This window comes from Paenibacillus sp. FSL H8-0260 (assembly GCF_045040625.1).
Lineage (GTDB): Bacteria > Bacillota > Bacilli > Paenibacillales > Paenibacillaceae > Paenibacillus_AQ > Paenibacillus_AQ odorifer.
Genome location: NZ_CP150298.1, coordinates 4,382,272 through 4,843,644, shown reverse-complemented (window position 1 = coordinate 4,843,644; position 461,373 = coordinate 4,382,272). Strand labels below are relative to the sequence as shown.

At 43.5% G+C, this 461,373-nt stretch carries 417 protein-coding genes, 1 tRNA gene, 4 pseudogenes, 3 riboswitches and 1 other annotated feature (2 of these 426 cut by a window edge); of the genes and pseudogenes, 338 read left to right on the top strand and 84 right to left on the bottom strand.

Annotated features, from left to right (window positions below; all coding sequences use genetic code 11):
• The 6 genes from cheB to MHI51_RS21595 form a co-directional block, all read left to right on the top strand.
• Positions 1–25, top strand: partial view of a chemotaxis-specific protein-glutamate methyltransferase CheB gene (cheB, locus tag MHI51_RS21620; protein ID WP_076220075.1) — the 3' end only. The gene continues 1,079 nt to the left of window position 1, outside the view; 25 of the gene's 1,104 nt are visible here — the last part of the coding sequence; its start codon lies off the left edge, out of view; it ends in the stop codon at positions 23–25.
• A gap of 166 nt (positions 26–191) precedes the next feature.
• Positions 192–1,196, top strand: coding sequence for an AraC family transcriptional regulator (locus MHI51_RS21615; protein ID WP_076276687.1), 1,005 nt, complete (start codon positions 192–194; stop codon positions 1,194–1,196).
• A gap of 199 nt (positions 1,197–1,395) precedes the next feature.
• The gene (locus MHI51_RS21610) at positions 1,396–2,811 is read left to right on the top strand and encodes an MFS transporter (protein WP_076276688.1); all 1,416 of its coding nucleotides are present in this window, start codon (positions 1,396–1,398) and stop codon (positions 2,809–2,811) included.
• Positions 2,812–2,945: 134 nt separating this feature from the next.
• Complete coding sequence (locus tag MHI51_RS21605) at positions 2,946–3,713, top strand: ABC transporter ATP-binding protein (protein WP_405173250.1); 768 nt, start codon at positions 2,946–2,948, stop codon at positions 3,711–3,713.
• On the top strand, positions 3,703–5,679 hold the full coding sequence (locus tag MHI51_RS21600; RefSeq protein ID WP_076276690.1) for an FtsX-like permease family protein: 1,977 nt from the start codon (positions 3,703–3,705) through the stop codon (positions 5,677–5,679). Before MHI51_RS21605 ends, MHI51_RS21600 begins: the two co-directional genes overlap by 11 nt.
• Before the next feature lie 46 nt (positions 5,680–5,725).
• Positions 5,726–5,947: a hypothetical protein gene (locus MHI51_RS21595; protein WP_076276691.1), complete on the top strand. Its 222-nt coding sequence runs from the start codon at positions 5,726–5,728 to the stop codon at positions 5,945–5,947.
• An 88-nt stretch (positions 5,948–6,035) separates the two neighbouring features.
• Here the strand turns inward: MHI51_RS21595 and MHI51_RS21590 are convergent, their stop codons facing one another.
• A complete protein-coding gene (locus MHI51_RS21590) occupies positions 6,036–7,043 on the bottom strand; it encodes an ABC transporter substrate-binding protein (RefSeq protein ID WP_076276692.1) in 1,008 nt (335 codons plus the stop codon).
• 213 nt (positions 7,044–7,256) lie between these two features.
• Between MHI51_RS21590 and MHI51_RS21585 the strand changes: the two genes are divergently transcribed.
• The 9 genes from MHI51_RS21585 (at position 7,257) to MHI51_RS21545 (ending at position 19,128) form a co-directional block, all read left to right on the top strand.
• Complete coding sequence (locus MHI51_RS21585; protein ID WP_076276693.1) at positions 7,257–8,315, top strand: iron ABC transporter permease; 1,059 nt, start codon at positions 7,257–7,259, stop codon at positions 8,313–8,315.
• Positions 8,316–8,377: 62 nt separating this feature from the next.
• Positions 8,378–9,352, top strand: coding sequence for a FecCD family ABC transporter permease (locus MHI51_RS21580; RefSeq protein WP_405174070.1), 975 nt, complete (start codon positions 8,378–8,380; stop codon positions 9,350–9,352).
• Between the two features lie 42 nt (positions 9,353–9,394).
• Entirely contained in the window at positions 9,395–11,110 is a 1,716-nt protein-coding gene (locus MHI51_RS21575; RefSeq protein ID WP_076104415.1) for an ABC transporter ATP-binding protein, read from the top strand.
• Between the two features lie 42 nt (positions 11,111–11,152).
• The gene (locus MHI51_RS21570) at positions 11,153–12,193 is read left to right on the top strand and encodes an NAD(P)/FAD-dependent oxidoreductase (protein ID WP_076129508.1); all 1,041 of its coding nucleotides are present in this window, start codon (positions 11,153–11,155) and stop codon (positions 12,191–12,193) included.
• Positions 12,194–12,337: 144 nt separating this feature from the next.
• A complete protein-coding gene (locus MHI51_RS21565; RefSeq protein WP_076276695.1) occupies positions 12,338–13,963 on the top strand; it encodes an AraC family transcriptional regulator in 1,626 nt (541 codons plus the stop codon).
• Between the two features lie 132 nt (positions 13,964–14,095).
• Positions 14,096–15,121, top strand: a complete 1,026-nt coding sequence (locus MHI51_RS21560; RefSeq protein ID WP_254847660.1) for an iron-hydroxamate ABC transporter substrate-binding protein — start codon at positions 14,096–14,098, stop codon at positions 15,119–15,121.
• A gap of 159 nt (positions 15,122–15,280) precedes the next feature.
• Positions 15,281–16,792, top strand: coding sequence for a spore germination protein (locus MHI51_RS21555; RefSeq protein ID WP_076276696.1), 1,512 nt, complete (start codon positions 15,281–15,283; stop codon positions 16,790–16,792).
• Complete coding sequence (locus tag MHI51_RS21550) at positions 16,789–17,994, top strand: Ger(x)C family spore germination protein (RefSeq protein WP_405173249.1); 1,206 nt, start codon at positions 16,789–16,791, stop codon at positions 17,992–17,994. Before MHI51_RS21555 ends, MHI51_RS21550 begins: the two co-directional genes overlap by 4 nt.
• A gap of 36 nt (positions 17,995–18,030) precedes the next feature.
• A complete protein-coding gene (locus tag MHI51_RS21545) occupies positions 18,031–19,128 on the top strand; it encodes a GerAB/ArcD/ProY family transporter (RefSeq protein ID WP_076127405.1) in 1,098 nt (365 codons plus the stop codon).
• Between the two features lie 6 nt (positions 19,129–19,134).
• Here MHI51_RS21545 and MHI51_RS21540 read toward each other — a convergent pair whose 3' ends face one another.
• The 3 genes from MHI51_RS21540 to MHI51_RS21530 form a co-directional block, all read right to left on the bottom strand.
• On the bottom strand, positions 19,135–19,365 hold the full coding sequence (locus MHI51_RS21540; protein ID WP_076127617.1) for a hypothetical protein: 231 nt from the start codon (positions 19,363–19,365) through the stop codon (positions 19,135–19,137).
• A gap of 142 nt (positions 19,366–19,507) precedes the next feature.
• Positions 19,508–20,470, bottom strand: a complete 963-nt coding sequence (locus tag MHI51_RS21535) for an ABC transporter substrate-binding protein (RefSeq protein ID WP_256721941.1) — start codon at positions 20,468–20,470, stop codon at positions 19,508–19,510.
• A gap of 160 nt (positions 20,471–20,630) precedes the next feature.
• On the bottom strand, positions 20,631–22,217 hold the full coding sequence (locus tag MHI51_RS21530) for a helix-turn-helix domain-containing protein (RefSeq protein WP_405173248.1): 1,587 nt from the start codon (positions 22,215–22,217) through the stop codon (positions 20,631–20,633).
• Positions 22,218–22,366: 149 nt separating this feature from the next.
• Between MHI51_RS21530 and MHI51_RS21525 the strand changes: the two genes are divergently transcribed.
• From MHI51_RS21525 to MHI51_RS21510, 4 genes are all read left to right on the top strand, one after another.
• On the top strand, positions 22,367–22,726 hold the full coding sequence (locus MHI51_RS21525) for a ferredoxin (RefSeq protein ID WP_076219783.1): 360 nt from the start codon (positions 22,367–22,369) through the stop codon (positions 22,724–22,726).
• 243 nt (positions 22,727–22,969) lie between these two features.
• On the top strand, positions 22,970–24,124 hold the full coding sequence (locus MHI51_RS21520; protein WP_076127413.1) for an AI-2E family transporter: 1,155 nt from the start codon (positions 22,970–22,972) through the stop codon (positions 24,122–24,124).
• A gap of 19 nt (positions 24,125–24,143) precedes the next feature.
• Positions 24,144–25,616 carry a carboxylesterase/lipase family protein gene (locus tag MHI51_RS21515; protein ID WP_076192267.1) on the top strand — a complete coding sequence of 491 codons (1,473 nt, stop codon included), beginning with the start codon at positions 24,144–24,146 and terminating at the stop codon, positions 25,614–25,616.
• A 23-nt stretch (positions 25,617–25,639) separates the two neighbouring features.
• Positions 25,640–26,044 (top strand): VOC family protein, encoded by a 405-nt coding sequence (locus MHI51_RS21510; RefSeq protein ID WP_076192264.1) that lies wholly within the window; start codon positions 25,640–25,642, stop codon positions 26,042–26,044.
• Positions 26,045–26,091: 47 nt separating this feature from the next.
• Here MHI51_RS21510 and MHI51_RS21505 read toward each other — a convergent pair whose 3' ends face one another.
• Together MHI51_RS21505 and MHI51_RS21500 are read right to left on the bottom strand one after the other, a co-directional pair.
• Positions 26,092–27,594, bottom strand: a complete 1,503-nt coding sequence (locus MHI51_RS21505; RefSeq protein WP_076219785.1) for an N-acetylmuramoyl-L-alanine amidase family protein — start codon at positions 27,592–27,594, stop codon at positions 26,092–26,094.
• 207 nt (positions 27,595–27,801) lie between these two features.
• Positions 27,802–28,974: a substrate-binding domain-containing protein gene (locus MHI51_RS21500; protein ID WP_341003305.1), complete on the bottom strand. Its 1,173-nt coding sequence runs from the start codon at positions 28,972–28,974 to the stop codon at positions 27,802–27,804.
• Between the two features lie 209 nt (positions 28,975–29,183).
• A riboswitch (FMN riboswitch) is annotated at positions 29,184–29,332 on the top strand.
• 126 nt (positions 29,333–29,458) lie between these two features.
• Here MHI51_RS21500 and MHI51_RS21495 point away from each other — a divergent pair.
• From MHI51_RS21495 to MHI51_RS21435, 13 genes are all read left to right on the top strand, one after another.
• Entirely contained in the window at positions 29,459–30,415 is a 957-nt protein-coding gene (locus MHI51_RS21495; protein WP_076219781.1) for a DMT family transporter, read from the top strand.
• A 244-nt stretch (positions 30,416–30,659) separates the two neighbouring features.
• Complete coding sequence (locus tag MHI51_RS21490) at positions 30,660–34,178, top strand: glycosyl hydrolase 53 family protein (RefSeq protein ID WP_405173247.1); 3,519 nt, start codon at positions 30,660–30,662, stop codon at positions 34,176–34,178.
• 142 nt (positions 34,179–34,320) lie between these two features.
• On the top strand, positions 34,321–36,066 hold the full coding sequence (locus tag MHI51_RS21485; RefSeq protein ID WP_076219960.1) for a sensor histidine kinase: 1,746 nt from the start codon (positions 34,321–34,323) through the stop codon (positions 36,064–36,066).
• Positions 36,067–36,084: 18 nt separating this feature from the next.
• Positions 36,085–37,725 carry a response regulator gene (locus MHI51_RS21480; RefSeq protein ID WP_405173246.1) on the top strand — a complete coding sequence of 547 codons (1,641 nt, stop codon included), beginning with the start codon at positions 36,085–36,087 and terminating at the stop codon, positions 37,723–37,725.
• Positions 37,726–37,832: 107 nt separating this feature from the next.
• Positions 37,833–39,551 carry an extracellular solute-binding protein gene (locus MHI51_RS21475; RefSeq protein WP_076127426.1) on the top strand — a complete coding sequence of 573 codons (1,719 nt, stop codon included), beginning with the start codon at positions 37,833–37,835 and terminating at the stop codon, positions 39,549–39,551.
• Between the two features lie 234 nt (positions 39,552–39,785).
• A complete protein-coding gene (locus MHI51_RS21470; RefSeq protein ID WP_036676126.1) occupies positions 39,786–40,676 on the top strand; it encodes a sugar ABC transporter permease in 891 nt (296 codons plus the stop codon).
• A gap of 27 nt (positions 40,677–40,703) precedes the next feature.
• On the top strand, positions 40,704–41,582 hold the full coding sequence (locus tag MHI51_RS21465; protein WP_036676128.1) for a carbohydrate ABC transporter permease: 879 nt from the start codon (positions 40,704–40,706) through the stop codon (positions 41,580–41,582).
• A gap of 2 nt (positions 41,583–41,584) precedes the next feature.
• Positions 41,585–42,631 (top strand): arabinogalactan endo-1,4-beta-galactosidase, encoded by a 1,047-nt coding sequence (locus tag MHI51_RS21460; protein ID WP_306066879.1) that lies wholly within the window; start codon positions 41,585–41,587, stop codon positions 42,629–42,631.
• Between the two features lie 225 nt (positions 42,632–42,856).
• Positions 42,857–43,513, top strand: a complete 657-nt coding sequence (locus MHI51_RS21455; RefSeq protein WP_076127430.1) for a stage V sporulation protein AA — start codon at positions 42,857–42,859, stop codon at positions 43,511–43,513.
• A 2-nt stretch (positions 43,514–43,515) separates the two neighbouring features.
• Complete coding sequence (locus MHI51_RS21450; protein ID WP_036676132.1) at positions 43,516–43,941, top strand: stage V sporulation protein AB; 426 nt, start codon at positions 43,516–43,518, stop codon at positions 43,939–43,941.
• A 645-nt stretch (positions 43,942–44,586) separates the two neighbouring features.
• Positions 44,587–46,287 carry a spore germination protein gene (locus tag MHI51_RS21445; protein ID WP_076127621.1) on the top strand — a complete coding sequence of 567 codons (1,701 nt, stop codon included), beginning with the start codon at positions 44,587–44,589 and terminating at the stop codon, positions 46,285–46,287.
• A 126-nt stretch (positions 46,288–46,413) separates the two neighbouring features.
• A complete protein-coding gene (gene lysA, locus MHI51_RS21440) occupies positions 46,414–47,748 on the top strand; it encodes a diaminopimelate decarboxylase (protein ID WP_036676133.1) in 1,335 nt (444 codons plus the stop codon).
• Positions 47,749–47,893: 145 nt separating this feature from the next.
• A complete protein-coding gene (locus MHI51_RS21435) occupies positions 47,894–48,325 on the top strand; it encodes a peptidylprolyl isomerase (RefSeq protein ID WP_036676135.1) in 432 nt (143 codons plus the stop codon).
• Positions 48,326–48,379: 54 nt separating this feature from the next.
• On the opposite strand, the gene MHI51_RS21430 is transcribed toward MHI51_RS21435, so the two are convergent.
• Positions 48,380–49,135 carry a TIGR02206 family membrane protein gene (locus MHI51_RS21430; protein WP_076127434.1) on the bottom strand — a complete coding sequence of 252 codons (756 nt, stop codon included), beginning with the start codon at positions 49,133–49,135 and terminating at the stop codon, positions 48,380–48,382.
• A gap of 243 nt (positions 49,136–49,378) precedes the next feature.
• Here MHI51_RS21430 and MHI51_RS21425 point away from each other — a divergent pair, with 243 nt between their 5' ends.
• Positions 49,379–52,846 (top strand): collagen binding domain-containing protein, encoded by a 3,468-nt coding sequence (locus MHI51_RS21425; RefSeq protein ID WP_405173245.1) that lies wholly within the window; start codon positions 49,379–49,381, stop codon positions 52,844–52,846.
• 86 nt (positions 52,847–52,932) lie between these two features.
• On the opposite strand, the gene MHI51_RS21420 is transcribed toward MHI51_RS21425, so the two are convergent.
• The 4 genes from MHI51_RS21420 to MHI51_RS21405 form a co-directional block, all read right to left on the bottom strand.
• Complete coding sequence (locus MHI51_RS21420) at positions 52,933–54,435, bottom strand: stalk domain-containing protein (RefSeq protein ID WP_405173244.1); 1,503 nt, start codon at positions 54,433–54,435, stop codon at positions 52,933–52,935.
• Positions 54,436–54,455: 20 nt separating this feature from the next.
• On the bottom strand, positions 54,456–55,835 hold the full coding sequence (locus tag MHI51_RS21415) for an MBOAT family O-acyltransferase (protein ID WP_339244240.1): 1,380 nt from the start codon (positions 55,833–55,835) through the stop codon (positions 54,456–54,458).
• 127 nt (positions 55,836–55,962) lie between these two features.
• Positions 55,963–57,066, bottom strand: a complete 1,104-nt coding sequence (locus MHI51_RS21410) for a cell wall metabolism sensor histidine kinase WalK (protein ID WP_076219854.1) — start codon at positions 57,064–57,066, stop codon at positions 55,963–55,965.
• Positions 57,063–57,773 carry a response regulator transcription factor gene (locus MHI51_RS21405; protein WP_405173243.1) on the bottom strand — a complete coding sequence of 237 codons (711 nt, stop codon included), beginning with the start codon at positions 57,771–57,773 and terminating at the stop codon, positions 57,063–57,065. The genes MHI51_RS21410 and MHI51_RS21405 overlap by 4 nt, the downstream gene beginning before the upstream one ends.
• A 405-nt stretch (positions 57,774–58,178) precedes the next feature.
• Here MHI51_RS21405 and mscL point away from each other — a divergent pair, with 405 nt between their 5' ends.
• The 21 genes from mscL to MHI51_RS21300 all read left to right on the top strand — a co-directional run bounded on the left by mscL (position 58,179) and on the right by MHI51_RS21300 (position 77,307).
• A complete protein-coding gene (gene mscL / locus MHI51_RS21400; RefSeq protein WP_076219852.1) occupies positions 58,179–58,583 on the top strand; it encodes a large-conductance mechanosensitive channel protein MscL in 405 nt (134 codons plus the stop codon).
• Positions 58,584–58,771: 188 nt separating this feature from the next.
• A riboswitch (FMN riboswitch) is annotated at positions 58,772–58,945 on the top strand.
• 218 nt (positions 58,946–59,163) lie between these two features.
• On the top strand, positions 59,164–60,264 hold the full coding sequence (gene ribD, locus MHI51_RS21395) for a bifunctional diaminohydroxyphosphoribosylaminopyrimidine deaminase/5-amino-6-(5-phosphoribosylamino)uracil reductase RibD (RefSeq protein ID WP_341003295.1): 1,101 nt from the start codon (positions 59,164–59,166) through the stop codon (positions 60,262–60,264).
• A 55-nt stretch (positions 60,265–60,319) separates the two neighbouring features.
• Positions 60,320–60,988, top strand: a complete 669-nt coding sequence (gene ribE / locus MHI51_RS21390; protein ID WP_076127451.1) for a riboflavin synthase — start codon at positions 60,320–60,322, stop codon at positions 60,986–60,988.
• A gap of 62 nt (positions 60,989–61,050) precedes the next feature.
• Positions 61,051–62,304, top strand: coding sequence for a bifunctional 3,4-dihydroxy-2-butanone-4-phosphate synthase/GTP cyclohydrolase II (locus tag MHI51_RS21385; protein ID WP_076127453.1), 1,254 nt, complete (start codon positions 61,051–61,053; stop codon positions 62,302–62,304).
• Between the two features lie 36 nt (positions 62,305–62,340).
• Positions 62,341–62,808, top strand: a complete 468-nt coding sequence (gene ribE, locus MHI51_RS21380; RefSeq protein WP_036676377.1) for a 6,7-dimethyl-8-ribityllumazine synthase — start codon at positions 62,341–62,343, stop codon at positions 62,806–62,808.
• A 136-nt stretch (positions 62,809–62,944) separates the two neighbouring features.
• On the top strand, positions 62,945–63,736 hold the full coding sequence (locus tag MHI51_RS21375) for a ScpA family protein (protein WP_036676147.1): 792 nt from the start codon (positions 62,945–62,947) through the stop codon (positions 63,734–63,736).
• Positions 63,705–64,307, top strand: coding sequence for an SMC-Scp complex subunit ScpB (scpB, locus tag MHI51_RS21370; protein ID WP_036676149.1), 603 nt, complete (start codon positions 63,705–63,707; stop codon positions 64,305–64,307). Before MHI51_RS21375 ends, scpB begins: the two co-directional genes overlap by 32 nt.
• A 181-nt stretch (positions 64,308–64,488) precedes the next feature.
• Positions 64,489–65,196, top strand: a complete 708-nt coding sequence (locus MHI51_RS21365) for a DUF2953 domain-containing protein (RefSeq protein WP_076127459.1) — start codon at positions 64,489–64,491, stop codon at positions 65,194–65,196.
• 89 nt (positions 65,197–65,285) lie between these two features.
• Complete coding sequence (gene ytfJ / locus MHI51_RS21360) at positions 65,286–65,774, top strand: GerW family sporulation protein (RefSeq protein WP_076127461.1); 489 nt, start codon at positions 65,286–65,288, stop codon at positions 65,772–65,774.
• A 242-nt stretch (positions 65,775–66,016) separates the two neighbouring features.
• A complete protein-coding gene (locus MHI51_RS21355; protein ID WP_076192224.1) occupies positions 66,017–67,222 on the top strand; it encodes a D-alanyl-D-alanine carboxypeptidase family protein in 1,206 nt (401 codons plus the stop codon).
• Between the two features lie 36 nt (positions 67,223–67,258).
• Positions 67,259–67,924: a nucleoside recognition domain-containing protein gene (locus MHI51_RS21350; RefSeq protein ID WP_076127464.1), complete on the top strand. Its 666-nt coding sequence runs from the start codon at positions 67,259–67,261 to the stop codon at positions 67,922–67,924.
• Between the two features lie 7 nt (positions 67,925–67,931).
• Positions 67,932–68,465, top strand: coding sequence for a spore maturation protein (locus MHI51_RS21345; protein WP_036676158.1), 534 nt, complete (start codon positions 67,932–67,934; stop codon positions 68,463–68,465).
• A gap of 60 nt (positions 68,466–68,525) precedes the next feature.
• Positions 68,526–68,870, top strand: a complete 345-nt coding sequence (locus MHI51_RS21340; protein ID WP_076127466.1) for an N-acetylmuramoyl-L-alanine amidase — start codon at positions 68,526–68,528, stop codon at positions 68,868–68,870.
• 20 nt (positions 68,871–68,890) lie between these two features.
• Positions 68,891–69,649 carry a pseudouridine synthase gene (locus MHI51_RS21335; protein ID WP_036676166.1) on the top strand — a complete coding sequence of 253 codons (759 nt, stop codon included), beginning with the start codon at positions 68,891–68,893 and terminating at the stop codon, positions 69,647–69,649.
• A gap of 120 nt (positions 69,650–69,769) precedes the next feature.
• Entirely contained in the window at positions 69,770–70,291 is a 522-nt protein-coding gene (locus MHI51_RS21330) for a redoxin domain-containing protein (protein WP_038572444.1), read from the top strand.
• On the top strand, positions 70,291–71,976 hold the full coding sequence (locus MHI51_RS21325) for a cytochrome c biogenesis protein ResB (protein WP_339187849.1): 1,686 nt from the start codon (positions 70,291–70,293) through the stop codon (positions 71,974–71,976). Before MHI51_RS21330 ends, MHI51_RS21325 begins: the two co-directional genes overlap by 1 nt.
• A complete protein-coding gene (gene ccsA, locus MHI51_RS21320; RefSeq protein WP_076304028.1) occupies positions 71,973–73,235 on the top strand; it encodes a cytochrome c biogenesis protein CcsA in 1,263 nt (420 codons plus the stop codon). Before MHI51_RS21325 ends, ccsA begins: the two co-directional genes overlap by 4 nt.
• 76 nt (positions 73,236–73,311) lie before the next feature.
• A complete protein-coding gene (locus tag MHI51_RS21315) occupies positions 73,312–74,028 on the top strand; it encodes a response regulator transcription factor (protein ID WP_036676174.1) in 717 nt (238 codons plus the stop codon).
• Positions 74,029–75,465 carry an ATP-binding protein gene (locus MHI51_RS21310; protein ID WP_076127471.1) on the top strand — a complete coding sequence of 479 codons (1,437 nt, stop codon included), beginning with the start codon at positions 74,029–74,031 and terminating at the stop codon, positions 75,463–75,465. It abuts the gene before it with no gap.
• 118 nt (positions 75,466–75,583) lie between these two features.
• Positions 75,584–77,077: a glycerol kinase GlpK gene (glpK, locus tag MHI51_RS21305; RefSeq protein WP_339187846.1), complete on the top strand. Its 1,494-nt coding sequence runs from the start codon at positions 75,584–75,586 to the stop codon at positions 77,075–77,077.
• A 20-nt stretch (positions 77,078–77,097) separates the two neighbouring features.
• Positions 77,098–77,307: a DNA-binding protein gene (locus MHI51_RS21300; protein ID WP_076127474.1), complete on the top strand. Its 210-nt coding sequence runs from the start codon at positions 77,098–77,100 to the stop codon at positions 77,305–77,307.
• Positions 77,308–77,383: 76 nt separating this feature from the next.
• Here the strand turns inward: MHI51_RS21300 and MHI51_RS21295 are convergent, their stop codons facing one another.
• The 6 genes from MHI51_RS21295 to MHI51_RS21270 form a co-directional block, all read right to left on the bottom strand.
• Positions 77,384–78,376 carry a ketoacyl-ACP synthase III gene (locus MHI51_RS21295; RefSeq protein ID WP_076127476.1) on the bottom strand — a complete coding sequence of 331 codons (993 nt, stop codon included), beginning with the start codon at positions 78,374–78,376 and terminating at the stop codon, positions 77,384–77,386.
• Between the two features lie 54 nt (positions 78,377–78,430).
• Complete coding sequence (locus MHI51_RS21290; RefSeq protein WP_076127478.1) at positions 78,431–78,781, bottom strand: hypothetical protein; 351 nt, start codon at positions 78,779–78,781, stop codon at positions 78,431–78,433.
• 205 nt (positions 78,782–78,986) lie between these two features.
• Positions 78,987–79,355, bottom strand: coding sequence for a carboxymuconolactone decarboxylase family protein (locus tag MHI51_RS21285; protein ID WP_036676184.1), 369 nt, complete (start codon positions 79,353–79,355; stop codon positions 78,987–78,989).
• 10 nt (positions 79,356–79,365) lie between these two features.
• Positions 79,366–81,006: a thiamine pyrophosphate-binding protein gene (locus MHI51_RS21280; RefSeq protein ID WP_143761901.1), complete on the bottom strand. Its 1,641-nt coding sequence runs from the start codon at positions 81,004–81,006 to the stop codon at positions 79,366–79,368.
• A gap of 155 nt (positions 81,007–81,161) precedes the next feature.
• Positions 81,162–81,258: riboswitch (cyclic di-GMP riboswitch) on the bottom strand.
• Positions 81,259–81,432: 174 nt separating this feature from the next.
• Complete coding sequence (locus tag MHI51_RS21275) at positions 81,433–82,683, bottom strand: methyl-accepting chemotaxis protein (RefSeq protein WP_036676188.1); 1,251 nt, start codon at positions 82,681–82,683, stop codon at positions 81,433–81,435.
• A gap of 121 nt (positions 82,684–82,804) precedes the next feature.
• Complete coding sequence (locus MHI51_RS21270; protein ID WP_076127480.1) at positions 82,805–83,761, bottom strand: YafY family protein; 957 nt, start codon at positions 83,759–83,761, stop codon at positions 82,805–82,807.
• 156 nt (positions 83,762–83,917) lie between these two features.
• Here MHI51_RS21270 and MHI51_RS21265 point away from each other — a divergent pair, with 156 nt between their 5' ends.
• Positions 83,918–84,751 carry an SDR family NAD(P)-dependent oxidoreductase gene (locus MHI51_RS21265; RefSeq protein WP_339244227.1) on the top strand — a complete coding sequence of 278 codons (834 nt, stop codon included), beginning with the start codon at positions 83,918–83,920 and terminating at the stop codon, positions 84,749–84,751.
• 373 nt (positions 84,752–85,124) lie between these two features.
• On the opposite strand, the gene serA is transcribed toward MHI51_RS21265, so the two are convergent.
• Positions 85,125–86,717, bottom strand: coding sequence for a phosphoglycerate dehydrogenase (serA, locus tag MHI51_RS21260; protein WP_036676193.1), 1,593 nt, complete (start codon positions 86,715–86,717; stop codon positions 85,125–85,127).
• A 243-nt stretch (positions 86,718–86,960) separates the two neighbouring features.
• Positions 86,961–87,191 (bottom strand) — a binding site (T-box leader).
• Between the two features lie 110 nt (positions 87,192–87,301).
• Positions 87,302–88,207, bottom strand: a complete 906-nt coding sequence (locus MHI51_RS21255) for a hypothetical protein (protein ID WP_076127483.1) — start codon at positions 88,205–88,207, stop codon at positions 87,302–87,304.
• Between the two features lie 115 nt (positions 88,208–88,322).
• Here MHI51_RS21255 and MHI51_RS21250 point away from each other — a divergent pair, with 115 nt between their 5' ends.
• From MHI51_RS21250 to MHI51_RS21240, 3 genes are read left to right on the top strand one after another with little or no spacing between them, the layout of a single operon-like run.
• Positions 88,323–88,916: a CPBP family intramembrane glutamic endopeptidase gene (locus MHI51_RS21250; RefSeq protein ID WP_036676197.1), complete on the top strand. Its 594-nt coding sequence runs from the start codon at positions 88,323–88,325 to the stop codon at positions 88,914–88,916.
• Positions 88,913–89,317 carry a hypothetical protein gene (locus tag MHI51_RS21245; RefSeq protein WP_341003290.1) on the top strand — a complete coding sequence of 135 codons (405 nt, stop codon included), beginning with the start codon at positions 88,913–88,915 and terminating at the stop codon, positions 89,315–89,317. Before MHI51_RS21250 ends, MHI51_RS21245 begins: the two co-directional genes overlap by 4 nt.
• The gene (locus tag MHI51_RS21240) at positions 89,311–90,153 is read left to right on the top strand and encodes a metallophosphoesterase (RefSeq protein WP_405173242.1); all 843 of its coding nucleotides are present in this window, start codon (positions 89,311–89,313) and stop codon (positions 90,151–90,153) included. The genes MHI51_RS21245 and MHI51_RS21240 overlap by 7 nt, the downstream gene beginning before the upstream one ends.
• 149 nt (positions 90,154–90,302) lie before the next feature.
• Here the strand turns inward: MHI51_RS21240 and MHI51_RS21235 are convergent, their stop codons facing one another.
• The gene (locus MHI51_RS21235) at positions 90,303–91,190 is read right to left on the bottom strand and encodes a polysaccharide deacetylase family protein (protein ID WP_282579788.1); all 888 of its coding nucleotides are present in this window, start codon (positions 91,188–91,190) and stop codon (positions 90,303–90,305) included.
• Positions 91,191–91,293: 103 nt separating this feature from the next.
• Between MHI51_RS21235 and MHI51_RS21230 the strand changes: the two genes are divergently transcribed.
• From MHI51_RS21230 to MHI51_RS21040, 39 genes are all read left to right on the top strand, one after another.
• On the top strand, positions 91,294–91,665 hold the full coding sequence (locus MHI51_RS21230) for a hypothetical protein (protein WP_076141316.1): 372 nt from the start codon (positions 91,294–91,296) through the stop codon (positions 91,663–91,665).
• 234 nt (positions 91,666–91,899) lie between these two features.
• Complete coding sequence (locus tag MHI51_RS21225; protein WP_036676203.1) at positions 91,900–92,514, top strand: genetic competence negative regulator; 615 nt, start codon at positions 91,900–91,902, stop codon at positions 92,512–92,514.
• A 152-nt stretch (positions 92,515–92,666) separates the two neighbouring features.
• The gene (gene prsW / locus MHI51_RS21220; RefSeq protein ID WP_076134692.1) at positions 92,667–93,362 is read left to right on the top strand and encodes a glutamic-type intramembrane protease PrsW; all 696 of its coding nucleotides are present in this window, start codon (positions 92,667–92,669) and stop codon (positions 93,360–93,362) included.
• Between the two features lie 322 nt (positions 93,363–93,684).
• Positions 93,685–95,043, top strand: coding sequence for a germination protein YpeB (gene ypeB / locus MHI51_RS21215; protein ID WP_339244221.1), 1,359 nt, complete (start codon positions 93,685–93,687; stop codon positions 95,041–95,043).
• A 133-nt stretch (positions 95,044–95,176) separates the two neighbouring features.
• A complete protein-coding gene (locus MHI51_RS21210; protein ID WP_036676209.1) occupies positions 95,177–95,830 on the top strand; it encodes a flagellar brake protein in 654 nt (217 codons plus the stop codon).
• Between the two features lie 207 nt (positions 95,831–96,037).
• Positions 96,038–96,748 carry a (d)CMP kinase gene (cmk, locus tag MHI51_RS21205; RefSeq protein ID WP_254848699.1) on the top strand — a complete coding sequence of 237 codons (711 nt, stop codon included), beginning with the start codon at positions 96,038–96,040 and terminating at the stop codon, positions 96,746–96,748.
• Entirely contained in the window at positions 96,745–97,332 is a 588-nt protein-coding gene (locus MHI51_RS21200) for a 1-acyl-sn-glycerol-3-phosphate acyltransferase (RefSeq protein WP_036676211.1), read from the top strand. Before cmk ends, MHI51_RS21200 begins: the two co-directional genes overlap by 4 nt.
• 174 nt (positions 97,333–97,506) lie before the next feature.
• Positions 97,507–98,829 (top strand): 30S ribosomal protein S1, encoded by a 1,323-nt coding sequence (gene rpsA / locus MHI51_RS21195; RefSeq protein WP_170914203.1) that lies wholly within the window; start codon positions 97,507–97,509, stop codon positions 98,827–98,829.
• Positions 98,830–99,005: 176 nt separating this feature from the next.
• Entirely contained in the window at positions 99,006–100,331 is a 1,326-nt protein-coding gene (gene der, locus MHI51_RS21190; protein ID WP_036676212.1) for a ribosome biogenesis GTPase Der, read from the top strand.
• Between the two features lie 12 nt (positions 100,332–100,343).
• On the top strand, positions 100,344–100,961 hold the full coding sequence (gene plsY / locus MHI51_RS21185) for a glycerol-3-phosphate 1-O-acyltransferase PlsY (RefSeq protein WP_036676213.1): 618 nt from the start codon (positions 100,344–100,346) through the stop codon (positions 100,959–100,961).
• The gene (locus MHI51_RS21180; RefSeq protein ID WP_076218702.1) at positions 100,954–101,994 is read left to right on the top strand and encodes an NAD(P)H-dependent glycerol-3-phosphate dehydrogenase; all 1,041 of its coding nucleotides are present in this window, start codon (positions 100,954–100,956) and stop codon (positions 101,992–101,994) included. Before plsY ends, MHI51_RS21180 begins: the two co-directional genes overlap by 8 nt.
• Positions 101,995–102,060: 66 nt before the next feature.
• Positions 102,061–102,336, top strand: a complete 276-nt coding sequence (locus MHI51_RS21175) for a stage VI sporulation protein F (RefSeq protein WP_038572437.1) — start codon at positions 102,061–102,063, stop codon at positions 102,334–102,336.
• 197 nt (positions 102,337–102,533) lie between these two features.
• Positions 102,534–102,713, top strand: coding sequence for a DUF2768 family protein (locus tag MHI51_RS21170; RefSeq protein WP_036676218.1), 180 nt, complete (start codon positions 102,534–102,536; stop codon positions 102,711–102,713).
• Between the two features lie 34 nt (positions 102,714–102,747).
• On the top strand, positions 102,748–103,116 hold the full coding sequence (locus MHI51_RS21165) for a 2Fe-2S iron-sulfur cluster-binding protein (protein WP_076218703.1): 369 nt from the start codon (positions 102,748–102,750) through the stop codon (positions 103,114–103,116).
• A 30-nt stretch (positions 103,117–103,146) separates the two neighbouring features.
• Complete coding sequence (locus MHI51_RS21160; RefSeq protein ID WP_341003285.1) at positions 103,147–103,893, top strand: hypothetical protein; 747 nt, start codon at positions 103,147–103,149, stop codon at positions 103,891–103,893.
• A 437-nt stretch (positions 103,894–104,330) separates the two neighbouring features.
• On the top strand, positions 104,331–105,809 hold the full coding sequence (spoIVA, locus tag MHI51_RS21155) for a stage IV sporulation protein A (RefSeq protein ID WP_036676222.1): 1,479 nt from the start codon (positions 104,331–104,333) through the stop codon (positions 105,807–105,809).
• Between the two features lie 377 nt (positions 105,810–106,186).
• On the top strand, positions 106,187–106,459 hold the full coding sequence (locus tag MHI51_RS21150) for an HU family DNA-binding protein (RefSeq protein ID WP_036676223.1): 273 nt from the start codon (positions 106,187–106,189) through the stop codon (positions 106,457–106,459).
• 116 nt (positions 106,460–106,575) lie between these two features.
• Positions 106,576–106,824 (top strand): trp RNA-binding attenuation protein MtrB, encoded by a 249-nt coding sequence (mtrB, locus tag MHI51_RS21145; RefSeq protein WP_051490908.1) that lies wholly within the window; start codon positions 106,576–106,578, stop codon positions 106,822–106,824.
• 94 nt (positions 106,825–106,918) lie between these two features.
• The gene (locus MHI51_RS21140) at positions 106,919–107,461 is read left to right on the top strand and encodes a hypothetical protein (protein ID WP_076276708.1); all 543 of its coding nucleotides are present in this window, start codon (positions 106,919–106,921) and stop codon (positions 107,459–107,461) included.
• 91 nt (positions 107,462–107,552) lie between these two features.
• Positions 107,553–108,446: a heptaprenyl diphosphate synthase component 1 gene (locus MHI51_RS21135; RefSeq protein WP_254857027.1), complete on the top strand. Its 894-nt coding sequence runs from the start codon at positions 107,553–107,555 to the stop codon at positions 108,444–108,446.
• Between the two features lie 9 nt (positions 108,447–108,455).
• The gene (locus MHI51_RS21130; RefSeq protein WP_405174069.1) at positions 108,456–109,202 is read left to right on the top strand and encodes a demethylmenaquinone methyltransferase; all 747 of its coding nucleotides are present in this window, start codon (positions 108,456–108,458) and stop codon (positions 109,200–109,202) included.
• The gene (locus MHI51_RS21125; RefSeq protein ID WP_076127498.1) at positions 109,195–110,067 is read left to right on the top strand and encodes a UbiA-like polyprenyltransferase; all 873 of its coding nucleotides are present in this window, start codon (positions 109,195–109,197) and stop codon (positions 110,065–110,067) included. Before MHI51_RS21130 ends, MHI51_RS21125 begins: the two co-directional genes overlap by 8 nt.
• On the top strand, positions 110,067–110,669 hold the full coding sequence (locus MHI51_RS21120; protein ID WP_036676229.1) for a UbiX family flavin prenyltransferase: 603 nt from the start codon (positions 110,067–110,069) through the stop codon (positions 110,667–110,669). The genes MHI51_RS21125 and MHI51_RS21120 overlap by 1 nt, the downstream gene beginning before the upstream one ends.
• A 4-nt stretch (positions 110,670–110,673) precedes the next feature.
• Positions 110,674–111,534 carry a menaquinone biosynthetic enzyme MqnA/MqnD family protein gene (locus MHI51_RS21115; RefSeq protein WP_405173241.1) on the top strand — a complete coding sequence of 287 codons (861 nt, stop codon included), beginning with the start codon at positions 110,674–110,676 and terminating at the stop codon, positions 111,532–111,534.
• Positions 111,531–112,499, top strand: coding sequence for a polyprenyl synthetase family protein (locus MHI51_RS21110; RefSeq protein ID WP_076127501.1), 969 nt, complete (start codon positions 111,531–111,533; stop codon positions 112,497–112,499). Before MHI51_RS21115 ends, MHI51_RS21110 begins: the two co-directional genes overlap by 4 nt.
• Before the next feature lie 99 nt (positions 112,500–112,598).
• Entirely contained in the window at positions 112,599–113,042 is a 444-nt protein-coding gene (gene ndk / locus MHI51_RS21105) for a nucleoside-diphosphate kinase (RefSeq protein ID WP_076127503.1), read from the top strand.
• A gap of 27 nt (positions 113,043–113,069) precedes the next feature.
• Complete coding sequence (locus MHI51_RS21100; RefSeq protein ID WP_405173240.1) at positions 113,070–113,873, top strand: CheR family methyltransferase; 804 nt, start codon at positions 113,070–113,072, stop codon at positions 113,871–113,873.
• Between the two features lie 105 nt (positions 113,874–113,978).
• Positions 113,979–114,140 (top strand): hypothetical protein, encoded by a 162-nt coding sequence (locus MHI51_RS21095; protein ID WP_169744788.1) that lies wholly within the window; start codon positions 113,979–113,981, stop codon positions 114,138–114,140.
• A gap of 192 nt (positions 114,141–114,332) precedes the next feature.
• Complete coding sequence (aroC, locus tag MHI51_RS21090) at positions 114,333–115,502, top strand: chorismate synthase (RefSeq protein ID WP_076134686.1); 1,170 nt, start codon at positions 114,333–114,335, stop codon at positions 115,500–115,502.
• Positions 115,503–115,504: 2 nt separating this feature from the next.
• Positions 115,505–116,608: a 3-dehydroquinate synthase gene (gene aroB, locus MHI51_RS21085; protein ID WP_076276710.1), complete on the top strand. Its 1,104-nt coding sequence runs from the start codon at positions 115,505–115,507 to the stop codon at positions 116,606–116,608.
• Positions 116,602–116,976: a chorismate mutase gene (gene aroH / locus MHI51_RS21080; RefSeq protein ID WP_076127508.1), complete on the top strand. Its 375-nt coding sequence runs from the start codon at positions 116,602–116,604 to the stop codon at positions 116,974–116,976. The genes aroB and aroH overlap by 7 nt, the downstream gene beginning before the upstream one ends.
• A 432-nt stretch (positions 116,977–117,408) precedes the next feature.
• Positions 117,409–118,974, top strand: coding sequence for an anthranilate synthase component I (gene trpE, locus MHI51_RS21075; RefSeq protein WP_076127509.1), 1,566 nt, complete (start codon positions 117,409–117,411; stop codon positions 118,972–118,974).
• A 41-nt stretch (positions 118,975–119,015) separates the two neighbouring features.
• Positions 119,016–120,056 (top strand): anthranilate phosphoribosyltransferase, encoded by a 1,041-nt coding sequence (gene trpD / locus MHI51_RS21070; RefSeq protein ID WP_175618936.1) that lies wholly within the window; start codon positions 119,016–119,018, stop codon positions 120,054–120,056.
• Positions 120,046–120,876, top strand: coding sequence for an indole-3-glycerol phosphate synthase TrpC (trpC, locus tag MHI51_RS21065; protein ID WP_076276711.1), 831 nt, complete (start codon positions 120,046–120,048; stop codon positions 120,874–120,876). Before trpD ends, trpC begins: the two co-directional genes overlap by 11 nt.
• The gene (locus tag MHI51_RS21060) at positions 120,869–121,546 is read left to right on the top strand and encodes a phosphoribosylanthranilate isomerase (RefSeq protein ID WP_405174068.1); all 678 of its coding nucleotides are present in this window, start codon (positions 120,869–120,871) and stop codon (positions 121,544–121,546) included. The genes trpC and MHI51_RS21060 overlap by 8 nt, the downstream gene beginning before the upstream one ends.
• On the top strand, positions 121,543–122,742 hold the full coding sequence (gene trpB / locus MHI51_RS21055; RefSeq protein ID WP_076127515.1) for a tryptophan synthase subunit beta: 1,200 nt from the start codon (positions 121,543–121,545) through the stop codon (positions 122,740–122,742). The genes MHI51_RS21060 and trpB overlap by 4 nt, the downstream gene beginning before the upstream one ends.
• Entirely contained in the window at positions 122,739–123,563 is an 825-nt protein-coding gene (gene trpA, locus MHI51_RS21050; RefSeq protein ID WP_076127517.1) for a tryptophan synthase subunit alpha, read from the top strand. The genes trpB and trpA overlap by 4 nt, the downstream gene beginning before the upstream one ends.
• Positions 123,564–123,623: 60 nt before the next feature.
• Positions 123,624–124,721: a histidinol-phosphate transaminase gene (gene hisC, locus MHI51_RS21045; protein WP_405173239.1), complete on the top strand. Its 1,098-nt coding sequence runs from the start codon at positions 123,624–123,626 to the stop codon at positions 124,719–124,721.
• Between the two features lie 46 nt (positions 124,722–124,767).
• Positions 124,768–125,862 (top strand): prephenate dehydrogenase, encoded by a 1,095-nt coding sequence (locus MHI51_RS21040; protein ID WP_036676253.1) that lies wholly within the window; start codon positions 124,768–124,770, stop codon positions 125,860–125,862.
• Positions 125,863–126,338: 476 nt separating this feature from the next.
• On the opposite strand, the gene MHI51_RS21035 is transcribed toward MHI51_RS21040, so the two are convergent.
• Together MHI51_RS21035 and MHI51_RS21030 are read right to left on the bottom strand one after the other, a co-directional pair.
• Positions 126,339–127,643: an MFS transporter gene (locus MHI51_RS21035; protein WP_081398171.1), complete on the bottom strand. Its 1,305-nt coding sequence runs from the start codon at positions 127,641–127,643 to the stop codon at positions 126,339–126,341.
• Positions 127,644–127,860: 217 nt separating this feature from the next.
• A complete protein-coding gene (locus tag MHI51_RS21030) occupies positions 127,861–128,427 on the bottom strand; it encodes a helix-turn-helix domain-containing protein (RefSeq protein ID WP_038572428.1) in 567 nt (188 codons plus the stop codon).
• A 193-nt stretch (positions 128,428–128,620) separates the two neighbouring features.
• On the opposite strand from MHI51_RS21030, the gene MHI51_RS21025 reads away from it, so the two are divergent.
• The 12 genes from MHI51_RS21025 to MHI51_RS20970 all read left to right on the top strand — a co-directional run bounded on the left by MHI51_RS21025 (position 128,621) and on the right by MHI51_RS20970 (position 137,664).
• Positions 128,621–128,797: a hypothetical protein gene (locus MHI51_RS21025; RefSeq protein WP_179087006.1), complete on the top strand. Its 177-nt coding sequence runs from the start codon at positions 128,621–128,623 to the stop codon at positions 128,795–128,797.
• Between the two features lie 553 nt (positions 128,798–129,350).
• On the top strand, positions 129,351–129,938 hold the full coding sequence (locus MHI51_RS21020; RefSeq protein WP_036676255.1) for an RNA polymerase sigma factor: 588 nt from the start codon (positions 129,351–129,353) through the stop codon (positions 129,936–129,938).
• Positions 129,939–130,090: 152 nt separating this feature from the next.
• Positions 130,091–130,537, top strand: coding sequence for a hypothetical protein (locus MHI51_RS21015; RefSeq protein ID WP_051490909.1), 447 nt, complete (start codon positions 130,091–130,093; stop codon positions 130,535–130,537).
• 178 nt (positions 130,538–130,715) lie between these two features.
• Positions 130,716–131,303, top strand: a complete 588-nt coding sequence (locus MHI51_RS21010) for a histidine phosphatase family protein (protein WP_076127520.1) — start codon at positions 130,716–130,718, stop codon at positions 131,301–131,303.
• Positions 131,304–131,392: 89 nt separating this feature from the next.
• Positions 131,393–132,478: a hypothetical protein gene (locus MHI51_RS21005; protein ID WP_076101463.1), complete on the top strand. Its 1,086-nt coding sequence runs from the start codon at positions 131,393–131,395 to the stop codon at positions 132,476–132,478.
• A 235-nt stretch (positions 132,479–132,713) separates the two neighbouring features.
• Positions 132,714–132,893, top strand: coding sequence for an IDEAL domain-containing protein (locus MHI51_RS21000; RefSeq protein ID WP_036676261.1), 180 nt, complete (start codon positions 132,714–132,716; stop codon positions 132,891–132,893).
• Positions 132,894–133,077: 184 nt separating this feature from the next.
• On the top strand, positions 133,078–133,497 hold the full coding sequence (locus tag MHI51_RS20995; RefSeq protein ID WP_076218400.1) for a DUF2487 family protein: 420 nt from the start codon (positions 133,078–133,080) through the stop codon (positions 133,495–133,497).
• A gap of 239 nt (positions 133,498–133,736) precedes the next feature.
• Positions 133,737–134,291, top strand: a complete 555-nt coding sequence (locus tag MHI51_RS20990; RefSeq protein ID WP_076127525.1) for a ubiquinol-cytochrome c reductase iron-sulfur subunit — start codon at positions 133,737–133,739, stop codon at positions 134,289–134,291.
• A gap of 5 nt (positions 134,292–134,296) precedes the next feature.
• Positions 134,297–134,968, top strand: coding sequence for a menaquinol-cytochrome c reductase cytochrome b subunit (gene qcrB / locus MHI51_RS20985; RefSeq protein WP_036676266.1), 672 nt, complete (start codon positions 134,297–134,299; stop codon positions 134,966–134,968).
• Between the two features lie 26 nt (positions 134,969–134,994).
• Positions 134,995–135,867, top strand: coding sequence for a menaquinol-cytochrome c reductase cytochrome b/c subunit (locus tag MHI51_RS20980; protein ID WP_076134674.1), 873 nt, complete (start codon positions 134,995–134,997; stop codon positions 135,865–135,867).
• A gap of 91 nt (positions 135,868–135,958) precedes the next feature.
• On the top strand, positions 135,959–136,606 hold the full coding sequence (locus tag MHI51_RS20975; protein ID WP_051490910.1) for a DUF1405 domain-containing protein: 648 nt from the start codon (positions 135,959–135,961) through the stop codon (positions 136,604–136,606).
• Between the two features lie 155 nt (positions 136,607–136,761).
• A complete protein-coding gene (locus tag MHI51_RS20970; protein ID WP_076218401.1) occupies positions 136,762–137,664 on the top strand; it encodes a sporulation protein YpjB in 903 nt (300 codons plus the stop codon).
• A gap of 60 nt (positions 137,665–137,724) precedes the next feature.
• Here the strand turns inward: MHI51_RS20970 and MHI51_RS20965 are convergent, their stop codons facing one another.
• A complete protein-coding gene (locus MHI51_RS20965) occupies positions 137,725–138,594 on the bottom strand; it encodes a YitT family protein (RefSeq protein ID WP_076127532.1) in 870 nt (289 codons plus the stop codon).
• Positions 138,595–138,761: 167 nt separating this feature from the next.
• On the opposite strand from MHI51_RS20965, the gene MHI51_RS20960 reads away from it, so the two are divergent.
• The 26 genes from MHI51_RS20960 to MHI51_RS20835 all read left to right on the top strand — a co-directional run bounded on the left by MHI51_RS20960 (position 138,762) and on the right by MHI51_RS20835 (position 163,928).
• The gene (locus MHI51_RS20960) at positions 138,762–139,091 is read left to right on the top strand and encodes a nucleotide pyrophosphohydrolase (RefSeq protein WP_036676271.1); all 330 of its coding nucleotides are present in this window, start codon (positions 138,762–138,764) and stop codon (positions 139,089–139,091) included.
• A gap of 59 nt (positions 139,092–139,150) precedes the next feature.
• On the top strand, positions 139,151–139,672 hold the full coding sequence (locus MHI51_RS20955; protein WP_036676272.1) for a tetratricopeptide repeat protein: 522 nt from the start codon (positions 139,151–139,153) through the stop codon (positions 139,670–139,672).
• 34 nt (positions 139,673–139,706) lie between these two features.
• Positions 139,707–140,510, top strand: coding sequence for a 4-hydroxy-tetrahydrodipicolinate reductase (dapB, locus tag MHI51_RS20950; RefSeq protein ID WP_036676273.1), 804 nt, complete (start codon positions 139,707–139,709; stop codon positions 140,508–140,510).
• A gap of 15 nt (positions 140,511–140,525) precedes the next feature.
• Positions 140,526–140,948, top strand: coding sequence for a methylglyoxal synthase (gene mgsA / locus MHI51_RS20945; RefSeq protein ID WP_036676275.1), 423 nt, complete (start codon positions 140,526–140,528; stop codon positions 140,946–140,948).
• Positions 140,945–141,637: a bacillithiol biosynthesis deacetylase BshB1 gene (bshB1, locus tag MHI51_RS20940; RefSeq protein ID WP_076127533.1), complete on the top strand. Its 693-nt coding sequence runs from the start codon at positions 140,945–140,947 to the stop codon at positions 141,635–141,637. The genes mgsA and bshB1 overlap by 4 nt, the downstream gene beginning before the upstream one ends.
• 231 nt (positions 141,638–141,868) lie before the next feature.
• Complete coding sequence (gene bshA, locus MHI51_RS20935) at positions 141,869–143,029, top strand: N-acetyl-alpha-D-glucosaminyl L-malate synthase BshA (RefSeq protein ID WP_036676278.1); 1,161 nt, start codon at positions 141,869–141,871, stop codon at positions 143,027–143,029.
• A 10-nt stretch (positions 143,030–143,039) separates the two neighbouring features.
• Positions 143,040–144,389 (top strand): CCA tRNA nucleotidyltransferase, encoded by a 1,350-nt coding sequence (locus MHI51_RS20930; protein WP_339244210.1) that lies wholly within the window; start codon positions 143,040–143,042, stop codon positions 144,387–144,389.
• The gene (locus MHI51_RS20925; RefSeq protein ID WP_076127538.1) at positions 144,379–145,179 is read left to right on the top strand and encodes a biotin--[acetyl-CoA-carboxylase] ligase; all 801 of its coding nucleotides are present in this window, start codon (positions 144,379–144,381) and stop codon (positions 145,177–145,179) included. Before MHI51_RS20930 ends, MHI51_RS20925 begins: the two co-directional genes overlap by 11 nt.
• Before the next feature lie 336 nt (positions 145,180–145,515).
• A complete protein-coding gene (gene panB, locus MHI51_RS20920) occupies positions 145,516–146,382 on the top strand; it encodes a 3-methyl-2-oxobutanoate hydroxymethyltransferase (RefSeq protein WP_076127540.1) in 867 nt (288 codons plus the stop codon).
• Positions 146,383–147,273, top strand: a complete 891-nt coding sequence (panC, locus tag MHI51_RS20915) for a pantoate--beta-alanine ligase (RefSeq protein ID WP_076218403.1) — start codon at positions 146,383–146,385, stop codon at positions 147,271–147,273.
• Entirely contained in the window at positions 147,266–147,649 is a 384-nt protein-coding gene (panD, locus tag MHI51_RS20910; RefSeq protein ID WP_036676288.1) for an aspartate 1-decarboxylase, read from the top strand. The genes panC and panD overlap by 8 nt, the downstream gene beginning before the upstream one ends.
• A 111-nt stretch (positions 147,650–147,760) precedes the next feature.
• The gene (locus MHI51_RS20905) at positions 147,761–148,402 is read left to right on the top strand and encodes a M48 family metallopeptidase (protein WP_076127543.1); all 642 of its coding nucleotides are present in this window, start codon (positions 147,761–147,763) and stop codon (positions 148,400–148,402) included.
• A 126-nt stretch (positions 148,403–148,528) separates the two neighbouring features.
• Positions 148,529–151,390: an ATP-dependent DNA helicase DinG gene (gene dinG, locus MHI51_RS20900; protein ID WP_339244208.1), complete on the top strand. Its 2,862-nt coding sequence runs from the start codon at positions 148,529–148,531 to the stop codon at positions 151,388–151,390.
• Positions 151,391–151,520: 130 nt separating this feature from the next.
• Positions 151,521–152,174, top strand: coding sequence for a redox-sensing transcriptional repressor Rex (locus MHI51_RS20895; RefSeq protein ID WP_036676294.1), 654 nt, complete (start codon positions 151,521–151,523; stop codon positions 152,172–152,174).
• Positions 152,161–153,462: an amidohydrolase gene (locus MHI51_RS20890; protein WP_076183988.1), complete on the top strand. Its 1,302-nt coding sequence runs from the start codon at positions 152,161–152,163 to the stop codon at positions 153,460–153,462. Before MHI51_RS20895 ends, MHI51_RS20890 begins: the two co-directional genes overlap by 14 nt.
• Before the next feature lie 172 nt (positions 153,463–153,634).
• Complete coding sequence (locus MHI51_RS20885) at positions 153,635–154,153, top strand: DUF5590 domain-containing protein (RefSeq protein ID WP_036676299.1); 519 nt, start codon at positions 153,635–153,637, stop codon at positions 154,151–154,153.
• A 410-nt stretch (positions 154,154–154,563) separates the two neighbouring features.
• On the top strand, positions 154,564–155,106 hold the full coding sequence (locus tag MHI51_RS20880; RefSeq protein ID WP_076127549.1) for a hypothetical protein: 543 nt from the start codon (positions 154,564–154,566) through the stop codon (positions 155,104–155,106).
• Entirely contained in the window at positions 155,099–156,601 is a 1,503-nt protein-coding gene (locus tag MHI51_RS20875) for an AAA family ATPase (protein ID WP_076276715.1), read from the top strand. The genes MHI51_RS20880 and MHI51_RS20875 overlap by 8 nt, the downstream gene beginning before the upstream one ends.
• A 133-nt stretch (positions 156,602–156,734) precedes the next feature.
• A complete protein-coding gene (locus MHI51_RS20870; RefSeq protein WP_036676304.1) occupies positions 156,735–157,607 on the top strand; it encodes a 3-hydroxyacyl-CoA dehydrogenase family protein in 873 nt (290 codons plus the stop codon).
• On the top strand, positions 157,604–158,812 hold the full coding sequence (locus tag MHI51_RS20865; RefSeq protein ID WP_036676305.1) for an acetate/propionate family kinase: 1,209 nt from the start codon (positions 157,604–157,606) through the stop codon (positions 158,810–158,812). The genes MHI51_RS20870 and MHI51_RS20865 overlap by 4 nt, the downstream gene beginning before the upstream one ends.
• 21 nt (positions 158,813–158,833) lie before the next feature.
• Complete coding sequence (gene asnS / locus MHI51_RS20860; RefSeq protein ID WP_036676308.1) at positions 158,834–160,132, top strand: asparagine--tRNA ligase; 1,299 nt, start codon at positions 158,834–158,836, stop codon at positions 160,130–160,132.
• A gap of 31 nt (positions 160,133–160,163) precedes the next feature.
• Positions 160,164–160,916, top strand: a complete 753-nt coding sequence (locus tag MHI51_RS20855) for a DnaD domain-containing protein (protein ID WP_076192183.1) — start codon at positions 160,164–160,166, stop codon at positions 160,914–160,916.
• Between the two features lie 71 nt (positions 160,917–160,987).
• Positions 160,988–161,596: an RNA polymerase sigma factor gene (locus tag MHI51_RS20850; protein WP_176462568.1), complete on the top strand. Its 609-nt coding sequence runs from the start codon at positions 160,988–160,990 to the stop codon at positions 161,594–161,596.
• On the top strand, positions 161,587–162,084 hold the full coding sequence (locus tag MHI51_RS20845; RefSeq protein ID WP_143761903.1) for a hypothetical protein: 498 nt from the start codon (positions 161,587–161,589) through the stop codon (positions 162,082–162,084). Before MHI51_RS20850 ends, MHI51_RS20845 begins: the two co-directional genes overlap by 10 nt.
• Before the next feature lie 15 nt (positions 162,085–162,099).
• On the top strand, positions 162,100–163,206 hold the full coding sequence (locus MHI51_RS20840; RefSeq protein WP_076127557.1) for a hypothetical protein: 1,107 nt from the start codon (positions 162,100–162,102) through the stop codon (positions 163,204–163,206).
• Positions 163,203–163,928, top strand: coding sequence for a hypothetical protein (locus tag MHI51_RS20835; protein WP_339244206.1), 726 nt, complete (start codon positions 163,203–163,205; stop codon positions 163,926–163,928). Before MHI51_RS20840 ends, MHI51_RS20835 begins: the two co-directional genes overlap by 4 nt.
• A gap of 51 nt (positions 163,929–163,979) precedes the next feature.
• On the opposite strand, the gene proC is transcribed toward MHI51_RS20835, so the two are convergent.
• Genes proC through proB form a run of 3 tightly spaced genes read right to left on the bottom strand, consistent with a single transcriptional unit; the run spans position 163,980 to position 167,286 of the window.
• A complete protein-coding gene (proC, locus tag MHI51_RS20830) occupies positions 163,980–164,849 on the bottom strand; it encodes a pyrroline-5-carboxylate reductase (RefSeq protein ID WP_076134661.1) in 870 nt (289 codons plus the stop codon).
• Between the two features lie 49 nt (positions 164,850–164,898).
• On the bottom strand, positions 164,899–166,146 hold the full coding sequence (locus MHI51_RS20825) for a glutamate-5-semialdehyde dehydrogenase (protein WP_076276716.1): 1,248 nt from the start codon (positions 166,144–166,146) through the stop codon (positions 164,899–164,901).
• A gap of 36 nt (positions 166,147–166,182) precedes the next feature.
• The gene (gene proB, locus MHI51_RS20820) at positions 166,183–167,286 is read right to left on the bottom strand and encodes a glutamate 5-kinase (RefSeq protein WP_076101454.1); all 1,104 of its coding nucleotides are present in this window, start codon (positions 167,284–167,286) and stop codon (positions 166,183–166,185) included.
• 432 nt (positions 167,287–167,718) lie between these two features.
• On the opposite strand from proB, the gene MHI51_RS20815 reads away from it, so the two are divergent.
• On the top strand, positions 167,719–167,916 hold the full coding sequence (locus tag MHI51_RS20815) for a hypothetical protein (RefSeq protein ID WP_076101453.1): 198 nt from the start codon (positions 167,719–167,721) through the stop codon (positions 167,914–167,916).
• 85 nt (positions 167,917–168,001) lie between these two features.
• On the opposite strand, the gene MHI51_RS20810 is transcribed toward MHI51_RS20815, so the two are convergent.
• The gene (locus MHI51_RS20810; RefSeq protein WP_076101451.1) at positions 168,002–168,913 is read right to left on the bottom strand and encodes a LysR family transcriptional regulator; all 912 of its coding nucleotides are present in this window, start codon (positions 168,911–168,913) and stop codon (positions 168,002–168,004) included.
• A 655-nt stretch (positions 168,914–169,568) separates the two neighbouring features.
• Between MHI51_RS20810 and leuC the strand changes: the two genes are divergently transcribed.
• The 17 genes from leuC (at position 169,569) to mglC (ending at position 194,437) form a co-directional block, all read left to right on the top strand.
• Complete coding sequence (leuC, locus tag MHI51_RS20805) at positions 169,569–170,993, top strand: 3-isopropylmalate dehydratase large subunit (protein ID WP_339244204.1); 1,425 nt, start codon at positions 169,569–169,571, stop codon at positions 170,991–170,993.
• Between the two features lie 29 nt (positions 170,994–171,022).
• A complete protein-coding gene (gene leuD / locus MHI51_RS20800) occupies positions 171,023–171,625 on the top strand; it encodes a 3-isopropylmalate dehydratase small subunit (RefSeq protein WP_076127570.1) in 603 nt (200 codons plus the stop codon).
• A 186-nt stretch (positions 171,626–171,811) separates the two neighbouring features.
• Complete coding sequence (locus tag MHI51_RS20795) at positions 171,812–173,404, top strand: N-acetylmuramoyl-L-alanine amidase family protein (RefSeq protein WP_342409987.1); 1,593 nt, start codon at positions 171,812–171,814, stop codon at positions 173,402–173,404.
• A 150-nt stretch (positions 173,405–173,554) separates the two neighbouring features.
• Positions 173,555–174,997 carry an N-acetylmuramoyl-L-alanine amidase family protein gene (locus tag MHI51_RS20790; protein ID WP_076276719.1) on the top strand — a complete coding sequence of 481 codons (1,443 nt, stop codon included), beginning with the start codon at positions 173,555–173,557 and terminating at the stop codon, positions 174,995–174,997.
• 116 nt (positions 174,998–175,113) lie between these two features.
• Complete coding sequence (locus tag MHI51_RS20785; protein ID WP_076276720.1) at positions 175,114–175,773, top strand: GerMN domain-containing protein; 660 nt, start codon at positions 175,114–175,116, stop codon at positions 175,771–175,773.
• 86 nt (positions 175,774–175,859) lie between these two features.
• The gene (locus MHI51_RS20780) at positions 175,860–178,592 is read left to right on the top strand and encodes an S-layer homology domain-containing protein (RefSeq protein WP_081398209.1); all 2,733 of its coding nucleotides are present in this window, start codon (positions 175,860–175,862) and stop codon (positions 178,590–178,592) included.
• A gap of 313 nt (positions 178,593–178,905) precedes the next feature.
• Positions 178,906–179,586, top strand: a complete 681-nt coding sequence (gene nth, locus MHI51_RS20775; protein WP_036676333.1) for an endonuclease III — start codon at positions 178,906–178,908, stop codon at positions 179,584–179,586.
• Positions 179,587–179,618: 32 nt separating this feature from the next.
• Positions 179,619–179,885, top strand: coding sequence for a hypothetical protein (locus tag MHI51_RS20770; RefSeq protein ID WP_036676334.1), 267 nt, complete (start codon positions 179,619–179,621; stop codon positions 179,883–179,885).
• 338 nt (positions 179,886–180,223) lie between these two features.
• Positions 180,224–183,916, top strand: a complete 3,693-nt coding sequence (locus MHI51_RS20765) for a dynamin family protein (RefSeq protein WP_405173237.1) — start codon at positions 180,224–180,226, stop codon at positions 183,914–183,916.
• A 149-nt stretch (positions 183,917–184,065) separates the two neighbouring features.
• Entirely contained in the window at positions 184,066–185,256 is a 1,191-nt protein-coding gene (gene purT / locus MHI51_RS20760; RefSeq protein WP_076218863.1) for a formate-dependent phosphoribosylglycinamide formyltransferase, read from the top strand.
• Complete coding sequence (locus MHI51_RS20755; protein WP_232061416.1) at positions 185,246–185,710, top strand: GNAT family N-acetyltransferase; 465 nt, start codon at positions 185,246–185,248, stop codon at positions 185,708–185,710. The genes purT and MHI51_RS20755 overlap by 11 nt, the downstream gene beginning before the upstream one ends.
• Before the next feature lie 195 nt (positions 185,711–185,905).
• Positions 185,906–187,558: a response regulator gene (locus MHI51_RS20750; RefSeq protein WP_076218862.1), complete on the top strand. Its 1,653-nt coding sequence runs from the start codon at positions 185,906–185,908 to the stop codon at positions 187,556–187,558.
• Positions 187,559–187,560: 2 nt separating this feature from the next.
• Positions 187,561–189,390, top strand: coding sequence for a sensor histidine kinase (locus MHI51_RS20745; protein WP_081387484.1), 1,830 nt, complete (start codon positions 187,561–187,563; stop codon positions 189,388–189,390).
• Positions 189,387–190,409 (top strand): substrate-binding domain-containing protein, encoded by a 1,023-nt coding sequence (locus MHI51_RS20740; protein ID WP_036685687.1) that lies wholly within the window; start codon positions 189,387–189,389, stop codon positions 190,407–190,409. The genes MHI51_RS20745 and MHI51_RS20740 overlap by 4 nt, the downstream gene beginning before the upstream one ends.
• 198 nt (positions 190,410–190,607) lie before the next feature.
• On the top strand, positions 190,608–191,678 hold the full coding sequence (locus MHI51_RS20735) for a galactose ABC transporter substrate-binding protein (protein ID WP_143761904.1): 1,071 nt from the start codon (positions 190,608–190,610) through the stop codon (positions 191,676–191,678).
• A 146-nt stretch (positions 191,679–191,824) separates the two neighbouring features.
• Positions 191,825–193,336 (top strand): sugar ABC transporter ATP-binding protein, encoded by a 1,512-nt coding sequence (locus MHI51_RS20730; protein ID WP_076101437.1) that lies wholly within the window; start codon positions 191,825–191,827, stop codon positions 193,334–193,336.
• A 93-nt stretch (positions 193,337–193,429) separates the two neighbouring features.
• The gene (gene mglC / locus MHI51_RS20725) at positions 193,430–194,437 is read left to right on the top strand and encodes a galactose/methyl galactoside ABC transporter permease MglC (RefSeq protein ID WP_076127586.1); all 1,008 of its coding nucleotides are present in this window, start codon (positions 193,430–193,432) and stop codon (positions 194,435–194,437) included.
• A gap of 348 nt (positions 194,438–194,785) precedes the next feature.
• On the opposite strand, the gene MHI51_RS20720 is transcribed toward mglC, so the two are convergent.
• Together MHI51_RS20720 and MHI51_RS20715 are read right to left on the bottom strand one after the other, a co-directional pair.
• On the bottom strand, positions 194,786–195,049 hold the full coding sequence (locus tag MHI51_RS20720) for a hypothetical protein (protein ID WP_405173236.1): 264 nt from the start codon (positions 195,047–195,049) through the stop codon (positions 194,786–194,788).
• Positions 195,050–195,281: 232 nt separating this feature from the next.
• A complete protein-coding gene (locus MHI51_RS20715) occupies positions 195,282–195,458 on the bottom strand; it encodes a hypothetical protein (protein ID WP_179087008.1) in 177 nt (58 codons plus the stop codon).
• Between the two features lie 417 nt (positions 195,459–195,875).
• Here MHI51_RS20715 and MHI51_RS20710 point away from each other — a divergent pair, with 417 nt between their 5' ends.
• Positions 195,876–197,840: a WG repeat-containing protein gene (locus MHI51_RS20710; protein ID WP_405173235.1), complete on the top strand. Its 1,965-nt coding sequence runs from the start codon at positions 195,876–195,878 to the stop codon at positions 197,838–197,840.
• Between the two features lie 312 nt (positions 197,841–198,152).
• Positions 198,153–198,869, top strand: coding sequence for a CAP domain-containing protein (locus MHI51_RS20705; RefSeq protein ID WP_036685704.1), 717 nt, complete (start codon positions 198,153–198,155; stop codon positions 198,867–198,869).
• Between the two features lie 133 nt (positions 198,870–199,002).
• On the opposite strand, the gene MHI51_RS20700 is transcribed toward MHI51_RS20705, so the two are convergent.
• Positions 199,003–199,075, bottom strand: a tRNA-Lys gene (locus MHI51_RS20700).
• Between the two features lie 239 nt (positions 199,076–199,314).
• Between MHI51_RS20700 and MHI51_RS20695 the strand changes: the two genes are divergently transcribed.
• From MHI51_RS20695 to MHI51_RS20660, 8 genes are all read left to right on the top strand, one after another.
• Complete coding sequence (locus MHI51_RS20695; RefSeq protein WP_076127595.1) at positions 199,315–200,154, top strand: GDSL-type esterase/lipase family protein; 840 nt, start codon at positions 199,315–199,317, stop codon at positions 200,152–200,154.
• A 102-nt stretch (positions 200,155–200,256) separates the two neighbouring features.
• Positions 200,257–201,237: an ABC transporter ATP-binding protein gene (locus MHI51_RS20690; protein WP_036685707.1), complete on the top strand. Its 981-nt coding sequence runs from the start codon at positions 200,257–200,259 to the stop codon at positions 201,235–201,237.
• Positions 201,230–202,219, top strand: a complete 990-nt coding sequence (locus tag MHI51_RS20685) for an ABC transporter permease (RefSeq protein ID WP_036685819.1) — start codon at positions 201,230–201,232, stop codon at positions 202,217–202,219. The genes MHI51_RS20690 and MHI51_RS20685 overlap by 8 nt, the downstream gene beginning before the upstream one ends.
• Before the next feature lie 169 nt (positions 202,220–202,388).
• Positions 202,389–204,371 (top strand): DNA topoisomerase IV subunit B, encoded by a 1,983-nt coding sequence (parE, locus tag MHI51_RS20680; protein ID WP_076127597.1) that lies wholly within the window; start codon positions 202,389–202,391, stop codon positions 204,369–204,371.
• A gap of 178 nt (positions 204,372–204,549) precedes the next feature.
• Positions 204,550–206,991: a DNA gyrase subunit A gene (gene gyrA / locus MHI51_RS20675; protein ID WP_076127599.1), complete on the top strand. Its 2,442-nt coding sequence runs from the start codon at positions 204,550–204,552 to the stop codon at positions 206,989–206,991.
• A 192-nt stretch (positions 206,992–207,183) separates the two neighbouring features.
• The gene (locus MHI51_RS20670; protein WP_076127601.1) at positions 207,184–207,615 is read left to right on the top strand and encodes a MarR family winged helix-turn-helix transcriptional regulator; all 432 of its coding nucleotides are present in this window, start codon (positions 207,184–207,186) and stop codon (positions 207,613–207,615) included.
• Positions 207,612–207,911, top strand: a complete 300-nt coding sequence (locus MHI51_RS20665; protein ID WP_256721872.1) for a hypothetical protein — start codon at positions 207,612–207,614, stop codon at positions 207,909–207,911. The genes MHI51_RS20670 and MHI51_RS20665 overlap by 4 nt, the downstream gene beginning before the upstream one ends.
• A 63-nt stretch (positions 207,912–207,974) precedes the next feature.
• Positions 207,975–208,157, top strand: coding sequence for a hypothetical protein (locus MHI51_RS20660; RefSeq protein WP_256721873.1), 183 nt, complete (start codon positions 207,975–207,977; stop codon positions 208,155–208,157).
• A gap of 815 nt (positions 208,158–208,972) precedes the next feature.
• Here the strand turns inward: MHI51_RS20660 and MHI51_RS20655 are convergent.
• Together MHI51_RS20655 and MHI51_RS20650 are read right to left on the bottom strand one after the other, a co-directional pair.
• Positions 208,973–209,719 (bottom strand): RluA family pseudouridine synthase, encoded by a 747-nt coding sequence (locus tag MHI51_RS20655; protein ID WP_076219226.1) that lies wholly within the window; start codon positions 209,717–209,719, stop codon positions 208,973–208,975.
• Between the two features lie 3 nt (positions 209,720–209,722).
• Entirely contained in the window at positions 209,723–210,586 is an 864-nt protein-coding gene (locus MHI51_RS20650; protein ID WP_076219227.1) for a class I SAM-dependent methyltransferase, read from the bottom strand.
• Between the two features lie 231 nt (positions 210,587–210,817).
• Here MHI51_RS20650 and MHI51_RS20645 point away from each other — a divergent pair, with 231 nt between their 5' ends.
• The 4 genes from MHI51_RS20645 to MHI51_RS20630 all read left to right on the top strand — a co-directional run bounded on the left by MHI51_RS20645 (position 210,818) and on the right by MHI51_RS20630 (position 213,492).
• The gene (locus MHI51_RS20645; protein ID WP_076219228.1) at positions 210,818–211,648 is read left to right on the top strand and encodes a helix-turn-helix domain-containing protein; all 831 of its coding nucleotides are present in this window, start codon (positions 210,818–210,820) and stop codon (positions 211,646–211,648) included.
• A gap of 85 nt (positions 211,649–211,733) precedes the next feature.
• A complete protein-coding gene (locus MHI51_RS20640; RefSeq protein WP_076219229.1) occupies positions 211,734–212,099 on the top strand; it encodes a VOC family protein in 366 nt (121 codons plus the stop codon).
• Between the two features lie 171 nt (positions 212,100–212,270).
• Positions 212,271–212,723 (top strand): flavodoxin, encoded by a 453-nt coding sequence (locus MHI51_RS20635; RefSeq protein ID WP_076134641.1) that lies wholly within the window; start codon positions 212,271–212,273, stop codon positions 212,721–212,723.
• A gap of 1 nt (position 212,724) precedes the next feature.
• Positions 212,725–213,492 carry a hypothetical protein gene (locus MHI51_RS20630; RefSeq protein ID WP_405173234.1) on the top strand — a complete coding sequence of 256 codons (768 nt, stop codon included), beginning with the start codon at positions 212,725–212,727 and terminating at the stop codon, positions 213,490–213,492.
• 94 nt (positions 213,493–213,586) lie between these two features.
• Here MHI51_RS20630 and MHI51_RS20625 read toward each other — a convergent pair whose 3' ends face one another.
• Positions 213,587–214,432: a GNAT family N-acetyltransferase gene (locus MHI51_RS20625; RefSeq protein WP_076219232.1), complete on the bottom strand. Its 846-nt coding sequence runs from the start codon at positions 214,430–214,432 to the stop codon at positions 213,587–213,589.
• Positions 214,433–214,514: 82 nt separating this feature from the next.
• Complete coding sequence (locus MHI51_RS20620) at positions 214,515–214,808, bottom strand: GNAT family N-acetyltransferase (protein WP_076134638.1); 294 nt, start codon at positions 214,806–214,808, stop codon at positions 214,515–214,517.
• A gap of 209 nt (positions 214,809–215,017) precedes the next feature.
• Here MHI51_RS20620 and MHI51_RS20615 point away from each other — a divergent pair, with 209 nt between their 5' ends.
• Positions 215,018–215,323, top strand: a complete 306-nt coding sequence (locus tag MHI51_RS20615) for a hypothetical protein (protein WP_405173233.1) — start codon at positions 215,018–215,020, stop codon at positions 215,321–215,323.
• A 1,229-nt stretch (positions 215,324–216,552) separates the two neighbouring features.
• The gene (locus MHI51_RS20610) at positions 216,553–217,455 is read left to right on the top strand and encodes a helix-turn-helix transcriptional regulator (protein ID WP_076278176.1); all 903 of its coding nucleotides are present in this window, start codon (positions 216,553–216,555) and stop codon (positions 217,453–217,455) included.
• Between the two features lie 511 nt (positions 217,456–217,966).
• Here MHI51_RS20610 and MHI51_RS20605 read toward each other — a convergent pair.
• Positions 217,967–218,059, bottom strand: coding sequence for a hypothetical protein (locus tag MHI51_RS20605; RefSeq protein ID WP_367946831.1), 93 nt, complete (start codon positions 218,057–218,059; stop codon positions 217,967–217,969).
• An 8-nt stretch (positions 218,060–218,067) separates the two neighbouring features.
• On the opposite strand from MHI51_RS20605, the pseudogene MHI51_RS20600 reads away from it, so the two are divergent.
• From MHI51_RS20600 to MHI51_RS20520, 17 genes and pseudogenes are all read left to right on the top strand, one after another.
• Positions 218,068–219,438: pseudogene (locus MHI51_RS20600) on the top strand (ABC transporter substrate-binding protein); the annotation flags it as partial.
• 64 nt (positions 219,439–219,502) lie between these two features.
• On the top strand, positions 219,503–220,456 hold the full coding sequence (locus MHI51_RS20595) for an ABC transporter permease (protein ID WP_036685739.1): 954 nt from the start codon (positions 219,503–219,505) through the stop codon (positions 220,454–220,456).
• Positions 220,457–220,472: 16 nt separating this feature from the next.
• The gene (gene opp4C / locus MHI51_RS20590; RefSeq protein WP_036685740.1) at positions 220,473–221,396 is read left to right on the top strand and encodes an oligopeptide ABC transporter permease; all 924 of its coding nucleotides are present in this window, start codon (positions 220,473–220,475) and stop codon (positions 221,394–221,396) included.
• Between the two features lie 11 nt (positions 221,397–221,407).
• The gene (locus tag MHI51_RS20585) at positions 221,408–222,391 is read left to right on the top strand and encodes an ABC transporter ATP-binding protein (RefSeq protein WP_405173232.1); all 984 of its coding nucleotides are present in this window, start codon (positions 221,408–221,410) and stop codon (positions 222,389–222,391) included.
• On the top strand, positions 222,384–223,349 hold the full coding sequence (locus MHI51_RS20580; protein ID WP_036685744.1) for an ABC transporter ATP-binding protein: 966 nt from the start codon (positions 222,384–222,386) through the stop codon (positions 223,347–223,349). Before MHI51_RS20585 ends, MHI51_RS20580 begins: the two co-directional genes overlap by 8 nt.
• Positions 223,350–223,559: 210 nt before the next feature.
• On the top strand, positions 223,560–224,168 hold the full coding sequence (locus MHI51_RS20575; RefSeq protein ID WP_076130800.1) for a 50S ribosomal protein L25: 609 nt from the start codon (positions 223,560–223,562) through the stop codon (positions 224,166–224,168).
• A gap of 324 nt (positions 224,169–224,492) precedes the next feature.
• Entirely contained in the window at positions 224,493–226,340 is a 1,848-nt protein-coding gene (locus tag MHI51_RS20570) for a fibronectin type III domain-containing protein (protein ID WP_179089376.1), read from the top strand.
• 266 nt (positions 226,341–226,606) lie between these two features.
• Positions 226,607–227,251 carry a YhbD family protein gene (locus MHI51_RS20565; RefSeq protein ID WP_076187585.1) on the top strand — a complete coding sequence of 215 codons (645 nt, stop codon included), beginning with the start codon at positions 226,607–226,609 and terminating at the stop codon, positions 227,249–227,251.
• 12 nt (positions 227,252–227,263) lie between these two features.
• The gene (locus tag MHI51_RS20560; RefSeq protein WP_076130804.1) at positions 227,264–227,950 is read left to right on the top strand and encodes a hypothetical protein; all 687 of its coding nucleotides are present in this window, start codon (positions 227,264–227,266) and stop codon (positions 227,948–227,950) included.
• Positions 227,943–228,614, top strand: a complete 672-nt coding sequence (locus MHI51_RS20555; protein WP_405173231.1) for a hypothetical protein — start codon at positions 227,943–227,945, stop codon at positions 228,612–228,614. Before MHI51_RS20560 ends, MHI51_RS20555 begins: the two co-directional genes overlap by 8 nt.
• A gap of 40 nt (positions 228,615–228,654) precedes the next feature.
• Positions 228,655–230,199: a DHA2 family efflux MFS transporter permease subunit gene (locus tag MHI51_RS20550; protein WP_405173230.1), complete on the top strand. Its 1,545-nt coding sequence runs from the start codon at positions 228,655–228,657 to the stop codon at positions 230,197–230,199.
• 1,978 nt (positions 230,200–232,177) lie between these two features.
• Positions 232,178–233,137 (top strand): sugar ABC transporter permease, encoded by a 960-nt coding sequence (locus MHI51_RS20545; protein ID WP_076130774.1) that lies wholly within the window; start codon positions 232,178–232,180, stop codon positions 233,135–233,137.
• A 17-nt stretch (positions 233,138–233,154) separates the two neighbouring features.
• Positions 233,155–234,051, top strand: coding sequence for a carbohydrate ABC transporter permease (locus MHI51_RS20540; RefSeq protein WP_036685756.1), 897 nt, complete (start codon positions 233,155–233,157; stop codon positions 234,049–234,051).
• Between the two features lie 91 nt (positions 234,052–234,142).
• A complete protein-coding gene (locus MHI51_RS20535) occupies positions 234,143–235,978 on the top strand; it encodes an extracellular solute-binding protein (protein WP_076219824.1) in 1,836 nt (611 codons plus the stop codon).
• A 134-nt stretch (positions 235,979–236,112) separates the two neighbouring features.
• Positions 236,113–237,858 carry a sensor histidine kinase gene (locus MHI51_RS20530; RefSeq protein WP_076276063.1) on the top strand — a complete coding sequence of 582 codons (1,746 nt, stop codon included), beginning with the start codon at positions 236,113–236,115 and terminating at the stop codon, positions 237,856–237,858.
• Complete coding sequence (locus MHI51_RS20525; protein ID WP_076219822.1) at positions 237,851–239,257, top strand: response regulator; 1,407 nt, start codon at positions 237,851–237,853, stop codon at positions 239,255–239,257. Before MHI51_RS20530 ends, MHI51_RS20525 begins: the two co-directional genes overlap by 8 nt.
• Positions 239,254–240,921, top strand: a complete 1,668-nt coding sequence (locus MHI51_RS20520; protein WP_405173229.1) for an extracellular solute-binding protein — start codon at positions 239,254–239,256, stop codon at positions 240,919–240,921. Before MHI51_RS20525 ends, MHI51_RS20520 begins: the two co-directional genes overlap by 4 nt.
• A gap of 53 nt (positions 240,922–240,974) precedes the next feature.
• On the opposite strand, the gene MHI51_RS20515 is transcribed toward MHI51_RS20520, so the two are convergent.
• Positions 240,975–241,394, bottom strand: coding sequence for a MarR family winged helix-turn-helix transcriptional regulator (locus MHI51_RS20515; protein WP_076130769.1), 420 nt, complete (start codon positions 241,392–241,394; stop codon positions 240,975–240,977).
• Positions 241,395–241,558: 164 nt separating this feature from the next.
• On the opposite strand from MHI51_RS20515, the gene MHI51_RS20510 reads away from it, so the two are divergent.
• Positions 241,559–243,019 (top strand): MFS transporter, encoded by a 1,461-nt coding sequence (locus MHI51_RS20510; protein WP_076187490.1) that lies wholly within the window; start codon positions 241,559–241,561, stop codon positions 243,017–243,019.
• 33 nt (positions 243,020–243,052) lie between these two features.
• Here MHI51_RS20510 and MHI51_RS20505 read toward each other — a convergent pair whose 3' ends face one another.
• Positions 243,053–244,120, bottom strand: coding sequence for a glycoside hydrolase family 99-like domain-containing protein (locus MHI51_RS20505; protein ID WP_405173228.1), 1,068 nt, complete (start codon positions 244,118–244,120; stop codon positions 243,053–243,055).
• A gap of 13 nt (positions 244,121–244,133) precedes the next feature.
• A complete protein-coding gene (locus tag MHI51_RS20500) occupies positions 244,134–245,171 on the bottom strand; it encodes a glycosyltransferase (protein ID WP_076276067.1) in 1,038 nt (345 codons plus the stop codon).
• 207 nt (positions 245,172–245,378) lie between these two features.
• On the opposite strand from MHI51_RS20500, the gene MHI51_RS20495 reads away from it, so the two are divergent.
• Positions 245,379–245,789, top strand: coding sequence for a hypothetical protein (locus tag MHI51_RS20495; RefSeq protein ID WP_248548519.1), 411 nt, complete (start codon positions 245,379–245,381; stop codon positions 245,787–245,789).
• Positions 245,790–245,878: 89 nt separating this feature from the next.
• Here MHI51_RS20495 and MHI51_RS20490 read toward each other — a convergent pair whose 3' ends face one another.
• Positions 245,879–247,237: a PFL family protein gene (locus MHI51_RS20490; protein ID WP_036685774.1), complete on the bottom strand. Its 1,359-nt coding sequence runs from the start codon at positions 247,235–247,237 to the stop codon at positions 245,879–245,881.
• Between the two features lie 14 nt (positions 247,238–247,251).
• Positions 247,252–247,521 (bottom strand): ACT domain-containing protein, encoded by a 270-nt coding sequence (locus MHI51_RS20485; protein WP_036685776.1) that lies wholly within the window; start codon positions 247,519–247,521, stop codon positions 247,252–247,254.
• Positions 247,522–247,738: 217 nt separating this feature from the next.
• On the opposite strand from MHI51_RS20485, the gene MHI51_RS20480 reads away from it, so the two are divergent.
• The 5 genes from MHI51_RS20480 (at position 247,739) to cysI (ending at position 256,912) form a co-directional block, all read left to right on the top strand.
• Positions 247,739–249,370 (top strand): diguanylate cyclase, encoded by a 1,632-nt coding sequence (locus tag MHI51_RS20480; protein ID WP_076130764.1) that lies wholly within the window; start codon positions 247,739–247,741, stop codon positions 249,368–249,370.
• Positions 249,371–249,431: 61 nt separating this feature from the next.
• Entirely contained in the window at positions 249,432–249,812 is a 381-nt protein-coding gene (locus tag MHI51_RS20475; RefSeq protein WP_076219813.1) for a response regulator, read from the top strand.
• A complete protein-coding gene (locus tag MHI51_RS20470) occupies positions 249,790–253,050 on the top strand; it encodes an ATP-binding protein (RefSeq protein WP_076276069.1) in 3,261 nt (1,086 codons plus the stop codon). The genes MHI51_RS20475 and MHI51_RS20470 overlap by 23 nt, the downstream gene beginning before the upstream one ends.
• A gap of 234 nt (positions 253,051–253,284) precedes the next feature.
• The gene (locus MHI51_RS20465; RefSeq protein ID WP_076219815.1) at positions 253,285–255,141 is read left to right on the top strand and encodes an assimilatory sulfite reductase (NADPH) flavoprotein subunit; all 1,857 of its coding nucleotides are present in this window, start codon (positions 253,285–253,287) and stop codon (positions 255,139–255,141) included.
• 46 nt (positions 255,142–255,187) lie between these two features.
• The gene (gene cysI, locus MHI51_RS20460; protein WP_076276070.1) at positions 255,188–256,912 is read left to right on the top strand and encodes an assimilatory sulfite reductase (NADPH) hemoprotein subunit; all 1,725 of its coding nucleotides are present in this window, start codon (positions 255,188–255,190) and stop codon (positions 256,910–256,912) included.
• A 1,285-nt stretch (positions 256,913–258,197) separates the two neighbouring features.
• Here the strand turns inward: cysI and MHI51_RS20455 are convergent.
• The gene (locus MHI51_RS20455; protein WP_405173227.1) at positions 258,198–259,841 is read right to left on the bottom strand and encodes a cellulase family glycosylhydrolase; all 1,644 of its coding nucleotides are present in this window, start codon (positions 259,839–259,841) and stop codon (positions 258,198–258,200) included.
• 398 nt (positions 259,842–260,239) lie between these two features.
• On the opposite strand from MHI51_RS20455, the gene map reads away from it, so the two are divergent.
• Positions 260,240–260,986: a type I methionyl aminopeptidase gene (gene map, locus MHI51_RS20450; RefSeq protein ID WP_036685786.1), complete on the top strand. Its 747-nt coding sequence runs from the start codon at positions 260,240–260,242 to the stop codon at positions 260,984–260,986.
• Positions 260,987–261,040: 54 nt separating this feature from the next.
• Here the strand turns inward: map and MHI51_RS20445 are convergent, their stop codons facing one another.
• Complete coding sequence (locus tag MHI51_RS20445) at positions 261,041–261,445, bottom strand: CBS domain-containing protein (protein ID WP_038572361.1); 405 nt, start codon at positions 261,443–261,445, stop codon at positions 261,041–261,043.
• 178 nt (positions 261,446–261,623) lie between these two features.
• Here MHI51_RS20445 and MHI51_RS20440 point away from each other — a divergent pair, with 178 nt between their 5' ends.
• The 6 genes from MHI51_RS20440 (at position 261,624) to MHI51_RS20415 (ending at position 267,546) form a co-directional block, all read left to right on the top strand.
• Positions 261,624–263,732, top strand: a complete 2,109-nt coding sequence (locus MHI51_RS20440) for a methyl-accepting chemotaxis protein (protein ID WP_076218469.1) — start codon at positions 261,624–261,626, stop codon at positions 263,730–263,732.
• A 671-nt stretch (positions 263,733–264,403) separates the two neighbouring features.
• Positions 264,404–264,604 carry a cold-shock protein gene (locus MHI51_RS20435; protein ID WP_036685790.1) on the top strand — a complete coding sequence of 67 codons (201 nt, stop codon included), beginning with the start codon at positions 264,404–264,406 and terminating at the stop codon, positions 264,602–264,604.
• A gap of 64 nt (positions 264,605–264,668) precedes the next feature.
• Positions 264,669–264,896 (top strand): hypothetical protein, encoded by a 228-nt coding sequence (locus MHI51_RS20430; RefSeq protein WP_038572358.1) that lies wholly within the window; start codon positions 264,669–264,671, stop codon positions 264,894–264,896.
• Positions 264,897–265,104: 208 nt separating this feature from the next.
• Complete coding sequence (locus tag MHI51_RS20425; RefSeq protein ID WP_405173226.1) at positions 265,105–265,914, top strand: GNAT family N-acetyltransferase; 810 nt, start codon at positions 265,105–265,107, stop codon at positions 265,912–265,914.
• An 8-nt stretch (positions 265,915–265,922) separates the two neighbouring features.
• On the top strand, positions 265,923–267,026 hold the full coding sequence (locus tag MHI51_RS20420) for an LCP family protein (RefSeq protein WP_081387120.1): 1,104 nt from the start codon (positions 265,923–265,925) through the stop codon (positions 267,024–267,026).
• 37 nt (positions 267,027–267,063) lie between these two features.
• Positions 267,064–267,546: a DinB family protein gene (locus MHI51_RS20415; RefSeq protein WP_179086982.1), complete on the top strand. Its 483-nt coding sequence runs from the start codon at positions 267,064–267,066 to the stop codon at positions 267,544–267,546.
• Here the strand turns inward: MHI51_RS20415 and MHI51_RS20410 are convergent.
• A complete protein-coding gene (locus tag MHI51_RS20410; RefSeq protein ID WP_076276074.1) occupies positions 267,543–267,752 on the bottom strand; it encodes a hypothetical protein in 210 nt (69 codons plus the stop codon). The genes MHI51_RS20415 and MHI51_RS20410 overlap by 4 nt on opposite strands.
• Positions 267,753–268,033: 281 nt before the next feature.
• Between MHI51_RS20410 and MHI51_RS20405 the strand changes: the two genes are divergently transcribed.
• Positions 268,034–268,393, top strand: a complete 360-nt coding sequence (locus MHI51_RS20405) for a hypothetical protein (protein WP_036685802.1) — start codon at positions 268,034–268,036, stop codon at positions 268,391–268,393.
• Between the two features lie 43 nt (positions 268,394–268,436).
• Here the strand turns inward: MHI51_RS20405 and MHI51_RS20400 are convergent, their stop codons facing one another.
• Complete coding sequence (locus MHI51_RS20400) at positions 268,437–269,702, bottom strand: serine hydrolase (RefSeq protein ID WP_076276075.1); 1,266 nt, start codon at positions 269,700–269,702, stop codon at positions 268,437–268,439.
• Between the two features lie 66 nt (positions 269,703–269,768).
• Between MHI51_RS20400 and MHI51_RS20395 the strand changes: the two genes are divergently transcribed.
• From MHI51_RS20395 to MHI51_RS20380, 4 genes are all read left to right on the top strand, one after another.
• The gene (locus MHI51_RS20395) at positions 269,769–270,452 is read left to right on the top strand and encodes a response regulator transcription factor (protein WP_076218474.1); all 684 of its coding nucleotides are present in this window, start codon (positions 269,769–269,771) and stop codon (positions 270,450–270,452) included.
• Positions 270,453–270,454: 2 nt separating this feature from the next.
• Positions 270,455–271,729, top strand: a complete 1,275-nt coding sequence (locus MHI51_RS20390; protein ID WP_076218475.1) for a HAMP domain-containing sensor histidine kinase — start codon at positions 270,455–270,457, stop codon at positions 271,727–271,729.
• 159 nt (positions 271,730–271,888) lie between these two features.
• Positions 271,889–272,662, top strand: a complete 774-nt coding sequence (locus MHI51_RS20385) for an ABC transporter ATP-binding protein (RefSeq protein ID WP_076183127.1) — start codon at positions 271,889–271,891, stop codon at positions 272,660–272,662.
• Between the two features lie 2 nt (positions 272,663–272,664).
• Positions 272,665–275,007: an ABC transporter permease gene (locus MHI51_RS20380; RefSeq protein WP_076276076.1), complete on the top strand. Its 2,343-nt coding sequence runs from the start codon at positions 272,665–272,667 to the stop codon at positions 275,005–275,007.
• Positions 275,008–275,071: 64 nt separating this feature from the next.
• Here the strand turns inward: MHI51_RS20380 and MHI51_RS20375 are convergent, their stop codons facing one another.
• Positions 275,072–275,500, bottom strand: coding sequence for a VOC family protein (locus MHI51_RS20375; protein ID WP_076183122.1), 429 nt, complete (start codon positions 275,498–275,500; stop codon positions 275,072–275,074).
• A 408-nt stretch (positions 275,501–275,908) separates the two neighbouring features.
• Here MHI51_RS20375 and MHI51_RS20370 point away from each other — a divergent pair, with 408 nt between their 5' ends.
• Positions 275,909–278,602: a glycoside hydrolase family 6 protein gene (locus MHI51_RS20370; protein WP_081387400.1), complete on the top strand. Its 2,694-nt coding sequence runs from the start codon at positions 275,909–275,911 to the stop codon at positions 278,600–278,602.
• A gap of 58 nt (positions 278,603–278,660) precedes the next feature.
• Here the strand turns inward: MHI51_RS20370 and MHI51_RS20365 are convergent, their stop codons facing one another.
• Entirely contained in the window at positions 278,661–279,056 is a 396-nt protein-coding gene (locus MHI51_RS20365) for a DUF2871 domain-containing protein (RefSeq protein ID WP_076129897.1), read from the bottom strand.
• Positions 279,057–279,242: 186 nt separating this feature from the next.
• Here MHI51_RS20365 and MHI51_RS20360 point away from each other — a divergent pair, with 186 nt between their 5' ends.
• From MHI51_RS20360 to MHI51_RS20300, 13 genes and pseudogenes are all read left to right on the top strand, one after another.
• On the top strand, positions 279,243–279,797 hold the full coding sequence (locus MHI51_RS20360; RefSeq protein WP_081387401.1) for a GNAT family N-acetyltransferase: 555 nt from the start codon (positions 279,243–279,245) through the stop codon (positions 279,795–279,797).
• Between the two features lie 146 nt (positions 279,798–279,943).
• Positions 279,944–280,606, top strand: coding sequence for an MgtC/SapB family protein (locus MHI51_RS20355; RefSeq protein WP_094903188.1), 663 nt, complete (start codon positions 279,944–279,946; stop codon positions 280,604–280,606).
• A 453-nt stretch (positions 280,607–281,059) separates the two neighbouring features.
• Complete coding sequence (locus tag MHI51_RS20350; RefSeq protein ID WP_076276077.1) at positions 281,060–282,217, top strand: ROK family transcriptional regulator; 1,158 nt, start codon at positions 281,060–281,062, stop codon at positions 282,215–282,217.
• Between the two features lie 28 nt (positions 282,218–282,245).
• The gene (locus MHI51_RS20345) at positions 282,246–283,250 is read left to right on the top strand and encodes an asparaginase (protein ID WP_076218481.1); all 1,005 of its coding nucleotides are present in this window, start codon (positions 282,246–282,248) and stop codon (positions 283,248–283,250) included.
• Positions 283,251–283,339: 89 nt separating this feature from the next.
• Positions 283,340–284,944, top strand: coding sequence for a glutathione ABC transporter substrate-binding protein (locus MHI51_RS20340; RefSeq protein ID WP_076141089.1), 1,605 nt, complete (start codon positions 283,340–283,342; stop codon positions 284,942–284,944).
• 112 nt (positions 284,945–285,056) lie between these two features.
• On the top strand, positions 285,057–285,980 hold the full coding sequence (locus MHI51_RS20335; protein ID WP_036689023.1) for an ABC transporter permease subunit: 924 nt from the start codon (positions 285,057–285,059) through the stop codon (positions 285,978–285,980).
• A 147-nt stretch (positions 285,981–286,127) separates the two neighbouring features.
• Positions 286,128–286,958: an ABC transporter permease gene (locus MHI51_RS20330; RefSeq protein WP_405174067.1), complete on the top strand. Its 831-nt coding sequence runs from the start codon at positions 286,128–286,130 to the stop codon at positions 286,956–286,958.
• A 13-nt stretch (positions 286,959–286,971) separates the two neighbouring features.
• Positions 286,972–287,973, top strand: a complete 1,002-nt coding sequence (locus MHI51_RS20325; RefSeq protein WP_076129893.1) for an ABC transporter ATP-binding protein — start codon at positions 286,972–286,974, stop codon at positions 287,971–287,973.
• Positions 287,970–288,962, top strand: a complete 993-nt coding sequence (locus MHI51_RS20320; RefSeq protein WP_139332068.1) for an ABC transporter ATP-binding protein — start codon at positions 287,970–287,972, stop codon at positions 288,960–288,962. The genes MHI51_RS20325 and MHI51_RS20320 overlap by 4 nt, the downstream gene beginning before the upstream one ends.
• A gap of 41 nt (positions 288,963–289,003) precedes the next feature.
• Positions 289,004–290,443 (top strand): annotated as a pseudogene (locus tag MHI51_RS20315) (leucyl aminopeptidase family protein).
• 24 nt (positions 290,444–290,467) lie between these two features.
• Positions 290,468–291,160: a copper homeostasis protein CutC gene (locus MHI51_RS20310; protein WP_076183112.1), complete on the top strand. Its 693-nt coding sequence runs from the start codon at positions 290,468–290,470 to the stop codon at positions 291,158–291,160.
• Between the two features lie 28 nt (positions 291,161–291,188).
• Positions 291,189–292,139, top strand: coding sequence for an ROK family protein (locus MHI51_RS20305; RefSeq protein WP_341138460.1), 951 nt, complete (start codon positions 291,189–291,191; stop codon positions 292,137–292,139).
• A gap of 49 nt (positions 292,140–292,188) precedes the next feature.
• Positions 292,189–293,466 (top strand): alpha-L-fucosidase, encoded by a 1,278-nt coding sequence (locus MHI51_RS20300; protein WP_076129888.1) that lies wholly within the window; start codon positions 292,189–292,191, stop codon positions 293,464–293,466.
• A 392-nt stretch (positions 293,467–293,858) separates the two neighbouring features.
• On the opposite strand, the gene MHI51_RS20295 is transcribed toward MHI51_RS20300, so the two are convergent.
• Complete coding sequence (locus MHI51_RS20295) at positions 293,859–294,854, bottom strand: hypothetical protein (RefSeq protein WP_405173225.1); 996 nt, start codon at positions 294,852–294,854, stop codon at positions 293,859–293,861.
• The gene (locus tag MHI51_RS20290) at positions 294,841–295,188 is read right to left on the bottom strand and encodes a PadR family transcriptional regulator (protein ID WP_076129886.1); all 348 of its coding nucleotides are present in this window, start codon (positions 295,186–295,188) and stop codon (positions 294,841–294,843) included. The genes MHI51_RS20295 and MHI51_RS20290 overlap by 14 nt, the downstream gene beginning before the upstream one ends.
• 258 nt (positions 295,189–295,446) lie before the next feature.
• Between MHI51_RS20290 and MHI51_RS20285 the strand changes: the two genes are divergently transcribed.
• From MHI51_RS20285 to MHI51_RS20250, 8 genes are all read left to right on the top strand, one after another.
• Positions 295,447–295,650 carry a hypothetical protein gene (locus MHI51_RS20285; RefSeq protein ID WP_076278746.1) on the top strand — a complete coding sequence of 68 codons (204 nt, stop codon included), beginning with the start codon at positions 295,447–295,449 and terminating at the stop codon, positions 295,648–295,650.
• A gap of 109 nt (positions 295,651–295,759) precedes the next feature.
• Positions 295,760–296,455: a response regulator transcription factor gene (locus MHI51_RS20280; RefSeq protein WP_076281473.1), complete on the top strand. Its 696-nt coding sequence runs from the start codon at positions 295,760–295,762 to the stop codon at positions 296,453–296,455.
• A 1-nt stretch (position 296,456) separates the two neighbouring features.
• Positions 296,457–297,797: a HAMP domain-containing sensor histidine kinase gene (locus tag MHI51_RS20275; RefSeq protein WP_076306959.1), complete on the top strand. Its 1,341-nt coding sequence runs from the start codon at positions 296,457–296,459 to the stop codon at positions 297,795–297,797.
• Positions 297,798–297,895: 98 nt separating this feature from the next.
• On the top strand, positions 297,896–298,609 hold the full coding sequence (locus MHI51_RS20270) for a CPBP family intramembrane glutamic endopeptidase (RefSeq protein ID WP_076219997.1): 714 nt from the start codon (positions 297,896–297,898) through the stop codon (positions 298,607–298,609).
• A gap of 80 nt (positions 298,610–298,689) precedes the next feature.
• Complete coding sequence (locus MHI51_RS20265) at positions 298,690–299,157, top strand: MarR family winged helix-turn-helix transcriptional regulator (RefSeq protein WP_076219998.1); 468 nt, start codon at positions 298,690–298,692, stop codon at positions 299,155–299,157.
• Positions 299,158–299,244: 87 nt separating this feature from the next.
• Positions 299,245–300,216, top strand: a complete 972-nt coding sequence (locus MHI51_RS20260) for a ring-cleaving dioxygenase (RefSeq protein ID WP_405173224.1) — start codon at positions 299,245–299,247, stop codon at positions 300,214–300,216.
• A gap of 26 nt (positions 300,217–300,242) precedes the next feature.
• A complete protein-coding gene (locus MHI51_RS20255) occupies positions 300,243–301,304 on the top strand; it encodes an LLM class flavin-dependent oxidoreductase (RefSeq protein WP_217696585.1) in 1,062 nt (353 codons plus the stop codon).
• A gap of 90 nt (positions 301,305–301,394) precedes the next feature.
• A complete protein-coding gene (locus tag MHI51_RS20250) occupies positions 301,395–302,489 on the top strand; it encodes a winged helix DNA-binding domain-containing protein (RefSeq protein WP_405173223.1) in 1,095 nt (364 codons plus the stop codon).
• A 453-nt stretch (positions 302,490–302,942) separates the two neighbouring features.
• Here MHI51_RS20250 and MHI51_RS20245 read toward each other — a convergent pair whose 3' ends face one another.
• Entirely contained in the window at positions 302,943–304,868 is a 1,926-nt protein-coding gene (locus MHI51_RS20245; protein WP_076276085.1) for an FAD-dependent oxidoreductase, read from the bottom strand.
• 181 nt (positions 304,869–305,049) lie between these two features.
• On the opposite strand from MHI51_RS20245, the gene MHI51_RS20240 reads away from it, so the two are divergent.
• Together MHI51_RS20240 and MHI51_RS20235 are read left to right on the top strand one after the other, a co-directional pair.
• Positions 305,050–305,571 (top strand): PadR family transcriptional regulator, encoded by a 522-nt coding sequence (locus tag MHI51_RS20240; protein WP_036688994.1) that lies wholly within the window; start codon positions 305,050–305,052, stop codon positions 305,569–305,571.
• A 212-nt stretch (positions 305,572–305,783) separates the two neighbouring features.
• A complete protein-coding gene (locus tag MHI51_RS20235) occupies positions 305,784–306,035 on the top strand; it encodes a hypothetical protein (RefSeq protein WP_405173222.1) in 252 nt (83 codons plus the stop codon).
• Between the two features lie 237 nt (positions 306,036–306,272).
• Here MHI51_RS20235 and MHI51_RS20230 read toward each other — a convergent pair whose 3' ends face one another.
• Together MHI51_RS20230 and MHI51_RS20225 are read right to left on the bottom strand one after the other, a co-directional pair.
• Positions 306,273–307,541: an alkaline phosphatase gene (locus MHI51_RS20230; protein ID WP_405173221.1), complete on the bottom strand. Its 1,269-nt coding sequence runs from the start codon at positions 307,539–307,541 to the stop codon at positions 306,273–306,275.
• A gap of 128 nt (positions 307,542–307,669) precedes the next feature.
• Positions 307,670–308,278: an isoprenylcysteine carboxylmethyltransferase family protein gene (locus tag MHI51_RS20225; protein WP_076276089.1), complete on the bottom strand. Its 609-nt coding sequence runs from the start codon at positions 308,276–308,278 to the stop codon at positions 307,670–307,672.
• Between the two features lie 107 nt (positions 308,279–308,385).
• Between MHI51_RS20225 and MHI51_RS20220 the strand changes: the two genes are divergently transcribed.
• Entirely contained in the window at positions 308,386–308,916 is a 531-nt protein-coding gene (locus MHI51_RS20220) for a hypothetical protein (protein WP_076276090.1), read from the top strand.
• On the opposite strand, the gene MHI51_RS20215 is transcribed toward MHI51_RS20220, so the two are convergent.
• Positions 308,886–309,434, bottom strand: a complete 549-nt coding sequence (locus MHI51_RS20215) for a MepB family protein (protein ID WP_076276091.1) — start codon at positions 309,432–309,434, stop codon at positions 308,886–308,888. The two genes, MHI51_RS20220 and MHI51_RS20215, sit on opposite strands and share 31 nt — an antisense overlap.
• Before the next feature lie 253 nt (positions 309,435–309,687).
• Between MHI51_RS20215 and MHI51_RS20210 the strand changes: the two genes are divergently transcribed.
• From MHI51_RS20210 to MHI51_RS20170, 9 genes are all read left to right on the top strand, one after another.
• Entirely contained in the window at positions 309,688–309,879 is a 192-nt protein-coding gene (locus MHI51_RS20210; protein ID WP_076141099.1) for a cysteine-rich CWC family protein, read from the top strand.
• An 85-nt stretch (positions 309,880–309,964) separates the two neighbouring features.
• Complete coding sequence (locus MHI51_RS20205; protein WP_076276092.1) at positions 309,965–310,534, top strand: 5' nucleotidase, NT5C type; 570 nt, start codon at positions 309,965–309,967, stop codon at positions 310,532–310,534.
• Between the two features lie 219 nt (positions 310,535–310,753).
• Positions 310,754–312,454, top strand: a complete 1,701-nt coding sequence (locus tag MHI51_RS20200; RefSeq protein ID WP_405173220.1) for a molecular chaperone HscC — start codon at positions 310,754–310,756, stop codon at positions 312,452–312,454.
• On the top strand, positions 312,451–313,929 hold the full coding sequence (locus MHI51_RS20195; protein WP_405173219.1) for a hypothetical protein: 1,479 nt from the start codon (positions 312,451–312,453) through the stop codon (positions 313,927–313,929). The genes MHI51_RS20200 and MHI51_RS20195 overlap by 4 nt, the downstream gene beginning before the upstream one ends.
• A gap of 16 nt (positions 313,930–313,945) precedes the next feature.
• Positions 313,946–314,623: a DUF1266 domain-containing protein gene (locus MHI51_RS20190; protein ID WP_051491590.1), complete on the top strand. Its 678-nt coding sequence runs from the start codon at positions 313,946–313,948 to the stop codon at positions 314,621–314,623.
• A gap of 599 nt (positions 314,624–315,222) precedes the next feature.
• The gene (locus tag MHI51_RS20185; RefSeq protein WP_342409967.1) at positions 315,223–315,846 is read left to right on the top strand and encodes a TetR/AcrR family transcriptional regulator; all 624 of its coding nucleotides are present in this window, start codon (positions 315,223–315,225) and stop codon (positions 315,844–315,846) included.
• Positions 315,847–315,888: 42 nt separating this feature from the next.
• Positions 315,889–317,136, top strand: a complete 1,248-nt coding sequence (locus MHI51_RS20180) for an MFS transporter (RefSeq protein ID WP_341003179.1) — start codon at positions 315,889–315,891, stop codon at positions 317,134–317,136.
• 34 nt (positions 317,137–317,170) lie between these two features.
• Complete coding sequence (locus MHI51_RS20175; protein ID WP_405173218.1) at positions 317,171–319,510, top strand: ABC transporter permease; 2,340 nt, start codon at positions 317,171–317,173, stop codon at positions 319,508–319,510.
• Positions 319,511–319,524: 14 nt separating this feature from the next.
• The gene (locus MHI51_RS20170) at positions 319,525–320,289 is read left to right on the top strand and encodes an ABC transporter ATP-binding protein (protein WP_405173217.1); all 765 of its coding nucleotides are present in this window, start codon (positions 319,525–319,527) and stop codon (positions 320,287–320,289) included.
• Between the two features lie 243 nt (positions 320,290–320,532).
• Here MHI51_RS20170 and MHI51_RS20165 read toward each other — a convergent pair.
• Positions 320,533–322,396: pseudogene (locus MHI51_RS20165) on the bottom strand (rhamnogalacturonan lyase).
• A gap of 156 nt (positions 322,397–322,552) precedes the next feature.
• On the opposite strand from MHI51_RS20165, the gene MHI51_RS20160 reads away from it, so the two are divergent.
• Both MHI51_RS20160 and MHI51_RS20155 read left to right on the top strand, forming a co-directional pair.
• Positions 322,553–323,596 carry a phosphotransferase gene (locus MHI51_RS20160; protein WP_342409963.1) on the top strand — a complete coding sequence of 348 codons (1,044 nt, stop codon included), beginning with the start codon at positions 322,553–322,555 and terminating at the stop codon, positions 323,594–323,596.
• 136 nt (positions 323,597–323,732) lie between these two features.
• A complete protein-coding gene (locus MHI51_RS20155) occupies positions 323,733–324,485 on the top strand; it encodes a hypothetical protein (RefSeq protein WP_405173216.1) in 753 nt (250 codons plus the stop codon).
• Positions 324,486–324,508: 23 nt separating this feature from the next.
• On the opposite strand, the gene MHI51_RS20150 is transcribed toward MHI51_RS20155, so the two are convergent.
• Positions 324,509–325,774: an MFS transporter gene (locus tag MHI51_RS20150; RefSeq protein ID WP_076218184.1), complete on the bottom strand. Its 1,266-nt coding sequence runs from the start codon at positions 325,772–325,774 to the stop codon at positions 324,509–324,511.
• 47 nt (positions 325,775–325,821) lie between these two features.
• Entirely contained in the window at positions 325,822–326,733 is a 912-nt protein-coding gene (locus tag MHI51_RS20145; RefSeq protein WP_076218183.1) for a LacI family DNA-binding transcriptional regulator, read from the bottom strand.
• A gap of 641 nt (positions 326,734–327,374) precedes the next feature.
• Between MHI51_RS20145 and MHI51_RS20140 the strand changes: the two genes are divergently transcribed.
• Together MHI51_RS20140 and MHI51_RS20135 are read left to right on the top strand one after the other, a co-directional pair.
• Positions 327,375–327,926, top strand: a complete 552-nt coding sequence (locus MHI51_RS20140; protein ID WP_076183054.1) for a polymer-forming cytoskeletal protein — start codon at positions 327,375–327,377, stop codon at positions 327,924–327,926.
• Positions 327,927–328,553: 627 nt separating this feature from the next.
• Entirely contained in the window at positions 328,554–328,799 is a 246-nt protein-coding gene (locus MHI51_RS20135) for a hypothetical protein (RefSeq protein WP_036688955.1), read from the top strand.
• 62 nt (positions 328,800–328,861) lie between these two features.
• Here MHI51_RS20135 and MHI51_RS20130 read toward each other — a convergent pair whose 3' ends face one another.
• Entirely contained in the window at positions 328,862–329,479 is a 618-nt protein-coding gene (locus MHI51_RS20130) for a histidine phosphatase family protein (RefSeq protein WP_076276100.1), read from the bottom strand.
• 158 nt (positions 329,480–329,637) lie between these two features.
• On the opposite strand from MHI51_RS20130, the gene MHI51_RS20125 reads away from it, so the two are divergent.
• From MHI51_RS20125 to rbsB, 8 genes are all read left to right on the top strand, one after another.
• Entirely contained in the window at positions 329,638–330,540 is a 903-nt protein-coding gene (locus MHI51_RS20125) for a LysR family transcriptional regulator (protein ID WP_312148331.1), read from the top strand.
• A gap of 60 nt (positions 330,541–330,600) precedes the next feature.
• A complete protein-coding gene (locus tag MHI51_RS20120; RefSeq protein WP_076127369.1) occupies positions 330,601–331,068 on the top strand; it encodes a DinB family protein in 468 nt (155 codons plus the stop codon).
• Between the two features lie 147 nt (positions 331,069–331,215).
• Positions 331,216–332,196, top strand: coding sequence for a LacI family DNA-binding transcriptional regulator (locus MHI51_RS20115; RefSeq protein ID WP_076127368.1), 981 nt, complete (start codon positions 331,216–331,218; stop codon positions 332,194–332,196).
• A gap of 27 nt (positions 332,197–332,223) precedes the next feature.
• Positions 332,224–333,102, top strand: coding sequence for a ribokinase (gene rbsK, locus MHI51_RS20110; protein WP_076127398.1), 879 nt, complete (start codon positions 332,224–332,226; stop codon positions 333,100–333,102).
• A 2-nt stretch (positions 333,103–333,104) separates the two neighbouring features.
• Positions 333,105–333,500, top strand: a complete 396-nt coding sequence (rbsD, locus tag MHI51_RS20105; protein WP_076183047.1) for a D-ribose pyranase — start codon at positions 333,105–333,107, stop codon at positions 333,498–333,500.
• A gap of 21 nt (positions 333,501–333,521) precedes the next feature.
• Positions 333,522–335,003, top strand: a complete 1,482-nt coding sequence (locus MHI51_RS20100; RefSeq protein WP_076190602.1) for a sugar ABC transporter ATP-binding protein — start codon at positions 333,522–333,524, stop codon at positions 335,001–335,003.
• Positions 335,004–335,005: 2 nt separating this feature from the next.
• On the top strand, positions 335,006–335,974 hold the full coding sequence (locus MHI51_RS20095) for an ABC transporter permease subunit (RefSeq protein ID WP_076127362.1): 969 nt from the start codon (positions 335,006–335,008) through the stop codon (positions 335,972–335,974).
• A gap of 13 nt (positions 335,975–335,987) precedes the next feature.
• Positions 335,988–336,911 carry a ribose ABC transporter substrate-binding protein RbsB gene (gene rbsB, locus MHI51_RS20090; protein WP_339187698.1) on the top strand — a complete coding sequence of 308 codons (924 nt, stop codon included), beginning with the start codon at positions 335,988–335,990 and terminating at the stop codon, positions 336,909–336,911.
• Positions 336,912–336,980: 69 nt separating this feature from the next.
• On the opposite strand, the gene MHI51_RS20085 is transcribed toward rbsB, so the two are convergent.
• The gene (locus tag MHI51_RS20085; protein ID WP_342409957.1) at positions 336,981–338,846 is read right to left on the bottom strand and encodes an LTA synthase family protein; all 1,866 of its coding nucleotides are present in this window, start codon (positions 338,844–338,846) and stop codon (positions 336,981–336,983) included.
• Between the two features lie 206 nt (positions 338,847–339,052).
• Between MHI51_RS20085 and MHI51_RS20080 the strand changes: the two genes are divergently transcribed.
• The 6 genes from MHI51_RS20080 (at position 339,053) to MHI51_RS20055 (ending at position 344,332) form a co-directional block, all read left to right on the top strand.
• Positions 339,053–339,601, top strand: a complete 549-nt coding sequence (locus MHI51_RS20080) for a sigma-70 family RNA polymerase sigma factor (RefSeq protein ID WP_342409956.1) — start codon at positions 339,053–339,055, stop codon at positions 339,599–339,601.
• Positions 339,591–340,883 carry a DUF4179 domain-containing protein gene (locus MHI51_RS20075; RefSeq protein WP_342409955.1) on the top strand — a complete coding sequence of 431 codons (1,293 nt, stop codon included), beginning with the start codon at positions 339,591–339,593 and terminating at the stop codon, positions 340,881–340,883. The genes MHI51_RS20080 and MHI51_RS20075 overlap by 11 nt, the downstream gene beginning before the upstream one ends.
• A gap of 68 nt (positions 340,884–340,951) precedes the next feature.
• A complete protein-coding gene (locus MHI51_RS20070) occupies positions 340,952–341,413 on the top strand; it encodes a hypothetical protein (protein ID WP_341003167.1) in 462 nt (153 codons plus the stop codon).
• Between the two features lie 1,199 nt (positions 341,414–342,612).
• Positions 342,613–343,128 carry a GNAT family N-acetyltransferase gene (locus tag MHI51_RS20065; protein WP_341003165.1) on the top strand — a complete coding sequence of 172 codons (516 nt, stop codon included), beginning with the start codon at positions 342,613–342,615 and terminating at the stop codon, positions 343,126–343,128.
• 48 nt (positions 343,129–343,176) lie between these two features.
• Positions 343,177–343,665, top strand: a complete 489-nt coding sequence (locus MHI51_RS20060) for an LURP-one-related/scramblase family protein (protein ID WP_076183031.1) — start codon at positions 343,177–343,179, stop codon at positions 343,663–343,665.
• A 259-nt stretch (positions 343,666–343,924) separates the two neighbouring features.
• On the top strand, positions 343,925–344,332 hold the full coding sequence (locus MHI51_RS20055; RefSeq protein ID WP_076201483.1) for a transporter: 408 nt from the start codon (positions 343,925–343,927) through the stop codon (positions 344,330–344,332).
• A gap of 204 nt (positions 344,333–344,536) precedes the next feature.
• Here MHI51_RS20055 and MHI51_RS20050 read toward each other — a convergent pair whose 3' ends face one another.
• On the bottom strand, positions 344,537–345,433 hold the full coding sequence (locus MHI51_RS20050; protein WP_405173215.1) for a LysR family transcriptional regulator: 897 nt from the start codon (positions 345,431–345,433) through the stop codon (positions 344,537–344,539).
• 136 nt (positions 345,434–345,569) lie between these two features.
• Between MHI51_RS20050 and MHI51_RS20045 the strand changes: the two genes are divergently transcribed.
• The 8 genes from MHI51_RS20045 to MHI51_RS20010 all read left to right on the top strand — a co-directional run bounded on the left by MHI51_RS20045 (position 345,570) and on the right by MHI51_RS20010 (position 351,330).
• Entirely contained in the window at positions 345,570–345,881 is a 312-nt protein-coding gene (locus MHI51_RS20045) for an antibiotic biosynthesis monooxygenase (RefSeq protein ID WP_076190617.1), read from the top strand.
• Between the two features lie 154 nt (positions 345,882–346,035).
• Positions 346,036–346,521, top strand: a complete 486-nt coding sequence (locus MHI51_RS20040) for a GNAT family N-acetyltransferase (protein WP_341003161.1) — start codon at positions 346,036–346,038, stop codon at positions 346,519–346,521.
• Between the two features lie 191 nt (positions 346,522–346,712).
• The gene (fabZ, locus tag MHI51_RS20035) at positions 346,713–347,153 is read left to right on the top strand and encodes a 3-hydroxyacyl-ACP dehydratase FabZ (protein ID WP_076127337.1); all 441 of its coding nucleotides are present in this window, start codon (positions 346,713–346,715) and stop codon (positions 347,151–347,153) included.
• The gene (locus MHI51_RS20030) at positions 347,150–347,749 is read left to right on the top strand and encodes a hypothetical protein (protein WP_405173214.1); all 600 of its coding nucleotides are present in this window, start codon (positions 347,150–347,152) and stop codon (positions 347,747–347,749) included. Before fabZ ends, MHI51_RS20030 begins: the two co-directional genes overlap by 4 nt.
• A gap of 688 nt (positions 347,750–348,437) precedes the next feature.
• A complete protein-coding gene (locus MHI51_RS20025) occupies positions 348,438–349,676 on the top strand; it encodes an ATP-binding protein (RefSeq protein WP_076127331.1) in 1,239 nt (412 codons plus the stop codon).
• A 122-nt stretch (positions 349,677–349,798) separates the two neighbouring features.
• Positions 349,799–350,452: a DUF421 domain-containing protein gene (locus MHI51_RS20020; protein WP_076304880.1), complete on the top strand. Its 654-nt coding sequence runs from the start codon at positions 349,799–349,801 to the stop codon at positions 350,450–350,452.
• Positions 350,453–350,546: 94 nt separating this feature from the next.
• A complete protein-coding gene (locus MHI51_RS20015; RefSeq protein WP_248548548.1) occupies positions 350,547–350,816 on the top strand; it encodes a hypothetical protein in 270 nt (89 codons plus the stop codon).
• Between the two features lie 40 nt (positions 350,817–350,856).
• On the top strand, positions 350,857–351,330 hold the full coding sequence (locus tag MHI51_RS20010; protein WP_076301726.1) for a GNAT family N-acetyltransferase: 474 nt from the start codon (positions 350,857–350,859) through the stop codon (positions 351,328–351,330).
• A gap of 68 nt (positions 351,331–351,398) precedes the next feature.
• On the opposite strand, the gene MHI51_RS20005 is transcribed toward MHI51_RS20010, so the two are convergent.
• Positions 351,399–352,817, bottom strand: coding sequence for an MDR family MFS transporter (locus MHI51_RS20005; protein ID WP_370510795.1), 1,419 nt, complete (start codon positions 352,815–352,817; stop codon positions 351,399–351,401).
• Positions 352,818–352,896: 79 nt separating this feature from the next.
• Complete coding sequence (locus MHI51_RS20000; RefSeq protein WP_076183004.1) at positions 352,897–353,322, bottom strand: MarR family winged helix-turn-helix transcriptional regulator; 426 nt, start codon at positions 353,320–353,322, stop codon at positions 352,897–352,899.
• 266 nt (positions 353,323–353,588) lie between these two features.
• Between MHI51_RS20000 and MHI51_RS19995 the strand changes: the two genes are divergently transcribed.
• Positions 353,589–353,669 (top strand): YjcZ family sporulation protein, encoded by an 81-nt coding sequence (locus tag MHI51_RS19995; protein WP_232061537.1) that lies wholly within the window; start codon positions 353,589–353,591, stop codon positions 353,667–353,669.
• Positions 353,670–353,765: 96 nt separating this feature from the next.
• Here the strand turns inward: MHI51_RS19995 and MHI51_RS19990 are convergent, their stop codons facing one another.
• Both MHI51_RS19990 and MHI51_RS19985 read right to left on the bottom strand, forming a co-directional pair.
• On the bottom strand, positions 353,766–354,821 hold the full coding sequence (locus MHI51_RS19990) for an ankyrin repeat domain-containing protein (RefSeq protein WP_405173213.1): 1,056 nt from the start codon (positions 354,819–354,821) through the stop codon (positions 353,766–353,768).
• A gap of 295 nt (positions 354,822–355,116) precedes the next feature.
• On the bottom strand, positions 355,117–356,007 hold the full coding sequence (locus MHI51_RS19985; RefSeq protein ID WP_405173212.1) for a helix-turn-helix domain-containing protein: 891 nt from the start codon (positions 356,005–356,007) through the stop codon (positions 355,117–355,119).
• A 148-nt stretch (positions 356,008–356,155) separates the two neighbouring features.
• On the opposite strand from MHI51_RS19985, the gene MHI51_RS19980 reads away from it, so the two are divergent.
• The 3 genes from MHI51_RS19980 to MHI51_RS19970 are packed head-to-tail and all read left to right on the top strand — an operon-like array spanning position 356,156 to position 358,081.
• Positions 356,156–357,061 carry a DMT family transporter gene (locus tag MHI51_RS19980; RefSeq protein ID WP_076304884.1) on the top strand — a complete coding sequence of 302 codons (906 nt, stop codon included), beginning with the start codon at positions 356,156–356,158 and terminating at the stop codon, positions 357,059–357,061.
• 43 nt (positions 357,062–357,104) lie between these two features.
• Entirely contained in the window at positions 357,105–357,437 is a 333-nt protein-coding gene (csaA, locus tag MHI51_RS19975) for a chaperone CsaA (RefSeq protein WP_076134367.1), read from the top strand.
• Between the two features lie 50 nt (positions 357,438–357,487).
• Positions 357,488–358,081: a hydrolase gene (locus MHI51_RS19970; protein WP_076127313.1), complete on the top strand. Its 594-nt coding sequence runs from the start codon at positions 357,488–357,490 to the stop codon at positions 358,079–358,081.
• Positions 358,082–358,151: 70 nt separating this feature from the next.
• Here the strand turns inward: MHI51_RS19970 and MHI51_RS19965 are convergent, their stop codons facing one another.
• Positions 358,152–358,964, bottom strand: coding sequence for an undecaprenyl-diphosphate phosphatase (locus MHI51_RS19965; RefSeq protein WP_036688882.1), 813 nt, complete (start codon positions 358,962–358,964; stop codon positions 358,152–358,154).
• A 548-nt stretch (positions 358,965–359,512) separates the two neighbouring features.
• Here MHI51_RS19965 and MHI51_RS19960 point away from each other — a divergent pair.
• The 4 genes from MHI51_RS19960 to MHI51_RS19945 all read left to right on the top strand — a co-directional run bounded on the left by MHI51_RS19960 (position 359,513) and on the right by MHI51_RS19945 (position 366,871).
• The gene (locus MHI51_RS19960) at positions 359,513–359,749 is read left to right on the top strand and encodes a hypothetical protein (RefSeq protein ID WP_256718939.1); all 237 of its coding nucleotides are present in this window, start codon (positions 359,513–359,515) and stop codon (positions 359,747–359,749) included.
• A 368-nt stretch (positions 359,750–360,117) separates the two neighbouring features.
• Complete coding sequence (locus MHI51_RS19955) at positions 360,118–361,626, top strand: hypothetical protein (RefSeq protein ID WP_405173211.1); 1,509 nt, start codon at positions 360,118–360,120, stop codon at positions 361,624–361,626.
• A 12-nt stretch (positions 361,627–361,638) separates the two neighbouring features.
• On the top strand, positions 361,639–362,397 hold the full coding sequence (locus MHI51_RS19950) for a DUF6063 family protein (protein ID WP_342409940.1): 759 nt from the start codon (positions 361,639–361,641) through the stop codon (positions 362,395–362,397).
• On the top strand, positions 362,384–366,871 hold the full coding sequence (locus tag MHI51_RS19945; protein WP_405173210.1) for a hypothetical protein: 4,488 nt from the start codon (positions 362,384–362,386) through the stop codon (positions 366,869–366,871). The genes MHI51_RS19950 and MHI51_RS19945 overlap by 14 nt, the downstream gene beginning before the upstream one ends.
• A gap of 81 nt (positions 366,872–366,952) precedes the next feature.
• Here the strand turns inward: MHI51_RS19945 and MHI51_RS19940 are convergent, their stop codons facing one another.
• The 3 genes from MHI51_RS19940 to MHI51_RS19930 all read right to left on the bottom strand — a co-directional run bounded on the left by MHI51_RS19940 (position 366,953) and on the right by MHI51_RS19930 (position 370,238).
• On the bottom strand, positions 366,953–367,837 hold the full coding sequence (locus MHI51_RS19940; protein ID WP_341004293.1) for a DMT family transporter: 885 nt from the start codon (positions 367,835–367,837) through the stop codon (positions 366,953–366,955).
• A complete protein-coding gene (locus MHI51_RS19935) occupies positions 367,837–368,688 on the bottom strand; it encodes an AraC family transcriptional regulator (RefSeq protein ID WP_341003153.1) in 852 nt (283 codons plus the stop codon). The genes MHI51_RS19940 and MHI51_RS19935 overlap by 1 nt, the downstream gene beginning before the upstream one ends.
• A gap of 86 nt (positions 368,689–368,774) precedes the next feature.
• Complete coding sequence (locus tag MHI51_RS19930) at positions 368,775–370,238, bottom strand: ATP-binding protein (protein WP_256721832.1); 1,464 nt, start codon at positions 370,236–370,238, stop codon at positions 368,775–368,777.
• A 197-nt stretch (positions 370,239–370,435) separates the two neighbouring features.
• On the opposite strand from MHI51_RS19930, the gene MHI51_RS19925 reads away from it, so the two are divergent.
• Both MHI51_RS19925 and MHI51_RS19920 read left to right on the top strand, forming a co-directional pair.
• Positions 370,436–371,158, top strand: a complete 723-nt coding sequence (locus tag MHI51_RS19925) for an MOSC domain-containing protein (protein ID WP_076276121.1) — start codon at positions 370,436–370,438, stop codon at positions 371,156–371,158.
• A 92-nt stretch (positions 371,159–371,250) separates the two neighbouring features.
• Positions 371,251–373,323, top strand: coding sequence for a serine hydrolase (locus tag MHI51_RS19920; protein ID WP_076276122.1), 2,073 nt, complete (start codon positions 371,251–371,253; stop codon positions 373,321–373,323).
• A 56-nt stretch (positions 373,324–373,379) separates the two neighbouring features.
• Here MHI51_RS19920 and MHI51_RS19915 read toward each other — a convergent pair whose 3' ends face one another.
• The gene (locus MHI51_RS19915) at positions 373,380–373,811 is read right to left on the bottom strand and encodes a flavodoxin domain-containing protein (protein WP_076190655.1); all 432 of its coding nucleotides are present in this window, start codon (positions 373,809–373,811) and stop codon (positions 373,380–373,382) included.
• 426 nt (positions 373,812–374,237) lie between these two features.
• Here MHI51_RS19915 and MHI51_RS19910 point away from each other — a divergent pair, with 426 nt between their 5' ends.
• On the top strand, positions 374,238–374,579 hold the full coding sequence (locus MHI51_RS19910) for a DUF4181 domain-containing protein (RefSeq protein ID WP_076127294.1): 342 nt from the start codon (positions 374,238–374,240) through the stop codon (positions 374,577–374,579).
• Between the two features lie 301 nt (positions 374,580–374,880).
• Here MHI51_RS19910 and MHI51_RS19905 read toward each other — a convergent pair whose 3' ends face one another.
• Positions 374,881–375,690, bottom strand: a complete 810-nt coding sequence (locus MHI51_RS19905; protein WP_405173209.1) for a lipase family protein — start codon at positions 375,688–375,690, stop codon at positions 374,881–374,883.
• 133 nt (positions 375,691–375,823) lie between these two features.
• Here MHI51_RS19905 and MHI51_RS19900 point away from each other — a divergent pair, with 133 nt between their 5' ends.
• The 5 genes from MHI51_RS19900 to nagA all read left to right on the top strand — a co-directional run bounded on the left by MHI51_RS19900 (position 375,824) and on the right by nagA (position 381,432).
• The gene (locus tag MHI51_RS19900) at positions 375,824–377,113 is read left to right on the top strand and encodes a serine dehydratase subunit alpha family protein (protein ID WP_076218429.1); all 1,290 of its coding nucleotides are present in this window, start codon (positions 375,824–375,826) and stop codon (positions 377,111–377,113) included.
• A 199-nt stretch (positions 377,114–377,312) separates the two neighbouring features.
• The gene (locus MHI51_RS19895; protein ID WP_076218424.1) at positions 377,313–378,779 is read left to right on the top strand and encodes a YdiU family protein; all 1,467 of its coding nucleotides are present in this window, start codon (positions 377,313–377,315) and stop codon (positions 378,777–378,779) included.
• 38 nt (positions 378,780–378,817) lie between these two features.
• Positions 378,818–379,300 (top strand): DinB family protein, encoded by a 483-nt coding sequence (locus MHI51_RS19890; RefSeq protein ID WP_076276125.1) that lies wholly within the window; start codon positions 378,818–378,820, stop codon positions 379,298–379,300.
• Between the two features lie 175 nt (positions 379,301–379,475).
• Positions 379,476–380,261, top strand: a complete 786-nt coding sequence (locus MHI51_RS19885; RefSeq protein ID WP_076218423.1) for a DeoR/GlpR family DNA-binding transcription regulator — start codon at positions 379,476–379,478, stop codon at positions 380,259–380,261.
• A gap of 22 nt (positions 380,262–380,283) precedes the next feature.
• Complete coding sequence (gene nagA, locus MHI51_RS19880; protein WP_076127285.1) at positions 380,284–381,432, top strand: N-acetylglucosamine-6-phosphate deacetylase; 1,149 nt, start codon at positions 380,284–380,286, stop codon at positions 381,430–381,432.
• Here the strand turns inward: nagA and MHI51_RS19875 are convergent.
• Together MHI51_RS19875 and MHI51_RS19870 are read right to left on the bottom strand one after the other, a co-directional pair.
• Positions 381,421–382,191, bottom strand: a complete 771-nt coding sequence (locus MHI51_RS19875) for an AraC family transcriptional regulator (protein ID WP_076276128.1) — start codon at positions 382,189–382,191, stop codon at positions 381,421–381,423. The two genes, nagA and MHI51_RS19875, sit on opposite strands and share 12 nt — an antisense overlap.
• A gap of 19 nt (positions 382,192–382,210) precedes the next feature.
• On the bottom strand, positions 382,211–382,792 hold the full coding sequence (locus tag MHI51_RS19870; protein ID WP_341003147.1) for a LysE family transporter: 582 nt from the start codon (positions 382,790–382,792) through the stop codon (positions 382,211–382,213).
• A 116-nt stretch (positions 382,793–382,908) separates the two neighbouring features.
• Between MHI51_RS19870 and MHI51_RS19865 the strand changes: the two genes are divergently transcribed.
• The 14 genes from MHI51_RS19865 to MHI51_RS19800 all read left to right on the top strand — a co-directional run bounded on the left by MHI51_RS19865 (position 382,909) and on the right by MHI51_RS19800 (position 398,549).
• Positions 382,909–383,463 (top strand): GNAT family N-acetyltransferase, encoded by a 555-nt coding sequence (locus tag MHI51_RS19865; protein ID WP_076218421.1) that lies wholly within the window; start codon positions 382,909–382,911, stop codon positions 383,461–383,463.
• A 190-nt stretch (positions 383,464–383,653) separates the two neighbouring features.
• Positions 383,654–384,133 carry a DUF6530 family protein gene (locus MHI51_RS19860; protein ID WP_038572158.1) on the top strand — a complete coding sequence of 160 codons (480 nt, stop codon included), beginning with the start codon at positions 383,654–383,656 and terminating at the stop codon, positions 384,131–384,133.
• A gap of 42 nt (positions 384,134–384,175) precedes the next feature.
• Positions 384,176–384,535, top strand: coding sequence for a GIY-YIG nuclease family protein (locus MHI51_RS19855; RefSeq protein ID WP_076218420.1), 360 nt, complete (start codon positions 384,176–384,178; stop codon positions 384,533–384,535).
• 189 nt (positions 384,536–384,724) lie between these two features.
• A complete protein-coding gene (locus tag MHI51_RS19850) occupies positions 384,725–385,723 on the top strand; it encodes a Gfo/Idh/MocA family protein (RefSeq protein ID WP_076218419.1) in 999 nt (332 codons plus the stop codon).
• A gap of 2 nt (positions 385,724–385,725) precedes the next feature.
• Complete coding sequence (locus MHI51_RS19845; RefSeq protein ID WP_248548564.1) at positions 385,726–386,643, top strand: AraC family transcriptional regulator; 918 nt, start codon at positions 385,726–385,728, stop codon at positions 386,641–386,643.
• A gap of 17 nt (positions 386,644–386,660) precedes the next feature.
• Positions 386,661–387,743: a Gfo/Idh/MocA family protein gene (locus MHI51_RS19840; protein ID WP_076190679.1), complete on the top strand. Its 1,083-nt coding sequence runs from the start codon at positions 386,661–386,663 to the stop codon at positions 387,741–387,743.
• A gap of 138 nt (positions 387,744–387,881) precedes the next feature.
• Entirely contained in the window at positions 387,882–388,586 is a 705-nt protein-coding gene (locus tag MHI51_RS19835) for a response regulator transcription factor (RefSeq protein WP_405173208.1), read from the top strand.
• Positions 388,587–388,589: 3 nt separating this feature from the next.
• On the top strand, positions 388,590–389,975 hold the full coding sequence (locus MHI51_RS19830; RefSeq protein WP_076301712.1) for a HAMP domain-containing sensor histidine kinase: 1,386 nt from the start codon (positions 388,590–388,592) through the stop codon (positions 389,973–389,975).
• A gap of 123 nt (positions 389,976–390,098) precedes the next feature.
• Positions 390,099–390,599: a hypothetical protein gene (locus MHI51_RS19825; RefSeq protein ID WP_143761876.1), complete on the top strand. Its 501-nt coding sequence runs from the start codon at positions 390,099–390,101 to the stop codon at positions 390,597–390,599.
• 138 nt (positions 390,600–390,737) lie between these two features.
• The gene (locus MHI51_RS19820) at positions 390,738–391,859 is read left to right on the top strand and encodes an FtsW/RodA/SpoVE family cell cycle protein (RefSeq protein ID WP_405173207.1); all 1,122 of its coding nucleotides are present in this window, start codon (positions 390,738–390,740) and stop codon (positions 391,857–391,859) included.
• Positions 391,860–391,889: 30 nt separating this feature from the next.
• Entirely contained in the window at positions 391,890–392,909 is a 1,020-nt protein-coding gene (locus MHI51_RS19815; RefSeq protein WP_076276133.1) for an LCP family protein, read from the top strand.
• Between the two features lie 179 nt (positions 392,910–393,088).
• Positions 393,089–394,264 carry an MFS transporter gene (locus MHI51_RS19810; RefSeq protein ID WP_342409934.1) on the top strand — a complete coding sequence of 392 codons (1,176 nt, stop codon included), beginning with the start codon at positions 393,089–393,091 and terminating at the stop codon, positions 394,262–394,264.
• Between the two features lie 252 nt (positions 394,265–394,516).
• Positions 394,517–397,687 carry a GNAT family N-acetyltransferase gene (locus MHI51_RS19805; RefSeq protein ID WP_076276135.1) on the top strand — a complete coding sequence of 1,057 codons (3,171 nt, stop codon included), beginning with the start codon at positions 394,517–394,519 and terminating at the stop codon, positions 397,685–397,687.
• Entirely contained in the window at positions 397,674–398,549 is an 876-nt protein-coding gene (locus MHI51_RS19800; protein WP_076276136.1) for an amidohydrolase family protein, read from the top strand. The genes MHI51_RS19805 and MHI51_RS19800 overlap by 14 nt, the downstream gene beginning before the upstream one ends.
• A 137-nt stretch (positions 398,550–398,686) precedes the next feature.
• Here MHI51_RS19800 and MHI51_RS19795 read toward each other — a convergent pair whose 3' ends face one another.
• A complete protein-coding gene (locus MHI51_RS19795; RefSeq protein WP_076217867.1) occupies positions 398,687–399,076 on the bottom strand; it encodes a hypothetical protein in 390 nt (129 codons plus the stop codon).
• 275 nt (positions 399,077–399,351) lie between these two features.
• Here MHI51_RS19795 and MHI51_RS19790 point away from each other — a divergent pair, with 275 nt between their 5' ends.
• Positions 399,352–399,741 carry a BlaI/MecI/CopY family transcriptional regulator gene (locus tag MHI51_RS19790; RefSeq protein WP_076143756.1) on the top strand — a complete coding sequence of 130 codons (390 nt, stop codon included), beginning with the start codon at positions 399,352–399,354 and terminating at the stop codon, positions 399,739–399,741.
• Positions 399,741–401,570 carry a M56 family metallopeptidase gene (locus tag MHI51_RS19785; protein ID WP_405173206.1) on the top strand — a complete coding sequence of 610 codons (1,830 nt, stop codon included), beginning with the start codon at positions 399,741–399,743 and terminating at the stop codon, positions 401,568–401,570. Before MHI51_RS19790 ends, MHI51_RS19785 begins: the two co-directional genes overlap by 1 nt.
• A gap of 668 nt (positions 401,571–402,238) precedes the next feature.
• On the opposite strand, the gene MHI51_RS19780 is transcribed toward MHI51_RS19785, so the two are convergent.
• Positions 402,239–402,865 (bottom strand): glycoside hydrolase domain-containing protein, encoded by a 627-nt coding sequence (locus MHI51_RS19780; protein ID WP_248548571.1) that lies wholly within the window; start codon positions 402,863–402,865, stop codon positions 402,239–402,241.
• A 254-nt stretch (positions 402,866–403,119) separates the two neighbouring features.
• On the opposite strand from MHI51_RS19780, the gene MHI51_RS19775 reads away from it, so the two are divergent.
• A complete protein-coding gene (locus tag MHI51_RS19775; RefSeq protein ID WP_405173205.1) occupies positions 403,120–404,238 on the top strand; it encodes a copper amine oxidase N-terminal domain-containing protein in 1,119 nt (372 codons plus the stop codon).
• A gap of 77 nt (positions 404,239–404,315) precedes the next feature.
• On the opposite strand, the gene MHI51_RS19770 is transcribed toward MHI51_RS19775, so the two are convergent.
• Positions 404,316–404,870, bottom strand: coding sequence for a helix-turn-helix domain-containing protein (locus tag MHI51_RS19770; protein ID WP_076276138.1), 555 nt, complete (start codon positions 404,868–404,870; stop codon positions 404,316–404,318).
• Between the two features lie 114 nt (positions 404,871–404,984).
• Between MHI51_RS19770 and MHI51_RS19765 the strand changes: the two genes are divergently transcribed.
• The gene (locus MHI51_RS19765) at positions 404,985–405,566 is read left to right on the top strand and encodes a LysE family transporter (RefSeq protein ID WP_076276139.1); all 582 of its coding nucleotides are present in this window, start codon (positions 404,985–404,987) and stop codon (positions 405,564–405,566) included.
• 17 nt (positions 405,567–405,583) lie between these two features.
• Here MHI51_RS19765 and MHI51_RS19760 read toward each other — a convergent pair whose 3' ends face one another.
• On the bottom strand, positions 405,584–406,573 hold the full coding sequence (locus MHI51_RS19760; RefSeq protein WP_076276140.1) for a ketoacyl-ACP synthase III: 990 nt from the start codon (positions 406,571–406,573) through the stop codon (positions 405,584–405,586).
• Positions 406,574–407,008: 435 nt separating this feature from the next.
• Between MHI51_RS19760 and MHI51_RS19755 the strand changes: the two genes are divergently transcribed.
• A complete protein-coding gene (locus MHI51_RS19755; protein ID WP_081387123.1) occupies positions 407,009–407,674 on the top strand; it encodes a CAP domain-containing protein in 666 nt (221 codons plus the stop codon).
• A 425-nt stretch (positions 407,675–408,099) separates the two neighbouring features.
• Here MHI51_RS19755 and MHI51_RS19750 read toward each other — a convergent pair whose 3' ends face one another.
• Genes MHI51_RS19750 through MHI51_RS19735 form a run of 4 tightly spaced genes read right to left on the bottom strand, consistent with a single transcriptional unit; the run spans position 408,100 to position 412,230 of the window.
• Entirely contained in the window at positions 408,100–409,206 is a 1,107-nt protein-coding gene (locus MHI51_RS19750; protein ID WP_341003135.1) for an endospore germination permease, read from the bottom strand.
• Positions 409,207–409,229: 23 nt separating this feature from the next.
• A complete protein-coding gene (locus MHI51_RS19745) occupies positions 409,230–409,472 on the bottom strand; it encodes a hypothetical protein (protein ID WP_076276142.1) in 243 nt (80 codons plus the stop codon).
• Positions 409,473–409,474: 2 nt separating this feature from the next.
• Positions 409,475–410,644: a Ger(x)C family spore germination protein gene (locus MHI51_RS19740; protein ID WP_076276143.1), complete on the bottom strand. Its 1,170-nt coding sequence runs from the start codon at positions 410,642–410,644 to the stop codon at positions 409,475–409,477.
• Between the two features lie 5 nt (positions 410,645–410,649).
• A complete protein-coding gene (locus MHI51_RS19735) occupies positions 410,650–412,230 on the bottom strand; it encodes a spore germination protein (protein WP_405173204.1) in 1,581 nt (526 codons plus the stop codon).
• Positions 412,231–412,566: 336 nt separating this feature from the next.
• Between MHI51_RS19735 and MHI51_RS19730 the strand changes: the two genes are divergently transcribed.
• From MHI51_RS19730 to hcp, 7 genes are all read left to right on the top strand, one after another.
• Entirely contained in the window at positions 412,567–413,781 is a 1,215-nt protein-coding gene (locus tag MHI51_RS19730; RefSeq protein WP_405173203.1) for an MFS transporter, read from the top strand.
• Between the two features lie 129 nt (positions 413,782–413,910).
• Positions 413,911–414,636 (top strand): LytR/AlgR family response regulator transcription factor, encoded by a 726-nt coding sequence (locus tag MHI51_RS19725; protein WP_405173202.1) that lies wholly within the window; start codon positions 413,911–413,913, stop codon positions 414,634–414,636.
• Entirely contained in the window at positions 414,637–415,959 is a 1,323-nt protein-coding gene (locus MHI51_RS19720) for a GHKL domain-containing protein (protein WP_405173201.1), read from the top strand.
• 110 nt (positions 415,960–416,069) lie between these two features.
• The gene (locus MHI51_RS19715; protein WP_076306918.1) at positions 416,070–416,678 is read left to right on the top strand and encodes a CPBP family intramembrane glutamic endopeptidase; all 609 of its coding nucleotides are present in this window, start codon (positions 416,070–416,072) and stop codon (positions 416,676–416,678) included.
• Positions 416,679–416,877: 199 nt separating this feature from the next.
• Positions 416,878–417,435, top strand: a complete 558-nt coding sequence (locus MHI51_RS19710; RefSeq protein ID WP_076127240.1) for a cysteine hydrolase family protein — start codon at positions 416,878–416,880, stop codon at positions 417,433–417,435.
• Positions 417,436–417,623: 188 nt separating this feature from the next.
• Positions 417,624–419,024: an MFS transporter gene (locus tag MHI51_RS19705; protein ID WP_139332077.1), complete on the top strand. Its 1,401-nt coding sequence runs from the start codon at positions 417,624–417,626 to the stop codon at positions 419,022–419,024.
• A gap of 93 nt (positions 419,025–419,117) precedes the next feature.
• Entirely contained in the window at positions 419,118–420,410 is a 1,293-nt protein-coding gene (gene hcp, locus MHI51_RS19700; protein ID WP_076127238.1) for a hydroxylamine reductase, read from the top strand.
• Between the two features lie 137 nt (positions 420,411–420,547).
• On the opposite strand, the gene MHI51_RS19695 is transcribed toward hcp, so the two are convergent.
• Positions 420,548–421,306, bottom strand: coding sequence for an SDR family oxidoreductase (locus tag MHI51_RS19695; protein WP_076278696.1), 759 nt, complete (start codon positions 421,304–421,306; stop codon positions 420,548–420,550).
• Between the two features lie 135 nt (positions 421,307–421,441).
• On the opposite strand from MHI51_RS19695, the gene MHI51_RS19690 reads away from it, so the two are divergent.
• From MHI51_RS19690 to MHI51_RS19650, 9 genes are all read left to right on the top strand, one after another.
• Positions 421,442–421,813, top strand: coding sequence for a MerR family transcriptional regulator (locus tag MHI51_RS19690; RefSeq protein ID WP_076182898.1), 372 nt, complete (start codon positions 421,442–421,444; stop codon positions 421,811–421,813).
• A gap of 288 nt (positions 421,814–422,101) precedes the next feature.
• Positions 422,102–424,033: an AraC family transcriptional regulator gene (locus MHI51_RS19685; RefSeq protein ID WP_405173200.1), complete on the top strand. Its 1,932-nt coding sequence runs from the start codon at positions 422,102–422,104 to the stop codon at positions 424,031–424,033.
• Positions 424,034–424,443: 410 nt separating this feature from the next.
• Positions 424,444–425,016, top strand: coding sequence for a hypothetical protein (locus MHI51_RS19680; protein WP_405173199.1), 573 nt, complete (start codon positions 424,444–424,446; stop codon positions 425,014–425,016).
• A 68-nt stretch (positions 425,017–425,084) separates the two neighbouring features.
• Entirely contained in the window at positions 425,085–425,702 is a 618-nt protein-coding gene (locus MHI51_RS19675; RefSeq protein ID WP_405173198.1) for a hypothetical protein, read from the top strand.
• Between the two features lie 181 nt (positions 425,703–425,883).
• On the top strand, positions 425,884–426,633 hold the full coding sequence (locus MHI51_RS19670; RefSeq protein ID WP_076276151.1) for a hypothetical protein: 750 nt from the start codon (positions 425,884–425,886) through the stop codon (positions 426,631–426,633).
• A 37-nt stretch (positions 426,634–426,670) separates the two neighbouring features.
• A complete protein-coding gene (locus MHI51_RS19665; protein WP_076309693.1) occupies positions 426,671–427,237 on the top strand; it encodes a hypothetical protein in 567 nt (188 codons plus the stop codon).
• Between the two features lie 63 nt (positions 427,238–427,300).
• Positions 427,301–427,852 (top strand): DUF4303 domain-containing protein, encoded by a 552-nt coding sequence (locus MHI51_RS19660; RefSeq protein ID WP_339168539.1) that lies wholly within the window; start codon positions 427,301–427,303, stop codon positions 427,850–427,852.
• A 61-nt stretch (positions 427,853–427,913) separates the two neighbouring features.
• Entirely contained in the window at positions 427,914–429,308 is a 1,395-nt protein-coding gene (locus MHI51_RS19655; RefSeq protein WP_405173197.1) for a hypothetical protein, read from the top strand.
• Positions 429,309–429,342: 34 nt separating this feature from the next.
• Positions 429,343–430,551: a hypothetical protein gene (locus tag MHI51_RS19650; protein WP_405173196.1), complete on the top strand. Its 1,209-nt coding sequence runs from the start codon at positions 429,343–429,345 to the stop codon at positions 430,549–430,551.
• 102 nt (positions 430,552–430,653) lie between these two features.
• On the opposite strand, the gene MHI51_RS19645 is transcribed toward MHI51_RS19650, so the two are convergent.
• Entirely contained in the window at positions 430,654–431,127 is a 474-nt protein-coding gene (locus MHI51_RS19645; RefSeq protein WP_405173195.1) for a hypothetical protein, read from the bottom strand.
• 268 nt (positions 431,128–431,395) lie between these two features.
• On the opposite strand from MHI51_RS19645, the gene MHI51_RS19640 reads away from it, so the two are divergent.
• From MHI51_RS19640 to MHI51_RS19630, 3 genes are all read left to right on the top strand, one after another.
• A complete protein-coding gene (locus MHI51_RS19640) occupies positions 431,396–432,664 on the top strand; it encodes a hypothetical protein (protein ID WP_339168536.1) in 1,269 nt (422 codons plus the stop codon).
• A gap of 316 nt (positions 432,665–432,980) precedes the next feature.
• Positions 432,981–433,586 (top strand): YkoP family protein, encoded by a 606-nt coding sequence (locus MHI51_RS19635; RefSeq protein ID WP_081388925.1) that lies wholly within the window; start codon positions 432,981–432,983, stop codon positions 433,584–433,586.
• 78 nt (positions 433,587–433,664) lie between these two features.
• Entirely contained in the window at positions 433,665–434,315 is a 651-nt protein-coding gene (locus MHI51_RS19630) for a polysaccharide deacetylase family protein (RefSeq protein WP_175617280.1), read from the top strand.
• Between the two features lie 20 nt (positions 434,316–434,335).
• On the opposite strand, the gene MHI51_RS19625 is transcribed toward MHI51_RS19630, so the two are convergent.
• On the bottom strand, positions 434,336–435,175 hold the full coding sequence (locus MHI51_RS19625; RefSeq protein WP_076217885.1) for an AraC family transcriptional regulator: 840 nt from the start codon (positions 435,173–435,175) through the stop codon (positions 434,336–434,338).
• Between the two features lie 272 nt (positions 435,176–435,447).
• On the opposite strand from MHI51_RS19625, the gene MHI51_RS19620 reads away from it, so the two are divergent.
• The 3 genes from MHI51_RS19620 to MHI51_RS19610 all read left to right on the top strand — a co-directional run bounded on the left by MHI51_RS19620 (position 435,448) and on the right by MHI51_RS19610 (position 441,711).
• On the top strand, positions 435,448–436,320 hold the full coding sequence (locus tag MHI51_RS19620) for a chitosanase (RefSeq protein ID WP_076281846.1): 873 nt from the start codon (positions 435,448–435,450) through the stop codon (positions 436,318–436,320).
• Positions 436,321–436,405: 85 nt separating this feature from the next.
• Complete coding sequence (locus MHI51_RS19615; protein WP_405173194.1) at positions 436,406–438,994, top strand: metallophosphoesterase; 2,589 nt, start codon at positions 436,406–436,408, stop codon at positions 438,992–438,994.
• A gap of 1,076 nt (positions 438,995–440,070) precedes the next feature.
• On the top strand, positions 440,071–441,711 hold the full coding sequence (locus MHI51_RS19610; protein ID WP_076182857.1) for an alkaline phosphatase: 1,641 nt from the start codon (positions 440,071–440,073) through the stop codon (positions 441,709–441,711).
• Positions 441,712–441,842: 131 nt separating this feature from the next.
• On the opposite strand, the gene MHI51_RS19605 is transcribed toward MHI51_RS19610, so the two are convergent.
• Positions 441,843–442,889, bottom strand: a complete 1,047-nt coding sequence (locus tag MHI51_RS19605) for a DUF418 domain-containing protein (RefSeq protein ID WP_340394035.1) — start codon at positions 442,887–442,889, stop codon at positions 441,843–441,845.
• A gap of 184 nt (positions 442,890–443,073) precedes the next feature.
• Here MHI51_RS19605 and MHI51_RS19600 point away from each other — a divergent pair, with 184 nt between their 5' ends.
• The 4 genes from MHI51_RS19600 to MHI51_RS19585 all read left to right on the top strand — a co-directional run bounded on the left by MHI51_RS19600 (position 443,074) and on the right by MHI51_RS19585 (position 447,408).
• Positions 443,074–444,222 carry a VanZ family protein gene (locus tag MHI51_RS19600; RefSeq protein ID WP_340394033.1) on the top strand — a complete coding sequence of 383 codons (1,149 nt, stop codon included), beginning with the start codon at positions 443,074–443,076 and terminating at the stop codon, positions 444,220–444,222.
• Positions 444,223–444,375: 153 nt separating this feature from the next.
• Positions 444,376–445,143, top strand: coding sequence for an ABC transporter ATP-binding protein (locus MHI51_RS19595; RefSeq protein WP_038572078.1), 768 nt, complete (start codon positions 444,376–444,378; stop codon positions 445,141–445,143).
• Entirely contained in the window at positions 445,130–447,049 is a 1,920-nt protein-coding gene (locus MHI51_RS19590; protein ID WP_405173193.1) for an FtsX-like permease family protein, read from the top strand. Before MHI51_RS19595 ends, MHI51_RS19590 begins: the two co-directional genes overlap by 14 nt.
• Before the next feature lie 5 nt (positions 447,050–447,054).
• Entirely contained in the window at positions 447,055–447,408 is a 354-nt protein-coding gene (locus MHI51_RS19585) for a YxeA family protein (protein ID WP_076276161.1), read from the top strand.
• Positions 447,409–447,490: 82 nt separating this feature from the next.
• Here MHI51_RS19585 and MHI51_RS19580 read toward each other — a convergent pair whose 3' ends face one another.
• Together MHI51_RS19580 and MHI51_RS19575 are read right to left on the bottom strand one after the other, a co-directional pair.
• Complete coding sequence (locus MHI51_RS19580) at positions 447,491–448,885, bottom strand: HAMP domain-containing sensor histidine kinase (protein WP_341003118.1); 1,395 nt, start codon at positions 448,883–448,885, stop codon at positions 447,491–447,493.
• 6 nt (positions 448,886–448,891) lie between these two features.
• Entirely contained in the window at positions 448,892–449,593 is a 702-nt protein-coding gene (locus tag MHI51_RS19575; RefSeq protein ID WP_076276163.1) for a response regulator transcription factor, read from the bottom strand.
• Here MHI51_RS19575 and MHI51_RS19570 point away from each other — a divergent pair.
• The 12 genes and pseudogenes from MHI51_RS19570 to MHI51_RS19515 form a co-directional block, all read left to right on the top strand.
• Positions 449,565–449,990 carry a hypothetical protein gene (locus tag MHI51_RS19570; protein WP_081386402.1) on the top strand — a complete coding sequence of 142 codons (426 nt, stop codon included), beginning with the start codon at positions 449,565–449,567 and terminating at the stop codon, positions 449,988–449,990. The two genes, MHI51_RS19575 and MHI51_RS19570, sit on opposite strands and share 29 nt — an antisense overlap.
• Positions 449,935–450,466 (top strand): annotated as a pseudogene (locus MHI51_RS19565) (MMPL family transporter); the annotation flags it as partial. The gene MHI51_RS19570 and the pseudogene MHI51_RS19565, both read left to right, overlap by 56 nt.
• Positions 450,467–450,760: 294 nt before the next feature.
• Entirely contained in the window at positions 450,761–451,624 is an 864-nt protein-coding gene (locus tag MHI51_RS19560) for a MurR/RpiR family transcriptional regulator (RefSeq protein WP_042129113.1), read from the top strand.
• A gap of 574 nt (positions 451,625–452,198) precedes the next feature.
• Positions 452,199–453,104, top strand: coding sequence for an N-acetylmuramic acid 6-phosphate etherase (gene murQ, locus MHI51_RS19555; RefSeq protein WP_076217895.1), 906 nt, complete (start codon positions 452,199–452,201; stop codon positions 453,102–453,104).
• Between the two features lie 57 nt (positions 453,105–453,161).
• A complete protein-coding gene (locus MHI51_RS19550; protein ID WP_076190768.1) occupies positions 453,162–454,616 on the top strand; it encodes an ABC transporter substrate-binding protein in 1,455 nt (484 codons plus the stop codon).
• Between the two features lie 104 nt (positions 454,617–454,720).
• A complete protein-coding gene (locus tag MHI51_RS19545) occupies positions 454,721–455,623 on the top strand; it encodes a carbohydrate ABC transporter permease (RefSeq protein ID WP_405173192.1) in 903 nt (300 codons plus the stop codon).
• Positions 455,624–455,641: 18 nt separating this feature from the next.
• Positions 455,642–456,502, top strand: a complete 861-nt coding sequence (locus MHI51_RS19540) for a carbohydrate ABC transporter permease (protein ID WP_076127188.1) — start codon at positions 455,642–455,644, stop codon at positions 456,500–456,502.
• Entirely contained in the window at positions 456,502–457,722 is a 1,221-nt protein-coding gene (locus MHI51_RS19535) for an anhydro-N-acetylmuramic acid kinase (protein WP_076127187.1), read from the top strand. The genes MHI51_RS19540 and MHI51_RS19535 overlap by 1 nt, the downstream gene beginning before the upstream one ends.
• Complete coding sequence (locus MHI51_RS19530) at positions 457,723–458,694, top strand: GNAT family N-acetyltransferase (protein WP_405173191.1); 972 nt, start codon at positions 457,723–457,725, stop codon at positions 458,692–458,694. It abuts the gene before it with no gap.
• A gap of 2 nt (positions 458,695–458,696) precedes the next feature.
• Positions 458,697–459,404, top strand: coding sequence for a PIG-L deacetylase family protein (locus tag MHI51_RS19525; protein ID WP_076106428.1), 708 nt, complete (start codon positions 458,697–458,699; stop codon positions 459,402–459,404).
• Positions 459,405–459,502: 98 nt separating this feature from the next.
• On the top strand, positions 459,503–460,645 hold the full coding sequence (locus MHI51_RS19520) for an exo-beta-N-acetylmuramidase NamZ domain-containing protein (protein WP_076316285.1): 1,143 nt from the start codon (positions 459,503–459,505) through the stop codon (positions 460,643–460,645).
• A gap of 17 nt (positions 460,646–460,662) precedes the next feature.
• Positions 460,663–461,373: the 5' end (the start) of a glycoside hydrolase family 3 protein gene (locus MHI51_RS19515; RefSeq protein WP_341003115.1), read on the top strand. 852 nt of this gene lie beyond the right edge of the window; the window shows 711 of its 1,563 coding nt (coding positions 1–711); the start codon lies at positions 460,663–460,665; its stop codon lies beyond the right edge, outside the window.

The following is a 461,373-nucleotide window of genomic DNA, read 5'->3' as shown; positions in this document are numbered from 1 at the left end:
GAGGGATGCATTTCCATCGGTTTGAACGGTCTTATTTTACTACTAAAAAAGCGTTGGCAGGATAAAATCCGCCAATGCTTTTTTTGTGTTTCATGTTGACACTTTCAAGTGATAACAATTATCATTTACGGAGCAAGAGTAGAGATTATGTAACTCATCGTATACAAGGAGCGAAGAAGGAGAGGTTTGCGATGACTTTAAATATATTGAATATGGAAATTCATGATCTTTTTGATCAATTTACAGAACGGATAGAGGGGCATGTTGAACATAACCAATGGGAACAGCGGCTTACTATTCCTTCACATATTGGTAAGGGAAGCGTCACCCGTACACGGATTCGTCCAGGTATGGAGATTATGTATACGGACATAACTTACGAACAGGATATGAAGCTCCACATTCAAGAAGCTTGTCCGTTGTTTGAACTAAGCTATAATCTAAGCGGAGAAATCTATTGCGAATGGAACGGCAAGGAAAGTTACACGGATAAACAAATGGGCAATGTCCTTTTTCTAGAGGATGTTCAGGTGTATGAAGAGAAAAAAGCAGGTGTCCCCAATCAATTGCTGGAAATACGGTTTGCTCCTAGTGAACTGCTGAATTACGCCGGAGATTTATCGGAGACACAGCAAATGGAAACCTGGCTTAGACATCATCGTGGAAATATTGATCGTTATCCAGATACTGCGGCAATCCGAAAATGTGTCTCCGAAATGATCCACTGTACCTATCATGGAACATTGAGACGTTTATATATGGAGAGCAAAGCCCTTGAATTTATTGCTTTGTTTGGTGAGTCTGATGGTTACGGTTCTGTTAGCGATAGTATGACGCTGCGGCATGATGATATTACTAATCTGAAGCGGGTACATGAATTGGTGCAAATCCATTTCGAACAACCGTTATCTATACGTGAGTTGGCTAAGCGGGTAGGGATCAACGAATTCAAGCTGAAAAAAGGCTTCCGCGAATTATTTGGCATGACGATCTTCGAGCTTGTACGTATAAAAAGGATGGAGAAAGCGCTCTGGTATATGGAGGTTGAAGGTTTGAATATAGGGAAAACAGCTGTTTCGGTCGGATATAGCAATGTCAGCAATTTCACGACGACCTTCCGTAAGCATTATGGCTGCAATCCAAGCGAATACTTAAAACGTATCGAACAACAGAGTTTGGAACGAAATAGGCTGTAGGAAGATTTGTAAATGCAGAAAGCTTAAAGCTTCAAGTGTTAGAACATAGGGTTCGGAATCGAACGTTATCTTCTGCATGCTTGAGGTTTTTTTGTGTTTGCTCCCTTATCAAGGAGTGAACCTCCCTTAACAGGTAGAGAAAAAGACCACTCTGAATGATAATAATTTCATAGATTGCAGATAAAAAGGTGGTCATACAATGGAACAACAACAAGTAGATTCGCGACGGTGGTATGCGCTGGGGGTTATTTTACTGCCAACATTACTTATTTCATTAAATACTTATATGATTCAAGTTGCGCTTCCATCTATGCAATATAGCTTGAACGCAAGCTTTTCGGAAGCACAGCTTATCGTTACCGGATTTTCGCTAGGATTAGCTGTGGCGTTGATTATTAGTGGAAAGCTTGGCGATATATACGGCAGAAAACGGATGTTGATGATCGGGGTGAGCGGGTTTACGGTCATGGCAGTGTTAGGCGGATTGACCTCAGATCCGGCACTTCTGATTGTTATTCGGATTGTGCAGGGATTGGCTGCGGCGCTTATTCAACCTCAGGTTCTATCTACGCTGCAGGTCAGCTTTCTGCCAAAGGAAAAAGGGTTTGTTTTCGGCATTTACGGCGCAATGATTGGCATTGGATTTGCATTCGGATTCATCCTCGGAGGTACTATTGTGAATTGGAATCCGTTCGATCTCGGTTGGCGGACAGTATTTTTTTTCAATGTGCCATTTGGACTTCTCGTCCTGCTGTTAATGCCGATTGTACCTGAAACACGGGCTGAGCAGGCGGGCAGTATTGATTGGACTGGAAGCTTCCTACTGCTGATCGGTTTGTTCCTGCTGATCTATCCGTTGTCAGAGGGACAAAAACAAGGGTGGCCGTTGTGGATTTTTGGCTGTCTAATGTTAGCTCTTTTCGTGTTGTTTACTTTTATCTGGGTTGAAAATCGAAAGGGAAAGCAGGGGACGTTACCGTTAGTCGATCTGTCTATTTTCAGAGATCGAACATTTAGCGCTGGTCTGGCAACCGTTCTTGTCCTTTATCTAAGTATGTTCTCTTTCTTTTTTATTTTGAGCTATTATATGCAATTTGGTTTGCACTATAGTGTTCAAGATACGAGTATGGTTTTCTTGCCTATAGGGATAGGCTTTTTTCTGACTTCCCTAATCTCTTCTCGAATGGTCAAAAGATGGGGGATGAGTGTACTTAAGATAGGAGCGCTGATGATGGGGAGCTGTAGCCTGCTGCTTATGTTAGAGCTAAATGTGGACGTTACGCAGCTGCTAGACCCTCGTAATATCCTACTATTATTGATATATGGTTTCGGTCTCGGAATGGCTACTACACCTCTAGTCAGCGTTACGCTTAGTTCAGTACCCACAAAGATCACGGGCACGGGTTCAGGCTTGATCACTACCTTTATGTATTTTGCAAATTCGTTAGGAGTGGCGTTAATCGGTATTTTATTCTCCGCTTCGCTAAAGCATTCTCTTTTGGAAGCAGATCTAGCGGATTATGTAAGGGCGTTTTCCTTCTCATTAGCAGCAATCGGTGGACTTGCTTTTACTGGTTTTGTTTGCCTTTGTTTTTTGCGGGAGCGGAAATTATAGAGGAGGTATCCTGCTTTTTTTGCGCTGTGAGCAATCTAACAAACGAACGCCCTTCTTAGCTTTATAGTAATACCGAGTGATTGAATTCCATTTAATGTAACTCACTCCAAACCTATCAATGAGAAGGTGCCAGGATGTCCATACTGCAAGTAGAGAATCTCTCGAAAGAATATAAAGGCAAAGGCAAAACGAATCGGTTTCGAGCGCTGAACGGGATTAGTCTTAGTGTGGATAGCGGCGAGTTTGTGGCGATTATGGGACCCTCGGGGAGCGGGAAAACAACACTTTTAAATATACTAAGCGGAATAGACACGGAGTATAGTGGGGTTGTAAGAATTGCAGATACTAGTATAAGTGAGATGTCCAAGAACGAGCTTGCGCTTTTTCGCCGGCAGCGTATGGGATTTGTTTTTCAGGATTACAATCTGCTGGATAGTCTGACCCTACGGGAAAATATCATGGTGCCCATGGTGCTGGATGAACAAGAGGTAGTAGATATCAATGCCAAGACAGATGAGACGTTATTGCTATTCGATCTGGATGAGGTGAAGGACAAATATCCTTATATGGTTTCAGGGGGGCAACAGCAGCGGGCGGCGATCAGCAGGGCGATTATTAATCATCCAGATGTGATTTTTGCGGACGAGCCGACGGGGAATTTGGATTCCAAATCCTCGAGTACGGTGATGAAAACCTTCGCCAAGCTCAACACTCTAACAGGAGCAACGATTGTGATGGTCACGCATGATCCTTTTGCGGCCAGCTATTGTAATCGGGTGCTTTTTATCAAAGATGGGAAGGCTCTACTAGAGATTGCTAGAGAGAATAAAGAGCGCAGAGCATTTTTTGATCTGATTCTGGAGAACCTGGCCTTTATTGGAGGGGGAGAAGATGACCTTTAGGAGAATGGCATTTCAGATATTTAAGGCGAATCTTAGAAGATATTTGTTATTTTTCCTATGCAGCAGCTTTACGGTCATGATCTTTTTTACATTTTATTCGCTGTACAGTAATCCTGATTTTAATGACCCTTATCAAGTGAATGGGATGGTGTCAGGTAATTTATATGCTCCTTTTTTGGTGATAAGGGTGTTTGCTGTTCTGTTTATTGTATATACTCAAATGGCCTTTTTAAAATTCAGAAAAAGCGACTTTGGGCTATTAATGGTACTTGGAATGACAAGCCACAATATCCGCAAAATCATTTTGTTCGAGAATAGCATGATTGCTTTAGCTTCGATTCTTACCGGTCTAGGCGCAGGGACAGTTTTCTCCGGTATTTTTTTCTTTATTGTTTCGCTGTTTGTAAATATTGGGGACAGTGCTTTTATACTGACGCCGGATAGTTATCTGTATACCATTAAATTCTTCGCGGTGATTTACATAGTGGTGATTGCAGTCAATTTGCTACTAACTTTGCGATACAGTATTTTACGTCTTTTAAAAGAGTCCAGAACCGCAGAACGCAACCTGATTCATGGGAAAATCACCGGGGTCATCGGAGTTTTACTCTTGGGAATCTCCGTTTATAATATGCTCACTCATTACAACCCTTCCGATGCTCGCATGATGTTAATAAATCTGGGAATTAGTATGTTAGGCGTTTATTTGCTGCTGTCAGGACTTGGGGACTGGTTGAAACTTTTTATATCGCGATCAAGCAGAGCATATCACAAGCACCTGCTGTTTAGTTCCAATTTGATCTATACCCTTGGTCGCTCCAAAATAGTGCTTTCTCTTATCACCTTCCTCGTCTTCATCACGATTTCTCTAAGCGGAATTATTTTTTATTTGACCTGGAATGCTGAGGATATTCCGGTTGCAAACAATCCATATGATATTGCCTATTCAGAAGTATTCGGAAAAAATAGCATCTCACCAAAAATACTAAGCGAGATCACGGATCATGGCGCCACGCCGCTGCTTTCACACCAAAAGCTGGAGTATATCGACTTGTTTAATTTCAAAATATTTCTGGACCAGAATATAAACGCATTAATCGGCACTGATTATCATGTGGAGAAAGATCACTTTCTAAATCTGGCCATAGTTGCACAAGGAGAAGAGTGGAAGAATCAAAGACCGGAAATGCCCACCTTTGATCTGATGCTTGCTTCCGGGAAGCATACGCTGTATTCACAAGGTATCCTATTTGACATGGTATTTAACCCTGTGCCGAATCTAATGAATGGTCTTCATATCATTGTAAACGAAGAGGATTATATGGCGCTGAAAGCGGAAAATAAAAAAGCGATCGGTAATCTTCAGCTCCTGAATTTTAAGGATTGGAAAAAAACTGCGGATATAGATGCTAAATTAAATGCCGCTTTAGCCAAATATAACAAAGACAATACAGAGTCCTGGTATGGCAATGAACGGCAAGAGGCCCTCGTATTCTCTACGAAGTCTAGAATAAGTGACTATCTACAGTTACAGGAGTCTGGCCGATTTGGAATCTTCGTAATTTCATTTGTTGGTTTAATATTTTTCGGCGCCTCCGGGATAGTGCTGCATTTCAGTATTCAGACCGATTTAGAGCGTGAGCGGATCAAATTCAGGAAGCTGAACAAGATTGGAATTACTTCTAAGGACGTGGCCCGCATTATAGGCGGCCCTTTAAAAGTGCTGTTTTTTCTCCCGTATGCATTAGGTATTGCATTGTCTTCTTTTTATGTTGTTAGTTCTTCCAGGGTTGAAATGTCTACAGCTCTGGAGCCGATGTGGTTTTGTTTGTTGGTAGGCGGAGCATATCTTTTATTTCAAGTCCTTTTTTATCGTATATACACCAAAATATACACTCGCAATATGCTGGCACATATTCAGCTACTCGATATTCCTTTAATAGAACAAAAGGGGATTTCAATTTAATCCCAAATATGATAATATTGGTGCACAAAACGTAGGGGGATTCCATTTGAAAAAGATTTTTTCCAGAATTGCAGTCGCATTAATGATCTTGACCCTTGTTGCGATAGTCACTTGCTTTTATATTGGTGAATTCACCTATGCGTATGGATTAATTTTAGTGCTGTTTTTCGTATTTGCGGGGATGGGGCAGCTCTATAAGCTTAAAAATGATGAGTATATGTACAAAAAACTAAATAACACCAATGAGTATAATGAATATACTAGATGATATAAATTCAACAGAAACTTCTTATGTATAGCCAAACACCCCACTTTAGACAGTGCCTAAAGTGGGGTGTTTTTGTATGTGCCTATGTTTATTTCTTACCGTTGCGTTCAAGAATCATATCTACGAACAGATCAATCTGTGCGGTAATCGCAATCGGATCATAGCGGTAGTAGGTATCAAAATCATTGTAAAATAGATGATCGTTCTTCGCAGCATCAAGTCCGTTCCAAACTGGAGATTCCTTCAGTTCTTTCAGCTTATCCCCTTTTTTGTCAGGATCATAAGTGGTGAGGAACATGTAGTCAGCTGCATATTCTGGCAATAGCTCCATGGACAGCTGCAACGTTTGGTTGTCGTTGCTGTTCTTAGTAGGCATTTTTAGCTTAAGTGCGTTATAAAGGGCTTGTCCGCCACGGCCAGCATTATTTCCGAAGGTCCATAGCTCCCCTTTATCAGTCAGCTCATAGATTCCAAAAGTATCATTTTCATTTACGACACCTTTAAGCTTCTCGCGGCCTTCAGCAGCCTTTTTCTCAAAGTCAGCAATAAATTGTTCAGCTTTGTCAGGCACACCTACAATGTCACCGAACAGTTTAACAGTTTCATAGATATTTGTAGCGGTTCCGTATGGAATATGAATGGTTGGAGCAATTTTGGATAAAGCATCGTAGTTATCATCGTACATAACGACGATCAGGTCAGGTGTAAGTTCCAGAGCTTTCTCGGCGTTAACTGGAGCACCGACATCTTGTGTATTTGCGAGCAGGTCTTTCAAGAAGGGATTATCAAAGGTACTAGGTTCGACACCTACTACATTTGCTCCTACGGAGAGCAACTCCCCACCATAATAATCTGTAATAATCCGTTGTGGTTTTACAGGTATCTGTACAGTACCTTTAGTGGTTTCATAGCTACGCATTTCAGCAGCTGAAGCCTCAGGAGCAGCCGTTGGCTCAGTGCTTGGTGCTGTAGTTGCTTCTGTTGTTGCTGTTGGTTTATTAGATGAAGCATTGTTCGTTCCCCCGCAAGCTGTCACAAATACAGACAATAACATTATGAGTGCCAGGATGGGGAAGAGGGTCTTTCTTTTTAGCATGATAAACCTCCCTATATATATGTACCAACAAATAATAATGAGAATCATTATCATTATTATTTTCAATTTGAACTTTATCAAATCCTAGATTTCCTGTCAATGCAATAAAATAAATGCCTCCTATTAAATCTATCTATTGCCAAACCTAGGAAGGCTCATTTACAATAGCATAGTGATAATGAGAATCAATTTCATAGAAATAAGGTGGCATTCATGAATCAACAGATATCTTCCAAGATTAGCCCTAATAAAGGGTCAGCCATACAAGAGTTCCGTTCACGTCCTTGGGCTGCCACGTTAATCTTGGTTGGCGGTCTGGTACTATTAGCACTAGGTATCGCTGTTTCAGTCTCCTTCGGAGCGGCTGATATTAAACTTTCTGTGGTGTGGGCAGCCGTGTTTCACTTTAATCCGGAGATCATGGATCATCAGATTATTAGGGAATTACGATTACCCCGTGTACTTGGCGGGGCCATGATAGGGGCCAGCTTTGCAGTTGCGGGTGCCATTATGCAGGGGATGACCCGAAATCCACTCGCAGATTCAGGTTTGATGGGCATTAACTCAGGCGCAGGATTTGCGCTGGCGCTTTGTTTTGCATTTTTCCCGAACTTATCGTTTATGTATTTGATCCTATATTCCTTCGTTGGTGCCGGAGTAGGGGCTGGGGTTGTGTATGGGGTCGGTTCATTGGCCAAGGGAGGGCTGACTCCTGCACGTCTGGTGTTGGCGGGTGCTGCTTTTAGTGCACTGCTGTCAGCACTGAGTGAAGGGGTAGCTTTATATTTTCACATTGGGCAAGATTTGGCTTTCTGGTATGCGGGAGGCGTGGCTGGGACGAAATGGATTCAGCTTAAAGTCATGTTCCCTTGGATAGGAGCAGCGTTAATAGGAGCTATGGTATTATCCCGGTCGATTACAATGCTCAGCCTAGGTGACGATGTTGCTAAAGGGCTAGGCCAGCGCACAGGGCTTGTTAAGCTGGCAGGGACTTTAATTGTATTGATTCTGGCTGGATCATCAGTTGCCGTAGTAGGAGCCGTTGGGTTCATTGGACTAATCATTCCCCATTTGACCCGTTTTTTTGTAGGTGTGGATTACAGATGGATCATTCCATGTTCAGCTATTCTCGGCAGTCTGCTTGCAGTATTTGCAGATTTAACAGCACGGATGATTAATCCCCCTAATGAAACGCCGCTTGGAGCCATTATTGCACTGATCGGTGTACCTTTCTTCCTTTATCTTGCACGTAAAGAAAGGAGGGAACTGTAATGATAGAGAAAACTTCATTCGATTCCTTCCAAGCCGCCAAAAATAAACGTGGCTTAGTTATAATGATTATTTTAGCTGTACTGATTGTTATTGCTTTTATTATTAGTATGAATACAGGATACATACGTTTGACACCTATGGAGCTGCTTAATACGTTATTCGGTAAAGGGACGGATAAGCAAGAGTTAATCTTGTTTCAATTTCGGTTACCGCGTATTGTGATCTCCGTTCTGATAGGCGCAGGTTTGGCTGTATCCGGAGCTGTGATGCAGGGCGTCTTTCGTAATGCTTTGGCCGACCCCGGCATCTTAGGGATTAACGCTGGCGCAGGAATTATGGTTATGCTGTTAATTTCTTTTTATCCAACGGCAACCGCGGTTCCGGTGTATCTGCTGCCTATGGTAGCGTTTGTTGGTGCGGCAATTACTGCTGCCTTGATTTATGTCTTAGCTTATAAACGGCATGAAGGAATAAAACCCATGCGCCTGTTGCTGACCGGTGTAGCGGTTGCAGCTGGAATGAGTGCAGCGATGATCGTGCTGACTCTTCGGCTGGATCCGGAGAAGTATCAGTTTGTGGCTACTTGGCTTGCCGGGAGTATTTGGGGCACAAGCTGGAAGTTTGTACTTTCATTACTACCATGGATCGTAATTCTCGTGCCGTATGTCATCTATAAAGCAAGGGTAATGAACGTCCTTAATTTGGGTGAACAGACAGCCGTAGGACTTGGGGCTGCTGTAACCAAAGAACAATTCCGGCTTCTTGCGGCTGCGGTTGGTCTAGCTGCGGCAAGTGTTGCTGTGAGTGGCGGGATTGGCTTTGTCGGCCTTGTCGGTCCCCATTTGGCGCGACGGCTAGTTGGGCCCAAACATCAGCTCATGCTGCCAACCTCAGCGCTGCTCGGCTCACTGCTAGTCATTATAGCGGATACCATTGGACGCTGGATCTTACAGCCATCTGAGATCCCCACTGGAATCGTTGTTGCTGTAATTGGAGCGCCATACTTTTTGTATTTGCTAGCCCGTACTAAATCTTGATGAAAGAGGATGGTCACTCACCGGAAGGAGCGGATTTTTACAATGTTGCGTCGTTTTTTTGCTTACTATAGACCCTATAAGGGATTGTTTATTCTTGACTTCTCCTGTGCTATTGCTGCTGCACTGCTGGAACTAGTCTTCCCGCTGGCCGTTAACCGGGTAGTGGATGATATGCTGCCAAGTGGGAATTGGAAATGGATTCTCTATTCTTGCCTCGGTTTGCTGGGGATCTATATCGTCAGCGCCTTTATGCATTTTGTCGTCACTTATTGGGGGCATAAGCTGGGGATTAATATCGAGTCGGATATGAGAAAAAAGCTGTTTGATCGTGTACAGAAGCTCTCTTTCAACTTCTTCGATAATAATAAAACAGGCCATTTGGTCTCACGGATGACAAATGATCTGATGGACATCGGTGAGATTGCCCACCATGGTCCTGAAGATTTATTCATAGCAGTGATGACGCTGCTGGGTGTATTCGGTATCATGCTTAGCATTAATTGGCAATTAGCTATTCTGACCTTTGTAATTGTCCCGCTGATGATTTATTTATCCATGTACTTCAGTCGCAAAATGTCAAAAGCGTTCCACATCATGTTCGCGGACATTGCTGACTATAACGCACGCGTAGAGAACAATGTAAGCGGGATCCGTGTTGTGCAAGCTTTTGCTAATGAGAATCATGAAATTTCCCGCTTTGCAGTTAATAACGAACGCTTCCGTATTACGAAGCTAATGACCTACCGAATTATGGCTTGGAATTCATCCTTTAGCTTTGTGCTCATGAAGCTGGTCTCGTTATTCGTTCTTGTGTGCGGAACCTATTTTGTAATCCAGAAGCAGATGACCTACGGTGAATTTATTGCCTTTGTGATGTTGTCTAATGTCTTCTTAGGACCTTTGCAACAGATTAACTCGGTCATTGAGACCTATCCTAAAGGGATCGCTGGTTTCAAACGTTATCTTGAACTGCTTGAGACGGAGCCAGATGTTGATGACGCAAAAGACGCTAAGCCAGTGTCTCATCTGTCAGGGAATATAACCTTCCAGGATGTAGCTTTTGCTTATAGTGATAAAGAAAAGGTGCTAACCAATGTGAACTTATCGATTTCAGCAGGAGAGACCGTTGCGCTTGTGGGTCCATCCGGTGCTGGTAAGACAACACTTTGCAGCTTGCTGCCACGCTTTTACGATGTAAGCGAAGGCAACATCTCTATTGATGGAATAGATATTCGCTCCATGACGTTAGAATCACTTCGTTCCCATATCGGGATTGTACAACAAGATGTATTCCTGTTTGACGGAACTATCCGTGAGAACATTGCTTACGGCAGATTGGGAGCTTCCGATGAAGAAATCTGGGAGGCTGCAGGGCGCGCTCAGCTGGAAGAACTGATTAAATCTCAGCCCGCCGGGCTGGATACAATGATCGGAGAGAGAGGCGTCAAGCTTTCTGGCGGCCAGAAGCAGAGGTTGTCCATCGCCCGGATGTTCTTGAAGAATCCGACGATTCTCATTCTGGACGAAGCTACATCTGCACTGGATACTGAAACGGAGTCCGCTATACAAGAGGCGCTCGCAGAGTTGTCTGAGGGACGCACAACACTTGTTATTGCTCATCGCCTTGCAACGATCAGAAATGCGGACCGGATTGTTGTCGTTGCGGAAGGTGGCATCGCAGAACAAGGTAAGCATGAGGAACTGCTGCAGACTGCCGGAATTTACAGCCGATTGCATGAAGCGCAGTTTGGAGCTTAAGTAGCTGAAGGGATCACTAGAATATAATTTTGGAGGGACACAATGAATAAACAACTGGAATTATACGATGTAACCATTATTGGTGGCGGACCTGCTGGGATGTATACAGCTTTTTATAGCGGAATGAGAGACTTGAAGACAAAGCTAATTGAAGCGAAGGATGAGCTCGGAGGAAGAATGCTTATCTATCCCGAAAAAATGATCTGGGATGTAGGAGGCGTAACCCCAACTCTTTGTCATCAACTAATCGGTCAGCTCAAGGAGCAGGCTCAAACCTTCGATCCGACTATTGTGCTGGGTCAGCAAATTATGAATCAAGAGAGACAAGAGGATGGAACGTACATCCTGACCTCTTCTACTGGGGAACAACATTGGACCCGCACAGTCATTTTGGCCATTGGTTACGGAATTCTGCAGATGGCAAAGCTTGAAATTGAAGGTGCAGATCGTTATGAGGTGACAAATCTTCATTATACCGTTCAAGAGCTGGAGCCGTTCCGCGGTAAAAGAGTGCTAATCTCCGGTGGAGGCAACTCCGCAGTAGATTGGGCGAATGAATTGGAGCCTATCGCTGCAAGTGTGACGATTGCACATCGCCGTGAACAGTTTGGCGGGCATGAGAAAAACATTGTACGGATGAAGGAATCCTCAGTCAATGTCCGTGCGCCATATGCAGTAAGCCAATTACACAGCAGTAATGGTGAAACGATAGATCAGGTTACGATCAGTCATATAGAGACAGGTGAAACAGAGCAGTTTGAAGTGGATGCTGTCATTGTGAATCATGGTCTGAAAAGCGATTTTGGTCCGTTAAAAGAATGGGGCCTTGATATGGGCGAATGGTGTGCGAATGTAACTGATAAGCTAGAGACTAATCTTCCGGGTATATTCGCAGCAGGTGACTTTGTGGATTATGCAAGCAAGGTTCGTTTGATCGCAGGTACTTTCACAGATGCGGCTCTGGCGCTTAATAGCGCTAAGCTGTACATAGACCCAACCGCGGCCAAAGTCGCTTACGTATCTTCTCACAATGAACGGTTCAAAGAGAAGAATAAAGCGCTTGGAGTCGTTGACGACCACTAAGGATAGAGGCTTCTCAAACCATAAAATCTGAAGTTTTATATAAGGCGTATAGGGGATCTTATCCATTTCGAGCGGAGAGAAACCTTATACGCTTGCTTTATATTTTATGAGTTATTAAGTCTAGAAGTCTGGAAGGGAGCAGGAATGAAGCTATCTAATAATAACCCGGTTCATAGAATTTATCTGTTAAAAGAGGCAGGAAAACGCCAATGCGGCGGCGGTCACATTAGTAAACCCCAGATTGCCCAGTCCCCACTCTTCCTGACACCAATAGAAGCTATCGTTCAAATAACCATAGAAGGAGAGACAGTAGCTCTTAAAAATGGTGAAATTCTTTTTCTAAGCGCAGGTGCGACTTATCAAATTAATGCTCCATTAGAGACCGTTATCTCTGTTCTAGCAATCTCCTATGAGGTATATGGGCTAAGTAATAGCACTGAGCAAGAATTGGTCTATGGACTTTGCCGTGAAATTTTTCCGGTCAATGGGATTTTACCTATACGTACGACGAATAAAATAACCCGCTTATTCAGCGAATTGGAAGACGTTGCTGCCAATAATTTAGAAGCACAGGCAGATAGAATTCAATCCTTGCTGTATCAGCTACATCAACTGGTCGTAGAGGCTGACGCTGAAGCAGACATTACGGATAGTTCATATTTCAGAATGCTCTCTTTTATCCACCAGAATTTGCAAAGGGAGATTACGCGGGAGATGATGTCTCGAATGATGGGCTTCAATCCTCGTTATTTCTCAGTATGGTTCCGCAAGCAGACGGGTTGGAGCTTCACCGAATATGTAGCGCATTTAAGAGTAAATAAAGCGAAAAAACACTTGATGTCCAGCAAAGCAACCATACAGGAAATTTCGCAAAAAGTAGGCTATACAGATGGACTATATCTGAGCCGGAAATTCAAGCAAGTCACCGGGATGACCCCAACAGAGTTCCGTTTGCGTCCCAAACCAAAGCGGATAGTAGCGTTGCAATTTTTAGGGGATTTACTTGCGCTGGGTGTGAAGCCTGTCGCGGTTGAAGAAGATGTGATGAATTACTCCTTGCTTTTGCTGCCGGAACTGGCGGGTGTACGATCATTTGAGTTGCAGGGATGTCCGGAGGAAGCAGAATGGCCTGGGCTGGAAGCCGATTTAGTTATTGCACCAACCTATCTGAGCCCCCGTCAGCTTAAATGCATGGAGAAGTTGGGTCCACTAGTTACGGTAGAGTGTGATAAAATGGACCGCCTGGAACAGATTCGTTTATTCGGCAGACTGCTGGGAGAAGAGGAGCGGGCAGAGGCATGGATAAGGCACTATCATTTGAAAATAGATTTGGCCAAGCAGCGCTTGTCCTCACTAATTGAATCTGGTGAAACGGTAGCGGTGTATGAGATCAGGCAAGATAACAGTATTTATATCTGGAATCATACAGCCCGCGGGGTGTACAATCTGTATCCAATGCTGGGGTTAACTCCACCGGACAAGGTAAGGTCAGATGTTCTGGAGCGGAATGATCATTTATGCATCTCACTGTCGGAATTGCCAATATACGCGGCTGACCATATGTTTGTGGTTGTATCAGGACAAGAGGACTGGATGTCGAGGACACGTAAACGGATTAGTAAAAGTGCGGTTTGGCGCAATCTTCCAGCATTCAGGAATGAACGCATATATTACCTGAAGCTTGAGGAATTTTGGGGCAGCGAAGGGCTTGCGCTCGAACGCCAATTGGAGATACAGACAGATTTGTTAACCGGCCATAATTTAAGCTGACAATCGTCCATAGCAAAATTGATGTATTAGCGTGTATATATGTTTTCCCGCGGAGACGGTATATTAAACAAAGATCTAAATGATATTGATTATCAATATCATAATAATATAAAGTCTCAAGGGGGATTTACATTGTACAAAATAATATCGTTAGGAAAAACAAGTATGATAGCCGTTATGCTTACGCTGGTGCTGCTGTTGAGCGCATGCGGACAAGCAGCTAATCAGGGGAATGCTCCAGCTAGCACGTCGGCTGAAGTGGCTAAAAGCACTAATGATTCTGTAGTTGCCAGCTCGGAGCCGGCTGCTGATGCAGAGTACTGGACATACGAAAGCGATAAAGGCCCGGTGCAGATTCCACGCAATCCACAAAGAGTTGTGATCCCGGTACAAGACTTTATTGGTGATCTTCTGACGCTTGGCGTGACGCCCATTGCCGTTGCCGGGAATGACATCCTGAACCATCCATATTTCAAAGAGGCACTGACCGGTGTTGAAGTAGTAGGCGATGACATGACGGTGTCCCTGGAGAAAATAACGAGCCTCGAACCGGACTTGATTATCACTTATCAGGAAGATACCTATGAGCAAATCTCCAAGATTGCTCCAACGGTCTTTATTCCTTGGGGCAAATACGACTATAAGGAACGATTGATCGAGATCGGGAAAATCTTGAACAAGGAGCAGCAGGCTGTAAAGTGGGTGGCGGATTTCAATCAGAAGCTGGAAGCGAAGAAAGCGGAATTGTCTGATCTGATCGCAGCTGATAAAAAAGTGGCGATCTTTGAAATTGCCGGTAAAGAGCTGTATTTATATGGTTCGTCATATGGGCGTGGTGGAGAGATTATATATAACGGATTGGGGCTGCATGCACCTGATCTTGTCCAAGAGGCAGCCTTTAAAGAAGGCTGGGCTTCCCTCTCACTCGAAGCGTTGCCCGAGTACTTAGGAGAAGCTGATTATATCTTCCAAGGCTTCAGCCGTGGTGTGGAGCAGGATAAGCTGGACATTCTGGACAGTGTCTTCTGGCAAAGCCTACCTGCTGTTAAGGCGGGTCATGTATTCACCTACGATCTTAAAACTTATTATCTCTCCGATGCTTATGCGCTGGACAAGCAGCTGGATGAGATAGTTACGTTGCTGAAGTCTCTTCAATAAGTTAATTTCAAAAGAGTAAAAGGGGATGTTCGCGGAGCTATAGTAGCTCAGGGACATCCCTTTTGCGTATTCATTTTCCAAGCTAAGGCAGATTATAAATTCCATTAGTTGCATAAAAAAGCAATCAAGAACAAATAGTATGGGCAGGAGGTGTTGATTATGGAACCCTTGAACTCTACTATTTTGGACGATAATCTTAAAGAGCTTCAAGAAAGACTTGGCCATAGCCCTGATATTGTTATTCGTAGAATTAAATCCACCACCACACAGGTTGAGGTAGCTGCCGTATATATTGAGGGATTAATAGAAAAATTGATGGTCAATGAGTTCGTGGAGCATGCGATGTCGTTCGATAAGCTAAGTGAAGAAAACCCAGTGATCACATCGGCTGAGGACATCTTTTTGTATATGAAAGAAGTGGCGAGAGGAATCGGAGAAGAACAGACAGTTAGAGATTGGGATGTGCTTTTTGAGGCTTTATTCTCTGGAGATACCATTCTTTGGATAGACGGGATAAGGGAAGCAATCAGAGGGAATACAAGCGGCGGTGAGGTTAGAACGGTATCGGACGCTACAACTCAAGTAGCCATTCGTGGCTCCAAGGAAGGCTTCACGGAATCTATTGGGACGAATATCTCTCTGGTGCGCAGGAAAATAAAAAGCCCTAATCTCTGGGTGGAGTCGATGAAGATAGGTGACGTAACCCAAACGAATGTATCTATTATGTATATCCATGGGATCGTCAATGATAATACCTTACATGAGCTTAGAACTAAGCTGCAAAGCATTGATATAGACGGGATTCTGGAATCTGGATACATTGAGCAATTTTTAGAAGACACTCCCTTTTCCCCATTCCCAACACTATACAATACTGAACGTCCTGACAGTGTGGCTGGAAATCTTTTAGAAGGACGAGTTGCTATTTTTGTGGATGGAACCCCGTTTGTGCTGATTGCACCCACTACCTTTTTTATGTTTTTACATGCAGTTGAAGATTACTACCAGCGTTATGATATTACGACTTTGATTCGAGTATTGAGATTTATTTGCCTTATTATTTCGTTATTTGGCCCAGCACTCTTTATTGCGATTCTGAATTTTCATCAAGAAATGATCCCAACAGCCCTACTTATTAATTTCGCTTCGCAAAGGGAGGGGGTTCCATTTCCGGCCTTTATTGAGGCTATGCTGATGGAATTTACCTTTGAGATTATACGTGAAGCAGGAATTCGTATGCCATCCCCTATAGGCCAAACTGTATCGATTATCGGCGGCTTAGTGTTGGGTCAGGCAGCGGTGCAAGCGGGTATTGTCTCACCTGCAATGGTTATTGTAGTTTCACTTACAGGAATATCCAGCTTTGCTACTCCTGCTTTTAATATGGCTCTTTCCATACGCATCTTGCGTTTCATCATTATGTTTATTGCAGCCTTTATGGGGCTTTATGGAATAACGATCTTTACTTTTATTATGGTTGCTCATATGTGTAGCTTGAAATCGTTGGGATTTCCCTATATGTCTCCGTTTGGCCCTTTTATCGCTGAGAATCAGAAGGATTCCATCCTGCGCGTGCCTTTGAAATATATGAGAACTCGGCCGCGTCTTGTTAGCCAAAAGAATAATACTCGACTTAAGGTGAATGATGGAAAGCCGGGTAGTGGCAAATGAAGATCGGATGGATGATGCGTTCATTTATTTGTATATGCTGCTTAATGTTGCTGACAAGCTGCTGGAACAGTAGGGAATTAAACAATTTAGGCATTGTGACTGGTATAGGCGTGGATAAAGTACCGAATAAAGAGGAATATCATGTTACTTTTCAGATTGTGAATCCATCCTCAACAGCTACAAGTGCTGGAGCTAGCACCGGACAACCCACGGTCACTATTTATTCTTCTACGGACCGTACGATCTTTGGCGCTTTTCGCAAGACTTCAAAAAAGGCGGCAAGACAGATGTTTTTTGCACACACGCAGCTATTAGTTTTAGGCGAATCTACAGTGAAAAGCGGTATTGATGGGATTTTTGACATCTTTGAAAGGTCCCATGAGCTGCGGCTCAACACGAATGTTATTGTAGCCAGAGATACGGAAGCATCCTCTATTCTGAAACTATTACTTCCAGTAGAAAGCCTGCCTGCAATAGGGATTATTAAAAAGAGTAAAAATACCGCTAGAATATATGGAGAAAGCCGGGATATCAATGTTTTTGAGCTAATTAATGGTCTCAGTGGAGAAGGGTCAGTAGTGATATCCGGAGCCAGAATTCTTGGAGACGCTGAAGAAGGAGCTAAAAAATCCGGGATGGAGCAAACTAAAGTAAAAGCACTTGTCACAATGAGCGGGCTTAGCGTATTGAAAAAAGGGGTTCTTCAGGGATGGCTGGATGGACCTCTTGCCCGGGGGGCACTGTGGGTACAGAACGAGATTAATGAAACCAGTATTAATGTAGATTCAGATGAGGTTAAGGATTCGATAGCTGTGAATATTAATCATTCAAAAACAAAAATTAAGATTGAACTCCGCAATAAAGTACCCGTCATTCATGTAAATGTTGTGGAAGAGGGGACACTTAGTGAGGCTCAGAGTTATATTGAGCTAAGTAATAGAGAGGTAATCGTTCAATTGGAACAACAAGTGGCTCTTAAAACTAAACAGGAAATAACCCAAGCCTTACAGGCTGCTCAAACTATGAAATGCGATATTTTCAATTTCGGGAATGAACTGAAGCGTATAAACCCAAAAGCGTGGGAGACCGTTAAGGACAATTGGGAGTCAGTGTTCGCCGAAGCAGAAGTGGACGCTTCTGTGGAAGCATATATTCGCAGTGTAGGAATGAGGTTAGAGCCAAAATTGTTAAAGGAAAAATGACAGGGTTCAGTGAGAAAGGTGGGAGAAGGCCACTTTATGAAAAAAGAAACCATCAGCGCGAGTCAATTATTTGCTTTGATTTTTTTGTTTGAATTGGGAACGGCCCTTGTGGTACCGATTGGACTTGAAAGTGGCCATGCTGTCTGGATTGCTATTCTGTTAGCTTTGCCCGGTGGACTTCTTTTGTATTTAATTTATGTTTATTTATACCGGCAATATCCGGGCATGATTATTAGCGGGTATACAAGAAAGATACTGGGCAATGTTATAGGCTGGCCGTTAAGCTTAACATACATTCCAATCCTTCTCTTCAATGGCTCCAGAAATCTGCATGAATCAGGTGAGTTGTTAATAGCTGCTTCTTACGACAGAACACCCGTGTTCATCATTTATGCAATGATGGTTGTTGCGGTAATTTACATCTTAAATAAGGGGATTGAGGTGTTTGCGCGGGCGGCTGAGATTTATATGCTGATTATAATATTGTTGGGCTTGACCAGTTGCTTTTTGGTTATTGCCGCCGGACTTGTAAAACTAGATAACTTGTTTCCGTTACAGGCCTCGGATTGGAAGAATGCATTAAAATCAGCCTATCTGAATATATGGCTATTTCCGTTCGGGGAGATGGTATGTTTCACTACGATTTTACCTCATATCAAAAAAACCAAGGTAGCAAAAAGAACCGGAATCATCGCAATGACTTTATGCGGATTATTACTCAGTTTTACCCATGCCATCGAAATATCCGTTCTAGGAACAGAAATCTACAGTAGAGCCAATTTTCCGATGTTCACTACGATAACCTTAGTAAACCTGGCCAATTTCATTCAACGTTTGGACGCGCTTGTGCTCTTAACCTTAATCATTGGAGTATTTTTTAAAATGTCAGTATATTGCTATGCTGCAATGGTAGTCACTGCAGATCTATTCAAGGTGCAAGACAGCAGGAAGCTCGCTGTTCCCGTTGGTATTGTTGTTTTGTTCGGGGCTTTTATTAGTTCAGCGAATTATCCGATACATATGGACGAAGGAAGGATATTTCTGAAATATATTTTGCCGTATTTCTGTGCCGCTGTACCTATTCTCTTGTTTATCGTTCATTACATCCGCAGAAAATTAGGAAGCATAGGTTAGTTTATTTTATTTGATGGATTTATTGCTTCTATTTCGGATAGAGGATGTAATTGTATTAACAAAAGGTAAGGAGATAAAAACGAGCATAGTTATTGATTCCTGTATGCTTGTAGCTGCAAAGGAGTCATAGATCGTCCGCATTGAAGCGGTGAGGGTTTCTCCTGATAAAAGGTCGATGATTACTGCCATCAGCAACCCCATAAAAGCAAGCATGAAATATAGTGATAGTAATTTCATAATGATCAACTCCATTTGCTAGATTAACCTTAGGCTAAATGTATTATTACCTCTTGAGTGTTTTTGTAGTCAAAAGAAATAACAAATCCCCTACTGCTCCAATGTTGTTGGAAGCAGTAGGGGATTCTAATTTAAGCGCATTTTATTGTGTAAGCCAAGCAGCCAGCTCTTCGGTCTGGGATAACACGGCAATTGGATCATAGTACCAGGAACGTTCTTCTTTCCATACATAGAGATGGCCATTTTTGACAGCGGGTAGGCTACTCCAGATTGGATCAGCTTTGTAATCAGCTTCTGTACGGTTATTGGAAGTTAAGATAATATAGTCTCCTGCGTATTTAGCGAGTGCCTCTGTAGAGATTTCCGCCCATTGCTTCTCCATAATTTCTGCGGCCACAGCTGTAGGGGGCTTTCGACCCAGCGCCTGATAGACAGGCTGTCCACCTCGGCCAAAGTTATCGCCATAGGCCCAAATGGATTTTCCGCCGTCTTCCATGATGGAAAACGTTGCATCTGCAGGGAGTACTTTGTCTACTTTGGCTTTAGCTTCAGCTATCCGTTTGTCGTAATCTGCAAGCCAGCTTTTGGCTTCCTCTTCTTTACCAAGGAGTTCTCCGAAATAGGTTAATTCGGCATGAGCATCTTTCAGATCACCATATGGCACAACGATGGTTGGAGCAATTTTGCTTAGTGCTTCATAGCTTTCAGCTTGTCCAGAAATAATCAAATCAGGATTAAGTGCGATGATTTTTTCAGGTGACATTTTGCCGTAAGTTCCAGTGTCTGCAACTCCAGTAAGTGCCTCCTTAAAATACATATTCTCCAGTGTTAATCCGGGAGCACCAACAGGGATGGTATCTAGCGCAATCAGACTGCCCAGGTATTCCTCAGCGACAATCCTTTTAGGTTGAACAGGAATTTCAATATCACCATTTATAGTAGTGACCTTTTTTAGAGCAGCTGTTTCCGTAGTTTCTGTTGGTTGACTAGTTTCGGCGGTAGGTGCTGTAGTAGCCGCTGATGTGTTGCTGGTGTTACTGCCTGTATTCCCCACAGAATTATTGGAATTCCCGCAAGCTGATATGACTAGAATTAATGCCAGCATGAGGGGAAAAAGAAGCCAATGGGATTGTTTGGTGCTATTTTTTCCTGGATTATGCAATTTGTTGTTCCTCCTATGTATATTGATTATCATTCTCAATAAGAACTTTACAAGCTTCACCGGGTATTTACTATGGACGGATATGATCTCAGCTTATGCAAATTTATGATGTCATTACCCGTAGCAATTCTTGAAGCTGTGCCTGTGAGGACAGTGGGTCAAATCCGTAGAACATATCACCTTGGTTCAGAATATATACCCGTCCGTTACGTACTGCATCTAATTGCTTCCAAGCTTTAGAATGTAGTAGGCGAGTAAAACGTTGTCTTCCCTCAGAAGATGAAGGGATGCTGGTGATAATAATATGGTCAGCAGGAAACGATACGATATCCTCAATAGATGCCTCTAAATATCCGGAATCGGTGATCCCTTTTTCAATAATTACGGAGGGGGGCTTGAAGCCAAGATCACCGTATAAAATTTGGCAACCTCTGCCGAAGCTGCTACTGAAACAGTAGGCGGATCGGGAGCTAACCTCCCACACGATAGCTGTACCTCTCTCCATTCCTATTGCATGGTTTAATAACCCGTTGGCAGTAAGACAAAGACTGTCATAATGACTTAGCCACTGTTCAGCACGCTGTCGTCGATTCACAACCTCGGCAATCAGAACAAATTGCTCTCGCCAACTCATTTGCATAAAGGGCAGCTCAATAACCGGAGCAACAGGAGTCAGAATCTTATTGTCCGGTAGACTGTAGCCGATAATGACATCTGGCTTTACCGCAGCTACTGAGTCATAGAGTAATGAAAATTTGCCCTCGCTCATTTGAAGCTGTTTGGAAGCGGGAACTTGTTCCAAGCTATGTTGCCATTCGGAATAAACCCCGAGTTGAGGCATGATTTCCAGTACTCGCAGGCTAGCGGTGTGATTATAGTTCAGGGCAACGACCCGTTTATTCTTATTCTGGTAGGCTGTAGGTGAAACGCCAACAAGCTGCTTGAATTTTCGGCTCAAATAAGTTCCCTCTTCGTAACCAACCTCATGTGCCAAAGTAGTCAGATTGGGGGAACTGGTGAGAATTCGTTGCTGGGCTTTTCGGATTCTTAATAGTGTAATATAAGCACTGAAGGATAGACCTATTGATTTGCGAAAGGCTCGCGAAAAGTGCTCAGGGCTCACTTCAGCTAAAGCAGCCATTTGATCCCGTGTGATATCTTCATTGTAATGAGCTTCTATATACTCCGTCACTTGCTCCATCCAACTGCTTGATCTTTCTTTACGGGATGTCAGTTCACTATGAAGCTCCACTAGGAACTGGGTGAATAGCTGCTGGACCCTAAACGGCTTTTGCTTATCAGCGTCTATCCAGGCACTGTAAAGCTCACCTGCCAAGGCTGTCAAACGTGTAGAGGCATGGTGGACAGGGGAGTTGTCATTTATAAAAATGTCCTCATCTTTACTCTGGGGTATACAGGAATACTCAATCCATATCCCCTTTAACTGTAATTCAGGTTCCATCTTCAATAAAGAAGAACTACTAAGGGCTATTAAGCTTCCGGCCATGACCTTGTGTAGCTTACCGTCTATTTCAAGAAAACCTTTCCCATCCCAGATTATCATAAGGCTGGAATTAGTAGAAGGGATGTTCGGGGTTGTGCTGTTGGTTCTTCCCGATAAGCTGATGACCCGAAGGGGCATATAAAAAGGATGGGATGAATAAGGCATCCCGTCGGATTGGATCTGCATGTAGTAATCCCCTTCTTTTCATTGATAATCATTCTCATTTATAGTATAACAGTCTTTCTTACTATTGACTATAATGATGCTTATGATAGTGTTTAAAATAATCCACGAACGGAATAGGGTTAGCTGATAGGAAGGGGTTGAAGTCATCCATGACGACCTGGAATTTACAAGGAACTGTAAGTCACTTATTAATATGTAACGGTAGCAGCTGCAAGAAACATAAAGGTGAAGAGGTAGCTGAAGCGATAGAAGATGAGATTGAGAAGCAGGGCGCACAAAGTCTTATACATACGACTGTGACCCGTTGTAATGGAAGATGTTCAGATGCTTGTGTGGTGATCGCTTATCCCGAAGGTGTGTGGTACAAAGAGATTACACCTAAGCTGGCGAAATCATTAGTGCGGAAACATTTACAGGGGGAGAAGCTTGAAGGTCACGTGTTATACACCTATGATGGACAATTGATTGCTTCAAATGAAAAGGGCGCTAAAGGGAAAAAGAAAAAATAGCAAGGCTTGGGAGTACCTTTTAGTTGCGGTTCTAACCCTGTACAGAGGAATATCTCGTGCAGGGTTATTTATTTATAAACAGGGGAGGATTATGATTGAATCGGATCATGACCAGACTCGTAATAGGACTGTGTGCTTAATTAAGGACATCAAATTTGACTTGCAGGGCTAACGTTGACTATGCTATTAAAAAGTGAATGAAATAACACAGTATATATGATGGTTTATAGGGGAGAGGGTACGATGGAGAGGCTGCAGGTGTGGCCAGAGAAGTTCAAAAAATTTTTTCTGAATAATAAATTTGTAGTAGTGCTGCTCATTATGCTGCTGGTTGGAATTAATATTCTGGTATTCTCCAAAATACCGTTTATTTTTAAGCCGATATCAGTATTGCTGCACACCGTGGCCGCACCATTATTACTGGCAGGTATAGCTTATTATTTGCTGAATCCGTTGGTAGATCGGATGGAGAAAAGATCCCGAATAAAACGTGTATATGCAATAATCATCCTATATTTGTTGATTGCTGGTATCATCACGCTGGTTTTGTTTATGGTCATTCCAATTATACGGACTCAGCTATCAGGATTGATCGACAATTTTCCAAGGTATAGTGAATTAATTCAAGAACGGTTTATGGATCTGACCGGAACGGAGTTCTTTGGGCAAGTTCAAGACAGTATCGGAACGAACCTTAGTGAGATAACATCTAAGATAACAGCGTGGGGCAGTTCTTTTCTGAATAATGCCTTGACGGGTGTTGGCAGCTTTGTAGGAGCCCTTACAGAGATTGTCTTGGCGGTTGTAACGACGCCATTTATTTTGTTCTACTTGCTTCGCGATGGAAAAAAATTGCCGGATTATATTCTGAAGTTTGTACCTACTTCTCTGCAGCCGCAGACTCGTATGGTCATGTCGGAGATGAACAGTCAGGTATCCTCTTACATACGCGGGCAAATTATAGTCAGCTGCTGTATTGGTCTGCTGCTCTATATTGGCTATTTAATCATTGGTTTGGAGTACTCTCTCGTTCTGGCTATCGCTGCTGCTTGTACAGCAGTTGTTCCTTATCTGGGCCCGGCAATCGCGATTACACCTGCCCTAATTGTGGCGATGGTCACTTCTCCATTTATGCTGCTGAAGATGATTATCGTGTGGACAGCTGTTCAGCTGATTGAAGGGAAATTCATCTCACCACAGATCATGGGCAAGACGTTGAAGATTCATCCGATAACCATTATTTTTGTAATTATATTCGCAGGTAAAATGTTTGGAATTCTGGGGATTATCCTTGCAGTTCCGGGTTATGCGGTACTTAAGGTGGTATTTACACATCTTTTTGAATGGTTCCGGTTTCGATCCGGCTTATATAAACAGATTGAAGAGAATAAGGAATAATGTGGAAGGGTGAAATGTAATGGGAGGACCAATAGCAGTAACCTCTTACGGTAAGCTTCAAGGAATACAGGAGGGGGACGTGAACATTTGGCGCGGGATCCCTTTTGCAGCTCCACCTGTTGGAGAACTTCGGTTTCGTGCACCACAGCCACCAGAGGCCTGGGATGGGATTAGAGATGCTTCTGAATTTGGTCCAGTTAGTCATCAGCCAGCGGATACGAGAGGTACTCGGTTCGGTGGCAAGACGCCGCTTCATTCCGAGGATTGTCTGTATTTAAATATTTGGGCGCCAGCAGTTCATGATGAGCCCCTGCCTGTTATGTTCTGGATTCACGGGGGGACGTTTGTGACCGGGGCTGGAAGTCAGCCGCAGTTTGACGGCACAAGCTTCGCTGAGCGAGGCAAAGTAATTTTAGTGACCATTAACTATCGGCTGGGTCCATTTGGATTCATGAATTTGTCTCCATTTGGCCATGGGCTTGCTTCTAATCAAGGATTATTGGATCAAATTGCCGCGCTGGAATGGGTAAAACTGAATATTGCTGCTTTTGGCGGGGACCCGCAGCGGGTAACTGTATTCGGAGAGTCAGCAGGGAGTATGAGTATCGCAGCCCTTTTGGCTATGCCAGCAGCGAAGGGGTTGTTCGCTGGCGCGATTATGCAAAGTGGGGCTGCTCAGACACTGCCTAACGAGCAAGGAAAGTACATTGCAGCTGCACTGCTAGCTGAATTAGGGATTGCCCCAGATGGAGATGCCAGTCTTCTGCAAACATTTTCTTCTGAACAAATTATCGATGCAGCCGCAAGAATGACTAAAAAGTTAACGGGTGGCTCAATTGGCATGTTATTTCAGCCTGTCATTGATGGGGACATACTTCCTGTAGAACCAGCACAGGCTGTGGCAGAAGGATCGGCACATGGTATTCCGCTATTGATCGGAACCAATCGCGATGAGGGCAACTTGTTCTTCAGAGAAGAATCACCTGAGGCAGACTTTGACGAATCACTCAAGGCGCTGGAGCAGATGATGGGTACTGGGAGTCTGAAGGAAATTGCTAACCATTATTCTTCCACCTGGGAGGGACAAGCTGAAATTCTAACGGATCTTTACTTCTGGGCAACCTCGGTGTCTCTGGCGGAAAACCAATTGAATTATGCACCAGTCTGGATGTACCGTTTTGACGGCACGATCCCAGGGCATCCTTTGTTAAATAAAGCTGTGCATAGTGCAGAAATCGTTTATGCCTTTAATAATCTATCTCATCTAACCCATCTTAGGGCAGAAATTAATCCAACGATGCAGAAGTTGGCTGAAGTTATGCATGACGCTTGGATTGCTTTCGCTCATCAAGGAAATCCGGCTACAGCAGAGAGGGTATGGCCGAAATACAATCTGGAGGAACGGGCTACCTTGATCTTTGATGAAGATACGCATGTAGCTTATGATCCTGAGTCAGAGAAACGCAAAAGAATTGTCACTATGCTGGCTTAAGAAGTTTGAGAGGCTGAATAAAGATGCAGGTAGAAGGTTTTAACCATGTGACCGTAAATGTCAGTAATTTAGCAAATTCCCTGAATTTCTACACAGGAATTCTGGGCCTTCAGCTAGTTCATAGAGGTAAAACTGATGCTTATCTGGAATGGGGAAGTGCCTGGATATGTCTTCTTGAAAAGCCTGATTATATGGCGATTGCAGATAAAGGGGTCGGGGTAGATCACATCGCTTTTAGTATTGCAGAGGAACATTTTGAGGAAGCCGTCCAAGGATTGCAAACCCAGAATGTGCCCATAATTAGAGGGCCAATCAAACGGGGAATAGGCTGGACGGTCAATTTTCTAGATCCAGATGGTATACAGCTGGAGCTGCATACCTCGAATCTGCGGGAACGAATGAGTGTTTGGAACACTGCTACCGAATAAAGATGGGTGTCCTATCAGCCTAAACGGCTAATGGGACACCCATTTTTTTAACGACCTAAATATTCTTTGATTCCTAAAACTACTGCTTCGGCTATTTTATTTTGGATGTCCGGGGTAAACAGCAATGCTTCATCCTTGGTATTGCTTAAGTAACCACATTCTAATAATATTGCTGGCATTTTGGTTTCTCTTGTTACATGATAGTTTGCTTGACGAACCCCTCGGTCCTGCAGTCCTGTAGCAACTGCAAGGTATTTGTGAACGGTTTGAGCGAATAATAAGCTATCATTGCGTGTGTAATAGGTCTCTGTGCCACTAGGGTTACTTTTACTGCCCGCCGGAATACTATTGGCATGAACAGAGATAAATAGATCGGCTTTTACATTGTTGGCGAGGTTAGATCTGTCCTGTAGAGTTGGGTATGTATCGCCACTGCGCGTGAGTATAACCTCGATATTTGGTTCTTTCTTTAGTAATTCTGCAATTTTCAGTGCTGTCGGCAAGGTGAAATCTTTCTCTTTAAGCTTGTTAACACTTGAACTCCCTGGATCTTTCCCACCATGTCCTGCATCGATGACGATTATCTTCTTGTCTGTGTTGCCGGTAGAAGGTGGAGGAGTTGTAACCGGTACTTCTGGTAAGGTGGTTTCAGGAAGCGTAACGCTAGTCCCATTAAGATCCACAATAATAAGTCCATCATTAGCATTTATCAGACTGTAGCTATTAGCGCTGTTTAGATCAATGACGATCCGAATGGTAGATGGGGAACTGCTGAACAATGAATAGCGAACGGCAGAGACATTAGGATAGTCAGTAACCGTTAACTGTCCGCTTTGGTTCTTTCCTACGGACAGATTCTGATGGAAGTCGGTTCCAAAGCCAGTATTCGGTAAATCCACGACAATTCGGTCTTTGTCTGTCATAGTGAACACGGTAGGTTTTATAATGCCGTTCACTGCAATAACCAGCTGGTTATCGATGAAGCTTAGATTGGTGACTGTAGCTACTGAGCTATTCCCTTCATTTGCTGTATTCCCGTTTGATCCGTTGTCTGAAGGTGCTGTTGGAGTGGGTTGTGGAACCGTAATTTCCGGATCGCTTCCCCCAATCTCAGGTACTGGAGAGGTTAAATATACGGTTTTGGTTACATTGTCCCAACCGACAGTAGTTCCTGTCTGTTCCCCAACAAATCTTAAAGGAACAAGGGTTGTGCTGCCACTGAGAAACGGAGGATTGTCCAGTTTGACTTGTTTCCCTGAAGCTTCTGCCATCGTATTATCCACGATCAGCTTTAAAGTAGTTCCCTTTTGCTCAATGATCGCCGTCTTGGTCACATTATCCCATTTCACGGTATAACCAAGCTGTTCCGCAACAACACGAAGAGGAACCATTACACTGCCATTTACAATTTGTACCTGTGCTTCTTTTGAAATCTTAAGATCGTTGCCGTCTAGGTTGATGTGTGTTTCCGCAGAGCCGGCATAACCAGTTCCTGGATGAACCAGCACCAACAAAAGCAGCAGTAACGCCAAAAAACCAAACTTTTTCATCTGCAATCCCTACCATCCCCGTTTATTGGTCTCTAGCAATTCTTACTTTTTCTTCCTTTGATGCCGTTTAAGGCTCGTATAAAGTATAAACGACAATAGTTTCCAAAAGTTGCGCTCTACAACAGATAAAAAGGAAAATTTTCGGTATAAAAATAGAAAAAGAGCCTTCCCAAACATTTGGGATAGCTCTCATTTGCTAGAGAGATTTTATTTTAACGATGTATAACCTGTTTTCTCTACCAATTTCTGACCTTGAGCAGATTGAATCCAATCCAGAAAGGGCTGAATATTAGGGTTGTCGCTTCCCGCGGTCACTGCATAAAATTCTGTTGCCAAAGGGTACTGTCCACTACGAATACTTTCCTTGTCTGGTTGGATATCATCGATGGCCAGCAGGGCTATTTCCCCGTTTTGATTCATTTCTGAGGCATAAAATAAGAAGCTGTAGCCCAGTGCATTTTTATAGTTTCGATAGCTGGAGGTTTGTTGAATGATACCGCTCATAATATCCGCTACGTCTTCTTGAGGCGGCTTCATGAGTGGAGTGTCCTTCATAAACTTTTGCAACATCGTCTGGCTTCCGCTATCTTCAGGTCGTTGAAAAGCACGGATTCGGTTATTAGCTCCGCCTACATCTTTCCAATTTGTGATCTTGCCTGCGTAAATATCTTTAAGTTGAGCGGTGGAAAGTCCGGTTACGTCGTTTCGTTTGTTTACAAAAAATACGAAGGCCTCGCGGCCGATCGGCGTTAGCTTCAGTTCGACACCTTTGCGCTTAGCTTCTTTTTGTTGTGCAATTGACGGAGCCGCTACAAATATAATATCGGTTTCTCCTTCAATTAATCTCTTGTAAGCTTCAGGTGTGCTGCTGCAAATTACTTGACTTGTTTGAAAATCATACGGATTATAATAACCCTCAGGATAAGTAGATTGAACGAAAGCTGAATACAGTGGATAAAGTGCGGTCGCGCCGTCCAATCTTGGAAGATCGCTATCGATATGATAGGAAGAAGGTTCGTCCAGATTCACTGCTTTGGTCTTTTCAGCAAAGGGTTCATACTGTAGCAGATTAACCTCCCGATCATCGACCATGGCAATTCTGTTGACGTACGCTTGCTTGATCTCATATCCTGCGGTCGCGAGCAGACTAAGTCCGAGGATAGATAACAATACAATATTGCTTGTTCTTCGGGATAATACATTAAATATGATGAGTACAACATAGATGGCTAATACGATCGCTAAGATCGCCACAAGTGGGGTATAAAACAGCAGTCCTCCGTAAAGCGCAGTAATTATAGCACCTATGAATCCTAAAAAAGCTATTCCTCCAACGGCAAAAATGGAGAACAATAATTTCGTCCAGAATGCTTCTTTCATAACAACCTCCTCGACATGATTACTAAACTATGGAAAAATCAACATAATTTCATTATACAGAAGTTTTTTGGATGAAGCAGTAGAACAATTACGAATAAACATGTAATAAAATGCTGCGAAACATGAAAGTAATGTGTACATTTTCATAAAGTACTGGACGAATGGCAAGAAGAGGTTTATTCTGAGATTGTGAAAAAAACAACGGAATACAAGATTCTCGGGGTAGGGTGAAATTCCCGACCGGCGGTAATGTTCAAAGCGAACTGAGCCCGCGACTCACTTGTTCTGCTTGCAGAGAAGTGACTGATCTGGTGTAAATCCAGAGCCGACGGTAAAGTCCGGATGGGAGAGGATCATAAGATAAAGACGCTAGGAGTCTATCCTTGTACGTCTTTATTGATAATGCCCCCGAGTTTACCTTTTTGGTAATTCGGGGGTTTTTGGTCTCTTATCGAGGGTTTGTATCGACAAGGAGAAGGAAATTATGAGTAATGTTACAGCTTCATCATCATCTAAGGTTGGCAGTACATCAACGCTACGCAGTGGATTTTGGCTCGTTGTGATTGGTGCAGCATTATGGGGCGTTGATCCGCTCTTTCGTATCATCCTGTTAAAATCCTTAACCTCATCGCAAATTGTTCTTCTGGAGCATGTGGTGCTTTTCTTGGCTGCTTCACCTGTTCTTTGGCGTCACCGGGCGGAGCTTAAAGGAATTGGATTTCGCCAGATTGGTGCTTTATTGATTGTTTCATGGGGAGGCTCTGCCGGGGCGACGATCCTATTTACGATGGCACTTTCCAGTGGGGATTTGAATGCGGTGCTGTTACTGCAGAAGCTTCAGCCAATATTCGCTATCGGTCTCGCTGCTTTAATTCTTAAAGAACGTTTGCCAAAAAATTTCGGACCACTCATTGTGTTGGCGCTGGTAGGAACCTATCTGCTGACCTTTGGCTGGAGTATCCCTTTCGGACATGTGAATAACTTTATTGGGGTTAGCAGTCTGATGGCCTTGGGAGCAGCTGCACTGTGGGGGGGATCGACAGTCATGGGACGTTATCTGCTCGGTTCTATGAAATATGAGACAGTGACTTCGCTGCGGTTTATCCTTGCGCTTCCTTTACTTTTTGTTATCACTACGCTAGAAGGTGCCCCGTGGCAGATTCATGGCGGGTTTGGTGCATCGGCAGCTATTGCGGTTAATCTATTGCTGCAAGCTTTGCTGCCAGGACTTCTTAGTATGTTGTTGTATTACAAAGGACTTAGCACGACGAAAGCTTCCTTCGCCACATTGGCTGAACTCAGCTTTCCTATGACGGGAGTAATCATTAACTGGATCGTGTTCCAACAGCTGGTCACTATCCCGCAGATTCTCGGATTTGCCTTGATCTGGGTCGCTTTATTCTTTTTATCTAATCAACAGTCCAAACCACAAACGCTCTGAGCAGATTGAAGTGGAATGGTTCTACCTATATAAAGATGATTCGAAGCCGTATGGCTTTCGGATCATCTTTTTTTGTATGTGATTTTACTCCTTGCTTAGATCAAATCGACTGCAAAAACTGCTGAAATGTTTCTAACGTAACATATAGCAGAGTTAATAAAGCGTTTACAATTAGGGAGTGCACAAAATGACTGTGCTGCTGAGTACATAATCCATGATTAAATTATTTAGGAGGAAGCAGACATTGAAGAAATCATTTGTATTATTTATGATTCTGACCTTTCTTATTTCCCCTTTTACGTTTGGGCAGTCTGCTCAAGCGGCAGGAGATGAGAATATTGCCCTAGGAAAGCCTGCTATATCCGATAGTGAGCTTGCAGGATATGAAGCGGGTAACGCAGTAGATTCCGATGAATGGAACACACATTGGACGGCGAATGACGGGAGCTTTCCTCATTGGCTGGAAGTAGATCTGCAAGGTGCATATGATTTGTCAGGTGCAACCGTCATCTGGAATGCATGGAGTTACATTAATCAATATACGATTGAAGTATCACGTGATCATAAGGTATGGACAACAGTTGTAAACAAAAGTCAGAGCAGCAGTGTAGAGCAAACTCAGTACAATGCTTTTAAGCTGCGGAATGTTTCTTATGTAAGGGTCAACCTGACCGGCATCAACGGCGGAAAATGGGCAGCCATTAATGATCTGAAGGTCTGGGGTGTTCCCGCAGCCAGCGCGCCGCATGAGCCGGCACAGGGTGAAATACAAACTGTTCTGCCAGTACGGTTGAACACGGAAATTGGGCAAGCCCCTGAGCTTCCAAGTGTTGTAACTGTGGTATATAGCAATTCTGACACGGAGGATGCTCAGGTTGCTTGGGATGTGATCCCGCCAGCAGAGTATTCCCGTCCCGGAACCTTTACAGTAAGCGGTTCTATCTCAGGTACTGTGCAGAAGGCAGTGGCGAAGGTAACGGTAGTAGGTGACAGCAGCACGCCTATTGTTGGATTTGAGAGTATAAATGTCAGCACAATTACGGATGTGCCTGCTTTATTGCCATCAGCGGTAACGGCTATATACGAAGATGGGTCAAGCAAACAGCTGCCTGTAACCTGGGATGACCTTACTGAAGCGGAGTACGCGGTTGAAGGAACTTACAGCGTAATGGGGAAAGTTGCAGGGACAGACCTACAACCCACAGCTGATATTCAGGTTACTCCGCTTGTGCTGCAATCCGGGTTCATAAAAGGTGCGGACATTTCCACACTGGAAGCGATTGAGGATGCCGGTGGAAAGTATTACGACAATGGAGTAGAAAAGGATTTGCTGGATATTCTTAAAAGCCGGGGTGTAAATTACATTCGGCTGCGTTTATGGAATGATCCTCAGGAAGCTGGCGGCTATAATGACCGTGAGCATGTTGTGGAAATGGCGCAGCGTGTCAAAGCCAAAGGCTTTAAGCTGTTGCTTGATTTCCACTACTCTGATTTCTGGGCTGATCCCGGAAAGCAAAACAAGCCGGGAGCATGGGCGGATTACTCCTATGATGAATTGAAGCAAGCGGTATATGACTATACCAAAGATGTTATGGATGAGCTAAAGGAAAAGGGAGCTTCACCCGATATGGTCCAAATCGGAAATGAGATTAATGGGGGCTTGTTATGGCCTGACGGCAAATCCTATGATCAAGAGAATGCTTTTGAGAAGGTTGTTCCGCTTCTGGAGAGCGGAGTGAAGGGAGTTAGAGACAGCGAGGGTGCAGGTCAGGATATCAAAATTATGATCCATCTTGCTGAAGGTGGCAAAAATGATATGTTTCGTTGGTTCTTTGACGAATTAACGCAGCGGAATCTTGATTATGATGTGATCGGCGCGTCCTTTTATCCGTATTGGAGCGGAACGATGGATAGCCTGCAGTTTAACTTGGACGATATCTCTAAACGATATGGTAAAGAAGTGATTGTGACGGAAACCGCGTATCCTTACACGCTGGAGGACGGCGACAATTTTGAGAATAACATCGCCCGCCAAGATCAGCTGGACGGCAGTGGCTTCCCAGCTACGGTTGCAGGTCAAATGGCGGAGGTCAAAACAGTAATGAATGTATTGTCCAAAGTACCCGATGGTAAAGGAACAGGCTTGTTCTATTGGGAACCAGCTTGGATTCCAGTGCAAGGTGTAGGCTGGAAGGTAGGCGAAGGAAATGCTTGGGAGAATCAGGCAATGTTCGATTTTGCAGGGAATGCACTCTCTTCATTAAATGTCTTCAAAACCCCGGTGGCCGGTGAGGGGAGCGAAGAGGAACCCGGAACGGGAGGGAATCCTGGCACTGGTGGGGAACCCGGAACGGGAGGAAATCCCGGCACTGGCGAGGAACCCGGAACGGGAGGGAATCCCGGCACTGGCGAGGAACCCGGAACGGGAGGGAATTCCGGCACTGGCGAGGAACCCGGAACGGGAGGAAATCCCGGCACTGGTGAAGAACCCGGAACGGGAGGAAATCCCGGCACTGGTGAGGAACCCGGAGCAGGGGTTAATCCTGATCCTATCATCACCGTTAGAGATTCAAGCGTTGTAAATTCAGCAAATAAAGCAGTGGTCGAACATACAACGGCAGGACAACTTCAGGTGAAGGCACAAGCAGGAATTTCCGGCATAGCTGATATCACGCTAAGTATAGAGGATATCAATAAGGCGTTGTCGAGGCTTCCGGCGGATGGAAAACTGGTTATTTCTGTTCTGCCATCGACGGGAGAGCTTAAGGGAGCAGTCGTTCATCTTCCGTTGAGTTCTATACTAGAGCAGGGCAAACATCCTCAAATAGTAATTGTATATGGGACGGCCTCTGTTACGGTTTCTACGGAAGCTAGTGCAGGAATTATAAAGACGGGAGCTAAGGAACTAACGCTCTCACTGGTTCAGGTAGCTACGCCAACCTTGCCTTCACCATTGGCAACTGGAGCAAAAGACTATCCGGCCTATAACATCCATGTGTCAGTAGACGGGACTTCTATCGATGTTTTCAAAAAAGGAGCAATATCGGTAGCCTTCCACTACAAGCTGAAGCTCGGGGAGCAGAGCCAGCGGATTGCTGTTTATTCGATACTTGCTGATGGAAAACTCGAAGTTATCAAAGCTGTGCGGTACAACCCAACCGCGGAACAGATTGTGTTTAATCCAAGTCATTTCAGCATTTATGCTGCGGGGTACGCAGAGGTGGGGTACACAGATTTAAAAGCAGCAGATTGGGCCACGTTAGCGATTGAATCCTTGACGGCTAAAGGGATCGTGCAAGGAATAGGAAACGGAATCTTTAATCCGCAAGGGGAGGTTACACGCGCTGAATTTGTCAGCATGCTGCTGTCCGCGCTGGAGTTAAATGCAGAAAGAGGAACAGGCAGTTTTAAAGATGTGAACCTTGATGCGTGGTATAGCTCTGCTGTGAATACTGCTGGGAAATTGGGTGTTGTACAAGGACATACGGATGGCACTTTTGGCCCGAATGATAAATTGTCCCGTGAAGAAATGGCAGCTATTTCATACCGTGCGCTTAAGCTGGCGGAGAAAGTGAACGGTCAGAAAGATTTGAACGTTATTTCTTTTAAAGATAAAGACCTGATCTCGTTGTATGCCAGTGAAGGGATAACAGCGCTTGCGCAGGCTGGGATTATCAATGGATTCGAAGATGGCAATTTCCGCCCGCAAGCCCATACAACACGCGCTGTAGCGGCTTACATCATACTCAATCTTTTGCAGTAATAATAGGCAGACAGGCAATAACTGTGCTCGAAAAGGCAGTTAGGGCCTGTCTTTACCACATTTTTTAGATATTTATCTTTTCGCAAGTAGGGATTGTTTGTACAATAGGGGCTATGACATTTGAGCCGGAGAGTGAAGGAACGTGTATAGATATAATTTATTTACCAAAATCGTGAGTATCATGGTCATTATGCTGATCCCGATAACCATCCTTTACTTCTATTCTAATAAAACGACCACGGATGTGCTGCGTACGGAGTTAAATACTTCGAATAATAATCAGCTTAGTTTTTTTCAGAATCAGGTAGAAAGTAATATGGAGTTATTGTCCTCGTGGCCGATTCTGCTGATCCATGATCCTGATATCCTCAGCCTTAAGGATACTTATCTGGAAAAAGGGCGTTTGAATCTGGATACGATAAACCTGATCAAACGGATTCAGACCAAAATCAGCATTCAAGAAAGCTCCTCCAATTGGAAGAGTAAGCTATATTTATACTCCCCGTCCATTCATCGTATGGTGTCTGAAAATGATGCGAAGTTATACGAAGATGAGGATCTGAAGCGGGAAGTGAAGTCGGGCTGGCATGTGGAGAAAATCGAAGGGCAGGAGGGTGACCGCTTCGTATTCTCATGGTTTTCTTTTACACCCTTTATGTCAGAATTCGCTCCGGAAAAAGTCAAAACGGTTATGAAGGTAGAGTTCGACAGCCGGAACATAGAAGATATGCTGGATAAATTCAAAAGTGATGGCAGAAGAGATCCTTTTTATTATAAGCAGGGAACAGGACTTATTTTTAACCGCAGTGCCGACAAGGTGTTAGCTAAAGAATTGGTAGACAGGCTGGAAGAGACCCAGCTGAAGCCTAGTGAGAATCGCACGGTCAAAATAGAAGGTGAATCCTACAGTGTAAATATCGTCTATTCGGACAAAATGGGCTGGTATTTGATCGACTATATGCCGCTGACGGAAATCCTACATCCGATCCTGACCTCTAATCGTTTATTTTATTTTGCGATCAGTGCTTTGTTGTTAATGAGCTGTCTCGTAGCCTATCTATTATATGTTCAAGTGCAGGTGCCTATAAGGTTATTGGTTGGAGGCTTTCAACGGTTGAAGCAAGGGGATTATTCTGCGCGAGTGGAGATTAAAGGGAAGAATGAATTCAGCTTCCTGTCCGGCCGGTTTAACAGTATGGTAGAACAGATTCAGATGCTGATCGAGAATGTGCTGATGGAGAAAATCCATGTTCGCGAAGCCCGCTTAAAGCAGCTTCAATCACAGATAAATCCACATTTTTTCTATAATTGCTTCTCCTTTATTACAAGTATGGCGAAGCTCGATAATATGGGGGCAGTCGTTGGGATGTCGCATAATTTGTCCCGATATTACAGATACACCACTCGTCAGGAACGTGATTTGGTTGCGCTGTCTGAAGAGGTGGAATTTGTGAATCATTATCTGGAGATCCAGAAGATGAGGATGAGCAGACTTCGTTATGAGATCAATATCCCACCGCAAATGCGCAAAAGAGAGCTTCCGCCGCTCGTGCTGCAGCCTTTGGTGGAGAATGCGGTTATACATGGAATTGAGCCCGTCGCCAAAGAGGGACTGGTGCGGATTACGGGTTCCTGTGCAGGCAGAGAAATGACGCTTACGGTTGAAGATGATGGTCAGGGCATGACGCCAGAGGAAATTATAGAACTGGAAAATAAACTAAGCAGGGCGATGGATGAAGAAATGGGCTGCGGTCTATGGAATGTGCATCAGAGAATGCGGCTGCGTTTTGGGGAGACGTCTGGCTTGCGCATCTCGCCTTCTCCGCTTGGAGGATTACAGGTGACACTGCAGTGGTTGCTGCCCTACACAGACAATGAAATGGAATGACATCTAGGAGGGGAAAGAATGATAGAGCTGTTGTTAGTTGATGATGAGCCCTATGTTACGGAAAGTTTAGCCCGTACTATTCCATGGGCTGAAATCGGGGTAAAGCAGGTGCATCAAGCGGCATCGGGTGCTGAAGCTCTGCAAATTATGGAACAGCAGGCTATAGATATTATGGTTACGGATATTTCAATGCCAGGAATGACTGGCCTGCAATTAATTGAAGCCGTGAGCGAGAAATGGCCAAATATTCGGTCCATTTTATTGACAGGTTATTCCGATTTTCAATATGCGAAAAAAGCTATTCAACTGCAGGCATTTGATTATATTTTGAAGCCGGTAAGTGATGATGAGTTTATCAAAAGCGTATCCAGTGCGATTGAATCTTTGAAAGACGAATGGGAAGCTCATGATAGATATCATTTGCTGCTGTATAATCGCAAAGCCGATTACAGTGTTTTGCGGGCTAATCTGATGCATGAATTGCTTCTCGGCAGGGTGCTGTCTGAGCGGACACTAGCCATTAAGCTGAAGGAATATGAAATCTCCTTCCAGCCGGATGCTGAAGCGGCGATGCTGCTGATTCAGCTGGGTAAACATTATGCCGCAATGGATCACCATTCGGTCTCTCTCATGGAATATGCGATCGGCAACATTGCCGAGGAGCTTTTTAAGGAACAGTTCCATGTCTGGTTCTGCAAAGCGCCGCATGATTGCTTGATTCTGCTTGTTGAATTAAAGCCGGCAGTACAGCAGGAATTGGAGCAAATGGCTAACTATGAAGCTGCAAGGCAGCAAATCCTAAAAGCGGTGATCGCGAATTTCCGAATTAGTGTAAGCAATTACCTCAAGGGTGAGATTTCACTGATTGTAACAGAGTGGTTCACCTTTCCGGAGGGGATGACGGCTGCCTATAGAAGCGGTCTTAGCTCGATGTATTTGGCAGCACATGATGAATCCAGCTCCGTGCTGTTTTTGGATGACCGCCAGCATCAGGAGACGATCAGCATGAAATCGCTCGAATGTCTTTATCGTCCACCTACACTCATTCATCTGCTGGAATCCAAACAATGGGATTCAGCAAGGCAAAAAATTGCTGACGTGTTCCGGGATATGGAGAATGCACGGTTTTCCAGTGAACATCTGTACGAGGTCTTTCTATCGATAACCAATGCATTTATGTATATAGCGCATAAGAGTGGTCAGTTCATCTCCAAGATCGACCAATACGCTTTAGATCCGTTGTTGACGCAGAGTATTATTGTTTCTTTTGATAAGCTTAAAGATTGGGCGTTTGATATGCTCGATAAGCTTCAGAAGGAGCTATCCGAAAGCGATCAGAATACGAAAAGTTATATTATCAAGCAGGTGCATGAGCTGGTAGGAAACCATTCGGGGCATGAGCTGTCCGTCAAAACCATTGCCGATCATGTATATTTGCATCCAGTCTACTTGTCCAAGATTTATAAAGCTGAGACTGGGGAAGGACTTGGGGACTATATTATTCGGATGCGGATGGAACGGGCACTTTATCTGCTTAAAAATACGAATAAAAAAATCTATGAAATTACCTCTGAGCTTGGATATCAGAATCCGCAATATTTCAGTAAGATGTTCAAAAAACACTACAATATGACACCAAATGAATTCCGGGACGGATAGAGGTTGAGAAAGGTGCAGAAACCTTGTTTAAATGACGTATTCGGGTTCAGCGTCGTTCCCTATAATTAAAATGTAACCAACACTTATGGAATCCAAGGGGGAACAAAATGAGCGCGATGAAGAGAAAAAGATGGCTGCCGCTCCTGTGCATGAGCATGCTTTTGGCGGGTAGCCTTGCGGGCTGTTCAGGCAATAACGCTGCTAACAGTAAAGACACTGCTGGAGATAAAGCAGCTGGTGAAGCGACTGCAAATACAGCTTCCAATTCTGAAAACGCCTACAAGGATAAATACGATCCTGAGGTGACATTTACAACCGCATGGGGCGTAGACCCTGAGCTGAAATTCAAAAACGGTGAAAGCATTGAGAATAACGTGGCTACAAAATGGGCTAAAGAAAAATTCGGCATCAATATTAAGTCCCTTTGGTCCATCACAGATACGAACGGCGCATTTGGTACGAAGCTGCGTTTATCCATGTCTTCAGGTCAGGACATGCCTGATGTCGTAACCATCGGTACAGCCGACAACACGATTGCACAGGATTTGATCGATTCCGGCATGTATGCAGATGTAGGAACTTTGTTTGATAAATATGCTTCAGATACTTGGAAAGAAGCGATGGCACAGGATCCTAACGTTTGGAACCAATACAGCCGTGATGGCAAAAGAATGGGCCTGCCTGTTCTCGATTATGCATATAACCATGATTACATTCTGTGGATCCGCCAAGATTGGCTGGATAAGCTGAATATGCAAGCCCCTAAGACGATCGATGAGCTGGAAAAAGTGATGGATGCGTTCAAGAATCAGAACCCTGATGGTTTGGCACCAGACAAGGTAACTCCACTTAGTATCGGCTTCAAAACAACGATGAACACTTGGATGGGCGATCCATCTTGGATCTTTGGTGCTTACGGAACCTTGCCACAGCAATGGAATCTAGATGCTGATGGTAAACTAGAATACGGCTCAGTAAATGCTGGCATGAAGCAAGGGCTTGAAAAACTGAAGGAATGGTTGGCGAAAGGTTATATTCCTCAGGAAGCAGCTCTTTGGGATGAGAACAAAACTGCCGAACCAGCAGTTGCAGGTACAGCAGGGATTCTCCCGGGTCCTTACTGGATGAGCGGCTGGCCGCTTCAGGATACCGTGAAGAACTCTCCAGATGCAGTATGGGCTCCAATTGAAATTCCAGCGGGTCCAGATGGAAAGGTTATGCGTCATGGCACACAATTCACTAACGGTGTAACTTTGATCAGCACGAAAATGAAAAATCCAGAAGCCTTCTTTACTTATCAAAACTATCTGTTCGATAACTTTGCTAATCCAACGCCAGGCAGTGAACTGGATAACGGTCTTTTTGCAGGATATGACTATGAGCTAGACGCGAACGGCAAGATGATCGAAAATGATAAAATTGCTGGCGGTTATGTGAATAGTGTTCGTTATATGCTGGTTCGTGACGGTGCCCGGATCCCGGATGCCCAAATGAAAGCACTCCTTAACCTGGCAGATGGCGCAGAGCCAACAACCCGTCTGGAGAAGGACGTAGCTGTGAATTATGGTAAAGATACCCCTGCGGCTGCCAAAGTTCTGCTGGCGCAAGAGGATAAATCCTTTAAGAATATGTTCACAGGTCCTACGACCGAAACTATGAAATCGAAGATGGACTATCTGAACAAAATTGAGAACCAAACGTTTAATGAAATTATCTATGGCAACAAACCGCTGGATGCATTTGATTCCTTTGTAGCAACCTGGAAATCAGGTGGTGGCGATCAAATCACTAAAGAAGTTAACGAATGGTATGACAGCGTAAAATAAGGTTTGGATTTAGTTTGACTAGGTAAAAAGCAGTAAACGGGACCGTCTCTTCAGCCGTAGCATTAGGCTTTAGGGAGGGTCCCTGTTTGCGTTTGAAGTCCTCTTTTTTCAATGTGATAAAGAGATTGCTTTTGTACCATATATATTGGTTTTGCCCGCTATTTGAGGAATTCGGGCGTTGCTATAATTTGAGTATGGTTACAGAAGAACTTGACAAGATATGGGGGACCAAGGATGAGAACACTAAAAAAAACATGGCCTTTTCACTTGATGTTATTGCCGGCGATGATATTCCTGATCATCTTCAGCTTTATTCCAATGGGCGGAATTGTGATGGCATTTCAGGATTATAAGCCATGGCTTAAAATTTCAGGCTCGGCATGGGTTGGATTGGACAATTTCCGTTATCTATTTGAACGTAATGACAGTATGCAGGTCATTTGGAATACATTGATTATTGCTGTTCTAAAAATGATTTTCAATCTGGCTGTACCGTTTGTATTCGCCATTTTGTTAAATGAGATTCGCAAGGTATACATACAGCGTACTATTCAGACACTGGTATACTTGCCTCACTTTTTATCTTGGGTTATTCTCGGCGGGATCTTGCTGGATTTGCTTGCTACAGATGGTTTTGTCAATCAGATCTTAGGCAGCATGGGCTTCAAACCAATCTTTTTCTTAGGCGATAACAACTGGTTCCGGTTCACAGTTATTCTCACAGATGTGTGGAAGGAATTTGGTTATAATACGATCGTTTTCTTAGCTGCTCTAGCAGGAATCAATCCATCATTATATGAAGCTGCTGAAATAGACGGCGCTAACCGCTGGAAGCAGACACGTTTTATCACAATGCCATCTCTATTGCCAATGGTTGTGGTGGTAGGTACCTTGGCTCTCGGAAATGTATTGAACGCAGGGTTTGACCAGATTTTTAACCTCTACAATCCACTGGTCTATCAGAAAGGCGATATTATTGATACCTTCGTGTACCGCACGGCTATTCTGAATGGTGAGATGGGCTTTGGTACGGCAATCGGACTGTTTAAGTCGGCCATTAGTATGATCCTAATTCTCGTCTCGTACAGTTTGGCTAAGAAGTGGGCAGGATATCGCATTTTCTAATCTACCAAAGGAAGAGGGAGACAACTTATGTATTACAAAACAAGAGGTTATCGTATATTCAACGTGTTTAATACTTGCTTTCTAATCCTGCTCGCACTGATGTGTATTGTACCTTTGATTCACGTGCTGGCTGTATCCTTTAGCGCGAAGTCGGCAGCGGATGCCAATTTGGTAGGATTATGGCCAAAGCAGTTCTCTCTGGAAGCTTATAAAAAGACAATAAACAATCCGATCTTTCTACACTCCATCTGGGTATCTGTTCAAAGAACCATACTCGGGACTGGACTTACACTTTTAATTACTTTTTTGGCAGCCTATCCGTTATCCAAAGAAAACTCAGCCTTCAAGGGCCGTAATGTTTACTCTTGGTTGTTCGTTTTCAGTATGGTGTTCAACGGTGGATTGATTCCATTTTACATTGTGATTCAAAAGATTGGTTTGATGGATTCCTTCTGGGTACTTGTTCTGCCAGGTGCGGTAAATACGTTCTTGGTGATTCTGATGCTGAACTTCTTCCGTGGTATTCCAAAAGATCTGGAGGAGGCCTCGCTAATAGACGGAGCCGGACATTTCCGTACGTTGTTCAGTATTTACTTGCCGATTTCTCTGCCGTCGATCGCTACGATTGCCTTGTTCAGCATGGTATTCCATTGGAACTCCTGGTTCGATGGACTATTGTATTTGAATAATTCCAAGCAATTTCCACTGGCGACATTCCTGCAGACGGTTATCATTCAACGGGATATGAGCTCCATGAGCATCAATCCAAAGGAAATGGAGCTGATCTCGCAGACGACGGTGAGAGCCGCGCAAATATTTATCGGAGCCGCTCCAATTTTGATCGTATATCCTTTCCTGCAAAAATATTTTGTTAAAGGGATGACACTTGGTTCTGTAAAGGAGTAGCAATGATGACAACCACATTTATCAATGGAATGGATATCTCGTTTCTGGATGAAATTGAGCAGGGTGGAGGAGCGTATTACAGCGGTGCTGTAGAGTCCGTTGAGAACGCTGAGGATTTGCTCTACATTCTGAAGGACAATGGCGTGAATGCCATCCGGCTGCGGATTTGGAATGATCCTCCGGGCGGCTTCTGCAATCTAGAACGTACGCTGATTATGGCTAAGCGAATTAAAGAAGCAGGACTTAACTTTCTGCTGGATTTTCATTATTCGGATAAATGGGCAGATCCTGCTAATCAATCGAAGCCAAAAGCTTGGGAGAACCTTGATTTTACGGGTTTAACATCAGCTGTATATGAGTATACTCGTGAGGTTCTTGAGTTTTTGCAATCTCAAGGCACTATGCCCGACATGGTGCAGATCGGTAATGAGATTACTCCAGGCATGTTATGGAATGAAGGCAAGGTGGATGGAGAGTGGGATACTACGGACCAATGGGAACAGTTCATTACACTGGTTCAAGCAGGAATAGCGGGCGCAAAAGCTGTTGCTTCTGATTTGTCCATCATGATCCATATTGACCGTGGTGCTGATCATCCAGCCAGCCGTAACTTTTATGATCGGTTTTTCGAGCATGGCGTAAATTTTGATGTAATCGGATTATCTTTTTATTCTTGGTGGCACGGCACGCTGGATGACTTGCGATCTAACCTGAATGAATTGGCGGTGCGGTACAATAAGGATATTATTGTTGTTGAAACAGCTTATCCTTGGACGCTGAATGCACCTGAAGGTTTCCCCTTAATAGTAAGTGAGGAAAAGCAGCTGCATGAAGGTTATCCGGCTACAGTAGAGGGACAGACTAAGTATATGAAAGATTTTATTAGTGTAATTGAGAATATACCTAACGGTAAAGGTATCGGGTTTTATTATTGGGAGCCAGCCTGGGTTCCTTCGCAAAAGGAATGGTCCGTGGGACATGAGAATGGTTGGTCCAATCTGACCCTGTTTGATTTTGCGGGAGGGAAATTGGATTCGCTCGAATTCTGACGTATTTAGGATTGAAACAAGAAGACAGCTTAAGGTTAATTACCTTGAGCTGTCTTCTTTTTAATTTCCAGAAGAAGGGTTAGCCTTTCCTGATACCTATAAACAAGCAACATTTCAGTATTTCAAGAAATTGATACAGAGCAGCAAGAGTAAAAATAAGGCTTTACTCCCATACTACCGTTATCTTGGACCTGAGCTTCACCATAACCTTTAGGAGGAATGCGGATGAAACAACATTCTGCTCCCACCATCTATATACAGCTTAAAAATCGGGTGATGGTTCCCAAGGGTAAAGGTGTCACGTTGGGTGATATTGCTTTTTTGATAGCGGAGCCTGAGCTGAAAGAGTCGTTGGAGACAATTCTCTTAATGAAGCCGGAGCAAAGTGACGGCAATCTGATTTTGATTGATCTGTTGATGGTTATCCCCCGGATATATGAACTTATACCGAATGCGGACATTGAACCGATCGGTGAAGGGAGGACGATTGTGCAGATTGAGAGTCAGGTGGAGAGACGGAAACCTTCGGTGGCGATGTTTGTTTTAGTGTGGCTGCTGCTTTTCTTTGGGTCTGCTCTGACAATTATGAACTTTCATGCTGATGTAAATATGCTGGAGGTACAAATTCGAATTGTGGAGATGCTAACGGGTCATCGGGATGAGCATCCCTATATATTTCAGATTGCTTATTCTCTGGGCATCGGGTTTGGGATGGTCATTTTTTTCAACCATTTATTTAAAAAGAAGTGGAATGAGGAACCTACTCCGCTGGAAGTGGAAATGTATCTGTATCAGAAGAACATCGACCAATATGTCATCAATGAGGAATACAGCAAGATGAGGCGCCGCAGTGAAAACCAATCTGAGAATAGGGAGGACTGAAGATGACGGCACCCATAGCACTGGGACTAAATTTGCTGCTGGGCATTGCGGGTGGTATTGCTGTAGGCGGTGGAGTGATCGCTCTATTTGTTGTGCTGGATATGGTGCCGCGTCTGGCGCAATTAACCTCTTCTTACGATAAAGTTCATTGGTATGAAGGCGCAATGGTTGGTGGATCTTTAGTAGGTACTGTTAGTGATTTTTGGAATTGGAAAATTACCTCAGGTCCTCTAGTTGAACTTGGTGTAGGACTATTTGATGGGATTTTTGTCGGGATGCTCGCTGCAGCATTGACCGAGGTATTAAATGTGCTGCCGATACTCGCTAAACGCTTAAATATGACACATTATCTATTCGGTCTGTTAATGGCGATGGTGAGTGGGAAGGTCGCGGGTTCTTTGTTCGACTGGTTTGTATACCGACAGTAAACAGGGGGTTAGGAAATGAGCAAGTTTATTCACAGCGGTGATTCTGCACCGGAAGATGACCATCTGGAAGATAATGCTTCAGCTGCTGCAGCAATGAAGATAACTGCAGAGGATCTAGTTGCAGATCACACAGAACCTGAGGGCGCTTCAGCTATCGGTGAAAGTGAAGATTCAGCGGAAAATTCTACAACATCTGAAACTAGCCAGGACCAGCAGGATGCAGAGGCATCAGCTGAATTAGGTACTGAGCAGCAAGATGTGGATGCCACTTCGGAGCAGGGAACAGAGCAGCAGAATGCGGATGCCACTGCGGAGCAGGGAACAGGGCAGCAAGATGTGGATGCGACTGCGAAGCAGGGAACAGAGCAACAGGATGCAGAAGTGACTGCGGAGCAGGGAACAGGGCAGCAAGATGTGGATGCGACTGCGAAGCAGGGAACAGAGCAGCAGGATGCAGAAGCGACTGCGGAGCAGGGAACAGGGCAGCAGGATGGGGAAGTGACTGCGGAGCAGGGAACTGAGCAACAGGATGCACAAGCGACTGCGGAGCAGGGAACAGAGCAGCAGGATGCAGAAGCATCGGATGAGCTCGGCAATCAGGAGCCAAGTGAGCCGAGTAAAGGTTTTTTTGCCAGGTTATTTGGTATGGATTCAGAGGATTCAGAATCAGATGATGAGGCACAGGATCAGAATGCTCAGGCAGCAGGAGGAACAGGTAACGATGCTGGTACTGGGGAGGAGTCTCAAGCTCAACCGAAGCCTTCAAAGAAGCAGGCGCAGCAGCAGTCTCAGAACAAAAGTAAAGATAAGCTACAAAACAAACGCGATAGTGAGCATTCTAACTCATTAAAGGAATCCGTTATTTATTGGCAAGGCAATGATCATATCCCAGGTTCTCTACAAGAAACAAAAAACACGCTGACCGAAGTGATGGGGCTGGGAACAAGTTTTGATGTGACGTTTAGAGAAATGTCCTTTGGGGGACATAAGACAGCTTTACTCTGCTTAAGCGGATTCACCAACGAAGATGTAACGGATGAAATTCTGAAACGACTAACCTACCTTTCTTCAGAAAATTTGTCCGCAGGTGTATTAGGTAGCTTTATGAACGAATACATCCCTCATATTCAAGTTGAAGAGGGTAGTGTATTAAGCGAATGTTTCGATAAAGTATTAAAAGGAATGAGCGCACTATTTATTGAGGGTGAGAACAAAGTTATCCTAATGGATACTCGATCTTACCCCATGCGAAGTCCTGATGAACCCTCGATTGATCGGGTGGTGCGTGGTGCGCGCGATGGTTTTACAGAAACCCTGCTTAGTAATATTTCACTTGTAAGAAGACGGATACGTGATCCGGGGCTGAAGCTTGAAATGTTTCAAGTGGGACGGCGGACACGGACAGATGTCTGTGTGGCTTACATTGATGATATCGTTGATAAAACACAAGTTACGTCTGTCATCGATAAAATCAACAGCATCGATATCGATGGTATTCCACTGGCGGATAAGCAATTGGAGGAAGCGATTATCGGCGGAGGGTGGAACCCTTATCCTATGGTGCGTTATTCTGAACGCCCTGACGTTGTAGCCTCCAATTTATTAGAGGGACGGGTCATATTATTCGTGGATACCTCGCCCATTGTAATTGTTCTTCCGACTACCTTTTTTGATCTTTGCCAGCATGCGGAGGAGAATCGCCAGACTCCTTTTATGGGGACATATCTGCGGTGGGTCCGTTTCATCGGCATCTTCGCTTCCATGTTCCTGCTCCCGTTATGGATGCTGCTTGTTATCCATCCTGAGTTAAAGCCTGCTATGCTGGATTTTATCGGGCCGCAAAAGACAGCGAGAATTCCTATTCTCGCTCAGTTTCTGATTGTAGAGCTTGGGGTTGATTTACTGCGGATGGCCGCCGTGCATACCCCAACACCTTTAGGCTCAGCGATGGGTCTGATTGCAGCCATATTGATTGGTGATATAGCGGTGCAGAGCGGTCTGTTTGTAAACGAAGTAGTACTGTATATGGCGGTAGCCTCAATCGGTATGTTTGCGACTCCGAGTTATGAGCTGGGTCTGGCGAATCGTATAGTCAGGCTTGTGTTATTAATTGCCGTAGCGGCGTTCCAGGTACCAGGCTTTATGATTGGCACGACGTTACTGACTATCTTCTTAACCACTCATCGGTCCTATAACTCCTCATATATGTGGCCGTTTATACCTTTTAATGCAAAGGCAATGAGTGAAATTCTATTGCGTAAACCGGTCTTAAGTTCGAAGGAAAGACCGTCTTTTAACAAAACCAGAGACAATACCAGAATGCCGCCATCTCAAGAGAATGAATAACAATCGTAGGAAAATACAAAACTACTGCAAATTAGTCCATTCAATGGAGTTCCCACTGTCTGTTATACTGAATACACTAAGACAGGGTGGAACCTTGATATTCCACAGAAATTGGAGGACTAAAGAATGTTTCTACACGGTACTAGCCGCATTAACGATGCTGGGCATTTGGAGATCGGCGGATGTGATGTAACTGAATTGAAAGCGGAATATGGAACCCCGCTATATATATTGGACGAGCAATTGGTTAGACAACGTTGCCGGGAATATATGGATGCTTTTAAAGCCTCCGGCCTTGGTTTCCAAGTAGCTTACGCAAGCAAGGCGTTTTCAGTAATGGCAATGGTTCGTTTGGCTGATGAAGAAGGTTTGTCACTGGATGTTGTATCTGACGGCGAACTATATACAGCTTTGCAAGCTGGCTTCCCGGCAGAACGTATTCATTTTCATGGCAACAATAAGACATCTGAAGAGATCGAAATGGCGATTGATGCCAAAATCGGCTGCTTTGTAGTCGATAATCTGGTAGAGCTTAACCTTTTGCAGTCCATTGCCGCACGTAAAGAAGTTAATGTGAACATCTTATTGCGGGTGACACCAGGTGTAGAAGCGCATACTCATGAATATACCGCAACGGGCCAGACGGATTCCAAATTCGGCTTTGATATCGGTAACGGATCGGCCTATGAAGCAGTGAAAGCAGCTGTCAGCAAAAAGAATATCACGCTGCTTGGTGTGCATTCCCATATTGGTTCGCAGATCTTTGAAACCGATGGTTTCCAGCTAGCTGTTGAGCGTGTGGCAACTTTTGCCCGCAGTGTTAAAGAAGGCTTGGAAGTGGACTTCCGTGTAGTCAATCTTGGCGGAGGTTTCGGCATTCGTTATGTCGAGGGAGATACCCCCTTACATGTTTCTGAATATGTTGCAGCGATTACGGATGCAGTGAAGACTCATTTTGCTGGAATTTATAGTGCTTTGCCGGAAATTTGGGTGGAGCCGGGCCGTAGTATTGTTGGAGATGCAGGTACTACATTGTACACTGTAGGATCCAACAAGGACATTCCTGGCGTGCGTAAGTACGTTGCTGTTGATGGTGGAATGACCGACAATCCACGCCCTGCTTTGTATCAGTCTAAATACGAGGCATTGCTTGCTAACCGTGCTAACGAAGACGCAACTGAGACTGTCTCCATCGCTGGTAAATGCTGCGAGAGCGGAGATATGTTGATCTGGGATGTAGAGCTGCCGAAGGCTGAAAGCGGCGATTTGTTGGCTGTAGCCTGCACAGGTGCGTATAATTACTCCATGGCCAGCAACTATAACCGTCTTCGCCGTCCGGCTTTAGTATTCGTACAGAACGGACAAAGCGATCTTGTAGTGCGTCGTGAAAGCTATACGGATCTTATTGCCAACGATATTGTACCAGAGCGTATCGCCAAACAGACAGTTGTTGCTAAGTAATAGCCTGCTGCTGTAAGGTGGGTAAAGTTGAGCAGCATATAGAGCAAGCAGGAAAGTCTCCTGCTTGCTTTGCTTTGTGCGTGGTTTCATAGTAATATAATTGAGGTATTCTAAATTTGTTAATTTTGAAAGGGGTCATTTACATATGGCAAAGCAAGCGAAAATCACTCTAGAAAATGGCGGCGTAGTGCTGCTGGACTTGTTCGATCAAGATGCACCTAACACTGTAGCCAACTTTGAAAAGCTGGCAAAAGAAGGTTTCTACAACGGATTGACATTCCACCGTGTTATCCCTGGTTTCGTTGCTCAAGGCGGATGTCCTAACGGAACTGGCTCTGGCGGCCCAGGTTACACAATCAACTGCGAAATTAACCCAAACAAACATGAACGCGGAACACTTGCAATGGCACATGCAGGTAAGAACACAGGCGGAAGCCAGTTCTACATCTGCTACGCTCCACAACCACACTTGGATGGAGTACACACTGTGTTTGGTAAAGTAGTAGAAGGCATGGATCTTGTTGATGCTTTCAAAGGACGCGACAAAATGACTTCGGTAGAAATCATCGAAGCTTAAGATTTAATAGTTAAAAGCCAGTCTCCGAATATCGGGGCTGGCTTTTTTGTGTTGTTAAAGAATCCGCCTAACCTGTCTACGCCGTGAATTGCGCCGCTCTGGCAGCCAGAAGAATATCAAATACATAGCTAGAAACACAGTGAAGGCAAACAGCTCTTCAACAAGCAGGTAATAAGGATAAGGTCCAAAATAATCCAATACGGAATAGGTACTAGGTTTCTGGGATAGGAACATGTAGTTTGAGCCTAGGAAGTAATTAGCAGTCCAGATGCAGGCAGCCACAATATTGAGGCCGAGCATGGTGATGAGTAAAGATCTCCAAGTCGGCTTGTAGCCCTCAATCCAGGTCATGTAAAGAGACGCCAGAATAATAGAACCGTGAGCTATAAAAAACAGGAGAAAGCGGAAATGAGGGAACGGATAAACTAGGTTAGGGGTGAGCAACGCAATAAATGCTCCGCCGATCCCGGCAAAGTAGAGAAAGGAATAAAGGGTTCGACTGCGTGAAATTAACATGATAATAGACAGCAGTAGAGTGATTCCACAGAGCTCGAACGGTAATGAGGAGCTGGAGCGCCAGATGTTCTGAGAGATGTACCACATTTGCAGCCCGGCTTCTGAGACTACAAGTAGAATGATTAGCAGCAAACGCACGCTTTGCCGAAGTCTTGAATCTGTACGAATTTCAAACCGTAAGCCATAGAGCAGTAGACAACTTAACGTAATGATAGACAGCGCAACCCAATGCGAAGAGGAGAACATGATGAAATCCTCCGCGTGCTGGCGATCAAAAAAAGATGAAAGCTGCATAGACGAACCTCCTTTGAACGTGAAAACATCCATCAAAAATAAAGTTTGAGAATTTTAATAATCTTGATTCTAGATATCCATAAAATGGGTATATATGTATATGTTCTGTCAACTCCACCACATAAGGAAGACTTTTCATTATATTAACATAAGATGGGGCGTAGGGCGCGGAATTACATATGAAGCTTTTGAACATGCAGGGGTGGAAAACAATTAGAACAAGAAAATGGAGGCAACAGGAACATGTTTAAGAAAAAAATAAGTGTAATGGTCATTATTTTGATGCTTGTGGCTCAATATGCCTATGGCATCGGATTTGCTCCGCAAGTAAAAGCGGCTGCGATTGATGACGAAAGAAATATCATCACCAGTGTTTCAATGGCTGTTTACGGGCCAGATGGAATCACGGTCACGAACAGCGTATACGAACGAGATGCTAATGTTACCTTGGATTATAATTGGTCTCTTCCTAAAAATCATAATTACAAGCAAGGTGACACTTTTACTTTTCAGCTTCCAGAACAGTTCCAGTTATTTAATGATTTTAACGGACCGTTGGTCTCTGAGGATGGAGATGTAGGGAGCTTTGAAGTCAGGCAAATTTCACATGAAGTGATAATGACTTTTAATGACTACATAGAAACGCATGATGACGTGCAGGGAACGCTGCGGTTAAATACTAAATTCGATAAACAGCAAATCTCGGGCAGTACTATACAGAATATTTTATTTCCCGTGAGCGGCGGTATTCAGACAGTGACAGTAAATTTTAAACCAAGTGTTGGATCGACTATAGAGAAGAGAGGTATTGCCGAAGGTTTCAATGCGAACCAAATATTATGGACTGTTGATGTCAATAAGTCTTTGGAAGCCGTGGGGAATGCCATTGTGAGTGACCCCATCCCTTCAGGCTTATCATTAAATACTCCAGTCACAGTGAGCGTGTATCAACTGAGCATTCAATTGGATGGTTCAGTAACGGAAGGAGCATTGCTCGACACAAGCAAATACTCTGCAGAGCTCTCCGGAGGGACACTGATTGTCCGTTTTACGGAGCCTGTGATTAAAGAGGCTTACCGTATTGTATATTCCACAGGGATTACTAATGACCATCAGCTAAGCTTCACCAATACTGCAACTTTTTCAGGAAATGGGCAAGAGCCTGCCAGCTCGACTGCCACAGTAAATGTAGAACGTGGAGGAAGCTTGAAAAAGTATTCCACAAGCTATGATGGGGGCAAGCAGATCATTTCCTGGGCAATTGAATATAACTACAATGAAAAGAACATCCCGCAAGGAAACGCTGTGTTAACAGATTTGTTCGATGATTCTCAAGAACTGGTAGCCGATTCGCTAAAAGTATATGCTGTGCAGCTGGATTCTTCCGGTGGTGCAACGTTAGGCAAGGTTTTGACAAAGGATGTTGACTACACGGTTGTTTCCACGTCAGACGTTCATAAGTCTGGATTTGTATTGCAATTTGCACACGATGTTACTTCACCATATCGAATCGAATATAAGACAAAAGCGATAAAACGCGTGTTTGAGGATGCCACCATAACTAATACAGTATCTGATAGTACGTATAGTGATCAGGCTACCCGATTAATCCGGTCTTCCATTCTTTATAAGACTTTATCAACCGTAGATTATCAGAATAAAACATTGGGTTGGAAGGTCACATTGAATAGTGATAATTACCCGATGAGCCATGTTACAGTTACCGAATCCTTCCCATTTGGCGGCCTAAAGTTTATTCCAGAATCACTGGTGATTAGAAATCTGAATGGGAATGTTTTAAATCCAAATAACTATGATCTAGTGTACAACTCACCTGTCGAGCCTAATAAAGGCTTCAAGGTAGTGTTTAATTCACCGGTATCTGGTCTTTATACGATTAGCTATTCTACAGAATTTAACAAGGAATGGATTTGGGCTAAAACTGAAAATTTCAATAACAAAGTTCGGTTAGACTGGATGGACAGTACTGAAGCCTTACGCACGATAGAAGCAGAAGGGTTATTCATTCCTAGACCTGAGGCGAAAAGCAATGGATTTAAAGGGGGAGCCTACGATGCTTCAACTAAAAAAATTATTTGGACGATAGGCGCCAATTATAACGGCAAAACCCTCGAAGCTCCGGCGCTTGTTGATATTTTAAAATCAGGCCAGACCTTGGTTCCTGGTTCACTAAAAGTTTACACTATGAATATTGCAAAGAATGGTGACCCTACCAAGGGTACAGAAGTGAATCCTAATAAATATAGCTATAGCGTAAATAGCGATAATGAATTAAAAGTTATTTTTACAGATAAGATTAACTCCGCTTTCTACATTGAATTTAATACAAGTCTTGAAGGGCAAATAATAGGCACTACTGTTGATAATAAAGCTAATCTCTATGATGGAGCAAAAGTGGTTTCCAAAGATTTGACCGCCTCCGTAAAAATTCCTTTTGGAGAGGATTATGTGCTGAAGGACGGTACACAAAACGGGGATAAAATTGACTGGAGCCTGCAAATTAACCGGGGGCAGTCCACAATAAAGGATGCATTAATCAAAGATACTCCTAGTGCTAATCAAATTTTGCTGCAGAATTCATTCCATCTGTATCCTACGGCTGTAGCTGTGAACGGAGATATCACGAAAAGCGGTCCTGAACTGATTCAGGGTATTGATTATAGCGTTGTTATCACAACGCATGCCGATGGAAAACAATCCTTTGAGTTAAGCTTTGCCTATGAAATCAGCAGGGCTTACATTCTCGAATATCAATCCCTGATTGTGGCTAACACTGGAGACAAAGTAATAAATACTGTACATTTCAGTGGTTTTAACGGCAGTGAAATAAGTAAAGAAACCTCTAAAGAAATTATTGTCGGGGTCTCCAGCGGTTCTGGCACAGGCAGCGGGGGAAGAGGCACTCTCAATATTAAGAAGCTAGATGCTGAAGATAACTTAAAGGCGCTTGGTGATGCGACTTTTGCATTGTATCGACTAAATGGCACGGAACGTGTACTGATTAACAGTCTAACTACAGATGCAGAGGGTACAGCTACATTTAATAAAATATGGCTGGGTAGCTATGTATTGGTGGAGACAGCAGCTCCAAATGGTTACGTGCTCGATACATCCGAGCATCCAGTGGAGATTCGTTCCTCGTCAGCGGTTCAACTGGTGATTACGAATCAAAAAGCAGTGGAGCCCACGCCTACGGTAACGCCAGAACCAACCGGTGCTCCAACAACAACACCAGAACCAACCGTAACACCTGCACCATCAACAACGCCAGCACCGACGGTTTCTCCATCACCAGAAGTGACTGCTGCACCTACACCAATCCCTACAAGCAGCACATCTGGAGGTTCGGTGGTACCCACGTCTACAAGCTCGCCCGTACCCGAAGTAATTATTAATGATCCAGCTGTTCCTGCTGGTCCTGGAAATGCGGCCGATCTAGGATCCGTGACATCAACCGATGAGGGAACTCCTGAGCAAGAGATTACCGAAGAAGAAATTCCATTAGGAGAAGTTGATATCGACGTTGAAGAAGTACCAAAAGGTACGGTGAACAATAGCACTTCGGGTGCTCCTCAGCTGCCGAAGACAGGTGAGAACAGTCCTTTGCCTCTGTATCTGTCGGGAATAGGGTTGATAACCATAGGATTTGTTATGAACCGAGTATTTAGACGTAGAGGTAAGACAGAGTGATCGGAGATTAGTGTGATTTAAGATTTTTATGCAAAAGCACCCAGCATGATAAATGCCGGGTGCTTTTATGCTTTTTTTTGAAAATTTTATGGCTGATTCTTAAGTGTACCGGCGTTATCTGAGGTGCTTAGGTTATACCGCAGCCATTCGCCTTCCTTTTCACTTGAGACATTCCAGCCGAGCTGTTCCGCAACAAAGGCTAGCGGGACTAAAACTTTTCCTCCTGCCAGTAGCGGCGCAGCATCAATGGTGAGAGCTTTCCCGTTCACGAGTGCTTTGACACTGCCCACAGTCATAGTAACGGTGTTCTCGGCGGAAGTAAGCGATACAGTTTTAGTGGCCGCATCCCACGTTATGGATGCACCCAGGGCTGTCCCGATATCTTTGGCGGCCAGCCATAATTCTTTATTTCCTTGCACTAAACGGATGTTAAGTGCTAGTGATAATCCATTTACTTGTACACTGCTGCGATAAACTTTTCCGTTATTATCCATAACGGCGCTTTCCGCCTGTGATTCCAGCGAGCTATTAAGCGCCTTTATGTTGCTGGAAGTTACCCGATATTTAGAACTGTCCTGTCCGATAGCTTCTGCTATCCACGTGTTAACCTCACCATTATGATGGCTTAAATCCTTATAGAGGTCTAGATTGAATGTCCAATCCGCTTCGGCTTGGAAATCGTATAGCTTCACATTTGGAAACTGTTCAAATTGCTCGAATATCCATTGCCGCATGACAAGCTGATTGTTAAAGCGAACGGGATTACTGGCAGACCAAGCGACCTGACGCATAACGCTGTAGGGCGGGTAGTAGAAATAAAACTGGACATCGGGATATTCCTCCAGCAGAGGACGGATATACGTATTAAAATAGCCCTTTACTTGCTCAATGCTTTCCTCGTTAGTACCGTAATCCAGCTCCTTGTCACAAGCCATTAGGTAAGATTCTGCAACGTATTGCTTGCCAAACACTACTTTGTTATTCCAGTTGTATAAATATTCCAAATCCTGTTTAGCTTCACCACTCTGGTTATTTTTGATGCTGCTTAAAAATTGTTTATATACAGATGAATTGAACCAGTATTTGTAGTCGCTCCACAGTTTACCGTCATACAGATAGTCAGGGAAATCTTCCTCATCTTCGGCTGTGGCGAGTTTCAAAGAGAAATAATCCAAACCCCAGAGGACTTGTTTTACTTTGCCTGTCTCCAATGCGAGTTTGGCAATTTTATAATGCTCATCGACCGTGGATCCTTCCATAGATAACTTTAAGGTTGTCCCACCTAAGCTGGCATCTACTTGAGAGGGAAGAAAGTTCTCTGTCATAGACGTGCCGATGATAATATTGTCGTAGTCGTAATTTTTAGCTAAACCTGGATTCTGATAACGTTCTTCTTCTGACAAGAGTGGGGTATACCACGATGGACGGTGATAGAATTGTAATGGGTCGATAAAAGCAGTAATCAGCGCCGTTAGAAGCGCTAACAAGCTGAAACAAAGCAGGAAATAACCTATGAAACGTTTCGATTTAGTATGAATCCCGGGGGATTTACGTGGGTTGTTATTATTTTGAAGCCGTGATGCAAGCATCATCATTCCTCCTTACAGTTCTAGAAGTTAAAGTATAAAAAGGTTGTAATTCGGTTGAAGAATAACAGCGAGAACATAATGATAAATGCCATCACAAATGCTGTTTTCCAGCTATACTGAAAATTACGTTTGTTCAACAGATGAAGGGGATTCCAGAGAATGATCGTCATTAAGATGAGAATCAGGATGATTGCCCATTTAAGCGATTCAATAGATTGCAAAGATACCCCGTTAAGCCCACTCATCCCTTTCAACAAACGAAATGCCTGCGATATATGTTCTGCACGGAAAAATACCCATGTGATGTTCACAAATATGAAAGTCAGCAACCATGATAACCATTTGGGAAGGGAGAAGCCCCAGCGTCCCCAACATTTCTCTACAGCTTGTCCTACTCCATGCAAGAGCCCCCACAGGATGAATAGCCAACCTGCACCGTGCCAGAAACCACCGATCAGAAAAGTAATAATGACATTTCGGATCGAAATCCAGAAGCCTTTCCGGTTGCCGCCAAGTGGAATGTAGATATAATCTCTAAGAAAATGGCTGAGCGTAATATGCCAGCGTCTCCAGAAATCGCGGATGCTTATGGCTCGGTAGGGTTCATTGAAATTTTGCGGCAGATGGATGTTAAACAGCAGTGCTATTCCAATCGCCATATCGGTATAGCCGCTGAAATCATAGTAGATTTGTAAGGTATAGGAAAGGATAGCCACCCATGAATCTACAAAATATGTTGCAGCTGCAAAACCGTTATCAGCATAACCAGCTAGGGTATCCGCTAGGATGACTTTTTTTCCTAATCCGATGCTGAAGAAGAGGGTCCCCTTCCGTATGTTGTTCCAATTCCAAACCTTATTTCGCAGTTTATCGAATTGGGGCATCATATCCTTGTGATGAAGGATGGGACCGGAGATCAGATGCGGGAAAAAAGTCACAAATAGCGTGTAATTCAAAAGATTGTACTCACGCGCTTGGTTCCGGTAAACATCAACAAGGTAGGCGATTTGTGTAAAGGTAAAGAAACTTATGCCTAAAGGCAATATAAGATGGTGCAGAGAAAGGTTGCTTGCGGTTACCTCATTCCAATTTTCTATAAAAAAATCCGTGTATTTGTAATAGCCGAGTAATAGAATATTTGTGCTTAAGCTAAAGATTAGCAGCGGCCGGCGACGCTTAGCTGTTGTGGTATGAATGAAATGGCCCATAACATAGTTAAAAAAGATGGATAACAAGATTAGAGGAACATATTTTATGTTCCAATACCCGTAAAAAACTAAAGAGGCGAGGGTAAGCCATACCTTAGCACAGAGTGTGAGACGAAGACGATTCAGAATAAAATATCCGGCCAGCACGATAGGCAGAAAACCAAACATAAAGGGATACGAATTAAATAGCATAACAACAATCCTCACTTATAGCAGATTTAGTATGAAATCACTATAAGCCAGAGATCTTAAGGCTTTATGTTATGAATTCTTATCATTTTCTTAATGGTTGAGATTGTACAAAAAATCCCCGCAAGCATCATTCGCTCACAGGGAAAGAGGTTTCAAATTCAGTTTGTTTGCGTGTACTTTTGGCTGTAATGGTTCCGCCGTGAAGCTCTGCAATACTCTTGGCTATGGCGAGCCCTAAGCCACTTCCGCCTGTCTCTCGGGAACGGGATTTATCGACACGATAAAAGCGTTTAAATAAGTGGGGGAGGTCGGATGCAGGGATAGGAGTACCGTAATTCGTACACAGAGCAACTATTCTATCGTCTTTTCTAACAACAGAAATGTCTAGAATTTTTCCTTCCTTACCGTATCTTACGGCATTGGTAAATAGGTTCTCATACAATCGCACCAGCTCGTCCGCATCTCCGTTGATAATCAGAGGAGCAGTATCCGTATGAATGCGGTAGCTCATATCTGCTTGTTCCAGTACGGGTGCAAATTCCTCAATCAGCTGTTCGAGCAGCTTGCCGAGATCTACTGGCTCAATATTTAGCGGTAATCCGCTGCTGCTGACGCGAGTGTATTCAAATAAATCGTCGATTAGCTTTTTAAGAGTCAGAGATTTCTCATAGGCAATATTCACATAATAACGCAGTTCAACCTCATTTTTATAACGATCCTTCTCCACATATTCAAGGAATCCGAGAACAGAGGTTAGTGGGGTTCGGAGGTCATGAGACACACCTGTGATTAGGTCGTTTTTGGCTTTTGCAGCGGCTCGTTCTTCCTCTATAGCAGATTTTAGCTTGCCAGCCATAGTGTTCATATTTTCTGCGAGCTTTCCGAGTTCATCCGTACCTGTTACCGGCACCGTGAAAGATAAATTGCCATCCGCAATGGCCTGAACTCCGCTCGTAATGTTATGAAGATTCTTAGTTGTATTTCTGGACAGTTTTAGGATGAAAAAAATAAATAAAGGAATCCCTATAAGAATCACAACTGGCGTCGATCCAATGGTATTGATCACCCAGAGAATGAGTCTGACTCCCCAAAAGGAGCGTGAAGGATTTAACCACAGCAATAGTGAAGTGCCATAATAGCCGCCCATTAAGATTAAAGCGGTGAGTGCTAGGCTCGTTAAGCTGAAGCCAACTATTTTCCAGGATAGGGTATCGAATCGTTTAAAGTTCAACTAGAAGGACCTCCCTTTTCCAGTTTGTAGCCAACGCCCCATACCGTTTTTAAGTATTGTGGTTTACGCGGATTTTCTTCTATTTTTTCTCTGATTTTACGAATATGCACCATGAGTGTATTGTTGCTTTCCAGGAATTGTTCTTTCCATACTTTGGCGTAGATCTGCTCCATGCTTAGAACTTGTCCCTTATTACGGGCGAGCAGCTCTAGAATCGCAAATTCTCGCGGGGTAAGCTTAACTGGGTGATCATCCACACTTAGTTCATGCGTAACCGAATTAATAACCAGGCCATCAATGATGATTTCATCCTGTTTGGCGTTTAGATCTGCCATGTAATTTCGAGTTCTGCGCAGCTGGGATTTAACACGGGCAACTAACTCCAGCGGACTAAAAGGTTTCGTAACATAATCATCTGCACCTACGCTAAGTCCGGTGATTTTATCAAGTTCCTGCCCTTTAGCAGATAACATGATGATCGGAAATTTTTGCGTTTCTCGAATTTTAATACAAGCCTCAATGCCGTCCATATTAGGCATCATGATATCAAGAACCATGAGGTCTATAGTCTCTCTATTGATAATTTCGAGTGCTTCCAGCCCGTCTTTGGCAGTTAACAGCCGGTAACCCTCGTTCTCCAGATAGATCTGCATTAGTTTAATAATCTCGGCTTCGTCGTCCACCAATAGCAGCGTTGCGTTGTGCATTTCTCAGCGTCCTTTCTTGCTTGTAAAGCGCAATTCTTGCTATAAGAAGTATACAACATTTTCTTGTTTGGAAGCCTCATTTGAAGACCAGTGAAGGCAAAGGAACTGTATAGCAGCTAATAAATTAGTGGAATAAAAGACCAAATCCCCCACAGCATTATGTCAAGTTGTTTTTTCTTTTAGCTTGCTCTGATCCCTGTGCCTCAATCCATGTAATACATTCTCAGCCCTGCCTCTATCATGTAAGAAGAAAAATTCTTAAACCTTATTTTACAGAAAACTTCTTAACAGCAGTGGCAGGTAAAAGTAAAGGGAAACTTAATAGTTTCTTAACAAGTCTTAAGAATTAGGAAGCTACTATGCTATAATAATTTCAAATTATATATGTTGGGGGTTATTTGGAATATGTGGAAAGAATTTAAAGATTTTGCCTTGAAAGGGAATGTTCTTGATTTAGCGGTTGCTGTAGTAATCGGAGCTGCATTCGGGAAGATTGTGACATCATTGGTATCTGATATTATTACTCCAATTGCAGGCTTGCTAACGGGTGGTATAGATTTGAAGGATCGGGCTCTAAGTGTCATGGTTATGCAGAATAAACTAATTATCCCTTATGGGCAATTTTTACAATCTGTAGTTGATTTCTTTATTATTTCATTCTCTATCTTTATGGTGATTAAGCTGGCTAATAAATTCCAACGCAAAGAAGCCGTTAAAGTTGAAGTGGTGGAGACTCCAGCACCTGCAGAGGATATCGTGCTGCTTACAGAAATTCGTGATCTTTTGAAACAACAAGAACGTGGTTTGTAATCATGAAAAATAACCAAGAAGCGCCAGGAGCCATTGTCCTGGCGCTTCTTGGTTTCCTTTTATAAACTCAGTACAATCTATAATCTAGTTACAAATTTTAAGTAAATATAATAAACGCACTTGCATTTCGCTGGTGTAAGTGATAATTTTGTTAGTAAGGAAAACTTGAACCTCAATTAAATAAAGGATCAATCCTTCAGGGCAGGGTGTAATTCCCTACCGGCGGTGATGCTGTTGTAGAAATAACGTATTCAGTTTATCTACAGTGCTCAGTCCGCTACCCGGCTCGCGTTGTTGACGCGAACGGTGGACCTGGTGAAATTCCGGGACCGACAGTATAGTCTGGATGGAAGAAGGAGAGGTTGACCGCTTGTCTGCAATGGACTGGCGGATCGCAGTGTTTTCATATAATCATGTGCGATATTTCACAATACCCGTCGATTGACGGCTATTTAAGCACACTTTTATTTGGACTGCCGATGAACTCTCGCATAACCCATCTTGAACTCCTCCTGGAGAATGAGATGGGTTTTTCTGTTTTTTAAGCTAAAGAATTGACAGCAGTGGATAGGAGGAAGAGATGGACAACATGAATGATGAGTTTTATATGTCGCTAGCACTGGACATGGCCGAACGTGCCCAAGGACAGACGGGAATTAACCCTGTTGTTGGCTGCGTTGTGGTGAAGAATGGAGCAATGATTGGACTCGGAACTCATTTACAGCGAGGTACGGGGCATGCCGAGGTGCACGCTTTGAATATGGCAGCTGGGCAGGCACAGGGCAGTACGGCATATGTCACACTAGAACCGTGCAGCCATTATGGAAAAACTCCACCTTGCAGCCAAAGGCTGATCGATGAAGGGGTAGCTAGGGTTGTAGTTGCTTGTGAAGACCCGAACCCTCAGGTGGCAGGGCACGGAATTCAAATGCTGCGTGATCAAGGGATAGCGGTCGAAGTCGGTTTGTTGCGTGATCGTGCGCTTCGATTAAATGAGCGATTTATCAAATATATTTTGACAAAACAACCTTTTGTTACGCTGAAGAGTGCAAGTACGCTTGATGGCAATCTAGCTACCAAATCTGGTGACAGTAAATGGATTTCGAATGGGGAAGCGCGGGAGATCGTACATACGCTGCGGCATCGGCATCAGGGCATCATGGTCGGTGTGAATACAGTGATTGCTGATAATCCCTCTCTGACAACAAGAACAGAAGTGCCTGGCATTAACCCGACGCGGATCATCATTGATTCCGGGCTACGTATTCCTCTGAATTCGGCAGTTGTATGTGATGGTCTAGCGCCTACACTTATTGTAACAACCGATGCTGCAGATCCTGCTAAAAAGGCTGCTCTGCTGGAAGCAGGCGTTCAAATCGTTGTGTGCGGAGCAGGTCCAAGAGTGGATCTGAAGGCGGCCATGATATCTCTTGGCGAAATGGAGATAGGCTCTATTTTACTGGAAGGCGGGGGGACGCTGAATGGCGCGATGCTGGAGAGCGGGCTAGTGGATCGTATTATTCTATTCTTCGCTCCAAAAATTGTCGGCGGTGGCACAGAAGCGAAAGGAACTTTCGTATTTCCGGGTGTAGAGCTGATGAAGGATGCGATCTCACTTGAAGGATTGGAAGTAAAAGTGCTGGGAGATAATGTATGTATCAGCGGCACTCCAGTACGCTAACAAAAGCTATGCAAGAAGTGAATTTGAGGAAGTAATGCTTTTTAGGAGGGATATCATGTTCACCGGATTAATTGAAGAGGTTGGTGTTTTGCGCAGTGTCTCCGCCGGTGGGGAAATGATGGTGCTGAATATTGCCGCTTCGGTCATCATGGATGATCTAAAAATCGGTGACAGTGTGTCCGTCAATGGGGTTTGCCTCACGGCGACAACTTTGGGAGATCATTCCTTTACAGTGGATGTAATGCCGCAGACCTACCGGAATAGCAACCTGAAGGAACTGAAGCCCGGCAGCCGGATGAATCTGGAACGAGCAATGGCAGCCGGCGGGCGTTTTGGAGGGCATATTGTTCAAGGACATGTTGATGGCACTGCCATTATTAAAAGTGTAAAACGTGATCAGAATGCTGTTGTATTCGAGATTGCACCGGATCGTAAATCACTATTTAAATATATTATCCCCAAGGGATCGATCACGATCGACGGCATTAGTTTAACTGTAGTGAAGACTACAGCCACATCGCTTGCAGTGTCCATTATTCCGCATACGTTAGGGGAAACAGTTCTGACGCACAAACGGGCTGGGGATAGTGTAAATATCGAGTGTGATGTACTTGGCAAATATGTAGATCATTTATTGCATTATGGCTCAGCCGCCCAAGATGAAGAAGGCGAGAGCCGCTCCGGGATTAGTCATGATTTTTTGGCGGCGAACGGGTTTGTTTAAATAAAGAGTTTGCTTACGAAGAAGGGAATAATCTTTCGTAAAGCTTTTAGGAGGATAGGATCATGAGCGAGCAATCGAAAAAGGAAAGTGTCTTGGATCCGATTGAAGAAGCAATATATGACTTAATGCGCGGTAAAGTCATCATTGTAGTGGATGATGAAGATCGTGAGAATGAAGGGGATTTTATAGCCCTTGCTGAACGTGCGACACCAGAGGTCATCAATTTTATGATTACTGAGGGACGTGGATTGGTTTGTATGCCTATTACCCAGGAGCGTGCGGCAGAACTTGAACTGCAAGCCATGGTAACCCACAATACCGATAATCACGGTACGGCTTTTACCGTATCTGTTGACCATAAAGATACAACCACTGGGATCTCTGCGGGGGAAAGATCTTTGACCGTTAAAGCCATGATCGATCCAAAAGCGAAACCTGCTGATTTCCGCAGACCGGGGCATATGTTCCCGCTGATTGCGAAAAAAGGTGGCGTTCTGCGCCGCTCCGGACATACGGAGGCTGCTGTTGATCTAGCGCGGATGTGTGGCGCTTATCCAGCCAGTGTCATTTGCGAGATTATCAAGGAAGATGGCTCAATGGCCCGCTTACCTGATCTAATCGAAATTGCCCGCAAGCATGATCTTAAGCTGATCAGTATCAAGGATCTTATTCATTATCGCAACGAAAAAGAACAACTCGTCACACGCGAAGTGTCTGTACGACTTCCTACCGATTTTGGAGATTTCCAGACCATTGCTTATACAAATGAAGTGGATGATAAAGAGCATGTAGCTTTGGTAAAAGGCGATATTTCCGGCGATGAGCCAGTGCTTGTACGTGTACATTCCGAATGCCTGACTGGTGATGTATTCCACTCCCATCGCTGTGATTGCGGCCCGCAATTTGAAGCTGCACTGCGGCAGATCGAAACTGCCGGTAGGGGCGTGTTACTCTATATGCGCCAAGAAGGCAGAGGCATTGGCCTTATCAATAAGCTTCGGGCTTACAAGCTGCAAGAGGAAGGTCTTGACACTGTAGATGCGAATCTAAAGCTTGGTTTTCCAGCAGATTTGCGTGACTATGGAATTGGAGCACAGATTCTGAAGGATCTGGGTGTGCGCCAAATCCGTCTGCTCACGAACAACCCGCGTAAGATCAAAGGGCTGGAGGGTTATGGGTTGGAAGTCGTTGAGCGCGTGCCGATACAAATGCCGGAGAACAAGGACAACACCAATTATCTCCACACGAAGCAAGCGAAGCTTGGACATATGCTGTCTTTTGACGATATTGAACAAAATGAGGATTCGAAAGCTTAACCATACATTATAAAAAACGAAGGGTAGATGATGGATATGCCGAAATATTTAGAAGGTCACTTAGTTTCTGAGGGGTTAAAATACGGAGTTGTTGTAGGACGTTTTAATGAATTTATTACCAGCAAGCTTTTGTCAGGTGCACTTGATGCCTTTAAACGCCATGGTGTTGGTGATGATGAAGTGGATGTTGCTTGGGTTCCAGGGGTATTTGAAATTCCGTTGATCGCGCAAAAAATGGCTGAAAGCGGCAAATACGACGCTGTAATCACCTTAGGAACGGTTATCCGTGGTTCCACTACACACTATGATTATGTATGTAATGAAGTTGCCAAAGGAGTAGCCGCTATCAATCTTAAGACCGGCGTGCCGACCATTTTTGGCGTAGTCACTACTGAAAATATTGAACAGGCCATCGAGCGTTCAGGAACCAAAGCAGGCAATAAAGGCTGGGATGCTGCGACTGCTGCGATTGAAATGGCGAATCTTAACAAACTGTTTAAGTAAGTCAGCTATTGACGAATCAGTCGAATTCGTGCTTATTTATAGTATAAGAAGAAAGCATGGATTATAAGAGCCCTTTCTACTTGTGTAGCGTCCAGACGGGCGCTGCACTTTACTTTTTTTGGCGGGAGGATGCTTCGTGACTGTATTGTACAAGCTGGAGACGTTTGAAGGTCCGCTGGATCTGCTCTTGCATTTAATTGATAAGGCGGAAATCGACATCCAGGACATTCCGGTCGCCGAGATCACCGAACAGTATATGGAATACCTGCGTAGCATGCAGGAGCTTGAATTGGATATTACGAGTGAATTTCTCGTGATGGCCGCTACCCTTTTATCTATAAAGAGCAAGCTATTGCTGCCCAAACCACCGGTCATTGAGATCGATGATTTTGAATATTACGAAGAGGATGAATTTGATCCACGAGCTGAACTTGTTCAGCGACTGATTGAGTATCGTAAGTTCAAGAGTATTGCTGTACATTTAATGGATATGGAGAGCGAGCGGAGCTTGATTTTTACGAAGGAGCCTGAGGATTTGGGTCCATTCGTGCCAGAAGAGATTGATCAAACGCTAAAAGGACTACATACCTCAGACTTAATAGCCGCTTTTCGTAAAGCGCTAAGTAAGGCTGCCAGAAGGTCTTCTTACCAGCGGATCACCCGGGATGAAATATCGGTAAAAGATCGTATACGTGATGTATCAGATGCGCTGCAGCGCAGAGGTACAGGCGGTAAGCTGCATTTCTCGGCACTGCTTCACGATGAAATGGCACGGCACGAAATCGTAGTTACTTTTCTTGCGATTCTGGAACTGATGAAAATGAAGGCGATTTTTTGCTACCAAGAGAAATTGTTTGATGACATCGTAATGGAGTGGAGAGGAGGAGAACACTTCAATGGATTACAAAACGCTGAAATCGATTATTGAAGGCCTGCTGTTTCTATCAGGGGATGAAGGAATCTCCGTACGCCAAGTGGCTGAAATTACGGAACAGCGCCCAGAGCTTGCGGCCGGAGCATTAGAGGAACTAAAAGAAGATTATGTAGCACAGGAGCGGGGCTTACAGGTAGTGCAAATTGCCGGGAATTATCGGCTGGCTACATTGCCTGATCATGCCCACTATTTTGAGCGTCTGGCCTATTCACCATCCAGATCAACCTTGTCTCAGGCTGCCTTAGAGACTCTCGCAATCGTGGCTTATCGCCAACCGATTACGCGGGTGGAGATTGAAGAGATCCGGGGTGTGAAGTCGGAACGCGCAATTCATACGCTGAATAACAAGGATTTGATTCATGAGGTTGGTCGTGCGGAAGCGGTAGGCCGGCCAATTTTGTACGGGACGACTAAATCCTTCTTGGAGAGCTTTGGTCTTGCCAGTCTAAAGGATCTGCCGGAACCAACAAACTTTGAGTCCACGGATAATTTGGAAGAAGAGACACAGCTTTTGTTCAATAAGCTGGATACTCAAATGACTTTTGAGGATGTCGAGCTGCCTTAGTTGGTACGAGAACGCTAATAATTGTATTGAAGGGACTGGTCTTAAACCATTTATGTGGTTTGGGACAGTCCCTATTTTTATTTAAGCTCATATTTTTTATGCAAACCCCGAATTTTTTCCAGCTTATATTGCCATACTAAACCAAAGGTTCCCATTATTAAGGTTTCTTGGAGGTAAATACGTGACGTTATGGCTTGCAATTCCCCTTGTTTTGCTTGTACTGGCACTGATCCTGGTCCTGTCTTCATCTATCGATTTCCGCATACGGTGTTATAAACATGGAAAAAATGACCTGCTCGAATTAGATGTTACCTCTCTTTTTGGTCTGATAAAGCTTCACTATGAACTTCCCCAATTGGTCTTTAAGGGATTGGAGCAGGGTGTGTGGGGAAAGTTTAAAGAGACAGGGACGGCGACGACAGGTGTAGATACCGTAAAAGAAGAGATATTTGATAAAGAAAGAGTAATGCACTGGCGCGCCAATGTTAACCAAGCTGTGAAATCTACACGCGGCTTGAAGGAATGGTTAAAAGAGACTGTAGCTCATGTCAAAATATCAAAGCTCGATTGGTCCACCGATTTCTCTCTTGGTGATGCAGCAGACACTGCGACCGCATCGGGAGCGGTTTGGGGCCTGAAATGGAGTATTGTTGGTTTTATTTCGCAATGGGTGAAATTGCAGCAGCATCCTCGAATTTTTGTTAAGCCTGTTTTTGAAGATGAGCTTTGTTTTGCAATGGAGTTTGTCTGTAAGGGGAAAATGTCAGTCGGCTATACTTTGTATGCCTTAATGCGGCTATCTCGGCGTGTCTTGCGTGAAAAAGGCGGGATCGGCCATTGGAGAAATCTGCTGAAACAGATGCGTCAGGAGCCACACGGGAAAGTTTAAAATGAAAGTTACATACAAATGGGCGGATGTGGGGATGATATACGCTGTAGAAGAAAGAGAAATCGTACTCAATTAAAGGAGGAAACAATATGAGCGACCATCCTATTCAAGGCCTAATGCAAACAGCGATGGAAAATATCAAGGGTATGGTAGATGTGAATACCATTGTCGGTGATCCAGTACAAACCCCTGACGGCAGCATTATCCTGCCTATCAGTAAAGTTGCCTTTGGATTTGCTGCTGGTGGTAGTGATTATCGAGTAGAAGATTCTATAAGTGGTTCAAGCTCCCAAGGTGGAGTCAAAATGCTTCCATTTGGTGGAGGTAGCGGGGGAGGCGTCTCCATTCGACCGATCGCTTTTTTAGTGGTAGGTAAGGATGGAGTGAATATTGTCCCTCTGGACAATCAAACGCACCTATTCGAAAAAATCATCGATGCAACACCAGGGCTCATCGACAAAATTCAAACGATGTTCCAAACCGGCAATGCTGCAGCTCAAACGCCGCCAACACCTGCCACACCGGCAGCAGCACCTGTTAAAACCGATCCAAGTACATCTCAATCTTCAACTCATTAGGTACACATAATTCTACAAATAGCCTCGGGGATATCGCCATACACAGGCGGTGTCCCTTTTTTGATGTGTCAGAAAGTATATTTTGATCCCCGCAAATTACCTGAGAATGTATCGAAGCAAAGCCTCACGTTGTGGGGATATTTTGTGTGGAACATCCCAGGAGTGGACATACCCTAAGGCTGGTCCGCATACACTTGTACAACATAAACACTTTTACTTAAGATCCGATAAGAAGCCGGAGGATGAACATGAAGACAATAACCCGTAAATGGCCATTCGCCTTAATATTGTGCCTTTCGCTGCTGCTTCTGGCGCCGCTATCTTCAATTCAGGCCGAGAACAGCTCTATCTCTACACATGCAAGAGCAGCGGCACTGATTGATGTGGAATCTGGGCGTATTTTGTACAGCAGCCGTGGGGATGAGCCTATGCTTATTGCCAGCTTGACCAAAATTATGACCGCCCTCGTCGCCATTGAGAATGGTGATTTAGCCTCTAAAGTCAAAGTGGGAAAAAATGCCTATGCGAAAGAAGGCTCTTCTATTTACTTGCAGCAGGGAGAAGAGATGACGCTGGAAAATATGCTGTATGGCCTGATGCTGCGCTCAGGGAATGATGCAGCAACGGCGATCGCTGAGCATATCGGTGGTTCTGAGGAAGGTTTTGTATACCTTATGAACGCTAAGGCTGAGGAGCTAGGGCTAACCCATACTCATTTTGCTAATCCACATGGTCTTGACGCTGAAGGGCATTATTCAAGTGCTAACGACTTGGCTGTTCTGACCGCTTATGCTCTTCATAATCCTGTATTTAAAGAAATTGTGAAGACGCAGGAGAAAACTGCAGACAATCCAAATGAGAAATGGGATTACAAATGGAGAAACAAAAATAAGATGCTGTATTTATACGAGGGAGCGGACGGTGTAAAGACAGGTTATACCAAAAAAGCACTGCGCTGCCTTGTCAGCTCTGCCACCAGAAACGGCCAGCAGCTTGTCGCAGTTACTATAAATGACGGCGATGACTGGAATGATCATGCTTCCCTGTTAAACTTCGGGTTTAATCACTATCCGCTCAAAACACTGATCGAACGTGGTGATGCCGTGACGGGCTATAACTTTGTAACCTCCAAAACCTTTGCTTATCCACTTGGACAAGGTGAACAAAATAGAGTGATCACGAAACTTGTTTTAAATCAGAAGGAAAGTGCTTCAGCCGAAGCTACACGAGCGAATTTTGGATTGCAAGGGGCTCTTGTGCTGGAGCTGGGCGGAAAAGAAATAGGTCGCGTGCCGGTGTATACTCCTGAGAACCTGCCTCCTGAGCAATCTGCTTATATGAAAAAGTACAGTCCAACACTAGCACAGGCTTATCCGGCAAATAATTGGTTCCAGGCGCTGGGCAGTGCACTGAAGGCTCTATTTGAAATGGGAGCGAGTTCGAAATAAGAAAATGGGCTGATGAATGAAGAAGGAGGCGTATCCATGATTAACGGGATTTGGCTAGGAATGATCATCATCGGTTTTCTGTTCGCCGCCGTTAACGGCAGAATGGATGAGTTTACAGCCGCCGTATTCGACGGAGCCAAGAGTGGGGTAACGGTAAGTTTTGGCTTAATCAGTGTGCTTGTGTTCTGGCTTGGGATTATGAAGATAGCAGAAGATGCAGGTTTGCTTAAAAAGATTGCCAAGGTGCTTGGCCCTGTCGTAGCTTTTTTATTCCCTGATGTGCCGAAAGGGCATCCTGCCATAGGATATATTCTCTCCAATATGAGTGCTAATCTGCTCGGACTAGGCAATGCCGCAACGCCAATGGGCATCAAGGCGATGCAGGAGCTGCAAAAGCTCAACCCTGATAAAGAGACCGCGACACCAGCCATGTGTACTCTTCTAGCGCTTAACACAGCAAGCATTACGCTTATCCCGGCCACACTGATTGCCATCCGGTTAAACTATGGTTCAGCCGATCCCGCAGGCATAGTAGGTACAACACTTGCAGCAACGGCCGTGGCTACACTTGCAGCGATTGCGGCAGACCGGTTTTTCCGAAGGTTGACTTTATTGCGCAAACCGCCGAAGCCCCCTTCAGCAAAGTCCGGGGTTCCTCCTTTGGCGAAGACAACACTCCCTAATTCCTCATTGAAAGGGTGAACGTGATTTGTACCAGTTTATCAGTCTCATATCGGCATGGGCGATTCCGGTCATGATCACGTTCATCCCGCTCTATGCTTTTACGCGCAAAGTGCCAGTCTACGAATCCTTTGTTGAAGGTGCGAAAGATGGGTTTGGCACGGCCATTGCGATTATTCCCCATCTTGTGGGGATGCTGGTTGCGATCAGCGTTTTTCGCGCTTCCGGTGCGCTGGATTTTTTTATGGGCTTCATATCCCCAGCCCTGCGGGGGCTTGGTGTTCCGGCAGAAGTATTGCCGCTTGGTCTTCTGCGGCCGCTTACGGGGACTGGGTCGCTTGCTTACACTACGGATCTAATCCGTGTGCATGGCCCGGATTCTTTAATTGGTATGATTGCTTCCACCATACAGGGGAGCACAGATACTACGCTTTATGTTTTGACCGTTTACTTTGGAGCTGTAGGCGTACGGAATGGCCGTTATGCGCTTAAGGTTGGCCTGTTCTCCGATGTTGTCGGCTTTGTCGCCGCGATCGCTGTGTGTTTGCTATTATTTGGATAGTCACCCCATTGCCCCCCTGAACATATGCTATTGCAGCAATGTGGAGGGGGGCATTCCGCAATGAACTATAAAGGTTTTATTCTGCATCATTCTAGCTGCACATCCATTAACGGTAAAGGTTTTGACTTCTGGGTAGGAGTGGATGGCGCAATTTATGCAGCACCGCTACTGACAGATCCGGAGTATATTCATATTTGTTTGGAAGGTGATTTTGGTAAGAAAGTGGGCGATCCTCCAATATCCGGAAGGCAGGAGCAGCTTTTTGCAACGGCTAAACTTGTTTTAGAATTAGTAGAACGCTACCAAATCTCCCCTTTAATCATCGAACCCCACAATAATTCCTGCCCAGGAGCATTTTTTCCTTGGAATGAACTTGTGATTTATCCCTCTGATGGTTATCATTGATCTGAGGTGACTAGTCGAATATGGAAAGATTACAGAAAATTTTGGCGCAGGCCGGTGTGGCGTCCAGACGCAAGTGTGAAGAAATGATTTTGGCCGGTAAAGTGGAAGTCAACGGGGAACTCGTAACTACGCTTGGCACGAAGGTGGACCCCGCAACAGATATTATTAAAGTTTCCGGTAGACTGATCCGGGGCGAGAACAAAATCTATATTATGTTCAACAAACCTAAGGGAGTAATCACAAGCGCTTCCGATCCAAAGGGTCGTAAGGTTGTAACTGACTACCTAAAAGGAATTACTGAACGGGTTTACCCTGTAGGCCGGCTCGATTACGATACGGAAGGTTTGCTGCTGCTGACGAATGATGGGGACTTTGCTAACTTGCTGACTCATCCGAAGCATCATGTACCTAAGACGTATCATGCTACGGTCAAGGGTATACCGCATGGCACTGCATTGGACAAGCTGAAAGCTGGCATCAAGCTGGAAGATGGCATGACAGCGCCTGCGGAAGTAGAGTACAAGGATATTGATGAGGCAAATAAGGAAGCGGTTATCAGCATCACGATTCACGAGGGACGTAACCGTCAGGTACGACGCATGTTTGATGCGATTTCACACCCCGTACTCCGTCTGAAACGGATTTCATTCGGGGATATTATGCTGCAAAATCTCAAACGTGGCTCTTACCGTCATTTGACCAAGGATGAAATTAACCATCTGCAGCAAATTGCCAAAGCAGGATTGCTTAAAGAAAGAACTCCACGTAAAGAGTCATAAAGACACAGAATATTCACAATTAAACCCCCTAAAGCTGTGACGAAATTCGCTATAATGTTCATAGGATGTTCACACCTTACAACATAAGTATGAGTTGCGTCACAGAAGGGGGCTTTACGTGTGGGTAAAGCAAGAAAACCAATTCAAATCGTGATTCTGTTTCTAATTGTTATAGTGGGCGGTTATGCCATCGGTTCCTCTGTATTTGGGGGAAGCGGCAAACCAGAGGAAGGGAGCAAAGCACCTTCCTTTGATTTGCTTGGGCTTGACGGTCTGGCTCATACCCTAGACGAATATAAGGGCAAGACTATTGTGCTTAATTTCTGGGGCTCTTGGTGTGCACCTTGTGTCAAAGAAATGCCGGCTCTACAAGCGCAATGGGAGAAATGGAAGGACAAAGACGTAGTGGTCTTAGGCATTAATGTGGGCGAAGACCGGATGACTGTCGAGAATTTTGTGAAGCAGGTAAACATCGATTTTCCGATTTTGATGGACACTGGACGTGATGCTGTACGAAGTTATGGTATTTCTCCGCTGCCAACTACCTTATTCATTAATTCCAAGGGTAAAATTGACAACATTCATATCGGCCAGCTTGATTTGAATTCACTTGATGATCAAATTGGGAAGCTGGTGGATTGATGAGTGAACGCGAGGCATTTATAACCAATACCAAATGTGAATGTGGTCACCAGAACCCTGTAGGTACTGTTTTATGCGAAGCATGCGGGAAGCCGTTGGGGAAGGAATCAGACTGGGGCGAGAATTTGGAAATGCGTTACGATGGCGTAGCTCGCCGATCTCAGCGCGTTAACCCGGGGATTATTGATCGGGTGTGGAACTTTTTCTCTTCCGTCAAAATAGCGATCTACCTGATCGTGTTGACACTTGTAGGCTCTATGCTGGGGACGATTTTCCCGCAGGAGAGTACTTTTCTTAATATTGATGCCTCAGTTTATTACAAGCAAGAGTACGGAACAGCCGGATATATTTATCACAAACTTGGACTTTCACATACATACGAATCCTGGTGGTTTGTAACTCTACTCGTAATGATCGGCGCTTCACTTGTGATCTGTAGCTTGGATCGAGTACTTCCGCTCTATAAGGCCTTAACCAGACAAAAGATTCGGAAACATCGTCAGTTCTTAACTCGGCAAAAAGCTGTGTTAGTGACTGAAGTACAAGAGGAACCAGAAGCTTGGGTAGCCCGGGTAATTCAGCCTATGCGTAAAAAGGGCTATCGCGTGAAGACGGATGGAGGGGCTCTGCTGGCAGAGAAACATCGCTTCAGCCGCTGGGGACCTTATGTAATACATATTGGCTTAATTATTTTTTTACTTGCTGTATTAGCAAGAGGATTGCCGGGACTGAACATGGATCAGCATCTTGCTTTCCCGCAAGGGGAGATCACACAGATTCCGGACACCACCTATTATTTGAAAAATGAGAAATTTACCGTGGAGTTTTATACGGAGGAAGAGATGCCTGAGGAATTTCGCGGCAAAAAAATACTTCCAAAGCTATTCCAGACCCAAGCTGTGCTTTATGAATGCACCGCGGATTGTGGAGACCCTTCGAAGGAACCGCAGCTATCCGAGGTGACGAAACATGATATCCAAGTAAATTCACCTTTGGATTATAAAGGATTGAAAGCGTATCAGTTTGATTATGATCTGACCCCTGTGCTGCGTTCGGTACAGCCTGAGCTTAAGAATTCCACCACTGGCGAGGCGTACGGCAAATTTAAGCTGGACATGAAGAACCCTCAGCGGGCAATTCAGGCGGGTCCTTATACTTTAACTTTGAAAGAAAAGTATATGGATTTTGGTCTAAATGAGGAGGGTCAGCCGATTTCCAAATCACCTTATCCGAATGCACCTGCTTTTTTGTTCCTGATACAAGGTCCGGATCTCCCGGCGGAAGGGCAGCAGTATTTCTATTTTCCTAAACAGGTGGATAAGGCGCAGTTTCAACAGGCTGCCATTAACGATAAGCTTGGCGGGAGCAATAGATTTCTTGAGCTTGAAGTGGACAACATGAGCGACGTTGATTTTTCGGAATCGACTACTTACTTGAATATACGTATTGATCGTGCAATGCCGTTTGTATGGCTAGGTGCAGCAATCGTGATGCTGGGTTTAGTGCTTGGCTTCTACTGGCAGCATAGACGTATCTGGCTTACCGTTGCTAACGGGGAGCTTATCCTCGGAGGACATACGAACAAGAACTGGTTCGGGTTCCGCCGTGAGATCGTTTCTATTTTAGAAAAAGTAGATCTGGTAGTCGATGAAAAATCAATAGATAATGGAGGAGGCCTTTCATGAGCTTGCTCGACATCAGCAGCGCTGTCTTTATTGCCGCATTTTTATTATACAGCGGTTCGTTTATGTTATTCACTATCGCCATCATGGGTCGCAAGTGGTCAGGCCGCAAGCCGGAGGAACATACCGCACGTTGGGGCAAAATTGCTTTTATTTTCTCTTCAATGGGTCTTATCTTTCATCTTATTTATTTCTTTACACGCTGGGCGGGCTCAGGGCATATTCCGGTCAGCAACATGTATGAGTTCATGACTTTTTTATCGATGATGGTGATGGTTGCCTTTACTGTGATGTACGCTATTTATCGTAAGGTAATCTTGGGTCTTTTTGCAGTTCCAATCAGTATTATTGTGATGGCTTATGCCGCAGTATTTCCACAGGAAGTACAGCCGCTGATTCCATCTCTTCAATCGAACTACTTAAAGATCCACGTAACACTGGCTGCACTAGGTGAATCCTTCTTCGCAGTAGGGTTTGCGGCGGGACTGATGTATCTGCTGCGAACAGTCAATTTTTCCAGTAAAGAGAAGGCGGATCGCAAGCAACAGAGGCTGGTCGAATTTACTCTCTTTTCAATCATTGTTATAATTGGGTTTCTGGGTTCTGTTTTTGCATTCCGCGGAGCAGGCTATGAAACTGTTTTTGTCCGTCCGAACGTTACGATTGACAGCCCCGGGCAGGAAAATAGTACAATAGAGAAAGTGAGTTATCGAATGCCGCCGATTGTGGCACCTCACAATAGCGAAATTGAGAGCTTCCAGTCGTTTCTTGGCATAAAAGAACCACTCTTTGAGGCACCATCTTGGATGAATGGTGTAAATGCTGGACGGAAGTTTAATACTGTAATTTGGTCACTCCTTTCCGGATTAATCCTCTACGGAGTTCTTCGCTTGATCGTACGTAAACCGCTGGGCACTGCTTTACACCCAGTGATGGACGGAATTGATGAGGGCGATCTAGATGAGATTACGTATAGGGCGATAGCCATTGGCTTTCCTATTTTCACATTAGGCGCTTTGATCTTTGCAATGATATGGGCGCAAATCGCTTGGGGAAGATTCTGGGGATGGGATCCTAAGGAAGTATGGGCGCTTGTCACTTGGCTCTTCTATAGCGCTTATCTTCATTTACGTTTGGCTCGTGGATGGCAAGGAAGAAAATCTGCCTGGCTGGCTGTGCTTGGCTTCCTGGTCGTAATGTTTACTCTGGTTGGCGTTAATTTAGTCATCGCCGGACTTCATTCTTACGCGGGGACGGACTGAGCATAGTTTACCTGTTAACGTTGCACAATGGTTTAAAGGTTACGTTCTACTGTATTGATGAAGGGGTTGTAGTGAAATGGCAGATCATTTAAACAGAATTCTGGTAGTGGATGATGAGGAACGCATTCGCCGCCTGCTAAAGATGTATCTTGAAAAAGAAGGTTATGAAATCGATGAAGCGGAAGACGGAGAAATCGCTCTTCGTAAAGCAACAGCAAATGACTACGGTCTGATTTTGCTGGATGTTATGCTGCCTGGCATCGATGGGATGGAAGTGCTGACAAGACTCAGAGGAGTGAAGTCAACACCGGTCTTAATGCTTACAGCTAAAGGGGAAGAGATCAACCGTGTTCAAGGCTTTGAGATGGGCGCAGACGATTACGTTGTGAAGCCCTTCAGTCCACGTGAAGTCATTTACCGGGTGAAGGCTATTATGCGCCGTTCTTCGGCGACTGCTTTCTTGTCCAAGGAGAGCAATTCCAGCAATAACATTGTATTTACTCATCTTATTATTGAACATGATGCTCACCGTGTGACTGCTGGTGGTGAAGAAGTAAGTTTGACACCTAAAGAATATGAACTTCTGCATTATTTGGCTATTTCGCCTGATAAAGTATTTTCTCGTGAAGAACTGCTTAAGGATGTCTGGAATTATGAATTTTTCGGAGATTTGCGTACTGTAGATACTCACGTAAAACGTCTTCGTGAAAAACTGAATAAAGTATCACCGGAATCTGCAGCGATGATTACGACCGTATGGGGCGTAGGTTACAAACTAGAGGTACCTAAATAAGTGAACTTCTGGAGAAGTCTTGTCGGCAAACTGTGGGTTACGATCATCTGCCTGGTCGCTGTCGTGCTTATTACCTTGGGGTTATTTTTGCTTCCCTACATAGACAGTAACTTTGCCAATTCCGGAGATATCAAACGTTTATTTATGTATACTTGTATGATCGGATTTTCTTTGACGACATTTTTTGCGTTGTTTTTGTTTACCAAAATCACTCAGCCGATGCAGCGTGTCATTGAAGCTGCGAATAACATTCGACGGGGTGAATACGGAACAAGGCTTACGCTTGTCACAAGTGATGAAATTGGCCAGTTGGCGACTTCCTTTAACCATATGGCTGAGGAGCTTGAAGAGAATATCCGCAGTCTGCATCATGAGAAGGGGCATCTGTCTAGCGTACTGCGCAGTATGAGCGATGCTGTGATCACCTTTGACATTGAAGGGCAGATTATTTTGACCAATCCGCACGGCCAAGCTCTGCTAGAGAGCTGGAGCGATTTGCAGTGGGAACATGCGAGTGATGCTGAGCTTCATCCCGAAACGGCTGAGAGTAGTGTTCCACCTCCCCTGCGTCCTTTATTTTTAAGCACCTTGAAGCAAGGTGGCGATGACCGCTCCAATGTACATGTACGGCAGGGCGTCTGGTCTGTTCATATGGCACCGTTATATTCTGAAGGCAGCATTCGGGGAGTAGTTGCTGTACTGCGGGATGTGACGGAAGAGGTGCGTCTGGAAAAGATGCGCAGAGACTTCGTAGCTAATGTCTCCCATGAAATCCGTACTCCATTGTCGATGATGCAAGGGTACAGTGAGGCTTTATTGGACGGGATGGCTTCATCCCCCGAAGAAAGCAGTGAGCTGATCCAGGTCATTCATGACGAATCACTGCGTATGGGGCGTCTGGTTAAGGATTTGCTTGATCTTGCCCGAATGGAAGCCGGACATACGGATATGATGAAAGCTCAGGTGGACATGAATGAACTGCTGGAACGAGTCTACCGTAAATTTTCTGTACGTGCGAAAGAGCGCGATATCCATCTTCACTTACAGCAAGAGAGTGATATTGCTGTTCTGAAGGCAGCGGATGAGGATAAGCTGGAACAAGTCTTAACCAATTTACTTGATAATGCTTTTCGCCACACACAGGGTGGCAAAAAAATCACGGTTCATACAGGAACTTGTGTATTAGAAGGCCGTCGTTATCTTGAGATTAAAATTCAGGATGAAGGGGTTGGAATTCCACCAGAGGATCTGCCGTATATATTTGACCGCTTCTACAAAGCTGATAAGGCGCGTGTACGGGGAGAATCAGGTGGAACGGGACTTGGGCTTGCGATTGTTAAAAATATTGTAGAGTCGCATCACGGGACCATCTCAGCTTCAAGCAAACTAGGCGAAAGTACAACCTTTACGCTAAGACTTCCTGTCGAAAAACAGTAATTCCAAACACAATGTGTGATAGCGCCTCTGACAGCAGAGGTGCTTTTTGTTGAAACAAACACATTAATCTTGTTCATCGTGGAACATATCTTGTAGGTTTTGCTTGGGAGGGCATAGAATGATTTTATCTTTAGACCAAGGTACTACCAGCTCACGAGCCATATTGTTCGATACGGAGGCTAAATGGGTCTCACAAGGTCAATATGAAGTTAAACAATCCTTCCCCCATCCAGGCTGGGTAGAGCATGACCCTGAGCAAATCTGGGCGTCACAGCTCGCAGCGGCAAGAGATGCGATTGCGCGGGGTGGCACAGCAGTTGAGGAGATCTCTGCCATCGGAATAACCAATCAGAGAGAAACAGCTTTAATCTGGGATAAAATAACGGGCAAACCGATATACCCTGCGATTGTGTGGCAGGACAGGCGTACTGCAGAGCAATGTGAAGAACTTAAAAGTAAAGGGCTGGAGCAAGTTATTGCGAGCAAGACGGGCCTTGTTGTAGATGCTTATTTCTCAGCTACCAAAATCTCCTGGATACTGGATCATGTGGATGGCGCCCGAGAGCGGGCGAATCGAGGGGAACTTCTAGCGGGGACGATCGACAGCTGGTTAATTTGGAGACTTACTTGCGGAGCCGTACATGTCACGGATGTTACCAATGCCTCACGTACGATGCTGTTTAATCTTCATGAACGGTGCTGGGATGAAGAGCTAATGGAAGAGCTTCGTATTCCGCGTGCCATCCTGCCAGAAGTAAGAATGTCTGGCGGCGAATTTGGAGTAGCAGACAAACAGTGGTTCGGGGCGGACATTCCAATTCGCTCTGTACTTGGAGATCAACAGGCCGCATTGTTTGGACATACTTGTCTAGAACCCGGCAGTGCCAAAAACACCTATGGTACAGGTTGTTTTATTCTAATGAACACAGGCACAGAAGCTGTAGCCTCCAGTCATGGCTTGTTGACCACTGTAGCTTGGGGTATGGGAGATGAACTCTATTATGCCCTAGAGGGCAGTGTGTTCGTGGCCGGAGCGGCTGTTCAGTGGCTGCAGGAGGGTCTTGGTCTTATAGAGGAGCCAGCAGGCTCAGAAGATAAAGCACGGGAAGTAGAGGACAGTGAAGGGGTTATCGTTGTGCCTGCGTTTACCGGACTCGGGGCACCCTATTGGGATATGTATGCCCGTGGAGCTATATTTGGCCTTACTAGAGGCACTACCTCAGGACATCTGGTACGAGCTACATTGGAGTCCTTAGCCTTTCAATCTAGAGATGTAATAGGAGCTATGGAAAAAGACGCAGGCATGCCATTGACCGGCCTTCGTGTGGATGGCGGAGCTGTGCGTAACGATTTGCTGATGCAATTCCAGTCTGATATCCTGGGCAGTGAGGTTACTAGAACAACCTATGCGGAGACAACAGCTTTGGGTGCGGCGCTTCTGGCCGGGTTAACGTCCGGAGTCTGGACACGTGCCCAGCTAGAGAGCTTCAACAAGGCTGAGAGGGTCTTCTCGCCTGAGATGGGTATAACTGAGCGGGAAGGTCGTTACAACGCCTGGAAGGACGCTGTAGCGCGTACCATGGGTTGGGAGAAGCATGAAGGATATCAGTGATAAAGGAGCTGTATATATCTATGGTTAACGGAACCGAATCTGATCTGCCGGGCGGACTATCTAAGCCGGCGCTTCGAGCCCTGCATGGGGCTGGATATGTTCAGCTTCAACAATTCAGCAAGCTTACTGAAGCAGAGCTTCTGCAGCTACATGGATTGGGGCCAAAGGCGATCGTCCTATTACGGAGTGCTCTCGCGGAAAAGGGGCTCACCTTTGCAAGTAAGTCCTGATGTTGCGTTCATATTTATATTAAAAAACGGCAAGCTTAGGTGAATCCCTAGCTTGCCGCTTTTTGTTATACAGCTCCTAATATTCAATAACAAATGCTACATTTTGCCAACCGGCGCCCACTGTCCAGAACAGGACTTTATCACCACGTTCGATCTTTCCAGTAGTTACAGCTTTATGTAGAGCAATAAATGGGCTGCTGGTAGAGGTATATCCGAATTCATCCCCTATGTATACCGCTACATTGCGATCAATGCCGACTTTCTCACACATCTCTAAGATATTAGGCAATGAAAACTGTGAGAAGCAGGCTGCTTTAATGGCTTCAGGCGCGATATTGTTGTTAGACAGTAGAGTACGAATAGACTCAGAAGCAGCATCTATACAAATGGAATTATCAAAAGGAATAAACTTCACATTAAACTCTCCAGCCGCTACACCTTGTTTACCCAGTTTAGCCAGGCCTGCGCACGGGAACTTGGAATTATCGCAAACACAAGGATCCGTTTGGTAGATAGAGTCAATGAAACCGACCACATCCTCAGCTTGTTCAAGAATGACTGCCGCCGCTGCATCACCGAAGTTAGCGTAATAGACTGGATCATTCTTATCGGCATGAGGGGTTACATAATCGGAGCCGATGACCAACGCTCGTTTAATCCTAGGATTCGCTTGCATCTGACGGCTAACCTGTTCCACAGAAGCCGTCATACCCGCACAATTAGCATTACTGTCAATGCAGATCGTATGGGATGCGCCTTTGATCAAACGGTGAATCATTAATGAGTTGGTAGGAAAGATATACTCAGGAGTTTGACTTGCATAGGCAATAAGGTCGATATCGGCACCTGTGAGACCACTTTTCTCCAGAACATTCCTGGCAGCCTCAAAAGCCATCGTAAGGGAATTCTCATCCGCATCCTTAATACTATACCGTGTAATACGACCTAATGCGGATAATAGACCTCGAATATCAATGCCTTTTTCGTCAAAATGCTTAATGAAAAAGTCGTTACCAACTATATTGCTGGGATGATAGATATCAATGCCTTTAATACGAATTCCGGTCATAATACGCCTCCAGGAAAGCAGTAAAATGTGGCCTACATATTAAGATTAAAAGATCTAGACTGTAACCGCAGAAATGATCTCGATGTTATCGAGTCCAGCTTTACGGCCAAGACGGGAAAGCTGCATTTTGAGGATCGGGTTATTTTCAAGCGTTAGATTTACTTTTACAAATCCATCATTCTTAAACATTACAAAGCAGCTTTCTAAAAGAGGTACAACATCTGGTGCAGTTACATTTAGCTTTCTGCAGTCGATTTTTAGTTCATAGTCAGCTGGAGTAATTGGATTGATAGTTTGTTGATAAGCTTGAATAGATTTTAGACCATCTTCTTCAGAAAATGTTCCATCTAACTCAATATTAATAACCTTGTTTGTAGTGTCTGTCTTCAAAACGAAACTTCCCATGCCTAAATCTCTCCCATAGATTGAATTTGTCCAAAACAGTTCGACTGCAATATCCAGCCATGTATATCCATTTAGCTGTTTTATAAAAGTCAAAATTCGACACTATACAGCAAGTAATGGGATATTCCGACTCTATTATAGGCATATTTTTCAAGTCTATGCAATAATAAAGTCGAATTTTGTATATTGTTGTCGAACTGTTGGGTTATTGGATTTCTTCTATGGTTGCAAGCAGGATATTAAAAGCTGTGATGATTCTAGGTGCCCCTATAACGGGTACTAAGTGTAATAGAATACCTTTAAGCTGTTCTACTGTAACTCCTACACGAAGGGCCATGACATAATGAACGCCCAACTGTTCGAATTGACCCATTGAAATTAAAGATGAAATGACTGCGATTTCCTTCCAGTCAGGGGCTATAGTATTACGTTGAAAAATATCGCCATAGGCATTCCCCATAATAAATTCAGCCAAGTCAGGGAAGTGGTCTTTAATTGGAGCTAGTGCTTTTGCGCCATAGTCTCCTGATAGATTCGTGAAGTGGTTGAGACCACTGTTGATATTTTCCTTCATGGTTAGCCTCCTAGTTTAGGTTCAAAGTACGGTGTGCAGTCGGAGGGACTTCATCACGGTCTGTTAGCAGTTCAATAACGGCAACATGGTTTAGAGCTACCGCATCTTTAATTGCAGCTGTGAATTCATCCGCAGTCTCACATTTGTAGCCTTTAGCACCTAGAGATTCAGCGAATTTCACGGCGTCCATTGGTACTTCATATAGAGTTCCATCGATACGACCTGTGGTTTTCTCCATACCCTTAAGAGCCATATCTAGTTGCTTATTATTGACCACGATAAAGATGACAGGGATATCTTTGCAGACAGCGGTGTTAATCTCAGCGCCGAGCATCATGAAACAACCATCACCTGTAATGCAGAGGACAGTTTCTTCAGGAGCTGCAACTTTTGCACCAATAGCCATGCCGATCGAATTACCCATGCAAGCAAAATACGCATCAAAAACAAAGCTGCCCGGTTTCTTAACCTTGTACCATTTTGCAGCGTGGAATCCATGACTTCCATCATCAACGAAAATTGAATTATTATAAGGGATCAAATCACTTAAAGTACTCATTACCGAAGCAAGGGAAAGATTCTTGAGGGTTGGAAGCTCTTCTGAATAATCCGTATCGGCCAAAGCCTCACGTTTGGTGATTGTGCTTGGGTCAATATGATTTAGGCAGTGCACCAAATTATCGCGCAGGTCCCCGGTGACCGGTATCGTTTTGGACAATAGTATTTTTCCGACAAAGGTTGGATCAATATCAAATTGAATTAAAGTTGCTGGATGATTCTCCCGTTTAAGATTACAGATGGTCATATCACTTAAACGTGATCCAAGCACTATAAATAAATCGCTTTTATTCAATAAATCGTCCCCGTGGGTCGAACCGCCAACGCCAATAGGACCATGATAGAGTGGGTGATCCCAGACTATAGCCCCTTTTCCACCAGGAGATGTTACTACAGGAATATTAAAAGTTTCTGCGAGTTGAACAAGCTCTTTATGTGCTCCGGAGCGGTTAATTCCTTTACCCGCAATAATCAAAGGATTCTTAGCAGCTTGAATAGCATCGATGACTCTATCGATATTAGCTAGACTAATTAGAGATTCTCTTTCTGGGATTACTATATTGCATTCTTCCAATACTTCAGTTTGTACATCAAAAGGAATACAAAGATGAACAGGACCCCGTTTGGTCAGGGCCACAGAAATCGCATGATTAAAAATAGTACCAAAGTGATCCCCACGTTCAACCAATTTACTGAACAAGGTAGCAGGTCTGAACATATCAGCTAAATCAGCCAGAAAAGAGGTGGAGTCCTGACATTGAGGAATTCCAAGCTCTGTAATGGATTGGTGGCCGGTAATAAATAGGACAGGTAGGTTGTTAGCTTTCGCATGTGCTGCTGCTGTAAGCAGGTTAGTTCCCCCAGGACCCGAAGTACCAAATGCTACGCCTAGGTTACCCGTTTTCAGCGCATACCCTGCTGCTTCGAATCCGGAGCTTGCTTCATGTCTGCCGGGAATAAATTCAATACCGTAATCCACCATCTTTAGAACAATTGGACAAATGGATTTGCCAATGATCCCAAAAGAATGTGTGACTCCAAGGTTACGTAGTGCTTCCGCCATGTAATCTGCGACTGTCTTCAAAAGAAACACCTCACAAGTTTTTTGATATATATTAGTTATTAATCTACCGAATAGATACGATAGATCAATATACTCAAAAAGTAAAAACCTGTGCTCTATAGTAAGCACAGGTTGGTGGCATAAGGCGCCTCTAAGACTGAACAATAGTTCAGCCGTCCTGGTTCCTCTGCAACCTGGCAATCATGGCCTCAAACGAAAAAATGAGGCTGTAGATCCATGGTTTTGCGTCATCCTCTTTCGAGGATTTTGCCAATATTAATTTATAGTTGATAAGAATAATTTTCCTTTACAATATATTCCTCATTAATTTTTGTCAACATAATCCGCTAAAAAAACTCGAAATTTGACGAAAGTCTTGTCCAAGAGATGAAGTTTTGCCTCGCGAAAAAAACTGCCACCTAAGACTCAGCTTAGGTGGCAGTTGATAGTTTTGAACTAGAATTTAAAGATATGAATGGTTTTTTGCAGATTAAATACGGCCTGGGTCATTTTTTCCGTTTCTTCTGCAACAGACTGCAGGGCATTAATCTGTTCATTCATAGCCGCCGATACCTCTTCCGTGCCAGCAGCAGTTTCTTCGGTGATTGCTGAGATATTCTCAATTGCACTGGAAATTTTCAAGGCACTTTCTAGCATAAGATCACTCTCCGCAGAGAATGAAGAGATTTGCTCGGTAATGTACTGCACGCTTTGTACAATTTGTGCGAAAATATGGGCAGATTGAGTGATCATTTCATTCTGAACCTGCACAACCTCTTCATTGATGGCAATATTATCGATGGCTTGTTTAATATCTGACTCAATGCTGCGGACCAAGCCGAATACTTCTTTTGTGGATGCCGTAGATTCTTCAGCAAGCTTGCGGACCTCTTGAGCTACAACGGCAAAACCCCGACCATGCTCTCCGGCACGAGCAGCTTCGATGGAGGCATTCAGTGACAGCAGGTTGGTCTGCTCAGCGATCTCTGTGATGGTCTTGGTGATCATCGTAATCCCGCGGGCATTTTGTGAGAGAGCTTCAATAGTATCAGCCACTTTTTGTGTAGCCTCTATGTTTTTACGCATGCCTTCAGCCTGTGTATCTACGGATTGGCGCCCTTGCTCAACAAGTTCTAAGGTATGTATTGAACGTCTGTTCATTTCTTTGGTGGAGTTCGTATAATTGGATACTTTGGTCTCAATGTCTTTAATGGATTCTGTCATATCAGCGATATCCGTAGATATTTCATTTGCACCAAGAGCGAGCTCAGTAGAAGAAGAGGCTACTTGTGCCATGACAATTTTCAGGTTCTGGTTCTTATCTTCGATTCCGCGGCTTGCATCCATAACTTGACGGGTGATCTGCGATGCATCGGTCAGAATCTTCTTGAGCTTATCGATCATTGTGTTAAAGGAGCGGCTTACGTCACCCATTGAACCATTTTCGTCCGCTCTGCTAGTGAAATCACCCTTTGAAATACTGTGAGATACATTAGCAATATCATCAAAAGATGATGTAAGCGTTCTCTCCACGAAGCGAGCAACAGGTAAAGTCAGACCTGCAAGAACAACTACTAGTATAATTCCTACGAGAAATTGACCTAGAATCATTAACGTAACTAAGACAGGAATAGCAAACAGTGCGGCAACGAGGTAACATCCGGCAACAATTCTTTGTTTTAACGGAAGTTTGTGCATCCAGCTCATTGGTAAAATGTCCCCCTTATTAAATTTTATGTAATGGTGTTATTATAGGGGATTTATAGGTCATTGGTCTATAGAGAAGTGTCATAAATCTTCTTTAAGTAGTAGATATTTAGAATTCATGTCAAAATTCCTCATATATTGTGGAAATTGTTTTAATAGCAGACTTTACCATTCCTACTAGTTCGATAGGAGCTAAAACAATAACTGAAGGAGAGAAAGAGAGTACGATACGACAGGCAGATTCTATAGCATTAAACTCGGCCTCCACGTTCATCCACCCAGTATTAGCAGAGGGTTCTACTAAAGTTATAGTTACATATCTTTCACGTTGTAATTCTTTAAGAATAGACTCATTCACCTTTAAGTTCACTACATATTTTGGCAGTGCTGCTTTAAAAGCTAAAGTCGATTGTTCCCAGTAGCTTTTTAAATCAAAAGCCTCAGGTCTGACAAATGATTCATAAGTTGCGTCAGCTTGTATTAATCTCGACACGCGAAAAGTCCGCATTTCACCCTCGGTTCGTGCCACTACATACCAAACTCCACGTTTTGCGACTAACCCGAGAGGTTCAATGAAACGCTCCTTCATCTCGTCATTCCGTGGGTAAGTGATCTTCACTTTACGGTCTTCCCAAACAGCTTCCTGCAGGACAGATAGGAACGGATATGTCTCGTCGGAAGGGTGCCAGCTGGCACCATCTATATGAATGCGCTGGCTCAGGTAACTGGCTGGATTATTCGGCCTGGATGGGGAAGCAGCCTCCAGCTTAAGCACGGCAGAAGAGAAGTCGTTTTGTATACCCAGATCTTTTAAGATTGAGGAGTCTGCGGACAGCAGCAGAGTTGCAATCTCTGAGGGCTTCATACCCGTTAAGGAGGTCCGGTATCCTTCTGTGAGCATCCAACCCCCTTCACGTCCCCGTTCGGCAAGAATCGGTATTCCTGCTGTACATAAGGCTTCCATATCTCTAAACACAGTTCGTTCAGACACTTCTAAGGTCTGGGCTAGCTCACGGGACGTCATCTTTCCACGATTTTGCAGCAAAAGTAAGATGGATAACAAACGATCGGCTCTCATTAAGGGACACTCCTCCTCCTAATAAATGTTGGCTAGTTCTTAATTAATTATTATATTATATATGTCAGTTGATGTCATATTAAAGAATTATACTATATAAGGTAAGGATTAAATACAGAACATTAGAGAAAAACAAGTGTAGAAAGGATTGAGAATATGACTTTAAAAGGAAGAGTAGCATTGGTCACCGGAGGCAGCAGAGGTGCTGGTAGAGGAATTGCATTGGAGCTGGCAAGGAAAGGTGCATTCGTTTATATTACGGGCAGAACGACAGAGGCTTCTGGCATAGAGCATAGCAAGCGGAGCATTGATAACGTACTTAGGGAAATAAAAGCGGAGGGAGGGTCCGGCAGCGCCATACGATGTGATCATACAAAAGATCAGGAGACAGAAGCGGTCATTCGCCAGATTGCTTCAGAGCAAGGAAAGCTTGATATTTTAGTCAATAATGTATGGGGCGGCAACGATTTACCTATTGAGCAGAAGTCTTTCTGGGAGCTTCCTACAGCGCATTGGGACAATATGTTTAATGCGGGTGTGAGGGCACAGTTGATAACAAACTATTATGCAATACCATTAATGCGTGAGGCAAAAGCTGGCGGTCTAATCATCCACACAACCTTTTGGGATCATTACAAATATCTAGGAAATTTCTATTATGATCTTTCTAAAAATACACTTGTGCGTATGGCCTACGGGTTATCGAATGAGCTTAAAGAGGACAACATTGCAGTTATTCCGCTTACTCCGGGCTGGATGAGGACAGAGGCGGTGTTGGAGAGCATGAACACGGATGAGGAGCATTGGCATGAGGTTAAAGAATTGCAGATGACTGAATCCACAACCTATATCGGTAGAGCAGCCGCTGCTCTAGCAGCCGATCCTAAGGTTATGTCTATAACCGGACAACCGCAGCAGGTTGCTAAGCTGGCTGAAAAGTATGGATTTACAGACATCGATGGTCGGACTGTTCCCGCATTCTTAGTCTAAACAGCAAACTTGATCTGTTTGATCCCATATGTGCGTATGAAGCAGTATAGGACACAGCTGATCTATAATGCAGCATTTTCGTATATTTAGAACGCTATCGGTCCCCAGAGACGCTATTGATAGGCAAAACACCTGATTTAGCTCCTTTTTGAGGAATAGTGGCACTAGAGTCCGAAACCCTGCTTCAAAGGCGAAATTATTGCATATAGGGTCATCTGGGTCCGTAACCTCAAGGGTGTCCGTAAGCCTCCACGAGGGAACTCGATTCGGTGTTGTAAATGAAGCCGAAACAGGTCGACGATCAACAACAAAAGCAGCGAAACTCCTAAAAGGGGAGGATCGCTGCTCTGTTGTTTGATTTCTATCGTATTGCTTACAGAAGAATGATTTCTTCGGCAGTGTTGATTTCTGGCAGGCCAGCAAGCTTCACAAGCACATGAGTAGGTACAGCTTTATCAACGGTCAGCAGCATGATTGCTTCGCCACCAACGATTTTACGTCCCACTTGCATGGAAGCGATATTGACATCATTTTCGCCCAGCAATGTGCCCACAAGTCCGATAATCCCTGGTTTGTCGTTATGGGATACTACAATTTGATGTCCTTCAGGAGCGATATCAACCGGGAACTTGTTCACTTGAACAATTCTTTCTCCATAACCTTGCAGCAATGTTCCGGCTACGAGACGTTCTTGGTCGTGATCTGTTTTAAGGGTCACGGTAATCAGATTAGTGAAGCCTTTAGTTTTGGAAGCTTTAGTTATTACTACATTAACGTCGCGTGTTTTTGCCAAGTGCATGGAGTTAACGATGTTAACATCCTCAGCGAAGTGGCGGGAGAGCACGCCTTTCACAATATAGCGGGTAAGTGGTTGGGTATCGACATCTGACAGATCACCCGCATACTCAACATGGATTTCACGAATAGCACTATCTGTAATCTGGGTAACAAAGCTGCCCAGCTTCTCACCAAGTGTGAAGTAAGGCTGGAGTTTGTTCATTACGCTTGGAGCAACTGGAGGAATATTTACAGCATTGATGAACGGTTCATTACGCAGAATATGCAGTACTTGTTCCGATACATCGATCGCTACATTCTCCTGAGCTTCAATTGTAGAAGCGCCCAAGTGAGGAGTCACGATAATTTTTGGATGCGACAAGAATGGGTGATCTGCTTGTGGCGGTTCTTTTTCGAATACGTCAAATGCAGCGCCAGCAACAATACCGCTATCAATAGCTTCTACTAACGCCATTTCATCAATTACACCACCACGGGCACAGTTGATGATGCGCATTCCCTTTTTCATCACTTCAAATTGCGGGCGGGAAATCATATGGCGTGTTTCCGGAGTAAGTGGAGTGTGCACAGTAATGAAGTCTGCTCCGCGGACTACATCGTCAACGGAAGCTAATTTTACTTCCAGTTTCTCAGCACGCTCAGCAGTTAAGAAAGGATCAAAAGCAAGGATTTCCATGCCGAAAGCTTTGGCACGTTTTGCCACTTCGCTACCGATTCTGCCCATTCCCAGTACACCTAAAGTTTTGCCGCGGAGTTCTACACCCACGAAGGTTTTTCTATCCCAGGTTCCACCAATTGTTTTTGCGTAAGCTTGTGGAATGTGACGGGCCAAAGCCATCATCATTGCAAAAGCATGCTCACAAGTTGTAATGGTATTTCCATCAGGAGCGTTGATAACAACAACCCCACGTTGAGTAGCAGCTTCCAGCTTGATATTATCTACACCCACACCTGCACGACCAATGACCTTTAAGTTTTTTCCAGCTTCGATAATTTTTTCAGTTACTGTAGTTTGACTGCGGACGAGTAGACCATCATATTCACCGATGATTGCAACGAGCTCATCTTCACTGAGACCTGTTTTTTTGTCTACAACTACATCTGTTGCGTCCATCAATTGCTGAATGCCCAAATCACTGATTGGATCCGATACTAATACTTTAAACATGGTTTCTTATCCCCCTTAAAGTTGAAAAGCTTTATATGTCGAGGACGCCCTGATGGGCAGTCCACAATACCAGAAGGTTCACGAACTAGTAGAGAAAAACATGTAATAATAGTAGATCAACGCGGTGTCGCACAAAAGAAACAGCGTGCAAGAGTACCGCGAAATCGGTAACTTTGGGCATAAGGTAGTATTTATGGGGGATTAGGGAATTAAAAAAACTCCCAACCCCATACTACTGCCGTAGTAAGGGACGAGAGTTATCTTCGTGGTACCACCCTAATTCACTGCAACTTGGAAGAAGCAGCCTCATTGGCCTGCATAGGCCACACTGTTAACGGAGTTGATCCGATTGTACCTACTTTAAGGTTCGATACAATATCTCAGGAGCGCTAAAGATAGCTGTTCGTCACCGGTTTGCACCAACCACCGGCTCTCTGAAGACTTCCAGGATCTTTGTTCCATCATCGGTTTTGAATGATTAATTTTTTCATAATGTAACACGGTATGCAAGTTGTGTCAATAGGCTTTGCAAGCAGCGTTTCTTGAAGTGAACTTCATTTTTCGTTATGATTCAATAACTGGTTCTATTCAAAAAAGAACGGAAGCTGTGGAAGTGTCTCCCTGTTATAATACTGTTCCCGCCATTTTACAAAATCCTGTTCCTGCACAGCACCTGTAGAAATCAACAAGGTTACTGAGGACTGGATATCCGAAAGATTTAATGAGCTTGCAGTGCCTGAGTAAATCATATCGTCTATTTTAGCAGTGATGTCCTGAGGATCATAACCTGCAAAAATTCCGCGATTCAGCATCATGTCAGCGATAGAAGCATTCTTCAAAAGAAGCGGCATTTTTTTCCACTGGATGAAAGACATCGTTTTTAGTTCGCCAGGTGCAGAAGGTATTTTCTGGTTTGTCTTAGAGCCCCATTTTAGCATAGAATCATAGAAGTTCTTTTGTGCTAACAGACCGTACTTCACGGCGCCGGTTGTAAATTCATCATTTTTCAATAACTTGGCTGTCTCTGCACCAGAGGCACTAGTAGAGACTTTGCCGGAGGCCTTAGAAAATAAAGTTAAGCTTTTGAGTACATTGACCTGTGACTGATGTAATAGAGGAGAGTTAGTGAAAATTGAATCTTGATTAACTCTTTCATATTGCTGGTCTGCTAGAATACTTAGATTCTTCATTACTGCCGCATTCATACGAGCATCTGTGCTGCGCGCTAACTTATCTACTTGAATGTTCCAATTCCGCTTGAATTCCCGATAGGGCAAAAATACGTTATGATAGAAAGTAACAAGATCCTGCTGTTGATACGAGCCCGTGAATTCTACTAATCCATTCATGCTTGATTGATTGTCATATTTGGCTTCAGTTTTGTCTGCGCCAACCTTGACGCCAGTAAAAAATGCGGCGAAGGCGCAAACTAGGAAAAACAAAAAAACTAGCGTGTATAACATTTGATTGCGGGACTTACGTTTGCTCATAATAAATGCTCCTTTTTCTGGGGGGATTATCCTATGTATTATGTATTGATAGCAACACTATGGACGGTTTCTCTCTCGGAGCGGCCCGAAAAAAATAAAGAACAGGCAGGTCACGATGAAAAAATTCAAATTTGGCGAGATTAAGGTTAAAAAGGTAGAACCAGGCCAGTTGACGGACCGTCTTCTGCTGCTCAATCTCTATATCACTCAGGGGCTCACATTAATTATCGGTTTGATATGGATATTATTTCAGAAAAGAAATCCTTTTCAGCTATTAATTATTCCAGAAAAAGTACATTTTGTGGCATGGGGCCTTGGTCTTGCTGCTGCAATGCTAATTGTTGACTATTTATTGACACATATTGTCCCTGAGGAGAGCATGGATGATGGTGGAATAAACGACCTTTTATTTCGAAATCGCCCTGTGTGGCATATTATCGTCATAGCAGCAATTGTATCGGTATGTGAGGAGCTCTTATTCCGCGGAGCCATCCAATATTCCATTGGTCCTTATTGGACGAGTATAGTATTTGCTCTTATTCATGTCCGTTATTTACGTCACTTTGTACCTACCGGCTGGGTATTCTTAAGCAGTTATGGTCTTGGATATATTTACATTCAATCGGGCAGCCTCTGGGCCCCTATACTATGTCACTTCTTCATCGACCTGATCTCAGGTCTGGTGATCCGCTATAGGAGGGAATCATGAGTGAGGAATTAAGCCGGGTAAAGTCTCGACAAAAACAACACAAAAGTGAAAGCAAACATCCTGGCAAAAGTAAAAAAGAGAAGCGGACTTTGGAAGCTGTAAAAAAGGCTACTCCTGAAAAGAAGTCTACTCCTATAAAGAAAAATGCTACCGCTCGGGTTTCTACGGCAACTTTATCAAGAAAAGCTCGCCGCCCAGCAGGTTCTGCAAAGCGCTCTTCCACAGGAAGTAAAGAGAAGGACGAAGAATCTGTTCCTTCTCGTTCAGATACTTATTCTTCAGAAAAAGTTCGTCTAAGCAAGATGTTTGTGAATTCTTTGATTTTTATCTTTGTTATTTTGCTAATCGGGCTGCTTTGGTGGGGAATTGAAGGAGCGCCTCCGCTGAGTACATTATGGTGAGCATATGGGCATGGGGAATGGCTCTGGTCATTCTTTTGATAGCAGTGGCCGTTGTCATAATCATGGTGATTAATGCTTTTAGAAACAGAATTATTACCGAGGAAATAATGCTAGATTCGCTACCTGAAGAGTTCGATGGATTTCGTATTTTGTTTATAACAGATATCCATCGCCGCCGCCTTCCTTCCGCGCTTCTGACACCATTAAAGGGTGGGGTAGATGTTGTCTTTCTGGGAGGAGATCTAACGGAAAAAGATAGCCCTTTAAATCGTCTTGTCGATAATATGACTCTAGTTACTTCTATTGCATCTACCTATGTAGTGCATGGAAATCATGATTATCGGGCTAATATTTCAAGGGTAGATGAGATTATTCAGGACAGTGGTGCAAATCTGTTAATGGATGAAAATGTGGCTTTTGAACGTGAGGGAGCTAAACTTTGGTTAACCGGAATTGATTTTCCGAAAAATGGGGGCAAAACTCCATACGGTCCTTTTCCGCCATTAACCACAAACACTTCTGCTGAAGATACCTGTCGTATTATTCTTGTACATGATCCGCTTTGGTTATCCAAGCGCCAGAGTGTGCCAGCGGACCTGATTCTCGCAGGTCATACGCATGGGGGGCAGGTGATCCTTCCATTTGTGGGTCAAAGACATGTAGAGCATTTCTATCATAAATATGACGCTGGAAAGTTTAGTTGGCCAAGAGGGGACGGTTCCGCAAAAAATGCCCTGCTGCTGATCAGCAGAGGGTTTGGAACAGCACATCTGCCCCTTCGCTGGGGCAGTCCTGCTGAAATGCATGTGCTGACACTGCGTAAATCAACCCAATAGGGCTTACTCTTTCCAGTAAGAAAAACTGGTAGCGTAAAAAGGGGGTTCCAAAGCCATGCAAAAGGCTTTTGGAACCCCCTTCTATTTTTGTTTGATTCGAAAACAATTGCACTGACGAAGCAACTATCGGACATGTATAGATGAGAAGATCAACGCATTTTTAGCTCAATGCTGCGCGGATCAACAAAGCTGTAGCCTTTACCCTCAAGTGTAGTGAGCAAGGTATCCAGTCCCTCAACGGTCCATGGTAGCTCATGCATCAGGATATTACTGCCGGAATGCAGCTGATCGGTAACATTACTGATCAATTTTTCTGTCTTACCCGTTTCCTTTTCTTTCATTTCCCAGTCAAGTGAGCCTACAGACCAGGTCATGTATAACATTCCATTCTCAGCCGCGACCTTCTTGCCAACATCCCCGCCGGCACCATGTGGCGGACGGAAAAAGTGAGGAGCTTCTCCCAATGTTTCTTTGACAATATTTTGAACATCTTCGATTTGCTTTTTAACCTCAGTATAGGACTTGTCTTTCAATACAATATGATCCCAGCTGTGGTTGCCGATAATTCCACCGCGGTTATGTATTAACTCCAGAAGCTCAGGATGCTCCTTAACACGATAACCATTTACGAAAAAGATGGCTTTAGCTTGATGTTTGTCCAGAACATCCATCAAAGGGTTAATCATTGCAGCATCTTTAGGACCGTCGTCAAAAGTGAGCAGAACCACTTTTTTATTTGTAGCTTCCTCATTAGGAACGATGTCGTAATTTTTGTTCATATGGTACAGCAGTGGAATTTCAGCGGATGCTTCACCCTTACTGGCTGTACTATTTCCTGTAGTACCTCCATCTGCTGTTGCTTCAGGGGTAGGACTGGCTGTTGCTTCAGGTGCTGGCGCCGTAGTTTCTGCGCTTTGTGTAGCTGCCGCCGTGGGCGGATTGTTTGTGGTGTTTGTTTCCTTGGCTGTATTTCCATTTGCACCGCTGTTGCCACAGGCTGTAAGCAGCAAGGTAGCCAATAGGAGCACTGATGTCATTTTACCCACTTTTTTCAACTCGCTTTCTTGTTATTAGGTTGTATGAGCCGGAATCTTTCCGCGAACACTAAACATGATTTTACCATACAAGGAGGCTGGAAATATGAATACTTCGTCATTTTTATGCGGGGTGCTGATGGGCGCCGCAGCCAGTATGATTATGTCCAAAAAGCGGAATTCTTTAATGTCTTCGCTAGGGCAATCGGGTGGTTCCATGAGTGGGGCTGCAGATAAAGCAAAAGAAAAAATAATCGGTATGGCCACGACTGGTTTTGGTAACACTGCTGTTTCAAGCAGTAATGCTCAAAGTAACGGTTCAAGCAGCGCAACCTCTGAGCATAAGACTGAATCACCAGTGAAGTCGAAGGAATCCAATCTTAAATTGTTAAAGGAATTCATTCGCAGCAATCCTGAAGTAAAGAGCGAAGTAGAGCAGATTCTTAAAGAAACGCATACAACCATACCGGGATTGTAACCGTAAAGGACTCCATCAGAATCATTTTGGGGATGAAATATTCCGCAGAATGATTCTTTTTTATTATTCAGGGCCTTGAAAATGGTTTATTCAATAGAGAGGATTTTATATATTTATTTACGTGCATTTATCTCGGCAAAATGATAACATACTTACATAGTAACCATTTTTGGCTCATTACTCGGGACTCATCATACATTATAATAAATGAGCTTGCAAAAGGAGGATCCTGTCATGAGAATAGAGCGATTAAGTCAAGATAAGATACGGATTTTCCTCACTTTTGACGACCTGAGCGAGCGGGGCATCCAGAAGGAAGACATGTGGCAGGAAGTTCCTAAGGTTCATGACCTGTTTACGGAGATGATGGATCAAGCATATAGTGAACTAGGTTTTGATGCCACGGGTCCGCTTGCCGTAGAAGTTTTCGCATTGCCCGCGCAAGGCATGGTCGTTATAGTGACCCGAGGAAAATATGATCACCATCAGTACGGTGCGTCCGGGGAAGAAGAATTGCCAGAAGAGATTTATGAAATGGAAGTTACTCTTGAACAAAGCGACTCCATTGTATATGCATTCCGCGATTTCGAGGTTCTGGTTGAAGCGGCTCATGTGCTCATCGGTAATATTACTTCCCAGGGGAAACTGTATTCTTATAACAATAAATGGTATCTGTATTTCGATCCAAAGGAATTTGAAGAAACGGCGTTGTCAGGTCTTGTTGGCGTACTTGCTGAGTTTGGAGATTCCTCACCGGTCACAGAAGCTGTTCTCGATGAATACGGGAAAACAGTGATGCCGGAGAATGCGGTCCAGTTATTGTGCACTCATTTTAAGCGTCAGGAGTAATTAGGCAAGACTAGGGGCTGATGACCATTGTTTAGGCCGATCAGCCCTAGTCTTGTTGTTGGTGATATGTCGGTCATTCTTGTATCAAAGTTATCATCTACCTTGCTGTGTAACGGCAGTAATAGGGTTTAGGGGTGTAGGGAGGTTATTCGGTGCTCGTGTTATCGGTCATTACGTCGGCAGTAGCGCCGGGACTTGCTCTGTTGACCTTTTTTTATCTGAAAGACAAGTATGATCAAGAACCGCTTCATGTAGTCATTAAAGTATTCTTGCTCGGCCTTCTGATTGTGTTTCCAGTAATGATCATTCAGAGAGGGCTGATGCTGGGACTAAATGGTGGTCCCTACGTGGAGTCGTTTCTCATATCCGCTGGCGTGGAAGAATGTCTAAAGTGGTTTGTGCTGTACCATATGATTTACAATCATACCGAATTTGACGAGCCATATGATGGGATACTATACGCTGTGGCGATTTCGCTCGGCTTCGCAACAATAGAAAATGTAATGTACGCTTGGTATAGCAACGCTTCTATCGGATCAATGTTTCTAAGAGCACTTCTTCCGGTTTCTGGACACGCTATGTTTGGTGTGATCATGGGCTACCATATGGGAAGGGCGAAGTTCTCAAAAGGAGTTCATACCCGCAGAATTCTGGTGTTTTCTCTCCTGTTGCCATGGATGTGGCATGGGATATATGACTTTATTTTGAGTACGACAGCCAACTATTGGATATGGTTTATTGTGCCTCTGATGGCTATCCTATGGTATGGAGGTATGGGAAAGGTTGCTAGGGCCAACAGCCGTTCTCCTTTCCGCTTTCTGAAACGTGAAGAAGAGGTTAACCTATAATCGAGATGGACACACTTATATTCGAAGGGCAGTTCCTAGTAAGGAATTCCAGAGAGGAGAGAGGTGTCTTTTTTTGCGTATAAAAGTACGTATCGTTTGCAAACAGTGCGGTGAGACCTACATATTAAGAGGGATTAAAGAGCATGGTGTCATTCAAACCGGCTTTAAACAATGCCTTTGCAGTAATAGCAGTGGCTTTGAGATTGAAGAGAGAGCTTGAGCGGACGTTATAGTCACATTGTGTAGCAACTTCAGTGCATAAGACTCCTAGTTTATTGTCAAACTAACGCCAATAAGCTATCGAAAGGAGTCTTGTAGCCCTATGTACAAAAGATTAAGTGCTGTAATGTTCCCGCTGACCGCGCTGCTGCTGATTGGTGCGCTTGTGTGGGGTTATCAGGAGAATCAGGAGAAGAATTCAATACTAATTAAGGCGGAGAACCAATATCAACGCGCCTTTCATGATTTGTCCTATCATGTGGACCGTCTTCATGGTGAGCTTGGAAATACGCTTGCGGTTAACTCTGCTTCTAATGGGATGCACCGTAAAGGACTTGTGAATGTGTGGCGGATGACTAGTGAGGCCCAAAATGAGATTAACCAGCTGCCGCTGACCTTGCTGCCATTTAGCAAAACAGAGGAGTTTCTGTCCAAAATCTCCAACTTTTCTTATAAAGCCGGGATTCGTGACTTCACTAAAAAACCTCTGACAGATGGAGAACTGAGCAATCTAAAAGCATTGTACAAGAACTCAGGAGAAATCTCTAAGGATTTGCAAGAGGTACAAAATAAAGTCATTGGCAATCGGCTGCGCTGGATGGATGTTGAAACGGCGTTGGCGACAGAAAATAAAGCGGAGGACAACACGATTATTGACGGCTTCAAAACGGTGGATAAACGTGTAGGGGCATACCCTGAGCTAGACTGGGGACCTTCAGTAGCAAGCATCTACGATAAACGTTCCGTCAAAATGCTCGGAGGTACCCCCGTGACTGCCGAAGACATCAAACGTAAGGCGTTGAAGTTCGCGGATGCGGGCTCCAATGCTAAAGTGGATGTTAAAGAAAATGGGAAGAACACTGAATGGCCATCCTATACAGCAACTGTTAGCGCTTCGAATAAGAAGCACACCATTAGTATGGATTTCACCAAAAATGGCGGGTTGCTGATCTCTTATTATGACAACCGTGAGGTTGGCCCTGCCAAAGTTTCTATTAAAGGAGCCGTTACCAAAGCAGAGCAGTTTCTTGAGAAAAAAGGATATCCCCATATGACTGCAGTCAGCGCTGATCGTTACGATAATATCGGGAATTTGACCTTTGTAACCAAACAGAATGATGTATTGATTTATCCTGAAAAGATGACCATTCGTATGGGGCTGGATACAGGTGATACCATCGGTTTTGAGGCCAGCGAATACGTCAATGAGCACAAGGACAACCGGAAGCTTCCAAAACCAAAGCTTACCCTTGCAGAGGCGAGAAAATTTCTGAATTCTGATTTCAAGGAACAATACAATCGCTTGTCCTGGATTAAAAATGATGATTCCGTCGAGGTCTTGACTTACGAGTTCGGTGGAGGGGTCAATGGCTCAAAGTATCGTATTTACATTAACGCCGAGGATGGCATTGAAGAGTCTGTGGAAGAAATCAGACCTTCTTCGGGGTCTGAGGCAAAATAAAGGGAGGGCGCATCCAGCAGTTGGGTGCGTCCCTTTTTTTTGCAATATCTATAAAATATATCTGACTGGCTGATATTCCCATGCTATAATCAGGGGTAGTGATAATTACTAAACTGATGTGGCGGTGACATCTTTGTATCCTAAAATTAACGAATATCTATACATACAGGTTGCTTCCAGTGACGCTGCTGAAGCAGAAGTTGAATATAGATCAAGAATTGCAGAGACGGAAGAAGACGCATTCCTGATTGAAATTCCTATGCAGGAGAGCAATGGTCGTCTAAAAAGGCTCTTTATGGGGGACGAGCTTTCGGTTTATTTTTTAACTGAGGGTGGCATCAAAAATTACTTTAATACTTATGTACTGGGCTTTAAAGAAGATGTAATTCGTATGGTCCGGATTCAAAAGCCGGAGACAGATTCGATTTTTAAGATCCAGAGAAGAAGCTTTTTCCGAGTGAATGCAGATCTAGAGCTTGCTGTGAAGGATAGCCTTGGCAAACGGTTCCTAGTTCGTACAGATGATATTGGTGGTGGAGGAATCTCCTTTTTGGTGGATAACCAGGTTAAGCTGGAGGTTGGTAATAAATTGTCCTGCTGGGTATTGGTGCCTTATCGAAACGGAAGCACGGAGCATGTCAATTTTGAAGGTGAAGTAGTGCGCATTAAAAAGCTAGAGAATGGACGGCTTTTAGCGATGTTGAAATTTGTCGCTATTTCAGATTTGGAACGCCAGAAAATTATCCGTTATTGCTTCGAACGTCAGTTTGATTTCCGCAACAGATAAGCATTTTTTACAGCTCTATTAAGCTGTCTGATTTTGCACTGAAGTATAAACTGTGGTATAATTTTATAAGTCGCAGGCAATGCCTGCTTTTTTCTTGATAATATCATCAAGCATAACAATTTATGTGTGCTCCTTGATATTGCAGGAATAGTTTTCGTAACGCTAGATGCTTTTTTTATGAAAGAGTGTTTGAGGAGGAATGCCCCGTTGGATAGGCAGGGTACACATACTTATGACAGAATAAACGTCGCCATCGACGGACCTGCCGGGGCAGGCAAGAGCACTGTAGCCCGATTGGTAGCCCAGAAGTTGTCTTATATCTATGTCGATACTGGTGCAATGTACCGGGCAATCACCTGGTATATGATCCAAGAAGGCATTGAACCGGAAGATCAGCATCGAGTGAACGAGAAGGTTCGCGACATGGTGATTGAACTTATTCCGGAACGAGACATTCAGAAGGTGCTGATTAATGGGGAAGACGTGACCCCACATATTCGGAGCCTTCAGGTTAGCGGCCTTGTGTCGCAGTATGCGAAGATCGAGGATGTAAGATCCAGACTGAGTCAATTGCAGCGTCAGATGGCGCTTCGCAAAGGCGTGGTAATGGATGGCCGCGATATCGGTACAACCGTGCTGCCGGATGCCGAGGTAAAGATTTTTATGACGGCAAGTGTGGAAGAACGAGCTCTCCGTCGTTATAAGGAACTGAGAGACGCGGAATCGGTGACGCTTCAGCAGCTTGAACACGATATTGCAAAGCGGGACCGTCTGGATGAAGGACGGGAGATTTCACCGCTGCGCCGTGCAGAGGATGCTATTCTTCTGGATACGACCTTAATGAATATCGATCAAGTTGTGGAGGCCATTGTATCCCACTGTAGATCTCATGTTGACGGGGAGAGAAATCATTTATGATTTATGCAATTTGTGTTGGATTGCTTCGCTTGATTTACGCAATCCTTTTCCCACTTAAGATTGTGGGGAAAGAAAATGTGCCAAAGGAGGGCGGGGTACTGCTCTGCGCTAACCACATTAGTCTGCTTGATCCAATGACTATTGGAATTAAGCTGGACCGTCAGGTAAAGTATATGGCTAAGGCTGAACTGTTTGAGGTTCCGGTGCTTGGCTGGCTCATTAATAAATTGGGTGCTTTTCCGGTGAAACGTGGCGGCGTAAGCAAAGAATCCATAAAAACGGCCCTTAACACACTTCGTAATGGTAATGTCATGGGTATCTTCCCGGAGGGTACGCGTAACTCTGATGCCGGAGTGGCCAAGAAGGGTGCTGCTAGCTTTGCACTTCGAAGTGGCGCAGCAGTTATTCCAGCGGCTATTATCGGCCAGTATAAACCCTTTCGACGCATGGTCGTTGTCTATGGTGCTCCTGTAGACCTTAGTCAATTTGCCGGTGCGGGGAGCGAATCTCTCGAGGCTGTTACCGATGTCATTATGGATCGCATCCGTGAGATGAAAGAGACAGGTAAACCAAGTGCTAGTTAAGGGATGAGCAGAACAACAAATTTTGCTCAATGTTTTGATTAAATAACGGCATAGCCGCTATTTTTTGGAACATACTATCATCAAGTGTAAGTGAAATATTATGCATTGCTTGTTTTGAACTCTGCTATACGCAGGTTTAAATAAATGGGGTTTTGAATCGAGGAGGCTAATCACATGTCTGAAGAAATTAAAAATCAGGAAGCTGCGGAAAAGAATGAATCCGTAGAAGCGGTGGATTCCGCTGTGACAGAAAATAACGGAGCTGTAGAAGAAGTTGCTGCCGTTAACGAAGAAGAAGTGACTAACCAAGCTGACTTGGAAATCATTTCTCTGAAAAAAGGCGATACCGTGAAAGGAACAATCGTCAAAATCGAAGATAACCAAGCTTATGTAAGCATTGGATATAAATACGACGGTGTGATTCCAATTCGCGAATTGTCCGCAGTACAACTGGACAACGCTGCTGCAGCAGTAGAAGTTGGACAGGAAGTAGAATGTAAAGTTGTCAGCATCAACGACAACAAGGAAAGCCTTGTTCTTTCCAAACGTGCTGTTGATAGTGAAAAATCATGGGAAGATCTTGAGAAATACTTCGCTTCCCAAGAAGCTTTCGAAGTTACTGTGGCTGACGTTGTTAAAGGCGGCCTCGTAGCTGATGTTGGAGCTCGCGGATTTATCCCAGCTTCCATGGTAGAGCGTCACTTCGTTGAAGATTTCAGCGATTACAAAGGCCGTACCTTGCGCGTTAAAGTGAAAGAACTTGACCGTGAGAACAGCAAAGTAATCTTGTCTGCTAAAGAAGTTCTTGAGGAAGAATTCGAAGCTAACAAGCTGAAAATTATGGCTGAACTATCTGAAGGCCAAATCATCGAAGGTACAGTACAACGTCTGACTCAATTCGGCGCATTTGTTGATGTGGGCGGAGTTGACGGTCTTGTACACGTATCTGAAATCGCTTGGAGTCACGTAGAGAAACCTTCTGATGTAGTATCTGAAGGTGATAAAGTACGTGTTAAAGTATTGAAGGTTGATCCTGAAAAAGGAAAAATCAGCCTGAGCATCAAAGCTGCTGCTCCAGGTCCTTGGGACTCTGCTGCTGGCGAAATCAACATCGGTGATGTTGTAACAGGCGTTGTAAAACGTCTTGTGAACTTCGGAGCATTCGTAGAATTGCTTCCGGGTGTGGAAGGTCTTGTGCATATCTCACAAATCTCCCACAAACACATCGCTACTCCACACGAAGTATTGAAAGAAGGACAAGAAGTTCAAGTGAAAGTTCTGGACTTCAATCCATCCGAGAAACGTGTTAGCCTGAGCATCAAAGAAACTGAAGAAGCTCCAGCTCCATCTGCTAGACCTGAACGCAGCAATAGCAGAGACAGAGCTCCTAAAGAAGTTCTGAACAACCCTAACGTTTCCCTTAGCAACGAAGGCCTTAGCTTTACGCTTGCTGAACGTTTTGGTGACAAGCTGGACAAATTTAAGGGGAATAACTAATCCCTAAACGAGCTTTTGAATATACGGGTAAAGTAATCGGCGAGCCCTCGATACGGGGGTTCGCCGATTGTCTTTTTTTCGGAACTGGTCGGATTGATGAGAGTTAACATGATTGTTAGCCAATTTAAATGTTTTTTGCTATGATGAGTAACGTAAGGATGACAGGAGGAATGAATATGGCAAGACCCGTTGTGGCAATTGTTGGGAGGCCTAACGTCGGAAAATCGACGATATTTAATCGGCTGATTGGCGATAGATTAGCCATTGTAGAAGATAAGCCGGGGATTACACGTGACCGGATTTATGGTATTTCAGATTGGAACGGTAAGTCATTCAGTGTGATTGATACCGGAGGTATTGAAATTGATGGAGAAGATACAATTCTGAAATCAATCCGTGTTCAAGCGGAGCTGGCGATTGAAGAAGCGGATGTTATTGTATTTATGTGTGAGGCGAAGAGTGGTGTGACGAATTCAGATGAAGAGGTAGCTCAGATTCTGTTCCGTTCAGGTAAACCAGTCGTTCTTGCCATCAACAAAGTGGATAATATGAAGCGTGCGGATGATATTTATGAGTTCTATAGCCTTGGTTTTGGCGATCCAATCGGAATCTCTGGTAGTCACGGAACCGGACTCGGAGATTTGCTTGATGCTGTAGTTGAGCGCCTACCTGAGAAAATAGATGATGAATACGATGAGGATGTCATTCGTGTAGCTTTGATTGGCCGTCCGAATGTAGGTAAATCCTCTCTGGTTAACGCGATTTTGGGCGAAGAACGTGTTATCGTCAGCGATATTGCAGGGACAACAAGAGATGCTATCGATACTCCTTTTGAACGTGATGGGCAACGTTATGTGCTTATCGATACGGCAGGTATGCGTAAAAAAGGCAAGGTATACGAGAACATTGAAAAATACAGTGTTATGCGTGCTATGCGTGCGATTGAACGGGCTGATGTGGTCCTCGTTGTAATTAACGGCGAAGAGGGCATCATCGATCAGGACAAGCATATTGCTGGTTATGCACATGAAGCTGGTAAAGCATCTATTTTTGTTGTCAACAAATGGGATGCCATTGTGAAAGACGATAAGACTATGCAGAACTTCGAGACGAAGATTCGTGACCATTTCTTGTTTATGAGTTACGCACCGGTTGTCTTTTTGTCGGCTTTAACCAAACAGCGTTTGCAAAAACTGCTGCCTGTTGTACAGCATGTATCTCAACAGCACGCACTGCGCATTACTACACATTTGGTGAACGACGTTGTATCTGATGCAATCGCGATTAACCCTCCACCAACTGACAAAGGCCGTCGCTTGCGTATTAACTATGTAACGCAGGTTGCGGTTAAGCCGCCTACGATTGTGGTGTTCGTGAATGATCCGTCGCTGATGCATTTCTCCTATGAACGTTATCTGGAGAATAAAATTCGCGCAGCATTTAATTTCGAAGGAACACCAATCCGTCTCTTTACACGGCGCAAATCCGAAAACGAAGGTTAGGGGAGAAGAAGTGTGGCGCTTGAACTTCTGGTTATCGTTGTAAGCTATTTGCTTGGTTCTGTCAGCTTTAGTGTACTGCTTGCAAAGTTGCTAAAGGGAATTGATATCCGTCAATACGGAAGCGGAAATGCGGGAGCTACCAATACACTGCGTGTATTGGGTAAAGGTCCTGCAATACTAGTGCTGTTGCTGGATGTGCTGAAAGGGGTGGCCGCTGTATGGTTAGGAACCTGGGTCGGCGGTTGGGGAACCTGGGTTCCGGCTCTTTGCGGAATCGCTGCCATCATCGGACATAATTGGCCGCTCTATTTTCGTTTTCGTGGGGGGAAAGGCATTGCTACTACGATCGGTGTTATGGCTACGCTTTGTTTATGGCCAGCGCTGCTCGCCGGTATCATCGCCATCCTGTCTATCTTTATCACACGTTACGTGTCCCTTGGCTCATTAATTTTTGTAGCACTGACACCAGTGGCTTTATTGTTGACAGGATTTACACAACCTGTGCTCTGGACCAGTATTATTATTGCGGTCTTCGCCTTCTGGCGGCACCGGACGAATATTGTAAAGATCGTAGAAGGCCGTGAGAACAAGATAGGCTCAAAAGTTAAAGGAGGGAATCGTGTTGTCTGATAAAGTTACCGTACTTGTAGCGGGGAGCTGGGGAACTGCGCTGGCTAGCGTGCTGGCTGCAAACCACTCGGAAGTTTATCTGTGGACACGCAACTCTGATCAAGCTGCCGAGATCAATGGCTCTCATACGAATAATAAGTATCTGCCTGACATCGCACTGCCAGCTAACATTATTGCAACTACGGATATGGAAACGGCAGTGTCCGGTTCTAAGGCGGTTGTAATTGTAGCTCCGTCTTCAGGAATGCGGCAGGTTGCTCGCAGTCTGAAGCCATTCTGGAAGGATGACATGTTATGTGTTCATGCTACGAAGGGCTTTGAGTCAGAAAGCAATAAGCGGATGTCCATCGTAATTGCAGAGGAACTAGGTTGTGACGAAGGGCAGATCGTCGTCCTCTCCGGTCCAAGTCATGCAGAGGAAGTTGTACGCCGGTGTCCTACAACCGTTGTAGTTGCTTCACCTGATGACAAACGTAGCGCCGAAGCGCAGGAATTGTTCATCAACAACGATTTCCGTGTATATACGAATCGTGATCAGGTAGGGGTAGAGCTTGCCGGAGCTCTTAAGAATATTATTGCCCTTGGTGCAGGTCTATCCGATGGCCTTGGATATGGGGACAATGCTAAAGCAGCGCTTTTGACCCGTGGACTCGCCGAGATATCTCGGGTGGGAGTTGAGCTTGGAGCCAATCCTTTGACCTTTGCCGGCCTTGCCGGAATTGGCGACCTTGTTGTGACGGCTACTAGTCAGCACAGCCGTAACTGGCGCGCTGGGTCCATGCTTGGTCAAGGCAAGCCGCTGGCCGAGGTGCTGGAATCCATGGGGATGGTAGTCGAAGGTATTCGTACTACCGAAGCAGCTTATGCAATTTCGCTCAAGCTGGGTGTGCAGATGCCGATTACGGATCAGATTTATCATGTGCTCTTTCAAGGAAGAAGCCCACGCAGTGCGGTTGAAGCCTTGATGGGTCGTGATCGTAAGCCTGAGCTTGAGTCGATCTCCCAGGAAACTTGGGAGCAGTGGCATTCCTGATCCTGTTCACCTTTTTCCGCAAATTCTCATATGTTGTAATGGGGATTGACGGAGGAGGGATGAAAAGTGAGCAGAGATTTTTCCAAGGATGCATTGAACGCCATTAACAAAAAGGCGGGCAAGAACATTACGGAAAGTGCCGTCAAAAAGCTAGCCAGTACGGTAAAGCCAGGAACTACGCAGAATGAAGCCCAGCTCCGCCAGTTAATTAAGCAGGTGTCATCAATGGCGAAAGTGCCGGTCAGTGAAGCTACTGTGCAGGAGATTATCAATGCCGTTAAAAAAGGCGGCGCAGGTTCCAGCACAATGGAGTCTTTAATGAAAATGATGCTTAAAAAATAGCTTTAAGTTGGGTGAGCAAAAGAAAACGGATCAATGAACGATTCCGTCGTCTTTTGCTTTTTTTTATATTCCTGATAATTTTCACGAAGTGTAATTTATTTAAAATAATACATAAAAAATGATGTTTTTTTACAGAAAAGGATAAGGTCATGATATAATAGTCCCTAATAAATTACAGGCGAATGGGGGCTTTGACCATGGATCCGATGACGAAAATGTGGTTATCCCTGATTGCGATGCTGATTATGGGATTATCAGTATTTCTTATAACTTTTGCTCGGAGCAAAACCAAGGGATTGCTTAAGGCTGTACTGTCTATACTTGCTTTTGTCATCATGTTAGTGGGCCTATTGGGCGGAGTTGTTTCAATTATGTAAGCAGTTACATAGTGTTGAGGAAGGAAGTAACATCATGAAATCACAAAAAGGAGTTACCGTTGTATTTCAACCAGAAGGTCGTAAAGCTGTTGTGAACCGTGGCATTTCGTTATTAGAGGCCGCTCGTAAAGCAGGAGTGCCAATTACAACTAGATGCGGAGGCAAAGCAGGCTGCCTGATGTGCAAGGTTACAGTCGCGAAGGAAGAGGCTTCTGCAGTAAGGCCTCCCGGAGATATTGAGCGGCGTAAGCTTGGATCGGCCTTAGAAGAAGGAACGCGTCTGGCCTGTCAGGCTGCCGTATGGAGCGACGTAACCGTTCAGGTGCCGGAAGATCCACTGAAGGCTGCGGTGCGCCGTAAGCTTGAAGCAGCGCGGCGTGGGGAAGAAGATGAACTGTGGTAGCGTAAGAATGTCACCGTGGGAGGGACTCGGTTGGAGTTTATAGGATATAAAATGAAACTGAAGGCAGGGGCCAAGCTTTTGCTAGGGATGGTATCGCTCGCGCTTACGCTTTCGGGTTGTCTATACCCAGGTGATGAGAAGCGGGCTAGTGTTAATTATCGGGAAAGTGTTAAACGGATACAAGCAGCCGTTGATGATTATCAACAGGAGGAAGAGGTACTGCCCATTCTTAATGCGGATGAAACTACTCCAAGGTATGAGAAGTTTCGTATTGACCTGGGGAAGTTGAATAATAAGGGATATTTGGATGATATACCGGCTACCGCTTTTGAGCAGGGTGGAAGTGCTTATTTTCTTATTTTGAATGAGGAAATTGATCCTGTGGTGAAGGTGATGGACCTTGTTACGGTTCAAAAGGTGAATGACGTGCAACGACAGGTTAACCGCTATAAATCAGCTCATGGCGGCAACCTCCCTGTGCTTGATGAGCTATACCCCGGATTGTATACCATTGATCATAAGCAGGCGGGTACAAGCTCTATAACCTTAACTAGCGTCTATTCCGGTCAAGTTCTTGACTTTATCATGGATAAGGATGGAACTGTCTACGTAGATTATGTTTTTGATATCATGGCTGCCGTCGATAAGAAGGGTGGAGAGCACGACAAGAATCAGGACTTGCGACTGGATCTGGAGGAAGCTTCATATTACGTTCCCGTAAAGTCTTTGCCGTATCTATGGATTAATAATCAGCCGATCCCACAGCCTCCAAGTTAGAGTTATAGTTTAAAAGCGTCTAAGCTTCGGTTTTATCCGGGGCATTAGGCGTTTTTTGTTTATAACCTTTTAATCTCAGCATCCACTAAAAATAGTTCTATCAACGAATCCTACCTCATAAGATGGATGAGTAAGCTTCCGGGCGTCAGACGCCTTGCGGCGCGCAGACTTAACTTTTTTTGAAATTACATTGTGAAATGCGCGAATATGGGTCATAAATTCGTTCCGGATACATATGATGATACTAGTCCAAATGCATGTCCGAGCATTCGGAGTTTAGCGCGGGGCAAGTACGTCCCGGTCGAAAGCAGCTAGGCTTCGGGCGGGCATACGATAAGTCCGGTTGATGTCCTGCAAGGGTCAGATTACCGGCGGAACGCGAAGTCGATGCTCTTCAGGCATTTTTTCTTCGGAGTAATATGAGGAGGGGATCTCTTTTGGAAAAAGTGGATATTTTCAAGGACATTGCCGAGCGTACCGGCGGAGACATTTATCTTGGCGTCGTCGGCGCGGTTCGCACGGGGAAATCGACATTTATCAAGCGCTTCATGGAAACCATTGTCCTGCCAAACATCACGAATGAGGCTGATCGAGTAAGAGCTGTGGATGAGCTTCCGCAAAGCGCAGCAGGCAAAACGATTATGACGACAGAACCGAAGTTTGTGCCAAACAACGCAGTCCAAATCAAGGTTGCGGAAGGGCTTGAGGTTAATGTTCGTCTGGTAGACTGTGTGGGTTACGCTGTAGAGGGTGCAAAAGGTTACGAGGATGAAAATGGACCACGAATGATCTCTACACCTTGGTTTGAAGAGCCTATTCCTTTTCAGGAAGCGGCAGAAATCGGGACACGTAAGGTTATTCAGGAGCATTCAACGCTAGGTGTAGTGGTAACAACAGATGGTACGATTGCAGAAATTCCGCGGAACTCGTACGTGGACTCTGAAGAGCGCGTCATTGCAGAGCTGAAGGAAGTGGGTAAGCCGTTTGTGCTTGTCATTAACTCCACCCGGCCACGCAGTGAGGAAGCGCAGCAGCTCCGTAACGAGCTAGCCATCAAATACGATATCCCAGTTATGACGCTAAGCGCCGCAAACATGAGCGAAGATGACGTAACGGGTGTGCTGCGGGAAGTGCTTTATGAATTCCCAGTGCATGAAGTAAATGTAAATCTGCCAAGCTGGGTTATGGTGCTTGGAGAAAACCACTGGCTGCGTAGTAGTTATGAGAACTCCGTTCGCGATACTGTAAAAGACATTCGCCGCCTGCGGGATGTTGACCGCCTCGTATCTCAGTTCACCGAATATGACTTTATTGATAAAGCTGGCCTAAGTGGTATGAACATGGGTCAGGGTGTAGCAGAGATCGACCTGTATGCTCCAGAAGAGCTGTACGATCAAGTTCTGATGGAAGTGGTGGGGGTTGAGATCCGCGGTAAGGATCATCTGCTCCAGCTTATGCAGGAGTTCTCACATGCGAAACGAGAATACGACCGATTCTCAGAAGCTTTGGAAATGGTCAAGACTACTGGCTATGGTATCGCGGCTCCATCTTTAGCCGAAATGGCACTCGACGAGCCAGAACTGATTCGTCAGGGCTCTCGCTTCGGGGTTCGCTTAAAGGCTACGGCACCATCCATTCATATGATTCGGGTGGATGTGGAGTCTGAATTCTCGCCAATCATCGGAACGGAAAAGCAAAGCGAAGAGCTGGTTCGTTATCTGATGCAGGACTTTGAGAATGATCCTATTAAGATTTGGGAATCCGATATTTTTGGCCGCTCCCTACACTCCATTGTAAGAGAAGGAATTCAAGGCAAGATAGCTATGATGCCGGATAATGCGCGCTACAAACTGCAAGAAACGCTTGGCCGCATTATAAATGAGGGTTCCGGCGGACTTATTGCAATTATTCTCTAAGCTGAATATAAATAAATTCAAAGAGTGGGAGAAATCCTGCTCTTTTTATTTGTATATATCCTAAAACTTGATACCTAGTTCCTATAATAACGGTGAATCTGACTCAATTATTCTGATGAAATAAAGACCTTAACTGCTCCTATAGGTCTAACAAATTAGATCGAATTTAGATAAATATGCAAGTATAGATGATAATTTCTGCTCCTTTTTTGAGTAACAGCTTGAATTTATGGATGGGCTGTATTACTATAAGTTTGTTGCGCTTCAAGGTCTAAGGGCGCCAAAGTTAAGTTTTAAACGGGATTATCACGTATATTTTACGTTGAAACGGAAACAGTGTATGATACCGGAGAATTTACTCAGGGAGGTGAGAAAACATGAATAAATCAGATTTGATCAATGTAGTTACAGAAGCAACTGAACTTCCCAAGAAGGATGCTACTAAAGCTGTAGATGCGGTTTTCGAAGCAATTACAGAAGCACTGCAAAGCGGTGATAAAGTACAACTGGTTGGATTCGGAAACTTTGAAGTGCGTGAGCGTTCTGCACGTAAAGGCCGTAACCCGCAAACTGGTGAAGAAATCGAAATTCCTGCAAGCAAGGTACCGGCATTCAAACCCGGTAAGGCGCTGAAAGACGGAATCAAATAAAGATTTCTACATACCTATCCCATAGTCTTTTTAAGAACAACTATGCCGCCCTCCAAGGCGGCATTTGTTTTTTGAAATACTATGAACTGTATAATAGGTTTAGAGGAGGATGAGTGATGATGGATAAAAATACGGGTACTACTCCGCTTCCAACGGGCAGCGACTATATTGTGGTTAAGGCTAAAGATAATGGCGTTCAGGTCATTGGGTTAACCAGAGGTACAGATACACGTTTTCATCATACAGAGAAGCTGGATAAGGGCGAGGTATTGATTGCCCAGTTTACTGATCATACCTCAGCGATGAAGATCCGCGGTAAGGCTGAAATATGGACAAAGCACGGACAATTGGAAAGTGAAAGCTGAAAAGCAGGCATAGCCTGCTTTTTTTCAAAATATAGTAAAGATAAATGATCGTATTCCGCTAAGAGTGGGAATTATGGATAAGGGGGGCGTGTTCATGAACAAGGCCTGGTGGGTTGGAGCCGTATTACTCTTGACTGCAACCTCTGCTGTAATATTGCCCAAAGTGGCAGATATGGATTCAACCTTACAGCAGCGAAATGGTGCAGTGGAGACTTTTACTGGCGGCTATAACACGGTGCTAGACAACGATAATCTTGTTGATGTTCTTGGCGCACTTCCATTGACCTTATCCATTGATAGCGTAGACTGGGAGGATCACGTTCTGTCTCTGGATTTAAAAGTGAGCGGAAATGATCATGAACCCCAGGAGCTTTATCGAAATATGGCACAGACTATTTCTTTTGCTTTTCAAGAAACCTCGAATGTGGATCAGCTCCTGCTGCGCATCGTGGTCATGGATAAATGGCTGGATAGCCGCCGGCTGCTGCTAGCAGGGGATATCAGACGCGCGGAGTGGTCCGTTGAACTCCAGAATGAACTTCAGTCTGCGGGTAATTTCCCCATTTCCGAGCGTCTCAAGACGGGCTTCCGTATTAGTGAGACTGAGCTCTGGAAGAAGCAGTTCATTTATCCTTGAGAAGAATAAAAGAAACTCAGTTGTGTCACAGTGCGTGACAAAAAAACATGTGATATAATAGACAAGATTGTGAACAAAGGAATTAATATAAATGTCAATGGCTTCGGAGGCTGAAATGAAACCGTACTGCATACCGCAACTGGCAAAACCCTACACCGACTACGACATGATTCAGAAGCATACGGATTTGCCGCCGTTTTCTGATGGCCGGGGTCATTTGTTATATATTTTTCTAAACCATGGATCTTCTGTAAAAGGAAGTACTGGTGAGTTGTATACGCTCGTAACCGCACTTATTCAACTTGGACTAGATACACATGAGGTAATTGACCGCTCGAATGATAGACGCGGTGGAGATCCTATGCGTTCCCGTCAATTAAAGGTATTGGCTGGCGATTATTTTAGTAGCTGGTTTTACCATCTGCTTGCAAAGAGTGATCAGATTGAGATGGTTGGAATCTTGAGTAAGGCGATTGCTGATTTCAATGTCTTGAAAGCGAACCTCTATGTGAAGATGAGAGGAATCCGTCTTTCGGCTGAACAATACTTGCGGCACATGGTACAGCTCAATATGCGGCTGTTCCTTTCTTTTACGCCCATGATCGAGAATTCCTTAGTGGAATTGTGGGAGAAGTTATTGACAGAGTTCAGTCAGTGCGAAACGGTTGCCATTGAGCTTCAGCGTTGTGATAACCTTGAGAATGCAAGCAATGGTTATTGCTACTGGAAGATGCTGGAGTCAGCGACAGAGGAAGAACGCAAACAGCTTCAAGACCAGAACCTTGATCAGAAGGACTGGAAGATGCTGAAGATGAAATATAAATGTGATTCTCTGCTGACGGACATGCTCCATCAGTCGATTCAGTCGATTCAGGGACTATTACAAAGCGTTAAAGACGAAAGCCTGCTTAGAGAGCTTGAGATAGCGCTGGATCGTATTCTCCTGCAGATGAAAGTCTCAGGACAAGCAGCCGTGGAGGGTTAGTGGATGACTATGGACAAAACTACAACTGCTGTGGGTGATAACAGCAAACCGAAGGAACAGTTTGTGCACTCGGTGTTTGAGAGTATTGCAGGTAAATATGATTTGATGAATGACATCTTAAGTTTTCGCCGGCATAAGGCTTGGCGTAAGTTCACGATGAAGAAGATGGGCATGAAGCGCGGGGATTCAGCTGTAGACTTATGCTGCGGCACTTGCGATTGGAGCATTGCCTTGGCCGAAGCCTCACAGACAGGGAATGTGATAGGGCTCGACTTCAGTGCAGGCATGCTTGAAGTGGGGCACCGTAAGGTGGAGGAGCGCAAGTTTCAGAACCGGATCTCTCTCGTACAGGGCAACGCTATGGAGTTGCCTTTTGAAGACAACGCATTTGATTATGCAACGATTGGTTTTGGACTCCGCAACGTACCGGATCTTGTTCAAGTGCTGAACGAGATGAAACGAGTGGTGAAGCCCGGAGGAATGGTGGTCTGCCTGGAGCTTTCCAAGCCGATGAAACAACCGTTTAAAGGTATCTATTTCTTTTATTTTCAGCGTGTTCTTCCATTGCTGGGCAAGTTATTCGCTAAAAGGTATGAGCAATACAAATGGCTGCCAGAATCGCTGGCGCTGTTCCCTGACCGGGAGCAATTAGCTGCTATTTTCCGTGAAACCGGACTGCAAAAAGTGGAATCCTTCCCCTTGACCGGAGGCATCGCGGCATTACATATTGGGCTCAAGGAGAACGGGAATGTTTAAGAAAATCGGTATCTTTTTACAAATGATCAAGTTTGAACATACGGTATTTGCTTTACCTTTTGCTTTTATGGGCGCTTTACTTGGTTCCGTTGTCATGTTTGGCACGCTACCTACCTGGAGCCAGATTGGTTGGATCGTAGTGGCTATGTTTGGGGCACGGAGCGCTGCTATGGGGCTGAATCGACTGATTGACCGGATAAGTGATGCTAAGAATCCACGCACAGCGGGAAGAGCTATTCCTGCAGGATTATTGAAGATCGGTGAAGTCGTCATTTTTATCGGCATTTCGTTTTTCTTACTCTTTTGGGCAGCCTTTAAGCTGAATCCTTTGTCGGCCAAGCTCTTGCCAATCGCAGTTTTCCTTCTTGTCATTTATTCATTTACTAAGCGGTTTACATGGGCCTGCCATCTTATCCTCGGTCTGACCATTGCGCTTGCACCTTTAGGCGGTTGGGTAGCTGTAACTGGTAGTGTGAATTGGACTTCAATGGTATTTTATTTCACTATTGTGTTTTGGACTGCAGGTTTTGATGTAATTTATTCTTGTCAGGATGTTGAGTTTGATCTAAAAGAGGGCTTGAAGTCCATTCCGGTTCGGTTCGGGGTTCAAGGTGCACTCTTTATTGCCCGCGTATTTCACATTCTCACGGCGATTGGATTCGTATCGTTGCTGTTTATGACGGATTTAAGCTGGTGGTATGTAGCAGGCATGATCATCGCATATATCATTCTCTTTTATGAGCACTACATTGTATCTCCGAGTGACCTGAGCCGTCTGCAGACTGCTTTTTTCACTATGAACGGCGTATTGAGCATCGTGGTGTTCTCTTTCACTTTGATTGACTTGGTGGTGCAGTTCTACTAATGACGCTTACTAAACCGAAAAACATCGTGGTTGGAATTACAGGAGCAAGCGGTGCGATATATGGTGTTCGTCTAACTGAAACCTTGCTGTCACTAGGCTACTCCGTGCATTTGGTAGTTAGTAATGCGGGCTGGCGCGTATTTAAAGAAGAACTTGGCTATATCGCATCAGACCGGGAGGGCTTTTTGAACGAAAGGTTCAAAGGCTATCCCGGTTCTCTGCTTTATCATCCTGTTGCGGATATCGGCGCATCCATTGCAAGTGGTTCGTTTCGTGTGGAAGGGATGATTATTATGCCTTGCTCTATGGGAACATTATCCGCGGTAGCGAATGGGACCTCTGATAATCTGATGACACGTGCTGCTGACGTTATGCTCAAGGAAGGCCGCCCACTGGTGCTTGTACCTCGTGAGACTCCATTGCATGCTATTCATCTAGAAAATATGTTGAAGCTGTCCCGTCTGGGAGTTCGGATGATTCCCGCAATGCCGGCTTTTTATTTTGGGCCGCAAAGTATGGATGATCTGATTAATTTCATGGTGGGCAAAGTGCTTGACAGCTTTAATATTGAACACAATTTATTTCGAAGATGGGGGGATTGAAAGGATGGACAATAACAGCCACACCATCATCGGCAAAATCAGCTATACCAACTCATGGCCGGTATTTCACAATTTTCATCCCTCTGCATTGAAATATTCTGCAGAGATGGTGAGTGAGGTACCTGCCATTCTTAATCAGGGGATGAGCCGTGGAACTATTCATGTAGGTGCTTTATCCTCTTTTGCTTATGCTGAGGCCAGTGACAAATTATTACTTCTACCTGATTTATCGGTTAGCGCGGACGGTCCTGTGAGATCAATATTCCTTTTTTCCAGGGTGCCATTTGCTCAGATTGGCAGCGGTAAGATCGCTGTTACGAATACTTCTGCAACCTCGGTAAATTTGCTGAAAATTTTAATGGAAAAAGCTTTTGGCAATAAACCGGAGTATATTAGCGCTAATCCTGATTTGGATGACATGATGCATGAAGCGGATGCCTGTTTATTAATTGGTGATAATGCTATTAAGGCCTCATGGCAGGATCAAGGTTATATCGTTACTGATCTGGCTGAGGTTTGGAAGGAATGGACGGGCTTAGGGATGACCTTTGCGGTCTGGGCAGTGAATCGAAAGGCTGCGGAGGACAAACCGGAAGCTATTTCTGAGATTGCAGAGGCTTTTGCCGAGAGTAAAATGCGGGGATTGAGAGATTTAGATCCTATTGTACAAGCAGCTTGTTCTAACATTGGAGGAACAAAGTCTTATTGGGAAGGGTACTTCCGCAATTTATGTTATGATTTTGGAGAAAGGCAGCAGCAAGGTTTGAACCTCTATTTCCGCTATGCCTATGAGACGGGCCTGCTGCCGCAGGAAGTGAAGATGGAGATTTGGAGCCATAAACTGTTGACACGGGTGAAAGAATGAAACGACTGCAAATATTCGGATTACTGAACAGAGATATGGATCAGATTGAAAAAGAGCTGTACCGCAGTGTACAGGGGGATGACGATCTGCTTACAGAAACCTCCCTGCATTTATTAAAGGCAGGCGGCAAAAGATTACGTCCCGTATTTGTCCTAATGGGCGGGAAATTCGGTAAGTATGATCTGGAAAAACTGAAACGGGTGGCGATACCGTTAGAGTTGATCCATAGCGCTTCACTGGTCCATGATGATGTGATCGACGATGCAGAATTGCGCCGTGGTGAACTCACCGTGAAAGCAAAATGGGGCGATAAAATTGCCATGTACACTGGTGACTACATATATGCAAAAGCGCTGGTTATGACTACGGAGCTGAAGAATCCACGAATTCATCAAATTCTGTCTAAGGCGATGATCGAAATGTCGATCGGAGAGATGGAGCAGATTCGTGACTTTTTCAACAGTGAGCAAAGTGTACGTCATTATCTACGGCGTATCCGCCGCAAAACAGCCCTGCTGATTGCAGTTAGCTGCCAACTCGGCGCTCTTGCTGCTGAAGCAGATCCAGAAGTAGCTCGTTTGCTTTATAATTATGGATATAACGTGGGTATGGCGTTCCAGATTCGTGATGATTTACTGGATCTCTCAGGCACAGAGAAACAGATCGGTAAACCTCCGGGCAGTGATATGCGGCAAGGAAACATTACACTTCCAGTGATTTATAGTCTTGAGGATGAGCGACTGCGCGAGTCATTGCTTGAGGAACTGAAGTCTATACGTGAGGGACATAGCACGGTAGGACATGCGATTGATCTCATTCTTTCCGGAGACGGAATCGCCCGTTCTGAGGAGCTCGCTTCACGTTATATCGACAAGGCGCTGGCGGCGCTGGAACAATTGCCTAACAATAAGACTAAGCGCAATCTGCGCGATATTGCGTATTTTATAACAGGAAGAAGTTATTGATCTTCTGGTGAGATTGAAATTAAACGTTTCCAGAAAGCAATGTTTCTGTTAAGATAGCGTCAAAACAACCCTTCAAATGGGAAAATGGAGAGTGCTTCTATGGAAAAGACGTATCTGATGGTCAAGCCTGATGGAGTTCAACGTGGATTAATAGGGCGTATTGTTGCCCGCTTTGAGGATAAGGGGTTTAAATTGGTCGCTGCTAAACTGATTACAGTTAGTGAGGATCAAGCGAAAAGACATTATGCTGAGCATGCAGGCAAAGACTTTTTTTCAGAGCTGGTCTCTTTCATCACTTCAGGTCCAGTGTTTGCAATGGTATGGGAAGGCGATGATGTCGTAACTTTATCCCGGACACTCATAGGCAAAACAAAAGTTGGAGAAGCTCTGCCAGGCACGATTCGTGGCGACTTTGCCAGCCATACACCACTTAATTTAATTCATGGATCAGACTCGCCTGAAAGTGCAGAACGGGAAATTGCTAATTTCTTTGCTCCAGATGAACTGAATCAGTATAACAAAGACATCGCAGTCTGGATGTAAGGTCCAGGTGGGAGGCAGGGGATTAACATGTCTGATCGTAATGTTGCAGCATTAACAACAGATCCAGATTATAGCGGATTTATTCACAACGTTAAACAAAGCACCGGAATTGATCTGGCTCAATATAAAGAAGCGCAGATGAAGCGGCGTTTGACGACTCTTCGGATGAAGAATGGGTATCATACCTTCAGTGATTTTTTTGCAGCGATGATGAAAAATAAGGACTTATTTTATGAATTTTTAGATCGAATGACGATCAATGTCTCTGAGTTCTGGCGGAATCCGAATCGCTGGGAAGTTTTGCGGGATATTATCCTCCCTGACCTCCAGCAGTCGGGCCGCAAATTAAAGCTGTGGAGCGCGGCATGTTCTACAGGCGAAGAGCCTTACACGCTGGCTATGATTTTGTCGGACAAGAATATATTGGCGCAGACAGGTATTCTTGCCACTGACATTGATGATGGCGCTTTATCCAAAGCAAAGCAGGGTCTTTATTTGGAACGTTCTTTAAAGGATGTGCCGAAAGACGTGGCAGCACGTTATTTTACGCCGGAAGGCCCTGTCTTCAAGGTCAGCGATTCACTTAAGAAAAACATAGATTTCCGCAAACAAAATTTGCTCTTGGATAAGTTCGACGAAGGCTTCGATCTTATTATTTGTCGCAATGTAATGATCTATTTTACTGAAGAAGCGAAGAACAATCTCTATCATAAGTTTTCGGCTAGCTTACGTCCGGGTGGTTATTTGTTTGTGGGCAGCACAGAGCAAATCTTTACACCGGCTCAATATGGCTTTGAATCGACGGAAACTTTTTTCTATCGTAAAAAATAAATACTTTTTGCTCCTTCGCCATTAACTTCAAAGGTATACTTTCGCAAAAGTTCAGTGATACTGGATAGTAGAATCTGTACGCTAAGTGAAAGGAAAGTTAAACCGATGGACAAAAGCAAGGTCATTGCCGCGTACAAACGAGGCTTTATCACCGTTCGTGAGTGCGGGCAAATTCTCGGTGTGGAAGAAATGCAATTGGAGCGCCTTCTGCAGCTGGAAGAGCGTAAGTCTACATTCCCTCCACCAAGCCAGCGGCTCGGCAGCTAACAAGCTGAGGACCCAGCCGAGGAGCGCCATTCATACTCTTAAGGGTATGGATGGCGCTTTTTATTTCGGTATACATACAGTGTTTCTAGGGAGATCCCTTTCTTGTCAAAGCGGATTCCCTATACTATAATGAGCAAAGATCATAGGATTTTAGCGGTTTACAGTTTAAAAGTATAAAAGGGGGAAGACATCATGAGTTTACGCTATTTAACAGCGGGGGAAACGCACGGCCCCCAGCTAACGGCTATTATTGAGGGATTGCCAAGTAATTTAACTTTGGATTTTGAAGAGCTTAACTTTCAATTGCATCGTCGACAAAAGGGATACGGACGTGGACGCCGCATGCAGATTGAAAAAGATACGGCACAAATTGTAGGTGGAGTACGTCACGGCTATACTACGGGTGCTCCGGTAGCCTTGGTAGTAGAGAACAAGGATTGGACTCACTGGAAGAATATTATGAATATTGAACCTATTCCAGGCAGTGATGAAGAAAAACGCCGGGTAAATCGGCCGCGCCCTGGACATGCAGATTTGAATGGTGGATTGAAGTACAATCATACGGATCTTCGCAACGTTCTGGAGCGCTCCAGTGCCCGCGAAACCGCAGCCAGAGTTGCATGTGGCGCTGTAGCCAGACAGCTGCTGGCAGCTTTTGGTGTGAAAGTAGCAGGTCAAGTCATTCGCATTGGTGAAATTGAGGCACCTGCAAATGATCTGCCTATCGATGAGCTGATTGAACGGACAGAACAGTCTTCTGTCAGAGTTGTCGACAAAGAAACGGAACAGAAAATGGAGGCTTACATAGATCAGATCAAGGAAGAGGGCGACTCCATCGGTGGAATCGTTGAATGTATCGTCGAAGGACTGCCCATTGGACTTGGCAGCTATGTACAGTCAGACCGGAAGCTGGACGGTGCGATCGCTGGGGCAGTGATGTCGATTAATGCCTTCAAAGGCGTTGAAATCGGCATTGGGTTTGAAGCAGGTAAATTGCGTGGATCGCAAGTCCATGATGAAATTATGTATGAAGCTTCTAAAGGATACTATCGCGCAAGCAATCGTTTAGGCGGTTTTGAAGGCGGGATGACGAATGGCATGCCGGTAGTGGTTCGTGGTGTTATGAAGCCTATTCCTACCTTGTATAAGCCACTTCAAAGTGTAGATATCGATACGAAAGAACCTTTTACAGCTCAAGTAGAACGTTCGGATGCATGTGCGGTTCCAGCGGCATGTGTGGTTTTGGAAAGCGTAGTGGCATGGGAAGTTGCCAAAGCATTTCTTGATAAATTCGGCGGGGATTCTCTCGAAGAAATTAAAGCGAACTATGAAAACTATCTTGCACAATTGGAGAGTTATTAATCATGCGTACAATCAATGTAGATTTGGGAGATCGTTCTTATCCAATCCACATCGGTAGTGGTCTGCTGCAGAACATTGGCCAGTACTGTGCTGAGGCTGGACTGTCCACTCGCAGCCCGCTACTGGTTGTGAGTGATAGTGAAGTAGCTCCACGGTATTTACCGGCGCTTGAAGAAGCTTTACGTCAGCAAGGTTATACCGTAGTCAGCCATATTATGCCGGCAGGGGAAGCATCCAAATCATTAACCGTGTATGAAGAGGTTATGACGACCGCGATTCAAGCGGGACTGGATCGTAACTCAGCGGTGTTGGCTTTAGGTGGCGGGGTTGTTGGTGATTTAGCTGGTTTTGTAGCAGCTACCTACATGCGCGGAATAGGATTTCTACAAATTCCAACGACGATTCTAGCCCATGACAGCAGCGTAGGCGGCAAAGTGGCTGTCAATCATCCACTTGCCAAAAATATGGTTGGTGCGTTCTATCAACCTTCGCTGGTGCTTTACGATTTGGATACCCTTCGCACGCTTCCGCCGCGCCAAGTCTCTTCTGGCTTAGCTGAAGTAGTGAAGCATGGTCTGATTAGTGACAAAGAATTTGCATATTGGTGCCGTGAACATGCTGATGAGCTGCTTGCTTTGAATGCTGAAGCTCTCGGCTATGCCCTTGAGCGCGGTTGTGCGATCAAAGCTCATGTCGTGGCGAACGATGAACGTGAGCATGGACTTCGGGCGATCCTGAATTTAGGCCATACGATCGGCCATGCTATTGAAGCGGTTGGCGGATACGGTGTGTTTTTGCACGGTGAAGCGATTGCGATTGGTATGGCGGGTTCGGCGCTGCTGGCTGTAAAGCTTGGACGTGACCGATCCATCTATGAGGATACAGTATCTATGTTATCTGCACTTTCACTGCCTATACAGCTTCCTTCTGAATATGATGAAGAGGAGCTAATGGAAGCAATGATGCATGATAAGAAATTCAAAGAAGGCAGAATGACTTTTATTGTGCCTGATGCCATAGGAGTAGTTAGTATTGTAAACGATGTACAGGAATCGCTTGTGCGAGAGGTTCTGGCAGAGCTTAAAAAGGAGGGGAAACCGTGGTAAATCGAGGGATTCGCGGAGCAACTACCGTGATTAATAACGAAGAAACAGAGATTTTGCGTGAAACCGTTGTGCTGCTGCGGGAGATCGTTGAACGCAATAATGTTATAGCTGAGGATATTAGCAATGTATGGATTACGATGACCAATGATCTGGATGCTACTTTTCCGGCAAGAGCCATTCGTGAGATTGAGGGCTGGGAAATGGTGCCGCTTATGTGTTCAACCGAGATCCCGGTCAAAGGCAGCCTGCCGATGTGTATCCGGTTAATGGTGCAGTTTAATACGGATAAATCACAGCGTGAGATCCGCCATGTGTATCTGAATGAAGCTCAGAAGCTTCGTCCGGATTTGTCGCAGAGTAAGTCTTAAATTTGAGTTGTGGGTTGTCAATGACCCTTGTCATCATGTATAGTGTAATTAGCCGAGTATAGAAGAGTTTAGTTGAGTTGAGATGAGTATAGTTGAGCAGAGTGCAAGAAATTTTTGCGAATATAAGAAAGTATAAGCTTTGTTCTATACATTCTTATATTTCACGCATATACGCTTACCGTCCTTATAAGGATGCTGAAGACGTTTATGCCTGATTAGCAGTTTTTGTGTACGCAGAGTCTTTATTTTGATATATACTGGAGTGTTATTTCACATCCGTGATGTATCTTATTTAGAGATAAGTCTGTAGGCACAACATAACGATGCTGATCATTGCTCAAAAACATATACTTACTTACACAAACCCTCTACTTTGGTAGAGGGTTTTTCTGTGTTTCGGAAAGATTTATATAACCAAGGGGGCATCTAAAAATGACGAATCCGAGTGTTCAAGAGGTGGTAAAGCTGTCGCAGGATTATAATCTGATTCCTGTTGTGAAGCGGCTGCTGGCTGATATGGAAACACCTATCCGGTTATTCCAACGTTTTGCTGAACGTGACCGCGCGTTCTTACTAGAAAGTGTAGAGGGTGGCAAACAATGGGCCCGGTATTCGTTCATCGGCAGCGATCCCTTTTTAATGATATCGGGAAAAAAGGGTGCGATTAACGTAGAGATCGACGGTAAGAAAAAACAGCTGCATGGAAAGCCGATTGAGGAGCTTAAGGCGCTGCTTCGTTCATACCGTAGCCCTAAGCTGGATGAGATGCCGCCATTTACTGGAGGAGCGATCGGATTTTTTGGATATGATCTGCTGCAATATTATGAGAAGCTTCCTGAGCATCCAGTAGATGATCTCCAAATGGATGATATCCGGTTTATGTTCTGTGATCGCATCATTGTTTTTGATCATGTGAAACAACAAATTCTCCTAGTTGGCAACCTGCATGTTAAAGACGGTGATACGGACTCAGATATCAAATCCAATTACGAAAGCTTAAGTCGTAAGCTTGAGGATATGGCCGAAGAGCTGCAGAAGGAAGGGCCTAAGGAAAATGTGAACCGCCGCAGCATTCCGCAGGATATTGAGCTGGGTGAGATTCATTCCAACCTGACTAAAGAACAATATATCAACAACGTAGAACAAGCGAAGGAATACATTCGGGCTGGCGATATTTTTCAAGTGGTGTTGTCGCAGCGCCTGCATATTGAAACGGAAGTTTCTCCACTGCATGTATACCGGATGCTCAGGACGCTTAACCCATCTCCATATATGTATTATTTGAAAATGGATGAAGAGATTATTGTTGGAACCTCACCGGAAGCGCTCGTAAAGGTAGATGGAAACCGTGTGGAGACACGGCCGATTGCCGGAACAAGACCAAGAGGTGAAAGTGAAGCTTCGGATCGTGCTTACGCCGCGGAGCTGCTGGAGGATGAAAAAGAACGTGCAGAGCATTTGATGCTAGTTGATCTAGGTCGTAATGATTTAGGAAGAGTGTCCAAATTCGGTTCTGTAAAATGTGATTCCTTTATGGAAATTGAAAGATACTCTCATGTCATGCATATGGTTTCGAATGTGTCAGGCACGCTTAGCGAGGATAAAGATTTCTTTGATGCCTTTCTCTCCTGTCTGCCAGCCGGTACTGTCTCAGGAGCACCTAAGCTACGGGCAATGGAGATTATTGCTGAATTGGAGCGAGAAGCCCGTGGTGCTTATGCGGGGGCGATTGGATATTTGGGATTCTCGGGAAATATGGATTCATGTATCACCATCCGTACAATCATCTTCCGTAAGGGCAGAGCATATGTGCAGGCTGGAGCGGGTATCGTTTGGGACTCAGTTCCGGAGAAAGAGTATGAAGAGACGGTGAATAAAGCGAAGGGCATGCTAAAAGCTATTCGTATGGCAGAGGCTATGTTCCCACCCGAGATAAAAGAGAAACAAGTCATCAATCAAGATTACATGTACGCATATACCCCTGAACAGGTGGTTTGATTAATAAAAAAGATTACATTAAGGCTGGGAGGATGAACATTATGGATGCAACAAAATTGATACAATCAGGAATCGCTGGACTAATCGAAGGCAAAAGTCTGACACGTGTAGAAGCACGGGATATAATGGGCGCAATCATGCTGGGAGAGGCTTCACAGGCACAAATCGGATCACTGCTGACCGCTTTACGGATTAAGGGAGAGACCGTGGAGGAGATTACGGGGTTTGCGGAAGCCATGAGAGGTTTCGGCACACCTGTCCTTACTGAAAAAGCGCGTCTGCTAGATACATGTGGTACGGGCGGTTCCGGCATCCATAAGTTTAATATTTCTACCGCCTCAGCGATTATTTCATCAGCGGCTTCGGTACGAGTTGCCAAACATGGCAACCGCTCAGCTTCCGGTAGAGCAGGAAGTGCAGATGTACTTGAAGCTTTGGGCGTCAACATTCATCTGAATGCGGATCAGGCTCGGGAATGCTTGGATCGAATCGGCATTTGTTTTTTATTCGCACAAATCTATCATCCTTCGATGCGGCATGCGGCAGCACCGCGTAAAGAGCTTGGAGTGCGGACGATTTTTAATATGCTTGGTCCGCTTACGAATCCCGCTGGTGCTGACCGTCAGCTGCTGGGGATTTATGATCGGAATAAGACAGAGACGGTGGCTAATGTACTGAAGGAGCTGGGGTCCAAGCGTGCGATGGTTGTTAGCAGCTTGGATGGTCTGGATGAAATCAGCATCTCGGCCCCTACATTAGTGTCTGAGCTAAAAGAGGGCATCGTAACCACGTATGAGGTAACGCCAGAGGCATTAGGTCTTAACAGACATCCATTAGAAGCTGTGCTGGGTGGAGATGCAGCTGAAAATGCGGCGATTATTACCTCGGTCCTTCAAGGGCAGATGAATCCTTATCGTGATATCGTTCTTGCTAACGCCGGAGCCTGTATATATGTTGCTGGTCTGGCAGATACCATGGCCGGAGGCGTAGAGAGAGCAAAAGAAGTAGTGGATTCAGGCAAGGCACTATCCAAGCTTAATCAGCTTGTAGCTATGACGGAGGAACTTAATTATGTATCTTGATAAAATTGTCGCGACTAAGATTAAAGAGGTTGAACTGCTCAGTAAAAACTTTTCGCTGGCACAAGCAGAGCGTGATATTGCGCTTCTTCCGGCAACAAGAGGCTTTCGTAAGGCTCTGACCCAAGGGAAGAACAGAGATATGGGCTTGATCGCTGAGGTGAAGAAGGCTTCTCCTTCCAAAGGGTTGATCCGTGAGGATTTTGATCCTGTTTCCATTGCAAAAGGGTATGAAGCTGGAGGTGCAGATTGCTTATCTGTTCTGACGGACACAGAATATTTCCAGGGCAGCGCAGCTTATCTGCAGCAAGTGAAGGAAGCTGTAAATCTGCCGCTGCTTCGCAAAGATTTTATTATCGATGAGAAGCAGATCTACGAAGCACGTCTTCTCGGAGCGGATGCCGTGTTGTTAATCGTCGCTATTTTGACACCGGCACAACTATCTCATTTTATAGATATAGCTTCAGGGCTTGGATTGGATATCTTGATTGAGGTGCATGACCGGAATGAACTGGCGGTTGTACTGAGCACAGAAAAGATAACCCAACCTAACGTCCTGCTAGGAATTAATAACCGTAATCTACGTACCTTTGAGACCTCTTTGGAGACAACAGCCGAGCTGGCAGCTCTTGTGCCGCAAGGTGTTCCAGTGATCAGCGAAAGTGGAATTTCCGGGTCAACAGACATCGACTACTTAAGAACTACTGGTGCTCACGGAGTGCTCGTTGGGGAGTATCTAATGCGTCAAGCTAACGTAGAGGATGCGGTTAACGGTTTGCTCGGTGAGCTTCCTAATGGAAAGGACCGTGTACGGCATGGCTGAGACATTAGTAAAAATCTGTGGACTTCAGGACGTTGAAGTGCTAAAATCTATGTTACACTTACCACTAGATTATATCGGATTTGTTTTTGCACCTAGCCGCCGGAAGGTATCCATAGAGCGTGCTGCCGAACTGATTGCAGAGCTTCCAAATTGGAAGACTGGTGAAATTCCTAAGGCTGCCGGGGTTTTTGTTAATCCGGAGCTGGATGAGTTGAACGAATTGCTGTCTGTGGTGCATTTAGATGTAATTCAGCTTCATGGACAGGAGAGTCCAGCTTTTTGCCAGCAGGTTCGCCGAGCTTATCCACAGGTTCAGGTATGGAAGGCACTGTCCGTTGCGGATCAAGAGCGGGATAAAGCTGAAAATGAATATAGCTTGGAAGATTACGTAGCTGCAGTAGATGCGGTTTTATTAGATACTTATGATCCATTGCAGAGTGGCGGCTCCGGCCGAACGTTCGATTGGAATAAATTACCTGCTTACCAAGAAATTGCAGTACAACATGACTTGCCCTTGTTTGTGGCTGGAGGGCTTCATTCAGATAATGTTGGTGAATTGCTTGATACCTATGCCCCGTATGGGGTAGACGTGTCGAGTGGAGTAGAGACTGACGGCATTAAGGATATTCAAAAAATGACAGCTTTTGTGGAAAGGGTGAAGCAATCATGATACAAGTACCGGACCAGCATGGACGTTTCGGTTCATTCGGAGGCCGCTTCGTGCCCGAGACTTTGATGAATGCATTGATTGAGTTGGAGGAGGCTTACCGTAAGTTTTCGGCAGATCCAGCTTTTCAGGAAGAAATAGATTATCTATTAAAGCAGTATTCCGGACGGGAGACCCCGCTGTATTATGCGGAGCGTCTGAGCAAACATCTGGGAGAAGCTAAAATATATCTGAAGCGTGAAGATTTGAATCATACAGGTGCCCATAAGATTAACAATGCGATTGGTCAAGGGATTTTGGCCAAAATGATGGGAAAAACGAAGGTAATCGCTGAGACGGGTGCGGGTCAACATGGTGTAGCCACAGCTACAGTTGCAGCTTTGCTAGGTATGGAATGTAAGGTGTTTATGGGGGAAGAGGATACACGTCGCCAGGCCCTTAACGTATTCCGGATGAAGCTGCTTGGTGCAGAAGTGATTCCCGTTACTTCCGGATCGCGTACTTTAAAAGATGCCGGCAACGAAGCGCTTCGCTACTGGGTTAGCAATGTAGACGATACCTTCTATATATTGGGTTCAGCTGTAGGACCACATCCTTATCCGATGATGGTCCGTAACTTTCAGCGGGTTATTGGGGATGAAACACGGCGCCAGATTCTGGAGGCTGAAGGAAGGCTGCCGGATGTGCTCGTAGCTGCTGTAGGCGGTGGCAGTAATGCCATCGGTATGTTCTATCCATTTGTTGAGGATGAAAATGTCGGTATGATTGGTGTAGAGGCGGCTGGTAAAGGCATTGATACCCCTTTTCATGCGGCAACAATGAGTAAAGGAACTCATGGCGTATTCCAGGGATCGATGAGTTATCTCCTGCAGGATGAGCATGGACAAGTAACAGAAGCACATTCCATCTCCGCAGGCCTGGATTATCCTGGTGTGGGTCCTGAACACTCCTATCTAAAAGATATCGAACGCGCAAAATATGTCCCGATTACAGATGCAGAGGCGCTAGATGCACTGAAGCTGCTATGTGTAACGGAAGGCATTATTCCAGCGTTAGAATCGGCGCATGCGATAGCACATGTTGTAAAAATGGGTCCAACCCTTACTAAGGATGACATTGTTGTCATCTGCCTGTCAGGCCGGGGAGACAAAGACGTAGAATCCATTATGGCGTATACAGAAGGGAAGGGAACTGAATGACAACCCAAACTACAAACCGGATGGATTTGGTATTCCGGAAGCTAAAAGCTGAGAACCGGACCGCATTGATTCCTTTTCTGACTGTTGGAGATCCGGATTTGGAGACTACTCTTGCCATCATCACTGAACTGGAGACAGCAGGGGCAGATATTCTGGAGCTTGGAGTACCATACTCTGATCCGCTTGCAGACGGCCCTGTAATTCAGCGAGCATCTGCCCGGGCACTGCGGGGTGAAGTTCACCTGCGCACTTGCATGGAGACCGCGTTAAAGGCTCGTGAAGCCGGCAGCAGTTTGCCATTTATCTTGTTTTCTTATTACAATCCTATCCTGCAAATGGGTCTAGATACGTTTTTTGCTGATCTGAACAAGCATGAAATTAGCGGACTTATTATCCCGGATCTTCCCGTTGAGGAATCAGCGGAGATGCGGCGCCGTAGTGATGAAGTTGGAGTCAACCTCATTCCTTTAGTTGCACCAACCTCAAGCGAACGGATTGCAAAGATTGTATCCGGTGCGAGCGGTTTTATCTATTGTGTATCTTCATTAGGGGTGACTGGAGAAAGATCCTCTTTCCATGCGGATGTAGAAGCCTTTATTGATTCCGTTCGTCAAGCTACGGATCTGCCAGTGGCTGTAGGATTTGGGATCTCTACTGGCGAACAGGTTGCCCGTTTTGCTCAGATTTGCGATGGTGTTGTAGTAGGGAGTGCCATTGTCCGCAAAATAGAAGAGGTAATCCCGTTGCTCGATCATCCTGCTACGCGGAATGAGGGACTGTTGCAAATTCGAGAATTTGTGGCACAATTAAAAAGACCATAACAGTGTCATTCTGACCTGTGTATAGTGGAGTAATCAACTATGGAGAGCGAGGACTATTGTATGAATCCAAAACCGAATATAGTTAATCTCCCTGTCTACAAACCAGGGAAACCTATAGACGAAGTCAAGAAGGAGCTTGGCTTAAGTGAGGTTATTAAGCTTGCATCCAATGAGAACCCGTATGGAGCTTCACCGAGTGCAAAAGAAGCAATTCTAGCAGAACTTGAGAATCTTTATCTTTATCCGGACGGCTCAGCCGTTGAATTGACTTCAGCACTTTCCAGCCGTCTTGGCGTGAATAACGACAATATTATTTTTGGCTGTGGCTCAGATGAGATTATTGCACTTATTGCTCGTGCCTTTTTCTTACCGGGTGATGAGACAATCATGGCGGACCAAACCTTCTCCGTGTATAAGAGTAACGCAGACATCGAAAGTGCGGTATCTATTGAGGTGCCGCTTGTAAAAGGTACACATGATCTGGATGGGATGCTGGCCCGTATAACGGACCGCACTAAGGTTATCTGGATCTGTAATCCGAATAACCCAACAGGTACGATTGTTCCAGAGGAACCTTTGGTTTCTTTCCTGGATGCTGTGCCTTCCAATGTAATGGTTGTCCTTGATGAGGCATACTGTGAGTATGTAACAGATCTTTCATACTCCAATGGCATCCAGTTACTGACTCGTTACAAGAATCTGGTTGTGCTCCGCACATTCTCTAAAATTTATGGCTTAGCTGCATTGCGTATTGGATACGGTGTTGCGAGTCCTGAGATCATTTCGTTGATCAACAAGGTACGTGAGCCTTTTAATACCTCACGGCTTGCTCAAGCTGCAGCTCTTGCTGCTTTGAATGATCAAGATTACGTACAGGAATGTCGTCGTCTTAATAGCGCGGGTATTGTCCAATTGCAAGGTGAATTCAAACGTCTGGGCCTAGAATCCTTCCCGGCACACGGGAACTTCATCATGGTAGATGTTCGAAAGCCTGCTACAGAGGTCTTTGATGCTTTGATGCGTAAAGGAATCATCGTAAGAGCGGGTCATCAGGTTTATCCGACTTATATTCGGGTTACTGTGGGCTCGGCTGAGCAGAACACGGCTTTTATCACCGCGCTGGAACAAACTCTTATAGAGAGTGGAGTACGCGCCTAGTAATAACAGCAAGTCAAGACTAAAGAAGGCAGGTAGTTCAAAGAACATGACGACAAAAATAGCAATATTCGGTGTCGGTCTGATCGGAGGCTCACTGGCCCTTTGCTTTAAAGGCAAGGAGGGCCTGACCGTCGTTGGCCATGCCCACCGTCCTGAATCCGCGAGTAAGTATATTAGCAGAGGTGTGGTCGATAGTGCCACATTGTCTGTGGAGGAAGCGGCAATCGATGCCGATTTCATTTTTTTATGTGTGCCGGTGGGTATGCTAGAGGATTATTTGCAGCAGTTAAGCAAATTGCCGCTCAAGCCCGGCTGCATCATTACAGATGTTGGAAGTACGAAAGCTAGTATTGCCGCATGCGCGGTCTCTTTGGATATTCCTGGAGTACATTTTATCGGCGGTCACCCTATGGCAGGATCAGAGCGTTCAGGTGTTGAGGCAGCTTCATCGCTGTTGTTTGAGAATGCCTATTACGTATTAACGCCTCCACCGGGAGTGCCAGACGAGGCTTATCATGCGTTGGAATCCTTACTCCACCTTACTAGAGCGCAGATTGTACGCCTTAATCCAGAACGTCATGATGAGATTGTAGGCGCCATTAGTCATTTGCCACATATTATTGCCGTTGCGCTGGTAAATCAGATTAAAGCTTATGATGATACTGACTCCTTGTATAGTACGTTAGCTGCAGGAGGCTTTCGGGATATTACACGGATTGCGTCCAGTGATCCAATTATTTGGCGTGATATCTTGTTAAACAATCGTTCAGTGATGCTTCGTTTGTTGAAGGATTGGAACGAGGAAGTTTCTTCTTTTGTTCGTTTGCTGGAAAGTGAAGATGGTGTAGGGATTGAAGAGGCATTTCATGAAGCCAATGGCTTCCGTAGTCAGTTGCCTGAACGGCGTAAAGGTATGATAGCACCTTTATTTGACCTACATATTGATGTACCGGATCATCCGGGGATTATCGGTCGTATTGCTACAGAGCTGGGGGATCAAGGAATTAACCTTAGCAACGTACAAATTATCGAAAGCCGTGAAGATGTTCCGGGGATTATGCGTCTCTCTTTCCGTCAGGAGAACGATATGGAGCGGGCGAAGATCCTGTTGCAGCATCATGATTATACGGTATACGTGTAGTATTAAGGTTAGTTCGGGTTCATTTTTAAATCATAAAAAACAGTAAAATAGCGATTCTCATGTGAATAGAGAATCGCTATTTTTTTGTTTTTTGGGTTATTGGTTGCTTATTTCAACATGCCGTCAGTATCGTCATCGGCATCGGTACCACCATAAGTACCAGTATAGGTACCAGTATAAGTACCAGTATAAGTACCACCAAGTACTTACGGACCCTAATGACGTTATTTGCTCGTTTTTTGCCTTTGAAGCAGTCTTTCGGACTCCACAGACGCTATTTCACATAAAGAGGCTTATATTGGGTGTTTTTCGTGCCAATAGCTGCTATGCGGTCCGTTAGCATCCCAAATGCGGATTAATGCTGCATTTAGGTCAACTGTGTCCGATAGCGACTTCGTACAAGCTAAATGTTTATTGGATCAACGAAGAAAAGAAAGGAGTGCCGCAAAATGCTTCCGGATTTATACCCGCGGACTCTAATTTAGGTTTGGTTTGTTGCAACTGTTCCCAAACTCGCTTTCTTCATTCTGATCAGTATTTCTTCCATGAAATTCTCTGGTACTTGAGTTTATTTCGTCGTAACTATTTCGACTACCTACAAAACGATTTCTTGCTGCTCCTAGACCGACAATAAAGAGTAAGACCGAAGCTCCAAGCAGTATGAAAAGTGGCACGTTCCAACTATTTGTCGTGTCATGCAAATATCCGATAAGGGCAGGACCAATTGCGGCAAGCAGATATCCGATCGATTGCGCCATACCAGACAGTTCCGCTGCTTGATGCGCATTTTTAGTACGTAAACCGAAAAACATCATGGACAAGCTAAAGGCGCAGCCTCCACCAATTCCGAGTATGATGATCCACAACAGAATGATATTGGAGCTTCCGTAAAGCAGTCCGAGCGTTCCCGTCAAAAGTAAAATGGTTGTAATGAACACTAACGAACGTTGATTTGACATTCGCCCTGCAATAACGGGGACAATAAAGGTAAATGGAAGCAGCGCTAACTGCATTATTGAGAGGTACCATCCTGATTGGCCTGAGTCAATGCCTGGCTGTTTTAAAATTTCAGGCAACCATGCGATTAGCACATAGAAAATCATGGACTGCATCCCCATAAACAAGGTTACTTGCCAGGCAAGAGGGGAACGCCAAACCTTCACATCATTGCCGGCCATCTGTTGACTCGTCGAGGCTGTTTGCTTCGTATGCTTCCTTAATTGAGGCAACCAGCAGAGGATCGATACAAAGCTTAGGATCCCCCAAATTCCCAATGCACCCTGCCATTTTAAACCAGCGTTTGCAGCTAGCGGTACACTGATTCCCGATGCGATCGCTCCAGATAAACTCATTGAAATTGCAAATACACCAGTCATTGCACCGATTTTATTAGGGAAATCACGTTTGATTAAACTTGGCATTAATACATTACAAACGGCAATTGCAAATCCAAGAATTGCAGTTCCAATATACAGATTTGCAGCCCCAGATAAAGAACGTATTACAATTCCAACAGTCAAAAAGATCAGGGCAAACAAAATTAAAAGTTCAACTCCATACCTACGTCCTAGTTTTGGTACTAGAGGCGATAATAAAGCAAAGGTAAGTAAAGGTACCGTTGTGATCAAGCCTGCTAAAGTATTGGAAATATGAACGTCACCCCTAATGAGACCCACTAAAGGACCGACCGAGGTTAAGGGAGCACGTAAATTTGCGGCAATAATAATAATGCCGAGTAGTAGCAGCCCTAAAGATGATGGTACGAATTTTTTATTCGGCATTTTTCATTTTCCCTCCCAGAATTAATGCGTACTAATATCCGCGCGGACAATGAAAGTATAGTATAATATATTAAATTTAACAATAAGTATTTTAAAGTTTACTTTATTGAGATGGTTCTATAACTTGAAATGCTTATATTAGATAAAAAAATACAACTCAGAGTTTCCATTTAGAATGGAATACTGAGTTGCATGTAATAGGTGAAATTTTCGACTTTTAGAAACCATATTTTAAGGAGATATGGAGCACTGTTTCGCTATTCGTATGATTGGTATAAGAGTGAGGGCGATCTGCACGAAAACTGATCGTATCATATTGATTCAATGTGTACATTTCTCCATCGACTCGTATTTCAATGGAACCAGTCATTACTGTCGCAATTTCAGTTGTATTCACATGATGACCTTCAGGGTGATACGAACTATTTGGCTGTAAGTAAGCCCGACACATTTCAATATCGTTGCTTACATTTTTAAAGACGGGTTCTATGATCCAATTCTTTTGATCATTAGAAAACCGAAGACCTTCGCCTGCTCGATACAAACTAACAGGGTCTTCAGATTTGAACAAAGCTAATAGGGGCAAAGATATGCCTTTTGAAATTTTCCATATTATTGCCAAAGTTGGATTTGTCTCGCCACGTTCGATATTCCCCAGAGTAAGTTTACTTACGCCCGTTAATTCCGCTAAGTCATCTAAGCTCATGTTTTTTTCTTTTCTGTACTTTTTCAAGGCACCGCCGATTTGTAGTACCAGTTGTTTTGATTCATCGATTTCATCCATTTCAAATTCACCTCAACAAATAACTTTATAGCTAGTATATTGTTTATCCTGACTCTTTTCCATACGATTAGGATTAGAGGGTGGATTACACACGCAGCTATGCAAATGACGTCTATGTAACGAACCTGCCCGTAGGCTTATCACCTTCCCCGGTTTAATCCTTTATTTTTGCAAAAGGAGGGATAACAATGGGGTGAGCGCAGAGGAGTCTATATTTGTAGGTGATCATCCAATGAATGGCGTACAAGCGAGCCGTAACGCAGGGCTGCAAGCCATTGGGAAACGTAATGAGCAGATATCTCTTCAAGTGGACGTAGACGGGGTAATAGATGATTGTGGGGATTTGTGGAAGCTAATTCGCTCGCTATAGTAAAAATAATCTAATATAGATCATCTAAAAAAAGGTAGAGCGCTTTCAGGACAAAAAAAGACCGCTTACAAAGTAAGCGGCTACAGTTCACAATAAATTGGAACCGTTAAGTATTGGATAGGAGTGGAGAGAAACCATACTGTACTTTTATTATATGTATACGTTTACATTTTGTCAACAGTTTTTAAAAATTGATAAATGTGTTATTTTTAAAGCCGGATTCTAAGTCAGAAATCCAATGTCGGGTCTTGCTGGCGAGTCGACCTATCTAAAGTCTATTAATGTCATCCTATGAGAATATGTGGTACAATAGAGCAGGTATGTTTCTAGATTCGTTTCTATATTTATGTAAAATTAGAAGTATGCCTTATTTCTTTTTGTCTTCTTCATATACATCATGCCTTAATTATCGGGTAGTTGAATATACATAGGTGTATTTCATAAAAAAACTAAAAATTTGCAGTAACACCGCAACTTTTAAAGCCCAAACCGGTATAATAAGTACGGACCGGATGGGAAAAGACGTGCAAGGGCGAGGAGGGCCAATCTCACCATGACGGATTCCCAGTTGATCCAGCAAATCAAACAAGGAAACACGGAATTATATTCAGAATTAATGCGTCGTTATCAACGTAAAATACTAGCATTTGTATATCATATGCTTAGAAATTCACATATGGAGCTTATCGCAGAGGACCTTTGTTCGGAGACCTTCTACAAGGCATTTCGTAGCTTGCATTCCTTTCGAGAGGTAGATGCTTCATTCTCAACATGGCTGTACACTATCGCCCGCAACACTGTTCTAAGTGAGCTTCGCAAGAACCGTGCCGGTAATGTATCTCTGGAAGAGAGTGGATATACACCAGTAGCACCGTTTGAAGTTGCACCCGAGCAGGCTGCATTGCGCAATGAACGGATGAATTTGGTCCGTGAGGCGATAAATAATCTTCCCGAAAAACAACGCTCTGCACTTATCCTACGTGAATATGATCAAATGGACTATCAAGAAATCGCAGAAATTTTAGATCAGAGTGTAAGCTCAGTGAAATCATTATTGTTTCGTGCCAGGAGTAGTGTGAAGCTTCAACTCGAATCCTATTTCAATGAGCCTGAAGTTGAAGAGCAGGTTGAGAGGGTGTAAGGCGAATGAATTGCAGGGAAGCGCAAGAATGTATTCCGCTCTTGTGGGACGCTCCCCCCACACATCCTAGGCGGATTTTACTTGAAAGACATATTGAAACTTGTCCTTACTGCGCTGCAGAATGGGCTCTATGGCAAGAGAGCAGCCTGCTTATGCAAGATTTGAGGGAAGAGATCAGTGAAGAGCGTGCTGAAGCCATAAATGTTAAAGTCATGGAGCGGATTTATTTAGAGAGTCCATGGTTGATGCCCGGTGACGGGAAATCTGCTGGAACCTCTGCTATTGTTCGCCATCGGCTTAGCTTATGGATCGCATGCTTCTTGGCAATATTTCTGTCCAGCGTTCTTTATTTTACGATGTTCAGAACTCCAGGTGATGCAGTTGTTGCTCAGAGTGGAATTGTGGAGACAGGTGTCGCTGGATCCTCGATGGAATGGCAATCAACGTATCCAATTTTGGGCTCTGAAGGTGGGATCATTGAACCCCTTGTAGTAAGTATGGGACCCACTCATCCTCAATACTGGATGATGTTATCAATGTTAGGTGTAGGCTTTGCAGTATTTTCATTAACTAGGCTGAATCGTTATCGCCGATCATAGAGGGTTATTAGACGTATGTCTTTGCTTCCGTTGTTTATAATATTCAGAATATTGAATGAGTCCCTTTACTTAATGTAATGAGGGGCTTTTTGCATTGTAAAACTCATAAAAAGAAGACTTTTTATTTCATCCATGTTACATTAAGAGACAAATACTTTGCTGAAAAGGGGGAGGCAACATGCTAATCGGCTTGATACGCCATGGATTGACGGACTGGAACGCGATAGGGAAAATACAGGGACAAAGTGATATTCCACTTAATGATGAAGGACGGATGCAAGCTGCAATGCTTGCTGACCGCTTATTACAGGAACCGTACAGCTGGGACTGCTGCGTTACTAGTAATCTTTCCCGCGCTGCTGAGACCGGTAAGATTATTGCTGACAAGTTAGGGATTCCGCTATTAGAACCTGATCAGCGTATCCGGGAACGTGCTTATGGGCAGGTAGAAGGGCTTACTGCCGCAGAACGTGAAGAGAAGTGGGGGAAGGAATGGAGCCAGCTCTCCCTCGGTCAAGAAACCGACGAACAGCTTCAGGCTCGGGCTCTTGCTTTTATGGAAGATATTTCTGCACTGCATCCCAATCGGAATATACTCGTCATATCCCATGGAGGATTTCTTGCTCAGCTGTATACTGCTCTTTACAAGGATAAGTATTCTGAACGAATTGGCAATCTATCCTTGACGATTCTGGAGAAGAAAGAGCGGGAATGGAACCCTATTTTATATAATTGTACTCGCCATATCCTGCAAAATCAGCATTAACCCGGGCTTCGGGTTATTTTTTTTGCAATAAAGGGAATAAAATAGGCAGTATTCCCCATAATGGTAGTAAAACGGTGAGGCGATAAAACATGAATCTGGCGGATATGCTTACTTATGCAGATATTGGACAGCTGACCGCCATAGCGGGCCGCTACCGGTGTGAATGCAAACAGAATTCCAAACACGACTTGATCCAAAGTATTTTGATTATGCTTGGAAGCAGAAGTTTTATGGAGTCTCATATCCGGGAATGCGCTCCGGAGGATTTAAGGTTTTTGAATACATTGCTTTTTGATGAACGCACCTACTTTAGTCTTGAGGATTTGTTGGCTGTGGCAAGGCAAGCGTCTTTTGATGCACCTGAAGGAAAAACTGGAGGTTTCCGGGAGATGGTCTCTCGCTTCAAGAGTGGAGGCTGGCTCTTTAGTGGTTCCTCACAGCAGACCAGATATTTGTACCAGGTACCCAAAGATTTAAAAGAGCGTTTTCGGGAGACGATGAGTGCGCATATCAAAGAGAGCATCGCAACTAGCCCTGAACCTGTGATGTATCGCAGTGAAGGAGAATTAATGATCAGTGATCTGGTAATGCTGCTGAGATATATTAAGGACAATGAGCCAGAACTGAATCAGGAAGGGGCAATGTATAGGCGTTATCAGCAAGGTGTGATGAACGCGCTTCATATTCCGGAGGAGCTTCTTAGCAAAGGCGGTTGGAGGTTTGGTTATGGGAGAGCTTGTGAGCATTATCCTCCAAGATTTGCGCTTTTGTATGACTATATTCGTCACCGCCGCTGGATCTCTGAGGAAGGCTTCCGGCTAAGGCTTACTGCGACCGGTGAGGCTGTGTTAAACGATGGAAAATGTGATTCGTTGATGCAGATATTCTCTTTTTGGTTAAGACTATATAAAGGGGCTGTGCCAAATCTACCTTCACTTGTGTATTGGATAAGCATCAGCGCCGGTAATTGGGTGACAGTACCTTCTTTAGTAGATGGTGTGGGGTGGCTAATTAAACCGTTTTATTATGACAGTGCTGCTTCTATTCTAGAGCAACGTATAATACGGATGATGGTGCACCTAGGCATGCTTAAACTGGGCGAGACTTCTGGTGGACTCGCTGTTATGATGACACCATGGGGGATAGAGACAGCCGTGCCTAAGTATCTTCGGTAGGTGCGCGTGCAAATGCTTATGGGGATTACATATGCAGAAGTAGGAATCCGTTATTGTTGCTGATGGGTACAATAGAGGAAGTGTTTAGCGGAATGGGCGAATATGTAGAACGAAGACAGGATTGATGAATATGCTTTAGTAGGTGCCGATTCTCTTGAAACCGAAAACATAATCATCTTGATGAATATCAAATAACAAGAAAAAAAGGATCTCTTAAACAGCGGAGGTGTATCGAATGGACAAAATGAAGGCTACGTATGAAGTGATGCTAGGACTTGCGGCAGAAATGGTGTGGGATGAAGCGCTGCGAAAGCGTCGCTCCGACATCTTGCACCGTGAGATTGACACGGCGCTGGCTACCGGAGATGAGATGGCTTTCCGAAATCTTACTGAGGAACTTAAAAGTTTGGCATAAAGAAATGCGCTTAGCGCATTTCTTTTTTTGCTTATAATCTACTCAATTTGCTTAATCGAACGAAAATATAAAATCTAAATCTGGACGTTCCTCCTCCTCCTTCAATATAATGGGTTCTATAACTTCAGGAAGCTTTGCGAAAGAACGGAAAAATTAACAATTATACATAGGGAGATGAATGGGAATGAAATTCAGCGATTTTGAAGTGGGCACTTGGGAAGAAAATCAAAAATTCTATGATACATGTCTCATACCTTTTACAGGATTAAGTGGACTGGAGAGTCCTCCTGAGACCGTTCAGGCACTCGAAAGATTACGTAATTTCATGGATATGGTGGAAATACCGTTCAAGGGGCGGATCGTGACTTACCCAGCCATTCAGTACGCTGGAGAGGGCTATGTGAATTTAATTAATGAGATTTGCCAAAAAGTCAAATCCAGTGGTTTCCAGCATGTAGTGGTGTTGACAGCGGATGTACCTCTCCAAGAAGGCCAAATCTATGAAAGCGATTTAGTTCTCTCTCTGCCTATCATTGAGGCTTCTCATGAAGGGAAGAATGACAGTGAAATTAGGATGAAAATTCAAGACATGTGGCGGAGATGAACTCCTTATAAATGTGACAGAAAATCAACAATTATAGGTTGAAATCGCTTTTTAGCCTGTCACAAATTAGACAATATTCTTGACGGGTTTTGGAGCCTAAGCTATTATTAGGTTGAATCCAAATGGTATGTGATGTATTTCATTGAAAAGATTTGAAAACGGATTATTTATATTGAGACATCTCTGATCGGACACCACAGATACTTTCTTATATCTTGAGAAGGGGGTTATATAACAGTATGAGCAGCCATAATGAACAACAGGAGACATGGCCTGAACAACCACCCAGCCGTAAAGAGATGTCGCGCAGGCAATTTTTGACCTACACGCTTGGTGGCGCCACTGCTTTTATGGGGGCGGGTACAATTCTCCCCATGGTCCGTTTTGTCGTGGATCCGATATTACATAAGAAGGGTGCTGGAGATTTTATCAAGGTTGCTGAGATAAGCAAAATCACCGAAGAGCCCCAGGAATTTACTTTTGAATTGAAACAGAAGGACGGATGGTACGACAGTACAGCGACACTCACTGCGTGGATCCGGAAAGACGCGAAGGGTGATATTTATGCGCTTTCACCGATCTGTAAACATTTGGGATGTACGGTCGGGTGGAACAACGATAAAGCTCATCCGGACGAATATCACTGCCCATGCCATGGTGCACGTTATACAAAGCTTGGCAAAAATCTCGAAGTTGCTCCTAAGCCGCTTGACCAGTATAAAACGAAATTCGATAACGGGTGGGTGCTTTTGGGAGACATTGTGCCAAATACAGTAGCTCGTGAGGAGGCGTAGTTCTGATGTTTAAAAATGTCTATAACTGGATTGACGAACGTCTGGATGTTACGCCGATTTGGAGAGACGTGGCCGATCACGAGGTTCCTGAGCATGTTAATCCGGCCCATCATTTCTCTGCGTTCGTGTATTGCTTTGGCGGACTGACCTTTTTTATTACAGTCATTCAGATTTTATCAGGTATGTTCTTAACGATGTATTATGTTCCGGACATTATTAATGCTTATGCTAGTGTTGAGTATTTGCAGACAAGTGTTGCATTTGGACAGATTGTCCGCGGGATGCATCACTGGGGCGCAAGTCTAGTAATTGTTATGATGTTCCTTCATACAATGCGTGTCTTCTTTACAGGCTCTTACAAAGCGCCGCGCGAGATGAACTGGGTAGTTGGAATGCTGATTTTCTTCGTAATGTTGGGACTTGGTTTAACAGGTTACTTGTTGCCTTGGGATAATAAAGCTTATTTCGCAACAAAGGTAACTCTTGAAATAGCCAATTCTGTTCCAGTGATGGGGCCGGTGCTGAAGGAACTGATGCAAGGTGGAACGATTGTTGGTGCCGAAACCTTAACTCGTTTTTTCGCACTACATGTATTCTTCCTCCCAGCGGTGCTTCTTAGTCTGCTCGTAGGACACTTTATTATGATCCGCAGACAAGGGATTTCCGGACCGTTGTAAGTTAATCTGAGAGAGGAGGAATACGGATGGCGCATGGAAACAATTCTAAGGAAAAGGTTGTATATGTCGGTGATTCCAGAGTTCGCAGAGGGAACGGATTTATCACACCTCCGGACTACACGGCTTACCCCGGCAAATCGGAAGCCTTTATCCCTAACTTTCTACTGAAGGAATGGATGGTCGGAGTCGTTGTACTTGTAGGAATATTAGTCCTTACTATTTCAGAGCCAGCTCCGCTAGGGTTTCCAGCAAATGCTAGTGCTACGGTTATCCCGATTCCTGACTGGTATTTCTTGTTCCTCTATCAGTATTTGAAGCTCCCATATGCTTCAGGTGATTATATCGTTCTGGGTACACTAGGAGTTACTGGTGTGGCTTTTGGTTCACTTCTGTTGGCTCCCTTTCTGGATACGGGTAGAGAGCGTCGCTTTTACCGTAGACCGATTGCTTCATCTTTAATGTTCTTGTCGCTTGCAGCAATTGTTTATTTGACCAATACTGCCTGGACTGAATACAAACATGAAATGGCTGAAACGGGTCAGATTCCTGAAGATGTTCAACGGGAAGAAAAGGCGGCGGAGAACAGGGCTAAGGGTCTGCCGACCTCCAGTGCCGTTAAGCCAAAAGAAGTAGCGATTGTGGACAAGGATGATCCTGCTATGGGGCTCTTCAAGCAAGCCACTTGTATCTCCTGTCACGCAGCAGATTTGAAAGGGGCGGGCGGTCCTTCACTTCGTGGAGTTGGAGACACCCATGACAAAGAAGCAATCCTTACTATTATAAAAGAGGGTCAAGGGCAGATGCCAAAAATGTACGATACCGCTTTGGGAGCAGGTCTATCAGAAGCGGATATTGATACCTTGGCCGGCTGGCTTGCCAAACAAAAAAGCGAACAGTAAAATAATGATAACGCAACCTGATCGTGCATGCGGTCAGGTTTTTGTATGTCTAAATGCGAAGTGCCATTACTTGGGGAGGTTAATAATCTGTATGCCAGTTCATTGGTTTAACAAACTGTTTAAGAACCGGGGAATTATCTGGTTGTTATTTATCGTAAATTTCCTGGGTACAATTTATGGTTACATATGGTATGGCAATCAACTGGAGTTCACTGCGGCTAATTATCCACACTGGCTGCTTCCATTTGTTCCGGATAGCCCAACCGCAAGTTTGTTTTTTACCTTGGCTCTGTTGCTGATGCTCTTCCCTCCAAAAAGTTACACAGGAAACAATGTAAGGGAACTTATTGAGGCTTTGGCGGTCGTTACGTCAGTGAAGTACGGGATATGGGCAGTGAGTATTATTTTTGCCGGGGGTTATCACGGTGATGTTTTGGTTTGGAAAGATTGGATGCTGGTAATCTCCCATACGGGGATGGCAGTTGAAGCATTGATTTATGCGAGGTTTTTTTCTTTCCGCAAAATGATTCCATTAGCCCTGCTTTGGACACTCGCCAACGATATGCTGGATTATTCTTACGGAATCTATCCGTGGTTACCTTCTGTTTTGAACGATTATGTTATACAGGTACAGTACTTTACAATGGCGCTTACGCTGCTTAGTGTTGCAGCTGCTTGGTTGTTTAGTAGAAGACAAAGACCGGTAGAGTCAATCTATCAGTTCAAGAATAGACGTTAGTAAGCAGTTCTATCCCTTGTCCCCCTGCCATACATTTAGAATTATAAGAAGTATAAGTTTTATACTATGCTTTATCCTTATAATTTTACGAGAAACGAATATCGTCTTTAAAAGACGACAACGTCGTTTCTTCTTAAGTAGGAGGGGGATGTCTCATGCTCCGCGGGAGATATTATGTAGTGGTTGTTCTAGTATTCTGCTGGCTGCTGTCCAGTATGGATGTTGTAAAGGCTTCAGCAGCGCTAGGGGATGCTGGTGAAGGGTCTGGCAAAGCTTCGAAGCAAAGCGCCGACGTTAGTTCGGGCAACGGTTTGGCAGTAATGAGCGGAAAGACCGGAGCGCAGCAGCTGGAACAAGCTGCTGAGGCATTGTATGGGTATGTTTTGGAAGGGGATGTAATGAAGGTCCGACAGGAGACCGAAGCGATCTCCAAGATCTTTGTGTCCTCATCCTTTGAAGGAATGACCTCTGTGGAGGGGATTAATGCATTGTCAGGGGTCATTATGGACCTGAAGGCTACCGTGGCAGGCGCGAAAATAAATCCACAGCAATGGGAAGCGGCAGCCGCCAAGCTACGTCTAGCTGCCAACAGTCTTAATCATCCGCGCCAGCCTATTTGGCTTCAGTACTACAAGCTGATTCGCGAGGATTTAAATGCGATAGAGCAAAGTGCGGTTGCAAATGATTTGGCGGGCTGGAAAACAGCTCTGGAAAGACTGCAGGGCAGGTATGATAACATCCGGCCGGCAGTGATTGTCTCCCGCCAGCCTGAAGTTGTGAATGCTTTTGATTCCTGGCTCTCATATGCGGCCGGCATTCCTTCGTCCTCACAAAAGGTTGAACGTGCCCGCCTGCTTGAAATTGTATCTTATGGTCAGGATGCGGTAAGAGTAATGTTCGGAAAAGAGAAGGATGAACCTGCTTTGTCCTTGCCGCTGGCATCGCAAGAATTTGGGATTTGGGGAGGGTTAGCCGCAAGCTTCATTATAGCTGCGTTAGCCTATGTAGCCTATCGCAAGTACCGTGGTCAGAATCAGAATTGGAAGCCGATTCCGTAGGGTGAAATTATAAACAGTAAAAAGGAGTGTGGGCTTGAAATGGCCTACACTCCTTTTTATTTAGGTTTCTCGAAAGCCTTCTCCATGTACGTCGTGTACATCGCTAATAATTACGAAGGCGCGTGGATCAACGGATTTGACCAGCAGACTTAGCCGGCGGATTTCTTGCCTTGAGACCACACAGTACACCATATATTTGGCTTGCTTGGAATAAGCACCAATGGCAGGGATGAGGGTTACACCACGGTCCATTTCGGCTGTAATCAGATCGGCAATTTGTGGTGCTTCATCACTGATAATTGTAAATGCCTTGGCAGCATAGGCGCCTTCTTGGATAAAATCTATCACTCGTGATGAGATAAAAACTGCGACGAGTGTGTAAAGTATTTTTTCTTTAGGAATGTAGAGGATGGAAGAGCCAATAATAATAATGTCGATGGCCAAAATAATCTGCCCCATGCTCCAGCCAAAATTCCGTCCCAGAATTCTTGCGACAATATCAACACCACCTGTTGTACCCCCAAACCGGAATACAAGCCCAAGCCCCGTTCCAAGCGTTACTCCTGCGTACAGTGCCGCAAGAATAAAGTCGTGTTCGGTACTGAAGGGGATAATCCATCCCGCAGTAATCATTCGTTCGAAAACCCACAGGAAAAAGGTCAACGCCCCGATCCCTACACCTGTATACACAATTTGCCGCCCGCCTAGGACTTTCCAGCCCAGCAGAAACAAAGGAAGGTTGATCAGCAGTGTGGATAAAAAGATGGGAATACTAAAGGCATAATTAAGGAGAAGTGTGATCCCGGTTACGCCGCCTTCCATCAACTGATTAGGAATGATGAAATACAGTAGCCCGAAGGCATATACTGCGGCTCCGAGCAAGATGGGAGCGACTGTCTTGCTGATTGTAATTACCTTTTTTGAATTCATGAAATCCCTCGTTAGGCCTTTTGTAGGCAGTTTTTCTTTTTCTATAATAAGTATACCTTTTCTTGCGTGTGTTAAAATATTCAAAAAAGATTGTCTTCAAAACGTCTTTACGATAACATAGGGGCAAACAGAAGGCAAGATATACAGAGGGGGAGAAGTTACATTTTATGGACAAAAGTCTTGGTGACATACAGCGTGAAGTAGACGCTTATATATCGCAGTTTAAGGAAGGGTACTTCAGTCCACTCTCTATGCTGGCCCGCATGTCCGAGGAAGTCGGAGAACTGGCTAGAGAAGTCAATCACGAGTTCGGCGAGAAGCCTAAAAAGTCTGATGAAGCTGAGAATTCCATTGAACTTGAACTGGGAGATATTCTGTTTATTACCGTTTGTTTTGCGAATTCTCTCGGGATAGACCTGACGGAAGCGCATAATAAGGTAATGCATAAATTTAATACCCGTGATGCGGGACGTTGGACACCGAAAGACACCGATTAGGCCTCTATAACATATGCTGTACCAAACCAACGGGATTTAGCCGTGAGGATGGTGTGTATATGGATCATAAGGATTATGTAAGAGAGGCCTACCGCTCGATATTGCGCAGTGACTTTGCCGAAGCTATTGTTTGCTTCGAGTCTGCAATTGCAGCAAGCCCTGCTGATGCCGAGGTTAGATATCGTTGTTCCATAACGTATGCCCGCAGTGGTATGCTAGATAAAGCTTTAGTTCATGCTCAGGCTGCTGTAAAGCTGGACACCAGCAAACCTGAGTATAGTCTGCATCTGCAGCATTTGCAGGCTATGATGCATGTACAAGAAGCCAAACGGTTGATAGAAGATGAAGATAACAAAACTCGCAACCCTTATCATCCGATTACACTGCTCAAAGAGGCTATTACCCTTGATCCATTATATGGGGATGCTTATGTATGGCTTGCTATCGCGCATAGCCGAGTGAATGAACATTTACAGGCTATGACTGCCTTAAAAGAAGTGATTTCGTTACATCCGGATGATTCTGGCTTGCGGGAATTGATGAGAGACCTTCAGAAATCCATACAATCGTATATGCAATAACTATATAACTAGTGAGAGCGAGGATGGAAAAAATATGAATAACAAGATCAGGGTCGTTGTATCCGGCGCAGGCGGAAGAATGGGTAAAGAGGTTGTTAAACTTGTATTGCAGGACGAAGAGCTGGAGTTAGCAGCAGCAGTAGATCGTTCTTCAGGCGATATTGATGCAGGGCGTCTGGTAGGTCTGGAAGACTCAGGCGTTATTGTAACTTCTGATCTTGAGGCCGCCCTCGCGGGAAGCAACGGAGATGTCCTTGTCGATTTCACTACACCGCAGTCAGCGTATACGAATACAGCGCTAGCTATTAAGTATGGAGTGCGTCCGGTTATCGGTACAACCGGATTCACACCGGAGCAGATGGTGGAACTGGACAAGCAGTGTCAAGAACAGGGGATCGGCGGACTTATTGCTCCGAATTTCTCCATTGGAGCTATTCTATTGATGAAATTTGCGGCACAAGCTTCAAAGTACTTCCCGCATCTGGAAATTATAGAGTATCATGGTGACCAGAAACTGGATGCTCCATCCGGAACTGCGGTCAAAACTGCAGAAATGATTTCGGAAGTTCGTGAGGAACTTCGTCAAGGTAATCCTAAAGAGGAAGAAACCATTGAAGGTGCCCGTGGTGGTTACTATAACGGATTCCGGATACATAGTGTCCGTCTTCCTGGTGTGTTTGCTCAAGAAGAAGTAATTTTTGGTGGATTCGGACAATCCTTAAAGATTCGCCATGATTCTTATGAGCGTGCAGGATATATGCCAGGCGTTAAGATGGGTATTGAAAAGGTAATGGGATATACAGGCTTGATCTATGGATTCGAGCACTTTATAGAATAGACAGGAGAGAACACCATGTTAAAGATCGCATTTATTGCCCACGATCGTAAAAAAGATGAAATTGTAAATTTTGTATTAGCTTATGAACATGTATTTGAAGGTCATGAACTTTTTTCTACAGGGACTACTGGCCAACGGATTATGGATGTAACTAACTTAAAAATTCATCGTTACATGTCTGGTCCATTAGGTGGAGATCAGCAAATCGGTGCAATGGTAGCACAGGATGAACTGGATCTTATTATTTTCATGCGTGATCCTTTAATGGCGCAGCCACACGAACCTGATATTTCAGCTCTGCTTCGTCTGTGTGACGTATACGGGATACCGGTAGCTACGAATATTGCCACAGCGGAAGTTCTTGTGAAGGCGATTGATCGTGGTGATTTTGCTTGGCGTGCACTGGTTCACAAATACAAACCGGGTGTTGATGAATGAAGCTGGACATTCTTGTATTTGGTGCGCATGCAGATGATGCGGAGATTGGTATGGCAGGAACCATTGCAAAACATACCGCTGCGGGACTTAAGGTGGGACTTTGCGATTTAACAGCCGCGGAAATGTCATCGAACGGTACAGTAGAACTTCGCAAGCAAGAAGCGCAGCAAGCTGCAGACCTTCTCGGAGCATCCGTGCGGACAAACCTGGGTCTGCCAGATAGAGGGCTTTTTATTACAGCAGAGCATGTGGCGGCTGTGACTGCTGAAATTCGCCGCTTTTCTCCTACGATAGTTTTTGCTCCTTATTGGGAGGATCGTCATCCCGATCATATCGCCTGTAGCAAGCTGGTGGAAGAGGCTGTTTTTAATGCCAAGCTACGTAAATATATGCCGGACAAGCCGGCAATTCCTGCTCCTCAGCTGTACTTCTATTTTATCAATGATTTAGGACGTACCGATCTTATTGTTGATGTTACTGAACAATATGGCTTGAAGGAGCAGGCATTGTCCTGCTATCGCTCCCAGTTCACCAAACCTCCGGGTGCGGATACTGTATCCACACCGTTAACGGAAGGCTACATTGAACGAGTCCGTTCGAGAGATATGCTGCTTGGCCAGCGCAGACTGATTCCTTATGCAGAAGGGTTTGCAACCAAGGTACCTCATACGGTGGAATTGTTTACTTAAGGAACGGATATAACGAAGTTTGTATGATAATATAATAAGCTGATTAAGATTGATCCAGGAGCGCTTGGAATGAATACGCCATTGCGCTCCTGAGAGCTTTTATTGAACAGCTTAGAGAAATGAAGTCCTGTGTGATTTTGAAAGAAACGGTGTTCGCTTTTTTGAAAGCGGCCGACAAACAATAGATGATTCATTACACGAATCAATACTGGAGAAGAAGGAGACAGGAAGATGGATCGTATGCTAAAAATAGGAATTACCTGTTATCCGTCTCTTGGCGGTTCAGGCGTAGTTGCGACTGAATTAGGTAAACTCTTGGCCGAGAAGGGTCATGAAGTTCATTTTATTACACATAGTATCCCGTTCCGGTTGGGAACGTTTCAGAAAAATATTTTTTACCATGAGGTAGAAGTAAACGATTATTATGTATTCCGCTATCCCCCGTACGATCTAGCGCTTGCTACGAAGATGGCTCAGGTTGCCAAAATGCAAAATCTGGATCTTCTCCATGTTCACTATGCAGTGCCTCACGCAGTGTGTGCTTTCCTTGCAAAGCAAATGCTAGGGAACGATATGAAGGTTGTAACCACTTTACATGGTACGGATATAACGGTGCTTGGTCAGGATGAATCGCTTAAAGATTTGATTCGTCTGGGGATTAATGAAAGTGATGCCGTTACAGCGGTCTCTCAGGATCTTATTAGAGAAACACGGGACGTACTCGATATTACCCGCGACATTGATCTTACTTATAACTTTGTGGATCACCGGGTCTATTATCCGCGTGATGTAACGGATCTGCGGGGAGATTTCGCAGCGCCTGATGAGAAGATTCTGATGCATATCAGTAACTTCCGTCCTGTAAAAAGAGTCAGTGATGTTGTTGACGTTTTTGCCAAAGTGAATCGTGAACTGCCTTCACGCCTGCTGCTTGTAGGTGAAGGTCCGGATCTTCCCAAAATTCAAGCCAAAATTAGCGAAATGGGTCTGGAAGATAAAGTTCGTTTTCTGGGAAGGCAGGATGAAATCGCTCAGGTGATCTCTTTAGCTGATCTGCTTCTGCTACCTTCCGAGAAGGAAAGCTTTGGTCTGGTTGCTCTGGAAGCAATGGCTTGTGGCGTACCGACGATTGGCTCGCAAACCGGAGGCATCCCTGAGCTTATAGAGCATGGAAAGACTGGATTCCTTGCCCCGATTGGCGATACAACGGCTATGGCTAAATATGCAGTTAAGCTCCTGTCGGATGAACGTATGGTGCAACAGTTCAGAGAAGCTTGTCTACAAACAGCCTGCAAAGATTTCTGTAAGGATTCGATAACGAAACAATATGAAGATATTTATTACCGGGTGCTGGGGCGCAAGGTACTTGGACTGGACCCGGTTCGGGGGTAAGGAGTCATATATGGAATGGACAATGGCACCTTCTGCGATGGCAATTGCAGCGGAGATTGTAATTGCCGAGTTAACCCAAAATGGTCACGAGGCTTATTGGGTTGGAGGATGTATTCGCGATGAGCTATTGGGTAGGCCAGTGCATGATATGGATATTACAACCTCAGCACTGCCGGAGGAAGTGATAGCTATCTTTGCGCGCAGTGTGCCAACAGGATTAGCTCATGGTACGGTCACCGTGATACAGGATGGTTGTGGGTTTGAAGTGACGACATACCGGACAGAGAGTGGTTATGTAGACCACCGTCGTCCTGAGCATGTTTTTTTCGTCAACGATGTGAAGGAGGATCTTCGTCGTCGTGATTTCACGATCAACGCGATTTGCTGTGGATTAAATGGGGAACTTATTGATCCTTTTGAGGGTGAGAAGGATCTACAGCTGCAGGTGATTCGCTGTGTAGGCGATGCGGAGGAGCGGTTTGACGAAGATGCGCTTCGTATGCTTCGCTGCATTCGTTTTGCATCGGTGCTGGATTTCTCCATCGCGAAGAACACGTGGAGGGGCCTGATGCGCCAGCGGGATAAGCTGGCGCATATTGCTGTGGAGCGTGTCCGCGCGGAGCTGGACCGCATCGTCGAGGGGCCGCATCTTCTGCGCGGCCTCGGCATGCTAGCGCGCTGCGAGCTGCTGGCGCGCGGCAAAGCCCCGTTCCCCTGGACCGGAACCGATATGGCGGCTGCTGCCGCCTTAACGGCCGGGATCGGGGAACTGGAGAGCGCCCGCCTGCGGTGGGCGCTTCTCCTCCATGCCCTGAAGCAGTCGGCCCAAGAGGCCGATGTGCTGCTGCGGGCATGGACGTTCTCGGGGACGACGCGGAGCGGCGTCGTCCAGGTGCTGCGGGTCCGCGAAGTTTGGACCGCTGCGATAGAGGCCATGCCGCCGGGTACGGGCAGCATGGAAGGTCTGCGGCGGCAATGGATCGCCGCCGTGCTGGTCTTCGGCGTGGAAGCCGCCGAAGGGTGGCTCTCGCTGCTGGCGATCCTGCCAGCAGCCGCACCTGTACTTCCTACTGCGGCCTCTTCTGCCTTTTCCGTCGTGGAATCGACAGAGGCCTCAACAACACCTGCCGCTGTAAATGTACAAGCGGCAAGAGAATGGATCGCGCAAATGCCGCTAACCAGCCTTTCAGAGCTTGAGATTACAGGCAATGAGCTGGTGGAGGCTTTGGACAAACGTCCGGGACCATGGCTAGGCAAAATGTTAAATGGACTCCTGCAAGCGGTCGCTTCAGGTGATTTACCTAACGATAAACAATTATTATTGCTTGAAGCAAAAAGGATGGATAGACATGAGCGATGATAAAGCGCTGTCGCTAACTGAGCTGAAGCGAGAGACCTCCGCTTCGAATTGGGTAGGCGTCATTCAGTTGCTGGAATCTGTGGTGTCCACTCAAGAAGAAGCTAAGTTTTTAGCGGAAAACGGCGCGCCGGAAGGGACAACTGTCATCGCGGAAGAACAGACGGGCGCCCGAGGCCGAATGGGAAGAAAGTGGTTTTCTCCCCGTGGCAAGGGCATTTGGATGAGTATTGTGTTACGGCCCCAATTACCCTTGTCGGAGACTCCGCAGCTGACATTGCTGGCTGGGGTTGCCGTCTGTAAGGCAATTCGACGGGTAACAGGTGTAGATGCCGGCATCAAATGGCCGAATGATCTGCTCGCAGGCGGTCGTAAGATTTGTGGGATTTTACTGGAATCTTCTCTAAGAGAAGGGGAGCTTCATTATTGCATTGCTGGAATTGGCATTTCCGCGAACATGACAGAGGAAGATTATCCTGATCATCTGCAGGAGGTCGCGACTTCACTTCGGATTGAGCGGGGTGGTGCTCCAGTTGACCGTTCTGAGCTGGTAAAAGCGGTTTTGGACGAGCTGGAGATGCATTACAATTTGTACATGAAGCAAGGTTTTAAACCTATCAAAGAGCTCTGGGAGTCTATGTCAGTGACTTTGGGTCGCCAGATCGCACTGAATAGCCCTCAGGGGCGTTCTGAAGGTGTGGTAGTAGGTTTGGATGAAATAGGTGGTCTGCTGCTTAAAAACAGCTTGGGAGAGATCTCTAACGTATGCTCAGGTGAGATTGAACTTTTATAATATTTTTTATATGACAAGGGTATCATCCCTTGTCATATTTTTTTCGTGTAATTCCGAGCTTTTTTTGTTATACTATGGGTCGGAGGCGGTATCGTTTAACGAACTGTACTCTTGAACTGAAGAACTTTTTTATATTTTTATTATTGGAAATACCTTCATAACTGCGTTTGACGGTTACGTTGGATTCTGCTCTGAGCCGTAAGGACCGAGACAGAAGGGACGATCGCAAGTGACTCTTTTTTGCCCTTCGGACCTTTTTAGCAAATGATTGCTAAAAGGTTTTTTTGTTGCGATTTTTACGGGCAGGTTACTTAAAAAAGGAGGACGAAAAGAGAAATGGCAAACAAACAAGCGCTAAATATTGTAAAAATGAAAAAAATGAAAGCAGAAGGTGTGCCACTGAGCATGCTGACCGCTTATGATTATCCGTCTGCAGTTCTTGCAGAAGAAGCAGGTATCGACCTTATTTTGGTTGGTGACTCTCTTGGGAATGTAGTCCTTGGATACGATACAACTTTACCGGTAACGATTGAAGATATGGTGTACCATACCCGCTCGGTAACCCGAGGAGCACAAAGCACCTTTATCGTGGCGGATATGCCATTTATGACTTATCACGGAAGTGTAGATGAAACTCTGCGGGGAGTGCGCAGATTAATGCAGGAAGGGCGGGCTCATGCCGTCAAAATGGAAGGTGGACTCGAGATTTGTGAGACTGTAGCTACGGTGGTAGCTGCGGGAGTCCCTGTACTGGGACATATCGGGCTTACTCCGCAATCCGTGAATATGATTGGTGGCTACCGGATTCAAGGCAAAGATGCCAAAGATGCGCAACGCCTGATGGATGAAGCTAAGGCGCTTGAGGCCGCAGGTGCTTTTGCAATCGTTCTGGAGCTGGTAACGGAAGAAGTAGCCCAAGCGATCTCTGAAGCGCTTAGCATCCCAACCATTGGGATCGGTGCAGGCCGTTACTGTGATGGACAGGTATTGGTTTTCCATGATTTGCTGCGGTATGCCTCACCTTACCGTGAGAAACGTTTTGTCAAAACCTATGCGGATGTGGGTAATGTAATCCGTGAGGGCATCAGCCAATATGTGAAGGAAGTAAAGGAACGTTCCTTCCCAGATGAAAGTCACGTTTTTAATGCAGATGAAACGGTTTTGGAATCTTTATATGGCGCTGCAAGAAAGGAAGGGAAATAAATGAGAGTCGTCAGAAGCATGGAGCAGCTGCGCGAAGCTTTGGAGTATATGAGACAAGGCGGGCACGCCCCGATTGGGTTCGTTCCTACGATGGGATACTTGCATGACGGACATGCCAGTCTGCTTCGCCGGGCTGGAGAAATGAGCAACACAGTGGTAATGAGCATTTTTGTGAATCCTTTGCAATTCGGGCCAAACGAGGATTATGATTCCTATCCGCGTGATGAGCGTCGTGATTTGGAACTCGCTGAACGTGAGGGAGTAGATATTGTATTTATCCCCAGTGTGGAAGAAATGTATCCGCAGCCTACTCGGACTACGGTCTCGGTATCGGAGCTTACTACCCGGCTTTGTGGGGCTTCCCGCCCTGGGCATTTTGATGGTGTAACCACAGTAGTTAATAAATTCTTCAATGTCGTACAGCCGGATTATGCTTTCTTTGGGCTGAAGGATGCTCAACAAGTTGCTGTGCTTCGTCGAATGGTGTCCGATCTTAATATGAATGTCGAAATTATTCCTTGTCCGATCGTTCGTGAAGGGGATGGACTTGCACTCAGCTCACGTAACGTATTCTTGTCTCCAGAGGAGCGTAGTCAGGCATTGGTGTTATCTCGTTCCTTACGTGAAGCGCGTCAGTCCATTGAAGAAGGAAAAGTAACAACCGTTGCTGAAGTGCGGGAATTGTTGACATCGGTTATTTCCAGCTCCCCTTTAGCGTTGATTGATTACGCGGAGATCTTAACATTCCCGGATCTTGAAGGATTAGAGGATGAAGCTCTTTTATCAGAAGTGGATGGGGAAATTATTATAGCGCTCGCCGTGAAGTTTGGCAGAACACGCTTGATTGATAATAATGTATTTATTCCAAAGGAGGTTGCTGCACTTGTTTAGACATATGATGAAATCCAAAATTCACCGCGCAACAGTAACGGAAGCGAATTTGAACTATGTGGGCAGTATTACCATTGATGAGAGCTTGATGGAAGCCGCGGACATTCTTGAGAATGAAAAAGTTCAAATTGTGGATAACAACAATGGTTCGCGACTGGAAACCTATGTAATCCCTGGACCGCGTGGAAGCGGAGTGATCTGTCTTAATGGTGCCGCAGCTCGTCTTGTTCAGCCGGGCGATACAGTAATTATCATTTCCTATGCGATGTTGTCCTCAGAAGAACTGGAGTCACATAAGCCAACGGTGGTATTCGTGGATGAGAATAACAAACCAGTGAAGCTGGCTGATCATGAATTGCATGCTACAATCGCATAATGTATGGACTTACGCCATGTAATGAATGGCAGGGATGAAAGACCCCGATCTCGCAGAAAATGAAGTCAGGCAAGCTGAACTGATTTCATCTTCAGTAAGGGGGGATCGCCCATGTTTCAACATTTGTTTGCTGAAATGAACAAGGTGCTTCAGGAGATCGTAACAGATTACCCTACAGCGGAGGGTGCCCGCCGGAACGAGCTTTTATGCAATTATAATATGCTGCATAGACTGAGCGACAAAGTGATGGATGAATGGCTCGCTTTTGCTGAGAAGCTTAGTTCCTTTCGCGAAAGTGCGGATTTTACAGCAGTGGTCGAAGAGGAAGTGCCGGAACAGGAAGCACCAGAGCTGTGTATGGATTCCTTTGTAAGAGGTCAGGGGTATTATAAGCTGCTGATGTATGGAAAGTGTATTGATCAGTTTAAAGAAGTTATTGCGCAATACCCGGATAGCTTGGCTGCTCGATTATATTTAGCCATCTCTTATCTGCAGGAAGGTGACGGTGAGGCCGCTTGGAGTCATCTGAACCATATGCTGGGCTTGATACGGGAAACCAAGCTGAAAGCCATGGTTTATAATGCTTTAGGGTGCATACGAGCCTCACAGGAACGTTTCAATGAAGCGCAGGAATTGTTTGATCTTGCTTTGCAGCATGACCCTGCGCTTCCGGAACCAAACGTTAACTTAGAGGTATGCCGCCGTCGTGGAGGGAAGCTGCATTTTGGAAATCAGCTGGTTTCCCTTTTGTAAAAGAATAACGGTTTTGGAAATTTCCATTCAAGCGATGCATCCCCTGAACCAGTGGTGTGCATCGCCTTTTTTCGCAACTTCTGTTATGCTGATTAAGAGTCTCAATTGAAAGGGAATAGAATTATAATGAAATTTGCCGTGCTTGATTTTGAAACAACAGGAACCCAATCCGTGGGTGAAATTATCCAGGTTGGCCTTGCAATTATAGAAGAAGACCGGTCCATCTCCCGGGTATATGGTTCCTATGTCAAGCCCGGAACGCCGATTCCTCCTTTTATAACAGGTCTGACGGGGATTACCGATGATGATGTTAAGGATGCGCCTGAGCTGGATGAGATGATGATGGAGCTTGTTCCGCTCTTGGATGATGTTGTGCTTGTAGGGCATAATGTCGCTTTCGACTTCCATTTTTTACAAAATGCTTTAGATCGTTGTGGTTATTTGCCATTTCAAGGGCGGATTTTGGATACGATTGATTTTCTGAAAATTTGCTTTCCTTCGCTCACATCTTATCAACTAAGCTCTGTCAGTGCTCATTTTGGAGTGACACATGATCATCCGCATCAGGCAGATAGTGATGCACTTGCGACTGCTTTAGTGCTGTTGAAATGTCTTGAGGAGCTCTACGAGCTGCCGCTGCTTACGATCCAGAGACTCTGTGAGCTGTTTACCGAAGAGGATAGTGATCTGGGCTGGTACTTTGATGGTCTGCTGCGAGAGCGGGAAGCGGAGACGCTACAGCCCGAAGGTGATCTGACTTTCTATCGTCAATTAGCGCTTGCAGTAGGAGATTGGACGGAGTTAGCGCCACCTAGAGATGAGCATGCTGAGAATCCGCTAGCGAATTTATCTTTTACTGATTATATGGACGAAGTAACCAAACGACTTAAAGACACATTACCGCAGTATGAAAGCCGGGAAGCTCAGGATATTATGATCAATGAGGTGATGACGGCACTTGCCGAAGACAAACACCTACTGATCGAAGCGGGCACAGGAACCGGTAAATCGCTCGGTTATTTGTTGCCTGCCATTTATCAAAGCGTTCGCACCAATGAAAAAGTCATGGTCAGCACTCATACCATTAATCTGCAGGACCAATTGCGCGAGCGGGATATCCCTTTGTTAACGCAGGTAGTTCCTTTTCCGTTTAAAGCTGCTATTTTTAAGGGAAGAGGGCATTATTTGTGTCTGCGTAAGTTTGAGCATAAAATTAATAAAAAGGACTTTATAAGCCCAAGGGAAGATGCGCTTACTGCCGCTCAGATGATTGTATGGCTCACTCAAAGTGAATCAGGGGATGATGAAGAGCTGAATTTAAGCGGCCGGGGCGGTGATTTCTGGGAGACGGTGGCAAGCGATACCGATTCCTGTCTGGGCCGTTCTTGTCCTTGGTTCCGCAAATGTTATTATCATAGGGCCAAGCATGAAGCTGGGATTGCTGACGTGGTTATTACGAACCACTCCAAGCTATTCGCAGATGTTAAGGCTGGGCACCAGCTGCTTCCGGCTTACGAGCATCTTGTCATTGATGAAGCACATCATTTAGAAGATGTGGCTGGTAAACATCTTGGCATGCATATGAAGCATTTCACTGTGGCACACACATTATCGCGGCTGTATAAAGATAGCCGAAACGGACAGCTTCCTGCTCTGCGCCAGATATTACAGTCGTCAGGCAGTGAAGAGGCTTCAGAATGGAGCGGAGTCATCGATCGGATCTACCCGGATCTGCTTACCGTCAAAGAAACCTGGGATGCACTCAGCGACAAGCTGTTCAGCCTTTTGCCGGAACGCAGTGATGCAGGGGCAGGGGAAGCGGGACAACTGGTTATGCGTTTGATTCCCGCCCGTAAGCCGAAGGATTGGGATGAATTGGTTGCACTAGAGAACACTATGAATCTGACGTTAAGCGACATCATCCGTAAGGGTGATAAAATGCTTAACGAGATGCGCGACCAGGAAAGCCAATCCTCAGCAGACAGTCTTGTTACTGATATTAGCGGTTTATTTAAGGATTTGGCTTCCATCCGTGAGCAAGTAAGATTCTTTATGGGGCTGAATGACGATAATGTAGTATATTGGCTGGAGGCAAATGGGAATTACCGCAGCAAATCACTGCAGATGTATGCTGTCCCTGTGGATGTTAGCAGCCAGCTTAAAGAGTTGTTCTTCGATAAGAAAAAAAGCATCGTGCTTACCTCGGCGACGCTGTCTGTAGATAAATCTTTTCAATTTATGATTGATAATCTCGGACTTAACGAAGCTGCGGAAGAAGGACGTCTAATGACCTCACTTCTTCCTTCTCCCTTTAAGTATCGCGAGCAGGCACTGTTAGTTATACCGCGTGATTTTCCTAGTGTGAAGGGCAGTGTGGGCGATGCTCGATTTGTCGATACACTCGTACAGTCATTATCGGAAGCTGCTAAAACAACACGTGGGCGGATGCTGGTTCTGTTTACTTCTTATAAAATGCTGCGTCAGGTATATGATCCGCTTAAAGAGGCTTTAGCCTCACAAGAGATTACGGTGCTTGGTCAAGGCGTGGAAGGTGGCAGCCGGAGCAAGCTGATCCGCCGCTTTCAGGACAGTGCAGCATCCGTATTGCTGGGGACGAGCAGCTTCTGGGAAGGTGTAGATATTCCAGGTGAAGCACTGACTTGCCTGGCCATCGTGAGACTTCCGTTTCAACCGCCGAATCACCCGTTGGCGGAAGCGAAGTCGGAGTTATTACAGGCCCAGAAGAAGAATCCGTTCATGAAATTATCTGTTCCTCAAGCGGTTATTCGTTTTAAGCAGGGATTCGGAAGACTGGTTCGCACGGCGCAGGATCGCGGAATAGTTATTGTTTATGATACAAGGGTTATTGAATCTCATTACGGGAAGTATTTCCTTTATTCATTGCCTGGTCCCAAAATGGAGCATATGCTTACTGATCAAATGGTCCCTCGCATAGCGGAATGGCTAGAGGATGGCGGCGCTTCTTAAAACGCTCGTCTTCAGTTTAGCTCCTCCTTATCCTTAAGGGCGGTGTGTTACAGTACCGTCCTTAATAAGGAGAGGTAGACGTTTGAATATGGATTTTCACAAGAACATTACTATTTTTAGGAGGAAAAATATGAAATCGGATAAAATATCAGAAGCCGTTGTTCGCAGACTGCCTGTGTACTTGCGTTTTTTGAATGATCTCCAGAATCGCGAAATATTAACAGTTTCCTCTCAGGAACTTGGACAAAAGCTTGATCTTAATCCCGCACAGATTCGTAAGGATTTAGCATATTTTGGTGACTTCGGCAGAAAAGGTATCGGCTATGATGTAACGTATCTTATTGAGAAAATCCGTCATATCCTGAAGCTGGATCAACAGCTTAATGTAGCTTTAGTTGGAGCAGGTAATCTCGGACATGCCTTGTCTAATTACAATGCATATCTTAAAGATACTATGAAAATCACGGCTATATTTGATTCGTACGCTCCTAAGGTTGGACGTAAGATCAACTCCCTTACTGTGCAACCGATGGATGAACTAGGCAGCACGATTCGTGAGCAAGGTATTCGCATTGCCATTATTACCGTACCTGATTCAGAAGCTCAAAATGTAGCAGATATTCTCATTTCTTCTGGGATTGAAGCGATTTTGAACTTTGCCCCTGTGATTCTGAAGACACCACCGAATATCCGGGTGCATGCAGCTGATTTTACAACTGATCTGCAAAGTCTTGCTTATTACTTGCGGGATGGAAAGGAAGAAAGCGAACATGAACAACAATAAAACGATAATTAAGGGCGGGTATTTTCTGACTCCGGGAACGGATGAGCCGGTTCTGAGTGGATATATGACTATTGAAGATGATTTAATCACTTACATAGGAAAAGAAGAGCCTCAGATGGAAGCTGGAGTGCAAGTGGTTGATGGCAGCCGTCTGCTGTTCATGCCTGGACTTGTAAACACACATGGTCATGCGGCGATGTCTTTGCTGCGTGGATATGGAGATGATTTAGCGCTACAAGTGTGGCTTCAGGAGAAGATGTGGCCAATGGAGGAAAAGTTCACCGGTGATGATGTATACTGGGGAACCTCCTTATCTGTATTGGAAATGCTGAAGGGTGGAACTACGACCTTCCTCGATATGTATGATCATATGGACCGAGTAGCCGAGGTAGCTGAGTTATCAGGTATCCGTTCCGTATTGATGCGTGGTGTGATCGGGTTATGTCCAGAGGATGTACAGAATCACAAGCTTGCGGAAGCGATTTCTTTTGCCCGTAACTGGCATGGAAAGGCTGAAGGCAGAATTACTACTATGATCTCGCCGCACGCCCCTTATACTTGCCCTCCGGACTTCCTGGTTAAGTTCGTGCAGGCAGCGCATGATCTGGATTTACCGATGCATACGCATATGTCCGAAACGAAACGTGAAGTGGAACAAAATGTGGCGGATTACGGGTTGCGTCCTGTAGCTCACTTAGAGAAGCTTGGCATGTTCACACGTCCCTCGATAGTTGCACATGGTGTTCATTTAAATGATGAAGAGATTGAGATCTTGGCTCGCCATAATGTGGGTGTATCTCATAATCCGGGCAGTAATTTGAAGTTGGCTAGCGGAGTGGCTCGGGTTACTGATCTTCTAAAAGCTGGTGTGAAGGTGTCTCTTGGCACGGATGGCGCGGCAAGCAACAATAACTTGGATATGTTTGAAGAGATGCGGCTTGCAGCTCTCATTCATAAGGGTGTCAGCGGTGATCCAACGGCTGTTCCAGCTCCAGAGGCTCTGCGTATGGCTACAGAATATGGCGCGCAGTCCATCTTTTTAAATAATGTAGGCAGACTTGCTGTAGGGATGAAAGCAGATTTCATTGCTATTGATATCGATCAGCCGCATTTGCTGCCACACACAGATCTGTTGTCTCATGCGGTTTACTCTGCTAGCGCTAAGGATGTTGAGCATGTGTGGGTGAATGGTAAACAGGTCATCAAGCATGGACAATGCTTAACCCTGGATGAGGAAGCTATCCGGCGTAAAGCGCAAGAAGCCTTCGAAGGTTTATTGAAGCGTTAAGTCTGGAGAATAACGAATAAATAATAGGCTGCGACTTTTTGCTTTTAGCAAAAGTTGCGGCCTTTTGTGTATTTTTAAGGCTGGGAAACCTAGAAAATTATGAAATTTTGGATAAACACGCGGGTGTGTTATATAATCAAAAAAGATATATTACTAGAAAGGGAGCTGTACCTTGAAGAAAAGGAAAAAATGGATCCTCCTGGGGTCAGTTCTGATTCTGCTCCTGGGGTTTGGACTTATCCAGTTCTATGCCTATATTATGAAAGATCAATGGAACGAGCGTGATATCGCTAAGGATGTTGCCAAAACCAGAGCGGGTCTAACAGAGGTAACCAAAGCACAAAAATCGGTTTGGGATGAAAATGCAGTGTACTGGGTATTAACAGGGAAAAATGAAGCCGGGACTGCTCTTATGGTCTGGGTCCGCTTTACGGTAGATGGAAAATTTGCTGAAGGCGACGACGCAGTGTTTGCTGAGGAACTAAGTAAAGGAACCTCGGAAGCCCAAATACGCGGCATTATCAAAGCTGATCTTCCGGACATAACGATTGAACGCTTGCTGCCGGGAGTATATAACGGAGAGTATGCTTGGCAGCTTTTTTATAAACAGAGCGGTCGGTATTATTATCAATTTTATCGCTTTTCGGATGGGTCCCGAATGGGCGAAGGTTACAGTTTACCTAAAAGTTAAGCTGAACATAAGGAAATTAAGGGTGTCATAGTAAACAAGCGAACTTATAATAAGTTCGCTTGTTTACATTTATTTGATGTACAAAAGTGATATACTAAGTGATATACTGAATGGGTGGTTATCATCGAATATTCTCTTAAATTCACATACGAAAATAGGCCGATTGATTAAAAATCAAGGCCGGTTTTGTCGAAAGTGAGGAATTTATTTGGTATTGATGGAAATATTTAAAAAATTAAATTTTAAATATATTCACATTTATTTTGAAATTAGTATATACACCTGTGATATACTACTACTTGTAATTAGAACAGCAATAAGAGACTTCAGTCTCTCTGATGAGCTCTCAAGTAGCTATAAATTATTATAATGAGCTTTATATTTTGTCATCTTTGAGAGGAGGACGTTTCTTGAAATTACGTCTTGTACCTGTGCTGATAACGTCTCTACTGTCGGCTACTCTATTGTTTGGTGGCTTCTTTTTGTATCGTCAGTTTGCAATGCAGGAACCACTTCAGAAGATTGTATCTCAATATGAGGGCGTCAATAATTCTCATATCAGTATTAACCGCAATGAGGTCACTTTGAAACTTGATCTCCAGCCAGGCACGAAATTACGTGAGCTGGTTCAGTACGTCTCCCAAGAAGGAAAATCGATGATTGATGGACGTACACTAAAACTTGATGTAGAACAGAACTCCAGTGAATTGCTGGATGAATACTGGGATAAAGCGATGTTCTCTGTAGCTGAAGCCATGGAGAGCCGTAAATATACACTTATACCCACAGAACTTGATGGACTCAAAGCGCAATATCCGCAATATAAAAATGTGATAGCCTCAACAGAAATTGACGACAATAATGTCTATGTAAGCTTGAGTAATGGAAAAGAAAGCAAATTTATTATTTTGCCGCGAAAACCTGCGACATTGGGGGTATGGAATAATGCCTAAATACCTTAAAGAAATTCTAATCGGATTTGTTCCTGTCTTGTTTATTTTCATGGCTTTTCTAGGCATTAATATATTCCCGATTGTAATTGCTGCTGGGATGCTCACGGCTTTACTTATCATTGCTCATTTAAGAGGCGGACTTGCGGTAAATGCAGGTGCCGGGAAGAAACGCAAGAAGGATGGACCTTCAAAGCTTACTTTTGAAGAAATTGGCGGGCAAGACAATGCAAAACAGGAGCTTCGTGAAGCGTTGGATTTTTTGATCCGGCATGAGGAAATCAGCAAATTCGGGATTCGGCCTTTGAAAGGGATTCTGCTTACAGGCCCTCCAGGAACAGGTAAGACCCTTATGGCTAGAGCAGCAGCACATTATACGAACTCTGTATTTGTTGCAGCATCAGGCAGTGAGTTTGTAGAAATGTACGTAGGTGTCGGTGCCGGCCGTATCCGCGATTTGTTTAAGGATGCCCGTACCCGCGCCCTTAAGGAAAACAAGCAAAGCGCTATTATTTTCATAGATGAAATTGACGTAATTGGCGGTAAGCGTGAAGGCGGACAGCAACGAGAATATGATCAGACCTTGAATCAGCTGTTGACTGAGATGGACGGGATCTATAACAACGAAACACCACGCATTCTACTGGTAGCAGCCACTAACCGTAAAGAAATGCTTGATTCAGCATTGCTGCGTCCTGGCCGGTTTGACCGTCATATTCAAGTGGACATGCCTGATAAAAAAGGCCGCAGATCGATTCTCGAATTACATGCCAAAAATAAGCCGCTTCATGCCAATGTGAACCTCGACAAAATTTCCGAAGAAGCCTATGGTTTTTCCGGTGCTCAGCTCGAAAGTGTTATGAATGAGGCAGCAATTTATATGATGCGTGAGGAATTGACAGAGGTTGAGCAGCGGCATCTGTCGATGGCGATTGACAAGGTTATGATGGGGGAAAAAACGGACAGAGAAACTAACCACGAAGAGAAAAAACGGGTGGCAATCCACGAATTGGGACATGCCATTATGGCAGAACTGCTTCGTCCGGGAAGTGTTAGTCAGGTTACGCTGACTCCGCGGGGGCAAGCCCTTGGTTATGTACGTCACAATCCTCAGCAAGAGCAGTATTTGTACACCAAAGATTATCTAGAAGATCAGATTATGATCGCACTTGGTGGAGCGGCTGCAGAAGAAATGTATTATGGCGGACGAAGCACAGGTTCGCGTGGCGATTTTGATCAGGCCCTGAATATTGTCGAAACCATGATGAAATCCGGATTGACTTCGTTGGGTATCGCCAAGTTGGAAATGGTTACCACTGAAGAGCTTATGAAGGAAAACAGTAAAATATTGGATGAATTGATGGTACGTACTCACGACCACCTTGAAAAGCAACGAAATGTATTTGATTACTCCCTTGACATTTTAATGAAGGAAGAAGTGCTCTCTGGAGAGCAATTTCGATGTCAATTTCGTGACAGCGTGCGTTTACCAGCATAAATATTTATGCTGGTTATTTTTTTTTACTTTTCAGGCATGCTAAGATATCATTATATGTCGGGCTTTATAAATTTTTGCGACAGACAAGGTACAATACAAAAGTATAGATACCTGAAAGGATGGAGACTTTTTTATGAATTTCAAGAAAATTGGTGTCATCGGCGGTGGCACAATGGGACAAGGGATTGCCGAAATGCTGGCAGCCAAGGGCCTGGATGTATTGCTGGTGGAGAAAACCCCTGAGAAACTGGACTACTCCTACGAAATGATCGAGACAAGTCTAGATAAGCAACTGGAGAAATGGGCGATCACTCAAGCTGAGAAAAAGCTGATTCTTAGCCGCATTCAAAAAGTGACACATTTCGCAGAGCTGAGCTCTTGTGACATGGTTATCGAAACAATCGTTGAGGATTTAGAAGAAAAGAAAAAAATATTGAATCAACTGGATCAAGTATGTCCAAACCACATTATTCTTGCCAGCAATACGTCAACACTTAGCTTGACTGAACTTGCAAGTTCTACAATGTATCCGGAACGCGTGATCGGAATGCATTTCATATACCCTGTAGCTAAAGTGGATCTTGTTGAAATTGTACGCGGTCTGAAAACTTCAGATGCTACTTTTGAAGATACAAAATCCTTTGTTGATGAAATTGTTGAGAAAAAAGGTGTAATGATTTATGAATCCCCAGGATTTGTAACATCACGCCTCATTTGCTTGTTTATCAACGAAGCTATGCATGTACTGCAAGAGGGCGTTGCCTCCGCACAGGATATTGACGATGCTATGCGTATTGGTTATCAATTCCAATATGGACCGCTTGAAATGGCTGACAGATTTGGTCTGGATTCGGTTCTTGCTGCACTCGAAAATATGTTCCGTGAATATGGTGAGCTGAAATATCGTCCTTCCACGATCCTTAAGAAGATGGTGCGTGCAGGACAATTGGGTATGAAATCAGGCGAAGGCTTCTTCCAGTACGACAAGGATGGTGACCGTATATGAATATTCTAGTAATTAACTCCGGTAGTTCTTCTTTAAAATATCAATTGTACAATATGGCTGATGAATCCGTTTTGGCTAAAGGTTTGGTGGAACGTATCGGGATGGATTCCTCCATTCTGAACCATAAACCTACTGGTAAAGCTGAAGTAACAGAAGTAAGTGAAATTTTGGAGCATAACACAGCGATTCGTAAAGTTCTAGCTTGCCTAACGGATAAAGAGCATGGCGTTATTGAATCCATTAAAGAAATCAATGCTGTGGGTCACCGTGTAGTACATGGTGGTGAATTCTTCAAAGCTTCCGCACTTGTGGACGCTGATGCCAAGACTAAAATTCGTCAATTGTTTGACCTTGCACCCCTGCATAACCCAGCAGCAATGATGGGGATTACGGCTTCTGAAGTAAATATGCCGGGTGTACCGCAGGTTGTTGTATTCGATACTGCATTCCATCAAACAATGCCTGAAAAAGCTTATATGTACGCGATTCCTAGAGTACTGTACAATAAATATAAAGTTCGTCGTTATGGCGCACACGGTACATCACACGACTTCGTAAGCAAAGCTGCTGCGGAGTACTTGGAGCGTCCGTTGGAAGATCTGAAGATCATTACTTGTCATATCGGTAACGGAGGTAGTGTAACTGCAGTTCAAGATGGAGTGTCTGTGGATACTTCCATGGGTATGACTCCTCTGGAAGGTTTGATGATGGGGACTCGCAGTGGTGATCTTGATCCAGCAATTGTACCTTACGTGATGAACAAGGAAGAATTGTCCGTAGGAGAAGTTAACTCCATGTTGAACAAACATAGTGGACTTCTAGCAATTTCGGGCGTAAGCAGTGATATGCGTGATATTATTGAGGGTATGGAAAAAGGTGAGCCTAATTCCACGCTAGCTTTTGAAATGTATGAGTACCGCTTGCGCAAGTATATCGGTTCTTATGCGGCTGCTATGAACGGTGTAGATGCTATCGTATTCACTGCTGGTGTTGGTGAAAATGCTTCATTGCTACGTGAGAAACTGCTAAATAACCTTACGTTCCTGGGTATTGAGTTGGATGTTGAAGCTAATAAAGTTCGCTCCGGCGACCCGCGTCGTATCTCTACGGTAGATTCCAAAGTGCAGGTGCTTGTAGTTCCGACTAACGAAGAACTTGTCATCGCACGTGATACAAACCGTATTGTGCAAGGAATTAACGGCTAAATTAGAGGAGAGATTGAAGGCATGGCTAACAAGAGTGTAATCAAGAACGTGAATGAACATGTTGGAGAAAGTGTTGTTATCGGTTGTTGGGTAAACAACAAGCGCTCCAGTGGTAAAATTCAGTTCCTGCAGCTTCGCGATGGTACAGGTTATATTCAGGGAGTTGTAGTGAAATCAGAAGTGCCTGAAGAGGTATGGGATGCAGCTAAGAGCCTCACACAGGAAAGCTCATTGTATGTGACCGGTATTATTCGTGAGGAGCCTCGCAGTCAATCCGGTTTTGAAATGACTGTTACCGGAATTGAAGTTCTGCACCTTACAGAGAATTATCCAATTACTCCGAAAGAGCATGGCGTTGATTTCTTGATGGATCACCGTCACCTCTGGCTCCGTGCCTCGAAGCAGCGGGCTGTTCTGGTTATTCGTGCGGAGATTATCCGGGCAATCCAACAGTTCTTCAACGAGAGCGGATTTACAAAGGTGGATCCTCCGATTCTGACGCCAACGTCAGCAGAGGGAACTACTAACTTGTTCCACACGAAATACTTCGATGAGGATGCTTACCTGACCCAAAGCGGACAATTGTACATGGAAGCTGCAGCTATGGCACTGGGCCGTGTATATTCCTTTGGACCCACCTTCCGTGCGGAGAAATCTAAGACTCGTCGCCACTTGATCGAGTTCTGGATGATCGAGCCGGAAATGGCCTTCACAGATCATGAAGAAAGCTTGAAGGTTCAGGAAGAGTTTATTAGCTTCGTAGTGCAATCCGTATTGAAGAATTGCCGTGCGGAGTTGGAAGCGGTAGGCCGCGATATTTCCAAGCTGGAGAATATCAAAGCACCATTCCCACGCATTACTTATGACGATGCGATCAAGTTCTTGAATGATAAAGGCTTTGAAGATATTGCTTGGGGTGATGATTTTGGTGCACCTCATGAAACAGCAATCGCTGAAGCATACGATAAACCTGTATTTATTACTCATTATCCTGCTTCATTCAAAGCGTTCTACATGAAGCCGGATCCAAATCGTCCTGAAGTCGTACTGTGTGCTGATATGATCGCTCCTGAAGGTTATGGAGAGATTATTGGGGGTTCACAGCGGATCGATGATCCTGCGCTGCTTGAAGAGCGTTATAAAGAGCACAATCTTTCGATGGATTCTTATAAATGGTACATGGATCTGCGTACTTACGGATCTGTACCTCACTCCGGTTTTGGACTTGGGCTTGAGCGTACTGTAGCTTGGATCTGTGGTCTTGACCATGTACGTGAGACTATTCCATTCCCACGTACACTGTACCGCCTCTACCCATAAGTTCTTAGGATTTGAACAAAGGGGGAAGCACATGGACGGCAAGACATGGAGTACCTGGAGCGAAGGCGTCTCCTTCGGTCTGGAGAACGGAATGGCCGTCATACCTTACGCTTTACTGAAGTATTACCGGAAGCTGAATTTAAGCGGAAGTGAAGCCATGCTGCTGATTCATCTGCTCTCCTTCAGGCAAGTGGAAGGGATTGAGTTCCCTTCTCTGGAGGAGCTTCAGGTCGTAACTGGTCGTAGCATTTCCGTTCTGGCCGGAGAATTGCAGAAGCTCATGAAGGAGGGTTTCATTAGCATCGATGGAGACAACGATGAGCTAAGAGATATCCATTATGAACGCTACAATTTCTCAGGGCTATATGGAAAGCTAGGTGCTTATCTTGCGACAGCTGTACAAGAAAATGAGCAAGATAAGGACAAGGGGGCATATGCAACATCAGCTCCCCGGGCTGCTGCGTCAGGTGGAGGATTCGGAACTCCCCCCATATCTCCTTCTTCTCTTGGAGATAAAGAGGAAAGCCGGAATCTATTCAGTATTTTCGAGAAGGAATTCGGGCGCCCGCTGTCTCCAATGGAATGTGAGACGATTTCCAGCTGGGTGGATCAAGACCGATATCCTGAGGAGCTGATTCTGTTAGCACTCAAGGAATCCGTATTTGCGGGGAAGGTTCATTTTCGTTATATCGACCGGATATTGCTGGAATGGGCCCGTAACCGGGTCAAGAACGCTCAGGATGTTAAGACATATACACAAAAATTCCGCAATGGTGGAAGATAGATCGTTTAGGAGAGAACCGTATTGCTTTAGCTATTGCTAGAGTCTGTACGGTTCTTTTTTTATTTTTTTAGATAAGTGCAGGGGTAGGCGAAGAACTCAGCGTCTATTGCTGTGGGAAGGAGGGGAGAGTCATTGAGGAAGAGCTATTAATCAAGCGGATTTGCCAAGGAGACGAAGATGCGTTTCGTCAGTTTGTAAATACATACAGTCAGCATATATACAAAATCACCTATTCTGTATTACGTGAAGTCAAAGGGGCTGAAGACGCTGCTCAGGAAGCTTTTCTTCAGATGTATAAATCTCTCCCTGACTACCGTTATCAAGGCTTAAAATCATGGATTACGCGGATCGCCTTAAATAAGGCTATTGATGCCAAACGTAAACGTGATCGGCTACGAGAGTTACCTGTTGACTATGAGCTTGTGCTGAGCCAGACACCTTCTAATGAGGAGGATGTACTAGCCACTGTTGTCCGTCGTGACCGGATGAATCGTCTGTCGGGTGAGATCAACAATTTACCGGAGGGTCATCGGGAAATTATGGTGGCTTATTATCTGGAAAATAAAAAATATGAGCAAATTGCTGCTGAAAATGAAATTACTCTGAAGACGGTGGAGTCCAGACTATATAGGGCGAGACAATGGATGCGAAAACATTGGAAGGAGGACGAATGGCTATGATGAAGAGTGGAGAAAACTTAATTCGCCGCGAGCAGGCAAAAGCTTATCTTGAAGGGCAAGAAGATAGTATAGAACGAGAAGAATGGGAACAAATGCTGCTCGAGGATGAAGACATATTTGTTTCATATATGGAGATGCTGGATGAGCTAAAGGAGGATCTGCCTTCATTGGAGAATTCGTCTGTTTTTACAGAGAGAGTTATGGGAGATTGGGTGGCTACGGTGAGATCTTCAGTAGTCATAGAAGAAGTAGCGGGGCAAGAAGAAGGATCACGGCGTTATCGCTGGTATGAAAAAACAATCTTTCATTATGCCGTTGCTGCTTCGTTAACGCTGTTGATTATGTCTTCCGGGATGTTTGATAAGTTACTCACGGGTGAAATGGAGCTTGTTGTCCCTAAGAAAGAGAATTCGCCATCTTATAGCGAACAATTCATGCAAGCCACCAGCGGATGGTTGAGCCGGATTATGGACGGAAGACAGAAATGAGAGGAGAAATGAACAATGCAACAGCAGCGTAATAAAATTAAGGGTCTTTTTCTTAATATGATTCCTGGAGCAGGTCATTATTATATGGGAAGACGCCCACAAGGGATTGTTTATTTTTTGCTAAGCTTTGGTGTGTTATTTATGTCATTCTTAATCGCTATGGCGGAAGGGGATGAGGGAATTCTGGCATTGGGCGTGATCGGATTCTTACTTCTATGGATCCTTTCGATGATTCATCTGGTGATTAAATTACTGCAAATGCCCACTCCAATTGTAGCACCTGATGGATCAATGCTGGATTTTAGTTCTACTATGCCCGTAAAGACGGAGGATAATGAACGTGTGCATGTCATCTTATTGTCTTTCATTCCTGGATTGGGTCATTTTCATATGGGGCTGATGCAGCGTGGACTATCCTTTCTGATTTCATTTTTCGGATTCATGACCGTTATGTTATTCTTGGCTGGAATTACTTCGAGTGATGCATTTTTGCTGCTGTTTGGAGTATTGCCAGTAATTTGGCTGTATTGCATGTTTGATGCAGTTCAGTTGATCCATCGTAAACAAGCAGGAGAAATGCTTGTTGACCGCACATTATTCGAAGAGATGGAGGCTGGACGTGAGGAAGGACGACGCAGCAAAGTATTAGCGACATTACTATCCGCATTTCCTGGTGCTGGACAGATGTATCTGGGACTGCAAAAAAGAGGGCTCCAGCTCATGCTTCTTTTCTTAGGAAGTATTTATGTCATGGATCTATTGCGGTTAACATTGCTCTTTTTCCTTATCCCGGTCATTTGGTTCTATAGCTTATTCGATGGCTTACAGTTAGTTAGCCGATATGGACGTGAACCTTTGCAGGATAAGCCGGTTATCGAAGGTTTCTTAAATCATCAAGGCTGGCTCGGAGCAGTCCTGATGTGCCTCGGATTATACTTTATTGTTGTGAATGTCGCAGTTCCTGCCATCGATATCAGATTTCCAGAATGGCGGCTGGAATATCGCGTAAATGAATATTTTAAGACCATTGTCGTATCCGTGTTATTGATTGGTGGAGGGGTGAAGCTGATGACTGGAAGTAAGAATAATAAAGGTAGAAAAGGGGCGGGGGGTCAATCTTGAATAATCCAATAGAAGTAGAGCCGGGAGTCATGGTAACTAGCGAGTTTCCAGTGAACGAAGGGAAATCTAGAAGTTGGCGTGTAGGTACGTTGTCGATGGGACTGAGCCTTTTATTTCTCGGGGCATTAATAATGGTTTCGCAGTGGAAAGGAGCGGATGTGTTCGAGACAACGCTTGCTTGGTGGCCGCTCATTTTTATCTTACTTGGTTTAGAAATTGTAATTTACACCTTATGGTTCCGTGGTAAAGGGAAAATGTACTATGATGTGCTAAGTGTTCTGTTCGTCGGATTTCTGGCAGTGTGCTGTTTAGTATTCGCAGGAGTCAGCTCTTTAGGATTAACACAGGAACTTAGACATGTGATCTCATCTACGGAGGAGAATTATTCCTTGCCGGAATGGAAGGGGAATGTTCCACAGGGTGTAGGTACACTTATAATCCAGGCTGCCGAACCTTATGGAATTATGGTTGATCGAACGGCTGGGAACGAGTTGAATGTATTTGGGAGTTATTCCACGGCAGAAGGGCAACTCAAGCAAGAGCAAGAGAAGCGGCTGTTGCAAACTAAGCAAGTCGGAGACACATTTTACGTTATCTTAGGAGACATACCTAGACATCTAGTATTCGATAACTCCAGGAATGCGTTGAACGTGACCGTTGCGGCTCCTGTAAATCTAAAGGTAATCGTAAGAGATAATTATGGAAATGTTGTAACAAGGTAAAAAAAGATCGCTTCCCACCCGATGAGGGGATGGGCTGCGATCTTTTTTTGGTTAAGAACGAAGCTCTTTCTCTAGGGCAGCACCCATTTCACGTGAGCGCTCGGCACATCGGTTAACGGCAGCAATCACAGTTTCAAAGAATTCCCCTCGTTCAAGCACTTCTATAGCTGCTTGTGTTGAACCGTTAGGGGAAGTAACCTTCTTACGAAGTGCTGCGGGTTCTTCTCCCGTCTGTTGTACCATTCGGGCAGCTCCCAGCACAGTTTGAACAGTTAATTCGGTGCTTTGATCAAGTGGCAGCCCACCACGGATACCAGCGGCGATCATGGCTTCCATCATGTAATAGATATACGCAGGCCCGCTGCCTGAAATTCCGGTCAAGGTTTCCATACGTTCCTCATCAATGACTGTTGTAAGCCCGACAGCCTCAAAGATATTAAGAGCAAGGCGACGGCCTCTTTCGTCTACTTCTTTGGAGAAGGCTAGACCAGTGGCACCCAGACCGATGGAACTGGAGGTGTTAGGCATTGTGCGAACAATAGGCTGTGCTTTGCCAAGTAGACCTTGCATGGTTCGAATAGATAGACCTGCAATGACAGAAACTACAATCTGATCCGGAGAAAGAAGCGGGCCTAGTCCGCGTAAGGATTCTGCAGCATCTTTAGGTTTCATTGCCAGTACTATTACTGGTGCGTTACGTAGGTATTCTATTTTTTGTTCGGGATCATTTGTGCCTATTACACCATAACGGCTTTTTAATTCTGCCAGACGTTCACTGCTGCTGCGATTGAGCATGATGACATTATCGGACTTCACGATATTGCGGCTAATCATCCCGCGAACGATGGCTTCTGCCATGGAGCCTGCGCCATAAAAAACAATATTATGATTCATGAGTGGAACTGAAGGTTGCTGACACATGGCTAAAATCCTCCTAAAAGTTGTGTGATAGAATACTTAAACGTGTATACTAACCCCGAATTTGTCCCGTTCCGTAGATCTTATATTTGGTTGAAGTTAGTGCAGGCAGACCCATCGGGCCACGAGCGTGGAGTTTCTGGGTACTAATACCAATCTCTGCACCGAATCCAAATTCAAAGCCATCCGTGAAGCGGGTTGAGGCATTGTGATAAACAGCGGAAGCATCCACTTCTTGTAAAAAGCGTGTGGAGTTCTCCTGATCTTCTGTTACGATACATTCCGAATGTTTCGTGCCATACTGGGCGATATGCTGCATAGCTTCTTCCAAATCACTGACGATTCTAATATTAAGGATATAATCATTGTATTCTGTAGCGTAGTCTTCTACGGTTGCAGGTAATACCCATGGGACAAGAGAGATGGTTTGTTGACAGCCACGAAGTTCTACATGAACCTCACGGAATGCTTCGGCTAAGGATAACAGATATTTGCTCGCGTAATCCTGATGAACGAGTAGTGTTTCCATAGAGTTACATACCGAAGGGCGCTGAGCTTTGGCATTTAAACTAATGTTCTGTGCCATTTCTGGCAAGGCAGTTGCATCGAGATAAGTATGGCAGATGCCTGCTCCAGTTTCAATTACGGGAACGGTTGCGTTAAGGACTACATTTTGAATAAGAGAGCTGCCTCCGCGCGGGATAATCACATCTAAAAGTCCGTTCAGCTTTAGCATTTCATCTACTGAAGAACGATTTGGGTCTTCAATCAGCTGAAGCGCGTTAGGCGGCATTGAGGTTTCAGCAAGAGCATTGTGCAGAACCTCGACAATTTTACGGTTGGAGGACAGGGCAGAGGACCCCCCGCGCAGCACAACAGCGTTGCCGGTTTTGAGACATAGACCCGCAGCATCAACAGTAACATTGGGACGTGCTTCGTAGATGATGCCGATCACACCAATCGGAACACGCAGCTTCTGGATGTTGAGGCCGTTAGGACGTTCAATGCTTTCTAGCGTGTCACCGATAGGGTCCGGTAATACAGCGATTTGTTGCAAGCCTTCGGCAATGCTGTTAATCCGGTCAACATCTAATGCCAGCCGGTCGAGCATGGATTCCGGAGTTCCATTAAGTCTTCCTCGTTCCAAATCCTCCGCATTGGCGGTGATAATGGCGGGAGCTTCGCGGCGAAGTGCATCGGCCATGACCAGCAGTGCTTCATTCTTCTGGCCAGTTGTTAAGCTTGCTAGAACTCCTGTTGTCTCCTTGGCTAATTTACTCTTATTAATAACTTCACTCATGACGTTTCCTCCCTATATTTGAATTGAAAAAAATGCTTATCTCAGTGTAATCCATTCGTCACGGTGAATGACCTCAAGCCGGTGTACTTCTCCCAGCTTCGGTACAATTTCACGGCTTGGCAGACCTTGAATGCTGCGCAGCTGAGCATCATCGTAATTTACAATCCCACGTCCAAGCAATTTGGAGTCGGGTCCAAGGACTTCTACAACATCTCCTGCGTGAAAACTACCTTCTGTCTGTTTGACGCCTACAGGCAACAGGCTGTGTCCGCCATGTAGCAAAGCTTCTACAGCCCCTTCGTCCACGTATAGGGAGCCGAGAGGGGTAGACATAAAGCCTAACCATTGTTTTTTGACGGGAAGAGAGGATAGCTTCGTTGCAAAATAAGTGCCCCTGCCTTCTCCCGTTGCAGCAAGCTGTAAATCACCAGGTTCGGTGGCTCTCCCGACAAAGACAGGAACACCACCCCGAGTAGCAATCTTGGCCGCATCGATTTTGGATCGCATACCGCCTGTTCCAACACTAGAGCCAGCTCCACCAGCAATAGCATATATCTCTGGTGTAATGTCATCTACGAACTGATAACGGACAGCATCCGGATGCTTGCGGGGATCTCCACTGTATAAACCATCCATGTCGGTTAAGACAAGCAGTCTAGAGGCTTTTAACAGGTTGGCTACGAGCGCAGAGAGGGTATCATTATCGCCAAATTTCAGTTCATCTACGGAGACAGTGTCATTCTCGTTAAATACGGGCACCGCTCCTTGGCGAAGTAGCTCTTCTACAGTCATCATAGCGTTATTCATGGCTCTGCGGCTGCAGAAATCGGTGCGAGTCAGCAATATTTGCGCGGTAGTAATTCCATGCTGGGCAAAAGCTTCCTGATAAGCCTGCATCAGCAGTACCTGACCCACAGCCGCAGCGGCCTGCTTCTCATGTAGCAGCTTCGGACGTGCTGGATAACCGATACTGCGGAAGCCTGCGGCTACCGCACCAGAGGTTACTAACAACACCTCACAGCCGTTTTTCTTCAACTCGGCAATCTCTGAGGCAAAAAAGGAGACTGCTTCACGATTCAAACCGCCCTCGGGTCCGGTCAGCGAGCTGCTGCCTATTTTGACCACGATTCGCGTCGTCATTTCTGTCCACATCCTCTTCGTTTATTAAGTCCTGAAAACAACAAAAAGCCCCCATCCTTAGACTTAGCAAAGGACGAAAGCTTATAAACTTCCGCGGTACCACCTTCATTGATGAGGGATCATCCGACTTCATTCTCATAACGGGAGGATCCGTCCTGTTAGACACAGGCCGCTCGGGGGTAGGATTCGGAACGAAAACCGCGGTAAATTCTTTCAGCCTGTCGGAATCTACTCTCTAGGCGCGGTTAGACTCATTCTTACTGGTCCCGTCTGCACGTTTCACTTATTTTCAATAGAATACCATGGAGCTGGTTGCATTGCAAAGGGAAAACGTAGGATATATTTCTTCATGCAGAAAGCTCTATATATTATGTTTAACCTCAAAGAGAAGGGGTAAAGAACTTATAATCTGTTACCAGGAGGTGGATTAAATTGACTAAAGACAACAATGCCGAGCAGGGACAGAATCAAGATTCAAACGAAGTAGCAGAGCTTCAGAATAGTGTGACTCGTGAATTTGTGGAAGAGCACACCGGGGCTCCAGTTGATAAGGGATTGGCTGATTCAAGTAAAGCACGTGTGTCGGATGATCAGAACCGCCTGATTACACAGCGTAATTTGCGTAAATAATCTAGTACTGTTAAAAGAGGTTTACCTGAAAAAGTGCCCCGGCAACCACGCGAATGGTTACTGGGGCACTTTATTTGTATATATTCTATTCTTCCGTTAATTCAGACACGGTTGATTTGAATGTTTCTACAAAAGCCTTTGCGGCCTTGGATAAATATCGTCCGCGTCGATATGCTACAACTAGCGTACGACTAGGCACTGGATCAGCGAGCGGTAAGTAGACTGGAACAAATTCACTTCGCGGTGCACGAGCGATAAAACGAGGAACAAGAGTCACGCCCATACCTGTTGCCACTAGGGATTGAACGGTTTCCATATTATTGCTCTCGAAAACGATTCGTGGCTCGAATCCGGCTTTCCGGCACAGCTCCACAGTCATTTTGCGGAAGCCCTGACCTTCCTTAAGTACGATGAAAGGTTCGTCCTTAAGCTCTTCAAGTGAGGTCCGTGTTCCATCTAAGATTCGTTTAGCGAGCGGATGTTCAGGAGGGACGGCAAGATCAATTCTTTCCTCTCCAAGCTCTTCATAAGCTAGAGCAGGAATTTCGAGGGGTAAGGAGAGCAGGCTTAAATCGGTCTGACCACTTGCCGTGAGCTTCTCTAGGTTCATCGACGAGTCTTCTAGCAGCGTAATTTCTACCTCAGGATAATTTTGTTTGAAAACTGGAAGCACATGCGGCAGAAGATGTGCACCTGTAATCGGCATACTGCCCACAACTACACGTCCAGTGCGCAGTTCTGATATGTCGGACATCTCTTGTCGCAGCAGCTCCACTGCGTCAATGATAATCTGGGCTTGTTCAACGAATTTAGAACCTGCGTAGGTCAGCTCAACTGAGCTGGTATTACGCTGAAAAAGCATTACGCCGAGCTCTTTTTCCAGTTTGGAAAGCTGCTGGCTGAGCGAGGGCTGGGCAATATGCAGCTTGTCCGCTGCACGTGAGAAGTTTTTTTCGGCTGCGATTTGCAGCACATACTGCAGTTGTCTCAGTTCCATATATGGACTCCTTAGGGAAATGATTTACTTATAAGTATATCCTATTGGATTATAGTTTTGTATAGGCAACCCGAAAGAGCATTCACTTCATCACTCCCCAGGATTTGCTGAGCCTGATTTCAAGAGAGTAACCCTTCCACACTGACCGAAGTATCCGATATCCTCTCACGGTATATTTTTAACGCCGGATCTTGAGGGTAGCTATGAGAGATAACTGCATTCTGTACAGCTATTTCGTATGCAAAAGGGATCATTTTGGTTTTAAGTGTATTCTATACAACTAAAAACTAGTGTTGTCAGCTAAAGGGCGATAATTCAAGAAAATAGCTGCACAAAATACAGTTATATTCATTAACGAATGATTCACAGGAATATAGATGTACAAAATACAACTGAATGCTCCTACACATCGCGCTTGCACATCGCTCCTACACATCGCGCTTGCGCAACGCTCCAACACATCCTGCTTGCACATCGCGCTTGCACATCGCTCTAATATACCTCCAACACACCCTAACTCAGCTTATAGGTTCAGACTATCACTTTTATAGATATCATATCTTGGAATTATAAAGACAGGGGTGTTATATTTAGATCATTCAAGAGAGACTCCACGCTCTCTTCCAATGAACGATTCTATTAATGAGGTGAAATTATGAGCAACAAGACAATGTTTGAAAAGATTTGGGAGAATCACGTTATTCATCAAGAGGAAGGTAAACCTAGCATTATTTATATTGATCTGCATTTGGTTCATGAAGTTACTTCTCCGCAGGCATTTGAAGGTCTTCGTCTCAGCAACCGGAAGGTTCGCCGTCCTGAGCTGACTTTCGCAACGATGGATCATAACGTACCAACTAAAGATCGTTTTAACATTAAAGATCCAATCTCCAAACAACAAATTGATACCCTTTCTAAGAACTGTGCTGATTTTGGTGTAAGACTGTTCGATCTGAACGATATTGATCAAGGCGTTGTACACGTAATGGGTCCTGAAATCGGCTTGACACATCCTGGAAAAACTATCGTTTGCGGCGACAGCCATACCTCCACGCATGGTGCATTCGGCGCGCTGGCATTCGGTATCGGAACTAGTGAAGTTGAACATGTAATGGCTACCCAATGTTTGCAGCAATCCAAAGCTAAGACTATGGAAGTACGCTTTACAGGCAAACGCAACCCTGGCGTAACAGCAAAGGATATGATCCTTGGTGTTATTGCTAAGTACGGTACTGATTTTGCCACAGGATATGTAATTGAGTATACAGGCGAAGCTATTCGTGAATTGTCGATGGAAGAACGTATGACTGTCTGCAATATGTCGATCGAAGGCGGAGCAAGAGCTGGCTTGATTGCCCCTGATGAAACTACTTTTAATTATCTGCGTGGACGTCAATACGTACCACAAGGCGAAGCTTATGATGCTGCTGTAGAAGGATGGAAGAGTCTTGTAAGCGACGAGGGCGCCCAGTACGATACGGTTGTTGAATTTGATGTGGAAACATTGATTCCACAAGTGACCTGGGGTACTAGCCCGGGTATGGGTACTGACATCAACTCCAGCGTACCGAATCCGGCGGACTTCACCACTGAAAATGAACGTAAAGCTGCTGAAAAAGCGCTTGAATATATGGATTTGACTCCTGGAACACCTATTTCTGAAATTCCGATCGATTATGTATTTATCGGTTCCTGCACTAACGGGCGGATCGAAGATTTGAGAGCTGCAGCAGTGGTAGCTAAAGGTCATAAGGTGTCTGAAAAGGTTACTGCCATTGTTGTTCCAGGCTCGGGTCGTGTTAAGATGCAGGCTGAGAAAGAAGGACTTGATAAAGTCTTTACTGACGCTGGCTTTGAATGGCGTGAAGCGGGATGCAGCATGTGCTTGGCCATGAACCCGGATGTTCTGCAGCCTGGACAACGCTGTGCATCTACCTCGAACCGTAACTTTGAAGGACGCCAAGGACGCGGAGGACGTACACATCTTGTATCTCCAGCTATGGCAGCCGCAGCTGCGATCAAAGGTCGTTTCACTGATGTACGTGATTGGAATTATAAGACGGAAGCCGTCAGCTCATAGAACTAGAGAGAACACGGGAGGATAAAACTATGGATGCTTTTAAAAAATTAACAGGAATTGTTGCACCAGTTGACCGGGTAAATGTAGATACGGATGCGATTATTCCAAAACAGTTTTTGAAACGGATTGAACGGACGGGATTTGGACAGTTTTTGTTCTATGAATGGCGTTTTGATGAAGAAGGTAACGATAATCCAGCCTTCGAAATGAATAAACCACGTTATCAAGGGGCTTCTGTTCTGATCTCACGCGCTAACTTTGGCTGTGGATCCTCTCGGGAGCATGCACCATGGGCGATTATGGATTACGGGTTCAGAGTTGTAATTGCACCTTCTTATGCGGATATCTTCTACAATAACTGCTTTAAGAACGGCATTCTGCCGATTAAGCTTTCGGAAGAGCAAGTGGATGAATTGTTCAAACGGACAGCTGAGCATGAGGACTACAAGCTGACAGTTGATCTTGAGAACAATGCTTTACAAGATGAATTCGGACTGAGCATCAGCTTTGATCTGGATGAGCACCGTCGTCAATTCCTGCTGCAAGGCTTGGATGATATCGGTTTGACCCTTCAACATGCGGATGAAATTGCTGCTTATGAAGAGCGTCATGCTGCAAAGCTATTCTCTTAAAAAGAGGATATAACTGGTCTGATTCTTAAACTTTACAAAAAATACGCAAAACTTCTATTTCCGGGTGTCGGAAATAGAAGTTTTTTTGCTATAATCGATATATTCATTGGTCATTAAGGAAACATTTGGTGATTTCTGTCGTCTAAATACTTATCTAGGATCTATTACTTGCAGAAGGAGCGGAAAATGAGAATGAGAAGAGCTGGGCTTCGTGTATTGCTGCTTTTGTTACTGCCTTTATTATTTTTAACATCCACCGGACAAGAAGCTGCCGCAGCTGGTAGCAGCACAGGCAGAATTATTATGGACAATCAGGAACTTGCTTTGCCAAAAGGAATTAAACTCGAAAATGTAAATGGTAGCGTTATGATTCCGGTCAGAGTGGTAGTAGAGAATCTTGGATTCGAGGTGTTATGGGAGCAGCAGACCCGGAAAGTAACCGTTCACCAGGATGGTAAAAGCATTGAGCTGGCGGTAGGACGGAAAACAGCTGATGCAGATGGGGTGACATTTGATTTAAATGCAGCTCCTAAGCAGAGTGGCGGCACAGTACTCGTTCCAATTCGTTTCGTAAGCGAGCAGTTCGGCTTAAAGGTGGGCTGGGATAATGTTGATAAAACCGTCTATTTGACAGGTGGACAAGTTAGCAATCCTGCAATGACACCTGAGGGGAATACTACCAATCCAACAGCAACTAATACACCTGCTCCAACTCCAAGTGCTACGCCGGGAAGTGACAACGGGACAACGGCTGGCAGTGTAGTAACTTCACCCAGCCCGACACCAGTTCCACAAACAACTACGGTACCGGGAAGCACAGCAGGAATTCCAACAGGCCCTCTAGTAAACGGGGCAGTATTCACTGAGAACCGACTTATTATCGCTGTGTCGGGGGCTACTAAGCCAAACGTTACAAAAATGAGCAATCCTGATCGAATCGTCGTAGATTTTCCGGGTGCTGCGTTCGATCCGAATTTCATTGGAAGTCTTACGGGTGTTACCACCACTGGCGGTCCACAAGGTAAGCTGGACGTTGCCGGCTACCCGCTCGTTTCTGAGATCCGTTATGCACTGTTCAGTGTGAGTCCGTCCACTGTCAGATTCGTAATTCAAACGGTTGGAAATCAACCGTACCAGCTTAGTACGGATGAAAGCACCGGGCTGGTTACGATTGATTTGAATGTAACTAACAGCGGAGGCAACACCACAGGGGCTAATGGAACGTTAGGTAAGCCAATTGTAGTTCTAGATGCGGGTCATGGTGGAACTCAATCAGGAGCTGTCAGTCTCACAGGAAAGCTGGAAAAAGTCTTCAATCTGGCCGTCATCCGCAAAGTACAAACGCTGTTAACGCAGGAAACATTAGTTGACGTGGTGTTTACTCGAACTGACGATGCTACATTGGGGCTTCAGGATCGCGTGAAAATTGCGGAGGCTGCTAAAGCGAATCTCTTTATTTCAGTGCACGCGAATTCGCTAGAGGTTGGATATCCAAATAGAGATAAAATAAATGGCAGTGAAACCTATTATTCTCGCAGTGATAGTCTGCCGCTTGCTCAGATTATGCATAAGCATTTATTAGCCGCTACTGGTTTTAAAGACAACGGGATTCGTACGAAAAGCCTTCATGTTACACGGGAAACCACAATGCCAGCAGTCTTGCTAGAGGTAGGATATCTTACAAATTCAGGGAATGAATCGGCGATGTATAGTGAGCAGCTTCAAGAGAAATTAGCGAGAGAAATTGTTGCCGGAATTAAGGAATATCTGGGGCTTTAACACTTGAGGTTGGTGAGATTTCTCAATTTTTATGGAATATATTCGCAACCTTTATAGATTACCAGCGTCTAATAGAGGTCTGAGGTTGACGGAGACAGGGGCACCACGATCGCCATTCACAGGCGAATACTAGATTCTTAGAGGTGAAGAATGAAGAAATTCAGTTTGATGTTGTTTTTGTTGCTCTTTGTGTTGGTTTTGCCTGAGCATGGACATGCTGCTGCCGCGAATAGCAAGATTTATCTAGACGGCAAAGAGATTACTGCAGGGCAAAAAGTACCGGTTGAAAATGTGAATGATACTATCATGGTACCGTTGAGATTGATCTCCGAGAGTCTTGGTTATACCGTGGGCTGGGATCAAAAAAGCAAAACGGTGACGATTGAACAGCAAGGTAAGGTCATCAAACTTATTGTTAATCAAAAGACGGCTTCGGTTGATGACAAAACAGTACAGCTTAGCACTGCGCCTGTCCTGCGGAGTGATACGACACTTGTGCCTATACGGTTCATAAGTGAACAGTTCGGTCTCACCGTCACTTGGGATAATGCGAAGAAGATCGTATACCTCATTACCCCAGGATCCTCAAATGAAAACGGAAGTTCAAATGGAAACTCTGGAAATGGTGGATCTGAGGTTGTTGTTCCACCGGTAGATCCTACTAAGAATTTAACCATGATAAATGGTTTGAGCTTTAGTGAGAATCGTTTGAGCATTGCGATGGAAGGTAATTCCGCGCCAAAAGTAAGTGTAATGACAGGGCCGGATCGGTTAGTGATTGATTTTCCTAATGCCACTTTCTCAGATCTTTTTGGGACGGGACAAGTTCTTGATCCTGATCTGAATGGTAAACTGGAAGTGAAGGATTATCCTGATGTATCAGGCGTCCGGTATTCGCTTTATAGCTCCAATCCTTATACTGTACGTTTTGTAATTGATTTGAATTATCCTAAGAATTATAACATCAGCGTATCTGGGACGGATTCTAAGTTGGTTATCATTGACCTGAATGCAGAAAGTACGGATGATACTTCAACACAGCCAGGTAATGATGGCAAGAAGCTAGTAGTACTGGATGCAGGGCACGGAGCTAAAGATTCTGGTGCAGTAGGAGTAACAGGAAAATACGAAAAGAATTTTAATTTAGCTATAGTACTTAAGACAGCAGCATTGCTGAAAAAAGAAAGTAATATCGACGTCGTACTGACACGCAGTGACGATACATTCTTGGAGCTCAAGGATAGAGCGGCTATGGCTAATAATCTAAAAGCAGATCTATTCATTTCTGTACATGCCAACAGTTCCGCATCTTCTGCGGCAAGCGGGACAGAAACGTATTATCAGCGGGAAGCCAGTAAGGCCTTAGCAAAAGTAATGCATAAGTATCTTGTTGAGGCTACAGGGCTTAGTGATCGCGGTGTACGATACGGGAATTTCCATGTCATTCGTGAAACGAAAATGCCTGCTGTTCTACTTGAAGTAGGATACCTTAGCAATAAGAAGGATGAGACATTGCTCTTTACGGAAGCATTACAAAACAAAGTTGCTGCTTCAATAGTGAGTGGAATCAAGGAATATTTGGGTATAAAATAACAGACCAGTGGCAGACGAGCGCCGCAAAGTCAGCTTTCTGCTTTTATCTATAAAAAGGCAAGAAGTGGTTTTGCGGTACCTGTCTGCCCGTATTCATCTAGAGGAGGCGTTTATTAATGTTTAAACAAAAATGGACGATGGTTGGGGTTGCTGCGCTGCTTCTGCTAGTGATTGCTGGCTGTGGAGATAAGCCTACTGCAGCTCCTGCTAATGGAGTGGAGCAAGATACTACAAACGTTGTAAGTGGTGCGGGAGAAAGTACCCCAGCTCCGTCTGATGATCAGGAAACCGAAGTGGCTAGCACTCCGCAACCGACAGCAGATAATACTAATGCAGAAACTCAACCGTCTTCGAAGCCGGTAGAAAATGAGACACAAAAGCAAAGCCAGAGTATTGAAGTTTATTACACAGATTCGCAAATTATGGACTTAGTGCCTGCTAAAACAACGATTAACTACTCTGATGATGTGGAGAAATATACAGAGACGTTCAAAGCACTGCAAAGTAGTGAAAATACAGATCTTGTACCTTTATGGGGCAAAATTGAACTGAAATCATTGAAGTTTGTAGAGGGTCAAATCGTAATGGATATCCATAAACCAGATGAAGCTCAACTTGGTGCGGGCGGAGAATCCTTTGCCATTACTTCACTTGCCAAAACTTATTTTCAATTTGCGGAAGTAAAAAGTATCGAAGTTTTAGTTGATGGTGAAAAGGTAGAAAGTCTAATGGGCCATGTAGACCTGCTGCATCCTATGACTAGAGATAATTTCTAATTGGTTATTTAACAAAGGAATTAGGCATCTAGTTGACGAATTTTAAACATACTATTTATTTGAGTCATAGAGAGGGGAATAATCTATTGTCCGCGCAAAAAAGGTCAAAACGTCCATTGAAGGCTTATTCTAATAAAGCAGTGTCGGCTGTTATGGCTGGTGTTATGGTTTTTGGTGGTGCAAGTGCAGTGTTTGCTGACACAGCTGCCACTACACCGACATCAACCACTACACAATCTGTAGGGATTTTTAGCGATGTGAAGACAGGCTTCTGGGCTGAAAAACATATTTACAAACTCGCTTCACAAGGGATCGTGGTTGGAAATAATGGATTGTTCCGTCCGGGAGATTCTGTAACTCAGCAGGAAGCGGTGCTTATGGCCCTGCGGTTTATGAAGCAGCAGGATAAAGTGGATGCTTCTTCAACGGTTGCATTGCCTACCGATTTTAAGGTTACGAATTATTATAAGGATTATGTTGTGTTGGCTTTTCAACAAGGATTACTTGATAAAGCGACCGAAATGGCTCCAGATAATCTGAAGACTTCTTGGGGAGAACGTAAAGCATCCCGAGAATGGATTGCGGAGCTGTTAATCCGCTCCCTTGGAAAAAACGCAGATGCAGCAGGGGCCGCTAGTGAGCCGACTGGCTTTGCAGATGATGCCAAAGTGTCTGCAAACAAACGTGGTTACATCAACATTGCCGTTGATTTAGGCCTAGCCAACGGACTTGATGGCAATCGTTTTGATCCGCAAGGAGCTGTAACTCGTGCGCAATTGGCGACTTTTTTCAGTCGTGCCGCAGCTCACAATACGGTTGAATACGACAACACGTTATCGGGAACGATCAGTCAATTAGCAGATGGGAAACTATCCGTCTATAACAACGGAAAGACTTCTACATATACCTTGGGAGCAAGCACCGCTTATTTCACAAGTGCTTCTGAAAGCAGAATCAATCTAAGTGATGTTCAACCCTACACTAAAGTTACCGTAATTGGAGCGACTTATAACGTGGCTTATGTTGAAGTGACTGACCCTACACAACAAGTAGAGAATCTTTCAGGAAACTTTGCCATGGTAGCTCCAGGTAATAAGCTTTGGTTAAAGTCACCAACAGGGTTTACTGAATATTACTACGACGAGACTACTTCCTTTGTGGATGTAAATGGAGCTAGAATTGAACCTGCTTCGCTGGTAGCAGATAGCGTAGTTTCATTGCAACGTGAAACGTACAGTGGTTCGCACAAAGTAGTGAGGGTTCAAGTGACTTCAGGGGTTGTTAACAAAACAACAACAGGCACCATTCAAAGTGTAGATCTTACGGGCAAAAGAATTACTTTCAAAAATACCGCGGGTATAGTAGAGACTTTTAAATGGGAAGATGGGACTTCTTTATTCAGCTCTCAAACATCAGTGTTACAACCTGCTGATCTGAAGACAGGGAATGCTGTCAAATATACGATTCAAGATAATGTGATCCGCACTGTAGAAGTAACAGAAGGTGTTGAACGGACAGTTGAGGGGGTACTTACCGAGCTGACTAGCTCCACAGTTGTTTACAAAAAAGCGGACGGAAATCGTGAGGTTAAACTGCTTGGTACTAAACCGACAATTGTTATTCCGAACATGAGTGGGCCTGTACCTGATGATCTAATTGCTGATACAGTAGGCGGTGACAAGATTCAGCTTACCTTAAACAGCAGCGATCAAGTGACCAAAATTGAAGTGTTAAGCCGTCAAATTGATCAGTATAGCGGAGCAGCTGTTATAGATTATAATTCTAAAACACAATTGTTGACGGTTATGGATACTAGCAATAAGGCTCATATAGTACAGTTGGATGAAAAAACTAAGTTATCCTACGATGGTGTACTTCCTAACTTAACTAGTATTGGTGCAAGACTCACCGAGAACCGTAAAGTGAACATTAAAGCAATCGGACAACGAGCATTGTCTCTAGAAGTTGTTACAAAGTATGAAGGAACGGTTACGGCTGTCAATGTAGCTGCTAGAACTATAGTTCTGAAGCTTAATGACGGACAGAGTGTGACGCTTCCAACTCCACAGCTCATTGATATTTTTGGTAAAACGAACGCAACCGTAACAGATATTCCAGTTGGAAGTTATGTGACAGCTTCTTTAACAGCTAATCAGGATTTAATCGTAGTTTTGAAAGTAAAGACCGTTCTTCAGGTTGAAGCGGCAACTGTAAATTCTGGAACTAACCGATTGAGCATCAAATGGAATGGTGGAACCAGCGAGATCAATACTTATGCTATCCCGATGACCAATGAAGCTGGTGAAAGCATTAAACTAACAGCTTTAAAAGCGGGTGATTATCTTAACGTGACCTTCGATGGAAGCACACCACTGGCTATTCAAGCAGTGAAGCTTACAACAGGCCAGATAAGTTCTGTAGATGCCGCTGGGAATACCTTGGTTGTGAAAGATTATTCTGGAGCAGCACAGACCTTAGCGGTGAGCGGAGGGGTAAAAATCATTCGTGATGGCTCGACAACGACGGCTCTTAGCAGCTTGACTACAGGTGACCGAGTAGAGATTCGTAAGGATACGGATGGAGTAATTATCGTTCGTGTAATGTCTCAGCTTAGTAGAACCTTCTCACGCTATGAAAGTGCAACTAACTTATTGTCGACTAAGAGAGCTAATCTAAATGATAAATATCAATTCTTTGTTCCTACTAATGTATATATTCATCAGGGAGATTCGACTTTATCCGTGCAATCTTTGAAAGAAAATGATAATATTATAATGTATTTCAATAATGATATTTTGGTTGAAATTGTGAAACAATAGTTGCAATGGTGGATTTCTGAGTGAATCACCGTCTTGACACAGGGGGCTTTACCTGCGTCAAGACGTTTTTTTTGAAATATAAGAAAGTATAAGTATTGCTCCTATACTGTATGTCTTATATTTCTCGCTTAAACGCTTACTGTTCTTATTAGGACACTCAAGGCGTTAATACTTGAAATATAATGCCAGTATCGTATGTGTTGAAATGTATGAATCCATACGTTATAATACATACTTTGCTTATATTTCTAACATTTGAGGTGAGACGCTCGATAGAATTTTCTGAGCGTTTTTGCTCCGTGGAGGGGACACTATGAAAGCTGCAGACGTCCGCCACATTTTGGATACGATTGGAGATTTGTTTCCGGATGCGCATTGCGAGCTGAATCACAGTAATGCTTTTGAATTAACAATAGCGGTGCTGCTGTCAGCCCAATGCACGGATGCAACGGTGAACAAAGTGACCGAGGACCTGTTCCAAAAGTACAAAGCCCCCATCGATTATATTTCTGTGCCGCTGGAGGAATTGGAGGGGGATATCCGGCGCATCGGCTTATATCGTAACAAAGCTAAGCATATCCAAAGCCTGTGCTCTATACTCATAGAACAGTATGGCGGAGAAGTGCCTGAGGCACATGACTTGCTTGTAACGTTGCCAGGAGTAGGTCGTAAAACTGCTAACGTAGTAGTATCCAACGCATTTGGAGTTCCTGCCATTGCTGTGGACACTCATGTGGAGCGGGTTGCTAAACGACTTGCATTGGCAGGCTGGAAAGATTCTGTGCTGGAAGTGGAGAAAAAGCTGATGAAGGCTGTGCCACGTGATGAATGGACCCTCACGCATCACCGGCTAATCTTTTTCGGACGATATCACTGTAAGGCTCAGAATCCAAAATGTCAGGTTTGTCCGCTCCTTGATGTATGTCGAGAGGGCAAAAAACGTATGAAAACGGCTGTCGTCAGGAAAGCTAAAGATCATACGCCAAAAAGTTAAAAGTTAGAGTTGAAGAAGAGGATGGGATAGAGATGAAATGCATTTCTGTATACACAGATAATTTTGAGGTATTCTCGGATATTTTTGACCGCGTAGTGGAAAGCCCGCTGGAAGAAAATGAAGAGCAAGAAGTAGAGGGCATTACGATCAGTCATTCCGGTGATGTGCCTGAGCACTATCTGGAGCGTATGTCTGTAAAACCAGAGGTTGTCGTAATGAGAGACAAATCTCGTGGATTGACTATTCTGCAGCACGGAAAAGTTTTTGAAATTCTGTTGCCTGTTTTGGAAACTGCATAATTGAGAAGTGACCTGAAATGGAGTCGGCCCTTGGGGCTGGCTCCTTTTTTTATTGAATATCCTTATATTTCTACGAGAAACGACGGTTGGCTTTACAGGACGACAACCTCGCTTCTTTTTTGGTATCATTTCGTAGGAGATGATAGGTTATTTTGTAAGTAGTGTGTATTTAATTTGTGTCAAACTGGTGATAAACTGTAATTATTATTTATAAAAAATGTTCCGCGCTAAAGTTCAGAAATTGCACCTATATAAGTTTTGCATAAAAAAGAGCTTAAATCAGTATTCATGAATGGATTAAGATCAGTGCATGATTAGAAGGTAACTGTGGAGGTGGAATGTCTGTGGGAGCGGAACAGGTTAGAATTCAGAGAGAAACATTAAGTGAAACAGCATCGCAGCTTTCCCGGCTGAAAGATTTAATGCGCCACTGGGGCGATGAGAGTGCTGAACGAATATATGAAGATTTACAAAATAAAGAGGGTGGGAATGAACTGACCCTTGCTTTTTGTGGGCATTTCTCGGCAGGGAAATCCAGCATGATTAATCTTTTATGCGGCAGCTCAGTGTTGCCTTCCGGACCTGTGCCGACTAGTGCCAATATTGTTTCTATTCGTAGCGGGGCTCCACGAGTGCTTATCTATCCAAGGGTGGAGGGAAGTGAAAATGAATCTACCCCTGTAGAGACAACACCAGAAAGATTACAGGAATATTGTCGAAATGGCGGAGAATATTCCGCGATTGAAGTCTGGAATGAGATTCCTCTTCTAGGGAAGCATGGTGTTCTATTGGATACGCCTGGCGTAGATTCGACGGATGATGGCCACCAGGCTGCCACTCGTTCCGCGCTGCATTTAGCTGATGTCGTCTTTTATGTTATGGATTATAACCATGTACAGTCAGAGAATAATTTGGCTTTTGCCAAAAATCTTAGTGACTGGGGCAAACCGCTCTATCTTATTGTTAATCAGATAGACAAGCATAGAGAACAAGAAATTTCCATTGAAGAATATAAACGCCAGCTTGAAAATGCTTTCGAGCAGTGGGGGATTCATTGTGCGGGGATTCTGTTTACCTCACTCAAAATGAAAGAGCACCCGCTGAATCATTGGGATAATCTGCTGAACCTTATAACAGAGCTGTTGGAGCACAGGGAACAATTGCTTCAATATAGCTTGTCACGTTCCATTCATCATACAGCAGATTCTTCGCTAACCGCGTTCCGTGAAGACCAGCAGGAGGAACGGGAAACTTTTTTAGCTGAGCTAGAGGGTGCAGAGGTTACAGTTGTGATGGAAGAGCTGAAATCGCTGGAAGAAGAGAAGGCACTGCTTGAGGAGCTGCCTCAGCAATCACGAGCTAGCCTGCGAAGTGATCTTGATGCCTTACTCAATAATGCTAACTTAATGCCTGCGGATGTTAGAGAGGCGGCAGGGAGCTATGTGGAGAGTGTCAGCCCAGGCTTCCGCTTAGGTTTGTTCTCTACAGCCGGACGGCGGGAGAAGGAACAAGGCAAACGACTGGATGCCTGGCAAGGATTACTGGTCCGAGAGGTTTCCGCTCAGCTGGAATGGCATCTGATTCAGCTGGTACGTCAATGGGCGGAGAATCTCGGACTGTGGGCAGAGGAGGCAGAGACGACTCTGAAGCAAGGGTTCCCGGCGGTGAGCCAAGAATGGCTGGCGGCTGCAGTTAAGCCGGGAACGGGGAATAGCGGCGAGGCGCTGCTCAATTTCTGCCGCACACTTGCGGCAGATCTGAAGAGCCAATTCCGCCGCGCTGCGCTGTTAGTTGGCGATGAGCTGCTGGCGAAGCTGCCATCGCTTATCGAGGAGCAGCGCGCGGAACTCCAGCGCCGCGAACAGGCCCTTACCCGGCAGGCGAGCGCTGCCCGCGCGCTAGCCGCCCTGGACCGCGCGGCTGACGACCGCGCGCACGAGCTAGCGGCGCTGCTGCCGCCGCGCCGCACCCTCACCCCCGGCATCCTGCCGGAGGTGAGGGTCACCCCGCGTGCGGCTGCGCAGAGCGCCGCACCGCGGGCGACCCAGCCGCGCGAACGCGCCGCGGCTGGAAGTGCCGCCGCCGCAAGCTGGGCGGCGGGAACGGCTTCGCCGGCGGGCGGACGCCGCCGGCTCTCGGCAGCCGCTGACGCGCTGGCGGCTGCGGCAGAGCTGCTGCGCCGCGAGCCAGCGATGGCATCGGCGGCGCGCAGTCTGGCCGCACGGGCGGAGGATCTCGCCGGCGGCCGCTTTACCCTTGCACTGTTCGGTGCGTTCAGCGCAGGCAAATCTTCCTTCGCCAACGCTTTGCTCGGCGAAGAAGTGCTGCCCGTGTCGCCACACCCTGCCACGGCCGCAGTTAACCGCATATTGGCGCCGGAAGGAGACTTCCGCCATGCCAGCGCGGTTGTAACGATGAAGAGCATGGCGGATTTCTGGGATGACATCTGCCATTCCTTCAGCGTGCTGCAGCTTGGAGAGCCGCAACAGGATACGTGGACAGCAGTACTTGCGAGCCTGCCAACACGGGGAATTCACCCCTCTGCGCTGCCGCATGCAGGATTTCTAAGAGCCGCAGCATCCGGTTGGGCTGAAGCTGAGCCGCTATTAGGAACGGTGCGGACGGTTGATTTGGATGAATATCGAAACCTAGTTGCGGAAGAGACCCGGGCTTGCTTCGTGCAAGGGATTGACCTGTATTATGCCTGTCCTTTGACGGAGAGCGGGATTGTGCTCGTAGATACACCAGGAGCAGATTCACTGCATGCACGCCACACTGGCGTAACCTTTAGTTACATGAAAAATGCGGATGCGATCTGTTTTGTGACCTATTATAACCACGCCTTTTCGAAGGCGGATCGCGGCCTCTTGGCCCAGCTGGGCCGCATTAAAGACAGCTTTGCTCTCGATAAAATGTTCTTTATTATCAATGCTTCTGATCTCGCTTCAAGCGAAGAAGAACTAGATGAGGTTAAAGCACATGTCGTTCAAAATCTGCGTGCCGGAGGTTTGCGGTCTCCGAGAATCTATGCTTTGTCCAGCTTGCTTGCTCTAGAAGCTAAAACTCAACATAATCACGATCTTTATGAAACCTCCCGCTTCAATGAATTTGAGCAAGCATTATCCAGCTTTGCTGGTGATGAGCTTCCTCAGCTTTCACTTAACGCAGCTGCTGAGAGCATCGCATCGGTTCGGCGCCGGGCTGAGGAATGGCAGAATCTGGCTTCCAAGGCGGCGAGCGAGCGTGAAGCCGGGTTAAAAGAACTGCAGGAACGGCGGCAGTTCGCCATGAAGCGGTTATCTCTTTTGGAGACTGAGGAACGTCCTAGCAGAGATCTTATTCATGAAAGTGAAGAACTGATCTATCATGTGTGCCAGCGGATTAGCTTCTCCTTCAACAGAAATTTTCAGGAATCTTTTCATCCCTCCTTACTGCGTGAGGATGCAGGGAATTTAAAAGCCATTTTCTCTGCCTGTGGTGCCGAACTAATGCGTACTACTCAGCGCGAGCTTGAGCAAGAGCTATGGGCAACAACGCTGCGGCTAGAGAGCACGGGACGCAGGCTTGTACATGAAGCTGCTGAAGCGGCAGCTACAGAGCTACTCTTTTCCACGGAGGAATTTCATCTTATGGAGAATGAGGAGCAGGCTTGGCCATCTCCTAAGGATCTGGAATGCCAGCTTCAGCCTGTGCAGTGGTCCGCTTTATGGGGCCATTTCAAATCCCCGCGTTATTTCTTTGAGGGAACTGGGCGGGAATTAGTCAAAGGTGCGGCAGAGCCGCTTTTGAAAGAAGCGGTTAATCTTGCAGCGGCAGTGCAGAAGGAAAAATTAATTGCTCATTACGTCGAGAATATCAGCAGAGAATTAAAATCTGCTGCCGAAAGCCTGCAAGAAGGGCTTGCGGAGCAAGAGAAAGCGATGTTAGATCTCCTTAAAGGGGGTGAGACTGCAGATCATTGGGGCCAAATAAGCCACCAATTATCACGTCTAGAACAAACTTTCGTTGATAAAGTCGACAAAGTTCTGTGAAGTTTGTAGGAAAATGTCGAAGAACACTTGCAATCTGGCGTATGATGGATGAAAATAAAGAAGCCTGAAAATATACAATGAAACTGTTACGTTTTCTGAAATTCATAAAAACGAGACAGTCAATTTGCCGAAAGAGGTTGGAATCGACAATGTGGGGAGCTCCTTTTTCAGCTCAAAGCCGCAAGCTGTTGCTGCTGGGCAGCGGGGAACTGGGTAAGGAAGTCATAATTGAAGCTCAACGCCTTGGCGTAGAGACCGTAGCTGTAGACCGTTATACCGATGCACCGGCGATGGGTGTAGCTCATCGTTCACATGTAATTGATATGCTGGATGCAGAGGCGCTGAAAGCGCTGATTCGCTCTGAGAAACCGGATGTCATTGTTCCGGAGATTGAGGCAATTGCCACTCATGCTCTTCAAGAGCTTGAAGAAGAAGGCTTTTTCGTTGTTCCGACGGCGCGGGCGGCTCGGCTGACCATGGACAGAGAAGGGATTCGTCGTCTTGCGGCTGAAGACCTTGGACTGCCAACCGCTGATTACCGTTTTGCGGATAGTCTGGAAGAGCTGCAACAAGCTATAGCCGAGTTAGGCACTCCTTGTGTCATTAAGCCGATTATGAGTTCTTCTGGCAAGGGTCAGAGCGTATGCAAAAGCCCTGAAGATGCAGAAAACTGCTGGAACACTGCTTTGGATGGAGCGAGAGCTAAAGGGACACGGGTTATTGTGGAGGCTTTTGTTACTTTTGAGAGCGAGATTACTCTTTTGACGGTGCGATCTGTGTCTGGTACGGTATTTTGCCCACCTATTGGACATATTCAGAAGGATGGAGATTACGTGGAATCCTGGCAGCCTCACTTTATGAAGCCAGAGCTGCTTGAAGAAGCGCAATCTATTGCAAAAGCAGTAACGGATCAGCTCGGAGGTTTCGGTATTTTTGGAGTGGAACTTTTTTTGACAGATCGAGGCGTATTGTTCAGTGAAGTGTCACCTAGACCCCATGATACGGGGATGGTAACGATGGCGACGCAGGATTTATCTCAATTTGCAGTGCATGTCAGAGCTATTCTTGGTTTTCCTGTCCAGTCAGTACAATTGCTGACACCTGGTGCCTCAGCTACGCTGAAGGCTGATGGAGAAGGACGAGCCTTTGCTGTGACCGGAATTGGTGAAGCTTTGGAACTGCCTAGGACTCAGGTTCGCGTATTTGGTAAACCGGAAGTTCGTCCTGGTCGGCGGATGGCAGTAGCGTTAAGTGCGGCGGAAGATGTGGAAATCGCGCGGACGATAGCCAAGCAGGCGGCGTCTATGCTAAAAGTGGAGGTATATGAGGATGAACAGTAGTACCATGGCACCTGTACTGGAAATTCGCAAATGCGGCTTGAATGATCTGGAGAGAGTTACAGCGCTTCTGCGGGAATTCGGCTATCCAACAACGCTAAGCGTGATGAAAGAGAGACTGGAAAGCATGGAGAACAGCAATCTCCAATGCACACTTGTAGCAGAGCTGAACAATGAAGTTGTGGGTATGATCGGCCTTAGACAGGTAAGCTCGTATTACAAACAGACAGATTGTATCACTGAGATTACTGCACTTATCGTATCAGAAGAACTCAGAGGAAACGGACTCGGTAAAAGACTTGTGGCCGCAGCAGAAGAATGGGCACGTGAGCAAGGTTGCTGCCAGCTTTTCCTTAGAAGTGGCAACCGCGTAGAACGCGCACCGGCACATGCTTTTTATCGTCATATCGGTTTCGAAAAGACAGCAGGCTATCGCTTTAACAAAGCGTTGCTATAATACTTATAGGTTACCGATCATCCCCATCCCAGCTACGGCGGGATGGTTTTTTTTTGCTCTGGAACTCTTTTTTTTATATGTATTTAATATATTAATACCTAAAACTATTTAAATAACTTAACCATAGATGGATTGGTTTGAATCATATACAATAAAATTTATGACATCTAAAACGTTTCCAAAGAGGGATGAGACATGTATAAGCTAGTTCTTGCTGAAGATGAAGAAGACGTTAGGGAAGGCGTTATCGGGCAGATTGACTGGGAGCGTTACGGATTTGAGATTGTCGAGCAGGCGGAGAATGGACGGGAAGCTGCGGATGCCATAGACCGTTTGCTGCCGGATGTGGTAGTTACCGATATCCAAATGCCTTTTATGAATGGACTTCAGCTGGCTGAATGGATTCGTAGTCATCATCCTAACACTAAGATTATCATTTTGACTGGGTATGATGAATTTGAATATGCTCAGAAGGCGATAAAATTGCAAATTGATGAGTATATTTTGAAACCGTTCTCTTCACAGGAATTAATTGAAGTATTGCTTAAGGTTAGAGCCACTATCGAGGCTGAAATTGCAGAAAAAGAAAATGTATTTGTACTCAGTGAGCATTACCGGAAAAGTCTGCCTGTGTTAAGGGAGCAATTTTTATCGTCCCTTATTTCGCGTAGATTGCGTACGGATGAAATTGCTGAGAAAAGCACTGAATATGGCATAAAATTAACGGGACGGTGGTTTCAGGCTTCGGTAATTAGTGTGGATTATATTCGTCCTGAGCGGGAATCTGCTGGGGGTGCAACAGGCGGGCAAATTTCTTTACGAGACACTGGTGAAAAGAATTTACAGCTATTCGCTGTGCTGAATATTGCTGAAGAAATATGCTCGAAGCATGGTTTTGGAAGGGTGTTTATTCATCGTGATGAGGTCGTATTGCTCACAATCCATGAAGAAGGGGAAGAAACTGATATCACTGGAAAGACTTTTGAGCTTCTTGAAGAAATCCGCCAGAACGTACAGCGTTTTCTGAAGCTGACGGTAACGGCAGGCTCCGGAACGGTCTGTTCATCGCCTGCTTTGTTATTTAATTCTTTTGGGGATGCCTTGCAGGCATTAGATTATCGGCTTATTCTCGGCAATAACCGGGTGATCTGGATTGAGGACGTTGAGTCACGTTCCAGCACACTGCTAACCTATGATGAACTAACCCAGCAATCCTTAATCCGGACGATTAAACTAGGTACGGTGCAAGAACTCAAAGAGGTTGTTGAGGAGTTATTTGCCGGTCTTGACGCAGAGCAGGTGTCTACACAGGATTATCAGATTTTTTTGCTGGAGATTTTTACATCTATCCTGCGAGTGGCTAAAGAATCCGGCAGTGAAGCTGCAAAGTATATTGGTTCTGGCATTTCGTCGCTAACTGCCATCAATAAATTTAATAGTATGGCCGAAGCCAAGCAATGGATTATTGCAGTCTGTAGCGGTTTAATGGATACGATTGCATTAGAACGTCAATCCTCCTATAAGCTGCTTATTGATGAAGCTAAAGAATATATACGCAGCCACTATGTTAAATCTGATATTTCCATCGGCAAGGTTTGTCAGCATTTACATATAAGTACCGGCTATTTTAGCAGTATTTTTAAGAAGGAAATGAAAATGACGTTCGTTAGTTATCTTTTGCAAATTAGGTTAGAGGCAGCCAAGGAACTTTTGCGGTCCACGGAGCTGAGGGCTTTTGAAATCGCAGAAAAAATAGGTTTTGCCGATCCTAACTATTTCAGCTTTTGTTTCCGCAAAAAATATGGCCAATCTCCTAAAGAGTATAAAAACAGCTCCAGAGGAGGGTAAAGATGCTGAAGGATAAACCTTATTCCTTTCCTCTAAGACCGCAGCATCCCAAAGGCGGAAAACGTCGGTTGTCCTCCAAGCTCCGAAGCATTCAAGTTACGATTACACTCACTTTTACATCTGTTGCCGTGCTGGTAGCTGTCGTTGTCAGCCTTATGCTGTACAACAAGTTTGCCAAGACCGCAGAAGAGAATGCCAATATGAATATGCAGCAGATCATTGAGCAAGTGAATTACAATCTGGGTCTTTATGTTAAGGGAATGCGCAATATTTTTGAGACAGCGGAGGAGCAGATTACGAATAGCCCTTCCGTGGATTCCGCTTTATTGACGGAAAGAATGGCTATGCTAATGGGGAGCAGAGAGGATCTGGTCTCGGCGGCTGTTTTTACACCACAGGGGAAATATGTCGTGGGTACACCCGGTCAGAAGCTGCGCAGCAACACACAGCTGGAGACTCAGAGCTGGTTTACGACGGCGCAAAGAACATCAGAGCTCTCCTATTCCGCACCTCATATTCAGAATTTGTTCAAAGGTCAATATATCTGGGTCGTGTCTATCAGCAAATTAATTCAATATAAGGAGAACGGAGTCTTAAAAACCGGCATCCTGCTGATGGATTTTAACTTTCGAACCATTGATGAGCTGAGCAAGCAGGTTAAGCTTGGCAAAAGAGGATACGCTTACATCCTCGATCAGCTAGGAAATATTGTGTACCATCCCCAGCAGCAGCTGATTTACGCTGGCTTAAAATATGAGAATGTGGAGCCAGTACTGGAATATGCTTTTCGTAGCTATTTGGATGAGTCTACGGGTGAAAAACGGTTTATCACCGTAAGAACACTGGAACAGACAGGCTGGAAGATCGTGGGCGTGGCTTATTACGATGAGATTGTAACCACCAAACGTGATCTAAACACTTTTTTATCCTGGTTTTTAGCGGTAGTCATTTTATGCGTAATTATTGTATCCGTCTTTTTGTCTGCACGTATTGCCCGCCCTATCCGCAAGCTGGAACGGACGCTTCAGCAGGTGGGCGAGGGGGATCTCAACACCCGAATAGATGTCAGTGGGGCGTATGAGGTGGAACAGCTGTCCAAACGGTTTAACCTTATGCTGCAACGTATCCGTCAACTGATGGATCAGATTATTTATGAACAGGAAACCAAACGTAAAGGTGAGCTTGAAGTACTGCAATCCCAGATCAATCCGCACTTTCTGTACAATACCTTGAATTCTGTGATCCGGCTCGCTGAACGCGGCAAGACTGAGGAGGTAGTCACGATGATTCAGTCCTTATCGAAGTTTTTCCGGATCAGCCTTAGTAAAGGGAATAATATGATTACCGTGCAGGAAGAGCTTGATCATGTTCGTCATTACCTTGTGATTCAGAGCTTTCGGTTCAAAAATAAGTTCCGCTACGAGATTGAGGCTCAGGATGAAGTGCTGCAGTGTCAGACGATTAAGCTAATTTTACAACCTATTGTGGAGAATGCCCTGTATCACGGGATTGAAATGATGCCTGATGAAGGTTTTATTTCGATCCAAGCGGAGCTGAAGGATGATCTTGTCGTCATTCGCATTCGTGATAATGGACTGGGTATGTCCGAGGAGACTATGAAGGTTCTTTTGACTGGCGGCAGTAAGAGTATGCATGGCTCCGGGGTAGGCGTTAGAAATGTAAACGAGCGTATTGAGCTGTATTATGGGCGTGATTATGGTCTTTCTTTTGAAAGTGAAATTGAAGAAGGCACTACGGTTACTCTTATCTTCCCGGCACTCGCAGCAGGCGAGGGCAATCCTGGACATGAGGAGGATGAGACATCGGTATGAGAATCGTTCGTTTTTGGCTAACCCTGCTGGTATGTGTGGTGTTATGGACAACCATCACGTCTTGTTTCAATTCGGCACCTAATTATATCAACACGAACAAAACCCGCAATATTCATCTTATTGTAAAAATGAACAAAGGCGACTATTGGAATACAGTTAGATTGGGTGCAGAAGCCGCGGCACAGGAATTTAATGTGAAACTAACGTTCAAAGCTCCGAATGCTGAGAGTGATATTGCGGAACAGGTCAGAATGGTTGAGGACTCCATTAAAGAAAAAGCGGATGTTATTATTTTAGCTGCCAGCAGCTATATGGGACTTGCACAAGTGGTTGATCGGGCGGCATATTCCAAGATTCCCGTATTGTCTGTGGATGCAGAAGTCGGTTCGGCCAGAGTAAGAGCCTATGTGGGTTCAAACGGCTATGAAGCGGGACAAAAGTCTGCAGAAAGACTCATTCAGCTGCTAAATGGATACGGGGAGGTCGGCATCATTAACTTCACAAATTCATCTTTGGGGGCGGAGCAGGAGTCTTCAAACGGCATTGAATATGGTGCTAGGGACGCGGAGGAGCGGGAAAAGGGATTTTTAAATTACGCTGCCCGATATCCGAACATACAGGTAGTAGAGATTTCTTATACCACTTCGAGTATTAGTGATGCTGAAGAACTGACACGGTTAATGCTGCTGAAACATCCAAATCTTCGCGGGATCGCCAGCTTGAATGAGACAGCTTCACAAGGGGCGGCAAAAGCTATCCAGAGCCGAGGGCTGCATAATATTAAAATGGTTGCTTTCGACAGCTCCCCGTCAATGATGGAGTTGCTGCAGGAGGGTACGGTTCAAGCGACCGTAATCCAAAATCCTTTTAGTAACGGGTATTTAGCCGTAAAACATGCCGTTGAGGTAATCGAAGGAATGGATGTTCCTGAACGTGTCGATACGGGTACTAAACTCATTGATTTGGACAATATGCTGTGGCCTGAGAATCAGAAATTGTTATTTCCCTTCGTCAGATAGTGGACGGTTTATTTTTGAAAAGACGAATGCCATCCTTAAAATGGGAGGTATTCGTTTTTTGGGTTCAGTAGAATTTTTATAAAAGTGAGTAGGATTTTATATTCGAAACCGTTTTCACCTAAGGCATAATATGGATGTGCCCGAGAGAATTCAGGGTTAAACCAAAAAAAAGAAGTATAAACAGGAGGTCAATGAATAATGAAAAAAATCACTTCCGTTCTTTTAGCAAGCGCAATACTGGGTGCCGCCCTGGCAGGCTGTGGCAATAGCAACAATAATGCAGACAATGGTAAAGCTACCAACGCACCAAAAACTGAAAATGCGGGCTCTTCCACTGAAACGCCAAAAGTAGGGGTTGCCATTTACAAATTTGACGATACCTTCATGACAGGTGTTCGTAACGCAATCGACACTGCTGCCAAAGGCATTGCTACTGTAGATATCGTAGATAGCCAAAATTCCCAACCCACACAAAATGACAAAGTTGACTTGTTCATCACCAAAAAATATAAAGGCATGCTGATCAATCCGGTTGACCGTACTGCGGCTGGCGTTATTATCGAAAAAGCAAAAGCGGCAAATATTCCGGTGGTCTTCCTGAACCGCGAGCCGCTGCCAGAAGATATGAAGAAATGGGATAAGGTTTATTATGTAGGCGCTAAGGCAGAAGAATCCGGAACTATGTCCGGTCAACTGATCGTGGATTACTGGAAGGCACATCCTGAAGCGGATAAAAACGGCGATGGTGTCCTCCAATACGTAATGCTAAAAGGCGAACCGGGGCACCAAGACGCTGAGCTTCGTACTACTTACTCCATCCAAGCAATTGAAGATGCCGGCATCAAGGTAGAAAAGCTGGCTGAAGATACTGCGATGTGGGACCGCGTAAAAGGGCAAGAAAAAATGGCAGCGTTCCTTGGCTCCCATGGCGACAAAATTGAAGCTGTGCTTGCGAACAATGACGATATGGCTCTCGGTGCCATCGAAGCTCTGAAAGCTTCAGGTTACTTCACGGGTGATAAATTCATGCCGGTAGTAGGTGTAGATGCTACTGCTCCTGCGATTCAAGCGCTACAAGATGGAACGATGCTTGGTACCGTGCTGAATGATGCGAACAACCAAGGCAAAGCTGCGATCACAGTTGCTGCTCTGCTTGCTAAAGGAGAAACACCTACAAAAGATAACGTAGGCTTTGATATCACAGACAACCAATACGTGTGGATTTCCTATAAAAAGATCACCAAAGACAATATCGATGACGCCAAATAATAACGCTCTAATCTAGATGGAATTCATGATCTTATGGCAGCAACGGGGAGCGGATTTTCGCTCCTCGGATTTCTTTCAGGCAGGGAACAGGATGAAACCGCTGTGCCTCTCATGAAAAAAGAAAAAAGCGTAGGGGGCGTAACAACATGGAAAAAGCTGAGTTTTTGCTAGAAATGAATGATATTACTAAAGAATTCCCCGGCGTCAAAGCGCTGGATGCAGTTAGTTTAAAGGTCAGACCAGGTTCGGTGCATGCCCTTATGGGCGAGAATGGTGCGGGTAAGTCCACTTTAATGAAATGTCTCTTTGGTATTTATTCACCGGATGCCGGTGAGATTTTTTTGGAGGGTGAGAAGACCTCTATCGGAAGCTCAAATGACGCTTTGAAAAATGGGATCTCCATGATTCATCAGGAGCTGCATCCCGTGCCGTTCCGAAGTGTGATGGAGAATATCTGGTTAGGACGTTTCCCAACCAAAGGGATTGGACCTTTTCAGTTTATTGACCATAAGAAAATGTACACTGACACGGAGAATTTGTTTAAAGATCTGGATATCGATCTGAATCCCGAGACATTAGTGGGTAAGCTCTCTGTATCCAAAATCCAATCCATTGAAATTGCGAAGGCTGTCTCTTTTCACTCCCGCGTTATTGTAATGGATGAACCTACTTCCTCCCTGACCAGTGTGGAGGTGGAGCATTTATTTCGGATCATACGGGACCTTAGGAGTAGAGGCGTAGCTATTATTTATATATCTCACAAAATGGAAGAGATTCTCGAGATTTCTGACGAAGTTACCATTATGCGGGACGGTAAAAAAATCGGAACCTGGCCAGCGGCGGAATTGACTACAGATCTTATCATTTCCAAAATGGTCGGCCGTGACTTGACCAATCGATTCCCAGAACGTTTTAACGTGCCTGGCGAAGTATATATGAAGGTGGAAGGATTAACCTCCCCTGAAGAAAGATCGTTTAAAGATGTTTCTTTTGAATTAAGACGAGGTGAGGTTTTAGGGATTGGTGGTCTGGTAGGCGCTCAGAGAACAGAGGTTATTGAAGCATTATTTGGCCTGAGGGCTATCAAATCGGGGACGATTTCTATCGATGGTAAGCGCATTCATATCCAATCTCCCAAGGATGCTAAGAAACACGGAATGGCTTTGCTTACGGAGGAACGGCGTGTCACCGGTATTTTTCCAGTCTTGTCTGTTCATGAAAATGGCGCAATCGCTAATCTGCATCGATACCAGAAACTACTACTTCTACTAGATGGAAAAAAGAAAAAAGAAGAAGTCGATAAAATGATTGAAAAATTACGGACCAAAACTCCAACAACCAAAACGCTGATCATGAATCTTTCTGGTGGGAATCAGCAAAAAGTGCTGCTCGCCAGATGGCTTTTAACCGAGCCCGAAATCCTGCTTCTGGACGAGCCGACTCGCGGTATCGACGTAGGGGCTAAATTCGAGATTTATTCGATTATTGCCGACTTGGCGCAGCAAGGGAAAAGCATCATTATGATCTCCTCAGAAATGCCGGAGCTGCTCGGAATGTCTGACCGTGTAATGGTCATGTCGGAGGGTAGGCTTACCGGAATACTAGAAGGCGAGCAAGCTACGGAAACCGAAGTTATGCGGCTCGCTGCACAGCATTAGGATAGGATTTCAATGATAGTTTTGCTGGGCGAAACTAGATTTGGTTTACGAAGAGAAGTACTCTTCGCGTAACTTTAAGGAGGAACACTACTAATGAACGCTAAAAGAGCCCAATCTTTTATTACTCAAAATGCTATTTATATTGTCTTGGTAATTCTAATTATGGGTATTGCCTTATATGAGCCGGCCTTTATCTCTGTAAATACTTTACGGGACATTCTAATTCAGTCGTCAACACGGATTATCATCGCGCTTGGTGTTGCCTTCATCCTTATCACAGCTGGGACGGACTTGTCTGCTGGACGTGTGGTTGGTTTTACAGCGGTAATCTCTGCATCGATGTTGCAAATTCCGGATTATTCCCGGCGCTTTTTTCCTGATCTGCCGCAGGTGCAAGTGTGGCTTCCGATCCTTATAGCTATTATCGCTGGCCTTCTCTGCGGACTCGTCAATGGTATTGTCGTCTCCAAGCTGAACGTCCCGCCGTTTATCGCAACACTGGGTACGATGGTTATCGTCTACGGCTTGAATTCCTTGTACTTTGACATGGACCCCAACCAATCACAGCCAATTGGCGGTCTGCGTCCAGATTTCACTACAATCGGTTCCGGGTTTATCGGCAAGGGGCAATATTCAATCCCGTATATCGTGCTGATAGCCTTGGGTGTCGCCGCCATCGTATGGGTGGTGTTCAATAAAACCAAGCTGGGCAAGAACATGTACGCTATCGGCGGTAACATGCAGGCAGCTAAAGTATCTGGCATCGATGTTTCCAAGAACTTGATCTACATCTATGCGATTGCTGGAGCCCTTTATGGTTTGGCGGGTGTGCTGGAGGCTGCCAGAACAGGTGGCGCAACCAATAACTATGGTAACATGTATGAGCTTGATGCGATTGCTGCTTGCGTCGTGGGCGGGGTGTCCACAACCGGTGGTATCGGAACAGTGCCAGGTGTTCTGGTCGGTGTTATTATCTTTACCTTAATCAACTACGGCCTGACCTTTATCGGCATCAGCCCTTACTATCAGTTGATTATCAAAGGTCTGATCATCATCGCCGCGGTCGCGTTTGATATGCGGAAGTATTCTTCGAAGAAGTAGCTGTGTGGGGGATGTGTGGTGATTATAGCGTTTGCTATTTATGGCAAACGCTTTTTGGTTTGTTCATTTCGCTTGCGGATATAAGCAACTCGTAAGAATCAGTTCATAAGATACAATTCATATGAACCTATTTAAAGTACAAATTCATAAGTGCCAATTCATATGATGCAAATTAAAAGTACCGATTTATAAGAAGCAATTCATAAGTACCAATTCACAAGTACTGAACGTCGCCCCCTTGCTCCTCGCATAGGAAAACTACGCACGAGCACGAAAACTACCCACAAAAACTAACCAAAAAAACTAACCACAAAAACTATGTATGAAAAACTACCCACAAAAACTAGTTTAATTAGTTAGGGATAAACCAATTTCGCTCCCACTAGTACCATTGGGACCAGCATCAAGTACAGCAATAATATCAACTACGCCAATAATATCAACTACGCCAATAATATCAACTACACCAATAATGCCACTGTCAGCACTGCTAACTACAGCGCTGCTAACTAATGCACCACTAACTACGGTACTGCCAACCACAACACTGCCAACCACAACACTGTCAACCAAAACACGACTAACTACAGTACTAACAACTAAACACAACACCAAAACTACCCACTAAAATGCCACCACGACCAAATAGTGTCACCACCACTAACACACAGATCTTCAATGGCTACTACCAACATGAAACAAACATACCACTAAAACTACCCGCCAAAATGCCACCACGACTAAACAGCGCCAGCAACACTAACATCAACATTACTTACCACCACCAACTTCAATCAACATTGCCACCCCTGCTCCATCAAATCTAATATTCCACCAATAGGACTTACTCCACCCGATAGTTGCACCATAACCGCCACGGTACTACTACAGCATCATTACCATCACCAATTATTATCATCAACACAAACACGGTTATCACAATCCTCTCAACATTAACAGCATGAACACGGCAATCACCGCCACAAATCAATATCAGCAGCAATAACACTACCATCGCCATCAGGAGCACCACGAAAACACATCATATTCATCATAGCTCACCAACAATATCAACAAACTAATTTTAGTAACAGAACAGAAGCACCATGAGGCGAAAGAACGGTATAAATCCCGTAGAATTGGCTGAAACGAGCTACGTGGGGCGAAAGAACGGTATAAATCCCGTAGAATTGGCTGAAACGAGCTACGTGGGGCGAAAGAACGGTATAAATCCCGTAGAATTGGCTGAAACGAGCTAACGTGAAATTATGAGAGGCAAAAATGCCCTAGAATACGCCGAAACGAGCGACGGAGGAGGAAAGAGAGACATTAATGCCCTAGAATACGCCTCCCCCTAACCCCAAAGATCAAAAAGCACATAAACCAACGTTCTCCCATATTCTATAGGCAAATGCCTTTGTTAAAGGGGAGCGACTGGATGTTAAGGATTAGGTTGAATGAGCTGGGGAAAGGGAATGACAATGGTCTGATACAGGCGGATGTATGGAAATGGGATGGCATTGGCTGGAACGAATATATTACTCAGCAGGATGAGGATTTCATACGCACGGAAGAGGAGTTGTTCGTCACGATTCCGGCAGAAGCGGGATTATATCGTGTAGATTACTCTAATAAGCCTTTTGAGGCGCCATACTTATTGCCGGAGTGGGTGGGGGACAATCTGCGGACCACGGGTCTGCATCCGGCGCCGTTTAATCTCAAAGAGGGCACACTTTGGGGATATATTAATGACGAGGGCCGTGTTCAGATTGAACCCCGGTACGAATATGCTGAGGATTTTCAGAAGAATGGTCTTGCCGTAGTTCAGCGAAAAAATAGCAGCGGGCTCATTGACAGCACTGGAAGAGAACGAGTGAAGCCGATCTATTCATTTATTGCGCCTTTTTCGGAAGAGCGCGCGGTCGTGTCGGATGCTAAGGGGTACACTTTTATTGATGAAAAAGGCAAAGAAGTGACGTCCGTCCGGTATGATTATTTGAACTCATTACATGAGGGGCGAGCACTATTTTCAAAACAAAATACGACCGGCGGCCAATCGCTATATGGATATGTGGACGCGCAAGGCAAAGAGGTGCTGCCCGCGATTTATGTAGATGCCAATGATTTTATGAACGGCATGGCTTTGGTTAAAATCAAAGAAGGAGAGTATGCGCTCATCGATCCGGATGGGAACATTCTGCATACGTATAACCATCCTTTCGTTGGAAGTCCGGGAGAAGGTTTACTAGCCTTTCAAGCGACTGAAAACGGTAAATATGGCTATTTAAATACGGATGGTTCTGTAGCCATTCAACCGCAATTCACCTCTGCGTTACCTTTTTCAGAAGGACGTGCGGTGGTGAATACCGCTGAGAATTATGGCAACGCCTACGGGCTGATTGATAAACAAGGAAAAATGATCATCCCGGCAAAATATTATGAAGTATTGCAGCTAGGTGAAGGCAGAGTAGCCATAGGAACGCCTGTATTCCCCAGCCAGCCTTATCGCGGATCACGTTACGTAATTGCAGATGCGGAAACGGGAGCGGTCCTGAGCAATCACACCCTGCTTGGCGTGAACAATTATCAGGAAGGCTTGGCGTCTGTATTTGATGCTAAAGATACTTATTTTATCGATAGAAGTGGAAAAAAGGCAGCCCAGCCCCCAGTTATTCCAGGGGCAGGAACACTCACCCTTAGCGGACGTTTGATAAGAGCAGATGTAGATCAACGCACATCTTATTATGATCGGCAGGGAAAGCAGGTTTGGCGCCAAAATGGAGTCATTCCGCTGAGACCTCCCTATTCCGTAGTGGAGAAGAAATACAAACCGAACAGGGATTATCTGGTGTATTATCCGGTCGTTGAGGGGATTGCAAGTGCGGAAGTTTCGCGAGAGGTTAACGATAAGCTGCGCAAGCTATCCCTTGCTGAAGACGTTGGGAGTGGAGGGATTTCTCAGGACTTTAGTTATAATGGTGATTTTTCAGTCTCTTTCTTCCGTAAAAACCTGCTGGTGCTGGAGCTGACCGGTTATCGTTTTCCTTTTGGAGCAGCACATGGAATGCCTACCAAAATCTATCCGCATATTAATTTGCGCAGCGGCAGGTTCTATAAGCTGGGGGACTTGTTCAAGCCAGGCAGCAGATATGTGGAGAAGCTCAGTAAAATTGTGGGCAAACAGATCGAGAACGATCCACAATATTCATATGTTTTTCCGGATACGTATAAAGGAATTACCTCGGATCAGCCCTTCATTGTAGATAATGAAGCGTTGTATCTATATTTCGCACCTTATGAGATCGCTCCGTATTCTGCAGGTTTTCCAACCTTCCGGATTCCTTATGCGGAAATCATGGGATTGATCTCTACGGAGGGCGAGTTCTGGCAATCGTTCCATTAATCGTCAGGTATCCATAGGTTTGCTGAAGTTGCCGTCCTTTCGGGGAGGGCGACTTTTTTTGCTTTTTCTCGCTTTTTCTCGCGAATAACAGGTAAAATGGTATTTTTAGGCAGGAAAACAGCGGAAGAAAGCGAATGTATCTAGGAATCGGAAATCTTACAGTCAAGACTATTATATGTAAAAAATTAGAAGCGCACATTTGAGAGATTTATGCTACAATGACTGAGGAACAAATTACAACTTTGTAACATTTGTAGATGGTCACTCTAGGCAGAAGCATATATTACACGCAAGAAAAAAGGAGATGGCAGATTGAAGAACAAGACATTAAAAGCAATCATCGGTGGTAGCGTGGCAGCTGTTATGGCACTTAGTATTTCTCTTCCATTGGAAGCAAATGCGGCATCGAATGAATCGACAGTAACAATAAAAGGCACAAGTTATGAGCAAATATTACAATATTTTAAACAAGCTAATCTTGAGGGATTCCCTTTTTCGAATAGCACAATCGTGGTAACTAAGCCGCAAACTGGAACAGTACCAAACAAAGACAACACGACCACAACTACAACTACAAAACCGGTTACAAAGCCAGCAGACACAACTACTGTAACTAAGCCAACTGATAATACAACTACAACAGGTGCTGTGAGCAATAAAGGAACCTATGTTCAGCAAATCGTAACGCTGGTAAACAAAGAACGTGCAGCAGCTGGTTTGTCACCTGTAGCTGGATTGGACAGCCTGCACAAAGTTGCCGCTACAAAAGCTACAGATATGCGTTCGAATAACTATTTCTCACATACTTCACCTACGTATGGTTCACCTTTTGATATGATGAAATCCTTTGGCATCACTTATAAAGCCGCAGGTGAGAACATCGCAATGGGACAAAAAACACCAGAAGAAGTAATGAAGGCATGGATGAATAGTCCAGGTCACCGCGCTAATATTTTGAATGCTAACTTCAATTATATCGGTGTCGGTTATGATAATAATTACTGGGTTCAAGAGTTTATTGGTAAATAATACGAGTAGATGCTTCAGGAAGAAATCGTTCTCCGATGTAAGTCGGGGAGCGGTTTTTTTTGTGTGGTGAAGATTAAAAATGCAACAAAAAAAGAAGTAAGGAACTTGTCCTTACTTCTTCTGTCTAGCTCTATGGGTTATGCAGGGGTCGAACCTGCGACCTGCCGATTAAGAGTCGGCTGCTCTACCAGCTAAGCTAATAACCCGTAATGTCTAAAGAGTCAACGGTGAATATTATATAATGGCATTAATTAAAAAGCCAGTATTTTTTTATTTTCAAAAAAGTCCACACTCGTTCCTCGGCAAAAACACTGTAGCAGCGGGATTTTTTTCTTTGCTAGACATTTGCAAAACTTGTATGGAAGAATTATGTTTATGTAACATAGTTAAGATCTTTGTAAATTGTGGAACAATACATAATAGAACGGCATACGGAGGGATAGCTTTGAAGGATTCGAAATGGACATGGCGCAGCGTCAGCTTGATTTCCATAGTAACAACTATAGTTTTGATGGTTGGTTTAGTTTATGCGGTTAAAGATATTATCTATCCGGTCGGAGAGGTTACCGAGAGCAGCTTGCCTCAGCAAACAGCCGCACCGGTGACGGAGACTGTCAAGCTCCTAAAAATTGTTGCGCTCGGGGATTCGCTAACCAAGGGGACCGGTGATAACACCGGAGAAGGGTTTGTTAAGCGTACGGTTACTGGTTTATCCGCAAAAGGTGTCACCGTAGACTTTTTAGGCAATATGGGGATTAACGGGTTGACTACTGCGGGGCTGTTAAGCAAACTGAACGAAGATGGTGTGGAGTATGCCTTGCGCATGTCGAATGTTGTTCTGCTATCCGTCGGAGGAAATGATCTGTTTAAGGATTCGGATATTCTTGAGAATAATGGGGCGCAACAGGGCAACACAACTTCATCAACCTCTGGGCAGGAGCTGACTCCAGAGTCTTTATTAGCCGCTCTGCCAGAAGCAGCAGCTAGACTGGAGAAGATTCTCGATAAAATCTCACAGATCAATCCGAATGCGCAAGTTTACTATATGGGGCTGTATAATCCCTTTGGCGATATTCCAGAATTACTGGCACCAGGCAATCAAGCGGTAACGAAGTGGAATAATACGGCAATGGATATTATTAATGAGCATAGCAACATGACCTTGGTTCCTACGTTTGACTTGTTTAACAGACATTTGGACAAGTATCTATCCACCGATCATTTTCATCCTAATGGTGATGGCTATCAGCGAATCGGAGAACGGTTCATACAGGCTGTGCAGTAGTATATAGGTGAGTGTTAAATTTTGCAGTAAGATCATGTAGGTAAATGCCCTTTGAGCAAGTACAAACCGAGAAAATGACAGTCACAAGGAGCTAAATTAAATATGACAAAAGCGAATAGTGAAGACTCCGGCACAGTCGTCTTGTCTGTGGACGGGGTACGTAAAAAAATAGGACGAAAATGGATTATAGATGATGTCACTTTCGATGTGAGAAAAGGGGAGATTTTCGGCTTTCTCGGGCCTAATGGCGCTGGGAAGACGACCACGATCCGCATGCTTGTGGATTTGATTCGACCTACTGAGGGCAAGATTACAGTATGTGGGTACAATGTGAACCGAAATCCGGAAAAAGCATTGCAATATGTAGGCTCTATCGTTGAGAATCCTGAGGTATATACCTATTTGACCGGGTGGGAGAATTTGCAGCATTTTGCACGGATGCAGCCTGGCGTAGACAATGAACGTATTAGCGAAGTGGTAGATATTGTTCGATTAGATCAGCGGATACATGATAAGGTAAGTACATACTCGCTTGGGATGAGACAACGATTAGGCATTGCGCAGGCGCTGTTGGGACGTCCACGGCTGCTTATTTTGGACGAGCCGACGAATGGACTTGACCCTAAAGGCATTAAAGAGCTGCGAGAATTCATTCGCAAGCTGGCGGATGAAGGGCTGGCGGTGTTCGTATCGAGCCATCTGCTTAGTGAAATTCAGCTTCTTTGCGACCGTGTAGCGATTATTAGTAAAGGGCGTGTATTGGCAGTAGGTGCGGTAGATGAGCTGATCGCTCGTAATTCGCCGTATGTACTTTGGGAGCTGGAGCCTTTTGCTGAGGCCCGGGAAATGCTGGCTGATCGTTCAGATATTCAAATTCAGAAACTGGAAGACGTCACATTAGATGACTCAATTATTGCCGGGATGGGCCCCAATTCTTTAATAACGATCATGGATCAGGATCTGATCCCCGAGATTGTGGCCGTAATGGTTACTGCTGAAATTGAGGTGAGAGCTGTGCATAAAATTAATCCGACACTGGAACAGCTATTCTTGAAACTAACGGAGGGTGAGAATGTTGAGTAACTTGCTTCCGCTAATCCGTAATGAGTGCTTGAAGATTATAAAAAAGAAACGGTTTTATGTTATACTGCTGATTCTGATTGTACTGGTGCCTATGTTCACCTATGCACAGATGCGTTCAGCCGAACGGAGTCGGGAGAAATTTAATTCCGATTGGCGGCTTGAGATCCAGCAGCAGATTATCGATAATCAAAATTCACTGGGCAGTGACCGGATTCCAGAGGAATGGAAGACTTATCGGCGAATATTTGTACAACAGCTTCAGTATTATCTTCACCATGACGTTAATCCGAATGAACCTAGCGGGGTTACCTTTACCCGAGAATTTATGGATAATTCGGTTACATTATTTATTCCATTGCTCATTATGGCGGTGGCCTCAGATTTGGTCTCGGCCGAAAGGACAACTGGAACTATCAAAATGCTGTTGACTAGGCCGGTCAAGCGTTGGAAGGTGCTCTTTAGCAAAATGACAGCACTGCTAATGTTTGTCTCGCTTATCGTACTTTCCACATTTGCAATCAGTTACTTTATCTCTGGTCTTGCCTTTGGTTTTAAAGGTTTTAACATTCCTGTTTTTACAGGCTTTAAAATCAGTGGTGATTCGCTAGATATGTCTACTGTACATGCAGTGCCCCAGTGGAAATATATGCTTATGCAAGGTGGTTTGATTTGGTTCGTAAGCGTAGTGGTTGCACTGCTCGCGTTCATGATCTCGGTGCTAGTTCGCAGTACTGCGGCGAGTATAGTAGTTATGATGGCAGCGCTGATTGCAGGTAGTATACTGACCAATATGGCCTCTGCCTGGACAACAGCGAAATATTTATTTATGGTAAATCTTGGACTGACCAGCTATTTGTCTGGTACTCCCGCCCCCATTGAAGGGATGTCCTTGTCATTTTCCATGGCTGTGCTGGCAGTATGGGGGGCCGCTTCGGTGATCATTTCATTCGCCGTCTTTACGAAAAGGGATATTTTGAATTAGAATGAACAAAGTGACCAAAACGTTTGTTTGCATTTCTTAGAAATATAGGAGAGTATAATTTCACGTTATATTCTATCCTTAGGTTTTTGGCAGTAACGGATACCGTTCTTAACATAAAGGACGGCCAAGCCGTTTCTTCTTAGTATAGAGAAAAGAAGGAGGAGCATGAATGCTCGAACAGATCGATATGTTTGCTGAAGTTTCTAATAACGGCGAGAATGGCCGTACTGGATACGATGCTGACGACATTCAAGTGCTCGAGGGTCTGGTTGCAGTACGCAAACGACCTGGCATGTATATCGGCAGTACGAGTTCTTCAGGACTACATCATTTAGTATGGGAAATCGTAGATAATGCCGTAGATGAGCATTTAGCCAAGTATTGTACAAAGATTGACATACTGCTTCGCAAGGATGGCTCGGTAACCGTTAGCGATAATGGACGGGGGATCCCAACTGGAATGCATAAGACAGGGGTACCTACCCCGCAAGTTGTATTTACAATTTTGCATGCGGGCGGTAAGTTCGGTGGATCGGGTTATAAAAAATCAGGCGGTTTGCATGGCGTAGGGGCTTCTGTCACAAACGCTTTGTCTGAATGGCTCGAAGTAGAGATTTATCGTGAGGGCAAAATCCATCGGCAGCGGTTTGAGTACTGGGTGGACAAGAAGGGCAAGGAGCATGTTGGCGAACCTGTAACTGGTCTTGAAGTTCTGGGTAACACCAATAAAACGGGTTCGAAAATTACTTTCAAGCCAGATATTCGTGTCTTCCCAAATGGAATTGCTCTGAATTATGACACGCTGGCAGAGCGGGTTCAGGAGATTGCTTTTCTGAATTCCGGTCTGCGTATTACACTGCAAGATGAGCGGAGCAACCGTCAGGATGAGTTCTTTTATGAAGGTGGAGCCAGTCAATTTGTGCAGTTCCTCAACGAAGGTAAGGATGTTCTCCATGATGTTATTCATTTCAGTGCAGAAAAGGATGATATCGAGGTAGAAGTAGCTCTGCAATACAACGGAGGCTACACAGAAACCTTGGCTTCCTTCGTAAACTCCATTCCAACTCGCAGCGGAGGCACACATGAGACCGGCTTTAAAACTGCGTACACTCGTGTATTAAATGAATATGCCCGCCGCACGCAATTGCTTAAAGAAAAAGATAAAAACCTGGAAGGTAATGATCTGCGGGAAGGCATGATGGCAGTTATCAGTGTGAAAATGTCCGAGGTTGAATTTGTTGGACAGACGAAGGATCAGCTTGGCAGTGCTTCCGCCCGTAGTGCAGTAGATTATATCGTTTCTGAAAATATGGCGCGTTTCTTGGAAGAGAATCCACAAGTTGCGCAGAGCCTGCTGAAGAAATCGATTCAAGCGTCGAAAGCCCGGGAAGCGGCACGTAAAGCCCGCGATGAGATCCGCACAGGCAAGAAACGCAGCGAAAGCTCGAATCTTGGCGGTAAGCTGTCTCCTGCACAATCAAAGGACGTTACACGTACGGAGCTGTTCATCGTGGAAGGTGATTCCGCCGGTGGTTCGGCTAAGCAAGGCCGTGACTCTAAGATTCAAGCGATATTGCCGCTAAAAGGTAAACCGATGAATCCGGAGAAAGCTAAGCTGCTGGACATCCTGAAGAACGACGAGTATAAAGCAATTATTTCTACAATAGGTGCTGGAATTGGTCCGGATTTCACCGTCGAAGACAGCAATTATTCTAAAATTATCATTATGACCGATGCCGATACCGATGGAGCGCATATTCAGGTGCTGCTGCTGACATTTTTCTATCGTTATATGAAGCCTTTATTAGATGCAGGTAAGGTCTTTATCGCTCAGCCTCCGCTTTATAAGTTGACCCGCAAAACGGGTAAGCTGGAGACCGTAAGGTATGCCTGGAGTGATGAAGAGCTGCAAAATTACTTAAAGGAATTCGGCAAAAACTTCGAGCTTCAGCGTTATAAAGGATTGGGCGAGATGAACCCCGATCAGCTGTGGGAAACAACGATGAATCCAGAGTCGCGTACGCTGCTTCAGGTACAGATTGAGGATGCCGCTAAGGCGGAGCGCCGTGTTTCAACACTTATGGGTGACAAAGTCGATCCACGTAAACGCTGGATTGTTGAAAATGTCGATTTCACCGAAATTGTAGAGTAATGTCAGTGCTGCAAGTGACGATAATCCCGATTTTCTAAGAGCTTGGTGATTTATGGGACCTAGGGGGATTTTGGAACTGTAGGAGCGATAGTGCCCGGAATTCCAAAAATCTCTGAAGTACCTGAGACTCACCACACTATTTTAAAACGGGCAGTTTGAGGAACAGAAGGTGAGCAAAGTGAGTAGTTTATCAGAACAATTTTTGCCGGCATTTCTGGAAGAGGTCGTCGGTGACCGCTTTGGTCGGTATTCCAAATATATTATTCAGGACCGGGCAATCCCTGATGTCCGTGATGGACTTAAACCCGTGCAGCGCCGGATTCTTTATGCGATGTACGACTCCGGCAACACCCCTGACAAGCCATACCGCAAGTCAGCCAAAACTGTCGGAGATGTAATGGGTAATTACCATCCACATGGTGACTCCTCTATTTACGATGGTATGGTACGTATGGCACAGCCTTGGAAAATGGGGCATGTGCTAGTTGACGGTCACGGCAACTGGGGCTCCATGGACGATGACCCAGCAGCGGCAATGCGTTATACAGAGGCACGGCTGTCTCCCATTGCAATGGAGATGATGCGTGATATCGAGAAGCGGACGGTCTTGTTTAAAGATAACTTTGACAATACCGCCAAAGAGCCTGTTGTGGTTCCTTCCCGGTATCCGAATCTGCTCGTAAATGGCACGAGTGGGATTTCTGCTGGTTTTGCCACTGAAATTCCGCCACATAATCTGCGTGAAGTAATTGACGCTTGTATCGCAGTGATGCAGAAACCAAATATTGAGCTGGAAGAAATTATGACCTTCATGAAAGGTCCGGATTTCCCTACAGGCGGCACGATCATGGGCGGAGACGGCATCATGGATGCTTACCGCACAGGTAAAGGCCGTATTTACCTGCGCTCCAAAACAGAGATTGAGAATATGCGGGGCGGCAAGCAGCAAATCGTGATCACGGAAGTACCATTCCAGATTGTAAAATCACGGCTGGTTACTTCCATGGAGAATATTCGGCTGGAGAAAAAGATCGATGGCATTGCCGAGGTTCGTGATGAGAGCGGCCGTGAGGGACTGCGGATTGTAGTCGAACTCAAAAAAGAGGCTGATGCTCAAGGCGTGTTGGCGTATCTGCTCAAAAAAACCGATCTTCAAATCACCTATAACTTCAATATGGTTGCTATTGTTAACAAAGCACCTCAGCAGCTTGGTCTAAAAGCCATCCTGGAAGCTTATATCGCCCATCAGCGTGAAGTTGTGACTCATCGCACCCAGTTCGATCTGGAACGCGCTGAAGACCGTGCTCATGTCTTAGAGGGCTTAGTTAAAGCACTAAACATCCTGGATGAGGTTATCGCTGCGATCAAAGCTTCGAAAAATCGTCAGGATGCTCAGAACAATCTCGTATGGATGTTCGGCTTCAGTGAACGCCAAGCCGATTCGATTCTTACTTTGCAATTGTATCGTCTGACCAATCTGGAGATCACTTCACTCCAGAAAGAGTTAGATGAAATGATGGCAAAGATTACACATCTGCGCGGTATTTTGGATAGCGACAAAAAGCTAGTTGCTGTAATTCGTAAGGAACTGCTGGAGATTCGCGACAAATACGGCATTGATCGCCGTTCTCTGATCCAAGGCGAAGTCGAGGAGCTCAAGGTTAGCCTTGAAGCGCTGGTCAATGCGGAGGATGTGCTCGTTGCTCTTTCAGCAGATGGATATATTAAGCGGACTAGTATGCTTTCCTTCACCCGTTCTGGTGGGGAGCGTCATACCTCAGGCGTCAAAGAAGGCGATCATATCGTCAGGCTGCTGGATGTAAATACCCGTGACAGTCTGCTGGTATTTACCCGCAAAGGGCAATACTTCTTGCTTCCTGTGCACCAGATCCCGGAGTTTAAATGGAAAGAGCCTGGTACAGCGATTGTGAATGTTATTGGATTGTCTAAAGGAGATGGAATCGTTAGTGTGATTCCGGTGAATAATCTAGATGATCCGCAGCAGAGCCTTGTGTTTGTCACCCGTCGGGGTCAGGTGAAGCGTACAGAGCTCAAGGAATACTCTACAAGCCGTTCTGGAGCTGTAGCGGCCTGTAAGGTAGCCGAGGGTGATGAGATCATTACAGTGGCTTCTAGTACGAATGACAAGGACATTGTGCTGGTCACCCGTGAGGGAATGAGTATCCGATTCCATGAGAATGAGGTTAACCCTATGGGTCGCGTTGCATCCGGCGTAAGAGGAATTCAGCTGCGCGAGGGCGACGAGGTGATTTCCTGCTTCTGGGTCAGCGAAGATGAAGGCGAAATCCTTGCCATTTCTGATATTGGTTATGCGAAACGTTCATTACTTGTGGATTATCCATCACAAAGCCGTGGTGGCAAAGGAATGCCAACCTTCGAATTCAAGGAAGGCAAACGAATACGTCCAAATGGCAGCAGGTTAGCAGGGGCTTTCTATTGCAAGGAGCCATTAGAACTGAATGCCGTTACCCGTGAGAATGCCCACCATACGTTCTCCTCTGAATCAGCGCCGCTGGGCGAGCGTCGTTCTACAGGCAAACAGATTGTAGCTGTGGAGAAAAAGGATGAGATCATAAATCTTTTCCCATCAGTTCATTAAAACTAGCGATTAACAAGTGATTTTATAACGGCGTTTAGTCCGCTCTTTTGGAGGGTTGACTAAGCGTCGTTTTTTATTTTTTTATGCTGAAGGTCTGGCAGATTTATTTTTTCTTCGTTTGCAGGAAATGGAAGTTGTTTCGCGAAAATGTAGATATACCGGATAGAACCGCGAGGAAAGGAAGGAATAAGTGTGCATGCTTCTGAATTCAGTAAAATTTGGCATAAGATTTTAAAAGATTATAAATTACATATGGACAGTAATCTTGCTCCAACGCTGACGGATGCCCAACTTACTGTACTTGAACTGCTTCAGGAACGCGACGCCATGAAGCCTTCTGATCTGGCTCCACATTTGGCGACCAGTCCTGCAGCGGTTACGATGTTACTTGATCGGATGGAGAAGCATGAGCTTATTGTGCGGGAAAGAGATGCTTCGGACCGGCGGATTGTATGGGTGAGTATAACGGAGACTGGAATGGAAGAAACTGCACGGGGTCTAAAGATCCGCAGTGATTTTTTTGCGGAAGCGCTTGATCCGATCTCCTCTCATAACCAACAGTTACTGCTCTACTTAATGGGCAAAATGGTTGTGACAACTACACCGGAGGGTTCTACACCTTGAAGCAAATAGCTTGGCTGTATCACTACTATGATGAATCTACAGGTCCATTTCAAAATCTGTCTGATCTGCCATCCCAAGAAGCGGAACAGGTTCTGAATGATCTACGTCAGCGTAATAAAGGTTTTGCGAGTAAGCGTTCAGCAGATTATCTAGATATTCGCCGGGGTCTTGAAGCAAAGGCCAGGGAATTATTTATAATAAAAGGTGGTAAGCCTTCTAGAGCCTGTCCGCATTATATGACGCTGGGAGAATGTCCGTGGTTATTAGACTGGTATCCTAGAGGTAAAAGCCTGTAAATTACTATTGAGCAGTTTGATCCTGCTTCGATCAGTTTCACTTACGGGGATTTGTTTCCTACTATGAGATATAAAGATGGCAAACCTTATCGCAATCAAGTTTATACATGGGACGAGATTATAGATGTAATCGATAAATTCGGTATGCCACAGGAATGGAATGCCAATGGTGACAAGGGACCTGAACGATATATTGAGGTTCAAATTTGGGATGATAAGCCTTTAATAAATATGATAGGGTATTAGATTTGGATCTACACCCCATTTAGAATATATGTATAAAGAGCCGATGGAAGCAATGCGGAAAATGTTGAAGAAGATAGAGGCGTTTAGAAGATTAGATGAATGTAGAAATACATAGAAATATATAGATATATATAGAAGTATATAGATATATATAGAAGTATATAGAAACATTTAGAAGCGTTTGAAAGTATATATAGGTATTTAGTGGCATCTAGAAGTAAGAGAAACATGTAGAGGTATCTAAATGTATTTAGTTGTATTTTGTACAGCTATTATTTGTAAATTACTCGAGCATTGAGATATAACTGTATTTTATACAACTATTTTCTTGATTTACTTCTCTTTTTACAGTTTCCCTGATTTTTAGTTGTAAAGAGTACACTTAAAATCCGACCTACTGTTTTTTTATTCGGAATAAGTGTATAGAGTGCAGTTATCTTACTTTCATTTCAGATTCCAACTAGGATCCACTACTGTACCACTACTGTACCACTGCTGATCCATCGCTAAACAGAGCGGTGGACCGTTAGCTAAGTTCAGGCTGGAAGGTGGAAAGGATGTTTAATCTCTCAAAATGATGTTTAATCTCGAAGGGATGTTTAATCTCAAAGGGATATTCCATGCCCGGCTGGAATAATCGGACTAAGCATTCGTGCGGAGCTAAGAAGAACACTCCAACGTGGACCCTCTTCCCATAGTCTCTGATCAAGTAGCAGACGCAGAACCAAAAACAAGGCAGTGATTCTCCACTAACCGGAGAATCACTGCCTTGTTTTAAATAACAGGGTTTGTTTCATTGCCTAAAAAGCGCTGCTTCAGGACAGCCCTTCTTGTAGTGTTTCACGCGGCCACAGATCCCAAGGATGGGTTTGTGGGGGCAGAGAGATGAGTTCCACTTCTTCTTTAGTAACAGGGTGAGGGAATCCTACAAGTGCTGACCATAACGCAATTTGTTGCCCCGGTCTGTTCACTGAAGCCCCGTACTTCTGATCACCGTATAATGGACAGCCGATCGAACTCAGCTGCACCCGAATTTGGTGGGAACGCCCTGTAAGTAAATCAATCTTAAGCAGGCTGTATCCTTCTGCACTGTCAAGCACTGTGTAATCCAGAATTGCTTCCTTGCCGCCGGGAGTTCCTTTTCGAACCACAGTGACGGTGTTACTCTTTGCGTCTTTAAGCAGCGTATCTGTAAGACGGCCACGAGTGGCTGGCGGTTTACCATGCACGACTGTTAAATACACCTTATGAAAGCCGTGAGTACGGACACTCTCGGATAGTCTTGAAGCCGCTTTGGAAGTCTTGGCAAAAATCATTGCTCCCCCAACCGGTCGATCCAAACGGTGGACCAGACCTATATAGACGTTGCCGGGTTTGTTGAAACGTTCCTTCACATCTTCTTTCAGCAGGTTCAGCAGGTCAGGATCGCCTGTTGCATCCTCCTGAACAGGAATATTCACGGGTTTTACAATCCCCAGAAGATGGTTGTCTTCGTATAACACTTCAAAGCGTTGTGATCCGCCGCTTACAGCCTCATTGTTGCCGGAACTATGCTGTGTCATGGCTTACGCCTCCCAGCGACCCAGGATACCACATGGCAGGTTCATGCCGGAGGAGGTGATCGGAAGACCAATTTCGCCGGAGGTAAGTTTTCCGCCATAACGTTTGCCCATGGTCATGGACAACATGTTGCGCAGTACAGTTGGAGAAATTCCAGTGGTGTAGGAATTAATGAGCGTGAACAATGGGTTGTCGCTCATAATCTCCATACAGCTCTCAAGGAAAGGGTACAAGCTTGATTCAAGCTTCCACATTTCTCCACCAGGTCCTCTTCCGTAAGAAGGAGGGTCCATAATAATCGCGTCATATTTGCTGCCGCGGCGTTGTTCACGTTGTACGAACTTGAATACATCATCCGTGATAAAGCGGACTGGACGTTCTCCAAGACCAGACAGCTGAACGTTTTCTTTCGCCCACTGCACCATACCTTTGGCTGCATCCACGTGAACGACAGACGCACCGGCACTCGCCGCTGCCACAGTAGCTCCACCTGTGTAAGCAAAAAGATTCAGCACTGAAATTGGACGGTTAGCCGCTGCAATCTTGTCCATCATCCAGCTCCAGTTGGCTGCTTGTTCCGGGAATAGTCCTGTATGCTTGAAGTTTGTAGGACGTAAGTGGAATTTTAATTTACCATAGCTAATCTTCCAATCGTCCGGAATGGTTTTTTTCATTTCCCATTGTCCGCCACCAGCGGAGGAACGGTGATAATGTCCGTGCACATCACGCCATTTAGCGGTCTCATTATTTAGAGGCCAAATAATCTGTGGATCAGGACGACGCAAGATAATATCGCCCCAGCGTTCGAGCTTCTCTCCACCGCCTGTATCAATTACTTCATAGTCTTTCCAATCGCTCGCTATATACATGATTTAATCCATCCTTCAAAAAAATTCATTTAGCCTTTATTGTACAACATTTCACCTGATTGCTACAAACAAATTACACCTCAACCAGCTTCACCAATAATTTTGTCCAATGCTAATGAAGTGTATAATATTCCCATGCTTATGCGGCTATTCAACTGGTGCTGCAAGACTTGATTGTGTATGATCAGATAGTAGAGTTCTTACCCTATTTACGATCGGAGAACTAAAGCTATGTTCAATCTCTCACCGCTGTATTTCCCTATAACTGCAAAACCCAACCACACTAGTGAGTTTCTGCCCAGCCATGCCTTGCAGCCGTTTATTCGCTGTTTTTGGGGTTCTGTAGATGTGGAGTCTATACAACAACCTGAGACGGAGACAATAATTCCGGACACCTGTATGGATATTATTTGGGATTTGGATAGAGAATCAGGCAATACAAACACTTTTTTCTCCGGCATCAATGACACTCCATTTGAAGTCTCTTCAGACAGAAAGCCAGGGGGGAGTTCAACCTTTGGTATCCGGTTTCAGTTCTGGGCGGTTCATTTTTTTGCAGATGATCATCTGCGGAATGTCTTGAATGCACATGTCGATGTAGAACAATATTTTGGCACTTTTAAAAAAGAGCTTGGTCATCTATTGGAGAAAGTAAACTCGATGGACGAAAGGATTGCAGCCGCTGAAGCCTATCTGCTTCGTCGTCTTGAGCGTAGAGGGCGGACTAACGATCGGATGATGAACGCAGTCTATACTATGGTTAAACAAAAAGGGATTGTGACCGCAGAGGATTTGGAGACCAGTTCTAATTTAAGCAGACGACAACTTGAACGGCTTTTTCAAGAATATATAGGTGTATCGCCCAAAAAAACAGCAGATCTCGTGCGGTTTCAGAATGTATGGCGGGAGATGTGTCATTTACCTGGGCAGACAAAGAATATGCAGGATCTTATTTTCGCGTATGGTTACAGTCACCAGTCCCATTTTATCAATAATTTCAAAAAATATGCAGGAAGAACCCCACTTGAAGCCTTGGTCTATGCAGGCCGAAGAATGTCGTAATTTTGCAATACAAAGCGTGTCAACCTTGTTAGACTAAACCCAAGTAAGAAATGAGACATATTATGAGAATGAGAGGGGACAAGTTATGATTTCGTCTTTTGAAGGGACTAACATTTACACTAAAGATACTGAGGTGTCAGCTAAATTTTATACGGAGGTACTAGGAATTCCTATGCCTTTCGAAGGTTACGGTAATTTCGACGGGGCAAAGATTGGTTTTGATAAGAAGCAGCCGGGAATTATTATTTGGGATGCTGCAAAATGGGAAAATCTTACGACAGGTTTTGTTAATTTAGTATTCGGCTGTGATAATCTGGATGAGACATACGAGCAGTTGAAAGCTAAGGGACTGGATTGTCAGCCACCTGTTACGATGGAATATGGCGGTAAAGAAATGAATTTTCGTGATCCTGATGGGAATCACATAACCTTGCTGGAAGGTGCTTATTAAGCTTCTTTTTAAGAAAAATGAGACGGAGCGCAAACCTCAACCGTGTGTAATAACGGGGAGTTTGCGTTTTTTTAACTTTATTTATTGACAATGATAATCATTATCAAATAGAATGAGGTGAAGCGTATATGATTTAAATTTAAGGTGTTAGTAGGGGAGGAACAGGAGTTTATGGCTAAAGTGCTTGTGGCATATGCTAGTTTAACTGGCAACACTGAGGAAATGGCTGAATTGATTGTAGAAGGAATACGCCAAGCAGGCGGTGAGGCTGTTTTGAAGTCGGTCACTGAATGTAATGCGATTGAGATAAAATCATATGAAGGCGTTCTGCTAGGGGCATACACTTGGGGAGACGGAGAGTTGCCGGATGAAGCTCTTGATTTCTATGAGGAGATGGATGAACTTGATTTGACTGCTATGAAGTCAGCAGTTTTTGGTAGTGGAGATACAGGCTACGCCATTTATTGTGGGGCAGTGGATGTTATCGAGGAGAAGCTAAAGGAGCGTGGAGCAGTCATTTTGCAAGATAGCCTAAAGATTGAGTATGGCCCTAATGCTGCCGAAAAAGAAGCCTGCCGTCAATTCGGACGTCAATTCATCGAAGCCTGTATGGCGGTAACCTAAGATGGGTGGGCCAGTGGGAAGTTGGTTTAACAAGCCAAGGGATGTACATAGCCCTCCGTATAAACGGCTGCACGATTATCGCATGGAGCATATTATGCTGGGCGGGACTGAGAATTTAGCTAGCGGAGCTCCAGCGACGGGGCTCCCACGCTGGCGCCAGCAGGTTCAATATGCTGTGGGGCATACACTTAATGACTTCTATAGTCTGTTGCCGGAAGTGCGAAGAGAGACACCTATACAATTTCTGTTAGAGCGCCGGTGGCCTCCTAGGGGAGATGCTTTTCCCTCCCTTTTGCAATATTGGGATATCAAAACGAGTGTAGCTGATGAGCTTATGCGTATCGTTTCAAGCAATCATCTACAGGAGATTCCAGTGATGTTATATGAACAGTGGCATGTCCCAGTTCCAGCGCTGAATTTGGAGTTATCGATGATTACGCAGCTGGCTTGGAACTCTTCAAAAAGTGGCCGAAGCGTGAACATTCAGAAATTTATGGTTAATGGCAATGAGGATATCATCACTGGATTTATGCATATGGCCAATGTTTTTTGCCATCATGCTTATGGTGAGCCAGCGGAGACCGTGGAAGTTTTCTCGCTGCTGGATGGACGTAAATACTGCTTTGATGGAGAGGCAATCTCGCTTATGGAGTCACTGGATTATGTGCGTCTGTTATCCGTATTTCTTGAGCGTGAAGTGTTAGCTGACGGTTCCTTAAGCTGCAGCGATCGTAGAAATGAGAGAGGCGAAGCGGATTATTTACTATAATAAATAGACCTCCTTATCTGCAGGTTAGAACACCAGCAAGTAAGGAGGTCTTATTGTGACTGCTTTATTAAAATCTCAAGAGTAGGTCTGGGGATTAGCCGATATATCGGTAATAATCCTGTTTATTCTGAATGACAAAGCCGCAGCTCTCATACAGCTTAAGTGCATTGGGATTATCCAGTGCGACCTCCAGATTTACACCATTATAATTTTTGCGCTCTCGTTCGATGGTCTGAAGAAGGGCGCTGCGGCCAATGCCAAGCCCACGTAGCTTTTTGTCGACTGTAAATCCATAGATCCAGGATTCATTATCTTCAGTCCACACCCGCATCTTCCCAACAGGCCTGCCGTCCATCTCGATCATAATATTCTCTTGCATACCTTCCTGTTTGTGCAACTCATACTGCTCTGCAGCATCTTCTGTCTTCATATCAAAACCTCCACAATCCAGTTCGACCAGAATGTGTGCCTCTTCTTCACGAGCTGGCCGTAAGACGACAGTCCCTGTTGCTGAGCTGACATCAGATGACACCATGGAATTGCCATCCCATTTCATTTGATATTCAGCGTGATTGAACTGCAGAGGCAAGGTTTGCAGGAAAGCAGTTCCAGATGAAGAAGCGGCGGGTGCATTTAGAAGAAGAGTAGAGACTTTATTGCGGTTGATTATGGTTTGTGCTCGGTTCCACAGAGAGGTGAAGATTCCGCGTCGACGGTAGCCTGGCCGAACCATGCCACAGACCTCCATATCGCTTCCAAAACCATAGAGTCCCAAGAAACCAACCAGTAATTCGTCCTCATAAGTCACGAGCCATTCCGTATCACCTGCGCTTGATGGCTGGCGGAGCATATCCCAATTCAGTTTTAATGAGATTCCTTCATATTGCTCACAGCGTTGTTGTAATTCCTCAATATTCTTAAAAGTGTCGGCAGTCGTCAAACCCGTTTCCCCCTAAAGTGTATTTGAACTATTATAAGTTCGCATAGTTACTAAAAAAGCTTCGCGGAAACGGGAGCAGGTTTTAAGCTCTCCCGCCAGTATTCCCGCTCAGCACGTCTTTGTACTCCGGGTGCTTCTCGAATTGATGCGCAGCATAGGAGCACACGGGTACAATTTTTAAATTCTCATTCCGAGCCTTGTCCACAACAGCACGTACAAGCTCTTGTCCAGTACCTTGACCGCGCAGTTCTTCGGAGACACGGGTGTGGTCAATGACTAATTCCCCGGCTTCTTTATCCAAACTGTATGTGATTTCGGCAAGGTCCTTACCGTCATTAGCAACAAAAAAACGTCCGTTTTCATTTTGAATTTGCATCTTATGGCTTCACTCCTAATTAGTTATTGCCTATATTTTACTACCATGAATTGCAAAAAGCGAGGAGCGAACCAGATTGATTGTTCGTCGGGTTGAATGTTGTTTTCCTTGTTACCCGAGGATCGCTGCACTGCATTTTTGTTCATGTGGGCAACATGGCTATAGCAGAATATGAGCAAGTGAGAGTTAACTAACCTCGAGTATTTGTTTTGGTAAGCTGGGAACGGTGGAAGTCTGGAAGTCTGGAAGTCTGGAATGATGGGAACGCTGGGAATGCTGGGAACGCTGGGAACGCTGAACGCTGGGAACGCTGGGAACGCTGGGAACGCTGGGAACGCTGGGAACGCTGGGAACGCTGGGAACGCTGGGAACGCTGGGAACGCTGGAACCCCCGGAACCCCGGAACCCCGGAACCCCGGAACCATGGAACCCCCGAACCCCGAACCCTCTGTCCTAATCCTCTGCGGAATCTAACGGACCCAATTGACGCTATTTGCACATTTTTAGTCATTTGAGTAAAGTTTCGGACCCCAGTGCAGCTATTCCTTTGGAATAGGCACGAAATAGGCATTTATAGTGTCAATAGCGCCCATGGAGTCCGATCGCACGTAAAAAAGAGGATAATACTGCGAATAAGGTCAACTGTTTCCGATAGGTGTCCAATATCGTAGGATCCCAATCCGTCGCAGAAGCTTACGGACCAGAGTCCTAATCCCCCGCTGATGCTTATGGACCAGAGTCCTGATTTCCCCACTGATGTTTACGGACCCAGCAGACGCTATTTGCACATTTTTAGTCATTTGAGCAAAGTTTCGGACCCCAGTGCAGATATTCCATTGGAATAGGCGCGAAATAGGCATTTTTAATGCCCATAGCGCTTATGGAGTCCGATAACATGCTGAAAATGGGATAATACTGCGAATAAGGTCAACTGTGTCCGATAGGTGTCCAATATCGTAGGATCCCAATCCGTCGCAGAAGCTTACGGTCCAGAGTCTTAATTCCCCACTGATGCTTAGGGACCCAGCAGACGCTATTCGCACATATTTAGCCTTTTGAGCAAAGTTTCGGACCCCAGTGCAGCTATTCCTTTAGAATAGGCACGAAATAGGCCTATTTTATGCCCATAGCGCCTATGGAGTCCGATAGCATGCTGAAAAGAGGATAATACTGCAAATAAGGTCAACTGTGTCCGATGGAAGAGTATCCTAATCTCCCGCAGGAGCTTACGGACCCAATAGACGTTATTTGCACAAGGTCAACTGACCGATGGAACAAAATCCTAAACCTCCGTAGAACCTCTCGGACCCAGCAGACGCTATTAGCACATATTTAGCCTTTTGAGTAAAGTTTCGGACCCCAGTGCAGCTATTCCTTTAGAATAGGCGCGAAATAGGCATTTTTAATGCCCATAGCGCCTATGGAGTCCGATCGCACACAAAAAAGGGGATAATACTGCGAATAAGGTCAATTGTGTCCGATAGCGCAGAGTCCTGATCTCCCGCTGAAGCCTGCGGACCCAGCAGACGCCATTAGCACAAGCTCAGTTGTGTCCGATAGCGTCCACGCTAACGGAAATGACAGCTAAACCAGCGTGCAATGCAGAGAATTCGGTGCTGAAATAGCAGCTAATGAATTTTTATGCACTCCCGTTTATAGAGTAGCTTGCGTATTCTCAGGATAATACAATAAGATTAAGAGAATATCTCACTACTGAAAAGAACCGCTAGCAGGAGGAATCATTGTGGAATACAAGGTTGAGGTTGAATTTGGATCGATTTATGAATTGTTGAACAGCTTACATACTTATCTCTGCAAAAAATCCTATAAGAAGATTGATTTAGGGGTAGCGTGGGCTAATGAAATTGAAAGCACGCTCAGTGAAGAGCTGTTATCCCGTCTGAAAGAAACCGAACTAAACAATGAGTGGAAAATGTTGAATCTGCTCATTTACTGTTGTCCATTTAAAGATGATGTAGACAGTGTGTTGAACTGGATTGAAGGGTTATCGGTTGGCGAGTTATACGAGACCTTATCAAAGTATGTAAAGGTATTTCCAAGCCATATGGAGGATTACCGTAACCGCGTAGTATTTTTACTCTCCGAGTGGAACCGCCAGTACTTTAGCCAATGCAATCCTGCGATTTTGAGCAAACTACAGCAGCATGCGGATTCCAAGAACATGGAGCTTAATGGACTGGACACTGCGGATTTCGTGAACAAGACGACCAACGGATTTTACTTCATGCCTACGGATGGGCTTAAGAAGCTCGTACTGATTCCACAGTATCATTTTCAGCCTGCTAATATCATTTATTGCTACGGTGAATTAACGATCTGCCATTATGCGGCGTGGATATCGATGGAGAATGAGGAAATCTCCCCTTTTATGTACAGAGCGATCCGTAGTCTGAGTGAAAAAAGCCGGCTAAAAATCCTCCAAGCCCTTAGTGGTGGCCGTAAAACGTTTACCGAAATTGTTAAGCATGCGGGGATCTCGAAGGGGATTGTGCATGATCATATTTTTAATCTTCGTTGTGCAGGTTTGCTTCATGCCTATATTGAAGGGGAGAATGTCACCGGATACAGTCTGCGTCTCGAAGGTATTCATCGGATGAATGAGCAGCTATTCGAGTATTTGAAATAATGATTTTGAAAAAATATAACCGCCTGAAAGCTAGAACTTCTCTTTTACAGAGAGGGTTTTGGCTTTTTTTATTTGTTTTATTTATCACCCAATTCTGTTTATGGAGAATTTTTTTTAAGTTCTCTCTTTACAGAACTAGAAAACCTTTCTATAATGAAAATCAGATGTTATTCATACTTAACGGGTAGGAATTATAGTTATTATTCTATTCAGAGAGAAAAGGGAGATAGGTACATGAGAAAAAATGCGATTGTAATCACTTCATTACTGCTTACGGGGTCACTGTTACTTTCTGCTTGCGCTAACAACAGTACTAACGAATCCTCATCCGCAAACAATGCGGCTGCAGGCTCCAATTCAACCAATGTGGAAGCAACCACTGCACCAGAGATTGTTCCTGCGGGTGCTCTAAGCGAACCTTTTACTGCCACGGATTTATCCAAACTTCCAGCGGTGGCCCAGAAACGTACAGATACCATTATCGTCGGGCTTACGGACCCAAGCGGAGCGTTCACTCCTTATTTTCAACAAAGTGGTTATGATGGCAATGTCTCTTCACTGCTATACGCTTCTCTCGTAACTGTTGATGACAAAGGCGTTCCAACGCCGGAGCTTGCGGAGAGCTGGGATGTTTCGGATGATCAGCTTACATACACGTTCCACTTGAGAAAAGATTTGAAATTCAGCGACGGTTCACCGTTAACAGCGGATGATGTGGCATTTACATGGACGATCCAATACGACAAATCGTATGACGGTAGCTCCCAGCTTCCATCGTTAAATGTTAAAGGCGGCAAAGCCTATAAGGAAGGTACTTCCCCTACAGTTGAGGGCATTAAAGTAATTGATCCACAGACGATCTCAGCAACCCTTGAGCAACCAAACGCAACAGCGCTGGTACAGCTCGGCTCGAACGTACTGTCGAAAGCTTACTATGGCAAGGACTATAAAATTGGAAATCTTGAATACATTAAAAAGCTGCATGAGAAGCCGCTTGGCGATGGACCTTACAAGCTGGAGAAATTTATTCCAGGTCAAGAAGTTCGTTTTGTAGCGAATGAAAATTATTTCAAAGGTAAACCAAAGACGGAGCATTTCATCTACAAAACTACGGAAGGCGACGTATGGCAGTTCGTAGAAACTGGTGAAGTGGACTACGCTTCCTTTAGTGCGACAGACGAGAATATCGAGAAGCTGAAAGCACTCGGTTTTGTGAATATTATTCCTTACACTCCAAGCACCTATGGTTACTTGCAAGTTAACCTGAAGCATGAGCAGCTCAAGGATAAGCTTGTACGTCAAGCTATTGTGTACGGTTTGGATCGTCAGAGTATTTATGTGGATGCAGCGCAAGGTGCAGGGTCTATTGCCAACATCCCGGCATCGCCGATTTCCTGGTCTTACACTGAGGAAGGTATTAATCCTTACAAATATGATCCGGAAAAAGCAAAACAATTACTCGATGAAGCTGGCTGGACGGTAGGCGCGGGGGGTATCCGTGAAAAAGATGGCAAACCGCTGTCCATCCATTACCTCGGTTCGAAGAGTAAAAACACAGATATTTTCATCGCTGTAGCTAAAGAGAATTTTGAAGCGTTGGGTATCGAATTCCAGCCTGAGGTTTTCGCAGACTTTAACTCACTGGTATCGAAAGTAGAAGGTGGGGACTACGATCTCGTATCCTTCTCCACAAGCATGTTGACTGATCCGTCTGACGGGTTCATGCAATTCTTCGATGGAGAAATCACGGATTATGACAATCCGAAATTCCTGGAGCTGTACAACAAAGCCTTGGCCACTACTGATATTGAGGCGCGCAAAGCGGTATATAAAGAGCTGTATCAGCTTTTCAATGATGAACTGCCTATTATTTTTACAAGTTATAAAAAGACAGTATACGCCTATAACGGACGTATTGAGAATCTATCGGTCAGCCCGTTCATCGGTCTTGCTGGCAGTCTTCCAACTTGGAGCCTGAAATAAATAAACCAGTGTCCCCTGCCCTGACTGGATTCAAGGGCAGGGGACGAATCATAAGGAGTCTGTCATGAGCGCTTATTTATCGAAAAGACTGTTGTACATGGTCATCATCTTATTTGCGGCATCATTATTGATCTTCTGTCTGTATGCTTCAACTCCCGGTGACTTCATAACCGGAAATATTAAATTGACCGCTGAACGCAAAGCTGAGCTGCGTGAAATCTACGGCTTAAACAAGCCTGTGCTTGAACGGTATGGGATCTGGATGAAGAATGCGCTGCATGGTGATTTCGGGTATTCCTTAGCCCAACAAAAGCCTGTGCTGCAGCTTTTTAATGATTATATTTGGAATTCCTTTCTGCTGGCTGCCGTATCTACGTTTCTGACGTGGGTGATTGCGGTCATTATTGGCGTCATCTCTGCCTATAAGCAGTATTCATGGTTCGATACACTCGTGATGATCGCTATATTCGCAGCAATGTCGCTGCCGTCATTTTTTATAGGTTTATTCCTGATCAAAATCCTGGCCGTCGATCTTAAGTGGCTGCCTCCAGGTGGAATAATCACCACGGGTAGTAATGCTACGGGTTTGGCTTACTTTAAGGAGATCGTAATGCATATGACCCTTCCGGTTGTGGTTATGACCCTTCTTGGATTAGGTTCGCTCACCCGTTATTTCCGCAGTAATATGATCGATGTCTTAAAACAGGATTATATCCGTACGGCACGCGCCAAAGGCCTGAAAGAACGCAAGGTGCTCTTTACACACGCCTTACGTAATGCCTTGCTGCCCGCAATTACACTGGTTGGTTTTGAGCTTCCGGCACTATTTGGCGGATCACTTATTATTGAGAAAATATTCAATTGGCCTGGGATTGGCCAACTGTATATGCAGTCCTTCGGACTAAGGGATTATCCTTTACTGATGGGCTTTACGATGTTTATTGCCATACTTACCGTCATAGGAACGTTGCTTTCGGATGTTTTGTACCGGATTGCCGATCCTAGAGTTCGGCTATAGAGAGGAGGAAGCTGACGTGGCAGTTCAAAGTAATGTAGCTGGGATCGCGAAGCCGCAGACCACCAAAGGAAAATCCTCTTTATTCCGGCAATCTATGCGGAGGTTGCTGAAGAACAAGCTGGCGGTATCCGGATTTGTGGTGGTGATCTTTATGTTTGCGCTTTGTTTTATTGGTCCGCTGTTCTCACCCTATACGGATAACAAAATTAATATGGCCATGATGAACAAGGCACCCAATATGAAGCATTGGCTGGGCACCGATGCACTGGGCAGAGATATTCTGACCCGGGTAATGCAGGCGGGGCGCATTTCACTGACCGTGGGACTAGCATCAATGGTTCTTTCGGTGTTTATCGGTGCTCTTCTGGGGGCTATTGCTGGGTATTACCGCGGTATTGCTGATCAAATCATAATGCGGATTGCGGATCTTCTGTTGACGGTTCCGAGTCTGCCACTGCTCTTTATTTTTGGTGCGTTATTATCGGAGTGGAAGATTCCAACGGATTATCGGATGTATATCGTTATGCTGATGCTTAGTATTGTTAGCTGGCCGGGTATGGCACGTATGGTACGGGGGCAAATGCTTAGTCTGCGTGAACGTGAGTTTATGCAGGCGGCGGTAGTATTAGGCCTCCGTGACCGGCGTAAATTATTTAATCATTTGCTGCCGAATATCGTTCCGTTGCTGATCGTTATGGCTACCCTTAACATCGGTGGTGCTATATTGAGTGAATCGGTTCTTAGCTTTTTTGGACTAGGTGTTATGCCGCCAACTCCAACCTGGGGCAATATGATTGATGCTGCGAATAATATGATCGACTTTCAGGATCGGCCGTGGCTGTGGATTCCACCAGGGTTATCGATTTTTGCGACAGTGATCGCGATCAATATCTTTGGGGACGGACTCCGGGACGTGCTTGATCCTAAACAGAAGAGGTAGGTGACCCTCAGATGAGTGATTTAATGAATATAGACGGTCTAAGTACATACTTCTTCACGGAAGAAGGAAAAGTGAAAGCCGTTGATGATGTAAGCTTCCGTGTTCGCGAGGGAGAGACGGTATGTATCGTTGGAGAATCAGGCTGCGGCAAAAGCGTGACCGCGATGTCCATCATGGGGCTTGTTGAGGAACCCGGGGGCAAGGTAGCCCAAGGGAAAATTGATTTTCAGGGTGAAGATTTGTTGAAAATGGACAAAAACACACTGCGGACCATCCGCGGGAATGAGATCGCGATGATCTTTCAGGAGCCCATGTCCTCCCTTAATCCTGTAATCAAGATCGGTGAGCAAATCATGGAGCCGCTGATTGTACATCTAAAGATGAACAAGAAACAGGCGCGTATCCGGGCGATTGAACTGATTAAGCAGGTAGGCATATCACGACCAGAGCAAATTGCTGATAGTTACCCGCATGAATTAAGTGGAGGTATGCTGCAGCGGATTATGATTGCTATTGCCATTGCCTGCAGTCCAAAGCTATTGATTGCTGATGAACCGACTACGGCGCTGGATGTAACGATTCAAGCGCAAATTCTGGATATGCTGCGTGAAATTAAAGATAGCTCGGGCATGTCCATTCTACTAATCACCCATGATCTTGGCGTAGTGGCAGAGATGGCCGATTATGTGATGGTTATGTATTCCGGAAAGATTGTGGAGGAGGGTGAAGTTGTTGAATTGTTCAACAACCCCAAACATCCCTATACAAAAGGGCTGCTCAAATCGAAGCCGGTAATCAATCAGCGACAGGATGAGCTGTATTCCATACCAGGTCAAGTGCCAAATCCGCTTGAGCTGGTGCCCTCTTGTTATTTTCATGACCGCTGTGAGCATTGCATGCCTGTATGTGTCAGCCAGCAGCCCCAGCTTAAAGAGGTGGCCAGCAGACAAAAGGTAGCTTGCTGGTTGTATGAGGAGGCGGTTGATCATGCCTGAAGCACTGCTTGAGGTCAATCATTTAAAGAAATATTTCCCTGTTACTAAGGGGCTGCTTAACCGAACCGTTGGGCATGTAAAGGCTGTTGACGATATTAGCATCACACTTCAACCTGGGGAGACGTTTGGGCTTGTAGGGGAATCTGGGAGCGGCAAAAGTACAGTCGGACGGACGATTTTACGGCTAACGGATAAAACGGCAGGTGAGATCAAGTTCAAAGGGATAGACATTCACTCCCTGTCGCCCGCTGAATTGCGCAATATTAGACCCCAAATGCAGTTGATCTTCCAAGATCCTTATAGCTCACTTAACCCACGGGTTCGTATAGGTGATGCCATTGGTGAAGCTTTACTGGATCATGGTTTATGCTCAAGGTCCGAGGTGCGAGATCTGGTGCTTGAAGCGCTAGCGGCTTGCGGGTTATCTTCTTATCATATTGATCGCTTTCCGCATGAATTCTCCGGGGGGCAGCGGCAGCGGATCGGGATCGCCCGTGCGCTTGTTTTGAATCCTGAGCTGATCATTGCAGACGAACCAGTTTCAGCACTGGATGTTTCCATCCAAGCACAGATTATTAATTTATTCAGTAAGCTCCAGCAGAGTCGAGGGTTAACGTATTTGTTTATCTCCCATGACTTGAGTGTTGTGGAGCATTTGTGTTCAAGAATCGGTGTCATGTACCTGGGCTCTATGATGGAGACGGCTTCAAGAGATGAACTGTTTAAGAATCCGCTCCACCCGTATACCAAAGCGCTGCTGTCGGCTGTTCCGATTCCTATTCCAAAGCTGAAAAGGGAAAGAATTGTACTTAAGGGAGATATTCCGAGTCCGGTAAACCCGCCTTCTGGCTGTAAATTCCATACCCGTTGTCCCTTTGCGCAAGAGGTTTGCAGATCTGAAATCCCGGTATTTCGTGATGTTGGCAGTAACCATTTTGTAGCTTGTCATTTAGTTTAATAGTTGTCACAAATATAGCAATGATTTACTCCTAAGACATGAATAATTAATGTTGAATTGTATAATAATACAATTTGACCTTATTTTTGCCTGGGCTCAAAAGTCGTGAGAGGTTTCAAAGCCAGGTCAATGGGGTAATTAGAGAGTGGTTAGGTTAGGCGTACATATCTAATCGGTCTAGTATAAAATCCCTACTTAGGAGGAATCATCGTGAATACAACAGTACGTTTGACAGAAAGATCCGGCTCGACTTCTTCACAGCGCAGAAAAGGCTTTGTACCGGTAGTCGTGTACGGTGCAGGTTCAGATAGCCAGTCCTTTACAGCGGATGCTAAGACAATTTCAGGTATTTTAGCCAGCAACCCACGGGCTGTTCTTACTTTGGAATTGCCAGACTCGGGCAAAAAGAACGTGGTTATTCAAGAAATCCAACGTCAGCCAATTTCCAAACAACTGCTGCACATTGATTTTCAGCAGATTGATATGAAGGCCAAATTGGATACAAAAGTAGCGTTCCACTTTACAGGTGAACCAGTAGGTGTGAAGAGCGGCGGCGTGCAACAAATTGAATTGCATGAGCTGGATATTCGCACACTTCCAGATAAAATAGCTGCATCCTTTGAAGTGGATATCAGTGGACTAGATATTGGTGATCAATTGCTGGTATCTGATTTGCCGAAGCATGAAGGCTGGGAAGTATTGACGCCTGAGGACACATTGATTGTCCGTATTTCACCTCCAGCAGCGCAAGAGCCAACAGAAGAAGATACTGCTGAACCCGCTGTAGCTGAAACTGCTGGCGAAGATAAAGCAGAATAGTATAGAGATAAATAGTAAAGAGCAGATAGAATCCTTGTAAAGGAGCTGTCTGCTCTTTTTGTTTTGTCTTCATAAATATGAATTCATAAAAATGATGCTGGTCTTTCGTATGATTTCTCAAATGGAAATTTTGGTTGTTTCGCCTCATTTAGTTAAAAATTTACATAAAATCGTTGACGAACGGGTTTCTAAGCCTGAAAATGAGGACAATTACCATGGTAAAATATTCAAAAGTCCCTGTTGTTGCTGTTTGAAAACGCTTTAGTTTTTATGCTTCAAAGAACTCTTATTGCCTAGTTCATCATGATTAAGAGGAGGAAAGTTATGAAGATGAGGAAGCTGTTTTCGATCTTAATGACAAGTTTGCTGGTGCTTGGGGTAGCTCTACCCTTTGGTGGAAAAGCGAATGCAGATGCTGCAAGTGACGCTTCAAATCGTGCTTTAATCTGGCTGAAGGCCCAGCAGGATGCAACAGCGGGGTATGCTTTTGAGGGACTGGTAGATAGCTTTGAAGATTTCTGGGGACCAAACAACCCCAAACAGATTGTATACACATATGATCAAGCGGTTGCAGCTATCGCCTTTATTGTAAAGGGTGAACGGACGCGGGCAGAGCAGGTTTTGAACAAAATGCGGGACATTCAAGATCCATCAGGCTTCTGGCTGAATTCTTATTGGTATAACAACGGCTTCGGAGAAGAAATCCGTAAACATGTGGGACCCGTTGTATGGATGGCAATGGCTGCTATGGCTTATGAGAAGCAATATAATGATTCACGGTATCGTCCAATGGCGCTCAAAGCACTAGATTGGAGTTTACAGTATAAAAAGGCTAATGGCAGTATCGCAGGGGGATGGAGTGGTTGGAGTAATTCCGATGAGCCTTGGAGCTCAACCGAGCACAATATCGATATTTACCGGGTATTGCAGTATTATGCTTCGGTGGATTCCTCAAAGGCAGCCACTTATAACAGTGCGGCTTCTGGAGTCAAAACCTTCCTGGATAATTATGTGTGGGATGACACAGTCAAACGTTTCAAGGGGGGCTGGAAAAACGATACAAATCTGATCGACCCCAAAATACCTTTAGACGTGAATCCTTGGGGAGTATTAGCTTTAGGCGTATCCGGAACACATAACTACGGCGCAAGCTTAACCTATGTGGAAAATGCCTCCGGCACCCCGGGAACACTTGCGAATCCGCGTTACAAGCAGACGCTTACTTACAATGATGCTGGGAATACGCTCACCGGATATGATTTTGACTGGACAGATGAAGTATTGCCAGCGTATGACGATAACGGAAATCAAATTGGCAATACGGGTGCTGACGTATGGTTTGAAGGAAGCGCATTCATGTCGCTCGCTTATTATCTGCAAGGCAATGCCTCAAAGGCAGACGCTATTAATACAGAGATTATTAAAAAACAAGGCACAAGCGGTGCTTCGCTTGGGGGTATTCCCTACTCGCTGAAAGGGTCCAGCAACAGTTATTGGGTGATGGCGCAGCAAAACTGTGTTTCCAGCACAGGTTGGTTAATAATGTCCCTGCACCGGTTTAATCCATTCACAGGTCAATATTTGACGGGTGGTGGTAATACTGGGGATACAACCGCGCCAACCGCTCCCGCTAATCTAACGGTAACCAGTAAGACGGATACAGGAGTTAGCTTAAGCTGGTCCGCTTCTACCGATAATGTTGGCGTTACAGGTTATATTGTTTATCGTGGAACACAGCAGGTGTCCACTGTGGGGGGAACTACAGCTACTGTTAGTGGACTTACTCCAAGCACAGCCTATACGTTTACAGTAAAAGCTACAGATGCAGCAGGTAATTTATCCTCCGCTAGTAATACCGCAACAGTTACTACTAATCCCACTGGAGGCAGCGGAGGCGGTGATCATGTGACGGCTGACTTTACAGCAGGGGTAACGAGACTTTCTGCTACAGAGGCGAGTATCTATATTACACCTGTAACCAGTGCCCTTTATGTAGATGTGCATTACAAGATTAACGGGGGTTCCCAGCTTAATTACAGGATGACTAATAACTCAGGAACATGGAAGCAGACGGTGAGTGGATTAAGCGCTGGCAGCAGTATTGAGTACTGGTTCACTTACGAAAAATCCGGCCCGCAATATGATTCAGCACATTATACTTTTGTTCAGTAAGATTAGCAGATCGTAAAAATCATTCTAAGAGAAGGCTGTTCCATGCTGCTATTTATAGCGGCGGGGGCAGTCTTTTTTTGTGGAAAAAATAGTGAATGACCGTTAAATCCTTCTCAAGACGGAGGTCTGCTCTTAAGGTATGCTTTAAAATCTTTGGGGGAGACGTTAGGACACGATGGTTACTAGCGTAGGTATGAGGGGAGTTTAATTTATTGGTTTTACAACGTAACAGTGTTATGTTACGATGGCTTCAAGGAGTGATAAGCATGGAAGAGGATTTGATCTCAAAGAAGCAGCTATTGGATTTAACCGGTATATCTTATGGGCAATTGTACCGCTGGAAGCGGAAGCAGTTGATTCCAGAGGAATGGTTTATCCGTAAATCTACGTTTACTGGACAGGAGACTTTTTTTCCAAAAGACATGATTTTGTCCCGTATCGATAATATTGTGAATATGAAAGATGGACTTTCTTTGGATGAAATGGCTGATAAGCTATCAGATAAGGCTTCTTTTGACAGAGTAAGTGTATCTGCTGCGGATATTATAGAACGTAACATTGTTTCGTCGATGACGCTGGGGAAATTTGGAGAGAGGCTCGGTGTCAAGAATGGATATAGCTTCGATCAACTCACTTATTTATTGGCTGTAGATCGCCTGCTTAGTGCAGGGGAGATGAGTATGGAGGAAGCAGAACTGCTGTTTCGAACCTTAATGGATAAAGCCTCCAATCTTGAGAGTGGCAGCTGGGAGTTATTTTTTATCCGCAAAATGGGGGTGTCATCCTTTATTCTGGCTCAGGCACCAGCAGAGTTATGGTTCGATGAAGGGGTAAAGCTGGTCAGTAAAATACTCAGTGCTGATGTAATAGAACAATTGAAAGGTAAGCTTGCTTTTAAGCTTGTTGAATAGGGGGTTAGTGTAATGGACAAACGAGAGCTGCCGGATCTGATTATAAACGGAGTCAGCGGGGGGGCAGGAGGTACTTATAACAGCGTGCGAATCGATGGTGTAGGCAAAGTAACGGGACCCATCGTGACGCGAATTTTTAAAGGAAACGGGCATATGAATTTGAAGAATGATCTCTCGGCGGAAGAAGCGGAATGCAATGGAACGATGAAAGTGCTGGGCCATTTGCGTTTTAACTCCCTAAAAGTGGACGGAATGATTACTGTCGGGGAGAGCATTCGGGGAGAAAGCTGCACACTTCATGGAATGCTGAATATCAAGGGTGATTGTGAGCTTGAGGATTTTGCGGGGGAAGGAAGCTTTAGTGTCGGAGGTTTACTTAGTGCAGGACATGTAGACTTCAAACTGCAAGGGCAGGGAAAGGCGCATGAAATTGGTGTGGAGAGTCTAGTGATCCGGCAAACGAATAGTGGAGTCTGGAGCAAAATGTTAAGTGGAATCATCCCTAAATTAAGATCGGAGCTGCGGGCTCGGACTATTGAAGGAGATTTTATTGATTTGGAATATACAACGGCTGATGTTATCAGGGGCAATATTGTGATTGTAGGTCCAGGCTGTACTGTTGAGCGGATAGAGTATCGTGATCAGATCACAGTACATCCTGAAGCAAAGGTTGGAAAGGTGGAGAAGATCGGTGACTGAAGAAACAATTCGGAGTAATTTGAAAATAATGGGCACAACGACCTCAGCGGGAGGCTTTTTTCGGGATATTAAGGTTACTGGGGAAGGTCATTTTGCAGGGGATGTAGATTGTGAGAAGTTGAGCCTGACTGGAAATGCAAGGGTAGATGGAAACCTGTTAATGACCAAAATGAAAATAACCGGTGAGATGACACTTATGGGTAATCTTGAAGGGTATTCCTTGCGGGGTCAGGGGGAAATTAAAGCAGCCTCCGTAAAAATCGACGATATTCATCTTAACGGTAATTTGGAGGTTAATGGTGATTGTGAAGGTGAACATCTGCGTATTTCGGGGGCTCTCAATGTGGCAGGACTGCTAAGTGCGGAGCAACTGGAGATCAATTTATATGGTCTAAGTAGAGCGAAAGAGGTTGGAGGAAGTGCTTTAACGATCAAAAAAAGCAAGACCGGAAAATTCCTGCATTTGATGAAGCAGAATCCTAAAGTGCTTTTTGAGGCTGGGCTCATTGAAGGCGATACGATAGAGCTGAATAATACAAAAGCAAATATTGTCAGAGGAGATCGGGTAATCATCGGTGTGGACTGTGAGATTGATACTGTGGAATACCGTAGTGCTTTGGAGATTCACAAGAATGCAATAGTGAGGCATCAAGTAAAGCTGTAACACATAGTTATAGATCTTTTGACAATGGGGAGTGGAATAAATGAGTGCTGCCAAAGCGCCCAATCTGGGCATTGTAATCGCAGGTCTGCTGTTAGGAATACTGATGGCCTCCATGGACAGCACCATCGTTGCTACAGCAATGGGAAATATTGTTGGAGAACTAGGCGGTATGGACAAATTTGTCTGGGTAACATCAGCTTATCTCGTAGCTGAGATGGCGGGGATGCCTATCTTTGGCAAGCTGTCTGATATGTATGGGCGTAAAAAGTTTTTTGTTTTTGGGATTATTGTATTTATGGCGGGTTCAGCGCTTTGCGGGACGGCAGATACGATTACTCAGTTGGCTGCTTATCGGGCGATTCAGGGAATTGGAGGCGGCGCGCTAGTGCCGATTGCTTTTGCCATAATGTTCGACGCCGTACCGCTGGAGACACGGGGCAAGCTGGGCGGTGCATTTGGTGCGGTATTTGGATTATCGAGTATTTTTGGTCCATTGCTAGGCGCGTATATCACCGATCATATTGCTTGGCAGTGGATATTTTATATTAACTTACCGCTTGGACTGTTGGCTTTTGTGATGGTCGTTTTCTTTTATAAAGAGTCACATGAGCATTCCAAACAACCTATTGATTGGCTGGGTGCGGGCACACTGCTGGGCTCTGTCATCTGCTTAATGTTTGCGTTGGAGCTGGGTGGAAAAGAGTACGCTTGGGGCTCATCGATGATCCTCGGCTTATTTGCAGCTTTTGCTATATTGGCGGCAGTGTTCCTTTTTGTAGAGACGAGAGCGAAAGAGCCGATCATTTCCTTTGCGTTATTCAAAAAAAGACTGTACGCCGTCAGCATTCTGTGCGCGCTATTTAGTGGTGCTGCATTTATCGTGGCTTCCGTATATATCCCGATCTTTATCCAAGGTGTATTAGGGGGTTCGGCTACCAATTCAGGACTTGTCCTGCTGCCGATGATGGTAGGCTCAGTAATTACCGCCACAACGGGAGGATTCCTGATGGCAAAAACCAGTTACCGCAATCTGCTGATTCCTACGTTTGTACTTTTGGTGATCGGCACAGGGCTGGTAGCAACGCTTACTCCGGAAGCTTCACGTCTCTTGGTTACCTTGTATATGATTTTAATCGGATTAGGCATTGGCGCTTCCTTCTCTGTGTTAAGCACAGCAGCTATTCATGGTCTGACTGCGCAGCAACGCGGCTCTGCCAGCGCAACACTGAATTTCATTCGTTCGCTTGGCATGACCATCGGAATAACCACATTTGGCATTATTCAAAGCCATTATTTCTCGGGCAGTCTAACTAAGTTGCTCACAGCAAATGGAGGAGCTGCTTCTGCGGGGGCTGCTGGGGCTATGGATTTTAAAGATCCGCATTCTCTGCTGTCGCCTGAGACTAGAGCACTGATTCCACCGGAAATTTTGAGCAAAATTACGGAGGGACTTTCCTCTTCCATTGCGAACACCTTCGCTTGGGCGGTTATTCCTGCTGCGTTAGCTTTGCTGGCCTCCTTTTTTATGGGGCGCCAGAAACTGGATGCCTCCGCGGAGGGGAAAGTTCAGACGCCTGGGCATTAGGCTGTGGCGAAAGGCGCGGGCATTCGAATGAAGAGCGGAATGTAGTGCGCATTATGCGGAATGCAGTGAATTGGTTGTAAACAAACTAGGGTTGTAAAGTGATGGAGCAGCTTCTCATTTGAGAGGCTGCTTTTTTATGTGTGGTTGGGAGTACAAATGAGCATGAACCCTCGAAGTAAAGGAGCTGAGTTCGAAGGTTGAGTAAATGCGATGAATTCTGGAAATAAGAGCATCTGAGTCCGATAGCAGGAGGGAATGCGATGAACCCAAGAATGAGTCCGCTAGCAGGAGGGAATGCGATGAATTCAAGAATGAGTCAGACTGCATGAGGGAGTGCGCTGAATTCCGGAAATAAGTGCAACTGAGTCCTCTAGCATGAGCAAATGCGATGAACCCAAGAATGAGTCCGATAACATGAGCAAATGTGATGGATTCTAGATAGAAGTGCGCCTAAGAATGATGCATGGAGTGTTGCGGACTGTATAGTCGCTATTGCTGATTTTTGAGCTACTTTGCCGTAGTTTCGGACTGTATAGCTCTTATCGGCATGAATTTGCTCATATTTGGACTATATTTGTGTGGATAGCTGCACCTGAGTCCGATAGCACGAGAAAATGTGTTGAAACCCGGAAATAAGCGCACCTGGGTCCGACAGTATGAGGAAATGCGATGTATTCTCGATAGAAGTGTGCCTAAGAATGATGGGTGGAGTGTTGCGGACCGTATAGTCGCTATTGCTGATTTTTGAGCTACTTTGCCGTAGTTTCGGACTGTATAGCTCTTATCGGCATTCATATGCTCGTATTTGGGCTATATTTGTGTGAATAGCTGCGCCTGAGTCCGATAGCACGAGGAAAAGCGCTGAATTCCGGAAATAAGTGCATCTGGGTCCGATAGCATGAGCAAATGCGATGAATCGAAGAATGAGTCAGACAGTATTAGCAAATGCGATGAATTCTCGAGAGAAGAGTGCCTGATTTTGCTGCATGAAGTGTGTTGCGGACCGTATAGTCGCTATTGCTGATTTCTGAGCTACTTTGCCGTAGTTTCGGACTGTATAGCTCTTATTGCCACGGATTTGCTCGCAGTTGGACTATATTTGTGTGAATAGCTGCACCTGAGTCCGACAGCACGAGAAAAAGTGTTGAATTCCGGAAATAAGTGCACCTGAGTCCGATAGCGTGAGCAAATGTGATGGATCCAAGAATGGGTCCGACAGCATGAGCAAATGCGATGAATCCAAGAATGAGTCAGACAGTATGAGGGAATGCGATGAATTCTCGAGAGAAGAGTGCCTGATTTCGCTGCATGAAGTGTGTTGCGGACCGTAGAGTCGCTATTGGTGATTTTTGAGTTACTTTGCCGTAGTTTCGGACTGTATAGCTCTTATCGGCATGCATATGCTCGTATTTGGGCTATATTTGTGTGGATAGCTGCACCTGAGTCCGATAGCATGAGGGAATGTGTTGAAACCCGGAAATAAGTGCACCTGGGTCCTATGCCAAAACTATGAAGTGTGAAAAACCATAACGGACGAAGAGGACATAGCGCACCATAGTTGATGTAACGGACGAAGAGGACATAGCGCACCATAGTTGATGTAACGGACGAAGAGGACATAGCGCACTATAGTTGATGTAACGGACGAAGAGGACATAGCGCACCATAGTTGATGTAGTGAACGAGGAGAGTCTAGTTGCCCATAGCTCCCAAGCGCTCCTTAGGAAACCATCTCTTTCAGCGGTAGGATGACGGGAATTCCCTGTCATCCTGCCGCTTTTTATAAGCCAAAAGGCATGTAGGCTCTCCATCACTAGACCCACAGCGATTAGGTAGAAAATGGTCGAAATATATGCGAATTTGGTTCACAAGCATCAGACGGTTCTCCAGTGAGGCCGTTCTGTGTTCTATCTCGTCATACGTAAAGGTTCTGATACTATGAAAACGTAATCAAAATCTGGGTATAGGAGATTCCGACATGGGGGTACCTTCTGGTGAATTACTTCCCAGCGTCGATCCGGTTCATCGATCCCGCTGGAAGATGAAGAACAAACATAAGTTGTTCTTCATGGCTTTTCCGTTTCTTGTTGTCACCTTTATTTTCTATTATCTGCCGATCAGCGGATGGATTTATGCATTTTATGATTTCATTCCCGGAATACCGTTGTCTGACACGCCATATGTCGGGTTGAAATGGTTCAAGACGATTGTATCCAATCCAACACAGACCGCAGAGGTTGTGCGCGTGCTGAAGAACACTCTTGCCATGAGTTCACTAGGACTAATTACCTCAATATTTCCAGTGATCTTTGCGATTTTTCTGACCGAGATTAAGTCAGGCTGGTATCGCAAGATGGTGCAGACGCTAACCACGATTCCGAACTTTATCAGCTGGATTCTGGTATATGCATTGGCCTTCTCGTTGTTTTCCGTTGATAACGGGGTCATCACACACATTTTAGTGCAGCTTGGAATCGTTGATGAGGGTTATAACTTTTTAGCCTCCAGCTCAAATATTTGGGTCACGATGATCATTTGGTATTGGTGGAAATCGTTAGGCTGGGGTGCCATTCTCTATCTTGCTGCAATCGCAGGCATTGATCAGGAGTTGTATGAAGCCGTAGAGGTGGATGGTGCAAGCCGGTTCCGTAAAATCTGGCATATTACCATTCCGGGTCTTATCCCAACCTTCTTTGTCCTACTGCTGCTCTCCATAGGTAACCTGGTCAATAACGGGATGGAGCAGTACTTTGCCTTTCAAAATGCGATGAATAAAGATTCCATAGAAGTGCTGGATCTTTATGTATACAATATTGCGTTCGCTAACAACTTTCCGTTTGCCACAGCTGTCAGTATGCTGAAGTCGGTTGTCAGTGTAATTCTACTGTTCGCGGCAAACACATTATCCAAGATGGTGCGTGACGAATCTATCATTTAAGGCAGGGGTGATCCCATTTGAGAAAGAAAAAACTAACTTCTGGAGAATTAATCTTTCAAATTATTATCTACACACTCTTTGGATTGTTCACCCTGTCATGCATTTATCCATTCTACTATTTGTTCATTAATACGATCAGTTCGAATGATCTTAGCGCAGCAGGGTATATCAAATTTTATCCAAGGCAGATCCATTTTGATAACTATAGTAAGGTTCTAAGAATCAGTGGTTTAGGTCATGCGGCTACAGTCTCTATTTATAGAACAGTTGTTGGTACTTTGCTCACCGTTGGATCTTCGGCATTTCTTGGGTACTTGTTCACCAAAAAGGAAATGTGGGGCCGGAGTATTTGGTACCGCAGTGTTGTAGTTACGATGTATTTCAGCGCAGGGCTGATCCCATGGTATATCACCATGCATAACTTGCATCTGACTAATAATTATCTGGCTTATATTTTGCCAACCATTATTACTCCTTTTAATATCATTTTGGTCAAAACCTTCGTCGAGGCTATTCCGCCCTCACTTGAGGAGTCGGCGTCAATGGATGGAGCAGGTTACTTCCGGGTGTTCTGGAGTATCATTGTTCCTCTTACGACACCTATCTTGGCTACGATTACGATTTTCTCAGCGGTGAATCAGTGGAATGCCTTTATTGATACGGCGTTTCTGATGACAGATACGAAATACTTTACGCTCCAGTTCTTATTATGGCGTTATTTGAACGAATCCAGCTCGCTCGCGGCCTTAATTCGTAATTCGCCAGATATGGCCGCTAGTGCAGCGAATATGCAGACTCCAACCTCTGTGCGGATGACTGTAACGATGATCGTCGTATTGCCGATTTTGATCGTGTATCCGTTCTTCCAACGCTTTTTCGTCAAAGGAATTATGATCGGTGCGGTTAAAGGCTGATGGGTGGCCGCTCTGGACCAGAACTGGGTTTTCCTCTGTTATAAGCAGAGTTGAACTATAAGTGAAGAGATGAAAGGGAGGGTATAAAGCAATGAGAATAAGAAGAGCATCGCTTGTCATGCTATCCGTAATCCTGGTCTTCGTTCTTGCAGCATGTGGCGGGGGGAATAATACGGCTAACTCGGGCAAAAACACGAGCACAGAGAAACCTACGTCGGCTGCCACGAATGCCCCGGCGGAAGAGACAGCAGCACCGGATGACGGAGCGCTTGATCATTCCAAGCCGCTGAAGCTGACTGTATTCTCAACAACCGCTAACTATGCCGGTCCACAAACCGGATGGTTTGCAAAAATTATCAAGGATAAGTTCAACATCGAAATGGAGATTGTAGCTTCAAACCTGACTGGTGGAGATACCAAAATTTCTGCAATGATGGCTTCCGGAGATCTTGGAGATATCATCATTTTCGGTGACGACAAGAACCACTATCCAAATGCCATCAAAGGAAAGCTGCTCTTGGACTGGACACAGGACGGTCTTTTGGACAAATACGGAAAAGACATTTCTAGCACTTTTCCAAAAGCTATTGAAAAAGCTAAGGTAGCTTTTGGCGGTGGATCATCAGTCTTTGGTATGGGGAACAGCGTAGCTTCTAATCCATCCGGACCCTCTGAAGGAAAAGATATGACTTGGGGTCCAGACCTGCGCTTTGATCTTTACCAACAAATTGGAGCGCCAGAAATTACAAAGATTGAAGATTATCTGCCTGTGCTGAAAAAAATGCAAGAGCTCGAGCCTAAGAATGAACAAGGCAAAAAAACCTATGCTTTCTCGATGTGGTCTGATTGGGATGGCAACTATAAAATGACATTGGCTAAACAGTTCGCTAACATGATGGGCTATGACGAAATTCCTGATACTGCTGTGTATGTTAAGGCAGATGAAGAAAAGTATTATGACTTCTTATCCGAAGATAGCTGGTACATGAAATCGCTCAAACTGTATTTTGAAGCTAACCAGATGGGTCTGGTTGATCCGGACTCTATGACGCAAAAATTTGACGATGTTGTAGCGAAATACAAAGATGGTCGTCTATTGTTCTCTTGGTTCCCATGGCTTGGAGCTGCTAACTACAATACACCAGAAAGAACAGCCGAAGGTAAAGGTTTTGCGCTGGTTCCGTTCAAAGATGAATTGATGTATTCCACAGGGTTCAATGTTTACGGTGGTAACGGTATTATTGCAATCGGCGCAAAAGCTAAGGAGCCTGCTAGAATTATGGAATTCATTAACTGGATGTACACACCGGAAGGTGCAATGATTTCTGCAGGAAGTGGTACAGCAGTACCTAACGGACCTCAAGGTCTGACTTGGGATATTGATGCAAACGGCAAACCTGCAGTGACTGATTTTGGTTGGAAAGCTTATACTGATCAACAGAATACTCAAGTTCCTGCTGAATACGGCGGGGGTGACTACTACTATGGCTCCAATCAAATGAACTTCTCGTTTGTGGTTCCGGCGATGGTGAATCCAGAGAATAGTGAGCCATTCGATCATAATCTGTGGACAACAACCCTAGAGCGTAACCCTTCCAAGCTTGATAGTGACTGGAGAGCGAAAATGGGTGTTCTGACTCCTAAGGAGTATTTTGAGAAAAACAATCTATTGGCTGTAGCACCACAAGGCTTCACTGGCAAAGAACCATTAACCATGGATAAAACAGTGGAACAAAAGAATAAACAAATCGGTACGGTTATTCAACAGATTTCCTGGAAAATGGTCTTTGCTAAAGATCAAGCGGAATACGATAAATTGAATAAAGAAATGCATGATAAGGTAAATGGTCTTGGGTATTCTGAAGTTATGGATTTCTCGATTAAAAAGGCTGAGGAATTGTTCGAGGCCCGTAAAAGCGTTAAATAAACACGGCTAGTAACTATAAAATAAGGCGGGGCGGCGTGGAGGCTGTTCTGCCTTATTCTATTCAATTAAGGATAAATGTGGTATTCTCACATTAATATAAAACGCTTTCAGATAGAAAGAAGAGGATAATCCAGATGGTAAGAGTACCCCTGCGGAGTCATACTCCAGCTGTCAAATCCTTACGTAATACCTTATTTATCTATCTAGTAATCGGAACACTACTTCCGCTTCTCTTAGTAGGATTCGTAACCTACACCTCTATTTACTCCATCCTTTCAGGTAAAATTGGCAACGGGATCAGCGCTAGTCTGAGACAGGAAGCCTCAAGCCTGGAGAATGCCATCGACAATATGGATTTTGCCTCCAAACAGTTTGCTCTGGACGGTCAGATTGTGCAGGAGATGTCCTCATTTATTCAGGAAAAACAAATTTTTCGCAAATCGCAAATGATGAATTCCATCAACCAGAAGATCAATCTAGTCAATTTTACGAACCCTTATATTGGACTTACAGCCTACATTATGCCGGACAGCGATGATCCCGTTCTGTTCACCAACATGAGCGCACGCAGAAATTTTGATATCAGTACATTGCCGTCTTTTATGCGATATAACGGGGCTGACTATTATGGACCACATCCCACTATGTACGCTGTTGGTGATAATCTCGTATTCTCGGAGCAGCGGATTGTCCGTGTGCCGGGCCAGCATAAGCTTTATATTTATTTGGAGACGAATTATAGTTTGTTTCGCAAAATCTTCAATCAGGAGTCCTACGGGATGAAAGTAAATCATCTGCTGGTCAATCAGCAAGGTAATAGTACAAAAGTGATCGATGGCAAACTTCCGCTAAGTATTATTAAAGCTGCGGGAAGCAACTCCAATCTCACCCATGAAACGCTAAGTGGATATCATCTGTTTCGTTACGCGAGTCCTCAGGGCTGGAAGCTTATTGCCGTTGTGAAAAAATCAGAATTCAACAGTGAAATTTATTCTTGGTTTTATAAAATGATCTTACTTGCCTTCTCCACCCTTCTTTTTGCCGGGTTTCTGGCTTGGATCATCTGGAGGAAAATTTATGGTCCGTTGCGTAAGGTCAACCTTGAAATCAACCGAATGGCGGAAAATGTTACCGCTCCGGTAGCCTATACGAATGTGGAAGAATTTGATTTCGTGCTTACCAACTTTCAGCAGATGAAAAAACAGGTGAATGAGCTGATTGTTGCGGTTGCCCATAATGAGAAACAGAAAAGCCAATTTGAGATCGAGAAGTTGCTCAGCCAGATCAATCCTCATTTTTTGCATAATACCTTAAATACGGTACAGTGGATGGCCCGGCTAAACGGCCAGAAGGAGATCGACAAGCTGGTCACTCTTCTTGTAAAGGTGCTGCATTATAATCTGGGAAAGCAAAGCATCATTGTTACCATTGGCGAGGAAATTGAAGCGATTCGAAATTATATGGAGCTGCAGCGTATTCGTTATGATTATGAATTTGAATTTAACGTTGAAGCTGATGAGGATGTATTGTCTGTGGCTGTCCCGAGATTTTTGCTTCAGCCTCTGGTTGAAAACTCGATTTATCATGGATTAAGCGATAATGGCAAGGTAGATGTTGAGATAACGAAACATGGTGAAGGAGAAGTTCAGTTATGTGTAAAAGATAACGGCGCTGGGATGGATGCAGATACATTAGATCAGCTGTTGTCTGATGATGGAGCGAAAAAACGGGGACTTGGAATTGGTTTTTCATATGTGAACCGGATGCTTAGAACCTATTATGGAGAACAAATGAAGCTAGAGATGTTCAGTAAGCCAGGAGAAGGTACGGTTGTATCCATTGTGATTCCGAGGAAAGGTAAGGAGGACTTCGATGATTAAGGCTGTAGTTGTCGATGACGAGAGACTCGTGCGAAAAGGCTTCATTTCCCTGATTGACTGGTCATCCTTAGGGATTGTTATAGTTGGGGAGGCAGGTGATGGTAAATCTGCTTTGGAGCTGCTTCAACAGCAGGAAGTAGATTTATTATTTGTGGATTTGACCATGCCAGGCATTTCAGGCTTCGAGCTTATTAAAATGGTTAGACAACGGTTCGCAGGCATTCGCTGTGTTGTCCTTACTTGTCATCATGAATTTGACTATGTTCAGGAGGCTATGCGTTTAGGAGCCGTTGACTATATTGTAAAAACACTGCTTGAGATGGAAAATGCGGATGAAACCATCAGACGTCTTGTCGATCGTATTAAATGGGAGGACAATACACGGGATGCTCTGGTTCGTGGGGAAAGTAAACGTATGGCTGCTGATAAGGCTCTGCTGTATTTGCCACTAAATCATCAATGCAATGAAGAAGAATTATTTCAGCTGTCCAGCGTGAAAAATAATCCGCTCATTACTTTTCATGAGATGTGGATGTCGCCCTTATTACATCGTTTCTCAATAGATGAGAGCAAACGTGAGCTTAAGATCCAGCTATCCGGACGATGGCAGACCGCGCTAATCAGTGGATTGAGAGATCAACCGTTACAGGAATTAGAGGAACAGCTCACTGCGAAATTACGCCGTATTCTATTTTATCATCCTGAACCTGAGGATTTGACCTCATTGAAATATGAAGACATAAAGAAGGAACCAGCGGCTCCCTACTCAAAACAAGAGGCGGATAATCTGCTGGAGCAAGCACAGAATTTGAAGTGGACAATTGATGGAAATGAGTGGGAGAAATTTGTAGCAAACATAATTCAGCAGAAACCCCGTTCTGATCAGTTTCTGGCGTTTGCACACTCTCTAATACAAAGCTGGAGTTCTTTACTTTTAAAGCCTGAAGATGCTGCTCAACTGGAAAGGGACATCTCCCATAATCTGAACTGGTGCCATTGGAAGAACTGGCTGCGGCGATTTTCTGATCATGTGGGACGAAGAATGCTGGAACTTGGATTAACTAAAGAGGTTATGTCCTGTCTTATTCGTGCAGTTCGTTATATGCAGAGTCATGCAGGTGACAAAATCAATCAGAGCGATGTAGCAGCCGTCATTAATATGAGCCGTGGTTATTTCAGCCAATGTTTCGCTCGTTTTGCCGGAGAGACATTTGGTGAATGTTTACGGGGAATGCGGCTGGAGCTCGCCAAATCACTGCTGCTGGAGACTACTCTTCCCGTCTGTGAGATTGCTTCGCGGTCCGGTTTTGAGGATGATCGTTATTTCAGCAGATTGTTCAGAGAACGTATTGGTAAATTACCAAGTGAATTCCGTGCGGAGGGGAAAAACCAAATATGAAATTTTGGAAATTTATCCTCCTAGTGTTTATGGTCATTGGAATGACATCATGTCGTGACAATATTGGTATTGTAGATTCGGTTGCAAGCCCTCAGGCAGGGGATGAAGCTACTTCTATCGCTTATAGCAAATATGAGGATCCGATTGTGATCCGAGTAGGGTTTAAGGTTCCCGACTCGCGACTTAATACAGGTGACAGCAACGATAACAATCCAATCACCCGTTATTTAGAGAGCATTACGAATATCAAAGTGGTTCACTCCTGGGAAGCGAAGGGTGAGGATGCTTTTACGCAAAAGGTACAGCTTGCCATTGATAGCAACGATTTGCCTGATGCCATGGTTGTGGATCGGGATCAACTGAAGAAATTAATTGATAATGATATGATTGAAGATTTGACAGAGACTTATAAAATATATGGATCTGAACTTATCAAGGATATGTACAATTCTACAAAGGGTGAGGCATTAGAGGACGCTTCCCGCGATGGTAAACTATATGGATTACCGAATGTAGCTATTGATGCTGACTCTCCCGTGCTGCTCTGGGTACGTCAGGATTGGCTGGAGAAGCTGGAGCTGCGGCCTCCTCAAACTTTTGAAGACATCGAGAAAATTGCCAAAGCTTTTATTGAAAAAGACCCTGATGGAAATGGAAAAAGAGATACCGTCGGTCTAAGCGGCTACAAAAATATCGTATATGGAACTAAACCATTAGTTAATGGTCTGGATGCTGTGTTTAGTGCATTTCACGCTTTCCCCACGAATTGGATTAAGGATAACAACGGCAATATCGTGTATGGCTCCATTACACCAGAGACCAAACAAGCGCTTGCTAAACTTGCTGATTGGTATAAACGCGGGTTGCTGGATCCGGACTTTGCACTATATAAGGAAACTCAGGAGCCTATTATTACAGGTAAATCCGGGATGTTTTTTGGTCCTTGGTGGATGCCTTATTATCCTTTATCAGAGGCAGTGGCTTTGGATACGAAGGCAGAATGGAGAGCATATGCAGCTCCAGTTGACGATTCCGGTAAGTTTGTCGCTCATTTAGCGCCGGTAACAGATCGATATCTTGTTGTGCGTAAAGGGTTTGAACATCCTGAGGCTGTAATCAAGCAATTAAACGTGTTTACAAGACTCGAAAGAAGACAGGATCCTAATCAAGAGGAGGTAAAAAAGCTGGGTGATTTCTCTGCGCAGACAGGCATTCAGCTGCGTGCTTATTATCCGTTCGATCTTCTGATAGATTATAGGGATGCGATTGAGAAACATTATGCTGATATCCAGCAGGCTTTGCACGGAAAGATAGACCCGGATACATTAAATTCTGATACCCGGCTCATTTATGATCAATGGGTAGCGGAAACAGAGCAGCCCAAAAAAGATCTTGAAGGCTGGAAAGCAGCGAATGCGTATAAATACGGAGTAGCTGTGTTAACCTCAACTGCTATAGAGGGAGTGCGTGGGGTCTTTTATGGGAACACCCGGCTTATGAAGACTAAATGGCCGGAACTGCAGAATCTGGAGAATGAGACGTTCTTAAATATCATTGTGGGTGATTCACCGCTTAGTGATTTTGATGCGTTTGTAGCTAAATGGAAGAGTATGGGCGGAGAAGAGATTACGGAAGAAGTTACTGAGCTTGTAAAGCAAAAGTAAACGTGGGATGCCTCAACAGCCTAATGGCTGTGGGACATCCTTTTTCTTATGTTCTATTCTTCGTTTTTACTGATTTTTTGCAGCAGGAAATGTAGTTGCTCTACTTCTTCATCGGTTAAATGGCCCACAAGGCTTTTATTAAATTCATCTAAGATGGACTGTAAAACTGGGAAGAAATCAATGGCTTTCGGGGTAGGATATAGAAGGTGAGAGCGTCGATCATTAGGATCGTCTTTGCGCTCGATATATCCCGAATTCTCTAATTGCTTCACAGAACGTGCTGTAGTTGCTTTATCGAACTTCAATTCGGCAGTTAACTGATCCTGAGTAATGCCTGGCCGAGAAAGAATCAATTTAAGAAAGCTATGCTGTCCACCACTACCGATTCCATAGGGGACAAATTGCTTAACCAGTTTCTTTTGATTTTGACGGTGAAGATGGGAAATTAGCTTCCCGATAGGCTCTCTTGCCAATATAGACACCTCTTTGGGTTATATGTTCGCTCATTTGTTGCCTTGAAATAAAGTGTACAATAAAGTCGTTGCGCACGCAACTAAATTGTTGTACACTGGGTATGGCGAGTTTGGTTGCGTGCGCAACTAAACAGTGATTATTAATATTTAATGAGGTGTTAGTTATGAGTTCTGTAAGTGCAACCTATCAGGAGGATAAAGAAATTCAGAAGAAGCGCTGGATGATCTTAATTGTTCTGAATATTTTTACGTTTATGTCCACCCTTGATGGTAGTATTGTCAATATTGCTCTGCCTGAGCTATCCAAACAACTGAAGCTGCCCATGGCGCAAATCGAATGGGTAACAACAGGATATTTAATGGCGATCTGTGCGGCGATCCTTTTCTTCGGCAAGCTTGGAGATATCGTAGGAAAGATTCGAATTTTTAAGATTGGCACGATTGTATTTGTTATTGGATCTATGCTGTGTGGGCTTAGTGTAAGCTTACCAGCCTTAATTGCTTCGCGCGTAATACAAGCCTTAGGTGCTTCGATGACCATGGCGAACAGTCAGGGAATTGTTACGGATATCTTTCCTGCCACGGAGCGTGGTAAAGCCCTTGGTTTCATTGGTACATTCGTGTCTCTGGGAAGTATAGCCGGTCCAAGTTTAGGCGGGATTATGGTTTCCACCTTAGGCTGGGAGTATATCTTTTGGGTAAACGTCCCTATTGGCCTGATCGCTATATTTTTTGGCTGGAAGGTATTGCCTAAGGATTTAACGAGAGTGAAATCTTCGATTGATGTGCCGGGCAGTTTACTGTTTGCTGTCTTTATTATTACTTTGTTCGCAGGATTATTACTAGGTCAACAGCTTGGATATGGTAACAGCTTAATTGTTACATCAATAATTGTTGCTGTAGTCAGCTTCATTGCTTTCATATGGACGGAGCTTCGCAGAAAAGAACCGCTGTTGCAGCTGTCATTATTTAAGAATCCGTTGTTTTCTTTAAGTATCTTATGTGGTTTTCTCGTATTTACAGCGAATTTCTGCTTCAATATTATCGCGCCGTTTTATGCACAGAACATGCTTAATTTATCGCCATTCTATGCAGGCTTTTTGTTAATGCTGCTGCCGATATGTATGGTAGTCGTGGCTCCAATGAGTGGAGCGCTATCGGATAAAATAGGCTCGGAATTTTTGACTTTTGCAGGGCTGGTGGTCATGGTTATTGCGCAGTTCGGATTAGCACAGCTTCATGTAGGAAGCTCTGTTGTGCTGGTAGGTGTGTGGATCGCTATGCTGGGGATAGGAAGTGGTTTATTTCAATCGCCGAACAATTCGCTTGTCATGTCTAAGGTACCAAGAACACAGCTTGGTTCTGCGGGTAGTGTCAATTCGTTAGTTCGTAATGTTGGTATGGTTGTCGGCATAACAATTGCTACTACAATTCTTTTTCAAGTGATGAGCAGTAAAGCCGGCTATAGGGTGACAGGGTTAGTTCCTGGTCGGCCAGAGTTATTTATCGAGGGCATGCATGTAGTGTTTGTAACCTCGGCATCGATATGTCTAGTGGCTGCTTTATTAACTGGCTGGAGATTGGTGAGTGCAAGAAGCGCCAAAGTGCAGTCATCTGAAAGATAACATAAAATGAAAAAGATCCTTCTGGCGCTACGGCTAAGAAGGATCTTCTTTGTGATGAAACTGTAAGGCTTTCTTAACGGCTTGCAAGTATTGATATTGATAACGTACATCCGGTTCTAGGTAGGCCCCTTCAGCCCATTCATTCCAGGCGTTGATAAAAATATATTCACTTTTGAACATTTTTTTGGCCCGCTCAATTTGTCGTGAAAGGTATTGGCCGAATTTTTGAGGATTAGCGCCTAAGGTGCTTTGTCCGGCAGGGCCTTTACGTGGTGTGTTATCCCAGTTGACAAAGGCTCCCGGATATATGATTTCTCCGTCTCTATGGGGTGTCCGCTCCAACATGGATTCCCATAACTCATCATAATCAATTACGATATGCCTCTGATCCTCCACCTGCTTTGAGCTCCATAAATGCTTAACCCCGCCATGTGCGAATGTGTAATGCGGCTCAAATTCCAGACTGGCATCGAATCCTTGCTCTTTCTTTAGGGGGAAACCGCCCAGTGTCCGGACCAGATGAAGTCCTTTAAGTCCGTTCTGCAGAGCCAATTCGCGCCAATATTGAAGCATTTCTTCACAGTGCGGGATACTAGCAGACCGATAAATGATAAAGACAGGCTTATCCTCCACCCGGATATAACGATCATCTTTGAAGGCTTCCAGCAAAGCAAAAAAGTGCATTCGCCAATCCCGTTCTTCTCCGTATTCCTGTGGCATCAGGACATCCTCTTCGGTACCATCCCAGCTACGTGTCCAGGGTTCGTTAGCCCAAGAAAGGCAAAAGGGGAAGTCAGGCTCTTTGCTCGCAAGAATCTGCTGAACCGGTTGTTCCAGCAGCCGCCTGCCATTAAACCAATAGTGATAATAACAAAAACCGTAAATGCCATGAGCCCTTGCCGTCTCTGCCTGCCATTGTTTCACTTTAGGATCCGTTAAATCATAGTAGTAATTATTTAATGGCTTCTTGGGCTGATCATGTTCAGGATAAAGGGCTGCAGCCTTCCTGACATTTGTCCATTCTGTAAAACCCTCACCCCACCAGGAATCGTTCTCAGAGATCTGATGAAACTGAGGCAATACAAAAGCAATGCATTTCAAGTCAGGTCACCCCCTATGGTTCCTTGAATATTTTTCTCAGCAGTAACTTTCCTTGCTGGATATAAGAATGGTTATATTTAAGTTCCTTTAGGGCACGAGAGGCAGAAATTCTTCTTTCTTCACTATGTGAAAAATAGTGCTTAAAGCTATCGGAGAGCTCTTTGAAGTTCTGGAAACGAATGAGATCTTCTTCTGCAATTCGGTAATTATGAAGATGGGGATGATCCTCCACTAACTGAAATACACCGCAAGCGGTGACCTCCATAATCTGCTGCACAGAACCAGTGCAATTGATGACGATTTTTGCTCCATTATAATAGCTGGACATATCTTCACTATGGGTGATATCAATGAAATTTCTGGGGGGTTCCCAACCACGCCCGGCGATCATTACCTTAAGGCCTTGAAGTAGGTCTGAATATGCCAATGTGTAAAGCACACTATCGATTTGAAAATCGCCAAGAATGAGTACATCACTCTGATAACAGTCCTCCACACGTCTTGGATAATAGAGATCCGTATCCGCAGCATATGGGAGATAGCTGGAGTGTTTGCCCCATAAACCCTGGTAATAGATCAGATTAGCTATGTTCTGTGTGAAAATATAATCGAATAACAATGCCAGATTACGTTCTGTTGGAGTAAGACAAGCGGCATCTGCCATCCATACCGCTTTGGGAACATTGGAAGCTTTCAGAGCAGGGAGGTTCTCCTCCGGAAATAGGGTCTCCGATCCTAGAGCTAATATTAGATCAGGTTGAAAATGGGCTAAATATTCCTCCAGATTATGCTGGAATTTAATAGCAAGTACTTCTTTGACCAGATGCCTTAGTTGATCTTTAAAAAGTCGTACATTAGGCATTTTACCGCTTGCCTCTGTAGGAACCAGCAGCAATATTCTTAATTGTTTGAGTTCCCGTTGCAAAGGCTCTGCTCTATAAGAGTTCATCTCTAGGATGAGGTTATGGTGTTGCGATGGATTAACTTGGCTGATGGTGACTTCGTGACTTGAAGGCCTTTCAGGAGTGAGCCTATTAGCTGTCTTCTTCATAATTCCTCCTGTGTTCTGTGGAGCCAGTCGTCCGCTCTAGCACCGAGTCTTGCTAATCATTATATGTGTAGGGGGTTATTTTGACTTTAGGTATAAGACCATTAATCAGAGTCTCGAAGATAAAAAGCGGATTTAGTGAAAGCTGTATATCTATCTATGACAGGGCTGGCTTGTTTAACATAAGATGTACTATAAAACCTGAAAGGGATGATCGCCTTGCCAACCTTCGATAGCGTTCTAGTTACAGGAAGTCAGACCATTCAAAATGATCTGCACGTTAATGGAAATGAGACTATCGATTCGAATCTGCATTTGAATGGTAGTCAGACTATAATGGGAAGCCTAAATGTGAACGGCAGTGAATCCATACTCGGTCATCTGGGGGTTACCGGTGAAATTAGCGGGGCAGGCACCATCAGAGCTGCAACCCGGTTGATCGCTACGAACCAAGCAACATTGCCACCAGGCGCTCCTACCAGCCTGCAACAGGTTCGATACTTTTCTGTAGGTGCTGTAGGTCAGACGGGTCTCGTGCTGAAGGGCACAGATGGAAATGATTATGTATTATTTATCGATTTGACTGGCGGAACGCCTAATATCGGCATTCAACGGGCTTAATCAAGATAAACTAATATTCTCAGCTCTAAAATATAAAAAAACAGCAAGTCTCCTAAGTACAAATAGGGACTTGCTGTTAGAGGTTTCTATTAATTCTTAAAGCTATGAATTGGTGCAGGGATTCGTCCGCCACGATTAACGAAATTCGCGCAGTTGAAGCCATTCACTGCCATAACTGGTGCATATCCGAGCAGGCCGCCAAATTCGACCATTTCACCAACGTCCTTGCCGATTACTGGAATCACGCGAACCGCAGTGGTTTTGTTATTCACCATGCCGATTGCAGCTTCATCCGCGATGATGCCGGAAATGGTCTCCTTGGTGGTGCTTCCGGGGATAGCGATCATATCCAGTCCCACGGAACACACACAGGTCATAGCTTCCAGCTTCTCTAGTGTAAGGGCACCCCGCTGAACCGCTTGAATCATGCCGTGATCTTCACTGACTGGAATAAAGGCTCCACTAAGTCCACCTACATAGGAGGAGGCCATTACGCCACCTTTTTTAACATTGTCATTTAGGATCGCCAGAGCAGCGGTTGTTCCCGGAGCCCCAGCTTCCTCCAGACCCATGACTTGAAAGATTTCGGCAATGGAATCTCCGATTTCTGGAGTAGGAGCTAAGGATAGATCGATAATCCCAAAAGGAACATTCATCCGTTTGGAAGCCTCTTGAGCAACTAGCTGACCGACACGTGTGACTTTGAAGGCTGTCCGTTTAATGGTTTCACATAAGGTTTCAAAATCCTGTCCTCGAACCTCTTCAAGCGCACGTTTGATGACACCAGGACCGCTGACGCCAACGTTGATGACACATTCCCGCTCTCCAACCCCGTGAAATGCTCCGGCCATAAAAGGGTTGTCCTCAACGGCATTACAGAAGACTACCAGCTTGGCGCAGCCGATGGAATCCCGATCCTTGGTGCGTTCCGCAGTTTGGATAATGATATCACCCATTAATTTCACAGCATCCATGTTGATTCCACTTCTGGAGGAACCGACATTGACCGAGGAGCAGACTCTTTCAGTGACTGCCAATGCTTCTGGAATACTGTCGATCAGAATACGATCGCCTTTGGTGCAGCCTTTTTGTACAAGTGCAGAGAAGCCGCCGATAAAGTTAACGCCTACCTCTTTTGCAGCCTTGTCCAGGATTTCAGCAACAGGTACATAGGTATCTGTCTTCACCGCACCAGCGGCAATAGCGATGGGTGTGACAGAAATCCGTTTGTTAACGATAGGAACCCCAAATTGTCTTTCCAGATCTTCACCCGTCTTTACGAGCTTTTCAGCGGATCTGGTGATTTTGTCATATACATTTTGATTAAAGGTGCGCATATCCGTGTGGGCACAATCCATGAGGCTGATCCCCATCGTTATGGTACGCACATCCAGATTCATTTCACGAATCATCTTATTCGTTTCTTGTACTTCCACTAGTGATATCATGGTCAGCCATCCTCCTAGATTCGGTGCATAATATTAAAAATATCCTCATGCTGAAGCTTGATTTCCACGCCAATCGATTCGCCAAGCAAATGTAATTCCTCTACAATATTCTCAAAAGCTTTAGTTGAGCTAGAAATGTCTACAATCATCATCATGTTAAAATAATCTTGAACAATCGTTTGCGAAATATCCAGAATGTTCAAATTGTGTTCGGCTAGATATGTACATACTTTTGCGATAATCCCTACTTTATCTTTTCCTAATACAGTAATAATCCCCTTCATGAATACAGCCTCCCTTTGTATTTGTTGATTTCACCGTGTATACGGAATGAACCATTCCAACTATTATTGCAAATGATGAAACAAGCTTCAACCAAAGGTTTTTTGTCAGTTTGATTAAATATTTATTTTGGCAGCTGAAATTATAGAAAATTCATTTGACAGCCTATAAAAAATGTGATGAACTGAGAGTTTGATATGATAGTCTGAAGGAGTAAATATGACTACACAAAAATATAAAGACATGGTTGAGCAAAGAACGAAGATGACCCTCCAGGAATGGACGGAACAGGCGGAAGTGAAGGAAAAGGACATTTATCGTTTTTTGCATAATTTAAAAGGCACTGCTGGAACTGTCGGATTACCGGATGTCGAACAATTTGCCGAGGATACGCTGCCCTATTTCATGGAAAGCAGTCTTAAGAGTTGGTCAGTCGAGGAATGGGGGGATTATTTATATCCACTGATTCCATTGTTTAATGTCCATTCATTGGCAGCTTCAAGCTCTGTCAAAGCATTGGATAAAAAGGGACCTGCTGAGACGCTCACGCAGAATGATATTCTTCTTATCGACGATGATGTAGAGTTAGTTGCTTATCTGAAAGAGTCGTTGGAGAGGCAAAATTACTATGTAAGCATTGCCTTATCTGCTGAACGGGGACTTAAAATCTTTTATGAAACGAAACCAGATCTCATTCTGCTGGATATTCTTTTACCGGATAAAAGCGGGATTGAGGTGTTGAACCAAATTATCGGCAAGGCTAAAAAAGAACGAATTCCCATTATTATTATAAGCGGGGAGTACTCCAAAGCGACGCAAATGCAGGCGTATTCGCTGGGGGTGATGGATTTTTTACCGAAGCCTGTAGATATTGATTTATTTCTGGTATTGATCAAAAATCGCTTTCAGCTCAAAAGAGAATGGCAGGAGTCCATCATCGTCGATGATTTGACCGGCGCATTTAATCGCAAACACTTCAATCAAGTCATGAAGCAGCTGATTGGTGATTTTAAGCGGACCAACCGCGTATTTTCGTTAGCGCTGATTGATTTGGATTATTTTAAAAACGTTAATGATACATATGGTCACCTAATCGGAGACGAAGTGCTGCAGGGCTTTTCCGAGCTTGTGAAGAATTCCATCCGTCTGGAGGATACCTTTTGCCGTTATGGGGGAGAAGAGTTTGCAGTGTTCTTACCTCACACGGATGCGGAATCTGCAATGTTGGTTATACAACGTATTCAAGAGCGGTTTGCGGCGACTGATTTTTTTGCGAAAAATGAAATCTTTCATGTGACTATCTCTAGCGGGATTTCTGAGGTAACAGATGCCGAGAATATAGCCGATAAATTGATTGAGGAAGCAGATCAGGCTCTTTATGCCAGTAAGCATGCTGGAAGGAATCAGACAACGCTTTATTCGGACCATTTATCCACTACTAAAAAGCATTCGGTTCTGAATGTGATTGTTGTGGATGACGATACGCTAATTCGGAGAATTGTGACCAGTCAGTTCGCCATTTGGGAGCCGGAGAATATTGCTGAGGTGAAGGTTAGCAGCTATGCGAATGGGCTTGATTTCCTGCAATCGGATTGGTATGCCGTGGATGAGAAGTATATTATTTTGCTGGATGGTGTGATGCCTGATCTGGATGGAGTAGAAGTTCTGGAAAGAATCCGCAAAACGTATCCGGAAGTAAATATATTAGTGATCATGTTGACGGGAAGAAACAATCAGGCGGATATTGTACATGCCCTGCAGATGGGTGCCGATGATTATGTAGTCAAACCGGTCCATATGCCTGAGTTATTGTCGAGGATAGAGCGGTTGGCTCATAGATTTTTGTTCTAATTGGGTTCTGAATATGTTGTGAGCACCAGGAGAGATCTAAAGCGGAGGGAACTAGGCAGCTATGCAAAAGGTAATGGTAGTGGATGATGAAGAAGTATTACGAATGTTAATCGTAGACACCTTAGAAGATTTGGAAGACGTGGAGATCCACACTGCCGAGAACGGATTAGAGGCGCTTTCAAAATTGTCACAGGATCATTATGATTTGGTGATATTGGATTATATGATGCCTGAAATGACAGGGATTGAAGTCCTAGGCCAACTGGATGATGAGAAAAAGAAGGCTACAGCTATTTTAATGTTAACAGCCAAAGCCCAAGATGTAGATCGTCTTCGAGCGGTAGATGCAGGCGTACGTTATTTTATGCCAAAACCTTTTAGTCCGATGGAACTCTTGCAGATTGTGGAGGGGATCCTAAGTGACAAAGGGAAGCAGCTCTAATCACAGTATTAAAAATAGATATTTTCGTATCATTGCCTTGGTTTTTTCGTTAATCATTCTTATGGGATCTGTATTTTTGTTTTTCATAAACAATGAGCAGAACAAATTAAGTAGAGACCGTGAAGTTCTGCAAAATAAGGCGGACACGATTAACGAATTGGCGACTGCGTTAAATGAGGTTTTTTTCCGAGCGAGGGGATTCAGCGCACTTAAGAGTAACAATGAATTAGAGCTCTTAAACTTAGGACTTGTTAACTTTGATAAGATTCTGGAAACCTATTCTAATCTCAATTTATCTCCGGAAGAAGCCTTGTTTAGAGATGGTTTGAAAGCCTTTTATGTTCAGTACAAAACTAAAGTTTTGCCGGAAGCGATTCGGTTTGTCGAGGCAGACGATTATGTGTCTTTGAGAGCTCTATCCGCAGATGGCAACACGAAATCAGTAAATGATTTTTTAATGTATACAAAAGAGTACAAGCAACGATCCGATGCCTCATTAAATACTATGGCTATGGATTACATCAAACGTGCCAATGAGTTTACCTTTATCGCATTCTTTTTCAGCACGATTATTCTGCTAATCTTCACCTTTATGATCTGGCGGATTCTGAAGAACCTAATAGATCCTATTCTGAAGCTGGAAGGGGCAACCCATTCCCTGGCTGCAGGAGAAGAAATTCTTCTGGGCAAGCTTAAGAATCAAGATGAAATTGGCCGACTTTATGATGCTTTTCTAAATATGGCTAGAAGTATTCAAGATAAAGAAGAAGAATTGATGATGCAGAATGAAGAGCTGCATGCGCAGCAGGATGAACTTCAGGATCAGCAATATAGGCTGCAGCGCTCGCTTAGTGAAATTGAGAGTATGATGAAAGCCTTGGATCAATCGTCTGCCGTCGGAATTCTTACTGCTAAAGGTGTCTTTACCTACGCGAATGATAATTTAAGTGGATATACCCGCTATAAAAAGTCTGAGATTATCGGTTACACCTATAAGTTATTTGAACTTTATAATCTCTCTGATGAGGGTTATCAGAAAATCTTTAACAAATTAAATACAGGCGGAGTGTGGAACAATGAGCTGCAGATTCTAGCCAAAGACGGATTGCCCATCTGGCTGCATCTGACGATTGTGCCGTACCTGAATGAAGAGGGTGTGATTTATCAATACATCCTTATTGCGAACGATATCACCTCAATGAAAAGCGTACAGCAGGAGCTAGCCGAAACGTTAAAAAACACAGAACAGACCAAGATGATGCTTGAACTTAATAATCAGCTCAATCATGATATTACTTATACTTTGGATAAACATGAATTTGCCGATAAGTTTATTGAGTTTATGCATCGCCTGTATGCCTTTGATTCGAGTTTCTTCCTGCTTGTGAAAGATAATATCGCGGCTGTGAAAGGCATTCCGCAGGAGAATGTGGAGCGTTATCTTGATCATGAGAATAATGAGATGTTATATCGCTTGCAAGCGGAAAAAACGTACCTAATCAAGCGCCTGGCCACACAATCAGAGCAAGGGATTTCTGCGAGTGAGGTCTATGTTTACGACTTCTACACTACTGTTGTGAACGCAGAGGATGAGATTCTTGCAGTGTTCTGTGGCAGCCGGATTGGTTATTCCTTCAGCAAAGAAGAGATTAATGAGGTTCAAGGGATGATGAACCGCGTAGCGCTGGCGATTGAACGTTTATTCATGTATGAAGAGATTGAACATGGCCGAAAGCTGAATCGGGACATCGTAAATAATGTGAACGAGGGCATACAATTTGTGAATACAGAAGGTATGCTCCTGCAGATGAATAAAGCGTTGAGCAACATTTTTAATTATGAGTGGACAGAAGGAGCTTTGATTCCCCGTCAGAAATGGATGGATTATTTCATTGAGCACTCGAATGAGAATCATGAACTTCGGATGTTTTTTGAAAAAGCGATTGCTGAGGATGCTCTGGAATCCAGCAGCATGCAATACTCCATTGGAACTGAATCGATGAAGCATATTGATGTGTATGCGATCCCTGTATTCCGTCGCGAGCTGCGTATTGGTACATTGTTTGTCTACAGAGATATCACTAGAGAATATGAGCTGGACCTTATGAAATCTGATCTTGTCAGTACGGTAAGTCATGAGCTAAGAACACCGCTATCGAGTGTGCTTGGTTTCACAGAACTGTTATTGTCTAAGACCATGAAGCCTGAGAAGCAGCTTAAATATCTGGAGACGATTCATAAAGAAGCTAAACGACTGACGGAGCTCATTAATGATTTTCTTGATTTGCAGAGAATGGAGTCAGGTAAGCAGCAATATATCACGGAGCATTTGAATCTCAGTGAAATTGTATTAGGTGTAATTGATCAATATAAACTGAGCAGTACCCATCATGTGCTTCTAGTGGATGAGGCTTTAAATGCGGATGTTGATGTGGACAAGGATAAGATTGTCCAAGTTCTGACGAATCTGTTAAGTAATGCGATTAAATTCTCGCCTGATAACAATGAAGTTAAAGTACTGCTGCATAACGAGTCGGATAGAATTATTGTACGTATCCAGGATAATGGTCTTGGCATTCCTAAGGATCAAATAGGACAGCTATTCCAAAAATTCAGAAGAGTGGATAATAGCGCCTCTAAAAGAATTGGAGGAACAGGACTCGGACTTGCTATCTGTAAGGAGATCATTGAGAAACAAAAGGGAAATATCGGTATAGATTCCGTAGAAGGAGAGGGCACTACCGTTTGGTTTAGCCTCCCTATCCTCCATGCGGAAGCGAGCCGGAAACAGGATGAGCTTAATAAATGGAGCACCGATAAAGAGCTCAAGCCTAATGTAATGATCGTTGAAGATGATTACAGTCTTTCGTTGCTTTTATCAGAAGAGCTTAAAGGGAAGGGCTTCCGTGTTACCCATCATTACCATCCACAGCAAGCTTTTGATCAGGCCTTGAAAACACCATTTGTGGCGATTGTGGTAGATTTGATGTTGGGTGAAGAGCTGGATGGCTGGGATTTGATCCGAATGCTTAAAGAAGATCCAAGAACTGAAAATATACCTATCGTTATTTCTTCTGCTCTGGATCAATCGGATAAGAACCAATTAAACGATGTAATTCAAAAATATTTAACTAAACCTTATCCGCCCGGCGAGCTGTCGAATACGCTTGAGGAGATAGTGAAGATTAAGACGGGGATCGGCGAGGTGTTATTTCCCGAAAGTAAGCAAAAATTATAGCTTTTATTTATCACAATATTTTATAAATAGTATCACTTTTTATAATGAAACCGATCAAAACAGGTTAAATCATACTGTTTTGATCGGTTTTTACGTACTTTATAGATGATTTTTCAATAAAATACAATTATTAGGGTAAATCGACATCATTGATCGTTTACAATTATTGTGATAGCCTGATTTCATGAGGTACGGATCATCAGAAGATTTCATGTTTAGGAGAGGTGGATATTGTTGCAACTACAGGTAACGAACAGTCCTTTTAACGAGAGCCAAGTCGAGCTACTCAATCGTCTTCTACCATCCTTAACGGAGACACAGCAAATATGGCTTAGCGGTTATTTGTCAGCCATGGGCTTTACTACTGCACCATCGGCAGGTGCCGGGGTTCAAGCAGTACAATCAAATACGATAGGAAATGTGGAAGGTAGTGCCGTTAGTCAACCTGCAGCTTCACGTGAAGTGACCGTGTTGTTTGGGTCCCAGACAGGGAACTGCCAACGGCTGGCTGGGAGCTTGTCCCGCAAGCTGGAGGAGCAAGGATTTCAGGTCACACTCACTGCGATGAACAGCTTTAAGCCCAATGCGCTTAAGAAGGTTGAGAACCTCCTATTGCTGGTCAGTACACACGGTGAAGGCGAGCCGCCAGATAATGCACGGATGTTCCATGAATTTCTCTATAGCAAAAGAGCTCCTCAATTAGAGAATCTGAAGTTCTCAGTGCTGGCACTGGGGGATACCTCCTATGAATTCTTTTGTCAGACCGGCAAGGACTTCGATCAGCGGCTTGAGGAACTTGGCGGCAAGCGGTTAAGTCCGCGTGTGGATTGTGATCTTGATTATGATGATTCGGTTACCGAGTGGTTTGAAGGCGTCATTAGTGCCTTAAATGCACATTTAAATGCTCCGGCCATTGCGGCAAAAGCGGTTCAAGCTGCAGAAGACGCAGATTCTCAGGAGCCTTTGTATACCCGCAACAATCCTTTTAAAGCGGAAGTATTGGAGAATCTAAATCTGAACGGACGTGGTTCTGACCGTGAGACCCGCCATTTGGAGCTATCCCTAGAAGGTTCTAACATACAATTTGAGCCAGGGGATGCGCTGGGTGTCTATCCGGAGAATCATCCTGAATTGGTAGACGCTATTATTCATACTATGGGCTGGAATCCTAATGATATTGTTCCATTAAATAAAAAAGGGGAAGACGGCACCTTACGTGAGGCCCTTCTTCACCACTATGAAATCACTGTATTGACCAAACCGTTACTTGAACAAGCGGCGAAGTTATCTTCTTCTAACCAATTAAGTGATCTATTGTCGCCAGAACGTGCGCAACAGCTTAAGGAATATATTCAAGGCCGCGATCTGCTCGATTTAGTTCAGGACTTCTCTCCATGGGAGGGTTCGGCCAGTAGCTTTGTGACTATTTTGCGCAAGCTTCCGGCACGACTCTATTCAATTGCCAGCAGCTATAAAGCTAATCCAGATGAGGTTCATTTAACGGTTAGAGCTGTACGTTATGAGGCACATGGCCGTGAGCGTTATGGGGTCTGCTCGGTACATTGTGCTGAAAGAGTCCAGCCGGGAGATACGTTGCCCATCTACATTCAACATAATCCGAACTTTAAGCTTCCGACGAATCCTGATGCACCGATCATTATGATTGGACCGGGCACAGGTGTTGCACCCTTCCGCTCTTTCCTGGAGGAACGTGGCGAGCTTGGGGCGGAAGGTAAATCATGGCTGTTCTACGGAGATCGGCATTTTGTGACGGACTTCCTCTATCAGACGGACTGGCAGAGAATGCTTAAAGACGGCTTGTTAACTAAGCTGGATGTTGCTTTCTCCCGTGATACCGAAGAGAAAGTATATGTTCAGCATCGCATTCTGGAAAAGAGCCGCGAGGTCTACGAATGGCTGCAAGCGGGAGCTCATATTTACATTTGCGGAGACGAGAAGCATATGGCACATGATGTTCATTCTGCTCTGATTACTGTCATCCAGCATGAGGGTGGTCTGAGTCCTGAAGAAGCGGCAGCTTATTTGGATAATATGCAGCAGGCGCAGCGCTACCAACGTGATGTTTACTAATGGATAGAGGAAAGTTATCGAATGACTTCGGGGGGAGATAACAACAATGGCAAACAATGAAAAGGTTAAGCCGATCGGCGGGCCTCCAAGCGATGTTGAGCACATTAAGCAAGAGAGTAACTATCTGCGGGGCGCGCTTGTTGAGACATTAAGCAATCCGATTACCGGAGGCTTGCCGGAAGATGATAATCGGCTGCTGAAATTTCACGGAAGCTATATGCAGGACGATCGGGATTTACGCAACGAGCGTGAACGGCAAAAGCTGGAGCCTGCATTCCAGTTCATGCTTCGTGTAGTTGCCCCAGGCGGGGTAGCGACACCAGAGCAGTGGCTAGTGATGGATGATCTGGCACAAAAATACGGCAATGGAACCTTACGTCTGACTACCAGACAGGCGTTTCAAATGCATGGGGTACTCAAATGGAATCTTAAGAAAACCATCCGCAGCATTAATGATACGCTGATGACGACGCTGGCAGCTTGCGGCGATGTTAACCGTAACGTAATGAGTAATCCGAATCCTTACCAGTCAGAGGTGCATGCAGAGGTCTACGAATGGGCGCGCAAAGTAAGTGATCACTTATCACCACGTACGCCTGCTTACCATGAAATCTGGTTGGACGGTGAGAAGGTAGTAGATAGCTTAGGCGAACGTGCGGAAGTAGAACCGATCTATGGACCGGTATATTTACCGCGTAAATTCAAGATAGGTCTAGCGGTGCCTCCTTCTAATGATGTGGATGTATTCTCGCAAGATCTGGGTTTTATCGCTATTCTGGAAAATGAGAAGCTAGTCGGCTTCAACGTTTCTGTAGGCGGCGGTATGGGGATGACTCATGGCGATACCAGTACTTATCCTCAGTTGGGACGTATAATTGGTTTTTGCCGTCCGGAACAGTTAATTGATGTGGCAGAAAAGACCGTAACAATCCAGCGGGATTATGGTAATCGCTCTGTCCGCAAAAATGCACGGTTCAAATATACGATTGACCGCCACGGTCTGGAATGGTTCGTAGACGAACTGCATGAAAGACTCGGATGGCAGCTTGAAGCAGCACGTGATTATCATTTTGATCACAACGGAGACCGTTACGGCTGGGTGAAGGGGACCAATGGAAAATGGAATCTGACACTTTATATCCAAAGCGGACGGATTCATGACCAAGAAGGATACACCTTGATGAGTGGCTTGCGGGAGATTGCTAAGATTCATACTGGAGATTTCCGGCTAACGCCGAATCAGAATCTAACGATTGCCAACGTCACTACTGCCAAAAAACGCAAAGTAGCTGAGCTGGCTAAACAGCATGGACTAACAGATGGAGCACATCTTTCTGCATTGCGGCGCAGCTCCATGTCCTGTGTAGCACTGCCAACCTGCGGACTTGCGATGGCTGAAGCGGAACGCTATCTGCCTTCGCTGATAGATAAGCTGGAGCTTGTTATAGATAAAGCTGGTTTGCGGGACGAGGAAATTGTGATCCGAATGACCGGCTGTCCTAATGGCTGTGCTAGACCGGCGTTGGGTGAAATCTCGTTTATCGGAAAGGCTCCAGGCAGATATAATATGTATTTAGGAGCAGGCTTTACGGGTGATCGCCTCAATAAAATGTATAAAGAAAACATAGATGAGAAGGAGATCCTAGAGACGCTTGAACCTATTCTTCACCGATATGCCAAAGAACGTCAACAAGGCGAGCATTTTGGAGATTTCGTGATCCGTGCAGATTATGTTAAAGCCGTTACCTCTGGACTTAATTTCCATGACTAAATGAAAGTAGATTTAAAAATGTCCCGGGGCCAGTTGATGGCTGCCGGGATTTTTGTGGTTTGGGCTTAGTTAGATTCCCGGGGTGTCGTGTCGTACACATAATGCTCCAGAGGTAAAGAACGGTAGGTGAGCGCAGACGAGTAGTAGACGAATAGTAGATGAGTAGTAGATGAGGGGCCGATGAGTAGTAGATGAGCAGTAGATGAGCATAGACGAGCGGCAGTAGACTAACAAGGTGACGGACTCAGGAGCCCTTATTTCCTGAAATCTTGCCAATTTGACGAGTATTCGGACACCAGCGCCGTTATGGGGATGAAAAGAGACAGGAACAGGCCTTTTTCAGAGGAATAGCGCCTCTCCAATCCGAAAGTTGCTCAAAACGGCTCAAATCGCACAAATAGCGTCATCTGAGTCCGAAAATCATAACAGAGTGCTCCAAAGGTAAAGAACGGCAGATGAACAGTAGATGAGCATAGACGAGCGGCAGTAGACTAACAAGGTGACGGACTCAGGAGCCCTTATTTCCTGAAATCTTGCCAATTTGACGAGTATTCGGACACCAGCGCCGTTATGGGGATGAAAGGAGACAGGAACAGGCCTTTTTCAGAGGAATAGCGCCTCTCCAGTCCGAAAGTTGCTCAAAACGGCTCAAATCGCACAAATAGCACAAATAGCGTCATCTGAGTCCGAAAATCACGACAAAAGCGCTCCAAAGGTAAAGAACGGCAGATGAGCGCAGACGAGCGGCAGTAGACTAACATCAGAGTAGCAAAAGGGTCATATTAGATAGTGGGACAGAGTGATATTAGCGCAGTAGGAGCAATTGTAGAGTAATACGCAGAACAGCAGGAGCAATAGTGAAGTAACGCAGAACAGCCAAACAAAAGAGCAGTAACCGACTAGCGGCACAATAAACGATCAGCAGTAGACTAACATCAGAGTGGTGAAAGGGTCGAATTAAATCGATAGTAAAATAACATTAGATGGTGAAAGAGTAAAATTAGATTAGCTCAGCAGTAGCAATAGTGGAGTAGTACGCAGAACAGCCAAATAAAAGAGAAGCAACCGACTAGCGGAACAATAGACGATCGACAGTAGACTAACATCAAAGTAGTAACATTCCGGGAGCAGGCTAACAGCAGTAGATCACCGTTGACTGACAAATCTAGCAACAGCCTTCATTTGATCTACAATAATCTAGTAAGATCCCAACATCTGCGCTACAACAGATTCAATTTAAAAACCAGCAAGTCTCCAATTCCGGGAGGCTCGCTGGTTTATGTGTTTAAGGAGCGATACCGGAGATCAGTACATCGTTTTGATACAGGGTTACTTTGTTCCAAGTGCTGAAGGAAACTTTGGTTGGATCGAACGAATAGTCATTTGCTTCATTGAAGTTAGACCAGTCGCTTTTGTGCACGCGTAATTGGATTTCTCCTGACTGCCCACCGGCAGGTATGGAGCCCGCGCTAGCATTGAAAGTAAGCTCAACGTAAGAGTCGGCGTTCGTCCCACTTGTGGACCCGAGGGCAACCGATATATTAGAAGCACCGACCTGCGCCCAATCGATTACTCCATTGAGAGAGGCACTTCCATCTTTAGTAAAGTAATAACGAATTTTCAGTCCATTTAAATTGACTGCCGTTGTTCCGTTGTTATAGATGTTGAAGTAGGGCTTGATTGAGTTATCAGTAGCATTGGTATCTGCTGCACGGTAGTAAAGTGCCAGATTACTGGATGGCGAGCCGGTAGGAGTGGCTGTAGGTGTTACTGTAGCTGTTGGCGTAGGTGTAGGTGTTGGCGTAGCTGTTGGCGTAGGTGTTGGTGTTGGCGTAGGTGTAGGTGTAGGTGTTGGCGTAGGTATAGCTGTTGGTGTAGGTGTTGGTGTAGTGCCACCATCCGGCACAGGTTGGTAACCAGGTGTTGTGTAAATTTTATTAAGCACGGAGGTTGCTAAGGTTCCGTTTGCTCCATTAACGACTGTATTTCCCCAGTTGCTGAGTGTTCCTGCTGGACCGCTGGCTAGATCCAGATATTCAACGCCTCCGCCATTACCATACCAGGACCAGGCGAGCCAGCCCACCTTTTTTTCCTTCGTGTAGCTCATAATGGTGGCTTCATCGACATCTCCACCCGTGTGCTTGTCACCGAATTCGCCGATAATCACAGGGGCTCCAATAGCCAAGGCACTATCGATATTACTCTTGACTGTAGCAGCATTACCTCCAGCATATTCGTACATATGAATTGAGAAAATAGTGTTTTTTAAGGTATCTGAATTAAATACAGCCTGACCACTAGTGAAAATAGATTGTGGGTATTGACCCCATCCCGCTGCATCTACAACTAAAGTGTTCTTAATGCCCGCATTTCTTAACGCAGGAATTGCTGCTTGGTATCCACTGGCCCATGTTGCAGTGTTCCAAGAACCGTACCATTCATTAGCAATATTCACAATGACACGATCTTCTTTACCGATCAAAGCATCCTTGATGCTGATCCAATAGTTTACTGCAGCGTTAAGGTCAGAGGTGTTGTCTGAGCCCGTAGCATCATGCACTTCCAGCATGGCAATCATTTTATACTGATCACAAAGCTTAAGAATATTTTGGACATCAGCTAAAGTATCGAGAGACCACTTGCTGCCATTAGAAAGTACAATTCTGACGGTATTGGAGCCAGTCGCTGCGATGGCCGGTATTGCAGTAGCCAGATCGTTTTTGTACCAAGTGTGTGCATGATTCACCCCACGCATTACAAAAGGACTGCCAGTAGCATCGTATAAAGTGGTACCGCTTACATAAAAACCTTTAACAGAAGTGTTCGCAGCCGCTGCCTGCTGTTGAGGTAAAGAAATAGAAAGAGTAAGGATACTAATTAATACTAACAAACTGATTTTCCGGAACGAAAAATGCTTTCTGAATTTCATCAACATTTCCTCCTTAATCAAATAGGGTTGCTTCTTTGATTATGCGTATCCTCCAGGTGGTTGCAGTAAATGCACTCAATTACAGGCATGTATCACCTCCTCAGTTATTTTGAATATAACATATAAAGGAATTTTTAGGAATAATAAATAATTTAACGATAACAATAACTTTATGTTTTATTAGATAGATAAGAGAAATTACTGATAAGGCACTCGTCTTTCATCTAACATTTTCATAAAAATGATGTTATTTTTAGATTCAGCAAGGAAAATATAATTTTTTTTGCCTAATGATTTGGATTTCTCGCGATTTTCTTTCATAATATAAAGGGTAAACTAAATACAAAAGAAGAACCGTTGCCCGAGAGCGATGTGTTCTGTACAGAAGAGGCGATATTATGATTATCATGAAAACGATGGAAGAGATCGAAAAAATGCGTGCGGCGGGAAAAATTCTCGCTGAATGTCATCGTCAAATTGCGCAAATTTTGCAGCCTGGTATTACGACCTGGGAAATTGATGAATTTGCAGAAAAATTTATATTGTCTCAAGGAGCTACTCCTGAGCAAAAAGGATATAATGGGTACCCGTACGCAACCTGTGCATCTGTAAATGATGTAATATGCCACGGATTCCCGAAAAAAGAGCCGCTAAAAGACGGGGATATCGTAACCATTGACATGGTTGTTAACTTAAACGGCTGGTTGGCAGATTCGGCCTGGTCTTACGGGATTGGCAATATTAGTGAACAGGCGACCAAACTTCTAGACACTACTAAGGAATCTTTATTCCGTGGAATCGAGCAGGCGGTTGCAGGCAACCGTATTGGCGATGTTGCGCATGCCATCCAAGTTTATGCAGAGTCTAACGGGTTTTCTGTAGTGCGTGATTTTATTGGCCACGGGATCGGTTCAGAAATGCATGAAGCTCCGGAAGTGCCTCACTATGGTCCAGCAGGGAGAGGGCCTCGTCTTAAAGAGGGGATGGTATTTACCATTGAGCCCATGCTGAACACAGGCAGTTACAGAACAAAAATTGATGCGGATGGTTGGACTGCGCGTACCATTGACGGCGGATTGTCAGCACAATATGAGCATACCTTAGCGATTACCCCACAAGGAACGATTATCCTGACTGAACTGTAATTTTGATGAAAAATAAAATGACCAGTCTCCGTAATGGAGATTGGTCATTTTTTATTAATCTGTAATGTTGCGAGTGTAATATTCAATGATATCTTTTCTCCTAATAATTCCAACAAATACACCCTCATTATCAATCACAGGAACGAAATTCTGATCCGCAGCGAGCGTCAGCATATCCTCCATTTCTGCATTAATGAGAACACTTTCGTTATGAACATGCTTTTGGATGTCGCTTACTGGAACTTCCCCTATATTGTCAAAGGTTAAATCTGCTGTGTTTTTCAGCTTCCACAATAGATCACCCTCCGAAAGTGTTCCTACATATTTTCCTTCATTATCAATAATAGGGATAGCCGTGTAATGGTGCTGTTCTAATTGTTCTAAGGCTTCCAGCATGGATAGTGAGTTAGTGATATAGGCGACTTGATCTTTTGGCAACAAAAAAGAGGATATTTCCATCGGCATGAACTCCTTTGTATTATGTTATTTTTTGATTAGGCTACTTTTATTTAAACATACTTTTGGAATGGATAGAATTTTAAATTTTCACCCCTTGAATTATAGGTAATAAGTCCTATTGAATAGAGGTCGTATTTTGTCGATTAAAGATATATTATCCTAGAGTGGAGTTGTTCAGATGGCATTGTATCGAAGGCTTTCATTAACGTTTAAATTTGTTATGGTGGTAAGTTTAGTAATTATTGTGATCTTTTTCTTTAGTTTAGTCGCAAACCTGGCTAATCTGCGTAGTGTGAGCATATCCAACGGTGAACTTCAGGCAGAGGTCGCAGGAAAAAGTTATGCGGAGACCATTCAGAATAGAATGATAGACATTCAGTCGACGGGTGAAGCGCTCGCTGAAGTACTCCTTGAATCAAGAGAACGTCAAACCTTGGACCGTGAAGATGTTGTTTCTACAATGAAAACTATGCTTGAGCACAGACCAGAAATTTTTGGGATGAGCATATTATGGGAACCCAATGCTTTTGATCAGAACGATCAGGCTAATATAAATAAGATGCCATATGATGATGGTACGGGGCGTTTTATTCCTTATGTCTTTAGAAATCAAGGTGCAATAAAGGTTGAACCCTTAAAGAATTATGATGTAGAAGGTGCGGGTGATTATTACCTTTTACCAAAAAAAGAGAAAAAACCGGTATATATTGAACCCTACTCCTATGAGACGACTGGTGGAGCTATAGAGATGATTTCGGTCATGCTGCCAATTTTGGATAAAACGGGTGCATTTCTGGGGACTGTAGGGTTCGATGTTTCGTTAACCCAATTGCAGGAAGAAGCCGTTAACTATAAACCTCTGGGAGGTTATGTTTCTTTAATCACTGGTAATGGCAAATATGCAGCCAACCCAAATGATCCTCAAAGTGTACTCAAAGAATTCGGTGATACAGAAGATAAAACAGTACTGTGGAAGCGTGTGAAGAATGGGGAGGCCAAACTGGGATACACGATAAATTCCAAGGGAGAAGATGTGCTGCGGACTTTTGTTCCGATACCAATGCCTGGAAGTGACCAGGTCTGGTACACACAGACAGCGATCTCTAAGGATGTTATCATGGCTGATTATGAACAAGCTAAAACAGAATTTTTTATCATTATGATTATTGGGATTTTGATTTTAGCTGTTATTGTTGGTCTTCAACTATGGTTGATGGTAGTTAAACCGCTTCGCTTGTTATCTGAGAAATTGCAGCTGATGTCTCAGGGGGATTTGACTCAAACCCTGCAGGTTCGAAATGATGATGAATTCGGCAAAATGGCTACACATTTTAATCATATGACCCATAAGCTTCGAGAAATGTTTGGACTTGTCGCTGATCTATCAATGTCCGTCGGAGCTACCTCTGAAGAGCTGACAGCTAACGCTGAGCAGACTGGGAAAGCTGCTGAACAAATTGCTGTGGCAATCGGACGAGTAGCCGAAGGAGCGCAGCTGCAGAGTGATTATGCGGGTGATTCTTCAATGGCGATGAGCGAGCTGAATGTTGGAGTGCAACGGATTGCTGACTCTTCGTCATCGGTATCTGCATCTGCAGATGAAGTTACCGATCAGACGAAAAAGGGCAGTGCCCAGCTGCAAATGGCAGTGAATCAAATGTCGGAGTTAAAGCTGTCTGTAGATGAGACGAGTCTGGCGATTGAACGTTTAGGCGAACGATCTGCTCAGATCAGCGGGATTATCGGCTTGATTTCGAACATAAGTAAACAGACCAATCTGTTGGCACTAAATGCGGCTATTGAGGCGTCCAGAGTGGGTGAACATGGCCGAGGTTTTGCGGTGGTGGCCTCAGAAATTCGCATGCTGGCAGATCAGACTAAAAAAGCTGCCGAACAAGTTACTGCTTTGGTTGAAGATGTGGTGCAAGATACTAATCAAGCTTCACAAGCGATGGCTGTCGGCAATGAAAAAGTAATTCTTGGTGTGCAGAGTGTATCTGATAGTGATCTTTTATTTACGTCAATTCTGACAGAGATGACACAGGTAACCGATCAGATCCAAGAGGTCTCAGCAGCTGCACAGCAGATGACCGCGGGAACGGAGCAAATTTCAGTTACCGTTAAACAATTAGCCGATCTTGCTTCGGAAGCTTCCTCTGACTCCCAAAGTGTGGCAGCAGCCTCTGAGGAGCAGCTTGCTTCTATGGAAGAGATCTCAGCCTCGTCGGAGTCACTCAGCTCAATGGTGCAAGACCTGTTGGATAAATTATCTTACTTTAAAATTTAGATTCCCTTTTCAAATATAGAGAAGGGCTGGCACCTAAAACTATGAAAATGACTGCTGTGTCGAAAGCACATGTTTAGTCACTGGAAAATACGCTTAGTAACCTGCTAACGGACACAGTGGTCCTTAAACGTACGATTATCCGATATTTGGAATGTTATCGGACTCCAGTGCAGCTATTGGCCTGAAAAATGCTTATTATGAGCCTCTTTCCAAGGAATAGCGTCACTGGAGTCCGAAATCTAGCGGTAAAGAATAAAAACATGTAAATAACGTCTACCGAGTCCGAAAGCCCCGTAGGATAATGAATGTGTAGTCGCAGCAGGCCGCGAATGACCAAAAAACGCTGAACAGCGATTCTTCGATAACAGAAGAATCGCTGTTTTGTTGATTTTAGGATTTTGAAAGTGAGGAGGTCAGTCTCCGCTCGTAGAATCACTTATGGCACAGCTCCTTCTTTCTTCCCATTTTCTTCATAATGCAGAAGAGTATCTATTTGGTGTTAGCTGTGTTATAATCAATCTATCGAAAGTATTTACCTGGCGAATTCACATAGCGTAGAGGGTTATTCTTTAGACGTTAATAACCTTGTACCATATGTGAATTTTTATTTTTTTAGAGATTTTTTGAGGATAAGAATAACATGTAAATAAAAATAAGGTGGTAATTATATTATGCAAACAGGAACAGTGAAATGGTTTAACGCAGACAAAGGTTTTGGTTTTATCGAGGTTGAAGGTGGAGAAGATGTATTCGTACATTTCAGCGCAATTACTGGTGACGGATTCAAGTCCCTGGATGAAGGACAACGTGTAGAATTTAACGTGGTTCAAGGTAATCGTGGTCAACAAGCTGAGAATGTTGTAAAACTGTAAGTAGTAAAATGAATCCCCAAACGTATCGTTTGGGGATTTTTTTATAGAAAGGTGGCGGATGTAAATGCAGGTGTTTGAAGACTGGAATTTAAAAGTTAAGAAAACCTTTAACGCTACAAGTAACAAGGAAGTATTGACGGTGTCTGAAGCGGGAAGCTTGCTCGGGCTGTCTAAAGACCAAATGAAAAGTTATGTAGATCAGCATAAGTTGACTAAAGTTCCGATCATGAGAAGTGTCGTCAGATATCTTTTACTGAAGAGTGAGATCGATATGATTGTGAAAAAAACCTAAGATCATCATTAATAAATAGGGTAGACCAATCCTTGATAGGATATGGTCTTTTTTTGTCTCACAAATTTCTTATAAATAGAAACTTATCGACCCTAAGATCGTCTATAATAATGGGATATTTTAGGTAACAGTGTCATCCAGCAAAAAAATATCCTCACATACTGGTGGTTATCTATCAAAACATTACGTGAGATCTAAGGAGAAAATTATGAAACGACTAGAGCGTAAAGATTATTACAAAGCTATTGAGCCTTTAGGAAAAGTGAAAATAAATACGATGTTTGCTGAGTCCGTGGTTAAACAAGTCATACCTGGCAGCGTATATGCTGACGATATCGTTAACCCGCGTGCTTTTTACATTGCTCACCCTTGTGGAATGTCTTTATTAATTGGAGAGTCGGATAATGAAGAGTTTAAGCGCGATCTTTTTGATTACATAACCAATAAAAATATGATTCGGCATCATCAAGAGTTGCTGCAGGCTGATCCAGCGGGAGGCTGGCCGGAAGTTATCGCTTATTGGAGTGAACAGGAAATGCTCCATAGAAATACAAGGGTCAACTTCAGCTTTAACCGCGAGAAATATCTGAAACAGAAAGCTTCTTATCTTAGCCAAGACCTTGAAGTGGTGCGAATGAACAAAGAACGGTTTTTGGCGGCAACAGGAGGTGTCAATCCTAAGGCGTTTTGGAGGAATGAAGAGCAATTTATTGCTGAGGGGCTGGGCTTCAATATTCTTGACGCTGGGGAAATTGCCTCTACGGCATTTTCGGGTTTTGTTAATGAGCATCAACTGGAAATTGGCATAGAAACCTCAGAAGCACATCGGGGGAAGGGCTATGCCTACGCGGTCTGTTCAGCCTTAATAGAATACTGTCTAGAACATCAGCTTGAGCCGGTGTGGGCGTGTCGTCTGGATAACGAGGGTTCTTTCAACTTAGCGCATAGATTAGGCTTTGAGACAACCTACATGATTCCCTATTATCGGCTGGTAGAATCCGTCATCAGGAAGGGTTAAGGATCCGAATGAAAAATAAACAGACTACCCATTCAGCTTCTTCATTTTCTTTAAGTAGAATTGAGAAAAAAAAGGTGAAGAAGAAAACTAAGACCAGCAAGAAAAAAAAGATCTGGTTATTTACGCTTGCTATCGTACTTATTGCTGGGCTAGGATCTTATGTTTTTCGTAAAGAACTGCTGATTTTCGGATTTAATAATGTTGTGGCTCCGACTATTGAACACACGCTTGATGGATCATACGTTCCTTTGGAGAATAATGAAAACGCTGAAGCTCCCGGATTACAGCCAACGGCGGATAACAAGGATCGTCCATTTTCTATCCTCCTATTGGGTACTGATCAGCGGGGAAAAGAGAACGGGCTTTCTGATTCGATTATATATACTGTGATCCGGCCAGTTGATCATAAAGTATTGTTCGTGTCGATCCCTCGTGATTCCTATGCAGAAATTATCGGAGCGGAAAAGGTTAAAGGAGCTAGGAAAGAAACCAAGATTAATGCAGCTCATTCCTATGGCGGTCCTCAGATGAGTGTAGACACCGTTAAAAATTTATTAAACGCGCCTATCGAATATTACGCTACTATTAATTTTAACGGTCTTGTGGGCGTTACAGATGCTCTAGGGGGTGTTGAACTTCCGATTACCAAGGTGATTGAGAACAAGAGCCCGGATCATGAGAAATTAAGAATTGAACCGAACAAACCGATTTATTCTGGCGCTGAAGCATTAATGTATGTAAGATACCGCGAGGATTCTGATTTTAAACGAACGGAGCGGCAGCGGATCTTTTTGAAATCTGCGCTTGAACGGATGAAGAGAGTAGATAATATCCTTAATATACAGAAAATCATCGAAATAGCAGGCAGTAATTTCCAAACCAATATGAAGTCAGACTTTATTCTTGATTTGGCGAAAAGAGTAATTCTTGAAGGGGGTACTCCTGAGATCACAAGCCATATGTTGCAGGGTGAGGGCAGACGGAAGGATCAATGGTATTACATGCTTGACGAAAATGATGTGAAGCGTACCCATGAGTTGATTGAGATTTGGCTGAATCCTGACTCTACCGATACGGATCTGGCCGCAGCTTCTGCGGATGACGCAGCATAGATGTTGTGACTGAATTATTTTATTTTTCATGTGGAGGTTGATCTCTCTGGCTGCAAAAACAAATGAGCAAATGTTACTCGAATTTAAGTCCCTCATCCCGTTCGTAGAATCTTTAGGTGAAGTATCAGACAAACATTGGAATCAGCCTATTGCAGCTGGTAAATGGACTTTAAAGGATATCATCTGTCATCTCATGTTATGGGATAAATATTTTTATGAAGGTGCGATTAAGAAAATAATTCTCCGGGAACCGATCACAACCAAGCATTTGGATTTTAACGAGTTTAATGCTAACGCTGTAGAATATGCTAAATTATTATCTGAACAAACATTAATTGAACAATTTGTACGTTATAGAACTAAAATCATAGATGCAGCTGTAGGCTTAACGGAAGATGAATTCAATCATGAATATAAGGATGGAGATCGCAAAAAATTCAGCGTTCGCAAGTACTTGAGAAGTTTTATCCCACATGATAAGCATCATAAAAAACAGATTGAGCAGTTCTTAAAACCTTAAACCTTGGCGCGATTTTGAACTAACTTCATGGATTGGCGTATGAGGATAGGACCAAACATGCTTCCGGCAGAGGCGGCAATTAAGGAATGGAAGGGGAATTTTATAGCAAAATAAAAGACCCATCCAGCAACAATATCAATAAGGATGAACTTCTTGATCTCGGATAATGGTATGGTCACGAAGATAATGGATTGTTTGTTTCTCACAGCAATGACCTCCTAATTTTAAGAAAACATCTTATAAATCCACTGTTCATTCTATTTTGGAACTAAGATGTCCCATTCCGTCTAAATCTACAATCGAATCGTAAAAAAAAGGAAGTATGCCTTGCGGATTTTTTTTCGCAAAGTGTACTTCCTTTTTTGTATGTGAGGATATTATCTGACTAATATTTGGCAGGGTATGGAAAGTCACAGAAGATATATTCAATCACTAGTACAATGTAAGCGTTGTCTTTTGTGAAAATATATCCTAAAGGAGCTAAGCTATGAGAGTGAAGAGACTATCTTTTAACCAGCTTGTGTTTATCTGTTTAGGTTTTCAATACTTGTTAATGCGTTTGTTCTCTGCCGGCGAGGCGATCGTTATCACATCGATAGAGCTAGTAATATATATTGTTTATACTGTCGCCACCCTTGCCGGATTGTTTCTCCGGAGCAGACGAATTGATAGTGAAGCTGTATCCGGGTTGTCGTCGTTATTTTTCAGCGTGTTATGGACGGTGTCTTTGTTCTCACAATTTCGGAAAGAAAGTTATCCAAATGCTTTAACAATCATTAATTCGCTGGGAGTGTCTTCAGCGGTAATCGTGATGCTCACGCAATTTATAATTTTGGCCAAGGCTTAGGCCTTAGCTGAAAAAAGGCGGGTGCCCAGTAGCTATTTTATGGCTATTGCGGCACTCGTTTGTTTTTTTTCATCCCCAGAAATGAAAGCTCACCCTGTTCATTTCGTTTAAATTCAAATTCACTGTCATGCTTGGTATGATGGAATCTTGTTTCTGAGATAGGATAGAACGGTGTAACCTCTTCATCATTCCAGACAAAATAATAGTCCTGGCCCCTACGCTCCACGCTCGCTTTGCAGCCAAATCCCTCATAGGTCCCCATATATTCAGCATACATGCTATCATCAAGTGGAAAGGCTCGCGGGAATATCGGCATTTCGGCAGGCTCACCGAATACTAATCCAGATAGAGATTCCGTTAACTTGGTAATGGGGACACAATCATAATTGGTCAACATGATGACGGTTGTCTGCTCTTCTGGATATCTGTGCATTTCACTTCGGAAGCCGCGATAAGCGCCACCGTGATACATTCTTTTGCGATCATAACGTTCGTCCAAGAACCAACCAAATCGATATTTGAGATTACTTGAATGAAAAGCCATCTCCAGAGTATCGTGAGACACTAATTGATCGGAGTATAAAGCTTGATCCCACAGGAAAAGATCAGCAGCCGTCGAATACATGGCACCCGCTGACAGGATAGAGCTCATATGTATGTATTCACCCTGAGTATACTCTCCCCATGAGGAATGATAAGGTGAGGCTAATTTTGAAATGATTTGCTGATTGTTATAAACTCCTGTATTTACCATGCCAAGAGGCTGTAATATAAAAGTAGTGATATAATCTTCAAATGTCATGCCAGTAATCTTTTCAATGATCATTCCTAATAAATAATAACCCGAATTATTATAGGAAAACGATGTGCCGGGCATAAATGCAGGCGGTTGACTCACAAATAGCTGTAACATCTCCAAGGGAGTCAGCTTCAGTTTATTTAATTTTTGATTATATTCGGGTAGAGAAGTGTAGTTGGCTATACCCGAGGTATGTCCCAGCAGATGAAGGATGGTCATCCCCTCGAATGCATGCTGTTCAGGAAGATATTTTAAGATCGGATCTTCCAGTCGCAGACGTTTTTGTTCTTTTAGCATCAGAATCGCCATGCCAGTGAATGACTTGGTTAGCGACCAGATCCGGAATTTGGTATCTATAGCGTTCGGGACCTGATGTTCAAGATTCGCATACCCATATGCTTTTTGTAGCTTGATTTCTCCATGCTGAGCTATCAAGACTGTGCCGCTCAATGGCCAGCTTTGTTCGTATTTATCTAAAAATTGCTCCAGACGCTGGGATTGTTTATCCACAGGTAACCCCTCCTTAAAGGCATATTCTAACATAATACTAAATTCTGTTGAAGCGGAGAGAAATCCATGAGATATGATTGTTTAATTATTGATGATGAAACTGAACTTGCGGAGACCACCTGCGAATATTTTAATTTGTTCGATGTTCAAACCGCGTTTGTTACAAGCGCTGATGCCTGTCGAAGCTTTTTACGTGAGCATCAGGTCTCAATGTTACTGCTTGATATTAATTTAGGCGGTGAATCCGGCTTCCAGTTATGCAAAGAGCTGCGTCAGACGTTGGGGATTCCCATCTTGTTTATTAGTGCCCGCTCTAGTGAAGATGATGTATTGATTGCTCTTGATATCGGAGGAGATGACTATATTCATAAGCCGTATACCCTGCGAGTGCTGCTCGCAAAAGTGAAGGCGGTGCTTAAACGCCACAATAACGAAGTTATAGCGGAGGCAGCTATCCTCCAAGCCGGCCCTATCCAGATAGACCCCGAACTTAGGAGGGCAAGCCTTAATGGCGTAGCTCTCAAGCTGAAAACGATGGAATATAAATTGCTCAGCTATTTGATTCAGCAGAAAAATAGGGTAATCCCCAAAGAGGAGTTATTTACAGAGGTATGGGGAGATGTTTTTGCGGGGGATGGCACCTTAAATGTACATATCCGTCATCTACGTGAGAAGATTGAGCAGAATCCTAATGATCCTCAGTACATCCGTACAGTATGGGGCATCGGTTATGCTTTTGAGGACAAATAGTTATGACAAAAAAACTGCTGTTGGCCCTTCTGCTTACTATATTTGCCGCAAGTTTAGCGCTCACCTTCCTAATTCTTAATTTGCAGGTGGAGACAGGAACAGATAGAGTGGCGATCAATACCATTGTGAAGCTCACGGAACAGAACTGGGACAAGCTTGATCCGAAGCTGTACAAGGAAAGTCCTTATGAATTTGCCATTATAGATACCACGGGAGTACTTAAATATCAGACGGGAAATGTGATTTCCGTTACTGTTAACGAAGCCATCAATAATCGGGATACTCTAGTGGACGTTTTTGTTCAGGATAAGATGGTGGGGAAGGTGATTATTAATAATGATTACCGTGCGATCTTTATACATATGAAAAAACAATTTATACAAGTTTCTATTGTGATGCTGCTTCTGCTTACAGTTCTAGGCGTTCTCTATATTTGGTTCCTGAATCGATCGGTTCTCCGTCCGTTCCGCAAAATGCAGCAATTCGCGAAGCATATCGCGAGAGGTGATCTGGAAGTGCCGCTGGAGATGGATCGTAATCATCTGTTTGGTGCTTTTACCGAAAGCTTTGATATGATGCGGGAAGAGCTTGCAGCGGCTAGACACAGCGAATATTTGGCGAATAAAAGTAAAAAGGAACTGGTTGCTAGTCTCAGTCATGACATTAAAACACCCGTTGCTTCGTTAAAGGCGATCACGGAACTGATGTTATTAAGCGCAAGGGATGAGAAGACCGGCAGACAGCTTAACACTTTGTACTCCAAAGCAGATCAGATTGATCGTCTGGTGACTGATATGTTCCATTCGACCTTGGAGGAACTAAATGAACTTAAAGTCAGCTTAACGGAAGAGCAAAGCCACCTGCTGATCCAAATTATAAATAATGTGAATTTCTATGAACGGATTTCAGCAGCATCTGTGCCTGACTGTCTCATTACGGTGGACCCCTTGCGGTTGCAGCAGGTGATCGATAATGTTGTGAATAATTCCTACAAATATGCCTATACAGACACACCCATAGATATTAAGTTCGAGATCACGGATCATTATCTGGAGGTAGATATTCTGGACTATGGTCCCGGGGTTCCTGAAGAGGAGCTGCCTTTAGTATTCAATAAATTTTTTCGGGGCAGTCTGGCCGTGAGCCAGAATGGTGCAGGTCTAGGCCTGTACATTTCCCGTTATATGATGCAAAAAATGCAAGGCGACATTCTGTGCTCCAATCGGGAGGACGGATTTACAGTTAAACTGCTAATTCCTTTAGCAGGACAGAATTAAGAATTAGCTAAGGATTGCACAAAGACATGTTAAGAACATTTAACGTACGATAAGGTTGCAATTACGAATGAGCTTGTGATTGCAGCCATTATATTTCGCGTAGAGCTATGATTTTTTTTAGCGCAATTAATGAGCATGAATGTAAATGGAGTGTTCAACATGAGCGAAGTGAATAATAAAGTGCTGATGCAGACTAATAAGCTTGGAAAAACCTTCTCCCATGGAGGAACTCAGCAGCATGTTTTGAAAAATCTGGATCTGACCTTATATCATGGTGATTTTACGATTATCATGGGCAGCTCTGGTTCTGGTAAATCAACACTGCTGTATGCCATTTCGGGTATGGATAAGCCAACACTTGGAGAGGTTCTATTTGAAGGTCAGGATATCACAGCCATGAGTAATGATCAGCTTGCGATATTCCGGCGGAAGAATTGTGGGTTCGTGTTTCAGCAGATTCATCTGCTGGATACGATGAGTGTCCTCGACAATGTATTATCAAGTGCTTTTCTTGTACAAAAGGATAGAGCAGGGGCTGTAAAAAAAGCCAAAAAGCTACTCTCTGATGTAGGTCTGGATGACTCTGTCTGGGGCAAGTTTCCGGCGCAAATCTCAGGTGGCGAAGCTCAGCGGGCGGGGATTATCCGGGCATTGATCAACAGTCCAAAAGCGGTTTTCGCCGATGAGCCGACGGGTGCGTTAAATAGTTCAGCAGGAATAGGTGTACTGCGCGTCCTTACTGAGGTGAATAGACAAGGGCAAAGTATAATTATGGTTACTCATGATCTTAAAACCGCGTTGCGTGGAAATCGGATATTGTATTTGCGGGATGGAGTCATCGTGGGAGATTTGCGTCTTACCCCTTATAGCGAAGATAACGGACCTGAACGGCAGCAGCAATTACAGTCCTTTCTAACCGAATTGGGGTGGTAGGGATGAGCAGCCTAATAGGAAAATTAGCTTGGTCCAATATTCGTAAAAGAAAAAGTGCTACGGTTACGCTCTTCATTCTTATCATGATAGCTGTGCTGCTGCTGAACATTGGTCTTACGGTCATTTTGAAGCTCAATTCCTTCCAGCAAGAAAAAATGACTGAATTAAGGACTCCAGAAATAAGTGCATATTTTCCAAAAGATGATTATCTAGAAGAGTATGAGGAGCTTGTGGATAGTTATTCATATACAGAATCCTGGGAGAATGAAGCAGCAATTCTGTTAGCAGATGCTAAAATGAAGTACGGACAAACGGACACTACGGTAGCTTTTATAATTCTTAACATGGATACACCGCGGACCAAGGGACTGTTCAAGACAACGACTCCACTAGGATCTAAGGATGCGGATATGATCTATCTGCCTTATTTGTTCCATGTTGGATCGGGGTATAACCTTGGGGATACTTTTACTTTTGTATACGATAATAACTCATTTTCTTATACCATAGGTGGCTTTATTGAGGAGCCGTTGCTAGGGACGTTAACTAATGGAGCTTTAAAAGTATTTTTGAATGATGAAGGTTATAAACAGTTGGGGGAACGTCTTGGAACTGAAGCTCAGTACAGCTTTCTATCAGCAGATTTAACCGATCCTTCAAAGGATGTAAAGCTGGAGCAAATGCTTAGTGAGCGGATTTTCGCCTCAGGAAGTACGGATCAATTTCAAGTCATGCGGGCAGAGGTTGGGCTCGAAGGGAACCGTGTTTTTGTTAATCTTTTAGCAGCCATTTTAATCGTATTTGCACTGATTATGGTTCTAATCTCGCTTATTGTCATCAGGTTTCAAATATTGGGGCATATTGAAGACAATTTAACGAACATCGGTATTTTAAAAGCTAACGGCTATACTTCATGGCAGATTAAAAATGCGCTTCTGCTACAGTTCACCTCAGTTTCCATCATTGCAGCTATACCGGGAGGCGGGTTATCTGGGCTGGTTATGCCGTTGGTAGGGAATATGATTTCGTCTTCAATCGGACTTCTGTGGCCAATATCCTTTGAAGGGGTCAGTGCAGTGCTTAGTTTGGTTATTGTCTCTGGACTAGTGCTACTTGTTACCTATCTGTCGAGCCGGCGAATTCGGAACATTACTCCGATTACAGCTCTGCAGAGCGGAATCCTCACTCACAATTTCAAGCGGAACCCAATTCCACTCGAAACATCCCGGATGAATCTGCAATTCAGCTTAAGCCTTAAAGCTTTAGTAAGGCAGGCGAAACAGAATATGATGATCGTATTGATCGTTGCCGGATTAACCTTTTCTAGTATTTTTTGCTCTATATTGAATTTCAACTTTAAGGGAGATACCTCCGCCGTTATAGAACTGGTAGGTATAGAACGCAGCGACTTTTTGTTATTGCCGAAAAACGGTGACCTACAGCAGGGGAAGTTTACAGAATTAGAAGCCATGCCAGGGGTTGAAAAGTTGACTGTATTGGATAGCATGGTCGCTTCGATTAAAAACACCAGCTTTATGCTCCGGGTATCTGACGATTATAGCAAGCTGGAGACACAAACCATATACAAAGGGCGAGAGCCAATTTATGATAATGAAATTGTGATTTCCGGTGTTATTGCAAAGTTGGAAAATTCAGAAATAGGGGACGAGGTCCCGATCACTTTTAATGGTGTGACGGAGAATTATTTGGTTACTGGCTTAAGCCAGCAGATTAGCCAACTTGGAATGGTGGCGAGTATGACCGGTGATGGAATGAGAAGACTTCAACCGGAGTACACCCCTCTGTCCATCAATGTGTATCTGAAAGAGGGGGGAGATGCGCAAGCTTTTGTGAAGGATCTGGAAGCACGCTTCCCTAAGCAATGGAACATTACTAACATTCGAGAAACGGTTGATAGTACGCTCAGTACATTCACTGCCGCAGTATCTTCTATGACAGCAGTCATCACTGTGGTGACGATTATAGTAGTCAGTCTGATTTTGTATTTAGTGATTAAGACTTTGATTCTGAAGCGAAAACGTGAGTTCGGCATTCTTAAAGGAATGGGTTATACCACTTTTAATCTGATGACGCAGATTACCTTTAGTCTGTTTCCGGTGATTGTGGTGGGAGTAGCTTTGGGGAGCATAGGGGGGTATTTTTTCTCAGACTCAGCGTTTGTACTATTGCTCTCGAGTTTAGGGATTTATAATGTCCAACTGGCGGTTAGTTTGCCTCAAGTATTGCTATTGTGTGCAGCCATTCTAGTAGTCGCTTATGCGGTGTCTATGCTTGTTGCCCGGCGAATTCGGAAGGTTAGTGTGTACGATTTGATTATGGACTAATTTAAGCGAAAAACAAAAAAACAACGAGCAGGAGGTTAGTTACTCCATGCCCGTTGTTTTTTTATTACATATTTATTCGTCCGTCATCATAATTGAATTGCCAGTCGATGCCGAATTTATCTTTTAGACTACCATAACAAGAGCTCCAGAAGGTTTCTTGCAGTTCCATAACTACTTTACCGCCCTCTTGAAGCTTATCGAAATATTTCTTTATGTTATCTAAATCCTTACTAACTACGGAAAGACTAATATTGTTTCCTTCGATAAAAGGCATACCTGGAAAAACATCAGAAAACATTACATTACTGCCTTCGATATTCAAGCGGGTGTGCATAACCAAATCTTTAGCTTCCTCAGGAAGAGTGAAATTGGGATCGGGTGGTGTTTCACCAAAGGTCATGATTTGTGGACGTTCAGTGCCAAACACCTCTGCGTAAAACTCTGCTGCGTCACGACAATTCCCATTGAAATTAAGATAAACATCGATAGACATTTTTTTCACTCCTTAAAGGTTTGTTAGCGTTACTTTGAAAATACTTAAAATTCAAAATACCTTGTCACTTCCACATTGTATCATTTACCAGTTTATAAACAAATATTCTTATAGTCTCATTATTAAACTTTTATTTCATCTACTATCTTCTAATTAAAAATAGGATATGGTAGTATTCAAGAAAAGGGATAATTTTCTATAAATTAAATAAAATTATATTTATGTTAAATAGTTAGAGGATTTAGGCTCTTGTTAGATTTTTAAAACGGAGGGGAGGTGATGATGAGTGCGGGTAAGGCATAGAGGAGGTGACCATTCTTTAAAGGAGTGAATACTGCAATTGTAGCATCGCGTGGCTATTAATAAATTATTTACGAATTTATTTAATTGTCGAAAGGAGAATAATAAATGACAAAAGCACTAAGGAAGCAAATGTTGTTATTGCTTACGATCATGGCTTTAGTTATCACCGGATATGCTCCTTCTACCACGTATGCCAGTGAGGCACATGTTGACAATCCGTTTGTAGGAGCTACAGCATATGTTAATCCTGATTATGCCGCACTGATTGATACCTCTATTGCTCAGGTTACCGATAGTACTTTAGTTTCCAAGATGGAGACCATTAAAAAATATCCGACAGCCGTATGGCTGGATCGAATTGCTGCAATTTATGGCGGGACAGAAAACGGAGGCAGAAAAAGTCTTGAGGAAACATTAGATTCCGTACTCGCGCAAAAGCAACCCAACACGCCGATTACAGCCACATTTGTAATTTATGATATGCCAGGGCGGGATTGCCACGCTTTGGCCTCCAATGGCGAGCTGCCACTGACGGCAGCGGGTTTGACAACCTACAAATCAGATTATGTTGACGTAATCGCCAGTATTTTTGCAAAGCCCAAATATAGTGACATTCGTATAGTGACTATCGTAGAGCCGGATTCGCTTCCGAATCTAGTTACCAATCTCAGCACACCACAGTGTGCTCAAGCTAACTCCACGAATATTTACCGTGATGCTACACGTTACACTTTAAATGCTCTCCATGCCATTCCAAATGTGTATACTTACATGGATATTGGTCACTCCGGCTGGCTCGGATGGGATACTAACCGTGGCCCCGCTATAGACCTCTTTACTTCGGTTGTGTCAGGCACTACAGCTGGACTTGCTAGTGTCGATGGATTCATTACGAATACAGCCAATACCACTCCACTAGTAGAACCTAATCTTCCAGATCCGAATCTTACGATAGGCAGCCAGCAGCTTCGTTCTGCAAGTTATTATGAATGGAATCCGTATTTTGATGAAGCCGATTTCACAGCAGCTTTGTATTCAGGTTTTGTAGCAAAAGGTTGGCCTTCCACGATCGGCTTCCTTATTGATACTTCCCGTAACGGGTGGGGAGGACCTAATCGTCCGACTAGTGCAAGCGGAACAACCGTTAACGCTTATGCGGATTCCGGTCGGATTGATAAACGTCTCCATCGCGGCAATTGGTGTAATGCCAGCGGTGCCGGAATTGGAGAAGTTCCACAAGCAGCACCCGCAGGTTATGCAGCCTCACATTTGGATGCATTCGTCTGGGTGAAACCTCCGGGAGAATCTGATGGCTCCAGCAGTGCCATTCCAAATAATGAGGGCAAGGGCTTTGACAGAATGTGTGATCCGACTTATACCAGCTCAAGCGGCACACTGACCGGTGCATTACCTAATGCGCCTGTATCAGGCCACTGGTTCCATGATCAATTTGTTCAGCTGGTACAGAATGCTTACCCTGTAATTCCTCTGAGTAACGGAGGGGGCACTGTAGTTCCTGCGGCACCCACTAATTTGGTAGCGACAGCGGGAGATGCAAAAGTAAGCCTGAGCTGGACGGCATCCAGCAGTGCGACTAGTTACACCGTAAAACGAGCGGCCACAAGCGGAGGGCCGTACACAACTGTAGCAACCGGGCTAACGACAACGAGCTACACCAACACAGGCTTAACGAACGGAACAACCTATTACTATGTTGTAAGCGCAACCAATAGTGTAGGAGAAAGTGTGAATTCGGGACAAGCGAATGCGACCCCAGCGGCGGTGGCGACTGTTCCGACGGCACCCACTAACTTGGTAGCGACAGCGGGAGATGCGAAAGTAAGCCTGAGCTGGAGCGCATCCAATGGTGCGACTAGCTACACTGTGAAAAGTGCAACCACAAGCGGAGGCCCGTACACTACTGTAGCAGCAGGGCTAACGACCACGAGCTACACTAACACCGCCCTAACGAACGGAACAACTTATTACTATGTTGTAAGCGCAACCAATAGTGTGGGAGAGAGTGCGGATTCTACACAAGCGAGTGCGGCTCCAGCAGCAGTGGCGACTGTTCCCGCGGCGCCAACCAATTTGGTAGCGACAGCAGGAGATGCAAAAGTAAACCTGAGCTGGAGTGCATCCAGTGGTGCGACTAGTTACACTGTGAAAAGTGCAACCACAAGCGGAGGGCCTTATACCACTGTAGCAACAGGGCTAACGGCAACGAGCTACATTAACACGGGCTTAACGAACGGAACAACCTATTACTATGTTGTAAGCGCAACCAATAGTACAGGAGAGAGTGTGAATTCGGCACAAGCGAGTGCTGTTCCACAAGTTCCGGCAGCAATTAGTCTGACGTTGCAGTATCGGGCGGGAGATACTAATGCGACAGACAATCAGATCAAACCTTATTTTAATATTAAAAATAACGGCACAACCCCAGTGAACTTAAGCGATCTTAAAATCCGTTATTATTTCACTAAAGATAGTAATCAGACGTTAAATGGCACAATTGATTGGGCACAGATCGGCAATAATAATGTTCAAGTCGCCTTTGCAGACTACACTGGCACGAATGCAGACACTTACGTTGAACTTTCGTTTGCTTCTTCGTCTGGTTCCATTCCAGCTGGAGGCCAGTCCGGAGATATTCAACTCAGAATATATAAATCAGATTGGACTAATTTTAACGAAGTCAATGACTACTCCTTTGATGCTACTAAAACTGCTTATACTAACTGGGATAAAGTGACGCTTTATCAGAATGATGCTCTCGTATGGGGGATTGCTCCGTAACGGAAAGCAGGGGATAATTAAAAGAGCCGCTGGAGTGATCCAGGCGGCTCTTTCTGTATTATTTAATTCGTTTACCGAGTAGCACAAGCAGCCAGATGATTCCAGCCCCAACAATGGCGTGACCAAGTCCCGCAATATGGGGCAGGAAGCTAATATCACTGCCGTTAATTTGCAGCATTCCACGTGTAGCCATTGCACCAATCGTGATTAGAAGACCAATGTTATAGACAATGTACCATGCACCAAAAGATTTAGCCTCATGGATATTAAATAACTTGTCTAAGATCATAGCAATAATAAAGAAAAAGAATCCTAAGACTAGAATGTGAGTGTGAAGCGCAACTAATATAGTATCTCCTGTGAAATCATTCATTTTAGTAATTTCGCGATAGGCCACTCCGGCTATCAAACCAAGAATTGCATAGAAAAAAGACGTGTAATACAATTTTTTCATAAGAATATCTCCTTTGTAGTTATCGTTATGATTGAAGTGTATCAAGCAATTAAGAACGCAATATGAACAAATGATTACAAGGTGAAAAAAATCACTAGTTTATAAAATACATTATATCCTAAAGGAAGTTTCACTTTCCACGACGAACTGTACTACTAGAGAAATGAGAGGAGACTTAAGGAAAATATGATCGATAACGTTGAAGGATTTCCTGTGCTCGAAACAGACCGCTTTATTTTGAGAAGAATTACACTGGATGATGCTAAAGAAATATATAATTATTTTTCAAAAGATGAAGTGACCCAGTATTATGATCTGGATAGCTTTACCGATATACAGCAAGCGATCAACCTTATCGAAAGATGGGATGAACGTTTCAAAGGCAAACAAAGCATTCGCTGGGGAATAGCCAGGCGTGAGGATAATATAATGATTGGTTCGTGCGGATATCATAACTGGGCGCACAGAAATTTCAAAGCAGAGATTGGGTATGAATTATCTCCACTTTATTGGCGGCAGGGTGTGATGACGGAAGTCCTGACAGCTATTATTGCGTATGGCTTTGAGCATATGAAGCTCCATCGAATTGAGGCGCTTTATGATCCGGCTAATATTGCCTCCAAGAAGTCTCTTTTGAAAGCGGGCTTTAAGTATGAGGGATTGTTGCGCGAATCTTTTTTTGAAAAAGGTAGATTTGTAGATGCGGAGATTTGCTCTTTGTTAGCTTCCGATACGAACTAAGAAGTATAAAATTAAAAAATGCGAGTTAACCATAATGCGAGAGGACGTATTATGGTTTTTTGTTTGTGATACAATAAATAGATTATCGAATTTATCCTACGTGGTACTAATCCAACATACATATCATGATGAAAGAAGGTGAAGGTATGGAGTTTGAGTATTTGCTTCGTGTAATTGGCGCGGGAATTTGTGGCGTATTAGTTGGATATGAACGCAAAAGCCGGATGAAAGAAGCTGGAGTTAGAACACATTTTGTTGTGGCCTTAGGTGCTGCACTCATGATGGTCATCTCCAAATATGGGTTTCAGGATCAAGCGGATTGGCCTAATCTTTCTCTTGATCCCGCTCGGATAGCTGCTCAGGTAGTAAGCGGAGTAGGTTTTTTGGGCGCAGGAATGATTTTTATGCAAAGACACACAGTCAAAGGGCTCACTACTGCTGCAGGGATTTGGGCAACAGCCGGAGTGGGCATGGCTATAGGGTCTGGTCTTTATATTCTTGGCGTAGGAGCAACGATAATCATTTTACTTGGGCAAAAGATCTTACACAGTCGTAATAGCTGGCTGGCCGCACCAAAAACCCAACAGCTCGTTATAAGTCTAGCTAACACAGAAGGCGCTATGGGCCGAATTCAAGAGTTGCTTAAAGAACACAAAATCGCTGTTCTAAGTTTTCATGCTGAAAATAACAGTGTAGAATCCGAATTAAACGTAGAAATCGTTGTAAGATTGCCTGAATCATTTAATCCAGTACAATTGTTATCGATGATCCAAGAGGACGCAGCGGTTAAGACCGTTGAGTTTCAATGATTTTTTAGCACCTTCGATGTAACTAACTCACTTCGCATCAAAAGCTACCTCCTTTTTGAGAGTTTCCTTTTGATGCGAGTGTTACCTTCAATTTACCATCGATTCACACACCCTCAAAATACCACTTTCAGTCTTTCTGTTCCAATTAATAGGTTCAAGATTCAAATTAAATGCTAATTCATGGGCTTATATGTTATGTCTGTGTTATATATTGAGTGGTTTTTGTGTTGGTTATCTTTCGTTAACCGCTTACATTTATTTTTAAATAAAAAATATGTCATTTATATTGACACATAAACCATGACCCTTTATTATTAATCCCATCACTGGAGAAACTAAATTAAAATTTAAATCAAAGAATACATTATCAGCGCTTTATTTGCAAATAATTTCTTATTTTTGTGGTTTATTAATCCAATTAATGCACTGGAGAAAATAATTAGGAGAATGCCCGTGAAAAAGCACGATCAGGATTTTATGAAGCGACAAAATCGTTTAACGGTTTTCGAAATTATAAAAAATCAACAACCGATTTCTCGCGCTTCTATTGCTAAACAGACTGGTATGAGTCCTACGACTGTAAGTCGAATTGTCGGAGAGTTGACGGAGGAAGGATATTTACTCGATTCAGAGCAGGTATCATCAGGATTAGGTCGGAAATCAACGTTAATAGGTATGATGGACGCTTCTGTATTATCGGTTGGCGTTGAACTGGATCGCAGTCTTATGTCTATTGGAATTGTGGACTTACAAGGACAGCTTATCTGCAGTAGTCAATTTCCCCGTACACCAGACGAAAGCCCGGATGGAACGCTGGAACGGATTCATGAAGCCATTGAGCAATTGTTCCAGCAGCATGTGATTGACAGAACACGTATCGTGGGTATTGGCGTTGGACTTCCCGGCATTGTGAATAACGAAGAAGGAATTGTTGTCTTCTCTGTTCAGCTAGGATGGAAAAATGTGCCGTTAGCCAAACGCTTGAAAGAGCTGACAGGTTTTGAAATCGCTGTGGACAATGAGCTGAAAGTAAGGGCTCTTGCTGAACATCTTAAAGGAGCCGCAGTCGGCTCAAGCCGTACGGCATTATTGGGTTTCGGTCAAGGCGTGGGTTCTGCGATGATTCTCGAGGGAGAGATTTATCGAGGGGTGATGAACAGTGCGGGTGAAATTGGGCATACGACAGTAGATCCTAACGGAATGATGTGTGAGTGCGGCAAAGCGGGCTGTTTACAGACCTATATAAATATCAGTTCTTTATTATCTGAAGCTAATCGGATTCGCCCGATCCGTACGATTGAGGAGTTATTCGCAGCAAAACATGCAGGAGAACAATGGGCGATTCACTTGATCGACCGTGCACTCATGTATATGGCCATCACCATTAATAATGTCGTATGCATGTATAACCCCGACAGCGTGATTTTAAGTGGAGAACTCGTGGACAAATTCCCGGATATATACGAAGAAGTTGAGCAGCTGTACCTCTCGCGCTTTACCTGGGAGCCGCTTCGTGGTTCCTTTACGATTCATCGCTCGTTGCTGAATGAGAAGGGTGTAATTATCGGATCGGGACTTTTATCGCAGAATCGATTTTTTGCCTTAGATTAAATTAACTACTGCTGGGGAGGTTGTACAGATGGGATTTACAACATTGGTAGAAGAATATCGTGGTGGCCTGCTGGAGAATGTGCATTATGGTGCAGTTAGTGTAGTTGATGAGAAGGGCAACATTTTGTACAAAGCAGGCGATCCGGAGCATATGACTTATCTTCGCTCTGCTGCTAAGCCATTCCAAGCTTTGCCGGTAATGAAACGCCGGATCGATGAAGTATATGGTTTGACAAGTAAAGAAGCTTCGCTGTTTACCGCTTCACACCGGGGAGAAGTCTTCCATATTGAAGCGCTTGAAGCTCTTTTTCAGAAAATGGGATTAAAAGAAGAGTCACTACATTGCTGCTCTACATACCCGCTGAATGAAGAAGCCAAAGCAGAACGTCACCGGGCAAATGAACCCACTCGTAAAATCTTTCATAACTGCTCAGGCAAACATGCAGGGTTAATGGGCCTTAGCAAATATATGGGTTGGGATATAAACACTTATTACGATCCTAACCATCCTGTACAACAGGAGATTCTTGAGATGATGGCTTATATCGCTGAAGTTCCCAAAGCGTCCATCCCGCAAGGTATTGATGGCTGTGGACTTCCTATCTTCGCACTTCCGCTTCATAAAATCGCTTATTCCTATCTAAAGCTAGCGTGTCCCGATTTAATTGAGGATACGGATATACGTAACGCAGCCGCTGCCATTGCAAAACTTATGAACGATAACCCGGTTATGATTGCTGACACGAAATTTGTATGCTCAGAGCTCCTGAAGGATGACAATCTGACGGCTAAGGGTGGAGCAAAAGGGGTATACGGTATCGGACTCCGTAAGGAACGAATGGGTATATCACTGAAAGTATCCGACGGATCAGAACAAGTCTGGCCATGTATTATCGCATCGATTCTAGAACGTATTGGTTACAGCAATCAAGACACAATTGATCGCCTATATGCACTCGTGCCTAACACGATTGTTAATGATGGCGGTACTGTAGTCGGCGAACGCCGTGCTGTATTTCAATGGGAGATCTAGAGCATAAGGTCAAGAATAATCTTCAAGTTTGGTGATTAATCGGACTAGAAGCTTTTCTAATACATCGTTTGAATAGGGGAGTGTAAAAAATGAAAGCAAAAGGAAAAGTATGGTCAATGTTCATGCTGCTGCTTATTACAGTAGTAGTGACTGCAGGGTGCGGCAACAAAGCGAGCAACGAGGGACAAAACGGCAATACTGCTGGTGGAACTGAAACTAGCACCCCAACTACAAAGAATGATAAAGACATTGTAATTGCCATCAATTCTAACTTTATTACGCTGGACCCTCATAACGCAAGCGATACGCATTCAATCAGCGCTGCCAGAACGATGTACGAAGGTCTGATGGGTTTTGACGAGAATATGAACGTGGTTCCTGTTCTTGCCGCAAGCCATTCCATAAGTGAAGACGGGTTGGTCTACACGTTCACGCTGCAAGAGAATGTTAAATTCCAAGACGGTACTGACTTTAATGCTGAAGCGGTTAAAGTAAACATCGCCCGTATTCAAGATGAGAAGAACAATCTGAGACTGCGCAAAAGCTTCGCAAAGGTAGCGAAAGTGGAGACTCCTGATGCTAAAACCGTGGTTATTACACTCAGTGAGCCGTATAACGCATTTTTAAATAAAGTAGCTATGGCACCTATTATTAGTCCGAAAGCTTTAGAAGAAAATGGCACCGATATTTCGAAAAATCCTGTAGGGACGGGACCATTTAAGTTCAAAGAATGGGTGCAAGGCGACCGCTTGGTTGTCGTTAAGAACCCTGATTACTGGCAAGCGGGCTTGCCAAAAGTGGATAGTGTGACCTTTAGACCTGTGCCAGAGAATGGATCACGGATAGCCATGCTAAAAACCGGCGAGGCAGATTTTATTTATCCAATGCCAACGGAGCAAGTATCTGAGGTTGAAGGTCTTGAAGGAATTACTGTAGATACCATCGATTCGACAATTGTCCGTTATGTAACGTTAAATACGATGAAAAAACCTTTTGATGATGTGAAGGTACGTCAAGCCATTAACTATGCTATCAATAAAGAAGCTTATATCAAAGTTGTGAAATCGGGTCTTGGTGCTAAGCTTGATTCCACGATGTCTTCCAAAACACAATACTATTCCCCGCAAACAGGTTATGACTATGACATTGAAAAAGCTAAACAATTGCTTGCTGAAGCAGGTTATCCTGATGGATTCGAAACCGAAATTTGGGGTGAAAATGAATCCGAAACTATGAAGGGTATGCAATTTATTCAGCAACAGCTAGCACTTGTAGGGATTAAGGTAGACGTGAAATCCATGGAAGGTGGCACATTGTCCGACCAAATTAACTCTGCTAAGACACCAGAAGAAGCGAAAATTCAAATGTGGTACGTCAGCTGGTCTCCGTCTTCAGGAGATGCAGATGGTGCAACCAGAGGGTTATTCAGTAGTGAAATGTTCCCGCCTGCTGGCTCAAATACAGCCTATTATAAAAATGAAAATGTAGACAAATGGATCGCTGAGGCGAATAAATCTGTTGATCCAGAAGCGGCTAAATCCATCTATGGCAATATTCAAAAAACAATTTGGGAAGATGCTCCATGGGCATTCATGGGCGTCGACCAAATCATCTCAGGCAAAAGATCGTATCTGGAAGGAGTTAAGGTCTTCCCGGATGGTTCCATTAATGTCCTGAATGCAGAAGTGAAATAATGCTAAACAAACGTTAGGTTTAATATCCCAAGAAATGAACGAGGCCGCTTCTGTAGTTTGGTGGGAAGCGGCCTCACTAAATCATTTGTCGATACTGAAGGGGGCTTATGAGTTGGGTAGATATGCTTTACAAAGACTCCTCGGGGTTATTCCGCTGTTGTTCATTGTATCGGTGCTTGTCTTTTTGTTTATTCACTTAATCCCAGGCGATCCAGCCCGACTTATTGCCGGTAAAGATGCCACGCTTGAAGAGATTCGTGGAATTCAGGAGCAGCTGGGTCTCAATCTGCCTTTGTGGAAGCAATACATAAACTACATGGGTGATCTGCTAAGTGGGAATCTGGGCAATTCGATCCGTTCAGGGATCCCGGTTACTGACATGCTGGAAAGCAGAGTAATGCCTACGTTGTGGCTGACTTTTCTTAGTATGGCCTGGGCTCTAATTATTGGTCTTCTAATTGGCGTGGTTTCAGCCGTTTATCGCAATCGGTGGCCGGATCATTTAGGGACGTTGACAGCCATTTCAGGGATGTCTATTCCTGGATTTTGGTTAGGCTTGGTACTCATTCAAATTTTCTCGGTAGAGCTTGGTTGGTTTCCAACGGGTGGTGTTGATTCCTGGAAGTCCTATATTCTTCCTTCCATTACACTCGGGATGGGAATTATGTCTATGTTGGCCCGTTATTCTAGGTCATCTATGCTGGAGACCCTTCGGGAGGATTATATCCGTACAGGACGTGCAAAAGGCTTACGCGAGTATGTTGTTATCGGCAGGCATGCGCTGCGCAACTCTTTGATTCAGGTGGTTACCGTAGCTGGACTTCAGTTTGGGTTCCTGCTCGGCGGCTCTGTAATGGTTGAGACGGTATTCAGTATTCCGGGTCTTGGCAGGCTGCTAGTAGACTCCATTTTGTTCCGGGATTATACAGTCATTCAAGCCTTACTGCTTCTGTTTGCTACACAATTTATTCTTATCAATCTATTAGTAGATTTATTGTATGGTGTTCTTAATCCGAAAATAAGGTTTTCTCAGTAGCTAATGCGACTAAGAAGCAGAATTTCAATAGATTTATAGGGTGAATTTAGGATCAGGAGGGATATCATGAGTGACAATTCGGCGGTGATGGGAGCAAAATCTCCATTACCCGGAGAGGTACTGGCCCCGGAGAAAACAAAAGGCCGTATGGGTGTTTTTTTACGTAAGTTCAGTAAACAAAAGATGCCCCTTGTGGCCGCATTTTTTATTATATTGCTATTCCTAATTGCAATTTTCGGGCCATTTCTGACCCCGTATAATCCTGATGAACCAAACTACGATGCTCTTATGGCAGGTCCTTCTGCTGCACATTGGGCCGGGACAGACGAATATGGCCGTGATATTCTAAGCCGTCTGATTGATGGTACTCGCTTAACCTTAGCGGTCAGTCTCAGTTCCGTCTTAATCGCAGGTGTACTTGGAACTATCCTAGGTCTGTTAAGCGGATATTATGGCGGTTGGCTAGATCGGATAATTATGCGTGGCAGTGATGTACTATTTTCTTTTCCTGACTTGCTGCTTGCCATTGGGATCGTCGCCATTCTCGGTCCGGGTCTATCCAACGTTGTTATCGCAGTTGCAGTCTTTGGTACTCCATCGTTCGCCCGAATTATTCGGAGCGTAACGCTGTCTGCGAAAGAAACATTGTTTGTGGAAGCGGCTCGTTCCATGGGAGCGAAGCATCGCCGGATTATTTGGCGTCATATTTTTCCTGAGACCGTGCCCAGCATTATCGTTAATCTATCCATGAAGATTGGCGGAGCGATCTTGGCCGCTGCATCATTGAGCTTTCTCGGAATGGGTGCAAAAACAACAGAGCCCGATTGGGGCGCAATGTTAAGTATGGGACGTGATTATTTAAGTATTGCTCCACATATCGTTTATTTTCCGGGGATAGCCATCTTTTTAACAGTACTTGCATTTAACCTGGTCGGGGAAGGATTGCGTGATGCTCTTGATCCCAAAATGAAAAACTAAGGAGGGACAAGACATGACTCAACATTTGTTGGATGTACAAGGGCTGAAAACGGAGTTCAAACGCGGCGATGGAAGTATAACTGCGGTTGCGGGGGTAGACTTTGCTATTAAAAAAGGTGAAGTGCTAGGCCTGGTTGGTGAATCTGGTTGTGGCAAAAGTGTAACCTCATTATCGATCATGCGGTTGCTTAAAGATACGCCGGGCAGAATTTCTGAAGGTTCTGTGCGTTTTGAAGGAAAGGACTTGACGAAGATTTCTGAGAAGGAGATGCGCCAAATCCGGGGAAATGATCTGGCAATGATTTTTCAGGAGCCGATGACCTCTCTTAATCCAGTGCTGCGGATTGGGCTGCAATTAACAGAGCCGATTAGACTGCATTTGGGTTATGGACGCAAGAAGGCTCGTGAGCATGCGATTCATATGTTGCGGCTTGTAGGTATCCCTCGCGCAGAGGAATTAATCGATGAATATCCGCATCAACTATCCGGCGGGATGAGACAGCGGGTTATGATTGCAATGGCCATGTCTTGTCATCCAAAGCTGTTGATTGCCGATGAACCCACGACCGCACTCGATGTAACGATTCAAGCGCAAATTCTTGATCTGATGAAGCAGTTGAAAGATGAACAGGATATGGGAATGCTGCTCATTACCCATGATCTTGGAGTAGTTGCGGAATTATGTGACCGGGTAGTTGTTATGTATGCTGGTCGTGTGGTGGAAGAAGCCTCTGTTCAGGAGCTGTTCGCCAGACCGCAACATCCGTATACCAAGGGATTGATTCAATCGGTACCTAAGCTGCGCCAGAATGTACATCGCTTGGAGTCTATAAAAGGGAATGTGCCAGACCTTTCACAAATGCCTGCCGGCTGTAAGTTTGCGCCACGCTGCGAATTTGCCATGGAGCGTTGTCTGTCGCAAGAACCTGAGCTACTTCCGATTGAGGGGCTAGAGCGCAAAAGCCGTTGTTGGCTTACACAGCAGGAGGACACGGAAGGAGCGGGATGTTTATGAAAGAGACTCCATTAATTGAGGTTAAGGGTTTGAAGAAGTTGTTTTCTGTGAAGAAGGGCTTCTTCGGAACGACTAAATATTTACACGCCGTTGATGGGATTTCATTCGCCATTCGTAAGGGAGAAACGTTCAGCCTTGTAGGTGAAAGTGGCTGTGGAAAATCGACTACGGGCAGGCTGGTGACTCGCTTACTGGAACCCAATCATGGAGAAGTATGGTTTAAGGGACAAAATATTAGCCATATCTCAGACAACCAGATGCGGCCTCTGCGCAAAGATATGCAGATGGTGTTTCAAGACCCTTATGCTTCACTTAATCCCCGCATGAAGGTGAAGGATCTTGTCGCCGAACCCCTGCTTATTCATACAAAGCTGTCCTCTAAAGAACGGGATAAACTAGCTTGCGAACTGCTAGAGACCGTTGGATTGAACAGTTTCCACGCCGAGCGATTCGCGTTTGAGTTCAGCGGTGGACAGCGGCAACGGATTGGGATTGCCCGGGCTCTGTCCGTTCGCCCAAGTCTAATTGTGGCGGATGAACCCGTGTCAGCGCTGGATGTATCGATTCAGTCCCAAGTGTTGAATCTGTTACAGGACTTGCAGGAGGAATATGGCCTGACGTATTTATTCATCTCTCATGATCTCAGTGTGGTCGAGCATATTAGTGATCGAATTGGGGTTATGTATCTGGGTTCTCTTGTGGAGACGGCTGATAAGGATACATTGTATGACCGTCCCTTGCATCCTTACACCCAAGCGCTGCTATCTTCAGTTCCTGTGCCCGATCCAAGCTTGAAGAAGGAACGCATTATTCTAAAAGGGGATCTTCCAAGTCCAGTTGATCCGCCGACGGGCTGTCGTTTTCATACAAGATGCCCTTCCTGTATGGAAATCTGTAAGCAACATGTGCCTGTATTCCGGGAAGTTGAACCAGGTCATGAGCTCGCTTGTCATCTGTTTGATGAAGAAATGTTGAAACTAGAACGATAATTTTAAATGTGAGTACACTTTACGGAAAAGAAGGGACAGCTATGAATATCTTGTTCGATTCCGCTAATGGGGCGGATACGCTTATCTACTTAGCCTATGAAGAGGAGCCATTTCCTCTTCGGCTGGGAGAAGCTCACAAACAGAGTGGCAGTGTGACATGGTTATATGCTCGCTCTGAGGAAGAGTCCGATGTGATAGCAATTGGAATGGGAAAACGCCGGGCTCTTACGCTTGAGAAAGTTCGCCGAGCAGCGGGATCTGCCGCCCGTACAGCTCTAAGAGAAGGACGAAATTCAGCTTCATTTGTTCGTAGGACAGCAGAAAGTAATATTTCCGCTGCGGATGAGCTGCAAGCATGGATTGAAGGCTGGCTTCTTGGATTATATCGTTTTCAAACCTATCGTGGCGTTACTAAAATAGACATTTCAGTTGATTTGCTGCTCCAGACAGCCGATTGGCCTGAACTGACTAAGCCTGAACTGGAAGTTGTACTAAGTACTGGCCGCATGCGCGCTGAAGGAGCAGTAGTTGCTCGCGATCTGGTGAATGAGGTGCCCGGGACTCTAAATCCGGATCGGTTCGCAGAATGGATGGTCGAATATTTCGAGCGTGATAACGCAGCAGTGAAAGTTCATGTCTACCGGGGGCAGGAGCTGGTTGACCTACAGATGAATGGGTTGCTGGCGGTTGGAGCTGGCAGTAAACACTCCCCAGCCCTCGTTGAAATTCGCTATGAGAGTAACCCTGAATTGCCAATGCTGGCATTGGTGGGTAAAGGTGTTACCTTCGATTTGGGTGGGATGAATGTTAAGACCGCAAGTGATATTAGCGATGCACGTATGGACATGGGTGGCGCAGCAGCTGTTCTTGGGGCGCTGGATATTTTAGTGCGGAATCAAGCTCATGTAAATGTGACCGCGTTGATCCCCGTTGTTGATAACGTACCAGATGCTGAAGCAATGCTGCCATCGTCTGTTATACGCTATCCTAATGGGCTGACGGTTCAGGTTGCAAATACGGATGGCGAGGGGCGGCTTATTATCGCGGATGCTCTTATTCATGCAGCAAATATCGGGGCAACTAAGGTCATTGATATTGCAACACTTACTGGAAATGTTGGCGCAGCGTTAGGATTAGGTATCGCCGGCATATGGGGTGATGGAGAGATGACGCAGAGCCTCGTCGAAATCGGTGAGCGCAATGGAGAATGACTGTGGCCCATGCCGCTTATGGATGAATACGAAGTCGATCTTCGAAGCAATTACGCTGATCTGCGCAACGTTAGTACTTCACCTTTTGCAGGTGCGATTACAGCAGCGCTTTTTATACGGCGCTTTGTAGCGGAATCGCTGAGCTGGGTCCATATTGATATGGCTGGGACGGTTCAGTACAAACAGGATGTGGGGTATTCAGAAGCTGGAGCAACGGGCTATGGTGCTCGACTGCTCGCTGATTATGTTATGAAACAGGCACAACAATAACAACCGGAAGAGTGGAGGGAAGTTATGAGATTGGAAGTCATCGCTACCTGTATGGACGATGCCCTTACAGCAGAAGCGAACGGGGCTGACCGCCTGGAGCTCATTACTGCGATTACGGAAGGCGGATTAACACCAGGGATAGGATTGGTGCAACAAGTTGCCAAATCGGTTAACATTCCTGCGTTTGTTATGGTTCGCCCGCACAGCCGTTCTTTTTGCTATTCAAAGTATGACATTTTGACCATGGCAGCAGAGATAAAGCAAATTGCAGCCAGCGGTGCGGCGGGGATTGTGCTTGGTGCGTTAACCCCGGAAGGGACTATCGACGAGCGAGCGCTTGAAACATTATTGCCGTTGACCGAGGGATTGCAAGTTACCTTCCACCGTGCTTTTGATGAGTTGAAGGATCAAATAGAAGGTTATCGAACGCTTTGTAAGTATCCGCAAATTACGCGTGTACTCACTTCTGCCGGGCCAGGTCCGGCACCTGAAGCTATTCCTGCTATGCGGAAGCTAGTCGAGGAATCAAGGGGTAAAACGGTAAGTATACTGGCTGGAAGCGGTCTGAAGCCGGAAGGTATTACTTCATTTATACATCAGACTGGAGTAACAGAAGTGCATTTTGGGTCGGCTGTTCGTTATGATAAAGACGCTTTGTCGCCAATCGATCCAGCAGCCTTACGGGCGTTAGCGGAGAGTATTCATTCTAACGGCTAATAATAGATAGTGAAAAGGTGAATGGGTTATGCAGAAGGTTGAGAGCTACGTAGTTGGAATCGATTTAGGAGGCACAAAAATTGCCGCAGCATTGTTCGATTCAAAGGGGACCGTGTTGAAACGGGAATTGATGGAAACGGCTGGGGCACGTACCGCTAAAGAAGTGGTGCAGCGAATGATCGATATGATCCGCTCCGTATCCGAAGGGCGACCACTCACAGGAGTGGGTCTGGCTTCTCCCGGAGCTGTAAATAGCCAGGACGGGATCGTTATTCACGGCACCAATCTTCCGGAGTGGGATAATGTTCCACTGAAGCACTGGATGGAGTTGGAGCTAGGCGTTGAAGTAAAGGTAGTGAATGATGCGAACGCTGCGGCTTGGGGCGAGTATGTCCGAGGTGCTGGCAAAGGTGCAGACAACATGGTTTATGTTACCTTTAGCACAGGGATTGGAGCAGGTATCGTCATTGACGGCAAGCTGCTTCTTGGCAAAAATTCATTTGCTGGTGAACTAGGTCATAATATTATTGACCCGAACGGAACGGAATGCAGCTGTGGAAGATTCGGCTGCTGGGAAGTTTTCGCTTCGGGCACAGCGATTCGGGATATGGCGCTGCGAAGTATGGAGAGCAGACCGTCGATGATTACGGAACTGGCTAATATAAATGGAGAAAAAATCACTTCGCGGCACGTATTTGAAGCCATGGCACTTAACGATCCCGTGGCCGTCGAGGTTATTGACCGGAGTATTCATTATATGGCACTAGGTCTAGCCAATGCAGTACATACGTTCAATCCTGATCGGATCGTGATCGGTGGAGGCGTGAGTAAGGCTGGAGATTTGTTATTCCCTGCACTGGTGGAGAAGACGGAGCTATTTGTCATGGATCCTTATAAAGGTACTTTTACAATTGAACCTGCCGCGCTCAAAGACGATGTAGGCCTAATTGGAGCAGCTGCATTATTTCATACCGCTTAGGTGGAGTGAATGATTGATCACAGCTTTCATTAACGGAGGAGTTGGAGAGATGGGTACAAGAGAAGAAAGAACGAAATGGTTCTTACAGGATAGGTTCGGGATGTTTATCCATTGGGGTTTATATTCAATTCCTGCTAGAGGGGAATGGATACGCGGCAACGAGCGGATGAGTAGAGAGCATTACATGACGTATTTCGATGAATTTGACGCCTCACGATATGATCCGAAGAAATGGGCAAGTGCAGCCAAAGCTGCGGGTCAGAAATACGCTGTGCTTACGACCAAACATCATGACGGGTTCTGTCTGTTCGATAGTAAGCTGACTGATTTCAAAGCGACTAATACGCCCGCTGGGCGTGATCTAGTGCGGGAATATGTAGACGCTTTCCGTGCTGAAGGTATTGCAGTTGGTCTATATTACTCTATCATAGACTGGCACCATGAGGATTATCCCGGTTATGGAGATAAGGCACATCCTGATCGGGATAACGAAGCGGTCAAAGATAAGCCGATTGATTTCGATAGATACTTGGAGTATATGCATGGGCAAGTAAAGGAACTGCTCACCAATTACGGTAAAATCGACATTATGTGGTTTGACTTCTCCTACGATAATATGACAGGGGAGAAGTGGAAGGCGACGGAGCTTATCCGGATGATTCGTTCCATACAACCTGATATTATTATCGACAATCGATTAGGTGGCAATATTCGTGCGGCAGAACCTGAGGAGTATGCTGGTGATTTCTTCTCCCCCGAGCAGATCATTCCGCCTGGCGGCATTGTTGACGTAAACGGCCAATCCATCCCTTGGGAAGCCTGCATTACCCTGAATGACAACTGGGGTTATCATTCCGAGGACAAGAATTATAAATCGACCAAGCAAGTCATCCGTACGATGGTCGAATGTATCAGTAAGAATGGTAACCTGCTCCTCAATGTTGGACCAGATGCTAAAGGTGAAATGACACGGGAATCCCTGGTTATCCTTGACGAAGTTGGGGAGTGGATGCGCCTTAATGGAGATAGTATTTATGGATGCGGGAAGTCTTTGCTACCTAAGCCAGAGTGGGGACGTTATACGCAAAAGGGCAATAAATTGTATGCGCATGTCTACGACCGTGGAATTGGCCCGATCTATTTCCAAGGCTTGAAAGGGAAGATTAATAAGGCTAGATTACTACGTGATGGTACCGAGCTAAAGGTGGAGGTGCCGTGGATGGCTGAGGAATATTCGGATGTTGACGGTGGAGCTTTTATTACATTAAAAGGCGCGATGTTACCTGATGAGATGGATACGGTTATCGAGCTTGAACTATTTAATTAAATCAGAAGGAGTTGTCCCATATGCCCTGAATGGCTGCTGAGACAACTCCTTTTTTTCGTATTCTTCGCCAACATTTGCACATACGAAACACCTATCGGACACAGATGACTCTAAACCCAGAAATATCGCACTTTTGGGATGCCAACGGACTGCATAGTCGTTATTGGCTTGAAACACCCCCGATATGGAGCTGATTCTAGGGAATAGCGTCATTGGAGTCCGAAGCCCTGTTCCAAAGGCAGAAAATGTGCAAATAACGTCATCTGGGTCCGCAACTCTCAGAGGGGGGTGACAATGTTGAAGTTGTTGAAGCATTTGAAGCAGGCATTCAACGAGTCAGAAAACAAAGCGGCGATTCTCCAAATAACAGGAGAATCGCCGTTCTGTGAATACTAAAGGCGAGCCTTGCGGAAGCCCTCATATATATTGAGGACCGCGACTAAAATCAAGATTGCTATTCCTCCACCTACTAGTCCCGTTTCAAATTGGTTTGCTGTAGTGTTTAATAAATTAGACATGTAATTAATAAATTCTTGGTTAAATACACTCGGATTTATAAGGATAACAGCGAATACAATAAGTACAATGAGCTCAAGGACCGTATTACATAATGCTAATTCTCTAGTCCATTGTCTCTTGATTAATTTATATATAGTTAATGCGACTTCTAATCCGATCACAATAAGAATAATAGGCCAATAATCAAGTAACACATGCTGATTAAAAGCTGGGGCTACGAAGTTAAGTGCCCCTTCACCGCCTCTATAGACTCTGATCAGGTGTTCAGCATTAAAATAAACAGTAGCCCAAATGGCAGTCCACAGTAAACTTCCGAACACTTCGAAGCTTGTAATTGCTTTTTTCTTATGGACAAGCGCGATATCCTTCAAATCATCAGGAGTCCATTTCCTTAATTTTGTAGTAAGAGGATGACCTTCCTTTCCTTTATCTGCCCGTTCGATAATAGCGAACACAACAGTTATCCAAAAAAAGACTTGGATGCCTACTTCAAGAAAGGTTCCAATTCCTGTACTTATAACTGCAGTAACAATATCCGCAACTGTTTTATCGCCGCTGTAGCCAATCAAGTAATCAGCAACCAGAGCGATTAAAGAAACAACTACAGCGATGGGTATAATCATTTTTAATAGCGTAACATATAAATCGAAATAGCGTGGGCCGATGAGATACATGGGCTGATCGCGGTACTCACTAGCTAAAATAGCTGGATTGCCCAATTTTGCAAGGACGGCTTTTACCTCTTTTTCGTCATAATCATCCGGTAACATATCCTCGATGGTTGAGCATAATTCTAATGCGATGTCTTCCCGATTTTGTTCTGGTAACCTCCGAGTAACTTCATGAATGTAAATCTCAATCAGCTTCATGGTCATCCTCCCCTTGTAATAGGCCGTAGAGTTCTTTCGAATTCTTAAGCCATTCTTCCTTTAGCTGTAAAAAAATCTCTACGCCATAGTCACTTAGAACATAATACTTACGGGGTCTGCTCTCGGATGTGTCCCAGCTGCTCGTCACTAATTCCTGTTTCTCTAATCGGCGAAGTAATGGATATAGGGTGCTTTGATCGATGATGATGCTGGATTCCTCCAACAATTGAACGAGCGAATATCCATACTGGGGCGTTCGTAATTGACTTAAAACGGCTAGCGTTAACGTACCTCTTCTAAGCTCTGTGATTAAAGAATTTAATAAAGTACTCATTCACCCACCTCATTATTTAAAATATAAGGATTTATAATCTCTTATAAATTGTTCTTATATTTTTGGTTTAGACGCTTGCTGTCCTTAAGAGGACGTCGAAGTTGTTTATACTTACTATGTGTCATACAGTATTCGATCTATACTATGCATCATACACTATTGTTGTTCCAACATCAATTGAATAAAATAATCTTCTGAGAAATAAATAAGAAAATTTTTCTATTTTGTGAAGCAGTTTGATTAAAAGGAGGTCGTGAAATGATTCCATTTTTTAGTGACATCCCGAATGCTTCTACATGGGAGGTAGTTGAACCGGTTCATAAGGGCAGAGAGTTATTGTTGAGAACGGCGGAGATTTCCCATTATGATCAGAAAAAACGGGAGTATGATCATTACGAAGTCGAGGAACTTGGAATTATTGATTTTAATAGATTTGATTATGGTGATCCATGGGTATTTTAATCATGATGTTCCAGATGTATTCTTTAGGCTTTATATACCGAAGTGGTATTGGCAAGTTATACTGAGTGAAAAGACTCAGCTATTTGAGAATAGTTAGGGGAATTAAGCGATGAATATACTGATTGCTGAAGATGAAACTGATATAAGAAAACTAGTGAAAATACATTTAGAAGATCGATCCTATCGAGTATTCGAAGCCAAGGATGGCATTGAGGCTTTAGAGGTTGTTAATCAACATGAAATAAATCTTGCCATTCTGGATATTGTAATGCCCAGGCTTGATGGGCTTAATCTGCTGCGACGGATAAGAGAGAAAAGCCATATTCCGGTTATCTTGTTAACTGCCCGCGGTGAAGAAATTGATAAGATAGTGGGCTTAGGCCTTGGAGCAGACGATTATATGGTGAAGCCATTTAGTGCTTCAGAGCTTGTGGCTAGGGTTGAGGCGCAGCTGAGACGAAGAAATGTATACGATCTTAGCCAATCGATAACTGAAGAAACAATCCAACATAGAGAATTGAAGCTGAATTTAAAGGAATGTATGTTGTACATAAATGAAAGTCCAGTTCTTCTAAATGCCAAGGAATATAAGGTGTTACAATGTCTGATGCAGAGTCCTAATCAAATTTTTACGCCCAAAAAGTTATATGCAGCGGCGTGGGAAGAAGATTTCTATAGTGATAATAATACGATTATGGTTACCATCAGCCGTCTAAGGAATAAGATCGAACGGGACCCACACCATCCCGAATATATCGTTACAGTGCGTGGACTAGGTTACAAATTCTACAACCCAGGTAAATAAGATGAGAAAACAAAATATATCCTATCAATTGTTAAAAAACTATATCGCGATCTTTCTTATAACAACGGTTATAACGATATTGGTGATTGTTGCTTTGTTTTGCATGAACAGGCTGGGATCTAAGGACATTATTTATAATCAGTTAACGGCTGCTAAGCTTATGCAAAATGACTATCAAAGAATTGACACTAGTGTTGTTAATGATGTCGGGGGCAGTTTACAGGTTGTGAATTCCAATTACGAAGTCATACATTCCATTGGCAACAATCCATTTACGTCCAAGCAGATTAGTGTCAAAGAATTTACGGATTTTCTAATGAATACTGGCGCTAACAAAGATATGATCACTGTTGAATATAATGAGCAGGAACAATTTTGGCTGATCGTCTCTTTACCTATACAAGTGAAAATGACAGGCAGTTTCCATTGGAATTCAGATTCACCTATGCAGGATCATACCCTTCAAATGCTTGGGTTTATTGGGTTAGGTTATTTGTTGATTCTGATTCTAAGCACGATGATTTATGCGAGAATTACGGCGGTTAGTTTCATTAAACCCTTAGACCAGTTGTCCGCTGCTGTTGAAAAAATTAAGAATGGGGATTATTCAGCAAGAGTGCAGGTAGGCGGGAATCGGGAGTTTAGTCAACTGGAGCAGGCTTTTAATCATATGGCAGAAGTGATTCAGATCCAGACCTCGTTAAAAGAACAGAGTGAAAACAATCGAAAAAATCTAATATTGGATATATCCCATGATTTAAAAAATCCATTAACAAGTATTATGGGTTACGCAGAGCTTGAACTAAAAGAACAGGTGAGCGGTCGGATAGAACATTTGGAATTTGCCAAAATAATATACGAAAATAGTATCCGTGCCAATGTATTGATTCAGGATTTGTTTGAATTATCGAGAATGGAAAGTCCCGAATTCCGCTTGGATGTTACAACAGATGATTTCTCAGAATATTTGAGAGAAGAAATGATACATATGTTGCCCGAGCTTGAGGCTGCGGGTCTGATCCCTGATTTTGTAATCGAGCCAGAAGAAATAATTCTACAGTTTGATAAAAAAAGAATGAATCGAGTATTCTCAAACCTGCTTTATAATGCCATCGCTTATCAGGAGCAAGGTTCTACGTTTCAAGCTGTGCTGGAAAAGGTGAATGATGGAGCCAAGCTTACTTTTATTAATTACGGCCAACCATCAGCCTTGAACCCGGCAGGTTCTGGATTAGGGTTACTCATTGTTCAAAAAATAATAGCTGCTCATGGAGGGACTGTTCAGCTGAATACGCAAGATAACCAGTTTGAAATTATAATTGAGCTGAACCGGCAAATTTAAGGTCTATGTAAGATTACATTAAGTCGTATGAAATTTCCCAATGCTAAAATGGTTGATATTCAGTCTATTAACAATTTTACTTGGGGGAACAGATTATAATGATTGATGAAAAATTAAGTAAAAGGCAATTGATCTTGGGCGTTATATTAGCAGTAATGTACTTTTTAGGATTGTTCTCCATTCTCTTGATCAGGCCGGTTATGGGAATTCTTAACCATGTTTTTATTTGGCAGCCAGAACAACAAAATCGAATGGCCTTAATGTTGAATAGTCTGATCTACATAGGAGTGATTATAGGTTTTAGGAGATTCTATAAACAAGCTATTCAAGATTTCGGACAATACTGGGTCCGTAATATGTTATGGATGGTTTGGGGACTTTGTTTGATTATTATCATCGGAAGTATGTTGATCCCCACACTAATTTCCATTTTTCATCCTATTACAAAGTCTGTTAATGAGGTGGATTTACGGGCAATGTTGTCCTCGTATCCATTTATTTTTACAGTGAACGTGGTATGGATTGGCCCCGTGATTGAAGAATTAGTATATCGGGTTACCATTTATAGAACGATCCGCAGGAAAAGTCGTCTTCTGGCTTATCTGATATCCTCCTTTTTATTTGGCTTCCAGCATGTCTATAGAGCCGTGGTGTTCCAGAGCAACTATAACGAAATGTGGAATGTCTTTTCCTATATGGCTGCTGGATTAATCTTTGCCTACCTATATGAGAAAAGAAAAAATATATTAGTGCCTATAGGCGCGCACATGTTTAGTAATGGTTTATCTGTACTTCTCTATTTCTTAAGTTAATACGAAATTTGACTTCATATCAGATTACTAGTAAACTGATAATCAAGTAGATCCAATTCCAAAGTAATGGATGTGGCATAATGCGAGACAATGGATTCACTGAAGACAACAAACTAAGCTTATTGATCTGGCTGCGGCTGGTAAGAGTTTATGACAATAGTAACGATCTTTCCAATGAGTTCTTGAAGCAGTTTGATTTAACGGTTAGCCAGTTTGATGCGTTAGTACAAATACTATTACATCAGCCTGTGACACAGATGGAAATGGCCGAGCATTTAACCATTACTAAAGGTGGAGTATCACATATGCTTGGCAGATTAGAAAAAGAAGGATGGATTGAACGCAAGCAGGATTGGAAGGTGAAGTATATTTCTTTAACAGAAAAGGGCCAGGCGCTTATCGAGAAGGTTCTTCCTTTGCAATCGGATTTCCAAGCTTCGTTATTCGATCCACTGACGGACGACGAGAAGAAAGTATTTTACAGCATGCTTAAGAAGATTCACCGCCATAGCCTGAATGAGAATCGAATTCCACAAGGAGTTCAGTAGTATTGTAAAAGCTTTATTCTGAATAAAGCTTCCTTTTTTCAGCATCAGTTTACTAGTAAACCATAATCATATTAGGAGGAAATTAAAATGAGCCAACCACAAATAACCGGACAACATCATGTATCAATGATTACTAAAGACGCTAAACAAAACCTATGGTTTTATACAGAGGTACTGGGACTAAGACTTGTCAAAAAAACCGTAAATCAGGACGATCCAACCATGTACCATTTATTCTATGGCAACTCTAATGGCGCTCCAGGCACCGAGGTATCCTTTTTTGAAATGCCGAATGCAGGCCAGACCCGGAAAGGAACGAACAGTATTTCTGCAATCTCTCTTCTCGTTCCTAGCGATGAGGCTTTAGTATATTGGGCTAGCAGATTAGATACATTTGAAGTTGCTCATGAAGCTATCGTAAGTATAGAGGAGCGCAATTCGCTTACTTTTCAGGATAGTGATGAATTAACGGTTCATCTGGTTTCCGCAGAAAAAGATAATGTGACTCAGCTGGTAGAACCTTGGATTACTGATGATATTCCACCACAATATGCCATTGTTGGATTGGGTCCCGTTGAATTGACTGTCCGTGAGGCTAGCCGTACAAAGGCTGTTTTGGAGGATATTTTAGGCTATACACAAGTTCGTAGAGTTCCATCCATGGGTGATCCGAAGGTTATGGTGGATATTTATGAAACAGCTAAAGGCGGCTTGTACACTGAGCTACAGCTCAAAGAAGTTAATGATCAAGACCGGGAAAGACCGGGAAGAGGGAGTGTCCATCATGTGGCTATAAGAGTGAAGGATCTGGAAGAATTAACCGCATGGGCTGCTAAAATCACAGCTGCAGGGTTCAAGAACACAGGGGTCATTGATCGTTATTACTTCCATTCCTTGTATTTCCGTGATCCGAACCATATTCTTTTCGAGCTTGCTACAGATGGTCCAGGGTTTGAGATTGATGAATCTTTTGCCACATTGGGCGAGAATTTGACCTTGCCTTCTTTTCTGGAAGAACGCCGGGAAGAGATTGCATCGAAGCTTCATCCTATCCAATAATACAGCTAAGAAAGTAGGACATCATCATGATGGAACAATATAGAATCGACGAGAATAAGGGTTTAGAAATAGGTTTATATACTTTAGGTGATCATGTTGCAGATGCCTTAACAGGTAAACCAATCAGTGAACGACAACGGATTCAAGAGATCATTGCTGCCGCCAAATTAGCAGAGGATGCTGGATTAGATGTATTTGGAGTGGGGGAGAGTCATCAGGCGAAATTTATTACTTCAGCAGCATCGGTCGTACTTGGAGCTATAGCAAACGCAACGGAACGAATCAAACTCATCAGTTCAGCGACTGTATTGAGCACAGCGGATCCTGTACGTGTACATGAAGAATTTTCGACATTGGATTTGTTATCCGGAGGCAGAGCAGAGATTGTTGCTGGACGTGGATCACGATTAGGAGCTTATGAACTGTTCGGATATGACGTGAGGGATTATGAAGAATTGTTCGAAGAGAAGATTGAATTGCTTATGAAAATAAATAACGAAAAAAGAATTACCTGGGAAGGGCAATTCCGTCCTGCTCTGAATGATATGGAGATTTTTCCGAAGCCTCTGAATGGTAAACTGCCTATCTGGCGAGCGGTTGGTGGACCTCCGGCAAGTGCAGTTAAGGCAGGAAGAATGGGCATCCCGATGATGCTGGCTGTTCTAGGTGGACCTGCTTCAGCGTTCAAGACCTCTGTGAATATGTATCGTCAGGTTGCCGCACAATCAGGTTTTAATCCGGCAGAGCTGCCGGTGGGTACAACCACCCTTTTATATATCGATAAAGATTCACAGCAAGCATTCCGTAACTATTACCCATATTTAAATCACATGATGAAAGAGCTTCGTGGATCAGCGTACCCTAAAGACCAATTTGCTGAAGCCATGAGTGTGAGAAATGCGCTGCTCGTAGGCAGCCCACAACAGGTTATTGAAAAAATCCTTTATCAACATGAGCTGTACGGACACAATCGTTTTCTGGCTCAGATTGATATTGGTGGTTTACCTTATGCTCAGGTTGAGCAAATCATTGATTTGTTGGGATCGGTAGTCGCACCAGCCGTAAGACGGGCCACAGCTAAGAAATAAGAAAAACTATGAGATTGGAAAAAATTATATTAAAATTATTCCAATAAGGTTAAACGATGGTTTGAGAAGGATCACTTAAGGAGGCAAAGTGTGACGAATAAAATGATAGCTGCGCAACGTTTATACAACCAGAAGATCGTTGATTCCAAGCTAATCAAGCCCGAACAGGTCGTTAAAGAATTAGGGGCAGTACAGGCGCAGGATTACATGCAGGCGATGTGGGCGATCGGGTTACGTACTCCATCTTCGAGTTTAGCTGATATAGAGCGTGCTATCGCTGATCGTAAGATGATTCTGAATTGGACGCTGCGAGGTACGCTTCATTTTGTCCCACCGGAAGATGTAAAGTGGATGCATCAGCTATCTGTGCCGCGTTTAGCAGGACAAACAAAGCGGCGGAATGCAGAGCTTGGGCTAGATGATCAGACACTAGAACGTTGTAGACATATTATAGTTAATGCTTTACAAGGTGGAAAGCAGCTAGATCGTGCACTTCTACTTCAACTTATAGAAGAAGAAGGTATTCACACAGGGAACCAGCGTGGTTATCATATGTTGTGGAATGTTGCGTACCAAGGGTTGATTTGTTTCGGACCGATGAATGGTAAGCAGCAAACGATTGTTTTGTTAGAGGAATGGGTGCCACAGTTTCGAGAACTTTCTTACGATGAGTCATTGTATGAACTCGCTCGGAGATATTTCACCGGACATGGTTTAGCAACTGTTCAAGATTTTGCTTGGTGGGCAGGCATCACCCTTACCGATGCTAGAAGAGGTCTGGAAGCGGCCAAAAGTCAACTGCAATCAGAGGTTATTGATGGCAGTGAGTATTGGATGTCTGCTGATCGGCTAGAGCCAGCTGCTGAGGACTCCGGCGTTCATCTGGTTCCGGGTTTTGATGAGTACATTCTGGGTTATAAAGACCGAAGTGCCGTTCTAGAGCCCGACGTTGCTCCTTTAATAGTTCCGGGGAATAATGGTGTTTTTCTTCCGACGATTGTTGTGGAGGGTCAGGTGGTGGGTAAATGGAAAAGAACCCTAAAGACCAAGGGGATTGAGATTATGATCCATCCTTTTGCCGATCTGGGCGATACGGAAAAGTTGGTACTTAAAGAAGCTGAGCGATATGCCGCATTTATTGGGCTGCCAGTACTCAAAATGAATGTGAGTGGTTCATTGAGATGAGTATTTCACTATTCTCACCAATCTCATCATTCTGATCATTCTCACTATTCTCACTATTCTCACCATTTTCATCTTTCTTACCATTCTTTTGTGTGCTTCTTTCTCGCTAACGGACACCGTTGCGCTTATTAGCACCTAAATGCTAATTTGCTGAGTTTTTCGGACTCCAATGCAGTTATTCCCGTCGCAGCACCTCTTTTGACCCCTATTTTTGCGGAATAGCGGCATCTGGGTCCGATAGATTCGTAAAAAGGCTATTTTTAGCTCAATAGCGTCTCCTGAGTCCGAACGGCATAATGGGTGAGGGGTGAGGGGTGAGGGGTGAATGGTGAATGGTGAATGGCGAATGGTTACCGATTACCGAATAACCGCTCACGGATGCACTCTGAATAAAAAATAACCCGGCAGGGCGGACCTGCCGGGTTATTTTGATGAAGCATATAGTTAGCTTAATTAGATTCGTCTAGCTAATTCAGCGCCTTCCCAAATCGCATTCAGCGCTCTACGCGCTTGCACCGCATCGCCAATTACATGATAAGGGATGGAGCTTTCCTCCAAGAAATCCTGAAGGATTTGTTTGTTGAGGGCGCGTGAACCTACAGCAATTACTACATAATCAGCAGGTAGGCTGTGACGTTCGCCGTCTTTTTCAACAATTACGCTATCCCCTTGAATCGCCATACATTTGCTGTTGGTCATTAATTCAACGCCATGTCCATATAGACTTTCCATGACACAGATTTTCCGCAGAAGCCCTAGATCATTAGCAACATCAGCTTGCATTTCAACTACAGTGATTTGATGTCCGCGCTCTACAAGCAGTTCTGCGACCTCAAGCCCCACTAAACCACCGCCGATAATAACGACTCTTCCTTCTGGATGAACCGTTCCCCATAACACATCATGTGAATTGACCACATGTGAACTGTCGATGCCTTCCACAGGCGGAATAATAGGAGAAGATCCGATTGCAAGAATGACCTCATCTGGCGCAATTTCTTGGATTAATTCAGGTGTAACCTCTGTATTCATTCGAATGTCTACACCTTCACGTTTAGCGGTTTCTCCCATATTCAGAGCGGCTGCAGCCATTTCCTCTTTACGTGGTGCGGCACCGGCAATATAAAGCTGTCCGCCCAGAATGTCATTTTTTTCGCATAATATTGGATGATGCCCACGTCGTTTCAGGGTGACAGCTGCTTCTAATCCGCCAGGGCCACCACCAGCAATAAGTACTTTTTTGGGGATACCCGTTTGCTGCAATTCATATTCACTTTCACGGCCGGTTGCAGGATTAAACACACAGCTGATAAATGGAACATTAGGATTCACGAATCCATCGAAGCAGCCTTGGTCGCACCCCACACATTTAACGATCGTGTCTGCACGTCCGGCTAAAGCTTTATTGCAGAATTCCGGATCTGCCAGCTGCGCACGCCCAATGGCTACAAAATCAGCCAAACCCTCCGCAATAATCCGGTCTGCAATTGCTGGATCATTAATACGGCCTACGGCAATAACAGGGATGTTAACCACAGATTTAATTTGTGCTGCGTTATCTACATTGAAGCCTACAGGTAAATCGATCGGCGGTACTTCATATTTAATTGCAGCGCCAGCAGGGACCCCACGAGATACATTAATAGCATCAATTCCAGCTTCTTCAGCGAGCTTTGAGAAGAGCTTCATATCTTCCAGTGTAAGTCCGCCCGGTAGATCCTCAATCGCAGAGATTCTCATCAAGATAGGGAACCCAGGTCCAACCGCTTTCCGGATAGCCCGGATACAAGACAGCGGGAAGCGGCAGCGATTCTCCCAAGAACCGCCGTACTCATCCTGACGAAAATTCATTGCAGGACTTAGAAATTGTTGGGGCAAATAACCATGGCCGGCATGGAATTCCACACTGTCAAATCCGGCTTTCTTCGCACGTAATGCTGTATCTGCGTAAGCTTGAACCATCTCACCGACTTCATGATGCGCTAGTTCACGTGGTATATGAGTCACGCCTTCAAACGGAACAGGTGAAGAGGAGACCTGAATTAGGTTGGGAGTTACTTTACCTCCATGCCATAACTGTAGACAGCTTTTGCCTCCTGCCTCTCGAATAGCTAATGCTAATTGAGCCATACCTGGAATGAATTTATCATCATAAAGGGCAGGAGCATCATCGGAGGCCGCTGTTGGGTGAATAGTTGTTACTTCTACAGTATTTAAGCCGTTGCCGCCTTTAGCTCGTGCTACATGGTAATCAATCAGACGATCACTGACGTATCCACCCGGCGCGTTCATTTTCGTGCCCATCGCTGGTAAAATGACCCGGTTCTTAAGCTCCATATTTCCGATTGTGCCCTTGCTAAATAGATGTGTGAATTCCATACGATAACTTCCTCTCTACATATAGGTTAAAAATAAATAGGTTATTTTAACCTATATTAGCGAAAGAGCAGGGCGAAAGTATGTGCAAAAAATCACGAGTGATTTGGCAGGAATGTAGTAATTGAGGTAATATAAGAAAATGATGAACCGGATACGTATTCCGGAAGCCCGGAGGATGATTATGGATATTGAAGTTTTGATTCTGGCCCAATTAATGAAAGGGGCCAAACATGGTTATGAAATTAAAAAAAACATTATTTTTGTAATGGGCAATGATAAAATCGTAAACAATAACTCGCTTTATCCAAAGCTGAAATTATTTGAAAAGCGAAAATGGGTAATCAAAAAAACGGAAATTCAGGAACGCCGGCCTAAACGTTATGTATATTCTATAACTACTGAGGGTGAGGAGCGGTTTAACACCTGCTTAACAGAATTTACGCTGGAGACTATTCGAATTGATAATGAATGGTCTATTCGTCTTGCTTATTATGAGCTTTTGGATCAGGAGACACGTAGAAGATTGCTTGATTACAGAGAGACTTATATGAACGAAAAGCTGGACCATTTACAGCAGTTATCCAAAGTAGTTGGCAATAGTGAGGATATGGATTACTCTGAGGAGCTCTATTTTTACACCCGAAGTATGGTTTTACGAGAGATCGAGTTAATTAAGGAGCTGTCACGTAAATTAGAAGCATAAGGAAACCGTTGGATTAGCTATAAAAATAGAATTTTATAAACACACCTCGCTGTAATCGTTAATTAACGGTATATTTGTAAAATCGATTCATAGTTTAGCTTTAGGTTTTCCGCTTGTGATTGGTATCATCATCTTTATTTTGGGTTTGATCATATTGGGAATCGAATATTTCACATCAGATTAGTTGAACAATGGGAAGAAGGGGTGTCTTCTTGAAAAGAATATACATTGCAGTCCTAAGTTTTGTACTTCTGCTTGTATTAACCATTTGTGATCGTGAGGAAGTCAGCAGCACGGCGATCCCAGAGAGAACCATTCATATGGATGGAAAAGTGATTCAATCTCAGACTCTCTCCAGAGAGGTGGGCATAGAACTGGATGATGAGAATGCGCTTTTTCAAGCACAAATGAAGGATTCTGCGGCTTCTATTCCTTATGTAAAGCTTGGTGAAACCATCCACTAATTCGCAGATCGAAAAGCAACGTTTAAACTGGAGTCTAATCTGGCAGCCTTTTTGAGTTCAAATAGTAAAGATTATGAGCCTGGAGCAACGATCAGAGGATTTCATCTGACAGGTAAATGGGCGGATCAGACTAAGGATATCATTTTTGTTGTGCGAACAGATGCTAAGTAAATACTGTATTTTAAAATGAAAAAGACTACCCAGAAAAAAATCTGGCTAGTCTTTTTTTACTCGCTTTTATTTATTGGCTTTAAAACCTGATGCTTGCATAAGCTTGGTGAATACTTCGGTGTTTTCGTAGATTCCCGTAAATAATTGTGCATTTTTGCCCATAGCTGTGATTGGAATATCAACCGCAGTATGGCCTGAGGTCGTCCAGTCCACTACAAAATTGTGTTTGGAATTGGCGATGGCGAATGGACCGTCTTCTTTGGATATGCCGTCACCGGACTCATCATCTGCGTCAACTGCTTCAATAGAAAATCCGCCGGTCTCATGGTCGGCAAGCACTAGAACCAGTGTATCTGGATTCTTTTTGGCGAAGTCTTTGGCTACTTGCACGGATTTGTCCAGTTCTTGACCTGATTTAATCGTCATTTTAGCGTTGTTTTGGTGTGCAAATTCGTCAGTGCCTTCTTCTTCCACCATAAGGAAAAATCCCTTTTTATTTGTTGCTAGCGTATCTATAGCTTTCTTAGTCATCTCTGGCAGTGATACCACCGGATTATAAATATCTCCTTCACCTTCAGGCTTTTGCTGGAACATTTCCTCGTTTGCGAAAATTCCAAGCAGCTTGCCGTCCTTTGCTTTTTGCATATCCGCTTTGTTCGTTACATAGGTGTAGCCCAATTGTTTAGCTTTATCAACTAGGTTTCCTTGTGTTCCTTTGCTTTTTTCTGAAGGATCTTCAGCGGGTTCATCTGGGAATTTGCCGGGATTGCCTGCAGGGTACCAGAAAACCTCACCCCCACCGAGCAGAACATCAACCTTGCTCTTAGTCAGAAGCTGAAGAGCGATATCACTTTGCTTTGAGCGGTCTTCAACGTGAGCACCAAATGCGGCGCCAGTCGCGTCTGTAATCTGACTAGTAGTAACGACACCTGTTGATTTCCCGGCATCTTTAGCATATTCCATAATGGTCTTAACACTTTTTTTATCGGCATCCATTCCGATAGCACCATTATAAGTCTTCACACCGCTGGCATAAGCAGAAGCAGAAGCAGCCGAATCTGTAACAGGGACAGTGGAGCTTGTATGAATTAATCCAACGTATGGCATGGAATCCATTGCTAGATTTCCTTTTTCACCTACGGTGGCAAGCCGGATGGCATCACGCTGAGCAGCACCCATTCCGTCTCCAATAAACAGAATTACATTTCTTGTGTTCGAAGATGCTGCGTCTGCTTGATTAGGTGCATTTGTAGTAACAATGCTGGATACAAAAAGAGCAGTTGCCGCTGTTGCTACAATTGCTGTTTTGACGCCATACTTTTTCGGTGATTTCATAATTTCCCTCCTAATGTATGTTTACAGTCTCATATTATAGTAGTTACATTAAGAGAATATTTTCCGGACTTGTAAAAAATGTAAAATGATATAGCGAATTTAAATTATCGGAGCTGTGATAAAAGATTTTAAAATAAAAAATATCTGGGTGTATTATTGGCATATTGGATATATTCATCTCCGAATACGGACTTTAAATGTTGCTCTTCTTGAAGAATTAGTAAATGAATCGCGGCAATGTTAAGAATGAATATTAGGAGTGTTAACAGATTGGGGTACATCAGATACAATCCCAAAAACATGAGATCAAACCCGACAAATGCAGCGTTTCTACTATATTTATAAATACCGTGTGTGATGAGTTTGGTTACAGTAGTCTTATCAATCCCAACTCTCCATGAAGTGCGCATAGCAATCATAGCTTGAATAAAAATGGAACATCCGAGGGCAGCTACACTAACACCGATAAAGTGAACTACAGGAATATCAAACGTTTTGCCTACAAGTGTAACCATAAAGGACTCTGCTACGGAAAAAACAAACCATGCTGCACCCCATAAAAAAGTAGAGGTTTTTACCAATAGCTCGATATAATGGAGCTTAGATAGTTTAGCGCCTTTAGCCAGAACGTTTCCTTTAATCTGGTTTTTCTTGTAAAGTATAAGGAGCTTTAATAGATAAGAAATTAAGAAGATGCAGAAAAGAAGTAGAGATAGGATATTTTTAAGATCGCTCATTATGATTTCCTCCTTACCAATACATATGAATGATTGCTCATATGTTTGTTTATATCTTATTTCCTAATATTGTACATGTCAACTAATTATTGATTTAGGGGGATATCGTGAAAACAAATGTATACAAAAAACGGTGGCTTTGGGTGTTGGCTATCGTGGTTATTGCACTTGCAGGTACTGTAATCGGTATGCTAGTTAGGCAAACTGGGCTTGCAACCTTTACTTCCAATGCTTATGGAGTCTCTTTGAAGTATCCAACGGAATGGGTCGTCGATTCAGCAGATGATGAGAAGGGTCAGGGGGAGGATGGTTTTTTTCAATTATCAGCTATGTCTGGAGAGGGACAATCAATAGATGAAGTAGCTGAAATCATTGCCTCCCATCAGCTGAAGCCTTATGGCTCCAATCCGCAAATCACTGAACTGACATTAGAGGGGTTAAAAGAGGAAGAGAAGGCAAAGTTGATTATGCCTTCTGCTGACCAAGGGGAGGAATGGAATCATCAAGCGGCGCTTATAATTAAATATCCCGAAGCGGTGAAAATAGGAGATGATGTATACTATTATTTTATTTTGCAGGGTGATAAGGAACATGTGGAGGAGATAGGTCAGACCGTAAGATTTACGGGTAAACCGTAAAGTGCTTGCGCACGAAGGTAGTCTACGGTTTTATTTGCAGGGATATCCAAGAAATATTCCGACTGCCATGTTTGCGTTTTTTGAGCTTGGCGACTCGTGGGAATGTCCCAAGGCGGGTAGACTCGAAAAGCTCTTTTTCCACCTTCACCTTTATCAGATAGAATATCTTGTTCTCTTAGGACAGCTTTTGGAAAAATAAATTGGCCAAAGTGATTCCCATTTCGTGTACTTATAACGAAGAGATCAGCAGGATCTGAGATGTCATAGGGTTGGATGGGATGATCTCCAATTCGCTCCCATAGTGTCACAAATTGCCCGACTTTAGTGGGTGTGATTTTAGCCACCCGGAATCTAATGGCCAGCACATTTAAGGTAAAGATATATGCTCCGTATTCCGCATTTTGCGGTTCAAGAATTGGTTCGGAGCAATCAAACCTGCAAGGATTATATACTTCTTCCATGGTAGCAAGTAAGTCACTATGTAGGGTATCTAAAAAGCTCAGCTTCTTATCATTCATCTGTTATTCTCCCATTTGAGTTCGTAATGTTCACTATCTTAATGCAAGTGAACCGAGTTCACAAGTGTAGGAATAATAGAGAAATTGAACTTATGCTTAACTTGGAATCTTCAGAAGTGGTTATGGCGGAAACCTATTCGGGGAGTTGTTTGTTTTACTTACTGACGTTTTGTCATTTGTTGGATTTTTTTTATTGATATGGTTTTCCAAAGCAAAATAGTTTGTGATTTTTGGGGGAGTAGAAATTTTGGATATGATGAACATACTGGTTGAAGAACGCCATTGTCCTTTATGTAAAGAATTGAATCGTTGTGGCGCTGAAAGCGGTGACTGTTGGTGTTTCCATACAGAAATTCCACTCGAATTGCAAGAACAGATCCCGGAAGAACTGAGAGGGAAAGCTTGTATCTGCCAAAAATGCGTAGAAGCATTTAATAAACATTAACGGGGATTTTAATTAACTCTCGACGAAAAACATAATTTCATTGTATATAATTAAAGTGTAATCTAAAAAAATAATGGAGGCGCAGATGAGGAAGCCAATAATTGCAGTAGATATGGATGATACAATTTGCCATCTAGTGAAGCGAGCCATATACCATAATAATAATGATTTTCCCACGCATCTGCTGCGGTATGAGGAAATGCTTGATTGGAATACGGATCATTTACGTCATCCGGATTGTACACAAGATATTTTCTATGGGCGGCCCGGTCTGTATGAAGAGCTTGAACTGTTTGACGAACATGTCGTAGGAGAAATGGAGAAGCTGCATAACGCTTATGATGTAATTATAGTTACGGCAGCCCAACCCCAGTCGGTGGTGGAAAAATGGAACTGGCTGCAGAAGCATATGCCGTTTATTCCGATTGAAAATTTCTTTACCTGTAAGCGGAAAAATCTTATTAACTACGATCTATTGATCGATGACGGGGTGCATAACCTGGTTCCGGCATTGCAGGAGGGAAGAAAAGTGCTTTGTATTCCGCATCCATGGAATTTGCGGGCCCGTGAACAATATGCTTTTCCATTATTGACCTCATGGGAAGGTGCAAAAGAGAAGATAGATCAGATGTTAGGACGTCCAGAGAACGAATGAGACTGTTTTTTTATAGATGATGTACAGAAAAATATCCTCCGCCAAAAAATGAAGGTATCCCATTAGCCATTGTGGCTTTTGAGATACCTTTTTTATGTCTATTGCAGAAGCGCAATTTCATTATTATGCTCTGGATGTAAATATGTTGAATTAGTGACATTTCGATTCTTGGACTCTTTTCTTTGTATATTATTGTATATAAAAGGAGTGGAGATAGTAGTGAGAACAATCGGAATTGATTTAGGAACGACCTATAGTCTTGCTGCTTATTGGGACGGCAGTCAGGCTGTAATTATTCCCAATGTACTCGGGGAGCATGTAACACCCTCGATTGTTAGTGTAGATGCAGGGGGAGAAGTATTAGTTGGAAGAATCGCACAGGAACGACTGATTACACATCCACAGTTAACCGCCTCGACTTTTAAGCGCTTTATGGGATCAGCAAAGAAATACAAACTAGGTACGATGACTTTTACTCCTGAAGAGTTATCTTCTTTTGTTCTGCGGTCACTGAAAGAGGATGCGGAAAATCATCTAGGTGAGTCCGTAACGAAAGCTATAATCAGTGTTCCGGCTTATTTCAATGATGTTCAGCGGAAAGCAACTAAGAAAGCGGCTGAGATGGCTGGTTTACAAGTAGAGCGGCTTATTAGTGAACCTACGGCGGCAGCACTCGCTTATGGCCTGCATCAGAATCAGGAGACTTCATTTCTTGTTTTTGATTTGGGTGGAGGAACCTTTGATGTGTCAATCCTGGAGCTTTTCGAAGGGGTAATGGATGTTAAGTCGATTGCCGGAGATAACTATCTTGGCGGGGAAGATTTCACAGAGATACTAGTGACCTATTTTATCCAAAAGAATAAGCTGGACGCTGAATCGTTAACACCAATAACGAGGTCGATGTTGTATAAGCAGGCTGAGCAGAGTAAACGAATTCTTGGTACAGAGTCTGCTGCGACTATGCGGATAGTTATTAAAGAGGAAGAATACGTGCTGACTATAGAACGCTCAGAGCTTGAGCAATTGGTACAACCATTACTAATACGTCTAAGACAGCCGATAGAAAGAGCATTGCGGGATGCTTCTCTGCAGCCTTCCGATCTGGATGGGATTGTGATGATTGGGGGTGCTACTAAAATGCCTCTGATTAAGCAAATTATCAGCCGTATGTTCGGGAAAATGCCTTATGCGAATATCAGCCCAGATGAGACCGTCGCACTGGGAGCTGCGGTTCAGGTGGCGCTGAAGCAGCGTGATCAAGCGCTGGATGAAATGATTTTGACGGACGTTTGCCCCTATACATTAGGAACCAGTGTTCTGCGAAGAGGTTCAAGCGGACAAACGTCATCTGGACATTACTTTCCGATCATTGAACGTAACACTCCGATTCCTGTTAGCCGGGTAGAACGTCTATATACAGCCGCAGATAATCAAAAGATCATAAGTGTAGATGTGTATCAGGGGGAGAGTCCTCGCGTTGAAAATAATCTTTTTCTGGGAGAAATGGAGTTTCAGATTCCGCAAGCACCTCGGGGAGAAGAAAGTATAGATGTCAGATATACATATGATGTGAATGGGATTCTTGAGGTGGAGGTTACAACCGTTTCAACAGGTCAGAAGCATCAGATGATCATTGAGCAAAATGCTGGTGGAATGACGAAAAAGCAAATTGAAGCTCGTTTACTGGAACTGCGGAGTATCAAAATTCATCCGCGTGAGCGTACCGAGAACAGGCTTCTGCTTGCTAGAGGTGAGCGTTTATATGAAGAGGTGCTTGGGGACCAACGGAAATTTATCGCACAGTGTCTGAAAGTATTCGAAGATGCTTTATATACTCAGAACGAAAAAGTGATTGAAAAAGCGGCACAAGCTTTCAATGAGCAATTGGCGGAAATTGAAGGGTGGTCATACTTCACATGACAATCTGGAGTATGTTGGAGATTGAACCCACAGATGAACTAGCTATCATCAAAAAGGCCTATGCCAAAAAACTGAAATCGCATCACCCCGAAGATGACCCAGAAGGATACCAGCAGCTTAGAGAAGCTTATGATACAGCCGTGAAATGGGCCCGCTCCGGGCAGCGTATAGCAAGCACTGTCCCTTCATTTATAGGTGAGGATAAGAAAGAAATAGCAGAAGCAATATCAAAAGAAATAGAAAAAATGGTGATACAAGCAGAAGCAGAAACAGTAATACGAGTAGATGAAGCTGAGGAGGAAGAAGAACAAGAAGTTGCGGAGGAAGACACCGAGGAAGAAGTAGAAGGGACCACTTCTATACCGCATGAAAACGAGTGGACGATGTTTCGCCCTCTTCCCGTTCAACTTGATGCTGATCTTCAAGAACAGCCAGCAGCTATTTTTGACAGACAAATTAGGGAACTGTATGCGGACTTCTCGCGCCGGATTCAACAAGCTTCGTGGCATTCACTTTTGAATGAAGATTTCATGTGGAGTATAGAGCATCGCGATCGGCTAAGGGATAAGCTTATGTTGTTCCTTGATCAGCATCGGAATTTGCCTCATGCCGTATGGGAGGCGTTGGATTCATTTTTTCATTTTCGTGAGAACAAGGAAATATTTCTTCAACGTTATGATAATAAGTTAGTCGAGTACATACTAGGGCAGGTCGATGGAAGCATGGAGATGCGTTATGAGTGTTTCCTTTTGCAGGAGTCTCTTGAGTTTGACATAGAACACTATCTAAATCTGAGGCAATCCGCTCAATTCATGCTGATGGAGGATAGACATACCGAAGCGGGTCAACTGCTCGACGAAGCAAATAAGCTGTTTCAGTATGATCCTGATCTGCAATTATTGCGAGCTAAGTATTGTCTGAATACTGCTGATTATATGGAAGCGCTGGTGTGTTTGGACCAAGTAACCGCTATGTGGCCTAACGAAAGAGACGGTTACTTATTAAGAGGCCGGCTTCTCTACTATTTGCAGCGTTATGAGGAAGCGATGAAGGATTGTGAATATTTGTTGCAAGAGGATGCTGGAAATAGAGATGTGCAATGTTTAATTCTGGAATGTAAGATTGCATGTTCTCAAATTGAGGAAGCTCTTACACAAACGGAGACTAATGAGCCTAAAAAGGACGAGTTCATTCATTTTCGTTACCTTGCGAATAAGTTCATGTTGAAGAACAAAAAACTGTATCCACAACGTCTTCGTATCTCTTCGCTCGTAACCATTGGAAAGAACATTATAGGGTCTATATTATTCTATCTATTGGTTTTCCTGAAATTAAGCTGGTTCTATATTTTGGTATATACCATATATTATTTTTCAGTTTCTGAGCTTCCCCCACTTGTCAATGCGGTGTTCATTCTTATTTTTCTATGGAAAATCAGGAAGATTTGCAAAACAGCATACCTATTCACGAACTAATATCAGGAGGCTCTATATGCTGAAGGAATACAATGTTAAGCAAAGAAAACGATTGGAAATGTATTTCCGCTGTCTTTCCTCTACCTGCATACGTGGTCTCTTAGGGAGATACTATGTGGTTTATGAGTTTGATTTCAGTAATGTCTTCTTCAAAAGAGGATTAATCAAAAATGCTTGTGAAAGATGGAATATCGAGGATGCTAACTCCTTTCATCGCCAGATTCGCTGGCTTCTAGAAGATGGCAACCGTGCAGAATATAGATCTTTACATGCTCGATTAGCCACACTTTCCGAAACCTCACGCAGTAAATATCTTGAGGCACATAAGGATCATGAGGATTTTGTTAATCTGAAGGTTGTTGCACAAGGTATACATCAGTTGCCTTCTGGTGACATTTCAGCTTTTGGATTAGCTTGGGTAATTTATCTGAGCCGGATTGGTTATGTTGAGGATTATTTGAAGAAGGAAGAAGCCTGGGAATACAAAATAGAAGCCGCAAGGCAGCTACAAGAACGCTATAGCAGTTGGGCGGATTATTATATAGCCTATTCCTTGGGCAGCAAATTTTCATTAGTACAATCCGGCGGATTAGATAATCTATTTGAGACGGGATTGCAGAAGCTCATGCGAAATAGCAGCATTCTATACAGGGAAGCCGTTTGGGGGCAAAATCTGCAGCCGGAAGCCACTTAGTCCGAACTTAGGTAATTAATACCTATTGAATACCTAATGAATCCCTATCCCGTGTTGCTTAAGGACCCAGAGGACGCTATTTGCAAATTTATAGCCCTTTGAGCCGGTTTTCGGACTCCAGTGCAGCTATTCCTTGAGGAAGCGGTCTTTTGTGGTGTTTTTGATGCCAATAGGTGCTATGCGGTCCGTTAGGAATCCAAATGGGGGATAATGCAGCGTATAAGGTCAGCTGTGTCCGATAAGCTGCGTCGTAAGTGCAAATGTGATCCAAGCAAACGAAGTTTAGTAGTTTAGTGTTACAACGCGAGCAAAGGTATCTCCATGTATCAGATCAAAGAGCAAGCTAAAAATAAGATGCAGCAGTAAGACCAAACAGTAAAACCAAACAATAAACAATAAGACCAAACAGTAAACAGTAAGACTAAAACTCAACAGTAAAACCCAACAGTATATCCCAAAACGAGGGAGTTCCAGCTGCTATAACGTAGCTTTTGGAATTCTCTCTTTTTTGTGATGCCGGATTAATCTTGACAGGATCTAATATTTGTATATAATTGGAACAGACCGACGGTCGGTCGATAGAATGGAGGACGTTGCAGATGAGAATTTCCAAAGAAGCGGAAGAACGTAGAAATGAAATATTGGATACAGCAGAAATGCTGTTTTTTACGAAAGGGTATACCAAAACGACAGTGAATGATGTCTTGCAGGCTATAGGTATCGCGAAGGGAACCTTTTACTATTATTTTAAATCGAAGGAAGAGGTCATGGATGCTGTTGTGCTGCGATTTATTGATGCTGGTGTAGCAGCTGCTAAACAAATTGCTGCAGATCCTAAGCTGACCGTTCATGAAAAGCTGCTGCAAATCATTATGGCGCAAAAGCCGGATACGGACAGAAAAAGCCAAATGATTGAGCAGTTCCATCAGCCTGATAATGCACAGCTGCACCAGAAAAGCCTGGTGGAAACCATTTTGCGGCTAACTCCTGTTTTGACGGAGGTCATTGAGCAGGGCATAGAGGAGGGACTGTTTCACAATCCGTATCCCCGGGAGACGATGGAATTTCTATTGATCACCTCTCAATTTCTTTTTGATGAAGGGATATTCAAGTGGCAGCCTGAGGAAATCATCCAGAAGATAAGAGCGTTTATCTATACGATGGAAATTACGCTGGGGGCGGAGAAGGGCAGCTTCGACTATGTGTTTCAAATGTTTGAGTAGGGGAGAGGGAATATTCTGAACAACAAATCCTTCGGAAATTTTATGATCATTTGGATGGGGGAGTGGATATCCAGTATTGGCAGCGGGTTGACGGCTTTCACCTTAGGGGTTTATGTGTTCCAGATGACACAGACTGCCTCTAGCGTGGCACTTTTAACCTTATGTGCTTTTCTCCCTTCCATTGTGCTCAGTCCTTTTGGCGGCGTGTTAGCGGATCGGTTTGATCGGCGATTGATGATGATAGCAGGGGATTTGTTGTCTGCTTTTGGACTTGTATATGTTCTCATCATCATGCTGCTGGGTGAACCTCATTTATGGCAGATTTGTCTGGGCGTGACGTTTAGTTCGATTTTTGTATCCTTGCTTGAACCTGCCTACAAAGCTACCATTACAGATTTATTAACAGAGAAGCAATTTGCTAAGGCCAGTGGTTTAGTTCAGCTTGCTGCGTCCTCAAAATATCTTCTTTCTCCTATCCTTGCCGGGATTTTGCTTAGCTTTATGGATATAAAAACTATCCTGCTTATAGATATCTCAACCTTTCTAGTTACAGTTCTTGCAGTGATGGCTGTTCGCAGGAATCTACAGACTGAACACAGAATTCCAACGAATCAGTCGTTTGTAAAAGATTTGAAGGAGGGCTGGGATGCTCTTATTTACACGAAAGGTGTACTGCAGCTTACGATCATTTTGTCTGTCGTTACTTTTTATGTGGGTTTTCTCCAAACCTTATATACGCCTATGCTTCTACCCTTTACGGATACGAAAACTCTAGGCACGGTATTATCTGTAAGTGCTATAGGGATGTTGCTCGGCAGTCTGATTATTGGAGTTTTTAGCATCGATCGTAAATATATCAAAGTATTAGCGCTCGGCCTAGGATTCGCCGGACTGTTTTTTTCTTTGGTGGGTCTGACCACGAATGTTGCTTTTATTACAGCTGCTGGCTTTTTATTTTTTGCAACGTTGCCTTTTGTTAATACCAGTGCTGACGTTATGATTCGCAACCATATCCCGAATGACACACAGGGGCGGGCATGGGGGATCATTGGCATTTTATCACAACTCGGTTATGTGGCTGCGTATGCTTTTGCTGGCATATTGGCTGATCAAGTGTTTAATCCTCTTTTACGAGAGGGAGGTCTGCTTGCTTCATCAGTAGGTAAGGTGATAGGCACTGGGGAAGGACGGGGAATCGGTTTATTTTTTATCATCTCTGGTTTGCTCATCATTATTATGGCATTTGTGATCCCCCGAATGAAATCAATTCGCTGCCTTGAACGTGAATAATTGAATTCCGTATTAGAGAGGAGAAGGCCTATCAATGCTGCTACGAATTGTAAAAAGAGACCTTCAACGTAATAAAATCATTACCTTCGGATTATTTGTGTTTATCATGTTATCGGCTTTGCTTGTTGCTTCAGCGTCGCAAGTGATTATAGAATTGTCGGGGTCCTTGAATCAGCTATTGATTAAATCTAAAGCCCCTCATTTCGTGCAGATGCACGCAGGACAAATCGACAGCTCAGCAATCGAGAGCTTTACAGCCGCTAATCCACTGGTGAAAGATCAACAAACCGTAGAGATGCTTAACTTGGATGGATCTAACGTTTATCTAGGCAGTAACCAAGGCTCGGAAGCAAACAGCGTGATGGATATCGGCTTTGTAGAGCAGAACCCTTCGTTTGATTTGCTGCTGAATTTAGAGAACAAGGTGATTGAGGTATCGGCAGGAGAAATCGCTGTCCCCATTTATTATATGAAGCAAAAGAATCTGAAAATCGGCGACGTAGTTAGCGTTCTAGGTGAACAGTTCGATAAAAAGTTTGTGATTACTGATTTTGTAAGGGATGTCCAAATGAATCCAGCCATGGTCAGCTCCAAACGTTTTGTCGTAAATGCTGCTGACTTTACAGCGCTTAAACAACAGCTCGGCGAACCTGAATACCTGATTGAATTTCAGCTTACAGATCTATCTAAGCTCAATGATTTCCGCAATGAGTATCAATCCTCAAATCTGCCCAATAAAGGCCCCTCCATTGACTATCCTTTATTTAAAACGCTGAATGCACTGACGGACGGGATTATCGCAGTTGTTATTATTTTGGTAAGTGTTCTGCTGATGCTGATTGCTATTTTATGTCTCAGATTTACGATGATCGCTACCTTGGAAGAGGATTACAGAGAGATAGGTGTCATGAAAGCGATTGGGATCACGCAGCAAGATATTCGCAGCATTTATTTAGCAAAATATATCGTGATGGCAGCCGTCGCCTCTGTATGTGGATATTTACTGTCTTTAGGTGTGGTGCGTTTGTTTACAGCCAATATTACTTTGTATTTGGGCGTTGCTCCTGCCAGTATCCTTCAATATTTTGTTCCTGTCCTGGCGGTAGGTTTGATCTTTGGAGTTGTTGTATTCTTTTGCCGGATGATTCTTAGACGCTTTAATCGCATCACGGTTGTAGAAGCTTTACGGTCAGGTACGAGGGGTGAAGCAAGGATGAACACAAGCAGATTTTCACTTAGCAAGCGTAAATTTGTTAACGTGAATGCTTTTCTCGGGGTAAAAGATGTTTACGGGCGCTTCACCATGTACGGATTATTGTTCTTCGTATTTGTGATCAGTTTGTTTATCGTTCTAGTGCCAGTGAATATATTGAATACCCTTCAGTCTCCCCGGTTTGTTTCTTATATGGGCGTCGGTCAGAGCGATATTCGCATTGATTTGCAGCAATCGAACCAAATAGAGAAGCGTTTTAATGAGATGATAACCAAGCTTGAAAATGACCCGGACATCTCTAAATTTTCTCCACTGATTACTTCTAGATTTAAGGTATTAGGTAGTGATGGTGTATGGGAATCGCTAAATGTTGAAACCGGTGACTTTACTATTTTTCCGCTCTCGTATGTTCATGGAGGAACTCCTAGAAGTGCAAATGAGATCGCTCTTTCTGACTTGAACGCCAAGGAACTGAATAAAAAGGTGGGGGATATCGTTCATTTAGAGGTTGCTGGGGTGGCAAGAAAATTGACCGTTAGCGGGATCTATCAGGATATAACTAATGGTGGCCGAACCGCAAAAGCGCAATTGCCATATGATTCGAAGACGGTTCTCTGGTATGTAGTAGCTTTGGATGTGAACCCGGGAATTTCCGTCCAGGCAAAAATGGATCAGTACACCAAATTATTTTATCCAGCAAAAATCACTCATCTGCAAAGCTATTTAGCTCAGACATTAGGAAATACAATTCGCCAATTGAAGCTGGTTACAGGCTTATCCATCGTTATCGCATTTTCGATTTCGATATTGATTACCTCTTTATTTCTGAAAATGCTGCTTGCCAAGGATTCTTCGCAAACCGCTATTTTGAGAAGTGTTGGCTTTACGTTAGGAGATATTCGTAGGCAGTATCTGGTAAGGATGCTGATAATATCAGGGCTGGGCGTCATTCTTGGTACTTTTGCGGCTAACACTCTCGGGCAAAAAATTGCTCAAATGCTAGGCTCTTTCATGGGGGCTTCTAAGATACAGTTTGTAGTCAATCCGGCGGTAGCCTATCTTATTCTTCCTCTACTTTTCATGCTGATTGTAGCGCTCACCACCGTAACAAGCACGATCTCAATCAGAAAATCCAGTATAGCCAAACTAATTGCCGAATGATAGGAGGTGGCAGAATGTTCATATTAGAGACGAAAGGGTTAAAAAAAAGTTATTCAACAGGGAAAGGAACTCCGCAGTCGATATTAAAGGATGTTCAGCTTCAGGTGTCTCAGGGGGAATTCATAGCTGTCATGGGACCTTCTGGTTCAGGAAAATCAACATTTCTGTATACGATCAGCGGGATGGATAAGTTGACAGAGGGAAGTGTTATTTTTAAAGGGCAGGAGATCAGCGGAGTTTCAGAGAACGAATTAGCCGGTCTGCGCTTAAAGCATATGGGCTTTATTTTTCAGCAAATGCATCTGTTAAAAAACTTGAATATCCGCGACAATATCATCCTGTCTGCTTATCGGGCGAGAACCAGCAGCCGTAGAACTATCAATAAAAGAGCAGCTGAGTTAATGAACAAAACAGGAATATCTGCGCTGGCTGAACGTGATATTACACAGGTGTCAGGAGGACAATTACAAAGAGCAGCAATCTGCAGAGCACTCATTAATCAGCCAGATATATTATTTGGCGATGAGCCAACCGGGGCGCTTAACTCAAAAGCAGCTAGTGAAATCATGGACATATTAGCAGATATTAATCAATCAGGAACAACGCTTATAATCGCCACACATGATGCTAAAGTCGCTGCTCAAGCTGAGCGTGTCTTGTATATGCTAGATGGCAGCATTGCAGCTGAGCAACGGCTTGGAAAATATAATCGCGTAGATGGGGAATTGAAAAGGCGGGAGGAGAAGCTTGCGGCTTGGCTATTAAAGCTGGGATTCTGATTGGGGATCTAGCGCTGTACGAATGTCAAACAACGTTTTGCAGTTTAATATCTGCCCAGCACTAAAACCTATCCTATATGCAATAATAACCACTCAATGCGAAGGCATTAAACAATTAAAAAAACTATTAACGCACCTCGATCATTGCTGATGCTGGTATAAACCGAACAAAAAAGCAGTTGCCCCGGCACATCCGGATAACAGCAATTGCTTTTTTGTTCACTTACTGATTCTTTAGAAAGCTTACGGCACTACGTAGATATTGGGTTTAGACACAGTGGCCATACCGTTGCCTAGGAAAAATCCTGTGTGCGGAGGTTGATTGTAAGCTGTATTCTGCCAGGCAATGCTTAACCGATATACTGGATCATGCATTAAGGTATATATTTTATTAGTGGTGATGTTCGTAGTTGTATAGATTCGTAGAGCCGAGTTATCGGACTTTCTCCAGAGAGCCTCTTCGCGCCAGTCTCCAAGCAGGTCGGCCTGTAGGCTTGGCGTTGCTTTGGTACTATTGTTGGATGCTACGCTCGCTCCGGTTAATAAATTGGTAACGGAGTTGCTTGCAGGGTTCCATTTATCAATCTTGACACCATCCAGCAGTTCGCGGGACAAGTCGCCATCCCACCAGATTCCAAAATTCACAGAAGGCATTGAGCTGCTTATTTTGGTGCCTGTAATGGAGTATAGGCCAACGCCGTGAGCCCATACCTCTTCCCCGGGATAATTGGGATCAATATCGGCAGCCATCCCCCGGCCGGTATCTTTTCCCGTGTATACACCCCATAAGACCGTCCCGTTTGCAGCATCCCATACCGCAGCGCCATAGGGAGAACTAGTATTTTCCATGACTTTAAAAACTTCGAGACCGGGGCGGTTCGGATTTAAATCACCTACATGCAGCGCGTCTCCATGACCCAGCCCTGTATTGTATAAGGTCGCACCGTTATTATCAATGGTTAAGGCACCATAAATGATCTCATCCTTACCATCGTTATCCACATCGGCTACACTTAAGCTATGATTACCTTGACCGGCGGTTCCAGCATTGGTGGAGCTATTGCTATCAAAGGTCCATTTACGGGTTAAAGCACTGCCATTCCAGTCAAAAGCTACAACGACTGTGCGTGTATAATAACCACGTGCCATAAATGATGCTTGGATGTACTCCATCCAGATAGGCTACACCTGCTAAAAAGCGGTCTACTCGATTGCCGTAATTGTCACCCCAACTGGATACGGTTCCTCTGGCAGGAACATAATCAATCGTGGTTAAGGTTTTGCCCGTTTGTCCGGAAAATACACTCAGATATTCAGGCCCGGTCAGGATATATCCACTGGAGTTGCGATAATCTGCACTTGTGTTTCCAAGGGTTACGCCAACTCCGTCAACTGTACCGTCTGCTGTTTTGCAGACTACTTCGGCTTTACCATCACCATTGAAATCATAGACTAGAAATTGAGTATAATGTGCGCCAGCCCGAATATTTTTACCCAGATCAATTCGCCATAGCCGAGTTCCATTCAGCTTATAGGCATCCAGATAGACATTGCCTGTATATCCACTTTGCGAGTTGTCTTTGGAATTGGAAGGATCCCACTTCAACACGATTTCATATTCCCCGTCACCGTCTAAGTCGCCCACGCTGGCATCATTGGCACTATAGGTATAACTTACGCCATCTGGCGTAGTGCCGCCAGCCGGAATTTGAATTGGAACGTCCAAATAATTGTTGGCCCATACATTTGCTGCTGGGGAATCAGATTGCTCAATACCGCCAACGATTGCTCGAACTGTATAGCTAGAAGAAGTTGTGCCGGCGTTATCCTGATAATTCGTGCTGTCCGTGATTGGGGTAACGTTTACTTTTGTGCCATTGCGGTATAAATTAAAAGAAACCGACAGTTCTTCTGTTCCGAGTAGCCGCCAGCTCACAAATACACCACTGGATACCTTCACTGCTACTAGTCCCCGATTTAGCTTTTCCGCTTGCCGGGCAGATGCTGCCGACACAGAGGAAAGAGAGCCAAAAGCTGCCGTCCCTAAGGTAAAGACTAAAAACCAAATGATTACAAGATACCCTGATTGATGTAACCGCTTACTCATTAACGAAGCCTCCTTTTCATTTTTGGTTCACGAGGGTTACACAGGATGTCATAGTGAACAGTACATAATATTTCATAAAGATAAAAATATGTTTTAAATTTACTTGAACCATTTTAAATGAGTACGACTTTACTCACACAGAAAGGAATACATAACATGGAAAATATAAGCTATAATTTAAAATTCGCTACACTTTGTGCCAAATATAATCTGGGTCTGTTGATGAATGAACCTGAACCGATAACAGGCGGACTCTTGCACAGAATGTATCGCCTGCAAACGGATAAAGCGCAATACGCAGTAAAGGCCTTAAATCCTCAAATTATGCAACGAGATACAGCAATGTCCAATTATATTTTTTCTGAAATGGTTGCGAATCTGGCTTATCAAAAGGGAATCCATGCTGTTCCGGCAATTGTATCTAATGGCAGTAGTATGCACGAGGTTGAAGGGCAATTTTATTTATTGTTTCCATGGGTTCAGGGGAAGGCATTACCTTTAGATGAAATAGATTTAGATTGTTGTAAAAAGATTGGGGCAATTCTTGCGCAGCTCCACATCATCGATTTCTCACAGGGAACGGATGATCATCACTTTGAAACGCTTAAAGCGTCTAATACTGCAGTTGCCAATTGGAAAGAGCTTGCTCTCAAAGGAGAGCAGCAGAGTGCAGAATGGTCAAGCTTGCTGGCAGATCACCTGCATAAGATAGAGAATTGGGAGTCATTGATTCATTCATCAGCGAGTCTATTGACGAATCATTATGTTATCAGCCATCGGGATTTAGACCCCAAAAATGTCTTGTGGGATGAGCGGAAAGTTCCAATAATAATCGATTGGGAAGCAGCAGGACCTATTCATCCGACGTTAGAGCTGATAGATGTAGCTTTATATTGGTCAGGTTCTGAATCGGGAGATTTAAGCAAAAAGGCATTCTCAAATTTGATTAACAGCTATCTGGAGCATGGCGGAGAGATTTATGCGGATTGGCAGGTTGTGCTCAACTATGGCTTTTTGGGAAAATTAGAATGGTTAGCTTACAATATCAGACGTTCGCTAGGACTGGAGAGCTCGGATGACGCAGAACGGGAGCTGGGTACTTGTGAGGTAATCCGTACGATTAATGCATTACAGAACTACGCAGATTTTATTCCACAATGTTTATTATGGTTGGGAGATTTAGAGGAAGGTAGTGCCTAATCTATTAAAGGAGAACTTATTTATGAATGTTATTAACGCTACGAAGGAAGATATAAATGGATGAGTGTGCTCCGATGGACCGGAAGGGGGTTCACGCCAAAAGTTTAAACTGACTGTACGTTAAAAAGGAGGACTTATGAAGAAGTTTATAGTTATATCTGGCGTCTCGCTATTTTTGTTGGCGATTTCTTTTAACCCATTGTTCAACTATATACGTGAGTACATAATCTCTGATCAAATTAATCAGCGTTATGAGATAAAGCATGCTGAAAAAGAAAATAACCCAATAAACGTACAAGAGATAACGGTTGATGATAAGAATATTAAAATCAGGGAAGAAAAAACAGGCAGGAAAGCAGATTTGACCCCATGGGATGAAGAGGAGAAGGTCCCGCCTGGTGATATTGTCAAAGTTCAGTTCTTATTAAATGATCAAAAAATCTCCACCCCTGATGAATTATGGCTACCCAATCGGGACAGAGGCAGCAGGTATTTTTCGTGGATAGATATTCTCACAGTAAAGGACCGAAAGACTGGTGAGAATCAAATAAATATAGTCCAAAGACTGACCGACGATAGTCAACCCATGGAAACAAGAAAATGGAAAATCATCACGATTGCACAAGACGGAGAAGTAGACGAAGAGGTTCTCAGCTATGCGCAAAGAAGCAACAATCATTTAGGCGTCAAGCTAATCGAGTTCTCCGGTACCTCCCTTATGGGTATGGGCTATTATTCAGATGTTACTAAGGCCTATCCTAGTATTTTCTTCCCACTCCTATTTCCGTTTCTAACTGGAATAGCGGGTCTCCTGTTATTGATTTTTCTGATTGTTCTTTTACTGTTTGAGCTTCATCTTAGACGCGTTATTAGAAAAAGAGGGCGATAAAGAACACAGGATACGTTCTGGAATTACTTGTAGTTTCGAATTACCTTTAATTTAGTGATAGTTGATAAGGCAAACAGCAGCAGTAAGACTCCGATTGAACCCATGACAGGACCAGGGCTGAAGAGATCAGACAAGGATGAGACAGCAGTAAGACCAATGGATGGGGCTACACTCATGATAGAACCTAATACACCGAACACCCTACCCTGGATGTCTTCTGAAACTTCCAGCCTAAGGATTGTATTAATCAGCAAAGTGCAGAATGAGAACATGAAGCCAATCACAAGAATGATAGGAATGGCAATCGCAGCGGAAGTGACGAATGATAACAGGAGGTACAGGGGACCGAGACATAGCAGTCCAGTCATAATAAGGAAACCTCTGTTTTTCAATTTGGAGCCAAGCAGTAAGATCAGACCGGATCCGATCATATAACCAAGTGGAATACAGGCTTCAATAAGTCCAAACTGAAAGGGAGTGGAATCCCATACGTTGACGGCCATAACCTGGGTTAACATCAGAGAGGGGACAAAAAATAAGGTTAAGGTAGGAAGCATAATCATAACGGCGCGTGCAAAAGGGTACCTCCAAATATAGCGAATTCCATCGATCAAATCCTGTGTGAATTTCCGTTCTTTCTTGGGCACGTTATTTAATTGAGTTGGCAAAGGAAGGGAACGGACCGCTAACACGAGCAGAAAGGAGAGGAAGAATGTAGCTCCATCAAATAAAATAGCGTCGGCTGCTCCAAAACTCGCTACGAAAATCCCACCGGCGGAATAACCAATAGTCCGGCAGATGTTTTCAGACAAGTTCAACAGTCCTACCGCTTTTTGTAGATGTTCTTTACCAACAACAGTAGTGATAGAAGCTTGGTATGCCGGGGACTGGAATAAAGCTGAAATGGTCGTAAGACCCGTCAGTATGGCGACGATAATGAACGAAGTAGAGGGCAGGGAAATGGCTAAAGCTAGCGTCACTACGAGTCCGCAACTTATCAGATCTGTGATCAGCATGAGGGTTCGACGATTGACCCTATCCGCAAAAGTTCCCCCTATCGATCCGAGCAAAGAACTAAGCAATAAATTGATTATCGTGATGATGGCAATCATTTTGGCGCTGCCGGTCGTTTGCAGTACCCATAAACTTAAAGCAATACTATGAAAAGTGTTACCGAATAAGGAAATGGAGTACGAACTGAGTAGCAGCAGGAATCTCCGATTTCCCCAAAGAGAGGGATGAGCTTGAACAGCAGAGGGAACTTGTTTCACTAATACAGGACCAGGCATAGTTATGCTCCTTTCAACTTAAACGCTTAAGTGAATAGCCAAAAAAATTATTCTACAAAATAACAATTATTTTCTTGTGCGGAGTAGTCAGAATGATGCAATAATTTGTCCATGAGTTCAAATGCAGTAGCCGCTTTATCCCCTGTGAAAATGAATTTATGAACGTCATCGCCTAATATTTCCGGACAATTGCAGGTGCAAAGAACAGAGAGTTGTTCGAACCTCACGTTTTTTTCAACGTAACTTCCAATAAACTCATTAATGACAATGGCCTCTTTATAGCCCCCCTCCTGTAAGAATGTATTTAATTCCTCCAAATTGACAACGGTGAATATCGCTTCTTGAGGTAATGGAAGACTGTCCTGAATAAAGCGGGTGAGGAAAGAGTTATTGAAGCTCTCCATAATTAAACATACCTGTGAAAGGTCCTGTGGTTTTACCTTGTGCAGAGCTGCTCGATAGTTGAAAAGGACCTGCTTAAAGAGTTTATCTTCAATCATGCTGTCGATAAGAATCAAAGGAATTCCTTCTACAAAATGCTTGGAGATCGAATAAAAGGCTTCCTCGCGCACATCGATCAGAAATACAGCCTCCAGCTTTCTTTCTACGATAATATCCAAAGAAGGCTGGTCAACATCAAGTGAATATAGCAGCGTATGGTAACCAGCATTTGTTAACCGTTGTTCCAAGGCATGTATAAATGAGAACTGGGCATGGAGCTTCCAGTGTGGGGTATGGGCTGCTGTGTTAACAAGCACACCGACCAATCCTGTTTTCTGATTCGCAAGTGAACGTGCTGCCAGATTCGGTATGTAATGCAGTTCCTCGGCAAGCTGAAGAATCTGCTGGCGCGTTTTCTCAGGAATGGTTTGGTTGCCGACACGATTCAGAACATAGCTCACTGTTGCGACGGAGACATTGGCACGAAGTGCGATGTCCTTCATGGTTGTCTTTTTCACCAGTAAATAGCTCCCTTATCCTTGTGATATTTTCTAAAGATTAACATTCTGATTCTAAAGCGTCAATGGGGGGTGAGAGAGCAGTCAGATGACCCTGTTAAGTAGCTAGAAATGGAAGAATGTAGCCCTTGAGATTCAACTCTGGGAAGATCTGCTTGATAATCGTCTTAAGCTAAATTATACGAAACAAGCTTTATGCAAAAGCTGAAAAAATGCTTATTAACCCAATGGTCATCCTTCCGCTGTATTATTTTTATGCTGGAGTTTTGCATAATCCTAGCATTAAAAAAGTAAGTGTAGAGTATGATGGTTCCATATCTTTTTCAAGAGAATATCTAATCTAAAGATTTATAGTAATAAAGACTATGAGGATACTTCCGCAGTTGTTGGGAGTGTCCTTTTTGTGTGGAATTAATCACCTTTGTGACCTTTCTTAAAATTTGGGTAAATAAGTATTAAGATCTATGAACTTAAAACGGGCAGCGAGATGAGGTGTTACTTATGGATACGATTCCGGATGGAGATTAGTGATCTTTGTGAAACCGCTTCAGATAACGACACAATATTGTGAAAATTTTCACCTGTTTATTAAAAATTTTAATATATAATTAATTTATAATCAAAAACAAGGGGGATTTCAAATGAAGTTATTTAAAATGATGTTAGTAGCAGGCGTCTCGGTTGCAGTCTTGTCTGGTTGTGGTGCGAATAATAATAATGCGACTAATTCGGCGGCTACTACGGCTCCAACTACAGAGCAAACGGATGCAGTTACTACAGCTTCAATCGTAAATCAAGCAGATGCGTTTACCAAGGCTGTAAGTAAAGATGGAAATTGGATTATTGCCATTCTAAATGATGTGACGATTGCCCAAGATGTTGTTGTTGAAGGCGAATTCCATGATAAAGGGGCCGCAGACGGCGACATCTACCGTAAGATTGCTCTTTATGCCCAAGACGCTGATCACAAAGTTACTGCCAATTACACACTCACTGTACCTAAGTTAACTGTACAAAGTGAAAATTTACGGGTTCAAGGCGGAACCATTAAAGGTGATGTTTATGTAGAAGCGAACGGATTTAATCTGCATGAAACCTCGACTATTGATGGCAATCTTTACTTCGCAAACGAAGATGTGAAAGCAACTGCAGGGATTGAAGGTAAAGTAACTGGGGCAACTGAAGTTAAATAAGTTAGTGATGATTTCGATTTCGATTAGGTAGATGTAGAAGTTGAAGGACTAAATAGATAGAATTATCCGGATAGGTTCAGGAAAATGGAATCAGTATGAATGGGCAAACTCATAATGGACTACACCCCATCTAATTACCATATGAGAGCCGACGGAAGCTGTGAAGTAACAAGTAATGGAGTATTGAAGTGTACAGTAGATGGTTTTAACTGTATTTTGTACAACTAAAATGCTCAAAATGCTCGGCCAATAAAAATAGCTGTATTTAGTACATCTATTTTCTTGATTTAATACTCTACAGGCTATTTCTTAAGTTTTTAATTGTATAGAATACACTTAAAGTTAGAATTAGCCCTTGTGGATATGGAATAAGTGTATAGAATGCAGTTATCTTACAAATTTCAACAAGATAGTGCGTTACAACGGAGTGGGTATCCGAAAGCTACGAATGATTAAGCTTAGCTCGTAACCTACTCAAGCAAACCACCGCAGACCCAAAACACCAGGCAGTGAACCTCCAACGGAGAATCGCTGCCTGGTTGTTTTTTTGTGGATGAATATATGAACTATTGTTGATTTTCTTCATATTGACTTATAATATTACTACCACTACTAGGAGGAACACATATGTCTAAGGAGTATTCGCGCACATATATTGAGAGCGTAAAGCTTGAAATGTTAAATAGGTTGGGATTAAAGCAGGTGTTCTTCAAGGAGCAAATAGGGGATAGCTTAATTTTTGAAGCTGTGGGATTTGATAAAGGGGCAAAACACCGCTTTTGCGTTAGACCAAAGACGAAAACGATTGATGAATTCATTTCAGGCAAATGGATGAAGGTCCGCAGTTTTATAATCAAAAGTGTGGATATTTAATGTTGAACCCTATAAAGGTAGCCCCGTTAATCGGAGTTACCTTTTTATTTTTTGACCCATAGTCATTGATAATGTGAAGTATCTCCATACAGATCGATGGTTGTATTGTTATCAGTTAGGGTTACTTTACATAATGCTGTAGAGAGAATATCCGGTAACTCCCCAATTTCCTGCAATGATTTATTGAGAAAATAAGCCATAATGACTTTTAAAGTCATCCGATGCGTGACGATGAGCACTTCTAGCCCTGCGTTATCGTTTATGATGCGCTCTATTGTCGGCACTACTCTTTGTTCAAGCTGCTTGTAAGTTTCACCTGAGGTTAGAGGAATATATAGATCGGGTCTGGTGAAAAAATGGGAATATTGTAAAGGAGATTCTAGTTGTATCTGATCCGTATTCATTCCTTCCCAGCTCCCCATGTTAATTTCCATTAAAGAAACTTGCTGATGAATAGGTAAACTCCGCTTTCCCCGTAAAATCTGCGCAGTATGCAATGCTCTTGGACTAGTACTAGAATAAATTGCGCCTAAGTTTTCTACTTCCAAACGATCTCTTAACCATTCCGCCTGCTGTTCGCCCAAGGCTGTAAGCGCAGAATTTTGATGCCCTTGCATTCGTTTTTGTAAATTCCATTCTGTTTGCCCGTGGCGGGTTAAGTAGAATACTGTCTTTGTCATTAACGTGACCTCCCTTATGAATAGTTGTAAGTATAAGATAAATAAATATAAATAAACAATATATAATAGTTAACATCCATAATGTATAGTTATAGTAAAATAGCTGAGGATAAGCGGCGAATACAGATATTATTTTATAAAGTGAGGAAGAGTTGACGATGAACTATCATGTATTAAAATTGTTTTATTACGTTGCGATCACAGGTAGTGTGACCAAAGCCTCTGAACGTTTGCATATCAGTCAACCCGCTATATCAGCGCAAATCCGTAAGTTTGAACGGGAGAATCATATTTTATTATTTGAAATTAAAGGAAAGAGGATGGTGCTCACCCCTTTAGGAAAAAGGTTAATCGAACCTCTTGAGAAGTTTTTTGCCATGGGTGATCAAGTCCAGCAAATCATTGAAGACTATCACAAATTTCCTGAGGGGAATCTGCGGATTGCAGGTAATTATTTGGCGACAAGCATCCTCATTCCCCGGTGGGCGTCATTATTCAAACAATCTTTTCCGGAAGTTAACATTCAGATCACTACTACTAATTCTCATGGTGTCATGGAAAAATTAAATAATTTTGAAGCAGACGTGGCGATTTACAGTGATATGGAGTTTCCTTCGCATAATACAGGAGTGTTCGAACATCGGGAGTTATATAGGGACGAGTATGTATTCGTGGTTTCTTCCCATCACCCTATTGCCAATCAGCAGGCTAGCTTTGAAGAAGTAATGTCTGAAGCATTTATTATGAGGGAAGAGGGCAGTGCAGCCAGAGAGCGGCTTGTCCGGTTGTGTGAAGAAAGAAGTGTACAGCAGCCAACGATTGGGCTTCAATTTAATGGAGTGAATGAAGTTATTCAAGCTGTCATTGCCGGTTATGGAATTAGTTATGTATCCGCTTTGTTGGCGAAACCTTATCTTGATCAGGGAACATTAGCTAAAATAGCAGTAGAAAATGTAGTCTCCAAGCATTCGATATGGATGGGCTACAGAAAGAAGGAACTTCAAGAAAGTTATATGCAGTCGTTTATTACGCTCGTTATGAAACAATTAAGTATAAAATAATATTAGGAAATTAAAGATAATCTTATGGTAAACTATGGATAAAAATTAGGAGGGGTCATAATGGATCAAATTGTATTCAAACAAATTAAGTTTGTGCGTAGTGTTACTGTGCGTGCTGTCGAGGGACTATCTGAGGGAACTTTGAATAGCATTCCAGAAGGGTTTAATAACAATATCCGATGGAATTTGGGACATATTTATTTGGTGCAAGAGAAGTTTGCCTTTCATTCTGCTAGGGAGCTTATGCAATTGCCGGCAAGCTTTGAACGCTTATTTGCGAAAGGGACTAAACCAGCCGAGTGGAATGAGGAACCGCCAACGCTTGAAGTTTTACTTGAGATGCTTACGGAGCAACCCAAACGGATCCAGGAAGCTTTTCACAATCGCTTAAGTGAGCAAGTAACCCCTCTTACAACAGGAAGTGGATTAACCTTAAATTCAATTGGTGAATTCATAAATTTCACACTTTACCATGAAGGTATGCATTTCAATACAATAAAATTATTAAATCGCTTTGCAGATAAATAAATTCAAATAATAAAAGATATCGATATATAGTTGGTATCTTTTGTTAGCTTTATGATCGAAAAAAAGATTTGTAAATGAAAAGGTTATGTGATAATCTAATTTATGTAATACATGTAACCGGTTACACATTGGGGGATGAATGAAAGAATGATGACGATCAAAGATGTCGCAAAAATAGCTGGAGTTTCGGTAGCAACAGTCTCACGGGTTATAAATGAATCTGGATATGTAAATATCGATACTCGCAAAAAGGTTGAGGCAGCGATCAAAGAAATGAATTATACCCCTAATGAGGTTGCAAGATCATTGTACAAGCGGAAATCTAAGTTAATCGGGCTGCTCTTGCCTGATATTACTAACCCGTTCTTCCCGCAGTTAGCGCGGGGGATAGAGGATCGGATGCAGGAGCAAGGTTATCGGATCATCTTTGGCAATAGTGATGAGAACGAGGACAAAGAGATGGATTATATTCAAACCTTTATCCAAAACAATGTCATTGGCATGATATCGTCAACCAATTTCCCTGAGAGTGACGTTTATTCTAACTTGAAGATTCCGGTCGTATTTCTGGACCGTACTTCTAATGATAGCCCTTCCGTATACGCAGATGGCAAAAAGGGCGGACGTCTTGCAGCACAGGAGATTATCGCACGGGGAAGCAAAAAAATTACAGTGATACAAGGACCGGCGCATATCAAACCAGCACAAGATCGATTTCTTGGGGCGATTGAAGTCCTTAATGAAATGGGAATCAGCTATAATGTGATCGAAACTTCATCCTTCTCCCATACAGTAGCAGAACAATGGGCAGTGGAGTTATTTGATAAATATATAGATACGGATGGCGTAATTGCCAGTAATGATATTGTGGCGACGGCAGTCATTCATGAAGCACATCGTTTAGGTAAAAGAGTGCCGCAGGATCTGCAAATCATCGGATTTGATGATATCCCGCTCAGCAGCTTGTTGTCACCTGCTTTATCCACCATTCGCCAGCCGGCACATGATATGGGTAGAGAAGCAGCGGGTTTACTTATTAAGCTAATTGAGCAAGATAAGGTGGAAGAGAAGATTATTCAACTACCCGTTAGCTTTGTGGAGCGGGAAACTACAAGAAGTAAAGAATAGATGACAACATGAGAAAGGTTGATGAATATGGCTAAGATATGTGTAATTGGCAGCTGTTCAATGGATTTAGTAGTGACTTCGAATAAGCGGCCTCACGCGGGTGAGACTGTGCTTGGAGAACAATTCTCCACCGTTCCGGGCGGTAAGGGTGCGAACCAAGCCGTCGCTGCTGCCCGACTAGGAGCAGAAGTTACGATGGTTGGTTGTGTAGGTGATGATTTCTATGGTACCGCTATCATGGATAATCTGAAAAAGAATCGCGTTTTTACCGCCAATGTGGAACCGGTTACACATGTCGAAAGTGGAACAGCTCACATCATTTTAGCGGAAGGCGATAACAGCATTATCGTTGTAAAAGGAGCCAATGATTTAGTTACTCCTGCATTGGTTGAACGGGCACTTGATAATATTAAAGGCTCTGACATGGTATTAATCCAACAAGAAATTCCGGAAGAGACGGTGTCTTATGTAAGTGAGATTTGCTATAAATTCAATGTGCCTATGTTGCTTAACCCAGCACCTGCTCGGCCTATCAGTGAAACGATTATAAACAATGCCACCTATTTAACTCCCAATGAACATGAATGTGCAATATTATTTCCTGAGATGAGTACTGCTGAAGCTTTACGCAAATACCCCAATAAGTTATTTATAACCGAGGGCAGCAATGGTGTGCGTTATTACGATGGTAAACAGGAAGTTTTAGTTCCCACCTATAAAGTGAATGCTATAGATACCACTGGAGCAGGAGATACTTTTAATGCGGCATTTGCTGTTGCTCTAGCCGAAGGCAAGTCTATTCGAACTAGTGTAAAGTTTGCCAATCGCGCCGCTTCTTTATCCGTCACAAAATTTGGTGCCCAAGGTGGCATGCCAACAAGAGTAGAGGTGGAGGTGAGTCTTTAATTATGAAAAAACAAGGAATCTTAAACAGTCATATTTCCAAAGTGCTTACTGACTTAGGCCACACCGATACGATTGTCATTGCTGATATTGGATTACCCGTTCCATCTGGTGTTCCAAAGATTGATTTAGCGCTTAAATTGGGAGTTCCCAGCTTTCAAGAGATTGTCGAAATCATATCAGAGGATATGGTCATAGAGAAAGTTATCGTGGCAGAGGAATTAGCAGCAAAAAATAAAGGCACTTCTGAATACTTGAATGACAAATTTAAGGAAATACCTATAGAGGCGATTTCACATGAACAATTTAAATTGTTAACCCGGCATGCGAAGGTCATCATTCGTACGGGGGAAGCTAAGCCGTATGCAAACTGTATTTTACAAGCCGGGGTCTATTTTTGATAAAAAGGGGGTTCAAAGCATATGCACATTACGATGAAGGATATTTATAAATCTTTTGGGGCTAACCGTGTGTTGACGGGTGTGGATTTTGAGCTGAAGGATGGTGAAGTTCATGCCCTAATGGGAGAGAATGGCGCAGGAAAGTCTACTCTGATGAACATTTTGATTGGACTGCATCAGCGTGATCAAGGAACCATTAGTATAGATGGTCAGGAAACATACTTTAACAATCCTAAAGAGGCTGAACGTTATGGGATCGCTTTTATCCATCAGGAGTTGAATGTGTGGCCGGATATGACAGTTCTAGATAATCTGTTTATTGGTAAGGAACGAACCTCCAAACTAGGGATCTTAAATATGAAAGAAATGAAAGCGTTAGCAAATGAACAGTTTCGTAAGCTCTCCGTAACGATTCCCTTAAATCAAGAGGCGGGGGAATGTTCGGTAGGGGAGAAACAGATGATTGAGATTGCAAAAGCGCTTATGACTCATGCAAAAGTTATCGTCATGGACGAACCGACAGCGGCATTAACCGAACGGGAAATCCAGAAATTGTTCGAAGTCATAACTTCCCTTAAAAAGGAAGGCGTCTCCATCGTGTATATTTCGCACCGGATGGAAGAGATTTTTACGATATGTGACCGAATAACGGTCATGCGAGATGGGAAAACAGTAGACACGAAGCCCATTCCAGAGACTAACTTCGATGATGTAGTTCGGAAGATGGTAGGGCGTGAATTAACCGACCGGTTTCCTGAGCGTACCTCCAAACCCGGAGAGGTTGTTCTTGAAGTTAAAAATGCCACGAAAAAAGGGCAATTTAAAGATGTTAATTTCTCCGTTCGTTCGGGTGAGATCTTAGGTTTCTCAGGATTAATGGGATCTGGACGAACAGAAATGATGAGAACCTTATTCGGATTGGAATCGTTAGACCGTGGTGAGATTATGGTGCGAGGAGAAAAGGTCACGATTCGAAATCCCAATGATGCGATGAAGGCGGGGATAGGATTCGTTACGGAGGACCGTAAAGATGAAGGGTTAGTGCTTGATTTCTCTATTCGAGACAATATGGTGCTTACAAATTTATATAGCTTCGCTCCTAAGGGTGTAATCAATGATAAAAAAGAACAAGAATTTGTAGACATACTTATCAAGCGGCTGCACATCAAGACACAGTCTTCCTCCACTTTAGTCCGGAATTTATCCGGGGGGAATCAACAAAAGGTGGTCATCGCCAAATGGATTGGGATCGGCTTAAGTGTGCTTATCCTCGATGAACCTACCCGTGGAGTGGACGTAGGAGCTAAACGGGAGATCTATCAGCTCATGAACGAATTAACAGAGCGTGGAGTCGCCATTATCATGGTATCGTCAGAGCTTCCTGAAGTCTTAGGAATGAGCGACCGGATCGTAGTGGTTCATGAAGGGGAAATTAGTGGAGAGCTATCACAACAAGAAGCTACGCAAGAAAAAATCATGACGTTAGCTACAGGGGGGCAATAGTAATGACAACTATCAAAGGTGAGAGAGAAAATAAAGGTTTTCAAATCGGGCAAATTACACAGAAGCTAGGTCCATTACTAGGGCTGATTATTCTAATTGTTATCGTTACGGTGTTGAACCCAAGCTTTATGGAGCCCCTTAATATCCTGAACTTGCTTAGACAAGTTGCCATAAATGCGCTTATCGCTTTTGGGATGACCTTTGTTATTCTAACGGGTGGTATCGATTTATCGGTGGGTTCTATTCTAGCCCTATCCAGTGCCTTCACAGCTAACCTGATGTTGTCTGGTTGGGATCCTGTCTTAGCCATTATTGTAGGTTGTTTAGCGGGTGGCGTGATGGGGATGGTTAACGGACTGATGATTACAAAAGGTAAAATGGCGCCATTTATCGCTACGTTGGCGACCATGACGATTTTCCGGGGATTAACACTTGTATACACAGACGGTAATCCGATCACAGGTCTCGGAGACAGCATGACCTTCCAATTGTTTGGCCGTGGATATTTACTGGGAATACCTGTACCTGCTATAACAATGATCATCGTCTTCGCAGTCTTATGGGTTGTATTGCACAAAACTCCATTTGGTCGTAAAACCTATGCCATTGGTGGTAATGAAAAAGCATCTATTATTTCAGGGATTAAAGTCGACCGCATTAAAATAATGATCTATTCATTGACCGGTATGTTGTCCGCATTGGCAGGAGCGATCCTGACTTCCAGATTGAACTCAGCGCAACCCACAGCAGGCACATCTTATGAGTTGGATGCTATCGCAGCTGTAGTATTAGGCGGTACGAGCTTAACTGGTGGTCGTGGACGTATCGTGGGCACATTGATTGGTGCACTGATTATCGGGATTTTGAACAATGGATTGAACTTGCTCGGCGTATCCTCTTTTTACCAAATGGTGGTCAAAGGGATCGTTATTGCCATTGCCGTACTCATAGACCGTAAGAAAGCCGTATAAGGGGGATTCCAACATGAAAAAGTTAACTTTGATTCTTACTTCCTTACTATTAATTCTCATGACAGGTTGTTCCTTGGAGCCTCCAGAGTGGGCTAAGCCTAGCAGTGGTGGAAGCCTGGAGAATATGAAGATTGGATTATCCATATCTACATTGAATAACCCCTTCTTTGTATCCGTTAAAGATGGTGTTTTGGCCGAGGCTAAGAAGCAAGGCTTGGAAGTCCTTGTCATTGATGCCCAAAATGATTCTGCTAAACAAAGTAATGACGTCGAAGATTTGATGCAAAAAGGTGTGAATGCGTTATTGATCAATCCAGTGGATTCATCAGCGATCTCGACGGTAGTGCAAACAGCTAACAGTTTAAATATTCCCGTCGTTACGTTGGACCGTTCCGCAGATCAAGGGGATATCAAAGCTCTTGTTGCCTCTGATAATGTAAAGGGTGGCTCTATGGCAGCAGAATATATTGTAGAGCAGCTTGGGAAAGGTGCAAAGGTCATCGAGTTAGAAGGATCCCCAGGAGCGTCAGCGACTCGGGAACGCGGTAAGGGATTCCATGAGATTGCGGACAGCCAGCTAGAGGTCATTGCTAAGCAAACAGCTGATTTCGACCGCACGAAAGGCCTGACCGTTATGGAGAACCTTCTACAAGGAAATCCTGGCGTACAAGCAGTTTTCGCTCATAATGATGAAATGGCGCTAGGTGCTATTGAAGCGATTCAAAGTTCAGGCAAGAATATCCCTGTGATTGGTTTTGATGGAAATGAAGATGCACTTAAATCCATCGAAGCTGGTAAATTAACAGGAACCGTTGCGCAGCAGCCTGAATTAATTGGCCAACTAGCCATTCAAGCCGCTAAGGATGTATTAGAAGGCAAAACCGTAGAGAAGCTGATTGCGGCACCGCTTAAACTAGTTGTTAAAGAGTCAAAATAATAATCATTATAGAAAAAGACTGCGCTCACCGATTTGGTGAGCACAGTCTTTTTTGCTATACATTGCAGCTTATTCTTCAATAACTCTATCCGGTAGCTGTGTAACATAGCTGTCTGACAAATGGAGCAGCTGTAAGGCACGCTCGAATTCGTCTTCTGTGGATTGCAGAGGTTGGTTGCCGTTACCAGATAAAGTATAATGCTGGCCATCCTCGAAGCCACTGCCGGATAAGAAGAGCTCTTCGTTATTTACGAAAGATCCTGTAGGCAAGTAATACCGTTGTGGTAGTAAGTTATAAGTTGATTGATTCAAGAGATCTTGTCCGAAATGAATATGATCTGCAAGAGAGACACCCAATAAATTAGATACGGTAGGTAAAATATCCACTTGCCCGCCTAGTTGTTCTTTTACACTAGGAGTTGTAATCCCTGTCGCTGACATGATCAACGGAATATTAATCAATTCACGTTCCGAATATTCATGGCCGAGAATCTCTTCCAGTAGGAGATGATCATCCTCTTTTAGAGAGAAGATAGGCAGTCCACGATGATCCCCGTACAATACGATCAAGCTGTTATCCCACACACCGTTTTGTTTGAGATCATCGATAAAAAGTCCCAGCGCATAATCAGCATAATTCTGAGCCCGAATATAATCGCCAACAAGCGTTCCTTCGAATCGCTCTGGAAGTGTCATTTTGTATTTATCCTCTGGGATGGAGAACGGATTATGAGATGACATCGAAATTACATGGGAGTAGAAAGGTTGCTCATTCTGATCCATTCTTGCCAGCTCTGCAGCTGTTTTTTCATACAAAACTTCATCAGAAGCGCCATAGAATACAGTGTCTTCTTCCCCGAAGTAAGTTTTATCATAATAACGATTGAATCCCAAAGCACTATAAAGCTCACCACGGTTCCAAAAGTCGACTTCGTTCGTATGGAATGTTGCCGTATCGTAACCTTGTGCTTGCAGCAGCTTGGGTAAGCTTGGAAGCTCTTTAGGAGCGTACATTTGGGTAGCTGGACCATCAGGGGGTACATAAAAAGAAGTGTTCACAATAAACTCTGCATCTGAAGTGTTGCCTTGTCCAACCTGCTGGTAGAAACGCGGGAAGTAGAAGCTGCTGGCGGCAAGCTTGTTCATATTTGGTGTGATTTCTTGTCCATCAATCTTTAGATTGATTAAGAAGTTCTGGAAAGACTCCATTTGCAGAATGATTAGATTTTTTCCTTTGGCGGCTCCAAATAAAACCGGATTAGAGCTAGCTTGAATTCCTTTAGTTTTATCAATAGTGGATTGCGTAATCTCAGAAACGTCAATTTGTTCTTCCTCTTGATCAGCTAGCAGAGAGTAGGCTTCATAATTAAGAATGCCCATTTGTTCCGCTTTAATCGTTTCGTTCATACTGGCACGGTTTGGAAAAATATTCATTGCACAAATGATGATGGAAATACAGAACAGGACTGCCACCGCTTTACGGTTACTTTTGCGCGACATGGCTTTTTTCCAATCCAGCGCTTTCTGTTTTCTAAACATCACCAAGCTGATGACAATGATATCCACAAAGATAAGCATATATTGAGGACGAAGGACCGAAAATATACTTTTCTTTACGGCTCCCACTTGTTTGACCTGATCTAATACTTGCGAAGTAGCAATGATGCCAAAATGATTATGATATACAATTAATGAGAAAAATAGAGTAGTAATCAATACATTGACAAGCATGTAAATTGCAATTTTTCGTTTCGTAGCGAACCATTCAATCAAGCAAAAGACTAGAAGTACAAAAGGGATTTCTTTAAGCCAAGTGGTCCAAGTAGGGCCATCTTCAAATAGAAAATACCAGGCAAAATAGCTTTTTACAAGCATAATGAGAGAGAAGAATAGCAGGGATCTTTTACTAAGTGTACGAGGTTCTTTAAACGGCATTGCTTATGCCCATCCTTTTCTTTTTAGATTAGTTCATTCTATTACATTGAAGCGTTTAAAATCAACTAGATTTGGGTATGTCTGAGTGAAAATTTCCTGAATATTACAGTTTAGGTGGATTGAATAGTTCACGATATATAAAAAAAATTTATGAAGATGAACTTTTTACAGTGCTCCTGACTCATATAGGGGAGAGAGGTGAAGGCATGGATGTTGTTCGATTGGTGAAAAAAGCTAAAAAGGGAAATAAAGAAGTTTTGCTGCAATTAATCATGTATGAAAAGGATGTTTTTTATAGGCTTGCGTACAGCTATATGGGAAATGCGCATGATGCTATGGATGCCATGGAGGAAATGATAGTTACGTTATACGAGAAGATTGACCAACTTAAGAAAGAGGAGTCTTTTTACAGCTGGAGTAAGACGATTTTGGTAAACGGCTGTAAAAGGCAACTTCATAAGCGAAGCAAGCTGGTGTTATTAGAGGACTGGAGCATCACTGACGAGAAGGAAAAAGCCGATGTTACATCAGGCGATCCTTATCATAAAAGTGAACAGCAAATGGATATGCAGGCGTTATTGTTACATGTGAACGAGCAGCAAAGAGAAGCAATTCAATTGAAGTATTTTCATGATCTCGATTATCAAACGATAGCTGAGATCACACAGGTCTCGATCGGAACTGTTAAATCAAGGATCTACAATGGATTACAAACGCTGAAAAATCATTACAGAGGTGATGTTTATGAACAATAACGTCGAACAACGATTAGTGGATGAGAAGAGGAATTTAGAATCCATAACTGCACCTGAGGGTTTAGAAATGAGATTAAGAAATGCTTTAGACTCGGCACCTCCAAAAAGAATAAAAAGAAAAAGCTCGCCCCTCTGGAAGATTGCAGCCGTCATTATATTAGTGATAATAGTTTCTGGAAACAGCTATAATGCCTTCGCTTATTATGGAAAAAAGTTATTTGGTTTTGATGAGGTGTTAGAGGGAACTTTACAACAACTCAATGAACAAGGAATGGGACAAAGCATAGACAAAAAGACGACGTTAGCAGATGGAACAGAACTTACGATTAACGGAATTATGGCAGATGCCAATCAATTTATTGTGTATTACACGTTAAACAATCCTAAGGGACTAGAGGAGACGGGAGATCATTTTAGTCCTTCAAAAATAGAAGGGTTTCTCACGAATTCCAACATAAGAAGCGGCGTATCTTTAATCAACGACGAACATACAGAAATAAAAGGCACGATGACATTTGATAGCGTAAGCCCATTCTCGAAAAAACTAACACTTCATTACTGGGGACCTCCACAGAAAGGGCAGATGAGTGAAGGGAGCATAACGTTTTCTTATAATCCAAATCAAGCGATGGTGACTCAGATCAAACAGTCGATTAATAAAAAGGTCAAAGCCGACAAAGGATCAATTACCTTCAAGTCGATCACGGCCACACCCACCATGACTGTGATTAAAGGGAGTATGAATGTCGAGAATTTCGATCGAATAAGATTAGGGTTAGAAGGCATTCAATTAATTGCCAATGGAAAGCCTGTAGAAATATTAGGTAGTAGCAATAAAACCTCGCTGGGTGGGAGATCATTTGATATTCGTTATGACACCTTGCCAAAAGAATTACATTCATTGCAGCTGGTTGTTAAAGAGTTTGTTGGATATCAGAAGCTGGAAGAGAAGTATCCTCTAAATGCTGATAGTAATGAGCCGATTCTACTAGGGGATAAAGAATTATGGATTAAAGATGTGACCAAGACCGCTCAAGGGATTGAAATAACTATTGCTACAGATGAGGATGTAATGCTGGATGGTGTGTCTATAGAAAATGCTGACGAAAACACGGCTTTAAAAACAACAATTAATCAAAAAGAGTCAGAACAAACGAACGGTAAACTCATGAAGGAACGCACCTTATTATTTGATACACAAACGAAACCTGAAAGTATTCTGATAGAAGGAATACATTATATGAAGGAATATAACAAGGTCATTGAGATTCCTGTGGATTAAAAAGAAGTGCCATATCCATAATTTATGAAATATAGTAAGCTATAATAGTCTGAGAAAGTGAGGGGGTTATGGAAAATATAGGTGCTTATAAGGTGAGTCGTCCGTCGTTAATGTCGCTTCTGTTTTCTATGATTTTTTCAAGTGGCATACTATTGTTAAATACCAGAAATAATATGGAGTATAATGTATTACTTTATTTTGGTTATATATGGTCGGCTTTCTGTCTGATTGTTGTAATCATATTGCTCTATAGGATCATTACGATTAGAAAGTTCATTGAGGTTCGAATTCATCCGGACGCTATAATAGTAGAAAACAAAGAAATTCAAGCGAATCAAATTGATAATATTTATGTAAAGGGCTATTTCATACCCGTAATAGGCATTAAACCTGTAGATCACAAATTTCCTCCCTATAAATTATGTTTTAGTTTTCTTGACGAAGAATACAAGGGAATGAAAGAACTAACCGCATGGGCCGAAAGTAATCAGATTAAACTATCTAAAAAAAGATTTATGAGATGGCTTTAACCGGGCTCTTACCAGTCCACCATACCGCGCTTTATGCGCACAGCGGAAAGGATGGGTGTCCTAAAAGCCGAAAATGGCTGCTGGGGCACCTCATTTTTTTTGCTCCATCATCGTCCCCCAAACGTTGCTCGTTTTCTCCATCCGCGAATCCTGAAACTTCGTTTGCTTCCTCCATCATCAAGAACCCTCTACTTTTGTCACCTCCGCTATCCCCCAAAAAAAACTACACTTTCTTCGATCACATTTGCACACCCGTAAGCATCTATCGGACTCAGATGACCCTTAGACGCGTCATATCCCACTTTTGGAATTCTAACGGACCGCATAGTCGCTATTGGCCTGAAAAACACCCCGAAAGCAGCCTTTTCAGGGGAATAACTTCACTGGAGTCCGAAACCTTGCTCCAAAGCCGAAATATTCGCAAATAACGTCATCTGGGTCCGAAAGTAACCATCTTCCATCATCGAATTCCCAAACCACAATTTCTTCGATCACTTTGCGCACCCGGAAGCATCTAACGGACTCAGATGACCCTTAGACGCGTCATATCTCACTTTTTGAATCATAACGGACCGCATAGCCGTTATTGGCCTGAAAAACACCCCGAAAGATGACGTTTTGAAGGAATAACTGCACTGGAGTCCGAAACCTTGCTCCAAAGCCGAAATCTTCGCAAATAACGTCATCTGGGTCCGAAAAGTAACCGTCATCCATCATCAAACTCCCAAGCCACACTTTCTTCGATCACGTTTGCGCGCCCGGAAGCATCTAACGGACTCAGATGACCCTTAGACGCGTCATATCTCACTTTTGGAATCCTAACGGACCGCATAGCCGTTATTAGCCTGAAAAACACCCCGAAAGCAGCCTTTTCGGGGGAATAACTGCACTGGGGTCCGAAACCTTGCTCCAAAGCCGAAATCTTCGCAAATAACGTCATCTGGGTCCGAAAGTAACCGCCATCCATCATCGAATCCCCAAAACCTCGTTCGCTTCTACTTTTGGAGTTCTGACTGCCGTATAGAGACTGATTACGCCAATACGCTAATAGGTAGAATGAATGATAAATCCTTAGTTTTTTGTTGCAAATACAACAATTATGTTATACTATTTTCCTGTCACATCTGCATAACACCATATAATTAGAGCTCGAAATAAGAGTTTATTTGTAAATTGATATTTTAAAAGGAGAAAACGATATGGCTATCAATATAAAAAAGTGCACATTCGAAGATCTAGGTTCACTTCAAGGAATTAGTGTTGAAACATTTAATGAGACATTTAGTAATCAAAATTCATCTGAAAATATGAAGGCCTACCTGGATAGTGCATTTAACTTAAAACAATTAGAAAAAGAATTGTCGGATAGCTCATCAGAATTCTATTTTATTTATTTTAATGAAGAAATCGCTGGGTATTTAAAGGTAAACACCGAGGATGCTCAATCTGAAGTAATGGGTAATGATTCACTTGAAGTCGAGAGGATCTATATTAGAAAAAAATTTCATAAACAGGGGCTTGGGAAATATCTAATAAATAAAGCTATAGAAATAGCGGTACAATGTAATAAAGAGAAGATTTGGTTAGGGGTTTGGGAAAAAAATAAAAACGCTATTAGCTTTTATGAAAAAATGAAGTTTGTTCATACAGGAACTCATTCTTTTTATATGGGTGAAGAAGAACAAATAGATTTTATTATGACAAAACAACTATAACATTTGTCTAAAATGATGTTAACTGAGAGGAACGATAGGAGGCTTAGAATGAAGCAACTTTATATAAAACAAAAGGTATTCAGTCTAAGTGGTAAATTCACGGTAAAGAATCAGCAGGAGCAAGATGTCTATTACGTAGAGGGCAGTTTTATGCAAATTCCCAAGACATTCTCCATCATGAATACAACAAGAGATGAAGTCGCACTTATTACGAAAAAAGTGTTCAGTTTTTTACCAAAGTTTTTTGTAGAAGTAGATGGTCGAGAGGTATTGACGATTAAGAAGGAGTTTTCTTTCTTTAAAGCACGTTATACGATTGATGCGGCTGACATTGAGGTACATGGTAACTGGTGGGACATGGATTTTCAGGTTTTACAGCATGGTGTAGTCATCGGTAAAGTGAACAAGGAATGGTTCACTTGGGGGGATAGCTATAAGGTTCAAATATTGAAGGATGAGATGGAGACGCTCATGATTGCGTTCGTTGTCGCTATTGATTGTGTGAAGGCTGACCAGGCATCTACATCACATCAGTGAAGATTCAATATTAAAGTTGAAAACTTAGTAAGGTGATGTGGACGGAATAAATTCAGCAGGTAAAGCTGAGAGTAATTGGTCAGTTTATCTATGATGCGCTGAACGTACCATAAGTAGAGGCAAGTTAGGTTTCCGATAGTGCCTATGTTAGATCTTATTGTTGATTTTCATTTTTTGAAAAAACGTCTATTGCGCCCAAACGCTCTCTCCGCGAATGCATATGATGATTATGCCTACTCATTGAAAGGAGCGATCACATATGGGATTTTTTCCAACACCGGGTGCCGGCGGAGGATTTCCAGGATTCCCAGGCGGACCAGGCGGACCTGGCGTGCCAGGAGGACCTGGAGGACCAGGGGGACCAGGGTTTCCGGGTGGAACCCCCGGACAATTTCCGGGGGGTGCACCGGGAGGCGTTCAAGCGCCGACGGCTCCTCCACCGCAATTCGTGCCGCAAATGTCGTCTACCACATTTGCCATTGATCCCGGCGGGATCAGACGCTGCCTGTTCCGCAACACATACATTTGGCTGAACAACGGCGAGCAATTCTGGTTCTTTCCGGTATTCGTCGGACGTAATTCTATTGCAGGGTTCAGATGGAATGGTTTTTTCTGGTCGTACTTCGGCATTGATTTGAATCGGATTAGCTCGTTCACGTGCTTCTAAGGCAGACAACATAGAGAACAGCCAGCAGGCTGTTCTCTATGTTGTGCAAATTATCGTGTCCCGGGAGTTGTGAATTTCGCAAAAGATACATAGTGAAGAATCGTTTCCCCTGACGCTAACGTTAATGCTGGATCAAAAAAGGGACTACTCTGCGAAGGATAGCCTTAAAGCTTGCCGTTACAGACAGCGCGTTGAGCCATCTCATTAATCACGGTAATGCGGAGGGATGGGCACGTTGGTGATCCATTGTGTTATGAATTCAATTAGTTTTTTTGCCGCTGGAGAGGCATTTTTAATGGAGGCGGCTGCAATACCAATAGAACGATAATACTCGCTTTCCAATGGGCGATAACATACATTGTCGGGGAGATGTGACAAAATCATTTCTGGGAGAATACTTAACCCTAAACCATTTTGTACCATGGCGATTATGGCATGATCATCTTCTAATTCATATTTGATCGTGGGTGTGAGTTTATTTTGCGAGAAAATTCGCTTTACATCGGTGTCACAACCCGCAATGGGCATGATAAAAGGTTCATCAATCAATTGCTCAAGGCGGATGGTTGATTGGCGTTCGAGAGGGTGATTCTGCCACATAATGCAGACCATCCTATCTTTTTGAAGAGGGACCACATGAAAAGCATCTCGAGTAGGCAGATTAACAAATCCCAAGTCAGCGGTTCCATCGGCAATCCATTCTTCTATTTCAGAGTAGTTACCATCAAGTAGTTTTATTTCAATATGTGGAAACTGATTTTGAAATTGTTTAATGATTTGGGGCATCCATTGGATCGATACACTAGAGAAAGTACCTATTTTCACAGTTCCGATTTCGACACCCTTTAATGCAGCTACTTCTTGATTGAGTTTTTCATTAAGTTGCAGGATTTCTCTGATATGTGGGATTAAACGTTCGCCATCGTTGGTTAACCGGATACCCGATCTGTTTCTTATGAGAAGACACAGTCCGAATTCAGCTTCTAAGCTAGAAAGCGCATGACTGATGGCTGATTGTGTCAAATTTAATATCTCTCCTGTTTTGGTAATGCTGCCGATCTCAACTACCTTACTGAAAATTTGATATTTTAAAAGATTCATAATGATTTCTCTCCTCAATAATGTATGAAAAAAATTCATTAAACTAACAATTAATATTCATTATTTTTATCTTAATTATAATAGTATAATCTGTTTTATATAAAAACATCTACGATTAAAGGGGAGTTTGAGCGGAATGGTTCATGAATCAAACGGATCTTATTATGCAGTCATATTTTCAAGTCAACGTACGGAGGGGGATAACGGGTATAACCTTATGGCTGAAAAAATGGAGCAGCTTGCGTCCGGGCAACCTGGGTTTTTAGGAGTGGAGAGTGTCAGGGATTCTTCAGGAGCGGGTATTACGATTTCTTATTGGGAGAGCTTGGAGGCGATTAGTAACTGGAAACAACATCAATCTCACAAAGTTGCTCAGGAGAAAGGTAAGAAAGAATGGTACCAAAATTACAAAGTGAAAATTTGTAAAGTTGAAAGAGAGTATTCTTGAGTGGTAACATATTACTGCAAAGTCATTGGGAATCAATCCATTGAAGCGTACAACAACAATCATTTTATTTCAAAAGGATGCGAAGAAACTTATCCGAGAAAATAGAAGAGTCCGTTACTAATTAGATAAAATATAGATATGGGATGGTTTTTAGATGAACTATCAAATTAAAAGGGCGACCCTTGAAGAAAAAGAAATCCTCAACAACCTAATGCAATTTTATATGTATGATTTCTCCGAGTATATGGATTTGCACCTTGAAGAAAACGGAAAATTTAATGATTATCCCCTCAACGATTACTGGACAGAAGAGTCGAATTTCCCATATCTTTTAACTCTGAATGGGAAAAATGCTGGATTCGTTTTAGTCAAATTAAAAAATAGAGATGATGATTTATACTTTTCCATTGCAGAGTTTTTTATTATAAAAAAGTATCGAAGAGTAGGATTAGGTAGACTAGTTGCAAAAGATATTTTTAATATACATAAGGGGCAATGGGAAGTTTACCAAATAGATAATAACGAGCCCGCACAACGCTTTTGGAAAAAGGTGATAGAGGAATACACTGGCGGAAAATTCACTGAACGAATTGAAGCAGGGAGAAAGACACAGGTGTTTGTTAATCGAGTTGAATCTTAAGCTAGGGTACAATATATCAATAAAAAGCGGCAGTCGTGGACTTTATTTTCTAGTCCAGGGTTGCCGTTGTTTTTTTAGGATCTCCAGAAGGGATGTTATAGGCCAGTTGTCCGGGTATTTTTGAGTAGTACAAAATCACTTCTAATGTTAAAATTACCCAAAAAGTATTTTAGGAGGCTAAGACGGGAATTATGCTAAATATACAGCAGATTGTAGAACTTATTCCTCATCGGTATCCGTTTATTTTAGTGGACAGAATTATAGAGTTGGAGGAGAACAAAAGAGCAGTAGGTATTAAAAATGTATCCATTAATGAACCGTTTTTTAGCGGCCATTTTCCTGAGCATCCTGTTATGCCGGGTGTTTTAATTGTGGAGGCATTAGCCCAGGTAGGCGGAATCACAATGTGCAAAAACGAGAAGCTGATGGGCAAGATAGGGTTATTAGTTGGCATAGATAATGCCCGTTTTAAGCGCCAAGTAACGCCTGGGGATCAGCTTCTTCTCGAATTCGAAGTCAATCGGATGAAAGGTGAAATTGTAAAAGGCAAAGGCACCGCAACAGTAAATAGTGAGCTTGTATGTGAAGCTGAGATTTCTTTTGCATTTGTGCAAAAAGGAGGTTCAAAATGAAAAGGATGCCGTTTGTACGACCAACCGAACATTACGATCTGCAAATTAAGGATATTGACGAGCAAATATGTGCATTGATCAAGCAACGAAAGGAAATCTCGAATAATAATCCAGGATTCCCACCGTTTGAATCTATCTCTAAATGGGCAGAAAATTATGAGCTCTATGAGGATTTTTTGAAAGCGGTATTTGGGACGTTGCTAAGTGAAGATCATTTTAAACCGATGGTTGAGCCAATTGATTTTAGAAAACATATTGGAGTTCTTAAATCAATTGAGAAAGATGAATTTTTTTATACACTGACCTCTATACGCCAATATAGTAATGCTAGTGTGGTCACCCTTAATATAGATTGGGACATGACAACTGAGCTTCCAACAAATTCTCATAACCATAGCTTTTTCGAGCTGTTTATAGGCGAAGAATATGATAGTCGAATGATGAATGGCGGAAGTTCAACCGGACAAGCTTCTTATAATTACGTAATTTCTCCACCGCTTTCTGACGATCCTTCAGGTGTTATATTAGAGTTCAGGGAACATGGTAAACCCTTCAAGAACAATGAGACAGGAAATCAAATTGTTTTTAGGCTGTAGTACTTATTTCTTCTCCGGAAAATATTGCTTATAGCTGTCTCCATTGCTATTATCAAAAGTGGAGATCCGAGCGAAGTTAGTTTGACTCCGCTTTATATCACAGTTAACGGATTTTTAGTGAAATAAAAACCGGCCATCCTGAGGGGATGGCTGTTTTCTGTGTAAGACAACTTAATGATTCATTTCCGAATGCGTTCCTTCCTCAGGAGATTTGCCTTCTGGTGGGATCCAAACGGGACGAATCGCAAAGGATAAAAGCAAAAGTAATGTTAATATAGAGGCTACGATTAAACCGAGTTTTCTAATCCTCGTAGGTGAAACTAATACTATAACAAAAATGACAAGGACAAACCCAACCGACGTTACAATTTCGATTACGGTTATGGGATGTAAAGGTGGCAGCTCTAGATTTATGAGCCCTTAAAAACTACGAAGGTACAGTTTACAATTTAGATATTCAGGAATACGAAAATTGATGACCCCAAACAGACTTCAGATGTCTGTATTTTTTTGCTAATTGTGGTTCTATAGTATGATTTTTTGGGATTATTTGAAAAATGGTTGAGAAATACATAGTGTATAGTCAATACTGTGACTTATAATGTTAGCTTAGGTAATGATCTAAAACTCTTAATATAACCTTGAATATATTCATTTACGCAGCAAAAGGCTGAAAGGAAGTCATCTCTTGTTTGAAACCCTACTTTTAAATTTTTTGTTTTTGCTTTTTCCAGTATTAACATTTCTAATATTCTTTGAGAATCGGGCCTATTCCTACAATAGATTGATTCTCGTTTTTATGTCTGCAGTGACCATGAGTCTCTGTATTGCAAAACCTATCAGACTTGAAATTGGCTATATTTTTGATTTAAGGTACATTCCGTTTATTATTGTGGCACTGTTTGGAGGATATAGGAACGTTCTTCCTCTATATATTATTTTGAATGCTTACAGATTCTATGTGGGTGGAGGTGGAGTATTTTATTCGTTTCTATTTGCGACAGCGATTCTGATTTTGGTGCCGTTATATAAAAATAGATTTTTAAAATTACCATCGAAGGGCCGTGTGATTGCGGCAAGTCTGATTGCTTTGCTAATTATGGGGGTTTATCTGTTAATTTTAGGTTTTGTTCAGGATTCCTTAGACAGGCAATTTTGGATTCTTTCATTAAATGCGTTGACAACTCATGTTGGGGTGATGAGTGTCATTATGATTTTGATTGAGAAGATTATCTCCAATATTAAAAATCGGGAACGGATTGTCCAATCGGAAAGATTAAATGTCGTCAGCGAGCTAGCGGCAAGTGTATCCCATGAGATCAGAAATCCACTTACAGTGACTAGTGGTTTTTTGCAGCTATTAAATAAATCTAAAACGATGACGCCAGAGGAAAAGGGCTTTGTAGAGTTATCTCTACAAGAGCTACAGCGAGCAGAAAAAATTGTAAGTGATTATCTCTCCTTTGCCAAGCCACAATCTGAAAACATGGTTTACTCCAATATGAAGGCAGAATCAGAATATACTAAAAATATCATAATGCCTTATGCCACTATGCACAAAGTAGATGTCCAATTTAGTTTTAATAATTCGTTAAATAAAAACTATGACCGGAACCAGATTCAGCAGTGTCTAATTAATTTATATAAAAACGGTATAGAAGCGATGAAGGAAACCGATGGCGGTACGCTATTTATCGATATATTTGAAAAAAAACAAAATATTATGATCAGTATCAAAGATAACGGAGTCGGCATGACTAAAGATGAAATATCGCGACTCGGTAAGCCGTATTATTCGACTAAAGCAGAAGGAACGGGGCTGGGTATGCTTATGGTCTACAGTACCGTCGATAAAGTGAAAGGAACTATTGAAGTCGATAGTGAAAAAGGCAAAGGGACAACGTTCCTTATAACTATCCCAACATAGGCAAGTTGCAGAGAGTATCTTTTGCTGTTTATACCCCACTAGGAGTGTGTAATACCTCTCATGAATGGATTTCGTGTAAAAAGGGTAACGAGCCTGTGCGAGTCCCATCTGGAGGTGCAGCAATGGAGATATTTGTATCTATAGGCGTCAAATTGGTCATCAGCTTTTTTGGTTTGTGGATCATTACCTTTATTACCGGCCGCAAGACGCTTAGTCAATTGACACCACTCGATTTTCTGTCTTCATTGATTTTAAGTGAAATTGTCGGCAATACGATATATGATGATGAGGTGAAGATCTGGCATCTGCTGTTTGCTCTTTTTATTTGGACCGCATTATCTTATCTGTTCGAAAAGGTGACCACCCATTTTGTGAAATTCGGGAACATGGCGGAAGGCCGGACAGTGCTGCTAATTGACGATGGCAAAGTGAATCAGGATTTGTTGGAGAAATACGATATTGAGTATACCCAACTGCTGTTCATGCTGAGGCAACAAAATATCTTTTCCCTAAGTGAAGTGCGGTATGCTCTGCTTGAAACGAACGGCTCTCTATCGGTTATGCGCAAGTCTGAAGCTGAGCAGTCTTCTGCTTTTTCCATAACAGTTATTGATAAAGGCAGGGTACTGGAAGAGTCCATGCGGGGCAGATCGATGAACAAGGAGCAGATTCAGGAACGCGTCAGAGAGCAGGGTTATAATTGCATTGAGGATATTGCCTATGCTGAATATAAAGAAGACGGAACGCTCTATATCCTTCCCAAAAACAAACCATAAATCAACATGATAAGACGCTGGAGCCGAGTGGCTCAAGTGTCTTTATTTGAAATCAGGAGTGCCTAGTGAATAATAAATTTTAATGGAGGTAAGGATGATTAGTTTAGGATTATGGATCTTAACCGCTCTAATTGTGCTAGTTGTTGTAATGTTTCACGCAGGAGCATTATTAGATTTTATCCGGCCTAGTGTCCTACAAACTCAAATTTTTGGTCTTCACATTACATTGTTTGGAGTAGTTGTGATATTGGCCTATGAGGGTGGTCGCGGGATAGGCGTTTTTGTTGGATTAATTGGACTGTTTACGGGGATCTTGGGCTCTTTTAGAGATTCCTCTAAACCGGAGGATAAAAAGAATATCTGACAGCTTATATATTTACTAACTTTCGGAGGGGTATAACTTTATGGAGATTTCTTTATGTAAAGCAGACGCGAGCGACGCAGAGTTTATTCATGAAATGCAAGTCAAAGCCTTTATGCCATTGCTGGAGAAATATAAAGATTATGAAACCAGCCCAGCCAATGAATCTGTGGAACAAATCAGGGATCGAATTAATCAGTCTTTTGCAGATTATTATATGATTAAGTATTTTGATATTGCTGTGGGCGGTGTCCGTATCGTTAAAAAGGATAATAAAACTTATCGGGTCAGCATCATCTTTATCTTGCCAGAACATCATGGGAAGGGGATTGCCCAGCAGGTTTTTGCAATCATTGAACAGAGATATAAAGATGCAAAGAAATGGGAGCTGGATAGTATTATACAGGAGCAAAGAAATTGCTATTTATATGAAAAGTTAGGGTATAGAAGCACGGGGGAAACCAAAAAAATAAATGACAACTTAACATTAGTTTTTTATGAAAAACATATGAGTTAAAGCCTTAGGGTTATACTTAAAAAAAAGACAGCGGGCAGTTCATGTCCACTGTCTTTTTCACATACAAATCAATACACTCGAATACGCTTCACAAATAACGATATAATCAATCCAATACCTGCAATTGCTGCGATAAATAAGTAAGCATGTGTAATTCCAGCGGTTAATATTTCAGGCTGTGCAGCGGTTGGATGTGTGTTTGCGAATCGTGTTTGTCCGCTAGACATTAGCGTAACAGCGAACGTTGTACCAAGAGCACCTGCAATTTGCTGAAGTGTACTCATAACAGCAGCCCCATCCGGATAGTATTTCACGGGTAATTGATTTAACCCATTGGTTTGAGCGGGCATAATGACCATAGCTAATCCGATAAACATTGCGCAGTGTATTAAAATAAAGGTTAGGCTACTGGTTTCAGTAGAGTTTCTTGTAAATAGAAAACCAGCAATGGTTGCGATAAAAAATCCAAGCGGCAGCAATAATTTCGGACCGTATTTATCGAATACTCTACCCGTAACTGGAGCCATAGCCCCGTTAATAACACTGCCTGGAAGAAGTAGAGTACCAGCCATTGTGGCCGATAACAATAAACCTCCTTTTAAATATAAAGGTAATAAAATTGCAGAAGATAAAATGATCATCATTCCTAAAAAGAGCATTATAAGACCTATCGTAAACATGGGATATTTAAATACCCGTAAATTCAGCATTGGGGTTTCCAATTTAAATTGCCGTAATACAAACAAGATTAAGCTGATGAAACCAACAATAAGAGGCAGCAAAACAATGATTTCACTCAAAGAATGATCAGCAAAGTTACTAAAACCAAAGACGATTCCACCAAATCCAAAAGTAGAAAGCAAGATGGATAAAATATCTATTTTAGGTTTTGTGATGTTGGCTACATTTTTAATGAATGTTAATCCGAAACCTAATGTAAATAACAATAAAGGTAAGCTTATCCAAAAGATATACTCCCACCCAAAATGATCTACAATTAAACCAGATAGAGTAGGCCCAAGTGCCGGTGCACACATAATAACGAGCCCCATCATTCCCATGACAGTTCCGCGTTTATGTGCAGGAAAAATAATAAGAATAATATTGGTCATTAATGGAAGCAATAAGCCTGTCCCTAAGGCTTGCACTAATCTTGCAATTAATAATGAGGTGAAATTAGGCGAGAGGGCAGCAATTAATGTACCGACGATAGATAATAGCAAGGAAGCTGTGAATAATTGTCTAGTGGTAAACCATTGCATTAATAGGGCGGATATTGGAACGAGGATACCTAATACAAGTAAATATCCTGTGGTTAGCCACTGAACCGTTGAGGCGTTGATTGAAAATTCATCCATTAAATTTGTAAAAGCCATGTTTAAGGCGGTTTCACTAAATAGCCCGACGAATGCACCTAACATAAGCGAGAAGGCCATGAGGGCTGGACGTTTAACTTGAACAGTTGATGATGATTCCATAATAATGATGAACCTCTTTTCAGAATTTTGATTCGTATTATTTTTGCATGATAGATGATATATCAACTATAAGGGGGAGAGAAATGCTTTAAGCACTTCTTACATTATTCAGCACATGTGTTAGCAAAGTCTTTAACGTTGAGTAATCTGAAGCAGATAATCCTGACTCGATAATTTCGTTTAAATTGACTGTCACCTCATTTATAGTATTCTCTAATTTCCGTCCTTCTTCTGTTACATATACATTTACCGCTCGGCGATCTTGCGCACTTGTTACTTTGTGTATGTAACCTTTGCTCTCTAAGCTGGCGATCATTCGGGCAACACTGGCTTTGTCCTTACCAAGATTAGCAGCAATCTCGTTCTGAGATAGACCTTCTTTCTCAAGCATCAGAGCCATAAGTAGATGCTGTTCAGGTGCAAGTCGAAAAGGAGCAAGTAACTTTGTTAAATAATTTGCTATTTCTAAATGCAAATCTCGAATGACCAAACCTAAAGGTTCTCTTGAATCCATATGATCTCTCCTAATTGAAGAATAGATGATATATCAACGTTATTGATTTGTCTATATTAGCATAAAGTTATGTATGCTTGTCAAGTTAAAGAAAATGAATTGAATCATAGACTTAGATACAAGCGGCAAAGTTGTTTAATGCCCAATCACTTGATGATACATAGTCATATGCTGTTGTGAAATTTAAAAAAATTAATTAGGGAGGGATTTAAATGGGGTATAACTGTGTTGGGGGCGTTCAAGAACAAAAAAAGGCTCCAGTTTGTATTAATCCTTGGACATCAACGGGTACGATTCTTGTGCTTTACATTCTTCTCGTCATTATCCTTAAAACTTGTTGGATCTAGAATTCATGTAAATTGATGCCCCAAAGTTTTTTTCTTCGGGGCGTTTCTTTGTTTTCTTTAGTTAGATAATAGACACGTTAAGGATTCAGGATAGACTTAACGGGAATAATCGGGTTGTGTCATAGAAATAGGCTGAGGATTGGCAAGTACCCATTGCACCGCCAGCTCGCATAATCTGGCTGGTTGCTCATTGCCAGCGATGTTGCGGAACCGTTTGGCGAGTACAGCTGCCTCTTGAACAAGGACGGGCTCTAAAGGCGTTCCCGTGCTAAAATGCCGTATCAGTGCATCCAGCATTTTACGGTAATCGGCATCCCAGTTTCCTCCGCCATTATTAAGGATTTCATGAGACACCCGCCCTGTGATGCGGATAACCTCACCCTGTACCGTTATCGCGTGTCCTGAAGCAGGGACAAGAAAATCCCACAGCTCTTGGTGCTGTGCGGGCCATGCGGCTTCCGTTACCTCGATAGGAGAGATTCCATCATGTCTCTGCAGTTTCGCTATAGGCTCGACATCAAATTGCCGGTACAGCTCCAGGAGAGCATTTGCAGTTTCATCCAGTCGATCTTTATTGTAATTTGTTCTGACGAATTCAAAATCCTTGCCGATACGCCGCACGGATTCCTTCATCTCCGGCGTGATTACTGCTCCTGCATCCAGCATAATTCGCGAGATTTCTGCCATGTGAACTATATCGATATTCCGGCATTGTAATAATCCTTTGGCGAGAGGAGTGTTTTTTCGGTTATTTTCTGCATGGACATTTGCGCCGCGTACCACCAGATCACGCACTACTTTTGTTTTGTAAGAAGCAGCTGCTGAGTGCAGCGGTGTCTCATTCTGGTAATCCAGAGCTTCCATATCTGCACCTAGTTCAAGGAGTAAGGGGACATTTCCGGACCAGGTTGCAGCCTGAGCATGAAGAGGGGTACGCTTATAGTTGTCGGCAGCGTTGATGTCAGCACCCTGCTCCACAAGCCAGGAAACCATCTCATCCGGTATTTGCCGGAAGCTGAGGGCGGTACCTTTGCTGTAACCCCCACGGGCATCCCATTCGCATAGCTCAAATACCTCTTTTAAGGCAGATATATCATTCGTTTTAACCAGCTCGGCAAAATTGGCGGGTAATGTTTTTTTCTTTTTGCCCATCTCATTTTTCCGCTCCTTTATTAATAGATAAATAGCAGATAACTTCTTGCAAGTTTATCATATAGTAGAATTGAACACTAATTCATGCAGGACGAAAAGGTTGAAGATATAAATGTAACTTTATTGGAAAATAGTGGGATATCGTTTATATGGCGATCTCGAAATCATAGACTATTAGAAAATGAAAACATTAAGCTTGTGTCTTGGAAATATATTCGAGATTTACGAAGGACATCGAAATTACGCTAACACAAGGCAATCAGACAAAGTGATCGACTCTGCCTTTTTTGATTTTTTAAGTTCGTTCATTTCTAATTTTTCTGAACTCCTTAGGAGTTATGTTTAAGTGTTTTTTAAAAGACTGGATAAAGTGATTTGCGTTATTGAAACCAACTCGCTGTGCGATTTCAGTTATCGTGTAGTCAGTTGCTATTAACAAATCACAGCTTTTATTAATGCGATATTTAATTAAGTAGAAATACGGAGTCATATGGATACTTTTCTTAAAACCTCGAGTGCACTCCGATACACTTAGATGTGCTGTATCTGCTATTTCCTTCAATGTCAAATTATTAGAATAGTTTTTGTGAATAAAACTAAGCATTAATTGTAGTCTCTCTTGCTGGAGTCTGTTATATTTAGACGATTCCTCAGAGGATAGAGAAAAATTTGATATAAGGATTAACCATAACTGGACTGTTTTGATAGAAACTTCGTACTCCCATCCCCATTTTTTTTTCGATTCAAATTCTTTTTTCATATCCCAAAGAATTTGTAGGATTTGATTATGCCAGTCCTTATCTCCTTTGATTTCTAAACTTAACAAGAATGAATTGGTATACGGAAGTACATACTTTTTTTCCATTGCACTATCAGAATAAAAAGCAAGTAACTTCTCTGGGAAGTTAAAACTAACATATTCACCCTCTTGGTTAAGGTATGTAACAATATGAAGTACGCTCTTATTAATAAAGATGGCCTGACCTGCTTCTAAATCATAATTGATTCCGTTGACTTGTATGGTTAGTTTCCCTTTGGTCACTAAAGTAATTTGTAGTTCTTGGTGCCAATGTAGATCGTTAACCCCTCTGCCATTAGGAATAGATTCATAATTGGTATGAGTGTACATGATGTATGGAAATGCATCATCAGGAAATTGAATGGCTTCGTGCAATTGCTTTTTCAAAGTGCTTATTCTCCTTATTTGACGATATTTCAATATAAATTAAAGATATAGTTGCACAATATTGATATTGGCGGTGATATTATTATATCCAGCCTAGACTTATCATACAATTCTGTGCACAGGGATTGTCACACATTTTGGAGGAACTATGGTTAGTTCAAATAAACCGTCTATACTATTTCATCCGTTTATTCTGTTATTTATCAGTATTTTGTCCGTTTCTATCTCTTCAATCATGATTAAACTTTCAGATACACCTACTTCAGTGGCCGGGATGTATAGATTGTTTATTTCTGTAATCATCATGCTCTGTTTTACATCTGGGAAAATGGCTCGTTCTACTGAGATGAATAAAAAAGATTGGGTCATCGTTATTTTATCCGGCCTATTTCTAGGGTTACACTTTTTATTCTGGATGGAATCATTGGTCTATACTTCAGTTGCAAGCTCCATGGTGATCTTATCGTTACAGCCGCTATTTGTTATGATGGGGTCTTACTTTTTATTCAAAGAACATGTTAACCTGCTAACCGTTTTTTGCCTGATTGTTGCTCTTTTAGGTTCGATTGTTATTGCATGGGGAGACATATGGGTTTCGAAAGATGCATTAATTGGCGATGGTTTATCGTTAATTGGCACATTCTTTGCTTCAGTCTATCTGTTGGCCGGGCAAAAAGTAAGCGGCAAAATCAATGCAAGTCTATACAGCATTTTCGTTTTTTTTATTGGTGGTACTGTTATGCTCGTGTACAATTTGATAAATAATGTCTCATTAATTAATTATGCTTCATCAGATTGGATTTATTTTTTGCTTCTTGCAATAATTCCAACTATTTTTGGTCAATACATCTTTAACCTTTTGTTAAAGTCGATTGGAGCAACTACTGTCTCGGTTGGGATTATTGGTGAGCCTGTTCTTGCTATAGTCCTTGCATATCTATTATTAGGGGAAACTATATCATTATTCCAGTTTTTAGGTGGCATAATAACCTTACTCGGTATGGGAATGTATTTTTGGTCGAAATCTTTAAAGTACAACATTCAAAATAAGTGAATGAGTAGTTGGAAAATGTTTTAGCTAAATAGGGGGATGGCAAATGGTAACTATTGATGATTTTTTAAAACTTGATGTTCGTGTTGGAACAATTATTAAAGCGGAGTTTTTTGCAAAAGCAAAAATACCTGCGATTAAACTCCAAATTGATTTTGGACCAGATATCGGAAGCAAAACATCAAGTGCACAGATTACTAAACGATATAAGGCCGAAGAGATTGTAGGGCAACAAATCATTGGGGTAGTTAACTTTCCTGCTCGAAATATTGCGGGTTTCCAATCAGAAGTATTAGTTCTTGGAGGAATACCGGATAAAGGGGATGTGGTTCTCTTGAAGCCAGATATTAAATTACCTAATGGGACACCTATTGGGTAATATAGGGTAATTGTAGTATACAAAAATTGATAGTAATCGGAGAGAAGACAATGGAAGAATTAACAAGCTTAGCATCTGAAAGTATTGAGGCAAGTAAAACGGCGCTAGTCGTGATCGACTTGCAGCAGGGAATTGTCCACAGTCCAAAGCAGGGGCCGCATACAAGTGCTCAGGTGGTTGAGAATGCCAGCAAATTAGCCCAATCCTTTACGGAGAAAGGAGGATTTGTTGTTCTGGTGAGGGTGTCATGGCTAGATGGGCAAGATATGCTTAAACCTAAAACTGATTTGAAAATGAATTCCGTGACCTATCCAGAAGGTTGGGACGACATCGTACCAGAATTAGCGAATATCAAAAATGCACATCTGATTACCAAACGGCAGTGGGGGGCATTTTTCGGTACAGATCTTGATTTGCAGTTACGACGCCGCGGAATAGACACGATCGTATTATGTGGTATTTCTACCTCGATTGGTGTGGATACTACTGCTAGAGAAGCTTATCAGCTTGGTTATCATCAAGTTTTTGTAGAAGATGCTATGACCGCGATGGCTAAAGAAGAGCATGATTATGTATGCAAAACTATCTTCCCTCGCATAGGTAAGATCCGGTCGAGCGATGAAGTAATATCCATGTTGAAATAATATAAAAAAACCTCATGCTCTCTCTGTGATCTCAGAGATTGTCATGAGGTTTTTTAATTGAAATTATGTCTTACATAAAGATGAGGAGAAGTATCCCAGCTAAGAAGCAGTAATAAGAGAAATACTTCAAATTACCTTTAGCCATAATCCCCATAAACCAGCGCATGGAGAAATAAGTAACGATAAGTGTAGTAATAAATGCAATCAAGTATGGAATGGCTAGCTGCGAGCGGTTAGGATCGTGGGCAATATCAGATGCGCCCATAACGAGTCCGCCCAAACTGACAGGAATATAAAGCATAAAAGAAAAGCGTAAAGCAGTTTCTTGCTTCATTCCCACAGCGATGGAAGAGATGACAGTTGCACCAGAACGGCTTATCCCAGGAATAAGGGCGACTGCTTGGGCAAGTCCGACTATAACTGCATCCTTCGCTTTTAAGTCACCATCTTGTTTACGTCCGCGAAGGTTACGGATCAACCATAAAGCTACCCCTGTAACAAGCAAGGCGATGGATACGGTATGAACCGACGAGAAGATATCCTCAATCTGATCCTTGAAGAGTAAGGCAACAATTACCGCAGGCAAGGTACCGATGATGATGTACAAAGAGAAGAGGAAATCCGACTTATATTCCTCTTTGCGGGTCAGAATAAATTGAACGAATCCAGTGATCAATCTTCCGATATCTTTGCGGAAAATAAAACAAATCGCAATTAGTGAAGCCGTATTTGTTAAAATTTCAAATGATAGCCCATTTTGTTTTAAGCCTAGCAATTTCTGTGCGATGATCAAATGGCCGCTCGAAGAGACGGGGATTGGCTCAGTTGCCCCTTGAACAAACCCTAGAAACAAGTATTTAAGCCACAGTATAATATCTTCCATTTTACCTCCCAGTATTTTTGTAATCTTTTCAATCATATCGTATTCAATAAAGAAATGACAATAGAACCATCGTGCCATATTCAATTGGACGAGTTATACTAATTCATAAGACTATTAAATGAGGTGGAACTATTTGTAGTACATTACTAAAAATTCAGCAGCATGATATTCCAAGAGCAGCCAGTGTTCTGGCCGAAGCATTTGCCAAAAATGATCCGTTATATCAGCATATCTTGCCTGATGAATCAACCCGATTACGCGTGTTGAATATTTTTTTTCATCGTTACATTGAGATGTTGTATCCATATTCGGATTTACTAACGACTTCTACTAACTTTGAAGCAGTGGCTTTAGTGTTCCATTCGGAGCGTCAGACAGGGACAGTGATTTCGAACGTCAGGTATATGAAACAGATAGTCCTTGCGATAATTAAGTCATTGCCGATTTGCCGAATCATTGGGGTGCGAGGATTTATACGTGGTTTATCTATTTTGTGTAGTATGAGTTCCTTGTGGTTATCAATGTTTGGGGATCAGAAGTATAAACATTTGGATATGCTTGCAGTGCAGGATCAATATCGAGGTCAAGGATATGTATCAAAAATCATGACACCGCTACTCGCGGAATGTCGTATGAGCAATACGTTATGTACATTAGAGACACAGACACCGAGCAATTTGCCCATTTATGAGCATTATCAGTTCCGTACGGTTAAGGTCATTCCTCTACCTAATAGTTCACTTGAGCAGTATTGTATGGCGTTTACGCCAGGAGTTGCCGAGTAGTTAATAAAAAGGGCGGTCCCATTCAGCCATTTCATGATTTTGGGGCAGTCTTTTTTTTGCGGAGTCTATAAGGGTTAATGAAGCTTCAACAGAAAAATCAGGGCATTTCTCCCTGTAATTCTACGATCTTTGTCATCCGGCTAGAATCTATTATTTTGTTTAACAAAAATAGCATAACCTTTGTAGGATTGTTATAATAGAAACATATATTCCCGTGCTTCAGAACCCTATACAGGATGTATAGGGGTTTTATTTCTTTTAGTGAGGGAATCGAGAACAAGTATGGGGTTGTCCGTACAGGGAAAAGAGGATCGGAGAGTTCCGCAGGAAATTTTAAATTATGAAGTGATGGCGAGGTTAGCAGAAAGATGAATTGGTCGGATTTTGGCGAACGAAACAAACGATTGAATCCCCTGTGGAATTTGGGGGCTGGCATGAACCTTGGCGAAATCCAACCTTACAAAGAAATGGTATCTTTAAGCGTTCTGCTGCAAGTCTATTATCTGGAGCTAGAATCGAATGATAGAAGATCCAAAGAGGATATTATTGAGCTTACTTGGACTGCGCTGGAACGTTTTAATATCGCCAATCTTGGGACTACCGAATCCGTAGAGCGTCTCGTGGACGGTTTATTGTGGAGCGGGAATGGTGGGGATTTCGAATCCTTTTTCTATGATGATGTGACCCGGCAAATGTCCGTGCAGAAATATAAGTATTTCATGGTGGATGAGGATGCGACTCGCAGCAGTTGGGAAGAGAACGGCAGAACCATCTATCGTCTCTCTGAATATGCAATGGAGCTCATTTTTATGAGCCATGAGATTATTGATGAATTTCAGATCAGCATCAAACTGCTCGAGATTCAAATGCATATTAAGCATGGGCGCGTAACTCGGGCTCTTCAGGATGTTAATGAACTGATCTCCCGTGTCCGCAAGATGACCCAGCAACAGCAAGAATACCGCAATGCGTTACGCCGTAATCCAAAGCATATTTTTAGTGAATTCGGGGTAGCTCGGCATCAGCGACTCGAAGAGATTCATCATCAGTTCGAGGAGGAACGCAAACATTTTGACAGTATTCACCGTTCTCTGGCCCGGCTGGCCAATGATGAGAAAGACGTGATCGACTTCAATGAGATCCGTATTCTCTCTGAACGAGTCGAGCTTTCTAGGCGTGTACACGATGAGCTGGCTGAGGTGGTGTTGAATATTTTTGAGATGGAGACCAATTTAAGGTTGAACTTCCCTGAATTATTCTGGGGAGCAGCCGGGTTTAACTTCCGTACACATGTATGGGAGGAATGGGTGAAAGAGGAGGGGCTGCCAAGCGGTGACAGTCTTGAACTGCTGCTCAGTGGATTATTCGCTCCGAATCAGGACTTCGTTTATCCGCTTCCTTGGGCTTGGGAGGAACAAGAGGTAGGATTTATCCCCGACTTAGTGATGGATGATTTCGAAGATGAGGTGGACACAGAGCCTGTTCAATATATTCCTAAAGGTATTCCATGGGCAAAAGTAGTAGAGCTGTGGAAGCCGGTTTTTGCTGCCTTGGCTGAGCAGGGAAGCTTTACCTTTACTGCAGACGCTTTTTCCGCCGAAGAACTAACAGGGTGGGCAAACACACCGGATGCTGTTGATCTGTGGGTGCAGTTTTTTCATACTGATATTTTAATGCAGGAACAGGCACCAGAAGGTGGTAGCGGCGTTTCTGATGAATGCCAACAGCTAATCCAATATGTACTTGCAGAAGATCTTCTGTTGGAGAGTTTACGCGGCAAAACGCTGCGGACGAGCATTGCTCCAGAACCAGCCTCAGGGGTACGGTGTTCTGGTCTGGATATGAGTCCATATATGATTATGATCGTGGAGAGGTGAGAAGTTACTAACATGAGTTATACATTAGAACAGGTACAGCAAGCTTCGCGGCTATTTTTTGAATTGCTCCGTAAAAAAGTAATTCCTCTCGATGACCCTGCAGCGGCAGAATGCCTTCAGGATGCAGGAACTTATGATGCACTTCAGTATGTTGCTAAAGAAGGGGGCTGTCGGGTGATGAATTCCGGGCACCGTCTCCATCTGCTAGTTAATCCGCTAGGGTCAGTGTTTGCAACCAATTTCACCCAGTTGAAGAACAAATATTCACGTGTTGAGCGTAAAACTCACTTACATATTATCAATATTATTATCCTGGTTTTTCTAGCCGAAATGGATCAGGATGAGAATCATTTTAAGTCGGGGCAGGACAGTATGTCCTATATTCAAATTGCTGATCAGGTGTCGTCTCTCTTTCAGACGTGGATTCAGATGGATGAGGAGGGACGATTCAGCCAGCAGTGGCAGCTTGATATCCAAGCGATGTTTAAGGTATGGACCAGTCTTTACATGCAGACTAAGAGTCAGGAAGAGAGTGATCTTCTGACCAGAGGCGCAGGCTCACGAATTGGGCTGATTCATGAAGGCATGAAACTTCTGGAAGAGGAGAAACTCGTATTCATCTCTGAAACAGAGAAGCGTATCTTTCCTCGGGAAGAGCTTTATGAGAGAATGCGTTATTTATATCATGATGTCGATCGATACCAGGAATTAAAGAGCCTCATTGGAAGAACTTTAGCTGAGAAAGACGGTGCTACCTATGCCGCGGATTGAACGCATACGAATTACAGGACTTAAATACGAGAAGATGCTCAAGAAATACGACGACATGATTCTGGACCTCTGCAACGAAGAGGGACCCGCTAATACGCTTATTACGCTCATGAATGGCGGTGGAAAGGGCGTACTGCTGCAATCTATTTTCCAGCTATTGATGCCCAAAACACCATGGGGCAAAGACAGTGAGAACCAGGTTGAGGCATTCTTTCATAATCATAAAAAACAACTTAAACCGTACACTTTTCACGTAGCTATCGAATGGCATCTCGACAACAATGAGCGCAATGAGTATATGACCACGGGAATCGCTATGACGGCACATAATTCGCTTGATCAGCAGGATATCAAAGTGGATTACTTGCTGTACGCACTTACAGATTACGGTGAAGCGGCTGAACTTACGCTATCAACGTTGCCGTTATTTGACGAGGTGACTGCTGAACCTACGAGTTTTGAAACGATCCAGCAATTTGTGCGCGATCGGCGGGGAGAGATTGTACCTTTTGGCAGCCATAGCTCGGATTTGAAAAGATATTATGACTACCTGGCTACCCGGGATATCCATATCGCCGAGTGGCGTAATATGCGGCGGATCAATGGTGAAGAGGGCGGTATCAAAGGTTATTTTAAAAAGAATGATGCCTTCACCAATCATAACTTGTTCGAAAAGCTGATTATTCCTGAAATCGGATCTAGTCTGAATGAAGGATTAAAGGAAGACGACAATACGCTGCAGCGGATGTTTATCGATACAGCAACAGTGGCTCAGCGCTTGCCGATGCTTGAACAGCGGGAGCAGGTCTATACAGAGTTTCTTAGTATGGCTGCACCACTTTATGAGCTGGTAAAACTAGGCGTGGAAGCAGAAAACGTAGTTCAAGAAACGGAATTACGTGGACGCCAAATCTATACGGTTATCTATGAAGAGCAGAGAAATGCAGAAGCTGAGCGAAGTAAGATTGCTGATGAACTGGCTGGACGTTATCAGGATGCGAAGCAATTGCGCTTTGAGACAGACAATCTTAAATACTTACGCAGCAAGGAAGAAACGGAACTGAAGCAAGAAGAGTTTAAGAAGCTCAGTGATGATCAGAGCCGTGCGCGTGGTCGGCTGGAGGATTCCAAAGCGCAAGAGAAGAAGCTTGAAGTAGCTTATTTTCTGGCTAAACGGTTGCTCCATACCCGGCAAATTGAGCAGTGGCAAAAAGAAATTCAAGCTATCGAAGGTTCTCTGGAGATGAAAGAACGGCAGGAGGTCATTCAGGCAGCCAAGGAACAGCTGCGGAAACAGTGGGATGTGGTGTTTAATCTCTGGCAGCAAACGATCAGAGAGTTTGGGACAGCACAGCAAGACCTAACGGCGGAAGAGAGAAGATTGCGCAAGGAAAGGGAAAGTTTCTTGGTAGAGCTGGCCGGGCTGGATAATCAGATCAATGATTTGACCTTATCTATTCGCCAATACACGGAAGAACTCGGAGCATTCGCAGCCCAATATGGGCAGGATGCCGCCCATTCTCCGGCAGCTGCCCTGCAGCGTACGATCTCAGCGGCCAAAACGATTCTTCAAGACATTGGAGACTTGGAAGAACAGCACAAGCAGGAAGAGATTCGGAAGCTGGCACTGCATAAGAGTCATGCTGAGCTGAGTGAGAAACGGCGTTCTTATGAGCGTGAAGCGGACGAGCTTGGGGTTCTGCTTGAGTCACAGACTCAGAAAGAATCCCAATTATGGTCACAGCTCGTTGTACTGCTGGAAATGTATGAAGAGCATAATCGTTTAGGAGCTACTGGCCTTTTTGAAGAACAAGATGTTATCCCGGCACGTTTTATCCGAAAAATAGATGAAGTAGAGCAACAGACTAAACGTTCCAGAAGGGATTACTATAATCAGCTCATGGATGTGGAACTTCAGAACCAATCCTACTGGCTACCCAATTCAGATATTCTGACGGTCAAAGATACACTCGATTCGTTAAAGATTCAATCAACACTAGGTAGTTCCTACTTAAATGACCGTCCGTATCTTGAACGTGAGGAAGAACTGGAGCAATATCCGTTACTTCCATATAGTTTGATTATGACCCGGCGCGAAGCTGATAAAATTCAGCCGGAACTGATGAAGGACACCTTGCTTAAATCAGCGGTGCCGATCTTTATCCGTGAAGAGATGGCAGCTTCGCATCAAGATCAAGCATCCTTCATGCTTTTTGCGAATCAAGGGCCGCAAATGGTCTTGCAGCCGGATCGTTTCCAGGATTGGAAGAGCAGTATTCAGGGGAAGCTCAAAGAACAGGAGCAGATCCTTCAGGACTCTGAAGCTTATTTATCTAAGTTAAAATCGGTGCGTCAAGAATATGAACGTTTATTCCAAACCGAGAATACCATGACGCTTACAGCCAAGCAGGATGCCCTTATTAAACTGCAGGCTGAACTTCAGCAGAGCATTAACAATCTGAGCCATGAGATGGATGAGAACGAAGGGACGCTTACCCGGATCGGACGGGAGCTCGCTGAGAACAAAGTTCTAAGTGTGGAGCATGAGCAGAGAGCGGGGGTTCTGCAAGCTTGGATTGAACGGACGAAGAAACAGGAACAAGATTATAAGGAAAAACAAAAAATAATCGAACGAAAGAATCTGGTGAGCAAAGAGTTAGCAGGTAAAGATCAGCAGCTTGAACACCTAAAGGTGCAAATGGAAAGCTTGAGTGGACAACGCAATAAATGGACGAGAGAAACCGAATATGCGATGTTCCCCAGACTGCAACGATGGTTTCCTGAGATAGTTTTCCCAACAGATCACCAGCTTTCTGATGAAGGAGAAGTCATACCTATAGATCCTGTAGAGCAGAATCTTCTCTTGCAGCAGCTCAGTACCGTGGAAAGTCTACAGCAATCATTAACTGAAAATGAACTGGAAGTTCGGACAAGAGCTGCACAGATTAAAGCAGCAAGCGAGAATCTGGCTGAGCTTGAATCCAGCCTGAATCAAGTGGATGTGAATTGGCGGAAGGCGACTGAACCTACGGAAACGTCTGAGACCATTATGGCTGCAAGAAATCACCAAAAGACGGATACTACTTCGTTGGAGGAAGACTATCAGATTGTTCACGACGGTTACATCCGCTGCCAGACTGAATTGGAGAACTTGCAGAAAGAGTTGCGCAAAGTAGAGAAGGGGATCAAAGAGAAACATGAACGTGCCGTGGAGCTTTGGAATGAGGCGCTAGGGGATAAGGAGACAGAAATTCAGGAGCGCTGCCAAGCGAATGAGCTTATGCTTAATCAGTGTAAAAGATCCTTGGACCGAATCGATGTCCTCCTTCAGACTTTATCCAATCAAATCAAAATAATGAACGCGCATATTGAGGATCGCGTCAACCTACGGAGTGTGCCAGAAGAAATAACGCTGAGGGTTAGAGAAAGCTGCGAGCCTCTAGTAGCCGACTGGCTTCTCCGCATTAAGGATAGCCGGATTAGACAGGATGAGATCTCCAAAAAGGTGAAGGAAGAGAAAAATTCCTTAACCGAAAAACTTGCGAAAAATGAACGGAATTCCGAACTGGAGACCAAGATTCTAGATCGATTGAATACGGTCCATTGGGATAATTTCGCCATTGCACTGCAAGTCCTAGATTCCATGCTACGCAGTTCGCGCGATCAGATCGAGAGCATTCAAAGCGATAAGGAAGGCATGGATCTCTCCCGCAAGATGTGGGTTGGCCGGGCATCTCTACGAGTGGTTCAAATCATTGATATTATGAAGCGAATGGAACGCCGGATGATTATTCATAACGAGAATAATTATGCCTTCCCGCTGGTACGTCTGAACTACAAGAATATCAATGTGCCAAGAACAAGCGATGAGGTAGAGCCGATGGTGAGTGACTACTTCAATCAATGCATCAATGAATTGCTCAAAAAGTATCCCAAGATAGAACAAGTGCCGGCGCTGGTAATCAAAGAGGTTATTAATGACGGACGAATTGTCTATGCAGCGCTGCAGAACCGCTTTCCGATACTTCAAGTGTATAAACCGGTAACGGAGAATTATTTCCTCTACGCCGCACCGGAAGATTATCATTATTCGGACTGGGAGATTATTAATCGCGGCGCACTGGATGAAGCAGTCGGCAGTGGTGGGCAACGTCAATCTGTACAGCTGCTGGTCGCAATGATGATCATGACGCATAAACGGGTGAATCGTGAGAATAAAGGCTGGACGGTCTTTTTATATGACAATCCTTTCGGAGAAATGGTCTCCAATAACGTGCTTGACCCCGTCTTTGAAATTTCCAAGGCGCTCAAATTCCAATGGCTGATTGTTACGCCGCCGGAGCTGGTGAAGAATGATGTCAGCGTGCGCTTTGGCGTGTATTGGCAGCTTTATTTTGGAGGCGTCAAAGGGGACATGCTGGAATCGACCCTGATCAAGGGAGGAAGAAAGCTTATTCCTGTCTCGTTGTTCTGAGTATGGAATGAAACTTAAAGAAGCTCCAGTATGCATCACGCTGCTGGGGCTTCTTTTTATTAAATGTTAAAGATGGTGTGGTTATTTAGGTTTGCGTTCGGAAATATATGAACCGGTGAGCGTTAAAAAAGTTCCCGTCAGGATCGCCCAGGTGATCTTTTCATTCAGAACAAGGGCAGAAGCTGCCACTGTAATTACAGGCACAATATAGATGTATACACTTGTTTTTACAGCCCCTAGAATCCCTACAGCTTTATTCCAAGTCAAAAAACACAGTGCCGAGGCACCCAGACCTAAGAAAAGCAGGTGAGCTACATTTGAAATCTCTTTGAATCTACTCAGACCCAGCTGGAAATCAAACAGAAACAGAGGAGGCAGCATAAACAGCAGACCATAGAAAAATACTCTGCGGGTAGCCCCTATAGTATGAATCTTTAGTAGGCTTATTTTTCGCATCAACACTGAATATATTGCCCAAACCACAGGTGCCAGCAATGCCAGCAAGTCACCGATGGGGTTCAGTTGGAGAAGATAACTCCCGTTCAGCCCAATTAATATAATTCCTGCCAAGGCTATCAAAAATCCTATAAAAAACTGCCTATGAAATTTCTCTTCTTCTAAAAAAAAGTGAGCGATAACCGCCGTGAAAAATGGAGCGATGGAGACAATCACACCTACATTGGATGCAAGGGTATAGACTAGGGCAATATTTTCTATAAGAAAATATAACGTGACTCCACAAAGACCTGCTGAGATAAAGAGTAATTCCTCTTTAAAGGATGTAGTTCGGATTGGACGTGAATAGATCAGTAACAGTACAAAGTACCCAATAAGAAAACGGAAGAACAGAATTTCCACAGGCGTAAAGTCTTTTAACAGTATTTTTGTGGAGATAAAGGTGGTTCCCCAGATTAAAATCGTAAGCAATGCCAGCAGATGTCCTGTGTTAATCTTGCGTTGATCTATCATTTCGTAAGTTCCATTGATGACTTTACTCCCGTTTGTTGAACAAATATACGCATATATTGCTTAGGGGTTAAGCCTATAAGTCTTTTGAAAAAATTTGTGAAATGGCTCTGATCACTGAAACCGGTTAGAGAGGCCACTTCTATTGGCAATATTCCTTGTTCTAAAAGCTTTTTGGCGTGGTTGATGCGAATAGTTTCCAAGTAACGGTAAGGTGATATTCCTTTCTGTCTGGTAAATAAACGCAGCAAGTGATATTTACTTAAGCCGCTCAATTCACTTAGCTGGTTCAGCGTAATGTTCTGCGTATAATGTAACTCTATGTATTCGCAAATGATTTTAATTTCAGAAGTAGGCTCTTGAGCGGGACAGAGGGTTTCTGTCTCCGTGTATTCTCTCAGAAGCTGCTCCAAGAGAAATAGAAACAATTCTTCTTTTTGAAAATCGGATTGATCCTCTAATATCATTTGGTGCAGATCGTGTAAAGGGCTCGACAGTTCACTTTGGTAGAGAACATTGTGTGTGAACCGCGGTAAGTAGTCTATGCCGGTAATTTCTAGCACATACTCACGCATGACTTCCGGCTGAATATTGATGCAGCGATAGTCAAGCATCCTCCCGTCTATCTGTTCACAGGCATGGGGATCCGCCGGATTAAAGATGACCACATCTCCGCTGTTAAGAATATGCTCTTCTTGGTTACATAGCAGATGTCTCTTTCCTTGTTCAATAAAACCTATGACATAATAGTCATGAAAATGGTTGGGAAACTTCTGCATAATACCTTCAAATCGATAGGCCTCAAATTTTAAGTCACGATCGAAAACTACTGTTCGAACTTCACGAGTCATTGCTGCACCTTCTTTTCCAATTATGTATAACCATTATAATGTGAAAATTAGGGGCATTCTTGCATGATGTTGCGATACCTCATCTTCTACATGATAGGTTCCTCAGGTGTAATGATCGTTGGAATACTCACAGTAAAAGTTGTTCCTTGCTCCAGAATACTTTCTACAGAGATCGCTCCGCCATGATTATGTATAATATTTTGTGTGATCATATAACCTAAGCCTGTTCCTGTTTCTTTGGTCGTATAAAATGGTTTGCCGAGGGCATTGATCTGTTCCTCTGTCATCCCACAGCCTTCATCCTGCACACTGATTCGGGCTTCTCTGTCATAGGTTTGCACATGAATATAGATGTTTCCCCCATGATTCATTGCTTCCATCGCATTTTTAAGTAAGTTAATAAATACCTGCTTAAGCTGATAAGCCTCACCATTGATCCAAATGGAATGATCAGTACAGACAGGGAGGATCTTGAGATTTTTTAGGGCAGCTTGTCCATTCATTAGTGTGGTGACTTGTTCCAGCAAAGACAATAAATCCACTGGTTTACTAATATGAGTGGTTTGGGGTTTAGATAAGACAAGCAGTTCGTTGACGATGAACTCGATGCGTTTCAATTCTGACTCAATAATGGAAATATATTTATCATTCATCCGCTCGGAAGAGCGCAGTAGCTTCATAAAGCCATTAATGGCTGTAAGAGGATTCCGTATTTCATGAGCGATTCCAGCTGCTAACTGTCCTGCTGTGGATAATTTCTCGGACTGTATCAGTCGTTCATCTTCCAATACTTGCTCGGAAATATCTTTGAATATGCCAATGAAGGCTTCGTTTCCTTCATAAATGATCGGCAATGTAATCCCATCCACATATTTCTGCTGGTTATTTAAACAATTAATCAGGTAGCAGACAGAACCTGTTGTTCTATCAGTGTTGAATTTCTTTCTTCGTTCTGAGAGAATTTCATAATTAGAGTAGTCTACAATATCCATAGTCGATAGACCAAGCACTTGATCTAGGCTTTCCGCATGGATTAATTGTAAACCTGCCGAATTTGCATACAGAACAATCCCTCCCCTAGTGATAAGCACGGGCTGAGGCAGTTCCTCCAGCAGCTGTAGAAAAGAGCTCTCTTTTTCAAGTAGATGGGAATTCACAACCTGAAGCTGAGTCTCCATTTCCCTGATCAGGGTTTTATTCTCGAATTGAGTAAAATAATATATGGGTTGACCATTGTCATCCAGAAGGATAGATATGGAGACCTTTAAAGATAACCGGCGTCCGGTGGGATGGAAATAATCTACTTCGAGTCTCTGCGGATCAGTACTCGTAGATGGAAGAGAGCTTCCTAATGAATTGAATTTATGAATCTGATCTAGTAGGGTACGGACGGTTGGAGAGGGTGTCGTTAATTCGGTTTCATCATACCCCAAGAGGTCGCATAATGCTGAATTCAGTTTTAGGAACGTTCCATCAAGCGAAATAAGGGCCATACCCATCACGGCTTGAGTAAAAACAAAGTCAAAACCTTGAAAATCATTTGTCCGCACAGCAGGTTACCTCTCTTCTTTATGGGGGAGTGAGTGTTATTTCAAAATGCAATATGTCTAACAGTCATAGTATAAAACATATAACTCAATAAAACATATAAAATTTCTGGGTTATTAGATATTCATACAACAGTTAAATAAAATCAGGTAGAATAGGAAGATACGTTGCATTTTAAGACAAGTGGAGGCGTTGTATTATGTTATCAGTTGTTGGTGAAATTCAAGGAATTAATCGTTACCCGGTCAAGTCATTTGCGGGTGAAAAATTAGAAAGCTGTATGATTGAACCGTATGGAATGCTTGGTGACCGTTTTTGCTCCTTTTACGATGAGTCAAAAGAGGGCTGGCGAAGATATATCACCGCTAGAAATATACCGAATATGCTTACCTATCAAGCGCAATTTATAGATGGACAAATCCATGTAACGGCATCAGACGGGCGAACCTTTGGATGGGATGATAATCTATTGGAAGAAATCCAAAGCCAAACCAAAACTCCAATCACTATGTCTGGTCTAAAAGCTGCACATCCACAGCCAGAACATCCGCAGCTCCTATCCGTGGATGGCGCTAGTATTCTACTCATTACGGATGCCAGCTTAAAAAAACTGGAGGCAACCTGGGGGCATTCCTTGGATCAACGGCGTTTTCGCGGGAATTTTGTTATCGCGCTGAATGATGATTCTCTTTTTGAAGGAGATTGGATTGGACGCCGGCTCAACATTGGGGATGTACAGCTACAGGTAGATAGTTTTTGTGAGAGATGTGTTGTGATTACGATGGACCCGGATAGTCTCCAGAAGGACCCAGTGCTTTTGAAAAAATTACATAAAGAGTTTGATTTGCATTTCGGAGTCTATGCCTCTGTAATCAAAACAGGGGAAATTCGAATCGGAGATAAAGTAGAAATAGTAGATTAGATATATAATCCCAATAGTATAAACTTCCTTTACATTACTCCATGGATAAATTATCCTTTAAAGGATGACGATTTCATATCGGGAGGTTATGTATGAAGAAAAATTTGGCATCCTTATTAGTTGCATTGCTTCTATTGGTGTATGTCCCTACTAGTGTTTTAGCAGCGGATAGCAGCAAAGGGCAAACGTATGTGAACACTCAGAAAGTGGCAGCAGAGAAGGCGGCGTTCTTAACGGAGAAGCTGGGGACGACTAGTCTCCAATATGCTCTTATTGATGGCGATAATATCGTTGTGAGCGGTCAATCTGGATTTAGCCATGTGGAGAGTAAGACAGCACCAAGCGTCACAACGATGTATGGTATTGGCTCGACGAGTAAAATGTATACAACAGCTTCTATTATGAAGCTCGTTGAGCAAGGAAAAGTAGATTTGGACGGTTCAGTCGTATCTTATTTGAATAATTTTACGATGGAAGATTCTCGTTATAAGCAAATCACTGTACGGATGCTGTTGAATCATTCATCAGGTCTTGCTGGCTCGAACTTATCCAATTCTTTCTTATTTAATGATTCCGATCCTATTGCAAAAGATAGTTTGCTAGAGACTTTGTCAACACAACGTCTGAAGGCCGATCCAGGCGCCTACTCAGTATATTGTAATGATGGATTTACGTTGGCTGAGTTGATTGTTGAAAAGGTCAGTGGCACGGACTTTACCACATTCATTCATCAAAATTTCACAGAACCTCTAGGGCTTGAACATACGAAAACGCCTGTAGATTCTGTAGCTTCTTCTCAGCTGGCTAGTGTCTATAATGCTACCTACTCAGCAGCTTTACCCAAAGAAACCATTAACGTGATTGGAACAGGTGGTATCTATTCCACTGCTGAGGATTTGGTGCGTTTTGCAACTATTTTTACAGGCCAATCGACTGGCATTTTGTCAGAAAAGTCTGTAAAAGCGATGGAACAAGAGGAATATAAGCGTGGAATATGGCCTAAAGGAGCCGATAATTCGTTAGCTTATGGATTAGGCTGGGACAGTGTGAACTTATATCCATTTAATCAGTACGAAATCAAGGCTTTGACAAAGGGTGGAGATACAGGTCTGTATCATACCTCATTAGTTGTATTGCCCGAGCAGCGGATGGCAGCAGCAGTAATATCTTCTGGCGGATCAAGTACAACGGACCAGATGCTTGCCAACGAAATTTTACTCAGTGCTTTACAGGAAAAGGGAGTTATTAAGGAACTGAAAGCTACACCAACATTTAAAACTTCGAACAAAGAGGATATGCCGCAAGAATTGCTAAACTATGCGGGTGTCTATGGTGATTCTACGCAACTGATGAAGATAGAGGTTAGTAAAGCTGGGGAATTGAGTATTTCTTCGATTATAGCTCCTACAATGCCTGCGCAGAAATTTTCCTATAATTCGAACGGTGAATTCTTAGATGCAGAGGGTACAAGTAAAGTTAGCTTTGTGAAGGAGAGCAATGGCCGTATCTATCTTTGGAGTCAAGGGTATGGGGTGATTCCAGGACTTGGTGAAACTGCCGTTACCCAATATGCAGCTGAGAAGCTTGAACCCAATGCCCTATCTCAAGAGGTCACTACTGCGTGGCAGCAGCGTCAAGGGAAATTGTATTTTGATGTCAGCGAGAAGTACAGCTCCCAATATTACATGAGTATGCCGGTAGCTGGAATCGCTATGTTCCCTGACGCACCTGGTTATATGGGCTCGAATAAAATAACTGGGCCTAATAAAGCAGAAATGACCGTGCAAATCCCAACCATCGCTGGACGCGATCTTGCGGATCTTATTTTTGAAGAGAAAAATGGTGTGGAGTATTTAAAGATTGGCAATCAATTGTTTATACATCAAGATGCGGTTAAACCTATTTATGCAGGCCCGCAATCTATGGTAACTATCCAATCAGATGGATATGCTAGATGGTATGGAGTTCCTGAAACGGCAACAGGTAAAATAATGACAGTAGAGCTGCCAACCAAAAGTTCCTTTGCCGTCTATGATGAGAATGGTGTATGTGTGAATTACTTCACCATTAGCGGTCTTAAACAAGTCAAACTTCCTAGCAACGGCAAAATTGTATTTGTTGGTGATGTTGGTGCGAAGTTTGAAGTGACCCTCAAGGCGCAATAAACGTATATAAAAAAAGAATCCTGTTATCAAGATTTTCGTCTTGGTAACAGGATTTTTTATTTGAAATTTTGTGAGAATTCTCTTATTTTATCTACCAAAATCCCTTTTAGCTGATCAGTACCTTCCTTTGGAGCCTTATAGGCCTTATAACCTCCAAAAGATTCAATACAAATCGCAGCTTCTTTCAGATCATCAGGGAAATTTTTCTCTATTAATTCTTCGGTTTTCTTAGGTTTCTCGTTGCAAATGTAGTAGCCCATCTTCTTAGTCAGTAACTCATCTTTATTTTTTTTGATAAAGTCACGAATGGCTTTATATATTTTTTCATCTCTTACTCCTGCTCCTAAAATAATGCTATCAAATGCCTCGATATTCGGCTTCTCTAATTCTATATTGCAAATTTTGCTCTGAGGTAGCTCTTCTGATAATACTTTTGCACATTGTTCAGTTGCTCCAGATTTTGTAGCGTATAGAATAAGTACTGCCATTGTGTTCCCTCTTTTCAGTTAAGATTAATCGCGTTCCCGCATAGAAAAAATCTCGCAGATCAAATATCTTGATTATCAAGATATAGTATATTTTATCGAATATACTGATCATTTGTCAAGCCAACGGCAAGCTCCTGAGTGTTAATTAGATATCCTTATTATGGTATCATGGGAATAATATTAATCTAATGCTAACTATATCTTTAATGAAATATACAAAAATAAGAGGAGTGAACGTAAATTGGGGATCATCGTAATGCTAATCATCTATTTGTTGCTTGGAATATTCGTGATTAAAGTAGGCATCGATAACTCTAGAAGTACACAACTATCAAAAGAAATATTAAATGAGTTAAGAGAAATCAAAGAACTAATGATCAGAAATAAATACGAATGAATTCTATATAAGAGTGGAGGTGAACGAAAGTGAAAATTGGACTTATACTTATAATCCTTGCTTTTTCTAACCTATTTCTAAGGATATGGATTGTTGGCCCGGATAAAGAAAAACTTCCTGAGGACGGTTATGAGCTTAATATAAAAGGGAAGCTTATACTTGCACTTGTGGGATTAATTACGGGGATTGTGATAATAATTGCCGATGGCCCAGAGGGTACGGTTATGAAGTGGTTTTGGATTGTAGTTATAATAGTAGCAATAGGATTTCAGTCGTTTATCGACTGGAAATTTCTAAAACATACGAAACAGCACATAGTTTCACTTATTCTGTTAGTCCTAGGTGTGGTATTAGTTTATTTTATATTCTGATCTAGTTTCATTCGTACCGGTATCGGACCCAGATGATGTTATTTGCTAAATAATCGCCTTTTGGGCAGCGTTTCGGACTCCAGTGCAGCTATTCGTTAGAAAGTGACTTATATTACGGGGTTTTATGCCAATAGTGGCCATGGGGTCCGATGGAATTCTTAAAGTGGAAATATACTGCTGTTAGAGTCGATGGGGTCCGTTAGTGACTTTGTGACTGCTGATGGTTTCGAATCATACGATGAAAAGAGGTGTTCCGGCGGCCAGCATATGGCTTGTTGGGCACCTCCTTTTTGTGTTCACATTATACTTCTGCTTTCGTAGCCACGAGAGGACAGAATCCAGGGTTCGTTATACATAATTCTTGAGCGAATTCCGGTTGGAGCTTGGAGAGCTCGGCGAAATAGCTGCTGATTACGTGATTACCACTTGTAGATCCATTCTGGAAAGACAGTGAGTTGAAAGTATGGACATGATTGTAATAATACTTTTTTTCCCGTTTGGGGAGCTTATAGACATGTGGAGGTGCGTAGGTTACAACATCAAAAAGATTGGCATACCGGTAACTCTTCCGCACATATTGTTTGAAAATATTAACGAAGTCCGGATCACCTACCCGTGGGGAACCATAAGTATATAGGTTAGGTGAGGTGTAAGAGGTATTTGCCGCAATATCTAAGGTACATAAGGTGGCGAGCGCTCCACCGAGGCTGTGGCCCGTAATGTATAAGGTCTTGTCAGGAGATAGCTTGGAGAGCGCAGAGAAGATGCCGTCCCGAGCTGAAGAATAAATGTTGGTGAAGCCACGATGGGTGAGAGAGTCTTCTTTAAGATATTTGAACCGTTCCTGTGAAGCGAGGACGTTGGATATCCAATTGGTCGTCGTACTGGTTCCCCGAAAAGCGATAATAATCTCTTGTGGAGACTCCAAAATAAAGCCGAAACGTTCCCATACATTATTGAAGGATTGTGCTTCAATGGGATGACATAGCTGATAACCTAATGGAATGACGAAAACTCCATCTATATTTGAAAATTGTGTATAGGTTTGCCCGCAGACTGCAGCTAGAAAGATCGCCCTTTGCTCTTGCTCATCCCTCTTACTCACGTACATCCCGCCTTTCTTTCCTACACTATATTAGGGGGATGAAGGAGTGATTCCTAAGAAAAAGGATTCCCTGAAACTTCTCTCTGAGTTACTATATATAAATAAGTCCAACAGCGAGAGAAAAGGGGGAAATGCATACATGAGCAACTTATTGGAAATTTTACACAAGGAAGTCGTGCCGGCAGAAGGCTGTACGGAGCCGATTGCAGTTGCGTATGCCGTCTCCTTGGCGGCAGAGCTTCTCGAGGAAGAAATTACGGGGATTCAGCTGCATCTCAGCGGTAATATTATTAAAAATGCAATGGGAGTGGGCATTCCCGGGACAGGCCAGACAGGCCTGCCCATCGCAGCAGCCCTTGGAGCGGTGGTCGGCCGTTCTCACAAGGAGCTGGAAATTCTGTCAGGTCTGACGCAGGCTGAGTTGAAGATGGCAAATGACCTGCTGGATAGAAAGCTGCTAAAAGTGGAGATAAAGGACACTCCTGAGAAATTATATATTGAAGCCCAATTGTTTACGCAGAACCATACGGCGACTGCCATTATTGCCAGAGAGCACACCCATATAGAATATTTGGCTCTGGACGGGGAGAAAATAACACCCCGGAATTCAAAAGCCGACTGTGGCAAGCCTGGTCTTTCCGACACGGAAGAGTATGCGGGCTCAGTTGACCAGATATTCGAGTTTATCTGTACCGCTCCTTTTTCAGACCTTAGCTTTCTCTTGGAAGGGGCGCGGATGAACAAAGCGATCTCTGATGAGGGATTGCGAGGCGATTATGGCTTGCAAGTAGGTAAGAAAATGAATCAGCAATCTGCGGTGAATCTGTTCGGCAATGATGTAGCGAACAGAATTATCGCGGCTACCGCAGCGGCTTCAGATGCTCGAATGGATGGCAGTGCAATGCCTGTGATGACAACTGCAGGCAGTGGCAATCAAGGCATCGCCTGTACGCTTCCCGTTATTGCTCTGGCGGAATTGCTGGACAAAGATGAAGAAATGCTAGCTCGGGCGCTTGCACTGAGCAATCTGGTCACTGTGCACATCAAACATTATATCGGGCGTTTGTCCCCATTATGTGGTTCAGGGATTGCAGGGGGAGTAGGAGCAAATAGCGGGATCATTTATCTCATGGGCGGCAGTCTTGAGCAGATCAAGCATGGGATACAGAATACGATAGCTTCTTTGTCAGGCATGATCTGTGACGGTGCGAATTCTACCTGTGCGCTGAAGATTTCCACCTCCACTAATACGGCGATCCAGGCAGCCACACTGGCTATGAACAACATTGCTCCTACAACCAAGGATGGTGTAATTTTCGAAGAGGTGGAAGATACCATCCGCAACATGGAGCGTTTGGTTCAGGAAGGGCTGGCGGATACTGACAAGACCATTCTCAATATTATGCTCTCCAAAGGCGGAGCGAATTAGCCTCCAAATAAGTTGAAAACAAGATAGAACATCATAATTAAGACCGCCCGGTTCCCTGCATAAAATGGCAGGAAGCCGGGCGGTCTTTGTAACACTTCGGCAAAAACATAGGTCTGCGAGAAGATTTGCATTAAATTTTAACATAACTTATTCTGAGTTAATAAAGGCATAGAGACTGAGGGTATAAAAAGGAGATAATATGACAGAGAAAATAGATATAGGCTGGAATTTTGCGAACAGTTATACTCAACTGCCGGAATCAATGTTTACAAGGATTAAGCCAACGCCTGTGGGTAAACCGGAACTGATTATTTTTAATGAACCATTGGCTGCTACTCTTGGGCTGAATAGCACCGCACTACAGAGTAAGGAGGTTCTTGGGATTCTTGCCGGCAACGAAGTTCCTGAAGGTACCCTGTCGCTTGCGCAAGCTTATGCTGGACATCAATTCGGACATTTTACCATGTTGGGAGACGGTCGAGCAGTGCTGCTGGGCGAACAGATCACCCCTCAAGGTGATCGTGTAGATATTCAATTGAAGGGTGCGGGAAGAACCCCATACTCTCGTGGTGGCGATGGCCGGGCAGCGCTTGGGCCGATGTTACGCGAATATATCATCAGTGAAGCTATGCATGGACTTGGGATTCCTACGACTCGCAGCTTGGCGGTGGTAGCTACAGGGGAGTCGCTAATTCGGGAAACGGAACAGCCGGGGGCGGTTCTGACCCGGATTGCTGCCAGTCATTTGCGTGTTGGAACTTTCCAATATGTTGCTGCATGGGGGACTGTGGAGGATCTGCGTATTCTGGCTGATTACACGTTGCAAAGACATTATCCAGAAGCTCCTGTGGAAGATAATCCATATCTTGTTCTGCTTCGGGAAGTAATGGAACGTCAAGCAGCGCTAATTGCTAAATGGCAGCTTGTAGGTTTTATTCACGGAGTGATGAATACTGATAATATGGCCCTTAGCGGAGAAACGATTGATTATGGTCCATGTGCCTTCATGGATGTGTATAATCCTGAGACAGTATTTAGTTCCATAGACCAGCAGGGTCGTTATGCTTACCACAATCAGCCCGGGATTGGCGCATGGAATCTCGCCAGATTTGCCGAGACTCTCTTGCCATTGCTGGCTGACGATCAGGCACAGGCGATTAAGCTGGCTGAGGAGGCAATTTCAGATTTTTCGGAGCGGTCCTATCAATATTGGCTAACGGGAATGAGAGCGAAGCTGGGAATCTTTAACGAAGAGTTAGAGGATGTTGCTCTGATTGATACCCTCCTTGAACTGATGCAAAAATATCGGGCTGACTACACTAATACATTTCGGTCCTTAACTTTAGGCGTAACGGAAGATGCTGATCTGTTTGGCACCCCTGAATTTAAGCAATGGAATGAGCTATGGCAGGCGCGGCTTAGCAGGCAGCAGGAATCACAATCCTCTTCACAGAAGCTGATGCATAGCAGCAATCCTGCGATTATTCCGCGGAACCATCGTGTAGAAGAAGCGCTTGAGGCTGCGGTAGAGCGGGAAGATTACGATGTGATGGAGAGGTTACTTCAAGCTTTGACTAACCCATACGCCTACTCCTCTGAACAAGAGGAATACTCGGCACTTCCTGAGGAATCCGCATGTCCATATCGTACATTCTGCGGTACTTGATTTGCATATAATTTATCTGGAAAATGGGGGAAGGAAGAATGTTTCATGCTTATGATGTTCTAGCCAACCAGTTGCTGGCCAATGCGAATGATCCGAGTTGGTATGTGCCCCTTGAAGTGGCGGTTAAAGACTTAAGTGAAGAAGAAGCTTTTTGGAAGGTAACGGAAGAAAGCAATAATATTGCTGAGATTGTGCAGCATCTTCTTTACTGGAATGAAACTTGGCAAACAAGGTATAAAGAAGCCAGTGTTCAGGCGGTTCCTCCAGTGGATAGTAATAATAATACCTTTGTCGTTGCAGAAGGGAAAACGTTCGAAGCGCTGCAAAAACAACTTTTAGAGGTTCTTTTACACTGGCAGGAATTGATTAAGAAAGAACAATTGGAAGCTGATGTTCAAGGATTTCCAGACAGTAAATGGTGGGAAGTCCTCGGAAATGTAACAACCCATAATGCTTATCATGTGGGCCAAATTGTTTATATTCGAAAGATACAGAAGAGCTGGAACCGCGATGTGAAGTGACATTGTGAAGTGAATCCTAAAGAATAGACATTTTAAAGGCGTTAGCGGATGCACATGCATCTGGCTTTCGTCTTTTTTTACGCATTAATACTTATATATACTTAATTATTAACTTATAAATGCTTGTAAATACTTATAAAATGACTTATGATGACTTTAGGAGGTGAATTTCATTATGTATCAAGAGGAACGATTATTAAAAATACTCGAATATTTGAAACAACACCAATCGATGAGTGTTCAAGATATCTGTACGCAATTTGAAGTCTCAAGAGATACTGCCCGACGGGATATTGTTAGGTTAGTACAAGAGGGCGTCGTTGTTCGGACGCATGGCGGTCTAGCGTTACCTGAATTGCAAAAAGAATTATTATCTTATCAAGATCGTTTGATCGATGAATCCGAGAGTAAGCAGAGAATAGGGAAGATCGCGGCCGGGCTTATCCAAGATCGTGAGACTGTGATTTTAGATGTATCGACCACTGTACAGTTTGTTGCAGAACAAATTAGTGCGCAGGATATTACGGTTGTCACGCACTCGATAGACAATGTAGGGATTTTATCCCATCGCGAGGATCTGCTAATTTATGTACTTGGTGGTTACTTGAATGTGAAAAACCGCTTGTTATATGGTTCTTCCATTATCGATAAACTTAGTGAAATTCGTGCGGATAAAGCCTTTATTGGAGCATCGGCGATCTGTGCTGATGGACTCTATTATCCTTATGAAGAAGATGCGCGGGTAAAAAGAGAAATGGCTCGAAGATCTGATCAAGTGATTTTAGTAGCGGATCACACCAAATTTAATGCTAAATCCTTTTATCGGCTAGACTTTGATTTCGTTGATATTTTAGTTACAAATCGAGAGCTTCCAATCGAGATCAGAGAAGTTCTAGATCAGAAGAACATCACAGTTATTGAGTGCTTAGATGAAGTTGAAGAGGTTCGAAATCAAGAGTGATAACGACTGGAGGAGAATGTTTATGACTTATATTTTGCAAAATGTACAAGTAGTGCTTCAGAATAGTATAGTTTCAGCGGCCAATGTATGGATTTCTGAAGGAAAGGTGATGAGGATAGACTCAGGAGATATTTCTATCCCAGAGGGTGAGTATGAACGGATTGATGGCGGAGGGCATTTGTTAGTGCCCGGAATGATAGATGTGCATATTCATGGCGCTAACGGGTTTGATATGATGGACGGTACTGAAGAGAGTATTCAAGAAGTATCGAAGGCTTGTGCAGCTTCTGGTTGCACCTCATTTCTGGCTACCTCTGTGAGTTCTACGATGGAGGATCTTTTAGAGATGATTCGTAGTGTCAAACGTGTCATTGGGTATGAAGTGGGAGCAAAGATCGCAGGCATTCACTTAGAGGGACCTTATCTAAACCCCAAGAGAAAAGGAATGCAAAATGAAAAGTATCTGCGGCATCCTAACTTAGAGGAAATGAAGCTCATTTTCCAAGAAGCTGGATCACTCATAAAAATGGTTACGATTGCTCCTGAGCTGCCGGGAGGCATGGAGCTTCTTTCCTTTTTGAAAGAACAGGGAGTAGTGATAGCGATTGCTCATTCGGATGCCACATATGAGGAAGCCAAACAAGCTTTTGCCGCTGGGGCAAGTCATGTTACGCATTGTTTTAATGGCATGCGGCCGATCCATCATCGAGATCCGGGGATTGTGGTTGCCGCTTTCGAAGAGAAGCATGTGAGCCTGCAAGCTATTGTGGATAATGTCCATCTGCATCCTGCAATTATCCGCTTGATGCATACCATGAAAGGACCGGAAGGAATGGTCTTGATCACAGATGCCTTACAGGCAATGGGGTTAGGGGATGGAAATTATATATTTGGAGGACATCAGGTTACGGTATCTGGTGGCATAGCGCGATTGGAAGATGGCACGCTGGCCTCCAGTACAGTTACCATGAATGAAGCCTTACGTTATACTGTCGAAACTGGAATTTCGCTCACAGATGCCGTGCAAATGGCTTCAACTACACCTGCCAATATTCTTGAACTTCAACAAAAGGGGACGATTACCTCTGGCTTGGATGCTGACCTGGTTCTCTTGGATGATGAATTCAAAGTGCTCTGGACAATGGTAGGAGGGCAGATCTTACAGCTGTGACCGGTATTCATGTGCGGTTATTCCGAATACGCTTTTAAAATGCCTGTTCAGATGAGTTAGATCCACAAATCCGCAATCTACAACAGCTGCATAGATATCCTTGGTTCTCTCAATGGACTGCTTGGCACGCTCTACCTTGCAATTTAAGAAAAATTGATAGGGTGATATTCCTGTGAGTGTCTTAAACTCGCGAATAAACTGATATTTGGATAGACCAAACTCTGTGCAGAGATCGTCCAGCTTCAGCACATGGTCTAAACTGCAGTACATCATTTCCTTTGCTTTTTTAAGAAATTTATTATTCGTTCTGCGATCGGTAACTATTTCAGTATTGGATACTAAATGAACCAGAGTGAATAACAGTTCACTGCACAAAGACTCCTCTTTGCCATTCTGAATGGCATGGTTTAGGGCTAATATGCACTGCGCCAAATTGTCATCGTATAAGATAGGAGTGGCGAAGCGGAGTTCTTTTTTTCTTAATATCTCTAACATTAGGGTTGGCTTAATATAAAGCATGACATAATCAATGCCACCTTTATCATACGCATTGCCATCATGCGTTTGTTCTGGATTAAACAACATTACGCCATTTTTATGAGAGGATTGCAAACTACCGTCAAGATTATATTGCTGAATGCCACGAAGGGTCACACCGAGTGCATATTCCTCATGGCAATGTTTTTTATAGGTGAAATCAGTAAGGCTGGCGGATAAGGACAGGATCTCTGCTGACTTTTTATAGTTAAATTTCTCCACGTTCTTAACCTCCGCGACTTTATAGGATTCCCGATATCATAATGGCCGAGTATAGTAAAAACAGTGCCATCACGGTATTTAGAACTTTTTGATGATTTTTCATAAATGTTCTGAAGATTGTCCCAAATACAACCCATGTCGTAAATGCAAAAAATCCGATCACAGTTATAATTATAACAAATATAAACAAGGCAAGCGAAGAGGTATAGAATGGCATTACGTAGTTGGGAATAACCGTTAGTGTAAATACTAGCACTTTAGGATTCACAAGCTGCATAAGCACGCCTGAGCGGAAATTGGCATTGGGGTCAGGTTGGTCTTCCATTGAACCCATTTTAAAGATTTTATAAGCAAGGTAGAGCATATATAAACTCCCAATGATTTGCATAATGATCAGGATATTTGGGATGATTTCTACTAGAATACGGTTCAGCAGAGTAGAAATGATAAGTAATAAGCCAAAAGCCAGCGTGGATCCGTATACATACCCCATTGATTTTTTAGCCCCGGAATGCTGCACCGAAGAAAGAATAACAATATTGGTAGGACCGGGTGTAAATGTAGCGACAACGCAATAGATCAGAAAGGACAATATATTCATGATGACCTCCAGTAAAGTAGTTCTATGAATATAAACCTTTCAGTCTGAATGCTGATAGTATATTATTGCAGGGTTTTTAAGAATTCCGGCCGGGAATAGAAGAGGTGTCCGAATCAATGAATAAGAGTAATCCAATGACCATAAGCACGCTTTCTCCAGATGATTTTGAATCCACATGCTCTGTTTTTGAAACTTCAATCCAAGATGCCTTTGAAAAAGAAGGGCTTGATCATTTACAAGACGATATCCAAAGTGAAATAGATCATAAAAAGCAAATGGTGATGACTTCACTGGATACTACGACTGGGGAGCCTTACTTCCTTCTTGCAAAAATAGAAGAGCAGGTTGTCGGTACGATTTCCTTTGGACCTTGTGGCGAAGATATTCAAACCTGCACGGATCATCAGTTAGATGAAATAGGGGAATTGGGCAGTCTATACATTATGCCAAGTTATCAGGGCCAAGGTGTGGGTTCAGCCTTAATTAAGGAAATGATGATATTTCTAAAAAAGCAAGGGGTAGAGCAGTTTTGTCTGGACAGCGGTTATAAACGTGCACAGGTCAGGTGGCAACGTAAATTTGGGCAGCCTTATAAAGTAGTAGAAGACTATTGGGGACCTGATTCTGTCCATATGGTTTGGTTTTGTAATGTGAATGATCATTTAAGCTAGAGATATATTTTACATGAAAATAACAGTCCCTTTGCTACGCGCAGAGGGATTTTTTGTTTTGTTGGATAAAACGGGTGTAATGTCGTTTGACAGATGATCTTTTGCCGGGTAATATGAATCTTAGATTTAGTAAATTAGTAATTTAGTAAATGGGTAAATTAGTAAATCATAAAATGGAGAGTGACTAATCATGAAAATCCCAACAACTCTAAAACATAAACCTGTAGTCGTGTCAGAAAATTACGAGCAGGTTGATGGCCGCTACGCCGGGGACACAGACGCAAAAGGTCTATCCCTAGGATTAGCACAATGGAACGATAGAGGAAAGGTCGACATCTCAGCAAAGGTATGGAGACATACAGGGGACAAATGGTCGAGACAGTCCGAAGAGCTGCCAATGCACAGAGTGCTTGACCTGGCAATTTTGATTTGCAGAAGTAGTTTGTATTTTCAAGAGGCCTATCGTTTTCCAAAAATGTATGATCCCGAGAGCCCTATGATTGATCGTATTGGACTGCAGGGAGATGCAATGAGTGTATCTGTATGTGCAGATAATCCCATGATTGATAATGATATTAAGCTGTTCGCTCAGGCGCTTAGTGATGATGGTGAAATGATCGGAGAACGGCTTTCGGTATTGTCCCGTTTATTAAAAGAAATGGGGTACTGAAATTTAGCAGAATGGCCTGTGAAAGGAGAATCATAAATCATAATGGACAAAAGTAAACGTAAAGAACTTCAGGAGCAATATAAGCAGCTCAAGACGTACATGGGTGCTATTCAAATTACAAACAAAAGAAGCGGGAAAATATTCGTTGACAGCTATCCCAACCTGAAAAATAAATGGATGACTATACAGATGCAATTAGAAATGGGCAGATTTGCAAATGCAGAGCTGCAAAAGGACTGGAAGGAACTTGGAGCAGAAGCCTTCAGCTATGAGGTGTTAGAGCAGAAGGAGTCAGAAGACGTAACCGACGTGCGCTGGGAGCTTAAACTATTGAAAAAGAAGTGGTTCGAGAAATTGCAGCCCTTTGATGACAAAGGATATAATAAGCCACTAACCCATTAAGCCAAGTATAAAGAAACCTTTAGCTTTTATAGCAAGGGTTTCTTTTTTTAGGGATCGTATTTCACTCCGGATTTTATGTGTCGTAATATTATATATGTTTTGTCGCATTTTCCTACTAAAAAAGCTGTTTATTATGTGTTATTTTTATAGCAGATGTCAGAATAACATATATACGGGAGGCACAAGTAAATGACCATTAGAATTGGTAAGCTCAGCTATTGGCATGTGCATGCATGGGATTATACCAAGCAAGCTCAGGAGCATGAAGATACCGTATTAGCTGCAGTTTGGGACGAAAACGTAGAACGTGGGAACAAAGCTGCGGAAAGCTTGAATATTCCTTTTTTTGAATCACTGGATGATCTGCTTGCGCAAGAGGATATAGATGCCGTTATCGTGGATGCACCAACGAATATGCATAGAGACGTAATCGTGGCTGCGGCCAAGGCGGGCAAACATATTTTTACAGAAAAAGTTATTGCCCCAACGTTAAAAGAAGTTAACGCAATTATCGCAGAAGTTAACGAGAACAAAGTGAAGCTAACGGTCTCCTTGCCTCGTTTAAATGACGGCTATACATTAACTATTCAAGAGATTCTAAGTCAGGAGCTGCTCGGCAAGATTACTTACGTTAGAGTTCGCTTATCCCATAACGGAGCAACGGAAAGCTGGCTTCCTGATCATTTCTTTAGCTTGGAGCAATGTGGAGGCGGAGCTTTGATTGATCTTGGCTGTCATCCCATGTATTTGGCGAAGCTTTTCTTAGATCAAGATGTGACTGGGGTTAGTGCTAATTTTGGGTATGTAACCGGTAAAGAAGTGGAAGATAATGCTGTAGTGACATTATTTACGGATTCAGGAGCAATTGGTGTGGTGGAGGCTGGTTTCGTGAATAGTCATTCGCCGTTTACTATCGAGGTGCATGGAACTGAAGGAACGCTGCTTTACGGAACACCAGAGAATAAGCTTCTTCTTAGAACGAACAAATCCACAGATAAAGAAGAAGGCTGGAAAGAAGTAGCCTTGCAAAGCAATCGTGAAAGCGCCTTCCATCAATGGGTTGATCATATTCAAAATAATACACTCGCCACTCAAAATGTTGAAATGGCAGTTGAGCTTACCAGATTAATGGAGGCGGCGAACCGCTCGGCTAAAGAAGGCTGTGTAATTCCGATTGGGAGGACTTAACGTTGAGCAGCTTTCCCTATGAGATGATGTTTGAGAAGCAGGACATGCTTGAAAGATTGGATATCACGATTCTATGGGGACATTACGAGATTACAGTGTTTAGATTTCATTTGACATCTTTTCCACCGGGCAGAGTAGTCGAGTTCCATAATCATTCTGAATTTGAGTTTCATTTCATTCCGCGCGGGAAGGGAGAAGTCATTCTTGGGGATCAAAAGTATCCTCTGTCAGAGGGAATGTTTTATCTAACCGGACCAGGTGTTATGCATCGTCAAGAGGCAGCTGCAGATGAATCCATGGAAGAGCTATGCCTGCATGTTGACATCAAGAAGAGGATCCGGGATGATGCTGATCTTTGGGAGGTTGCGGAAGCTGAGACCTGTGTGGAGAAGCTGAAGTGTTTACCCTTGGTCCCAGCACAAGATTATCACGGGGCTATGAAGTGTTTTCGAGAAGCGTACGAAGCATGCGATGGGAAGTTGACCGGATATTATACTTCAATTAAGCATCTCGTGATTAGTATTTTATTAAAGGCCGTTAGAGCGTATGATTCAGGCGGGATCCGCACGGAGGCGCCGGTTAGAGATATGCTGACTTACCGGTATCAATACGCAATGCAATATATGGAAGCGAATTATTCAGGAACGGTTACCTTAGAAAATGTTGCGGAAAAGCTGAATATTAGTTCAAGGCAGCTGCAGCGGGTGTTTAAGCAAGTAAATGCAGAACAATCATTCAGTAGGGCGCTTGAGGACATCCGATTGCAAGCGGTCTGCCGCAAGCTTGAAGAAAGCAATTATCCGATAGAACAAATCGCACAGTCGGAAGGGTTTACCAATGCTACCTATTTGCATATTGTCTTCCGCAAGCGGTTAGGCATGACACCGGCAACTTATCGAAACAGCAAACAAATCCATTAGAGGTGAGGGTGAAGGATATGAGTAAGGTTTTTCGTGTAGGGATTATTGGATGTGGTGGTATTGCGAATGGCAAACATCTTCCAAGCTTGAGCAGACAAAGTAAGGTTGAGATCGTGGCTTTTTGTGACATTATTAAAGAACGTGCTGAAGAAGCAGCGGAGAAATACGGAAATAATAAAGCTACTGTCTATACGGATTACACTGAACTATTAAAAGATCAATCCATTGATATTATTCATGTGCTTACGCCTAATGATGTCCATGCGGAAATATCAATCGCTGCACTAGAAGCCGGAAAACATGTGATGTGCGAAAAACCAATGGCTAAGACAGCGGCAGATGCCAAACGAATGGTTGAAGCAGCGAAACGTACAGGCAAGAAGCTGACCATTGGATATGACAACCGATATAGAGAAGACAGCTTATATTTGAAAAAAGCCTGTGAGTCCGGAGAGCTTGGTCATATCTATTTTGCAAAAGCACATGCCATCAGACGGAGAGCCGTACCGACCTGGGGAGTATTTCTTGATGAAGAGAAACAAGGCGGCGGTCCGCTTATCGATATCGGAACTCATGCGCTGGATCTAACCCTTTGGATGATGGATAACTATAAACCTAAAGTCGTGCTTGGCACTAAATATCATGAACTTTCACAAAAAGAAGAAGCCGCCAACGCCTGGGGACCGTGGGACCCTAAAAAGTTCACCGTGGAGGACTCAGCCTTTGGAATGGTCGTAATGGAGAATGGCGCAACAATCATGCTGGAAGCGAGCTGGGCTCTGAATTCACTAGACGTACATGAAGCGAAATGCAGCTTAAGTGGGACGGAAGCAGGCGCAGATATGAAGGACGGACTTAGAATTAACGGAGAGAAATTCAGCAAGCTGTACACTAATAAAATTGAGCTTGGGGCAGGCGGCGTTGCCTATTATGAAGGAAAAGCTGAAAGTGCTCCGGATATAGAATTAAGAAAGTGGATTGAAGCGATTGAACAGGATAAGGACCCGGTTGTAACTCCTGAACAGGCTTTTGTTGTTTCGCAAATATTGGAAGCTATTTATGAATCGGCGCAGACCGGCAAGGCTGTGTATCTGGATTAGATTTTGACAACTATAGCGATTTAGAGTAATATCCACTTGTGATTTAATTATAGGGATCTGAGACAAGACTCTCTCTTTACCGGGAGAGTTTTTTTGTTTTTTTACTTGTTTAGACTCTGGGTAATAGGGGTGGAAATCGTGGATACTATTGATCGCAATCATGTGCTTATTGTGGAAGATGACGATAATATTAGACGTTTTATATCTATAAATTTAACGAATAACGGGTTTGTGGTTAGTGAAGCTGCTTGTGGAGAAGAAGCATTGCAGAGCTTTGAGGTGAGCCGTCCAGATGTTCTGGTTCTGGATATCATGTTGCCTGACTCTAATGGGTTCGAAATATGCCGAAAGCTAAGAGAGAAAGACGCTGGGGTCATCATCATTTTCTTAACCGCACGTGGACAGGATTTGGACAAAATCAATGGCCTTGAAATGGGTGCTGACGATTACATTGTTAAACCTTTTAATCCATTAGAATTGGTAGCACGTATTAAAGCGATTTTGCGCCGTACAGAATCAGCTCTCAAGCCGCAAAAAACGATACTTCAAGCTGGACCGATTCGGCTGGATCTGAATGCAAACAAGATGTTTAAGCAGGATGACAGCATTGAATTAACTCCGAAGGAATTTCAGATGATGAAGACCTTTCTGGAGCATCCGGATACAGCACTCTCTAGGAATGAATTAATGAATCTTGTCTGGGGAGAGGATTATATTGGAGATCCTAAGACGGTAGATGTTCATGTGCGTAAGTTAAGAGAGAAAATTGAGGTTGATCCTTCTAGTCCGCTTTGGATTGAGACGGTATGGGGGCTCGGATACCGCTTTAGAAAGGATGGTTGAAGAATGGGGATTCAGAAAAGATTAGTAGGAAGCTATTTTGTAGTCATCTGTCTTACTGTGCTCATTCTTGAAATCATTCTTAATGTATCTGTGCGATATTATTATTTTCATAACATAGAGGAAACCCTGATGAATCAAGCAGAGCTATCGGCTTCTTTTTTTCAGCAATACTTTGGGGACCAGGATCTGGAGGAACAATCGGATAGGTTACTGAAGGGTTTTGCGAGTCATTCCGATGCACAGGTACAGATTATTAATGTTGAAGGCCGGCTGTTGCAGGATTCAAATGGACTTCAAGGCGATCTTACTATGACTGAGTACATAGATGTGCAAGCAGCAATAAAAGGGCAGCCCGGCAGTTGGAAAGGTGCGGACCCTAACACAGAGGAAGCGATTTACGCGGTATCCTATCCTTTACAAGCGAATGGAAACATCGTGGGGGGAGTCAGATTTATCACGTCCTTAACGGAAACTATACATACAGTTAAACAGATTACGGTTTTACTGATCGGGGTGGGGATCATCGTCATTGGCATTGTCACCTTACTTGGATTATTACTGTCTTGGACCATAACCAGATCCATTAAAGATTTGAAGCAGGCAGCAGACCAGATGACCGAAGGTGATTTCAGCATCAGAGTGCATAAGCGCTATCAAGATGAGCTGGGTTCATTGGCGGATACGTTAAATATGATGGCAAGCCGAATCTCCAAGAGTGAACAGCTTAAGAATGATTTTATCGCTTCCGTATCCCATGAACTGCGAACGCCCTTGACCTCGATCAAAGGTTGGGCAATTACCTTAAAGGCGAGTGAGGTGAGTAATCAACCTCTGTTTTATGATGGGCTTGATATTATTGAATCCGAAAGTGACAGGTTAACTCATATGGTGGATGAATTATTGGATTTCTCCAAGTTGGATAACGGAAGAATCGCCGTTCACTTCACATCTGTGGATCTAACAGAACTACTGCAGCATATCGGCAGACAACTTACCCCTAGAGCGACCCGACAAGGCATCTCACTAGATGTAAAAATAGAAGAACATCTGCCAGTGATTCAAGCTGACGAGAATCGTGTGAAGCAAGTCATGATTAATCTCATTGATAATTCACTCAAATTTACTGGTTCATCAGGTCGAATCTTTATCACCGCTCATACGGTTCCAGGGAAAGTCGTGATTTCTGTAGAGGATACAGGCTCAGGCATCGCTGAGACGGATTTAGAGAATGTGCGGCAAAAATTCTACAAAGGGGATCAACAGGCTTCGGGCAGCGGCTTGGGATTATCCATCTCGGAACAGATCATTAAATTGCATCATGGAGAGCTGCGAATAAGCAGCACTTTAGGCAAAGGAACGATTGTCCAATTTGACTTACCGATAGAATAAGAATTCAAATTTAACTATTTCATAACCACTTTCATCTCTTTCACAGATAAAATACTATATATGCGGACAAGCGAGGAGTCGATGATCCAAATGCCGAGCAAATTCATAAAAAGAGGTACCCTATTGACAACTTTATTTTTGCTCGGAGGATGCGGAGTCCCGGCGACACCCGGAGAGCTGATTAAACCTCCATCATCAGAAGCAAATCTGCAGCGAGACAAAACGAGCCAGGAATTTATTAAGTGGCTTCCAGACAAAGCTCAATTGATAACTCCGATGAAGGGACAAGAAGATAATGCCATCTCCTTTGGCGATATGGATGGAGACGGAATCGACGAAGCTGTAGTTGTGTATGAGTACAGTAAAAACAAAGGATACACTATAAAAGCAATGTTGTTAAGGCAGGAAAATGAAGCTTGGCAGAAGATTTCCGAGGTTGAGGGGTTTGGGTATGGTCTAGATTATGCCGGATTCTTTGACGTTGATGAAGATGGCCATAACGAGCTTGCACTGGGCTGGTCATTGGGTGAGGCAGGTAATGGTATGGATATTTATACGCTAAGTGAAGATAAACTTAAGCTGTTATCGAAGAAGGCGTATCAGGGCAAATATGATCTGAGGTAATCATTCAACCTAATCATCCGTAGCGCTTCAATGTGAAAAAAAAAGTAAAAGTGCTCAGCGGATTATTTGTAATACCCATTTTCATGCATATAACCCGTACACAACAAGAAAACTACAGAAATTAAATAGAGGTTGTAAATGCTTGTCTCTACCAAAATTGCAAAGCTGGACAGATCCGTACTTTTTCTCACCACCTGCTTAGTTGGCGTGGGTACTGTTGCTATTTATGAAGCGACTACAGATACGCGGTTAGACGGTCTTTACATAAGTTATTTGTATTTATTTGCTTTATTTTGCCTACCCATGTTATTCATTGCTTTGGTAGATTATAAGATTCTATTAGGCAGGTTAGCGTATCTCTTTTATGGCGTAGGCATAGGTTTACTAGTACTAGTCAAGCTGGTTGGAGAAAACCTCAATGGTGCTGTGCGTTGGTTAAGTATTGGGAGCTTTCAGCTTCAGCCCTCCGAGCTGGCTAAAATATGTACGGTGTTGCTCATTGCTCATCTATTAGGTACACGAGAGGGCCAGCGGCTGCGGTTTTTTCAAGATTTAGTGCCGGTCTGTTTCGTTTTTTTAATTCCTTTCATTTTAATAATGGATCAGCCCGATTTGGGTACAGCACTCGTATTTGCTGGCATATTACTTAGTATGCTGTGGATTGGTAACATCCGTGCTCTATATATGATTCTGATCCTTGGTGTTGTGATTATTTCGATCGGCACGATACTATGCCTGTATTATGCTAACTTCGACCTGTTATCCAAGATTGTCGAGCCCCATCAACTGTCACGAATCCAAGCCTTTTTGGACCCGCAGAGCGATCCTGATAAATCTTGGCATGTAAAAAACGCAATGATAGCCATTGGCTCCGGGGGATTATCGGGCAGTGAAGGTATTTTTTTGCGAAAAGGATATATTCCATATGCGTATTCCGATTCGATCTATGTAGTCGTCGGGGGAAAATACGGTTTTATAGGTTCATCCGTGCTGTTGATGCTTTATTTGCTGCTCGTGTACCGAATGATCTTTATTGCACTGGATAGTAGGGACCGTGCGGGTACCTATATTGTCACCGGGTTTATCGCTATGTTCATCTTTCAAGTTTCCGTTAATCTTGGGATGCATATTGGGTTACTGCCCCTAACGGGGATTTCATTGCCTTTTATTAGTTATGGAGGCAGCTCGTTGCTAACTAATATGATAGCGATTGGCATAGTGCTAAGTGTTAAAGTTCATAAGGATGAAAGTGCTGATTGAATAAGCTATTGGAACTGAGTGGAGGAAATTATGTCTAACAAACGCAAGTGGACAACAACCCGTAAAATTCTGACGAGCATTGGTCTTGTCTTAGGCGCAACTATTATAGGGATTGGAGTATATGCAGGGTATTTATACAAAAAGACGGATGATGCGATACAGCGTATGGCAGCTCCAGTCACCATCCAACCCACTGCTGCTCCAGAGGAAAAAAAGGAGACGGTATCGGTTGAACCAATGATTTTTCTGCTTGCCGGGGTAGATAGCCGGGACGGTGGCGGTGGGGTAATGAATACTGATGTTCTGATGCTTGTCAGCTTCAATCCGGACACGAAATCGACGAGTTTCTTATCTTTACCCAGGGATTTGTTGCTAAAACCTAAATCGTTACCTTCCCGTAAAGCCAATTATTATTATGCTTATCATTACATAAAAGACAAAACAGAGGCTATTCCGAATACAAAAGAGTTTTTCAGCAATTTGCTCGGTCTGCCGATTGATCACATGGTTGTGGTGAATTTTGATGTGTTGCAGGAGACCGTGGATTTGTTTGGCGGACTGACTATAGATGTAGATATGGATATGAAATATACCGATACGGCAGATGGTACACACATCGATTTAAAGAAAGGCTTGCAGAAGCTGGATGGCCAACAAGTTCTTGATTTTGTGCGGTACCGTAAATCGAATCAAGGAACGGCTGAATCCTCCGATTTCCAGCGTAATGATCGGCAGCAGCAAGTAATCAAGCAGATCCTGGATAAGCTAGGGAATTTCCAAGGCGTGTCCCAATGGGGAAATGTATTGGATATCATTGGTGAAAATGTGAAGACGGATATTCCTCAAGCAGATCTGCAGCAGTGGTTATTCAACTTCCCTAAACTTAAACCAGAGCATATTAATTCCTTACATGTGGAATCTCTTTGGAAGAGTCCGTATGTCTATGTGAATAAAGAGGATCTAAAACAAGCACTTACTACTCTGAGTACGGAAGCAGGCGTCAGCTCCGAAAGCTCATTACACTTGGAGAATGTTGGGACGGTGGATTAACATCTATAAACCTGCTCTTAAGAGCAGGTTTTTTTGTTTGTTCTACTATAAATCCCGCTAACCAGTAAAGTAATCCGCCAAGAGGTAGAGGCCTGACTTCCATGCATAGTACCATAAACACAGCGATTATAACGAATCGTATATTGTTTCTGGTTTACTTGAGAGGAGAAGGGAATTTTATGAAATACAGACGGGGTATTATGTTTCTAATCGTACTTACAGGAATGATCTCAATAGCTGCTTTTAATCCGATTATTGGTCCGCTTGCGCGAAATTTGGGGCTGAGTGATTTTCAATCAGGATGTTTAGTATCGGTGGCGGGGTTATGTTGGCTGCTCGGAGGATATTTCTGGGAAAAACAAACGTTTATGAGCCGAAAGTGGCTGCTTGCTTCGATTATGTTCGTCTATATGGCCACACTCATTATTTTTGCACTATTGGCTGATTATGCAGTAAATGCACAGAGTAAAGAGAGTCTGTTTTGGAGGTTCTTTTTACTTCGCGCAATCGCTGGCTTTTTCTTTGGAGGAATTCCGGCATTAGCACAAGCTTATGTTATGGGCTGGAGTACAAAAGAAACCCGTACACAAGGAATGGCATTATTTGGTGCGGCCAACGGTCTTGGTTTCGTAGTAGGACCCGCAATGAGTGGAGGAATGGCTTCACTGGGCCTGACCTCACCAATGTACGCGGCCGCTATTTTATTGTTCACCTTGGCTATATTGTTTCTGGTGTTTATTCCTAAAGAAAAGAATATTGAGATTGAGCGGCAGGCGATTTCACTTTCCCCCAATGATCGACGGATACGCCTCTATTTATGGATTGGACTTTTGCTTTCGTTTGCTCTGAATATCGTGCAGGTTACTATCGGATTTTTTGTGCAGGATAGCTTGGGTTACAGTACTCAGCAAGCCACTCAGTTAATTGGAATGGGGCTGGCGATCTCTGGAATAATGGTAGTGCTCTCGCAAATTGTAATCAGTAAGTATCTCAAATGGCATCCTAAAAAAGTGCTGCTCGTGGGACTCTTATTTGTTGCCTTAGGCTTGCTGGGATTGTTATTGTTCATCAGATTTGCGTATGTAGACTTTACATTTTTGGGTATTGGCATCGGCTTTACACTGCTCGGCTACAGTGCGGGTGCTTCAATGGCGGTTCAAGACCATGAGCAAAGAAGCGTTGCTTCCTTTATTGCGGCCCTGCAAGGTGGCGGGTCATTCATAGGGCCAGTTATAGGAACGGCCTTATACACCGTTAATATGGCGCTTCCTTATTCTATCTGCGTACTGTTGATATGTATTGTAGGTCTCGCTAATATGAAGAAAAAAGCGGCGGATCGTGTGGAGAGTTGTTAAAGAAGAAAGGCTGCTCTTAGGAGCAGCTTCAGGCTGTCGAGGGTGACTCGACAGCTTTTTTTGTAGCTTTCTGCTGGCAGTGAGTTTATGTAGAAAATAAGGAGAAAGAGTTTTTTACCTCGTATTGAGCTTCCAGTTAATAGTATAATAAGAACTCGTAGGAGTTATTTCAATATGTTGTAGAGAGGTTATCCACAATAACTTTATACGAATACATACTCATATTTTTTTGAGGAATAAGGAGATGAAAGCATGACTGTAAATACTACAGCGGAACAAATCCGCATTATCGAATACGATTCTTCTTATGCTGGGGCGGTCGCAGAAATGTGGAACCGCAGCAACGAAAGCTGGGGCGGAGGCACCAATCAAAGAACTGAGGACAGTGTGCGCCGTGAGATGGAGATCTCGTCCAATCTTAATGCCTTTCTTGCCGTTGATGGCAAAGAGGTAGTCGGCTTCTGCAGCTTCGCCCACTACCGTCAAGATGAAGGGGCTTTGTATGTCCCGCTATTGAATGTACGCCCCGATTATCACGGATACAAGGTTGGCCGCAATCTGATTCTGAACGCTGTTCGCCAAACAATAGAAGCGGGCTGGCCACGTCTTGATCTGTTCACTTGGGCAGGTAATACGAAAGCCGTACCGATGTATAAGAAATGCGGATTTTTTTGGGAGAAAAATGAAGATTACGTCCATCTGATGAACTTCATTCCAACAGTACTGCAAACGGAAGCACTTGCTCCTTATTTTGAAGAACTGGATTGGTATGCAGACAGTACCCGTGAACTTCCCATCCAGCCAGATGGCCGCCAGGAGCGTGGCTTTGATTTCTTTGATTACACTTGGCAAAAGGGAAAACTCTCCTTGCGGGCGGAATTCGAGAAGACTGGCCGCGGTCTGACCGCTCTTGATACACCAGACTATGAAATCTCTACGGAAATTGATGATCATGATCTTGTGTTTGGTTCGACCTACAAGATTCGCTATCGCATCAAGAATCGTTCGACGTCTGAGCTGGCCATTGAGATCGAAGGCCAGAACGATAAAAATATCCGTTTTGCTCTATCTGCTGCGCGAATACTCGCTCCAGGTGAAACGGTTATCGTGGAAGGTGATTTTGAGCTTGATTCAGTTCGGGAAGAGCAGAACGATAAGAAGACACACCCCGTTGTTATGAGCAAGTGGATCATCGGTGGCAAGCGTGCGGAATTCCGCATTGGCGTTGCTCCTAAATTTCCACTCAAAATGAAGATAGCGCTGCCACACCGGGAACTGTATCTGGGTCTTCCTTCGGAACTGTACCTTAATGTGGAGAATAATTTTGCTGCAGAAGCAGAATTTTCTTTTGATTTGCCCGAAGACGAATTCCTCGTATGGGCGGACCGTACAGTAAGCTTTACTGTTCCAGCTAAGAGTAAGGCTTCTATTCAAGTACCCTATACCCTAACTTCATACGGTCTTTATTCACAGGCTATTGAGGTAACGGCCGTTCCGGTTGGAGAGAAGGCAGTCACCTTCATAAGCAAACTATCCGTTCTAATGAAGGGAACGCATGGCCGCTTTGGCGGGGAAAACGGGGATCAGTGGGTGGCTGTGAATGGCGCTTACTCTATTCATCTTAATAATACCGACAATGGAATGTGGATTGAATATCCCGGCTCGAGCCATAATTTCTGGTTGACCCATCCGAAGTTAGGCAAGCCATTCGCAGAAGAATTCTCTAAGAAACAGGCCAAAGAAGTAAAGATCTATTCTGAAGGGGAGAGCCAGGTTCTCGAAGCTCTTTACGAGTCGGAAGAATTTCCGGGTCTTGAGATAAAAAGAGTGGCTAAGCTATTTGCCAACGGAATCGCTGAGTTTTATAGCGAGGTCTGCAATACCAATAGTGATATCCTGGAAGAAGACATGTATCTGTTAACGAATTTCGGCTTTTTCGGTAAACAGCTCATCTTGCCATATCAGGGCCAATACGTGGACATGGGCGATGCTTACTCAGGCGATCCAAGTCTTTGGGACAGTGCACAAATTACGGAGAACTGGTTGTTCTGCAAGGAAGAGAACGTCACATGCGGAATCTGCTGGGATCCTTCGCTAAAATTGCTTCGTCCGGAATACCCGCTTGGGCTGGAGCATAATCTTGGCCGAATCTCCGCTGGAGATGTCGTACGGACAAAAACTATGGTGTTTGCTCTTAACACCTTCCTTAAGTGGTCGGAATTCCGCGCCTTTGCCCTAAAACAGCAGAATTCGGTCATACCGGTGTTGGATGACCATCTTGAGCTAACGCTCGGCGGTGGAAATCCTTTTGCGGCAGGGGCACTTCATGCCGAGCTAATCGAACGAAAGATGACACCGCTTGATGGAAGCCTTGAATTGTATGTACAGGCTGATGGAGAAGAGGAGCGAAGTGTCGCTGAGATGGAGTTGCAAAGAGGACAAAATTTGCACTCCGCTGGTTTTGAACTCTCTACTGAGGATACAGAATCACCAGAACACAACGAATCTGGCCGTAAGGTCCGGGTCGTCTATCGTGGTGAGGATCGCATTCAAGAGCGAACAGGCCTCTGGTTTCCACAAACGGAAACAAGCGTTGTTTGTGGGATAGAAGAAGGACCTGCGGGTCCCGTTTACACAGTGAGCAACGGAGTTCTATCTATTGCAGCTGCTCCTGATTTCGGCAGCGTTGTGCATTCCTTGAAGCACCAAGGAGAAGAGTGGCTGGACAGCACCTTTCCGAAAGCTGAACCACGTTCCTGGTGGAATCCTTGGCATGGTGGACTCGGTGTGGGTATATCTGGCATAGGCGGATTTAGCCGGTTGCAGGAGCCAAGAAGCGCAGCTTGGACGGAGCAGATGGATGATCACGGCAACGTCTGGAAGGGATTGAGACTGACCACTTCGATGGAGAAGCAGGAAGCAAACCGGGGGATCACGATCAATCAGCATTACCTTATGCTGCCCGGAGTCCCTGTGCTCTGTGTGTTGATTTCAGTAACCAATGAAAGTGGAATGACGCTGCCGCATTATTCGCTATCCGAGGATAGTTACTTTAAGCCTTCACCAATCTATTCGGAAGGCTGGATGGATCTCCCAGAGGAAGGCAACTTCCCTATCGGGAAGGTCGAAGCCCATCTGGAATCCAAGGGACTTATCCGAATCGGTGCAACTTCGCGTAAAGACATGCTGCATGTGGTGCATAGTTATCCTAATCAGAGAGCTATGTCTTACGTGAACAATAAGGTATTCACATATGGTGTGAATCACCATCTACTACTTCTGAACGGAGAAACCGCTTGGACACAGCCGACCTTCATGATCATGGGAGAGCTCGCTCTGGATCCAGAGGTAGTTCGTAATCTTATGAAGGTGACCTTTGCTAGTGTTTCTGACAAAAAGGAGACTATAAATGCCAATCATTGATATTCACATTCATCTGTCGGACATCGATAGCTTTCATCAGACAGCACTGGATCTCTCCAAAGTTGATTACACAGCTGCTGGGCTCAAAGCGGAGTTTGACAAGAACGACGTTGTTCTCGGCATTGGAATGGGGGTCACGGAGCAGACGAAGGGAGCTTTCCCTGACTCTGCCTCTCCCAATCCGATGGGACTCGACTTGGAAGCCAGTGTGCCGCCATTCTTAATGGAATGCGTGGGCATTAATCCGAATATGCTCGGAGGAAAGGATGCTTTGGATGAGCTGGACCGAATAGAGGCAAGGCTGCAAGCTCCTGAGGTAGCTGGTATTAAGCTCTATGCCGGGTACTATCATCATTACGTTTATGACAAAATCTACTCGCCGATCTATGAGCTGGCCGCCAAGTACGGCACGCCTGTAGTTATTCATACCGGTGATACGTATTCGATGAATGGATTGCTTAAGTATGCGCATCCCCTTACCGTGGACGAACTGGCGTTCCAACGGCGCGACGTGAACTTTATGGTCTGCCATCTAGGCGATCCCTGGGTGATGGATGCTGCCGAAGTGGTCGCCAAGAATCCGAACGTCTATGCCGATTTGTCCGGTCTCGTTGTTGGTGATCGGCCTCATTTTGAGCGGTTCATGAATGAACCCCTGTTTATGGATCATTTTCGCCGGGCGTTGGTGTACTCTGATCACTATGAAAAAATGTTGTTCGGTACCGATTGGCCACTCGCGCCTATTGATCTCTATGCGGAGTTCGTCCGCCGGCTTGTGCCTGAGCAGCACCACGAGAAAGTATTTTATGAGAATGCCTTTGCATTATTCCCACGCATCCAGCAGAGAATTGCAGCGCTCTGAGCGGAGCGGGACAGTATATCTGAAGCGCAGGGAAATAATATAATTACGAACAAGCCATCCTTAGTTAGTACTAAAGGATGGCTTGTTTTTACATTTGTATGATGACCATGCCTATTTTTAGATTGAGTTTCCAAATTTTAATCTTCCTTTTCTTTACTTAACAGATCAGCTAGCTCAACCGAATTCTTATTTCTTAAATCCAGCATCTTTTCGCTATTGCTAGCTTTAATCAGGAAACCATCTTTCGTTTTAAAATCCATATAAAGGCTGAATCCGGCCACCTTTGAATTAGCGTAAGTAACAGTCATTCGATAAGTCGGTTCACCCACATCAACAGACCCGCGTACTTTTTTTACAGTTCTTATAGCATCTTCGAAGATTTGAAGGCTTTCACGGTCAGTATAAGTAATTTCTGTTGTTTCGGATGCAAGATACACACTTACGATCTTTTGCGTGGGTCTGACTAATACAAATAATAAAATCAGTAAAATTATCAGTGAAAATGATAGAATACTAAATTTTTTCATAACCTACCTCCTTACTTAAGAATAATGCAGACCAATCACTTAGTTTCCAAAATAGTTATAAATTTCAGCTGAGTGTGCGTTGCTTATCTCATTGTTGGAATCTTATAAAAATTCCTAGGGTTCTATTTATTATTTGCTAATGGACTTGGGAAACCTTTATTAAAATAATAAACGTCTAAGAATGTATACATATTTTAGAAATAATGTGCTTGCTTTTTAATTACACGTTTGTATAATGAATATATTATACAAATGTATAACAAGGAGAAATATGGATGAATAACAAAATCAAACGCTTGCCAGATGCTGAACTGGAAATTATGCTGGTGATTTGGAGAGCCGAGAGTTGGGTTAGCTCCTCTTATATTTTGAATCAACTGGGGGATAAACGTAAGTGGGCGCTTGCAACTTTGATGACAGTGCTGTCACGGCTGGTTGAAAAGGGCTTTCTATCTTGCGAAAAAGAAGGGCGGAGCAACCGTTATCTCGCTGCAATTTCTGAGACAGATTATAAAGAGAGCGAAGGGAAGTCTACGCTTGAAAAGCTGTTTGGCAACTCTGTGCAGGATATGGTGATGTCCTTATACAACGGGAAGGCGATTGATAAAAGCGATCTTGCTGAGTTGCGGGAACTGCTCGATAGAGTAGATAAGGAGGAATCCTGATGATAACAGGTCTTTTTACAGATTTTCTGGTTATTTCTGTGACCCTTAGTTTAGTTATTATCGGCTTAATCACATTAACTCCCTTGTTAAGAAAACATTATTCGGCTAAGTTGAGCTATTGGATATGGTTGATCCTAACCTTGCGATTATTGTTGCCATTCAACTTTTCCTTTACCAATCCTCCTGTGGCGATTCAGCTACCCGAAGGTCAGGCCATAGCAACTGTCTTTCAAAGTTCAGTGTCCCAGAATTTGCAGGCGGATACGCCAGTAATCTCTCAGCCGGTCCAGACAGGGGATGTAAGCCATATCCCTTCTATAATTAATATTTTAGCTTACATCTGGGTTACTGGCGCTGTGCTTTTTATAGGGTATCATTTGCTGAGTTATTTCTTTTTCAGGAAACAGGTGTTACGTTGGAGCAGCCCTCTTCAGAGAGAGGATATGTTCGCCAAGCTCAAACAAGTCGCTAAAGAAATGCATGTAACAACCGCCATTCCGGTTCTGATAAGCAGTAAAGTTCCGAATCCGATGCTAATGGGTTTTTATAAGCCAACACTATTCTTGCCGCATGATCAATATAGTGACGAAGAGCTGGAGTTTATCTTAAAACATGAGCTGGTCCATTACAAAAGGCATGACATCATATATAAGCTACTGCTACTGATTGTGCAGGCACTGCATTGGTTTAATCCATTGGTCTGGTTCATGGCACGCGAAGCTGTCCGCGAAATTGAAATTTATTGTGATGACACCGTTGTACGTAAGCAAAATGCGGCATATCGAAAGAAATACTGCGCAGCCATTTTATCGGTTATGCAAAGTAATGCTACACGGCATGTAGCTTTATCAACGAATTTTGCAGGAGGAAAACACTCGATGAAGCAGCGATTTGGCAGTATTTTAAATATGAAAGAAAAACGAAATGGAGTAGGCGCATTTCTTGCGGTCTTAATGGTGGTTGGTGTAACAGCAGTGCTAGCAGCCTGTACCAACCTAACCGGCCAATCTACAGATACGGCGGCGCTCAAACCAGGTACTATTTATTCCTACAGCTCTAGTGGCGAACAAGTGGTTGTGCATGACGCTGGGAATGCGTATTCCATGGACGAGGATGGTAATGTCTCTGTCTCCTATCGGAAAGGGGAGATCCAAGCGCAAACGCCTTTAAAACTTGATACGACTGGAACAGAAATGGGGATGGGGAGAGCGGATACCGGATTTTATATCTCCGAGGACAAAACTGCAATTGTATATGGATTTGCGGATGGTAAAGAATCCCCTCTACATGTATTAATCAGTGATGACATGGGGAAATCGTGGAATAACTACAACATTGCAGGTGCAAAGGGTTATGACGCCAAGTTCATCGGGTTTACCGACAAACAAAATGGATGGATCGTCTCCGGAGGTTCTGCAGGCGTGGGACGCTCATTAAATTATGTATACCAGACCTCTGACGGCGGGAAGACATGGACGGAGCTTGGAAATCCTAACGATTTATACGCGGAAAGTTTAGCCGGGGCAGGGTTTTCTAACAAGGATATCGGATTCTTAGGGTTCAGATATTATGAAGATAATGGGCCTGTTATTTATTGGACCAAAGATAAGGGGCAGTCATGGGAAAAGCTCGTGGTATCCCTTCCGGAAACCTTTAATGAATATCAAAAAACGCCGCTTTCACCTATTTTTAATGGAAAAGAAGGATTGTATCCTATTCTGCTCAGCAAAGAGGGCAACACTGTAGGTACCATCTATCTGTCGAGTAAGGACAACGGCCTGAAGTGGACGTATGATCCAGCATATGATCAAATGGGCGATTCTAAATAGAAGCAAGTGGAGCAGGGGGTGATCTACAAAGATCTCGCCCCTTTTTTATATGGAGAGCGGACGAATTTAATATGTAGCGGCTTTTAATTGTATTTTGTACAGCTATTTTCGCTCGAAAAACTCGCTCATGAAGATAGTTGTATTTTGTACAGCTATTTTTTAGTTTTTTGCCGCTAAAGCTGATAACTGTGATTTTTAATTGTATAGAATACAGTTAAAGTGAGAAGTTAGCCTTTTACAGACGAAATAAGTGTATAGAGTGCAGTTATCTCATAGGTTGCATAAAGTTACAGCGATAAAATATACGGGGAGAGGATAGCGGAAGCAAGCTGCTGTCAGTGAAGAAACCAAGCTGCTATCAGTGAGGAAAGCGAGTTGCTGTCAGTGTGGAATGGATGCTCGATCGTAATTCGGCTGGACATTGGAAAATTCTATGGATTTTTCTCCGAGGGTTGCCCAAAGAAGACATTAAAGTCGGATAGCTACGATTTATGAATATCTGCTTAAACAAACCGCTACAAACCAGAAACACCAGGCAGAGCTTCTCCAATAATCGGATAATCCATGCCTGGTTGTCTTTTTACTATTTTTATAATAACGAGACTTTATTTGAATCTATCATAATCTGCTTTCGTACGACGCCTCGTCACCGATAAAAGAGGAATAAATTACTTTTTCCAGCCTCCACCGCTATGTGAGGAGGACTCTACATAGTCTACGTTGATTTTGCCGGTGCTTGTTCCTACCTCAGTGTTGAAATTATATTGTCGCAGGTTCCAATCCTCGAAGGTTCCCTGCCAGTCATTATCTACGATGAAGGTGTAACGTGTTGTGGCGGAATTAGTGCCTCGAATATGAGAGCAGACTGCTCGTGATCCGTAGATACCCATTTTATAACCTTTGGAATTTTTAGTACTGCTGTCTAGCACTGATTTTATGCCTTGAAAATAAGGTACTATATTGTTTGTGATTTCGGTAGAGGTCATATCGCGGTCTATCGCAAAATAAATCGGAGTGCTGCTGGTTTGTCCCAAATCACTTGCTAAGCCTACAGCCGTTTCAGTATCTTTAACCCCATTGGCTTTCGTAAAATGATCGAGCGATTTGCTGATTTGATAAAGGGATATGATATATAATCCCCCATCTGAAATCCGTGTAATCTCAGCTGAGGTGAGACCATCCTGGTATCCTTCCACGCGATTTAAATATCGGCAAACGAATGTGAATTTATTATTTTTAAGTGTAGTTAATCTTGCTGCTGTTACATTTGTAGCTGTATCACAACCTAAAGCCATTGTAATTGCCTTCTTTCAATTTTTTTGTTTAAGGTTTGGCGCCAACCTCCCTATCAATTTATGAGAAAACTTTCACAGATTCTTGGGGGAACAACGAAATGAGAGAAAAAGAGACAGATGAGAGGGTGAATAGAAGGAGAGACTTTGATCTTAGAATTTACTATTATTGTTAACTTCTAGGAACCTTTGGAATTAAACTGCATCTATACCCTATGAAGAATTTATGATTTTCTAACATGGAGGTTGATCAAGACATGGATAAAAGATGGTTGCTAGCTCCAATACTTGTTGCATCATTGCTTGCTGCTCCAGTTGCGAATGCGGCATTGCCCGCTTACTTCACTTTCATTATGGATGGAGGCGGGAAAGGTACGAGCGCTGCACTAGTAAAGGATGGGATTACTTATGTTTCAGCCAGTCACTGGGAAGCGGCAGGACTTAAGGTTGTATGGGTTAAATCGCATCAAAGAGCGGAGTTTACTGGATGGGGAAAAAAGATAGCCGTTCGTATTGGAAGTAAACAGGGGGTCCTTGATGGTAAATTGGTAAGTGTAGAAGGTGTTCCTTTTGAAATTAATGGTCAACTCTATGTACCTGCCCGTTTTCTTGTAAATTCATTAGGAGGAACAACGGTCAGCTGGGATGCGACGAAGAGGATATATACAGCAACTGGGCTATTGAACTATGCTAGTGCCAGCGCACAATTTGCTGGATCTACTTATACAGTGGATAAAAAAACAGGGGGTTTATATCTAACAGATTCCGCAGGACAAACTCGCTTGCTAACGAACCTTGGTTCGCAGTTATTCGATGCTGTTCAATTCGATTTTCAGAAGACGCCGAAAGGTCTAATCTATCTAACCGTAACAGATGTTTACGGAGAACCACATATCAATAATAAATGGTATACGATGATTATTAAGGATGGAATGGTCATTCGGCACGCAAGTGTAGGGTACCATCTTCGTTATGGTGACAATGTGAAAATAGCTGGCGATCAGCTCCTGCTTACCAATGGGAAAATATTACGATTAATTGAAGATGGAACAGGGAACGTAAAGGAGACGATTAATCTGAACACCCTAGGTGGTAATTCGGGTAATTATTTAGTGGAGGGAATGGACGAGGATTTTCTGCTGATTCGGTCCAATCAGCAAGGTTTCCTCATGATGATAGATCGTAAAACAGGTGCCAAAACATTGTTGTACAAGGCACTTCTTGACGTAGAACAGCAAAAATATGCCGAAACAAACGACCTTCCTTTTTTTGGAGACAATCTGAAATTCCTGAAAAGAGAAGGGGATGCCCTGCTTTTTAATAATGAATATGTAAAAGACGGTAAGGTTTATAAGTTAATGCTGGACGGTTCATAATGGGGAGGCTGAGTATTATCTCCGCAGGTTATCATAGTAAGATTTGATCCCAAGGTTTAAGAACCTTCCTTTTTTTGCTAACTAGAATAATATAAGATCATGCTTAAACGGGTCAATGATTGTCCTGGATTATAATATACATGGGGTTTGTCTGCGTTAAACGTGATAGAATCACCAGATTTTAATAGATATTCATCATCATCGACACGCAAAGACAATTCACCATCAAATACAGTGATTAATTCTTCAGTTCCTTCCATATGTGGATTGGCATCAAGGTATCCACCCTCGTCTATCTCAACCGTATAACCCTCAAATCGTTTGCTTTCATCAAATGGGAAAGAGGGATACACCCGATATTTTCCGTTGTCTTCAAGCAGTGGCTGAATTTCATTTCTTAATACAACTCTTGTGTCAGGCTTTGGGTAATCTATCAGCGCAGAAAATGAAGTTTTTAATCCATTGGCGATCTTCCAAATGGTTGTAATGGTAGGTGCCGATTCGCCTCTTTCGATTTGACCAATCATTGTTTTGCTTACTCCTGTTAATTCAGCCACCTTTTCCAGGCTTAAATCTTTACTTCTTCTAATCTTTTTTATATTCTCCGCAATGATTTGATTTATCTCTTCCACGGTAATTCTCCTATCCCTATTTACTTTATAACGACCAGGATATACAATAAAACGCACATAAGGACGTTATAGCGTCTGATAAATACATTATAACATACAACGAGGTGTAATTCAGTGATTGTTTCTTTGTTTTTATATGCATTTGTGGCTAGCTTTACTCCGGGACCTAATAACATTATGGCAATGACTTTTGCAAACCAGTTTGGTTTACGAAAAACAATGAGATTTTGTTTAGGAGTGGGCACAGGTTTTTTCGTGATCATATTGTTATGTTGCTATTTTAATATACTTCTGATCAATTTTATCCCTAAGATTGAATCTAGTATGGCTGTGATAGGCGGAGTCTACATGTTTTATTTAGCATTTAAAATTATTACAAGTAAACATCAAGAAAGTGATGGAAGTGGCGATAAACACAACAGTTTTATTGCGGGTATGCTTTTACAATTTATTAATCCTAAAGGGATATTATATGGAATCACAGTTACATCTACATTTATTCTTACCTCTCATTCTTCCTATTTTAACTTATTGAGTTACTCTATAGTCTTAGCTTTCATCGGTTTTATGGGCACTTTTAGTTGGTGTTTATGTGGTTCTCTTTTCAAAAAGATGATATCTAGATATAGAAGTCAATTTAATATACTTATGGGATTGTTGTTAGTGTATTGTGGAGTTTCGATAGTGATAGGATGAATGAATGGAGCCCCATGTCAATAACGCCATAACATTGAACCGGCTTGATAACCTGACCCCAATGTCCAAAATAATAAGTTGTCGCCACGTTTGATCAAACCATGTTCAATAGCACAATATAAGGCCAGAAAGGGACTGCTTGTGCCTGTATAGCCATATTCGTCGGCTACATAAATAATTTTATGTTGATCCAGGTTCAGCTTAACTTGAAGTAATTTAATATTAGCCAATGTAAATTGTGAAAAACAAAAAACTTGTATATCCTCGAATGTTAGGTGATGTTTGTTTAATAATTCAACAATAGATGCTTCCGCAAATCGTACACTGTCTATTCCGCTGAATCTCCCCCAGTGTAAGTAGCGGTGTTCAGCCCCATCACGCAAAGACTTAGCCAATCCTTGAGCGGGGTACACAATTTCTTCTGTAAAACGGCTGTCCGAAAGATACCTTACGTCAATTAATCCACTCTCTGAATGATCTTTTTCTAAAATGAGGGCTACGGCGGCATCGCCAAAAATTGAATATGTTATTGGATGTGAAGGATCAGCCCATAAATTTAAAAAATCCGAACCGATAACCAACGCTCTATCTCTATCAGGATCATCGTATAAAGTACGAGCAGCCTGTTCAACCGCAATAAACATTCCTATACAATTACCATTCAAGTCATAGCAAAGCGTATCATCTTTACCTTTGATAGCTTTGTGAATAAGCAATGAATTCGTAGGTGATAAATATTCCGGAGTTGAGCTGGAAAAAAGAATCAGGTCTATATCTGCAGATTTCAATGATGCAGCATCAATTGCCTGTTGAGCGGCATTAATCGCCATCGTCAACGAGTTCTCCTTCGTTCCTTCAATAACATGGCGGTTTTTTCTGCCTGTCTTTTTAAGAATCCGCTTAATATCTATACCTTGCTTTTGAAAATGGTCAATAAAATATTGGTTGTTAATCACTCTTTCAGGACAATAAATGGAGACTTGTTTTATCGAGATACCTTCTAACATAGCATGATCACTCCTTGTAATAATTTTGCAATCACATTACATTAAGTAATCTAAAAGTATCTATTTACCTAACAACGCCTGCTCATTTCTATAAGCTTGTTTGTCCAAATCTTATTTGATGTTATACTTTATGATCTTAACAAAGCATAACATTAATTAGCAAAAAATTCTATAATTTACTATAAATGTAACTATATCGACGCATCTAAAATATCCACTAAGATTAAGTCCACAGCAACCATGTTGCGAGTGGACTTTTTTGCTTTTTATATTTTTGAATTAGGGATGAATAAATCAGGGGTACTTTACAAAAACTTTATTCGATTAAGTCACTACTTTGCCAAATCAGGAGGGGTTCTAATTAAACCATTTATCGTAATAGTAGCGCTATTACTCGTTACTGCTTGTTCGGGTAATCACTCGGCCAACAACCAAATGACAACTCAACAAACGAAGGTTGACAATCATGCTCGTAAAACTGCCTCAAGTTCAACTTTAACGCAAGCATCTTCCATTTCCACGGAGAATGCAGGGAATTCAACAATTAAGACTAAACAAGTTCCTGGCGATGTAACGAAATGGCTGGATGGGTTCATCCGTACCAATCCACCTACAGGAAGCACAACAGATCAAACAACGTATCCGCAGCAATCGGCCAAACCACAATATTCTGCAAATCCGCAACATTCTGCTGTCCCACAGAAGTCTGCAAATCCACAACCATCCACCAATACATCCCAATCGGTACAGCAAGTATTGGATCTGGTGAATAAAGAAAGAACGAATGCAGGCTTGAAGCCTCTTAGCTTAAATAGCGAACTTTCGAAAATGGCTTTGGCTAAAGCGCAGGATATGTATGACAATAACTATTTTGACCATCAGTCTCCAACGTATGGATCTCCGTTTGATATGATGAAAGCATTCGGGATCTCATACAATTCAGCAGGGGAAAATATCGCCAAAGGTCAGTCGAGCGCAGAAGAAGTAATGAACCAATGGATGAACAGTCCTGGTCATCGTGCCAACATCCTGAATAGCAGCTTCACAGAAATTGGAATAGGTTACTATAACAGCGAGTGGGTTCAAGAATTTATTGGTTAGAGCGAGTAATGTAATAAACTTAACAGGGGTGTCCTAATAAGCTAAAGGTGGCTGTTGGGCATCCCTACTTTGCTTCGTTTGATCCAATAACAATTGTACAGACCAAGCCCATCGGACACAGCTGACCTTAAACGCGTCATTGGTCCATATTTTGCATCCTAGCGGACTGTATAGCAGCTATTCCCACAAAAAAACACTCAATATGAGTCTTTTTATATGAGATAGCGTCAGTGGAGTCCGAAACTCTGCTCCACAGGCCAAAAAATTGGGAATAACGTCCTCTGGGTCCGGAAATCTCAGAATCTTCAATCGCGATGGCAAGCAATTATGTAGAGTAATACTTTTACTGGCGGGCTGGATTCAAGAAAAGAAGAAGCTGAAGTCTGCGAAATGAGATAGGGGATATTGAATCCGTTTAGAACGGGTTATTTTTTGTGTTGACTTATATGATAACGAATAAAAGTGACCAATAGAATCAGAAGAAACGGCAGGATGTAAGCTAGGTTAGTGATCAAGGGCCATGTAGTATTCACGATTTCCTCAAGCTCAGACTCCTGTGAGTAAGTCGTTACAGATAACAGCAGGCAGACAAAAGCAAGAGGGAAAACAATTAAGCGTTCATCCTTCAATCTCAGAAGCTCCTTTAGTACTTTAATAAGAATAAGCAGCAGGATAGAAGCCTTGAAATAGAACCCGATAATGAGTGAAAAACCAATCACGGATTCGATTCTTTCAATGGTTTCCTGAAAATAAATGAGTCTCGCCAACTGATATAATGAATATTTCAAGCTGCCGGACAGTGGTCCCAATACCATAATACTGCTAATGACAGAAGCAATTAACGTCAGGGCATTGATGATGAGTGCAAGATACATCTGTTTTCCCAGTTTAGAATTGTCTTCTTTACGCACGAACGGTAAAATCATCGAAAAAACGATAAGCTCGGAATAGGGAAAGCCATAGACTACATATGCAGCACTTAGGATAGGCCTAAATCCATCAGGCATGATGGGCAGTAGGTACTCGGGATGATACAACCCTGCTACGAGTATCCAGACTAAGATGATAAATCCGAACATTAGTGACATTAGGACGGCTGCCATGCGGGCAATCACTTCAATTCCAGCTAGAGCTGTCATCGCAATGGTAATAAAAAACATGGTATTTACTGCGTAAGTGGGCGTTTCTTTTAACATCGTGCTTTTGAAAAAGGTTCCGATCTCAATTACAATTCCAGCGACATTCCAAAACAGTACACAAGTGAAAGGAATAAGGAGGACGAGGGTCAGTCCGTTTCCAAGTACGGAGCGGCTTTGTTCCACAAGCGAAAGATCTGGCGCTCGTCGGTTCAAATATAGAATACCGGAAAGCAGAGCCATTCCTATGGCCGAGGCGATTAAGAGGGATATCCAGGCTCCGTTGCCGGCAAAGTTAGTTAGTGACGCAGGGACGATAACGATTGAGGAACCGGTCATAAAGAAGAGAAACAGCATGGACATTTGGATCGAACTAACACGTTCTTGCTTATTCATACGTTCCTCCTCATTCTTTAAGCTTATGAAATGGCAGGGTTGATCCAATGGACGATGTGCTCAGCTGGAGCCGTGAATAAATTGAAGATGGAATCTAAATTGGGCCATGGCTTAGCTGCAATAAAGATAAATCCGAGATAAAGTACGGGTAGTAATAATACTCCATAAACTACTCGATCGCGGATGGAGGCTTGCTTAAACCTTGGGATGTCATGGGTTAGCATAGCGGAAGCTAATAAGAGGACGCAGATTATTTTTCCCACCATAGCTACTTCTCCTTTGTTCCAAATATTGTGCCTGAGTTCATTCCAGTGCTTAACACTTTGACATCAACGTTGATATCGAACTGAGTCTGGGCGAATGTATCCTTCCATTGAGGCTCTAGTTGTTTCCACAGCTGCGGATTTTTCCGGTAAATCTGATTGCCAATTCCGAGTGCGTCGATCTTTTTTGTTTTCAAAAACTTGGTTGCATGCTCAACCTGTTGTTCAACCTGAGTTATGATACGCTGCTCAAAAAGCTTCATGTCCTTATTGTTTTTTAAATGTGAGCAACGTAATTCTCCGATCATCCCTTCAATAGCAATGTTTACACCGACGGACACAGAACCGTTTTTTACGATTGGAGTAAGCGTACTGTTGAAGGTAAGCACTTCAAGCGTTTCTTTTTTTCGCAGCGGTACTTCGGTCTCATCCGGGCAAGGAAATTCTAGTACTCCATAGATATATCTATCCGTCAGCATCATGAATGCTTCTGTATCCTTCTCCTTTAGAATGTCAATCATTTTACCGTCATGAATTACAGCCAGCCCAGATATCAATGGTTTATGATCCAAACTGGAATTATGGAGGTAAGGGATGATGGAAGTATTGGAGGGGCTACACATTTGTATAGCCAGCTCATAGAGAGGAATCTTGGAAGTTTTTGCGGCATATAGAGCACCGCTCGTCTCCATTCTCTTATACTGTTGACCAATGGTCTGTTCGATAAACGGGTTGATATCTAAAAATGGTGCCGCAGATTGCTCAGCGATGAGAGGAAGAACAGTACCACGCGGTTCTTGATCCCTGGAGAAAAAATCAAGTACCTCCCGGATGTTCGAGGTTCTGGCTAGTTGCTCCCCGATTAATATGACACGCATATGATCCCATTTGGCTTTTCGGCCAAATTTTGCCGGGATCTCCCTTATTGCTTCAAAAAAGGTTTCTCCACTCGTAACAATATTAATTCCCTTGGACGCTGGATCCCCTGCTTGTCCCATTTCTATTTTGGTGGAAGGATTATAGAAATGTGTCGTGATTACAATCCGATTGTCTTCGCTTTGGTCAATGGCGACCGCCTGCACATACCCATACTCGTCCAATTCTTTATTATCCCAGCATCCGCTAGTTAGAGTGAGTACAAGAAGGGAAATTAGTATGGTAGTAAGCCGCTTCACTATATCTACTTCCTTCCCGAAGTCTTTTTATATAGGTGTCGATTCCGTGGTGAATGAAGCAGCAGTCTTCTCGGAAGTAGAAAAATAGAATCACGTACTCTTTTAAGATCTAACGGAGCTAACGAGTCTAAATACGGTTCTCCTAAAGAGCGCAAGGTAGCCAGATGGAGATAAATTAGAATAAAACCGACCATGATGCCAAGTCCTCCGAATGTTGCCGCGAGAATCATTAAGGGAAACCGTAAAATCCGCAGCGCAATTGCCATATTGTATTGTGGTAGCGCAAATGAGGCAATGCCCGTCAAAGCGACGACAATGACCATGACCGGAGAGGCAATCTGCGATTGAATAGCAGCTTGTCCAATGACCAAAGCCCCAACGATACTGACGGCCGATCCAATCGGTCTGGGTAAGCGTATGCCCGCTTCTCTCAATAGCTCAAAGAAAAACTCCATGATCAAAGCTTCAACCATAGCCGGAAAGGGGATTCCTTCGCGTGTGTTTAGAATGGCAAGCAGCAGAACTGTGGGAATTAGTTCGGAATGGAAGTTGGATAAGGCAATATAGGTACTGGGTAACAGCAGGGCGATGATGAAGGCAGCGACCCTAATCATTCTTATCAATGATGAAAAAATGGTCCGGTAGTAATAATCTTCACTATTCGTAAAAAACTCCATGAAATTCCCGGGACAGATCAGAATGGAAGGACTTCCGTTAACCATAGCAATAATCTTTCCGTCTAGCAGAGCTGTTATAGCTGTATCCGGTCGTTCTGTATAGCGGACTTGTGGAAATGGTGAGTAGAGCGAATCACCGATCCACTCTTCGAGATAGGAAACGTCAAGAATTTCTTCCTGATCAATACTTGCTATCCGTTGTTTGAATTGATTTAATGTTTCTGGTTTGACTACTCCATCCAGATAACCATAGGACAACGTTCTTTGAACCTGCTTACCAGAGGTAAAGAACTCGAACTTAAGATTAGTAGATTTCAGCAAACTACGAATAACACCTACATTACGCTCTAAGCTTTCTATAAAGCTGACGTGGGGACCTTGAACAGTAGGCTCTGAAATGGGCTCAGAGGTTTGGCGCTGTTCTACATCGAAGGCATAATAGGCAACGGCTTTTTGCCAACCTGTAAAGAAAAGGACAACTTTCCCATCAAGAATCCCCTTAATGGCTTGACCGATATTGTCCATTAATTCAAGCAGTGGTGATGAAACACCATTTTTTTCAAAATAGGAGATGACATCTTCAACGGTCACGTCCAAGGTGGGACCCAGCTCATGCGGAACTAAATTCTGCAAGACATCTTTAAAATAATTTGTAGGGTCAGACTTAGTAAGTGTATTGAAATAGACGGATGAGGCTTCATACTTAAGATCCGGGCCATAATGCCATGGAATAACCTTTAGGTCCGAACAATTGGCAAAACATTTATTAATAATCTGTAAGTTGTCTTCGAGAGACGCAGAGATAGCATGGGAAAAAAGATCCTTCATTGAAAGCTCATTTTCGGCTTCGAATTGAGGGTGCATCTTAGGATTAGACGGAGGTGTCTTGGCGTTAAAAAATTTCCTCATGCAATTCTCCTTAAATAAATGAGATGTTAAGTGATTTTTATCTTCTCCCTTATTTAGGAATTTATTCGGAAGGTGGGGATAGATCAAATTTTTCGCAAAAAGAACAATTGGAACTGGCTCAGGGAAGAGATGCGATGTTATAATGAACATAATTTTTTTCAGGAGGTGCTCCTTGTGACTCATTCCATTCGTTTATGGTAATCAGTGGTGCAAGACAAATGGACTCATTCATTTTTTTGAGATAAGGAAATGAGTTTATTTGTGATGTGCCTGTTTCAGTGTGCCTATGCTCATGGAATGAGTTTATTTAAGTTTTTAATCAAAGGAGATGACCTTATGCAAATACAATGGAAAAAAGCCTTCGCCCTTATTTTTAGCGGACAGATTTTCTCGATTCTTACGAGTTCGATGGTTCAATTCGCGGTGATCTGGCACTTAACGGAATCGACAGGGGCAGCGGCAGTTTTGATGATTGCTGGGTTGGCAGCGTTTTTGCCGCAAGCGGTCTTGGGTCCTTTTGTAGGGGTCTGGCTGGACCGTTGGAATCGTAAAATAACGATGATTATTGCTGATAGCGCAATTGCGCTCTTCAGTCTGATATTAGGTATTTATTTCATGTGGGGGGAACCGGGACTTGGCTTTGTGTATGTCATTCTGAGCTTGCGTTCGGCGGCATCAGCCTTTCATGCTCCGGCTTTTCAGGCGGCTGTTCCGTTGATTGCGCCTGAAGAAGAATTGACAAGAGTCGCGGGCTGGCAGCAGATGGTGTTCTCTTTCTCGAATGTAATGGGTCCTGCACTTGGGATAGCGGTTTACTCGGCAACTTCGCTCGGGGCAGTATTGCTACTCGATGTGGCCGGGGCTTTGATTGCGAATCTGATGCTGTTCATGGTGAAGATCCATCAGCCTAAAGTGCAGTCTTCAGCTGCGCCGTCTTTCGTTCAAGAATTCCGTTTGGGTTGGAACGCACTCATTCAAGCGAAACCCATTGTGTTGATTACGGGGGCTACTGCGGTGTTTAGTATCGCATTTATGCCATTGGCGACACTGTTTCCTTATATGACATTGTCTCATTTTGGCCGTGGAGGATACAGTGCCAGCCTGGTGGAAGCGGTGTTCAGCATCGGGATGATTTTAGGCGGTCTGCTATTGTCGATGTTCTCATCTAAATGGAGCGACATTAGCTATATGAGCGTAGGTCTGCTAGTCATCGGTCTTACCTGTGTGGTCAGTGGTTTGATTGGTCCGAATGCATTTGTGATCTTTGCCATTCTCTCGTTCTTGATGGGTAGTGCGGCACCCTTCTTCAATGGTCCCTTCATGGCGATGATCCAACGTTCTTTTGAACCCGAGATGCTTGGGCGTGTCATTTCACTCGTGACCAGCATTATGATGTTGTCTTCGCCAATTGGGCTGCTGTTGGCAGGACCTGTGGTGGATCGATACGGTGTGCAGCTATGGTTCCTCGGTTCAGGAATTGTGGTGATGCTGACCGCTCTGTTTATTTTCATCCAGTTTCGGCGGCTGGCGTCCGCGATTCCGATGAATTGACTAGGGTAAAAACTTCCCTGTAAAAAAGAGTTTATAGGCCGGTCCGAGAGGATCGGCTTTTTGGCGGTTCTTCATATTTTTTCAAATTATAATATGATAGAATTACGTTCACTTGGAGGGATACATAATATGAATCTTCACATTGCTATCTGTGACGATCAGAGGCAAGATGCCTCGCGGTTGGAAGAATTACTCATGAAGCAGATGACCAGCCTGCAAGGGATGACTGCCTCTATTGAGATTTTTGAATCAGGCCAAACCCTGCTTCAGGCAATGACGACTACCGCATACGATATAGTTTATCTGGATATGGAGATGCCCGAGTATAACGGTATAGAAGTCGCAGAGAAGATCCGGCTCAAAGATGCCAGGGTATTAATTATCTATGTCACCAGCCATACAAGTTATATGAGAAGAAGCTTTGCGGTTCATCCCTTTCGCTATCTGCTGAAACCCATTGATGAACATGAACTGCAGACCGCCACAGTCAAAGCCATTCAGCAATGCATGCAAAGAAACAACGTGCTGTCATTCTCAATCCATCATATGAGCTATAATTTAAGGGTAGATGATATTATGTATATCACGGTAGAACGAGGCAAAAAATTGGTCCTTTGTACTGAACAAGGGACTTACTCGTATTATGGCAAACTGAGAGAGCTGGAAGGACAGCTGGGATCACATGATTTTTGTCGCGTACATACGGGGTTCCTAGTAAATTGGCTGTATGTTCGTTCTTTAAGCAAAGAACTTATTCAGCTGAAGAACGGGGTGGAGCTTCCCGTCAGCCGCAGTAGAAGCTCTGATTCTTTACGGTCCTACCATGCCTTTATAGAAAAGAGGCTCTTAAGATAAATGTCTTTCATCCGGGAGATTAGTCCTTACTTTTTTGGTGTATTTATGCTCGTCCTTATATATGTCCCGCAAGGGGTCACATTTTATATTTTTCTCAAGAAATTCCTGATCCTGAGCAGGAGCAAACAGTCATTTATAGGTTGTCTTATTATCTTTTATATAATTAAATCGCTTACCGCTGCTAGCTTACCTCTGGTTGATTCGGTCATCCTTCACCTGCTTGTGTATAGTCTGATTACCATTATTTATTTCCGCGGCAGTGTGCTACAAAAGCTGTTCTTTAGCAGTTTCTATACAGTGTTTACGGTTGTTATTGAGATGCTGGTATGGTATGGGATTCAGCATATCCCACTCAATGCCGAGGGAATAGATACAGTTAATTTCAGGTGGTTAGCTTTTGCTTTCCTATTTGTTGTTTTGCTAAGCATCATGTTATGTCTGCTATTGCTGCGGTTGTTCAAAGTGGACACCACTACGTTACTGTCGAATCAGGATTGGGCTGTGCTGAATCTTGTTTCTGCGGGTTCTTTGCTTATTATTATTGTGAATCTGAGAAATTCCAGTGATAAACCTTTTGATATTCCGTTTGATTTTGTATTCATCCTGCTTGGGATTCTTGTAATTAATGTGGCTGTAATGTTTATATATCAAAAGTTAATGAAACGGATGCAAATAGAATTGCATAATCATGTGCTTCAGCAGCAAGTGAAGGATTACACGAGTAAACTGAAAGATAATCAGGAAGCACAGCGTTTGCGGCATGATCTGAACCATGTGTTGATCCTTATTCATTCTCTGCTGGACGAAGGAGCTGTACAAGAAGCCAAGCGATATATTGCGGAGCTTGCTTCGACACAGGAGGCAGGAGAAAAGTATATTTCTTCTGGAAATATAGCTATTGATGCCATCTATAATGAGAAGTTCGCCAAAGCCGAGCTACATCAAGTTACAATGCAATCTCATTTTCGCATCCCGCAGGACCTGTTACTTGCAGGCAAAGAGGTTGAAATTGCAATTATTTTAGGCAATGCATTAGATAATGCAATCGAAGGGGTTCAGAGATTACCAGAGTCAGAGCAGAATGTTATTGGGCTGGAAGTGATTTATTGCGACGGGTTATTGGTGATTTCTTTAAAGAATCCTGCATCTCTGCTTACAGAGGACGGGCAGGGCTCTTTTTTGTCCAGCAAGCGGAACTTTGGGCGTAGAGGGTTCGGAATCGAAAGCATTGAGTATGCGGTTCAACAGCTTCAAGGAAGCGTCAGTTTCAGATATGAGAATGGGCAGTTCATGATGTTGGCGGTATTACCACTGCCTGAGTAGCAATCCGCAACCAACTACTCCACCTAACCTGCAAGTTACGGTCTCTTTCCGCTGGTAAGCAGCGGTCCATGATATATTGAGGCTGTTCTTATTAAAGGGAGGGTATTCCGTTGACATTGTCATTGCTCATCAGTGCAGTCCTTCAGCTCATCTTATTCAGCATCATTCCCTATACATACTGGTTTTTTACAAGCAGAACAACTTCATCCTTTGCCATGTGGATTGGCTGGAAGAAACCCCACTTGCTTTCTAGGAAGCAGTTCATACTATGGTTTATACTTACCATGACTATATTCACCAGCCTGGGAATGCTTACAGCAATCTATATGCTGGATAAGAATACTTTGGCCAGCTCACAGTTTTATGGTACAGGTCTTAAAGGTTTGATTCCGGCATTGATTTATTCTTGGTTACAGACTAGCTTGTCCGAAGAGATTCTGTTCCGCGGCTTCATTGGTAAACGGTTAAGTTCGAAATTCGGATTCGGAATTGGAAACTGTGCTCAAGCTTTATTATTTGGTGTCGTACATGCTGTGCTGTTATACAGCAGTTCCGGATTATTGAATTCTGCTGTTGTAATGATTCTTACAGGTTTTGTGGGTTGGAGCATCGGAATGTTGGATGAGAAATTATCCGGCGGTTCGATCATTCCAGGTTGGGTTCTGCACGGGCTGACTAATCTGATTTCCACCATTTTTATGATGTATCAATGGATGTAGCAATCAAAGTTTTTAGAGAGTACATTTTAAAAATATGGTAAACTAAAAAAGTCTTAAATTATAAGATTAAAGTTTATATACCATTTTTATTGGGAGGTAGATATTATGAAAAACAATGTCAGCTTGCAAAATGATATGGGGATAACGTTTAACTGATCAAGCGTTGACGTTTCCCCACCATTCGAAAGGGGAAAATCATTTGAATCAGGTATTATTAATCATCGATGCACAACAAGAATTAATGGATGGAAACGAAAAGGAAAGTGCAGTATTCAATAAAGAGCAGCTTATCCGGAATATTAATAAAGTGATTGAACAAGCAAAAGAAGCCGATGTCGAAGTTGTGTTCGTTAGGGATCTAGATGTCGCTGAAGGAACAGGTACAGGCTTTCAAGTTCACAATGAAATCAACAGGTCTGCAAATGCCAAAATCTTTGATAAGCTGGCAACGAATTCTTTTCACGGAACTGAGCTGCTACAATATCTGAAAGATCAGCAGATTGAGCATGTGGTGATTATGGGATGTAAAACTCAACACTGCATCGATACTGCGGTTCGGACGGCTACGGTTAGCGGCATGGATGTTACATTGGTCGGAGATGGTCATTCTACAACGGACAATGATGTTTTAAGTGCAGAACAAATCATCAAGCATCACAATAAAACATTACATGGGCACTACAATGTCGAACATTTTTCTATGGTCAGAAGTTCCGAAGAAGATTTGTTTCGCCCAACGCATGACTCTTATAGATAATAATTCAGTGGCGGCACTTAAATGTGCCGCTTTTTGCTGTTTTGCATTACCTCTGATTTTCGTCACCTATACTGATAGACATATTCGCCTAAACCATCCCCATCCCATCTTTATGGGATTGTTCTTGCAAGGGATCTACTTATAATTGTTAGTAATTCTTAAACAATATGAGTAGGGACGGGATCAACATGATGGCAGCAAAAGATATAGAGTTTAAAAGCACACACGGGCAGCGGCTGGGAATGATGGCGGCTATTTGTATGGGGGCGTTTATTTCCCATTTTACAGCTGGAATTGTGAATGTGTCGCTTCCTTTTATTGTGAATTATTTTCAGACAGAGCTTGGGAAGGGATTATGGATCACAACAGGTTATCTGCTAGTGATTACGGCTCTTCTTCCTATTATGGGGAAACTGGGAGACCGTTATGGTTTTCGCCGGATTCACAATCTTGGATTTGTGATTTTTACTGTGGGTTCTATCCTGGTCGCTTTTTCACCTAATCTGCCAATATTGCTAACGCTCAGAGTTGTACAGGGAGTAGGAGCTGCGATGTTCCAAGCAACTAATATTGCACTCATCACCATTCATATGCCGAAAGAGCAAAGAGGTCGTGCTCTCGGAATTTTAAGTACAGCTGTCGCGCTGGGCGGGATGACGGGACCTATAGCGGGAGGTTTGATTGCAGAGTGGCTGAGCTGGAAATGGTTATTTTTAATCCATGTTCCTGTGGCGATTGTGGCTACAATTATGGCATATCGGTACATCCCGAACCGTGTGCAAGAGCGCAAGCCGGGTGCTATCAGCTTCGTGGGGGCCAGCTTGTTTATGGCATTCATCACCTTGGTCCTTCTCGTAATAACAAATGGGAGCAAATGGGGCTGGGTGTCCGTGCGGACAATGACAAGTTTGGTGGGGGTTTCCTTGTTGTTGATTACTTTTCTATTCTGGGAGCGGAAGCAAAAGAATCCTTTTCTACCCTTACAAGCATTGAAAATTCCAACTGTAGCGGGAGGCTTGATCGTTAGCTGTGCCTCTTTTATTTTATCTAATACATTGCTTGTCCTCATTCCATTTTATTTGATGGGGGCGTCGGCTCCGTTCTCGTCATCTACGACAGGATATATTATGGCGGCTTATCCCATTGCCTTGGCGTTTGCAGGTCCTCTCGCAGGCTACTGCTCCGACCGTTATGGCTCTCATCGTCTGATGCTTATGGGACTGAGCTGCATGGGAAGCGGGTTTATCTTGTTACTGGTGTATTTAGATCATATACCGATTTATGGAATCGCGGCGATTCTATCTCTTATTGGCCTTGGTATGGGGCTCATTGCCTCTCCTAATAATAGCTTCATTATGCAGCAGACACCTCGGGAACACGTGGGTTCGATTGGCGGATTAATTGCTTTAACAAGAAATGCGGGTATGGTCTTTGGCTCAGCACTTGGACTTGGTGTGATGAGTGGAGAGACAGGACAAGGGAGTCAGTTGCAGGCGTTCAAATTGGTTTTTGAGATTAATATTTTCATTTGTTTAAGCGTTATTGTATTAATGGTTGTTATAAATAGAAGGACATTTAAATCTGCTTGATCTAAAAAAATGTGTGTGTAATCACAACTCAAGCTTTGGTGTTCTGTTACGTTGGAAGTAACGAATGATTATCTAGATATGGAGGATAACGATATGTTTTGTTACCAATGTGAACAGACACCGAATGGCGGATGCACCGTTGTAGGGGTATGTGGCAAAAATGAAACCATTGCGAGTTTGCAGGATACGATGATTTTTGCATTAAAAGGAATTGCAGCGTATGCGACACATGCCCGGCAGCTAGGATATAGCGATCCCGAGGTGGATCGTATCACCCACGAAGCTTTGTATATGACGTTGACCAATTCCAACTTTAATACACAGGAACATTTGGAGATGGCGATGAAGGTCGGGGATGCGGCAGTTCGCATCATGGATGTACTGGATCGTGCGCATACGGACCGCTTTGGCATTCCGCAACCGATCACAGTCAGTCAGAACAAAATTGAAGGTCAATGTATTGTTGTAACAGGACATAATTTATATGCGCTGGAGGAATTACTGCGGCAGACAGAGGGGAAAGGCATCAACATTTATACCCACTCAGAAATGCTGCCTGCGCATGGATATCCTGCACTCAAAAAGTATAAACATCTGAAAGGCAACATCGGCAAAGCATGGTATGATCAGCGTAGATTGTTCGAGAAGTTTCCCGGTGCAATTCTTGCTACCACAAACTGTGTAATGCCGATTAAAGGCACGTATGCAGACCGCTTTTTCTCATATGAAGTAGCGGGGCTGGAAGGTGTAGAGAAAATAACGGGCGACGATTTCTCCCCATTAATTAATCGTGCGTTGTCCCTACCTGCGGCTGATGTAGAGTCAGATCTGGTACTTACGACCGGATATCATCATGAAACTGTAATCGGGTTAGCACCAGAGATCATTCAAGCTGTCAAAGACGGGCATATCCGCCGGTTTTTCGTCATTGCTGGTTGTGATGCGCCAGGTACTGGCGGGAATTACTACCGTGAGTTGGCGACTTCCTTACCGAACGATACTGTCATTTTAACGACTTCTTGCGGAAAGTTCCGTTTCAATGACGTAGATTATGGCACCGTTGGAGACACCGGTATTCCGCGTTACATTGACCTTGGGCAATGTAATAATTCCGGTTCTACAGTGAAGATTGCCATGGCTCTGGCTGAGGCATTTGAGTGTACGGTGAACGAGCTGCCTGTCAGCATCGTGCTATCTTGGTTTGAGCAAAAAGCAGTAGCCATTCTGCTAGGCTTGTTCAGTCTCGGCATTCAGGACATTCGCATCGGACCAAAGCCACCCGAGTTCATTTCACCAGGTGTACTGGATGTTCTGGTAGAGCTTTTTGGATTGAAGCTAATTACTACTGCTGAAGAAGATATGAACGCGATGTTGGCGTTGTCGTAGAGTAAAAATCAAAGGTTGCCGCCCATAAGGGATTGGCAGCCTTTTTTTGATAGGGGATTTAGGTGATACATCATTGTTGAAGCATAGCGATCCGTAATGGATGGTCATGCTTCTTAACTTGCCATTACAAGATGAGCTTATCGCGTGCTCGCCACATAATTATAGAGGGTATCTCTCAACTCGAACTCGTACGTCAAACCATTAACAATCCCCACAACATGATCGTTATCATACAGGTCAAGCATGAATCCAGCCATTTCCTTCGCGGTATGATATTTCGGCACAGTCCCATGATATTCGAATTCGGGGACATCGAAAGAAAGCTTCGCGAATTCTGTTTCTGTTGCGGCAGGTGCTAGCACTTTAGCCTGCATAAGTGCACCTTGACTCTTCAACTCATGAGAGAGTCCTTCAGTAAAGGCACTCACATAGAACTTAGTCGCACAGTACGTAATGGCATTTCCCACAATCGTATAGCCGCCACCGGATGAAACGTTGATTAATTGTGTTCCTTCAACATTGGAATAATCACGAACGAATAGAGAGGAAAGGATCGTCAACGATTCAATGTTCAGATGCAGCATTGCAGAAATTTTATCTAAATCTTGCTTGGCCACTGAAGCGAAATTTCCAAACCCCGCATTGTTGATCCAAGTTTCGATTTCGAACCCTTGTAGATCCTCATAAAGCTTATAAGCATTACTAGAAACGGATAAGTCAGTTACTCGAATAACGACATCTACATCGGGGGAGTTATGATTGATTTCAGATTTTAGCTCCTCCAGTTGCTCCCTTCTGCGGGCTGTAACAATTAAGTTTTTACCGCGAGCCGCAAAGGCTAGAGCGGTTTCATAACCTATACCTGAACTGGCGCCTGTAATTACAGTATATTTCATGTGAATTCCTCCGTTTTTACAAGAATATTTAGTGTTTCAACAACGATGTAATCATAAAGCTTAGAGTTTACTCTAAGTCAAATATTTTTTATAATTATGGGGACTCTTAAAATCAACATAGATTCGGGGGCTTGTATGTATACGATCAGCGATGTAGCCAAATTACTAGGGATTACCGCATATACACTGAGATATTATGAAAAGGAAAAAATTATTGCTCCGATGCGGAATGCGAATGGAGAAAGAATATATGATGACTCCAATCTTGCTTGGCTGCGATTTGTGATGAGGTTGAAACAAACCCAAATGCCGATCTCACAAATTAGAGAATATGCGCAGTTATATTTAGAAGGAGAGCATACGGCCCAAGCCCGCTTGAACCTTCTTGAGAATCATAGTAACTCTATACAGAGCCAAATCAGAAACTTAACAGCCACAGAGAAGATGTTGAAAGACAAAATTGCAGCCTACAAAAATTCCCTTGCGAAAGAGACAGGCATTTACTAAGCAGGCGACATAAAAGTATGCCAATGATTACGATAATTGTGAGATCAAAAAAAGGGCCCTCACGATTCATTGATAGACGCTAGTTCCGCACGTATGTTTGCGGATCAGCGTCTTTTGCTTTTGGGCTAGGCTCCGGCAAAATAGCCATATGCCTCGCTACTCGCATCCTCGTCTCATTCGGCAACACCTTATTGACAGCGCTAGACGTATTCGTTATTGTGTTTAGAAACATGATTCAATTGAGAATGATTATCTCTTGAGAATTTAAAGGGAGTTTGCGAATCAGTTATGGACGTTCTGAAACTTATACAAATATGGAACCAGGTGATTATGAGTGTGCTGGACGTACGGCTAAAGCAGGCCGGAAACGTTAACGATTTGAATCAATACCGTTTGCCGGCAAGCGCATTTTTATTCGCTTTTCAAGGACAAGGCGAGTTGTGGGTTGACGATGAGGTATGGCTGTGCGATCGTTTCCATGTACTGCACGCCGGCAAAGGCTCTCTGGTGACGGTTCGGAGCGGAGAAGCGCTGAATGTATATGTCGTACTCTACAAAGCGTTTCTCCCCGCTTCGGCCTCGCGCGAATTTCATATGATGATGGAGGAATCCGACCCGTTTCTGGAAAGCTGGGGGTTCCCGCCTGGCGAACCGCTGGCCATGCTTGAGCTGCTTCAAACGATACGCGACGGTTGGCTTAAATCTGACGACGGATTGACCCGGCTGTCGGCCAAGGGAGACTTTATCCGCTTCGTTCACGCTGTCCTGAGGGAGCGTCTGTTCGGAGCCGGCGAGCCATCTTTATCGGAGCAAGTTATTCGACATTTGTCCAGGAATTATCGCCAGCCGATCTCGTTTGAGGAGCTTGCTCGGCAATTGAATTACAGCCAACAATATATATCGCGAAAATTTAAAGAACAGACAGGGCTCAGTCCGCTGGACTACGTCATTCGTTTCCGAATGGAAGATGCGAAGGCTCTGCTGGCCGGTACGATAGCAACACAACAGGAAATAGCATCACATGTCGGTTATCCGGACCTCATTTATTTCAGCCGCATGTTTAAAAAGCATGCCGGCATGACGCCAGGTCAATATCGTAAACGATACGGCCAGTTCGTTTCAGATTATGCAAGGAATAGGTCACAATCGTCCGTTGTTCTAAGCCGGTCATTAAGCTATCCTTTTTATGTGAGTGATATTGATTATCAATTTCAACAGGATGGGGCGAATAAAATGACTAGAGCAACCCGAAGTTTTTATGCAGTGATGCTGTTATGTTTGACCGTGATGTTAACAGCTTGTGGTGGGTCGGTGAACAACGGAGGTGCAACGAACAGCCAGGTTGCCGTCAGCGCTTCTCCAACCATGATCACTCAAGAGTCAGAGGTTTTGGCATCTTCTGAGATCAAGGTAGTCAAGACCGCTTTCGGCGATGTCGAAGTTCCTGCACACCCTCAGCGCGTAGCGGCAATTTCTTATCTCGGCACCGTACTTGCTCTGGAAGTCCAGCCGATCGCAGCCGAATCGTTCTTGATGTCGAGTCCTTATCTCGAGGGAATGCTGGACGTCGTGACGGATGTAGGCGACTCGTTAGAGAAGCTGCTGGAACTCAATCCGGATTTAATCATAACGCATAATCCACAGCCTGAGGTAGTCGAGAAATATCAGATGATCGCACCTACGGTATCGGTTCCTTACAATCAGTTTGTATCCATTCAGGAAGAAATGCTGTATTTTGGCGAGTTGCTGGATAGACGTGAGGAAGCGGAGAAATGGAACGAACAATTCGAGAAGGACATTGCAGACATTCGGGAGAAAGTCCAACAAGCCGTTCCCGAAGGAGAGACGCTTTCGATTATGCAAGAGTACGATGGAAACGTGAGCCTTTTTGGTCCGAAGTCGGGACGAGGCGGCCGGCTGATGTATGAAATAATGGGGCTGAAGCCGCCGACGACGGTTCCAGAATTTATGCTGAAGGAATCCTACTATGAATTTTCGCTGGAGAAACTTTCGGAGTACATGGGTGATTATTTGATTCTGACGACGGAAGCCAGCTTGGAATCGCTGCAGGCTGATCCAATCTGGGGGTCGCTAGAGCCGATTCGCAACAATCGGGTATTTTTATGGACGGAGAACCAATCCTGGTACCGCGACCCAATCGCCGTGAAAAGACAAATCAACGATTTGACCGACTGGATCATCGAGGCAGCGAGTCGGTAACTGCCTAGAGTAAGGATTGATCGAACGGTAATATAAAATCAGAACTTGCCGTTACAGCCAGCGCGCTGAACCTTACGTAAAGTGACGACGAAAAAATTTTGTTTTGGAAAGATGAAGAGTGTTGTGGGGGTACGGAATAGCTCGACAGAGGGTGTCCTAAACGTCATAAAATGGCAGAGGGATACCCTCCTTTTTTTAAGAGCGGAGTGGGGAAGGGACTAGAGATTGTGCTGACCGGTCAAGGTTATAACTCTTTCTGTGCAAAGGTTATTTCTAAAATCCAGGTGAAAAGTAGGTAGACTCAGGACAAGCGATCACTATAATGGAAATATGAGACATTCATAGAACCGATCAATAGGATATAAATAAGAATCCGGCTGATTAAAAAAGCGATTAGAGGAGGCCATTTCGTGGGAAGATCATTCGCAAATTTGCATATCAAGTCGAATAACCTTGAGAAGACTGTCGAAGCATTAAGAGAGCTAAGCGAAGGGCATGCCAAAGTATTAGGCAAGAAAAATCATGAAGCTCCAGAGAGCAAAGTTGTCATGTATGTAAGCAAAAGCAACGAAAACTGGATCAGCGTGCTCCACGATTATTTTGTATGGGGTACGGTGAAGAAGGCCGGTAAAACGTTGTCCCAGCTTACCGGGGAGCCAGTGATGACCGCCGGATATATGAATGAGGAGATATTCGAGTTGTCGTTGTTCGAGAATGGAGACATTCAAGCCGAAAAGATCTTTTGTGAGCAGTGGACGAGGGATGAATATGAACAACTCCGGGAAGAGCGTCTCAATGATGATTACTTGCGAAAAGCGTTGGATATCCGTAATGAGGATTTTGACGGCTTCATTGGCATTACGAGTCCGGGACTAGCCGTAGATATGCTGTCAGAAATCGTAAGCATGTCTTTATGGAGTGACTGGGAGTGGATCCCGTACGAAGAAGCTCTCAAAAATCGATTTGTGAAATATGAATTTTGAAAATACACGAGTAAATGGCTAAGGACCTCTGAGATGACATTTTAATACATGGCGGTGAGCAAAAAGAAATGGATAAATTAAAGAACAGCGGATTTTATAAACTTAGATTCTTCATCAGGCCGGAAGAGTTTGAAAGCGTTTTGAAGCATTTTAAACATAAGCAAGCGCAATTTCATCTAACCAATTATGCCCAGACAGAGCATGATCTGAAACAGGTGTATGAAGCATATCAGACCTTTTATCATTATTTTACGGCAGAGAAAAAAAGGAATGAGGGTCCCCCTTTCTTTGTTTATTCCATTTCTGTTACGTCTGATAATGAAAGCTCCGGATTTTTCGCGAGAAATGAGAGTGTCTATTTTCCATATTACGGACAATGGGCAGAGGATGAACTGCCGTGTATCTTGCTATCATTTCCTAAAGGCTTTCAAATAGATTTGGAAGATGAAAAAGGGAAGTATTATATCTATGAGGATATTCGGGATCATAAGCCGTTAACATATACGTTTTTCGATGAAATAACGGATGCTATTAAAAAAATGACAAAGCCGCTTCGCTTCTCGGCGCATGATGCAGATGCTATGAAGGAGCAAAAGCCTTCTGTGCGTATAAGCCATGGTGCGATTCACGATTTGAGCAAATCGTGGATTTTCAATAAATATGGGCTTGTGATGGGTGGCAAATAGTTCAGGGCAAATTACACCGAGGCATTGACCAAGCTGGAGAATTCAAAAATTGGGGATAGATATGTTGCACTCTCTAAAATTTCAGTATTATCTTGGATAAAAAAGCTGCTCAACCTGCAATATTTTAAAGAATTCTCTTATCTGGAAGAGTTGCATGTTGGGGGCAGCAGGAGGAGTATTTATGTACATCGTATCTCGGCCAAAACCGCTGTCTGATGGTCAAAACCAAGCACTTGCAAAGGAAGACGCCACTGTTTATCCACCGGGCTACCTCCGGTTTTTGCGGCGATTCGGCGAAGGGACTTACAGAGGGTGGCTGAATGTTCAGTTTCCGGATGCGGAGGTGCTTAAATCTTTTGCAGAGTACGGATTATGGGAGCATGACGAGAATAGCCCCATTACTGAACAACAGATCGATGAGTGTATCGTTATAGGTACAACGGTGGACGGTGATTTTCTGGCAATACATCCCCAGACAACTGGGCTGCTTTGGCTACCTCGGCATGCGGAGCACGTAAAGGCGATTTCCCTGCAGGCAGGGGAGCAGGAAGACGAAGGGTTGTACGCCTTGGTGCTGGACGAAATTTATCGTCAGGTGTATGGAATCAGTCAAGGGGAGAGCGTCTATTATGAACCGTGGACGGGCACTCGCAGCCATCGCTTTTTGCGTTTGCCACAAGGGCAAGCCCAGCTTACGCTACCCGAACTGGCTGGATTGTGCCAACATGAATTTCCGCCGGATTTGTTTATTGAGAATGCCTATGTTTGTTTCCTGTTCTACCGGCAGCTGGGAGGATATGTACGGTTGAATTATGCCTACCAGCAAGAGGTGGCCATCTTCTATGAACAGGATATGGGTCAGGCGTTTGCCGTAATGGAGCAGTGGCTCTTATCGAAAGGCTGCGAAGCGATTTCAGAAAATAACAGCTAATCTGGGTGCTCCGTAAGTCTGGGAGAGGGAGGTAGGCATGAAACTAGTTTTTACTTTGGATACACATGGAACGTGTGTGGGTCAATTGAGAGATGAACTGCTGCCCTTAGAGGAATTAGCAAATACATGGGAGTTTCCCTATGATATCTTTTTTGTGTTGCGTGTTTTACCTGAAGGTTATGGCCGAAAAACATCCAGACGGCTTGATAGCAGGGATCATACCCTCGAATTAGATATCAGCATAAGTTATGAGCAGTACCAACGGATGTCCAAGCATGAGCAACGTGAGGGATTAGGTATTCACCTTTTTAACTATTTGTCAGAGTCAGTTGCTAAATATAATAAGCATGCAGTTAAGGAAAACCAAAATCAACTACTGGACCTAGTGAAAAAATGGATGCTCGAAAACAATTGGCTAAATGGAAAGTTAAATCAAGCACGGGACCTACTTTCGCAAGACATGGATCTTTATGAAGTCAGCCAGAAATTGCAGATGCCATTAGAAGAGATTGAGTATATCCTTCTCCGTATGAATGACTATGAGCCAACTGATGTTCATCCTGATAACCTTGTAGTAGAAAAAGCACCGCCATATCATTTCTAGAAGGCTGGAGCAAATAGAAGACATCCTGCCTGAACGGATGCACTAACGGAAAGGAGGAAGCCGATGCAAGAAATAGAGAGGCTGGCGATAGAGATCGCCGATGCTGCTAGAACGTCTTTTCGCGCTCTTTTTGAAAATGGCGAACGTTACTATTACTGTACCCTTTACACTACTGGCGAGGGACATGCGCCAAGTATCTCCGCCTGGTCGTGGGAAGCTTTGGAGGTAGAAGCAGCCAGGCAAGGCGTCGAAAGTGACACACCGGCATCGACGATTGCGGAACTTATCAAATGGTCTTATGCGGATTCGCCCTATTGTTGTTTCGGCGATGAGAACTTTGATAATGTTAAACAACGATTTACCGATCGTTCTTTCATTGCGGTTCTTGAGGATGACGAAGGGAATCGCGAGTTTGATTTGAGGCTGAAGGCCATGGAGCTGGCGATGAAAATACTCGATGATGAAGGTGTGTTTGCCTTGAATCAACTGCGAGAGTCAGTATGCGTCCTTGTCGAAGTCATGCCGCCGGATGAGGTCAATACTGAAATCGCCCTCCGTTTGAATCGGGCAGAATCTCCAGCTATGCAAGTATGGTTGGCGGAAGCGGCGGAGTAGAAGCCTCCGCTTTCGGAAATCATCTACTATATTCGGATTTAAAATGAAGGGAAAATAATTTATGAGCAATCTTTTTCGATTCATTCCTATTAGCCAACTAGCAGATAAATTTCCCGAAGGATCTTGGTGGGCGAAGTTTTACCAAGATTTTAGTGACGAGCAACTTGCCGCTTACTATGAAGGGGATTTGACGCTGCCTTCTCTTAATCTAGATTGGGAGCAACCTTTCCCGCAACAAAAAGAGGTAATCATCATTTTTATAGAAGGAAATTTTACTGTAGACAATCTTTATAATAAAGAAACGGATGGTGCCATAGGGCTTTTGGTGACCGGTAATATGAGTGCAAAAAATATAGCTGTAGGCGGTCAGGAAATTTATGTTTCGGGCAACCTGATGATTGAGGAAATATTATGCGGCTCCTACAATCATGGGGAAACGATTGTTAAAGGTGATCTCAGCGCTGCGGTTTTAGTTCAGGATGACGAGTACAGTTTCAAAGTGGACGGACATAAATCGATCGCCTGCTTAGTAAATGTGTGGGAGGGGGACGGCGTATTTCAGGAGCTTCCGGTAGACATTCATGAAGTGTTGATTGATGAAGTTTTTTTGGATATGGAAGAGGATGAGGAGGACTTTTCCTTTGGCACACTGGTGAACGTAATTAAAGAAGAGCGTTCTGCTCTAAAAAAAATAAAGGAATCCCCCGCTAGCAAGAAAGCTGTTCATTTATATTTCACCCATAACACAATCAATGAAGAAAATATATTGAAGTTGACGCAGTGTATTTTAATGCCAAGTGACAAGCCTTCTTTTAATTTTCGGGAGCAAGACGTTTTTTTCAAAGTTCAACTGGAGCATATTGATGCTGACGGGGATGAGCGGGATCTTAGCGTTTATATGAATGATAACCGGCATCACTATTATATTTGGCTGGAGCAAGATCATTCTGTCGGTTTGTTGAAGAGAACCATAGAAGAAGGGTCTGAGTGGGAGGACATTACAGAAGAGTCTCAGGAACAACTAGCAGAGATTAGCGATTGCTGGACGATGTTGCTGACCTGCGTTAATATGGCTGAGCTTTATTTACGAAACATTGAGGTACAGTATGTGCAAGACATTTTGCAACACACTGCAATTCAGGGATTATATTCGGAAGTGGAGGAGAATGGCGGGTTCTGGGACGGCTCCAAATGTTACAGCTTCCGTCAAACGCATACGGACGAGGACGGAGACCTCCTACATGGTCGGGTTGAAATCAGGACTCCAGATGAAGCGTATTATTTTTATACACTGGACAATGGAACTTATGTTTCCCGGCATTATCAGCCGCCCGATCAATATGGCAAGCAGGACATGTCCTATTTGGATCTTAGGCGCTGGGAAGCATCAGAGCGGTATTTTACAAGATTCAAACAATTTATTACAGAGAAGATAGAGTCAGGTGTGAATAGTTAGATCTTGATATGCATTAGAGGAAAGGATGATAGAAATGCCAAATGATAGCCAAGCTGGTCCTTCATCTGGTTCTGTTAGAGAAGTTGGTAGTTATCCTATCAACCTGACAGGTCCACGTAGTCATACTCTTGTCCTTAAGCCCGGTGTGGGCAGTCTATCCATGGGTCCGTCGCAATTGGGGAAAAAGGTTGACCTTCATGTCGCGTCTGATGCGCCTATCGATTGGACCGTATTCGATGTCTTTGCCACACCGGCTGGCTCTCCCTGGCCGCGATTTCTGCATTATACAGGCAGTGATTCAGGCTTCTTTGACTGGGCACAGAAACGTCCCATTGAAGAGATGACATGGACTCCGATCCTGTCTGCAGACACGGTGGCGGACGCCAGTCAGTCCAATTTGCATGGCTTGCATGTCGAGTTGGAACCATCCGGGAGGTCCCTTAGCCTAATACTTCCGAAGCAGCCTTTCCGCCTGAGTGTGTCCGGCGATCTATCACGCTTCTCGGCCACAGGCGATATGCCATCTTCTCTTACACTAACACCGCGCACCGGCCGACGTAAGAATGATCCCCCTTTTTTGCTGCCCGATATGGGGGAGCTGCACCAGGTAACGAGCTTGACGCTACATAACGCACCGCTGGGACAGCCCATCTCGCTAGAGTGTCTAAACCGGTACCCAAACCTTAAATCACTGAGTTTGTGGGGAAACTTCTGCGATTTGAATCTATTGGCTCATCATACCGAGTTAACGAATCTGGAGCTGCGCTTCATGCCTGATCTGGGGGACTTGCCGACCTTGAACGCGTGGCCGTTGCTTGACAGATTTATCGCCTACAATGTCGAAGAAAGCGCTGGCAAGCGTCTAAAAAAGCAAATGAAAACTCGCGCTGAAACCCGTCCTTGGACCGACCATGCTTCAGTGAGCCAATTACGAAAGCCAGAGTGGTGGACGACCGAGTTTGGCCGCCCATTCTCCTCCTGGGCTAAACGTCTAGCCAAGCTGGCTAATGAAGCTTACAACGTTGCACAGGTAGCCTTGTCCGAAGCCCGTAGCTTTGCTGAAGCCGAGGCCGCCATTACCGCTTTCACCGTGCGCTTCAACAATCTTAAGGGCATCGAAACCACCGAACGAGAAGACCTTGGTGAAGCGGTATGGCAACTTAGCCAGTCTGACCACCTGATTGGCCAGACTATCACAGAGGAGATGGCTCAACGCTGGTTCGATGCAGCACGCGATTACTAAATGAATTGAAAGTCACACCCCTAGAATAGAAATCGGAATGACCCAGGGGGTTATCCAATGTCTATTCTAAGGGGGGCATTTCACTATACTGGCGGGGTTTTGTTATACGATCATCCCCATTTCTCGGAGTCTATCTTTAATTTTCTTTAAACGAGCTTCTTTTTCGGTATCTTCAGTTAATACCTCTACAGATGTTTCGTTATACTTCTTAATGATCCTCTTTAAAGTTAATTCTTTCATTTCCTTTTTACTGTGGATGGTAACATGAGGGACAGCTGTATAGTTTTCTATGGTCTTGGGATCTGCAGAAATTCGTTCTAGTAAACTAAGTAGAAGCACCAGTCTTTGCTGGCCCAACCTCGGAACTTGGTATAGTTTTTTCCATGTGGAATTGAATAGATGTTCAAGATCTGTATATCCCTTCGAGTATAGAGCATTTATGAGGCCTGTTAAATTTGGACCCCGTTCTTCTGCATGCGCCACAGCAACAATACAAGCAATATTCTTAGAATAGAGATGCGCCGGAAGTGGAAAAAAATGTATTAATGCCGTATTTCCGTCGATGATGTCAATCATGATGATATACCTCCATTAAAATATGTGTTCACTATACACGTTTAGTATTCTGGCAAGGTCTGAGTCAGCAGGGTGAATTTCCCTGACTTGGTACAATCGATTGATACACTCTGCATTATTAAACCCCAAGCTACTGATCATTTTCTGAACACCAGCAAAACCCGTTACATAAGATCGTAGAATATGTAGCAGATATGATTCGCTGCGCTTCATAATCATTGCTAAGTAATGATATGATATAGGTATCAATTTTGTGGGGTGCACTGATATGGATTTCCGAATCAAAGAACTAGTTAATGCTACACAGCAAACCTATGGACTGGACAACTACTATTTACATACAAATGAAATTTATCGCGAAGTTACGATGCTGGGAGAAACCGGCTATTTGCTTAGTATGGAATGGTTTCCTTCTCACATTAAGGAATGGAAGGAAGATTATAATCCGGAAGGAACTGCAGTCATTACGCTTGACCTGCTATCCAATAACTATAAAAGTGTTATTTTTGTTGGAGGGAAATCTTATGCAAATCGAACACCATTCCATAACATTGAATTAAACGGCGTTATTCAGTGGATGGAAGCTGAAGTAGGGCTTGAATATGGTAAACAATTCTACCTAGTGAAGGAAGAAAGAGGAGAATATCATTTTGCCGAATGTATAGACGGTATACCTATCTCTCCCGGCGGGCGAATGGAGTTACGCTTCGATGCGGAAGGTAGGATTATTTTTTATAGTGTCTATCGCCAGTTTCCTTCCAGTTCGCTTGTGCAAAAAGAGGATTATTCTCTCACGCTTCAAGCGGTAGAGCTACTGGCTAAAAACCAACTACAGCTTATAGAATATCCAGTGTACGAGATGAAGCATCTCCTGCCGATCTATGGGATAGAAGAAATCTACATTACAAATGATGGAACAACCACAATTCCATTTGAGATGATATCAGGAACGAGAGCACGACTGAATATTGATCAAGTAATGCAGTGGGAGCAAGCGGACACGAAACAGTTCGCAAGGACGGAGATCCGTCTGCAAGAAGTGGTTACAATCGAACAGGCAATAGCACGTGAGCCGCATCCAGATTCATTTTCAATCACAGACATAGAACAAGCCCAATGTATAACCGCAGTCGAAATTGGTTTAAGCCAGCTCTATCCGGAAGAATCCGGACAATGGATATTGAAGACTTTACATCGGGAAAGAGGACATATTCAAGCGACATTGAGGAAGAATGTGTCAAGTAATCGTATTTTTCAGCGTAAGCTCCTTCTGTTCATCGATACGAACAATTATAAGGTTATAAATTATATGGATAACAAGCTAATGCTCGATACGTTTGATGAATTCAAGAGTGAAGGGAAAATTGCTGTGAGCCATGACGAAGCTTATGACAAGCTCAAGGGATGGTTCGAATTAACACCCGTCTATGTGTATGATCCTGGGCAGAAGAGGTATGTGCTGTGCGGAAAGCTGGATTGTGATTATGCCGTGAAGGCCGCCAGCGGAGATGTGGTAGAGTTGGGTAGTTTGGAATGATTGTGAAACCAGATTGATTTAGTCTAAAGATAACATCCGAAACTCATGTCCAAGAGACATGGGTTTTTCTTTATATAGTTGGATTTTCTTGCAGAAGGTGACTAATTTAAGACTTACTAAATTTTGTCCTTTTTTTAGGTCAGAAGCTTTTTAACTAGATGCCAAAAATTTAGACTTAATGAAAATAATTGTATAAAAATTTGATTTACACGCAGAGAAATTCCGGTGTATAGCGTCAAATATAAGTAGACGTTAAGAAAAAAGAAAGTTTCGTTAGGTACAATGGATGAAATGAGAGACAATAACCGTTTTAAGGATGGTGAATGAGTTGGGTTTCAAAATACGTAAAACCACGGTGCAGTCCGTCTGGATGATGTGGGAAAAAGCTTTTGCGTTGCTTTCACATTTTCGCGGATCGCATAAGTCACGCTTTGGTATATGTACCGTGATGCTAAAAAAGCACCGGGGACAGCCTATTGTATGCCAAGACGCCACGGTCATCAATCAGGGAGAGTGGGTGGGAGAACTCCACCTCGACAATGAAAGAATCCTGAAGTTGATCCGGTCCGAAGGATCGGATCGTGCCGCACTGCAAACGGCTCGCATGCTGCGCAAATCAATGCAGCAAATCAACGAAGCCTTCGAATCGCAGTCCGAGTTCAGGCAGGTCAAGGCTTTATTGGGGATTACACTGCTCCATCGGGGATTAACGCACGGTCTTGGCTTTGAACAACAAAATATAAAGTCCGGCGTTTTCGAACGCATCACCACCATCTATCTTCGATTGCTGCTGTCTGCCATGCATCCTGAAGGGAGACAAAGAATCAATCGGCGAACAGAGCAACTGGTCCCGATGTTACTGATCCATTCACGCGCCTCACTGAAAAATCGATTTTCACCCGGACAGAACTACTCTGGATAGGTCTTATGCTTGTTATAAGGAGGTGTAATCATACTTACATATCTGATAGGAGGAATACTATGTGCCGCTACTCTTTACATGTTTATTCCAAGTTTGATTACGCGAGTGAGCGGCTTTGGTGTTTTTCGCAAAGGAACGGTAGAAAAACAGGTGGCATTCACTTTTGATGATGGGCCACATCCGAAATATACGCCGGAATTGCTGGATTTATTGAAGTTACATCAAGTGAAGGCTACTTTTTTCGTGCTTGGAGCGCGAGCGGAGCAGTATCCAGATCTGATCAGAAGGATGGATCGGGAAGGCCATCAGATTGGCATCCATAATTACTGCCATACCTCTAATTGGCTGATGCTGCCCAGTACGATTAGGCGAGAACATCTGGAACGCTCCGCTGATATTATAGAGTCTATTGTCGGAATCAGACCCAATCATTACCGTCCACCCTGGGGATTAATCAATCTATTTGATTTCTTTCGGCACAAGCAGTATCGAATTGTTCTATGGTCGCTGAAGGCGAGTGACTGGAACATCCGGGCCTGTCAAACCCGGATGCAGGCCATTTTATTAGGTGGAATCACCGATGGCTCCGTTGTTTTACTTCACGACAGCGGAGAGACTGCGGGCGCGGACCGGCATGCTCCTTATTTTATGCTGCAAGCTTTAGAAGAAGTGCTAAACCAACTACAGGCAAGAAACTTGCAATTTGTTCGGCTTGATGAAATGTCTTGACGTATTCCAGTGATTTGTTATTAAGACTTAAATTGTTTGCGGAAGCAGAGCGGCGAGATGCCCATTATTAATTTGAAGGTTCGTCCAAAGTGGGAGGTGTTATCGAACCCAACCATTCCCGCAATTTCAGTAACATTAAAAGAAGAGCCAACCAGCAAATCACGCGCTTTTTTAATGCGGATGTTATTGATATATTCAATGAAGCTGAACCCGGTGGATTCTTTAAAAGTGCGGCAAAGGTAGGAAGAGCTTATGTCGAATTGCCGTGAAATCTCACAGAGCTTGAGCGGTTCCATATAATGTTGATTTACATAATTAACGATGTCCAGGACTTTCTTATGTGTACGATTGGATTCTACAAATGAAGCTACGCGGCTGTCAAATAGTTTACGATTAAGATAGAGGAGCAGCTCCACCAATAATATTTGTTGGTACTGTTCATATCCGCGGGCTTGCTTCTTCCCCTCCTGGATCATTTTCTGAAAAAGCTGTTCGATGAAATATTGATCCATCCCGGTCATCTTCAAAGCACGGTAATCACTTTTGAACAATTCGAGCAGTTCCTCACATTGACTGCCGGTGCAGAAATGCTGCAGGAATTCTTTTTTAAACAGGAGTGTAACCCGTTCATACATATTGCAGCCGGAATTGACCAGTTTGTGCATTTCGTGAATATCCATAAATAGCAGTGTTCCGCCCGCAACCTGGTAAGTTCTGTCCCCTATAAAATAATAAAAATCCCCGGATATTAAATACAGAATCTCATATGCATCATGATAGTGTCTTGAAGGCATGCTGGTGTATACCTGTTTCTTGCGGCTGATGTCAAAAAGAGTAGACTCATAAAATACCGGTTTCATTCAGCACCTCCTAAGAGGATTGTAGACTTAATCTATGGTTTGTAGCAACATATGTATAAAAATTAATATTTACAAGAAAATACGTGCTGTTTGGACAAAGTTTTTGAGATAAGCTTGAATTGAATTTACCAAGTGTTGGTAAAAGGAGGGCTGTCATGCTCAGATAAGTTAGGGATAAGGTTCACTGCCACTTAAAGTTAAAGCGCTTAAACTATTCAATTAAAGGAGAGATTGCGGTGCTAAATTCAACGAAGAGTAAGGTTTCCAAGAAGATGAAATTTTCATTGATGATTCTGCTCAGTTTTTCAATGATTTTTTCTTATGGCTGTCTGTCCAAAACATCTCAACAGAAAAGTTATGCGGCAGGGAACCCTGATTCTAATTTCTCACCGGCAACACTTCAATTCTTGCGTGACAACACAGGTCTGGATGGTGAGCAGTGGAACAATATTATGATGCTTGTCAACAAACCGGAGCAGGACGATCTGAACTGGATCGATTTTTACGGATATTGTGAAGATATTGATGATGACCGCGGGTATACGATTGGAATATTCGGTGCGACTACAGGCGGCTCAAATGATACCGGTCCCGACGGTCCGGATCTGTTCAAGGCATATGACGCTGCCAAAGGCGCGAGTAATCCTTCGGTTAAAGGCGCATTGGCCCGGATCGGTGTTAAGGGTTCGATGAAAGGGAAGATCCTCGAAATCAATGAAAGCGAAGAGAGCTTCTGCAGAAAAATCGGCAATTTGCAAAATGATCCCGAGTGGAGAGAGGCTATGTGGAAAACGTTCTACAATATCTATATTAAATACAGTGTGGAGCAGGCCCGCAAACGCGGCTTTAACTCGGCATTAACTATTGGTTCCTTCGTGGATGCAGCGCTGAACCATGGAGCTACCGGCGGCTCCGAGACCCTTCAAGGGCTTTTGGGTAAATCCGGAAGCAGCACGGATGAGAAGACTTTTATGACCAAATTTTATAAAGAACGGACCAAGATTGTGGATACTAATGAGTACAACTCTCCGCCTAACGGCAAGAACCGTGTGAAGCAGTGGAGCAATTTGCTGAACATGGGAGAGACAGACCTGAAGGGTGCAGATTCGGCAATCCTTCAAGTCACCGACTGGGAACTCCAATAACCGGAAGGTAAGGGCAGAACCGCCGTTCTTCTCGGAGACGGCGGTTCGATGATAGGTGAGATTAAGGAAGAGGGAGATGGGCTGAATGGATAACAACCAATCTTATCTCAAAAATAGATTTTACAAGGTAATCAGTCTAATGGTTATAGGTTTGCTGCTTGCCGTGGAATTGACCGGTTTTGTCTCAGCAGGAAGGGAAGAAATTGAGGAAGACCTTGTAAGTGAAGCAACTGCAGCTCAGGAAACGATTGCCCAGTGGATTTTTAAAGACAAAGGCGAAAACGGTGTATTTCCGGCTACCGGCGGGGTATATCAGACGTCTTCATCCATTCGTGATGTAGGAACTAATACGGATGCGTACACCTATGAGTCAAGTGAGAACAGCGTACGCAACCAGGGCTGGCATGAAGGAACGGGCCTAAAATACTGGCTTGCCACGCTTTCTACCAAAGGCTTCGAAGGTATCTTCCTCTCTTCCCAGCAAACCTCTTCAAGTACAGGACCCAGGGATTTTAAGGTGCAATACAGTATAGATCAACAGGAATGGACAGATGTTACGGGCGGCAACCTTGTTCTAGCCCAGAACAATTTTAATTGTTCCAATAATTCCTGCAAATTAACTAACCTCGCTTTACCTGCCGGAACAAACAATCAAGATGTACTCTATATCCGCTGGGTGGTAAACTCTGCGAAAAGCGTAAGCGGGGGAACGGTGTCCAACTCAGGCTCAAGCAGAATCAAAGATGTGATAATTAAAGGAACACGCAGCAGCGGTGAACCTGGGGACACTCCTACACTTGAGGTAAGCAAAACTCCCGCTTCAGGGGCTGCAGATGTTCCCCTTAACGCAGAGATCACCGTGAAGTTTAACAAAGCCATCAGTCTCGACAGTAGTTATCAAGTTGTAATCACAGAAAACAATCTTCCTCTTACCAACATTTCTGCTTCACTCCTCGGTCAAGACACAGTCAAAGTCAGCCACCCTACTTTCACTGCCGGCAAAACTTACAACGTGACCGTCCCTAAAGAGCTTGTTAAGGGGACTACGGATGGCCGGACACCTGAGAACGATATTACCTGGAGCTTTAAGACGAAGTCTCCGGATACCGGCATCAAAACACCAACGCTGCTGAACATGACTTTTAATGGAGACCCGAAGACAAGTATTGCCTTTGACTGGTATACAGCCGAAACCGTCAGAGGTACAGTAGTGCAAGTAGTGGAGGCCGCCAATGCGGGAGGAAGCGAGTTCCCGGAACAACTGGCAGCTTCTTATGAGGGCAGCGTAACAGTTATTGAAACCTTAATGACATCAGGAGACAGAAGCTCCAAAAAGTATAAAAAGTTCGCTAGCCACAAGGTTATTGCAAGCGGTCTTAAGCCTGGAACTAAGTATATCTACCGGGCCGGTAACGGTGATGCGGACGGCTGGAGCGAGGCGGGTTCTTTTACCACGGACAAGGCGGATAATCAGGATTTCCATTTCCTCTATGTAACCGACACCCAAGGCTCAAGTAAATCGAATTTCGATCTGTGGCAGGATACTTTTAAGAGAGCTATTGAGAAAACGGTAGATCCCAAGTTTGTTCTTCTTACTGGGGATCTAACGGATGACGGTGATCTGGAGCAGTTGTGGCAGTGGTTCTTAGGTGTGCCGAAAAAAGAATTTGCCAATGTGCCATTTGCACCGATTATCGGCAACCATGAGATAGAGGATTATCCGAATAACAACTTCTATAACCATTTTAATCTTCCAAAAGATGTCGGGACGGGCGCTCATGACGGGTCGGTATATGCTTTCGAATACGGTGATGCCCTGTTTATGCAGATCAATTCCCAGTACGAAGGGGAGGTTAAGCCGTATAAAGCGGATATTCAGTTCACGAAGCAATTGGAATGGATGCGGAATCAAGTGGCAAAGACCGACAAGAAGTGGAAATTCGTCTCGATGCATAAGGGAGCGTATTCTTCAGGGGATAATGCTTCGGCAGAAAGCGACCGGGTAGAATTTTACCGGAAATATCTAATTCCTGTATTTGATGAGCTGGGTGTGGATATGGTATTTGAGGGACATGACCATATGTATATGAGGTCTTTTCAAATGCTGAACAACGTTCCGATTAAGAATGTTATTACCGATGAGCAAGGAAATGTGCTGAATCCCAAAGGGGCCGTGTATCTGATGGGCAACTCGGCCGCTTCGAAATTTTATGCCATTAATCCAGATGCAGACACTTTTTTTGCAGCAAAAAACGACCAGCCCAATAAGAAAATGTTCGTGGATGTTTCCATTACAAGCGACGTGCTGAAATTCACATCCTACACAGCTGTTAAAGATAAACCTCTTGCCGTCTATGATGCTTACAGTATTAAACGGACTGACGTCAAACCCGGCATTGTAGAAAATCCAAGTGCAGTAAGACAGTCAGGGAACCGTGCAGTTCTTTCGTGGAAAGCGCCAGCAAATAGCTCTGAGCCTGTGCGAGGTTACCGGATTTACGAGAAAAATGATAAAGTCAGCACAAATTGGAGCGTGTATGTGCCGACGGTAAGCGGTCAGACGAGTTACAGTTATACATTAAACGGCATAGATTCTGCTAAAGCCTACAATTTCGTGATTAAAGCAGTGGGGACAAGAAATAATTCGCTTCCAGCAGAGGCAGGAATGCAATGAATGGATAGAGGAGGCGTTGACGGAGCTTAGGCATCCGTTAACGTCTTTTTTTCATAGTTGTTGAAGCTGTCCATTCCTCCTAGGGTAACTCCTCCAAAAGATAGCTTCACTTTTTACCAGATCATGAGCAGAATCGGCAAGAGGGTTTGGGGTGGGTCCTACGAAACCTAGAATTGGGATGATAAATTTAAGTGCCATCCATACATAGACCCCAGGTAAGCCGTGAATCAAAAATACACAGATCCATGACAGTAAAGCTGCAGCCAACATTGTACTACCTAAATACCCGAATGTTTGAGTTATTTTTTTCATATTCGCTCCTAACGTATAAGAAAGCGTCTAATAGGTAGATGAATATAACTGGAAAATCACTTCGGCTGCTAACATATCCGAGGCTCGACCCGGTGATTTGGATAATACCACCGTAGGGAAATCTGAAAAACAATCATTTGTGCAACTGTATTTGTCTTGTACCGTTCTTTGAAGTTAGTAATAGACTATATCAATCTCAGAGAAGGAGTTGATTTAGTTGGCTAACAGTGATATACGTCTTACTCTTTGGTCGGGTACTAATTTTACCAATCGCCGGATTCGATTCAGACGTGGAGGAGTTGCGGTTCGTGATCTTGGAGCGTTTCGGTTTAACAACGTTCTCTCGAGTTTCCGTCTCAGAAATGTTGTGCAGAGCTCTCAAGTAACGCTTGTACTATTTTCGCGAATTAACTTTCAGGGATCGTTCCGTGTATTCCGTGGCAGCCAAAACGTAGCGAACTTGAATAATTTTAACTTTAACAATGTCACATCTTCGTTGATATTGGTAGACCGTATCCTTACAAGCTCCGAAATTTCCCAAATTCAAAGCACGGGTAGAGCGCCTCGAGATGTCCTCGTAATAAGACAATAATAATGCAAAGGGTGCCCCTAGGGCGCCCCTTTTTTACAAATATCAGTAGCACAGGTCAAGACAAAATATGCATAGAATTTAATATAAAATAAGAGAATAGGTGCTGCTCCCGCAAACAATCCTCCTTTAAACTAGTAACGTACTTAACAAAATCTGCTAGAGGAGGATTCAAATGCGCAAAAAGGTTATCGGGAGAATTTGCAGTACAGTTATGGTTTGCAGTCTGCTTGCAGCAGGCAACGGAACATCCTACGCCGATGGCGCCAATAACTCTGATGCTCCTACCAACAAATCTGTCAAAAACGTAATCCTGTTTATTACGGATGGGATGAGCTTATCCGATGTGAACTTGGCCAGATGGTATCAGGGAGGTCAGGCGCTTGCGATGGATAAGTATTTCAGCGGGCTGGTGAGAACCTATTCTACGGATTCACTGACCACAGATTCCGCTGCGGGAGCTACGGCTTATGCCACAGGCCATAAGGTTAAGAGTGAGACGGTATCCATACTTCCAGACCGAATAACGATGCCTTTCGTAAGCGCAGTTAAACCAGAGGACATGAACAAACCTCTGCCTACCCTTATGGATGCAGCGAGAATGGCAGGGAAAAGTACAGGAACGGTATTCACTTGTGAATTAACGGATGCGACACCGGCTACATTTTTAAGTCATGCATACACGCGTGACAATGCGCAGTCTATTGCAGAACAGATGGTCTATAGTGGTGTAGATGTTCTACTTGGGGGCGGTTCCGGGTATTTGGTACCCGGCAAAGAAGACATTAACCGCAAGGACGGAGAAGATTTAACCAAAATCCTGAAATCAAATGGGTATGAATACGTAACGGATAAAGCAGGTTTAATGAATTCTAAAACGAATAAAATCTGGGGACTATTCAACCCCGAAGCACTGGATGCTGATTTTGACCTGAACCCGCAAAAGCAACCGAGCCTTGCCGAAATGACCAATGTAGCGATAGAGAAGTTGTCACAGAACGAGAATGGTTTTATTCTGATGGTCGAAGCAAGCCAGATTGACTGGTATGGTCATGATAACGATCCAGTGGGGATTATGAGTGAGACCTTAGCGTTTGATAAAGCCTTCAAAGCCGCTGTTGATTTTGCAGAAAAGGACGGGAATACAGCAGTCTTATCGGTTTCGGATCATGCTACCGGCGGGCTCAATATGACGAACTATGATTCTACCAAAGACCTAATCTCCGTGCTGAAGAAAGCGAAGCACACCAGTTATTACATTGAAGGCAGTATTAATGAGAGCAATTTTAAAAAGGTCCTTGCGGATAATTATGGACTTAGTGATCTAACCAAAGAAGAAGCGGATCAAGTCAGATTGGGAATGCAGGACAACCTTTCGCCAGTCATCGGTAAAATTTTGGGGGATAAAATAGGTGTAACCTTCTCTACGGATGATCACACATCGGAAGAAGTTGGATTGTTCGCCTACCATCCGGCTAATTTTAAACCGACCGATTTCATGAACAGCGGTGTAATCCAGAATACGGATGTGAATAAGTATATTCAAGAAGTGACCGGACTCAATCTGGCGCAGCTTCAGGATACACTGTACGTATCCAGTGATAAATTCAAGGCCAAAGGAGCTACGATTACCCTAGATAAGACCGATAAGACTAATCCGGTGGTTGTAGTGAAAAAAGCAGGCCAAGTTCTCAAGCTGCCTATAGATAAAAATATCGCCATTCAGGATGGCAAAACAACGAAACTAAATGTGCTGACAGTAATGATTAAAGATAAAGTGTGGATTTCGCAGGATGCTTTGGACTTAATTCTCTAATTCTTAAAGTTCATGTTGTGATCTGTCGCCTAAAAGTTAAAGCGCTTAAACCCAAAAACCCCTTTTTAAAAGGGGTTTTTGGGTTTAGATAAGAAATTCCGACTTGAATTGAGGCGAGGAAAGCGAAGCTTTTATCGTTTGATTGCAGGCCTTGTTCCATAGGTCATCAAGCGCCAAACCTTTTCTAAAGGGCCCATGGAAAAAAACTTGAACCAAATGGTGCTAAAAATGATTTGAATCATATAAATCAGAACTGCGATGTAGAGAATATCTTTTGGTGAAACGACTTCGAGACCTATCATTGAAATGATTGCCGTCCCTATAATGCTTTGTGCTACATAATTTGTAAACGCCATTTGACCCACCCGTGATATGGGTTTCAGGAATTTCACCATTTGTTTATTTTCTAATAGTAGAAATAATGTTGTTAAGTAGAACAAAGTGGTTGGGAGAGATCCTAAGCCCGTAACTGAATCTACATTGCTGTTCCCATTTTGAGAAGCGTTCCAAATCCATAGTGAAAAACCAATGAACAACAGAAATGATACCATTTGAATCCATCTAATGGGTCTTGTTAATCCTTGTATGTGTGTCAGCCAACCTGACTTTGCGGTTAAAAAACCAGCTAAAAACATAATAAAGATTTGTATAGCGTCATTAGAAAAAATATCAAGAATAGATGAGATTGCCCCTTGAGAAGGCAGGAATATTTTTACCACTAAGGAAATGATGTAAATGGATGTCATACCCATAAGCCACTTTTTAAGTGTAGAAACCGTTGTGTGATAAAAAGGGATCAGAAACAATCCGATAATGGCATATGCGGGCAGAATGGTTCCCCAAAAGATAAATACATGAATGATTCCCAGCAGCAAAAGGATTAGTAAACGTCTAGCCATACGCCATCTGGGTTTATCTCCCCGGCTTTCGGCTCTTGAGGCGAAAATGTATAGACCTACACCAAATAGGAATGAAAAAATAGAAAAGAACTTTTTTTGTACGAAGATGATTATCAAGCTATGGATGATTCCATTAATGCCACTATAGTCTGGTAAGGGATCTCCTTCCATAATAACTTTAAAGGCTCCAACATTTATAAGCAGAATGCCAAAAAGAGCAAGTCCGCGAATGATGTCGAGTGAAATGATTCTTTCTTTTTGCGAAATGGAGGGATTCATTAATAGTGCTCCTTTGAAAATATTTTTATTTGCCTAGGAGTCAGTATAAGTTGCGAACCTTACATTAAATTGATGCCAACATTACAGGATCCTTAAATTTGATAAAATGTTCCAACTCCAGTTGAATTAGAATCAGTTTTATGGTTAATATGAATACTAAATCATTTTGGGGTGTGAACTAGAAATGTCAGCATATACTCAACCGATCTTTGTGGCAGCGATCTTTTTTGTGGTTTTAGCATTTGCCTTATTTATCCCATGGCTCATTTATACCTATAGAAAATATAATTACCTTCCCTTTTCTACCACGTTAATTTCGTTTTCGTTTATCTTTTACTTTCTAGCAGCGTTATTTTTAGTATTGTTGCCGTTGCCGGAAATGCGTAACACTTGTTCTCTTCAAAAACCGGGTACACAACATTATTCACTTATGCCATTTCAATTTATAGTGGGCACCTTTGGGAATAGTGGCATCGTGTTATCACAGCCTGCAACTTATAGGCTATTATTTAGCCAACCCTCATTCTATCAAGCGTTTTTTAATTTCTTGCTATTATTACCTTTTGGTGTTTATCTGCGATACTTTTTTCAAGATAAGAAATATTGGAAGAAAGCTCTAGGCTTCACGTTCTTATTAACTTTATTTTATGAGATAACACAGGTAACCGGCATTTACGGGATTTATAATTGCCCTTATCGTATTTTTGATGTGGATGATTTATTGTTAAATACTACTGGCGGTGTACTGGGGTTCTTTATTGCTCCAGCTGTGTTGGCGTTATTCCCGTCAAAAAAGAAAATTAAGGAGAAAGCGGAAAGATTATTAGCACTTGATGAAGTAAGAGGGATGTCTGTGTTACTGGCTGTTATTATTGATCTATTTATCAGCAACCTAGTAGTTAAAGTTGTGTTGAGTATGACCAACGTTAATATTGTTAGTGAATTTATTGCGAGCACCATTACACTTTCTGTAACCTTTTTTATTATTCCGATGATTTGGAATGGATCGACAATCGGTACGAAAATAATGCGTTATCGCTATGACAGTAAAATAAGTCGAGTGGAAACGAACAAGCGATTATTTAAACGCTTTGGTGCCATTTACGCGATGTACTTCATAACAGTCATTGCGAAAACGTTGAATAATGTGGAAATATCAATGGATTCTCCATTTTATAAGGCATCTATATTCTTAACGCTAGGTGCTGGATTGACCTCTCTCATTTTAACGATCGTATTGTTCGTTCATGTTATATTAGTCGTGTTTGGCAAACAAAAACGCCGCTTTTACTTTGATGAAGCTTCTGATTTATATACAACCAGAAAAAAATGAATGCTATTCAATAGCAAAGGGATACTCCGTAGTCTTAAATGGCTACAGGGTATCTTTTTTTTGTAGATTTAAGCTTGTTGTAAGGTTGGCATGAATTTGCTGTAAGGTTCGGTGCCTATAGTATAAGTATCAGCAAATTATGAGGTGAAATGAATGGAACCATTATTAAAAGTAGAAAACGTAAAAAAAGTGTACGGGAAGTTAAGTGCTGCTTACACAGCGTTGGAAAACGTGTCTTTTGACATTCATGAAGGTGAGTTTGTAGGGATTATGGGACCTTCCGGAGCGGGAAAATCAACCTTGCTAAATTTGTTAGCAACCATAGATTCTCCAACAGAAGGAAAGATATATATGAAGAACAAGAGTATTCATGATCTGAAGGAAGCAGCTTTGTCAGACTTCCGGCGTGAACATCTCGGGTTCATCTTTCAAGATTACAATTTACTCGATTCCTTGACGGTAAAGGAGAACATATTGCTTCCCCTGGCGATTGCTAAAATTCCAGCGAAGAAAATTAATCACCTTGTGACTCAGATCTCTAAAGTATTTGGGATTGAAGATTTACTGGGGAAATATCCTTACCAAATCTCTGGGGGTCAAAAGCAAAGAACCGCTGCGGCTAGAGCGCTCGTGACAGAGCCAGCACTGATTTTGGCTGATGAACCAACAGGTGCACTTGACTCTAAATCAGCAACAGATTTATTGGAAAGCTTAAGTACTTTAAATGAAAATAACAATTCGACCATTATGATGGTGACCCATGATGCCTTTGCCGCAAGCTTCTGCCGCCGGATCATTTTCATCAAGGATGGTTCATTTTCAACAGAAATCTATCGTCGTGATCAGACACGCAAAGCCTTCTTCCAAGAGATCTTAGATGTTCATGCGGCCATTGGGGGTGAGGTAGATGACGTTATTTAGTCTAGCAAGAAAAAATATAGCCAGAAACTTCTCGCAATATTTTTTATACATCGCATCGATGGTGTTTAGTATCATCATTTACTTTACATTTGTGACCTTAAAATATAGTGATACGATAGCAGAACAGACGGCTTCATCCCAAAAACTGGGTTCCCTAATGAGTGGAGCGGCAGTCATTCTTATCTTTTTCGTGTTCATATTTATAGCTTATTCCAATTCATTTTTTATGAAAAGACGTAAAAAAGAAGTCGCACTGTATGCGTTGCTGGGGGTACGTAATCGTCAAATAGGTTTTATGCTCTTTTTTGAAAATTTATTATTAGGATTATTCTCTTTAATAGTAGGGATTGTATTTGGCTTCCTTTGTTCAAAAGGATTTATGACGATTTTGATTCATTTAATGGGTTATGACGTTGTAGCACCCTTTACTTTTTCAATGGCGGCAGCGATGAACACGGCTATCGTATTTCTGGTTATTTTCTTAGTGACATCGTTTCAAGGCTATCGCTTGATCTATCAATTTAAGCTGATTGATTTATTTCATGCTTCCAAAAAGGGAGAAGTGGCGCCTAAACCATCTATGATAGTAGCTGTTCTTGGAGTGTTACTTATTGTCTTGGGCTATTGGCTTGCAATGCAGGACCTTTTCACTTCTAAGGTATGGGCAAAAATCGGATTTCTCATGACCGTATTAATTATTTTAACAACGGTAATTGTGGGTACATTTTTATTGTTCCACAGTGTGACTGGCTTTCTGTTAGCAATGATTAAGAAAAATGAAAAGTGGCTGTGGAAGGGCCTTCATGTAATAACCATTTCGCAGCTGCTCTATCGTATCCGTGGGAATGCACGTACATTAACTGTGATTGCTGTGTTGAGTGCTACAACAGTAACTGCCGGTGGAGCGGTCTATAGCCTGTATTACAATACGAACGACTCGGCAAAAACGATTAATCCGAATACCTTTATGTATCAATTAACAGATGCAGAAATGGATAAACAAGTAAGTGCTGTACTGCCAGCTACAAAATACGATGAAAATATCGAAACGCTATCCATTACATTTCATACGAAAGAATTAAACTCGCGATCCTCGTTCGATAGCTCTGATAAAAGAGGGTATACAGTTATCAATGAAAAAACATACAACAACTTAGCAAATGTACAGCATAAAGAAAAATTAAATGTAAAGGATGGCTACGCGGTTATTTTAGATATCGGATATAACAAAAGGTTCTCACCTATGTATACAGGAAAAACTATAACAACAGGCAACGGCCATCCACTCACATTCCAAAGCTTTAAAACACAAACCGTATTAAATGCAGGTACAGCAGGTATAACAGTTGTAGTCTCGGATGAACAGTATAAAGTATTACGGAATGATGGAGAAGTGCTACGCTATCGTGTTCTTGGGGTAGAGGATGCCTCTGTGGATTTATCTGCAAAAATTGCAAACCAATTACCTGAAGAAGCGCTATTTTCAAGCAGGCCTCAAGATTACCAAACAAGCTTGGAAAGTGTGGGTTCTCTACTTTTTATAGGAAGTTTCCTTGGACTCGTATTTCTGGCTGCAACAGGCAGTATCATTTACTTTAAAGTTTTAACTGAGGCAGAAGAAGATAAAGCACAGTACAATATGCTGCATAAAATGGGTGTCAGTGCAAAAGAAATGCGGAAATCCATTGCGTCACAGGTATTCGTTATCTTTGTTGTACCGCTTATAGTAGGGTTATTGCATAGTGTAGTGGCTTTAAAAGCATTCTCTAGTCTACTGATGATAGATTTAGCAAAGCCAGTGTTGCTCTGGATGATTGCTTATACCCTAATTTATGGGTTGTATTATTTCTTAACCGTAGCTTCATACAATCGTATTATCACACTAAATAATAGAACAGAAGGATGATTGAGATGAAAAAATTTCTAATTACTATGGGTATTTTGTTTGTTGTTGGGGTTGTAGGTGTCTTTGCTCTAGCAAAGATTGATTTCAATCGCATGAATGCCGAAAATTATTATTTACAAATTACAGAGGATGGGGAACCCCATGAATATAAACTGAGTGATGGTACAGTGATGACTTCCTATTCCTATACACTAGAAGCTACAAATGCCAAAGGTAATACAATTCCACTGGAATTTAATGCACAAAAAAATCTTCGTAAAGGCGCCTACTTAAAAATGTATGTAAAAAAAGGTGATCAAGTCTCCTCATATGATGAAGTGAAGGTAGAGGATATTCCGCTAAAAGCAATAAAAAACTAATAAATTGAAGAAGGGCTGTCTCCAATAAAGGTAATGGAGCACAGCCCTTTTCTCTGCCTAATGAGTAAGTAAGGCATTTGTATTATAAAAGTATAGTAATGGTGGTTCCGGTATTCTCAATGCTCGTCATATCGAGTTTCCCCTCATGAGCCCAAATAATGTCTCTTGCGATGGCCATTCCTAAACCAGTACCATGCTTACTCGTTGTGTTTGTACCCCGATAGTAGCGTTCGAAAATCTGTTCCAGATCTTTAGCTGGAATTCCATGACCATTATCAGAAATCGAAATTCGGGTATGAGATTCTGGACCTGTATCCACTCGAATCTTCACCACGACACTTTCATCGTTATGCACCAGCGCGTTGTAGATCAAGTTAAGGATCGCTCGTTTTAGTAATTTTTTATCTACTTTATGCATTGCTTTAGCCATATTCGCCTCAAACTCTATCTGCCGTTCACCAAAGGTCGGGTCATTTAAAAGTTCAATCGTCATTTCTCGTAGAAACTGAACGAGATTCACCTCTTCAAATTGCAGGGATAGCTGGTGATTACGCAAACGTGTCGTTAAATTGAGGTCATCTAACAGATCTTTCATATACATCGATTTACTCTTGATAATTGACGTGTATTCCTGTAATTCTTGGGCCGTTAGATCTGTGGCACTGTCGTTAATAAATTCTGCATAACCTTGAATAGAAGCAAGTGGTGTCTTCATGTCATGTGAAACATTGCTAATCCATTCCTCACGCATTTGATCGAGGCGTTTACGTTCCTCTTCATGTCGATCGAGCTTTTCAGATAGTTCATTCATATTACGAAAAACATCTTCATAAACACCTTTGGGAGTAGGCATTTTCTTAAAACGTCGTTCCCTGAGCTGTTGAATACCCTCTATTAATGTATGAAGGGGTGCAGTTAACTTTTTCCCAAATAGAAATCCAATGAGGATTACAATAAGCACATCAACGATTAAAAAAATGGAAAGAAAAACATTAACATCTTTGAAAATTTTAGCGTAGTCATAGGTCATTACGTAGCGGCCTATTTTAGGATTATTAATCCCTAAAAAGTAACTGAAATGTTGGGCTTCGCTGACAAAAACCGTCGTGCGTGCATCTAATTCTTTATATTTATACATTTGTACAATTTCAATAGGAGAATACTCTGTTTTCAATTCTTTAGGGGTATAAAAGGCAGCTGCTTGCTCCCCTTGGTCATTCAAGAATTGTACCCAGGCGCTCATTTCTTGTAGTTTTTTGAGACCTTCTTCATTCACAACAGGTTTGCCAGCCTGTAATTCTACGTATTGTGAAAAGGTTCGGCTAAAGGTTTCTGCAGATGCTTCTTCAGTGCCAAAGTTATTATTATTTACCTTTATAACGAATAAGGAAAGGAACAAAATCGCGTTTACAATACCAACGATCACAACAATAGTCATAACCGATCTTAAAAAGCGGAGTGTCAATTTCCATTTCAACTAGTCTCACTCCTTGGTATTTAATTTATAACCTAACCCTTTAACCGTCAAAATAAAGGAAGGATTTGAAGGGTCTGCCTCAATTTTTTCGCGTAAGCGCCGAATATGTACCATCACTGTATTATCGGAACCAAAAAAGTCCTCACCCCACGCCTGTCCAAACAAGGTTTCTTTGCTTAGAATCTGATTGGGATGATGCATAAAACAGCTCATTAAACCGACTTCTTTGGCGGTTAGCACGAGGACCTCGCCATTCTTTTTTAATTCTGTCTCATTGGCACTAAGCTCAAAGGGGCCAGCTTGTAAGCTTTTCGGAGCTTTTTTTTCTTCTGTAAAGCCAGCTCTTCTCAGTTGTGCCTTTACCCGGTAAGCGACTTCTTTCGGACTGAACGGTTTAGTAATATAATCATCGCCACCTATCGCCAGTCCTAACAGCTTATTAATTTCCTCGTCTTTTGCAGACATAAATAAGATGGGTGCATTTGATGTTTCCCGAATTTTTCTGCATAAGTCATATCCTTCTCCATCTGGGAGCATAATATCTAGCAATATAAGCTCAGGCTTATACTCCTGAAACTTGTCCCAACCCTCTGCAACGGTCCCGGCAGTTACAACGTCTGGAACACCTTCTTTATGTAAAACAGCCTTCATCAGACGCGCTAAATCATCTTCATCGTCTATGATTAATACCCATTTACGACTTGCCATTTATTTCCCTCCAAATCCGTCTTTATGTACATTATTACATTATAAAGAACTCTTTATTTCTTGCGCAAAAAAATCGCAAAAGAAAGGCTTGCATGAAGATGGATATTACTTAGACGAACATAGCAAAGCAATATTCGGTCATTTATTAAAATTCATTCTAGATATAGACAAATCAGGTAAGGAGGAGAAATTGTTACGCCCCCTGCCTTCCATGGCATTGATCTGCACTGTATATGGCCCTTTGAAGATGTTCGCTAAAATGATGGAAGAAGGTGAGTTACTGTATTCGCTTGAGCTCGAAGAAGAACTTGCAGACAGCTTTTGGAATGCCAATAGATTGCAGCGACTTGCAAGGAGTGCAAGCAGCCTTAACAGGAACAACTGCAACCAATGCTGATTTGCAGAATATTTCACAGGATGACTTTGTACGTACAGCCGTGATTATGCTGGTCGGAATCATAATTGTGCTAATAGTCATTACGCGCTCTGTGTCCAGTTCTCTGTTCATTATTGCTTCCTTGGTGCTAGTGTACTTACTTCTCTTGGAATCAGTGAAATCTTGAGCTGGATCGTTCCATTTTTCAGCTTCATTATGATTGCAGCCCTGGGCGTTGATTACAGCATATTCCTGATGATGCGGTATAACGAGCTTGAAGGGGATGTTGGATCACCTGCGCCGCGTTGATTCCTTCGGGCGTAACGACACTTATACAGGTAGCATTCGTATTAATCATTGCACTATTATTAAGTGTAGCGGCCATGCCGGTGTTCTTGACTGAATTAATGCAGCTTGCTAGCAAATTAAATGGTTCAAGTACGGTGCTACATCAAAGAATGTCGTTGACAAATCGAGTCATATTTAGACGGCAGTAAAATTTAAAAATACATGCGTATTACGTATGCTGAGAACAATAGAAAGAATCTTCGGGGACCTTTGTGGTCCCTTGTTTCACCATATCAGAAAGTATATAATTATCGACTATACCTTACAACTTTATTACGCTATAATCAACGTAAAGTCACCAGATGACCTAAGAGTAGGATGATTTTAATAGATTAATTAATATTAGCTTTGATATGCCGAAACGTATTTTGTTATTGAAATAGGTTGTTTATATTGTTTATGATATTAATAAAGGTGTTAATTAAATCTAGAGTAGGTAGATTATGAGTCTAAATGACAACGTATTAATTAAAATTCGTGATATGCGAGAGAGTTTTACACCAGTTGAACGATTGGTCGGAGATTACATTTTAGAAAATACGGAAGAGATCCCTCATTTGTCGATTAAGGAATTGGCTCAATCGAGTAAGACAAGCGATGCATCTGTCCTTCGTTTCTGTAAGACGATGGGTTACAGCGGATACCGCAATTTTATTGTGAGTATATCGGCATCTTTGGGTTCTCGTGATGAGGATTCAAAGGCTCAATATACAGATATTCAGCCAGGTGATGATCTCTCGACAATTATATCAAATATTTCATTGAATAATTGCAAGTCCATTGAGGATACGCTTAGTGTTATTGATCGAAAAGAAATTACAAGAGCTGTAGAATTACTATGTCATAGTAAGCGAATTGTTTTCTTTGGAATAGGTGCTTCGGGACTCGTTTGTATGGACGGGGAACAGAAGTTCTCGCGAATTAATAAGATGTGTCATGCCTACACAGATGGTCATAGTCAGCTCACGGCAGCAACTTTACTTGAGAAAGATGATGTTGCCATTTTCATTTCTAACTCTGGAGCAACTAGTGATATTATTGATGCACTGGAAATTGCCCAAAAGAATAGAGCGAAATGTATTGCGATTACGAAGTACAATAAAAGTGAGCTTGCGGAGCGGGCGGATATTGTACTGAGCATATCCACACCTGAGATAACAATCCGCAGTGGGGCTATGGGCTCACGTATTGCGATGCTTACGATCATCGACATATTATTTGCTGGTGTCGCAAGTGCAGAATATGAAGAAGTAAAAACCTACTTAACAAAAACGCATAATATATTAAAGAAAAAACTTAGAAATTAGGTTCTGATAGAATGAATGTGAAGGAAAGCATTGATCATGGATCAATGCTTTCCTTTTTTTTGTATTTCATTCGCTAATTCGTGTACTAAAATGTACTACATATCAATCCATGTCAGATTATCTACATGATGAATACGTTGATCTAATGAATATAATAAGTAGTTTAATTCAATAATTAATAGCTTGGCACACAATAATGAGGAAGAAAATGAATGGAATCGAAGACGAAACATCATCCGGTTGAACGCGGATGATGTAACTTTATGTTTCGTTTGGAGCGATAATCAGCAAATAATACATTTTTTTAAATCGCTTTAACCTTAGAGCCATAGCGATCAAAGCAATTGGTAAAAATTTAAATTGTATCTTGTAAGCGCTTTATAAATGTGGTATAACATAGTATGTAAGGAATGAAATAAAACATCAGAATTTAATTTCTTTATGAAATTATATTTCAAAATCTATTGACGAAGCGATGGTGTTGTATTAGTATAAGAGCATAATAATTGTAAGTTAATATAACACGTTTTGTTAACTAGGTGACAGATTGAGACTGGGAAGAAGGAGGATGGCTATGAATGACTACCTTGCGGGATTGACAACAGAGGCTGTGAATCCAGACACATTAATGATTGATGAATGTACTACGGAAGAAATGATCCAGTTAATGAATCAACAAGATGCACTGGTCCCCAGAGCTATAACTGAGGAGATTCCGCAGATTGCAAAGGCGGTAGATATTCTACATCATAGGTTGTCTAATGGTGGAAGAATGTTTTACATAGGAGCTGGCTCATCAGGAAGATTAGGTGTTCTGGATGCTTCCGAATGTCCTCCTACCTTTGGTACAGATCCTTCCTTGGTGCAGGGCTATATCGCTGGTGGTGATATTGCTTTGCGTACTGCGGTTGAAGGCTGTGAAGACGATATGGATGAAGGGATCGCATTAATCGAAAGCATTGGTGTAACAAACAAAGATGTACTTATTGGGATTTCGGCAAGCGGTAGTGCAAACTACGTTATTGCAGCTTTAGCGAAAGCAAAGGAACTTGGAGCAGCCACTATCGGTGTTTGTAACAACAGAGGCTCAAAGTTCGAACCCATTGTAGATGTTTGTATAACACCTGTTGTAGGACCTGAGGTCATTAGCGGTTCGACTCGATTAAAGGCAGGAACTGCTCAGAAGTTGGTGCTTAATATGCTGACAACATGCACAATGGTCAAGTTAGGAAAAACGTACAACAACTTGATGGTTGATCTGAAGGCTAGTAATTTTAAGCTCGTAGATCGCTCGATTCGTATCATCATGAACACGACTGGTGTAGATACATCAACCGCCGCAGAAACACTTGATAAAGCATCTATGAACTGTAAGCTGGCAATTATGATGATTAAATCGGGGTTAGATGCAAAAGAAGCAGAACAAGTACTTAACGCAAACGGAGGACGCTTGAAACAGGCAATCGCATCATTGGTTTAGGTGTGAAAAGTGGAATAACAGGATGGATGCTATTAATAATTGAGGAGGCTGTTTTCGATGAAAAAAAGATCACGTGGATTAACTCTGTTTTTGTCAGGAATCATGATGGTATCACTCTTATCGGCTTGCGGAGGAAACGGAAATAACGCTACAACTTCTACAGATTCCGGTAATACAGGAACTAGTAACGGTGGTTCTGAGCCTAAAAAGGATACGATTACAGCACTTTTACCTCCGATATCAGCGAACTATCAAACACGTTTTGCTGATATGGAAAAAGAATTTAATACACTACATCCTAACTTGACTTTGAAAATCGAACCAGCGAGCTGGGAAGATATGACGCAAAAACTTGATACTCAAGTAAATGCAGGTTCTCCTCCAGATATTGCTTTTATCGGTGCTTCAGGAATTTCGAAATATGCAGCACTTAATGTACTAATCGACCTTAACGGTGCCCTTTCTGATGAAGCCAAGGCCGATTATGACGAAGTTCCATTGAAATATTTCCAACTAGGTGACGCTCAATACGGCCTACCAGCATATATGGAAATCCACACTATCGGTGGTAACAAACAATTCCTTGAAGAAGCCGGAATTGATTGGAAAAGCATTCAGCAAAACGGTTGGACTTATGAAGAGTTCCGTAATGCAATTTCTAAAGGCGTAGTGAAAAATGATAAAGGTGAAACTACTCGTTATGGTTTCGTGTTCGCAACATCTGGTGTAGCATCTAAAGACTATCTAGCTATTCTTGCTAAAACTGCAGGTTTACCAGATTACTTCGATAAAGATCTTAAATATACGTATACAAGCAAAAACTTCTTGGGTCTACTTACATCTATTCGCGAAATGATCAACGATGGTTCTATGCCTAAAGAGCTAAGCTCTATCGATGCTGGCAAACGGTGGAACATGTTCCTAACGGGCCAAACGATGATCACAGGTAAAGGTTTATCTGCATTTGAAAACTCTGCTCGTCTAAACAATGAGAAGATTAAAGCGAACGATGGTTCAGCTGTTGCAGATTCTATTGAAGTTGATTATATTTCACTTCCAGTCCCAACATTCAACGGTGCCGATTATGTCCCTACTTCAATCGTTGATGGTTATATCGCACTTCGTGGTAAAAAAGCTCCATCTGAAGAGCACATCAAAAATATTGCCCTAGCAACGAATTTCTTGTCTTCTGGCTCAATTGCTGCTAACTACAGTAATGAGCTGTTCTTATCACCAATTACTGAATCTGCACGTAATGCAGAAGTACTTGAAAAATTCCCTCGTAACGAAGATAACGTTGCTGCAGGTAAAGCTATGATGGCAAAAGCGCTTCCGGCTCGTACAGATATTCCTACTGATCTGGCTGCTGAAGCATTAAAAATTGAAACAGAAGTTATTATTCCTAAACTACAAGCCTTACTTGCAAATGAGATTGCTCCACAAGAAATGTATGATGCAGTTAAAGCGGCTGCAATTAAATCTTTCGGTAAAGATGGTATTGTAGTTGACTAGTCTGTCGTAGGCTGACATGTGAAAGCTGTGCGTAGCTAGAACGTACAGCTTTCCTTCTAAATTAGCTAGAGCTTGTACTGTTTTTAGAAGAGAGGTGCGACCCAATGAATCAAACGTTGACTAAAAGAAAAAAATCGAAGCTCGAAAGTGACTCAGGTTGGGGATACGCGTTTATCGCAGTAGCACTTATTGCGTTTTCTTTATTTACCGCATATCCAGTCATCAATGCTTTTATTATCAGCTTACAAAAATATGGTCCATTAGGATCCACTTTTGTCGGCATGGATAACTTCGTTAACTCGTTTTCAGATGAACTTTTCTGGAAAGCGCTGAAAAACACGTTAGTATATACGCTATTAACTGTTCCGTTTAATATTCTTCTGTCATTTTTAATTTCAATTTTGATTATTCCTTTCAAGAAAAAAACACAAACGATCTTTAAAGCACTATATTACTTGCCAGCCGTAGCATCTGGTGTAGCGCTTTCTGTTGTGTGGCTGTGGATCTTCGATCCTTTAAAATCAGGTATTGCCAATAAGCTCGTGAGTTTTTTAGGTATTGAAAATCAAAACTGGCTTGGTTCCAGTGCAACTGCAATGTTCTCACTTGTGTTAATGTCATGGTTATCAAGTCATGGTACAGCAATTATTATTTATATAGCCGCATTACTCGCTATTGATAACAGCTATTATGAAGCAGCTGAAATTGATGGCGCGTCTTTCCTGCAAAAGCTTTGGTTTATCGTTGTCCCTTTCCTTAAGCCAACAACGCTATTCCTACTTGTTACGGGTGTTATCGGTTCCTTCCAAGTATTCCAAAACGCTTATCTTATGACAGGCGGTGGACCAGACCATGCAACAACAATGGTAGGTTTGTTAATCTTTAACAATGCGTTCACATATTTTGAGTTTGGTGAGGCAGCGGCACAATCATTAGTTCTAGCAGCGATTATCGGATTTATCTCATTCCTTCAATTCAAGTTTATAGGTAAAGATGTAGAATACTAGGAAAAGGAGCAGAATACTATGGGTTTGTACAACAACAGCTTAAGAAGCAAAGGGTATCTGTTTATACGTAATGGTGCAAACATTACGTTCCTTATCCTATTCGCCGCAGCTACCATATTCCCGATATACTTTATGGTCATTTCCTCGTTCGGTGATCCGGTAGAAGCTGGTGCAATGAGCTATTCTATCCTACCAAAGAAGATTTCATTTGAATCTTATAAATTCTTTTTTAACTTTAGCCCGCATACATGGGACTGGTTATTGAACTCTTTTATAGTGGCAGCGTGTATCACGGTATCTAACGTATTTTTTGCTACTCTTGCTGGATATGCTTTTGCAAAAATGAAATTTAAAGGGAAAAACATTTTGTTCGCTATTTTGCTGGGATCTATGATGATTCCTGTTCAAGTTACTCAGGTTCCACTATATATTTTGATCGTAAATATTTTTGAATTACAAAATACGTACACTGCGTTGATTATGCCGAGCATAGTAACGGTATACAATATCTTCTTGGTTAAGCAGTTCATGTCCTCCATTCCAGGTGAAATTATTGAATCTGCTAAAATCGAAGGTTGTTCCCAGCCTAAAATCTTCTGGTATATCATTATGCCTCTATCTAAAACAATTATGGCAGTACTAGCAATCCTAACGTTCATGGCGGCATGGAATGACTTTTTCTGGCCGTTCCTAGTAACGAATACGATGGATATGCAAACCATTCAGGTCGGCTTGAAAAACTTTCGCTTTGCGAATACAACTTACTTTGCACCGATGATGGCGGGGGCAACCATTTCAGCAGTTCCAATGTTTATTTTGTTCTTCAGTTTACAAAAATACTTCCTTGAAGGGGTAACAGTTGGAGCGGTGAAAGGTTAATGGACAAACAATCAAAAGTGGATGCAACATACTTAGTTGGCTTGATGTCAGGTACATCAGTAGATGGTATTGATGCAGCAGTAGTTAAGCTTTTCCCTTCAGCCGAAAAAGAGCATGGAGTAGAGATTGAATTACTGGCTTTTGAAAACACACCTTTTGAGGTGCAAGTTAGAAACTCCATATTTGAGCTTTTTGATCCCGCTAGCGCTACGATTGATAAGGTTGGCGCAATGAATATGTGGCTTGGCGAATTATACGCCCAAGCCACATTATCCGTTATAGGGAAATGCGGCCTTTCGCCTTCGCAAATATTCGCAGTAGGATCGCATGGTCAAACAATCTATCATGCTCCGGAAGAGAATGTTATGGGCGGCTATAATCTGCATTGTACCGTTCAGATTGGGGATGGTGCAGTTATCGCCAATCGCACAGGGATTCCTTGCGTATCAGACTTTCGAGTTGCTGACATGGCAATGGGTGGACAAGGAGCTCCGTTAGTACCATTTACCGAATACTTATTGTTTAACAATCCAAAGAAAACACTTCTGATGCAAAATATTGGCGGAATAGGCAATGTGACTGTTTTGCCTGTAAATGCCTCCCCGGATGAGGTATTTGCTTTTGATACGGGTCCTGGAAATATGATTATCGATGGCCTTGTATCGCAATTATTTATACCAATGACAATGGATGTTAATGGCGAAATTGGTGCGGGCGGTCAAGTGATTGATGAGCTATTGAAATGGATGCAGCAGGATAAATATTATACGATGCCGTTACCAAAATCGACAGGCAGAGAACGGTTTGGCCAACAATACGTGGCACAAATTATTGAAATGATGAAGGTTAATCACTGGAAAGCAGAAGATGTTGTTGCAACAGCTACGTACTTAACTGCCTGGAGCATCGTCGATAGCTATGAACGGTATATTGCACCGCAGCACCAGGCTGAGCAATTGTTAATTGGCGGCGGTGGAAGCTATAACAAGACGCTTTTGCGTGATTTGCAGCACTTATTTGCACCGCATAACGTGCAGGTGCTGACGCAGGAGGATATCGGTGGTAATAGTGATGCTAAGGAAGCAATTGCTTTTGCTCTGCTAGCGTATTACACGATGGAGCGCTTACCAAACAATATCCCGCTAGTAACTGGAGCTTCACAGCCAGTAGTAATGGGCAAAATTTCCTGGCCCTATATTGGACGTTCACAGGAGGCTTAAATGTTGCAAATCAGACCCTTTTCAATTGAAGATCACTCTGCAGTTGTAGAGCTTTGGAATCGTGAGGCTACAAAATATGATTATAAGCCATTTACAGAGCGAGAGTTTCAAGATACATTCATCGACCATCCTTATTTTGACGCTGACTGTATATGGGTAGGCTGTGACGAAAAAGGGATTGTTGGTTTTGCAGCTGGCTGCTGCGGCTCTGATCTCCCTCTTGGAGATGTGTCCGGTTATATTACGAGTGTTATTATAGATACCCATGTGGCTTCTCTGGAGCTTTACGATGCTTTTCTATTGCGTTTAGAAAAAAGATTCCAAGAACTTGGGAAAAGACAAGCGGATGTATTGTTTTTCAACCCTGTTAAGCTGAAGTGGAGTATACCAAGTGCACCTCAGCATGAGCATAATAATGCCCCGGGCATCAGTAAGGATCAGCCATTATATGAAGCTTTAATGGCTAGAGGCTACGAAGATCGAGCGACGCAATGCGGCATGTATTTAAAACTCGGAAGCTTTATAGTTCCCGAAGATATTTTAGATAAGGAAACCAATGCAAATAGCAAGGACTATTACATTACGTCCTATGTCCCTGATTTACATACAGGGCTTGAAGCAACACTTGCTGCCCTGCAAAATCCGCAGTGGAAGAAGGATATTGTTACTTACGTGAAGGTTGGCGCACCACTTGTAGTAGCTGTGTACGGCAACGAGGTTGTGGGCTTTGCAGGTCCAATTATTTCGCAGCCTGATGGAAGAGCATTTTTTTGCGGTATCGGAGTGCACCCAGAGCATGAGGGTCATGGCCTTGGCAGTGTATTATTTTTCCGAATGGTTGAAGCTTTTCAAAATGTGGGCTGTCAATATATCTCTCTATTCACTGGAAATAATAATCCGGCTCTTCGAATCTATCAAAAAGCGGGCTTTACTATTGAAAAACAATTTTCTATATTGCGGAGGGAACTTTAAAGATGAGCGAAAAATTCACAGTATTAGCAATTGGAGCGCATGTTGGTGATGTGGAGCTAGCTTCTGGTGGTGTACTCGCTAGTCATAGTTTAAAGGGAGATCGCATTGTGACATTAGCGTTAACTGCGGGTGAACGAGGGGTCCCGGCAGGACAGGATATGAAGGAATATCGTCAGCAAAAAGTGAAAGAGGCACAGGTTTTTGCGGATATGCTAGGTGGTGAAGCCATTGTATTCGATGATTATTGTGACGGAGAGTTGCCTGACAATCAAGAAATTCGTATGGAGGTTTGTGATGTAATTCGTCGCGTGAAGCCTAACATTATTATTACACACTGGAAAAACAGTATGCATAAGGACCATGCGCTAACGCATCATATCGTAAATGATGCCCGTTTCTTCGCAAGTCTATCATCCTTTGAACGAGCGCTCCCCGCGCACTTTGCAGCAAGATTATATTACTCCGAAAACTGGGAGGATGCGGTTGATTATGTCCCTTACGTATATGTGGATTTTGATCAAGCGGCATTTGATCTATGGATAGATGCTTTAAGCAAGCATTGGTTTGTGACGAATAGCAAATCTTTCAAATACATGGATTACTATAAAGCACTAGCAGTTGTTCGCGGCTGTGAAGCAAGAAAGACATATGCAGAAGCATTTATGGTGCCTGCTGAAACGGTGAAGGTTAGGCAGTCTAGTCTTTGGTAACTATTCAACTAGCTAAGAGGGAGTGTTTCTATGTATAGCAGGAAACATTCCCTTGTTCTATCCATTTATGCGAAAAAGCAGCTAGGAGGCAGCTTCATATGGTGTTAAATGGGATTGATTCTATAACGAATTATCGTTATTTGTTCGAAGGTAAGCGCGTAGGATTGATTACAGCGCCGACAGGTCTTACGAAGGATTTTGCATCAACGATTACTATATTACATGAAAATTTTAATCTTGCTGCGATGTTTTCACCTGAGCATGGCGTTCGCGGAGATTTGGATGCAGGGGCAGTAGTAGACACTTACATGGATCCTTTTACGAATGTTCCAGTCTATAGCTTGTACCGTAAAGACTCCAAGCGTTTAACAAAAGAAATGCTGAATGAAGTAGACATCATTGTATACGATATTCAAGATGTTGGTGTACGCTATTACACATTTATTTATACGATGCTGTATGCCCTTGAAGATTGTGCAAATGCAGGTGTAGAATTTGTTGTTCTTGATCGTGTTAATCCGCTTAACGGGGTAACGGTAGAAGGGAATGTCTTGAAGCCCGGCTTCAAATCATTTGTTGGAAATTACGAGCTAGCCGTACGATACGGCTTAACAGCAGGTGAGGTAGCAACGATGGCAAATGATCAAATGAATTGGAATGCATCGCTGCATGTCGTTCGTTTGGAAGGCTGGGAACGGAGCATGTCCTTCCCGGATACAGGATTAACTTGGGTTCATCCTTCACTTGGAATACCACGATATGAAACGGCGTTATTATATACAGGAACATGTTTATTTGAAGGCACAAACTGCTCCGAAGGACGTGGAACAACGTTCCCTTTTGAAATGATTGGTGCTCCGTTCATTCAAGCGCAGCAATTGGCAGATGAGATGAACGCAAAAGGTATCCCGGGTGTGCTTTTTCGTCCAGTTCATTTCAAGCCAACGTCATCTAAACATTGTGGCGAGCTATGCGGCGGGGTACAAATTTACATTACAGATCTCCAAGTGCTGAGGCCTTTAGAAGTTGGGGTAACCTTATTATTTACGATAAGAGATTTGTACGAGCAATTTTCATTCCTGCCTCCTGTGAAGGAGGGCTCTCGTCCATTTATCGATTTGCTGGGGGGAGACAACATGTATCGTACGGAAAATATGCAAGCCAAGCAGCTGCTTGAACAGTTTGCAGCGGAAAGCAAGCAATTTGCAGAAATAACACAGCAGTATCATTTATATCGCTAGAGGAAGGTGAATAATTGATGAGAACAATAGAACATATGAGCCTGCGCGAAAAGATTGGACAAATGTTCGTAACAGGCTTCCCTTCAACCGAGATCACTCCTGAGCTGAAGGAAGTTATTGAGCATTATAAAGTCGGCAATATTATTTTATTCTCACATAATATCGACAATAAATATCAATTAGGCGAGCTTGTTACTGAGCTGCAGCAATGGTACATGACACATACTGGTATCCCGGGCTTTATTACGATCGACCAAGAAGGCGGTCGAGTCACTCGTATGCCTAAAGACGCGACCAATGTTGCTGGAGCCATGGCAATTGCTTCTTCAGGACGACCTGAAAATGCGTATGCAGCAGGCAGAATGACTGCCAGAGAATTGAAAGCATTAGGTATTAATTTTAATCTAGCTCCAGTTATGGACGTTAACAATAATGCATTGAATCCAGTCATAAATGTTCGTTCCTATGGTGATTCTGTTGCAACAGTATCCCAGTATGGAATTCAAATGATGAAGGGATTGCTCGATGGAGGCGTCATGTCCTCACTTAAGCATTTTCCAGGGCATGGTGATACAAATGTCGATTCACATATTGGCTTGCCTACCATTGAAAAAACACTTGAGGAATTAGAGCAGCTTGAGCTGCTGCCGTTTAAGGCCGCAATTGAGCAAGGCGCTCAAGCGATTATGAGTGCACATATTTTATTTCCGAAAATTGAAAAATCTGGT

Bases quoted from the DNA above. Each gene is read 5' to 3' on its own strand.
- MHI51_RS19800 (WP_076276136.1), top strand. From the start codon at position 397,674: ATGCCAATCATTGATATTCACATTCATCTGTCGGACATCGATAGCTTT.
- MHI51_RS20840 (WP_076127557.1), top strand. From the start codon at position 162,100: ATGCAACAGCAGCGTAATAAAATTAAGGGTCTTTTTCTTAATATGATT.
- MHI51_RS20980 (WP_076134674.1), top strand. From the start codon at position 134,995: ATGGCGCATGGAAACAATTCTAAGGAAAAGGTTGTATATGTCGGTGAT.
- MHI51_RS20435 (WP_036685790.1), top strand. From the start codon at position 264,404: ATGCAAACAGGAACAGTGAAATGGTTTAACGCAGACAAAGGTTTTGGT.
- aroC (WP_076134686.1), top strand. From the start codon at position 114,333: ATGAGTTTACGCTATTTAACAGCGGGGGAAACGCACGGCCCCCAGCTA.
- MHI51_RS20905 (WP_076127543.1), top strand. From the start codon at position 147,761: ATGTTTCAACATTTGTTTGCTGAAATGAACAAGGTGCTTCAGGAGATC.
- MHI51_RS21420 (WP_405173244.1), bottom strand. From the start codon at position 54,435: ATGCTTGCATCACGGCTTCAAAATAATAACAACCCACGTAAATCCCCC.
- trpE (WP_076127509.1), top strand. From the start codon at position 117,409: ATGACGAATCCGAGTGTTCAAGAGGTGGTAAAGCTGTCGCAGGATTAT.
- MHI51_RS20810 (WP_076101451.1), bottom strand. From the start codon at position 168,913: ATGGAACTGAGACAACTGCAGTATGTGCTGCAAATCGCAGCCGAAAAA.
- MHI51_RS21125 (WP_076127498.1), top strand. From the start codon at position 109,195: ATGTTTAAGAAAATCGGTATCTTTTTACAAATGATCAAGTTTGAACAT.
- MHI51_RS19550 (WP_076190768.1), top strand. From the start codon at position 453,162: ATGAAAAAAAGATCACGTGGATTAACTCTGTTTTTGTCAGGAATCATG.
- MHI51_RS21030 (WP_038572428.1), bottom strand. From the start codon at position 128,427: ATGGATGAAATCGATGAATCAAAACAACTGGTACTACAAATCGGCGGT.
- MHI51_RS20520 (WP_405173229.1), top strand. From the start codon at position 239,254: ATGAAATTTTGGAAATTTATCCTCCTAGTGTTTATGGTCATTGGAATG.
- asnS (WP_036676308.1), top strand. From the start codon at position 158,834: ATGGCTAACAAGAGTGTAATCAAGAACGTGAATGAACATGTTGGAGAA.
- MHI51_RS19820 (WP_405173207.1), top strand. From the start codon at position 390,738: ATGCTTGTCTCTACCAAAATTGCAAAGCTGGACAGATCCGTACTTTTT.
- trpC (WP_076276711.1), top strand. From the start codon at position 120,046: ATGTATCTTGATAAAATTGTCGCGACTAAGATTAAAGAGGTTGAACTG.
- MHI51_RS20055 (WP_076201483.1), top strand. From the start codon at position 343,925: ATGGGATTTTTTCCAACACCGGGTGCCGGCGGAGGATTTCCAGGATTC.
- MHI51_RS19520 (WP_076316285.1), top strand. From the start codon at position 459,503: ATGGTGTTAAATGGGATTGATTCTATAACGAATTATCGTTATTTGTTC.
- MHI51_RS20285 (WP_076278746.1), top strand. From the start codon at position 295,447: ATGATTCCATTTTTTAGTGACATCCCGAATGCTTCTACATGGGAGGTA.
- MHI51_RS21265 (WP_339244227.1), top strand. From the start codon at position 83,918: ATGACTTTAAAAGGAAGAGTAGCATTGGTCACCGGAGGCAGCAGAGGT.
- MHI51_RS20345 (WP_076218481.1), top strand. From the start codon at position 282,246: ATGGGATTTACAACATTGGTAGAAGAATATCGTGGTGGCCTGCTGGAG.
- MHI51_RS20870 (WP_036676304.1), top strand. From the start codon at position 156,735: ATGAATTTCAAGAAAATTGGTGTCATCGGCGGTGGCACAATGGGACAA.
- MHI51_RS19530 (WP_405173191.1), top strand. From the start codon at position 457,723: ATGTTGCAAATCAGACCCTTTTCAATTGAAGATCACTCTGCAGTTGTA.
- MHI51_RS21295 (WP_076127476.1), bottom strand. From the start codon at position 78,376: ATGACCGGAATTCGTATTAAAGGCATTGATATCTATCATCCCAGCAAT.
- MHI51_RS19990 (WP_405173213.1), bottom strand. From the start codon at position 354,821: ATGGGCAAAAAGAAAAAAACATTACCCGCCAATTTTGCCGAGCTGGTT.
- ribD (WP_341003295.1), top strand. From the start codon at position 59,164: ATGGACAACATGAATGATGAGTTTTATATGTCGCTAGCACTGGACATG.
- MHI51_RS20595 (WP_036685739.1), top strand. From the start codon at position 219,503: ATGAGCGCTTATTTATCGAAAAGACTGTTGTACATGGTCATCATCTTA.
- MHI51_RS21020 (WP_036676255.1), top strand. From the start codon at position 129,351: ATGACGGATTCCCAGTTGATCCAGCAAATCAAACAAGGAAACACGGAA.
- MHI51_RS20000 (WP_076183004.1), bottom strand. From the start codon at position 353,322: ATGGATTCAAGAGAACCTTTAGGTTTGGTCATTCGAGATTTGCATTTA.
- rpsA (WP_170914203.1), top strand. From the start codon at position 97,507: ATGTCTGAAGAAATTAAAAATCAGGAAGCTGCGGAAAAGAATGAATCC.
- MHI51_RS19570 (WP_081386402.1), top strand. From the start codon at position 449,565: ATGATTAATACCCATTTACGACTTGCCATTTATTTCCCTCCAAATCCG.
- MHI51_RS21350 (WP_076127464.1), top strand. From the start codon at position 67,259: ATGATTAACGGGATTTGGCTAGGAATGATCATCATCGGTTTTCTGTTC.
- MHI51_RS20960 (WP_036676271.1), top strand. From the start codon at position 138,762: ATGGACAAAAGTCTTGGTGACATACAGCGTGAAGTAGACGCTTATATA.
- csaA (WP_076134367.1), top strand. From the start codon at position 357,105: ATGGTAACTATTGATGATTTTTTAAAACTTGATGTTCGTGTTGGAACA.
- MHI51_RS21015 (WP_051490909.1), top strand. From the start codon at position 130,091: ATGCAAGATTTGAGGGAAGAGATCAGTGAAGAGCGTGCTGAAGCCATA.
- MHI51_RS20340 (WP_076141089.1), top strand. From the start codon at position 283,340: ATGAAAGCAAAAGGAAAAGTATGGTCAATGTTCATGCTGCTGCTTATT.
- MHI51_RS21495 (WP_076219781.1), top strand. From the start codon at position 29,459: ATGAGTAATGTTACAGCTTCATCATCATCTAAGGTTGGCAGTACATCA.
- MHI51_RS20095 (WP_076127362.1), top strand. From the start codon at position 335,006: ATGACAACTATCAAAGGTGAGAGAGAAAATAAAGGTTTTCAAATCGGG.
- MHI51_RS21060 (WP_405174068.1), top strand. From the start codon at position 120,869: ATGGCTGAGACATTAGTAAAAATCTGTGGACTTCAGGACGTTGAAGTG.
- MHI51_RS20195 (WP_405173219.1), top strand. From the start codon at position 312,451: ATGACAATCTGGAGTATGTTGGAGATTGAACCCACAGATGAACTAGCT.
- MHI51_RS21550 (WP_405173249.1), top strand. From the start codon at position 16,789: ATGAAGATCGGATGGATGATGCGTTCATTTATTTGTATATGCTGCTTA.
- MHI51_RS21335 (WP_036676166.1), top strand. From the start codon at position 68,891: ATGGAAAGATTACAGAAAATTTTGGCGCAGGCCGGTGTGGCGTCCAGA.
- MHI51_RS21200 (WP_036676211.1), top strand. From the start codon at position 96,745: ATGATTTATGCAATTTGTGTTGGATTGCTTCGCTTGATTTACGCAATC.
- MHI51_RS19665 (WP_076309693.1), top strand. From the start codon at position 426,671: ATGAAACTAGTTTTTACTTTGGATACACATGGAACGTGTGTGGGTCAA.
- MHI51_RS19775 (WP_405173205.1), top strand. From the start codon at position 403,120: ATGGATAAAAGATGGTTGCTAGCTCCAATACTTGTTGCATCATTGCTT.
- murQ (WP_076217895.1), top strand. From the start codon at position 452,199: ATGAATGACTACCTTGCGGGATTGACAACAGAGGCTGTGAATCCAGAC.
- MHI51_RS21520 (WP_076127413.1), top strand. From the start codon at position 22,970: ATGGAGAGGCTGCAGGTGTGGCCAGAGAAGTTCAAAAAATTTTTTCTG.
- MHI51_RS19545 (WP_405173192.1), top strand. From the start codon at position 454,721: ATGAATCAAACGTTGACTAAAAGAAAAAAATCGAAGCTCGAAAGTGAC.
- MHI51_RS20965 (WP_076127532.1), bottom strand. From the start codon at position 138,594: ATGAATTCAAAAAAGGTAATTACAATCAGCAAGACAGTCGCTCCCATC.
- proC (WP_076134661.1), bottom strand. From the start codon at position 164,849: ATGTGTCAGCAACCTTCAGTTCCACTCATGAATCATAATATTGTTTTT.
- rbsD (WP_076183047.1), top strand. From the start codon at position 333,105: ATGAAAAAACAAGGAATCTTAAACAGTCATATTTCCAAAGTGCTTACT.
- MHI51_RS20455 (WP_405173227.1), bottom strand. From the start codon at position 259,841: ATGAAATTCAGAAAGCATTTTTCGTTCCGGAAAATCAGTTTGTTAGTA.
- MHI51_RS20275 (WP_076306959.1), top strand. From the start codon at position 296,457: ATGAGAAAACAAAATATATCCTATCAATTGTTAAAAAACTATATCGCG.
- nth (WP_036676333.1), top strand. From the start codon at position 178,906: ATGAAAGCTGCAGACGTCCGCCACATTTTGGATACGATTGGAGATTTG.
- MHI51_RS21225 (WP_036676203.1), top strand. From the start codon at position 91,900: ATGAGAATAGAGCGATTAAGTCAAGATAAGATACGGATTTTCCTCACT.
- MHI51_RS21540 (WP_076127617.1), bottom strand. From the start codon at position 19,365: ATGAAATTACTATCACTATATTTCATGCTTGCTTTTATGGGGTTGCTG.
- MHI51_RS21535 (WP_256721941.1), bottom strand. From the start codon at position 20,470: ATGCTGGCATTAATTCTAGTCATATCAGCTTGCGGGAATTCCAATAAT.
- MHI51_RS20430 (WP_038572358.1), top strand. From the start codon at position 264,669: ATGCAGGTGTTTGAAGACTGGAATTTAAAAGTTAAGAAAACCTTTAAC.
- MHI51_RS21385 (WP_076127453.1), top strand. From the start codon at position 61,051: ATGAGCGAGCAATCGAAAAAGGAAAGTGTCTTGGATCCGATTGAAGAA.
- MHI51_RS20790 (WP_076276719.1), top strand. From the start codon at position 173,555: ATGAAGAAATTCAGTTTGATGTTGTTTTTGTTGCTCTTTGTGTTGGTT.
- MHI51_RS19660 (WP_339168539.1), top strand. From the start codon at position 427,301: ATGCAAGAAATAGAGAGGCTGGCGATAGAGATCGCCGATGCTGCTAGA.
- MHI51_RS21500 (WP_341003305.1), bottom strand. From the start codon at position 28,974: ATGAAAGAAGCATTCTGGACGAAATTATTGTTCTCCATTTTTGCCGTT.
- MHI51_RS20155 (WP_405173216.1), top strand. From the start codon at position 323,733: ATGAAGAAGTTTATAGTTATATCTGGCGTCTCGCTATTTTTGTTGGCG.
- MHI51_RS21325 (WP_339187849.1), top strand. From the start codon at position 70,291: ATGAGTGAACGCGAGGCATTTATAACCAATACCAAATGTGAATGTGGT.
- MHI51_RS21515 (WP_076192267.1), top strand. From the start codon at position 24,144: ATGGGAGGACCAATAGCAGTAACCTCTTACGGTAAGCTTCAAGGAATA.
- MHI51_RS20295 (WP_405173225.1), bottom strand. From the start codon at position 294,854: ATGAAGCTGATTGAGATTTACATTCATGAAGTTACTCGGAGGTTACCA.
- MHI51_RS20570 (WP_179089376.1), top strand. From the start codon at position 224,493: ATGAAGATGAGGAAGCTGTTTTCGATCTTAATGACAAGTTTGCTGGTG.
- MHI51_RS21115 (WP_405173241.1), top strand. From the start codon at position 110,674: ATGGACAATAACAGCCACACCATCATCGGCAAAATCAGCTATACCAAC.
- MHI51_RS21480 (WP_405173246.1), top strand. From the start codon at position 36,085: ATGATAGAGCTGTTGTTAGTTGATGATGAGCCCTATGTTACGGAAAGT.
- MHI51_RS20395 (WP_076218474.1), top strand. From the start codon at position 269,769: ATGAGATATGATTGTTTAATTATTGATGATGAAACTGAACTTGCGGAG.
- MHI51_RS20215 (WP_076276091.1), bottom strand. From the start codon at position 309,434: ATGAATGATAAGAAGCTGAGCTTTTTAGATACCCTACATAGTGACTTA.
- MHI51_RS20190 (WP_051491590.1), top strand. From the start codon at position 313,946: ATGCTGAAGGAATACAATGTTAAGCAAAGAAAACGATTGGAAATGTAT.
- MHI51_RS21150 (WP_036676223.1), top strand. From the start codon at position 106,187: ATGAATAAATCAGATTTGATCAATGTAGTTACAGAAGCAACTGAACTT.
- MHI51_RS21340 (WP_076127466.1), top strand. From the start codon at position 68,526: ATGAACTATAAAGGTTTTATTCTGCATCATTCTAGCTGCACATCCATT.
- MHI51_RS20645 (WP_076219228.1), top strand. From the start codon at position 210,818: ATGTTCAATCTCTCACCGCTGTATTTCCCTATAACTGCAAAACCCAAC.
- MHI51_RS21475 (WP_076127426.1), top strand. From the start codon at position 37,833: ATGAGCGCGATGAAGAGAAAAAGATGGCTGCCGCTCCTGTGCATGAGC.
- MHI51_RS21130 (WP_405174069.1), top strand. From the start codon at position 108,456: ATGGACAAAACTACAACTGCTGTGGGTGATAACAGCAAACCGAAGGAA.
- MHI51_RS20660 (WP_256721873.1), top strand. From the start codon at position 207,975: ATGAGATATAAAGATGGCAAACCTTATCGCAATCAAGTTTATACATGG.
- nagA (WP_076127285.1), top strand. From the start codon at position 380,284: ATGACTTATATTTTGCAAAATGTACAAGTAGTGCTTCAGAATAGTATA.
- MHI51_RS21355 (WP_076192224.1), top strand. From the start codon at position 66,017: ATGAACATGAAGACAATAACCCGTAAATGGCCATTCGCCTTAATATTG.
- MHI51_RS21530 (WP_405173248.1), bottom strand. From the start codon at position 22,217: ATGCAGATCCAATCCGACGGGATGCCTTATTCATCCCATCCTTTTTAT.
- MHI51_RS20755 (WP_232061416.1), top strand. From the start codon at position 185,246: ATGAACAGTAGTACCATGGCACCTGTACTGGAAATTCGCAAATGCGGC.
- MHI51_RS20390 (WP_076218475.1), top strand. From the start codon at position 270,455: ATGACAAAAAAACTGCTGTTGGCCCTTCTGCTTACTATATTTGCCGCA.
- MHI51_RS20050 (WP_405173215.1), bottom strand. From the start codon at position 345,433: ATGAATCTTTTAAAATATCAAATTTTCAGTAAGGTAGTTGAGATCGGC.
- MHI51_RS19965 (WP_036688882.1), bottom strand. From the start codon at position 358,964: ATGGAAGATATTATACTGTGGCTTAAATACTTGTTTCTAGGGTTTGTT.
- MHI51_RS21120 (WP_036676229.1), top strand. From the start codon at position 110,067: ATGACGCTTACTAAACCGAAAAACATCGTGGTTGGAATTACAGGAGCA.
- cysI (WP_076276070.1), top strand. From the start codon at position 255,188: ATGGCAAACAATGAAAAGGTTAAGCCGATCGGCGGGCCTCCAAGCGAT.
- rbsB (WP_339187698.1), top strand. From the start codon at position 335,988: ATGAAAAAGTTAACTTTGATTCTTACTTCCTTACTATTAATTCTCATG.
- MHI51_RS21300 (WP_076127474.1), top strand. From the start codon at position 77,098: ATGGTTAACGGAACCGAATCTGATCTGCCGGGCGGACTATCTAAGCCG.
- MHI51_RS20405 (WP_036685802.1), top strand. From the start codon at position 268,034: ATGAGAGTGAAGAGACTATCTTTTAACCAGCTTGTGTTTATCTGTTTA.
- MHI51_RS19655 (WP_405173197.1), top strand. From the start codon at position 427,914: ATGAGCAATCTTTTTCGATTCATTCCTATTAGCCAACTAGCAGATAAA.
- MHI51_RS19855 (WP_076218420.1), top strand. From the start codon at position 384,176: ATGGACAAAAGTAAACGTAAAGAACTTCAGGAGCAATATAAGCAGCTC.
- MHI51_RS20955 (WP_036676272.1), top strand. From the start codon at position 139,151: ATGGATCATAAGGATTATGTAAGAGAGGCCTACCGCTCGATATTGCGC.
- MHI51_RS20875 (WP_076276715.1), top strand. From the start codon at position 155,099: ATGCCTAAATACCTTAAAGAAATTCTAATCGGATTTGTTCCTGTCTTG.
- MHI51_RS20640 (WP_076219229.1), top strand. From the start codon at position 211,734: ATGATTTCGTCTTTTGAAGGGACTAACATTTACACTAAAGATACTGAG.
- MHI51_RS19735 (WP_405173204.1), bottom strand. From the start codon at position 412,230: ATGAGGAAATTTTTTAACGCCAAGACACCTCCGTCTAATCCTAAGATG.
- MHI51_RS20785 (WP_076276720.1), top strand. From the start codon at position 175,114: ATGTTTAAACAAAAATGGACGATGGTTGGGGTTGCTGCGCTGCTTCTG.
- MHI51_RS20560 (WP_076130804.1), top strand. From the start codon at position 227,264: ATGGACAAACGAGAGCTGCCGGATCTGATTATAAACGGAGTCAGCGGG.
- MHI51_RS20795 (WP_342409987.1), top strand. From the start codon at position 171,812: ATGAGAATGAGAAGAGCTGGGCTTCGTGTATTGCTGCTTTTGTTACTG.
- MHI51_RS21005 (WP_076101463.1), top strand. From the start codon at position 131,393: ATGAATCTGGCGGATATGCTTACTTATGCAGATATTGGACAGCTGACC.
- MHI51_RS20710 (WP_405173235.1), top strand. From the start codon at position 195,876: ATGTTAAGGATTAGGTTGAATGAGCTGGGGAAAGGGAATGACAATGGT.
- MHI51_RS21275 (WP_036676188.1), bottom strand. From the start codon at position 82,683: ATGAGCTGGATGCACAAACTTCCGTTAAAACAAAGAATTGTTGCCGGA.
- MHI51_RS20140 (WP_076183054.1), top strand. From the start codon at position 327,375: ATGAAGTTATTTAAAATGATGTTAGTAGCAGGCGTCTCGGTTGCAGTC.
- MHI51_RS20115 (WP_076127368.1), top strand. From the start codon at position 331,216: ATGATGACGATCAAAGATGTCGCAAAAATAGCTGGAGTTTCGGTAGCA.
- MHI51_RS20500 (WP_076276067.1), bottom strand. From the start codon at position 245,171: ATGAAGAAGACAGCTAATAGGCTCACTCCTGAAAGGCCTTCAAGTCAC.
- MHI51_RS19795 (WP_076217867.1), bottom strand. From the start codon at position 399,076: ATGAAAAAATTTAGTATTCTATCATTTTCACTGATAATTTTACTGATT.
- MHI51_RS20825 (WP_076276716.1), bottom strand. From the start codon at position 166,146: ATGAGTGAAGTTATTAATAAGAGTAAATTAGCCAAGGAGACAACAGGA.
- MHI51_RS20325 (WP_076129893.1), top strand. From the start codon at position 286,972: ATGACTCAACATTTGTTGGATGTACAAGGGCTGAAAACGGAGTTCAAA.
- MHI51_RS19645 (WP_405173195.1), bottom strand. From the start codon at position 431,127: ATGATTGACATCATCGACGGAAATACGGCATTAATACATTTTTTTCCA.
- MHI51_RS19935 (WP_341003153.1), bottom strand. From the start codon at position 368,688: ATGACTCGTGAAGTTCGAACAGTAGTTTTCGATCGTGACTTAAAATTT.
- MHI51_RS21235 (WP_282579788.1), bottom strand. From the start codon at position 91,190: ATGACATCAGTGCTCCTATTGGCTACCTTGCTGCTTACAGCCTGTGGC.
- MHI51_RS21250 (WP_036676197.1), top strand. From the start codon at position 88,323: ATGAAAAAATTCAAATTTGGCGAGATTAAGGTTAAAAAGGTAGAACCA.
- MHI51_RS20890 (WP_076183988.1), top strand. From the start codon at position 152,161: ATGAACAACAATAAAACGATAATTAAGGGCGGGTATTTTCTGACTCCG.
- trpA (WP_076127517.1), top strand. From the start codon at position 122,739: ATGACAACCCAAACTACAAACCGGATGGATTTGGTATTCCGGAAGCTA.
- hisC (WP_405173239.1), top strand. From the start codon at position 123,624: ATGAATCCAAAACCGAATATAGTTAATCTCCCTGTCTACAAACCAGGG.
- MHI51_RS20065 (WP_341003165.1), top strand. From the start codon at position 342,613: ATGGCTATCAATATAAAAAAGTGCACATTCGAAGATCTAGGTTCACTT.
- ytfJ (WP_076127461.1), top strand. From the start codon at position 65,286: ATGAGCGACCATCCTATTCAAGGCCTAATGCAAACAGCGATGGAAAAT.
- MHI51_RS20060 (WP_076183031.1), top strand. From the start codon at position 343,177: ATGAAGCAACTTTATATAAAACAAAAGGTATTCAGTCTAAGTGGTAAA.
- MHI51_RS19625 (WP_076217885.1), bottom strand. From the start codon at position 435,175: ATGAAACCGGTATTTTATGAGTCTACTCTTTTTGACATCAGCCGCAAG.
- MHI51_RS19685 (WP_405173200.1), top strand. From the start codon at position 422,102: ATGGACGTTCTGAAACTTATACAAATATGGAACCAGGTGATTATGAGT.
- MHI51_RS21315 (WP_036676174.1), top strand. From the start codon at position 73,312: ATGGCAGATCATTTAAACAGAATTCTGGTAGTGGATGATGAGGAACGC.
- mgsA (WP_036676275.1), top strand. From the start codon at position 140,526: ATGTTAAAGATCGCATTTATTGCCCACGATCGTAAAAAAGATGAAATT.
- MHI51_RS20210 (WP_076141099.1), top strand. From the start codon at position 309,688: ATGATGAACATACTGGTTGAAGAACGCCATTGTCCTTTATGTAAAGAA.
- MHI51_RS19605 (WP_340394035.1), bottom strand. From the start codon at position 442,889: ATGAATCCCTCCATTTCGCAAAAAGAAAGAATCATTTCACTCGACATC.
- MHI51_RS19540 (WP_076127188.1), top strand. From the start codon at position 455,642: ATGGGTTTGTACAACAACAGCTTAAGAAGCAAAGGGTATCTGTTTATA.
- serA (WP_036676193.1), bottom strand. From the start codon at position 86,717: ATGTTTAAAGTATTAGTATCGGATCCAATCAGTGATTTGGGCATTCAG.
- MHI51_RS21135 (WP_254857027.1), top strand. From the start codon at position 107,553: ATGTCAATGGCTTCGGAGGCTGAAATGAAACCGTACTGCATACCGCAA.
- MHI51_RS19860 (WP_038572158.1), top strand. From the start codon at position 383,654: ATGAAAATCCCAACAACTCTAAAACATAAACCTGTAGTCGTGTCAGAA.
- MHI51_RS19895 (WP_076218424.1), top strand. From the start codon at position 377,313: ATGACAGAGAAAATAGATATAGGCTGGAATTTTGCGAACAGTTATACT.
- MHI51_RS20745 (WP_081387484.1), top strand. From the start codon at position 187,561: ATGCTGAAGGATAAACCTTATTCCTTTCCTCTAAGACCGCAGCATCCC.
- MHI51_RS20245 (WP_076276085.1), bottom strand. From the start codon at position 304,868: ATGGAATTCACACATCTATTTAGCAAGGGCACAATCGGAAATATGGAG.
- purT (WP_076218863.1), top strand. From the start codon at position 184,066: ATGTGGGGAGCTCCTTTTTCAGCTCAAAGCCGCAAGCTGTTGCTGCTG.
- MHI51_RS20310 (WP_076183112.1), top strand. From the start codon at position 290,468: ATGAGATTGGAAGTCATCGCTACCTGTATGGACGATGCCCTTACAGCA.
- MHI51_RS19720 (WP_405173201.1), top strand. From the start codon at position 414,637: ATGTCTTTCATCCGGGAGATTAGTCCTTACTTTTTTGGTGTATTTATG.
- MHI51_RS21545 (WP_076127405.1), top strand. From the start codon at position 18,031: ATGAAAAAAGAAACCATCAGCGCGAGTCAATTATTTGCTTTGATTTTT.
- MHI51_RS19630 (WP_175617280.1), top strand. From the start codon at position 433,665: ATGTTTATTCCAAGTTTGATTACGCGAGTGAGCGGCTTTGGTGTTTTT.
- ribE (WP_076127451.1), top strand. From the start codon at position 60,320: ATGTTCACCGGATTAATTGAAGAGGTTGGTGTTTTGCGCAGTGTCTCC.
- MHI51_RS19785 (WP_405173206.1), top strand. From the start codon at position 399,741: ATGATAACAGGTCTTTTTACAGATTTTCTGGTTATTTCTGTGACCCTT.
- MHI51_RS20170 (WP_405173217.1), top strand. From the start codon at position 319,525: ATGTTCATATTAGAGACGAAAGGGTTAAAAAAAAGTTATTCAACAGGG.
- panC (WP_076218403.1), top strand. From the start codon at position 146,383: ATGAGAGTCGTCAGAAGCATGGAGCAGCTGCGCGAAGCTTTGGAGTAT.
- MHI51_RS19695 (WP_076278696.1), bottom strand. From the start codon at position 421,306: ATGAAATATACTGTAATTACAGGCGCCAGTTCAGGTATAGGTTATGAA.
- MHI51_RS21230 (WP_076141316.1), top strand. From the start codon at position 91,294: ATGAATACTTCGTCATTTTTATGCGGGGTGCTGATGGGCGCCGCAGCC.
- MHI51_RS19830 (WP_076301712.1), top strand. From the start codon at position 388,590: ATGGGGATTCAGAAAAGATTAGTAGGAAGCTATTTTGTAGTCATCTGT.
- MHI51_RS20305 (WP_341138460.1), top strand. From the start codon at position 291,189: ATGCAGAAGGTTGAGAGCTACGTAGTTGGAATCGATTTAGGAGGCACA.
- MHI51_RS20045 (WP_076190617.1), top strand. From the start codon at position 345,570: ATGGTTCATGAATCAAACGGATCTTATTATGCAGTCATATTTTCAAGT.
- MHI51_RS19955 (WP_405173211.1), top strand. From the start codon at position 360,118: ATGAATTGGTCGGATTTTGGCGAACGAAACAAACGATTGAATCCCCTG.
- MHI51_RS20380 (WP_076276076.1), top strand. From the start codon at position 272,665: ATGAGCAGCCTAATAGGAAAATTAGCTTGGTCCAATATTCGTAAAAGA.
- MHI51_RS19925 (WP_076276121.1), top strand. From the start codon at position 370,436: ATGTTATCAGTTGTTGGTGAAATTCAAGGAATTAATCGTTACCCGGTC.
- MHI51_RS19725 (WP_405173202.1), top strand. From the start codon at position 413,911: ATGAATCTTCACATTGCTATCTGTGACGATCAGAGGCAAGATGCCTCG.
- MHI51_RS21100 (WP_405173240.1), top strand. From the start codon at position 113,070: ATGTCTGATCGTAATGTTGCAGCATTAACAACAGATCCAGATTATAGC.
- MHI51_RS19840 (WP_076190679.1), top strand. From the start codon at position 386,661: ATGAGTAAGGTTTTTCGTGTAGGGATTATTGGATGTGGTGGTATTGCG.
- MHI51_RS20445 (WP_038572361.1), bottom strand. From the start codon at position 261,445: ATGGAAATATCCTCTTTTTTGTTGCCAAAAGATCAAGTCGCCTATATC.
- leuC (WP_339244204.1), top strand. From the start codon at position 169,569: ATGAGCAACAAGACAATGTTTGAAAAGATTTGGGAGAATCACGTTATT.
- MHI51_RS21245 (WP_341003290.1), top strand. From the start codon at position 88,913: ATGAGTGAGGAATTAAGCCGGGTAAAGTCTCGACAAAAACAACACAAA.
- MHI51_RS20290 (WP_076129886.1), bottom strand. From the start codon at position 295,188: ATGAGTACTTTATTAAATTCTTTAATCACAGAGCTTAGAAGAGGTACG.
- MHI51_RS21435 (WP_036676135.1), top strand. From the start codon at position 47,894: ATGGCAAAGCAAGCGAAAATCACTCTAGAAAATGGCGGCGTAGTGCTG.
- MHI51_RS20185 (WP_342409967.1), top strand. From the start codon at position 315,223: ATGAGAATTTCCAAAGAAGCGGAAGAACGTAGAAATGAAATATTGGAT.
- MHI51_RS20770 (WP_036676334.1), top strand. From the start codon at position 179,619: ATGAAATGCATTTCTGTATACACAGATAATTTTGAGGTATTCTCGGAT.
- MHI51_RS19755 (WP_081387123.1), top strand. From the start codon at position 407,009: ATGACAACTCAACAAACGAAGGTTGACAATCATGCTCGTAAAACTGCC.
- MHI51_RS20995 (WP_076218400.1), top strand. From the start codon at position 133,078: ATGAAATTCAGCGATTTTGAAGTGGGCACTTGGGAAGAAAATCAAAAA.
- MHI51_RS20120 (WP_076127369.1), top strand. From the start codon at position 330,601: ATGGATCAAATTGTATTCAAACAAATTAAGTTTGTGCGTAGTGTTACT.
- MHI51_RS19980 (WP_076304884.1), top strand. From the start codon at position 356,156: ATGGTTAGTTCAAATAAACCGTCTATACTATTTCATCCGTTTATTCTG.
- MHI51_RS20360 (WP_081387401.1), top strand. From the start codon at position 279,243: ATGATCGATAACGTTGAAGGATTTCCTGTGCTCGAAACAGACCGCTTT.
- MHI51_RS20730 (WP_076101437.1), top strand. From the start codon at position 191,825: ATGGAAAAAGCTGAGTTTTTGCTAGAAATGAATGATATTACTAAAGAA.
- proB (WP_076101454.1), bottom strand. From the start codon at position 167,286: ATGACGACGCGAATCGTGGTCAAAATAGGCAGCAGCTCGCTGACCGGA.
- MHI51_RS19705 (WP_139332077.1), top strand. From the start codon at position 417,624: ATGATGGCAGCAAAAGATATAGAGTTTAAAAGCACACACGGGCAGCGG.
- MHI51_RS20010 (WP_076301726.1), top strand. From the start codon at position 350,857: ATGGAGATTTCTTTATGTAAAGCAGACGCGAGCGACGCAGAGTTTATT.
- MHI51_RS21255 (WP_076127483.1), bottom strand. From the start codon at position 88,207: ATGAGCAAACGTAAGTCCCGCAATCAAATGTTATACACGCTAGTTTTT.
- ribE (WP_036676377.1), top strand. From the start codon at position 62,341: ATGCCGAAATATTTAGAAGGTCACTTAGTTTCTGAGGGGTTAAAATAC.
- MHI51_RS19620 (WP_076281846.1), top strand. From the start codon at position 435,448: ATGAAATTTTCATTGATGATTCTGCTCAGTTTTTCAATGATTTTTTCT.
- MHI51_RS20525 (WP_076219822.1), top strand. From the start codon at position 237,851: ATGATTAAGGCTGTAGTTGTCGATGACGAGAGACTCGTGCGAAAAGGC.
- MHI51_RS19560 (WP_042129113.1), top strand. From the start codon at position 450,761: ATGAGTCTAAATGACAACGTATTAATTAAAATTCGTGATATGCGAGAG.
- MHI51_RS19905 (WP_405173209.1), bottom strand. From the start codon at position 375,690: ATGTACGTGAGTAAGAGGGATGAGCAAGAGCAAAGGGCGATCTTTCTA.
- MHI51_RS20855 (WP_076192183.1), top strand. From the start codon at position 160,164: ATGGACGGCAAGACATGGAGTACCTGGAGCGAAGGCGTCTCCTTCGGT.
- MHI51_RS20015 (WP_248548548.1), top strand. From the start codon at position 350,547: ATGATTAGTTTAGGATTATGGATCTTAACCGCTCTAATTGTGCTAGTT.
- MHI51_RS19760 (WP_076276140.1), bottom strand. From the start codon at position 406,573: ATGTTAGAAGGTATCTCGATAAAACAAGTCTCCATTTATTGTCCTGAA.
- MHI51_RS20080 (WP_342409956.1), top strand. From the start codon at position 339,053: ATGGATGTTGTTCGATTGGTGAAAAAAGCTAAAAAGGGAAATAAAGAA.
- MHI51_RS20440 (WP_076218469.1), top strand. From the start codon at position 261,624: ATGGCATTGTATCGAAGGCTTTCATTAACGTTTAAATTTGTTATGGTG.
- MHI51_RS19885 (WP_076218423.1), top strand. From the start codon at position 379,476: ATGTATCAAGAGGAACGATTATTAAAAATACTCGAATATTTGAAACAA.
- MHI51_RS20160 (WP_342409963.1), top strand. From the start codon at position 322,553: ATGGAAAATATAAGCTATAATTTAAAATTCGCTACACTTTGTGCCAAA.
- MHI51_RS19865 (WP_076218421.1), top strand. From the start codon at position 382,909: ATGAATAAGAGTAATCCAATGACCATAAGCACGCTTTCTCCAGATGAT.
- MHI51_RS20630 (WP_405173234.1), top strand. From the start codon at position 212,725: ATGGGTGGGCCAGTGGGAAGTTGGTTTAACAAGCCAAGGGATGTACAT.
- MHI51_RS20420 (WP_081387120.1), top strand. From the start codon at position 265,923: ATGAAAAATAAACAGACTACCCATTCAGCTTCTTCATTTTCTTTAAGT.
- bshB1 (WP_076127533.1), top strand. From the start codon at position 140,945: ATGAAGCTGGACATTCTTGTATTTGGTGCGCATGCAGATGATGCGGAG.
- glpK (WP_339187846.1), top strand. From the start codon at position 75,584: ATGATTTTATCTTTAGACCAAGGTACTACCAGCTCACGAGCCATATTG.
- MHI51_RS20375 (WP_076183122.1), bottom strand. From the start codon at position 275,500: ATGTCTATCGATGTTTATCTTAATTTCAATGGGAATTGTCGTGACGCA.
- MHI51_RS20075 (WP_342409955.1), top strand. From the start codon at position 339,591: ATGAACAATAACGTCGAACAACGATTAGTGGATGAGAAGAGGAATTTA.
- MHI51_RS19970 (WP_076127313.1), top strand. From the start codon at position 357,488: ATGGAAGAATTAACAAGCTTAGCATCTGAAAGTATTGAGGCAAGTAAA.
- MHI51_RS20130 (WP_076276100.1), bottom strand. From the start codon at position 329,479: ATGACAAAGACAGTATTCTACTTAACCCGCCACGGGCAAACAGAATGG.
- MHI51_RS21040 (WP_036676253.1), top strand. From the start codon at position 124,768: ATGACGACAAAAATAGCAATATTCGGTGTCGGTCTGATCGGAGGCTCA.
- MHI51_RS19640 (WP_339168536.1), top strand. From the start codon at position 431,396: ATGGATTTCCGAATCAAAGAACTAGTTAATGCTACACAGCAAACCTAT.
- MHI51_RS20255 (WP_217696585.1), top strand. From the start codon at position 300,243: ATGATGGAACAATATAGAATCGACGAGAATAAGGGTTTAGAAATAGGT.
- MHI51_RS19635 (WP_081388925.1), top strand. From the start codon at position 432,981: ATGGTGAATGAGTTGGGTTTCAAAATACGTAAAACCACGGTGCAGTCC.
- mtrB (WP_051490908.1), top strand. From the start codon at position 106,576: ATGATGGATAAAAATACGGGTACTACTCCGCTTCCAACGGGCAGCGAC.
- MHI51_RS21425 (WP_405173245.1), top strand. From the start codon at position 49,379: ATGTTTAAGAAAAAAATAAGTGTAATGGTCATTATTTTGATGCTTGTG.
- MHI51_RS21010 (WP_076127520.1), top strand. From the start codon at position 130,716: ATGCTAATCGGCTTGATACGCCATGGATTGACGGACTGGAACGCGATA.
- MHI51_RS19745 (WP_076276142.1), bottom strand. From the start codon at position 409,472: ATGGTGGGAAAAATAATCTGCGTCCTCTTATTAGCTTCCGCTATGCTA.
- MHI51_RS20425 (WP_405173226.1), top strand. From the start codon at position 265,105: ATGAAACGACTAGAGCGTAAAGATTATTACAAAGCTATTGAGCCTTTA.
- MHI51_RS20475 (WP_076219813.1), top strand. From the start codon at position 249,432: ATGCAAAAGGTAATGGTAGTGGATGATGAAGAAGTATTACGAATGTTA.
- MHI51_RS20765 (WP_405173237.1), top strand. From the start codon at position 180,224: ATGTCTGTGGGAGCGGAACAGGTTAGAATTCAGAGAGAAACATTAAGT.
- MHI51_RS21600 (WP_076276690.1), top strand. From the start codon at position 3,703: ATGACCTTTAGGAGAATGGCATTTCAGATATTTAAGGCGAATCTTAGA.
- MHI51_RS20565 (WP_076187585.1), top strand. From the start codon at position 226,607: ATGGAAGAGGATTTGATCTCAAAGAAGCAGCTATTGGATTTAACCGGT.
- der (WP_036676212.1), top strand. From the start codon at position 99,006: ATGGCAAGACCCGTTGTGGCAATTGTTGGGAGGCCTAACGTCGGAAAA.
- MHI51_RS19850 (WP_076218419.1), top strand. From the start codon at position 384,725: ATGACCATTAGAATTGGTAAGCTCAGCTATTGGCATGTGCATGCATGG.
- MHI51_RS20655 (WP_076219226.1), bottom strand. From the start codon at position 209,719: ATGACACAGCATAGTTCCGGCAACAATGAGGCTGTAAGCGGCGGATCA.
- MHI51_RS19595 (WP_038572078.1), top strand. From the start codon at position 444,376: ATGGAACCATTATTAAAAGTAGAAAACGTAAAAAAAGTGTACGGGAAG.
- MHI51_RS20355 (WP_094903188.1), top strand. From the start codon at position 279,944: ATGGAGTTTGAGTATTTGCTTCGTGTAATTGGCGCGGGAATTTGTGGC.
- MHI51_RS21575 (WP_076104415.1), top strand. From the start codon at position 9,395: ATGTTGCGTCGTTTTTTTGCTTACTATAGACCCTATAAGGGATTGTTT.
- MHI51_RS20020 (WP_076304880.1), top strand. From the start codon at position 349,799: ATGGAGATATTTGTATCTATAGGCGTCAAATTGGTCATCAGCTTTTTT.
- MHI51_RS19780 (WP_248548571.1), bottom strand. From the start codon at position 402,865: ATGGCTTTAGGTTGTGATACAGCTACAAATGTAACAGCAGCAAGATTA.
- MHI51_RS20650 (WP_076219227.1), bottom strand. From the start codon at position 210,586: ATGTATATAGCGAGCGATTGGAAAGACTATGAAGTAATTGATACAGGC.
- MHI51_RS20970 (WP_076218401.1), top strand. From the start codon at position 136,762: ATGCTCCGCGGGAGATATTATGTAGTGGTTGTTCTAGTATTCTGCTGG.
- MHI51_RS21525 (WP_076219783.1), top strand. From the start codon at position 22,367: ATGACGACCTGGAATTTACAAGGAACTGTAAGTCACTTATTAATATGT.
- MHI51_RS20180 (WP_341003179.1), top strand. From the start codon at position 315,889: ATGATCATTTGGATGGGGGAGTGGATATCCAGTATTGGCAGCGGGTTG.
- MHI51_RS19690 (WP_076182898.1), top strand. From the start codon at position 421,442: ATGTATACGATCAGCGATGTAGCCAAATTACTAGGGATTACCGCATAT.
- MHI51_RS20715 (WP_179087008.1), bottom strand. From the start codon at position 195,458: ATGGCGATGGTAGTGTTATTGCTGCTGATATTGATTTGTGGCGGTGAT.
- MHI51_RS20225 (WP_076276089.1), bottom strand. From the start codon at position 308,278: ATGAGCGATCTTAAAAATATCCTATCTCTACTTCTTTTCTGCATCTTC.
- MHI51_RS19750 (WP_341003135.1), bottom strand. From the start codon at position 409,206: ATGAATAAGCAAGAACGTGTTAGTTCGATCCAAATGTCCATGCTGTTT.
- map (WP_036685786.1), top strand. From the start codon at position 260,240: ATGATTATCATGAAAACGATGGAAGAGATCGAAAAAATGCGTGCGGCG.
- MHI51_RS19810 (WP_342409934.1), top strand. From the start codon at position 393,089: ATGAAATACAGACGGGGTATTATGTTTCTAATCGTACTTACAGGAATG.
- ypeB (WP_339244221.1), top strand. From the start codon at position 93,685: ATGTACAAAAGATTAAGTGCTGTAATGTTCCCGCTGACCGCGCTGCTG.
- MHI51_RS19870 (WP_341003147.1), bottom strand. From the start codon at position 382,792: ATGAATATATTGTCCTTTCTGATCTATTGCGTTGTCGCTACATTTACA.
- rbsK (WP_076127398.1), top strand. From the start codon at position 332,224: ATGGCTAAGATATGTGTAATTGGCAGCTGTTCAATGGATTTAGTAGTG.
- qcrB (WP_036676266.1), top strand. From the start codon at position 134,297: ATGTTTAAAAATGTCTATAACTGGATTGACGAACGTCTGGATGTTACG.
- MHI51_RS20550 (WP_405173230.1), top strand. From the start codon at position 228,655: ATGAGTGCTGCCAAAGCGCCCAATCTGGGCATTGTAATCGCAGGTCTG.
- MHI51_RS21285 (WP_036676184.1), bottom strand. From the start codon at position 79,355: ATGAAGGAAAATATCAACAGTGGTCTCAACCACTTCACGAATCTATCA.
- MHI51_RS21240 (WP_405173242.1), top strand. From the start codon at position 89,311: ATGGTGAGCATATGGGCATGGGGAATGGCTCTGGTCATTCTTTTGATA.
- MHI51_RS20580 (WP_036685744.1), top strand. From the start codon at position 222,384: ATGCCTGAAGCACTGCTTGAGGTCAATCATTTAAAGAAATATTTCCCT.
- MHI51_RS20530 (WP_076276063.1), top strand. From the start codon at position 236,113: ATGGTAAGAGTACCCCTGCGGAGTCATACTCCAGCTGTCAAATCCTTA.
- MHI51_RS19815 (WP_076276133.1), top strand. From the start codon at position 391,890: ATGTCTAACAAACGCAAGTGGACAACAACCCGTAAAATTCTGACGAGC.
- MHI51_RS20485 (WP_036685776.1), bottom strand. From the start codon at position 247,521: ATGAAGGGGATTATTACTGTATTAGGAAAAGATAAAGTAGGGATTATC.
- MHI51_RS20265 (WP_076219998.1), top strand. From the start codon at position 298,690: ATGCGAGACAATGGATTCACTGAAGACAACAAACTAAGCTTATTGATC.
- MHI51_RS21460 (WP_306066879.1), top strand. From the start codon at position 41,585: ATGATGACAACCACATTTATCAATGGAATGGATATCTCGTTTCTGGAT.
- hcp (WP_076127238.1), top strand. From the start codon at position 419,118: ATGTTTTGTTACCAATGTGAACAGACACCGAATGGCGGATGCACCGTT.
- MHI51_RS20690 (WP_036685707.1), top strand. From the start codon at position 200,257: ATGACAAAAGCGAATAGTGAAGACTCCGGCACAGTCGTCTTGTCTGTG.
- MHI51_RS21270 (WP_076127480.1), bottom strand. From the start codon at position 83,761: ATGAGAGCCGATCGTTTGTTATCCATCTTACTTTTGCTGCAAAATCGT.
- MHI51_RS20085 (WP_342409957.1), bottom strand. From the start codon at position 338,846: ATGCCGTTTAAAGAACCTCGTACACTTAGTAAAAGATCCCTGCTATTC.
- MHI51_RS19805 (WP_076276135.1), top strand. From the start codon at position 394,517: ATGACTGTAAATACTACAGCGGAACAAATCCGCATTATCGAATACGAT.
- MHI51_RS20040 (WP_341003161.1), top strand. From the start codon at position 346,036: ATGAACTATCAAATTAAAAGGGCGACCCTTGAAGAAAAAGAAATCCTC.
- trpD (WP_175618936.1), top strand. From the start codon at position 119,016: ATGGATGCAACAAAATTGATACAATCAGGAATCGCTGGACTAATCGAA.
- MHI51_RS19650 (WP_405173196.1), top strand. From the start codon at position 429,343: ATGCCAAATGATAGCCAAGCTGGTCCTTCATCTGGTTCTGTTAGAGAA.
- MHI51_RS21470 (WP_036676126.1), top strand. From the start codon at position 39,786: ATGAGAACACTAAAAAAAACATGGCCTTTTCACTTGATGTTATTGCCG.
- MHI51_RS20925 (WP_076127538.1), top strand. From the start codon at position 144,379: ATGAGCGATGATAAAGCGCTGTCGCTAACTGAGCTGAAGCGAGAGACC.
- MHI51_RS20895 (WP_036676294.1), top strand. From the start codon at position 151,521: ATGAAATCGGATAAAATATCAGAAGCCGTTGTTCGCAGACTGCCTGTG.
- bshA (WP_036676278.1), top strand. From the start codon at position 141,869: ATGGATCGTATGCTAAAAATAGGAATTACCTGTTATCCGTCTCTTGGC.
- MHI51_RS19900 (WP_076218429.1), top strand. From the start codon at position 375,824: ATGAGCAACTTATTGGAAATTTTACACAAGGAAGTCGTGCCGGCAGAA.
- MHI51_RS20300 (WP_076129888.1), top strand. From the start codon at position 292,189: ATGGGTACAAGAGAAGAAAGAACGAAATGGTTCTTACAGGATAGGTTC.
- MHI51_RS19610 (WP_076182857.1), top strand. From the start codon at position 440,071: ATGCGCAAAAAGGTTATCGGGAGAATTTGCAGTACAGTTATGGTTTGC.
- MHI51_RS20740 (WP_036685687.1), top strand. From the start codon at position 189,387: ATGAGAATCGTTCGTTTTTGGCTAACCCTGCTGGTATGTGTGGTGTTA.
- MHI51_RS21610 (WP_076276688.1), top strand. From the start codon at position 1,396: ATGGAACAACAACAAGTAGATTCGCGACGGTGGTATGCGCTGGGGGTT.
- MHI51_RS19670 (WP_076276151.1), top strand. From the start codon at position 425,884: ATGTACATCGTATCTCGGCCAAAACCGCTGTCTGATGGTCAAAACCAA.
- dinG (WP_339244208.1), top strand. From the start codon at position 148,529: ATGAAATTTGCCGTGCTTGATTTTGAAACAACAGGAACCCAATCCGTG.
- MHI51_RS20280 (WP_076281473.1), top strand. From the start codon at position 295,760: ATGAATATACTGATTGCTGAAGATGAAACTGATATAAGAAAACTAGTG.
- ndk (WP_076127503.1), top strand. From the start codon at position 112,599: ATGGAAAAGACGTATCTGATGGTCAAGCCTGATGGAGTTCAACGTGGA.
- MHI51_RS21165 (WP_076218703.1), top strand. From the start codon at position 102,748: ATGAAATCACAAAAAGGAGTTACCGTTGTATTTCAACCAGAAGGTCGT.
- MHI51_RS20270 (WP_076219997.1), top strand. From the start codon at position 297,896: ATGATTGATGAAAAATTAAGTAAAAGGCAATTGATCTTGGGCGTTATA.
- aroB (WP_076276710.1), top strand. From the start codon at position 115,505: ATGCGTACAATCAATGTAGATTTGGGAGATCGTTCTTATCCAATCCAC.
- MHI51_RS19730 (WP_405173203.1), top strand. From the start codon at position 412,567: ATGCAAATACAATGGAAAAAAGCCTTCGCCCTTATTTTTAGCGGACAG.
- MHI51_RS20100 (WP_076190602.1), top strand. From the start codon at position 333,522: ATGCACATTACGATGAAGGATATTTATAAATCTTTTGGGGCTAACCGT.
- dapB (WP_036676273.1), top strand. From the start codon at position 139,707: ATGAATAACAAGATCAGGGTCGTTGTATCCGGCGCAGGCGGAAGAATG.
- MHI51_RS19575 (WP_076276163.1), bottom strand. From the start codon at position 449,593: ATGGCAAGTCGTAAATGGGTATTAATCATAGACGATGAAGATGATTTA.
- MHI51_RS19950 (WP_342409940.1), top strand. From the start codon at position 361,639: ATGAGTTATACATTAGAACAGGTACAGCAAGCTTCGCGGCTATTTTTT.
- MHI51_RS19920 (WP_076276122.1), top strand. From the start codon at position 371,251: ATGAAGAAAAATTTGGCATCCTTATTAGTTGCATTGCTTCTATTGGTG.
- MHI51_RS20510 (WP_076187490.1), top strand. From the start codon at position 241,559: ATGAGTTCTGTAAGTGCAACCTATCAGGAGGATAAAGAAATTCAGAAG.
- MHI51_RS19945 (WP_405173210.1), top strand. From the start codon at position 362,384: ATGCCGCGGATTGAACGCATACGAATTACAGGACTTAAATACGAGAAG.
- MHI51_RS21035 (WP_081398171.1), bottom strand. From the start codon at position 127,643: ATGCCGAATAAAAAATTCGTACCATCATCTTTAGGGCTGCTACTACTC.
- MHI51_RS20260 (WP_405173224.1), top strand. From the start codon at position 299,245: ATGAGCCAACCACAAATAACCGGACAACATCATGTATCAATGATTACT.
- MHI51_RS20845 (WP_143761903.1), top strand. From the start codon at position 161,587: ATGGCTATGATGAAGAGTGGAGAAAACTTAATTCGCCGCGAGCAGGCA.
- MHI51_RS20535 (WP_076219824.1), top strand. From the start codon at position 234,143: ATGAGAATAAGAAGAGCATCGCTTGTCATGCTATCCGTAATCCTGGTC.
- MHI51_RS19535 (WP_076127187.1), top strand. From the start codon at position 456,502: ATGGACAAACAATCAAAAGTGGATGCAACATACTTAGTTGGCTTGATG.
- MHI51_RS20735 (WP_143761904.1), top strand. From the start codon at position 190,608: ATGAAAAAAATCACTTCCGTTCTTTTAGCAAGCGCAATACTGGGTGCC.
- scpB (WP_036676149.1), top strand. From the start codon at position 63,705: ATGGATTACAAAACGCTGAAATCGATTATTGAAGGCCTGCTGTTTCTA.
- MHI51_RS20975 (WP_051490910.1), top strand. From the start codon at position 135,959: ATGCCAGTTCATTGGTTTAACAAACTGTTTAAGAACCGGGGAATTATC.
- MHI51_RS20495 (WP_248548519.1), top strand. From the start codon at position 245,379: ATGATCGCCTTGCCAACCTTCGATAGCGTTCTAGTTACAGGAAGTCAG.
- MHI51_RS21565 (WP_076276695.1), top strand. From the start codon at position 12,338: ATGAAGCTATCTAATAATAACCCGGTTCATAGAATTTATCTGTTAAAA.
- MHI51_RS21505 (WP_076219785.1), bottom strand. From the start codon at position 27,594: ATGAAAAAGTTTGGTTTTTTGGCGTTACTGCTGCTTTTGTTGGTGCTG.
- MHI51_RS19590 (WP_405173193.1), top strand. From the start codon at position 445,130: ATGACGTTATTTAGTCTAGCAAGAAAAAATATAGCCAGAAACTTCTCG.
- lysA (WP_036676133.1), top strand. From the start codon at position 46,414: ATGTTTCTACACGGTACTAGCCGCATTAACGATGCTGGGCATTTGGAG.
- mscL (WP_076219852.1), top strand. From the start codon at position 58,179: ATGTGGAAAGAATTTAAAGATTTTGCCTTGAAAGGGAATGTTCTTGAT.
- MHI51_RS21445 (WP_076127621.1), top strand. From the start codon at position 44,587: ATGGATTCAGAGGATTCAGAATCAGATGATGAGGCACAGGATCAGAAT.
- fabZ (WP_076127337.1), top strand. From the start codon at position 346,713: ATGCTAAATATACAGCAGATTGTAGAACTTATTCCTCATCGGTATCCG.
- MHI51_RS21405 (WP_405173243.1), bottom strand. From the start codon at position 57,773: ATGCACAACGCAACGCTGCTATTGGTGGACGACGAAGCCGAGATTATT.
- MHI51_RS20125 (WP_312148331.1), top strand. From the start codon at position 329,638: ATGAACTATCATGTATTAAAATTGTTTTATTACGTTGCGATCACAGGT.
- MHI51_RS20150 (WP_076218184.1), bottom strand. From the start codon at position 325,774: ATGCCTGGTCCTGTATTAGTGAAACAAGTTCCCTCTGCTGTTCAAGCT.
- MHI51_RS21430 (WP_076127434.1), bottom strand. From the start codon at position 49,135: ATGCAGCTTTCATCTTTTTTTGATCGCCAGCACGCGGAGGATTTCATC.
- MHI51_RS21615 (WP_076276687.1), top strand. From the start codon at position 192: ATGACTTTAAATATATTGAATATGGAAATTCATGATCTTTTTGATCAA.
- MHI51_RS21570 (WP_076129508.1), top strand. From the start codon at position 11,153: ATGAATAAACAACTGGAATTATACGATGTAACCATTATTGGTGGCGGA.
- MHI51_RS19675 (WP_405173198.1), top strand. From the start codon at position 425,085: ATGGATAAATTAAAGAACAGCGGATTTTATAAACTTAGATTCTTCATC.
- MHI51_RS19600 (WP_340394033.1), top strand. From the start codon at position 443,074: ATGTCAGCATATACTCAACCGATCTTTGTGGCAGCGATCTTTTTTGTG.
- MHI51_RS20135 (WP_036688955.1), top strand. From the start codon at position 328,554: ATGTCTAAGGAGTATTCGCGCACATATATTGAGAGCGTAAAGCTTGAA.
- MHI51_RS20370 (WP_081387400.1), top strand. From the start codon at position 275,909: ATGACAAAAGCACTAAGGAAGCAAATGTTGTTATTGCTTACGATCATG.
- trpB (WP_076127515.1), top strand. From the start codon at position 121,543: ATGATACAAGTACCGGACCAGCATGGACGTTTCGGTTCATTCGGAGGC.
- MHI51_RS19525 (WP_076106428.1), top strand. From the start codon at position 458,697: ATGAGCGAAAAATTCACAGTATTAGCAATTGGAGCGCATGTTGGTGAT.
- MHI51_RS19615 (WP_405173194.1), top strand. From the start codon at position 436,406: ATGGATAACAACCAATCTTATCTCAAAAATAGATTTTACAAGGTAATC.
- MHI51_RS19890 (WP_076276125.1), top strand. From the start codon at position 378,818: ATGTTTCATGCTTATGATGTTCTAGCCAACCAGTTGCTGGCCAATGCG.
- MHI51_RS21590 (WP_076276692.1), bottom strand. From the start codon at position 7,043: ATGCTAAAAAGAAAGACCCTCTTCCCCATCCTGGCACTCATAATGTTA.
- panB (WP_076127540.1), top strand. From the start codon at position 145,516: ATGGCAAACAAACAAGCGCTAAATATTGTAAAAATGAAAAAAATGAAA.
- MHI51_RS20545 (WP_076130774.1), top strand. From the start codon at position 232,178: ATGGGGGTACCTTCTGGTGAATTACTTCCCAGCGTCGATCCGGTTCAT.
- MHI51_RS21110 (WP_076127501.1), top strand. From the start codon at position 111,531: ATGAAACGACTGCAAATATTCGGATTACTGAACAGAGATATGGATCAG.
- MHI51_RS21140 (WP_076276708.1), top strand. From the start codon at position 106,919: ATGAACAAGGCCTGGTGGGTTGGAGCCGTATTACTCTTGACTGCAACC.
- MHI51_RS21450 (WP_036676132.1), top strand. From the start codon at position 43,516: ATGACGGCACCCATAGCACTGGGACTAAATTTGCTGCTGGGCATTGCG.
- MHI51_RS21510 (WP_076192264.1), top strand. From the start codon at position 25,640: ATGCAGGTAGAAGGTTTTAACCATGTGACCGTAAATGTCAGTAATTTA.
- MHI51_RS20750 (WP_076218862.1), top strand. From the start codon at position 185,906: ATGTATAAGCTAGTTCTTGCTGAAGATGAAGAAGACGTTAGGGAAGGC.
- MHI51_RS20030 (WP_405173214.1), top strand. From the start codon at position 347,150: ATGAAAAGGATGCCGTTTGTACGACCAACCGAACATTACGATCTGCAA.
- MHI51_RS20070 (WP_341003167.1), top strand. From the start codon at position 340,952: ATGGAAAATATAGGTGCTTATAAGGTGAGTCGTCCGTCGTTAATGTCG.
- MHI51_RS20230 (WP_405173221.1), bottom strand. From the start codon at position 307,541: ATGAAATCACCGAAAAAGTATGGCGTCAAAACAGCAATTGTAGCAACA.
- MHI51_RS19790 (WP_076143756.1), top strand. From the start codon at position 399,352: ATGAATAACAAAATCAAACGCTTGCCAGATGCTGAACTGGAAATTATG.
- MHI51_RS20490 (WP_036685774.1), bottom strand. From the start codon at position 247,237: ATGATATCACTAGTGGAAGTACAAGAAACGAATAAGATGATTCGTGAA.
- MHI51_RS21605 (WP_405173250.1), top strand. From the start codon at position 2,946: ATGTCCATACTGCAAGTAGAGAATCTCTCGAAAGAATATAAAGGCAAA.
- MHI51_RS19585 (WP_076276161.1), top strand. From the start codon at position 447,055: ATGAAAAAATTTCTAATTACTATGGGTATTTTGTTTGTTGTTGGGGTT.
- MHI51_RS20330 (WP_405174067.1), top strand. From the start codon at position 286,128: ATGGGTGTTTTTTTACGTAAGTTCAGTAAACAAAAGATGCCCCTTGTG.
- leuD (WP_076127570.1), top strand. From the start codon at position 171,023: ATGGATGCTTTTAAAAAATTAACAGGAATTGTTGCACCAGTTGACCGG.
- MHI51_RS20385 (WP_076183127.1), top strand. From the start codon at position 271,889: ATGAGCGAAGTGAATAATAAAGTGCTGATGCAGACTAATAAGCTTGGA.
- MHI51_RS21000 (WP_036676261.1), top strand. From the start codon at position 132,714: ATGGACAAAATGAAGGCTACGTATGAAGTGATGCTAGGACTTGCGGCA.
- MHI51_RS20865 (WP_036676305.1), top strand. From the start codon at position 157,604: ATGAATATTCTAGTAATTAACTCCGGTAGTTCTTCTTTAAAATATCAA.
- MHI51_RS19915 (WP_076190655.1), bottom strand. From the start codon at position 373,811: ATGGCAGTACTTATTCTATACGCTACAAAATCTGGAGCAACTGAACAA.
- MHI51_RS20585 (WP_405173232.1), top strand. From the start codon at position 221,408: ATGAGTGATTTAATGAATATAGACGGTCTAAGTACATACTTCTTCACG.
- MHI51_RS21170 (WP_036676218.1), top strand. From the start codon at position 102,534: ATGGATCCGATGACGAAAATGTGGTTATCCCTGATTGCGATGCTGATT.
- MHI51_RS21290 (WP_076127478.1), bottom strand. From the start codon at position 78,781: ATGGGAAGTTTCGTTTTGAAGACAGACACTACAAACAAGGTTATTAAT.
- MHI51_RS20175 (WP_405173218.1), top strand. From the start codon at position 317,171: ATGCTGCTACGAATTGTAAAAAGAGACCTTCAACGTAATAAAATCATT.
- MHI51_RS21555 (WP_076276696.1), top strand. From the start codon at position 15,281: ATGGAACCCTTGAACTCTACTATTTTGGACGATAATCTTAAAGAGCTT.
- MHI51_RS21415 (WP_339244240.1), bottom strand. From the start codon at position 55,835: ATGCTATTTAATTCGTATCCCTTTATGTTTGGTTTTCTGCCTATCGTG.
- mglC (WP_076127586.1), top strand. From the start codon at position 193,430: ATGAACGCTAAAAGAGCCCAATCTTTTATTACTCAAAATGCTATTTAT.
- MHI51_RS20320 (WP_139332068.1), top strand. From the start codon at position 287,970: ATGAAAGAGACTCCATTAATTGAGGTTAAGGGTTTGAAGAAGTTGTTT.
- MHI51_RS21455 (WP_076127430.1), top strand. From the start codon at position 42,857: ATGAAACAACATTCTGCTCCCACCATCTATATACAGCTTAAAAATCGG.
- MHI51_RS20620 (WP_076134638.1), bottom strand. From the start codon at position 214,808: ATGCAAATTCAAAATGAAAACGGACGTTTTTTTGTTGCTAATGACGGT.
- MHI51_RS21465 (WP_036676128.1), top strand. From the start codon at position 40,704: ATGTATTACAAAACAAGAGGTTATCGTATATTCAACGTGTTTAATACT.
- MHI51_RS21585 (WP_076276693.1), top strand. From the start codon at position 7,257: ATGAATCAACAGATATCTTCCAAGATTAGCCCTAATAAAGGGTCAGCC.
- MHI51_RS20205 (WP_076276092.1), top strand. From the start codon at position 309,965: ATGAGGAAGCCAATAATTGCAGTAGATATGGATGATACAATTTGCCAT.
- MHI51_RS20480 (WP_076130764.1), top strand. From the start codon at position 247,739: ATGACTACACAAAAATATAAAGACATGGTTGAGCAAAGAACGAAGATG.
- MHI51_RS20240 (WP_036688994.1), top strand. From the start codon at position 305,050: ATGGATATTGAAGTTTTGATTCTGGCCCAATTAATGAAAGGGGCCAAA.
- MHI51_RS20930 (WP_339244210.1), top strand. From the start codon at position 143,040: ATGGAATGGACAATGGCACCTTCTGCGATGGCAATTGCAGCGGAGATT.
- MHI51_RS20365 (WP_076129897.1), bottom strand. From the start codon at position 279,056: ATGAAAAAATTGTATTACACGTCTTTTTTCTATGCAATTCTTGGTTTG.
- MHI51_RS20635 (WP_076134641.1), top strand. From the start codon at position 212,271: ATGGCTAAAGTGCTTGTGGCATATGCTAGTTTAACTGGCAACACTGAG.
- MHI51_RS21095 (WP_169744788.1), top strand. From the start codon at position 113,979: ATGGACAAAAGCAAGGTCATTGCCGCGTACAAACGAGGCTTTATCACC.
- MHI51_RS20990 (WP_076127525.1), top strand. From the start codon at position 133,737: ATGAGCAGCCATAATGAACAACAGGAGACATGGCCTGAACAACCACCC.
- MHI51_RS21580 (WP_405174070.1), top strand. From the start codon at position 8,378: ATGATTATTTTAGCTGTACTGATTGTTATTGCTTTTATTATTAGTATG.
- ccsA (WP_076304028.1), top strand. From the start codon at position 71,973: ATGAGCTTGCTCGACATCAGCAGCGCTGTCTTTATTGCCGCATTTTTA.
- parE (WP_076127597.1), top strand. From the start codon at position 202,389: ATGCTCGAACAGATCGATATGTTTGCTGAAGTTTCTAATAACGGCGAG.